The sequence below is a fragment of the Caballeronia sp. LZ024 genome, from assembly GCF_031451455.1.
In the GTDB taxonomy this organism is placed as follows: Bacteria; Pseudomonadota; Gammaproteobacteria; order Burkholderiales; family Burkholderiaceae; genus Caballeronia; species Caballeronia telluris.
In genome coordinates, this window is sequence record NZ_JARUXL010000001.1 from 394,425 (window position 1) to 729,630 (window position 335,206).

General features: G+C 65.0%; 318 protein-coding genes, 3 tRNA genes, 2 other RNA genes, 4 pseudogenes and 2 riboswitches (1 of these 329 running past the window's edge). Of the genes and pseudogenes, 153 read left to right on the forward strand and 174 right to left on the reverse strand.

The annotated features are described in order from the left end of the window. On the forward strand, positions 1-2,227 hold the 3' portion of the coding sequence (locus QCE48_RS01870) for an EAL domain-containing protein (RefSeq protein WP_309786425.1). 875 nt of this gene lie to the left of the window's left edge; the window shows 2,227 of its 3,102 coding nt (coding positions 876-3,102); its start codon lies beyond the left edge, outside the window; it ends in the stop codon at positions 2,225-2,227. A 12-nt stretch (positions 2,228-2,239) separates the two neighbouring features. Here the strand turns inward: QCE48_RS01870 and QCE48_RS01875 are convergent, their stop codons facing one another. Then, complete coding sequence (locus QCE48_RS01875; RefSeq protein ID WP_087629369.1) at positions 2,240-2,635, reverse strand: acyl-CoA thioesterase; 396 nt, start codon at positions 2,633-2,635, stop codon at positions 2,240-2,242. 244 nt (positions 2,636-2,879) lie between these two features. Here QCE48_RS01875 and QCE48_RS01880 point away from each other — a divergent pair, with 244 nt between their 5' ends. Beyond that, entirely contained in the window at positions 2,880-4,814 is a 1,935-nt protein-coding gene (locus tag QCE48_RS01880; RefSeq protein WP_309786424.1) for an ABC transporter ATP-binding protein/permease, read from the forward strand. A 52-nt stretch (positions 4,815-4,866) separates the two neighbouring features. On the opposite strand, the gene QCE48_RS01885 is transcribed toward QCE48_RS01880, so the two are convergent. Beyond that, a complete protein-coding gene (locus tag QCE48_RS01885; RefSeq protein ID WP_309786423.1) occupies positions 4,867-6,264 on the reverse strand; it encodes an MFS transporter in 1,398 nt (465 codons plus the stop codon). A gap of 328 nt (positions 6,265-6,592) precedes the next feature. Here QCE48_RS01885 and QCE48_RS01890 point away from each other — a divergent pair, with 328 nt between their 5' ends. From QCE48_RS01890 to QCE48_RS01915, 6 genes are all read left to right on the forward strand, one after another. Then, positions 6,593-7,564 carry a LysR substrate-binding domain-containing protein gene (locus QCE48_RS01890; RefSeq protein ID WP_309786422.1) on the forward strand — a complete coding sequence of 324 codons (972 nt, stop codon included), beginning with the start codon at positions 6,593-6,595 and terminating at the stop codon, positions 7,562-7,564. Positions 7,565-7,673: 109 nt separating this feature from the next. Beyond that, positions 7,674-8,987, forward strand: a complete 1,314-nt coding sequence (locus QCE48_RS01895) for a Glu/Leu/Phe/Val dehydrogenase (RefSeq protein ID WP_309786421.1) — start codon at positions 7,674-7,676, stop codon at positions 8,985-8,987. Between the two features lie 263 nt (positions 8,988-9,250). Further along, the gene (locus QCE48_RS01900; RefSeq protein ID WP_309786420.1) at positions 9,251-10,144 is read left to right on the forward strand and encodes a glutamate/aspartate ABC transporter substrate-binding protein; all 894 of its coding nucleotides are present in this window, start codon (positions 9,251-9,253) and stop codon (positions 10,142-10,144) included. A gap of 71 nt (positions 10,145-10,215) precedes the next feature. Then, positions 10,216-10,956, forward strand: coding sequence for an amino acid ABC transporter permease (locus QCE48_RS01905; protein ID WP_309786419.1), 741 nt, complete (start codon positions 10,216-10,218; stop codon positions 10,954-10,956). Further along, positions 10,956-11,633, forward strand: coding sequence for a glutamate/aspartate ABC transporter permease GltK (gene gltK / locus QCE48_RS01910; protein WP_309786418.1), 678 nt, complete (start codon positions 10,956-10,958; stop codon positions 11,631-11,633). The genes QCE48_RS01905 and gltK overlap by 1 nt, the downstream gene beginning before the upstream one ends. Next, the gene (locus QCE48_RS01915) at positions 11,630-12,355 is read left to right on the forward strand and encodes an amino acid ABC transporter ATP-binding protein (RefSeq protein ID WP_087629378.1); all 726 of its coding nucleotides are present in this window, start codon (positions 11,630-11,632) and stop codon (positions 12,353-12,355) included. Before gltK ends, QCE48_RS01915 begins: the two co-directional genes overlap by 4 nt. A 65-nt stretch (positions 12,356-12,420) precedes the next feature. Here the strand turns inward: QCE48_RS01915 and QCE48_RS01920 are convergent, their stop codons facing one another. Together QCE48_RS01920 and QCE48_RS01925 are read right to left on the reverse strand one after the other, a co-directional pair. After that, entirely contained in the window at positions 12,421-12,756 is a 336-nt protein-coding gene (locus QCE48_RS01920; protein ID WP_309786417.1) for a YegP family protein, read from the reverse strand. 60 nt (positions 12,757-12,816) lie between these two features. Next, on the reverse strand, positions 12,817-13,710 hold the full coding sequence (locus QCE48_RS01925) for a class II glutamine amidotransferase (RefSeq protein WP_309786416.1): 894 nt from the start codon (positions 13,708-13,710) through the stop codon (positions 12,817-12,819). A gap of 252 nt (positions 13,711-13,962) precedes the next feature. Here QCE48_RS01925 and pyrC point away from each other — a divergent pair, with 252 nt between their 5' ends. From pyrC to rnpB, 3 genes are all read left to right on the forward strand, one after another. Further along, positions 13,963-15,048: a dihydroorotase gene (pyrC, locus tag QCE48_RS01930; RefSeq protein WP_309788299.1), complete on the forward strand. Its 1,086-nt coding sequence runs from the start codon at positions 13,963-13,965 to the stop codon at positions 15,046-15,048. A 21-nt stretch (positions 15,049-15,069) separates the two neighbouring features. Further along, positions 15,070-15,897: a DUF3025 domain-containing protein gene (locus QCE48_RS01935; protein WP_309786415.1), complete on the forward strand. Its 828-nt coding sequence runs from the start codon at positions 15,070-15,072 to the stop codon at positions 15,895-15,897. Positions 15,898-15,949: 52 nt separating this feature from the next. Continuing rightward, positions 15,950-16,363: RNase P RNA component class A (rnpB, locus tag QCE48_RS01940), an RNA gene on the forward strand. A 69-nt stretch (positions 16,364-16,432) separates the two neighbouring features. Here the strand turns inward: rnpB and QCE48_RS01945 are convergent. Next, positions 16,433-16,855, reverse strand: a complete 423-nt coding sequence (locus QCE48_RS01945) for an OsmC family protein (protein ID WP_309786414.1) — start codon at positions 16,853-16,855, stop codon at positions 16,433-16,435. A 611-nt stretch (positions 16,856-17,466) separates the two neighbouring features. Here QCE48_RS01945 and rplM point away from each other — a divergent pair. The 3 genes from rplM (at position 17,467) to erpA (ending at position 18,864) form a co-directional block, all read left to right on the forward strand. Continuing rightward, positions 17,467-17,895 (forward strand): 50S ribosomal protein L13, encoded by a 429-nt coding sequence (gene rplM / locus QCE48_RS01950; RefSeq protein WP_309786413.1) that lies wholly within the window; start codon positions 17,467-17,469, stop codon positions 17,893-17,895. Between the two features lie 11 nt (positions 17,896-17,906). Then, a complete protein-coding gene (gene rpsI / locus QCE48_RS01955; RefSeq protein WP_309786412.1) occupies positions 17,907-18,299 on the forward strand; it encodes a 30S ribosomal protein S9 in 393 nt (130 codons plus the stop codon). Between the two features lie 199 nt (positions 18,300-18,498). After that, the gene (erpA, locus tag QCE48_RS01960; RefSeq protein WP_309786411.1) at positions 18,499-18,864 is read left to right on the forward strand and encodes an iron-sulfur cluster insertion protein ErpA; all 366 of its coding nucleotides are present in this window, start codon (positions 18,499-18,501) and stop codon (positions 18,862-18,864) included. A 79-nt stretch (positions 18,865-18,943) separates the two neighbouring features. Here the strand turns inward: erpA and QCE48_RS01965 are convergent, their stop codons facing one another. After that, positions 18,944-20,074, reverse strand: a complete 1,131-nt coding sequence (locus QCE48_RS01965; RefSeq protein WP_309788298.1) for an anhydro-N-acetylmuramic acid kinase — start codon at positions 20,072-20,074, stop codon at positions 18,944-18,946. A 345-nt stretch (positions 20,075-20,419) separates the two neighbouring features. Here QCE48_RS01965 and tyrS point away from each other — a divergent pair, with 345 nt between their 5' ends. Genes tyrS through QCE48_RS01980 form a run of 3 tightly spaced genes read left to right on the forward strand, consistent with a single transcriptional unit; the run spans position 20,420 to position 22,816 of the window. Then, positions 20,420-21,676: a tyrosine--tRNA ligase gene (tyrS, locus tag QCE48_RS01970; RefSeq protein WP_309786410.1), complete on the forward strand. Its 1,257-nt coding sequence runs from the start codon at positions 20,420-20,422 to the stop codon at positions 21,674-21,676. Between the two features lie 3 nt (positions 21,677-21,679). Further along, entirely contained in the window at positions 21,680-22,123 is a 444-nt protein-coding gene (gene dtd, locus QCE48_RS01975; protein WP_309786409.1) for a D-aminoacyl-tRNA deacylase, read from the forward strand. 33 nt (positions 22,124-22,156) lie between these two features. After that, a complete protein-coding gene (locus tag QCE48_RS01980) occupies positions 22,157-22,816 on the forward strand; it encodes a histidine phosphatase family protein (protein ID WP_309786408.1) in 660 nt (219 codons plus the stop codon). On the opposite strand, the gene ruvB is transcribed toward QCE48_RS01980, so the two are convergent. From ruvB to QCE48_RS02045, 13 genes are all read right to left on the reverse strand, one after another. Continuing rightward, the gene (ruvB, locus tag QCE48_RS01985; RefSeq protein WP_309786407.1) at positions 22,813-23,871 is read right to left on the reverse strand and encodes a Holliday junction branch migration DNA helicase RuvB; all 1,059 of its coding nucleotides are present in this window, start codon (positions 23,869-23,871) and stop codon (positions 22,813-22,815) included. The two genes, QCE48_RS01980 and ruvB, sit on opposite strands and share 4 nt — an antisense overlap. An 88-nt stretch (positions 23,872-23,959) precedes the next feature. Further along, the gene (gene ruvA / locus QCE48_RS01990) at positions 23,960-24,541 is read right to left on the reverse strand and encodes a Holliday junction branch migration protein RuvA (RefSeq protein ID WP_087629390.1); all 582 of its coding nucleotides are present in this window, start codon (positions 24,539-24,541) and stop codon (positions 23,960-23,962) included. A 21-nt stretch (positions 24,542-24,562) separates the two neighbouring features. Further along, positions 24,563-25,105 carry a crossover junction endodeoxyribonuclease RuvC gene (gene ruvC / locus QCE48_RS01995; RefSeq protein ID WP_116561159.1) on the reverse strand — a complete coding sequence of 181 codons (543 nt, stop codon included), beginning with the start codon at positions 25,103-25,105 and terminating at the stop codon, positions 24,563-24,565. Next, a complete protein-coding gene (locus tag QCE48_RS02000; protein WP_309786406.1) occupies positions 25,087-25,248 on the reverse strand; it encodes a hypothetical protein in 162 nt (53 codons plus the stop codon). Before QCE48_RS02000 ends, ruvC begins: the two co-directional genes overlap by 19 nt. A 7-nt stretch (positions 25,249-25,255) precedes the next feature. Continuing rightward, positions 25,256-26,821: a bifunctional phosphoribosylaminoimidazolecarboxamide formyltransferase/IMP cyclohydrolase gene (gene purH, locus QCE48_RS02005; protein ID WP_309786405.1), complete on the reverse strand. Its 1,566-nt coding sequence runs from the start codon at positions 26,819-26,821 to the stop codon at positions 25,256-25,258. Between the two features lie 68 nt (positions 26,822-26,889). Then, on the reverse strand, positions 26,890-27,123 hold the full coding sequence (locus tag QCE48_RS02010; RefSeq protein WP_062632768.1) for a Fis family transcriptional regulator: 234 nt from the start codon (positions 27,121-27,123) through the stop codon (positions 26,890-26,892). Then, positions 27,120-28,208: a tRNA dihydrouridine synthase DusB gene (dusB, locus tag QCE48_RS02015; RefSeq protein WP_309786404.1), complete on the reverse strand. Its 1,089-nt coding sequence runs from the start codon at positions 28,206-28,208 to the stop codon at positions 27,120-27,122. The genes QCE48_RS02010 and dusB overlap by 4 nt, the downstream gene beginning before the upstream one ends. Before the next feature lie 195 nt (positions 28,209-28,403). Continuing rightward, complete coding sequence (locus QCE48_RS02020) at positions 28,404-29,570, reverse strand: UbiH/UbiF/VisC/COQ6 family ubiquinone biosynthesis hydroxylase (RefSeq protein ID WP_309786403.1); 1,167 nt, start codon at positions 29,568-29,570, stop codon at positions 28,404-28,406. Beyond that, positions 29,567-30,943: an aminopeptidase P N-terminal domain-containing protein gene (locus tag QCE48_RS02025; RefSeq protein ID WP_309786402.1), complete on the reverse strand. Its 1,377-nt coding sequence runs from the start codon at positions 30,941-30,943 to the stop codon at positions 29,567-29,569. The genes QCE48_RS02020 and QCE48_RS02025 overlap by 4 nt, the downstream gene beginning before the upstream one ends. 46 nt (positions 30,944-30,989) lie before the next feature. Then, a complete protein-coding gene (locus QCE48_RS02030; RefSeq protein ID WP_309786401.1) occupies positions 30,990-32,306 on the reverse strand; it encodes a class I SAM-dependent RNA methyltransferase in 1,317 nt (438 codons plus the stop codon). Between the two features lie 149 nt (positions 32,307-32,455). Beyond that, positions 32,456-33,898 (reverse strand): NAD(P)(+) transhydrogenase (Re/Si-specific) subunit beta, encoded by a 1,443-nt coding sequence (locus QCE48_RS02035; protein ID WP_309786400.1) that lies wholly within the window; start codon positions 33,896-33,898, stop codon positions 32,456-32,458. After that, positions 33,895-34,218 (reverse strand): NAD(P) transhydrogenase subunit alpha, encoded by a 324-nt coding sequence (locus QCE48_RS02040; RefSeq protein ID WP_309788297.1) that lies wholly within the window; start codon positions 34,216-34,218, stop codon positions 33,895-33,897. Before QCE48_RS02040 ends, QCE48_RS02035 begins: the two co-directional genes overlap by 4 nt. Before the next feature lie 18 nt (positions 34,219-34,236). Continuing rightward, on the reverse strand, positions 34,237-35,385 hold the full coding sequence (locus QCE48_RS02045; RefSeq protein ID WP_309786399.1) for a Re/Si-specific NAD(P)(+) transhydrogenase subunit alpha: 1,149 nt from the start codon (positions 35,383-35,385) through the stop codon (positions 34,237-34,239). 272 nt (positions 35,386-35,657) lie between these two features. Here QCE48_RS02045 and QCE48_RS02050 point away from each other — a divergent pair, with 272 nt between their 5' ends. From QCE48_RS02050 to QCE48_RS02060, 3 genes are all read left to right on the forward strand, one after another. Next, on the forward strand, positions 35,658-36,140 hold the full coding sequence (locus QCE48_RS02050) for an NUDIX hydrolase (protein ID WP_309786398.1): 483 nt from the start codon (positions 35,658-35,660) through the stop codon (positions 36,138-36,140). 45 nt (positions 36,141-36,185) lie between these two features. Then, positions 36,186-37,322, forward strand: a complete 1,137-nt coding sequence (mnmA, locus tag QCE48_RS02055) for a tRNA 2-thiouridine(34) synthase MnmA (protein ID WP_309786397.1) — start codon at positions 36,186-36,188, stop codon at positions 37,320-37,322. Positions 37,323-37,444: 122 nt separating this feature from the next. After that, on the forward strand, positions 37,445-38,014 hold the full coding sequence (locus tag QCE48_RS02060) for a TetR/AcrR family transcriptional regulator (RefSeq protein ID WP_309786396.1): 570 nt from the start codon (positions 37,445-37,447) through the stop codon (positions 38,012-38,014). Positions 38,015-38,287: 273 nt separating this feature from the next. Here the strand turns inward: QCE48_RS02060 and QCE48_RS02065 are convergent, their stop codons facing one another. The 5 genes from QCE48_RS02065 to QCE48_RS02085 form a co-directional block, all read right to left on the reverse strand. Next, complete coding sequence (locus QCE48_RS02065; protein ID WP_309786395.1) at positions 38,288-38,899, reverse strand: glutathione S-transferase N-terminal domain-containing protein; 612 nt, start codon at positions 38,897-38,899, stop codon at positions 38,288-38,290. A gap of 158 nt (positions 38,900-39,057) precedes the next feature. After that, positions 39,058-39,771 (reverse strand): PqiC family protein, encoded by a 714-nt coding sequence (locus tag QCE48_RS02070; protein WP_309786394.1) that lies wholly within the window; start codon positions 39,769-39,771, stop codon positions 39,058-39,060. Next, positions 39,768-41,426 (reverse strand): MlaD family protein, encoded by a 1,659-nt coding sequence (locus QCE48_RS02075; RefSeq protein WP_309786393.1) that lies wholly within the window; start codon positions 41,424-41,426, stop codon positions 39,768-39,770. Before QCE48_RS02075 ends, QCE48_RS02070 begins: the two co-directional genes overlap by 4 nt. Next, positions 41,419-42,054 carry a paraquat-inducible protein A gene (locus QCE48_RS02080; protein WP_309788296.1) on the reverse strand — a complete coding sequence of 212 codons (636 nt, stop codon included), beginning with the start codon at positions 42,052-42,054 and terminating at the stop codon, positions 41,419-41,421. The genes QCE48_RS02075 and QCE48_RS02080 overlap by 8 nt, the downstream gene beginning before the upstream one ends. 58 nt (positions 42,055-42,112) lie before the next feature. Then, positions 42,113-42,814, reverse strand: coding sequence for a paraquat-inducible protein A (locus QCE48_RS02085; protein WP_309786392.1), 702 nt, complete (start codon positions 42,812-42,814; stop codon positions 42,113-42,115). 426 nt (positions 42,815-43,240) lie between these two features. On the opposite strand from QCE48_RS02085, the gene QCE48_RS02090 reads away from it, so the two are divergent. The 3 genes from QCE48_RS02090 (at position 43,241) to QCE48_RS02100 (ending at position 45,129) form a co-directional block, all read left to right on the forward strand. Beyond that, entirely contained in the window at positions 43,241-43,813 is a 573-nt protein-coding gene (locus QCE48_RS02090; protein ID WP_309786390.1) for a cytochrome b, read from the forward strand. A 135-nt stretch (positions 43,814-43,948) separates the two neighbouring features. After that, positions 43,949-44,512, forward strand: a complete 564-nt coding sequence (locus QCE48_RS02095) for a YceI family protein (RefSeq protein WP_309786389.1) — start codon at positions 43,949-43,951, stop codon at positions 44,510-44,512. Positions 44,513-44,538: 26 nt separating this feature from the next. Continuing rightward, on the forward strand, positions 44,539-45,129 hold the full coding sequence (locus QCE48_RS02100; RefSeq protein WP_309786387.1) for a YceI family protein: 591 nt from the start codon (positions 44,539-44,541) through the stop codon (positions 45,127-45,129). 78 nt (positions 45,130-45,207) lie between these two features. On the opposite strand, the gene secF is transcribed toward QCE48_RS02100, so the two are convergent. The 5 genes from secF to queA all read right to left on the reverse strand — a co-directional run bounded on the left by secF (position 45,208) and on the right by queA (position 51,142). Beyond that, positions 45,208-46,158 carry a protein translocase subunit SecF gene (gene secF / locus QCE48_RS02105; protein WP_087633055.1) on the reverse strand — a complete coding sequence of 317 codons (951 nt, stop codon included), beginning with the start codon at positions 46,156-46,158 and terminating at the stop codon, positions 45,208-45,210. A gap of 17 nt (positions 46,159-46,175) precedes the next feature. Further along, positions 46,176-48,248: a protein translocase subunit SecD gene (secD, locus tag QCE48_RS02110; protein WP_309786386.1), complete on the reverse strand. Its 2,073-nt coding sequence runs from the start codon at positions 48,246-48,248 to the stop codon at positions 46,176-46,178. Between the two features lie 133 nt (positions 48,249-48,381). Then, positions 48,382-48,711, reverse strand: coding sequence for a preprotein translocase subunit YajC (gene yajC, locus QCE48_RS02115; protein WP_087633053.1), 330 nt, complete (start codon positions 48,709-48,711; stop codon positions 48,382-48,384). A gap of 168 nt (positions 48,712-48,879) precedes the next feature. Then, a complete protein-coding gene (tgt, locus tag QCE48_RS02120; RefSeq protein WP_309786383.1) occupies positions 48,880-50,040 on the reverse strand; it encodes a tRNA guanosine(34) transglycosylase Tgt in 1,161 nt (386 codons plus the stop codon). A gap of 52 nt (positions 50,041-50,092) precedes the next feature. Beyond that, positions 50,093-51,142, reverse strand: a complete 1,050-nt coding sequence (queA, locus tag QCE48_RS02125; RefSeq protein WP_309786382.1) for a tRNA preQ1(34) S-adenosylmethionine ribosyltransferase-isomerase QueA — start codon at positions 51,140-51,142, stop codon at positions 50,093-50,095. A gap of 133 nt (positions 51,143-51,275) precedes the next feature. Here queA and recG point away from each other — a divergent pair, with 133 nt between their 5' ends. The 6 genes from recG to QCE48_RS02155 all read left to right on the forward strand — a co-directional run bounded on the left by recG (position 51,276) and on the right by QCE48_RS02155 (position 57,043). After that, on the forward strand, positions 51,276-53,483 hold the full coding sequence (gene recG / locus QCE48_RS02130; RefSeq protein ID WP_309794066.1) for an ATP-dependent DNA helicase RecG: 2,208 nt from the start codon (positions 51,276-51,278) through the stop codon (positions 53,481-53,483). 133 nt (positions 53,484-53,616) lie between these two features. Next, complete coding sequence (locus QCE48_RS02135) at positions 53,617-54,576, forward strand: hydrogen peroxide-inducible genes activator (protein ID WP_087633049.1); 960 nt, start codon at positions 53,617-53,619, stop codon at positions 54,574-54,576. 148 nt (positions 54,577-54,724) lie between these two features. Further along, positions 54,725-54,895, forward strand: a complete 171-nt coding sequence (locus tag QCE48_RS02140) for a hypothetical protein (protein ID WP_309786379.1) — start codon at positions 54,725-54,727, stop codon at positions 54,893-54,895. A gap of 191 nt (positions 54,896-55,086) precedes the next feature. Further along, positions 55,087-55,575 carry a Dps family protein gene (locus tag QCE48_RS02145; RefSeq protein WP_309786378.1) on the forward strand — a complete coding sequence of 163 codons (489 nt, stop codon included), beginning with the start codon at positions 55,087-55,089 and terminating at the stop codon, positions 55,573-55,575. 122 nt (positions 55,576-55,697) lie between these two features. Next, complete coding sequence (ubiA, locus tag QCE48_RS02150; RefSeq protein ID WP_309786377.1) at positions 55,698-56,558, forward strand: 4-hydroxybenzoate octaprenyltransferase; 861 nt, start codon at positions 55,698-55,700, stop codon at positions 56,556-56,558. A gap of 149 nt (positions 56,559-56,707) precedes the next feature. Further along, complete coding sequence (locus QCE48_RS02155) at positions 56,708-57,043, forward strand: hypothetical protein (RefSeq protein ID WP_309786376.1); 336 nt, start codon at positions 56,708-56,710, stop codon at positions 57,041-57,043. Positions 57,044-57,149: 106 nt separating this feature from the next. Here the strand turns inward: QCE48_RS02155 and proC are convergent, their stop codons facing one another. The 6 genes from proC to QCE48_RS02185 all read right to left on the reverse strand — a co-directional run bounded on the left by proC (position 57,150) and on the right by QCE48_RS02185 (position 64,182). After that, a complete protein-coding gene (gene proC / locus QCE48_RS02160) occupies positions 57,150-57,962 on the reverse strand; it encodes a pyrroline-5-carboxylate reductase (protein WP_309786374.1) in 813 nt (270 codons plus the stop codon). An 18-nt stretch (positions 57,963-57,980) separates the two neighbouring features. Beyond that, positions 57,981-58,679 carry a YggS family pyridoxal phosphate-dependent enzyme gene (locus QCE48_RS02165; RefSeq protein ID WP_309786373.1) on the reverse strand — a complete coding sequence of 233 codons (699 nt, stop codon included), beginning with the start codon at positions 58,677-58,679 and terminating at the stop codon, positions 57,981-57,983. Positions 58,680-58,740: 61 nt separating this feature from the next. Continuing rightward, on the reverse strand, positions 58,741-59,967 hold the full coding sequence (glcF, locus tag QCE48_RS02170; protein WP_309786372.1) for a glycolate oxidase subunit GlcF: 1,227 nt from the start codon (positions 59,965-59,967) through the stop codon (positions 58,741-58,743). Positions 59,968-59,985: 18 nt separating this feature from the next. Continuing rightward, positions 59,986-61,074: a glycolate oxidase subunit GlcE gene (gene glcE / locus QCE48_RS02175; RefSeq protein WP_309786371.1), complete on the reverse strand. Its 1,089-nt coding sequence runs from the start codon at positions 61,072-61,074 to the stop codon at positions 59,986-59,988. A gap of 96 nt (positions 61,075-61,170) precedes the next feature. Continuing rightward, the gene (locus tag QCE48_RS02180) at positions 61,171-62,664 is read right to left on the reverse strand and encodes an FAD-linked oxidase C-terminal domain-containing protein (protein WP_309786370.1); all 1,494 of its coding nucleotides are present in this window, start codon (positions 62,662-62,664) and stop codon (positions 61,171-61,173) included. Between the two features lie 102 nt (positions 62,665-62,766). Then, positions 62,767-64,182 (reverse strand): FAD-linked oxidase C-terminal domain-containing protein, encoded by a 1,416-nt coding sequence (locus QCE48_RS02185; protein WP_309786369.1) that lies wholly within the window; start codon positions 64,180-64,182, stop codon positions 62,767-62,769. A gap of 211 nt (positions 64,183-64,393) precedes the next feature. Between QCE48_RS02185 and QCE48_RS02190 the strand changes: the two genes are divergently transcribed. Together QCE48_RS02190 and hmpA are read left to right on the forward strand one after the other, a co-directional pair. Further along, positions 64,394-64,945 (forward strand): cob(I)yrinic acid a,c-diamide adenosyltransferase, encoded by a 552-nt coding sequence (locus QCE48_RS02190; RefSeq protein WP_309786368.1) that lies wholly within the window; start codon positions 64,394-64,396, stop codon positions 64,943-64,945. A 70-nt stretch (positions 64,946-65,015) separates the two neighbouring features. Continuing rightward, entirely contained in the window at positions 65,016-66,248 is a 1,233-nt protein-coding gene (gene hmpA, locus QCE48_RS02195) for an NO-inducible flavohemoprotein (RefSeq protein ID WP_404983324.1), read from the forward strand. Between the two features lie 65 nt (positions 66,249-66,313). Here the strand turns inward: hmpA and aroG are convergent, their stop codons facing one another. The 5 genes from aroG to QCE48_RS02220 form a co-directional block, all read right to left on the reverse strand. After that, the gene (aroG, locus tag QCE48_RS02200; protein ID WP_309786366.1) at positions 66,314-67,387 is read right to left on the reverse strand and encodes a 3-deoxy-7-phosphoheptulonate synthase AroG; all 1,074 of its coding nucleotides are present in this window, start codon (positions 67,385-67,387) and stop codon (positions 66,314-66,316) included. 125 nt (positions 67,388-67,512) lie between these two features. Then, the gene (locus QCE48_RS02205) at positions 67,513-67,740 is read right to left on the reverse strand and encodes a hypothetical protein (protein WP_309786365.1); all 228 of its coding nucleotides are present in this window, start codon (positions 67,738-67,740) and stop codon (positions 67,513-67,515) included. A gap of 5 nt (positions 67,741-67,745) precedes the next feature. After that, positions 67,746-69,212 carry a metalloprotease TldD gene (gene tldD, locus QCE48_RS02210; protein ID WP_309786364.1) on the reverse strand — a complete coding sequence of 489 codons (1,467 nt, stop codon included), beginning with the start codon at positions 69,210-69,212 and terminating at the stop codon, positions 67,746-67,748. 133 nt (positions 69,213-69,345) lie between these two features. Then, entirely contained in the window at positions 69,346-70,179 is an 834-nt protein-coding gene (locus tag QCE48_RS02215; RefSeq protein WP_309786363.1) for a carbon-nitrogen hydrolase family protein, read from the reverse strand. Between the two features lie 65 nt (positions 70,180-70,244). Next, a complete protein-coding gene (locus QCE48_RS02220; RefSeq protein WP_309786361.1) occupies positions 70,245-74,447 on the reverse strand; it encodes an AsmA-like C-terminal region-containing protein in 4,203 nt (1,400 codons plus the stop codon). Between the two features lie 92 nt (positions 74,448-74,539). Between QCE48_RS02220 and glnE the strand changes: the two genes are divergently transcribed. Then, positions 74,540-77,473 carry a bifunctional [glutamate--ammonia ligase]-adenylyl-L-tyrosine phosphorylase/[glutamate--ammonia-ligase] adenylyltransferase gene (glnE, locus tag QCE48_RS02225; RefSeq protein ID WP_409014586.1) on the forward strand — a complete coding sequence of 978 codons (2,934 nt, stop codon included), beginning with the start codon at positions 74,540-74,542 and terminating at the stop codon, positions 77,471-77,473. A gap of 22 nt (positions 77,474-77,495) precedes the next feature. Here the strand turns inward: glnE and QCE48_RS02230 are convergent, their stop codons facing one another. Continuing rightward, positions 77,496-78,410: a LysR family transcriptional regulator gene (locus QCE48_RS02230; RefSeq protein ID WP_309786358.1), complete on the reverse strand. Its 915-nt coding sequence runs from the start codon at positions 78,408-78,410 to the stop codon at positions 77,496-77,498. 83 nt (positions 78,411-78,493) lie between these two features. On the opposite strand from QCE48_RS02230, the gene QCE48_RS02235 reads away from it, so the two are divergent. Next, positions 78,494-78,889 carry a carboxymuconolactone decarboxylase family protein gene (locus tag QCE48_RS02235; protein WP_309786357.1) on the forward strand — a complete coding sequence of 132 codons (396 nt, stop codon included), beginning with the start codon at positions 78,494-78,496 and terminating at the stop codon, positions 78,887-78,889. A 97-nt stretch (positions 78,890-78,986) separates the two neighbouring features. On the opposite strand, the gene recN is transcribed toward QCE48_RS02235, so the two are convergent. Beyond that, complete coding sequence (gene recN / locus QCE48_RS02240; RefSeq protein ID WP_309786356.1) at positions 78,987-80,642, reverse strand: DNA repair protein RecN; 1,656 nt, start codon at positions 80,640-80,642, stop codon at positions 78,987-78,989. Positions 80,643-80,663: 21 nt separating this feature from the next. Next, positions 80,664-81,557: an NAD kinase gene (locus tag QCE48_RS02245; protein WP_116561199.1), complete on the reverse strand. Its 894-nt coding sequence runs from the start codon at positions 81,555-81,557 to the stop codon at positions 80,664-80,666. A gap of 186 nt (positions 81,558-81,743) precedes the next feature. Between QCE48_RS02245 and hrcA the strand changes: the two genes are divergently transcribed. The 3 genes from hrcA to QCE48_RS02260 all read left to right on the forward strand — a co-directional run bounded on the left by hrcA (position 81,744) and on the right by QCE48_RS02260 (position 84,386). After that, a complete protein-coding gene (hrcA, locus tag QCE48_RS02250) occupies positions 81,744-82,760 on the forward strand; it encodes a heat-inducible transcriptional repressor HrcA (protein ID WP_062632727.1) in 1,017 nt (338 codons plus the stop codon). A 134-nt stretch (positions 82,761-82,894) separates the two neighbouring features. Then, positions 82,895-83,962 (forward strand): ferrochelatase, encoded by a 1,068-nt coding sequence (hemH, locus tag QCE48_RS02255; protein WP_309786355.1) that lies wholly within the window; start codon positions 82,895-82,897, stop codon positions 83,960-83,962. A gap of 16 nt (positions 83,963-83,978) precedes the next feature. Next, positions 83,979-84,386 carry an RNA-binding S4 domain-containing protein gene (locus QCE48_RS02260; protein ID WP_309786354.1) on the forward strand — a complete coding sequence of 136 codons (408 nt, stop codon included), beginning with the start codon at positions 83,979-83,981 and terminating at the stop codon, positions 84,384-84,386. Here the strand turns inward: QCE48_RS02260 and QCE48_RS02265 are convergent. Continuing rightward, positions 84,358-84,519 carry a hypothetical protein gene (locus QCE48_RS02265; RefSeq protein WP_167306342.1) on the reverse strand — a complete coding sequence of 54 codons (162 nt, stop codon included), beginning with the start codon at positions 84,517-84,519 and terminating at the stop codon, positions 84,358-84,360. The genes QCE48_RS02260 and QCE48_RS02265 overlap by 29 nt on opposite strands. Before the next feature lie 370 nt (positions 84,520-84,889). On the opposite strand from QCE48_RS02265, the gene grpE reads away from it, so the two are divergent. The 5 genes from grpE (at position 84,890) to pabB (ending at position 91,326) form a co-directional block, all read left to right on the forward strand. Then, positions 84,890-85,486, forward strand: coding sequence for a nucleotide exchange factor GrpE (grpE, locus tag QCE48_RS02270; RefSeq protein ID WP_309786353.1), 597 nt, complete (start codon positions 84,890-84,892; stop codon positions 85,484-85,486). 16 nt (positions 85,487-85,502) lie between these two features. After that, positions 85,503-85,898, forward strand: a complete 396-nt coding sequence (locus QCE48_RS02275; RefSeq protein ID WP_309786352.1) for a thioredoxin family protein — start codon at positions 85,503-85,505, stop codon at positions 85,896-85,898. Positions 85,899-86,083: 185 nt separating this feature from the next. Beyond that, on the forward strand, positions 86,084-88,042 hold the full coding sequence (gene dnaK / locus QCE48_RS02280; RefSeq protein ID WP_309786351.1) for a molecular chaperone DnaK: 1,959 nt from the start codon (positions 86,084-86,086) through the stop codon (positions 88,040-88,042). A 278-nt stretch (positions 88,043-88,320) separates the two neighbouring features. Further along, on the forward strand, positions 88,321-89,457 hold the full coding sequence (gene dnaJ / locus QCE48_RS02285) for a molecular chaperone DnaJ (RefSeq protein WP_309786350.1): 1,137 nt from the start codon (positions 88,321-88,323) through the stop codon (positions 89,455-89,457). A gap of 69 nt (positions 89,458-89,526) precedes the next feature. Then, positions 89,527-91,326 carry an aminodeoxychorismate synthase component I gene (gene pabB / locus QCE48_RS02290; RefSeq protein ID WP_404982920.1) on the forward strand — a complete coding sequence of 600 codons (1,800 nt, stop codon included), beginning with the start codon at positions 89,527-89,529 and terminating at the stop codon, positions 91,324-91,326. Between the two features lie 15 nt (positions 91,327-91,341). On the opposite strand, the gene panB is transcribed toward pabB, so the two are convergent. Genes panB through QCE48_RS02330 form a run of 7 tightly spaced genes read right to left on the reverse strand, consistent with a single transcriptional unit; the run spans position 91,342 to position 96,884 of the window. Beyond that, on the reverse strand, positions 91,342-92,157 hold the full coding sequence (gene panB / locus QCE48_RS02295; protein ID WP_309786348.1) for a 3-methyl-2-oxobutanoate hydroxymethyltransferase: 816 nt from the start codon (positions 92,155-92,157) through the stop codon (positions 91,342-91,344). 43 nt (positions 92,158-92,200) lie between these two features. Then, a complete protein-coding gene (locus QCE48_RS02300) occupies positions 92,201-92,884 on the reverse strand; it encodes a deoxynucleoside kinase (RefSeq protein ID WP_309786347.1) in 684 nt (227 codons plus the stop codon). After that, positions 92,881-93,438 carry a 2-amino-4-hydroxy-6-hydroxymethyldihydropteridine diphosphokinase gene (gene folK / locus QCE48_RS02305; RefSeq protein WP_309786346.1) on the reverse strand — a complete coding sequence of 186 codons (558 nt, stop codon included), beginning with the start codon at positions 93,436-93,438 and terminating at the stop codon, positions 92,881-92,883. The genes QCE48_RS02300 and folK overlap by 4 nt, the downstream gene beginning before the upstream one ends. Before the next feature lie 59 nt (positions 93,439-93,497). Beyond that, positions 93,498-95,150: a polynucleotide adenylyltransferase PcnB gene (pcnB, locus tag QCE48_RS02310; protein WP_404982918.1), complete on the reverse strand. Its 1,653-nt coding sequence runs from the start codon at positions 95,148-95,150 to the stop codon at positions 93,498-93,500. Then, on the reverse strand, positions 95,147-95,830 hold the full coding sequence (locus tag QCE48_RS02320) for an HAD family hydrolase (RefSeq protein ID WP_309786343.1): 684 nt from the start codon (positions 95,828-95,830) through the stop codon (positions 95,147-95,149). The genes pcnB and QCE48_RS02320 overlap by 4 nt, the downstream gene beginning before the upstream one ends. A gap of 11 nt (positions 95,831-95,841) precedes the next feature. Next, the gene (gene hda / locus QCE48_RS02325; RefSeq protein WP_309788295.1) at positions 95,842-96,681 is read right to left on the reverse strand and encodes a DnaA regulatory inactivator Hda; all 840 of its coding nucleotides are present in this window, start codon (positions 96,679-96,681) and stop codon (positions 95,842-95,844) included. Beyond that, positions 96,660-96,884: a hypothetical protein gene (locus tag QCE48_RS02330; protein ID WP_309786342.1), complete on the reverse strand. Its 225-nt coding sequence runs from the start codon at positions 96,882-96,884 to the stop codon at positions 96,660-96,662. Before QCE48_RS02330 ends, hda begins: the two co-directional genes overlap by 22 nt. 5 nt (positions 96,885-96,889) lie before the next feature. On the opposite strand from QCE48_RS02330, the gene purM reads away from it, so the two are divergent. Further along, entirely contained in the window at positions 96,890-97,945 is a 1,056-nt protein-coding gene (gene purM, locus QCE48_RS02335) for a phosphoribosylformylglycinamidine cyclo-ligase (RefSeq protein WP_309786340.1), read from the forward strand. A gap of 46 nt (positions 97,946-97,991) precedes the next feature. On the opposite strand, the gene miaA is transcribed toward purM, so the two are convergent. Together miaA and mutL are read right to left on the reverse strand one after the other, a co-directional pair. Beyond that, the gene (miaA, locus tag QCE48_RS02340; RefSeq protein ID WP_309786338.1) at positions 97,992-98,939 is read right to left on the reverse strand and encodes a tRNA (adenosine(37)-N6)-dimethylallyltransferase MiaA; all 948 of its coding nucleotides are present in this window, start codon (positions 98,937-98,939) and stop codon (positions 97,992-97,994) included. Beyond that, complete coding sequence (gene mutL / locus QCE48_RS02345) at positions 98,936-100,858, reverse strand: DNA mismatch repair endonuclease MutL (RefSeq protein ID WP_309788294.1); 1,923 nt, start codon at positions 100,856-100,858, stop codon at positions 98,936-98,938. The genes miaA and mutL overlap by 4 nt, the downstream gene beginning before the upstream one ends. A 203-nt stretch (positions 100,859-101,061) precedes the next feature. On the opposite strand from mutL, the gene QCE48_RS02350 reads away from it, so the two are divergent. Further along, positions 101,062-101,724 carry a VTT domain-containing protein gene (locus tag QCE48_RS02350; protein ID WP_309786336.1) on the forward strand — a complete coding sequence of 221 codons (663 nt, stop codon included), beginning with the start codon at positions 101,062-101,064 and terminating at the stop codon, positions 101,722-101,724. Between the two features lie 86 nt (positions 101,725-101,810). Here the strand turns inward: QCE48_RS02350 and QCE48_RS02355 are convergent, their stop codons facing one another. Beyond that, on the reverse strand, positions 101,811-102,062 hold the full coding sequence (locus QCE48_RS02355; RefSeq protein ID WP_309788293.1) for a GlsB/YeaQ/YmgE family stress response membrane protein: 252 nt from the start codon (positions 102,060-102,062) through the stop codon (positions 101,811-101,813). Positions 102,063-102,411: 349 nt separating this feature from the next. Between QCE48_RS02355 and QCE48_RS02360 the strand changes: the two genes are divergently transcribed. From QCE48_RS02360 to QCE48_RS02375, 4 genes are all read left to right on the forward strand, one after another. Then, positions 102,412-102,597 (forward strand): hypothetical protein, encoded by a 186-nt coding sequence (locus QCE48_RS02360; RefSeq protein WP_309794198.1) that lies wholly within the window; start codon positions 102,412-102,414, stop codon positions 102,595-102,597. Positions 102,598-102,681: 84 nt separating this feature from the next. After that, positions 102,682-103,551 carry a peptidoglycan DD-metalloendopeptidase family protein gene (locus QCE48_RS02365; protein WP_309786334.1) on the forward strand — a complete coding sequence of 290 codons (870 nt, stop codon included), beginning with the start codon at positions 102,682-102,684 and terminating at the stop codon, positions 103,549-103,551. A gap of 166 nt (positions 103,552-103,717) precedes the next feature. Beyond that, entirely contained in the window at positions 103,718-104,191 is a 474-nt protein-coding gene (gene bamE, locus QCE48_RS02370; protein WP_309788292.1) for an outer membrane protein assembly factor BamE, read from the forward strand. Between the two features lie 53 nt (positions 104,192-104,244). After that, a complete protein-coding gene (locus tag QCE48_RS02375; RefSeq protein ID WP_309786332.1) occupies positions 104,245-104,670 on the forward strand; it encodes a hypothetical protein in 426 nt (141 codons plus the stop codon). An 11-nt stretch (positions 104,671-104,681) separates the two neighbouring features. Here QCE48_RS02375 and QCE48_RS02380 read toward each other — a convergent pair whose 3' ends face one another. Then, entirely contained in the window at positions 104,682-104,921 is a 240-nt protein-coding gene (locus tag QCE48_RS02380) for a hypothetical protein (protein ID WP_309786330.1), read from the reverse strand. 62 nt (positions 104,922-104,983) lie between these two features. Beyond that, positions 104,984-105,619 (reverse strand): annotated as a pseudogene (locus QCE48_RS31800) (LysR family transcriptional regulator); the annotation flags it as partial. A gap of 81 nt (positions 105,620-105,700) precedes the next feature. Here QCE48_RS31800 and QCE48_RS02390 point away from each other — a divergent pair. The 8 genes from QCE48_RS02390 to QCE48_RS02425 all read left to right on the forward strand — a co-directional run bounded on the left by QCE48_RS02390 (position 105,701) and on the right by QCE48_RS02425 (position 115,120). Further along, on the forward strand, positions 105,701-106,759 hold the full coding sequence (locus QCE48_RS02390) for an LLM class flavin-dependent oxidoreductase (RefSeq protein ID WP_309786326.1): 1,059 nt from the start codon (positions 105,701-105,703) through the stop codon (positions 106,757-106,759). Positions 106,760-106,831: 72 nt separating this feature from the next. Then, complete coding sequence (locus QCE48_RS02395) at positions 106,832-107,845, forward strand: flavin reductase family protein (RefSeq protein ID WP_309794068.1); 1,014 nt, start codon at positions 106,832-106,834, stop codon at positions 107,843-107,845. A 124-nt stretch (positions 107,846-107,969) separates the two neighbouring features. Then, positions 107,970-109,403, forward strand: coding sequence for an MFS transporter (locus QCE48_RS02400; protein WP_309786324.1), 1,434 nt, complete (start codon positions 107,970-107,972; stop codon positions 109,401-109,403). A 159-nt stretch (positions 109,404-109,562) separates the two neighbouring features. Further along, on the forward strand, positions 109,563-111,185 hold the full coding sequence (locus QCE48_RS02405; RefSeq protein ID WP_309786322.1) for a 3-(methylthio)propionyl-CoA ligase: 1,623 nt from the start codon (positions 109,563-109,565) through the stop codon (positions 111,183-111,185). Between the two features lie 28 nt (positions 111,186-111,213). After that, the gene (locus tag QCE48_RS02410) at positions 111,214-111,627 is read left to right on the forward strand and encodes a GFA family protein (RefSeq protein ID WP_309786321.1); all 414 of its coding nucleotides are present in this window, start codon (positions 111,214-111,216) and stop codon (positions 111,625-111,627) included. Between the two features lie 35 nt (positions 111,628-111,662). After that, positions 111,663-112,343, forward strand: a complete 681-nt coding sequence (gene ribB, locus QCE48_RS02415) for a 3,4-dihydroxy-2-butanone-4-phosphate synthase (protein ID WP_309786319.1) — start codon at positions 111,663-111,665, stop codon at positions 112,341-112,343. Positions 112,344-112,357: 14 nt separating this feature from the next. After that, complete coding sequence (locus QCE48_RS02420) at positions 112,358-113,851, forward strand: coniferyl aldehyde dehydrogenase (protein ID WP_309786318.1); 1,494 nt, start codon at positions 112,358-112,360, stop codon at positions 113,849-113,851. A 126-nt stretch (positions 113,852-113,977) separates the two neighbouring features. Beyond that, positions 113,978-115,120 (forward strand): porin, encoded by a 1,143-nt coding sequence (locus tag QCE48_RS02425; protein ID WP_309786317.1) that lies wholly within the window; start codon positions 113,978-113,980, stop codon positions 115,118-115,120. Positions 115,121-115,148: 28 nt separating this feature from the next. On the opposite strand, the gene QCE48_RS02430 is transcribed toward QCE48_RS02425, so the two are convergent. From QCE48_RS02430 to QCE48_RS02440, 3 genes are read right to left on the reverse strand one after another with little or no spacing between them, the layout of a single operon-like run. Further along, positions 115,149-116,585: an efflux transporter outer membrane subunit gene (locus tag QCE48_RS02430; RefSeq protein WP_309794071.1), complete on the reverse strand. Its 1,437-nt coding sequence runs from the start codon at positions 116,583-116,585 to the stop codon at positions 115,149-115,151. Positions 116,586-116,587: 2 nt separating this feature from the next. Further along, on the reverse strand, positions 116,588-117,721 hold the full coding sequence (locus QCE48_RS02435; protein ID WP_309786313.1) for an HlyD family secretion protein: 1,134 nt from the start codon (positions 117,719-117,721) through the stop codon (positions 116,588-116,590). Beyond that, complete coding sequence (locus QCE48_RS02440; protein ID WP_309786312.1) at positions 117,721-118,275, reverse strand: DUF3302 domain-containing protein; 555 nt, start codon at positions 118,273-118,275, stop codon at positions 117,721-117,723. Before QCE48_RS02440 ends, QCE48_RS02435 begins: the two co-directional genes overlap by 1 nt. Positions 118,276-119,033: 758 nt before the next feature. On the opposite strand from QCE48_RS02440, the gene aspT reads away from it, so the two are divergent. From aspT to QCE48_RS02470, 6 genes are all read left to right on the forward strand, one after another. Then, positions 119,034-120,725, forward strand: a complete 1,692-nt coding sequence (gene aspT, locus QCE48_RS02445; RefSeq protein ID WP_309786311.1) for an aspartate-alanine antiporter — start codon at positions 119,034-119,036, stop codon at positions 120,723-120,725. Between the two features lie 79 nt (positions 120,726-120,804). Then, positions 120,805-122,490, forward strand: a complete 1,686-nt coding sequence (locus QCE48_RS02450; RefSeq protein WP_309786310.1) for a bifunctional aspartate transaminase/aspartate 4-decarboxylase — start codon at positions 120,805-120,807, stop codon at positions 122,488-122,490. Between the two features lie 25 nt (positions 122,491-122,515). Further along, positions 122,516-123,895: a glutamate decarboxylase gene (locus tag QCE48_RS02455; protein ID WP_309786309.1), complete on the forward strand. Its 1,380-nt coding sequence runs from the start codon at positions 122,516-122,518 to the stop codon at positions 123,893-123,895. A gap of 72 nt (positions 123,896-123,967) precedes the next feature. Then, a complete protein-coding gene (gene ppk2, locus QCE48_RS02460) occupies positions 123,968-124,789 on the forward strand; it encodes a polyphosphate kinase 2 (protein WP_309786308.1) in 822 nt (273 codons plus the stop codon). Between the two features lie 62 nt (positions 124,790-124,851). Further along, complete coding sequence (locus QCE48_RS02465) at positions 124,852-126,561, forward strand: SulP family inorganic anion transporter (protein ID WP_404982909.1); 1,710 nt, start codon at positions 124,852-124,854, stop codon at positions 126,559-126,561. 131 nt (positions 126,562-126,692) lie between these two features. Further along, a complete protein-coding gene (locus tag QCE48_RS02470; RefSeq protein WP_309786307.1) occupies positions 126,693-126,947 on the forward strand; it encodes an RNA-binding protein in 255 nt (84 codons plus the stop codon). 6 nt (positions 126,948-126,953) lie between these two features. Here the strand turns inward: QCE48_RS02470 and QCE48_RS02475 are convergent, their stop codons facing one another. The 12 genes from QCE48_RS02475 to ydfG form a co-directional block, all read right to left on the reverse strand. Further along, positions 126,954-128,540 (reverse strand): TrkA C-terminal domain-containing protein, encoded by a 1,587-nt coding sequence (locus QCE48_RS02475; protein WP_309786306.1) that lies wholly within the window; start codon positions 128,538-128,540, stop codon positions 126,954-126,956. A gap of 216 nt (positions 128,541-128,756) precedes the next feature. Then, positions 128,757-129,110 carry a BON domain-containing protein gene (locus QCE48_RS02480; RefSeq protein ID WP_404982908.1) on the reverse strand — a complete coding sequence of 118 codons (354 nt, stop codon included), beginning with the start codon at positions 129,108-129,110 and terminating at the stop codon, positions 128,757-128,759. 420 nt (positions 129,111-129,530) lie between these two features. Continuing rightward, a complete protein-coding gene (gene ppk2 / locus QCE48_RS02485; RefSeq protein ID WP_309786305.1) occupies positions 129,531-130,655 on the reverse strand; it encodes a polyphosphate kinase 2 in 1,125 nt (374 codons plus the stop codon). Between the two features lie 369 nt (positions 130,656-131,024). Beyond that, positions 131,025-131,100 (reverse strand) — tRNA-Lys (locus QCE48_RS02490). Between the two features lie 166 nt (positions 131,101-131,266). Then, positions 131,267-132,016, reverse strand: a complete 750-nt coding sequence (gene ybgF / locus QCE48_RS02495; protein ID WP_309786304.1) for a tol-pal system protein YbgF — start codon at positions 132,014-132,016, stop codon at positions 131,267-131,269. A gap of 27 nt (positions 132,017-132,043) precedes the next feature. Then, on the reverse strand, positions 132,044-132,550 hold the full coding sequence (gene pal / locus QCE48_RS02500) for a peptidoglycan-associated lipoprotein Pal (RefSeq protein WP_116561233.1): 507 nt from the start codon (positions 132,548-132,550) through the stop codon (positions 132,044-132,046). Between the two features lie 50 nt (positions 132,551-132,600). Further along, entirely contained in the window at positions 132,601-133,890 is a 1,290-nt protein-coding gene (gene tolB / locus QCE48_RS02505; RefSeq protein WP_309786303.1) for a Tol-Pal system beta propeller repeat protein TolB, read from the reverse strand. A 108-nt stretch (positions 133,891-133,998) separates the two neighbouring features. Further along, positions 133,999-135,078: a cell envelope integrity protein TolA gene (gene tolA, locus QCE48_RS02510; RefSeq protein WP_309786302.1), complete on the reverse strand. Its 1,080-nt coding sequence runs from the start codon at positions 135,076-135,078 to the stop codon at positions 133,999-134,001. A 4-nt stretch (positions 135,079-135,082) separates the two neighbouring features. Beyond that, complete coding sequence (gene tolR / locus QCE48_RS02515) at positions 135,083-135,529, reverse strand: protein TolR (RefSeq protein ID WP_309786301.1); 447 nt, start codon at positions 135,527-135,529, stop codon at positions 135,083-135,085. A 10-nt stretch (positions 135,530-135,539) separates the two neighbouring features. Beyond that, complete coding sequence (gene tolQ, locus QCE48_RS02520) at positions 135,540-136,217, reverse strand: protein TolQ (protein ID WP_309786300.1); 678 nt, start codon at positions 136,215-136,217, stop codon at positions 135,540-135,542. A gap of 194 nt (positions 136,218-136,411) precedes the next feature. After that, entirely contained in the window at positions 136,412-136,873 is a 462-nt protein-coding gene (gene ybgC / locus QCE48_RS02525; protein WP_309786299.1) for a tol-pal system-associated acyl-CoA thioesterase, read from the reverse strand. A gap of 52 nt (positions 136,874-136,925) precedes the next feature. Beyond that, complete coding sequence (gene ydfG / locus QCE48_RS02530; RefSeq protein ID WP_309786298.1) at positions 136,926-137,672, reverse strand: bifunctional NADP-dependent 3-hydroxy acid dehydrogenase/3-hydroxypropionate dehydrogenase YdfG; 747 nt, start codon at positions 137,670-137,672, stop codon at positions 136,926-136,928. A 218-nt stretch (positions 137,673-137,890) separates the two neighbouring features. Further along, a riboswitch (ZMP/ZTP riboswitch) is annotated at positions 137,891-137,989 on the forward strand. A 154-nt stretch (positions 137,990-138,143) separates the two neighbouring features. On the opposite strand from ydfG, the gene glyA reads away from it, so the two are divergent. The 7 genes from glyA (at position 138,144) to QCE48_RS02565 (ending at position 142,732) form a co-directional block, all read left to right on the forward strand. Further along, positions 138,144-139,391 (forward strand): serine hydroxymethyltransferase, encoded by a 1,248-nt coding sequence (gene glyA, locus QCE48_RS02535; protein ID WP_309786297.1) that lies wholly within the window; start codon positions 138,144-138,146, stop codon positions 139,389-139,391. A gap of 6 nt (positions 139,392-139,397) precedes the next feature. Further along, positions 139,398-139,880, forward strand: coding sequence for a transcriptional regulator NrdR (gene nrdR / locus QCE48_RS02540; RefSeq protein ID WP_062632682.1), 483 nt, complete (start codon positions 139,398-139,400; stop codon positions 139,878-139,880). 162 nt (positions 139,881-140,042) lie between these two features. Beyond that, entirely contained in the window at positions 140,043-140,582 is a 540-nt protein-coding gene (locus QCE48_RS02545) for a GspH/FimT family pseudopilin (RefSeq protein ID WP_404982902.1), read from the forward strand. Continuing rightward, the gene (locus QCE48_RS02550; RefSeq protein WP_309786293.1) at positions 140,579-140,980 is read left to right on the forward strand and encodes a prepilin-type N-terminal cleavage/methylation domain-containing protein; all 402 of its coding nucleotides are present in this window, start codon (positions 140,579-140,581) and stop codon (positions 140,978-140,980) included. Before QCE48_RS02545 ends, QCE48_RS02550 begins: the two co-directional genes overlap by 4 nt. Then, on the forward strand, positions 140,977-141,765 hold the full coding sequence (locus QCE48_RS02555; protein ID WP_309786292.1) for a PilW family protein: 789 nt from the start codon (positions 140,977-140,979) through the stop codon (positions 141,763-141,765). Before QCE48_RS02550 ends, QCE48_RS02555 begins: the two co-directional genes overlap by 4 nt. After that, a complete protein-coding gene (locus QCE48_RS02560; protein ID WP_309786291.1) occupies positions 141,762-142,265 on the forward strand; it encodes a hypothetical protein in 504 nt (167 codons plus the stop codon). The genes QCE48_RS02555 and QCE48_RS02560 overlap by 4 nt, the downstream gene beginning before the upstream one ends. Positions 142,266-142,276: 11 nt before the next feature. Next, entirely contained in the window at positions 142,277-142,732 is a 456-nt protein-coding gene (locus QCE48_RS02565) for a type IV pilin protein (RefSeq protein ID WP_309786290.1), read from the forward strand. Between the two features lie 10 nt (positions 142,733-142,742). Here QCE48_RS02565 and QCE48_RS02570 read toward each other — a convergent pair whose 3' ends face one another. The 4 genes from QCE48_RS02570 to QCE48_RS02585 form a co-directional block, all read right to left on the reverse strand. Next, positions 142,743-143,246, reverse strand: a complete 504-nt coding sequence (locus tag QCE48_RS02570) for a DUF3318 domain-containing protein (protein WP_309786289.1) — start codon at positions 143,244-143,246, stop codon at positions 142,743-142,745. An 81-nt stretch (positions 143,247-143,327) separates the two neighbouring features. Continuing rightward, positions 143,328-143,708 (reverse strand): phage holin family protein, encoded by a 381-nt coding sequence (locus QCE48_RS02575; protein ID WP_309786287.1) that lies wholly within the window; start codon positions 143,706-143,708, stop codon positions 143,328-143,330. 229 nt (positions 143,709-143,937) lie between these two features. Continuing rightward, the gene (locus QCE48_RS02580) at positions 143,938-144,240 is read right to left on the reverse strand and encodes a YqjD family protein (RefSeq protein ID WP_062632675.1); all 303 of its coding nucleotides are present in this window, start codon (positions 144,238-144,240) and stop codon (positions 143,938-143,940) included. 313 nt (positions 144,241-144,553) lie between these two features. Then, on the reverse strand, positions 144,554-145,744 hold the full coding sequence (locus QCE48_RS02585) for an acyl-CoA dehydrogenase (protein ID WP_309786285.1): 1,191 nt from the start codon (positions 145,742-145,744) through the stop codon (positions 144,554-144,556). Between the two features lie 116 nt (positions 145,745-145,860). Between QCE48_RS02585 and QCE48_RS02590 the strand changes: the two genes are divergently transcribed. Further along, positions 145,861-146,649, forward strand: coding sequence for an IclR family transcriptional regulator (locus QCE48_RS02590; protein ID WP_309786284.1), 789 nt, complete (start codon positions 145,861-145,863; stop codon positions 146,647-146,649). 3 nt (positions 146,650-146,652) lie between these two features. Here the strand turns inward: QCE48_RS02590 and kynA are convergent, their stop codons facing one another. The 3 genes from kynA to kynB are packed head-to-tail and all read right to left on the reverse strand — an operon-like array spanning position 146,653 to position 149,446. Next, positions 146,653-147,528, reverse strand: a complete 876-nt coding sequence (gene kynA, locus QCE48_RS02595) for a tryptophan 2,3-dioxygenase (RefSeq protein ID WP_309786282.1) — start codon at positions 147,526-147,528, stop codon at positions 146,653-146,655. 11 nt (positions 147,529-147,539) lie between these two features. Continuing rightward, on the reverse strand, positions 147,540-148,790 hold the full coding sequence (kynU, locus tag QCE48_RS02600) for a kynureninase (RefSeq protein ID WP_309786281.1): 1,251 nt from the start codon (positions 148,788-148,790) through the stop codon (positions 147,540-147,542). A 26-nt stretch (positions 148,791-148,816) separates the two neighbouring features. Beyond that, entirely contained in the window at positions 148,817-149,446 is a 630-nt protein-coding gene (gene kynB / locus QCE48_RS02605; protein WP_309786280.1) for an arylformamidase, read from the reverse strand. A gap of 134 nt (positions 149,447-149,580) precedes the next feature. Here kynB and QCE48_RS02610 point away from each other — a divergent pair, with 134 nt between their 5' ends. After that, positions 149,581-150,072, forward strand: coding sequence for an Lrp/AsnC family transcriptional regulator (locus QCE48_RS02610; RefSeq protein ID WP_309786279.1), 492 nt, complete (start codon positions 149,581-149,583; stop codon positions 150,070-150,072). Positions 150,073-150,078: 6 nt separating this feature from the next. Here the strand turns inward: QCE48_RS02610 and QCE48_RS02615 are convergent, their stop codons facing one another. After that, positions 150,079-150,591, reverse strand: coding sequence for a flavin reductase family protein (locus QCE48_RS02615; RefSeq protein ID WP_309786278.1), 513 nt, complete (start codon positions 150,589-150,591; stop codon positions 150,079-150,081). A 239-nt stretch (positions 150,592-150,830) separates the two neighbouring features. Between QCE48_RS02615 and msrA the strand changes: the two genes are divergently transcribed. Next, positions 150,831-151,400: a peptide-methionine (S)-S-oxide reductase MsrA gene (msrA, locus tag QCE48_RS02620; RefSeq protein WP_309786277.1), complete on the forward strand. Its 570-nt coding sequence runs from the start codon at positions 150,831-150,833 to the stop codon at positions 151,398-151,400. A 34-nt stretch (positions 151,401-151,434) separates the two neighbouring features. Here the strand turns inward: msrA and QCE48_RS02625 are convergent, their stop codons facing one another. The 3 genes from QCE48_RS02625 to pdxH form a co-directional block, all read right to left on the reverse strand. Continuing rightward, positions 151,435-152,502 carry a DUF72 domain-containing protein gene (locus QCE48_RS02625; RefSeq protein ID WP_404983323.1) on the reverse strand — a complete coding sequence of 356 codons (1,068 nt, stop codon included), beginning with the start codon at positions 152,500-152,502 and terminating at the stop codon, positions 151,435-151,437. Further along, positions 152,499-153,713, reverse strand: a complete 1,215-nt coding sequence (locus tag QCE48_RS02630) for a cyclopropane-fatty-acyl-phospholipid synthase family protein (protein ID WP_309786275.1) — start codon at positions 153,711-153,713, stop codon at positions 152,499-152,501. The genes QCE48_RS02625 and QCE48_RS02630 overlap by 4 nt, the downstream gene beginning before the upstream one ends. Before the next feature lie 213 nt (positions 153,714-153,926). Further along, the gene (gene pdxH / locus QCE48_RS02635; protein WP_309786274.1) at positions 153,927-154,568 is read right to left on the reverse strand and encodes a pyridoxamine 5'-phosphate oxidase; all 642 of its coding nucleotides are present in this window, start codon (positions 154,566-154,568) and stop codon (positions 153,927-153,929) included. A 292-nt stretch (positions 154,569-154,860) separates the two neighbouring features. Here pdxH and QCE48_RS02640 point away from each other — a divergent pair, with 292 nt between their 5' ends. Then, complete coding sequence (locus tag QCE48_RS02640) at positions 154,861-155,709, forward strand: tRNA threonylcarbamoyladenosine dehydratase (RefSeq protein WP_309786273.1); 849 nt, start codon at positions 154,861-154,863, stop codon at positions 155,707-155,709. Between the two features lie 96 nt (positions 155,710-155,805). Here the strand turns inward: QCE48_RS02640 and trxA are convergent, their stop codons facing one another. Both trxA and QCE48_RS02650 read right to left on the reverse strand, forming a co-directional pair. After that, positions 155,806-156,654 carry a thioredoxin gene (gene trxA, locus QCE48_RS02645; protein WP_309786272.1) on the reverse strand — a complete coding sequence of 283 codons (849 nt, stop codon included), beginning with the start codon at positions 156,652-156,654 and terminating at the stop codon, positions 155,806-155,808. An 88-nt stretch (positions 156,655-156,742) separates the two neighbouring features. Continuing rightward, positions 156,743-157,642, reverse strand: coding sequence for a pirin family protein (locus tag QCE48_RS02650; RefSeq protein WP_309786271.1), 900 nt, complete (start codon positions 157,640-157,642; stop codon positions 156,743-156,745). Positions 157,643-157,846: 204 nt separating this feature from the next. On the opposite strand from QCE48_RS02650, the gene QCE48_RS02655 reads away from it, so the two are divergent. Continuing rightward, the gene (locus QCE48_RS02655) at positions 157,847-158,116 is read left to right on the forward strand and encodes a hypothetical protein (protein WP_309786270.1); all 270 of its coding nucleotides are present in this window, start codon (positions 157,847-157,849) and stop codon (positions 158,114-158,116) included. A gap of 133 nt (positions 158,117-158,249) precedes the next feature. Further along, positions 158,250-159,134 carry an EamA family transporter gene (locus QCE48_RS02660; protein ID WP_309786269.1) on the forward strand — a complete coding sequence of 295 codons (885 nt, stop codon included), beginning with the start codon at positions 158,250-158,252 and terminating at the stop codon, positions 159,132-159,134. Between the two features lie 30 nt (positions 159,135-159,164). Here QCE48_RS02660 and QCE48_RS02665 read toward each other — a convergent pair whose 3' ends face one another. Continuing rightward, a complete protein-coding gene (locus tag QCE48_RS02665) occupies positions 159,165-160,688 on the reverse strand; it encodes an N-acetylmuramoyl-L-alanine amidase (RefSeq protein WP_309786267.1) in 1,524 nt (507 codons plus the stop codon). Further along, on the reverse strand, positions 160,670-161,227 hold the full coding sequence (gene tsaE, locus QCE48_RS02670) for a tRNA (adenosine(37)-N6)-threonylcarbamoyltransferase complex ATPase subunit type 1 TsaE (protein WP_309786266.1): 558 nt from the start codon (positions 161,225-161,227) through the stop codon (positions 160,670-160,672). The genes QCE48_RS02665 and tsaE overlap by 19 nt, the downstream gene beginning before the upstream one ends. An 18-nt stretch (positions 161,228-161,245) precedes the next feature. On the opposite strand from tsaE, the gene queG reads away from it, so the two are divergent. From queG to plsY, 5 genes are all read left to right on the forward strand, one after another. After that, positions 161,246-162,496 carry a tRNA epoxyqueuosine(34) reductase QueG gene (gene queG, locus QCE48_RS02675; protein ID WP_309786265.1) on the forward strand — a complete coding sequence of 417 codons (1,251 nt, stop codon included), beginning with the start codon at positions 161,246-161,248 and terminating at the stop codon, positions 162,494-162,496. A 7-nt stretch (positions 162,497-162,503) separates the two neighbouring features. Further along, positions 162,504-162,974, forward strand: a complete 471-nt coding sequence (locus tag QCE48_RS02680) for a methylated-DNA--[protein]-cysteine S-methyltransferase (RefSeq protein WP_309786264.1) — start codon at positions 162,504-162,506, stop codon at positions 162,972-162,974. Next, positions 162,971-163,900 carry a site-specific tyrosine recombinase XerD gene (gene xerD / locus QCE48_RS02685; protein ID WP_309786263.1) on the forward strand — a complete coding sequence of 310 codons (930 nt, stop codon included), beginning with the start codon at positions 162,971-162,973 and terminating at the stop codon, positions 163,898-163,900. Before QCE48_RS02680 ends, xerD begins: the two co-directional genes overlap by 4 nt. Before the next feature lie 97 nt (positions 163,901-163,997). Then, positions 163,998-164,489, forward strand: a complete 492-nt coding sequence (gene ybaK, locus QCE48_RS02690; RefSeq protein ID WP_309786261.1) for a Cys-tRNA(Pro) deacylase — start codon at positions 163,998-164,000, stop codon at positions 164,487-164,489. 40 nt (positions 164,490-164,529) lie between these two features. Beyond that, on the forward strand, positions 164,530-165,153 hold the full coding sequence (plsY, locus tag QCE48_RS02695; RefSeq protein ID WP_309786260.1) for a glycerol-3-phosphate 1-O-acyltransferase PlsY: 624 nt from the start codon (positions 164,530-164,532) through the stop codon (positions 165,151-165,153). A 48-nt stretch (positions 165,154-165,201) separates the two neighbouring features. Here plsY and QCE48_RS02700 read toward each other — a convergent pair whose 3' ends face one another. Then, positions 165,202-165,687, reverse strand: coding sequence for a YajQ family cyclic di-GMP-binding protein (locus tag QCE48_RS02700; protein ID WP_309786259.1), 486 nt, complete (start codon positions 165,685-165,687; stop codon positions 165,202-165,204). A gap of 129 nt (positions 165,688-165,816) precedes the next feature. Here QCE48_RS02700 and murB point away from each other — a divergent pair, with 129 nt between their 5' ends. Then, complete coding sequence (murB, locus tag QCE48_RS02705) at positions 165,817-166,833, forward strand: UDP-N-acetylmuramate dehydrogenase (protein WP_309786257.1); 1,017 nt, start codon at positions 165,817-165,819, stop codon at positions 166,831-166,833. Positions 166,834-166,899: 66 nt separating this feature from the next. Here murB and argF read toward each other — a convergent pair whose 3' ends face one another. Continuing rightward, positions 166,900-167,829 (reverse strand): ornithine carbamoyltransferase, encoded by a 930-nt coding sequence (gene argF, locus QCE48_RS02710; RefSeq protein ID WP_309786255.1) that lies wholly within the window; start codon positions 167,827-167,829, stop codon positions 166,900-166,902. Between the two features lie 491 nt (positions 167,830-168,320). Between argF and QCE48_RS02715 the strand changes: the two genes are divergently transcribed. Next, entirely contained in the window at positions 168,321-168,653 is a 333-nt protein-coding gene (locus QCE48_RS02715; RefSeq protein ID WP_116561267.1) for a DUF3579 domain-containing protein, read from the forward strand. A 164-nt stretch (positions 168,654-168,817) separates the two neighbouring features. Here QCE48_RS02715 and rpsT read toward each other — a convergent pair whose 3' ends face one another. Further along, positions 168,818-169,096, reverse strand: a complete 279-nt coding sequence (rpsT, locus tag QCE48_RS02720) for a 30S ribosomal protein S20 (RefSeq protein WP_309786252.1) — start codon at positions 169,094-169,096, stop codon at positions 168,818-168,820. 363 nt (positions 169,097-169,459) lie between these two features. Here rpsT and murJ point away from each other — a divergent pair, with 363 nt between their 5' ends. Together murJ and QCE48_RS02730 are read left to right on the forward strand one after the other, a co-directional pair. After that, positions 169,460-171,010: a murein biosynthesis integral membrane protein MurJ gene (gene murJ, locus QCE48_RS02725; RefSeq protein WP_309786251.1), complete on the forward strand. Its 1,551-nt coding sequence runs from the start codon at positions 169,460-169,462 to the stop codon at positions 171,008-171,010. Then, positions 171,010-171,855, forward strand: a complete 846-nt coding sequence (locus QCE48_RS02730) for a SirB1 family protein (protein WP_116562595.1) — start codon at positions 171,010-171,012, stop codon at positions 171,853-171,855. Before murJ ends, QCE48_RS02730 begins: the two co-directional genes overlap by 1 nt. 51 nt (positions 171,856-171,906) lie before the next feature. Here QCE48_RS02730 and QCE48_RS02735 read toward each other — a convergent pair whose 3' ends face one another. The 5 genes from QCE48_RS02735 to lpxK form a co-directional block, all read right to left on the reverse strand. Next, positions 171,907-172,665 carry a 3-hydroxyacyl-CoA dehydrogenase gene (locus tag QCE48_RS02735; RefSeq protein WP_309786250.1) on the reverse strand — a complete coding sequence of 253 codons (759 nt, stop codon included), beginning with the start codon at positions 172,663-172,665 and terminating at the stop codon, positions 171,907-171,909. Between the two features lie 152 nt (positions 172,666-172,817). After that, positions 172,818-173,480: an adenylate kinase gene (adk, locus tag QCE48_RS02740; RefSeq protein ID WP_309786249.1), complete on the reverse strand. Its 663-nt coding sequence runs from the start codon at positions 173,478-173,480 to the stop codon at positions 172,818-172,820. Positions 173,481-173,779: 299 nt separating this feature from the next. Next, positions 173,780-174,577: a 3-deoxy-manno-octulosonate cytidylyltransferase gene (gene kdsB, locus QCE48_RS02745; protein WP_309786248.1), complete on the reverse strand. Its 798-nt coding sequence runs from the start codon at positions 174,575-174,577 to the stop codon at positions 173,780-173,782. Between the two features lie 12 nt (positions 174,578-174,589). Continuing rightward, the gene (locus tag QCE48_RS02750; RefSeq protein ID WP_087630880.1) at positions 174,590-174,793 is read right to left on the reverse strand and encodes a Trm112 family protein; all 204 of its coding nucleotides are present in this window, start codon (positions 174,791-174,793) and stop codon (positions 174,590-174,592) included. Further along, on the reverse strand, positions 174,774-175,790 hold the full coding sequence (lpxK, locus tag QCE48_RS02755; protein ID WP_309786247.1) for a tetraacyldisaccharide 4'-kinase: 1,017 nt from the start codon (positions 175,788-175,790) through the stop codon (positions 174,774-174,776). The genes QCE48_RS02750 and lpxK overlap by 20 nt, the downstream gene beginning before the upstream one ends. A gap of 498 nt (positions 175,791-176,288) precedes the next feature. Here lpxK and xseA point away from each other — a divergent pair, with 498 nt between their 5' ends. Together xseA and sodB are read left to right on the forward strand one after the other, a co-directional pair. Next, positions 176,289-177,656, forward strand: coding sequence for an exodeoxyribonuclease VII large subunit (xseA, locus tag QCE48_RS02760; RefSeq protein WP_309786246.1), 1,368 nt, complete (start codon positions 176,289-176,291; stop codon positions 177,654-177,656). A gap of 210 nt (positions 177,657-177,866) precedes the next feature. Continuing rightward, a complete protein-coding gene (gene sodB / locus QCE48_RS02765; protein ID WP_309786244.1) occupies positions 177,867-178,448 on the forward strand; it encodes a superoxide dismutase [Fe] in 582 nt (193 codons plus the stop codon). A gap of 103 nt (positions 178,449-178,551) precedes the next feature. On the opposite strand, the gene QCE48_RS02770 is transcribed toward sodB, so the two are convergent. From QCE48_RS02770 to QCE48_RS31805, 4 genes and pseudogenes are all read right to left on the reverse strand, one after another. Then, complete coding sequence (locus QCE48_RS02770) at positions 178,552-179,385, reverse strand: class II glutamine amidotransferase (protein ID WP_309786243.1); 834 nt, start codon at positions 179,383-179,385, stop codon at positions 178,552-178,554. A 49-nt stretch (positions 179,386-179,434) separates the two neighbouring features. Next, positions 179,435-180,523, reverse strand: a complete 1,089-nt coding sequence (locus QCE48_RS02775) for a glycosyl hydrolase (protein WP_309786241.1) — start codon at positions 180,521-180,523, stop codon at positions 179,435-179,437. Further along, positions 180,513-182,078, reverse strand: a complete 1,566-nt coding sequence (locus QCE48_RS02780; RefSeq protein ID WP_309786239.1) for an ATP-binding protein — start codon at positions 182,076-182,078, stop codon at positions 180,513-180,515. Before QCE48_RS02780 ends, QCE48_RS02775 begins: the two co-directional genes overlap by 11 nt. Before the next feature lie 144 nt (positions 182,079-182,222). Next, a pseudogene (locus QCE48_RS31805) lies at positions 182,223-182,576 on the reverse strand (hypothetical protein); the annotation flags it as partial. 173 nt (positions 182,577-182,749) lie between these two features. Here QCE48_RS31805 and QCE48_RS02790 point away from each other — a divergent pair. From QCE48_RS02790 to QCE48_RS02825, 8 genes and pseudogenes are all read left to right on the forward strand, one after another. Continuing rightward, positions 182,750-183,253, forward strand: coding sequence for a hypothetical protein (locus tag QCE48_RS02790; protein WP_309786237.1), 504 nt, complete (start codon positions 182,750-182,752; stop codon positions 183,251-183,253). Between the two features lie 278 nt (positions 183,254-183,531). Continuing rightward, positions 183,532-183,750 (forward strand): annotated as a pseudogene (locus QCE48_RS02795) (hypothetical protein); the annotation flags it as partial. Then, entirely contained in the window at positions 183,731-184,840 is a 1,110-nt protein-coding gene (locus tag QCE48_RS02800) for an AI-2E family transporter (RefSeq protein WP_309786236.1), read from the forward strand. The pseudogene QCE48_RS02795 and the gene QCE48_RS02800, both read left to right, overlap by 20 nt. Positions 184,841-184,870: 30 nt before the next feature. Beyond that, positions 184,871-186,403, forward strand: coding sequence for a TolC family protein (locus QCE48_RS02805; RefSeq protein WP_309788289.1), 1,533 nt, complete (start codon positions 184,871-184,873; stop codon positions 186,401-186,403). Then, positions 186,400-187,524: an HlyD family secretion protein gene (locus QCE48_RS02810; RefSeq protein WP_309786235.1), complete on the forward strand. Its 1,125-nt coding sequence runs from the start codon at positions 186,400-186,402 to the stop codon at positions 187,522-187,524. Before QCE48_RS02805 ends, QCE48_RS02810 begins: the two co-directional genes overlap by 4 nt. Positions 187,525-187,531: 7 nt before the next feature. Next, positions 187,532-188,545: a DUF2955 domain-containing protein gene (locus tag QCE48_RS02815; RefSeq protein ID WP_309786234.1), complete on the forward strand. Its 1,014-nt coding sequence runs from the start codon at positions 187,532-187,534 to the stop codon at positions 188,543-188,545. Between the two features lie 14 nt (positions 188,546-188,559). Then, positions 188,560-188,940 carry a potassium channel family protein gene (locus QCE48_RS02820; protein WP_309786233.1) on the forward strand — a complete coding sequence of 127 codons (381 nt, stop codon included), beginning with the start codon at positions 188,560-188,562 and terminating at the stop codon, positions 188,938-188,940. 152 nt (positions 188,941-189,092) lie between these two features. After that, positions 189,093-189,878 carry a hypothetical protein gene (locus tag QCE48_RS02825; RefSeq protein WP_309786231.1) on the forward strand — a complete coding sequence of 262 codons (786 nt, stop codon included), beginning with the start codon at positions 189,093-189,095 and terminating at the stop codon, positions 189,876-189,878. A gap of 144 nt (positions 189,879-190,022) precedes the next feature. On the opposite strand, the gene QCE48_RS02830 is transcribed toward QCE48_RS02825, so the two are convergent. After that, positions 190,023-190,292, reverse strand: coding sequence for a hypothetical protein (locus QCE48_RS02830; protein WP_309786230.1), 270 nt, complete (start codon positions 190,290-190,292; stop codon positions 190,023-190,025). 277 nt (positions 190,293-190,569) lie between these two features. Here QCE48_RS02830 and QCE48_RS02835 point away from each other — a divergent pair, with 277 nt between their 5' ends. Continuing rightward, positions 190,570-191,259, forward strand: coding sequence for a CBS domain-containing protein (locus tag QCE48_RS02835; RefSeq protein ID WP_309786229.1), 690 nt, complete (start codon positions 190,570-190,572; stop codon positions 191,257-191,259). A 109-nt stretch (positions 191,260-191,368) separates the two neighbouring features. Here the strand turns inward: QCE48_RS02835 and QCE48_RS02840 are convergent, their stop codons facing one another. From QCE48_RS02840 to mdtD, 3 genes are all read right to left on the reverse strand, one after another. Next, entirely contained in the window at positions 191,369-192,880 is a 1,512-nt protein-coding gene (locus tag QCE48_RS02840) for a Dyp-type peroxidase (RefSeq protein ID WP_309786228.1), read from the reverse strand. Between the two features lie 327 nt (positions 192,881-193,207). Further along, a complete protein-coding gene (locus tag QCE48_RS02845; RefSeq protein WP_087630863.1) occupies positions 193,208-194,482 on the reverse strand; it encodes an EAL domain-containing protein in 1,275 nt (424 codons plus the stop codon). 260 nt (positions 194,483-194,742) lie between these two features. Next, on the reverse strand, positions 194,743-196,191 hold the full coding sequence (gene mdtD / locus QCE48_RS02850) for a multidrug transporter subunit MdtD (RefSeq protein ID WP_309786227.1): 1,449 nt from the start codon (positions 196,189-196,191) through the stop codon (positions 194,743-194,745). Positions 196,192-196,304: 113 nt separating this feature from the next. Between mdtD and QCE48_RS02855 the strand changes: the two genes are divergently transcribed. Further along, complete coding sequence (locus QCE48_RS02855) at positions 196,305-197,684, forward strand: CoA transferase (RefSeq protein ID WP_309786226.1); 1,380 nt, start codon at positions 196,305-196,307, stop codon at positions 197,682-197,684. A gap of 9 nt (positions 197,685-197,693) precedes the next feature. On the opposite strand, the gene QCE48_RS02860 is transcribed toward QCE48_RS02855, so the two are convergent. Beyond that, entirely contained in the window at positions 197,694-198,440 is a 747-nt protein-coding gene (locus QCE48_RS02860) for a GntR family transcriptional regulator (protein WP_309786225.1), read from the reverse strand. Between the two features lie 192 nt (positions 198,441-198,632). Between QCE48_RS02860 and QCE48_RS02865 the strand changes: the two genes are divergently transcribed. Continuing rightward, the gene (locus QCE48_RS02865) at positions 198,633-200,075 is read left to right on the forward strand and encodes an MATE family efflux transporter (protein ID WP_309786224.1); all 1,443 of its coding nucleotides are present in this window, start codon (positions 198,633-198,635) and stop codon (positions 200,073-200,075) included. Between the two features lie 4 nt (positions 200,076-200,079). Here the strand turns inward: QCE48_RS02865 and QCE48_RS02870 are convergent, their stop codons facing one another. The 10 genes from QCE48_RS02870 to QCE48_RS02915 all read right to left on the reverse strand — a co-directional run bounded on the left by QCE48_RS02870 (position 200,080) and on the right by QCE48_RS02915 (position 211,413). Beyond that, a complete protein-coding gene (locus QCE48_RS02870; protein ID WP_309786223.1) occupies positions 200,080-200,499 on the reverse strand; it encodes a Rap1a/Tai family immunity protein in 420 nt (139 codons plus the stop codon). A 102-nt stretch (positions 200,500-200,601) separates the two neighbouring features. After that, positions 200,602-202,686 carry an ABC transporter ATP-binding protein gene (locus QCE48_RS02875; protein WP_309786222.1) on the reverse strand — a complete coding sequence of 695 codons (2,085 nt, stop codon included), beginning with the start codon at positions 202,684-202,686 and terminating at the stop codon, positions 200,602-200,604. After that, on the reverse strand, positions 202,683-203,540 hold the full coding sequence (locus QCE48_RS02880; protein WP_309786219.1) for an ABC transporter permease: 858 nt from the start codon (positions 203,538-203,540) through the stop codon (positions 202,683-202,685). Before QCE48_RS02880 ends, QCE48_RS02875 begins: the two co-directional genes overlap by 4 nt. Further along, positions 203,537-204,550 carry an ABC transporter permease gene (locus QCE48_RS02885; protein ID WP_309786218.1) on the reverse strand — a complete coding sequence of 338 codons (1,014 nt, stop codon included), beginning with the start codon at positions 204,548-204,550 and terminating at the stop codon, positions 203,537-203,539. Before QCE48_RS02885 ends, QCE48_RS02880 begins: the two co-directional genes overlap by 4 nt. A 66-nt stretch (positions 204,551-204,616) precedes the next feature. Next, positions 204,617-206,326: an ABC transporter substrate-binding protein gene (locus QCE48_RS02890; RefSeq protein ID WP_309786217.1), complete on the reverse strand. Its 1,710-nt coding sequence runs from the start codon at positions 206,324-206,326 to the stop codon at positions 204,617-204,619. 200 nt (positions 206,327-206,526) lie between these two features. Further along, a complete protein-coding gene (locus tag QCE48_RS02895) occupies positions 206,527-207,006 on the reverse strand; it encodes a cupin domain-containing protein (protein WP_309786215.1) in 480 nt (159 codons plus the stop codon). A 103-nt stretch (positions 207,007-207,109) separates the two neighbouring features. Beyond that, positions 207,110-209,215, reverse strand: a complete 2,106-nt coding sequence (gene fusA, locus QCE48_RS02900) for an elongation factor G (RefSeq protein ID WP_309786213.1) — start codon at positions 209,213-209,215, stop codon at positions 207,110-207,112. Positions 209,216-209,526: 311 nt separating this feature from the next. Then, the gene (locus QCE48_RS02905; protein ID WP_309788288.1) at positions 209,527-209,979 is read right to left on the reverse strand and encodes a DUF192 domain-containing protein; all 453 of its coding nucleotides are present in this window, start codon (positions 209,977-209,979) and stop codon (positions 209,527-209,529) included. A 303-nt stretch (positions 209,980-210,282) separates the two neighbouring features. After that, positions 210,283-210,498 carry a hypothetical protein gene (locus QCE48_RS02910; protein WP_309786212.1) on the reverse strand — a complete coding sequence of 72 codons (216 nt, stop codon included), beginning with the start codon at positions 210,496-210,498 and terminating at the stop codon, positions 210,283-210,285. A 336-nt stretch (positions 210,499-210,834) separates the two neighbouring features. Then, a complete protein-coding gene (locus QCE48_RS02915; protein WP_309786211.1) occupies positions 210,835-211,413 on the reverse strand; it encodes a pseudouridine synthase in 579 nt (192 codons plus the stop codon). Between the two features lie 374 nt (positions 211,414-211,787). On the opposite strand from QCE48_RS02915, the gene icd reads away from it, so the two are divergent. After that, positions 211,788-213,044 carry an NADP-dependent isocitrate dehydrogenase gene (icd, locus tag QCE48_RS02920; protein ID WP_309786210.1) on the forward strand — a complete coding sequence of 419 codons (1,257 nt, stop codon included), beginning with the start codon at positions 211,788-211,790 and terminating at the stop codon, positions 213,042-213,044. A gap of 317 nt (positions 213,045-213,361) precedes the next feature. Here the strand turns inward: icd and QCE48_RS02925 are convergent, their stop codons facing one another. Continuing rightward, a complete protein-coding gene (locus QCE48_RS02925) occupies positions 213,362-213,640 on the reverse strand; it encodes a hypothetical protein (protein WP_309786209.1) in 279 nt (92 codons plus the stop codon). A 203-nt stretch (positions 213,641-213,843) separates the two neighbouring features. After that, complete coding sequence (locus tag QCE48_RS02930) at positions 213,844-214,125, reverse strand: hypothetical protein (protein WP_309786206.1); 282 nt, start codon at positions 214,123-214,125, stop codon at positions 213,844-213,846. A 93-nt stretch (positions 214,126-214,218) separates the two neighbouring features. On the opposite strand from QCE48_RS02930, the gene QCE48_RS02935 reads away from it, so the two are divergent. Continuing rightward, the gene (locus QCE48_RS02935; protein WP_309794074.1) at positions 214,219-214,545 is read left to right on the forward strand and encodes a hypothetical protein; all 327 of its coding nucleotides are present in this window, start codon (positions 214,219-214,221) and stop codon (positions 214,543-214,545) included. A 69-nt stretch (positions 214,546-214,614) separates the two neighbouring features. Here QCE48_RS02935 and cspD read toward each other — a convergent pair whose 3' ends face one another. Beyond that, entirely contained in the window at positions 214,615-214,821 is a 207-nt protein-coding gene (cspD, locus tag QCE48_RS02940; protein WP_008351201.1) for a cold shock domain-containing protein CspD, read from the reverse strand. A 504-nt stretch (positions 214,822-215,325) separates the two neighbouring features. Between cspD and clpS the strand changes: the two genes are divergently transcribed. Then, on the forward strand, positions 215,326-215,640 hold the full coding sequence (gene clpS / locus QCE48_RS02945; RefSeq protein WP_309786205.1) for an ATP-dependent Clp protease adapter ClpS: 315 nt from the start codon (positions 215,326-215,328) through the stop codon (positions 215,638-215,640). After that, positions 215,637-217,937: an ATP-dependent Clp protease ATP-binding subunit ClpA gene (gene clpA, locus QCE48_RS02950; protein WP_309786204.1), complete on the forward strand. Its 2,301-nt coding sequence runs from the start codon at positions 215,637-215,639 to the stop codon at positions 217,935-217,937. Before clpS ends, clpA begins: the two co-directional genes overlap by 4 nt. 91 nt (positions 217,938-218,028) lie before the next feature. Here clpA and dut read toward each other — a convergent pair whose 3' ends face one another. From dut to QCE48_RS02980, 6 genes are all read right to left on the reverse strand, one after another. Then, entirely contained in the window at positions 218,029-218,475 is a 447-nt protein-coding gene (gene dut / locus QCE48_RS02955; protein ID WP_309786203.1) for a dUTP diphosphatase, read from the reverse strand. A gap of 4 nt (positions 218,476-218,479) precedes the next feature. After that, positions 218,480-219,487: an LLM class flavin-dependent oxidoreductase gene (locus tag QCE48_RS02960; protein WP_309786202.1), complete on the reverse strand. Its 1,008-nt coding sequence runs from the start codon at positions 219,485-219,487 to the stop codon at positions 218,480-218,482. A gap of 24 nt (positions 219,488-219,511) precedes the next feature. Beyond that, positions 219,512-220,729, reverse strand: coding sequence for a bifunctional phosphopantothenoylcysteine decarboxylase/phosphopantothenate--cysteine ligase CoaBC (gene coaBC, locus QCE48_RS02965; RefSeq protein ID WP_309786201.1), 1,218 nt, complete (start codon positions 220,727-220,729; stop codon positions 219,512-219,514). Between the two features lie 60 nt (positions 220,730-220,789). Further along, positions 220,790-221,293: a signal peptidase II gene (gene lspA / locus QCE48_RS02970; RefSeq protein WP_309786200.1), complete on the reverse strand. Its 504-nt coding sequence runs from the start codon at positions 221,291-221,293 to the stop codon at positions 220,790-220,792. Next, positions 221,290-224,139, reverse strand: a complete 2,850-nt coding sequence (ileS, locus tag QCE48_RS02975) for an isoleucine--tRNA ligase (RefSeq protein ID WP_309786199.1) — start codon at positions 224,137-224,139, stop codon at positions 221,290-221,292. The genes lspA and ileS overlap by 4 nt, the downstream gene beginning before the upstream one ends. 110 nt (positions 224,140-224,249) lie before the next feature. Beyond that, positions 224,250-225,287, reverse strand: a complete 1,038-nt coding sequence (locus QCE48_RS02980) for a bifunctional riboflavin kinase/FAD synthetase (protein WP_309786198.1) — start codon at positions 225,285-225,287, stop codon at positions 224,250-224,252. Between the two features lie 171 nt (positions 225,288-225,458). Between QCE48_RS02980 and purN the strand changes: the two genes are divergently transcribed. The 6 genes from purN (at position 225,459) to nadC (ending at position 232,464) form a co-directional block, all read left to right on the forward strand. Then, complete coding sequence (gene purN, locus QCE48_RS02985) at positions 225,459-226,109, forward strand: phosphoribosylglycinamide formyltransferase (RefSeq protein WP_309786197.1); 651 nt, start codon at positions 225,459-225,461, stop codon at positions 226,107-226,109. Further along, positions 226,106-227,437: an RsmB/NOP family class I SAM-dependent RNA methyltransferase gene (locus QCE48_RS02990; RefSeq protein WP_309786196.1), complete on the forward strand. Its 1,332-nt coding sequence runs from the start codon at positions 226,106-226,108 to the stop codon at positions 227,435-227,437. Before purN ends, QCE48_RS02990 begins: the two co-directional genes overlap by 4 nt. 17 nt (positions 227,438-227,454) lie before the next feature. Continuing rightward, positions 227,455-228,822: a mechanosensitive ion channel domain-containing protein gene (locus QCE48_RS02995; RefSeq protein WP_309788287.1), complete on the forward strand. Its 1,368-nt coding sequence runs from the start codon at positions 227,455-227,457 to the stop codon at positions 228,820-228,822. A gap of 219 nt (positions 228,823-229,041) precedes the next feature. After that, a complete protein-coding gene (locus QCE48_RS03000) occupies positions 229,042-230,238 on the forward strand; it encodes an acyl-CoA desaturase (RefSeq protein ID WP_309786195.1) in 1,197 nt (398 codons plus the stop codon). Positions 230,239-230,440: 202 nt separating this feature from the next. Continuing rightward, positions 230,441-231,571: a quinolinate synthase NadA gene (gene nadA, locus QCE48_RS03005; protein ID WP_309786194.1), complete on the forward strand. Its 1,131-nt coding sequence runs from the start codon at positions 230,441-230,443 to the stop codon at positions 231,569-231,571. After that, entirely contained in the window at positions 231,571-232,464 is an 894-nt protein-coding gene (gene nadC / locus QCE48_RS03010) for a carboxylating nicotinate-nucleotide diphosphorylase (protein WP_309786193.1), read from the forward strand. Before nadA ends, nadC begins: the two co-directional genes overlap by 1 nt. Before the next feature lie 15 nt (positions 232,465-232,479). Here nadC and nadB read toward each other — a convergent pair whose 3' ends face one another. From nadB to radC, 4 genes are all read right to left on the reverse strand, one after another. Further along, positions 232,480-234,078 carry an L-aspartate oxidase gene (gene nadB / locus QCE48_RS03015; RefSeq protein ID WP_309786192.1) on the reverse strand — a complete coding sequence of 533 codons (1,599 nt, stop codon included), beginning with the start codon at positions 234,076-234,078 and terminating at the stop codon, positions 232,480-232,482. 202 nt (positions 234,079-234,280) lie between these two features. Then, positions 234,281-234,448, reverse strand: a complete 168-nt coding sequence (gene rpmG / locus QCE48_RS03020) for a 50S ribosomal protein L33 (RefSeq protein WP_006478046.1) — start codon at positions 234,446-234,448, stop codon at positions 234,281-234,283. Positions 234,449-234,459: 11 nt separating this feature from the next. Beyond that, entirely contained in the window at positions 234,460-234,693 is a 234-nt protein-coding gene (gene rpmB, locus QCE48_RS03025) for a 50S ribosomal protein L28 (RefSeq protein WP_035926472.1), read from the reverse strand. A 226-nt stretch (positions 234,694-234,919) separates the two neighbouring features. Next, on the reverse strand, positions 234,920-235,666 hold the full coding sequence (gene radC, locus QCE48_RS03030) for a RadC family protein (protein WP_309786190.1): 747 nt from the start codon (positions 235,664-235,666) through the stop codon (positions 234,920-234,922). A gap of 189 nt (positions 235,667-235,855) precedes the next feature. Between radC and QCE48_RS03035 the strand changes: the two genes are divergently transcribed. The 7 genes from QCE48_RS03035 (at position 235,856) to QCE48_RS03065 (ending at position 242,814) form a co-directional block, all read left to right on the forward strand. Next, the gene (locus tag QCE48_RS03035) at positions 235,856-236,311 is read left to right on the forward strand and encodes a peptidylprolyl isomerase (protein WP_309788286.1); all 456 of its coding nucleotides are present in this window, start codon (positions 235,856-235,858) and stop codon (positions 236,309-236,311) included. A 2-nt stretch (positions 236,312-236,313) separates the two neighbouring features. Further along, positions 236,314-237,270 carry a 4-hydroxy-3-methylbut-2-enyl diphosphate reductase gene (gene ispH / locus QCE48_RS03040; RefSeq protein ID WP_309786189.1) on the forward strand — a complete coding sequence of 319 codons (957 nt, stop codon included), beginning with the start codon at positions 236,314-236,316 and terminating at the stop codon, positions 237,268-237,270. 433 nt (positions 237,271-237,703) lie between these two features. Next, the gene (locus QCE48_RS03045) at positions 237,704-238,927 is read left to right on the forward strand and encodes a branched-chain amino acid ABC transporter substrate-binding protein (RefSeq protein WP_309786188.1); all 1,224 of its coding nucleotides are present in this window, start codon (positions 237,704-237,706) and stop codon (positions 238,925-238,927) included. 237 nt (positions 238,928-239,164) lie between these two features. Further along, on the forward strand, positions 239,165-240,115 hold the full coding sequence (locus QCE48_RS03050; protein WP_087630831.1) for a branched-chain amino acid ABC transporter permease: 951 nt from the start codon (positions 239,165-239,167) through the stop codon (positions 240,113-240,115). 15 nt (positions 240,116-240,130) lie between these two features. After that, on the forward strand, positions 240,131-241,300 hold the full coding sequence (locus QCE48_RS03055) for an ABC transporter permease subunit (protein WP_309786186.1): 1,170 nt from the start codon (positions 240,131-240,133) through the stop codon (positions 241,298-241,300). Between the two features lie 15 nt (positions 241,301-241,315). After that, on the forward strand, positions 241,316-242,092 hold the full coding sequence (locus tag QCE48_RS03060; protein WP_309786185.1) for an ABC transporter ATP-binding protein: 777 nt from the start codon (positions 241,316-241,318) through the stop codon (positions 242,090-242,092). A 17-nt stretch (positions 242,093-242,109) separates the two neighbouring features. Beyond that, positions 242,110-242,814, forward strand: a complete 705-nt coding sequence (locus QCE48_RS03065; protein WP_087630828.1) for an ABC transporter ATP-binding protein — start codon at positions 242,110-242,112, stop codon at positions 242,812-242,814. A 58-nt stretch (positions 242,815-242,872) separates the two neighbouring features. Here the strand turns inward: QCE48_RS03065 and QCE48_RS03070 are convergent, their stop codons facing one another. The 3 genes from QCE48_RS03070 to QCE48_RS03080 all read right to left on the reverse strand — a co-directional run bounded on the left by QCE48_RS03070 (position 242,873) and on the right by QCE48_RS03080 (position 245,792). Beyond that, positions 242,873-243,304, reverse strand: coding sequence for a GNAT family acetyltransferase (locus QCE48_RS03070; RefSeq protein ID WP_309786183.1), 432 nt, complete (start codon positions 243,302-243,304; stop codon positions 242,873-242,875). Next, positions 243,301-244,485: an acetylornithine transaminase gene (locus tag QCE48_RS03075; protein WP_309786182.1), complete on the reverse strand. Its 1,185-nt coding sequence runs from the start codon at positions 244,483-244,485 to the stop codon at positions 243,301-243,303. The genes QCE48_RS03070 and QCE48_RS03075 overlap by 4 nt, the downstream gene beginning before the upstream one ends. Positions 244,486-244,760: 275 nt before the next feature. Beyond that, positions 244,761-245,792 carry a CDP-6-deoxy-delta-3,4-glucoseen reductase gene (locus tag QCE48_RS03080; protein ID WP_309786181.1) on the reverse strand — a complete coding sequence of 344 codons (1,032 nt, stop codon included), beginning with the start codon at positions 245,790-245,792 and terminating at the stop codon, positions 244,761-244,763. A gap of 110 nt (positions 245,793-245,902) precedes the next feature. On the opposite strand from QCE48_RS03080, the gene QCE48_RS03085 reads away from it, so the two are divergent. Beyond that, the gene (locus QCE48_RS03085; protein ID WP_309788285.1) at positions 245,903-246,955 is read left to right on the forward strand and encodes an NAD-dependent epimerase/dehydratase family protein; all 1,053 of its coding nucleotides are present in this window, start codon (positions 245,903-245,905) and stop codon (positions 246,953-246,955) included. Here QCE48_RS03085 and QCE48_RS03090 read toward each other — a convergent pair. The 7 genes from QCE48_RS03090 to QCE48_RS03120 all read right to left on the reverse strand — a co-directional run bounded on the left by QCE48_RS03090 (position 246,948) and on the right by QCE48_RS03120 (position 251,798). Then, positions 246,948-247,124 carry a hypothetical protein gene (locus QCE48_RS03090; protein ID WP_309786180.1) on the reverse strand — a complete coding sequence of 59 codons (177 nt, stop codon included), beginning with the start codon at positions 247,122-247,124 and terminating at the stop codon, positions 246,948-246,950. The two genes, QCE48_RS03085 and QCE48_RS03090, sit on opposite strands and share 8 nt — an antisense overlap. Positions 247,125-247,292: 168 nt before the next feature. Then, on the reverse strand, positions 247,293-248,000 hold the full coding sequence (locus tag QCE48_RS03095) for a 16S rRNA pseudouridine(516) synthase (protein ID WP_309786179.1): 708 nt from the start codon (positions 247,998-248,000) through the stop codon (positions 247,293-247,295). Between the two features lie 177 nt (positions 248,001-248,177). Continuing rightward, positions 248,178-249,284 carry a TIGR03118 family protein gene (locus QCE48_RS03100; RefSeq protein WP_309786177.1) on the reverse strand — a complete coding sequence of 369 codons (1,107 nt, stop codon included), beginning with the start codon at positions 249,282-249,284 and terminating at the stop codon, positions 248,178-248,180. Between the two features lie 171 nt (positions 249,285-249,455). Beyond that, positions 249,456-250,682, reverse strand: a complete 1,227-nt coding sequence (locus QCE48_RS03105) for a hypothetical protein (RefSeq protein ID WP_309786175.1) — start codon at positions 250,680-250,682, stop codon at positions 249,456-249,458. A gap of 352 nt (positions 250,683-251,034) precedes the next feature. After that, complete coding sequence (locus QCE48_RS03110; protein WP_309786173.1) at positions 251,035-251,241, reverse strand: hypothetical protein; 207 nt, start codon at positions 251,239-251,241, stop codon at positions 251,035-251,037. Next, on the reverse strand, positions 251,238-251,507 hold the full coding sequence (locus tag QCE48_RS03115) for a hypothetical protein (RefSeq protein ID WP_309786171.1): 270 nt from the start codon (positions 251,505-251,507) through the stop codon (positions 251,238-251,240). Before QCE48_RS03115 ends, QCE48_RS03110 begins: the two co-directional genes overlap by 4 nt. A 12-nt stretch (positions 251,508-251,519) precedes the next feature. Beyond that, complete coding sequence (locus tag QCE48_RS03120) at positions 251,520-251,798, reverse strand: hypothetical protein (protein ID WP_309794077.1); 279 nt, start codon at positions 251,796-251,798, stop codon at positions 251,520-251,522. 68 nt (positions 251,799-251,866) lie between these two features. Between QCE48_RS03120 and QCE48_RS03125 the strand changes: the two genes are divergently transcribed. After that, positions 251,867-252,001, forward strand: a complete 135-nt coding sequence (locus tag QCE48_RS03125) for a hypothetical protein (protein ID WP_309786169.1) — start codon at positions 251,867-251,869, stop codon at positions 251,999-252,001. Between the two features lie 167 nt (positions 252,002-252,168). On the opposite strand, the gene QCE48_RS03130 is transcribed toward QCE48_RS03125, so the two are convergent. The 3 genes from QCE48_RS03130 to QCE48_RS03140 form a co-directional block, all read right to left on the reverse strand. Continuing rightward, positions 252,169-252,253, reverse strand: a tRNA-Leu gene (locus tag QCE48_RS03130). Between the two features lie 110 nt (positions 252,254-252,363). Beyond that, on the reverse strand, positions 252,364-253,524 hold the full coding sequence (locus tag QCE48_RS03135; protein ID WP_309786167.1) for an ABC transporter substrate-binding protein: 1,161 nt from the start codon (positions 253,522-253,524) through the stop codon (positions 252,364-252,366). Positions 253,525-253,576: 52 nt separating this feature from the next. Next, the gene (locus QCE48_RS03140) at positions 253,577-254,518 is read right to left on the reverse strand and encodes a CysB family HTH-type transcriptional regulator (RefSeq protein WP_062635169.1); all 942 of its coding nucleotides are present in this window, start codon (positions 254,516-254,518) and stop codon (positions 253,577-253,579) included. 216 nt (positions 254,519-254,734) lie between these two features. Between QCE48_RS03140 and QCE48_RS03145 the strand changes: the two genes are divergently transcribed. The 6 genes from QCE48_RS03145 to cobA all read left to right on the forward strand — a co-directional run bounded on the left by QCE48_RS03145 (position 254,735) and on the right by cobA (position 260,878). Beyond that, positions 254,735-256,411, forward strand: a complete 1,677-nt coding sequence (locus QCE48_RS03145; RefSeq protein WP_309786164.1) for a nitrite/sulfite reductase — start codon at positions 254,735-254,737, stop codon at positions 256,409-256,411. Positions 256,412-256,439: 28 nt separating this feature from the next. Continuing rightward, positions 256,440-256,982: a DUF934 domain-containing protein gene (locus tag QCE48_RS03150; RefSeq protein ID WP_309786163.1), complete on the forward strand. Its 543-nt coding sequence runs from the start codon at positions 256,440-256,442 to the stop codon at positions 256,980-256,982. Next, on the forward strand, positions 256,982-257,704 hold the full coding sequence (locus QCE48_RS03155; protein WP_309786162.1) for a phosphoadenylyl-sulfate reductase: 723 nt from the start codon (positions 256,982-256,984) through the stop codon (positions 257,702-257,704). Before QCE48_RS03150 ends, QCE48_RS03155 begins: the two co-directional genes overlap by 1 nt. Positions 257,705-257,803: 99 nt before the next feature. Next, positions 257,804-258,766: a sulfate adenylyltransferase subunit CysD gene (gene cysD / locus QCE48_RS03160; protein ID WP_087630815.1), complete on the forward strand. Its 963-nt coding sequence runs from the start codon at positions 257,804-257,806 to the stop codon at positions 258,764-258,766. 25 nt (positions 258,767-258,791) lie between these two features. After that, the gene (locus tag QCE48_RS03165) at positions 258,792-260,105 is read left to right on the forward strand and encodes a sulfate adenylyltransferase subunit 1 (RefSeq protein WP_404982859.1); all 1,314 of its coding nucleotides are present in this window, start codon (positions 258,792-258,794) and stop codon (positions 260,103-260,105) included. 17 nt (positions 260,106-260,122) lie between these two features. Beyond that, positions 260,123-260,878, forward strand: a complete 756-nt coding sequence (gene cobA, locus QCE48_RS03170; RefSeq protein WP_116562666.1) for a uroporphyrinogen-III C-methyltransferase — start codon at positions 260,123-260,125, stop codon at positions 260,876-260,878. 50 nt (positions 260,879-260,928) lie between these two features. Here cobA and QCE48_RS03175 read toward each other — a convergent pair whose 3' ends face one another. From QCE48_RS03175 to lptF, 3 genes are read right to left on the reverse strand one after another with little or no spacing between them, the layout of a single operon-like run. Then, positions 260,929-261,300, reverse strand: coding sequence for a CbiX/SirB N-terminal domain-containing protein (locus QCE48_RS03175; RefSeq protein WP_309786157.1), 372 nt, complete (start codon positions 261,298-261,300; stop codon positions 260,929-260,931). 19 nt (positions 261,301-261,319) lie between these two features. Beyond that, positions 261,320-262,468: an LPS export ABC transporter permease LptG gene (gene lptG, locus QCE48_RS03180; RefSeq protein WP_309786155.1), complete on the reverse strand. Its 1,149-nt coding sequence runs from the start codon at positions 262,466-262,468 to the stop codon at positions 261,320-261,322. A gap of 4 nt (positions 262,469-262,472) precedes the next feature. Then, entirely contained in the window at positions 262,473-263,570 is a 1,098-nt protein-coding gene (gene lptF / locus QCE48_RS03185; protein ID WP_309786153.1) for an LPS export ABC transporter permease LptF, read from the reverse strand. A 192-nt stretch (positions 263,571-263,762) separates the two neighbouring features. Here lptF and QCE48_RS03190 point away from each other — a divergent pair, with 192 nt between their 5' ends. From QCE48_RS03190 to QCE48_RS03200, 3 genes are all read left to right on the forward strand, one after another. Beyond that, positions 263,763-265,283 carry a leucyl aminopeptidase gene (locus QCE48_RS03190; RefSeq protein ID WP_309786151.1) on the forward strand — a complete coding sequence of 507 codons (1,521 nt, stop codon included), beginning with the start codon at positions 263,763-263,765 and terminating at the stop codon, positions 265,281-265,283. Between the two features lie 43 nt (positions 265,284-265,326). Next, positions 265,327-265,743 (forward strand): DNA polymerase III subunit chi, encoded by a 417-nt coding sequence (locus tag QCE48_RS03195; protein WP_309786149.1) that lies wholly within the window; start codon positions 265,327-265,329, stop codon positions 265,741-265,743. A gap of 68 nt (positions 265,744-265,811) precedes the next feature. Beyond that, a complete protein-coding gene (locus tag QCE48_RS03200) occupies positions 265,812-266,159 on the forward strand; it encodes a DUF2486 family protein (RefSeq protein ID WP_404982855.1) in 348 nt (115 codons plus the stop codon). Positions 266,160-266,167: 8 nt separating this feature from the next. Here the strand turns inward: QCE48_RS03200 and QCE48_RS03205 are convergent, their stop codons facing one another. Both QCE48_RS03205 and ilvD read right to left on the reverse strand, forming a co-directional pair. Then, a complete protein-coding gene (locus QCE48_RS03205; protein ID WP_309786146.1) occupies positions 266,168-266,494 on the reverse strand; it encodes a c-type cytochrome in 327 nt (108 codons plus the stop codon). A gap of 155 nt (positions 266,495-266,649) precedes the next feature. Beyond that, a complete protein-coding gene (gene ilvD, locus QCE48_RS03210) occupies positions 266,650-268,323 on the reverse strand; it encodes a dihydroxy-acid dehydratase (protein ID WP_309786144.1) in 1,674 nt (557 codons plus the stop codon). A gap of 106 nt (positions 268,324-268,429) precedes the next feature. Here ilvD and QCE48_RS03215 point away from each other — a divergent pair, with 106 nt between their 5' ends. Together QCE48_RS03215 and lgt are read left to right on the forward strand one after the other, a co-directional pair. Further along, positions 268,430-269,392, forward strand: a complete 963-nt coding sequence (locus QCE48_RS03215; protein WP_309786142.1) for a LysR family transcriptional regulator — start codon at positions 268,430-268,432, stop codon at positions 269,390-269,392. A 72-nt stretch (positions 269,393-269,464) separates the two neighbouring features. Beyond that, complete coding sequence (gene lgt / locus QCE48_RS03220) at positions 269,465-270,370, forward strand: prolipoprotein diacylglyceryl transferase (protein WP_309786140.1); 906 nt, start codon at positions 269,465-269,467, stop codon at positions 270,368-270,370. 39 nt (positions 270,371-270,409) lie between these two features. On the opposite strand, the gene QCE48_RS03225 is transcribed toward lgt, so the two are convergent. From QCE48_RS03225 to QCE48_RS03245, 5 genes are all read right to left on the reverse strand, one after another. Continuing rightward, a complete protein-coding gene (locus QCE48_RS03225) occupies positions 270,410-271,141 on the reverse strand; it encodes an SIMPL domain-containing protein (RefSeq protein ID WP_309786138.1) in 732 nt (243 codons plus the stop codon). Between the two features lie 82 nt (positions 271,142-271,223). Further along, positions 271,224-271,682: an EVE domain-containing protein gene (locus tag QCE48_RS03230; RefSeq protein ID WP_309786137.1), complete on the reverse strand. Its 459-nt coding sequence runs from the start codon at positions 271,680-271,682 to the stop codon at positions 271,224-271,226. 90 nt (positions 271,683-271,772) lie between these two features. Continuing rightward, positions 271,773-271,954, reverse strand: a non-coding RNA gene (gene ssrS, locus QCE48_RS03235) — 6S RNA. A gap of 114 nt (positions 271,955-272,068) precedes the next feature. Then, entirely contained in the window at positions 272,069-272,383 is a 315-nt protein-coding gene (locus tag QCE48_RS03240) for a cell division protein ZapA (protein ID WP_087630801.1), read from the reverse strand. Continuing rightward, positions 272,380-272,769, reverse strand: a complete 390-nt coding sequence (locus tag QCE48_RS03245) for an ATPase (RefSeq protein WP_309786134.1) — start codon at positions 272,767-272,769, stop codon at positions 272,380-272,382. The genes QCE48_RS03240 and QCE48_RS03245 overlap by 4 nt, the downstream gene beginning before the upstream one ends. 219 nt (positions 272,770-272,988) lie before the next feature. Further along, positions 272,989-273,284: riboswitch (cobalamin riboswitch) on the forward strand. Between the two features lie 90 nt (positions 273,285-273,374). Between QCE48_RS03245 and QCE48_RS03250 the strand changes: the two genes are divergently transcribed. The 6 genes from QCE48_RS03250 to cobC are packed head-to-tail and all read left to right on the forward strand — an operon-like array spanning position 273,375 to position 279,472. Continuing rightward, positions 273,375-275,246: a TonB-dependent receptor domain-containing protein gene (locus QCE48_RS03250; RefSeq protein WP_309786133.1), complete on the forward strand. Its 1,872-nt coding sequence runs from the start codon at positions 273,375-273,377 to the stop codon at positions 275,244-275,246. Then, complete coding sequence (locus QCE48_RS03255) at positions 275,246-276,298, forward strand: FecCD family ABC transporter permease (protein WP_404982850.1); 1,053 nt, start codon at positions 275,246-275,248, stop codon at positions 276,296-276,298. The genes QCE48_RS03250 and QCE48_RS03255 overlap by 1 nt, the downstream gene beginning before the upstream one ends. After that, a complete protein-coding gene (locus QCE48_RS03260; protein WP_309786131.1) occupies positions 276,295-277,080 on the forward strand; it encodes an ABC transporter ATP-binding protein in 786 nt (261 codons plus the stop codon). Before QCE48_RS03255 ends, QCE48_RS03260 begins: the two co-directional genes overlap by 4 nt. 22 nt (positions 277,081-277,102) lie before the next feature. Further along, positions 277,103-278,152 (forward strand): nicotinate-nucleotide--dimethylbenzimidazole phosphoribosyltransferase, encoded by a 1,050-nt coding sequence (cobT, locus tag QCE48_RS03265; protein WP_309786130.1) that lies wholly within the window; start codon positions 277,103-277,105, stop codon positions 278,150-278,152. Continuing rightward, positions 278,145-278,918, forward strand: coding sequence for an adenosylcobinamide-GDP ribazoletransferase (locus QCE48_RS03270; protein ID WP_309786129.1), 774 nt, complete (start codon positions 278,145-278,147; stop codon positions 278,916-278,918). The genes cobT and QCE48_RS03270 overlap by 8 nt, the downstream gene beginning before the upstream one ends. Then, on the forward strand, positions 278,903-279,472 hold the full coding sequence (cobC, locus tag QCE48_RS03275) for an alpha-ribazole phosphatase (protein WP_309786128.1): 570 nt from the start codon (positions 278,903-278,905) through the stop codon (positions 279,470-279,472). Before QCE48_RS03270 ends, cobC begins: the two co-directional genes overlap by 16 nt. Here cobC and QCE48_RS03280 read toward each other — a convergent pair whose 3' ends face one another. From QCE48_RS03280 to cobU, 4 genes are read right to left on the reverse strand one after another with little or no spacing between them, the layout of a single operon-like run. Beyond that, positions 279,473-280,366, reverse strand: coding sequence for a cobalamin-binding protein (locus QCE48_RS03280; RefSeq protein ID WP_309786127.1), 894 nt, complete (start codon positions 280,364-280,366; stop codon positions 279,473-279,475). After that, positions 280,366-281,412, reverse strand: coding sequence for a threonine-phosphate decarboxylase CobD (gene cobD / locus QCE48_RS03285; protein ID WP_309786126.1), 1,047 nt, complete (start codon positions 281,410-281,412; stop codon positions 280,366-280,368). The genes QCE48_RS03280 and cobD overlap by 1 nt, the downstream gene beginning before the upstream one ends. Further along, positions 281,405-282,346, reverse strand: a complete 942-nt coding sequence (gene cbiB, locus QCE48_RS03290; protein ID WP_309786125.1) for an adenosylcobinamide-phosphate synthase CbiB — start codon at positions 282,344-282,346, stop codon at positions 281,405-281,407. Before cbiB ends, cobD begins: the two co-directional genes overlap by 8 nt. A gap of 5 nt (positions 282,347-282,351) precedes the next feature. After that, positions 282,352-282,900 carry a bifunctional adenosylcobinamide kinase/adenosylcobinamide-phosphate guanylyltransferase gene (gene cobU / locus QCE48_RS03295; protein WP_309786124.1) on the reverse strand — a complete coding sequence of 183 codons (549 nt, stop codon included), beginning with the start codon at positions 282,898-282,900 and terminating at the stop codon, positions 282,352-282,354. A gap of 81 nt (positions 282,901-282,981) precedes the next feature. Here cobU and QCE48_RS03300 point away from each other — a divergent pair, with 81 nt between their 5' ends. After that, positions 282,982-284,454: a cobyric acid synthase gene (locus QCE48_RS03300; protein WP_309786123.1), complete on the forward strand. Its 1,473-nt coding sequence runs from the start codon at positions 282,982-282,984 to the stop codon at positions 284,452-284,454. Positions 284,455-284,479: 25 nt separating this feature from the next. Here QCE48_RS03300 and QCE48_RS03305 read toward each other — a convergent pair whose 3' ends face one another. Further along, complete coding sequence (locus QCE48_RS03305) at positions 284,480-284,899, reverse strand: PaaI family thioesterase (RefSeq protein ID WP_309786122.1); 420 nt, start codon at positions 284,897-284,899, stop codon at positions 284,480-284,482. Between the two features lie 159 nt (positions 284,900-285,058). Here QCE48_RS03305 and QCE48_RS03310 point away from each other — a divergent pair, with 159 nt between their 5' ends. Then, positions 285,059-285,682 (forward strand): ParA family protein, encoded by a 624-nt coding sequence (locus tag QCE48_RS03310; protein ID WP_309786120.1) that lies wholly within the window; start codon positions 285,059-285,061, stop codon positions 285,680-285,682. A 16-nt stretch (positions 285,683-285,698) separates the two neighbouring features. On the opposite strand, the gene panD is transcribed toward QCE48_RS03310, so the two are convergent. The 4 genes from panD to QCE48_RS03330 all read right to left on the reverse strand — a co-directional run bounded on the left by panD (position 285,699) and on the right by QCE48_RS03330 (position 288,111). Continuing rightward, positions 285,699-286,085 carry an aspartate 1-decarboxylase gene (gene panD, locus QCE48_RS03315; protein ID WP_062635233.1) on the reverse strand — a complete coding sequence of 129 codons (387 nt, stop codon included), beginning with the start codon at positions 286,083-286,085 and terminating at the stop codon, positions 285,699-285,701. A gap of 14 nt (positions 286,086-286,099) precedes the next feature. Then, positions 286,100-286,933: a pantoate--beta-alanine ligase gene (panC, locus tag QCE48_RS03320; protein ID WP_309786119.1), complete on the reverse strand. Its 834-nt coding sequence runs from the start codon at positions 286,931-286,933 to the stop codon at positions 286,100-286,102. 78 nt (positions 286,934-287,011) lie between these two features. Further along, entirely contained in the window at positions 287,012-287,797 is a 786-nt protein-coding gene (locus QCE48_RS03325; RefSeq protein WP_087630947.1) for a ScpA family protein, read from the reverse strand. A 128-nt stretch (positions 287,798-287,925) separates the two neighbouring features. Next, positions 287,926-288,111 (reverse strand): DUF3460 family protein, encoded by a 186-nt coding sequence (locus QCE48_RS03330; RefSeq protein WP_309786117.1) that lies wholly within the window; start codon positions 288,109-288,111, stop codon positions 287,926-287,928. A gap of 597 nt (positions 288,112-288,708) precedes the next feature. Here QCE48_RS03330 and QCE48_RS03335 point away from each other — a divergent pair. Next, positions 288,709-290,424: an autotransporter assembly complex family protein gene (locus QCE48_RS03335; protein ID WP_309788282.1), complete on the forward strand. Its 1,716-nt coding sequence runs from the start codon at positions 288,709-288,711 to the stop codon at positions 290,422-290,424. A 22-nt stretch (positions 290,425-290,446) separates the two neighbouring features. Beyond that, a complete protein-coding gene (locus tag QCE48_RS03340; protein WP_309786116.1) occupies positions 290,447-294,481 on the forward strand; it encodes a translocation/assembly module TamB domain-containing protein in 4,035 nt (1,344 codons plus the stop codon). A gap of 48 nt (positions 294,482-294,529) precedes the next feature. Here QCE48_RS03340 and metG read toward each other — a convergent pair whose 3' ends face one another. Together metG and QCE48_RS03350 are read right to left on the reverse strand one after the other, a co-directional pair. Continuing rightward, positions 294,530-296,686 (reverse strand): methionine--tRNA ligase, encoded by a 2,157-nt coding sequence (metG, locus tag QCE48_RS03345; protein WP_309786115.1) that lies wholly within the window; start codon positions 296,684-296,686, stop codon positions 294,530-294,532. A 359-nt stretch (positions 296,687-297,045) separates the two neighbouring features. Further along, a complete protein-coding gene (locus tag QCE48_RS03350) occupies positions 297,046-297,702 on the reverse strand; it encodes an OmpA family protein (RefSeq protein ID WP_309786114.1) in 657 nt (218 codons plus the stop codon). A gap of 262 nt (positions 297,703-297,964) precedes the next feature. Here QCE48_RS03350 and apbC point away from each other — a divergent pair, with 262 nt between their 5' ends. The 4 genes from apbC to QCE48_RS03370 all read left to right on the forward strand — a co-directional run bounded on the left by apbC (position 297,965) and on the right by QCE48_RS03370 (position 302,840). Then, on the forward strand, positions 297,965-299,053 hold the full coding sequence (apbC, locus tag QCE48_RS03355) for an iron-sulfur cluster carrier protein ApbC (RefSeq protein ID WP_309786113.1): 1,089 nt from the start codon (positions 297,965-297,967) through the stop codon (positions 299,051-299,053). A 110-nt stretch (positions 299,054-299,163) separates the two neighbouring features. Next, positions 299,164-299,697: a superoxide dismutase family protein gene (locus tag QCE48_RS03360; protein WP_309786112.1), complete on the forward strand. Its 534-nt coding sequence runs from the start codon at positions 299,164-299,166 to the stop codon at positions 299,695-299,697. Positions 299,698-299,866: 169 nt separating this feature from the next. After that, positions 299,867-300,436: a dCTP deaminase gene (gene dcd / locus QCE48_RS03365; protein ID WP_087630780.1), complete on the forward strand. Its 570-nt coding sequence runs from the start codon at positions 299,867-299,869 to the stop codon at positions 300,434-300,436. Between the two features lie 115 nt (positions 300,437-300,551). Beyond that, a complete protein-coding gene (locus QCE48_RS03370; protein ID WP_309786111.1) occupies positions 300,552-302,840 on the forward strand; it encodes an arginine/lysine/ornithine decarboxylase in 2,289 nt (762 codons plus the stop codon). Positions 302,841-302,911: 71 nt separating this feature from the next. Here QCE48_RS03370 and gstA read toward each other — a convergent pair whose 3' ends face one another. From gstA to QCE48_RS03400, 6 genes and pseudogenes are all read right to left on the reverse strand, one after another. Beyond that, complete coding sequence (gene gstA, locus QCE48_RS03375; protein ID WP_309786110.1) at positions 302,912-303,517, reverse strand: glutathione transferase GstA; 606 nt, start codon at positions 303,515-303,517, stop codon at positions 302,912-302,914. Between the two features lie 121 nt (positions 303,518-303,638). Then, positions 303,639-304,566: pseudogene (locus tag QCE48_RS03380) on the reverse strand (bestrophin family protein). A 90-nt stretch (positions 304,567-304,656) separates the two neighbouring features. Beyond that, positions 304,657-306,063: an argininosuccinate lyase gene (gene argH / locus QCE48_RS03385; RefSeq protein WP_309786108.1), complete on the reverse strand. Its 1,407-nt coding sequence runs from the start codon at positions 306,061-306,063 to the stop codon at positions 304,657-304,659. A 125-nt stretch (positions 306,064-306,188) separates the two neighbouring features. Next, positions 306,189-306,944: an anti-sigma factor domain-containing protein gene (locus QCE48_RS03390; protein WP_309786107.1), complete on the reverse strand. Its 756-nt coding sequence runs from the start codon at positions 306,942-306,944 to the stop codon at positions 306,189-306,191. Next, positions 306,944-307,528, reverse strand: a complete 585-nt coding sequence (locus QCE48_RS03395) for a sigma-70 family RNA polymerase sigma factor (RefSeq protein WP_309786106.1) — start codon at positions 307,526-307,528, stop codon at positions 306,944-306,946. Before QCE48_RS03395 ends, QCE48_RS03390 begins: the two co-directional genes overlap by 1 nt. 304 nt (positions 307,529-307,832) lie before the next feature. Next, positions 307,833-308,642: a helix-turn-helix transcriptional regulator gene (locus QCE48_RS03400; RefSeq protein ID WP_309786105.1), complete on the reverse strand. Its 810-nt coding sequence runs from the start codon at positions 308,640-308,642 to the stop codon at positions 307,833-307,835. A 132-nt stretch (positions 308,643-308,774) separates the two neighbouring features. Here QCE48_RS03400 and QCE48_RS03405 point away from each other — a divergent pair, with 132 nt between their 5' ends. Then, positions 308,775-309,527 carry a class I SAM-dependent methyltransferase gene (locus QCE48_RS03405; RefSeq protein ID WP_309786104.1) on the forward strand — a complete coding sequence of 251 codons (753 nt, stop codon included), beginning with the start codon at positions 308,775-308,777 and terminating at the stop codon, positions 309,525-309,527. A gap of 42 nt (positions 309,528-309,569) precedes the next feature. Here QCE48_RS03405 and ppc read toward each other — a convergent pair whose 3' ends face one another. Continuing rightward, positions 309,570-312,611 (reverse strand): phosphoenolpyruvate carboxylase, encoded by a 3,042-nt coding sequence (ppc, locus tag QCE48_RS03410; RefSeq protein WP_309786102.1) that lies wholly within the window; start codon positions 312,609-312,611, stop codon positions 309,570-309,572. 250 nt (positions 312,612-312,861) lie between these two features. On the opposite strand from ppc, the gene hemC reads away from it, so the two are divergent. The 3 genes from hemC to QCE48_RS03425 are packed head-to-tail and all read left to right on the forward strand — an operon-like array spanning position 312,862 to position 317,137. Further along, on the forward strand, positions 312,862-313,863 hold the full coding sequence (hemC, locus tag QCE48_RS03415; RefSeq protein ID WP_309786101.1) for a hydroxymethylbilane synthase: 1,002 nt from the start codon (positions 312,862-312,864) through the stop codon (positions 313,861-313,863). Next, positions 313,863-315,944 (forward strand): fused uroporphyrinogen-III synthase HemD/membrane protein HemX, encoded by a 2,082-nt coding sequence (hemDX, locus tag QCE48_RS03420; RefSeq protein WP_309786100.1) that lies wholly within the window; start codon positions 313,863-313,865, stop codon positions 315,942-315,944. Before hemC ends, hemDX begins: the two co-directional genes overlap by 1 nt. Further along, positions 315,944-317,137, forward strand: a complete 1,194-nt coding sequence (locus QCE48_RS03425) for a heme biosynthesis protein HemY (RefSeq protein ID WP_309794079.1) — start codon at positions 315,944-315,946, stop codon at positions 317,135-317,137. Before hemDX ends, QCE48_RS03425 begins: the two co-directional genes overlap by 1 nt. Before the next feature lie 71 nt (positions 317,138-317,208). On the opposite strand, the gene QCE48_RS03430 is transcribed toward QCE48_RS03425, so the two are convergent. From QCE48_RS03430 to trxB, 5 genes are all read right to left on the reverse strand, one after another. Further along, the gene (locus tag QCE48_RS03430) at positions 317,209-317,532 is read right to left on the reverse strand and encodes a rhodanese-like domain-containing protein (RefSeq protein WP_309786099.1); all 324 of its coding nucleotides are present in this window, start codon (positions 317,530-317,532) and stop codon (positions 317,209-317,211) included. Positions 317,533-317,534: 2 nt separating this feature from the next. Further along, complete coding sequence (locus QCE48_RS03435) at positions 317,535-318,188, reverse strand: protein-L-isoaspartate O-methyltransferase (RefSeq protein WP_309786098.1); 654 nt, start codon at positions 318,186-318,188, stop codon at positions 317,535-317,537. Between the two features lie 93 nt (positions 318,189-318,281). Next, entirely contained in the window at positions 318,282-318,902 is a 621-nt protein-coding gene (locus tag QCE48_RS03440) for a trimeric intracellular cation channel family protein (RefSeq protein WP_309786097.1), read from the reverse strand. Further along, a complete protein-coding gene (locus QCE48_RS03445; protein WP_309786096.1) occupies positions 318,892-319,716 on the reverse strand; it encodes a Smr/MutS family protein in 825 nt (274 codons plus the stop codon). Before QCE48_RS03445 ends, QCE48_RS03440 begins: the two co-directional genes overlap by 11 nt. Positions 319,717-319,929: 213 nt before the next feature. Then, on the reverse strand, positions 319,930-320,925 hold the full coding sequence (gene trxB / locus QCE48_RS03450; RefSeq protein ID WP_309786095.1) for a thioredoxin-disulfide reductase: 996 nt from the start codon (positions 320,923-320,925) through the stop codon (positions 319,930-319,932). A gap of 325 nt (positions 320,926-321,250) precedes the next feature. Here trxB and QCE48_RS03455 point away from each other — a divergent pair, with 325 nt between their 5' ends. Both QCE48_RS03455 and lolA read left to right on the forward strand, forming a co-directional pair. Further along, positions 321,251-323,569: a DNA translocase FtsK 4TM domain-containing protein gene (locus tag QCE48_RS03455; RefSeq protein WP_309786094.1), complete on the forward strand. Its 2,319-nt coding sequence runs from the start codon at positions 321,251-321,253 to the stop codon at positions 323,567-323,569. 25 nt (positions 323,570-323,594) lie between these two features. Then, complete coding sequence (gene lolA, locus QCE48_RS03460; protein WP_309786093.1) at positions 323,595-324,257, forward strand: outer membrane lipoprotein chaperone LolA; 663 nt, start codon at positions 323,595-323,597, stop codon at positions 324,255-324,257. Here the strand turns inward: lolA and QCE48_RS03465 are convergent. Continuing rightward, positions 324,247-325,164: a LysR family transcriptional regulator gene (locus QCE48_RS03465; RefSeq protein ID WP_309786092.1), complete on the reverse strand. Its 918-nt coding sequence runs from the start codon at positions 325,162-325,164 to the stop codon at positions 324,247-324,249. The two genes, lolA and QCE48_RS03465, sit on opposite strands and share 11 nt — an antisense overlap. A gap of 127 nt (positions 325,165-325,291) precedes the next feature. Here QCE48_RS03465 and speB point away from each other — a divergent pair, with 127 nt between their 5' ends. Together speB and QCE48_RS03475 are read left to right on the forward strand one after the other, a co-directional pair. Next, positions 325,292-326,308: an agmatinase gene (gene speB, locus QCE48_RS03470; RefSeq protein ID WP_309786091.1), complete on the forward strand. Its 1,017-nt coding sequence runs from the start codon at positions 325,292-325,294 to the stop codon at positions 326,306-326,308. A gap of 60 nt (positions 326,309-326,368) precedes the next feature. Continuing rightward, entirely contained in the window at positions 326,369-327,856 is a 1,488-nt protein-coding gene (locus QCE48_RS03475; RefSeq protein ID WP_309786090.1) for a cytosine permease, read from the forward strand. A gap of 40 nt (positions 327,857-327,896) precedes the next feature. Here the strand turns inward: QCE48_RS03475 and cytX are convergent, their stop codons facing one another. Further along, positions 327,897-329,219, reverse strand: coding sequence for a putative hydroxymethylpyrimidine transporter CytX (cytX, locus tag QCE48_RS03480; RefSeq protein WP_309786089.1), 1,323 nt, complete (start codon positions 329,217-329,219; stop codon positions 327,897-327,899). A 177-nt stretch (positions 329,220-329,396) separates the two neighbouring features. Here cytX and QCE48_RS03485 point away from each other — a divergent pair, with 177 nt between their 5' ends. The 5 genes from QCE48_RS03485 to QCE48_RS03505 form a co-directional block, all read left to right on the forward strand. Then, positions 329,397-330,713: a replication-associated recombination protein A gene (locus tag QCE48_RS03485; RefSeq protein WP_309786088.1), complete on the forward strand. Its 1,317-nt coding sequence runs from the start codon at positions 329,397-329,399 to the stop codon at positions 330,711-330,713. A 69-nt stretch (positions 330,714-330,782) separates the two neighbouring features. Further along, positions 330,783-332,078 carry a serine--tRNA ligase gene (serS, locus tag QCE48_RS03490; protein WP_309786087.1) on the forward strand — a complete coding sequence of 432 codons (1,296 nt, stop codon included), beginning with the start codon at positions 330,783-330,785 and terminating at the stop codon, positions 332,076-332,078. 117 nt (positions 332,079-332,195) lie between these two features. Beyond that, positions 332,196-332,286, forward strand: a tRNA-Ser gene (locus QCE48_RS03495). 390 nt (positions 332,287-332,676) lie between these two features. Then, entirely contained in the window at positions 332,677-332,910 is a 234-nt protein-coding gene (locus QCE48_RS03500) for a hypothetical protein (protein WP_309786086.1), read from the forward strand. 1,075 nt (positions 332,911-333,985) lie between these two features. After that, on the forward strand, positions 333,986-335,206 hold a 1,221-nt coding region (locus tag QCE48_RS03505; RefSeq protein WP_309794081.1), incomplete at its 3' end, for a phage late control D family protein.

A 335,206-nucleotide genomic window follows, 5' to 3' on the forward strand; every position in this document is an offset into this window, starting at 1 on the left:
CGACGAGGCGCCGGGGCAGCGCGCGGCGGGCGTATGGCGGCACCGGCACAAGGACGGTTCGTCGATCAGCGCGGACGTCTCGTATCACGCGCTCGTCTATTCGGGCCGGCCGGGCCTCTTCATGCTCGCGAACGACGTGACCGACCGCATCAACGCCGAGGCCGAGGCGCGGCGTTCGAACGAGATGCTCGAAGCCGTGATCGACAACATTCCGCAGCGCGTGTTCTGGAAGGATCGCGAGTCGCGTTATCTCGGCTGCAACAACGCGTTCGCGCGCGACGCCGGCCTCGCCTACAACGAGCAGGTGATCGGCAAGACCGACGACGAACTGCCGTGGGGCGCCTTCGCCCACGTGCTGCGCGCCGACGACGAAGACGTGATCACGACGAGCGTGCCGAAGATGCACTTCGAACAGGACATCATGGTCGGCGATACGCTGCGCACCGTGGTCGCGAGCAAGCTGCCGCTCACCGACGGCGAAGGACAGATCATCGGCGTGCTCGGTTCCTATCACGACGTGACGGAGAGAAAGCGCTCGGAGCTTGCGCTGCGTCTGCAAAGCCGCGCGCTCGACGCGAGCGTCAACGCCATTCTGATCACCGGCCCGGCGAACGGCGGCAACGTGATCGAGTATGCGAATCCGGCGTTCAAGCGCATCACGGGCTACGATCCGGCCGAAGTGATCGGCCGCGATTGCCGCTTTCTGCATGGCAACGATCCCGAGCAGGAAGGGCTCGATACGATTCGCCGCGGCCTCGACGCCAATCGCGAAGTGAGCGCGGTGCTGCGCAACTACCGCAAGGACGGCGCGCTGTTCTGGAACCAGCTGTTCGTCGCGCCCGTGCCGGACGTGAACGGCCACACGACGCATCACATCGGCGTGATCAACGACGTCACCGACCTGATCCGCTATCAGGAACAACTCGAATATCAGGCGAACTTCGACACGCTCACGCGCCTGCCGAACCGCAACCTGCTGCGCGAGCGCCTCCAGCAGGCGATCGACCACGCGCGCCGGCACGACACGAAGCTGTCGGTCGTGTTCATCGACCTCGACGGATTCAAGAACGTCAACGACAGTCTCGGCCACAGCGTCGGCGACCGGCTGCTCGCGGTGGTCGGGGAACGTCTCGCGCGTTGCGCGCGGGCGGGCGATACAGTGGCGCGTCACGGTGGCGACGAGTTCGTGATCGTGCTGCCCGGCTTCGCCGACGAGACGGCGCTGATCGCGTGGATGGAGCGCGTGCGTGCGGCGATTTCGGAGCCGGTGTGGCTCGACGGCACGGAACTGTATGTCGGCTGCAGCATGGGCGCGAGCCTCTTCCCGCAGGACGGCGACGATGCCGAAACAGTCCTGAAGAAAGCCGACCTGGCGATGTATCGCGCGAAGGACATGGGCCGCAACACCTTCCAGTTCTACCTGCCGGAGATGAACGCGAGCGTCGGTGCGCGGATGAACGTCGAGCGGCGGCTGCGGCGCGCGCTGCGCGATGGCGAGTTCATCCTGCATTACCAGCCGCAGGTCGACATGACGACGGGCGGCATCGTCGGGATCGAGGCGCTCGTGCGCTGGATGGACCCCGAGCACGGGCTCGTGTCGCCGGCGTCGTTCATTCCGGTGGCGGAGGAAAGCGGGCTGATCGGGCCGCTCTCGGAGTGGGTGCTGCGCGAGGCGTGCCGGCAGAACAAGGCGTGGCAGGATGCCGGATTGCCTGCCGCGAGAGTCTCGGTGAATCTCTCGGCGCGGCAGTTCCAGCAACGCGATATCGCGCGGCTCGTGACGTCGGTGCTGGAGGAAACCGGGCTTGAGCCGAAATACCTCGAACTCGAACTCACCGAGAGCACCATCATGCGCAACGCCGAGGAGGCGATCACGATGCTGGCGGAGTTGTCGGCGCTCGGCATCGGCATCGCGATCGACGACTTCGGCACCGGCTATTCGAGCCTCGCCTATCTGAAGCGCTTCCCCGTGCACCGGCTCAAGATCGACCGCTCGTTCGTGGCCGACATCGGCACGTGCGGCGACGACGAAACGATCACCTCGGCAATCATCGCGCTCGCGCATTCGCTGGAATTGCAGGTGATCGCCGAGGGCGTCGAGACGTCCGCGCAGCACGAATTCCTGCGCGCACGCGACTGCGACGAGATGCAGGGCTACTACTTTTCGCGCCCGATGCCGCGCGACGACATTCCCGGGCTGTTGCAGCACGGGATCACACTGAACTGAGCGCGGCGGTCTTCAGTCGATGGCGGGCAACGCGCGCGGACGGCGGTCGCGATCGGTGGCGACGTAGGTGAGCATTGCCTCCGTCACCTTCACGACCTCGCCGTTCAGGCGCATGCGCTGCGCGTACACCTCGACCGATACCGTGACCGACGTGTTGCCCGTCTTCACGACGTCGGCATAGAAACTCAGCAGGTCGCCGACGAACACCGGCTGCTTGAAGATGAACGAGTTCACCGCGATGGTCGCGACGCGCCCGTTCGCGCGACGGCTGGCGGGAATCGATCCGGCGATGTCGACCTGCGCCATGATCCAGCCGCCGAACACGTCGCCGTGGACGTTCGAATCGGAGGGCTGCGGCATCACGCGCAGCGCGACCGGCTTGTCTGGAAGTTGCATTGGGTCGGTCATCGGTGGAGTCCGGTAGGGGCGCTTCGGTCAGCGTGAGCGGTGGATGCCGCCATCTGCGACAATGAACGCATGAAACGATGCCGCGACGGCCGCGCGATGAAATGCGCGATGGCCGCGCGGATCATCGGATTGTACGGGAAAGCATGCGCCCTCGACGTGCTCCCGCCCCGCGATACCGCGATACCGCGCTGCCCGCGCACCGGTCACGACCGGCGCGCCGCGTGCCCATGCCGATCCAGAATTCATGCGCCGCTCATCCAGTTCGTCCAGTTCCTCCTACGCCGAGCCAGCGCCGCTCCAGAAAGGCCCGCGCAACGACTGGCAGACCATCCGCTCGCTGCTGCCGTATCTCGCGACCTACAAGTGGCGGGTCGCGTTCGCGCTCACCTGCCTGATCGGCGCGAAGGTCGCCAATCTGGGCGTGCCGATCGTGATGAAGAAGATCGTCGATGGCCTCGCCTCCGTGCAGCATCTCACCGCGCTCGGCCGCGCGAACGATTCGCCCGGCATTGTGCTGATCGGCGGCATCGGGCTGCTCGTCGTGGCGTATGCGGTCGTGCGGCTTTCCACGTCGCTCTTCACCGAGCTGCGCGAGATCCTCTTCGCGAAGGTGACCGAGAGCGCCGTGCGCACGCTCGCGCTGCGCGTGTTCCGCCATCTGCATGCACTGTCGCTGCGCTTTCACCTCGAACGGCAGACGGGCGGCATGTCGCGCGACATCGAGCGCGGCACGCGCGGCATCCAGCAACTCGTGTCGTATTCGCTCTACAGCATCCTGCCGACGCTCGTCGAAGTCGGCCTCGTGCTCGGCTTCTTCGTGACGAAGTACGAGGCGTACTACGCGATCGTCACGTTCATTGCGCTCGTCGTGTATATCGTGTTCACGGTGAAGGTGACCGAGTGGCGCACGCACTTCCGGCGCACGATGAACGATCTCGATTCGAAGGCGAACTCGCGCGCGATCGATTCGCTGCTGAATTACGAAACGGTGAAGTACTTCGGCAACGAGCAGTGGGAAGCCGAGCGTTACGACGAAAACCTGAAGCGCTACCGGACGGCCGCGATCAAGTCGCAGCGTTCGCTGTCGATGCTCAATTTCGGGCAACAGTCGATCATCGGCACGGGGCTCGTGTTCATTCTCTGGCGCGCGACGCAGGGCGTGATGGCGGGACGCCTCACGCTCGGCGATCTCGTGCTGATCAACACATTCATGCTGCAGCTCTACATTCCGCTGAATTTCCTCGGCGTGGTGTATCGCGAGTTGAAGCAGAGCCTCACCGACATGGACCGCATGTTCACGCTGCTCGCGGCCGGCCGCGAGGTGCCCGACGCGCCCGGTGCCGAGGCGCTTGTTGTCGGTGGCGCGGCGGTGCGCTTCGAGAACGTCAGCTTCGGCTACGAAGCCGCCCGGCCGATCCTGCACGACGTCGATTTCACGATTCCCGCGGGCACGACGACCGCGGTGGTCGGTCACAGCGGCTCGGGCAAGTCCACGCTTGGGCGGCTCCTCTTTCGCTTCTACGATCTCGACCGCGCGCACGGCGGGCGCATTTTGATCGACGGCCAGGACATTCGCGATGTCACGCAGGACTCGCTGCGCGCGGCGATCGGCATCGTGCCGCAGGACACGGTGCTCTTCAACGATTCGATCTACTACAACATCGCTTACGGGCGTCCGTCGGCGACGCGCGACGAAGTGATCGCGGCGGCGCGGGCCGCGCATATCCACGATTTCATCGAAAGCCTTCCGGCCGGTTACGAGACGCCGGTCGGCGAGCGCGGGCTGAAGCTCTCGGGCGGCGAGAAGCAGCGCGTCGCGATTGCGCGCACGCTGCTCAAGAACCCGCCGCTTCTGATCTTCGACGAAGCGACGTCCGCGCTCGATTCAAAATCCGAACGCGCGATCCAGCATGAACTCGATTCGATCGCGCGCGAGCGCACGACGCTCATCATCGCGCACCGGCTGTCGACGGTCGTGCACGCGCAACAGATCATCGTGATGGATCATGGGCGGATCGTCGAGCGCGGGACGCACGCCGATCTCTTGCTCGCCGGCGGTCTCTTCGCGCAGATGTGGGCGCTGCAGCAGCAGCGGGCAGAAGAGCCGCGCGCCGACCGGGATACGGCCGACCAGCAGGGCACAGCACACGACATCGCGCAGGACACCGCGCGGGCATGAAAAAGCGCCGGTGCCTCGCGGCATCGGCGCTTTGTGTTGCGCGAAGCGAGCGTTACTCCGTCGCGTGCGCGGTCGAGATCGTCATGCCGCCCGGCGCGCTGCCGACGGCCATCGCCGGCGCCGCCCAGCGCAGCCATTGCGAGCGCAGCGCGACCAGGAGGCCAAACGCGCAGGTCGCGAGCACGCCGAAGGTCGCGAAGCCCATCTGATAGCTGCCGGTGCTTTCCTTCGCGATCCCCATGATCACCGGCAGATAAAAGCCGCCGATCCCGCCCGCGGCGCCGACGATCCCCGACAGCAGTCCGGTCTTGCCCTTCCAGCGTTGCGGCACGAGCTGGAAGGTCGAACCGTTGCCGAGGCCGAACGCGATGTAGAGGCAGATCAGCAGCACGATTCCGCCGGCGACGGGCGGCATCCAGATCGCGAAGGTGAAGTCGGCGACGGCGATCACGGCGAGCAGCACGAGAAGCGCGCGCACGCCCGTCACGCGATCCGCGACATAGCCGCCGAACGGTCGCACGATCGCGCCGAGAAACGCCAGCAGTGCCATGAAGAGGCCGGCTTCGATCTTCGGCATCTGATAGAGCGTCGTGAGGAGCAGCGTCACGTAGGACGACATGCCGACGAAGCCGCCGAACGTGATGCTGTAGATCAGCATGACGACCCAGGTATCGCGTTCGCCGAGCACCGCGCGATAGCGCTTCGGCAGCACCGCGATGGCGAGCAGCGCGCCGATCACCGGCAACATCAGCACGCCGGTGCGTCCCGTGCCGAACACGCCGCCGTACACGGCCAGCACGAGCACGATCAGCCCGACGAGCGTCACCGCGAAGCCCGTCAGCGCGCGCAGGGTACTGCCGGTCTTTTCTCCCGCATCCGCCGCCCATGCATAGAGCGCCACGGCCGTGATCGCGAGAAGCGGCAAAGCGGCTGCGGTCGAAGCCTTCCAGCCGAACGCTTCGGCGAGATGCGGGAACAGGAAGCCGTCGAGCACCGCGCCGATGTTGCCCGCCGCGGCCAGCCCGAGCACGAGGCCCTGGACCTTCGGCGCGTAGGTGCTGCCCGCCATCGGCAGCGCGACCGCGAAGCTCGCGCCGCCCATGCCGAGGAACACGCCCAGCACGAGCATCAGCGAATAGGACGGCACGCCCGGCAGCAGCGGCAGGACGATCGTCGGAATGGAGGAGAGCACGACGCCCATCAGCGCGACGCGCCGTCCGTTGGTCGACTGGTACAGGTTGCCGAGCGTCACGCGAAGGATGGCGGCAGCCAGCACCGGCACTGCGACGAGAAAGCCCTGCTGCGCGGCCGTCATCGCGATGTCCTTGCTGATGAACGGCGCGAGCGGCCCGTACAGCACCCAGACGGTGAAGCCGGTATCGAAGTACAGGAAGCAGGCGAGGAGCGAGCGCCAGTTGCCGGTTTTCAGCGATGTCGTCAGGTTCTTCATCAAGGGTCCTCGAGTGGGGCGGCGCGATGCGTCTGTGGTCGTTCGTTCTCGCGCGCGGGCGGTCCCCGAAATTGCAAGCATCATGCCAATGTCGTGCATCTTTTCGAGGGATCGCCGGAAGCGAATGTTGGCGTGGGTTCCAGCGCGGCTCCAGTGGCATGGCGTCGCGCATCCGGCCGCACCGTCGACGCTGCGCCGCGGCACCGCCCGGGTGCGCGCTGCGTGAGAATGGTGCGATGACGCATCGCCGGGCGGTGCGGGACCCGGCCGCGCGCCGCTAAAATGCGGGCTTCGCCGCCGGCCGCGCGGATGAGGGAAAGGACCCAGCATGGAACTCAAATGGCTCGAAGACTTCGTCTCGCTCGCGGAGACGCGCAGCTTCAGCCGCTCGGCGGAACTGCGCCATATCACGCAGCCGGCGTTCTCCCGGCGCATCCAGGCGCTCGAAGCGTGGCTCGGCACGGAACTCATCGACCGCTCGGTGTATCCGACGCGCCTCACGCAAGCCGGTCAGGTCTTCTATGAGCAGGCGCTCGCGATGCTCTCGCAGTTCCATGAGGCGCGCACGCTCCTGCGCGGCCAAGGCGGCGCGCCCGCCGCGACGATCGAATTCGCCGTGCCGCACACGCTCTCGCTCACCTATTTCCCCCGCTGGCTGCAACGCATCGAAGCGCGGCTCGGACGCATTCACACGCGACTGCGCGCGCTGAACGTGCACGATGCGGTGCTGTCGCTCGTCGAAGGCGGCTGCGATCTCGTGATGGGCTATCACCATCCGAGCCATCCGGTCGCGCTCGATCCCGCGCGCTACGACATGCTCACGCTCGGCACCGAGCCGATCAGTCCGTTCTCGGCGGTCGGCAAAGGCGGCCGGGCGCGCTACACGCTGCCCGCAAGCGCCGAAGCGCCGGCGCCGTATTTGTCGTACACGCCCAATGCCTATCTCGGCCGCATGACCGAGGTGATCATCGCGACCGCGCCGACCCGCCCGCATCTCGACCGCGTCTATGAAACCGACATGGCCGAAGGCCTCAAGGCGATGGCGCTCGCGGGGCACGGCATCGCGTTCCTGCCGCACAGCGCCGTCGAGGATGCGGTCGAGGAAGGGCGCCTGATCCGGCTCGACCGGGGAACGCGCGGCGTGCCCGCCGGTCAGTTCACGCTGACGATGGAAATCCGCCTTTACCGCGACAAGCTCGCTTCGCAAGGCGACGATCCGCGCCAGGCGCTCACGCGCAGCCTGTGGGACGCAGTAGGCGAGGAAGTGCTGAAGGCATCGCCGGAAAACCAGGCAGGATAAGCTTCTCCGACGTTATGCGCGAAACGCATAATCGGATAAGGAAACGGCATTGGATTTCGAAACAGCGTTTTTCGACAATGTGCGCATTGCCCAAAACGCTGGAGCGTAAATGTCATCTCCGAAGCACGACCTGCCGTCACCCGCCGCCCAACACGCCATTCCGTCGTACCTTCACGCCGACGATCTCGGCCCGTGGGGCAACTATCTGAAGCAGGTCGACCGCGTCGCGCCGTATCTCGGTTCCCTCTCGCGCTGGATCGAAACGCTCAAGCGTCCGAAGCGCATTCTCATCGTCGATTGCCCGATCGAACTCGATAACGGCACCGTCGCCCATTTCGAGGGCTATCGCGTGCAGCACAACATGTCGCGCGGTCCCGGCAAGGGCGGCGTGCGTTACCACCAGGACGTGACGCTCTCGGAAGTGATGGCGCTGTCCGCGTGGATGTCGGTGAAGAATGCGGCCGTGAACGTGCCGTATGGCGGCGCGAAGGGCGGTATCCGCGTCGATCCGCGCACGCTCTCGCGCGGCGAACTCGAACGCCTGACGCGCCGCTACACCAGCGAAATCGGCATCATCATCGGACCGAACACCGACATTCCCGCGCCGGACGTGAACACGAACGAGCAGATCATGGCGTGGATGATGGACACGTACTCGATGAACCAGGGAAGCACGGCCACCGGCGTCGTGACCGGCAAGCCGATCTCGCTCGGCGGCTCGCTCGGCCGCAAGGAAGCGACCGGACGCGGCGTGTTCGTGGTCGGCACGGAAGCGGCGCGGCGCATCGGCTTCGATATCGAAGGCGCGCGCATCGCGGTGCAGGGTTTCGGCAACGTCGGCGGCATCGCGGCGCGGCTCTTCCAGGAAGCCGGCGCGCGCGTGATCGCCGTGCAGGACCACACGGGTACGCTGCATAACTCGCAGGGCATCGACACGGCCGCGCTGCTCGATCACGTCGCGAAGCACGGCGGCGTGGGCGGCTTCACCGGCGCGGACCCGGTTTCCGCCGACGAGTTCTGGACGATCGAAAGCGACATCCTGATTCCGGCCGCGCTCGAAGGGCAGATCACCGAGAAGAACGCGTCGAAGATCAGGACGAAGATCGTCGTGGAAGGCGCGAACGGTCCGACGACCACCGCCGCGGACGACATCCTCCACGACAAGGGCATCCTCGTGATCCCGGACGTGGTGGCGAACGCGGGCGGCGTGACGGTCTCGTACTTCGAGTGGGTGCAGGATTTCTCGAGCTTCTTCTGGACCGAGGACGAAATCAACCAGCGGCTCGAACGCGTGATGCGCGAGGCGTTCGCCGCGGTCTGGCAAGTGTCGAGCGAACACAAGGTGTCTGTGCGCACGGCCGCGTTCATCGTCGCCTGTTCGCGGATCCTGATGGCGCGCGAGATGCGCGGTCTTTATCCGTGATCGACTGCGCAGTTTGCGCGCATTGTTTCGCCTTCGTGCGCCGCATGGACGGGCGCGCAAGGCGTTGTTCGCGCCCTTTAAAAAAGCAGGCGGCATCCCGCGCGGAATGCCGCCTGCTTTTGCATGGAAACTACAGTTAGAATGCGCGTCGCAGGGCGTGTGGCGCGGTGGATTCAAATTTTGAGACGTGTGGTTAACAATCATTCTTTCAGAATAATTACCCTGCTAAACTTGCCCCGTTTTCGCCACAGGAGATCGAACAAATGAAGATTAAAAAAGTTGCGCTCACGCTCGCCGCACTGGGTTTTCTCGCCACGGGCGCTTACGCTCAGGATGCCGGCACGCTGAAGAAGATCAAGGACACCGGGGTGATTTCGCTGGGTCACCGCGAATCGTCGATTCCGTTTTCGTACTACGACGACAAGCAGAACGTCGTCGGTTACTCCCATGAATTCGCGCTGAAGGTGGTCGACGCCGTCAAGAAGAAGCTCGGCATGTCCGACCTGAAGGTGAAGCTCACGCCGATCACGTCGCAGAACCGCATTCCGCTCGTGCAGAACGGCACGGTCGATATCGAGTGCGGCTCGACGACGAACAACGCCGAGCGCCAGCAGCAGGTCTCGTTCTCGAACACGATCTTCGTGATCGGCACGCGCCTCATGACCAAGAAGGATTCGGGCGTGAAGGACTGGGCCGACCTGAAGGGCAAGACCGTCGTGACGACCGCGGGCACCACGTCCGAGCGCCTGCTTCGCAAGATGAACCAGGACAAGAACATGGGCATGAACATCATCAGCGCGAAGGATCACGGCGAGTCGTTCCTGACGCTGTCGACCGGCCGCGCCGTGGCGTTCATGATGGACGACGCGCTGCTCGCAGGCGAGCGCGCGAAGTCGAACACGCCGAACGACTTCGTGATCGTCGGCGCGCCGCAGTCGCATGAAGCCTACGGCTGCATGATCCGCAAGAACGATCCGGAGTTCAAGAAGGTCGTCGATGATGCGATCGCGCAGGTCGAAACCTCGGGCGACGCGGACAAGATCTACAAGAAGTGGTTCGAAAGCCCGATTCCGCCGAAGGGCCTGAACCTCAACTTCCCCGAAAGCGACGACATCAAGGCTCTCTTCAAGAGCCCGAATGACAAGGCAATCGACTAACCTGTCCGGGTATCGGGTGAACGGAACGGAAGGAGCGTCGCGCTTCTTCCGTTTTCTTTTGGAGTGAGTCCATGTCTTATCACTGGAACTGGGGCATCCTGCTGAGTCCGGTATCGACCGGGGAGCCCACGACCTACCTTGGCTGGCTGATTTCCGGCTTCTGGGTGACCGTCACGGTGTCGCTCGCCGCGTGGGTGATCGCGCTCGTGATCGGTTCGCTGTTCGGCATCTTGCGCACGGTCCCGAATCGCTTTCTCGCGGGCATCGGCACGGTCTACGTGGCGATCTTCCGCAATATTCCGCTGATCGTGCAGTTCTTCATCTGGTATCTCGTGATTCCGGAACTGCTGCCGCCTTCCATCGGAAACTGGTTCAAGCAACTGCCGCCGACCGCGCAGTTCTTTTCGTCGTCGATCATCTGTCTCGGGCTCTTTACCGGCGCGCGCGTGTGCGAGCAGGTGCGCTCGGGCATCAACGCGCTGCCGCGCGGCCAGCGCGCCGCCGGCCTCGCGATGGGGCTCACGCAGTGGCAGACGTATCGCTATGTGCTGATGCCCGTGGCGTACCGCATCATCGTGCCGCCGCTCACGTCGGAATTCCTCAACGTGTTCAAGAACTCGGCGGTCGCGTCGACCATCGGTCTGCTCGACTTGTCGGCGCAGGCGCGCCAGCTCGTCGACTACACGGCGCAGACGTATGAGTCGTTCATCGCGGTGACGCTCGCCTACATGCTGATCAACCTGATCGTCATGCTCTTGATGCGCTGGGTCGAAGCAAAGACCCGGTTGCCCGGCTACATCGGAGGCAAGTGATGCATCATTTCAACTGGAGTGGCGTCATCGGCGCCTTGCCGACGCTCTGGACCGGCGCGATCATCACGCTGCAGATCACGGTGCTCGCCATCGTCGTGGGTATCGTCTGGGGCACGGTGCTCGCGCTGATGCGGCTCTCGGGCGTCAAGCCGCTCGAATGGTTCGCGAACATCTACGTCACGCTGTTTCGCTCGATTCCGCTCGTGATGGTGCTGCTGTGGTTCTTCCTGATCGTGCCGCAGTTCCTGCAGAATGTGCTCGGGCTCTCGGCCGACATCGACATCCGGCTCGCCTCCGCGATGGTCGCGTTCTCGCTCTTCGAGGCCGCTTATTATTCGGAGATCATTCGCGCGGGCATTCAGTCGGTCTCGCGCGGACAGGTGAACGCGGCGTTCGCGCTCGGCATGACCTACGCGCAGGCGATGAAGCTCGTCGTTTTGCCGCAGGCGTTCCGCGCGATGGTGCCGCTCTTGCTCACGCAGGCCATCGTGCTCTTTCAGGACACGTCGCTCGTCTACGTGATCAGCCTCGCGGACTTCTTCCGCACGGCGACGAACGTGGGCGACCGTGACGGCACGACCGTCGAGATGGTCCTTTTCGCCGGGGCATGCTATTTCGTGGTCTGCGTGCTGGCATCGGCCCTAGTCAAAAGTCTTCAGAAAAAGGTCGCAAGATGATCTCTTTGAAAAATGTTTCCAAGTGGTACGGCCCGTTCCAGGTGCTGACCGACTGCACGACCGAAGTGAAAAAGGGCGAAGTGGTCGTCGTGTGCGGCCCGTCGGGCTCGGGCAAGTCGACGCTAATCAAGACCGTGAACGGCCTGGAGCCGTTCCAGAAGGGCGAGATCACGATCAACGGCCAGTCCGTCGGCGACAAGAAGACGAATCTGTCGAAGCTGCGCTCGAAGGTCGGCATGGTGTTCCAGCACTTCGAACTGTTCCCGCATCTGTCGATCGTGCAGAACCTGACGCTCGCGCAAATCAAGGTGCTCGGCCGCTCGAACGACGAAGCGATGGCGAAGGGGCTGAAGCTCCTGGATCGCGTCGGATTGCGTGCTCACGCCGAGAAGTATCCGGGCCAGTTGTCGGGCGGTCAGCAGCAGCGCGTGGCGATTGCGCGCGCGCTGTCGATGGATCCGATCGCGATGCTCTTCGACGAACCCACCTCCGCGCTCGATCCGGAGATGATCAACGAAGTGCTCGACGTGATGGTCGAACTGGCGCAGGAAGGCATGACGATGATGTGCGTCACGCACGAAATGGGCTTCGCCAAGAAGGTCGCGCATCGCGTGGTCTTCATGGACAAGGGGCTCATCGTGGAAGACGACAAGAAGGAAGAGTTCTTCGCGAACCCGAAGTCGGATCGCGCGAAGGATTTCCTCGCGAAGATCCTGCACTGAGCTTCGTTTCGCTCGCTGCAATGGAAAAACGGCCTCTTGCAAAAGAGGCCGTTTTCTTGTGAGCGTTACTTCGTATTGTCCTGAACGGTGGCGTCGGGCGCGTTCTTCTTCACCGACTCGATGCCGTTGTCACGCGCCGACGCGCTGCTGTAGCTTTCGCTCACGCCGATCACTTCGTGGTTGCCGGCCTTGAGCGTGAACATCGGTTCGCCTTTGGTGTTGTCCTTGCGTTGATAGCGCTCGTCGAGCGGCGCGTTCTTGCGCACGGATTCGATCCCGTGCTCCGCCGACGCGCGCGTCACGTACAACTCGCTTCGCAGGATCGGTTCGCCGTTGCCGGCGCGCAGGTTGAAATAGAACTGCCCGTTGCTCGCTTTGTCGATCACGAATTTTCCTGACATGGCGCTTCCTTTCGCGGTGGATGAAGCTTGAGTCGGAGGGTTCGACGCAACCAGTCGATGCTATTCGATGCCGAGCGCCGTCTCGACCGCCGCGCTCGTTTCGATCTTCAACGCCGATTCCACGCAGACCTTGCAAAGCGGCTCGGCGGCCTTTTTCGCCACCTCTTCCGGCACGGGAATATTCACGGTTTTCTGCAGCGCGCCTTTCTGAAACATCGCGAGATCGCCGGGGGCGAAGCGGGTCCAGATTTCGTTGTCGGTGAGCGGCGAGGTCGCGATCACCGCGACGCGGTCTTCCGGCGTCGTGTACTTCGCGAAGTCGATCGACATGTCGGCGTCGATCAGATGCGCGGTCGAGAACGGCCAGCTGCGCACCAGATAATAGAGATGCGTGGAGCAATGCGAGAAGAGCGCCTGACCGTTCGACATCAGGAAATTGAACACGCCGTACTGCGTGATCTCGCGCGTGAGCGTGGCGAGCGCGTCGAAGAGTTCGTCGAGCGGCGGCTGCGAACCGGGGAACGCTTCGCGCAAGCCTTGCAGCAACGCGCAAAACGCGAGTTCGCTGTCGGTCGTGCCGACCGGCTGGTAGACGCCTCCTAACTGCGGCGCATGGCCTTTCAGGTCGCCGTTGTGCGCGAAGATCCAGTGGCGGCCCCACAGTTCGCGCAAAAACGGGTGGCAGTTTTCGAGCAGGATGTGCCCTTGCGTCGCCTTGCGGATATGCGCGATCGTGTTCTTCGACTTGATCGGATAGCGCTTGACCATCTCCGCGAGCGGCGAGCTGGCCGACGATTGATGGTCGATGAACAGTCGGCATGCCTTGTCTTCGAAGAAGGCGATGCCCCAGCCGTCGGCGTGGTGATCGGTGACGCCGCCGCGCGCCGCGAAACCCGTGAACGAAAACGTCACGTCGGTCGGCTCCGCGCAGTTCATTCCAAGAAGTTGGCACATGTTGCTGGGGCTGCAGGCTGGGTGTTGGAGCGAATTGTTACAATGCTGTCTCACAAGCATATCACCGAGCCCACGCCCGAAAATATCGATCATCCGGCTGCCCGCGGGCATCGTTGCTGATTTTCCACGGCGATTTTTCCCGATATCGCTTCGATGCCGCTCCCGTGCCGCTTCCATCACGCGCCGCGCCGCTATCGATATCGCTGAAGGCTCGTGTCCCGCAAACCGATCGTCTTCGCCGCCAAAACCGCCATGTCCGCTCAACACGCCGCTTCCGAATCGCAGTCTCCCGCCACGCTCACCATCGCGCGCCCCGACGACTGGCATCTGCACGTGCGCGACGGCGCGATGCTCGCCGCCGTCCTGCCGCACACCGCGCGCCAGTTCGGCCGCGCGATCATCATGCCGAACTTGCGCCCGCCGGTGACGACGACGGAAATGGCCGCCGCGTATCGCGAGCGGATTCTGGCCGCGTTGCCGAAGGACGGCCCCGGCGCGCGCTTCGAACCGTTGATGACGCTCTATCTCACCGACAACACGCCGCCCGACGAAATCCGTCGCGCGCGCGAAAGCGGCTTCGTGCACGGCGTGAAGCTGTATCCGGCGGGCGCGACGACCAACTCGGACGCGGGCGTGACCGACCTGGCGAAGTGCGCGAAGACGCTCGAAGCGATGCAGGAAACCGGCATGCCGCTTCTCGTGCACGGCGAAGTGACCGACCCCGCGATCGACTTGTTCGATCGCGAGAAGGTCTTCATCGACCGCGTGATGACGCCGTTGCGCCGCGATTTTCCGGCGCTGAAGGTGGTGTTCGAGCACATCACGACGAAAGACGCCGCCGAGTACGTGCGCGACGCGAGCGGCCCGGACGGCACCCTCGGCGCGACGATCACCGCGCATCACCTGCTGTACAACCGCAACGCGATTTTTCTCGGCGGGATTCGTCCGCACTATTACTGCCTGCCCGTGTTGAAGCGCGAGACGCATCGCGTGGCGCTCGTCGAAGCGGCGATCTCGGGTAATCCGCGCTTTTTCCTCGGCACCGACAGCGCGCCGCATCCGAAGGGCTTGAAGGAGCACGCGTGCGGCTGCGCGGGTTGCTATACGGCGCTGCATGCGCTGGAGCTCTACACCGAAGCCTTCGATCAGGCCGGCGCGCTCGACAAGCTGGAAGGTTTCGCGAGCTTTTACGGCCCCGATTTCTATCGTCTGCCGCGCAGCACCGAGACGGTGACGCTGCGTCGCGAATCGTGGACGCTGCCGGCCCAGTTCGCCGCCGGCGACACGGAAGTCGTGCCGCTGCGCGGCGGCGAGTCGATCGGCTGGCGGCAGGTTTAAGCGCTTGTGGATCGTTCGGGCATGCAGGAAACCGCCGCAGATCCATACACGGCGTTTGCGCGCGTCGACTGGAGCCAGCCGTGGCTTGCGCCGCTCGCCGAGCGGGGCGCGCGTTGGCAGACAGCGGCGCTTATCGACTACGCCACCTATCTAAGCGCGCTCAACGTCGACGCACGCCGCGCCGCGCTTTCGACTGGCCGCGGCAAGGCGCTGTCGTTCATCGCACAGGACGATCTGCCGCCGGGCGCGTCCTACGAAGGACACATTGCCGCGACCGGTTGCGTCCCGACGCGCCACAATCTGCACGATTTCTTCAACGCGTCGATGTGGTTCCAGTATCCGCGGATCAAGGCGGCGTTGAATGCGCTGCAAGCCGGGGAAATCGACGCGCTCGGCATCGGACCGACGCGCGGCGGGCTGCGCGACGCGCTCACGCTCTTCGACGAAAACGCGGTGCTTTTTGCGTCATGTGACGCGGGTGTGTCGGAAGCGCTGCGCGGGTTCGACTGGCAGTCGCTCTTCGTGAACGGCCGCGACGCGTGGGGCGAACGCTGCGAATCGCGCGTTTTCGGCCACGCGCTGCTGGAAAAGCTGGTCGGGCCGTACAAGGCGTGCACGGGCCACGCGTGGATCGTCGAAGTGCCGCCCGCCTATTTCTCCGCCGACGAAGCGCAACGTCGCGCGCTGCTCGACGAGCGCATCGCGGACAGGCTGCTCGCCACGCCGCCGACAAGCCGCGATTTCGCGCCGCTGCCCGTTCTGGGCGTGCCGGGCTGGTGGCCGGCGAACGAATCGACGGCGTTCTACGACGATGTCTCGGTATTCCGCCCCGGCCGGCGCCACCGGTGAACCGCGCGTTCGCGACGGGTCGGCTTCCACCCCATGTTAAAATTCGTGCAGCAAAGCAGGCCAGGCAGTCGCGGCTTTTCCGGTTTCGGCCGGGAAGGGCGAGGAAAGTCCGGACTCCACAGGGCAGGGTGATGGCTAACGGCCATCCGTGGCGACACGCGGAACAGGGCAACAGAAAGCAAACCGCCGATGGCCCGATGCAAATCGGGATCAGGTAAGGGTGAAACGGTGCGGTAAGAGCGCACCGCGGCTGTCGCGAGACAGACCGGCACGGTAACCTCCACCCGGAGCAATTCCAAGTAGGCAGGCGCGCATCTTCGGGATGCAGGACGGGGCCCCCGTTTCGTCTGCGGGTAGGAAGCTTGAACGCGTCAGCAATGGCGCGTCTAGAGGAATGACTGCCACGCACAGCGCGTCTTCGGATGCGCTGCGTGCACAGAATCCGGCTTATCGGCCTGCTTTGCCTTCGCTCAAAGTCAAAAAGCCGGCGTCAGTGATGACGCCGGCTTTTTGCATCTGGCCTGCTTCGCTGCGATCAGATCGCGACGATATCGAACGAATGAGTCAATTCGGCCGACTTCGCGAGCATGATCGACGCCGAGCAGTATTTGTCGTGCGACAGGTTGATCGCCCGCTCGACGGTCGCCGGATTCAGGTTCTTGCCCGTCACCGTGAAGTGGAAGTGGATCTTCGTGAAGACCTTCGGGTCTTCGCTCGCGCGCTCGGCCTTGAGCGTGACCGAGCATCCGGCGACTTCCTGACGGCTCTTCTTCAGGATCATGACGACGTCGTAGGCCGTGCAGCCGCCCGTGCCGAGCAGCACCATTTCCATCGGACGCGGGGCCAGGTTGCGGCCGCCGCCGTCGGGTGCGCCGTCCATCGTGACGAGGTGGCCGCTGCCGGTTTCGGCTGCGAACGCCATGCCATCCTGTCCCATCCAGCTTACTTTGCATTCCATGCTCAGGCTCCAGCGCAACTCAAGACGTTGTTTTACAAAACTACATTGTAACGGGTCGGTCGTTTCCGGCACGCCGCCGATAAGCGCATATACGGGTTGACGGCGCGGATATCAACCGTGCGGTATGAGCAGCGTGGAGCGGCTCGTCAGACTGAACAGGTCCTCTAATGCGTCGATCTGCTTGGACGAGCAGCGTGGAGCGAATCTAGTTGGTTGTTTTAAAAAGGAAAACAATCGCTGTCACGCATATGTCACGAATTTCGAATTATGAAATCAGCTCTCACCATGCAAAATTTCTTGCTTTACAGTAACCGCCTGCCTATACTCGGCTCATTGGTTGTCGCAGTTCGACATCTCTACCGCGTCTCCTCCACTCCTCCTTTGGTGGATTAAGCCCGAGCCTCAGCTGCCCGGGCTTTTTTTCGCCTTTTCCCTCGCGCACGCAGCGCATTCGAGCAAGCTTTGACTCGATACCAGAAAACCCCTTATAATTCAAAGTTCTCTTCGCACCATGCCCGCGGAGGGAGCTCAGGGAGAGCCTGCACGCGCCTCGATGCGCAACATTCATACAAGCGGGACATCAAGGGCACAGTTATTTTTTTGGATCGATCATGAAGACGTTTTCCGCAAAAGCCCATGAGGTGACGCGTGAATGGTACGTGATTGACGCGACGGATAAGGTTCTCGGCCGTGTCGCCAGCGAAGTGGCACGCCGTCTTCGCGGCAAGCACAAACCCGAGTTCACCCCGCACGTCGACACTGGTGATTTCATCATCATCATCAACGCCGGCAAGCTGAAGGTCACGGGCAACAAGACCACGGACAAGAAGTACTACCGTCACTCGGGTTACCCGGGCGGCATCTACGAAACGACGTTTGGCAAGATGCAAGAACGCTTCCCGGGCCGCGCGCTCGAGAAGGCCGTGAAGGGCATGCTGCCGAAGGGTCCGCTCGGCTACGCGATGATCAAGAAGCTGAAGGTCTACGCCGACGCAACGCATCCGCATACGGCTCAACAGCCTAAAGCGCTCGAGATCTAAGGGGAGCCCACATGATCGGTAACTGGAACTACGGTACGGGCCGCCGCAAGAGCGCCGTCGCACGTGTCTTCATCAAGGCAGGCAAGGGCGACATCGTTGTCAACGGCAAGCCCATCGCTGATTACTTCTCGCGCGAAACGTCGCTGATGATCGTGCGTCAGCCGCTGGAACTCACGAACCACGCTGTCACGTTCGACATCAAGGTCAACGTGTCGGGCGGCGGCGAAACGGGTCAGGCCGGCGCGGTTCGCCACGGCATCACTCGCGCGCTGATGGACTACGACTTGACGCTGAAGTCGCAACTGTCGAACGCTGGCTTCGTCACGCGTGATGCGCGTGAAGTGGAACGTAAGAAGGTCGGTTTCCACAAGGCACGCCGCAGGAAGCAATTCTCGAAGCGTTAAGCCGTATCTGCGCGTTTCGCTTTGCTGGTCGAAAGCGAACCTGCTGCGAAAAGCCGCCGGCGTCATGCGCCTGGCGGCTTTTTTCATTGGAGCGGGCGATTCGGCGACTGTGCATATAGCCCATTGATTACATGGACTTCCAGCACAATATTGAGATCAGCCCTACAATGACGGATAGAAGCTTTTTTGGAGAGTTCGAATGAACGCTGTCACCGACACCCCCACGACCGAAATGCCGTTGCCGTTCGTCTTCACCGACGCCGCCGCCGACAAGGTCAAGCAACTGATCGACGAAGAAGGCAATCCGGAGCTGAAGCTGCGCGTGTTCGTGCAGGGCGGCGGCTGTTCGGGTTTCCAGTATGGTTTCACGTTCGACGAAGCTGTCAACGAAGACGATACCGTGATGGACAAGAGCGGCGTGCAACTCCTGATCGACTCGATGAGCTACCAGTATCTGGTCGGCGCCGAGATCGACTATAAGGACGACCTCAACGGCGCGCAGTTCGTGATCAAGAACCCGAACGCGACGACGACCTGCGGCTGCGGCTCGTCCTTCTCGGTGTGATCGTTCCGCGCTGGACGCGGTAGAGAAAACGGAGCCTCTGGGCTCCGTTTTTTATTGCGCCGATGAAACCGAAGCCGCTTCAATGCGGATAAATCGCGCCCAGCACGCGATCGCCGGAAGCGCCGGTCACGGCCGCGAGATTACCGGGCTCGCGCGCGACGCATCGCATCGCGAGCCACGCGAAAGCGAGGGCTTCGACCTGCTGCGGCGGCACGCCGAGCGCTTCGGTCGTCATCACCGGCACGCCCGGCACGCCGACCTCTTCCAGCGCCTGCTGGATCGCGCTCATCAGCACGGAATTGCGTGCGCCGCCGCCGCAGACGTAGACGGCGCGCGTGTCGGGCGCATGCCGCTGAATCTCGCGAGTGACGCTCACCGCCGTCAGCGCGACGAGTGTCGCCTGCACGTCGGCGGGTGCGACGCCCGCGAACGCCGCCAGCTTCGCATCGAGCCAAGGCGGATTGAACAGATCGCGCCCGGTGCTCTTGGGCGGCAATTGCCCGAAGAACGGTTCGTCGAGCAACGCGTTCAGAAGCGGGCGGTTCACCTCGCCCTGCGCCGCGAAATGACCGCCTTCGTCGTAGGGCTTTTGCAGATGCCGGTGCGCCCATTCGTCAAGCAGCGCGTTTGCCGGTCCGCAATCGAAGCCGCGCACCGAGCCATCCGCCGACAGAATCGTGATATTGCTGATGCCGCCGAGATTGCAGACGACGCGTGTCTCGCCCTTCGCGCCGAACACCGTCGCGTGGAACGCCGGCACGAGCGGCGCGCCCTGGCCGCCCGCGGCGACATCGCGGCGCCGAAAATCGGCGATTACGTCGATGTTTGTCATTTCGGCGAGTAGCGCGGGATTGTTGATCTGCGTGGTGTAGCCCTTCTCCGGCCGATGCCGCACCGTCTGTCCGTGCACGCCGATCGCGCGCACTTTCGTCGCCGAGCAGTTGCTCATGCTCTGCAGTTCGTGGCAACAGACGGCGTAGCGCGTCGCGAGCGCGTTCGCACAGAGCGCCGCGCGTTCGATTTCGTTCTCGCCGGGCGCCTGCAGCGCGAACAGCGCGTCGCGCAGGCCTTGCGAAAAGCTCACGTGCGCTTCGCCCAATACGACCGGAGGCTTGCCGGTCACGAACTGGACGGCCACGCCGTCGACGCCGTCCATGCTCGTGCCGGACATCAGACCGAAATAAACGCCGTCCGCCTTGCCCGCTTCGATTGCCTCGGGTTTTCGTCCCACGCTCGTCTCCTGTCTGGTCCCATGCACATAGTTGCGGCCGATGCCGGTTTCGTCGATCAAGCGCGATTATCCGCGCATCGGGGCGAATCGTTAAGGTGCGTCAGAATTGGCCGAGTACCTCGTTATGCGCGTGCCACGGGCAAAAACGGGGCGAAGCGTGGCGTCATCGCGTAAAATCCTTTGCCTGAACAAGCAGTTGCATTCACTTTACGCAATTGCCTTGCAGCATCATCTGCCAGCGTCGGCCAATCGGCTTTCATGCCGGATCGCCCGGCCGGGCCGCGAGACGGCCTTCGAACCATTTTCATTTCACAAGTCGCGAGCATGACCACTGACTCCACCGCATCCTCCGCGCCCGCGGCGCAAGCTTTCCCCATCACCGACGACGTCCGCGCTGCGCTCGCGATCGCCAAACGCGGTTGCGACGAACTGCTGATCGAAGACGAATTCGCGCAGAAGCTCGCGCGAAGCGCCGCGACGGGCAAGCCGCTGCGCATCAAGCTCGGCCTCGATCCGACCGCGCCGGACATCCACATCGGCCATACGGTCGTGCTGAACAAGATGCGGCAGTTGCAGGATCTCGGGCACACGGTGATCTTCCTGATCGGCGATTTCACTTCGCTGATCGGCGATCCGTCGGGCCGCAACGCGACGCGCCCGCCGCTCACGCGCGAGCAGATCGAAGCGAATGCGAGGACGTATTTCGATCAGGCGTCGCTCGTGCTCGACCGCGAGAAGACCGAGATTCGCTACAACAGCGAATGGTCGATGCCGCTCGGCGCCGACGGCATGATCAAGCTCGCGTCGCGCTACACGGTCGCGCGCATTCTGGAACGCGAGGACTTCACGCGGCGCTTTCAGGGCGGCGTGCCGATTTCGATCCACGAATTCCTGTATCCGCTGATGCAGGGCTACGACTCGGTCGCGTTGAACGCCGACCTCGAACTCGGCGGCACGGACCAGAAGTTCAACCTGCTGGTCGGTCGTGAATTGCAGAAGCAGTACGGTCAGGAACAGCAGTGCATCCTGACGATGCCGCTGCTCGAAGGGCTCGATGGCGTCGAAAAGATGTCGAAGTCGAAGAACAACTACATCGGCATTAGCGAAAAACCCGCCGACATGTTCGGCAAGCTGATGAGCATCTCCGACACGCTGATGTGGCGTTACTTCGAGCTGCTGTCGTTTCGCAGCATCGAAGAAATCGCGCGCTTTAAAAAGGAAGCGGAAGAAGGGCGCAATCCGCGCGATTTCAAGGTGATGCTCGGCCAGGAAATCGTGACGCGCTTCCATTCGGCCGCCGATGCGGAACTCGCGCTCGACGACTTCAACCGTCGCGCGAAGGGCGGCGTGCCGGACGATATTGCGTCGGTGACGCTCGCGGGCGCGCCGGTCGCGATCGGCCAGTTGCTGAAGCAGGCGGGACTCGTGCCGTCGACGAGCGAGGCGTTGCGCAACATCGAGCAGGGCGGCGTGAAGATCGACGGTGCGACGGTTTCCGACAAGGGCCTGAAAGTCGAAGCGGGTGAATTCGTTGTGCAGGTCGGCAAGCGCCGCTTCGCGCGCGTCACGCTGACGGCGTAAGCGGTGATCGCGCTGATCCAGCGGGTTCGGCGCGCGGAAGTGCGCGTCGGCGAGCGCGTGACGGGCGCGATCGACGCGGGCCTGCTCGCGCTCGTGTGCGCCGAACGCGGCGATACCGAAGCGGTCGCCAATAAACTGCTCGCGAAGATGCTCGCGTATCGCGTATTCAGCGACGCGGCGGGCAAGATGAATCTGTCGGTGCAGAACGTCAATGGCGGCGTCCTGCTCGTCTCGCAATTCACGCTCGCTGCCGATACGTCGAGCGGCCTGCGTCCGAGCTTCACGCCCGCGGCGCCGCCCGACGAAGGCAAGCGGCTCTTCGACTACTACGTGTCGAAGGCGCGCGCGAACCATCCGGTCGTCGAGACGGGCGAATTCGGCGCCGACATGCAGGTGTCGCTCGTGAACGACGGGCCGGTCACGTTCTGGCTGCAAGTGCGCCCGTGATCGTCGACCATCGATAACCCAATCCAGGCGCTCATGACCACGCAAATCCTCTTTATCCGGCACGGCGAAACCGACTGGAACAGCATCAAGCGCATTCAGGGCCACATTGACATTCCGCTCAATGCGCACGGTTTGATGCAAGCCGGGCAACTCGCGGCGCGCATCGTGCGCGATGTGAAGGCGGGCGCGCGGCTGGATGCGGTCTATTCGAGCGACCTGCAACGCGCGCAGCAGACCGCGCGCCCTTTCGCCGACGCGCTCGGCTTGCCGCTGCACTTAAGCGAAGGATTGCGCGAGCGCTGGTACGGCGCGTTCCAGGGCCACGACAGCGACGAGATCAGCCAGAAGTTTCCCGACGAATACGCCGAATGGCAGACGCGCGATCCCGGCTTTGCGCCGCCGGGCGGCGAGTCGCAGCGCGCCTTCTATCATCGCGTGCTGCATGCGGTCGAGCCGATCGTGGCGGCGCATCCGGGCGGGCGCGTCGCGTGCGTCGCGCATGGCGGCGTGCTCGATTGTGTCTACCGGTTCGCGATGCGCGTGGCGCTCCAGGAGCCGCGCAAGTGGCCGCTGCTCAATTGCAGCATCAATATCGCGGATTTCGAACCCGGTACGGCGTCGGTCGTGGCGTGGGGTGACATCGCGCATCTATCCACGGATACCAGCGACGACGGCCTCCGGAAGACCGCCTAGCCGTTCGTGTCCCACAGATCGCGGACCGGGCCTGCATCGGGCGCGGCGAGACCGAAGTGGCGATACGTCAGCAACGTGGCGACGCGTCCGCGCGGCGTGCGTTGCAGGAAGCCCTGCTGAATCAGATACGGTTCGAGCACATCTTCGATGGTGTCGCGCTCCTCGCCGATCGCCGCCGCGAGATTGTCGACGCCCACCGGACCGCCGTCGAACTTGTGCAGGATTGCTTCCAGCAGCTTGCGGTCCATCAGGTCGAAGCCGACCGGATCGACGTCGAGCATTTTCAATGCGGCGTCCGCCACCGGCGCGGTGATGTTGCCGTCCGCCTTCACTTCGGCGAAGTCGCGCACCCGGCGCAACAGCCGGTTCGCGATCCGCGGCGTGCCGCGCGAACGCTTCGCGATTTCGAGCGCGCCTTCGGGCACGATCTCCGCCTTCAAAAGCGATGCCGAACGCATGACGATGCGCGCCAGTTCGCTCGCGTTATAAAACTCGAGCCGCGACACGATGCCGAAGCGGTCGCGCAGCGGATTGGTCAGCATGCCCGCGCGCGTCGTGGCGCCGACCAGCGTGAACGGCTGCAAATCGAGCTTGACGCTGCGCGCGGCCGGCCCTTCGCCGATCATGATGTCGATCTGATAATCCTCGAGTGCCGGATACAGAATTTCTTCGACGACCGGCGACAGCCGGTGAATCTCGTCGATGAACAGCACGTCGTTTGCTTCGAGATTGGTCAGGAGCGCCGCGAGGTCGCCGGCGCGTTCCAGCACCGGACCCGACGTCTGCCGCAAGTTCACGCCCATTTCGCGTGCGATGATGTGCGCGAGCGTCGTCTTGCCGAGGCCCGGCGGGCCGAACAGAAGCACGTGGTCGAGCGCTTCGGAACGGCGTTTCGCCGCTTCGATGAAAATTTCGAGCTGGCCGCGCACCTTCTCCTGACCGACGTATTCGTCGAGCTGGCGCGGACGCAGCGCGCGCTCGAACGCTTCCTCGTTCGGCGAGACGGGCGTGGCCGAAATGATGCGTTCGGCGGCGAGTTTGTCGGTTTCGATCATGCTTCGATTGTACAGCGTGCCCGTTGCACGCAAAGCTGGCCGAACGGCCTAGTGTCGCGGCGCGCGCGGCCGTGCGAAGCTGTGCGTTCTAGCTCTTCGACAGCGCCTTCAACGCGAGCTTGATGCCTTCCGACACGCCCGTGCCGGCGGGCACGTTCTTCACCGCCGCGAGCGCTTCCTTCTCGGAGTAACCCAATGCCAGCAATGCGTTCAGAATGTCGCCCGCGTGATCCGACGCCGATACCGCGCCCGCCGCCGCGCCCAGTTCGGCGCCGAGCTTGCCTTTGAGTTCGAGCAAGAGCCGCTCGGCCGTCTTCTTGCCGATGCCCGGCGTGCGCGTGAGGCGCGCGGCGTCTTGCAACGTCACCGCCTGCGCGAGTTCCTGCACGCTCATGCCCGACAGCACGGCGAGCGCCATGCGCGCGCCGATGCCGCTGATCTTGAGCAACTCGCGAAACGTGTTGCGCTCCTCTTGCGTGCCGAAGCCGTAGAGCAGATGCGCGTCCTCGCGCACGATCAGTTGCGTGAGCAGCGCGACCTTTTCGCCGGTATGCGGCAGGTTATAGAACGTGCTCATCGGCACGGCGAGTTCGTAGCCGACGCCGTTGCAGTCGACGATGAGGTGCGGCGGGTTTTTTTCCAGCAGAACGCCGGCGATGCGACCGATCATGGTGAGAGATTCGAAGTGGAGTTATCCGACGAGACGGCCGCGCCGCACGCGCAAGCCTTTCTTCGCGAGCGACGGCGCGATGCCGCCGAGCGTCGCGAGCGCGCCGCCGCCGTGCGCGTGACAGATCGCCATGCCGAGGGCGTCGGCGGCGTCGGTGCTGGGAACGCCCGAGAGGCTCAAAAGGCGCACGACCATCTGTTGCATCTGTTCCTTCGTCGCGCGCCCGTAGCCGACGACCGCCTGCTTCAGTTGCAGCGCCGTGTATTCGGCGACCGGCACGCCGCTCGCGACCAGCCCGCAGATCGCGGCGCCGCGCGCCTGGCCGAGCAGCAGCGTGGATTGCGGATTGACGTTGACGAAGACTTTTTCGATCGCCGACTGGTCGGGATTGTGTTGCCTGACGAGCGTCGAAATGCCTTCGAAGATCGTGTTCAGGCGCGACGGCAGGTCGGCATCGGCGGTCTTGATGATGCCGCTCGTCACGTAGGTCAGCGTGTGGCCGGTTTGATCGATGACGCCAAAGCCGGTGACGCGCAGGCCCGGATCTATGCCGAGGATTCGCATGGGCTCGCTGGTGTTCGGTTGTCACGCACGGCGGTTCTCTTTTTGGAGTCGGACACGAACGTATTGTCGGTGTCGCGCGCGATTGCGGCAACGCCGGCGACCGTCGCGCGGCGGCGCACCAGCAGGCGCCACGCGTCGGTCATGCGTGGCTTAGTGCCGGAAGTGGCGCGTGCCGGTCAGGATCATCGCGACGTTGTGCTCGTCCGCGGCGGCGACCACTTCGTCGTCGCGCATCGAGCCGCCCGGCTGGATCACGCACGTCGCGCCCGCGTTCACCACCACGTCGAGGCCGTCGCGGAACGGGAAGAACGCGTCCGACGCGACCGCCGAGCCCGTCAGCGTGAGACCGGCGTTCTGCGCCTTGATGCTCGCGATGCGCGCCGAATCCACGCGGCTCATCTGACCCGCGCCGACGCCGAGCGTCATGCCGTTGCCGCAGAACACGATCGCATTCGACTTCACGTACTTCGCCACGCGCCAAGCGAACATCAGGTCGTCCATTTCCTTGGGCGTCGGATGGCGCTTCGTCACGACGCGCAATTCATGCGGCTGCACGTTCTTCGAATCGAGCGACTGCACGAGCAGCCCGCCGCCGACGCGCTTCAGGTCGAACGCGTTGTGGCCGTCGCCCGTCGCGATCTGCAAGAGGCGCACGTTCTGCTTTGCCGCGAACACGGCCTTAGCGGCAGCGCTGAACGAAGGCGCGAGCAGCACTTCGACGAACTGCTTCACCACGGCCTGCGCCGCGGCTTCGTCGACTTCGCGATTGAACGCGATGATGCCGCCGAACGCGGAAGTCGGATCGGTCTGGAACGCCTTCGAATACGCTTCGTGCGCGCTCGCGCCGACTGCCACGCCGCACGGATTCGCGTGCTTGATGATGACGCACGCGGGCGCGTCGAAGGTCTTCACGCATTCCCAAGCGGCATCGGAATCGGCGATGTTGTTGTACGACAGTTCCTTGCCCTGCAACTGCTTGTAGTTCGCGAGCGCGCCCGCCGGCGCGGTGAGATCGCGATAGAACGCCGCGCTCTGATGCGGATTTTCGCCGTAGCGCAGGTCCTGCACCTTCTCGAACGCGAGATTAAACGTCGACGGATACGTGTTGCGGTCCGCGTGACGCAGTTCTTCGGTCAGGCTCGTCAGATAGTTCGTGATCGCGCCGTCGTATTGCGCCGTGTGTGCGAACACCTTTGTCGCGAGCTTGAAATTGGTCGCGTAGCCGACCGCGTTGCCGTTCGCGCGCATTTCGTCGAGCACCGTGGCGTAGTCGGCGGGATCGACCACGACCGTCACGTCGCGATGATTCTTCGCCGCCGAGCGCAGCATCGTCGGGCCGCCGATGTCGATGTTCTCGATCGCGTCTTCCAGCGAGCACTCCGCCTTCGATACCGTCTGCACGAACGGATACAGGTTCACGACGAGCAGGTCGATCGTCGGAATGTCGTGCGCCTCCAGCGCGGCCATGTGTTCGGGCAAGTCGCGCCGCGCCAGGATGCCGCCGTGCACCTTCGGATGCAGCGTCTTCACGCGGCCGTCGAGCATTTCCGGGAAGCCGGTGTAGTCGGCGACTTCCGTGACGGGCAGACCCGAGTCGGCGAGCAGTTTCGCCGTGCCGCCGGTCGACAGGATCTTGACGCCGAGATCCGACAGCGATTTCGCAAAATCGACGATGCCGGATTTATCGGAGACGGAGATGAGCGCTTGCTTGATCATGATGAAGGCTGAAACCGAAGTAGGCGAAGTGGAAATGCGGGGCGGACCGTCGCGACGGCCCCGGAGAATCAAATCAGTCCGTGCTGTTGCAGCTTCTTGCGCAGCGTATTGCGGTTGATGCCGAGATACTCGGCCGCGAGCGACTGGTTGCCGCCCGCCTGCTCGAGCACGACTTCGAGCAGCGGTTTTTCGACGCACGAAATCACCATGTCGTAGACGTCGTGCGGATTCGAGCCGTCCAGGTCCTGGAAATAATTGTCCAGGCTCTGGCGGACGCATTGTTCGATGTTGTTTCTGCTCATGCGGCTAGTCGGTCTGTGTTGTTTTGCCCGTCGCACGATGGCTCTTCGGCGCCTGCTTCCGGGTCGGCTGCGTCGTCCACGTAGACGAGCCGGTCGGACAATGCCTTCTGGGCGTCGAAAAATTCATTGACGGCGAGCAGTTGTTCTCGTGTGGTGTCCAGCGTGTTCATGCGATGCCGGAACGTGCTGGCGCCAGAAAGGCCGCGAGTGTACCAGCCGATGTGCTTGCGCGCAGTCCGTACGCCGGTGAATTCCCCGTAGAACGCGTAGTGATCTTCGAGGTGCTCGTTCATCACCTGCTGGATCTCGTCGATGCGCGGCGGCAGGAGGCGCTCGCCCGTCAAAAGGAAATGCTCGATCTCGCGAAAGAGCCACGGACGGCCCTGCGCCGCGCGGCCGATCATGATGGCGTCGGCGCCGGTGGCGGCGAGCACGTCGCGCGCCTTTTCGGGCGTGCCGATGTCGCCGTTCGCGACCACCGGAATCGCAACCGCCGCTTTCACCGCCGCGATGGTCTCGTACTCCGCAGAGCCCTTATACAGATCGGCGCGGGTGCGGCCGTGCACGGTCAGCATCGCGATGCCGGCGTTTTCCGCGATCCGCGCGATGGTCAGCGCGTTCTTGTTCTCGCGATCCCAGCCGGTGCGGATTTTCAGCGTGACGGGTACGGCGTCCGGGCCGATGCCGACCGCCTGCACCACGGCCTCGACGATCCGCGCGACGAGCGGCTCGTTTTGCAGCAGCGCCGAGCCGGCCGCGACGTTGCAGACCTTTTTCGCGGGACAGCCCATGTTGATGTCGATGATCTGTGCGCCGTTCGCTACGTTGTGACGCGCGGCCTCGGCGAGCATCCGCGGATCGGCGCCCGCGATCTGCACGGAGATCGGCTCGACTTCGCCCGCGTGGTTCGCGCGGCGCATCGTCTTTTCGCTTTTCCAAAGTTGCGCGTTCGACGCAACCATCTCCGACACCGCGTAGCCCGCGCCCATGCGCTTGCACAACTGCCGGAACGGGCGGTCGGTGACGCCCGCCATCGGGGCGACGAAGAGATTGTTGCGAAGAACGTGGGAACCGATGCTGGGCATGAACGCGAGCCGCGCCCGCATGACACGGCGGACGCAATAATGCTGTAGGAAAACGCGTATTTTAGCGCGAACGGCTTGCTGAATTTAAGTGCAATCGACTGCAAGTCGTTAAATCTTCTATGAAAGTCGGGACCTTCATTGAGGATAAGTGGCGCTTGCGGGCCCGGATGGCCGAGCCCGCGACGTGCGCGCGACTTAGCGCCGCTGTCCGAACATCATCTGGCGCGCGAGTGCGGTCTTCACCGGCGGCACGAATTCCAGCGCGGTGAGCGCGAGGCCGCGCAGCGCGGCGAGCGGCGGGAAGTCGACCGTGAAGAGGCGCGCGAGCGTGTCGGTTGCGCCGATCGTCAGGCGCCGGTCGAGTGCGCGCGCCTTCGCGAAGTGCGCGAGCGCGAGCGCGGTGGCGCCGTAGGCGGAAAGCGCGTTGCACAGTGCGTGCGCGTCGCGCAGGCCGAGGTTCAGACCCTGTCCCGCGACCGGATGCAGCGTCTGCGCCGCGTTGCCGATCGCGACCGTGCGCCGGTCCACGAGCGCGTGCAGCGCGTTCAGGCCGAGCGGGAAGGCGGCGCGGCCCGCGATGCGTGTGAAGCGCCCCATGCGTTCGCCGAACGCGGCGCCGAGTTCCGCGAGAAAGGCTTCGTCGGGCAACGCCGCGCGGCGCGCGGCCTCGTCCGGCGTGCAGCACCAGACGAGCGAGTAGTCCGCGTGACGCGCGCCGCCGCTTGGCAGCAACGCGATCGGGCCTTCGGGCGTGAAGCGTTCCCACGCGACATTCGGATGCGGCGCGGACACGCTCACCGTGCCGACGATCGCCGTCTGGCCGTAGTCGCGCGCGTGTTCGCGCGTGTCCTGATACAGCCCGCCTTCCGCATTCACCAGCACGCGCGCGCGGATCGTCCGTTCGCCGCTCGCGGATTGGACCGGCAGCGTGACGCCTTCGTGATCCTGGATCGGCCGGAGCGCGGTCGTTTCGGTGAGCCAGTGCACGCCGGTCGCGCGCACGCCGTTCGCGAGCGCGCCGACGAGCGATCCGTAGCGCACGACATAGCCGAGTTCGGGCAGTTCGTGCTCGTCGTGCTCGATGAGCGTGCGCCCGAAGTGGCCGCGCTGCGAGACGTGGATGCGGCGGATCGGCGTGGCGTCGGCGGAAAAGCCGAGCGGTTCGAGCATCGTGCGGCTGCCGTGCGACAGCGCGAGCGAACGCGGATCGCCCGACGCCGCCTCGGGCGTGCGCGCGTCGACGAGCGCGACCGACAGCCGCGAGGTCGCGCTGCGCCGCGCGAGCCAGCCTGCGAGCGCGAGCCCGACCGGCCCCGCGCCGACGATCGCGATGTCGTAATCGTAGTGGGCGATGTCGCTCATGTGCGCCTCATCAGTGCTTCGATTTCATCGGCGGCGACGGGCACGTCGCGTGTCAGCAACTCGCAGCCCGTGGCCGTGACGATGGCGTCGTCCTCGATGCGAATGCCGATGTTCCAGTAACGCTCCGGCACGCCCTCGGCCGCGCGCACGTAGAGGCCCGGCTCGATCGTCAGCGCCATGCCCGGCTCGAGCGTGCGCCACGGCCGCGCGCCCGCTTCGTCGAGCGGGCCGTCGTGATCGCGATAGTTGCCGGCGTCGTGCACGTCCATGCCGATCCAGTGGCCCGTGCGGTGCATGTAGAAAGGCGCGTAGGCGCGCTGCGCGATCACGTCGTCGACGGTGGCGAACTGCGTCTTGTCGACGATGCCCGTGTCGAGCAATCCCTGCGACAGCACGCGCAACGCGGCCTGATGCGGCGCGTCGAAGCTCACGCCCGCGCGCGTCGCGTCGACGGCGGCGGCCTGCGCCGCGAGCACGATGTCGTAAAGCTCGCGCTGCGCGGACGTAAAGCGGCCGCTCGCCGGGAAAGTGCGGGTGATATCGGACGCGTAGCCGTCGAGTTCGCAGGCGGCGTCGATCAGGATCAGGTCGCCTTCCTGAACGACCGTGTTGCCCGCCGGGTAGTGCAGCACGCAGGCGTTCGCCCCCGCCGCGACGATCGATCCGTAAGCCGGCGCCTGCGCGCCATGCCGGCGGAACGTGTAGAGCAGTTCGGCTTCGATTTCGTACTCGCGCATGCCGGGACGGCAGGACTGCATGGCGCGACGGTGCGCTTCGGCGGAAATCGATGCCGCGCGCCGCATGATCGCGACTTCGTGCGCGTCCTTGACGAGGCGCATTTCGTCGAGGAGCGGCAGCAGGTCGTGCGCGGACGACGGCGCGCGCACGCCGATGCGGCTTTGCGCACGCACGGCGGCGAGCCAGCCGCGCACTTTCTCGTCGAGCGACGCAGAGGCGCCGAGCGCATAGTGCAGCGCGGGCGACTCCGCGATCAGGCGCGGCATGTGTTCGTCGAGCGAATCGATGGGGAACGCGGCGTCGAAGCCGAACGCTTCGCGCGCGCCTTCCGGGCCGAAGCGAAAGCCTTCCCACGTCTCGCGCTCGACGTTCTTTTCGCGGCAGAAGAGGATCGACGAAGGCTCGCCGTCCTTGGCGCCTGCGTCGAGGACGAGCGTCGCTTCGGGTTCGGCGAAGCCCGTCAGGTAGTAGAAATAGCTGTCGTGGCGGAACGGATAGTCGGTGTCGCGGTTGCGCATGACTTCCGGCGCGGTCGGCACGATGGCGACGCCGCCGCCCGCTGCCGCGAGCGCTGCAAGAACGCGGGCGCGGCGGGCGCGGTAGACGTCGATGGCGGATTCGGTCTGAGGGTTCATGAAGCGATTGTAGCGCCCGCCTGAATCGTTCGCGGGCGCCGCCGCGTCATTCCTCGCGAGGCGCGTCCGGACTCGCCGGACGATTGCGCACGCTGCCCGCGATCAGGTCGAAGCGGAACAGGCGGCATTCGAGCGCGCCGTTGAAAAGCGGCGTTTTCGTCGATTCGCGCAGGCGCATGAGACCCGGGAGCTTGCGGTCCGAAGTCAGCACGTAGGCGCGCCAGCCCGGAAAGCGCTGCTTCAACGCGTTGCCGAAGGAAATGAAGAACTCCGTGTCGGCGGGATCGGGCTGGGCGCGGGTGAAGGCGTCGTCGTCTTCGTCGTCGCGTTCGCGGCGGCCGCGCCCCGTATCGCGGATCTCGCCGCGCGGGCCGCGTCCGCGCACCTCGATGCGCTCGCCATAAGGCGGATTCGCGACGAGGATGCCGGGCGCGTCCGACGGCGGCGTCATGTTGCGCGCGTCGATCTGCTTGAGCGGAAAGTCGGGCAGACCGGCGCGGTCGAGATTCGCGCGCGCCTTGTCGAGCATGTCGCCGGAGATGTCGCTGCCGAAGATCTGCAAGTCGGCGCGCGAATTGCGCGCGGCGCGTTTTGCGTCGACGGCGGCGACCTTCAGCTTCTGCCACGCGTTGACGTCGTACTGCTTCAGCTTCTCGAAGCCGAAGCGCCGCTCGACGCCCGGCGCGATGTTCAGCGCCACTTGCGCGGCTTCGGCGAGGAAGGTGCCGCTGCCGCACATCGGATCGTAGAGCGGCGTGCCGGGCGTCCAGCCGGTCAGGCGCAGGATGCCGGCGGCGAGATTTTCACGCAACGGAGCCGCGCCCTTGTCGAGACGCCAGCCGCGTTTGAAGAGCGGGTCGCCGGAGGTGTCGAGATAGAGCGTGCATTCGTTGATCGTCAGGAACGCGAAGACGCGCACGTCGGGCTGCGCGGTATCGATGCTCGGACGCGAGCCGCTCAGTTCGCGCAGACGGTCGCAGACGGCGTCCTTCACGCGCAGCGTCGCGAATTCAAGGCTGCGCAGCGGCGATTTGATCGCGGTGATGTCGACGCGCATCGTCTGGTTCGGCGTGAACCATTGTTCCCATTGCTGCTGATACGCGAGTTCGTAGATGTCGTTTTCGCTGCGATACGGGCCGTGCGCGATCTTGAGAAGCACGCGGCTCGCGATGCGCGAATGCAGGTTGGCCGCCATGCCCGCCGCCCAGCCGCCGCGAAAGTGCACGCCGCCGGGGACTTGCGCGCCCGCCTTGAATGGCGCGCCCGAGAGATGGCGCTGACCGATTTCGGCGAGTTCGGCCGCGAGAGGCGCTTCGAGGCCGCGCGGGCAGGGGACAAACCAGTCGAAAAGGGGAGGGGCCATGGTGCGGTGCAGAGGTGGGGTCTATGAAGGCGACATTGTACGCGGGGGCGCGCCGTGCAGCCTCGGTGCGCCGAGCCTGAAACGCCGAGGCCCCGCTTTGCGGGGCCTCGGCGGCGCTGCCTGGTACTTGCGATGCTCGCGGTTCTAGATCAATCCACCGCCTTCATCATATCCTCCACCACCTTCTTCGCATCGCCGAAGACCATCATCGTCTTGTCCATATAGAACAACTCGTTGTCGAGTCCGGCATAACCCGCCGCCATCGACCGCTTGTTCACGATGATCGTGCGTGCCTTGTACGCCTCAAGAATCGGCATGCCCGCGATCACCGATTTCGGATCGGTCTTCGCGGCCGGATTCACCACGTCGTTCGCGCCGAGCACGAGCACAACGTCGGTCTGGCCGAACTGGCTGTTGATGTCCTCCATCTCGTGCACGAGTTCATACGGCACTTCGGCTTCCGCCAGCAGCACGTTCATGTGCCCCGGCATCCGCCCGGCAACCGGGTGAATCGCGTAACGCACGTCGATGCCTTTCTCGACCAGCTTGTCGGTCAGTTCCTTCAGCGCGTGTTGAGCACGCGCCACGGCAAGACCGTAACCCGGCACGATCACCACGCTTTCGGCATTGCCGAGCATGAACGCGGCATCGTCGGCGGAACCGGACTTCACCGGACGCTGCTCCGCTGAACCGCCCACCGTCGCCGCGGCCGCCTCGCCGCCAAAGCCGCCGAGAATCACGTTGAAGAACGAGCGGTTCATCGCACGGCACATGATGTACGAAAGAATCGCACCCGAAGAACCGACGAGCGACCCCGCGATGATCAGCATCGGATTGTTCAGCGAGAAGCCGATGCCCGCCGCCGCCCAGCCCGAGTACGAGTTGAGCATCGACACGACCACCGGCATGTCCGCGCCGCCGATCGGGATGATGATCAGCACGCCGAGCGCGAACGCGATCAGCGTCATGATCACGAACGGCAGCCACGACTGCGTCATCATGAAGATGATGCCGAAGCCGAGCATCGCGATTGCGAGCAGCAGGTTGATCATGTGCTGGCCCGCGTACACGACCGGCGCGCCCTGGAAGAGCCGGAACTTGTACTTGCCCGAGAGCTTGCCGAACGCGATGACCGAACCAGAGAACGTGATCGCGCCGACGAACGTGCCGATGAACAACTCGACGCGGTTGCCGTACGGAATCGGATAGCCGGGCGCGGCGAGACCGAACGCCGAAGGCTCGGCGACCACCGCATACGCGATGCACACCGCCGCGAGACCGATCAGCGAGTGCATGGCCGCGACGAGTTCCGGCATCTTCGTCATCTCGACTTTCGCCGCGATGTACGCGCCCGCCGCGCCGCCGATGATCAGCGCCGCGAACAGGAGGCCGAGGCCATAGCCCAGATTCGAGCCGAGATACGCGGCCTGCTTGACGATCAGCGCGAGCGTCGTGAGGATCGCGATCGCCATGCCGGTCATGCCGAACGTGTTGCCGAGCCGCGCGGTCTTCGGATTGGACAAGCCCTTCAACGCCTGGATGAAGCACACCGAGGCGACCAGATAAAGCAGTGTGACGACGTTGAGGCTCATCGCGCGCCCTCCTTGCTCACGAGCTTCTTGGGCTCCTTCTTCTTGAACATTTCGAGCATGCGCCGCGTGACGAGAAAGCCGCCGAACACGTTCACCGCCGCGAGCAAGACGGCCAGCGTGCCGAAGAACTTGGCCGTGCCGCCGATCGTGAGGCCGGTAGCGAGCATCGCGCCGACGATCACGATTGCCGAGATCGCGTTGGTCACGGCCATGAGCGGCGTGTGCAGTGCGGGCGTGACGTTCCACACGACGTGATAGCCGACGTAGATCGCCAGCACGAAGATGATCAGGTTGATCACCGTATGGTTGATGATGTCCACTTCCATGTCTATGTCCCCTTACGCCGATGCCGGACGCGTGACTTGTCCGTCGCGGCACTGGAGCGTGGCCGCGACGATGTCGTCCGCGAGATCGATGTTGAGCGTGCCTTCCTTCGTGATGATCAGCTTGAGGAAGTCGAGCAGATTGCGCGCGTAGAGCGCGGACGCATCGGCGGCCACCATTGATGCCAGATTGGTATAACCGACGATATGCACGTCATGCTTCATCACGGCTTCATCGACGACCGTCAGCGGGCAGTTGCCGCCTCGTTTGCCCTCGTACTCGGGTCCGCGTCCGGCCGCGAGATCGATGATCACGGAGCCCGGTTTCATGTGCTTGACCGTTTCGACCGACAGCAACGTCGGCGCGGGACGGCCCGGGATCAGCGCGGTGGAAATCACGATATCGGCGAGCTTCGCACGCTCGTGCACCTGCGCGGCCTGTCGCGCGAGCCAGCTTGGCGGCATCGGACGCGCGTAGCCCCCCACGCCTTCCGCCGCTTCGCGCTCTTCATCGGTTTCGAAGGGCACGTCGACGAACTTCGCGCCGAGCGACTCGATCTGCTCCTTCACCGCCGGACGCACATCGGACGCTTCGACCACGGCGCCGAGACGCTTGGCCGTCGCAATCGCCTGCAGGCCCGCGACGCCCGCGCCGAGAATCAGCACGCGCGCCGCCTTGACCGTGCCGGCGGCGGTCATCAGCATCGGCATGAAGCGCTGATACAGATTGGCCGCGACCAGCACCGCCTTGTAGCCCGCGATATTCGCCTGCGACGACAGCACGTCGAGGCTCTGCGCGCGCGTCGTGCGTGGCGCGGCTTCGAGCGCGAACGCGGTGACGCCCGCCGCGGCGAGCCGCGCGGTGTTCTCGGTGTTGAAGGGATCGAGCATGCCGGCGAGCACGCTGCCTGACTTCAGCAGCGGCAATTCGGCTTCGCTCGGTGACTGGACCTTGAGGACGATCTCGGCGGCAAACGCAGTGTTCGCATCGACAATATCCGCTCCCGCTTGCGCGTAAGCATCGTCGATATAGCTCGCCGGCAGGCCCGCGCCGCTCTGCACCGTGACCCGGTGACCTTGCGACACGAGCTTCTTGACCGTCTCGGGCGTGGCGGCGACGCGCGCCTCGTTCGCCCGCGTTTCAGCAGGCACTCCGATGTGCATCTTTGAATCCTCCAGTTTTTTGTACGCACGCGTTCCCTGAGGAGGCGTGGATTTAAGGCTGAGAAAGAATATTCAAATGCTTGGGGCAAACGGCTACCGCAACTGTAACCGAAGAAAGCCCACACAAAAATCCGCTCTGGCACCTGTTTGGCGCATTTATTTGGACATTTCGACCGACTCATTTCTCGTGTGCATCAGTCGGAGCGATGGCGCGCGGGATGCCCGTTCGGCGCTGCGGCGTGAAATGGCACGAAACGGTAAAATGGCGACCCATGAAACCAGAACATTGGGCACCGCATGTGACGGTCGCGGCCATCGTCGAGCGGGACGGGCGCTTTCTCGTGATCGAAGAGCACACGTCGGCGGGCATCAGAATCAACCAACCGGCCGGTCACCTGGAAGCCGGCGAGACGCTCGCTCAGGCCGTGATCCGCGAAACGCTCGAGGAAACCGCGCATCGCTTCGTGCCGGACGCGCTCGTCGGCGCCTACATGACGCATTTCGAGCGGCCGCACGGCGCGGTTACGTATCTGCGCTTCACGTTCTGTGGCCGTTCAGCGGGCGAAGTCGAAGGCCGCGCGCTCGACGAAGGCATCGTCCGCGCGATGTGGCTCACGGCCGACGATTTGCGCGCGGCATCGGCGCGGCACCGGACGCCGCTCGTGATGAAGTGCGTCGACGATTACCTCTCCGGGCGGCGCGTGCCGCTCGACTTCATTCATACGCATTCCGTCGCGCCAGTGGTGCGGGCTTGATCCTTCGATGCCCGCCACGGCGCCAATCAGCAAACTGGTAGCAACATGAGCAAGCAAAAAGTGGTGGTGGGCATGTCGGGCGGCGTGGATTCGTCGGTGACGGCGTGGCTGCTGAAGGAGCAGGGCTACGACGTCGTCGGTCTCTTCATGAAGAACTGGGAAGACGACGACGACGGCGAATACTGCTCGACGCGTCAGGACTGGATCGACGTGGTGTCGGTGGCGGACCTGATCGGCATCGACGTCGAGGCAGTCAACTTCGCCGCCGAGTACAAGGACCGCGTGTTCGCCGAGTTCCTGCGCGAATACTCGGCCGGCCGCACGCCGAACCCGGACGTGCTGTGCAACGCCGAGATCAAGTTCAAGGCGTTCCTCGATCACGCGATGTCGCTCGGCGCGGAAACCATCGCGACCGGTCACTACGCGCGCGTGCGCGAACGCGACGGACGCTTCGAACTGCTGAAGGCGACGGACCACACGAAGGACCAGTCGTACTTCTTGCATCGGTTGAACCAGCAGCAGTTGTCGAAGACACTTTTCCCGCTCGGCGAGATGCCGAAAACGCGCGTGCGCGAGATCGCCGCGCAAATCGGCTTGCCGAACGCGAAGAAAAAGGATTCGACCGGCATCTGTTTTATCGGCGAACGCCCGTTTCGCGAATTCCTGAATCGCTATCTGCCGACCAAGCCCGGCCCGATGAAGACGCCCGACGGCAAGACGATCGGCGAGCACATCGGCCTCGCGTTCTATACGTTCGGACAGCGAAAGGGCATCGGCATTGGCGGCGCGAAGGACGGCAGCGGCGAGCCGTGGTTCGTCGCGGGCAAGGACATGGAGCGCAACGCGCTCTACGTCGTCCAGGGGCACGATCATCCGTGGCTGCTCGCGCAGACGCTAGTCGCGGGCAACACGAGCTGGGTCGCGGGCGCGGCGCCCGAGGACGGCGCGGCTTGCGGCGCGAAGACGCGCTACCGTCAGGCCGATGCGCCCTGCACCTTCGGCGCGGCGGACGACGGCCGCTTCGCGCTCTCTTTCACCGACGCGCAATGGGCCGTGACGCCCGGGCAATCCGCCGTGCTGTATCAGGGCGACGTGTGTCTGGGCGGCGGCATCATCGAGCGGGCGGCGACCGCCGCGCCGGCCGGCGAAAGTGCAGAAGCGGCGCTGCTTGGCGCACGCTGAACGGGGCAAAGCGGGCCACGGGCCGCTTTGCTCTTTCCGCGCGTGACGCTCATTTCAAAACCGGAATCCTTTTTTGATACAAGCGCTTGACCGTCTACCTAGCAGTAGATAATGATGTGAAGATGGACAGAAACCCAGTGCGCGACCAACTGCTCGACCACGCCCGAACGCTCCTGATGACGCGAGGCTATAACGGCTTCAGTTATCGCGATCTGTCGGCGCTCGTCGGCGTCAAGACGTCGAGCATTCACTACTATTTTCCGTCGAAGGAAGACCTGGCCTTCGAGGCGGTCAACGCCTACAGCGCGGATGTGATGTCGTCGATCTACGCGATCGACAGTTCCGCGCCCGCCGACAAAAAGCTCGACCGCTACGCGAAGGTGATCGGCCGGATGCTGGGCGAGGGCGACCAGATTTGCCTGTGCGCGATGCTCGCCGCGGACATCGCGGCGCTTCCTGACAAGGTGCGGCGGGCGATCCAGGCGTTTTACAAGGCGAACGAGAACTGGCTTGCCAAGGTGCTCGCCGAGGGCGAAATGCAGGCAACGCTGCAGGCGAACGGCCAACCCGAAGCTGCGGCGCGCGCGCTCTATGCGGCGTATCAGGGCAGTTTGCTGACGAGCCGTCTTTTTCAGACGAAGACGCGTCTCGAAGACATCGCGCTGGTCGTCAAAACCAGAAATTGTGGATAACTACGATCGCAATAGTCGGATTTGCCTACCTTCAGATAGGTAGATTTTGGCGCACGTTTCCGAGCGGCCGGCTCGTAGCCGTTTTTCCTAGCCTCGATACTGCAAAATCGCGGCCGGGAGAAAGGCGCAGACCTTGCTTTCGGTTTTTTCCGCCAGCCATTCTATCTATGAGTAGATTAATTATGATCGGTAGCGCACGTTGTCTGACGGGGGCGGCGCAAACGCAAAAGCCACCCGGAGGGTGGCTTTTCAACCGGAAAACCGCTCAGATTTTCAGGACGGCAGCGTATCGCTGAACGACTGACGTTGCGAAAGCCGCTGAAAATGCTTGTCGAGGTTCGGATACGCGTCGCGCCAGTTCAGTTCGGGCATCCGGAAATCGAGGTAGCCGAGCGCGCAGCCGCACGCGATGTCCGCCAGCGTGAAGTGATTCGCCGAGCACCAGGTTTTCGAGCCGAGCCCCTTCGACATCGCCTTGAGTCCGTCGTCGATCTTGTGCTGCTGACGGGCGATCCATCCGTCGTTGCGATGGGCTTCCTCGCGCAGCACGCCTTCCAGCCGGATCAGCACGGCGGCGTCGAGCATGCCGTCCGCCAGCGCTTCCCAGCAGCGCACCTCCGTGCGTTCGCGGCGCTCCTGCGGCAGGAGCTTGCCCACGGGCGTGAGCGTATCCACGTATTCGCAGATGACGCGCGAGTCGAACACGGCTTCGCCGTCGTCGAGCACGAGACACGGCACCTTGCCGAGCGGGTTGTAGCTGTGGATCTTCGAATCGGATGCCCAAACGTTTTCGAGCACCAGTTCGCATTCGATTTTCTTTTCCGCCATCACGATCCGCACCTTGCGGACGAACGGGCTGCTTAGCGAACCGATCAGTTTCATCATCTCTTCTTGCGGTTTTGCGCGGGATTGATCGTGGAGAACGATCTTAACCGCCCGACATTGCCGCAAGGTGATTTCGAGATAACAGCGTTGTGGCTGGGCGACAACACATGCGACGAGCCGCCGGCGCGGCTCGTCAGTTCTGCTTCCGGTTCGGCGCTTCAGTTGGCCGGCGCAATTGTCGAGGCGCTCGCCACCGGACACGGCAGCGGTCGCGCCGCTACCGGCTGCCGCAGCTTCGCCTGGGCCTGCGCCGGCGAAGCGCCGTCGGCAACCGCTGCCGCCGGCGCGTGAATCGTGCTGACTTCGCGCACGCCCGCGGCGATCTCGGCGGCGAGCTGGTCGACCGCTTTCCGATGCCCCGCGACGAGCGCGTCGTAGCCCGCGCCGACGGGCTGCTGCGCCACGGTCCGGCACGTGAGCACCGCCGGCGAACCCGCGGCGCGCACGCTCCAGACGGCGTCGATGACCGCCTGCGAGCCCGCCCACGACTCGAAGCGCTGCACGTTCACCTTCACGCGATACACCGGCACGGAGTCGGGACGCGGCGTGTTGTAGACGTCGATCGCGCCGAGCTGCCGCGTGAGATCCGCCGACAGCGCGCGCCGCACTTCGTCGGCGGGCAGCGACGCCCAGCGCTCTTGTTCCAGCACCTGGACCTGCGCGGGGCTCGTCTGCACGACGAGCTGGTTTTTCGCGACCTGCGGCGGCATGTCGACGGGCGGCACTTCGACGTAGAACGAAGCGGGCATCGACGCCGCCGCGGGCGCGGCATCGCCGCCAAGCGTGTAAAAGCGGCTCGACGGCGACGAAGCGCAGCCCGCCAGCAGCGCGACAATGCCCGCCGTCATGGTGAAAAGCGCGCCGGACCTCATGGTTTGTCTCCTGATTTGCCGCGCAGCAACGATTCCGGATGACGTTCCAGATAATCGGAGAGCGCATTTAGGGATTGCAGCGTGCGCGTGAGTTCCTGCAGCGCCTGATGCACGTCGGTTTGCAGCGGCGAATCCTGCTGCAGCGTCGACTGCGCGTCGGCGAAGGTCTTGCGCGCGGCCGACAGCGTGTCGCGCGCTTCCGGGGCGACCTGCGTGTCGAGCTGCTTGAAGAGACTGTTCGCGTTCTTGAGCGAGCTGTTCAGGTTCGCGCCGATCTCGTCGAACGGGATCTTGTCGAGCTTCTTCGCGATATCGGCAACTTGCAGCTGCAATTCGTCGAGCGTGTTCGGCACGGTCGGCAGTTCGAGTGGATCGGCGCTCGCGTTGATCTTCACCTTCGCGGCCTTCGGGAAGAAATCGAGCGCGATGTACAACTGGCTCGTCAGCAGGTTGCCGGTGCGCAACTGTCCGCGCAAGCCATGCTGGACGAGGCGTTGCAGCAGTTCCTGGCTCGCCGTCGAACCGGGCGAGGGCAGCGCGTCGCGGGTGCGGCGGCCGAGCCGGTCCGGATAGAGGTTGATCGTGACCGGCATCATGAAATTGCGCGCCTTCGGATCGTATTCGATACCGATGTTCGTCACCTGTCCGAGCACGATGCCGCGGAAATCGACCGGCGCGCCGACCGACAGCCCGCGCAGCGACTGGTTGAAGTTCATCACCACGCGCAGCGGCGTGCCGTCCGGGTCGCGCATCGCGTCGGCTTCGTCGGAGCCGAGGCGGAAGGTCATGTTGTCCTCGGCCTGCTGGCCCGGCTGCTGGTTCGGCGGCGTCTGGAACGCGATGCCGCCGAGCACGACCGTCGCGAGCGACTGCGTGTTGAGCTTGAAACCGCTCGAATCGAGCCGCAGATCGACGCCGCTCGCGTGCCACCAGCGTGAATTCGCGCCGACGTACTGGTCGTAGGGCGCGTTGACGAACACCTGCATCGTGACGCCGGTGCCGTCCTTGTCTAGCGAAAAGCCGGTCACCTGGCCGACCTGCACGCGCCGGTAGTAGATCGGCGAACCGATGTCGATCGAGCCGAGCGACTCGCCGCGCAGCGTGAACTTGTGGCCCTTCTGGTCGCCGGTGACGGCCGGCGGCGTCTCCAGCCCGACGAATTCCGTGCGGTCCTCGTCGGACTTGCCCGCGTCCACGCCGATATACGCGCCCGACAGCAGCGTCGAAAGACCGCTCACGCCGCTTGCCGCCACGCGCGGACGCACGACCCAGAAGCGCGTGTCCTTCACGGCGAAATCGGAGGCTTCCTTCGTCAACTGCACGTCGACGAGCACGCGCGAATGGTCCTTCGACAGCGTGATCGTCTTGACCGTGCCGACGTCGACGTCCTTGTACTTGAGCTTCGTCTTGCCCGGCTCCAGCCCTTCGGCGCTCACGAAGCTGATCGTGACGGTCGGGCCGCGGCCGGCGACCGTCTTCACCACGAGCAGCACGCCCACGAGCGCGGCGACGAGCGGAATCACCCAGACGAGCGACGGCAGCCAGCGGCTCCTCGGCTCGATGACGGGTTCGGGCAGGTTGGGCGGCAGGCCGCCGCCGTTGCCGCCGTTCGTGGGTTCGTTGTCAGGCTCGTTCGGCCCTTCTCGACTAGTCATATTTCTTTCCTGAGGGTTCGATGTTGTCCCACATGAGGCGCGGATCGAATTGCATGGAAGCGAGCATCGTCAGCACGACGACCGCCGCGAACGCGAGCGCGCCCGGCCCCGCCGTGATGACGGCGAGCGAGCGAAAGCGCACCAGCGCGACCGTCAGCGTGATGACGAAGACGTCGAGCATCGACCAGCGGCCGATGCGCTCGACCGCGCGATAGAGCGTCGTGCGCTGACGCGGGCGCCAGGTCGAGCGCGTCTGCACGGTCCACGCGAGGAACGCGAGCGTGCCGAGCTTCAGCATCGGCACGAGAATGCTCGCGATGAAGATCACCGCCGCGAGCGGATAGTCGCCGTCGTTCCAGAAGAGCGCGACGCCGCTCAGGATCGTGTCGTCCTCGGAGCCGAGGAGCGACGCGGTATGCATCACCGGATACAGGTTCGCCGGGATATAGAGGATCGCCGCCGTGATGAGCAGCGCCCAGGTGCGCGCGATGCTGTCCGGACGGCGCCGGTGCAGCGTGGCGTCGCAGCGCGCGCAACGCTGCTTTTCGACGGTGTACGCACGCGGCTGCACGCGCCCGCACGAATGGCACGCGACGAGCCCCGCCCGCGACGCTGTCGTGTAGTGCAGCTCCGGCGCGGCCGCCTCGCCGCTCGGATCGGTGGAATCGTTCATTGTGGCGTGCTCCTCATCCGTGTTTCGTCGCGGAGCCGGCGGTTTCCCGGTTGCGTCGCATGCGCTTCGCCCTGACGCGCGCGGCGCGGCGTCGCGGCAGGCGCTCGGCGAGATCCCACAGCACGCCCGGATCGAAACTCACGACGACCGCGATCATCAGCGTGAGCGCGCCGAACGCGAAGAGCGCGGCTTCGGGAATCACACGCGCGATGCTCACCATCTTCACGAGCGTGACCAGAATGCCGAGCATGAACACTTCGATCATTCCCCACGGCCGCACGGCCTGGATCGCGCGCAGCACGATGTTGAAGCCGCCCGGCACGTAGCCCGCGCGCAGCGGCACGAGCACGTAGAGGAGCGCGACGAGTTCGGTCAGCGGGAAGAGAATCGTCGAGCAGAACACGAGCACCGCGACCACCTGCATGTTCTCGTCCCACAGCGCGACGATCGCGCCGATCAGCGTCGTCTGCGAGACGAGGCCGTTCGCATCCAGTTCGACGATCGGGAACGCCTGCGCGATGAGAAACGTGATGAGCGCGGCCAGCGTGATCGCACAAACCCGGTCGAGATTCGACGACAGCGCGCGATACAGCAGGCTGCCGCAGCGCGGGCATCGCGCCGTCGTGCGGCGGGGCAGGCTGCGTCTGGAAAGGAGTGCATCGCACTCGTGACATGCGATCAGATCGACTGTGTCCTTCTGTTCTGCTTCTTTCATGGGCGAGATGCCAAGGCTCCTCAGGCGTGCATTCCAAAGCCGATTCAGCGGCGACCGGCGTTTCTAGCAAGCGGCGGGCCAGTGCGCATGGTACCAAATGACACAATCCGCATACGCGTCGTCCCGCCGTTTCGGAATGAATACAAGGATTCATGCGTTTAGTCCATGTGGCCGCCAATGGGCTCGCGGCGCTTTGCAGCGTTGCACCGGTGGAATAGTTCGTTGCAGCAGCAGAACGCGGCTGCGAGAATGAGCGCAGAAAAGCCATCAAAGCCAATGCCGGCGGGCATGCGCGCCAGCGAGGCGGGTGTTTGCGGGCGTCATGCCCGTTCGTTTGCGTTCGGGTACGATGGCGGCCTTGAACACCGGTCGGGGAAGACCGACTGGTTTTTTTCGCAATCCCGCAATCCTTCTGTCAGGTCCTCCATGGAAAGCAGCGTGCAAGGCAACGCCAATCTCTCGCCGACGACCCGCTACAGCGGCACGGCAATCGGTCTTCACTGGCTGATCGCGTTGCTGATCGTGGGCGGGTTCTGGCTCGGCTGGATCATGACGGACATCCCCGGTTTCACGCCGACGAAGCTCAAGTATTTCTCGTGGCACAAATGGATCGGCGTGACGGTGTTCGTGCTCGCCGCCGTGCGCGTGCTGTGGCGGATCAACCATCGCGCGCCCGCGATGCCCGACGGCATGGCGAACTGGCAAAAGGGCGCCGCGCACCTCACGCATGTCCTGCTTTATCTGCTGATGCTCGTGGTCCCCATTTCCGGCTATTTCTACAGTTCGGCTGCGGGCATTCAGGTGGTGTATCTCGGCGTGCTGCCGCTGCCGACGATCATCGGTCCGGACCAGGCGCTCAAAGGCACGCTGCGGCTCGTGCACGTATGGCTCAACTACGCGCTGCTCGCGCTCGTCGCCATGCATGTGCTCGCGGCGCTCAAGCATCATTTCGTCGATCGCGACGGCCTGCTCGGACGCATGCTTCCGTTTATGAAATAGCCGGACACTGTTTCCCGCCCGTTGGCGGCGCATTTCCCGGCTGCGGATTGTTTTGACCGCTTTTTGCATTTCAATACAGGTTGCATCTCTTTATGCGTCGCTCATTGGCGTGAATCAACAAAGAACAAGGCAGACATGAAAGCGAATCTCCAACGTTGGGTCCTGGCAGGCGTCGCCGCCACCTCGCTCGCGGCGGCCGTCGCCGCTCACGCTCAGGTCGATGCGGCGAAGAGCACGGTCGTCGCGACGTCGAAGCAGATGAACGTGCCCGTCGACGGCAAGTTCAAGAAGTTCACCGCGCAGATCAGCTTCGACCCGGCCAAGCCGGCTGCGGGCAGCGCGAACCTCTCCATCGACACCGGCAGCTACGATCTCGGCGACGACGAGTACAACAAGCAGGTCCGCGGCAAGGAATGGTTCGACAGCGCCGCTTTCCCTAACGCGACCTTCGCGTCGACGGCCATCGCGCCGGCCGGCACGAACCAGTACAAGGTCACGGGCAAGCTGACCATCAAGGGCAAGTCGCAGACGGTGACGGTGCCCGTGACCGTGACGCAGCAGGGCGCGACCGAAACCTTCGACGGCTCGCTGCCGATCAAGCGCACGCAGTTCGACATCGGAACCGGGGAATGGAAAGACACTTCGGTGGTGGCGGACGACGTCGTCATCAAATTTCACATCGTCGCCGCGAAGAAGTGAGCGGCACAACCAGCCAGGAGAAGAACTTGAAGAAGCAACTTTTGATCGCAGCGGGTGCTTTGGTCGCGGGCATGTCAGCGATGACGTCAATGAGCGCGATGGCCGCCGACACGTATCAGCTCGACCCGAACCACACCTATCCGAGCTTCGAGTCGGACCACTTCGGCGGCGTGTCGACGTGGCGCGGCAAGTTCAACAAGTCGAGCGGCACGGTGACGCTCGATCGCGCGGCGAAGACCGGCACGGTGAACGTGACGATCGACGTGGCATCGATCAACACGGGCAACGAGAAGCTCAACGAGCACCTTCAGAAGGCCGAATTCTTCGATGTGGCGAAGTTCCCGACGGCCGTCTACAAGGGCACGTCGATCAAGTTCGACGGCGACAAGCCGGTGGAAGTGGAAGGCACGCTGACGATGCACGGCGTCACCAAGCCGATGAATCTGACGATCGAGTCGTTCAAGTGCTTCCAGAACCCGATGCTGAAGAAGGAAGTGTGCGGCACGGAAGCGACGGCGACGTTCGATCGCGGCGACTTCGGCATGGACTACGGCAAGACCTATGGTTTCAGCCTGAAGACCGTGCTGCATATCCAGGCAGAAGGCATCAAGCAGTAAGCTTCATCGCCTGAAACAACAAAAGGCCGGTTCATCGCGAACCGGCCTTTTGCATTTCACCTTGCAAGACGCGGAGGATCAGACTTCCGCGCCCGCGTTGGGATCGTTCGGATCGTACTTGGTCTTCTTTTCCTTCACGAGATCCTCGCGCTTCACGCCGAGCCACATCGCGATCGCCGCCGCCACGAACACCGACGAATAGATACCGAACAGGATACCGACCGTCAGCGCGAGCGCGAAGTAGTGCAGCGTCGGGCCGCCGAAGAAGAACATCGAGAGCACCATCATTTCCGTACAGCCGTGGGTGATGATGGTTCGCGACATCGTGCTCGTGATCGCGTGGTTGATCACTTCGATCACGCTCATCTTGCGCTGCTTGCGGAAGGTTTCGCGAATCCGGTCGAAGATCACGACCGATTCGTTCACCGAGTAGCCGAGCACCGCGAGAATCGCCGCGAGCACCGAGAGCGAGAACTCCCACTGAAAGAACGCGAAGAAGCCGAGGATGATGATGACGTCGTGCAGGTTGGCGATCACGCCCGCCACGGCGTACTTCCACTCGAAGCGGAACGACAGGTACACGATGATGCCGATCACCACGCACGCGAGCGCGAGCAGACCGTTCGTCACCAACTCGCGGCCGACCTGCGGCCCGACGAACTCGACGCGCTGCAACTGCGCCTGCGCGTCCTGGCCCTTGAGCGCGGTCATCACCTGTTCGCTCTGCTGCGCGGACGTGAGCCCTTGCTTCAACGGCAGGCGGATCAGCACGTCGCGCGAGGTGCCGAAGTTCTGCACCTGCGCGTCGGCGTAACCGAGCTTCGCCATCGTGTCGCGCACGGGTTCGAGCGGCACGGCCTGCGGATATTGCACCTCGACGACCGTTCCGCCGGTGAATTCCACCGACAGATGCAGCCCGCGATGCACGAGGAAAAACACGGCCGCGAGAAAAGTGATGAGCGAGATCGCGTTGAAGATCAACGCGCGCTGCATCAGCGGCAGGTCACGACGAATGCGGAAAAATTCCATGATTTATGCTCCGGGACTCAGCGGGACGAACCCGGTTTCTTTTGATCGACGCCTGGACCCGAGCGGCGGCGCGCGACCGGCTTGCCGGTGCGCGCGGGCGCATCGGCCTGGCTGGCCGAACGCGCGGGAACCGGCGCTTTCGCGCGGGCCTTCGCGGGCTGGACGATTTCGTCGACGGGGGAGTCGTCGCCGCGCTGCATCGCCAGATAGTGGGCGGTCGCGGCAGCGGTGTCGCCGCCTTCCGGACGCCACACCTGACCGATCGCGAGCGTCTGCAATTTCTTCTTGCCGCCGTACCAGAGGTTCACGAGACCACGCGAGAAGAATACCGCCGAGAACATCGACGTGAGAATGCCGATGCAATGCACGACCGCGAAGCCGCGCACCGGACCCGAGCCGAACGCGAGCAGCGCGAGACCGGCGATGAGCGTCGTCACGTTCGAGTCGAGAATCGTCGCCCAGGCGTGCGAGAAGCCGTTCTGGATCGCGAGTTGCGGCGGCGCGCCGTTGCGCAGTTCCTCGCGGATCCGCTCGTTGATCAGCACGTTCGCGTCGATCGCCATGCCGAGCGCGAGCGCGATAGCGGCGATGCCCGGCAGCGTCAGCGTGGCTTGCAGCATCGAGAGAATTGCAACGAGCAAGAGCAGGTTCACCGACAAGGACAGCATCGAGATCAGGCCGAACAGCATGTAGTACGCGATCATGAAGACGGCGATCGCGGTGAAACCGTACACGACCGAATCGAAGCCCTTCTTGATGTTGTCGGCGCCGAGGCTCGGGCCGATCGTGCGTTCCTCGATGATGTCCATCGGCGCGGCAAGCGAACCGGCGCGCAACAGCAGCGCGAGATCGGTGGCGGCTTGCGGCGTCGGCTGGCCGGTGATCTGGAAGCGGTCGCCGAGTTCGGACTGGATCGTCGCGACCGTCAGCACTTCGCCCTTGCCCTTTTCGAACAGCACCATCGCCATCGGCTTGCCGATGTTGTCGCGCGACACGCTGCTCACCGCGCGCCCGCCCGCCGCATCGAGGCGAATGCTCACGGAAGGACGCTGATGCTCGTCGAAGCTCGCCGATGCGTCGATGATGCGGTCGCCGGTGAAGATCACCTGCTTGCGCAAAAGGACCGGCGCCGAGTTGCCTTGCGTGAAGAGTTCATCGCCCGGCGGCACCGGGTCGTTCGGATTCGGATGCGTGTTGGTCGGATCGGCGAGACGCGCTTCGAGCGTCGCCGTGCGGCCGATGATGTCCTTCGCCTTCGCCGTGTCCTGCACGCCCGGCAGTTCGACCACGATGCGGTCGGCGCCTTGCTGCTGGATCACCGGCTCCGCGACGCCGAGTTCGTTCACGCGGTTATGCAGCGTGGTGATGTTCTGCTTGAGCGCGCCGTCCTCGACGAGCTTCTGCGCCGCTGGCGTGAACGTGCCGACGACCTGATAGCCGTCGCCGTTCTGACGCGTCGCCCATTGCAGTTCGCTCACGCCGTTCGTGAGCGCCTGGCGCGCGTTGTCGGCGACTGCCTGATCGGAGAAATTGACGACGACCGACTGCGCCACGCGGTTCACACCGCCATCGCGGATGTTCTTGTCGCGCAAGAGCGCGCGCGCGTCGGCGGCGTCGGAGTCGAGCTTCTTGTTCAGCGCGCCGGCCATGTCGACTTGCAAGAGGAAATGCACGCCGCCGCGCAGGTCGAGGCCGAGATACATCGGCAGCGCGTGCAGCGCGGTCAGCCAGCGGGGCGACGCAGCTTGCAGGTTCAGCGCGACGATGTAGACCGGGTCCGCCGGATCGCTGTTCAGCGACTTTTGCAGCAGGTCCTTCACGCGCAACTGCGTGTCGGTGTCTTTCAGGCGCACGCGGATGTTCGCGTTGGTCGACGAATTGTCGAACGTCACTTCGTCGGGCTTCACCTGATTGGCAGCGAGCGCGCTCTCGACTTTATCGAGCGTGGACGAATCGAGCTTGACCGTTGCCTTGCCGCTCGACACCTGCACCGCCGGCGCTTCGCCGAAGAAATTGGGCAGCGTGTACACGAGGCCGATGACGAGCGCCACCAGCATCACGGCATATTTCCAAAGGGGGTAACGATTCATGGGGATGGCCGAACGGCAAAGTTGGCTTGAGAAGAGCGGGGTGCGTCCGGCGTTGAGCGCGACGAGCCGGCAGACGTGGCTGACAGCGGCCCGTGAGGTGGCGAGGCCGCGCCGGACGCGGGAGAAACTGGCCTTACAGCGACTTGATCGTGCCCTTCGGGAGAATCGTCGTGACGGATGCCTTCTGGACCGTGATTTCGGTGCCTTCGGAGATCTCGACGCCCACGTAGGCTTCGCCGACCTTCGTGACCTTGCCGACGATGCCGCCGTTCGTCACCACTTCGTCGCCCTTCGCCATGGCGGCGAGCATGTTGCGATGTTCCTTCTGACGCTTCATTTGCGGGCGGATCATGATGAAGTACAGCACCGCGAACATGAGGATCAGCGGCAGGAACTGCATGACGCTCGATTCGATGCCACCCGTTGATGTGCCCTGTGCAAACGCATTGGAAATAAACGACACGTTGGTCTCTCCGTTATGACGACTGATTCAGAAAATTAGCCCGGTATTCTACACCGGGCAAGGGCGCGAGCGCGCCGGAAGCGCTTTGCGATCAAGCTGTTAATGCATCGCGCGCGGCCGCTTCAGGCCATTCGGCGCCCGCTGATTGTAAAGGTTTTGTAGGCTTGGCTAGTCGATGCCGCGCGCGCGGTTTTCTTGAAACTGCTTCCTGAACGCGTCGAACGTGTGATTTTCAATCGATTCGCGCACTTCGGCCATCAATTGCAGGTAGTAGTGCAGGTTGTGGATGGTGTTCAATTGCGCGCCGAGAATCTCGCCGACGCGATGCAGGTGATGCAGATATCCGCGCGTGAAATTGGCACAGGTGTAGCAGCCGCAGGTTTCGTCAAGCGGTTTCAGCGAGTTCTTATGCGTGGCGTTGCGGATCTTCACGTCGCCGAAACGGGTGAAGAGCCAGCCGTTGCGCGCGTTGCGCGTCGGCATCACGCAGTCGAACATGTCGACGCCCGCCGCCACGCCCGCCACCAGATCTTCCGGCGTGCCGACGCCCATCAGGTAATGCGGCTTGCCGGCGGGCAGCTTCGGGCCGATGTGGTTTAAGACGCGCATCATGTCTTCCTTCGGCTCGCCGACCGAGAGCCCGCCGATCGCGAGGCCGTGAAAACCGATGTCCGCGAGGCCCGCGAGCGATTCGTCGCGCAAATCCTCGAACATGCCGCCCTGCACGATGCCGAAGAGCGCGTTCGGATTGCCGAGGCGGCCGAATTCGTCGATGGAACGCTTCGCCCAGCGCATCGACATGCGCATCGACTCGGCAGCGTCCTGGTGCGAGGTCGGCACGCCGTTGGTCGCGTAGGGCGTGCATTCGTCGAACTGCATCACGATGTCGGAATTCAGAACCTTCTGAATCTGCATCGAGATTTCGGGCGAGAGGAACAGCTTGTCGCCATTGATCGGCGAGGCGAACGTGACGCCGTCCTCGGTGATCTTGCGCAGGTCGCCGAGCGAAAAGACCTGAAAACCGCCGGAATCGGTGAGGATCGGGCGCTTCCAGTTCATGAACTGATGCAGGCCGCCGTGCGCGCCGATCGTTTCCAGCCCGGGACGCAGCCACAGGTGAAACGTGTTGCCGAGGATGATCTGCGCGTGTATTTCTTCGAGTTCGCGCGGCTGGATCGCCTTCACGGTGCCGTAGGTGCCGACCGGCATGAAGATCGGCGTTTCGACGACGCCGTGATTGAGCGTCAGGCGGCCGCGGCGCGCCTGGCCGTCTGTTGCGAGCAGGTCGAACTTGAGCCCGTTTTCGGGCGGATGATGACCGTCGGTCATGGAGAAAGCTCCTGTGCCACCGGAAAACAGTCCGGCGCAAGTGGGTTGAAAGTCAGCGTAGCTGGCGGGTGAGCAGCATCGCGTCGCCGTAGCTGAAGAAGCGGTAGCGTTGCTCGATTGCGTGCCGGTACGCGTCGCGGATCGTCTCCATGCCCGCGAACGCGGACACAAGCATCAGGAGCGTCGACTTCGGCAGATGGAAATTCGTCACCAGCCGGTCGACGACGCGAAACTCATAGCCCGGCGTGATGAAGATGTCGGTTTCCGCGACGGCGGCCGCGAGCGGACGGCTTTCGTTCGCGGCGTCGCGGGCGGCGGCTTCGAGCGCGCGCATTGAGGTCGTGCCGACTGCGATCACGCGGTTTCCCCGCGCTTTGGTCGCCGCGATCTTGTCGACGAGCGATTGCGGCAACTGATACCACTCGCTGTGCATCTTGTGCTCGTCGATCTTCTCGACGCGCACTGGCTGAAACGTGCCCGCGCCGACGTGCAGCGTGAGGGTCGCGCGCTCGACACCGCGTGCGTCGAGCCGCTCGAACAGCGCGGCGTCGAAGTGCAGGCCCGCCGTGGGCGCCGCGACCGCGCCCGGATTGGCCGCATAGACGGTCTGATAACGCGTTTCGTCGATGGCGTCGGGGTCGTGCTCGATGTACGGCGGCAGCGGCAGCCGGCCGTATTGTTCGATCAGCGTGAGGCACTCGGCGGGAAAATGCAGCGTGTAGAACGGCTCGACGCGCTCGCCGACGGTCACATCGAACGCATCCGCGAGCGTCAGCACCGTGCCCGGCGCCGGACTCTTGCTCGCGCGGATCTGCGCGAGCGCGGTGGTCGGCCCGGTCAGGCGCTCGACCAGCACCTCGATGCGCCCGCCACTGGCCTTCTTGCCGAGGAAGCGCGCCTTCAGGACTTTGGTATCGTTGAAAACGAGCAGGTCGCCGGGCTCGATCAGCGTCGGCAATTCGGCGAACTGGCGGTCGGTGAGCGCGGCGGGCGTCGCGCGGTTGTCGACGTCGAGCAGACGGCTCGCGCTGCGCTCGGTGAGCGCCGTTTGCGCGATCAGCTCGGGCGGCAGATTAAAATCGAAATCGGAAAGCGTGAACATGGGATGCGGGTTGGAGCGCGGTGCAAACGCGCGGTTGCAGCCGGCACGAGTCGCGCGTACCGCTTCTAAAAGCGCCACCGCGGCGAACCGAAGCCTGAGAATAAGCCCGATATTGTACTTGCGAAGAGATTAGATGCCCTTGTCCGACCGCCGCCTGGCCTCCGTACCCGACGCTCCCGACGCAGCCGACGATCCCGGCACGCCGGTCGCCAGGCCGCGCGGACGGACAAAAACGGGCGGCGTCGAACCGGCTGAAGCGCTCAAAAAGCCGGCGCCGCCGTCGAAACCCGCCGACAAGCTCGCGAAACTCGGCCTCAAATCCGACATTGATCTCGTGCTGCATCTGCCGATGCGCTACGAGGACGAAACCACGCTCACGCCCATCGGCGAACTGATTCCCGGCGACAACACGCAAACGGAAGGCGTCGTCTTCGAGAACGAGATCGCGTACCGGCCGCGGCGCCAGTTGCTCGTGAAAATTCAGGACGACGCCGGCGATCAGCTCACGCTGCGCTTTCTCAATTTCTACGGCTCGCAGGTCAAGCAGATGGCGGTCGGCGTGCGCCTGCGGGTGCGCGGCGACGTGCGCGGCGGATTTTTCGGACTGGAGATGGTGCATCCGGCGCTGCGTCCCGTCGAGGAAGACGCGCCGCTGCCGCAGGCGCTCACGCCGGTTTATCCGAGCACGGCGGGCGTGTCGCAGGCGTATCTGAGGAAGGCGATTGATAGCGCGCTCAAGCGCGTTTCGCTGCCGGAACTACTGCCGGAGAAGATCGCGCGCGCGTACTTGCAGCCGCTCGGCGTGCCCGAACTGCTCGATGCCGTGAAAACGCTGCATCATCCGCGCGCCGATTCCGACGAAACCGCGCTCGTCGACGGCACGCATCCGGCGTGGACGCGCATCAAGTTCGAGGAACTGCTCGCGCAGCAGCTGTCGCTCAAGCGCGCGCACGAGGAGCGCCGCACGCGCGCCGCGCCGGCGATGCCGCGTCGCTCGCTCGACGAACCCGCGTCGCTATCGGCGCGCTTTTTGAAAGCGCTGCCGTTCGCACTGACCGGCGCGCAGCAGCGCGTGTGCGCGGCGATCGCGGGCGACCGGCCGCTGCCGCATCCGCGGCAGCGTCTTGTGCACGGAGACGTCGGCAGCGGCAAGACCATCGTCGCGGCGCTCGCGGCGGCGCAGGCGATCGACGCCGGTTATCAGGCCGCATTGATGGCGCCGACCGAAATCCTCGCCGAGCAGCACGCGCGCAAGCTGCGCGGCTGGCTCGAACCGCTCGGCGTGACGGTCGCGTGGCTCGCGGGCAGCCTGAAGGCGAAGGACAAGCGCGAGGCGCTTGCTGCGGCGGCCTCGGGCGGCGCGCAACTCGTGATCGGCACGCACGCGATCATCCAGGACGCGGTGGAGTTCGCGCGTCTAGGGCTCGTGATCGTCGACGAACAGCATCGCTTCGGCGTCGCGCAGCGGCTCGCACTGCGCGCGAAGGCGCAGAACGCCGCCGACGGCCGGCGCGATTTCCAGCCGCATCAGCTGATGATGTCCGCGACGCCGATCCCGCGCACGCTCGCGATGACCTATTACGCCGATCTCGACGTCTCCACCATCGACGAACTGCCGCCCGGCCGCACGCCGATCCTGACCAAGCTCGTCTCCGACGCCCGCCGCGACGAAGTGATCGGCCGCGTGCGCGAGGCGGCGCTCACGGGGCGCCAGGTGTACTGGGTGTGTCCGCTGATCGAGGAGAGCGAGACGCTGCAATTGCAGACGGCCGTCGAAACCTACGAGACGCTTTCCGCCGCGTTGCCGGAATTGCGCGTCGGGCTGGTTCACGGGCGGCTCGCGCCGGCCGAGAAAGCCGCCGTCATGGACGCCTTCACGCGCAACGAGGTGCAACTGCTCGTCGCGACGACGGTGATCGAAGTGGGCGTGGACGTGCCGAACGCGTCGCTGATGGTGATCGAGCACGCCGAGCGCTTCGGGCTCGCGCAGTTGCATCAGCTACGCGGGCGGGTCGGGCGGGGGAGCGCCGCGTCCGTGTGCGTGCTGGTGTACGCGGGGCCGCTCTCGCAGACCGCGCGCGCGCGCCTGCAGACGATGCGCGAAACCACGGACGGCTTCGAAATCGCCCGGCGCGACCTCGACATTCGCGGTCCCGGAGAATTTCTGGGCGCGCGCCAGTCCGGCGAGGCGATGTTGCGTTTCGCAAGCCTGGAGAACGACGGCTGGCTAATCGACCCGGCGCGCGCGGCGGCGGACCACATGCTCAAGGAGTTCCCCGAGGCCGTCACGCGCCATCTGACCCGCTGGCTCGGCGCGCGCGAACAGTACCTGAAGGCATAGGCGTTGAACTCGGCGCGCGCGTGTCGGTCCCTATTTCACCCGGCGCCGCGCCCGCACGGCCGATCAGTTGGCGAATCGTCTTCGCGGGTGTATAAGTCAAACCTATCGACTCAACGTCTTTCATTGGTCCCCAATGACGCTCACTGAATTGAAGTACATCGTCGCGGTGGCCCGCGAACGGCACTTCGGCCGCGCCGCCGAGGCATGCTTCGTCAGCCAGCCGACCTTGTCGGTGGCGATCAAGAAGCTCGAAGACGAGCTCAACGTGCAGATTTTCGAACGCGGCACGAGCGAAGTCAGCGTCACGCCGATCGGCGAGCAGATCGTCACTCAGGCACAGCGCGTGCTCGAACAGACGCTCGCCATCAAGGAAATCGCCAAGCAGGGCAAGGACCCGCTCGTGGGTCCGCTGCGTCTCGGCGTGATCTACACGATCGGGCCGTATCTCTTGCCGACGCTCGTCAAGCAAATGATCCGCAACGTCCCGCAGATGCCGCTGATGCTGCAGGAAAACTACACGCTCAAGCTGATCGAGCTGCTGAAACAGGGCGAAATCGACGTCGCGATCATGGCGCTGCCGTTTCCCGAAACCGGCCTGATGGTGCGCGCGCTCTACGACGAGCCGTTCGTCGTCGCGATGCCGTCGGGGCACGCGTGGGAAAACCGCAGCAAGATCGATCCCGACGATCTGAAGCAGGAAACCATGCTGCTGCTCGGCAGCGGTCACTGTTTCCGCGATCACGTCCTCGGCGTGTGTCCCGAGCTGATGCGCTTTTCGCAGAACGCCGACGGCATTCAGAAGACGTTCGAAGGATCGTCGCTCGAGACGATCCGGCATATGGTCGCGAGCGGTGTCGGCATTACCGTGCTGCCACGCATGTCGGTGCATGAAGTGAAACCGCATGCGGGCGGCATCGATGCGGGCCTTCTCAGCTACGTTCCGTTCGACGAGCCGGTGCCGGACCGCCGGGTCGTGCTCGCGTGGCGCAAGAGTTTCACGCGGATGGCCGCCATCGACGCCATCTCCGACGCCATCGCCGCCTGCGATCTGCCCGGCGTCAAGAAACTCGATATGCCTGTCGCCGTCAACTGACCGCACGCCGCGCCTCGTTCGAGGCGCGATTTTTCATGCGCTTCCTGTTTTCATCGCGTGAGTCGGCGTCTATCGAATAGATAAAATTTATCGAATTCGAAATGAGAATAGAATTTGTTAAGATCTTGCATGACCTAAGGAGAATGCAATGACCCAAGCGCTGATGACGATCGAACAGGCCGTGGAGCGGATCGAGGCAAAAAGCCGCAGGGCGTCGCGCGGCGTGCGCGTCGCGCTGGCTTTCGGGATGATCGCGGCAGGGTATGGCGCGATCGTCGTCGAGGCGTTGCGCGCGGGCGGCGCAGGTGCGTTCGCCTGAATCCGGCGGCACGCGATGCGCCGCAAAGGCGCGTCGCAGCAAGGCTTGCGGCCTCGCCGGGCAGCCAGGCGGGCAGCCAGGCGGCCAACGTTTCTAAGATAAACTGTCGAACGCTCGAACGGCTGCGTCTGGAACAACCGGCGAGGCGCGGCGCGTTCGCACCGTTCGTATCACTCTCTCACGGAGTCATCATGGCGAAGAAAGAAACTGCACCGGCTGTGAACATCGGTATCAGCGACAAGGATCGGAAGAAGATCGCCGACGGCCTCTCGCGTCTGCTCGCGGATACCTACACGCTGTATCTGAAGACGCACAATTTCCACTGGAACGTCACGGGGCCGATGTTCAACACGCTGCACCTGATGTTCGAGACGCAATACAACGAACTGGCACTGGCCGTCGATCAGATCGCGGAACGCATCCGCGCGCTCGGCGTGCATGCGCCGGGCAGCTATCGCGAGTTCGCGAAGCTTTCGTCGATTCCGGAAGCCGATGGCGTGCCCGCGGCCGAAGAGATGATCCGCCAGCTGGTGGCAGGACAGGAAGCGGTGGTGCGCACGGCACGCGAGATTTTCCCGACGACCGATGCCGCCAACGACGAGCCGACCGCCGATCTGCTGACGCAGCGCATGCAGACGCATGAGAAGACCGCGTGGATGCTGCGCGCGATGCTCGCTTGATGATTTGACTCGACGTTGCGGTTCACAGGCCCCCGTGCTCGCTGGAGTGCGGGGGTTTTTGCTTTTGGGGCGGCGGTTTCGCGCTGCTCTAAAATACGGCATCGCCCTCATTGTCCGCGCCCATGTTCGCCCGCCTTCCGCTCTACCTGCGCCTCGTGCGCCTCGACAAGCCCATCGGCAGCCTGCTGCTCCTGTGGCCGACGCTCAACGCGCTGTGGATCGCGTCGGACGGCCATCCTTCGCCGATGCTGCTCGTCATCTTCATCGTCGGCACGATCCTGATGCGCTCGGCCGGCTGCGCGATCAACGATTACGCCGACCGCGACTTCGATCGCCATGTGAAGCGCACCGAGAACCGGCCGCTGACGTCGGGAAAGATTCAGGCGTGGGAAGCGGTCGTGCTCGCGGCGGCGCTTTCGATCGTCGCGTTCCTTTTGATTCTGCCGCTCAACACGCTGACGAAGGAACTCTCGGTGTTCGCGCTTTTCGTCGCGGGAACCTATCCGTTCACCAAGCGCTTCTTCGCGATTCCGCAGGCGTATCTCGGCATCGCGTTCGGATTCGGCATTCCGATGGCGTTCGCCGCCGTCCAGGACCAGGTGCCGATGCTCGCGTGGATCATGCTGATCGCCAACGTGTTCTGGTCGGTCGCGTATGACACCGAATACGCGATGGTCGATCGGGACGACGACATCAAGATCGGCATTCGGACGTCCGCGCTGACTTTCGGGCGCTACGACGTGCTGGCCGTGATGGTCTGCTATGCGGTGACGCTGGCGATTTACGTGGGGATCGGGATTGCGCTTAAGTTCGGCTGGATGTACTGGCTCGGCTGGGCGGCGGCGGCGGGATGCGCGGTCTATCACTACGGGCTGATTCGCAACCGCGAACGCATGCCTTGCTTCGCTGCGTTCAAGCACAACAATTGGCTGGGCGGGATGCTGTTTGCGGGGATCGCGTTGCACTATGCGCTGGGAGCGTGATGGCGCGCGCGGGACGGTTGAGGGGTCGGAACGACGCAACAGGCAGGCGACGCACATAGCGCACGCGGCACGGCGTTTGCTGCACTCATGGACAAGCAGGCGTCGATCGTCTGTGTCTATATTCCAGTCCGATCAAGGAGGTACGGATCATGAGCAAGGCAACCAGCACATTCATCGCGGCCCTCGCCGCACTCACGCTGTCGGGCGGTGCTTATGCACAGGCGGCCGGCGGATCGAGCGGCAGCGGTTCGACAGGCAGCACGGCCAGTCCGTCCAATCAGATGAACGCCGCGCCGGGCCAGATGAACGGCGCTACGGGCGGCTACGGCACGCCGGGCATGACGAACTCGGATAGCGGTGCGCGCGCCATGTCGCCGAATTCGGGCCTGCCGAGCAACAACAACAGCGCGACCTCCGGCACCAGCGCTCCCCCGAGCAACAACACGCTCGCGACCCCGAGCGTTAAGTCGCCGGCTGCGCAGTAATCGCGGTTAAAACGCGAGGCGGATTACGCTTCGATCGTCTGGGGCGCATGAGCGGTTGCGACCTGCGCCCCAGAACGGCTTCGTCACGTAAAGCGCCAGGCTCGCCTCAAGCGTTGCCCAACTCGTCGCCCATTTCCTTCGCCCTGGCGTCGGCCGCGAGCGCGCCGCGCACGATCGCATCCTTGACGCCCGACGCATCGAACGAAGCCAGCGCCGCCGCCGTCGTGCCGCCCTTCGACGTCACGCGCTCGCGCAGCACACTTGCCGGCTCGCCCGACTGCGCCGCCAATTGCGCCGCGCCCGTGAATGTCGCGACCGCGAGCGCGCGTCCTTGCTCTTCGTCCATGCCGAGCTGGCGCGCCGCTTCCTGCATCGCTTCGATGAAATAGAACACGTAAGCCGGCCCGCTTCCCGAAATGGCCGTGACCGCATCGATCTTCGCTTCGTCGTCGAACCAGACTGTCGAGCCGACCGCCTCCAGCACCTGCGACGCCAGCGCCTTTGCGGCGTCGTCGACGCCCGGCAGCGCGGCCAGTCCCGTCACGCCCATGCCGATCAGCGCGGGCGTATTCGGCATCGTGCGCACGATGCGCGCATAGCCGCCAAGCCAGCGCGACAAATCGCTCGCACGAATCCCGGCGGCGATGCTGATCACGAGTTGCCGCGACAGATGCGGCGCCAGCGACGAAGCCACCTCTTTCAGCACCTGCGGCTTGACGGCGAGCAGGATCGCGTCGAACCCGGCGAGCGTCCCGTCGACGGCACCGCCCGTCGCGATGCCGAACTGCTGCGCCGTGCGCGCGCGGGCTTCGTCGTTGATGTCGATCGCGTAGAGATCCGCCGGCGCGACGCCGCGCTTGATGAGTCCGCCGATGAGCGCGGCGGCCATGTTGCCGCCGCCGATGAAGGCAATTTTCATGGTGAGTTCAGTGAAACGTCAGTGTGAGTAATCGCGTGCGCCGAAGATCGCCGTGCCGATGCGGACCATCGTCGCGCCTTCGAGCACGGCCGCTTCCAGATCGGCCGACATGCCCATCGACAGCGTGTCGAGCTCGAGCCCGTCGGCGCGCAATGTCTCCATCAGCGCGCGCAGCCGGGCGTGCGGGGCGCGTTGCGCATCGAGCGTCGCGGCGGGCTCGGGAATCGCCATCAGGCCGCGCAGCCGCAGGCCGGGCAGGGCGGCGATCCGGTGCGCGAGCGCGACCGCTTCGGCCGGTTCCACACCGCTCTTCGATTCCTCGCCGCTCACGTTTACCTGCAGGCAGACGTTGAGCGCGCGCGCGCCTTGCGGACGCTGATCGGAGAGCCGCTCGGCGATCTTCAGCCGGTCGACGGAATGCACCCAGTCGAACTGCTCCGCGACGAGCTTCGTCTTGTTCGATTGCAGCGGCCCGATGAAATGCCATTCGATCTCGCCGCGCAATTCAGCGAGCGCCTCGATCTTCGCGAGCGCTTCCTGCACGTAGTTTTCACCGAATGCGCGCTGGCCGGCGTCGAACGCGGCGCGGACATCGTCGGCGGGGAAGGTCTTGGAAACGGCGAGAAGCGCGATCGAAGCCGGATCGCGCGACGCGGCAGCGGCTGCCTGCGCGATGCGCTGCCGGACTTCATCGAGATGTTGAGCAATATCGGACATGGCGAAGTGCGGCTTCAGGCGTTGCAAAGCGTCGATTATACGGAACGCCCGGCGCGCGACCTCACCCGTAAAGCAGATGTTCGAGCAGTTGAATCCAGTGCGTGACGGGCGTCGACGTGCCGCTCTGCAAATGCGCGATGCACCCGACATTCGCCGATACGATCAGTTGCGTCTCCAGCTTGTCGAGCTTGTCGAGCTTCTGGTCGCGAAGCTGGTACGAGAGCTTCGGCTGCAGCACGGAATACGTGCCGGCCGACCCGCAACAGAGATGGCTGTCGACGGGCAGGCGCACTTCGAGGCCGAGCGAGGTCAGCAATTGCTCGACGTGTCCGCGAATCTGCTGGCCGTGTTGCAGCGTGCAGGGCGGATGGAACGCGACCGTATGGACACCGCGGCGGCGCGCGAGCGTCAAGAGTTGTTCCGCGTAAAGCGGCAGGATTTCGGCGAGATCGCGCGTAAGGTCGACGATGCGCCGCGCCTTCTCCGCGTATGCCGGGTCGTTGCGCATCAGGTGCGCGTATTCCTTCACCGTGGCGCCGCAGCCCGACGCGTTCATCACGATCGCCTCGACGCCGTTCTCGATATACGGCCACCACGCGTCGATGTTGTTGCGCACATCGTCGAGCGCGTCGTCGTTGTAGCCGAGATGCAGGCGGATCGCACCGCAGCAGCCGGCATCGGGCGCCGTGACGATCTCGATGTCGAGCGCATCGAAGACGCGCATCGTCGCCGTGTTCACGTTCGGCATCATCGCGGGTTGCACGCAGCCCGACAGCATCAGCATCTTGCGCTCGTGCTTGCGCGTGGGGATCGCGAGCGGCCGCTCGGCCTGCGGAATCTTCGCGCGCAGCTTGCGCGAAAGCAGCGGCCGGAACTGCTGTCCGAGCTTCATCGCGGGCGTGAAGAGCGTGCTGTTCGGCAGGAAGTTCGCGAGCAGCTTGCGTTGCACGCGCTGCCTGAGCGGCCGTTCGACCTTCTCCTCGACCACCTTGCGCCCGATCTCGACGAGCCGTCCGTACTGCACGCCCGACGGGCACGTGCTCTCGCAATTGCGGCAGGTGAGGCAGCGATCCAGATGCAGTTGCGTGCTGCGCGTGACGGGCGCGCCTTCGAACATCTGCTTCATCAGGTAGATGCGTCCGCGCGGGCCGTCGAGTTCGTCGCCGAGCAGTTGATAGGTCGGACAGGTCGCCGTGCAGAAGCCGCAGTGAACGCACTTTCGCAGGATGGCATCGGCTTCGTCGCCATCGGGCGTATCGCGGATGAAATCGGCGAGATTGGTTTGCATCGCTTGGGGTTCGTCGGCTCAGAAGTCGGGATAGAGACGGCCGCGATTGAAGATGCGCGCGGGATCGAAAGCGGCTTTCAGGCCGCGATGTATCTTCATCAGCGGCGCGGGCAGCGGCGTGAAGACGCCCGCGTTGCGATCGTAGGCGCTGCCCGCGCGGAAGATCGTCGCGTGGCCGCCGGCCTGCTTTGCGCTGATGCGCACGGTCTGCGGATCGGTGTCGGTGATCCACCAGCGCTGCGAGCCGCCCCATTCCATCAGTTGCGCGCCCGGCAGATGCAGCGGCTCGGCGATCGACGGCAGCGCGAGACGCCAGAGCGCCGACTTCGGCTCGATCACGGCGAAGAACGGATCGGTCTGCTCGCGCAGGCCGATCCAGAAGCGATCGGCCTCCACCGCATCGACGACTTCGCCGCCGAGCGACGTGCGCGCCGACTTCACCGCCGCCTCCGCGCCCGCGAGCCGCAGCGCGAGCGTGCCGTCGCGCCAGGCGCTGCCGGTGATCGGCAACGGATGACCGCCCCATTCGTTGAGCTTGCGCACGCCGTCGGTCGCGTGCATGTCGAACTTGAGCGTGGCTTCGGCGACCGGCCGCGGCAGCACCTTGATCGACAGTTCGAGGATCAGCCCGAGTGTGCCGAGCGAACCGGCGAGGAGGCGCGAGACGTCGTAGCCCGCGACGTTCTTCACCACTTGACCGCCGAAATGCAGCACCTGCCCGTGCCCGTTCATCACGACCGCGCCGAGCACGAAGTCGCGCGGGGCGCCGGTCCACGCGCGGCGCGGGCCCGCGATGCCCGCCGCGATGCAGCCGCCGATGGTCGCGTCGCGCCCGAAGTGCGGCGGCTCGAACGGCAGCATCTGGTCACATTCGAGCAGCGCTGCTTCGACTGTTTCAAGCGGCGTGCCGGCCTTCACGGTCATGACGAGTTCGGCCGGGTCGTAGGCGATGATGCCGCGATGCGCACGCGTTTCGAGAACCTCACCTTGCAGCGTCTGACCGTACCAGTCCTTCGTGCCGCCGCCGCGGATGCGAAGCGGCGTCCCGGTTCCGGTGGCATGGCGAATCTGTTCCGACCAGCCGGCGACGATGTCGTCGTGTTCCATGGTGTCCTGCTTCTCGTGGCTCGTCGATCGATTGTACCGGCCGGTTCAGCCCCGACGCCTCGGGTGAAACGTGGATAGCAGCGTGGCGGCATCCCGTCAGAAGCGTGGAATCTCCGGATGCGGCAGCAGTCCGCCGCGAATGTGCATCTTGCCGTACTCCGCGCAGCGCGCGCGGGTTGGAATGCCCTTGTCGGGATTGAGCAGACCGGGCGGGTCGAACGCGCGCTTGACCGCGTGGAACGCGTCGCGTTCTTCCGGCGAAAATTGCACGCACATCGAATTGATCTTCTCGATGCCGACGCCATGCTCGCCCGTCACCGTGCCGCCCAGTTCGACGCACGTCTCCAGGATGTCGGAACCGAATGCCTCGGCGCGGTGCCATTCGTCGAGGTCGTTGCCGTTGAAGAGAATGAGCGGGTGCATGTTGCCGTCGCCGGCATGGAACACGTTGATGCACCGTAGAGCGTACTTCTTCTCCATCTCCTCGATGCGCGCGAGCAGCGGCCCGATCGCGCGGCGCGGCACGGTGCCGTCCATGCAGTAGTAGTCCGGCGAGATGCGGCCCGCCGCCGGAAACGCGTTCTTGCGCCCCGACCAGAACTTGAGCCGCTCGGCTTCGGAGCGCGAGATCTGGATGCGCGACGCGCCATGTTCGCGCAGCACCGCCGTCATCCGGACGATCTCTTCCGCGACTTCGTCGTAGGTGCCGTCGGATTCGCAGAGCAGGATCGCGGCGGCGTCGAGGTCGTAGCCCGCGTTCACGAATTCCTCGACGGCGCGCGTCGCGGGCTTGTCCATCATCTCCAGGCCGGCGGGGATGATGCCCGCCGCGATGATCGCCGCGACCGCGTTGCCGCCTTTCACGACATCGTCGAAGCTTGCCATGATGACTTGCGCGGTCTGCGGCTTCGGGATCAGCTTGACGGTGATTTCGGTGACGATCGCGAACATGCCTTCGCTGCCGATCAGCACCGCGAGCAGATCGAGCCCCGGCGCATCCGGCCCGAGCGAGCCGAACTCGACGACATCGCCTTCCATCGTCACCGCGCGCACGCGCAGGACGTTGTGGACGGTGAGGCCGTACTTCAAGCAATGCACGCCGCCCGAATTCTCGGAGACGTTGCCGCCGATCGTGCACGCGATCTGCGACGACGGATCGGGCGCGTAGTAGAGGCCATAGGGCGCGGCGGCTTCCGAGATCGAAATGTTGCGCACGCCCGGCTGGACGGTCGCGGTGCGCGCATACGGATCGACTTCGACGATCTTCCGGAAGCGCGCGAGCGACAGCACGATGCCGTGACGGATCGGCATCGCGCCGCCGGAGAGGCCCGTGCCCGCGCCGCGGGGGACGATCGGCACGTCGAGGCGATGACAGATCTGCACGACGCGCTGGACCTGCGCCTCGGTCTCCGGCAATGCGACCGCGAGCGGCAGCCGGCGATACGCGGCGAGACCGTCGCACTCGTAGGCGGCGGTGTCTTCGTCGCGAAACAGCAGGCAATGCGTGGGAAGCACGGCCATCAGCGCCTGAACGACTTCGCGCTGGCGCTGTTCCAGCACATCCGGCGTGAGCTCGGTGGGTGCGTTCATGTCTCCTCCAGGCGCTTGATTTCGAATCGGGCCGGTGCCAGTGATGCCGCTCGCCGGCCCGTCATGCGCGTTGCGGCGCGTCTGCGGCTGAAGGCCACGCCCCTATGCCGCGAAGGAAAAGATCTTGCCGGGATTCATCAGGTTTTTCGGATCGAGCGACTGCTTGATGGCGCGCATCACGCCGATCGCGTCCTCGCCGTGCTCCTCGACGAGAAAGCCGATCTTGTGCAGCCCGACGCCGTGCTCGCCCGTGCAGGTTCCGCCCATGCGCAGCGCGCGCTGCACGATGCGGTGATTGATCGCCTCGGCTTCCTCGATCTCTTCCGGTTTCGCCGGATCGAGCAGCATCGCGACGTGGAAATTGCCGTCGCCCACGTGCCCGACGATCGGACAGGGCAGCGACGACTTCAACAGATCCTGCTCCGTCTCCACCACGCATTCGGCGAGCCGCGAAATCGGCACGCAGACGTCGGTCGTTACCGCGCGGCAGCCGGGCTTCAGTTGCAGCATCGCGAAGTAGGCGTTGTGGCGCGCGTTCCAGAGACGGCTGCGGTCTTCGGGACGCGTCGCCCATTCGAAGTCCGCGCCCGAATTCTGCGCGACGATGTCCTGCACAATGCCCGCTTGTTCCGCGACGCCCGCCTCCGAGCCGTGGAATTCGAAGAACAGCATCGGCGATTCGCGGAAGGTGAGGTTCGAATGACGGTTGATCGCGCGCACGGCGAGCGAATCGAGGAACTCGACGCGCGCGATGGGCACGCCCATCTGAATGGTTTCGATGACGGCGCGCACCGCATCGCCCATCGACGGAAACGCGCACACGGCCGCCGACACCGCTTCCGGCTGCGGATAAAGGCGCACGGTGATTTCGGTGATCACGCCGAGCGTGCCTTCCGAGCCGACGAAAAGACGCGTGAGGTCGTATCCCGCCGACGATTTGCGCGCCCGCGTGCCGGTCTTGATGACGCGGCCGTCGGCGAGCACGACGGTGAGCGCGAGCACGTTCTCGCGCATCGTGCCGTAGCGCACGGCGTTGGTGCCCGACGCGCGCGTCGCGGCCATGCCGCCGATGCTCGCGTCCGCGCCCGGGTCGATCGGGAAGAAGAGGCCGGTATCGCGCAGCGCTTCGTTCAACTGCTTGCGCGAGATGCCCGGCTGCACGGTGACGGTCAGGTCTTCGGCGTTGATCGAAAGAACCTGGTTCATTTCCGACAGGTCGATCGACACGCCGCCTTGCACCGCGAGCAGATGGCCTTCGAGCGACGAGCCGTTGCCGTAGGGGATGATCGGCACGTCGTATTGCCCGCAGAGCGTCACGATCGACTGCACTTCTTCCGTGCTGCGCGCGTAGACGACGGCATCGGGCAATTGCGGGTCGAACGGGGATTCGTCGCGGCCATGATGTTCAAGCACGGCGTGGGCGCTGGTTGCGCGCTCGCCGAAGCGGGACTTGAGCGCATCGAAGAGCGCGGCGGGGAACGGGCGACGGACGGCCAGTGGCGGTACGGGGTGATTCACGTTGTTGTCTCCGGACGGCGGCCGCGCGTGGCGTGGCGGCCCTGTTATTGGGCGATGCTTTTTATTCGCGTACGGCGCCGGCGCACGTTCGACAAACGCCTGGGCGCCTAAAGGATATTTTCCGACCATTTTACGCCGATACACCCTCGCCCGCCGCCCCTCGCGCGGCACCTATAATGGACCGCGCATTCACGATGATCGGAGAGAAGCGATGGGCCACCGCCTGAGCAAGATAGCGACGCGCGCCGGCGACGACGGCACGACCGGTCTCGGCGACGGCAGCCGCGTGCAGAAGGACGACGCGCGGATCGCGGCGATCGGCGACGTCGACGAGCTGAATTCGCAGCTCGGCGTCTTGCTGTGCGAGCCGCTGCCGGGCAACGTGCGCGCGGCGCTCGTCGATATTCAGCACGATCTCTTCGATCTCGGCGGCGAGCTGTGCATCCCGGGGCATTCGATGATCGAGGAAACGCATCTCGCGCGGCTCGACGAATGGCTCGTCGACTACAACGCGACGCTGCCGCCGCTGAAGGAATTCATCCTGCCGGGCGGCTCGCGCGCGGCGGCGCTCCTGCATGTCGCGCGCACGGTGTGCCGGCGGGCAGAGCGCGCGATCGTGGCGCTCGGGCGCGTCGAGACGGTCAACGACGCGCCGCGGCAGTACGTAAACCGGCTGTCGGACCTGCTGTTCGTCTTCGCGCGCGTGATGAATCGCGTGGATGGCGGCACCGATGTGCTGTGGGAGCACGAGCGGCGCAAGTAGGCAATGAGCCGGCCGGCGGTGTGCAGCTGCGACAAGATCGCGCAATCAGCGCCTGATTAAAAGATGTAGCATCAGCGCATCTTTTAAGGAGATTGCACGCATGACCACGCTGACCGCCGACCAGATCGCCCGCGTCAAGGCCACGGCTCCGGTTCTCGCCGAATACGGCACGACCATCACGAAGCACTTCTACAAGCGGATGTTCGCCAACCATCCCGAGTTGAAGAACGTATTCAACCAGGCGCACCAGCAAAGCGGCAGCCAGCCCGAAGCGCTCGCGCGCGCGGTCTACGCTTACGCGGCCAACATCGACAATCTCGGGGCGCTCGGCGGCGCCGTCGCGCATATCGCGCACAAGCACGCGAGCCTGAACATCCGCGCGGAGCATTACCCGATCGTCGGCGAAAATCTGCTCGCGGCGATTTCCGAAGTGCTCGGCGACGCCGCCGACCAGCCGACGCTCGACGCCTGGGCCGCCGCCTACGGCCAGCTTGCCAACATCCTGATCGGCGCGGAGCAAAAGCTCTATGACGGCGCGCCGTGGAGCGGCTTCCGGCCGTTCGTCGTCGTGCGCAAGGAAATGGAAAGCGACGAAATCACGTCGTTCTATCTGAAGCCGTCCGACGGCGGCAAGGTCTGCGATTTCGCGCCCGGCCAGTACGTGAGCGTGAAGCGCTTCGTGCAGGCGGTCGGTGTCGATCAGCCGCGCCAGTATTCGCTCTCCGACGCCCCGAACGGCGAGTGGCTGCGCATTTCGGTGAAGCGCGAGCAGCCGGCCGAACGGCCCGCCGGACATGTCTCGAACGGTCTGCACGACGATGTCGTCGCCGGCTCGATCGTCGAGGTGAGCGCGCCGATGGGCGAATTCTCGCTGGATCGTTCGAAGACGACGCCTGTCGTGCTGATGAGCGCCGGTGTCGGCATCACGCCGATGGTGTCGATGCTGGCGTCGCTCACTGGCGAGGGCAGCGCGCGGCAGGTGGCGTTCGTGCATGCGTGCCGGCACGGCGGCGTGCACGCGTTCAAACACTGGCTGAAGGAGATCGTCGCGCGGCATCCGAGCGTCTCGCGGACGGTGTTCTACGAGTCGCCGCGTGCGGCCGACCGTCAAGGCGTGGATTTCGATTTCGACGGGCGCATGGCGTGGGCGAAGTTCGTGAGCCTCGCGCTCTTGCCGGACGCCGACTATTACGTCTGCGGCCCGCTCGCGTTCATGCGCGAGCAGGTCGCGGCGCTGCACGCGGCGGGCATTCGCGCCGAGCGCATTCATACCGAGATCTTCGGCTCGGGCATGCTCGACTGACGCGCCTCAAATGACAAAAGGGCTGCGAATGTCGCAGCCCTTTTGCATCGCGAGTGCTGACGCGCTCAGTTCCCTCCGCCGCGCACGACGCGCCGCTCTTTCACGCTTTGCGCCAGACCTTCGAGCACCCTCACGCTTTCCTCCCAGCCGATGCACGCATCGGTGATGCTCTGCCCGTAGGTCAGCTCGCAGCCTTCCTTCAGATCCTGCCGCCCGGCGACGAGGTGCGATTCCACCATCACGCCGACGATCCGCTCGTCGCCCGCCGCCATCTGCCGCCCGATGTCCGCGCACACCGGAATCTGGTTCTCGTGCTTCTTCGAGCTGTTCGCGTGGCTCGCGTCGATCATCAGGCGCGCCGCCAGTCCGGCCTTCCCGATGTCGCTGCAGGCGGCATCGACGCTCGCCGCGTCGTAGTTCGGCGTCTTGCCGCCGCGCAGGATGATGTGGCAGTCCTCGTTGCCGGCCGTCGAGACGATCGCCGAATGGCCGCCCTTCGTCACCGAGAGGAAATGGTGCGGCTGCGACGCGGCCTTGATCGCATCGACGGCGATCTTCACGTTGCCGTCCGTGCCGTTCTTGAAGCCGACCGGGCACGACAGCCCCGACGCTAGCTCGCGATGCACTTGCGATTCCGTCGTGCGCGCGCCGATCGCGCCCCACGAGATCAGGTCGGCGATGTACTGCGGGCTGATCATGTCGAGGTATTCGGTGCCCGCGGGCAGGCCCATCTCGTTGATGTTCAAGAGCAATTCGCGCGCGGCGCGCAGACCGTCGTTGATCTTGAAGCTGTTGTCGAGATGCGGATCGTTGATGAGGCCTTTCCAGCCGACCGTCGTGCGCGGCTTTTCGAAGTACACGCGCATCACGATTTCCAGTTCGCCGGCGAAGCGCTTGCGTTGCTCGACGAGCCGGCCCGCATATTCCAGCGCCGCCTTCGGATCGTGGATCGAGCACGGCCCGATGATGACGATCAGGCGGTCGTCCATGCCGTGCAGGATGCGGTGCATCGACTGCCGGGCGGTGTAGATCAGCTCCGATACGGGCTCGCCGAGAGCGAATTCGCGGATCAGGTGCGCGGGCGGGGTCAGTTCTTTCAATTCGCGGATACGGACGTCGTCGGTGTTATGCGGGGGCATTACGGTTCTCCAGGAACGCTCGTTAGCGTCGATTTCTTGAGTGCTTGTGCCGGGCCGGGGCGAAAAAAAACCGCCAGACTCGGCTGGCGGTTTTTCGGGAATTTCGGGTTCTGCGTACCTACGACTCACCCCTCTCGATCCGCCAGCGGCTTGAGATGCCAAAAGAAATAAAAATAAAACTTGGCGGACATGGCGGTTCGAATGGGTGTCGTGAAAAACAGGTGACTGCCTTTATAACCTCTGGAATGCTCGACTGGCAAGCCATCGAGCGTCAAAACGCGGCGAATCCGCACGCGGTCGTTCAAAATCGCATGAAACGAGCGTGCATCATGCGGTAAAACCGCATGATGCACGCGCGTCAGACCGTGCCGCCCACCGTCATCTTTTCGATGCGCAGCGTCGGCTGGCCGACGCCGACCGGCACGCTCTGGCCTTCCTTGCCGCACACGCCGACGCCCGAATCGAGCGCCATGTCGTTGCCGATCATCGTCACGTACTTGAGCGATTCCGGGCCGCTGCCGATCAGCGTCGCGCCCTTGACCGGGTAGCTGATCTTGCCGTTTTCGATCATGTACGCCTCGGAGGCGGAGAACACGAACTTGCCGTTGGTGATGTCGACCTGGCCGCCGCCGAAGTTCACCGCGTAGAGGCCGTTCTTCACCGACGCGAGAATCTCGCCCGGGTCCTTGTCGCCGTTGAGCATGTAGGTGTTGGTCATGCGCGGCATCGGCAGCGCGGCGTAGGATTCGCGGCGCGCGTTGCCCGTCACCGGCATCTTCATCAGGCGCGCGTTCAGCGAATCCTGGATGTAGCCCTTGAGGATGCCGTCCTCGATCAGCGTCGTGCACTGCGTCGGGTTGCCTTCGTCGTCGATATTGAGCGAGCCGCGGCGATTCGGCAGCGTGCCGTCGTCGACGACCGTCACGCCCTTGGCCGCCACCTGCTCGCCGATGCGTCCCGCGAACGCCGACGATCCCTTGCGGTTGAAGTCGCCTTCGAGCCCGTGGCCGATCGCCTCGTGCAAGAGCACGCCCGGCCAGCCTGGCCCGAGCACGACGGTCATCGCGCCGGCCGGAGCGGGGCGCGCTTCGAGGTTGACGAGCGCGGCATGCACGGCGTCGTCGACGTATTTCGACAAAACCGCATCGGTGAAATAGCCGTAGTCGAAGCGTCCGCCGCCGCCGCCGCTGCCGATCTCGCGGCGTCCGTCCTGCTCGGCGATCACCGTGACGGACACGCGCACCAGCGGGCGCACGTCGGCGGCGAGCGCGCCGTCGCTGCGCGCGACCAGCACGACGTCGTATTCGCCGGCAAGGCCCGCCATCACTTGCGTGATGCGCGGATCGCGGCCGCGCGCCATCTGTTCGACGCGCTCCAGCAACTTCACTTTCGCGGCGGCGTCGAGCGAATGGAGCGGGTCGGCGGGCAAGTAGAGGTCGCGGCCGGAGACGCCCGTCAGCGAACTCGCCGACTTGATCTTGTGCTTGCCGCCGCCTGCCTTCGCGATCGCGCGGGTGGCGTGGGCCGCCTGGCGGATCGCGTCGGGCGACAGGTCGTCGGAGTAGGCGAAGGCCGTGCGGTCACCCGACACGGCGCGCACGCCGACGCCCTGGTCGATGCTGAAGCTGCCCGACTTGACGATGCCTTCTTCGAGACTCCATGCCTCGCTGCGGGTCGCCTGGAAGTAGAGGTCCGCGTAGTCGACCTTGTGCGTGAAGATCTCGGCGAGCGTGCGCGTGATGAGCGCCTCGTCGAGCCCATACGGCGTGAGCAGAACGTCCTTCGCGGTGACGAGATTGCGGATGCCGGGTTCGATGATGTTCATGCGGTGCCTGTGGCTGTATCGGTGACGGGTATGAGTATTCTAGCGTCGGTGTCTGGGGAGCTATCTGCGGGGGAAAAAGCGCGCTTTCAAGCCCGGAGCGTGGGTCTTCTGGTCTGAGGGTTCGTCGACAGCGTCAGCCTAGCACGCGATGGCGCCACGCCGGCAGGCTCTGCCGCACGGCCGCGATGCGGGCCGGATCGATGTCGCCCGCGACGACGCCCGCGCCTTCCTCGCGCACGGCGACCGTTTCGCCCCACGGGTCGATCAGGATGGTGTGGCCGAATGTGCGGCGGCCGTTCTCGTGCTTGCCGCCCTGGGCCGCCGCCAGCACATAGCACTGGTTTTCGACAGCGCGCGCCTTGAGCAGCGTTTCCCAGTGCGCGCGGCCGGTGGTGTAAGTAAACGCCGAGGGAACGACGATCATCGCGCAGTCGCCCATTTTGCGATACAGCTCGGGAAAACGCAGGTCGTAGCACACGGACAGCCCGACGCGGCCGAACGGCGCGTCGAAGGTGCGCACTTCGCCGCCGGGACAGATGGTGCGGGCTTCGTCGAAAGATTCTTCGCCCTTTTCGAAATTGAACAGATGAATCTTGTCGTAACGCGCGGCCTCGTTGCCCGCGGGATCGAAGACGAGCGTCGTGTTCAGCACGCGCGAGGGCTCCGGCGATTCGAGCGGCAGCGTTCCACCGATCACCCAGACGCGATGTTCGCGCGCGGCGTCGGCGAGAAATTGCTGGATCGGGCCGGTGCCGGGCGTTTCGCGGATGGCGAGCTTGTCCGTGTCCTTGAAGCCCATGAAGCAGAAGTATTCGGGCAGGAGCACCATCTGCGCGCCGTCGCGCGCCGCTTCGGCAATCAGCCGGCCCGCTTCGGCGAGATTGCGCTCGCGATCCGGCGTGCTGACCATCTGCAGCGCCGCGACCCGGAACGGCCCGGCGGGGTTTTCGCTTGATCTTTCGCTCATGTCTGCTTGCGGTGTCCGGTTGCGTCGGGGGCTTCTCTCGGGGACAAAACGCGACGCTGTCGGCCTCAGTCGGTGACAGCGGCGGCAGGAGTTTCGATCTTACCCTGATCGCCCTTCACCCGTTGGATGACCGGTTTCGACCACGTTCCGGTGATCGCGTAGTCGCGCGCGAACGCCTTTCCTATCGACTTCGACAGCACCAGGTCCGCCGCGAGCGTGCCGAGGCCGAGCAGCGGATTGATGACCGCCGCCCCGAGCGCGACCGCGCCCGCGCTCACGGTCGGGATCACGCGCGCGTGCAGGTCCTGCGACTGCGTCGGCAGATTGACGAGCCCTTTTAGCTCGACGCGCGCGGGCGATGTCACCATCGTGAAGTCGTCGGTGCGTCCGATGCCGTCCTCGATCTTCGCCGTACCGGTGATCTTCTCGAACGGCAGCCCTTTGCCGACGACATCCTGGAAATTGAGCGTCAAGAGATGCGCGAGGCTCTGCAAGCTGAGGATGCCGAGCAGTTTCGCCGCGCCCGCATTCACCTTGAGGATCTGGCCGTGGCGCAGGTCGACGGCGAGTTCGCCGTCGAGCGACGGCAGGTCGGGCACCGTCGGGCTGCCGTTCCAGGCGGCCTTGCCCGAAATCGAGCCCTTGCCCGCGTTGACCGTGCGTGGCAGGCCGAAGCGATCGAGCAGCGCGCCCGCGTCCTTCACGTCCAGCTTGAAATCGAGCGCGGTGCGGCGCGGGGCATTGTCGTCGGCGTCGTCGTCCGTGGCAGTCAAGGCACGCCAGTTCGCGGTCGCGGTGAGCGTCGCGTCGGGATTGGCGAACTCGAACTTGTCGAGCTGCCACACCGGCATGCCGTTCTCGACGCCATTGCTCGCGTCGACTTCGAGCCGCCCGAGCGTGCGGCCGCGCATGACCACTTCGTTCACGATCAGGTCGATCGTCGGCATGTTGCGCGGCGGTCGGCGGATCACCTGTCCGACGAGGTCGTTCTCCGCCTTCTCGGGAATCACGACTTGCGCAAAGCGCGCCTGCAACGCGCCGGGACTGTCGCGGGTCGCGCCGGGCGTCCAGGAAACATAGCCCGACACCTGATTCGACGCGATATTCGCCTGCCATTTGCGCTCGGACTCGCTCGCGCCGATCACGACATTTTCCCAGTGGCGGTTGAGCAGCTTGAGCGTCGTGAGATGCAGCGCGACGCGCGTCGGGATGAACTGCCTGACGTTCTCGCTCATCGGCGGCCTGGGCGCCGGCGCCCGCGCCGTAGCTGGCGCCGGCGGCGGGCTCAGTTCCGCGAAGAGCCGGCGCCAGGCGTCGGCGTCGAGGTCGTCGAGTTCAATGTTGGCCGCGACGCCCTGCGACGGCAGATCGGCCGGCTTGTTCACGCCGATCGCGCCGCGCACGACGTTGAACTGCGTCTTCCCGACCTGCTGCACGAGGTAGTGCGCCGCAACCGGCCCGAGCGTGAGACTCGCGTCGTGACGGCCGGCTTCGCCCGCGGCGGGCTCGAAGCTCAGGGCGAACGGCATCGGCGTGCCCTGCGGCTTGGCGAACGGCGCGGGGAAGTCGAGTCCGAGCCCGGTCAGGTCGGAACTCGCCTCGATGCGCGGCAGCGCGCTCTTCATGCCGCGCACCTGCATCCGGTAGGGCGCCGTGCCGCTCACGTGCCTGAGCACCTGCGCGACTTGCGGACTGATGCGCATGTTGAGCCCCTGCGCGGCGTCCGTGCCGATGCGCCCGTTCACATCGAGTGCATAGCTGCCGTCCGGCTTGACGCCGCCTGTGCCGCGCACTTCGCCGCCGAGGAAACGCCCGCTCAGGTTGTCGAGCATGACGGTTTTTTCAGCGAAGCGCGCGCGGCCGCGCACGTGCGAGAGCGGCGGCAGGTTTTCATACGCGACTTCGTTGTCGGCGAAGGTGAGCGAGCCTTCGTAGTCGACGTGCGGTTTCGGCAGCCGGATGCGTGGAATGCCGAGCTTGAGCGCGAGCGTCGCGTCGCCGCTCGCGCGGATCTTGCGCGTCGCGTGCTTGGCGATCAGGCCGAGCGAGCTGTCGTCGACGTACTGGAGCATGTCGGCGAGCGGACCGCGCGCGTTGCCGTCGATCAGCAACAGCGACTCGCGATTGCCCGTGTCCTCGATGCGCCCGCTCGTCTTCGTGATCGCGACGCGGCGATAGTGCGCGCGGTCGATGTCGAAACGCAGCTTGTTCTGCGCGAGCTGGAACTTGCCGTCGATGCCCTCGAAGCCCGGCCAGATGTTCGGCAGGCCGTTTCTCATCTTGCGCGGCGGGAAGGGCGTCGGATCGAACTTGCCGCCCGTGAACGGCGCTTCGATGCGGAAAATGCCGTCGTTCGGAAATTTCGCGTAGGGGAAGCGGGTGAGGTCGCCGTGCACTTCGATCGTGCCGCCGCGCGAGATGCCCGCCTGCAACGCGTGCCCGAGATAGATGCGCACGCGTTCGGAGAGGCTCGTCGGCAGATAGCGCACGAGGCTCGTCACCTTCAGGCGCGCGACCTTCGCCTTGAGATCGAGCGAGCCGCGCCCGTGGCCCTGGTTCCAGTAATAGGCGGTGGCTTCGCCCTCGGCGTCGGCGTTCTTCACGTGCAGCGTCTCGACGCGCATCGTGAAAGCACGGCGCGGCTCGCCGGGCGCGGGGGCGTCGGCGATGGTCCAGGACGCGCGGCCGTTAAGCGAATCGAAGGTGAGGCGCGGGTTGTCGAAGGCGCCGGGGATGGTGAGCGCCGCGTTCTTCGTGTCGATCGTGATGGAGCCTTGCGACTGGTCCGCGTCGATCTTGCCCCACAGGTTCTCGACGCCCGGAATCCCCGCGCGCGGGTGATTGTTCACGGTGAGGCCGGGCGGCGGCTCCTGCGCCTGCACGCTGATGCCTTGCAGGTCGGCCTTGACCGTGTAGCTCTTGAGCGGCGTGGCCTCGCCCTTCGCGCGCTGCTCCTCGGCTTCTTCGTCGCTTTTCGGCGCCGCGCGTTCCGTGCGCAGCGTGTAATTCGCGACGAGCCCGCGCGGATTGAACAGCAGGAGCTCGGTCAGCACCTTGCGCGGCAGCGGCAGGGCGCGCGCGAACTCGGCGAGGATGCCGACGTCGACACGGTCGCCCGACACGCCGAAGACCTGCCCGCGATTCGCCGACGCCGCGCGATACGTGCCCGTCAGCGTGCGGAACGCGAGCAGGCGCGTGAGCTGCGTGCCGTCGTCGAGCGGCGGCTGGCCGAACTCCGCGCGCAGGTCGGACAGATGCAGCGTGTATTCGTTGTCGTTCTGCTCGATCGCCCAGCCGAACCGCGCGACGGGCAGGTCGAGGCGCGGCTGCGTGGGCCGCACGCGCAGCGCGATCTGGCCGCCCGACGCGTCGCCGCTCGCCGTCTGCAGCTTGCCGCCTGCGAAGTTGAGCCAGATGCGGTTGTCGAACTGGCCGCTGTACATCTCGAACGGCATCTTCACGTAGCGCGCGAGCGTCGGCAGATCGACGGGGCCGGTCGAAACATACGCGCGGCCCGTCCAGTGCGCGGGCGCGCCGATCGCCGCGAACGGCTGGTGGCGGAAGTCGGCGCGTAAATCGAGCGGGCCGTGCAGCACGTCGCCGTCGGCGGGCGCATCGAGCGCGAGCCGGTGACGGATGCCTTCATTGAGCACGACGAGCTTGAGGCGCTTGAGCGCGATCTCGGGCGCCGTGCGCTCGGCGTCGCGCCAGCGCAGCGTGCCGTCGCGCAGGACGATGTGCTCCTGCTTGAGCAGCCACGTCGTGAACGCGCTTTCGTTCGTGCGCCGTGCCGGAATCGGCACGCCCGCGACGCGGATCGTGCCGTCTGTCGCGCGCGAGACGATCACGTCGGGACCGTCGACGGTGAGGTTCGAGAGCGCTGGCGCGAGCTTGAACACGGAGGCCCACGAGAGGCTCGCGCTCGCGTGAGGCACGGCGAGGCCGGGCGAACCGTCGGAGGCGTCGATGCGCAGGTTGTCGAGTTCGATGACCGGCTGCAGTCCGGACCAGTGCGACGTGAGCCTGCCGATGCGCAGTTGCGCGTGAATCTTCGAGGAGACGAGCTGTTCGATGCGCGGCCGGAACGCGTCGATCTGCGGCAGGACGGCGTAACGCAGCCCGAGATAGAGTCCCGCGATCACGAAATAGATCGCGACGCCGAGCACCAGGATGATCTTCAGGACGCGTGAAAGCGCGCGCTCGGCAGTGCCGCTGGGCTTCGCTTGTCCAACTTCGAGAGGGTCGACGGATTCCTTGCTGTCGGACATGCTGCGGCGTTTCTGCGATATGGTAGTTTTGCGTGTTTGACGATGGAATGTAACACAGGGTGCCGCACTTCCGGCCGTGCGCGCGCCTTCGGGTGCCTGCCGCAAAGCCATGCCCGGACTGCTTCTGGGCGATTTGCGAGCGAGCGCGCCGGGGATGCGCGACGCCGTTTCGGCCCTCCTCGACCCAATCGAGCAACGAACACCCAAGCAACGAGCGAGCCCGACTTCAGATGACTCCCGCAGCACTTCGCAGTTCCGCTTATTCCAGTTATGCGTCGCGTGCGTACGCGGCGCGTCCCGAACTTTTCGCGCAGGTGGCCGAGTGGGCGGGCTCACGCGTCACGCGTGCCTGGATCGAAGCGCGTCTGAACGCGCTGTGCGCGACCTGCGCGGCTGACGGCACGCTCGACGAAGCCGCGCTCAAGACCGCGCTGCGCCGCCTGCGCACCGAAGTCTTCTGCACGGTGATGGAGCGCGATCTCGCGGGTCACGCCGACGTCGCCGAAGTGACCGGCGCGATGACCGACCTCGCAGAACTCACGATCCAGCGCGCGCTCGCGGTGCTCTCGGCGGATCTGGAAGCGCTCTTCGGCGAGCCGCGCGGGCCGGACGGCGAACGGCTGACGCTCGGCGTCGTCGGGATGGGCAAGCTCGGCGGGCGGGAGCTGAACGCGTCGTCGGATATCGATTTGATCTTCGTCTACGAGGAAGACGGCGAGACGGCCGGCGGCCAGCGCGCGCCGCTCACCACACAGGAATTCTTCACACGGCTCGGCCGCCGGCTGATCGGCGCGCTGGCCGAACTCACGCAGGACGGCTACGTGTTTCGCGTCGACATGCGGCTGCGGCCGAACGGCGATTCCGGACCGCTCGTATGCAGCCTGGGCATGCTCGAAGAGTATTTCTACGTGCAGGGCCGCGAGTGGGAGCGCTACGCGTGGATCAAGGGACGGCTCGTGTCGGAAGGCGAGAGCGATGCGGCGAAGCGGCTCGCGAAGCAGCTGGAGGCCATCGTCACGCCGTTTGTCTATCGCCGCTATCTCGACTACGGCGTGATCGCCGCGATCCGCTCGCTGCATGCGCAGATCCGCCAGGAAGCGCAGCGGCGTGCATCGATGCGCCCCGACAAGGCCGACGACATCAAGCTCGGGCGCGGCGGTATCCGCGAGATCGAGTTCAGCGCGCAAGTATTCCAGTTGATCCGCGGCGGCCAAGCAGCGGAGTTCCGCATTCGTCCGACGCTTGCCGTGCTCGCGCGGGCCGCTGCGCACGGCCTGATTTCGACGCAGGTCTGCACGGCGCTGAGCGAAGCGTACTTGTTCCTGCGCACGGTCGAGCACCGGCTGCAGTATCGCAACGACGCCCAGACGCACGCGATGCCCGTCGCGCCCGAAGAACGCGTGCGCCTCGCCGAATCGCTCGGTTTTGCCGACTATGCCGCGCTGATGGCGACGCTCGATGCGCACCGGGAAGTCGTCGAAGAGCAGTTCGACGAAATTTTCGCCGACAAGGTGAGCGGTCAGGGCGGCTGCGGCGTGCCGGACGACTCGGTGGCGTCGTGGGTCTGGAGCAGCGCGCTCGGCGACGAAAGCGCGAGCGAGGAACTGGTCGCGAGTCTCGCGGAACTCGGCTTCACCAGCCCGGCCGGGCTGCTCGAGCGGCTCACGAGCGTCTGGAAGTCGGCGCGTTATGCGGGCTTGCCCGCGAAGAGCCGCGAGCGTTTCGACATCGTCGCGCAGCGCGCGCTCGCCGCGGCGCAGTCGATCGAGCCGCCCGAGCGGCGCGGCGACACCGTCATGCGTCTCTTCGATCTGCTCGAAGCGATCAGCAAACGCGGCGCGTATCTCGCGCTTCTGACCGAATATCCGGCGGCGCTCGACCGCGTGCTGTCGGTGCTCGGCGGCTCGCGCTGGGCGTCGGGCTATCTGATCCGCCATCCGCAACTGCTCGACGAACTGCTCGACGACGAAGCCATCGCGAGCCCGTTCGACTGGCCCGAGTTCAAGCGGTCGCTGCGCGCGAGCCTCGCCGCCGCCGACGGCGCCGAGCAGCAGATGGATCTGCTGCGCCACGCGCATCAGGCCGAAGTGTTCCGCATCCTGCTGATCGATCTGGCGGGCAAGCTCACCGTCGAGCACGTGAGCGACCGGCTCTCCGAACTCGCGGATGCGGTGCTCGACGTGACGGTCGAAACGGTCTGGAAGCAGTTTCCGAAGCGGCATCGCGAGGTGCCGAAGTTCGCGGTCATCGCGTATGGAAAGCTGGGCGGCAAGGAACTGGGCTATGCGTCCGACCTCGACCTGATCTTTCTCTACGACGACCCGGACGACGCCGCCTCCGACGTCTACGCGATGTTCGCGCGCCGCCTGATCACGTGGCTCACGACGGCGACGGGCGCCGGCACGCTCTTCGACGTCGACTTGCGGCTGCGGCCGAACGGCGAATCGGGGTTGCTCGTCACGAGCCTGCAGTCGTTTCGCGCCTATCAGATCCGCGAAGGCGACGCGGCCAACACCGCCTGGGTCTGGGAGCATCAGGCGCTGTCGCGGGCGCGCTATTGCGCGGGCGATGCCGCGATCGGCGAGCAGTTCGAGGCGATCCGCGCGGACGTGCTGGTGATGCCGCGGGAGGCAGAGGCGCTGGCGCGCGAGATCGTCGCGATGCGCGAGCGGGTTCTTGCCGGGCATCCGAACCGGACGGCCTTGTTCGATTTGAAGCACGATCGCGGCGGAATGGTCGATATCGAATTCATCGTGCAGTACTGGGTGCTGCTGCATGCGCGCGAGCATCGCGAGTTCGTGCGCAACGCCGGGAACATTTCGCTGCTGCGGATCGCGGCGCAGTGCGGATTGATGACGGACGAGGAGGCAGAGACGCTTGGCGCGGCATACCGGTCGTATCGCAAGCTGCAGCACAAGCTGAGGCTCGACGGGATGGAGAAGGCGCGGGTCGAGCCGGAGACGGTGGCGGCGGAGAGGGCCGCGGTGGTGTCGTGGTGGGAGCGGGTGTTTGCGGGGCTGGTTTAGATCGCCTGGCGGCGCAGCGTGGTCAGGGGGCGGCGATGGGCCGCGCGTCACGTCGGGCACGTTCCAGAAACGTGCGCAAGACGGGCGAACGGTTCTGCTCCGAATACGCGACGGCGATACCTGAACAAAGTCCGCGCGATTTCTCGTTGAATGCGCGGAAAGTCACGCCCTTGCGCCTCACGTTTTTCAGTGACGCGGCGACCAGCGCGATGCCCTGTCCTTCCGCGATCAGCCCGAGCAGGATGTGGTGATCGGCCGGCTCGGCGATCGTAGTCGGTTCGAAACCGACGCGCTTGAAGAACGCCTGACAGTAATCGTAGAAACCCGGGTTCAGGCGGCGCTCGAACCAGAAGAGCGGCTCGTCGCGCAGATCGTCGAAGTCGAGCCGGCGCTTTTTGGCGAGTCGATGTGCGGCGGGCAACGCAATGACGAGCGGTTCCTCGAAAATCGTCTCCACGTTCAGGCCTTGAGCCTCCGTGTGCAACCCGATGAACGCCGCGTCCATGACGCCTTTTCTCAAGTCCTGCACCAGGCGGATCGAATGCTTTCCTTTGACGACGATCTTCCAGTCGGGAAAGTCCAGCTGCAGCGCGCCCGAGACATCGGGAATCGTACTTCGATCGAATACGGTGGTGTAGCCGATGGAAAACTGTCCGACCTGGGAATGGCGCGCGGCCTGCGCCGCCGCGACCGCCTTTTCCGCCTGTGCAAGCGTTCGCCTCGCTTCGGGCAGGAACGCGAGTCCCGCTTCCGTCAGCGAGACGCCGCGCTTGCTGCGCCGAAAAAGCGCCACGCCGAGGGAATCTTCCAGTTGCTGAATCTGCCGGGTCAGCGGCGGTTGAGACATGTGCAGACGCTGCGCGGCGCGGCCGACGTTCAGTTCTTCGCTGACCGCCAGAAAATAACGGAACTGCCGAAGGTCGATGGACGTATTCATACCTAAAAAGTATCACGAAAATGGTATTGGCCGAGCCAGTCGGGCCGCCGTAAATTGTCCTTCAATTCAACAGGAGGAACGAAATGGACAACGAGCGTTATGTGCGGGGCTGGGCGAAACTCAAGGAAGTCGACGGACATGCCGGCGAGCAGGTCATTGCCAGCCTGAGCGCTATCGCACCGGACTTTGCCCGGTTATTGATCGAGTTTCCGTTCGGCGATATCTACTCGAGACCGGGTCTCGATCTGAAGGCGCGGGAGCTTGCCGTCGTGGCGGCGCTCACCGCGCTCGGCAACGCGGCGCCGCAACTGAATGTTCACATTGCGGGCGCGCTGAACGTTGGCGTGTCGCGTGAGGAAATCGTCGAGGTCATCATGCAGATGGCCGTGTACGCGGGCTTTCCCGCGGCGCTCAACGGTCTTTTCGCCGCGAAGGAAGTGTTCGCGAAGCACGACGCGCTTTCGTGCGAACCGACGTAGCGGGTTCGACCTGGTCGCGCCGGTTTTCGCAGGAGTGTCTGAGCATCGGGGTGGGAGGGGCTGCGAATCCGCCGGATTCATCGCTCGCCCGCTCGCATCAGGCCGCCAGCATCTCCTTCGCGTGCTTTCTCGTCGTCGCGGTAATCTCGATCCCGCCGAGCATCCGCGCGACTTCTTCGACGCGCTTCGCCTTGTCGAGCGCCGTGACCGTGCTGACGGTTCCGCCATTCGAATCGCCCGCCTTCGCGACCTGAAAGTGCTGATCGCCGCGCGCCGCGACCTGCGGCAAATGCGTGACGCACAGCACCTGACGATCGCGCCCGAGCTGATGCAGCAGCCGTCCCACGACCTCCGCGACACCCCCGCCGATTCCGGTATCGACCTCGTCGAAGATCAGCGTCGGCGTGGGGCTGGCGGTGCTCGCGATCACGGCGAGCGCGAGGCTGATGCGCGCCAGTTCGCCGCCGGACGCCACCTTCGCAAGCGGCCGCAGCGCCACGCCCGCATGGCCCGCGACGCGGAATTCGATCTGTTCAAGCCCGTTCGCGCCGCCTTCGGCGAGCGGGACCAGCGCGACGTCGAAGCGGCCGCCCGCCATCGACAATTCCTGCATGCCGACCGTGACCGCCGCGCCGAGTGCCTTCGCCGCCTTGGCGCGCGCCTTCGACAGCACCTTGGCCTCGGCCAGATACGCGTCCTTCGCTTTCGACTCCGTGGCGCGCAACGCATCGAGGTCGGCGGCGGCATCGAGCTGCGCGAGCTGCTGGCGGCGCGCTTCGTGTTCCTCGGGCAGCGCTTCGGGCTGCAGGCGGAACTTGCGCGCGGTCGAGTGCAACTGGTCCATGCGCTTTTCGACCTGCGCGAGCCGGTCGGGGTCGAGTTCGAGCCGCTGCGCATAGTGCGAGAGCGAATACGACGCTTCCTGCAACTGGATCTCCGCCGGTTCCAGCGAAGCGAGCACGTCCGACAGCGCCGGGTCGATGTCGGCGAGACCGCGCAGCTTCGAGATGATCGCGGCGAGTTGCGTGATCATCGCTTCGTCGGATTCGGATAGCGCGTCGAGCGCGCCCTGCACGCCGTCAATAAGACTCGCCGAATGCGACAGCCGATGATGCTCCGCGCTCACGTCCTCCCATTCGCCGGGCTGCGGCGCGAGTTTGTCGAATTCGCTCAGTTGCCACGCGAGCCGTTCGCGCTCCAGTTGCAGCTCGCGGTCGCGGCTCTGCGCTGCATCGACCGCCTGCGCGGCCTCGCGCCACGCGCGATAGGCGCGCGTGACGGAAGCGGTGGTCTCCGTGAGGCCCGCGTGGGTATCGAAGAGTTCGCGTTGCGCGTCCGGGCGCATCAGGAGTTGGTGCGCGTGCTGCCCGTGAATGTCGACGAGCATCTCGCCGACTTCGCGCAACTGCGTGAGCGTCGCCGGCGTACCGTTGATGAATGCACGCGAGCGGCCGTTCGAATCGACGGCCCGGCGCAGCATCACGGTGTCCGACTCGTCCGCCGCGAGCGCGTGCTCCTCGAGCCAGTGCGATACGCCCTCGTGCGTCGAGAACTCGGCGGTGATGTCGGCGCGCGCTTCGCCCGTGCGTACGACGCTCGCGTCGCCGCGCGCGCCGAGCGTGAGCGCGAGCGCGTCGATCAGAATGGATTTGCCGGCGCCGGTTTCACCCGAAAAAACCGTGAAACCGCTGTCGAATTCGAGGTCGAGCGCGGCGACGATCACGAAGTCGCGAATCGAGAGATGACGGAGCATGGATGAAGGCTTGGATGCTGTTTAAGAAGCGTCTTCCTGCGACGGATGCTCGTTCCAGTGCAACTTCTTGCGCAGCGTCGCGAAATAGCTGTAGCCGACCGGATGCAGCACCGGCACCGTATGACGCGAGCGACGCACTTCGATCGTGTCGTTCAGCTCGACGGCGGTGAACGACTGCATGTCGAAGTTCACATTGACGTCGCGCCCGCCGATGATCTGGATATCGACCTTGGAGTCGTCCGGCAGCACGATCGGCCGGTTCGAGAGCGAATGCGGCGCGATCGGCACGAGCAAAAAGCCCTGCAACGAGGGATGCAGGATCGGTCCGGCGGCGGAAAGCGAGTAAGCGGTCGAGCCGGTTGGTGTTGCGACGATCAGGCCGTCGGAGCGCTGGTCGTACATGAAATGGCCGTCCACGGAGACGCGCAGTTCCGCCATGCCCGAAAAGCCGCTGCGGTTGACGACGACGTCGTTGAACGCGAGCGCGTGGTAGATCGGCTTGCCGTCGCGGACGATGCGCGCTTCGAGCAGGGTGCGCTCCTCGCGCTCGAAACTGCCGGCGAGCATCTGCGGGACGAGGTCGCGCATCTGTGCGAGGGAAATGTCCGTGATGAAGCCGAGCCGCCCGTGGTTCACGCCGATGAGCGGCGTCTTGTACGGCGCGAGCTGCCGGCCGAGACCGAGCATCGTGCCGTCGCCGCCGAGCACCACGGCGACATTCGCGCGCGCGCCGATTTCCGCCGTCGAAAGCGCGGGATAGCCGCTCACGCCGACTTCCTTGGCCGTCTGCGCCTCGAACACGACTTCGAAGCCCTGGCTCGCGATCAGCGAGGCGAGCGAAGCCAGCGGCTCTTCGATGCCGGGTGTGTTGGTGCGCCCCACGAGCGCGACGGTCTTGAATTGGCCTATTTCCATGCCGGCATTACACCATAGGTGAAGGTCGAAAAGAACCGTGGGCGAACCCGGCTCTCAGCACGCGCGTGCTTGTCCGTCGTCCGGATTGTTTGTGGCTAGAATGGAGCACATCATGAATTCGGGTGCGTCATGGCGAAGGCGCCGGCGCGCTCGCCGTACGATGACGCGTTGAGCTAAAATTTGCCCATGCTAGACCCACGTGCACAAACCCTCCTCAAGACGTTGATCGAGCGCTACATCGCCGAAGGTCAGCCGGTGGGGTCGCGCACGTTGTCGCGCTACTCCGGCCTCGAACTCAGCCCGGCCACGATCCGCAACGTCATGTCGGACCTGGAGGAGCTCGGACTCGTCGCGAGCCCGCATACCTCGGCGGGGCGCATTCCCACGCCGCGCGGCTATCGCGTCTTCGTCGACACCATGCTCACGGTCGAGGCGCCGGAAGACGAGGCGATGACCACCGCCGTCAAGACGCGCCTGCAGGGCGAGGAGCCGCAGAAGATCGTCGCGGCGGCGGCGAGCGTGCTCTCGAATCTCTCGTCGTTCGCGGGCGTGATTCTCACCCCGCGGCGCAGCCACATGTTCAAGCAGATCGAGTTCATGCGGCTGTCGGACAAGCGCATCCTGCTCATCATCGTGACGCCGGAAGGCGACGTCCAGAACCGCATCATGGCGACCCAGCGCGATTATTCGCCGTCGCAGCTGACCGAGGCGTCGAATTACATCAACGCGCACTTCGCCGGTCTCTCCTTCGACGAGGTACGTCGCCGACTTCGCGAGGAAATCGACCAGTTGCGCGGCGACATGACCACGCTGATGCACGCGGCGGTGGCCGCCAGCACGGATGAAACCGATCCCGGCGACACGCTCCTGATTTCCGGCGAACGCAACTTGCTGGAAGTGGCGGACCTTTCGTCCGATATGGCGCGGCTGCGCAAGCTTTTCGATGTATTCGACCAAAAGACAAGTCTCCTGCAATTGCTCGACGTATCGAGCCACGCGCAAGGCGTGCAGATTTTCATCGGCGGCGAGTCGAATCTCGTGCCGATCGAGGAAATGAGCGTGGTGACGGCGCCATACGAAGTGAACGGCAAGATCGTCGGCACGCTCGGCGTGATCGGGCCGACGCGTATGGCCTACAACCGCGTGATCCCGATCGTCGACATCACCGCGCGGCTGCTTTCCATGTCGCTCAGCCAGCAGTAACGGCGCCGTCTCGCTGAGATCTTGCGCCGCCGCGCACGCAAGCGCCACTAGGCCGTTCGGCCGATGCTGCGTCGCGAGCCGCGCCGCTATAATGGTCTTCACTTCACGACGTCGCTCATCCGGCCGCTTCCTTCATGCGTTTCGATCTCGAGTTGCCTTCGCAGCACGCCGCCTCGCGTCGGGTCGCGGTGCTGCTGATCAATCTCGGCACGCCTGATGCGCCCACGCCGCGCGCCGTGCGCAAGTACCTCGCGCAGTTCCTGTCCGATCCGCGCGTCGTCGAGATTCCGAAAATCGTGTGGCAACTGATTTTGCGGCTCGCGATTTTGCCGTTCCGTTCGCGCGCGTCGGCGAAAAAGTATGCGCAGGTGTGGCTGCCGGAAGGCTCGCCGCTGCGGGTGTACACCGAGCGGCAGGTCGAGCAGTTGCGGCGCCTGTTCGCGGCGAACGACTACCACGTGATCGTCGATTACGCGATGCGCTATGGCACGCCGGGCATTCCCGCGATGCTCAATCAACTGAAGCTGGAAGGCGCCGAGCGCGTGCTGCTCGTGCCGATGTATCCGCAATATTCGTCGTCGACGACCGCAACCGCCTTCGACGACGCCTTCAACGCGCTCAAACGCGTTCGCAATCAGCCCGAAATCCGCACGATCCGCCAATACGCCGACCATCCGGCCTACATCGGCGCGCTCGCCGAGCAAGTGCGCGATTACTGGCGTCATCACGGACATCCGGACTTCGCCGCCGGCGACAAGCTCGTGCTGAGTTTTCACGGCGTGCCGAAGCGCACGATGGATCTCGGCGATCCTTATCACGACCAGTGCCAGCGGACGGGCTCGCTGCTCGCGGCGGCGCTCGGGCTCACGCCCGTTGAATGCCGCGTGACGTTTCAGTCGCGCTTTGGCCGGGCGGAATGGCTGCAGCCGTACACGGCGCCGACGCTCGCCGAACTGGGCGCGGGCGGCGTGAAGCGCGTGGACGTGTTTTGCCCGGGTTTCACGGCCGATTGCCTGGAGACCATCGAGGAAATCGGCATCGAGGTGCGCGACGAATTCCTGCGAGCGGGCGGCAAGGAGTTTCACCGCATTCCTTGTCTGAACGCGTCGCCGGCGTGGATCAAGGCGCTCGGCGAGATCGTCGCGCAACATCTGCAGGGCTGGCCGGTGCAGACGGTTCAGCCGTTGAGCGCGGTCGCCTGACGGAATCCGAACTCTCATGAACTACAAGATTTCGACTGAACCCGGTGCGCGTCTTCGCATCGACAAATGGCTCTGGGCGGCACGCTTCTTCAAGACGCGCTCGCTCGCGAGCGACGCCGTCGAGAAAGGCCGCGTGAGGATAGGCGGGGCGAACGTGAAGCCGTCGAAGGACGTGCGCGTCGGCGACCTCGTGGAGATCGACATCGAACCGATCGTCTGGCAAGTGGAAGTGCTGGGAATTTGCGACGTGCGCGGACCGGCCACGGTCGCGCAGACGCTCTACGCCGAAACGCAGGAAGGCCGCGAGAAGCGGTTGGCGGAAACCGAGCGGCGCAAGACGTATCGCGAGCCGGCGGCCGAGCTTCAGGGCCGGCCGACCAAGCGCGATCGCCGGATCATCGACAAATTTTCAGGTCCGGATTGAAATACTGCTCGACGGTGGCATGAATGCCGCCGTATTCGGTATTGCGCGCCGTTACGGCGCCGGACATGCAGATGGTCGTGGTTCCCGCAACCAGTACCAGGGCGACCACCGCAATAGCAAAGGTCAGTTTCATGGTACCCCCGGTGAGCGGGCGAAACGGGCAAGGGCTTGAGCGGATTGAAATGCTTCCGTAGGATTAGGGTTAACCTGTGCCGACGAGAGCCTGATCGAAGTGTAGGCGACCGGCGCCACGGGCTCAATGTGAATCTGCAGGAAGCCGTCAATTGCTTGTTGCCGCGTGTTTCGGTCGCACCCGAAATGGCGAAAAATCGAGCAACGGCTCTTGAAAATGCCGGCGCGAGCCCTAGATGAGTCGCTGGTGCGGGAACGCATCGGTGTCCGCGTTTCCCTAGTTGTATTTTTGCAACGCGGTTTGGCCGCTTCTTCCGGCGTTCATCCCGCGGTTCGTATCCGAATCAACCCTCAGCAAGACATTCAGCGACATGGAAAACACGCAAGAGAATCCAGCGAGCCAGAACCCCACGCCCGCCGACGACACAGCGCGCCAGTCCGCCGACGCGTCCGGCGTCAACAACGCACAGCCGGCACAGCCCGCGGAAGCGGCGCCGGAAGCCGCTCAGGCGAACGAAACCGAAGCGCAACTCGCCGAAGCACAGGCGAAGGTCGCCGCGCTCCAGGAAGAGTTCCTGCGCGCCAAGGCCGAAACGGAGAACGTTCGCCGCCGGGCTCAGGAAGACGTGTCGAAGGCGCACAAGTTCGCCATCGAAAACTTCGCGGAAAACCTGCTGCCGGTGCTCGATAGTCTCGAAGCCGCGCTCGCGGATTCGTCGACCGATATCGCCAAGGTGCGCGAAGGCGTCGAACTGACGCTGCGCCAGTTGACCGGCGCGCTCGAAAAGGGCCGTGTGATCGCGTTGAACCCGGTCGGCGAGAAATTCGACCCGCATCGCCACCAGGCCATTTCGATGGTTCCGGCGGAGCAGGAAGCGAACACCATCGTGAACGTGCTGCAAAAGGGCTATGTGATCGCCGATCGCGTGCTGCGCCCGGCGCTCGTTACCGTCGCCGCGCCGAAATAGCGCAGCGGCGAACGCCATGGCTAACGTCCCGGTCGACGCCACCGCGTTCTCCGTCTTCAACATGCAGGAACTGAGCGCGGAAAATTTCGACGCCGGGCTCGCGTCGGCGGAGGAAGAACTGGCGGTCGTGTTCTTCTGGGGCGTGGATTGCTTCAATTGCGAGATCGCGAAGAAAGCGATGCTCGCAAAGCCGGACGAAATCCGCGCGCTTGGCCTCAAGTGGTTCCATAGCAATGTCTATGAGCATCGCGAACTGGGGCGCCGCTTCGTGCTGCATGGCGTGCCGACGTGGTTTTTCTTCTGCCGCGGAAAGCGCCTCGGCCGGGCGACTGGCTGGCACGGTCTCGGGCAGTTCGAGGCGGCTGTGGCAGCCGCGCGCGAAAAAATGCGCGCACTCGACGAAAAAGCGTAAGCCGGCGCAGCGAAAAGGTTCAAAAAAGAAAGACCGCATCGAATTCAGGGTCTTGAAAACGGTGCGAGCGCACTTATCTTGCGAATAGGTATGAATTTTAGGGCGTCGGCCCAATGAATCTGCGGTAAAAACCGGCGATTCGAACGACCGGCCCCGCTGCGATCAAAGTTCTGGAGATTACAAAAATGGGCAAAATCATCGGCATCGACCTCGGCACGACCAACTCGTGCGTGGCGATCATGGAAGGCAATCAGGTTCGCGTCATCGAGAACTCGGAAGGTGCGCGCACCACGCCGTCGATCATCGCGTATGTCGACGAGAACGAGATTCTGGTCGGCGCGCCGGCGAAGCGTCAGTCGGTCACCAACCCGCGCAACACGCTGTACGCGGTCAAGCGCCTGATCGGCCGCCGTTTCGAAGAAAAGGAAGTGCAGAAGGACATCGCGTTGATGCCTTACCAGATCGTCAAGGCCGACAACGGCGACGCCTGGGTGGAAGCGCACGGCCAGAAGCTCGCGCCGCCGCAGATCTCGGCAGAAGTGCTGCGCAAGATGAAGAAGACCGCTGAAGACTACCTCGGCGAGCCGGTCACGGAAGCCGTGATCACGGTTCCCGCGTACTTCAACGACAGCCAGCGTCAGGCCACCAAGGACGCCGGCCGCATCGCGGGCCTGGAAGTCAAGCGCATCATCAACGAGCCGACGGCGGCTGCGCTCGCGTTCGGTCTCGACAAGGCCGAAAAGGGCGACCGCAAGATCGCGGTATATGACCTGGGCGGCGGTACGTTCGACGTCTCGATCATCGAAATCGCGGACGTGGACGGCGAAAAGCAGTTCGAAGTGCTCTCGACCAACGGCGACACGTTCCTCGGCGGTGAAGACTTCGACCAGCGCATCATCGATTACATCATCGGCGAGTTCAAGAAGGAGCAGGGCGTCGATCTGTCGAAGGACGTGCTCGCGCTCCAACGCCTGAAGGAAGCGGCGGAAAAGGCGAAGATCGAACTCTCGTCGACCGCGCAGACCGACATCAACCTGCCGTACATCACGGCAGACGCGTCGGGCCCGAAGCACTTGAACCTGAAATTTACGCGTGCGAAGCTCGAAGCGCTCGTCGAGGAACTGATCGAGCGCACGATCGAACCGTGCCGCATCGCGATCAAGGATGCGGGCGTGAAGGTCGGCGACATCGACGACGTGATTCTCGTCGGCGGCATGACGCGCATGCCGAAGGTGCAGGAAAAGGTGAAGGAGTTCTTCGGCAAGGACCCGCGCCGTGACGTGAACCCGGACGAAGCCGTCGCCGTTGGCGCCGCGATTCAGGGCCAGGTTCTGTCGGGCGACCGCAAGGACGTGCTGCTGCTCGACGTGACGCCTTTGTCGCTCGGCATCGAAACGCTCGGCGGCGTGATGACGAAGATGATCAACAAGAACACGACGATCCCGACGAAGCACGCGCAAGTGTATTCGACGGCCGACGACAACCAGGGCGCCGTGACGATCAAGGTGTTCCAGGGCGAGCGCGAGATGGCGGCGGGCAACAAGCTACTGGGCGAGTTCAATCTGGAAGGCATTCCGCCCGCACCGCGCGGCACGCCGCAGATCGAAGTGACCTTCGACATCGACGCGAACGGCATCCTGCACGTCGGCGCGAAGGACAAGGCGACGGGCAAGGAAAACAAGATCACCATCAAGGCGAACTCGGGCTTGTCGGATGCCGAGATCGACAAGATGGTGAAGGACGCCGAAGCCAACGCCGAGGAAGATCACAAGCTTCGTGAACTGGCCGACTCGCGCAATCAGGGCGACGCGCTCGTTCACAGCACGAAGAAGGCGGTTGCCGAATATGGCGAGAAGCTGGATGCGTCCGAGAAGGAAAAGATCGAAGCCGCGTTGAAGGATCTCGAAGACACGCTGAAGAGCGGTTCGAGCGACAAGGCCGCGATCGATGCGAAGATCGAGGCGCTGTCCACCGCATCGCAGAAGCTCGGCGAGAAGATGTACGCCGACATGCAGGCGGCACAGGGCGCGGCAGGTGCTGCGGCGGGCGCGGCGGGCGCGGAAGCGGGTGCATCGTCGGCGGGCGCGAGCCAGCAGCACGACGACGTGGTCGACGCGGATTTCAAGGAAGTGAAGAAGGACTAATCCGATTGACCGCGACGAGCGATTCATCGCCACGGCCGGAGCCGGTTTCGCGCGCATCGCATGATGCACGAAGCCGGCCGTTCGAGACGAAGCAGGTTTGAAGACGCGCCTGGCGAGCCAAATGGCTTTCCGGGCACGTTGTTTTTTTAGAGGGCGCCGCCTTCATCGACGAAATGCGTCGACGAGGAACGCGCGGCGTCGAAGTTACACACGGGTCGCAAGACTCGAGCATCCGAGAGGGAGCCGGCGCGCGTCGCGTGCGGCGGCATCGAACCGATATGGCGAAACGGGATTACTACGAGGTTCTGGGCGTCGCGAAGAACGCGAGCGACGACGAGATCAAGAAGGCGTATCGCAAGCTTGCGATGAAGTACCACCCCGACCGGAATCCGGACAACAAGAATGCGGAGGACCATTTCAAAGAGGCGAAGGAAGCCTATGAAATGCTGTCGGATTCGCAAAAGCGTGCGGCTTACGATCAGTACGGCCATGCGGGCGTCGATCCGAACATGGCGGGCGCGGGTGCGCAAGGTTTCGGCGGCTTCGCCGATGCGTTCGGCGATATCTTCGGCGACATCTTCGGCCAGCAAGCCGGCGGCGCGGGCGCGCGCGGGCGTGCAGGTCCGCAGGTTTATCGCGGCGCCGATCTGCGCTACAGCATGGAGATTACGCTCGAGCAGGCCGCGCACGGCTACGACACGCAGATTCGCGTGCCGAGCTGGGTGAACTGTACGGTCTGCAAGGGCTCGGGCGCGAAGCCCGGCACCAAGCCGGAAACCTGCCCGACCTGTCACGGCAACGGTACCGTGCGTATGTCGCAGGGCTTTTTCAGCATCCAGCAGACGTGTCCGAAGTGCCACGGCACGGGTAGCTATATTCCCGATCCGTGCGCGCACTGCCACGGCGCGGGCAAGGTGAAGGAAACGAAGACGCTGGAAGTGAAAATCCCGGCGGGCATCGACGACGGCATGCGCATCCGCTCCGCCGGCAACGGCGAGCCGGGCATCAACGGCGGCCCGAGCGGCGATTTGTACGTCGAGATTCACATCAAGCAGCACTCGGTGTTCGAGCGCGACGGCGACGACCTCCATTGCCAGATGCCGATCCAGTTCACGACGGCGGCGATCGGCGGCGAAATCGAAGTGCCGACACTCGCGGGCCGCGCGAGCTTCACGGTGCCGGAGGGCACGCAGTCGGGCAAGACGTTCCGTCTGCGTGGCAAGGGCATCAAGGGTTTGCGCTCCAGCATCGCGGGCGATTTGTACGTGCATGTGCAGGTCGAAACGCCGGTCAAGCTCACCGACCAGCAGCGCGATCTGCTCAAGCAGTTCGAGAAGTCTCTGGTCGAGGGCGGCTCGCGGCATAGTCCGCAGAGCAAGAGCTGGTTCGATCGCGTGAAGAGCTTTTTCGATTGATGCTTCATTAATCCGGTCGATGCAATGACGTCCGATTCGTTGGCGTCCGACTCATTGACGCCAAGCTCATTGACGTCAAACCCACGCAGCGCGGTCTTCGCGCTGCTCGACGATTGCGAGTCGACCGCCGACAGACGGTCCACTCGTCTCTACACCGGCTTCGCGCACGATCGTTCCGCGACGGACGGCGCCTTGCTAGACTCCCTGTGCGCGGAGGTCGAAGCCGACGTGCGCAACGGTTTCCATGCGGTTCTCGTCGCGGACTACGAATTCGGCCGCAATCTGCAGTTGTCTGAAAAAGCGCGGCCCGGCGATGCCGCGCTGCGCTTTTTGCTGTTCCGCGATTGTGTGTTTCTCTCGCGCGATGAAGCCGATGCGTGGCTCGCCTCGCGGGACAACGGCGCGGCGGTGCCGTCGGCGGCGGGGGTCGCGGGTATCGAGGCGAGCGTCGCGCGCGACGCGTTCGATCGGGCGATCGCCGCCGTGCACGACGCTTTGCGCGCCGGCGATTCGTATCAGGTCAATTACACGTACCGGCTCGCGTTCGATGTGTTCGGCACGCCGCTCGCGCTCTATCGGCGGCTGCGGGCGAGGCAGCCGGTGCGCTACGGCGCGCTGATCGCTTTGCCGAACGGCGATGCCGTGATCTCGTGTTCGCCCGAACTTTTTGTCGAGCGCCAGGGCGACGTTCTGCGCGCGCGGCCGATGAAAGGCACCGCGCCGCGCGAAACCGATCCCCAACTTCTCCACAACGATCCGAAAAATCGCGCCGAAAACGTGATGATCGTCGACCTGCTGCGCAACGACATGTCGCGCGTGGCGGCCACCGGTTCGGTGCATGTGCCGGCGCTGTTCTCGGTCGAACCGTATGCGTCGGTGTGGCAGATGACGTCGACCATCGAGGCGCGCGTGCGCCCGGGCGTCGCTTTCCCCGACATTTTCCGCGCGCTCTTTCCGTGCGGCTCCATCACCGGCGCGCCGAAGTACCGGACGATGCAACTGATCGACGAAATCGAGAGCACGCCGCGCGGCTTGTACACGGGTGCGATCGGCTGGCTCGATCATGGCGGCGACTTCTGTCTTTCGGTCGCGATTCGCACGCTGGTCACGGGCGACGGACGCGGGACGATGGGCATCGGCGCGGGCATCGTCCTCGACAGCGTCGCCGACGACGAATATGCCGAGTGCCGCTTGAAAGCGTCGTTTCTGACGGGCGCGGATCCGGGCTTCGAACTCTTCGAGACCTTGTACGCGACGCGCGGCGAGGGCGTGCGGTATCTCGAACGCCATCTCGCGCGCCTTGCGCATAGCGCGCGGTATCTGGATTTTTCCCTGGAGCCGCAAAGGCTGCGCGGGCTCATCGACGAGCGATGCAAAACGTTCGACGCGGGCGCGCCGTATCGTCTGCGAATCGCGCTCGACAAGGACGGCACGATCACGCTGACGAGCGCGCCGCTTGCCCCGCTGGCCGCCGATAGCGTCGATGTGCTGCTCGCGTCCGAGCACGGCTTCGCGCCGCAAGCGTCGAGCGATCCGCTGTTGCGCCACAAAACCACGCGTCGCGCGGACTACGATCGCGCCTGGAAGGCGGCGGAAGCGCAGGGCGCCTTCGACATGATCTTTTTCAACGAACGCGATGAAGTGACGGAAGGCGCTCGCTCGACGGTCTTCGTCAAGCTCGAAGGCCGCTGGTACACGCCGCCGATCGACGCCGGCGTCCTGCCGGGCGTGATGCGCGCCGTGCTGGTGGAAGAACTCGACGTGGCCGAACGCACGATCACGCGCAACGATCTGGAACGCGCCGAAGCGCTGATGTTGAGCAATGCGCTGCGCGGCGCGGTCAAGGCGCAACTCAGGGGCGCGAAGTAAGTCCGTCGCCCACGCCTAGAACGTATGTTCCGGGCCGGGAAAACTTCCGTCCCGCACGGACCGCACATAGGTTTCGACGGCCGCGAAGATCGACGGCTGTCCGTTCATGAAATCCTTCACGAAGCGCGGCCGCTTGCCGGGGAAAATCCCGAGCATGTCGTGCAGCACCAGCACCTGTCCCGAACAGTCGATGCCTGCACCGATCCCGATCGTCGGAATCGTGACCTGCTCCGTCACTTCGCGCGCGAGCAGCGTCGGCACCGCTTCGATCACGAGCAGTTGCGCGCCCGCTTCCTGGAGCGCGAGCGCGTCGCGGCGCATCTGGGCCGCGGCCGCGTCGGTCTTGCCCTGCACCTTGAAGCCGCCGAACGCATGCACCGACTGCGGCGTGAGCCCGACATGCCCGCACACCGGAATCGATCGTTCGACGAGAAAGCGCACCGTATCGGCGAGCCATTCGCCGCCTTCGATCTTCACCATCTGCGCGCCCGCGCGCATCAGTTGCACCGCGTTCGCGTAGGCCTCCTCGCGCGAGCCGATGGTGCCGAACGGCATGTCCGCGACGATCAGCGCGCTCTTGTTGCCGCGCGCCACCGACGCCGTGTGATAAGCGATGTCCGCGAGCGTGACGGGAAGCGTCGTGCTGTGACCCTGCAGAACGTTGCCGAGCGAATCGCCGATCAGCATCACATCGACGCCCGCACGGTCGAGCAGCGCGGAAAAGCTCGCGTCGTAGCACGTCAGCATCACGATTCTTTCACCCGCGTCGCGCATCGCCTGAAGCTTGGGGACGGTGATCGCGTTGCGCGCGGTTTCCTGCAAGTACGCCATGATCTTTCCAGAGAAGGGTGAATCGTCTTGAAGCCGCAGGCCGTCAGACCGACATGCCCTTGACGAAGAATTCCTTGCGGCCACGCATCGACTCGATGCGCTCGGCGAAGAGGGCGAGGTCCGCGTGCGAATCGAGCGGATTCAGGTGCTCGGCGTTCACCGTGAGCAGCGGCGTCGCGTCGTAGTGATAGAAGAAGTCGTTGTACGCGTCGCAGAGCGCGCGCAAATACGCGTCGGAAATCTGCAGCTCCGAGGGCACCGCGCGCTTCTGAATGCGCGCGAACAGCACTTCGGGGCTCGCCTGCAGATACACGACGAGGTCCGGCGCGGGCGCGCTTGTATCGATGCGCGAGGCGATGTCGCGATACAGCTGGAACTCGTCGTCGGGCAGCGTGAGGCGCGCGAAGAGTTCGCTCTTCTGCGTGATGAAGTCGGCGATGAGCGGCGCGTGGCCGGACAGCGCGTCGGCGACTTCGCGCGTCTGCTGAAGGCGCTGCAACGCGAAGCTCAGTTGCGTTTGCAGCGCATAGCGCGTCGTGTCGCGATAGAAGCGTTCGAGAAATGGGTTGTCCTGCGGACGCTCGAAGAGGGTGCGCATCGACCAGCGCTCGGCGAGCAGCGTCGCGAGCGTCGTCTTGCCGACGCCGATCGGACCTTCGATCGCGATGTAACGATGCGGCGGGCGCGTCTGCGGCGCGGTGACGGTCAGGGGCGGAGCGGCGCTCATCGGCAGTGGGGCTTGTTGGATGCGGTGGAGGAGGCGGTCTTGTCGACACCTGGCGTGCCGAGCAAGGGACATTGGCACGTCGCGACCTTCTCGATGCGCTGATCGGCGACGGCGGCGAGGAACGCTTCGGCGCGGCCGCGCAACGGGATGATGCATTCGCCGTCGAGTTCGAGGAGCGGCACGAGCACGAACGCGCGCTCGGCGAGACGCGGATGCGGCACGATCAGGTCGGCTTCGTCGATGCTGGAGTCGCCGTAAAGCAGGATGTCGAGGTCGAGCGTGCGCGGCGCATTGCGATACGGCCGCTCGCGCCCGAACTGCTCTTCGACGGTATGGCAGAGCCTGAGCAACTGCCGCGCGGGCAACGACGTTTCGAGCTTCACGACGCAATTGAAATAGTCGTCGCCACCGGCGTCGATGGGCGCGGTGCGATAGAGGCTCGATTTCGCGAGCACGGTGATCGTGCGTTGCTGAGCAAGACACACGACTGCGTCTTTCAGGGTCTGGCGCGCGTCGCCGAGATTCGCGCCGAGACCCAGATAAGCTACCGTCATGGCATAAGTCCTACGACTGTCGTTGCGCGGCCAGCGTGACGGCCGACGCTCCGGTTGCGTCAATCGTCGTGGCTGTCGTTGCGTGCTTGGTTGCCTGCTTCGTTGCGTGCTTCGTTGCGTGCTTCGCGCGCGTCGCCATCGTCACGATGCTCGCCGCCTTCACGTTCCGCGGCGGCGGCGCCACTGTCCGCCGGGTCACCCGTCCTGCGGCTCTTCGCGTTGCTGCTGCGGCGCCGCCGCTTCTTCGGTGCGCGGTCCTTGCCGCCTTGCGAGAGCAGTGCTTCGCGCGCGGCGGCGTCGCCGTCGATGAAATCCGTCCACCACTGGCCGATTTCCAGATCGAGTTCGCCGGATTCGCATCGCAGCAAGAGGAAATCATAACCCGCTCTAAACCTTTGGTGTTCCAGCAGCTTCAGCGCGCTTCGGCCGGAGCGTTTTTCGAGCCGGTGCTGCAAGCCCCAGATCTCGCGCATGTCCGACGAAAAGCGTTTGTGGATCGCGAGTTTTTCCGTCTGCATGTCGAGCACGTCGTCCATCGCGCGATGCAGCGCGGGCACCGGATATTCGCCCGCGTTGGTGAACTGCTGCCAGCGCGTCTGCATGTCGTGCCACAGGAGCGTGGCGAACAAAAAGCCAGGCGACACCGGCTTGCCGGCGCGCACGCGTTCGTCGGTATTGGTGAGCGCGAGCGTCACGAACTTCTCGCCGTGCGGCTGTTCCAGCACAACATCGAGAAGCGGCAGCACGCCGTGATGCAGGCCTTCCGCGCGCAATCGCGTGAGGCACGCGAGCGCGTGGCCGGACAGCAGCAGCTTGAGCATCTCGTCGAAGAGACGCGCGGCCGGCACGTTGTTCATCAGGTCCGCGAGTTCCTTGATCGGGGCCCGCGTCGCGTCCTCGATCTCGAAGCCGAGTTTCGCCGCGAAACGCACGACGCGCAGCATGCGCACCGGGTCTTCGCGATAGCGCGTGGCCGGATCGCCGATCATGCGCAACAGGCGCGCGCGGATGTCGGCCATGCCGTCGTGATAGTCCAGCACGGTTTGCGTCGCCGGATCGTAGTACATCGCGTTGATCGTGAAATCGCGGCGCGTGGCGTCCTCGTGCTGCTCGCCCCAGACGTTGTCGCGCAGCACGCGGCCGCTCGCATCCACCGCGTGCGTGCGCGCGTCCAGCTCGCCGCGCTTCAGACGACGCGGCGGCTCGGCGGGCGGCGCGTCCGCGGGAACGTCGACGAGCGCGCGGAAGGTCGACGTCTCGATGATGTCCTGCCCGAACTGAACGTGGACGATCTGAAACCGCCGCCCGATGATGCGCGCGCGGCGAAAGAGCTTTTGCACCTGATCGGGCGTGGCGTCGGTGGCGACGTCGAAGTCCTTCGGCGCGACGCCGAGCAGCAGATCGCGCACCGCGCCGCCGACGATGAACGCGCGGTGGCCGGCTTCCTGCAAAGCGTCGGTCACGCGAACGGCGTTCTTCGAGATCAGCGACGGATCGATGCCGTGAATGTCCGAGGAGAGGATGACCGGCACGCTGGGATCGCGCTTCGGGGCCGGTGCGTCGGCGGGTTTCTTGCGCGTGCTTTTGCGGGCCGGCGCCCGGGCGGATGAGTCGGCCGGCGAGGTCGCCGACGATGCCGCGTCGGCCAATGCGCCATCGTTGGATGCGGCGCTATCCTGGCCGAACAGCTTGCGGATGAGTTTTTTGATCACTGTGAATTGAAGAGGTCCAGGATGCGCCAGCCGCGGGTTTGTGCGTGGGCGCGGAGCAGGTCGTCGGGGTTGGTCGCGATCGGGTCGGTGACTTGCTCGAGCAGCGGAATGTCGTTGTGCGAGTCGCTGTAGAAGTAGCTGTGCTTGAAGTCCGTGAGTGTCTTGCCCATCGATTCGAGCCACGCCTCGACGCGCACGATCTTGCCTTCGCGGTAGCTCGGCGTGCCCTTCGGACGGCCGGTGAAGGCGCCGTGCGGATGGTCGTCGACGGTTTCGACTTCGCACGCGATCAGCGCCTCGATGCCGAATGCCTCGGCGATCGGCGCGGTGATGAACGCGTTGGTCGCGGTGACGAGGCAGCAGAGGTCACCGTTGTCCTGGTGCTCGCGCACGAGCGTGACGGCGGCCGGGACGATGCGCGGATTGATGACCTCGTGCATGAACTGCACGTGCCAGTCGGCGAGCTGCTCGCGGGAATATTTCGAGAGCGGCGCGAGCATCGCGTGCAGGTAGGCGTCGATGTCGAGCACGCCCGCCTTGTAGTCCGCGTAGAACGCGTCGTTCTCGCGCGCGAACTTTTCCGCATCGACGATGCCGAGCTTCACCATGAAGCGACCCCATTCGTGGTCGCTGTCGGTCGGGATGAGCGTGTGATCGAGATCAAAGAGGGCGAGGTTCATGGGAGCGCATTTTACTTGAAGCGGGTTGAAGCCGTTTCCGGCGGCGCCGAGACGGAATCGAGGCTCAGCGGATCGCCGAGCAGGTCGGTCGTCGCGGGGTCCGGCGCGCTCGCGCCATGCCCGGGCGGCGCGTCTGCCGGCGCGTCCTCGCCGTCGCTCGCGCGCGCGCTCCGCGTCATGTTGCGCAGGAGCGTCAGCGTGACCGCGCGTTTCTGTTCGAGCGAAAAGCGGTCGAGTTCGTCGAGGAGCGCCATCAGGCTCGGCATGTCGCGGCGAAAATGCGTCAGGAGGTAGGCGGGCAGGTCGTCCGCGAGTGCGATGCCGCGCTCGCGCGCCGCGTGCTTCAGCACCGACGCCTTGCCTTCGTCCGTGAGCGCGGCGAGATGGAACACCAGCCCCCAGCCGAGCCTCGTGCGCAGGTCTTCACGCACTTCGAGACCCATCGGCGGCGCGCTGCCGGTGGCGACCAGCGCGCTCGTCGGATGCGCGCGCACTTCGTTGAAGAGGTTGAAGAGCGCGATCTGCTGCGCGCCGGACAGGCCGTCGCAGTCGTCGATGGCGTAAAGCGTCACGCGCGGATCGAAGACGAACGCGGTCAGCGCGCTTTGCGGGCTCAGAAAACGCGCGCGGCCGGTTGCTTCATGGACGAGCGCCTTCAGCAGGTGGCTGCGGCCGCTGCCCGGCTCGCCCCAGATGTAGAAAGTGCGGTCCGCGACCGGGCCGGCCGCGAGCGCGCCTTCCAGCTCGCGCAGGCGCGTCACGAGTTCGTGGTTGCTCGCGGCGAAGAAATTGTCGAAGGTGGCAGGCGGCGGCGTGCCGAGATCGAGCGTCAGTTGGCGTTGCACGGGCAGTCGGTTCCGTCGGGGCGTATCTTGAAATGCAGGGTGCGGGTCGTGCCGCGGTACGGTTCGCGCCGGGCGCCGGACGTTTCGCGCTTCCCCCCGATCCTGAAAACGATTCGGACGTGATCGGGACGAGGCGCGGCGAAACGCGTGAATTCCAGCCGCAGGGCTGTCATCGGGTAAAATCGTATTTTACCGACCTTCTCGCTCATCCCCCATGAATCAGCCGAAAACCGCCCCCGACGCCCAAGGTTTGTCCTATCGCGACGCGGGCGTGGATATCGATGCCGGCGACGCGCTCGTCGACCGGATCAAGCCGTTTGCCAAGAAAACGATGCGCGATGGCGTGCTGGGCGGCATCGGCGGATTCGGCGCGCTGTTCGAAGTGCCGAAGCGCTACAAGGAGCCGGTGCTGGTGTCGGGCACGGACGGCGTCGGCACCAAGCTGCGCCTTGCGTTCCAACTGAACAAGCACGACACGGTCGGGCAGGATCTCGTCGCGATGAGCGTGAACGACATTCTCGTGCAGGGCGCGGAACCGCTCTTCTTCCTCGACTACTTCGCGTGCGGCAAGCTCGACGTCGACACGGCGGCGACCGTCGTCAAGGGCATCGCGCAAGGGTGCGAGTACGCGGGCTGCGCGCTGATCGGCGGCGAAACGGCGGAAATGCCGGGCATGTACCCGGACGGCGAATACGATCTCGCGGGCTTCGCGGTCGGCGCGGTGGAAAAGAGCAAGATCATCGACGGCAGCACGATCAAGCCGGGCGACGTGGTGCTCGGGCTGGCATCGAGCGGCATCCATTCGAACGGCTACTCGCTCGTGCGCAAGGTCATCGAGCGCGCGCAGCCGGACCTCGCCGCCGACTTCGACGGCCGGCCGCTCGCCGACGCGCTGATGGCGCCGACCCGCATCTACGTGAAGCCGCTCCTCTCGCTGATGCAAAGCGTGACGGTGAAGGGCATGGCGCACATCACGGGCGGCGGGCTGGTTGAAAACATTCCGCGCGTGCTGCGCGAAGGGCTGACCGCCGAACTCGATCATCGCGCGTGGCCGCTGCCGCCGCTCTTCTCGTGGCTGCAGAAGCACGGCGGCGTCGCGGATGCGGAAATGCATCGCGTGTTCAACTGCGGGATCGGGATGGCGGTGGTCGTCGCCGCCGAAGACGCGGAAGCGGCGACCGGTTTGCTGTCGGCTGCCGGCGAGCAGGTCTGGACGATCGGCACGGTGCGCGCAAGCCGCGAAGGCGAGGCGCAGACCGTCGTGGTCTGAGTTTCATGCGCCGCCGCATGAAAACCGCTCCCCAGGGAGCGGTTTTTTATTGGCTCACGCGTTCGATTGCCTGAAGGGCCTGCGCGGTGGCATCGTCCGCGCAGCAGTCGATCACGATGCGCTCCGGCATCGCGCGCAGCCACGTCAGCTGGCGCTTGCACAACTGGCGCGTCGCGAAGATGCCCTTGTCGCGCATCGTGTCGTGGTCGGTCGCGCCGTCGAGATAGTCCCACGCCTGCCGGTAGCCGACGCAGCGCATCGAAGGCATCGCGAGATTCAGGTCGCCGCGCGCGCGCAGGCGCTTCACTTCGTCGATGAAACCGTGCGCCAGCATCGCGTGAAAACGGGCGGCGATGCGCGCGTGCAGCACACTGCGGTCCGACGGTTCCAGCGCGATCGGCACGAATTGCCAGCGCGCCGGCTCCTGCTCGCGGCGCGGCGCGGCGAGCAGCGCCGACATCGGCTGCCCGCTCAGCATGAACACTTCGAGCGCGCGCTGGATGCGCTGCGAGTCGTTCGGCGCGAGCCGCGCAGCGGTTGCCGGATCGATCTCGGCGAGCCGCGCATGCAGCGCGGGCCAGCCGTCGCGCCCGGCGTCGGCATCGAGCGCCGCGCGAACCTCCGGGTCCGCCGCGGGCAGGTCGTTCAGGCCCTGCGTCAGCGCCTTGTAGTACAGCATCGTCCCGCCGACCAGGAGCGGCACGTTCCCGCGCGCCTCGATCTCGCCGACGAGACGCAGCGCGTCGGCGCGAAACTCGGCTGCGGAATACGTCTCGGCCGGATCGATGATGTCGATCAGATGATGCGGCGCCGCCGCGCGTTCATCGGCGCTCGGCTTCGCGGTGCCGATGTCCATCTCGCGGTAGACGAGCGCCGAATCGACGCTCACGATTTCCACCGGCCGCCGCGCCGCGAACGCGAGCGCGGCGGCGGTCTTGCCCGACGCCGTCGGGCCGAGCAGACAGGCGATCTGCTTCGTCGGCGAATCGCTCATTGTCCGCGCATGAAGAGGCGGTCGAGGTCGCCGAGCGTCAGCTGGAACCAGGTCGGCCGGCCGTGATTGCACTGGTCGGCGCGTTCGGTGGCTTCCATCTGACGCAGGAGCGCGTTCATTTCGTCGAGCGTGAGGCGCCGGTTCGCGCGCACCGCGTGATGGCAGGCGAGCGTGCCGAGCAGTTCGTGCTGGCGCTCGGTCAACACGCGCGAGCCGCCGTAGGCTTGCAGATCGGCGAGCACGGCGCGCGCGAGCGATTGCAGATCGGCGTCCTTGAGGAGCGCAGGCACGGCGCGGATCGCGATCGACGTCGGCGAGAGCACCGCGAGGTCGAAGCCGAGCGCATCGAGCGTCGCGCGCTCCTCCTCGACGACGCCGATGTCCACCGGCTCCGCCGTGATGGCAACGGGGATCAGAAGCGGCTGCACGGCGATCGTCCGATTCGCGAGCGCGTTCTTGAACTGCTCGTAAAGGATGCGTTCGTGGGCCGCGTGCATGTCGACGATCACGAGCCCCTGCGCGTTCTGCGCGAGCACGTAGATGCCGTGAATCTGGCCGAGGGCGAAGCCGAGCGGCTGGTCGTCGTGATCGGCGTGAGCGAGAGCGGCGGGCGCGCTGTCGGACGCCCATTGGGTCGGCGCGGGCGACGCGTCCTTGCGGCCGAAGAGGGCGTCGTAAAGCGCGAGCGGCTGCGCGACGGGCAGCGTGCCCTGCGTCATCCGCGATTGACGCAGCCAGGTCGTGCCGCTTTCGCTTTTCGCGCTTTCTTGCGCCGCGTTCGCGCCCAGCACGCCCGCGCCCGCGAGCGGCCGCGCGCTGAACGAAGCTGGACCGCTCGGCTGCAATTGCGCGGCGTGCGCGCCCGATGTCGTTTCCGGCGACGCCCCCGCGTGCCGCGCCAGCGCGCGCTGGACGGCGTGAAACACGAACTGGTGGATCGAGCGCGAATCGCGGAAACGCACTTCGATCTTCGACGGATGCACGTTCACGTCGACGGATTCGGGCGGCAGGTCGAGAAACAGCACATACGACGGATAGCGATTGCCATGCAGCACATCTTCGTAGGCGGCGCGCACGGCGTGCGTCAGCAGCTTGTCGCGGACAAAGCGGCCGTTGACGAAGAAATACTGCTGGTCGGCGCGGCCGCGGCTCGCGGTCGGCAGACCGGCGCAGCCGTAGACCGCGAGCGGCCCGGCGCGCTCGTCGAGCGGCAGATGCGCCGTATCGAACACTTCGCCGAGAATCTTCGCGACGCGCGCCTGCGGATCGCTCGCGTTCCAGTGCTCGACGGCCTTACCGTTGTGCATCACTGAAATTGCGACGTCGGGCCGCGCGAGCGCGACGCGCCGGATCACTTCGAGGCAATGGCCGAGTTCCGTCTGCTCGCTTTTCAGGAACTTTCTGCGCGCGGGCGTGTTGAAGTAGAGTTCGCGCACTTCCATCGTCGTGCCGACGGTGCCCGCCGCCGGCGAGAGCGCGCCCGTCTGCGCGTCGATGCGCATCGCGTGCGCGCAGTCGCTCGTGCGGCTCGTGATGAACAGTTCGGCCACCGACGCGATCGACGCCAGCGCCTCGCCGCGAAAGCCGAGCGTCGCGACCGCTTCGAGTTCCGCGAGCGAGCGGATCTTGCTCGTCGCGTGGCGCAGGAGCGCGAGCGGCAGTTGATCGGGCGGCATGCCGCAGCCGTCGTCGGCGATCACGATGCGTTTCACGCCGCCTTCGTCGAGCGTGATGCGCAGGGTCGTGGCGCCGGCGTCGAGCGCGTTCTCCAGCAGTTCCTTGACGACGGACGCGGGGCGTTCGACCACTTCGCCCGCCGCGATCTGGCTGATCAGCTGGTCGGGAAGCGGCTGGATTGCGCGCAGGCGGCGCGCGCCGTCGACGGGCGCGGCGGCGGGGGTATCGGTGAGATCGGGCATGGCGAAATTATAGCGATCGCGTGCGAGGCGCACTCGGCAGTCGGCTTCGACCGCCACGGTATCGGCTCCGTGCCGCCAAATGCAGGCGCGCTAAGTTTCCGGCTTTCGACTTTCGGTATCATGACGCGACCGCTTTTCGAGCGCCTTCGATGCCCGTCACGCACGGCCGCAGCGCGCCGTCTCAATCATTTCAAGGAACGCTTTTGGACACACTGCTGCAATTTCTGGGGCTCATTCTCCACATCGACAAATCGCTCGGCTACTTCATCCAGCACTATGGCGGCTGGGTGTATGCGGTGCTCTTCTTGATCGTGTTCTGTGAAACCGGGCTGGTCGTGTTTCCGTTCCTGCCGGGCGATTCGCTGCTTTTCATCGGCGGCGCGTTTGCCGCGACCGGCTCGATGCATCTGGGCGTGCTGATCGTGCTGCTGCTGGTGGCGGCCATCGGCGGCAACACGGTGAATTACTGGATCGGGCGCGCGGTCGGACCGAAAGTGTTCCATTCGAACATTCCGGTTCTGGAACGTTTTCTCGACCGCGCCGCGCTCCAGAAGACCCATAACTTCTACGAAAAGCACGGCGGCAAGACCATCGTCATCGCGCGTTTCGTGCCGGTGGTGCGCACGTTCGCGCCGTTCGTCGCGGGCGCGTCGGCGATGGATGCCACGCGTTTTCAGGTGTTCAACGTGCTCGGCGCGCTGATCTGGGTGCTGTTGCTGGTGCTGCTCGGCTACTTCTTCGGCAATATTCCGTTCATCCGGCAATACCTGAACGTGATCGTGCTCGTTGGGATCGGCGCTGCGGTCATTCCCATCGCGCTCGGCGCGCTGTGGAAGATGACACGGCGCAAGTCGTCGAAGGTCTGAGCGGCGTTCGCTGGCGTCAGCATCGGCATGAAACGGACGAGGCCGCCTTGCGGGCGGCCTCGTCGTTTCCGCGGATCGCGCGATGTTTAGCCGCGCTTGAAAAGCCGCAGGACGAACAGCAGCACGACCGCGCCGATCACCGCCGTGATGAGCGAGCCGAGCAGGCCGCCGCCGAACGAAATGCCGATCACGCCCGAGAGCCAGCTGCCGATCACCGCACCGACGATGCCGACCAGAATGTCGACCAAAAGGCCGAAGCCGCCGCCCTTGACGAGCAGGCCTGCGAGCCAGCCCGCCACCGCGCCGATGATCAGCGCCCAAACGAGTCCGTGTTGCATGAATTCCATGCGTCAATCTCCGTAAAGTGAAAATGCAGGATGCACCCGCATCGAGCGCGGTGAATGTAGCCGATGCGCGCATGCCGTGGAGGCCCGGAAATGTCAAGCATTGTCAGAACACCGATCGCGCCGACATTCGGCCAGGTAGCCGATAAAATGCCGCCTGCGCCAGCCGGTTATTCGGACATACGCAGATGCGAGCACGCGATTCCCTGTGATAACGTAAAACGTTAGAACGCCAAAGTTTCGGGGCCTTTTCGACGCAGTGACAGCGCCCGATGTGGTGAATTTGGCGTCCGGAATCGTGAATCATCGTTAAATGTTTTATGCTCGCGGGGATGTGTCAGGCGTGAAGTGGAAAGTCGAATCGAAGGTGGCAGGCAGCAGTGAAATGAATGGGTGGCGTCGGGCCCGCATGGCGGTCGTGGCGCTCGGGCTGGCGGCGATGTTGTCCGGATGCAGCATCTTCGGTTGCGGCGGCGCGGCGTCGAACGGTGGCTTTTTCGGCGGCTGCGGCGCCGGCATGCGGTTCTGAGCGGCGCGGTGGTCGTCGGAACGTCGATAAAACAAACAGGCAGGGTTCGGAAGTATGGCGGTGATGCGTTCAGGATTATTCAGGTTGACGGCGTGGGCCGTCGTTTGCGGAGCAGGGCTCGCGTCGTGTTCATCGGCGCTCGTGCCGGCGCCGGTCGTCGAGCGCTCGACGGGCGGCGATGCGTCCACGGCGGTTCAGCCAACCGCCGGCACGTCGGCGGCGTCTGCGCCCGCGTCGCCGCTCGCCTCGGCAGCGCCGGCCGTGGCGCCGGCCGGGCCGGGGTTCTATCGCGTGAAACCGGGCGATACGCTCTTTGGCATCGCGCGCACGTACAAGCAGAAGCCGGCTGATATCGTCAAGTGGAACAACCTGCCGGAGAGCCGGCAGGTCAACATCGACCAGTTGCTGCGCATCGCGCCGCCGGGCGCGGCGCTCGCCGCCACCGACGACTGGAGCAAGTCCGTCGCGGCGCCCGCCACCGCAAAGACGGCGCAACCGCCGGTGCTGGCCGCCACGACACCCGCGCCTTCCGCGACACCTTCGCCCAAGCCGGCGCCTGAGCCATCGGCTGCGGAGCCGGAAGCGAGCGGCAAGGGCATTTCGCTCGCGTGGCCGACCCAGGGCGACGTGGTCACGAAGTTCGGCGCGAGCGGCAGCAAGGGCATCGATATCTCGGGCAAGCTCGGGTCGCCCGTGAAGGCGGCGGCGCCGGGCAAGGTGGTCTATGCGGGAAGCGGCCTGCGCGCCTACGGCCAGATGATCATCGTGAAGCACGGCGGCGACTACCTCACGGCCTACGCGCACAACAGCAAGCTGCTCGTGCACGAAGGCGATACGGTGAAGCAGGGCACGACCATCGCCGACATGGGCACTGGTCCGGACGGCAAGGCCGTGCTTCACTTCGAGCTGCGCAAGTCGGGTCAGGCGGTCGATCCGGTGCCGCTCCTCAAGTGACGGCCCGCGCCGCGCCCTGCGCGCGGCGATGCGAGCCAGAGTGAAATCAGATCGAACCCGATCGAACCAGACGGCAGGGAGGCCGCTCGTGAAAAGAATCGCGCTTGCCGTGCTTTGCGCGGCGTCGCTCCTGAGCGGCTGCGACCAGCAGCAAAGCGATGACGCCATGAACAAGCTCAAGTCGTTTTTCAATTCGGTGAAGCCGGACGCCCTGCTGTTGAAGGACCTGAAGCCGGGCGTGACGACCGAAGCCGAGATCCGCGACCAAATGGGCGAACCCGAAACCGCGCGCGCGTTCACGGACGGCTCGAAGCGGCTCGAGTACCCGCGCGGTCCGGCGGGCACGGCGACCTACATGGTCGATCTCGATGCGAACGGCCGCTTCGTCTCGGTCACGCAGGTGCTGACGGCCGAGAACATCGCGAAAGTGCGGCCGGGCATGACGCAGGACGAAGTCCGGCGTCTGCTCGGCAAGCCGACCACCGTGGCGGAGTATCCGCTCAAGAAGGAGCGCGTCTGGAGCTGGCACTGGGAAGAGGGCGGCGTGACGCGCGACGCGATGTTCAACGCGCACTTCGGCCCCGACGGCATCGTGACGACGACATCGCGCTCGGAAGCAGAGGGCGGCGGCAAGCACTGAAGGCGTGGCGGATCAGCGACCCGGGCGTCGATGGCAGGAACTCTGGCGGGACGATGGACCACAAGACCTATTGCAATCATTTCAGACGGACGGTGCGCGAGCGTCGTGCGCTGATGGAACAGGCGGGACAGTACCGGGAAGCGCGTGCGCAGAAGCCCGCCGCGAAGCCCGGCGTTTCGTGGAACTGCACACGCGGCCACGCCTGGGACGACGCCTTGAGCGTCACACAGAACGTGCGCTGCATGAACTGCGCTTCGCAACGCCGTGAGCTGGAGACGCAGCGCCTGCGTGAATTCGCAGCACTGCGCGGCGGCGCGCTCCTGTCGGAATGCTACGTCGATGCGCATACGCCGCTGCGCTGGCAGTGCGCATTCGGACATGCGTGGGAAGCGCGCGCGGACGCGATCGAACGTGAATGGTGTCTGGATTGCGTGCGCGAGCGTGTCTACGACGGAGTGTCGAGCGTCCAGCGCGGCTAGCCCGCCCTGATTCATTCGCCAGACGGGCCGCTTGCCGGTTTCTGCGCCATGTCCCGTAACTGCTGCATCAGCCAGGCGTGCGCCGGGTCCGCCTCGAACCGCTTGTGCCACGACATGTAGAGCGGCGTCGCGGCGAAGTCGACCGGCGGCTCGTGCACGGACAGGCCGAAGCGCTCGGCGAACGCGCCGGCCATGCGGCTCGGCACATTGCAGATGTAGCCCGTGCGCGCCGCGATGATCGGCATCGCCATAAGTTCTGCACGACCGCCCCGATAGGCCGTTGCAGACCAAGGCTCGAAAGCGTCTGATCGACGATCGATTCCTGCCGCGGCGGCAACTGAATGATCACATGCGGCCGATCCAGATAAAGATCGAGCGGGAAACGGCGGCTCCTGAGCTTTTCCTGTTTCCAGATGAGCGTCGCGATCCTGATCTCCGTGAGCGTTTCGTTGTGCACGCCCATGCCCTTCTGCGGATGGCCGCCGATGATCGTATCGACCTCGCCCGACTCCAGTTGCGCCAGTGCCAGCTCGCCCTCCGGCACGGGATGCATCCGCACGACGATGCCCGGCGCTTCCTTTCCAAGATGCTCGACCAGTTGCGGCACGATCGAAAACTCGACCAGATCGCCCGCCGCGATGTTGAACTGCCGCACGGCGAGCGACGGCACGAACGTTTTTTGACCTTGTAGCGCAAGCCCGATCTTTTCCAGCGCCTCGCGGACCGGGCCGATCAGCGCTTCGCTGCGCGCGGTCGGCACGAGCCCGCCTTTTGCATTCACGAACAGTTCGTCTCCGACCGCATCGCGCAGACGCCGAAGCGCGTGGCTCACGGCAGGCTGCGTCAGCGCGAGGCGGTCGCTCGCCCGCGTGACACTGCGCGTCTCCCACAGCATCACGAATATCGAAAGCAGGTTCAGATCGAAGCTGGCGATATTAATTTTGTGCATGCGTCGAATAATAACACTTCATTTTACTTATAAGACTGCTCCTGTTCATATAGCAAAAAAGCCGCAACCAAGGAGACGAACATGAGTAGCAAGACACCCCTGTCGATGGGCTGGTTCTGCCCGACCCTCGGCGACACGAGCGCATTCGGCGATGCCTCGAAAGCCTTTCCCCAGTCGATGGAACACTTCGAGCGCGTCGCGATGGCCGCCGAAAACGCCGGTTTCGACTACATGCTGGTCCCGGTCTCGGCGCATTGCTGGGACGCGTGGGTCGCGGCTTCGTTCGTCGTGAGCCGCACGAAGAAGCTGAAGGCGCTCGTCGCGATGAAGCCGGGCTTCATCCATCCGGTCGCGCAGGCCAAGATGATCTCGACCTTCGACCAGTTGTCGCAGGGACGCATCTACATGAACCTGATTGCGGGCATCAGCGAGAAGGACGCCGTCGCCGAAGGGCAACTGGCTTCGAAGGAAGCGCGTTACGAGCAGCTCGAAGAAGAAGTCGTGTTGATCAAGCGGCTGCTGTCGGAGGAGAAGGTTCAGTTCAGCGGCAAGTACTACCACGTCGACCAGCCGACCATCATTCCGAAGACGGTGCAAAAGCCGTCTCCGCCATTCTTCCTCGGCGGCGGCTCCGAACAGGCGGCGGAAATCTCCGCGCGTCATTCGGCGGTCCATCTGTTCTGGGGCGACTATCCGGAGCGCATCGGCGAGCAGATCAAGGAAATGCGCGCGCGTGCCGCCAAGTACGGTCGCGAGAATGAACTTCGTTTCGCGATGCGCCTGCAGATCGTGTGCCGCGAGACCGAGGACGAAGCGTGGGAAGCCGCGCACGCACTCGTGTCGGGCGCGCAGGAATGGAAAGAGCAGGTCAAGCACATGTCGATGGATTCGGTTGCCAACCAGCGGCAGCAGGAATTGTCGAAGACGGTCGGCAGCAAGATGACGCCGCATCTGTGGACCGGCATCACCGAAGTGCGGCCCGGCGCGGGCGTCGCGGTGGTCGGCAATCCGCAACAGGTGGCCGCGCAGTTGCGTGAGTTCATCGAAGTGGGCTGCAGCGGCTTTTGCCTCTCGGGCTATCCGCATCACGAAGAGGCCGAGCGCTTCGGGCGGCTCGTCATGCCGCTTCTGATGCGCTGACCCAATCCAACCAAGCATGGCGTCCCGGCTAAAAAAAATCAAAAGGCCGGGGCATGAAGCAGGAGACAAAGCATGACAACGCAAATCGACGCGCGCCAGTTCCGCAAGGCGCTCGGCTCGTTCACGACGGGCGTGACCGTCGTCACGACGCAAGGCGCCGACGGCCTGGACTACGGCCTCACGGCGAACAGTTTCAATTCGGTGTCGATGGACCCGCCGATGGTCCTCTGGAGCCTCGGCAAGAAATCGTCCAGCCTGCCGGTTTTCGCGGCGACCGACCACTTCGCTGTCCATATCCTTGCCGCCGATCAGGAAGCGGTGTCGAACCAGTTCTCGAAGAGCGGCACCGACAAGTTCGCCGGCTGCGCACTCACGCGCGGTCACGGCGGCGTGCCGTTGCTCGACGGCTGCTCCGCGCGCTTCGAGTGCCGTGTGGTGCATCGCTACGAAGGCGGCGACCACGTGATTTTCGTCGGCGAGGTGATGAACTTCGACAGCTTCGATCACGCGCCGCTCGTCTTCCACGGCGGCAACTACGGCCTCCTGATGAAAAAGGGCGAAGCGGCGGCACACGCGGCATCCGGTTTCGGCGACGGCTGGCTCGGGTTTTTGCTCGCGCGCGCTTACTATCAATTGCTCGTGCCGGTACGCAATAATCTGAACGGCAGGGGTCTGCAGGACGTCGACTACAACATTCTCACCGTGCTCAGCACGGGCGCGGGGCGCACGATCGAAGAACTCGACCAGCTCGAGACGATCTCGGGCTTCCGGGTCACGCCAGAGGACGTCGACGCGCTCGTGGCGCGCGGCATCGTCGCGGTGGAAGCGAACGCGCAGGCGGAGAAGCGCGTCGTGCGCTTCACGGAAGCGGGCCGCTCCTACGCCATCGAGTTGCTGACCATCGCGAAGGCGGCGGAGAGCGACGCCGAGCGCGAGCTCGACTATCGCGAGGCGCAGGTGCTCAAGCTCCTGCTCAAGCGCGTGATCGATTCGACGAGCGCAGCGCTTCCCGACCACTGGCGCCGCGATCAGTTCTGGCGCGACGAGCATCTCTGGCGCGATCCGGTGGCGTCGGACGCCGCCTGAGCGGACCGGATATCGAACGAGGCAGGCCCAGTTCACCGTCCCTCGCGCTTGATACGCGAGTGGACAATGACCCGATAGATCGCACAAAAAAAACCAGGCGATCGACTCAACGGGGGAGACAAGTATGAAAGCAGAATCCATTGAAGCGGACCGGTTCGAATCCGGCGCCGCGCGGGACGTTCCCGACATCGGCGCGGGCCGTTCCTGGTACGCGGTCGGTGTCTTGCTGGTCGCGTACATCTTTTCCATCATGGACCGGCAGATCCTCACCTTGCTGGTCGGTCCGATCCAGGCGACGCTGCACGTCAGCGACACGCTGATGGGCGTATTGCACGGCTTCACGTTCGCCGCTTTCTACGCGCTGATGGGCTTGCCGATCGCACGCATCATCGATCGCGGCGACCGGCGGCTCATCATCGCGATCGGCATCGCGCTGTGGAGTCTCGCGACCGCGGCCGGCGGACTGGCCACCGAGTACTGGCATCTTCTGCTCGCGCGCATCGGCGTGGCGGTCGGCGAAGCGGTGCTGCTGCCGGGCGCCGTCTCACTGATCGCGGACCTGTTTCCCGCCAACCGCCGCGGCCGCGCGATGAGCGTATTCGGCGCGAGCGGGCCGTTCGGTTCGGGCGCGGGCCTGATCGCGGGCGGTCTGATTCTCGGCATTTTCACGCTTGCGCCGCCCGTGCTGCCCGGCTTCGGCGCCCTGCACCCGTGGCAGGCGACGATGATGGCGCTCGGTCTGCCCGGCCTCGTCGTCGCGCTGTGCATGCTGTTCGTGACGGAGCCGAGGAATGCGCGCGACCCGTCGGGAAGCGCCGCTCCGGCGGCGCGCGTAGGCGTGAGCGTTGCAGCGGTCAGGCAGTACATCGGGCAGAACCGCCGCACGATGCTGTGCCTCATGCTCGGCGCGGGATTTTTCTATACCTGCGTGTACGGCTGGTCCACTTGGGTGCCGACGTATTTCGTTCGCGAATTCGGCTGGAAATACTCGGAAATCGGCAAGGCGCTCGGTCTGCTGCTCGCGTTCGTCGGTCCGGTCGGCGCGATCTTCGGCGGCTGGCTCGGCGACTTCTGGAAGCGTCGCGGCGTCGCACACGGCTATCTGCGTGTCGCACTCGTGGCGAGTGTGGGTCTCGCGGTCTCGACGCTCGGCATGGCGGCCACGCATGACCCCCGCATCGCGCTCGTGTTCGTCGGGCTGCTGTCGCTGTTCTCGTTCTTCCTGTTCGGCGCCGGGCCGTCCGCGATCCAGGAGGTCACGCCCGCGCCGATGCGCGGCCAGTGCGCGGCGCTGTACACGGGCCTGCTGAACCTGCTCGGCGCGGGCTGCGGCCCCGTCGCGGTCGGCGCGCTGACCGACTACGTTCTGCGCAACCCGGCGGCGATCGGGCACTCGATCGCCATCGTGTGCGTCGTGTTCGGCGCGATTGCGTGCGTGCTGTTCCGGTACGGCTTCCAGTCGTATCGCGAGACGCTCCGCAACGCTGCCAACTGGCGAGCGTCGCCGGTCGTCGACACCGCGGCGGACACCCGGAAACCGGCTGCCGTCGCGCACTGAAGCCCTGACGTTTCGACGTATCGCTTCACTCTCCCTATTACAGGTCGACCGCACCGCGCGTCCCGCGCGCGGATGCGTGCGCGCGATCGCCGGCGTCTGACGCCTGAAGAAGATCGTCGCGCACGTTCACCCGAATCAATTTTCTGAAGGACTAACATCATGCTGGGATCGATGATGAACCGGCCACTTCTGGTCTCGTCGCTGCTCGTGCACGCCGAGCGCCAGTTCGGCAACACCGAGATCGTGTCGCGCGAGACGAGCGGCGCGCTGCATCGCTACACCTTTCGCGATGCCGCGAAACGCGCGCGTCAGCTTGCGGGGGCGCTCGAACGGATGGGCGTCGCCCACGGGACGCGGGTCGCGACGCTCGCCTGGAACAACCACCGGCATCTCGAAGCGTATTTCGGCGTGTCGGGCAGCGCCGCGGTGCTGCATACGTGCAATCCGCGTCTGCATCCGGAGCAGCTCGCCTACATCCTCAATCACGCGGACGACGAGGTGCTGTTTTTCGACATCAGCTTCCTGCCGCTCGTGGAAGCCGTCGCGCCGCGCTGTCCCGCGATTCGCCATTACGTCCTGATGGGCCACGCGTCGGACATGCCGCGGGAGAGCCGCGTGCCGGGTCTTCTCTGCTACGAAGACTTGCTCGCCGCAGCGGCGGACGACTTCGTCTGGCCCGAATTCGACGAAACCACCGCGAGCACGCTCTGCTACACGTCGGGCACGACGGGCAATCCGAAAGGCGTGCTCTACACGCACCGCTCGACGATCCTCCACACCTTCGCCGTCAGTCTGCCGGATTCGCTCGGCCTGTGCGCGGGGGACTGCCTGCTGCCGGTCGTGCCGATGTTTCACGTCAACGCGTGGGGGCTGCCATATGCGGCCGCGATGAACGGCTGCAAGCTCGTGCTGCCCGGGCCGAAGCTCGACGGCGCGAGCCTCTACGAGCTGATCGAAAGCGAGCGCGTGACCTGCAGCGCCGGCGTGCCGACCATCTGGCTCGGTCTCGCGCAGCACATGGAGCAGCGCGGCCTCAAGCCGACGACGATGACGCGCACGGTCGTTGGCGGCTCGGCGATGCCCGAGACGCAGATCCGCATGTGGACACAGCGCTTCGGCGTCGAGGTGCGACATGCGTGGGGCATGACCGAGACGAGCCCGCTCGGCACGCAAGGCGCGCTGCTGCCGAAGTACGCGGCGCTTTCCTCCGACGAGCAGTGCGCGCAGCGCGCGAAGCAGGGGCGGGCGGTGTTCGGCGTCGAGATGCGGATCGTCGATTCGCTCGGGCACGAGCAGCCGCGCGACGGCGTCAGTGCCGGCGAGCTTCAGGTGCGCGGGCCGTGGATCGCGGCGAGCTACTTCAGGGACGACAAGCCCGCGCTGCGCGACGGCTGGTTCCCGACCGGCGACATCGCCACGATCGACGCCGACGGCTACATGCAGATCACGGACCGCGTGAAGGACGTGATCAAGTCGGGCGGCGAATGGATCAGCTCGATCGATCTGGAAAATGCCGCCGCCGGACATCCGGCGGTGCTGATGGCCGCGGTGATCGGCGCGCGGCATCCGAAGTGGGACGAGCGGCCGGTGCTGTTCGTCGTGAAAAAGCCGGGGCACGACGTCGACAAGACGGACATGCTCGACTGGCTTGCGGACAAGGTCGCGAAGTGGTGGCTGCCCGACGAGGTGATCTTCCTCGACGGCCTGCCGCTCGGCGCCACCGGCAAGGTGCAGAAGATGGACTTGCGTCGTGAATACGCGAACGTGCTGTTCGTCGCGTGACGTTGAAATCGGTCAAACAGGAGAAAACATGAATCGGATCAAGGGTGGCTGCCTGTGCGGCAGCGTTCGTTACGAATCTTCGCAGGCGCCGCTGATGAACGCGATCTGCCATTGCGTCCATTGTCAGAAGCAGTCGGGCAGCGCGTTCTCGATGAACGTCCTCGTCCCGGCGGCGGGATTCGAAGTCACGGGCGCGACGCTCGCGACATTCGACGACGTCGGCGCGAGCGGTCTCGCGGTCAAGCGTCACTTTTGCAACGGCTGCGGGTCGCCGCTGTACACGGAGCTGGAAGCGAACCCGGGCGTCGTCGCGGTGAAGGCGGGCATGCTCGACGACAACTCGTGGCTGAAGCCGCAGATGCACATCTGGCGTTCGTCGGCGCAGGAGTGGGTGAGCATCGACGACGGTGCCGTCTGCTTCGAGCGCAATCCCGACGCTTAAGCACGTTCCCATTCCGTTTTGAGCAGAGACAAAGTATGAAGACCGACAAAGTCAGTGCCGAGGGCATCGATCGAATCGACCGCATCGAAGATGCGTTGCAGGCGATTCGGCGCGGCTCGCTCGTCGTGGTCGTCGACGACGAGGATCGCGAGAACGAAGGCGACCTCATCATGGCCGCCGAGTTCGCGACGTCCGCGGCCGTCGCGTTCATGGTCCGCTACACGAGCGGCGTGCTGTGCGTCGCGCTGCCGGGCGAACGGCTCGACGCGCTGCGGCTGCCGCTGATGGTCCCGCGCGGCAACGAAGCGATGCAGACCGCGTTCACGGTGACCGTCGACTACCGGCACGGCACGACGACCGGCATTTCGGCGTCCGATCGCGCGATCACCATCCGTGCTCTCGTCGATCCGCGCGCGAGCGCTGACGACTTCAACCGCCCCGGCCATCTCATTCCGTTGCGCGCGATGCCGGACGGCGTGCTCGAACGGCCGGGACACACGGAAGCGACGATCGACCTGTGCCGGCTCGCGGGCTTGCGCGCGGGCGGCGTGCTCGCGGAGGTTGTCAACGACGACGGCAGCATGGCGCGCCTGCCGCAACTGATCACCTTCGCGCGCCAGCACGGCCTGCCGATCGTCACGATCCGCGACCTGATCGCATATCGCGAGCGCATGCATGACACGGTGGCAGGCGTATGCGACGCCCTGGCTGCCTGAACCCGGTACTTACGATGACACATTTCGATGATCGCCCGACCGGCGAAATGCGCCACACCGACGGCCTGTCGAGTCTTCTCGGCCGTCAGCGCGCGGCGTTCGTGGCGCGCCCGTATCCGACACTCACCGAGCGGCGTGGCGTGCTGCGTCGTTTGCGCGCGGCGATCCGCGAGCACGCGGGACGGCTCGCGGCGGCGGCGCAATGCGACTTCAGCGAGCGCGCGCATGCCGAGACCATGATGGTCGACGTACTGCCTTCGGTGCTTCACATCAATCACCTGCTCGGCGGCCTGCGACGCTGGATGAAGCCGTCGCGGCGCCATACCGAGTGGCTGTTCCTCACCAATCGCGCCGCCGTGATGTATCAGCCGAAAGGCGTCGTCGGCATCGTGGTGCCGTGGAATTTTCCGGTCTATCTCGCGCTGGGTCCGCTCGCGACCGCGCTCGCGGCGGGCAACCGCTGCATGGTGAAGACATCGGAGTTCGCGCCGCATACGTCGCACGCATTGCGCGCGATGCTCGCGGACGTCTTCGAGGAAGACGAAGTCGCGGTCGTCGAAGGCGACGCCGCCGTGGCGCGGGCCTTCTGCGCGCTGCCGTTCGATCACATCGTCTTCACCGGTTCGCCGGAAGTGGGACGCCACGTGATGCGCGCCGCCGCCGACAATCTCACGCCCGTCACGCTGGGACTCGGCGGGAAGTCGCCCGCGGTGGTATCGAAGTCCGCCGACCTCGCGGTGGCGGCGCGCCGCATCGCGCATGGGAAGACGGTCAACGCCGGGCAGATCTGCGTGGCGCCGGACTATGCGCTCGTGCCCGAAGGCGAGGAAGAAGCGTTCGCCCGCCGCGTGATGGAAGCGGCCGCGCGCATGCACCCGGCGGGCAGCGAGGACTACGCGGCCGTGATCCACGAGCGTGCCTACGAGCGCCAGCAAGCCCTGATCGACGATGCGCGCGCGCACGGCGCGAGTGTCTTCGTCTGCCCGATGCCGTCGGGCGGCCGGCGCATGCCGCTTCACGTGGTCCTCGACGTGACGCCCGCGATGCGCATCGCGCGCGAGGAGATCTTCGGTCCAATTCTGCCGGTCTTCACCTATCGCACCTTCGAGGCTGCCATCGCGCAGATCCAGGCGGGCACGCGGCCGCTCGCGCTCTATTACTTCGGCCATGACAAGGCGGAGTCCGACGCGTTGCTCAAGCGCACGCACGCCGGCGGGGTGACGCTCAACGACTGGGGCTGGCACGTGCTGAACCACGACATGCCGTTCGGTGGCATCGGCGGCTCGGGCATGGGCAACTATCACGGCGAAGAAGGATTTCGCGAACTGTCGCATGGGAAGTCGGTGTTCGCCGAGCATCGCTGGTTCCCGATCGAGCTGTTTCATCCGCCCTACGGCAGCTTCGTGCAGCGGCTGGCATTGCGGATGTTTCTCGGCGCCGTGCCGGCCGCGAACGAACCCGCGCCGGCAGAAGGCGGGTCGCGGCCGCGCAGCAGCCAGCCGTCGTGAACTGAAGTCGCGCAGGGCTCGCGGACAAGAACGTATCGAACGGAATTCGGCGACGGCGCCATCGAAGCGCCGCGCCGATTGCAGGAAGTGGCAGTTTCAACACAACTACATCAGGCAGGAGACGAAATGAAGTCGAAGTGGAAGTCGAATTTGAAAGGCATGGGCCTGGCCGCGCTCGCCGCGGCGGGTGGCACGGCGCACGCGCAATCGTCGGTGACGCTCTATGGCGTCGTCGACGCGGGGCTGATGTACCAGAGCACGTCGGCGGCGTCGTTCAATCCGGCGTCGCGCAATCTCGGCAAGCTGTACCGCTTCAAGGATGCGGGCATCTATTCGAGCAACTTTGGCATGACCGGCACCGAGGACATCGGCGGCGGCTATCGCGTGAACTTCAAACTGCAAGGCACGTTCGATTCGGGTACCGGAAAGGCCGGCCTCAGCGACACGCCGGGCGTCTCGGGCGAGTTCAACCAGATCGCGAGCGTAGGTGTCGCGGGCCCGTTCGGGACGTTGAACCTGGGCCGCCAGATCGCACCGATCGCAATCGCGATGGGTGAAACCGACGTGCGTGGCGGACGCTGGTTCGGCAGCATCCTGACTTCGTGGCTCGGCATGAACCAGGCGGCAGGCTGGCAGGGCGCGAGCACCAACGGCCCGCTCGGCGCGCTGTACGACAGCAACGCGATCATCTACGAATCGCCGAGTTTCGGCGGCGTGAAGGGCTTGCTCGAATATGCGCCGGGCGGCGTCGCGGGGAGCTTTCAGGGCAACACGCGCGAATCGGCGGTGCTGAAGTATTCGGGCTACGGTCTGCGGCTTTCGGCGGCGTATTACAGCGGCCACGACACCAACCCCGCGCCGAACGCGGTGCCGACGGGCTTCGCCAACAATCGCATGGTTTATCTCGGCGCGCTCTACACGTTCCACGACTTCTCGGTGTCGGCGTCGTACAGCAACGGCAAGAATCCGGGACGCTCGAATCAGGTCAACATCGACATGTACACGGCGGGTCTCGGCTATCTGTTCACGCCGGCTTTCCGCGTGACGAGCGGCGTCTACTACCTGAAGGATCGCAACAATTCGGCCAACAAGTCGACTGAAGTCGCGGCGGGCGCCGAATACAGCCTCTCGAAGGCGACGATCGTCTATGGCGAAGTCGGTCACGTGAACAACAAAGGCACGATGACGCAGACGATCGCCTACGGCCAGCCGGTCGCGCCGCGCATGGCGACGACGGCCGTGATGTTCGGCCTGCGGCACTTGTTCTGACCGGCCGCGCCGCTTGCGCGCGGCGCGTCTATGGCGGCGCGGCGGCGGAAGCCGGCGCGCCGCCCGAATCGGCGACGTTCGATACCGCGTCGATGCCGCCGCCCAGCGCGAGATACAGATTCGCGAGCTGCATGCGCTGCTCGCTCTGCACGCGCACGAGGCCCGAACGCGACGACGCGTAGGCAAGCTCCTGTTGCGTCACGGCGATCAGATCGCCTGATCCAATCTTGTAGCGCACCGTCTGCAAGTCGAAGAGACTCGCGTTGTCCGCGACGGCGCGCGTAAGCAGCGCTTCGCGCTCATGCAGCGCGGCCTCGGCGGCGAGCGCGTTCTCGACTTCGCCGAACGCCTGAAGCGCGATCTGTCCGTAACTCGCGAGCGCCTGATCCTGTTCGGCCGTGCGGTACTCGGCCTGTGCCTTCAGCGCGCCGCCGCGAAAGAGCGGCAGCAGAATGCCCGCGCCAACGCTCCAGCTCGGGTTGTCGCGATCCTGAAGCAGGAACAGTTCACTCGATACGCTCAGGAGCCCCGCGCTCAGCGTCACGCGCGGCAGCCGCGCGGCGTCGGCCTGACGCGCGAGGTCGAAGGCGGCCGAGATGCGCCGCTGCGCCGCGATCACATCGGGCCGCCGCTCCAGCAGGTCGGCGGGCACGCCGGAAGGCGGCATCGACGGCAACGGTCCGAGCGCGTCGGACACGGCGACTTCCGCCGACGGATAACGCCCGACGAGCAATTCGAGCGCGCGCAGCGACTGCTCGCGGGCGAGCTTCAGCTGGCGGGCGGTATCGCGATAGGTCTGCGTCGCGACCGCCGCGCTCGTCACCTCGATCTGCGAACCGTTGCCCACGCGCAGGCGATGCTGCGCGAGGTCGTGGAGTTCGTCGGCGTGCCCGACCATGTCGATGGCGATCGCGTATTGCAGTTGCGCTTCGATCGCGCCGAACCACGCCTTGACGACGAGCGCCGCGATCGACTGCCGCGCATACTCGGCGTCGGCCTGCGCGGACGCGTACTGGTCCTCCGCCGCGCGGGCGCCATAGCGCACGCGTCCCCAGAGATCGATCTCCCACGACGCGGACAAGAGCCACCCCTTCAGGCCCGAGCCGTCGCCGCCGAGCTTGCCGCCCGGGCGCGCCAGAAAACTCACGGCGGGATAGAGCTCGCCGCCCGCCACCTTGACGAGCGCGGCAGCCTGCGCGACGCGCGCCGCCGCGACCCGCAGATTCGTGTTGTACGCGATCGCCTCGGCGACGAGCGCGCTCAGCGCCGGATCGCCGAAGGCGTCGATCCAGTCGGCGCGCACGGGGCCGGGCACGGCGCCCTCTGCCGTCCACGCGGGCGGAACGCGCGTGTTGCTCATGCTGTCGCGCTGGACGGCCGCGGCATCGGGCGGGTCCTTCAGCGCGCAGCCGCTCGTGAAGCACAGCAGCGAAAGCGCGGCGAGAGCGAAACGACGCGTGCGCATCATCACACCTTCAGCACGAGGTAGTTGATATACGCGCCGACGCGGATGATCACCTTGCGCAGAATCTGGATTTCCTCGAGATGATCGGTGTAAATCGCTGCGTGGCCGCGCGCGCCGGCGGCGAGGAACACGTCGCGCTCTTTTTCGTCGAGCTGAAGCCTCACGGCGAAGCGCGCGGCCGGCGTCGGCTCGTTGCCCGTGATCGGCAGCGTGCCGCTCGGCGTGAGCTGGCCTTGTCCCTGCGCCCACACGACCGACACCACGCGCGCCTTCAGCACCTTGCCGGGAATCGTCTTGAGCGCGATTTCGGCCTCGTCGCCGGGCACGACCATGCGCAGTTCGTTCTGGTCGAAGAGCGCGATCACCTGATAGTCGTCCTCGACGAAACTCATCGCCGGGTTCTGCAGCAACGGCGTCACGATCGACCCGGGCCGCAGTTGCAGATTGATCGCGACGCCGTTGGCAGGCGCGATGACCGTCGTCTGCGAAAGGTCCCATTTGGCCGATTCGAGCTGCGCGCGGATCTGCGCGACTTCGGCCTGATCGTTGTCGACGGTCGCGCCGAGCACCGCGCGCACCTGCGCTTCCTGGGCGCGCGCGGCGGCGAGGTCGGCTTGAAACGACTTCAGGTTCGTCTCGGCCTGTTCGAGCGCGAAGCGGTCACCGGCGCCGCGCTCGACGAGTTGCCGGTTCTCCACGACGCGCCGCTTCGCAAGGTCGATCTGCGCGCGCACGGCGTCGCTTTTCGCGGTCGCGGCCAAGAGGTCCTCGTTGAGCTTGCGCGCCGAGCCCTGCGCGTTGACGAGTTGCGCTTCGAGCGCCTTCACCTGCAGGTTGAACGGCGTCGGATCGATCCTGAAGAGCACGTCGCCCTTCTTGATGGCCGTGTTGCCGGCGATCGGCACGTCGATCACGCGGCCGCGCACCTGCGGCACGATCTGCACGACATAGCGGATCACGCGCACGTCTTCCGAGGCGGGCGCGACGATATTAAGCGTCAGGATGAGCACGGTGAGCCCGATGATCGGCAGCACGATCGTGATCGAACCCGTGACGATATTCCATGGCAGCCATCTGAACTTGCCGAAGATCAGCCACGCGATGAACGCGTAAAAGGCGAGGAGGAGGAGTTCCATCAGGCATCTCCTTTCCGCTCGTCACCGCGCGCGACGTCGTGCGGGCGTGGCGGCGGCGCGCTCGGTTGCAGCGCTTCGAGCTCGTCGCGCACGCGTTGCAGCTCGGGCGGCAGGATGCGACGGGCGGCGATGCTGTCGAGTTCGCCGAGGACGTAGCCGAGTTCGTCGGACGGCAGTTCGCCGCGCCGCGCCAGGTCCCGCGCGTGGAAGAAGTAGTCGTCGTGCTTGTCGGTGCCGTAGGCCATCCGGTAGCCAAGCGGCTTGAAGTAGGTCCAGAGCCACGCGACCGGCCAGAGCAGGCCGCCGAACACGAGCGAGAGGAAGCACAGCATCTGGATCGCGTCCTTCTGCGGATGATGGCGCCTCTCCGCGATCTTCTCGGGCAGCACGTGAATCATCAGCAGGATCGCGACAGCCGCGACCGGCACGACGCAAATGACGAAAATGGCGAGCCAGTCGGCGATCTTGTCGATGGTCTCGCTGGACGCGTGCGCGGCGGCGACGCGCGGAAGAAAGACCAGGGCGCTGGCGAGGCAGACGAGGATCGGTCTCATGGTCGTGAAAACCTCCCGGACAGCTTTTTATGCGTCGCACCGATGTGCGATGCCGGCTGGAATTTCGGTTTTCGGTTCAATCCGAAACGTTACGAACGACGTGTTCGATTCATTGGATTTAATACCAATAACACAAATCAGGTGTGCGTCAAATGGAAAATGACCGTGCCGGAATTTGGTTCAAACGCCGATGGCGCGTGGCTTTCGTATATCGCGGACGATTCCTCAAAAAATCCGCGCCGATTATTAACTTTGATGATGTGCGGCCACCGGGGACTGATGTTTTATGTCCTACGATTTGGAAGTTATGTGTAACAAAGGCTTTATCGCTCGCTCGTTTCAAGTCGTAGCCCGTATTATCGTTGCGTACTAAGAAATGTCGATGCGCGCAGCAACCCAGCGCCACGATTGCGCTTTTTTCCGGCCATGTCATGTCGCCCGTCCGAAGGATTCGTCGGTTTTTTTGTAAGCAAGAACTGAAAAAACTGCCCCCGTAAGTTGAATAGTCCGAGACGTGCGCCTAAGATAAATCGGCTATAGTCGAACAAATTGTGGATCGGAGACTCTCGTCATGCCAAACGACGCAACGTTTCGCTCGATCATTCCATTAGCCGCACCGCGGAAAGCCGGGTAAATGTGCTGGTTTGGACATTTCGTATCGGTGCACAGAGCGTGCACTGGACGCTTTACCTTCACCTATTCCTCCATTTTGCTTACCATGTAATTCGCTGCCTGAAACTCAGCCCAAAGGAGTGCGTATGTCATGGCTTACCGCAACACTACGCAGTTATCCGGAAATCGCCATCTTTCTTTCGTTAGGGATAGGGTATTGGGTAGGAGGCAAGAGTTATCGCGGATTTAGTCTCGGCGCCGTCACCGCGACGCTCCTTGCGGCAATTGCGATCGGGCAACTCGGAATTACGATCTCCCCGAACGTCAAATCCGTTTTCTTTCTGATGTTTCTGTTTGCGGTCGGCTATGGCGTCGGCCCGCAGTTCGTGCGCGGCATCGCGAAGGACGGCGTGCCGCAGGCGCTGTTCTCCGTCGTGCAGTGCGTGCTCTGCCTTGCGGCGCCCTTCGCGGCCGCGAAGCTCGCGGGTTACACCGTCGGTTCGGCCGCCGGACTCTTCGCGGGTTCGCAGACCATCTCGGCCTCGATGGGCCTCGCCACCGACGCCATCAACCGGATCGGCCTACCACCCGGCGAAACCAAGGCGCTGCTCGACGCGATGCCGACCGCCTACGCGGTCACGTACATCTTCGGCACGATCGGCTCGGCGATCATTCTCGCGACGCTCGGCCCCTTGCTGCTGCGCATCGACCTGGTCGCCGCCTGCAAGGAATACGAGGCGACGCTCGGCGGCAAGGAAGAAGTCGGCGGCGCGGGTCAGGCGTGGCACAAGTACGAATTGCGCGCGTACCGGATCGCCGACGGCGCGCCGATCGTCGGCAAGTCGGTCGGGCAGGCGGAAGCCAGCGCGCCGGCCGGCGCACGGCTTTTCATCGAACGCATCCGGCGCGGGGGCACCGTGCAGGACGCGAAGCTCGACGATGTGCTGCAGGCGGGCGACATCGTCGCGGTCGGCGGACGTCGCGAGCAGCTCGTCGATATCGTCGGGCCGCGCGGCGCCGAGGTCGACGATCCGGAACTGCTCGCGGTGCCGGCCGAGGGCGTCGACGTCTATATCACGAGCAAGGCCGTGGACGGCAAGACGCTGACGGAACTCGCCACGCTGCCGGCGGCGCGCGGCGTGTTCCTGCGCAAGATCAAGCGCGGCGCCACCGAAACGCAGATCCCGGTGCTGCCGAGCACCAGGCTGCATCGCGGCGACACCGTGACGCTCGTCGGCCGCACGCAGGACACGACGGCGGCCGCGAAGGCGCTCGGCGTGATCGACCGGCCGTCGAGTGCGGCGGACATCGCGTTCGTCGGCTTCGCGATCACGCTCGGCGCGCTGATCGGCGCGGTGGTCATCAAGGTCGGCGCCGTACCGATCACGCTGTCCACGGCGGGCGGCGCGCTCATCGCCGGCATCGTGTTCGGCTGGCTGCGCGCGATCCATCCGACCTTCGGCCGCATTCCCGAGCCGACCATCTGGTTCATGAATTCCGTGGGCCTGAACGTGTTCATCGCGGTGGTCGGTATCACGGCGGGGCCTGGGTTCGTCGCGGGATTGCAGCAACTGGGCGTGAGCCTGTTCCTGTGGGGCATCGTCTCGACCGCCGTGCCGCTCATCATCGGCATGTTCATCGCGAAATACGTGTTCAAGTTTCATCCGGCGCTCCTGCTCGGCATCTGCGCGGGCTCGCGCACGACCACCGCGGCGCTCGGCATGATCTGCGATGCGGCGAAGAGCCAGGTGCCCGGTCTCGGATATACGGTCACCTACGCGGTCGGCAACACGCTGCTCACGATCTGGGGGATGGTGATCGTGATGATGCTCACGTAGTTCGGTGCATCGACATAGCGCGATTCACCCGTTCATCGAATTCGATTCTTGCAGTTCCACCCTAATCTGGAGGTGTTGGATGGCAAAGTCAGAGAAGTCAGCAAAGTCGGGCAAGGCAGACTCCGCGCCGGGCATCGCGGCCGATTCGAAGATGGCCTCGTTGAGCCCGTTCGAACTGAAGGACGAACTCATCAAGGCGGCGGGCGGCGGCGCGGTGGATCGCCCGGCGAACCTGTCGATGCTCAACGCCGGCCGCGGCAATCCGAATTTCCTTGCGACGATTCCGCGTCACGGCTTCTGGCAGCTCGGCCTCTTCGCGATGCGCGAATCGGAGCGCTCGTTTGCGCACATGCCCGAAGGGCTCGGCGGCTTTCCGAAGCGCGAAGGGCTGGAAGAGCGCTTCGAGATTTTCGCGCGCGACAACAAGGGCGTGCCGGGCATCGACTTTCTGCGCGGCGTGGTGTCGTATGTGCGCGACCAAATGGGCCTCTCGGCCACCGACTTCCTCTACGAGATGTGCGAGGGCATTCTGGCATCGAACTATCCGGTGCCGGACCGGATGCTCAAGCTCTCGGAAGTCATCGTCGCGCAGTATCTGCGGCGCGAGATGATCGGCTCGTATCCGTTCATCGGCGATTTCGACGTGTTCGCCGTCGAAGGCGGCACGGCCGCGATGACGTACATCTTCAACACGATGCGCGAGAACCATCTGATCAAGCCCGGCGACACCATCGCGCTCGGCACGCCGATCTTCACGCCGTACATCGAGATTCCGCGCCTGAACGACTACCGGCTGAACGTCGTCAATCTGGAAGCGGATGTCGAGAACGGCTGGCAGTACTCGAAGAGCGAACTCGACAAGCTGCGCGACCCGAAGGTGAAGGCGTTCTTCCTCGTGAATCCGAGCAATCCGCCTTCGGTGAAGATGGACACGGAGAGCCTCGAATACATCGCCGACATCGTGAAGGAGCGGCCCGATCTCATCCTCTTGACCGACGACGTCTACGGCACTTTCGCCGACGACTTCGTCTCGCTCTTCGCGCTGTGCCCGAAGAACACGATCCTCGTGTATTCGTACTCCAAGTATTTCGGCGCGACCGGCTGGCGGCTCGGCGCGATCGCGACGCATCGCGAAAACGTGCTCGACAAGCAGATCGCGGCGTTGTCGAAGGAGCAGAAAAGCGAACTGCACGAACGCTACGAGTCGATCACGACGGAGCCGGAGAACCTCAAGTTCATCGACCGCCTGGTGGCCGACAGCCGCACGGTCGCGCTGAACCATACCGCCGGACTCTCGACGCCCCAGCAGGTGCAGATGGTCCTGTTCTCGCTCTTCTCGCTGATGGACACGCCCGACGCCTACAAGAACGCGTTGAAGCGCCTGATCCGCAGCCGCAAGCAGGCGCTCTATCGCGAGATCGGCATCACCTTCGACGACAACGACGTCAACAAGGTCGACTACTACACGATCCTCGACCTCGAATTCCTCGGCGAGCGCGCATACGGGCGCGAGTTCGTCGACTGGCTCATCAAGAACACGAAGACGTCGGAACTGCTGTTCCGGCTCGCGAAGGACGCGCGCGTCGTGCTCTTGCCGGGACGCGGCTTCGGTACGCAGCATCCGTCGGGACGCGTGTCGCTCGCGAACCTCAACGAGAGCGACTACATGAAGATCGGCCGCGCGATCCGCACTCTGCTCGGCGAGTACGTGGAGCGCTACAACGCCGAAACCGGCAAGAAGCTCGACAGGAGCAAGGTGCTCTGACTTGCATCTTCCACAGGAGAAGCAAATGACCACATCGATGGACAAAGTCACGCCTTACGACGAATTCAATCTCCCGATACCCGAGGACGAGTTTCCGCAGTCGGGCATCTCGGCGCGCGCGGCCGCCGCGCTCGTCGTCAGCGAGGAATGGACCGACACCAATCCGATGCTGAACATGTCGTCGTTCGTCACGACCTTCGCGGAGCCGGAAGCGGTCGAGGTCGCGAAGCGCAACATGTACAAGAACTACATCGACCACGACATGTACCCGCAAGTCTTCGCGATGGAAACGCGGATGGTGAAGTGGCTGCATCAGCTATGGAACGGACCGAAGGGCGTCGAGCCTTATGGCACCGCGACCATCGGCTCGTCGGAGGCGTGCATGCTCGCGGGCCTCGCGCACAAGTGGAACTGGCGGCAGGCGCGCGAGAAAGCGGGTCGCGACGCGACGCGCCCGAACATGGTCACGGGCGGCAACGTGCAGATCGTCTGGAAGAAGTTCCTGCGCTACTTCGACGTCGAGCCGCGTATCGTGCCGCTCAAGCCGGGCAACTATCGCCTGACCGCCGAGCATCTCGACAAGTTCGTCGACGAGAACACCATCGCGGTGGTCGCGATCGCGGGCCAGACTTTCACCGGCGAGGACGACGACATCCAGGAGATCCACGACTGGCTCGACGCCTACGAGAAGAAGACGGGCATCTCGATTCCCATGCATATCGACGGCGCGTCCGGCGGCTTCGTCAACCCGTTTCTGTATCCCGACTACAAGTGGGACTTCCGGCTGCCGCGCGTGCAGTCGATCAACGCGTCGGGGCACAAGTTCGGCCTGACGCCGCCGGGCCTCGGCTGGGTCGTGTTCCGCGAGCGCAAGGTGTTCAACGAAGACCTGATCTTCTACGTCAACTATCTGGGCGGCGAGATGCCGACCGCGACGCTCAACTTCAGCCGCAACGCGGCGCCCATCGCCGTGCAGTACTACCAGTTCCTGCGGCTCGGCTTCGACGGATACAAGCGCGGCATGACGCACACGCTGAACAACGCCGTGGCGCTGCGCAAGGCGCTCGTGGACAGCGGCTACTTCACGATCATGAACGAGACGCAGCGCATTCCGGTGGTGGCCGTCACGCTCGATCCGAAGGTGAAAAACTTCAACGAGTTCGACGTCTCGAACAAGGTGCGCGAGAAGGGCTGGGTGCTGTCGGCGTATTCGATGCCGCCCGATGCGCAGGAAGTGAGAAGCCTGCGCGTGGTCGTGCGACCGCACATCAACCACAACGTCGCGATGATTCTGGCGCGCGACATCATCGGTGCGTGCAAGTATCTGGAGCAGCACGGCGGCAGCGCGACCGCGCCGACGCTGCACGGCCACGCCGACGAAAAGACCACGGCGGCGAAGTGCTGATACGACGCGTCCGCTCGCGTGGTCGACGCTGACGGCGATGCGGACGCGCTCACGACTCCAAGAGAGACGATCATGGGCAAAGAAAGCAGGCGCGAAACCGAAGCCAGCGACGATCCAGAAGCCCCGATGTCGAACAAGGCCTACGACAAGGAGCTTGCGCGGCTGCACGTCGAACTGGTGAAGCTTCAGGAGTGGGTCGTGCAGACGGGCGCGAAGATCTGCATCGTCTTCGAGGGGCGCGACGGCGCGGGCAAGGGCGGCACGATCAAGGCGATCACCGAACGCGTGAGCCCGCGCGTGTTTCGCGTGATCGCCCTGCCTGCGCCGACCGATCGCGAGAAGAGCCAGATGTACGTGCAGCGCTACCTGCCGCATCTGCCGGCCGCGGGCGAGATCGTGATTTTCGATCGCAGCTGGTACAACCGCGCGGGCGTCGAGCGCGTGATGGGCTTTTGCACGAAGGAACAGTGCGAATCGTTTCTGAAAGGGGTGCCGCTCGTCGAACGGGCGATCGTCGAATCGGGCATCACGCTCATCAAGTACTGGCTCGAAGTGAGCGAAGCAGAGCAGACGCGGCGGCTCCAGGCGCGCATCCACGACGGGCGCAAGGTCTGGAAGCTCTCGCGCATGGATCTGGATTCGTACAGCCGCTGGTACGACTACTCCCGCGCGCGCGACGACATGTTCGCCGCTACCGACACCGATTTCGCGCCGTGGTTCGTCGCGCGTTCCAACAGCAAGAAGCGCGTGCGGCTCAACATCATCACGCATCTGCTGAAAAGCATTCCCTACGAAGCGATGCCGCGGCCCAAGATCACGCTGCCGAAGCGGCAGGCGCCCAAGGGCTATCGCGAGCCGGATTATTCGTACAGGTACGTGCCGGAGACGTTCTGAGCAACGCCGCCTGCCGACGCATCGGCGCTCCACGTGCCTGATCTTTCTGGATGGGCCGAGTCATGGCGCAGCAATCGCCGGATCATGCCGCACGCGCCTCGCCGGGCATCGTGCCCGACTGGATCGCCCATTACCGCATGGCGTGGGCGAAGCCCGATCTGATCGCGGGATTGACCGCGGCCGCCGTTGTGATTCCGAAAGCGCTCGCCTACGCGACGGTCGCGGGCCTGCCCGTGCAGATCGGCCTCTACACCGCTTTCGTGCCGATGGTGATCTACGCGCTCTTCGGAACATCGAGGCCGCTCAGTGTCAGCACCACGACGACACTCGCGATCCTCGTCGCCTCGGCGCTCGGCCGCGCGGTGCCCGACGGCGACGCCGCCCAGCTCGTGAGCGCGACGGTGACGGTGACCGCGCTCGTCGGCGTGATTCTCGTGCTGGCGTCGCTGCTGCGGCTCGGGTTTCTCGCGAACTTCATCTCCGAGCCGGTGCTGGTCGGGTTCAAGGCGGGGATCGCGATCGTTATCGTCGTCGATCAGATTCCGAAGCTGCTCGGCATTCACTTCACCAAGGGCTCGTTCTTTTACAACCTCCTGGCGATCGTGCAGGGCGTCCCGCATGCCTCCATGACGACGATGGCCGTCGGCGCCGCGACGGCTGCCGCGTTGCTCGCGTTCGAGCGTTTCACGCCGCGCCTGCCGGCGCCGCTCGTCGCGGTGGCGGTAGCGATCGCGGGCGTGAGCGTGCTCGGGTTGCAGGCGCACGGCGTCGAAACCGTCGGCCATGTCCCGACCGGACTGCCGACGCTGACGATGCCCGATCTCGCGCTCATCGAGATGCTCTGGCCCGTCGCGCTCGGCACGGCGCTAATGAGTTTCACGGAGACCATCGCGGCGGGGCGCGCGTTCGTGCGCGAGGGCGAGCCGACGCCGCGCGCCAACCGGGAACTGTTCGCGACGGGCCTCGCGAATCTCGCGGGCGCCTTCACCGGCGCGATGCCCGCCGGCGGCGGCACCACGCAGACGGCGGTCAACCGCCGCGCGGGCGCGTTCACGCAGGCGGCGGAACTCGTGACGGCGGCCGTCGCGCTCGGCTCGATGCTGCTGCTCGCGCCGCTGATCGGGCTGATTCCGCAGGCGACGCTGGGTGCCGTCGTCGTCGTGTACTCGGTCGGCCTCTTCGATCCCGCCGAGTTTCGCGCGATCGTGCGGATTCGGCGCACGGAGCTCGTATGGGCGCTCGTCGCGCTGGCGGGCGTCGTGCTGCTCGGCACGTTGCAGGGGATTGTCGTGGCGATCGTCGTGTCGCTCGTGGCGCTGGCGTACCAGGTGTCGAATCCGCCCGTCTACGTCCTGCTGAGGAAGCCGGGCACCAACGTGTTCCGGCCGTCGTCGGCGGCGCACCCGGGCGACGATGCCATTGCCGGCATGCTGGTGCTGCGGCCCGAGGGCCGCATCTTCTTCGCCAACGCGCAGCTCGTCGGGCAGAAGATGCGCGCGTTCATCGAAGAGGCCGAGCCGCGCGTCGTGGTGCTGGATCTCGGCGGCGTGTTCGACATCGAATACACCGCGCTCAAGATGCTCACGCAGGCCGAAGCGCACTTTCGCCAGGCGGGCGTGTCGCTGTGGCTGGTCGGGCTGAATCCGGGCGTGCTGGAGATGGTGCAGCGATCGCCGCTCGGCGCAACGCTCGGCCGGGAACGCATGTTCCACAACCTCGACCAAGCGGTCGATTTCCACCGGCGTGCGGCTTCAGCGGACGGCGTCCGATGAGCGCACACCGATTTGCGGCCCCCGGACGCATTGCCTACTATGAGTTCACGAGGTCCGTGAAAGCGAACGACGGCAGCACGCGCGACGCGCCTTGCATCGTCATAGCCCGGCCGATCAACAGGAGTATTGCGATGGCACGTCTTTTTCTCGGCAACCTCGACCCCGATACATCCGACGACGAAATCCGCGAGTTCCTCGCGAAGTACGGCTTTCCGCCTTTCGACGAGATCGAACGCGCGCCCGGCGAAGGCTCGCGCCCGGCCGCGGTGCTGACCTACCGGAGCATCGATCCCAACGCGCTCGGCCAGTTCCAGAAGCGCATCCACAACATGCACTGGAAGAATCGCCCGCTGACCGCGCAGATCCTGCGCGACGGCTTCGCCTGACGCGCGCTACATCAGCGCGCCGACGATGTCGACGAACAGGATCTTCACGATCGTCATGCCGGGAAAGATCATCGCGTAGCCGATGTCGGGGCGCTCGGTCGGACCGAGCTTGTTCGCGAACGCGAGGATCGCCGGATTGCCGCACGCGCCTGCGACGATGCCCGCCACTTCGTCGAACGGCATGCGATACACGACGAGCCCGAGCACCAGCACCGGCACCGCCAGCGCGAGCAGCACGATCGCGCCGAGACCGAGCATCAGCAAGCCCGTCTCGGTGACGGTCGCGGCGAACTTCGGCCCCGACGCCATCCCGACCTGCGCGAGAAAGAGCGTGAGACCGAGGTTGCGCATCACGAGATTGGCGGAGAGCGGGATCGTCCAGTTCATGCCGCCCGTGCGCCGCAGCCGCCCCAGCACGAGCGCGACGATCAGCACGCCCGAGAGCCCCAGCGCGAGCTTGCCGATACCCGGCAACGGAATCTGCACCGCGCCGAGCAGAAAGCCGAGCGCCATGCCGAGGCCGATCGAGATATAGCTGAACTCCGCCGTGCCCTTGATCGAATCGCCGAAATACTTGCGCAGCGCCGGGAAATCGCTGCGACAGGCGAGCAGGCCGATGCGGTCGCCGAATTCGAGCACGAGTTCGGCGCTCGGCAGGATGTCGGTGTCGCCGCGGCGCACCTGCGCGACGATCGACGCCTTGTCGCCCGGCAGTTGCAGATCGCCGAGCGGCCGGCCCACCACGGTCGCGCGCGACGCGAAAATGCGGATGTAGTCGAGATCGCTGCGATCCCGGATGACGCGCCCCGGCGCCGCCACGCCGAGGACTTCGCGCGCGCGCTCGAGCGTCGCCCGGCTCGGCCCGACGGCGAGCAGGACGTCGTTCTCGCCGATCACGATGGCCGGCGTCGCCGGTTCGTTGTGGTGCGCCGAGCGGCGCGCGATGATCTGCACGTCGGCGGGGAGCAGCGGTGTCACGTCGCCGAGCGTCTTGCCGAAGAGCGCCGGATTGGCGAGCGCGATCTCGACGTATTCGAGGCCCGCGCCCGCCGCCATGTCGATTTTCGGCTTCTTCAACATGAACGCGAGGTAGAGCAGCAGGATCGGCCCGGCGACGCCGAACGGATAGGAGACCGAGTAGCCGACGGCGGCGTCGTCGTTGTTAAGCGTCGCGATGGTCGCCTGCAGCGCCGCCGTGCTCGTGCCCGATCCCGCGAAGAGGCCGAGCGCGTAGCCGAGCCGGAGATTCATCGCGTGCTGGATGACGATGCTCGCGACGCCGGCCACCAGCACGCCGACGAGCGCGATCAGGTTGGCGCGGCGCCCGTTCGCGCTCGTCAGGCCGAGGAAGAACTGCTTGCCGTACTGGACGCCTACCGTATAGAGGAAGAGCGCGAGCCCGAGCGTGCCGATCATCGGTGCCGGCGCCGCCTTGGGTGCGAACCAGCCGACGCCGAGCGCGACGAAGAGCACGGCGCCCACGCCGAGCGAAAAGCCCTTGATGTTGATTTCGCCGACGAGATAGCCGATTGCGATGGTGAGGAACACGGCCATCAACGGCTGCTGTTCGAGTAGCGTTCTGACGAATTCCACGTCGCACCTCGCTTTTTATCGGGCGTTGTCCGCCTTCATGATAAGTGGCTCTATCGACGGTGGGCGGGATGGTTCAGGCGCCGGCGCTGCGTGAGGCTGTTTGTGTCGGACGATGCAACGCGTGACGTCGCGTTTCTCGCGCGCCGACGGAATCGCGGCTTCGACGCTCGTCACGCGTGCGCGACCGGCGCCGAAGCCGCGAGGCTGTTGCTGCGCTTACTGCCCGATCTCGCGGATCGTGATCGCGTTTTTCACCGATGTCACGCCGGGAACGCTTTTGGCGGCCTCCGTCGCTTTTTCGATTTGCGAGTTGTCGGGCACGGTGCCCGCGAGCGTCACTGCGCCATCGCGCACGCGAACATTGATGTTCGACGAAGTCAGACCCTTCGTCTTCGACATCGCCCGCCGCACTTCCTTGGAAAGCGCCTTGTTCGACGCCTTCGACGATTTCGCGGTGGGCGCCGCGGCTGCGTCGCTCGACTGCGCGTGAGCGCTGATGGACGCAACGCCGAACGACGCCATGACGACGAGAACGCCGGCCGCCAACTTGAGTGGTTTCAGTGCATTCACTGCGATTCTCCTTTGACGAAATCTTCAAACGGCCCGGACGACGATACCGCGCGGGCACGCAATCGGCACGGCTGCGTAGTGCGGTGGTGCGATTCCCCTGCAGCGGGCGCTGTCGAGGCCCGCCGAAACGGTTGTGGAATTCCGCGCGCTTCGGTCGCGATGGCCGCGCGGTGGACGGGCGAACCCTGCGGGTGCGCTGCCAAGAAAGATACGCCGATCCAAAAGAAGTTGTAAGACAGTTCTGCGAACTTCTTGTCCGGCAAATGTGGGTTAATGCGGGGAATTTAAACGAACGGACGGTCGTCGCGAGCGCGTCGGAGTGCGCTCAGGCCGGCGATTCGGCACACGGACCGGCGCACCGGGGTGCCGTATTGGATGCGCGTCGCCGGGCGTGCCGGACGCCGCGCAGTTCGCGCAGCCCTACAGCGCCCGGCCGACAATCAGCGAATCGACGGGGCCGATGGTCTTCATATCGCGGTTCGCATACGGCAGCTTGTGAAGCAGATAACGCATGGCGTTCAGGCGCGCGCGCTTCTTGCAATCGGAACGAATGACGGTCCACGGAGAGTCGGCGGTGTCGGTTCGCGCGAACATGTCTTCCTTCGCTTGCGTGTATTCGTCCCATTTTTCGAGCGAAGCGAGGTCGACGGGGCTCAGCTTCCATTGCTTGAGCGGATGGACCTGCCGTTCCTTGAAACGGCGACGCTGTTCTTCACGGCTCACCGAGAACCAGAATTTGACGACATGAATGCCGCTTCTCACGAGATGCCGTTCGAATTCCGGCACCTGCTGCATGAAGTCGGTGTATTCCTCGTCGGAGCAAAAGCGCATCACGCGCTCGACGCCCGCGCGGTTGTACCAGGAGCGGTCGAAGAGCACGATCTCGCCCGCGGTCGGCAGATGCTGCACGTAGCGCTGGAAATACCACTGCGAGCGTTCGGTCGCGGTCGGCTTTTCGAGCGCGACGACTCTCGCGCCGCGCGGATTCAGATGCTCCATGAAGCGCTTGATCGCGCCGCCCTTGCCGGCGGCGTCGCGTCCCTCGAACACCACGACGAGACGTTGGCCTGTCTCGCGAACCCACGCTTGCAGCTTCAGCAGTTCGACCTGCAACTGATACTTCTGCTTTTCGTAATTGCGGCGCGACATCAGATGTCGGTAGGGATATTCGCCCTCGCGCCATCCGGAGGCGAGTTCCTCGTCCGGATGACGCGCGACGTTTGCATGCCAGGCATTGGGTTCGCCCGTCAGCAACTCGGTGCGAAGGAGCGCGGCTTCGTCGGGCGAGAGACCGGCCATCAAGGTCTTGACGGTATCGATGAGGCTCGCGGGTTCCTGCGAGGCATGTTTCGCGAGAATGTCCTGCATGCTGCTCACGACGAGCGCCCCGGCGGCCTCGACCGCATTGCCGACCTCGTCGCGTTGCGCGGCGAGCGGCGAGTTAGTGTGGATGACGTCGCCTTGTTTTACTTTTCTGCGGGTTCGGCCCGTGCGCGTGTATTCGACGGGCGCGGGATGTTCGTGGGCTTGCGTTCGATCTTCCATGTCGTATCCGGCTGGCTTGCGATGCGTCCTCGTTGCGTCGATGCGATTCGGATGGTCATTCGAAGGCGGCGTGCAGCAACTGGGGACAAGGTTGGACATCCATTCTGGTGCCAGTGCGCGCGGAGATTGTTGATGAATGTCATCCGTGAGGAAGGGGGCGAATGACGGAATCCGTTAATCAGGATTGCGTATATTTTAGCGAGGGGCGCATGTAGCCGTATGCATCGGACACGGGGGGCAGGATGACCCCGGGATGCTTTGAGACGTGAGGAAGGAAGGGACGATGCGCTCGGCAAGCAGCGCTTGCGAGGGCCCAAACGCTCAAACGGAAAAGGGTTACAGGCTTTCGCCTGTAACCCTTTTGATCTTTGGTAGGCCGTACGGGATTCGAACCTGTGACCAACGGATTAAAAGTCCGCTGCTCTACCAGCTGAGCTAACGACCCAAAGAGCCGAAATTATAGTCATTCGACACGGAATTTGTCAACATCGACCAGGAACGAATTCATCCGACAAGCACTCGCTCACGCGCCGTCAAAAGAAAAGGCCCGCGGCGAACAAGCAGCGGGCCCTTTCAGCGAGAGGCGCGAATTTCCAATGAAGAAGCTTCGCTTACTTCACCTGCGACATCCTGCTCTGCGCGGTCTGCGCAGTTTCGGTGCCGCTGTACTGCGAGATGATCTGTTCCAGCGTCTTCTTCGCAGCAGCTTTCTGGCCCTGTTCGATCTGGTTGTTCGCGATTGCGAGCAACGCTTCGGGCGCTCGCGGATGCGTCGGATACGTCTTCACCAGGTTCTGCCAGATCGCGGTCGACCCCTTGTAGTCGCGCTCGGCATACAGCGCATTGCCGAGCCAGTACTGCGCGGTCGGCTGATACGGGCTCTGCGGATACTTCGCCACGAACGTCTTGAACGACGCCGCGGCGCTCTTGAAGTCACCGGCACGGAACTGATTCGACGCCGCGTTGAACGCTTCCGTCTCGCCCGGCTGCACGGTGCCCTGCATGCCATCGACCGTCTGCTGCTGCGGCTCGAACTTCTTCAGCCGCGCATCGAGATCGGCGTAGTAGTCCTTCTGCTGCTTCTGCAGGGTGGCGACCTCGTTGGACAAATCCTCATTTTGACCGCGAAGCGTCGCGACCTGCTGGTTCAGCTGGTCGAGACGATTCGATTGATCGAGGATCGTGCGCTGGGCTGCGGACAACTGGCTCGTCAGGCTGTCCGATTTCGTGCGCAGGTCGAGCACGGCCTTGCGCGCTTCGTTGTCGTCGAAGACACCCGCATGCGCGGGCGCGCCCGCGAGCGCCGAACCGGCCACACAAACGGCTGCGACGATGCGCAGCGAGGGGAAGCGATACAACATAGGGCGACTCACCCGTGACTGGTTACGTTACTGTTGATAGACGAGGTCGGCGCGGCGGTTCTCGGCCCACGAAGCTTCGTCATGACCCGTCGACGTCGGCTTTTCCTTGCCGAGGCTCACGGCTTCCATTTGCGTGTCGGCGACGCCCATCAGCGACATCGCGCGACGCACGGCTTCAGCACGCTTCTGACCCAGCGCGAGGTTGTATTCGCTCGTGCCGCGCTCGTCGGTGTTGCCCTGGATCAGCACGCGCCGCTCCGGATGACCCTTCAGGTACGTCGAGTGTTGCTGGACCAGCGACTGGTATTCGTCCTTGACGGCGTAGCTGTCGAAGTCGAAATAGATGCTGCGCTTGGCGAGCGGGCTGTTCGGATCGTTCAGCGGGTCGACGTTGACCGTCGCCACGGCGTTCGGGTTCGGCTGGTTGGTGCCTGCACCCTTGTTCGCGCCTTCATCGAGCTTCACGCCCGAGTGACAGGCGGCGAGTGCTCCGACCATCGCGATTGCAAAGCCGACACGAAGTTTCGACATCATGGTTACTCTCCTTGTGTTATTGCGCAACGTAATCTACGTAAAGCATGAGGTTATTGCATGAACGGACCCCAGGACGGTTCGCGTACGACGCCGCCCTGCACGGACAAGACTTGCCGCGTCCGACCGTCGGTCGAAACGGCTGCCAACACGCCACGCCCGTTCACCTGGGTGGCGTAGAGGATGTACTGACCATTCGCCGCGAAGCTGGGCGATTCGTCATGCGTCGTGTCGGTCAGGCCAGTCGCCGTGCCGGACCCGAGGTCCTGCAGGTACAGCTTGAAGCCGCCGCCAGTACGCGAAATGTACGCGAGTTGCTTGCCGTCCGGACTCACGCGCGGGCTCGTGTTGTAGCTGCCCGTGAACGTGACACGCTGCGCTGCCCCGGCGCTCTCGCCGCCCGCTGGCATCTTGTAGATTTGCGGCTGGCCGCCGCGGTCGCTCGTGAAATAAATCGAGTTGCCATCAGGAGAGTAGGCCGGCTCCGTGTCGATGGAGCTGCCTTGCGTCAGGCGGCGCAAACCGCTGCCGTCGGCGTTGACTTCGAAAATCTGCGTATTGCCGGTGCGCGACAGGGCGACCGCGAGCTTGCGGCCGTCCGGCGACCACGCCGGCGCACTGTTGTTGCCCTTCTGATTCGACACGACGACGCGCTTGCCCGTCGGCAGGTCGTGGATGTAGACGACCGGCTTCTTCTTCTCGAACGAGACATACGCGACCTTCGTGCCGTCGGGCGACCAGGCCGGCGAGATGATCGGCTCGGGGCTGTTGAGTGCGATGCGCGCGTCCTGGCCGTCCGAGTCGGAAATCTGCAACTGGTACTTGCCGCCTGTCTGGATCACATACGAAAGACGCGTCGCGAACACGCCGCGGCCGCCGAGCAGCTTGGCGTAGATGTAGTCGGCGACCTTGTGCGCGCTCATGCGCAGGCCGCTCTCGGGACTGACGAGCGACAGGCCGCCGAGACTTTGCTGCTTGACCGTGTCATACAGGCGGAAGCGCACTTCGTACTGGCCGTTCGAGAGCTTCGTCACGCTGCCGGACACGAAGGCGTCGGCGCCCTTGGCCTTCCAGCTGCCGAGATCGACGGAATCGGTCTCCGATACCGGCGTGCCGCCCGCATCGATGTTGTTGAACTTGCCGCTGCGCGCCAGATCCTGACGCACGATGGCGCTCACCTGTTGCGGCGAATTCGCCTCGTTCGCGAAGTTGGCGGTCGCGATCGGAAACTGGGTCGAACCGACGCCGGTCACGAGCACGTTGAGTTCCGCGTGCGCGGTACTCGCGGCGATCAGGCAGGACGCGATGAGCGTCCTCAGGCCAAGCTTTGTCATCAAACTCATGCTGTATTCGTTCCCAAGAAGCGATTTTCAAACCGAATTTCAAACTATCCGAAACTTCAGAACAGACCGGCGGCAGCACGATTCGTTCCCGTTTTGCAAGCCCTGCAATCAGCCGCCAGCGGGGCGCAGCGTGATGGTAAAGGACGCCGGAGCCTGACCGTTGATGTCGACCGGCATCGGGTCGGAGCGCCGTACCGCCCGCAATGCCGCCTCGTCCCACTGATCGTTGCCGCTCGAGCGCGAGATCGACGACGAAAGCAGCGTGCCCGAGGGCGCGCAACGCACGGTGACCACGGTCTCGAGCCCGGCCGTTTCGCCCGCCCAGACGATGTTCGGACGCACGCGGCGCTGCACCTTCTCCGCATAACCCGGCGAGGTCGCGTTGCCACCCGCGCCGCGGCCCGTCCCACCCTTCGCCAACCCCTCGCCGCTGTCGCTCGATCCGCCGCCCGCTTGCCCTTGCAACTGCGCGAGACGCGCGCGGCGCTCCGAATCGAGCTTGGCTTTCGCGGCGGCGTCGGCCTTGGCCTTTTCCTTGGCCTTCGCATCGGCGTCCGCCTTGGCCTTGGCTTGCGCGTCCGCTTTTTCTTTCGCTTCCTTCTGTTCCTTCAACTGCTCGGTCTTAGCCGCGTCGGCTTCCTTCTGCTGCTGCGCCTTCTGTTGCTGCTGCTTTTGCTGGTCGGCCTTCTGCTGGTCGAGCTGCTTCTGCTTCTCAACCTGCTTCTGCTTTTCCTGCGCGGCCTTCTGCGCCGCGGCCATGGCCGCCTGCTGCTGGGCGAGCTGCTGCTGACGCTTCGCTTCCGCTTCCTGTTGCGCCTCTTCCTGCTGGCGGCGCTGCTCCGCGAGCTGCGCCTCGCGCGCGGCGGCTTCCTGCTGCTTGCGTTTCTTTTCCTGCAACGCGATGTCGGCTTCTTCGTCCTTAGCGGGCGGCGGCGCGGGCTGTACCTTGACGGGCGCGGGCGGCGGCGGGACAGGGCGGGGCGTCGGCGTGGAGAGGTCAGGAATCTCCGTCCAGAGTTCCGCTTCCGAGCCGGCGGGCGTGTTGTTCTGCCAGTTGATGCCGTGATAGAGCAGCCAGCCGAGCAGCAGGTGCATCAGCGCGGCGAGCGCGAACGCTTTCCACGTGCCGCGCTCGCGCGGCGGGCGGATGGGTCGGGCGCGGGTCTGCCGGGTATGCCGATCGATCATTGCGTTATTGCGATTTCACCAGCAAGCCGACGCGCTTCACGCCGCGCGCTTTCATGTCCGACATCACGTTCATCACGACTTCGTACTTCACGGTCTTGTCGGCGGCGATCACGACGGGCTGGTCCGGATGCGATTCCTGCCGGTTCAGCACGAACGAGTTGAGCTCGTCCTTCGTCATGTTCTGCTGCTGCGCCGCGCCGCCGTCTTCCTTGTAGCGCACGTTCATGCTGCCGTCCGCCTTGATGTTGACGACGAGCGGCGGCGTCTGCTCCTGCGGCTGCGCGTTGCCGACCGTCGGCAGGTTGATGATCGACGGCGAGACGAGCGGCGCCGTCACCATGAAGATGACGAGCAGCACGAGCATCACGTCGATATACGGCACGACGTTGATGTCGGACATCGCACGGCGCGAACTGCCGCGCATGCTGGAACGGGTGGTGCCTCCGGCCATCGCGGACTCCTTAATGCGCCTGGCGCTGCAAGATGTTCGAGAACTCTTCGATGAAGGTCTCGAAGCGGATCGCCAGACGGTCGATATCGTGGGCGTAGCGGTTGTAGGCGACCACCGCCGGAATCGCGGCGAACAGGCCGATCGCGGTGGCGACGAGCGCCTCGGCAATGCCCGGCGCGACGTTCGCGAGCGTCGCCTGCTGCACGTTCGCCAGGCCGCGGAACGAATTCATGATCCCCCAGACCGTGCCGAAGAGACCGATATACGGACTGACCGAACCCACCGACGCGAGAAACGCGAGGTTCGCTTCGAGCACGTCCATTTCGCGCTGGAAGGCGGCGCGCATGGCGCGGCGGGAGCCGTCGAGGATCGCGCTCGGATCGGTGATGCGGCGTTCCTTGCCCTTCAGGAACTCGCGCATGCCGGATTCGAAAATGCGCTCGAGCGCGCCGATGGTGTGACGGTTGTTGGCCGCGCTCTGATAGAGCGCCTGCAGGTCGCCGCCGGACCAGAAGTCGCGTTCGAAGCGCTCGGTCTGCGCGCGGGCGCGCCGGATGGCGAACCACTTGCGGAAGATGAAAGTCCACGACAGCAGCGACAGGATCAGCAGCAGGGCCATGACGGCCTGCGCGAGCAGGCTCGCGTGAATGACGAGGGAAACGATCGACAGGTCTTGTGTATTGTTCATAAAGGTTCGCTGTTACGTCCCGAATGGGGCGTCCGGTCAGGAGCGTGTCAGGCTTTCGTGAAAATTTCGAAAGTCCCGGCTCTTGCCGGCTCATGCTCGATGCTGCTTGCCTTGCAACTGAGGCTTGGTGTTCTCAGAGTCACGACGAGTTCATTGGTTTTCCGCCGGCGCTCGATCCGATGCTCATGCGGCCCTCATGCAGCCGTCACGGAAGGTGTCACGGGCCCGCGCTTCAGTCCGGCGAGCACCGCGCCCGGAATGCCGACCGGGCGGATCGACGCGTGATCGACCGACGCCACGCGGATGTCGCCGGATGCGAGCAGGACTTCGCCGCGCCATGCTTCCTGATGAAAATCCACCGAGGCGCGGCCGAGGCGATCGATCCGGCTGACGACCCGTACGATGTCGTCGAGCCGCGCCGGCGCCGAATAATCCACGGCCGTGCGCTTGACGACGAACGCGACGCCAGCGGTATCGAGCAGCTTTTGCTGGTCGATGCCGCACGCGCGCAGCCATTCGGTGCGCGCCCGCTCGAAGAACTTGAGGTAGTTCGCGTAGAAGACGATGCCGCCGGCGTCGGTGTCCTCGTAATACACGCGAATCGGCCACTCGAAAGTCAGCGGATCGTTCGCCGGCTGATTTTCGCTGCTAGACATATTCATCCGCGCATTTTACCGGAAGCTACGCATCTGACGCGAAATCGGGCATTCAACCGCGATGTATTTGCAACGGTGCGAAGGTCTGCGCGATCGGCATGATCTCGATGGCGTTGACGTTGACGTGCGCCGGACGGGTCGCGATCCAGTAGATGGCGTCGGCGATGTCTTCGGGCGTGAGCGCCTGAACGTTCTGGTAGACGTTGGCCGCTTTCGAGTCGTCGCCCTTGAAGCGCACGTTCGAAAATTCGGTGCCGCCGACGAGCCCCGGCTCGATATCGGTGACGCGCAGCGCGGTGCCCGCCAGATCCGCGCGCAGGTTGAGGCTGAACTGGCGCACGAACGCCTTGCTCGCGCCGTAGACGTTTCCGCCCGCATACGGATAGGTGCCCGCGACCGACCCCATATTGAACACATGGCCGCGGTTGCGCTCGACCATGCCCGGCAACACCGCATGCGTGACCGAGACGAGGCCCGCGCAGTTCGTGTCGATTATCTTCTTCCAGTCGTCGAGATTCGCGCGCTGCGCCGGTTCGAGGCCGAGTGCGAGGCCGGCGTTGTTGACGAGCACGTCGATCTGCGAGAACGCTTCCGGCAGCGACGCGATGGCGGCGGCGACGGCGCGGTCGTCGGTGACGTCGAGTTCGAGGGGCAGGAGCGCGTCGCCGAGTTCGTTCGAGAGCGCCTGCAGCCGGTCACGGCGCCGGGCGCAGGCGATCACGCGGTGACCGCCTTTCACGAAAGTGCGGGCGATGGCGGCGCCGAAGCCGGCGGACGCGCCAGTGACGAATACGATCATGAGCGGATTCCGGAGTTGAGGTAAGGAAAGGAGGTTCGCGCGGCGCCTGGGTGCGCCTTGCGACGGCGCAAAGCGTACTTCCATTGGTGCGACGCGGCAAGTCGCGGGCACCGCGTGGCCGAGCGCGCCCGCCGATACGAACGGTCGTTCAATTCCGAGGGTTTCGGGCCTTTGCGCTTGGTTGCCTATTCCAGGACGCCCCATTACACTACAACGCTCAAACTCCGCGTGACTGGCGATAGAATCTTCGGATTCAAGGTGGAACGACCCACCGGGAAGCGCGGAGCATCGTTTTGCCGTTCGCCTGGGCAGCTGAGATCCGCGCGCCGTCGCTGCGCTGCCGGTGGCTGTCCGTCTCGCGTGAACGCAGTATTCCTCCCACGCCTGGACCCATCCCGCGCTCCGCGCCGCAAGCGCCAACGTCCGTGCACGCGCGATCCGGTCAACCTGTTTAGATCTAACGGAAAACGTATGTTTGACAGAGCCCAAAGCACCATCGCCAACGTCGATCCCGAACTGTTCAAGGCCATCGAACTGGAGAACCGCCGCCAGGAAGATCACATCGAACTGATCGCGTCGGAAAACTACACGAGCCCCGCCGTCATGGAAGCGCAGGGCTCGCAGCTCACGAACAAGTACGCAGAAGGCTACCCCGGCAAGCGCTACTACGGCGGCTGCGAGTATGTCGACATCGTCGAGCAGCTCGCCATCGACCGCGTGAAGCAGCTGTTCGGCGCGGAAGCGGCGAACGTGCAGCCGAACTCCGGCTCGCAGGCGAATCAGGGCGTCTTTTTCGCGATGCTCAAGCCCGGCGACACCATCATGGGGATGAGCCTCGCCGAAGGCGGCCACCTCACGCACGGCTCGCCCGTGAACATGTCGGGCAAGTGGTTCAAGGTCGTGAGCTACGGCCTGAACCAAGCCGAAGACATCGACTACGCCCGAACCGAAGAGCTCGCGAAGGAACACAAGCCGAAGCTGATCGTGGCGGGCGCGTCCGCGTTCGCGCTGAAGATCGACTTCGAGCGCATGTCGCAGATCGCGAAGAGCGTCGGCGCGTACTTTATGGTCGACATGGCGCACTACGCGGGGCTCGTCGCCGCGGGCGTCTATCCGAATCCGGTGCCGCACGCGGATTTCGTCACGACCACGACGCACAAGAGCCTGCGCGGCCCGCGCGGCGGCGTGATCCTGATGAAGTCCGAGTTCGAGAAGCAGATCAACTCGGCCATCTTCCCGGGTATCCAGGGCGGCCCGCTCATGCACGTGATCGCCGCGAAGGCCGTCGCGTTCAAGGAAGCGCTGTCGCCGGAATTCAAGGAATACCAGCAGCGCGTAGTCGACAACGCGCGCGTACTCGCCGAAACGCTGGTGAAGCGCGGCCTGCGCATCGTCTCCGGCCGCACGGAAAGCCACGTGATGCTGGTCGACCTGCGCGCGAAGCAGATCACCGGCAAAGCCGCGGAAGCCGCGCTCGGCGCCGCGCACATCACGGTCAACAAGAACGCGATTCCGAACGATCCGGAAAAGCCGTTCGTCACGAGCGGCGTGCGGCTCGGTTCGCCCGCCATGACGACGCGCGGCTTTGGCGTGAAGGAAGCGGAAATCGTCGGCAACCTGATCGCGGACGTGCTGGACAACCCGGAAGATCAGGCTAATCTCGAGCGCGTGCGCGCGAAGGTCGCCGAGCTGACGAAGCAGTTCCCGGTCTACGGCTAAAGTACGATGCGCTGCCCCTTCTGCCGTCACGACGACACGCAAGTGGTGGATTCGCGCGTGTCCGAAGACGGCGCCGCGATCCGGCGCCGGCGGCGCTGCCCGTCCTGCGACAAGCGTTTCACGACGTATGAGCGGGTCGAGCTGGCGCTGCCGTCGGTAGTGAAGAAGGATGGCAGCCGCACCGAATTCGATCGCCGCAAGATCGTCGCGAGCATGCAACTGGCGCTCAGAAAGCGGCCGGTTGCAGCCGATGCTATCGACGCGGCAGTCGCCCGCATCGAATACCAGCTGCTCGGCAGCGGCGAGCGCGAAGTGCGCAGCGAGCGCTTGGGCGAACTCGTGATGAACGAGTTGCGCCAGCTCGACACCATCGCCTACGTGCGATTCGCCTCCGTCTATAAACGCTTCGAAGACGTCTCCGAGTTCGAAGACGTGCTCGATGAATTCCGGCGTGCCGCGCCGAAGAAATCGACATCCCGCAAGCGCTGAGCGTTTCTGCATTTTCCCTTCCCGTGCATTGAGAACCGACGACGAAGAAAAGAGTCTGTCGCGGCGTTCGCGCGTCCGGTAGTCGGCCATTCGGCCGATGGCGGCCGCCGGCATTTCTCTCTAGATTGAGCGCTGTTCTCACTCGATCGATGAGGGATGCGAATGAAACTTCGCTTTTGCGGCTTCACGCTCGTCGAACTGTCCGTGGTGCTCGCCGTGATGGCGATCGTCGCGACGTTCGCGACGCCTTCTTTTCTCGCCTGGCAGCTGCGTGACCAGGTCGACGCGCGCGCCCGGGCGCTTTTTTCCACGCTCTCGCTCGCGCGCTCCGAAGCCGCGAAGCGGGGCGCGCGCGTGACGCTGTGCCGGATCGACGCCGCGCGCCACTGTCTCGCGCCCGGCAAGAATTGCGACTCGGGCGCGGCCGACTGGTCGTGCGGCTGGGCGCTCTTCGTCGAACGCGACGGCGCCGCCGTGCTGTTGCGAGCGCAATCGGCTTCGCCTTCGATTGCCATCGCCGGCGCGACGACCGATCTTTCGTTCACACCACCGGCCGGCCAGGTGATCGGCGGCTTCCGCAGCTTTGACTTCAGCGCGCGCAACAGCAAGCTCGTGACGACCGCGCGTTCCGGCCGCTGCATCCGCCTTGCGACCGGCGGCCGCGCACGCATGACGCAGGGCGCCTGTGGAGCGGCGGCATGATCGTCCTTGACATGCAACAGCGAGGGCAGCGCGGCGACTCGCTGATCGAAGTGATGATCGCGCTGTCGCTCATCGCGATCACGACGCTCGGCCTGATCGCGGCGCAAACGTGGCTCGCGCGCAGCGAACGGATGGTGCTGGCGCGCGAGAGGGCGATGCGGATTGCCGATTCCGTCGCCGAGGGCATCTGGCGCGAGGAAGATCGCGAACCGGTGATGTCGCGATGGCGTCCGCGAGCGGCGTCGACCCTGCCGCAGGGCGACGTCGACGTGTTCGACCGGGCGGACGGCGTGCGCGTCGCGGTCGTGAGCTGGCGAGCGGAAGACTCGGCCGAAGGCTGCGTCGAACCGCAGGCGAAGCCGAAATCGGCGTGCGTCGCAGTGGCGTTCGCACGATGAGCGCGCCTGGTCGTCGTCCCGTCCCTCGCGGCCATACGCTGCTCGAACTCGCGATCGCGATGGCGCTCGGCCTCCTCGTCGTGGTTGCGGCGCTGGTGCTTTATCGCGGACAGCGCGCGTCGCACGATCGCGCCGCCGACATCGTGCGCATGCACGAAGCGGCGACCGCGGCGCTCGATCTCGTCGGCCAGCAAGTGCAGATGGTCGCGTTCGCGCCGCTCGGGAGCGCGGCAGGTGTCGGATTGTTCGGCTGCTCGCAAGGGCGCGCGGTCGGCCCGGACGATGCGCCCGCGTGCGAATCGCTCGCGAGCCATTCGGACGGCGTGATGGTCCGCTACGCGGCCGATGCCGTCGCGACGTGGCCGTCGTCGTCGGGCGCGCCGACCGACTGCCAGGGACAAGCCGCCGCCGCCTATGTCGTCGGGCGCTTCTACGCGAAGGCCAGCACCTCGACCGGTGAGCCGGAGTTGTACTGCGAGGGCGTCGGCCGACAGGCGCAACCGATGGTCGAAGGCATCGAACGGCTGCGCCTCACGTACTGGCTCGACAACGCGGCAACGGCCGTCGATGCCGCAAGCGTTCCGCGCGAACGTTGGCCGGCGGTGGTCGCCGCCGACCTCTGTGTACTGGTGCGCGGCGATCCGCTCGTATCGGCGAAGGGCACGAGCTACGTCGATTGCGACGGCTCGCTCGCCGTTTCCACCGATTCGCGCGCCCGGCAGGCATTCTGGCGGCGCGTGGCGATCCGCAATGCAGTCACGGCCGACAGCGGGAGGTCCTCATGACGCCGCGTTCAAAATCGCGCGGCACGGTCCTGCCGATCGTGCTGCTGCTGTCATCGATGATGCTGGTGACGGCAGGCGCGTGGCTGGAATCCTCGATCGTCGCGACGCGCGCGGCCGCGAGCGTGCGCGATCGGGTGCAGGCGTTTCATGCGGCGGACAGCGCGCTCGCCCGTTGTGGCCGGATGGCCGTCGATTCGCCCGATCCGCCGCAAAACGCTTCCGCGAACGAGCCGGCGGGCTGGCGCGCAAAGGCGTCTTTCGAAGGAGCGGGCGCGTCGGCGATTGCGCCGTTCGTCGCGTGGCCTTATGCGCGGCGCGTTCCGCAGTGCCTGATCGAGCCCTGGTCCCGCTCCGGCGACACCGACACGCGCTCCTATCTGGTGACGGCGCGCGGCTTCGGCGCGTCCGCCGATGCGGAAAGCTGGCTGCAACTCGAAATCGAAGTAGCCGGCAACAGCGTCACGCGCCGCTGGCGACGCGTCGTCGCCAAACCGTTTTGAGGGAATTTCCCATGAACCCGATGAGTACGCGCCGGGCGGGCTTCAGTCTGCTCGAACTGATGATCGCGCTCGGAGTCGTCGCGATCATCGCGACGTTTGCGATTCCCGCATATCGCGAACACGTCGCGAAGGCGCACCGCATGGAGGCGTCGGCGGCGCTGCACCGCGCCGCGCAGTTCATCGAGACGGCTCGCGCGGCGCAACCCGCGCCAAACGCCGACGCGCCTTCGTTGCCCGCCGGTTTCGATCAGGCGCCCGCGAACGGAACGCCTGTGTACCGGCTGCGCGCGACGTCCGAATCGGCGACCAATGGCGGCTACGCGATCGAGGCCGAGCCGGTCGCGCCCGGCGCGATGCAGGACGATGCCTGTGGCGTCTTTGTCGTCGACGCAACCGGCGCGCGATCGAACCGCGCACCGGCGTCGGCCGGGATGGTCGACTCAGCCGCCTGCTGGAGCGGCCGGTGAATGTACACGCTCAGAAGACGGTCGGATCGACGGCGTCGGTCGAGGTTTCAGTGGACGTGGTCTTCATCTGCTGCCAGACGCGAAAGCCTTCCCAGACAAGCAACCCGAGTCCGCCCCACTTGAGCGCGGGCTTCGCACCGCGCGCGAGCTTGCTCAGCACCGGTTTCGTCAAAACCAGCGAGGCGAGCGAACCGATGATCGGGTATTGCCTCAGGAGCGAACTGACACCGCCGCCGGAAAGGAGTCCGCTCAGCAGCGAAGCGATGCCGCCGCCACCGCCTGCCGCGCGGTTGCGGCCAAAGCCGCCTGCGGCGCGGCGCGGAATCAGGAACTTGAGAAAGCTGAAGTGCGTCACCGAGTGGCGCAGGTCGGCGCTCGCCTGCGCGATCTCCATGCGCTCGACGTCCGCGCGCGCGATCAGCAGTTCCTTGCGCAGCGCGCGCATGTGCGGCGTGCTCAGCTGGTGCGCCTGGGCGCGCTTTTGCGCCTTGAAGGCGTCGTCGGATTGGCTCATGTCGGGCGGCTCGTTCGGGGTCGGCGGTTGAGAATGCGGCGCGATATCGGGGCGACGTGTCGTAGCGTTGCGTTGCGTGGCTCAGCGGAACGTGTCGCGGTCCTTGCGGAATTCCGAGAGCGTTTCGTCGAACATGTTCGGCGCGTCGTGCAGGCCGCTTCTCGCCCGCAAGCCGCAGAACAGCGCGACGAGCGCATAAGCGATTGTTACGCCCACGAGCGACTGCCAGCGGTAGGTGTCCCAGAAGAAGATGGCGATCAGCACCGTCAGCGTGATCAATGCCATCATCGTCAGCATCATCGCGGCGAGGCCAAGGAACAGCACGCCGATCAGACGCTCCTTCTCCTCCTGAAGCTCGATGCCGAGCAGTTCCAGACGCGTCTCGAAGATGGCGAACGCGGAACTCACGATACGTCGCAAAGGTCCGGGGGACGATTGCGGAGAGGGCCTTTCAGTCGTCATGGCGTGGGCGCGAGGCGCGTTGAGTAGCGCTGAGTGGAGCCGGCGGACCTCGTCGAGGACCACCGGCGCGAGGGCTTCGAACCGGTTCGAACCCGATTCGAAGCATTGGCAACGGTCTTAGCAATGATCAGGCCACTGCCGGCTATCGCGAAGGATCGCTTCGCTGCCCACACGGTCGCTGCCACCCGTTACCAGACAGTTGCGACGGTTGCCGCTTCAGGATGGAAGGTCAGCGGCGGTTGATCAAGAGACCGATCATCACGCCCAGGCCCGCCGCGATACCGATCGATGCCCACGGATGCTCGTGCACGTAGTCGTCGGTTGCGCGCGCTGCCTTCTTGCCGCGCTCCACGACCACGACCTGCGCGTCCGCTGCTTTCTCCTTCGCCTGCTTCAACCGGGTCAGAGCGGTCTCGCGCAATTCGGATGCACGCTCGCCGGTGGCGCTGGCTGCTTGCTTGAGCAGGTCCTCGGCATCGGAGAGAACGGTTTTGATATCCGACATGAATCGCTCCTTATTGATTTCTGACATTGATGACTCCAATCGGGTGAGGCTACGCGAATCGTAACCAAAGATGCGGTCGCTGACGAGCGCCCTCAGGCGTCTTGAAAAACTCGATACGCACGTTTTGTTCCCGCCGGATGGCCGCCCGGGCAGCGCTGCACGATGCGCATGAAAGGAATGGAGACGATCTGGCCCGTAAAAGTTTCCTGCGGGCGGCCGAAAAATTACAACAAACGTCGCGGGCGGGGCGCCGCGCTGCTAAATCGGTCTTTCAATAAGAAAAAGCCAGCGCATCGCGCTGGCTTTCCGAATTTTCGGCAGGGCAGGAAAGGGCGCAGCGTCAGAAAAACGCCTGAATCCCGGTCTGGGCGCGACCGAGGATCAACGCGTGGATATCGTGCGTGCCTTCGTAGGTGTTCACCACTTCGAGATTCACGAGATGCCGCGCGATGCCGAATTCATCCGAGATGCCGTTGCCGCCGAGCATGTCGCGCGCGAGCCGGGCGATATCGAGCGCCTTGCCGCACGAATTGCGCTTCATGATCGACGTGATTTCGACGGCCGCCGTGCCTTCGTCCTTCATGCGACCGAGGCGCAGCACGCCTTGCAGGCCGAGCGTGATTTCGGTCTGCATGTCCGCGAGTTTCTTTTGAATCAACTGGTTGGCGGCGAGCGGCCGGCCGAACTGCTTGCGATCGAGCACGTATTGACGCGCCGTGTGCCAGCACGCCTCCGCCGCGCCGAGCGCGCCCCACGCGATGCCGTAGCGCGCCGAATTCAGGCAGGTGAACGGACCTTTGAGACCGCGCACGTCGGGCATCAGGTTGTCTTCGGGGACGAAAACCTCGTCCATCACGATTTCGCCGGTGATCGACGCCCGCAAGCCGACCTTGCCGTGAATCGCGGGCGCCGACAGCCCCTTCCAGCCTTTTTCCAGGATGAAGCCGCGGATTTCGTCGCGGCCGTCTTCTTCGAGCTTCGCCCAAACGACGAACACGTCGGCGATCGGCGAGTTCGAAATCCACATCTTCGATCCCGACAGCGAATAGCCGCCGCTCACTTTCTTCGCGCGCGTTGTCATGCTGGCCGGATCGGAGCCGGCGTTCGGCTCGGTCAGGCCGAAGCAGCCGATCCACTCACCGGTCGCGAGCTTCGGCAGATATTTTTCCTTTTGCGCGTCGCTGCCGAAGGCGTTGATCGGCACCATCACGAGCGACGACTGCACCGACATCATCGACCGATAGCCCGAATCCACGCGCTCCACTTCGCGCGCGATCAGGCCGTAGCTCACGTAATTGAGACCGGGGCCGCCGTACTGCTCGGGAATCGTCGGGCCGAGGAGACCCATTTCGCCCATCTCGCGGAAGATCGCCGGATCGGTCTTTTCCTCGCGAAACGCAGCGAGGACGCGCGGCGCGAGCTTGTCCTGCGCGTAGGCGCGCGCGGCGTCGCGGATCATGCGTTCTTCGTCGCTCAACTGCTGATCGAGCAAGAGCGGGTCTTCCCAGTTGAAACGGGCGGCGTCGGCCATGTGCTTTCTCCTGACTTTCCTGAAAAACGCGCCGGCTTCGGTAATGCCTGACGCTTGACTTGAATTCCGCTGTGCGGAACAATGTTTTGCAAAATCAACCTGGAGTCTAGCACCCGATGTCGTCGGATTCCATCCGCAATTTCGCGTCGCCGGAAGCGCTCGACGAGCGCAAGTTCGTCGTCGCGCTCGCTCGCGGGCTGGAATTGCTGCGCGCGTTCCGGCCGGGCGAAGTGCTGCTCGGCAATCGCGATTTCGCCGAGCGCACCGGTCTGCCGAAGGCGACTGTCAACCGGCTCGCCTATACGCTCACGACGCTCGGCTATCTGCGTTTCGACGAAGCGGCCGGTAAATACGCGCTCGACACGGGCGTGCTGTCGCTCGGATTCGCGTTGCTCGCGGGCGCGGACACGCTCGAACTCGCGCGCCCGCACATGCGCGAACTCGCGCGGGAGATCGGCGCGGCGGTGTCGCTCGGATGCCGCGACGGGCTCGACATGATCTATCTGGAGACGATCCGCAGCGAGACCGCGCTGACGCTCGGTCTCGCGCCCGGCTCGCGGCTCTCGATGCTGACGAGTTCGATGGGCCGCGCTTATCTCGCGGTGCAGGAGCCGGCGGCGCGCGCGGCGTTGCTTGCGGAACTATCGGCGGCGGCCGGCGCGGACGGCGCGACGCTCGTGAAGGCGGCGGAAGTGGCGATGGAGGATTTCGCCCGCGACGGCTGTTGCTACTCCTTTCGCGACTGGCACGACGACGTCAACGCGATCGCCGCGCCGTTTCGCGACGTGAGGAATGGCCGCTGGCTCGTCTTGAGCAGCAGCGGGCCGGCGTCGTCGATGGGGGAGGCGATGTTTCGCGAGGTCATCGCGCCGAGGCTCAGGGCGCTGGCGGCGCGGCTCGCGTGATGCTCAGAGCACGGTCCTCACGTGCCACAACTCCGGAAACAGCACGACATCGAGCATCTTGCGCAGGTACGGCGCGCCGTTCGTGCCGCCCGTGCCCTGCTTGAAGCCAATGATCCGCTCGACAGTCGTCACATGGCGAAAGCGCCATTGCCGGAATGCGTCTTCCAGATCGACCAGTTCTTCGGCCATCTCGTACAGCTCCCAATACTTCGAGGGATCGCGATAAACCGCGAGCCACGCCGCTTCGACCGACGCGTCGTGGGTCGTCGGCTGGGTCCAGTCGCGTTCGAGCCGTTCGGGCGCGATCGGGAAACCGCGCCGCGCCAGCAGCCGGATGACTTCGTCGTAGAAGGAGGGTGCTGCAAGCGTCGCCTGAACCTCGGCGAGCACGGCCGGCCGGTGGGCGTGCGGCTTGAGCATCTGAACGTTCTTGTTGCCGAGCAGGAACTCGATCTGCCGGTACTGATGCGACTGGAACCCCGACGACGCGCCCAGATAAGGCCGCATCGCCGTGTATTCGGACGGCGTCATCGTCGAGAGGACGTTCCATGCCTGCACGAGCTGCTCGAAGATCCGCGAGACGCGCGCGAGCATCTTGAACGCGGGCGGCAACTCGTCGCGATGCACGGACGCGAGCGCCGCGCGCAGTTCGTAGAGCGCGAGCTTCATCCACAACTCGCTCGTCTGATGCTGGACGATGAAGAGCATCTCGTTGTGATCGGGCGAAAGCGGATGTTGCGCCGAGAGGATCGCATCGAGCGAGAGGTAATCGCCGTAGCTCATCGAGTCGGAGAAATCGAGCTGGGCGTCGTGCCAGCCTTCCTGCGCGGGCGCGGCGGCGCCGTGGCCCATTGGGCAGCCGGTCGTGGTCTGTGTCATGTCGATCTCTCTCAGGTCACCGCGCCGCGCTCGGCGAATTCGGGCGCGCGCCACGCTTCGGTTTCGAGCACGTCGCGCAGCACTTCCACGGCGTCCCAGACGTCGACAAAGCGCGTGTAAAGCGGCGTGAAGCCAAACCGCAGCACGTGCGGCTCGCGATAATCGCCGATCACGTTGCGTGCGATCAGCGCCTGCATCACCTCATAGCCGTGCGGATGCTCGAAGCTCGCCTGCGAACCGCGCTCGTGATGCGCGCGCGGCGTGACGAGCGTGAGCGGAAACTTCCCGCAGCGCGTCTCGACGAGCCGGATGAACAGATCGGAGAGCGCGAGCGACTTGCGGCGCAGCGTCGCCATGTCGGTTTGCAGGAAGACGTCGAGCCCGCATTCGACGAGCGCCATCGACACCACCGGCTGCGTGCCGCACAGGAAGCGGCCGATGCCGTCGTCGGGACGATAGGTCGGGCTCATCTCGAACGGTTGTCTGTGGCCCCACCAGCCGGAGAGCGGCTGCGAGAACGCGTTCTGGTGGCGCTTCGGCACCCAGACGAACGCGGGCGAACCCGGACCGCCGTTCAGGTACTTGTACGTGCAGCCGACCGCGTAATCCGCGCCGACGCCGTTCAGGTCGACCGGCACCGCGCCCGCCGAGTGCGCGAGATCCCACACGGCGAGCGCGCCCGCGCGGTGGATCAGTTGCGTGACGGCGCTCATGTCGTGCATGTAGCCGGTGCGGTAATTGACGTGGGTGATCATCGCGATGGCGGTGTCGTCGTCGATCGCGGCGGCGAGTTCCGAGGGATCGTCGACGAGGCGCAGTTCATAGCCGCGATCCAGTTGCTCGATGAGGCCCTGCGCGATGTACAGGTCGGTCGGGAAATTCGAGCGCTCCGACACGATCACGCGACGCTTCGGATCGCGCGCGTTCGCCATCTTCAACGCCGCCGACAGCACCTTGAAGAGGTTGCTCGAAATCGTATCGGTGACGACGACTTCGTCCGCGCCCGCGCCGATCAGCGGCGCGAGCTTGTTGCCGAGGCGCTTCGGCAGCGCGAACCAGCCCGCGGTGTTCCAGCTCCGGATGAGTCCTTCGCCCCATTCGCCGGCGATGACGGCGGCGGCGCGCGCGGCGGACGTTTTCGGCGGAACGCCGAGCGAGTTGCCGTCGAGGTAGATCACGTCGCGCTGGAGCGCGAACTGGTCGCGCAGGGCGTGAAGCGGGTCGTCGCGGTCGAGGGCCGCTGCATCGTCACGATGATTCATCGAAAAGTCCGGTTGGGTCATGAAAATCAGGGAAGCGGGCGCAGCACGGCGCGCACGGGGCTGGCGTCGAGCGTTGCGAACTTGAGCGGCAGCGCGATCAGTTCGTAGTCGCCGGGCGCGATCGCGTCGAGCACGAGGCCTTCGAGAATCGCCATGCGATGCGCGCGGATGCGCTTATGGGCGTCCATCGTCTTCGACGCCTGCGGGTCGAGCGAGGGCGTATCGATGCCGATCAGGCGCACGCCGCTTTTCGCCAGCAGATCGACGGTTTCCGGCGCGACCGCGCAAAAGTGCGGGTCCCAGGCGTCGAGCGGCGCGCGCTCGTAGGTGCGCAGCAGCACGCGCGGCGGGGCGTCGCCGAGAAAGCGCGCGATCTGCTCCGGCGTCACGACCGGCGCCGCGCCGATGCAGTGAATGACGCGGCACGGGCCGAGATAGGTGTCGAGCGCGACTTCGCCGATCGGCGCGCCTTCGGCGTCGTAGTGCAGCGGGGCATCGGCGTGCGCGCCGGTGTGGGGCGAAAGCGTCAGACGCCCGACGTTCACGGGCGAGCCTGCCTCCATGCGCCAGACGCGCTCGACGCCGACCGGCGTATCGCCCGGCCAGACGGGCGTTTCCGGGCGGATCGGCGGGGAAATGTCCCAGAGGATAGTCATTGCGCGGCGCCTGGCAGAATTGTGAATATGCGTCAAATCATAGTCGTCAAGCCCTGAAAAGTGCTTGCTAAATAACCACCCAAAACGGCGCGTCTTAGAACATAATTCGATGAAACGGGCCAGGAGACTAAAAAATGACTGGGTTCACGCTCGATGCAACGGATTGCCGTATTTTGGCGGTACTGCAGGAAGACGGACGGATCAGCAACCTGGATTTGGCGGAGCGCATCGCGCTGTCACCGTCGGCGTGTCTGCGCCGGATGCGTCTTCTGGAGGAAGAGGGCGTCATCGCGAGCTACCGCGCGTGTCTGGATCGCGAGCGGCTCGGCATCGAACTGGAAGCGTTCGTCCACGTCTCGATGCGCAACGACCAGGAAAACTGGCACGAGACTTTCGCGGCGGCCGTGCGGGAATGGCCGGAAGTGGTCAGCGCGTTCGTGGTGACGGGCGACACGCACTACGTGCTGCGCGTGCTCGCGCACAACCTCAAGCATTACTCGGATTTCATCCTGAGCAAGCTGTACAAGGCGCCGGGCGTCATCGACATCCGTTCGAACATCGTCCTGCAGACCATGAAGGACGAAGGCGGCGTGCCGGTCGCGCTGATCGAACAGCCGCGCCCGTAGCCGGGATCAGCCGATCGGCTTGATCGTGTGGAACGCCCCCGCCTGGAAGACCAGCGGGGCGATTTCCTTCGCGTTCTCATGCACGCCGCAGCGCTCCACTTCGCCGACGAAAATCACGTGGTCGCCTTCCTGATAGCGGCTGCGGTTGTGGCATTCGAACCAGGCAAGTGCGCCGTCGAGCACGGGCATGCCGGTGTCGCCGGCTGCGTGCGAGACGCCCGCGAAGCGGTCGCCCTTGACGGTGGCGAAGCGCTTGCACAGGTCGATCTGCGATGCCGCCAGCACATTCACCACGTAGTGACTGTTCGACTGGAACACCGGCATCGACGCCGATTTGGTCGCGAGGCTCCACAACACGAGCGGCGGATCGAGCGACACGGAATTGAACGAACTCGCGGTGATGCCGATCAACTGGCCGGAGGGCGCGCGCGTCGTGATGACCGTGACGCCCGTCGCGAACTGGCTTAGGGCGTCGCGAAACGCGGGGTGGTCGAAATTCGGGGATTTGGCGCGTTTCATCGGAGCAACTGTGTCGTGTACGACCGGACCGGCCGCTTGTCGCGCGGGAGACGGAAGGACTTTTTCTGAAGTCATGTAAGGAAAATTCGAATTGTCTGGATTCTAGCGGAATCGCCTTTGCCGCGGCTTTTGAAGTCCGCGTCGCCGGCGTGGCTTTTGAAAAGACAGTAAGCTCGCCGGCTTGAGGACTCAGTTCGCGCACCCATATAAGTCACCGATGCGCACAACCGGAGCGAACCATGACTGAACAAAACCAGCAGAATCAGCCCGCCTCGCGTGAGACGGCCGTCGTCGGCGGCGGTTGCTTCTGGTGCACGGAGGCGGTGTTTCTCGGTGTCGAGGGCGTGTTGTCGGTGGAGTCGGGCTACGCTGGCGGCCAGGTGCGCAATCCGTCCTACGAGCAGGTTTGCGACGGCAACACCGGTCACGCCGAAGTGGTGAAGGTGGAGTTCGACCCGTCGGTGATCGGTTATCGCGAGGTCCTCGAGATCTTCTTCGCGACGCACGATCCGACGCAGCTCAACCGGCAAGGCAACGATGTCGGCACCCAGTACCGGTCGGCCGTGTTCACGGAATCGGAAGAGCAGCGCAGCGTCGCGCTCGACGTGATCGACGCGCTACAGCGCGAGGACGTCTACGACGGCAAGATCGTGACCGAAGTGACGCCGCTCGACGGCAACTACTTCCCCGCCGAGGCCTACCACCAGAACTACTTCGCGCAGCATCCGAACCAGGGCTACTGCTCGTTCGTGATCGCGCCGAAGGTGGCGAAGTTCCGGCAGAAGTTCGCGAGCCGGCTCAAACGCTGATGTTCTCTTCGACGGCGCCGCGCAGCGCCGTTTTTCATGCTTCGCGCCGCTCTTCGCAAGCGAGCGCGATCGCTTCTGCCAGCTTGAAGCAAGTGAGCGGCGCCGAGCCTTCCGCCTTGTTGTTCACCGCTATCACAACAGGCTGGCCCGCGAACACATAGCGCGCGGCCAGTTCCGCCAGGTCGCGCCGGGTGTCCGGGTCTTCGTCGACGAGCTTGTCGAACGGCTCGTACTTCGACTTCGCCTGCTCGTACTTGAAGCCGCTGTGCAGGCTCCAGCGCACGATCAACGGCCCCAGTTCTTTTTCGTCCAGCAGCGCGAGCGCCTTTGCCTGGCGCCACGTTTCGGGCATGCGCGCGTGCACGCCGATGCAGTAGCGCACATTCGCGTCGCGCAGTGCGCGGATGAAGCGCGGCGTCAGCATGACCGCGTCGCGCAGTTCCACCGCGTAGCGGCTTTCGCCTTCGAGCGGCGGGAGCGCGCGCAGAAACGCGGCAAGCCGGTCGATGAACAGCGACGGCTCGACGATCATCGCATCGGGCAGCGGCGAGAACTGGAACACGAGCGCGCCGGCTTTCGCGCCGAGGCCGCCGATGCACGGCCGCACGAATTCGTCGACGGCGATTTGCGCGTTCAGGAACGCCGGGTTGTCGCCCGCGGGCACGCCGCGTTCGCCGCGCAGCACGGCGTCGGTGACGGAGGCGGGCGCTTTCACGATGAAGCGGAAACGGCCGGGCACCTGACTCGCGTAGCGCGCGTATTCCGCGAGCGAGAGCGGCGCGTAGAACGACCGGTCGATCGACAGGCATTTCAAGAGCGGATACGCGCCGTAAGCGTTCAGGCCGTCGCGGGATAACCTGGTGTTCGAGTAATCGTCGCCGTAGACGATGTCGCGCCAGCCGGGAAACGACCACGTCGACGTGCCCAGATGCACGCTGGCCGAAAGGCGCCGCGAAAGCGCGTCGAGTTCGGGCGGGACGGTCGCGGGCAGCACGCCGCGCGGCTTGCGGGGCGCGGGTTCTCGAGGCGCGGGTTCGACTGCGGCTTCAGGCGCGGCCGAGCCACCGAACAAATCGCCTTGCTCGTCGGGCGTCCCGTTCAGAGCGGCTTCTCGTACATGTAGCGGCGCGACCACGGCAGTGTCTTCGCGTTGCGGCCGGCCTTGCGGCACACGATCTGGTAGATCGACACGTCGTCGTTTTCGAACGCGTACGCGCAGCCCGCGAGATAAACGCGCCAGATGCGGAATTTTTCATCGTCGACGAGTTGCTTTGCCTGTTCCGCGTTCGACTCGAAGCGCTCCGCCCACGCGTTCAGCGTGCGCGCGTAATGACGCCGTAAGCTTTCGACGTCGATCGCCTCCAGTCCGCCGCGCTGCAGCGACTCGAGCGCGAGGCCGATGTGCGGCAGCTCGCCGTCGGGGAACACGTAGCGGTCGATGAATTCGCCGCCGCCGTAGGCGGTTTCGCCGCTGTCGGCATCCGTCGACGTGATGCCGTGGTTCATTGCGACGCCGTCGTCGGTCAGGAGATCGCAGACCTTGCGGAAATACACCGGCAGGTTCTTGCGCCCGACGTGCTCGAACATGCCGACGCTCGTGATGCGGTCGAACTGGCCGTCGACGTCGCGATAGTCCTGCAGGCGGATCTCGACCTGGCTTTCGAGGCCGGCTTCCTTCACGCGCTGAGTCGCGAGATCGAACTGGTTTTGCGACAGCGTCACGCCGACGCATTTCGCGCCGAACTTCTGCGCCGCGCGGATGACGAGCGCCCCCCAGCCGCAGCCGATATCGAGCAGACGCTGGCCGGGCTGCAACTGGATCTTGGTGAGAATGTGGTCGATCTTCTTCAACTGCGCGGTATCGATGTCTTCGTCGCCGTTCTCGAAGTACGCGCACGAGTACACCATGTTGCGGTCGAGCCAGAGGCGGTAGAAGTCGTTGGAGACGTCGTAGTGATACTGGATCGCCTTTTTGTCCGACAACTTCGAATGGGTGAAGTAGCGCCGCACGCGCGCCAGCTTGCTCGCGCTGGTGACGGTGCTCTTGGCGAGCGAGTAGCTGATGTTGATGATGTCCGACAGCTTGCCTTCGATGTCGATCTTGCCCTTCACGTAGGCTTCGCCGAGATTGTCGAGGCTAGGTTCGAGCAGGTAGGGCAGCGCGGTGGCGCTCTTCACGTGCAGCGTAACCTGCGGCGCGGCGAAACTGCCGAAGTCATGCTGCTGTCCGTCCCACAACACCAGACGCGCGGGCAGGTTGGCCCGGTCCCGAACGTCCTGCACCCACTGCGTCAGCTTCTTCTCCCAGAACATGCTTGTTTCTCCGCGCTTAGATGAAATTAAGGGAAGGCTCGCATCTTCAGTTCGTCCTGATCTTCTGCTTCTACGCTCCGTGAACGACCAACGGGCCACGCGCACCGCTACTCGCATCGTCACGGTTACGCTGCGGTGCGCATGAAACTGCATGGTCCGCGATGGACCGGGGGCGATGCAACGCGCGCGCGCTTTCGACCGGCGAAAGCCGGGTCAAGGCGCGAGCCTGACGATGCTCCAATCGCCGCCCGTGTCTTCGCGCCGGTACACGATGCGGTCGTGCAGCCGTGAAGGACGGCCTTGCCAGAATTCGATGGTGTCGGGCACGAGCCGGTAGCCGCCCCAGTGCGGGGGGCGCGGCGGGCTGTCGCCGTATTGCGCGATCACTTCGCGCTCGCGGGCTTCGAGCGCCGCACGGCTTTCGAGCACCTGACTCTGCTCCGATGCCCACGCGCCGATGCGCGATCCGAGCGGCCGCGACGCGAAGTACGCGTCGCTTTCTTCGGCGCTCGTCTTGACGACGGAGCCCTCGATGCGCACCTGGCGCTCGAGTTCGATCCAGTAGAAGAGGAGGCTCGCGGCGGAATTGGCGGCCAGCTCGCGGCCCTTGCGGCTCTCGTAATTCGTGAAGAAGACGAACCCGCGCTCGTCGACAGCCTTGATCAGCACGATGCGCGCCGACGGCCGGCCGCGTTCGTCGACGGTGGCAAGCGTCATGGTGTTCGGCTCGGGCAGTTTGGCGTCGAGCGCCTGGGCGAACCATGTCTCGAACTGGCGAACCGGATTCGGATCGACGTCGGCAGCGTCGAGCGATCCGAGGGTATAGCTCTTACGAAGATCGGCGAGAGTCGTCATGTTTTAGGCAAACGCTACAGTCGCATCAGTATAGCCAAGGCCGGACTTTCGTGCCCCGATACATCCCCATGCGACCATTGTCGCGCGCGCAAAGCCCGGCGTAAATCCAGCGTCAATGTACGAATGGCGAGCCGTCCGCCAGGCCGCGAATCGGCGCTAAGGCAGCGCTTGAGGGGGCGCTTTAGGGAGCGCTTTAGGGAGCGCGTTAAGGCAGAATACGCAATCCGATAAAAACCTGCAGATAATGCGTGACGCGCCCCGAGCGCACTGCCGCCCATGCTTCCGACCTCCCATGACCGTGCCATCCGATTCCAAGCTTGATCCCGCCGACGACACCACAGCGCAGGCCGACCGCGCACGGCGTTTCGGCGGCATCGCGCGGCTATATGGCGCACCCGCGCTCGCCGCGCTCGAACGCGCGCACGTCGCGGTGATCGGCATCGGCGGTGTCGGCTCGTGGGCGGCGGAGGCGCTTGCGCGCAGCGCCGTCGGGCGCATCACGCTGATCGACCTGGACAACGTCGCGGAAAGCAACACCAACCGGCAGATCCACGCGCTCGACGGCAACTACGGCAAGGCGAAAGTGACCGCGATGGCCGAGCGCATCCACGCGATCGATCCGGCGTGCGAAGTCCATCAGGTCGAGGATTTCGTGGAGCCGTCGAATTTCGACGCGGTGCTCGGCGGCGGCTTCGACTTCGTGATCGACGCGATCGACAGCGTGCGCACCAAGACCGCGCTGATCGCGTGGTGCGTCGAGCGCCGGCAGCCGCTCATTACCGTGGGCGGCGCGGGCGGCCAGCTCGACCCGACGCGCATCCGTATCGACGATCTCGCGCAGACGATCCAGGACCCGCTGCTCTCCAAGGTGCGCGGCCAGTTGCGCAAGCTGCACGGCTTTCCCCGCGGGCCGAAGTCGAAGTTCAAGGTGAACGCCGTCTATTCGGACGAGCCGCTGATCTACCCGGAGGCGCCCGCCTGCGATATCGGCGAAGCGTCCGAGCACTTCGAAACCGCGCCGGGCTACGTGGGACCGGTCGGTCTGAACTGCGCGGGCTTTGGATCGAGCGTCTGCGTGACGGCAAGTTTCGGGTTTGCGGCCGTCGCCTATGTCTTGCGCGATCTGGCAAAGCGGGTTTGAAAGCCCGGATAAATGAAAATCGGCCGCCTCATGAAAGGCGGCCGATTCTTTTCAAACGCGCGGATTAATAAAACTGAAAGCTTTTATTGACGTCGATTAATTGAGCGCCGCGCTCAATTTGCGCCGCCATTGCGCGACCATTTCCGGCTGATTCGCGGCGAGGTCGAAAACCGACAGCATCGTCTTGCGACCGACGTCGTCCATGAAAGCGCGGTCGCGCAGGACGATTTCGAGCAGATGTTCCAGCGCGCCGCCATAGTCGCGGCCCGCAATCAGCCGGTTCGCGAGCGCGAAGCGCGCGTCGAGATCTTCCGGATTTTTTTGCACCGCTTCGATCAGCGCGTCGGCGGGCGGCAGCGCGGCCGCGGCGTCGGCGGCGTCCAGCTCGGTCTTCAGCGCGTTGTAGCGCGCGTCGATGCCCTGCGTCGTCTTCGGCGAAAGCAGCTTGTCTTCCTCGCGCGCCTCGTCGGTGCGGCGCTCGGCGAGCAGCCACTCGATCAGGTCGAGACGCGCCTCGTCGTAGCCCGGGTCCAGCGCGAGCGCGGCCTTGATCTGGTCGATCGCGCCCGCTTTGTTGCCCGCCGCCCACATTCCGTGCGCGGCGCGGCGCTCGGCGTCGGCGCCGTCCGGGACCAGCTTGTCGAGGAACGCGCGCAACTGGCCTTCCGGCAGCACGCCGACGAACTGATCGACCGCATGGCCGTCCGCGAACGCGATGACGTGCGGAATGCTGCGCACCTGAAAGTGGCCGGCTAGCTCCTGATTCTCGTCGACGTTCACCTTCACGAGCTTCCACTTGCCCGCGCCTTCGGCTTCGAGCCGTTCAAGCATCGGCCCGAGCGTCTTGCACGGGCCGCACCACGGCGCCCAGAAATCGACGAGCACCGGCGCGAGCATCGAGGCCGCGATCACATCGTTTTCGAAAGTTGCCAGCGTCGTATCCATGATGTTCTCCTTTCCTTTGCGCTTCGATTGGCGCTCATGTTGGGGCGCGTTGCGCAGTTATCAACTCGCAGGTCTTCGAATCCGGCGCTCAGGCCTCCGGCGCCTTGTCCTCCCGGCGCGGCGGCGGCAGCGGGATGAACTCGGTTTCGCCGGGGACCTGGCCCATGCGTTGCTCGCTCCACGCGCGCTTCGCGGCTTCGATCTTCTCGCGCGAACTCGACACGAAGTTCCATTCGATGAACCGCTTGCCGTCGAGCGGCGCGCCGCCGAGCAGCATCGCGATGGCGCCGTTCGCGCTCGCGAGCGTCACGCTCGCGCCCGGCGTCAGCACCGCCATCTCGCGTTCGGCAACCGGCGTGCCGTCGATCGAAAGATCGCCTTCCACCAGATAGACGCCGCGCTCCTCGTGCTCGGTGTCGAGCGCGATCTCGCCGTCGGCGGCGAAGTGCGCGGCGACGTAGAGCGTCGGCGAGAAGGTTTTTGTCGGCGCCGTCTCGCCGAACGCGCTGCCCGCGATCACGCGCAACGTCACGCCGTCGCGCTCGATCTGCGGCAGGGTCGGGCCCGGATGATGCTCGAACGACGGCTCGACGTCCTCGCTCGCGACCGGCAGCGCGACCCACGTCTGGATGCCGTGCATCGACTGGCCGGACGCGCGTTCCTCGTCGGGCGTGCGCTCCGAATGGACGATGCCGCGCCCGGCTGTCATCCAGTTAACATCGCCGGGGACGATCTTCTGCACCGAGCCGACGCTGTCGCGATGCATGATCGCGCCGTCGAAAAGATAGGTGACGGTGGCGAGCCCGATGTGCGGATGCGGGCGCACGTCGAGGCCTTTGCCGGGCACGAGCGTTGCGGGTCCGATGTGGTCGAAGAAGATGAACGGGCCGACGGTCCGCACGGCGAGCGCAGGCAGCACGCGCCGCACGGTGAGGCCGCCGACGTCATGTTGATGCGGCTTGAGAGAGACGTGGATGGTCGAAGACATGGGAGCCGCCGCAATGAGTCCTGGAACTGCCGATTCTACTGGCCGAACCGGCGCGGCGCAGCGTTCGTCCGACGAGGGACCGTCATCGCGGTGTTCGTGGCGGAGCGTGCTGCGGGCGGAGCCGTCCTGCAAGCGGGTTTCGGTTATCGACGCAGTAACAGTGAGCAACGAGTGAGTTTCGGCAACCTTGATAGGAGTTTGAAAATGAGCAAGAGCAAGCTTTTGATCGCCATCACCGCGGGACTTTTTGCAGCAACTGGTGCGATCGCGCAGACGTCGTCGGGCAACTCGTCGAATGCGACCGCCGGGCCGACCGCATCGCCGATGCAGGACAACATGTCGTCGGGGACGTCTTCGAAGCACAAGTCGAAGCGCCATCACACCAGCAGCCACGCGCCTTCGACCGGCAAGAAGACCCCGGACCAGACGACGGCCGGCGGTGCCGCCGGCACGGAGAACGGCCAGGGTAAGTAAACGGAATCGCGATGGATGGCCGCGGCCGGGCGGCTCCATCGCGTACGTTCTCCCCACGCATTTTTACAGGCTTGCCGTAAAGTCCTCCGCTAAACTGCCCGTTTGCGCAACGAGGCCAACTACGGAGCCGGGGATGTCGCCCAAGGATTTGCTGCTTGCCTGTATCGTCATTCTCGCGTGGGGCGTGAATTTCGTCGTCATCAAGGTGGGACTGCACGGTGTCCCGCCGATGCTGCTCGGCGCGCTGCGCTTCACGCTCGCCGCCTTTCCGGCGGTGTTCTTCGTCAAGCGGCCCAAGGTGCCGCTGCGCTGGCTGTTCGCTTACGGTTTATCCATATCGCTCGGTCAGTTCGCGTTTCTCTTCTACGCGATGTACGTCGGCATGCCGGCGGGACTCGCATCGCTCGTGCTTCAGGCGCAGGCGTTCTTCACGTTGATCTTCGCCGCGATGTTCCTTCGCGAACGCATTCGGGCGGCGAATCTCGTCGGGCTCGCGATCGCGGCAGGCGGACTCGCGCTGATCGGCGCGCAGGGCGGCCACGCGATGACTTTCGCCGGCTTTGCGTTGACGATCGTCGCGTCCGCGATGTGGGGACTCGGGAATGTCGTCACGAAGCGGATGGGGAAGGTGGACCTGGTGTCGCTCGTCGTGTGGGCGAGCCTGATTCCGCCGCTGCCTTTCCTTGCGCTGTCGCTGATCTTCGAGGGACCTGAACGGATCGAGGCGAGTCTGCAATCGATTTCCGCCCTCTCGGTGTTCGCGATTGCGTATCTTGCGTTCGTCGCCACGCTGATCGGTTATAGCCTGTGGGGCAAGTTGCTTGCTCGGTATCCGGCGAGCCAGGTCGCGCCGTTCTCGCTGCTCGTGCCGATCATCGGGCTCGCTTCCGCGGCCGTTCTGCTGGGAGAGGCCTTGACGCCCGTGCAGATCGCGGGCGCGGCGCTCGTCATGGCGGGCCTCGCCGTGAACGTATTCGGCGGGTGGATCGTGCAGAGGTTTTTTGCCACGACGCCGTGAGCGAGCCGCCCCGCGCACCCGCCTGACAACTCAGGTCATACGACCCTTGGCGAGCGGCGGATTCGCCGCGAAATACCGCTTGATTCCTTTGAGAATCGCGTTCGCCATCTTCTCGCGATAGGCGTCGTCGTTGAGCCGCGCTTCCTCGTCCGGATTGCTGATGAAGGCGGTTTCGACAAGAATCGAAGGAATGTCGGGCGCTTTGAGCACCGCGAACCCCGCCTGTTCCACCGACCCCTTGTGCAGCTTGTTGATGCCGCCGATCTCGTTCAGCACGAAATTGCCATAGCGCATCGAATCGCGAATCTGCGCGGTCGTCGACATATCGAACAGCGCGCGATTCACGCTCACGTCCTGCGAGCGCACGTTGATCCCGCCGACCGAATCCGACTCGTTCTCCTTGTTCGCGAGCCAGCGCGCGGCAGCGCTCGACGCGCCATGATCCGACAGCGCGAATACCGACGAGCCCCGCGCCTCCGGCGACGTGAACGCATCGGCGTGAATCGACACGAACAGGTCCGCCTCGACTCGCCGCGCCTTCTGCACGCGCACATTGAGCGGCACGAAGAAATCGGCGTCGCGCGTCATCATCGCGCGCATGTTCGGCTGGGCGTCGATCTTCGCGCGCAGCTTCTTCGCGATGTCGAGCGCAATGTGCTTCTCGTAGGTTCCGCCGCCGCCAATCGCGCCCGGATCCTCGCCGCCATGACCCGGATCGATCGCGACGGTCAGAAGGCGCGTCGTCGCGGATTTGCCGCTTTTCTTGGGCGCGGAAAAGGCGTAGGTATCGTCGTCGCTGTCGTTCTGCGTTGCGACGGGCGGCGCGAGCGGAACGGCCGGCCTCACCGATGGTTTCGGCGCCGGCATGACCGGGGCGGCCGGGCGCGGCAGGTCGGTGTTGTCCGCGTATTTCTGGAAGAAATCGTCGGGATTGTCGGGCGCGGGCGAGCGCTGCGGCTGCGCGGGCCCGCTCAGCGTGGCGGGCGGCGGCGCGGGATTCGGATTCGACTTGTCGAACGCCTCCTGCTTGTGCTCGGACTGCGCGAGCAGTTCCATCAGCGGATCGGGCGCGACGGCCGGGTACAGGTCGAAGACGAGCCGGTACTTGTAGCTGCCGATCGGCGTCAGCGTGAAAACCTGCGGCTTCACCGAGCCCTTCAGGTCGAACACCATGCGCACGACATGCGGCTGATATTGCCCGATGCGCACGGCCTGGATCTGCGGATCGTTCGGCGTGATCTTGGAGACGAGGTCCTTCAGTTCCTGGTCGAGATCGAGGCCGTTCAGATCGACGACGAGCCGGTCCGGTCCCTGCAGCAGTTGCTGGTTGTTCGCGAGCGGCTGGTCGGATTCGATGGTGACGCGCGTGTAGTCGCGTGCCGGCCACACGCGCACGCCGAGCACGGAACTCGCGTGCGCGAGACGCGGCGCGACGAGCGCAAGCGCGATCGTCGAGACGCCCGCGCGTAGCACCTGACGGCGCTTCCAGTTGTGCGAGGCGGTGGCCGTCGATTCGATCGAATGGAACGGCTTGATCAACATCTTTCGAGACATGTCTTTCCTGTTTCGCTAAACGCCCGCGCAATCAGAACGCGGCCTTCTCCCTCGATATCCAGCGCGAACTCGAGATCGGGCACGCCGAGCAGGCCGCCCGCCTGCTGCGGCCATTCGACAAGACAGACCGCGCCGCGGTCGAAGTATTCGCGAAAGCCGGCATCCGCCCATTCGGCGGGATCGGCGAAGCGGTAGAGATCGAAGTGATAGACATCGAGCGGGCCCGCCTTCGTTTCGAGCGAATAAGGCTCGACGAGCGTGTAGGTCGGGCTGCGCACGCGTCCATGATGGCCGAGCGCGCGCAGCGTCGCGCGCACGAGCGTGGTCTTTCCCGCGCCGAGGTCGCCAGTCAACTGGACCTGCAGGCCGGCGAAACGTTCGTTATCTGAATGAGAAGCTGAAGCGTGACGGACAGCGTCGAGCGCCTGCGCGAAGCGCGAGCCGAAGGCGAGCGTCGCGTCTTCGTCCGGCAGTTCGAAGCGGCGTTCGAATAGCGCGGGGGAAAGAGGATGCGTCGATCGTGCTTGGGCTGCGGGCATTGCTCGTAAAATGTCGTGATGAACCGATTGCCGGAACACTCCACTGAAGTCGCGGCCGCGTCCGGGAACGCCGCCGACGACGTGCGCGCCTTCGATATCCGCGATGAAGCCGCGCTGGCGGAACTCGCGCAACGCATCAAGGCGTGGGGGCGCGAGCTGGGGTTCGGTGCCGTCGGCATCAGCGATGCCGACCTGACGGATGCCGAGAAAGGCCTCGCCTCATGGCTCGAAGCAGGCTATCACGGCGAAATGGATTATATGGCGAAACATGGCATGAAACGCGCAAGGCCGGCCGAGCTTGTGGCCGGCACGCGACGCGTCATCACGGCCCGCATCGCTTATTTGCCGGCTTCGACGCGCGAATCCACCGGCGACGAAAGCATCATGACAGGCGACGGCCGACGCAACGACTGGCGCGCAGTCGAGTGGTCGCGGCTTGCCGATCCGGCGGCCGCCGTCGTGTCGGTCTACGCTCGCGGACGCGATTATCACAAGGTCATGCGCAATCGGCTGCAACAACTGGCGGAGCGCATCGAGGCGGAAATCGGGCGCTTCGGCTATCGCGCGTTCACCGATTCGGCGCCGGTGCTCGAAGTCGAGCTGGCGCAGAAGGCGGGCGTCGGCTGGCGCGGCAAGCACACGCTGCTGCTCCAGCGCGACGCCGGTTCGCTCTTCTTCCTCGGCGAGATCTACGTCGACATTCCGCTGCCAACGGACGCTGAAACGCATCCGTCGAGCGCGCCCGAGCACGAAGGCGCGCACTGCGGCCAGTGCACGCGATGCATCGCGGCGTGCCCGACCGGCGCGATCGTCGCGCCGTATCGCGTGGATGCGCGGCGCTGCATTTCGTACCTGACGATCGAACTGGCGGGCAGCATCCCGGAGGATCTGCGTCCGCTGATCGGCAACCGCGTGTACGGCTGCGATGACTGCCAGCTCGTGTGTCCGTGGAACAAGTTCGCGCAGGCCGCGCCCGTCGCGGATTTCGACGTGCGCCACGGGCTCGACGAGGCGTCGCTCGTCGATCTGTTCCGCTGGAGCGCCGCCGATTTCGATGTCAGGATGCAGGGCAGCGCGATCCGGCGCATCGGGTACGAGCGGTGGTCGCGCAATATCGCGGTGGCGATGGGCAATGCGTTGCGCGCGACGCTGGACCCCGCGCGGCGCGCCGAAATCGTCGACGCGCTGCAGTCGCGCGCGGACGATGCGTCGGCGCTCGTGCGCGAGCATGTCGAGTGGGCATTGCGCGGTGCAGCGCTCGAGGAGTGATGCGATCATGTTCAACGCGATAGTCGATGCGCCTTTCGGGAAGATCGGCATCCGGACCGAAGCTTCGCTCGTGCGCGAAATCGTCTACCTGCCGGCGTCGACGGCCGGTTTCGCGCCGGATACGCCGCTCGCCCGCGAGGCCGCCGCGCAGATTCACCGTTATTTCGAAGAGGCCTCGATGCATTTCGACCTTCCGCTCGCGTCGCGCGGGACCGCGTTCCAGCGGCGCGTGTGGCACGCGATCAGCAGCATCCCGGTGGGCGAAGTCTGGACCTACGGCCAGCTCGCGCAATCGATCGGCAGCGTGCCGCGCGCGGTCGGGCAGGCGTGCGGATCGAACCCGCTGCCGATCGTGGTGCCGTGCCATCGCGTGGTGGGATCGAACGGGCTCGGCGGATTTGCGCATCACGCGGGCCAGAATTTTTTCACCGACATCAAGCGCTGGCTGCTGGCGCACGAAGGCGTCAAGATCGCATGAGCACCGAACTCACTGAAGCCACGCAGACACCGGAATTCACCGCGAGCCACGCATCGATCGATCTCTTTTGCGACGCGCTCTGGCTGGAGCACGGCCTCGCGAAGAACACGCTCGAAGCGTACCGGCGCGACCTCACGCTCTTTGGCGACTGGCTCGCGAAGACGCGCGGCGGCTCGATCGACAGCGCGACCGAAGCCGACCTGAACCGCTATATGGCCGTGCGCCGCGGCGACAAGGCGACATCCGCGAACCGGCGGCTTTCCGTGTTTCGCCGCTACTACGGCTGGGCGCTGCGCGAACACCGCGCCGCCGCCGATCCGACGCTCAAGCTACGCTCCGCGAAGCAGCCGCCGCGCTTTCCGAAGACGCTTAACGAATCGCAGGTCGAAGCGCTGCTGCACGCGCCGGACATCGAGACACCGCTCGGCCTGCGCGATCGCACGATGCTCGAACTGATGTACGCGAGCGGGCTGCGGGTGACCGAACTCGTCACGCTGAAGAGCGTCGAGATCAGCCTGAACGACGGCGTATTGCGAGTGATGGGCAAGGGCTCGAAGGAGCGGCTCGTGCCGTTCGGCGAGACGGCGCAAAGCTGGATCGAACGCTATCTGCGCGAGTCGCGCCCGGCGCTGCTCGGTGCGCGTGCCGCCGATGCGCTCTTCGTCACCGGGCGCGGCGAGGGCATGACGCGCCAGCAGTTCTGGAACATCATCAAGCGCCATGCGCTGACAGGCGGCGTGAACGCGCCGCTTTCGCCGCACACGCTGCGGCACGCGTTCGCCACGCATCTGCTCAATCACGGCGCGGACCTGCGCGTCGTGCAACTGTTGCTCGGTCACTCGGACATCTCCACGACGCAAATCTATACGCACGTCGCGCGCGAGCGGCTGAAGACGCTGCATCAGCAGCATCATCCGCGCGGCTAGGCGACCCTTTCGAACGATCGTGCCACGCGGCCCCAAGCTGGCGCAATAGACCGTTCGGCCGATGGTGGCGGGCAATCGCCGCCGCTACAATGCGCACATGTCCAAAGCGAAACACGTGTCCGAAACGCCGGCGACGCAGTTCCTGCGGCGCAACCAGGTCGAATTCGGCGAGCATCCGTATGAGTATGTCGAGCACGGCGGCACCGAGGAATCGGCGCGGCAGCTCGGCGTCGATGAACATCGCGTCGTCAAGACGCTCGTGATGGAAGACGAGCACGCGAAGCCGCTCATCGTGCTGATGCACGGCGACCGCACCGTCTCGACGAAGAACCTGGCGCGGCAGACGGGCGCAAAGCGCATCGAGCCGTGCAAGCCGGAAGTCGCGAACCGGCACAGCGGGTTTCTGGTCGGCGGCACGTCGCCGTTCGGCACGAAAAAGGCGATGCCGGTGTACGTCGAATCGAGCATCCTCGAACTCGACACGATCTACCTGAACGGCGGGCGGCGCGGCTATCTCGTGAGCATCAGGCCGTCGGTGCTGACCGATCTCTTGCGCGCGAAACCCGTGCAGTGCGCGAGCGTCGATTAAAATGCGCGCCACTTCCGCCTTTGTTGAATGAGCTGAACCCATGAACAATCTGATCGTCGCGATCGCGGCTTACCTGATCGGCTCGATTTCGTTCGCCGTCGTCGTGAGCCACGCGATGGGTCTCGCCGATCCGCGCTCGTATGGCTCCGGCAACCCCGGCGCGACCAACGTGCTGCGCACCGGCAACAAGCTCGCGGCCGTCCTGACGCTTCTCGGCGATGCGTTCAAGGGCTGGCTGCCCGTGTGGCTCGTCGTGCATTTCGGCGCGCGCTTCGGTCTCGACTCGACGGCCATCGCGCTCGCGGCCATCGCCGTGTTCCTCGGCCACCTGTACCCGGTGTTCTTCCGGTTCCAGGGCGGCAAGGGCGTGGCGACGGCGGCCGGCGTGCTGCTCGCCATTCATCCCGCGCTCGGGCTGGCGACCTTGCTGACGTGGCTCATCATCGCGTTCTTCTTCCGCTATTCGTCGCTCGCAGCGCTCGTGGCGGCGGTGTTCGCGCCGTTCTTTCAGGTGTTTCTGTTCGGGCCGAGCCGCATTTCGCTCGCGGTCGCCGCAATGAGCGCGCTTTTGATCTGGCGCCATCGCGGCAATATCAAGAAGCTGCTCAACGGGCAGGAAAGCCGCATCGGCGAGAAGAAGCGGGCTGCGCAGGCGGGGCAATAAGTACGACAAAGCCGCCCGAAGGCGGCTTTCTTTTGCGCGGCTAAAGCCTCAGTCGCGGAAATTGTTGAAGTCGAGTGGGGTGTCCGTCACGTCCTTCTTCAACATCGCGATCGTGCTTTGCAGGTCGTCGCGCTTCGTGCCGGACACACGCACCGCGTCGCCCTGAATGCTCGCCTGCACCTTGATCTTGCTGTCCTTCACAAGCTTGACGATCTTCTTCGCGAGGTCGCCCGTCACGCCCTTCTTGATCTCGACGACCTGTTTCACCTTGTCGCCGCCGATCTTCTCGATTTTCTTGTAGTCGAGAAAACGCACGTCGACGTTACGCTTCGCCATTTTGGACAGCAGCACGTCCTTCACCTGACCGAGCTTGAAGTCGTCGTCGGCGTAGAGCGTCAGTTCGCGCTCCTTCTGCTCGACGCGCGCGTCGGAACCCTTGAAGTCGAAGCGCGTGGAAATTTCCTTGTTCGACTGCTCGATCGCGTTCTTCACCTCGATCATGTTTGCTTCGCTGACGACGTCAAACGATGGCATCTGCATTCCCCTTCGTTGAGGCGAGGCGCGGAAACGCACTCGCGCACTCGCTATAATCACGGACCATCGTCATTCTACCGATGCGTCCCGCTTTGCCCAAGGACGCCTCTTCTCCGCACGCGGTTTTTCATGCTCCCGTCCCTCGTCGACCATTATTCGCTTCGTCCGCACAACACGTTCGGCTTCGACGTGAGCGCGCGTTACGCGATGAAACTCGAAAGCGAAGCGCAAGTCGCGGCGCTCGCGCGCGACGAGCGCATCGCGGGCGTGCCGCGGCTCGTACTCGGCGGCGGCAGCAACGTCGTGCTGACGCGCGATTTCGACGGCGTCGCGCTCCTGGTCGGCATTCCGGGCAAGCGCGTGATCGGCGAAGACGGCGACGCGTACCTCGTCGAGGCCGGCGCGGGCGAGAACTGGCACGACTTCGTCGCGTGGACGCTCGCTCAAGACATGCCGGGGCTCGAAAATCTCGCGCTGATCCCCGGCACGGTCGGCGCGGCGCCGATCCAGAACATCGGCGCGTATGGGCTCGAAATGGGCGAGCGCTTCGAGCGTCTGCGAGCGATCGAACTGGCGACAGGCGTTGCGCACGAATTCGACCGCGACGCGTGCGCATTCGGTTATCGCGACAGCTTTTTCAAGCGCGCCGGACGCGGGCGATTCGTGATCACGTCGGTGGTGTTCCGGCTGCCGAAAGCGTGGACGCCGCGCGCGGATTACGCGGACGTCGCGCGCGCGCTCGAAGGCTCGGGCAAGCGCGATGCGCAGGCGATCTTCGATGCGGTAGTCGCGGTGCGGCGGGCGAAACTGCCCGACTGGACCGTGCTCGGCAATGCGGGCAGTTTCTTCAAGAATCCGGTGGTGAGCGCGGGCGCGTTCGAAGCGCTTCTGGCGCGCGAACCCGGCGTGGTGTCGTACCGCCAGCCGGACGGATCGGCGAAACTCGCGGCCGGCTGGCTGATCGACCGTTGCGGCTGGAAAGGGCGCTCGATCGGCGGCGCGGTGGTGCACGACCGGCAGGCGCTCGTCCTCGTGAACCGCGGCGGCGCGACGGGGGCGCAAGTGCTGGAACTCGCGGACGCGATCAAGCGCGATGTGCTCGCGCGCTTCGATGTCGAACTGGAAGCCGAGCCGGTCTGTCTCTGAAGCGCTGTCGCAGAACGTAAAAACCCGCCGTCGCCAGCGGGTTTTTACGTTGAAGCTCGCGTCGAATCAGTGATTGAGCTTGCCGAGCAGCAGGTACTCCATCAGCGCCTTTTGCACGTGCAGACGGTTTTCCGCCTCGTCCCAGACGACGCTCTGCGGACCGTCGATCACTTCCGCGCTCACTTCCTCGCCGCGATGCGCGGGCAGGCAGTGCATGAAAAGCGCGTCGGGATTGGCACGCGCCATCATTTCGGCATCGACGCACCAGTCCGCGAACGCCTTCTTGCGCGCCTCGTTCTCCGCCTCGAAGCCCATGCTGGTCCAAACGTCCGTCGTGACGAGGTCGGCGCCAGCGCAGGCTTCGTTCGGATCGTCGAATTCCTCGTAGAACGGCGCGCCTTCGGCCGAGACGAGCGCGCGGTCTAGCTGATAGCCCGGCGGCGTCGAGAGGCGCAGCTTGAAACCGAGGATTTGCGCCGCCTCGATCCACGTGTAGAGCATGTTGTTGGCGTCGCCGACCCACGCGACCGTCTTGCCGTGGATCGGCCCGCGATGCTCGTAGTACGTGAAGATGTCGGCGAGCACCTGACAAGGGTGATATTCGTTCGTCAGACCGTTGATCACCGGCACGCGCGAATTCTCGGCGAAACGCTGGATGATCTCCTGCCCGAACGTGCGGATCATGATGATGTCGACCATCCGCGAGACGACCTGCGCCGCGTCCTCGATCGGCTCGCCGCGACCGAGTTGCGTGTCGCGCGTGCTGAGAAACACCGCATGGCCGCCGAGCTGGAAGATGCCGGCTTCGAACGAAAGACGCGTGCGCGTCGAATTCTTTTCGAAGATCATCGCAAGCGTGCGGTCGTGCAACGGATGATAGGTCTCATAGCTCTTGAACTTGCGCTTCAGGATGCGCGCGCGTTCGAGGACGTAGTCGTAATCGTCGAGCGAGAAATCCTTGAACTGCAGATAGTGGCGAATTTTTTTGGAGGTCATGAAACGCATACGGCGGCTTCGACCCGGGCCGGAATGAGCCGGACGGCGCCGCCGTCGTTGGTGGTATCACATTTGAGCATAAAGGATTTCGCCCTGTTTGACGAGTTGACCAAAACGCGCAGAACCGCGCCGCAAGGCGCGAGAGCAGGGCATCTGGCCGTTTGTGTGCACTGCGGAACGAGGTCCGCTGCTGTATAATTGCGCTGGTTTTTTCAACACATCACTGACATTTCGCAGCTTTCAACGCGTGTTCGCGGCGCAGGTCGACTGGCCGAAACGCGCGGTCCAATGCGCATGACGCGCACGCTTTCAAATGCAGCGTCGCGCCGGATGTCCGAAGCGGTCCGGCCGAGACCACGAGCCCGGAACCGACAGAACCACGAAAGGCCGTATCCGATGAAACCGCATCGGCAGCGCCCGCCGACGCGGTTTGTGCATGATGCGTGCGCGTTCGCCGGCGTGCCAGCCGGCCGTCAAACAGGTATTCCTACATGGCCGAAGCAACCCCAACCGAGTACTTCATTCAAGGCGTGACCAAGAGCGGAAAGACCTTTCGCCCGAGCGACTGGTCGGAGCGACTGTGCGGCGTGATGTCGGCGTTCGGGCCGGGGGCGAGGGGACCGAATGCGCGCCTGCAATATTCGTTGTACGTCCGGCCGACAATGCTCGGCAACGTGAAGACGGTGATCCTCGACTCGCGCCTGCGTGACGTCGAACCGATGGCATTCGATTTCGTGATGAACTTTGCGAAGGACAACGACCTGGTGGTCACCGAAGCGTGCGAACTGCCGCCGCATCACGGCACGCAGACGAATCAGCGCTGAACGAATCGAGACGCGCTGTCGACGACAAAAAAGCCCGCGAAAGCGGGCTTTTTCGATGCTGCGACAGCGGAAACAGGAAGCAGCAGCCGGCTGAATCGCGCTGGCGCCAGAAGTGCGCAGTGAATGCGCGCCCGGCGGCGGATACGGCCGGCAGCGAGCCGGAATTACTGGGCTGCGGGAGCTTGCAGACCCTTGATGGCTGCAGCCAGGCGGCTCTTATGGCGAGCGGCCTTGTTCTTGTGAACGATTTTCTTGTCGGCGATGATGTCGATCGTCTTCGACGACGACTTGAAGATTTCAGCAGCCTTAGCCTGGTCGCCGGCGTCGATTGCACGGCGAACTGCCTTGATGGCGGTGCGGAACTTCGAGCGCAGTGCCGAGTTGTGCGAGTTGGCTTTGGCGGCCTGACGGGCGCGCTTGCGAGCTTGTGCGGTATTTGCCATGACGGTTCCTTATCCTGTTCCAGCTGTTTACTTGTGTCAGCGAGTGTTCACCCCTCTCGCTACTGCCCTGGCCGCGGACCAGACGAGAGTGCGAAGGTGGTTTCCAACGCGCTGCTTTGATCGGAACTCCCGGGAACGATTGCCCAAGAGCGCAAAAATCGTGGAAAAAACACGTGAAGCTGCCTTTGCGGAGCTTCGAAACCGACGAGTATAGCAAGCAACCACAAGATGTGACAAGCGCCGATTCGGGCCGCGCGCCGCGCGGGTGCCCGAAGCCCCGCCGGGCGGGGCAACGGTGGCGCTCGCGTCTTTGTGCGCAGCCGATCTGAGACCGGCGCGTGCCGCCCGTATAATAAGCGCCCCATGAATCTATTCCGCGCCCTTTTGACGGTCAGCGGCTTCACGCTGCTGTCGCGCGTGACCGGCCTGGTCCGCGAAACGCTGATCGCCCGAGCCTTCGGCGCCAGCCAGTTCACCGACGCCTTTTACGTCGCCTTCCGAATACCGAACCTGCTGCGGCGTCTGTCCGCGGAAGGCGCGTTCGCGCAGGCGTTCGTGCCGATCCTCGCCGAGTTCAAGAATACCGAAGGGCACGACCCGACCAAGGCGCTCGTCGACGCGATGTCCACCGTGCTCGCCTGGAGCCTCGCCGTGCTCTCGCTCGCGGGCGCGGCGGGCGCGTCGTGGGTGGTGTTCGCGGTGGCGTCGGGGCTCAAGCACGACGGTCAGGCCTACGTGCTCGCCGTCTCGATGACGCGGATCATGTTCCCCTACATCATCTTGATCTCGCTGACGACGCTCGCGTCCGGCGTGCTCAACACCTACAAGCAGTTTTCGCTGCCCGCGTTCGCGCCGGTGCTGCTGAACGTCTCGTTCATCGGCGCGGCCGTGTTCGTCGCGCCGCACCTGAAAATGCCGGTGTTCGCGCTCGCATACGCGGTGATCGTCGGCGGGGTTTTGCAGTTTCTCGTTCAACTGCCGGGGCTCAAGAAAATCGACATGATCCCGCGCGTCGGGCTCAATTTCTTCCGCGCGCTGCGGCATCCCGGCGTGAAGCGCGTGCTCCTCAAGATGGTTCCGGCGACGTTCGCCGTCTCCGTCGGCCAGTTGAGCCTCATCATCAACACGAATATCGCGTCGCAGATCGGGCAGGGCGCCGTCTCGTGGATCAACTACGCCGACCGTCTGATGGAATTCCCGACCGCGCTCCTCGGCGCTGCGCTCGGCACGATCCTGCTGCCGAGTCTCTCGAAAGCGCACGTCGATGCCGATCCCGTCGAATATTCCGCGCTTCTCGACTGGGGCTTGCGCATCACATTCCTGCTGGCCGCGCCGAGCGCCGTCGCGCTGTTTTTCTTCGCCGAGCCGCTCACCGCGACGCTTTTCCACTACGGCAAGTTTGACGCGCATTCCGTCGTGATGGTCGGCCGCGCGCTTTCGGCGTATGGCATCGGGCTGATCGGGCTGATTTTGATCAAGATTCTCGCGCCCGGCTTCTACGCGAAACAGGACATCAAGACGCCGGTGAAGATCGCGATCGGCGTGCTCATCATGACGCAGGTCAGCAATTACATTTTCGTACCGGTTTTTTCGCACGCGGGCCTGACGCTTTCGATCGGTCTCGGCGCGCTCGCCAACGCGCTCCTGCTTTTCTTCGGCTTGCGCCGTCGCGGAATCTATCAGCCGTCGGCGGGCTGGACGCGCTTTTTCGTGCAACTGCTGGGCGCGTGTCTCGTGCTCGCGGGCGTGATGCACTGGGTGTCGGCGAACTTCGACTGGATTGGCATGCGCGCGACGCCGCTCGCACGAATTGTGCTGCTCGGAGCGAGCCTGGTTATCTTCGCCGCGCTATATTTCGGTATGCTCTCCGCGATGGGCTTTAAATACGCGTATTTCCGAAGGCGAACGCTCTGATGACGACAACGCGCATCCTCGACTATTTCAGCTCGCTCGTGGCGGAAGATGAAACGCTGCCGCTCACGGAGTCGGCTTTGTCGCTGGCGCAGGACGCCTATCCCGATCTCGACTTGCAGGGCGTGCTCGCCGAAGTCGACGAACTCGTCCTGCGGGTGCGCCGCCGCATGCCCGACGACGCCGACATCAAGCAGAAAGTCGGCGTGCTGAATCGCTATTTCTTCCGCGAGCTCGGTTTCACGAGCAATCTCAACGACTATTACGATCCGGACAACAGCCATCTGAACGTCGTGCTGAAGCGCCGGCGCGGTATCCCGATTTCGCTTGCGGTGATTTATCTGGAGATGGCCGAGCAGCTCGGCATTCCGGTGCGCGGCGTGTCGTTTCCGGGACACTTCCTGCTGCGCGTCAGCGCGCCCGACGGCGACGTGATGCTCGATCCGACCACGGGCCACTATCTGTCGGAATCGCAGATGGTGGAGATGCTGGAGCCGTATGTGCAGCGCGTCGGCGAATCCTTGGGGAGCGCGCTGCGCGTGTTGTTGCAGCCCGCGACGCGCCGTGAAATCGTCGCGCGGATGCTGCGCAACCTGAAGAGCGTCTACTTGCAGACGGAACGCTGGCAGCGGCTCCTCGCCGTCCAGCAGCGTCTCGTGATTCTGCTGCCCGAGAGCATCGAGGAAGTGCGCGATCGCGGTTTCGCGTACGCGCGGCTTGACTACCTGCGCCCGGCGCTGGAAGACCTGCAGCGCTATCTCGAGGACCGGCCCGAGGCGGAAGACGCGACCGTCGTGGAAACGGAACTGCACGAACTCAGGCAGCGCACCCAGCACGACGGCGACTGAAGTGCGCCTTGCAGCAGAACGAAGACGGCGGCCCGCGAAGGCCGCCGTCTTTCATTTCGGCTGCATGCGAATCGCGCCGTCCAGCCGGATCACTTCGCCGTTGAGCATCGGATTGTCGAAGATCTGCTTGACGAGCATCGCGAATTCCGCCGGCCTGCCGAGCCGCGAGGGAAACGGCACCATTGCGCCGAGCGCGTCCTGGACGTCCTGCGGCATGCCGAGCAGCATCGGCGTCTCGAAGATACCCGGCGCGATCGTCATCACGCGGATCGCATTGCGCGAGAGATCGCGCGCGATCGGCAGCGTCATGCCCGCGACGCCGCTCTTCGATGCCGCATACGCCGCCTGCCCGATTTGTCCGTCGAAAGCCGCGACCGACGCCGTGCTGACGATGACGCCGCGCTCGCCCGCCGCGTTCGGCTCGTTCTTCGACATCGCCGCCGCCGCGAGCCGGATCATGTTGAAGGTGCCGATCAGGTTGACGGCGATCGTCTTCGAGAACAGATCGAGCGGGTGAGGGCCCTCCCGGCCGACGGTCTTCGATGCCGGCGCGACGCCCGCGCAGTTCACGAGGCCGCGCAGGCTGCCGAGTTGCGTGGCGGCCTCGACGGCCTCTTTGCCATCCGCTTCCTGGCTCACGTCGCACTTCACGAACACGCCGCCGAGTTCCTTCGCGAGCGCTTCGCCCGCGGCTTCGTTCATGTCGGCGAGCACGACCTTGCCGCCGTGTTCCGCGACGAGCCGCGCGGTCGCGGCGCCGAGTCCCGATGCGCCGCCGGTGATCAAAAAGACGTTATCCTGGATGTCCATGTCTTGCTCCTTTGCTCGAGTGTCTCTATGCGTGTTTTGAGGCCGGACGATTGTATCCGCTCGTATGCCGCACTTCGTTTCGTCATGCGCAGAAAGACAAAACCCGCTCACAGGGAGCGGGTTTGCCAATGCAAATCAGAAATCGAAGACGCTTATTTCAGCGCATCGAACACGCGCGTGCGGATGTCGTCGACGCTGCCGAGCCCCGAGATCTTCCGGTACTGCGGCGCCTTGAGACCGCTCGCGTCGCCGTGCTGCGCCCATTCGTTGTAGTACTGGATAAGCGGCTTGGTCTGCGCGACATACACGTCGAGCCGCTTCTTCACGGTCTCTTCTTTATCGTCGTCGCGCTGGATCAGCGGTTCGCCGGTGACGTCGTCGACCATGTCGTTCTTCGGCGGGTTGAACTTCACGTGATACGTGCGCCCCGACGCCGCATGCACGCGGCGCCCGCTCATGCGCACGATGATCTCGTCGAACGGGACGTCGATTTCGAGCACGTAGTCGATCGCGACGTTCGCCTGCTTCATGGCTTCCGCTTGCGGCAGCGTGCGCGGGAAACCGTCGAACAGATAGCCGTTCGCGCAGTCCGGCTGTTGCAGCCGTTCCTTCACGAGATTGATGATGAGCGTGTCCGGAACCAGCTCGCCGGCGTCCATGAAACCCTTCGCCTCGACGCCGAGCGGCGAGCCCGCCTTGACCGCGGCGCGCAGCATGTCGCCCGTCGAGATCTGCGGAATGCCGAACTTTTCCTTGATGAAGTTTGCCTGGGTGCCCTTGCCCGCGCCGGGTGCGCCCAACAGGATCAAACGCATGGTGATATCTCCGAATCGTATTGAAACCTGCGTCGCGAGGCTTGACATGCATCCGGTGATGCCGCGCTCATGCGGCGTCAAGCGTGGCGGCGCAGCCGGTCGGAGAGACGGCGCGGCACCAGTCGACAGCGGCGCAATGTTTAAGCGTGGCGCTGACCGGATGGCTCGCGCTAATCGCCTGATTATGCCACGGCTCGTCATAATCGCGACCGTTAAAAACGGCTGTGATGCCCGTTATTCGGGCGAGAGCGGGGGTTTACACGACTTGTGCCAAAGACGCGCCGTGCGCCTTCGCGCGTTCAGTTTCCGCGGTCGAAAAGCGCCTGCACGCGCGCGAGATCGGCGGGCGTATCGACACCCGGCGGCGGCGCGTCGTTCGTGACGAGCACGGCGATGCGCTCGCCATGCCAGAGCGCGCGCAGTTGTTCGAGCGCTTCGGCTTCTTCGATCGGCGCCTGCGCGAGCGTCGGATAGACGCGCAGGAATTTCGCGCGATACGCATAGAGGCCGATGTGGCGCAGCACGTTCGGCGGCACGGCGGGCAGCGCGGCGAGCGCGCCGACGTCGGGCCAGCGCGCCTGCCACGCGTCGCGCGACCAGGGAATCGGCGCGCGCGAGAAGTAGAGCGCGACGCTCTTCGCGTCGAGCACGACCTTCACGACGTTCGGGCTAAAGACGTCGGCGGGATCATGAATTGGATGCGCGGCGGTCGCGATCGCGCACGACGGATGCGCCGCGAGATGCGCGGCGACATCGCGCACGAGTTGCGGGTCGATCAGTGGTTCGTCGCCCTGAACGTTGACGACGATGGTGTCGTCGCTCCAGCCGAAATGCGTCGCGACTTCAGCGAGCCGGTCCGTGCCGGTCGGATGATCGGCGCGCGTTTGCAGCACGTCGATCCCGTGTTCTTTCGCGACCTCCACGACACGCGGCGAGTCCGTCGCGATCAGCACCTGCTGCGCGCCCGAAAGCCGCGCGCGCTCGGCGACGCGCACGACCATCGGCTTGCCGCCGATGTCGGCGAGCGGCTTGTTCGGCAGCCGCGTGGACGCGAGCCGCGCCGGAATCACGGCGACGAAATGGACGGGAGCGTTCATCGTTCGCGGCGCTCAGTTGCCGCTGGGCTTGAGCGGCTCGACGGGCGTGCCTTCGACGGTCTGGCGCGCTTCGTCGGCGAGCATCACGGGGATGCCGTCGCGGATCGGATAGGCGAGCTTGTCCGCGCTGCAGATGAGTTCCTGCGCCGCGCGATCGTAGTTGAGCGGACCCTTGCAGATCGGGCAGACGAGGATTTCAAAGAGGCGTGCGTCCACGGAGTTTCTCCACAACTAGGGCGATGAGGCGGGGCTTCAGCACGGCTTCCACTGGGACGACCCAGATGCGCGCGTCGCGCCAGGCCCCGAATTTTACTGCATCCTTCTCGGTGATCAGGATGGCGTCGGCGTCGATGCCGGCGAACGGATTCTCGCGATAAGAGTAGTGATCCGGGAAGGCGCGCGTCGCGGGCGTGATGCCCGCCGCGCGCAGCGTCGCGAAGAAGCGCTCGGGCGAGCCGATGCCCGCCGCCGCCACGACCTTCTCGCCCGCGAACTGCGCGAGCGGCCGGCGCATGGACGGATCGTCGAGGAGCCACGCGTCGCCGGGCATGAGCTCGAGCGGGAACGTGTTCGGCCACGGCGGCAGCGTGCGCTCGTAGGGACTGTTGACGAGCGTCGCATCGCGGCGTCGCGACATCGGTTCGCGCAGCGGGCCCGCGGGCAGCAGGAAGTTGTTGCCGCCGAGCCGGTCGTCGAACACGACGAGTTCGAACGCGCGCGCGAGCCGGTAATGCTGCAGGCCGTCGTCGCTCACGATCACGTCCACGGAGGCGTTCGCCTTCAGCAGCGCCTGCGCCGCCGCGACGCGGTCCGGGCTCACGTAGACCGGCGCATGCGTGCGGCGCGCGATCAGGAGCGGTTCGTCGCCGACCTTGTCCGGCGAACTCGATGCCGTGACGGCGGTCGGCGCTTCGATCTTCGCGCCGTAGCCGCGCGACACGACGCCCGGCTGGAAGCCGGCGGCGCGCAGCGCCTCGACGAGCGCGATCACGGTCGGCGTCTTGCCGGTCCCGCCGACGGTCACGTTGCCGACGATCACGACCGGCACGCCGACATCGACCCGCTTCATCCAGCCGAGCTCGAAGAGCGCGCGGCGCGTCGCGGCGATGGCGCCGAACACGCAGGCGAACGGCGTGAGCGCCCACGCGACGTAGCCGCGCTTGCGCCATTCGCGCGCGAGGAAGGTTTCGATCGGCGGCTTGAGATCAGACATGGACCGCCCGGCGGCCGTGGACGTCGATGTTGACGTTGAAGCGCGCAGGGGCGCCCGGCGTGAAAGGGTGCGACGGATTCAGCATCGGCATGGATCTCCGGGAGACTTGCTCGACCGCTCGCGAGAGCGACCGGTGCACGAACCCGGCACTCTAGCGCGGGCGGGCCGCGCGCGCCAGTCGCGAAAACTGGCGGTAATGGCCGGCCGGACCGCGCCGCGCGGGAATCCACAGCCTGTGGATAACTCTGTGAAGAACTTGCGCCCGAAATCGCCGAAAACCGCGTCAGGAAAGAGTTGCTCCGGCAATGCGAACGGTTCCATAAATATTATCGTTTAAAATCAAATATTTATCCCCATGCTACGGGCTTCCGGACTGACTTTGCGGCGCACGTCGGTAAGTCCTGCCGTGTGGACACTTGATACACTCCGAGTCCTTTTTTAACGTGCCCTGGCCGAATGGCGTATCGTCCGGCAGGTCTACGAACATTGCGCGCTGCCATGAATTCCGATCCCTTGTCGTCGCCAGGCGGCGATGCCGTCGTCCCCGTTTCCGCGCTGAATCGCGCGATCGGCACCGTGCTCGAACGGTCGTTTCCGCTCGTGTGGGTGTCGGGCGAAGTGTCGAATTTCACCCGCGCCGCGAGCGGCCACTGGTACTTCTCGATCAAGGACGCGCAGGCGCAGATGCGCTGCGTCATGTTCCGCGGCCGCGCGCAGTACGCCGAATTTACGCCGCGCGAGGGCGACAAGATCGAAGTGCGCGCGCTCGTCACGATGTACGAGCCGCGCGGCGAATTGCAGTTGAATGTCGAAGCGGTGAGGCGCACGGGGCAGGGACGGCTCTTCGAAGCGTTCCTGCGCCTGAAGGCGCAACTCGAAAGCGAGGGCCTCTTCGACGCCGCGCGAAAGCGCGCGTTGCCCGCGCATCCGCGCGCGGTCGGCATCGTGACGTCGCTGCAGGCCGCCGCGCTGCGCGACGTCCTCACCACGCTATGCCGCCGCGCGCCGCACGTGCCGGTCGTCGTCTATCCGGCGCCGGTGCAGGGCGCGGGCGTCGGCGCGAAGCTCGCCGCGATGGTCGAGGCGGCGAACGCACGGCGCGAAGTGGATGTGCTGATCGTGTGCCGGGGCGGCGGCTCGATCGAAGACCTGTGGGCGTTCAACGAGGAAGTGCTCGCGCGCGCGATCGCGGCGAGCGCGCTGCCGGTGGTGAGCGGCGTCGGGCACGAGACGGATTTCACGATAGCCGATTTCGCCGCCGACGTCCGCGCGCCGACGCCGACCGCCGCCGCCGAACTCGTCAGTCCGCAGCGCGTGCTGCTGCTGCGCGATCTCGATCACCGGCACGCGGCGCTCGCGCGCGCGTTCGGACGCATGATGGAGCGCCGCGAGCAGCAGCTCGACTGGCTCGCGCGACGGCTCGTGAGCCCGGCCGAGCGGCTCGAGCGTCAGCGCGTGCATCTTCGGCAACTGGCGATGCGGCTCGTCTCCGCGGGTGCGCGTCCGGCGCGCGAAGCGCGCGCACGCTTCGCGATGGCGCAATTGCGCTGGCAGCGTCTGCGCCCGGATCTCGACGCCGAACGCGAGCACCTGATGCGGGTGGCGCAGCGATTGCGCACGGCACAGGGCAGGCGTCACGAGCGGGAGGCGGCGCGCGTGTCGGAACTGTCGGCGCGCTTGCAGGTGCTGAGTCCGCGGCGCACACTGGAACGCGGCTACGCGGCGCTCATCGATACACAGACGGGCCGTGCATTGCGCGCGCCGGGCGCGCTGAAACCGAAGCGCGCGCTGACCGTGCATCTCGCCGAAGGCAGCGCGGATGTTCTCATCGCCGATGTGCAGCCCCGCCTCTCCGACGAGTTCTGAAGGATGCGTTTTCTGCATCTGCGAATGTATTTTTGACGCCTCTCGAACGACGCAGTCGAGCATTATTTACGCCGCGCAGAAGGCGCCGAAAGCGATCCTGCTCGCAAAGGCATGCGGTTTGCGGGGTTATTCCAACTCGCCTACAATCCATTGCTCCACTGCCTCACTCCTCACAGTCCCCACAAATCAACATAGAAGGAAGCTCGCACCATGGAACATACGCTCCCGCCGCTGCCGTTCGACAAGAACGCGCTCGCTCCGCACATGTCGGAAGAAACGCTTGAGTACCACTATGGCAAGCATCACCAGACCTATGTGACGAACCTGAACAAGTTGATTCCGGGCACCGAATTCGAGAACCTTCCCCTCGAAGAGATCGTGAAGAAATCGTCGGGCGGTGTGTTCAACAACTCGGCTCAGGTCTGGAACCACACGTTCTTCTGGAACAGCCTGTCGCCGAACGGCGGCGGCGCTCCGTCGGGCGCGCTCGGCGACGCGATCAACGCCAAGTGGGGCTCCTACGACAAGTTCAAGGAAGAATTCGCGAAGGTCGCCATCGCGACGTTCGGCTCCGGCTGGGCATGGCTCGTGAAGAAGGCGGACGGCACGCTCGACATCGTGTCGACGAGCAACGCCGCCACGCCGCTTACCACCGACTCGAAGGCGCTCCTGACGATCGACGTGTGGGAACACGCGTATTACATCGACTATCGCAATGCGCGTCCGAAGTTCATCGAGGCTTACTGGAACATCGTGAACTGGGACTTCGCCACGAAGAATTTCGGCGCTTGAGTCGTTTGTTCAGCGGATGATCCGCGACAGAATTTGAAAGATGTAGCGTGTTTGAAAGCCCTCCGACGTGAGGGCTTTTTTATGCGACGCACGCGCGCACCGATCATGGCAGCGCAGGCGTGAATGCACGATGTTCGATGCTCGACCCGCGTGCGACGAGCGCTGCGCTTTCGGCTATCTCCTGCCATGCGCCGGGAAGATCGACCAGCGGCTCCGACAAGACCAGAAAGGCGTCGTCGCCCGCCACCTTGATGCGCGGATCGTCGGGATACAGTTCGCGCAAATGCCGAAACGAGGTACTGTGAAAGAGCGAGCGTGACTCTGTCTCGCTCGAATAGCGAACGGCGACGATCTGCTCGCCGTCGGTCGCGCAGACGGTCATGTTGAGCGGATGTTCGATGCCATGTCGTCGCCCCGTTGCCTCGATGACCGCGACCATGCGCTCCAGCGCCTGAACCGGTTCGGCTTGCAGGCCGAACGTGAGCGCAAGGAAGAACATGACTTCGGAATCGGTGGAACCCTCGACCGACGCGAACAGTTCCGGGTCGATCGCGAGCATCAGGTCGCGTCTGACCTTGGGGTACTCGCGTATCAGGCCGTTGTGCATGAAGAGCCAGCGTCCGTAGCGAAACGGATGACAGTTGGTTTCCTGGGCGGGCGTATCGGTGGCGGCGCGAATGTGCGCGACGAAAAGCGGCGAGCGGATGGCGCGCGCTGCTTCGCGCAGATTGCGGTCGCTCCAGGCCGGTTGCACGCAGCGATAGCGAAACGGGGTGTCCGACGCAGGGGCGTACCAGCCGACGCCGAAGCCATCGCCGTTGGTGGTCGTATGACCGAGACGTGAATGCAGACTTTGATCGATCAGGGAATGCTGGGCGCGGAACAGCACCGCTTCGAGTTGTACGGGGTTGCCCTGGTAGGCGAGCCAACGACACATGATGCGTCTCCTGGTGAACGTCGATGCACTTGTTCAAAGTCCTTTCGACTCAAGCCGGATTCGCCGCGACGAAGTCTCTGAACGCAAAGTACGCGGGATTTTTCGACTTGCCGTCCGCCTGGATCAGCCCGTAGTCCGGATCGATCACACAGTACATCATCACCGATTCGATGTTGTACTTGTCCCTGATCGACCGGTATTGTCTGAGCGCCTTCGTCACGTAGTCGGCGGCCGACTGCTGCGTGTCCCCGCTGCCGGCCCAGCCCCACTCCGTCAGCCAGATCGGCACGCCGAAGGAATCCTTCAGCACCTGCAACACGTCCACGCAGGCGTTGAAACGTCCGCCGCACTGGATGTCGCCGGAACTCTTGTACCAGTGATACGTGGTGAAATCCCAGCGCAGCGCCGCCGCGCCCGACACACCCGCGGCGCTGCCATCGGGCGAAACGCCGTTCCACAACATCTGCAACGCGCGATAGGCCATCGGAATGCCGACGTTGACGCCGCACTTGATGGACGGATCGATCGACTTCACGCCGTCGATCATCCCGCGCAGCGCGCCGCGAAACGACGGCCAGAAGGCCGGGTTCCAGTCGGAGGAGAGACTGCCGTCGCCGCCGATCTTGAGCGGCACGTCGAGTTCGTTGCCGCATTCGATGTGCGTCACGAGCCCCTTGAGCGGCCGCGCGCAGTTCACGCCCAGGTCGTGGCCGAGCGTGTACGCCGCCGATTCCGTGCTGCTCCAGTCCCAGCCGGCCGAGTACGGATTGAGCATGGGCAGGATCGAGACGCCGCTGCCCGCGAACGCGCCCTTCAACGCGTCGGCGAGCACCTGCGACATGACGCTGCCCGCGACGTCGCAGCGGTAATTGGTCACGCCCAGATCCTTGAGGATGGCGAGTTGCTCGGCGGCCGACATCGTCTTATAGATGCCGGTGCCAAATCCCATGTGGCCGTTCATGCCGTAGAAAAGACCTTGCGCCGATGCAACCGGCTGGGGCGCCTTGCCGACGTTGTCCGTGGACGGCCCGCCGCCGCCCCCGCCGCACGCCGTGAGTACGCCGCTGCCGGCCGAGGCCAGCATCATCGAGAGAAAGGTTCTGCGCGACGTGACGGTCGCGAGACGACTAGTCGCCATGATCCGCGAGCACCTGTTGCAATTCATGAATCCCGGCCGGTTTGACGAGATGATGAGCGAACCCCGCTTCGTCCGACAGCCGGCGGTCCTCGTCCTGACCGTATCCGGTGTACGCGACAAAGATGGCGTCTTCGGCGCCCGACACGGCGCGAAGCTCGCGAGCCAGTTCGTAGCCGTTCATGCCGGGCAGCCCGATGTCCAGAATGAACACGTCGAATGGTTCATGGCGGGCGCGTCTGATGGCGCTTTGCGCCTCGTGCTCCACCACGACCGCGTTGCCGAGCACCTCCAGCACCATGCCGAGGGAGTCGGCCACATCGACGTTGTCGTCAACGACGAGAACGCGGCGCGACCTGGCTTCCAGGTGGACAGGTTTGCGCTCGTCGTCGATCACGCCGGCAGGTTCGCCTTCCACGCGTGGAAACCGGACGATGAACTCGCTGCCCTGGTCGGTCCCTTTGCTGGTTGCGCTGATCGTTCCCCGGTGCTGCTCGACCAGACTCTTCACCAGTGCGAGCCCGATGCCCAAGCCGTCCTCGGCGCGCACGGCGGTCCGTCCGCCTTGCTGGAACAGATCGAACGCCGTTTGCAGCAGGTCGGGCGTCATGCCGATGCCGTCGTCCTCGACACTCACGATCACTTCGGTCGGCGAAGCTTTCGTCGTCAGGATCAGCCGGCCGCCGTCCGCGGTGTACTTCGCCGCGTTGTTAAGCAGATTGCTCAGAAGCTGCACCAGGCGCTTGTGGTCGCCACAGACGCAGAGGACTTCCGCGGCCAGTTGCAGCGTCAGGCGATGCTTGTGTGCCTCGATCAACGGCCGGACCTGCTCCACCGACTCATACACGATCTGATGAATATCGAGGACGCGCTTGTCGAGCGATATCAGACCTCGCGTCACGCGCGAGACATCGAGCAGGCCGTCGATCAGGCTCTTCATATGACCGATTTGCCGCTGTATGACCTCGCCGACCTGCACGACGCGCGCATCCTCGGGGCGCAGCATCGACAGCATCTGCGCCCCGGCGACGATAGGCGCCAACGGATTGCGCAATTCGTGCGCGAGCATCGCGAGAAAGTCGTCCTTGCGTCGATGCGCCTCGCGCAGCTCGTGCTCGGCCAGAACCTTTTCGTGGATGTCCGTATTCGAGCCGATCCATTTGACGATCGCGGCGTCGCTGTCCCGGACCGCAACCGCGCGAGCGAGTGTCCACCGGTATGCTCCGGAATGGTGACGCACGCGAAACATCGTTTCGTAGGGATCGCCCGTCGTCACACTGCGGCTCCAGGCGGTGTTCACGCTCGCGAGGTCGTCTGGATGAACGAACTCTTCCCACGCTGTGCCGGCAGGTGACGAAGGACGCGCACCGGCGAAATCACGGAAATGCTGATTGTAGTAATCGACGGATCCGTCCGGTCGCGCGGTCCAGACGATTTGCGGCAACGCGTCGGTGATCAGCCGGAATTTTTCTTCGCCGAGCCGCCATGCGTCTGCTTCTTCGGTTGCTTTTTGCAGCGCCAGCGTGGTGGCATTCAGGGCCTCGCCGTGGCGAAACACCTGCGCTTCGCTCTTGCTCAGTTCTTCCTGAAGCAAGCGCGAGCGCTCGCGGAGGGCTTCGTTCGCCTCCAGACTGTGCACATACGCCGTCACGTTCTCGACGCGATGGACGATATAGAGCAAGCGGCCGTCGGCGGCGAGCACCGGAGCGTTTACGGGATTCCAGTATCGAAATTCGAAGCCGCCTTTCGCCCGATTGGGCACGTCATACCGCTGAATAGCCATGACATGGGGCTTTTTCGTGGCGACGACGGCCGCGAGCGAAGCGCGCAGGTTCGTCGTGGCGCTCGCCTCGGGCGCCGCCGGATTGTCGGGGAAAACGTCGAAGACGCCTTTCCCGACGATGTCTTCCCGGACCGTGAGCGTCTCCTGGAGATACGCGTCGCTTGCCGCGGCAATCGTGAAGGCGCAGTCGGGCCGCAAGATCAACAGCGGGCTGGGTATCGCTTCGAACAGAAGCCGGAAATCCTCGGCCGGCAACGGACGCTGACTGTCCATGACGTGAAGTCCAACGAGGGACGAACCTCCTCAGGATAGGAAGCTGGCACTAACGGACAGTGTATAAAGGCTCATCGCGTTAGCAAAGAGCCTTTTTCAAAGACTTTTATGCGATTGAGAAAGCGGCGGACGGGTGCCTGAATCCGTCGCGGCGCCATTGCGGGAGAGAACCCATGTCGATTCGATTCGCAAGCTCGCTGGTCTCGTTCGGGGCGCTCGCGCTCTTCGCCTGCGCGCAGCCGCACGAGCAGGTCGCGCCGGGCGAGGATTCGTCTGCGCTGATCGCGCGCCTCGGACCGCCGCGCGAAACCTACGACCTCCAGAATGGCGGCAAGCGCCTGATGTGGCCGACCCAGCCGATGGGTTCGACGACCACCGCAGCGGACGTCGATGCGTCGGGCAAGGTGGTCAGCGTTCGCCAGGTGCTGCAGGAAACGGAGTTCTATCGCGCCGAAGTCGGAAAATGGACGCGCAACGACGTGCTCGTCAACTTCGGCAAGCCCTTCGAGACGGCCTACTTCAAGCGCACGGACCGGCAGGTGTGGTCGTATCGGTACATGGAGAACAACATCGATCACCTGATCTACAACTTCTCGTTTGACAATCAGGGCGTCCTGCGAGAGACGCAGAAGTCGCCCGACCCGAGGTACGAACGCGACCGGCGCGGGCGGTTCTAGATCACGTTCGCTGTTTCATTCGGATTCGCCGCAACGCGAGCACCGCGAGTGGGTGAAGCATTGCGTCACGTCGGCTCGCATCCCCTCCGTGACCTTGGACCAAAGTCCAATACCTGCCGACGTGCGTCAGGCCTATTCTTGACCCGACGTGTTTTGTTACGAGATTCACCTGACAAGTTCAACGGCCGCTTTGCGGCTGTTGTCCGTTTGGCGTGATTTGCACGATGCGTGAGCGGCAATCTCCGATGCGCGAGGACCGAATCAGTTGCATTTCAATCATGACCGACGGCGCGCTGAACAAATCCCGCACGAGCGACAAGGGCTGGACCGCCGGCGTGGATGGCTCGGTGGCGGTGGCGAAGACGGGCGCCAACGGTGCACTCGACATCGCGACGACGAATTCGCCCATCGTCGGTTACGTGCTGACCAACACCGGCCTGATGGCGAATTTTAGCTTCGAAGGCCGGGAGAAACGTCATGCTGCTCACACCGACTAGCCGGCGGGTGCTGTCCAAGGAACTGCTCGATGTCCTGATTCGCGCGGGGCTCGTGGCGGTTCTCGCCATGTTCTGCTTCAGGATCTTCGCCCCGTTCCTCAACCTTATGGTCTGGGCGTTGATCCTCGCGATCACGCTGTATCCGCTTCAGGCCAGACTCCGGCGCAGGTTCGCCGACAAGGACGGACTGACCGCCACGCTCATCATCCTCATCGCGTTTGTCGTGATTCTCGTGCCGACATATCTGCTCGGCGTCGCGGTAGGCGAATCGATAGAGCATGCAAAAGACATGTTCAAAAGTGGCAGCTTCCACGTGCCGCCGCCGGCCGACTCGGTGGCGAGCTGGCCGCTCGTCGGCCAGAAGGTGCATGACTTCTGGCAGCAGGCATCGACGGACCTCACCGGTCTCGCGCAGAAGTTCGCGCCGCAGCTCAAGGAGGCCGCTCTCGCGCTGCTCGGAACCATTACCGGTCTCGGCGCGGGGCTGCTGCTGTTCTTCGCGGCTTTGATCGTCGCCGGGATTCTCATGGCGTATGGCGCGTTGGGCCACAAGAGCGCAGTGGAGATCGCCGCGCGCATCTTCGGCCCGGAAAACGGCTCGCAGATCGCCGGTCTTTGCACGGCCACCATTCGCGCAGTCGCTCAGGGCGTGGTCGGGATCGCGTTCATCCAGATGCTGCTCATCGGTGTCGCGTTCATCGTCATGGGTATTCCGGGCGCGGGTCTGCTCGCGCTCGCGGTGCTCTTGATCGGCATCATGCAGTTGCCCGCCACGCTCATCACCGTGCCCGTGATCGCCTTCGTGATCGTCACGGAAGGCGCGAATGTCATGACGATCATCTTCTCGGTCTATGTGTTCGTCGCGGGGCTCGCCGATAACGTGCTCAAGCCGATGATGCTCGGCCGCGGGGTCGCCGTCCCCATGCCCGTGGTGCTGATCGGCGCGCTCGGCGGCATGGTGACGGGCGGCGTGATCGGCCTGTTTATCGGACCCGTGATGCTGGCAGTCGGGTATCAACTGTTCTGGCGATGGGTGAGAGACCCGTACCAGCCGCCGCCCGTCGAGATCCAGGAACAGAAGCAGTCTTGAAGCTGCGGGGACGTTTCCGTGTCGCCTTTCATGCGCTCTTACGGGTTGGCGATGCTGCTCGGCGCATGTCTGAGCGGATGCATGCGAGTGGGTCCGGACTTTCAGCCGCCGCATGAGCGATTGCGCGAGCACTGGAGCAGCGAGTCGATCGCGCGGGTCACGCAACAGGCGGCGCAGCCCGACGTGCGGCAGTGGTGGCAAATTTTCAGCGACGCAAACCTCGAGCGCCTGATCGCGCAAGCCGATGCCAACAACGGCGATGTGAAGATCGCCGGCCTGCGTGTCATCGAGGCCCGCGCGCAACTCGGCATCGCGCTCGCGGGACGCTACCCGCAGGTGCAGCAGGCCAACGCCGATGTGCTCTACTCGGCGGGCAGGCGTTCGGATGGATTCAACACCCGCTCGGGCGGTTACTGGCAGTACGGCGCGGGCTTGAGCATCGGCTGGGAACTGGACTTCTGGGGGCGCTTTAGCCGCGCGATCGAATCGGCCGACGCCGCGTTCTTCGCCGCGCAAGCCAACCGCGATGCGGCGCTGGTGCTAATGCACGCGCAGGTCGCCGATACGTATTTCACGCTGCGCACGGCCGAGGCGCGCCTGCGCATTGCGCGCGAGAACGCCCGGTTGCAAAAGCGCAGCTTCGACATCGCCCAAAAACTTTTCAAGAGCGGCGAGACCGACGAACTCGATCTTCAGCAGGCAAAGACGCAGTACCTGGGGACACTGAGCAGCATTCCCGAGTTCGAAAGCCAGATCGTGCTCGCGCATCACGCGCTGGCCGCGCTGATCGGACGGCCGCCCGGCCCGCTGCCGGAACTCGACGTGCAGTCCGGAAAGGAGGGCGTCGTGCCGCTGGTGGACCATGTGGTGTTGCAGGACGTGCCGGCGGATCTGCTGTTGCGTCGCCCCGACGTTCTCGCCGCCGAGTACCAGATGGCCGCGCAATCGGCGCTCATCGGCGTGGCGAAAGCCGATCTCTATCCGTCCGTCTCGCTGCTCGGCTCGCTCGTCTGGAGCGCGAGTTCGCTGACTGGCTCACCAAACACGCTGGCCCTGGTTGCCGGCCCGAGCGTCACATGGAACATTTTCGATCACGGGCGAATCACCAACAACGTGCGCGTGCAGGACGCGCGCCTGCAGCAGTTGACCGTCGCCTACCAGAACACCGTGCGGGCAGCGGCGCGCGAGGCCGACGACGCCGCCACGGCGCTGATCGCCGCCTTGCAGCGAGACACCATCCTGAACGACGCGCAAGGGGCCGCGCGACGCTCGCTCACGCTCGCCAATACGATCTACCGCGAAGGGTACTCGGACTTCCAGCGCGTCCTCGATGCGCAGCGTGCGCTCTTCGCGCAACAGGACAGCTTCGTCGTCAACCGCAGCAACGCGGTGGGCGGCCTGATCGCGCTCTACAAGGCGCTCGGCGGCGGCTGGTATTCGGAACAGCCGCTCGTCGATGCCGCGACGCGCCGGCAGATGCAGCAACGCACCGACTGGGGCGACTTGTTGGACGCGCCGGATGCGTCCGCCACCGGCAGTCCGTCTAAAGAATCGTCCCCATGAGCGACAAGCCCGAGCCCGCCGCCACGCCGCCGAATCCGCCGGCGCCTTCCACCGAGCCGTCGGGCAAAGCGGTGAAGGTGGTGGTGTGCGTGATCGTCGTCAGCCTGATCTGGTATTTGCTCGCCGATCGCTTTACGCCTTACACGCAACAGGCGCGCGTTCAGGCGTATGTCGTGTCGGTCGCGGCGGAAGCGTCGGGGCGCGTGACCCGCGTCTTCGTGCACAACAATCAGGAAGTCAGCGCGGGCGACGTGCTTTTCGAGATCGACGGCGAGCCTTACCGGATCGCCGTCGATCGCGCGCGGGCCGACCTGGAGTCGACGCGCCGGCAGATCGGCGCGGGCACGGCCGGGATCGATGCGGCGCGCGCATCGTTGCGCGCGGCCATCGCGAATGAGATCAAGGCGCGTCAGGACAGCGAGCGCCTCGACAGGCTGTACCGCGACGACGAAGGCACCGTCTCCCTGCGACGCCTCGAAGTGGCGCGCGCGGCGCACGAGCAGGCCCAGAGCCAGGTCGTCGCGGCTCGCGCCGAAGTGGAGCGGGCACGCGAGCAGCAGGGCGGCGGCGAGTCGGAGAACGCGCAGTTGCGCGCCGCCGCCGCCGGGCTGGAAAAGGCCGAACTCGACCTTGCCAACACGCGCATCACGGCGCGCTCGGGTGGCGTCATCACGGATTTGCGCGCGGAGGTCGGCCAGTTCGCTGCGGCCGGCAACCCCGTCATGACGCTGATTGCCATCCGCGATGTGTGGGTCAGCGCGGACATGACCGAAAACAATCTGGCGCATCTGCAGCCCGGCACGGCCGTGTCGATTGCGCTCGACGCACTGCCGGGCGAAGTGTTCCAGGGGCGGATTCGCAGTATCGGATATGGCGTGAGCGTGGGGCAGCCTACGCCGCCCGGCAGCCTGCCGACCGTGCAGAACAGCCGCGACTGGCTGCGCCCCGCGCAACGCTTTCCTGTGATTGTCGAGTTCGATCAGGGTGAGCGGGCGCGTCTGCACAACGTTCGTGTCGGCGGGCAGGCCGAGGTGATGGCGTTTCCCGGTTCGGGCAATCCGCTCAATCCGCTCGGCCGCGTGTTCCTGCGCGTGATGAGCTGGTTTTCGTACCTCTACTGAGACGCCCATGCAACGCGAGCTTCGGCACCCTGATTATCGAACGTTGCGCATGGCCGTCGGGACCGCGCTGTGTCTCTCGATCAGCTTTGCACTCGACCTGCCGATTCCCGTGGTCGCGCCGGTCTTCGCCGTCTTTCTGCTCGCCACGCAGACGCGCCCGCTGTCGATCAAGACGGGCGTGGCCCTCGCGTTGGTCGTCGCGCTGACGACGGGCAGCGGCCTCTTGCTCGTCCCGTTGCTTCGGCACTACGCGTTCGCGGGCGTGATGCTCGTCGGCCTCTTGCTTTTCCTCGCGTTTCGCTATGGTCTGCGCGGCGGGAACAATCTGGTCTCGACGTTCCTCGCGGCCGGACTGACGATGATCTCCGCTGCCGGAACCGCCGACTTCCAGCTGGCCGCGACGGTCGTCGGCGCGCTGGTGCAGGGACTCGTGCTTGCCGTGCTGGTGTCGGGCGTCACTCACATGCTGTTTCCCGAGCCCGCGAGCGCGCGGGGGCCGCCCGCCGCCCGGGCCATGCCGGACGATCAGGCGGTGCGCATCGCGCTGCGCGCCGCGCTCGTGGTCATGCCGGCGTATTTGCTCGCGATGGCCGATCCGGCGAGCTACATGCCGATCATCATGAAGTCCGTCAGTCTCGGCAGACAAAGCTGCACCACGACCGCTCGCAGCGCGGCGCGCGATCTGATCGGTTCCACGCTGCTCGGAGGTCTGCTCGCGATTGCGTTCTGGTTTGCGCTCAGGCTCTTCGTGCATCTATGGATGTTCTTTTTGTGGATGCTGCTGTTCGGCCTGCTGGTGGGGCGCAAGCTCTATGGGATCGACCCGACGCGCTACTCGACGGGCTTCTGGCTGAACAGCCTGATCACGATGATCATCCTGCTCGGCCAGTCGGTGCAGGACAGCGCTGCGGGAAAGGACGTCTACACGGCGTTCGCGGTGCGCATGGGGCTCTTCGTGGCGGTCACGGTCTACGCGAGTCTGATGCTATTGATTTTCGAGCAGCGCAGCCGCGCGCGATGAGGGAGGTGCCGGCAATGGGCAATGCGACGCGCGACACGGTGGTTCACCTGCGGGCACGCGACATCCTGCGGGAATCGGGGAGAACGCTTTGGTATCTGCGAGCGATCCTGGCCGGGCTTCTCGTCCTGTTCGTGCTGCTGACGCTCGCCATGTATTACATGGGAGCGCCGGTCGAGACGGTAAAGCGAACACCTTCGCCGATGGCGGAAACCGTGTACTTCTGCGCGATCACGGCGCTGACCATCGGCTACGGCGACGTGGTCCCGACCTCGACCTTCGGGCGCATCGACGCGGTGTTGCTGGGCGTCGTCGGCATGGTGTTCACGGGATTGATCGTCGCCGCGGCCGTCAGGGGCGTGCAGGAGGCGGCGCGCCGGGCGAGCCACGAGAGTTAGTCTCGCGGCGCCGCCGGAAGAACGAGCCTGGCAGGCTGGCGGTCGCGCCGCAATGCGCCGGCGCGTGCCGAATACGCATCCGCGTGGAGCGAGACAGGAGAAATATCATGACTCGACGCTCGACATGCTTCGCCGCATTAACGACGGCTGCGTTGACCACTGCGCCAGGCGACTGGGCGTTCGCGGCCGACTCCGCCCCGGTCGATGCCGGCACGCAGTGGCAGTTCGCCGTGGGACCGTACCTCTGGTTGCCCAACGTGAGCGGGACGCTGCGCTTCACGCTGCCCGGCGGCGGCGCCGACGCGTCCAGCGGCCCATACAACTATCTGCAGAACCTGAGATTCGCGCTGATGCTGCAGGGGGAAGCGCGCAAGGGCGAGTGGAGCATCTTCGCCGACGGCATCTACCTCAACTTCGGCCGCCACGAGGCGTCCATCAATGCGACGAACGGTGTCCTCGGCACGCGCGAAACGCAGCGGGACGCACAGACGAGTTTCGCGGGCACGCTGATTCAGCTGGGCGCCAGCCGCACGCTCGTCTGGCGGGAATGGGGATACCTCGATGCGGTCGCGGGGATGCGCTATCTCGGCGTGAAGGGCACACTCGACGTCGGCGTCGCTGCGACCGTCGGCTCAGGACCCGGCGCCAGTTCGGACTTCCACGTGGGACAGATGCAGAACCTCTTCAATGGTTTTGCGGGCGTGCGCGGACGAGCAACCATCACGCGGGACGGCGCGTGGTACATCCCGTTCTATCTCGACGTGGGGGCGGGCAGCTCGAAGTTCACATGGCAGGCACTGACGGGGGTGGCCTACGCCACGAGGCGCGTCGACTTCGGCCTGCTCTATCGCTACCTCGCGTTCTACGGTTCGGGCGATCAACTCGTGCAAACGCTGCGCTTTAACGGCCCGAGCGTGAACGTGACTTTCAAGTTCTGATTTTCAAGTTCTGATGGCGCTTCGGCGCGAGACAACGGCCTGCGGTGTTGCACCCGGCGAAACGCACAAGGCTCGGTCACAACTGTCGCGGGGCGGCCGATGCGTTCCGCCGCAGCGCGCACGCCATGCGACCAACGCGCTTCGTCAGTACTTGATGTCCCGCTTTTGCTGACGGCCTTCCTGCTTCGTGTCGCGCTTGTCCTGCCGGCACTGGGAGTTGCTCTTCTGGTTTGCGGCGCGGCAGTCGACCTTGCCGGTGCGCGCTTCGTGCTTGGCAGCCTGGTTTGCGTTCCTGCCTTGCTGGCGTTGTTGCGACTGAGTGGTGGCGAGTGCCGCGTCCGATAGCGCCAGAAGTCCAGCGGCGGCAAGCATGGCGCCCGTCGTGCTCCAGAATCCGAATCTTGATTCGACCATTTTCACGCTCCTCCGTGTCCGGTTGAAGAGGCGGTCCGCGTTCGCTTGCTCGTCGCGAGCCTTCCATTGCCGACGATCCATGATGGCACGAACGCACGCCGCCGGGAGCGAATTCGCACGCGGCGTCTTTGAAACGTCTGGCTTCGTGCAGACTCGTGTTCTACTCTCTCAGTTCCGGCGGACAGAAAAGCGAGCGGCTTGATCGTCGCACGATTCCGATAGCACAATAGGTCGAACGCCGTCGACGAGACGGACCGTCCAACTGAAGGAGACGCACATGCGAGCTGTCGACATCATGACGACGTCGGTCATCACCGCCGATCCGGAAATGACCGTGCGCATCGCGGCGGGAACGATGGTGTTCGCCGGCATCAGCGGCATGCCGGTGATCGATCCGGACGGCAAACTCGTCGGCATGGTCACGGAAGGCGACCTGATGCGCCGGGAGGAAATCGGAACCGGCAAACGTCAGTCGTGGTGGCTGGAATCGCTGGCGTCGACCACCGATCTCGCGAACATGTATGTCAAGGAGAACGCGACCAAGGTCAAGGATGTGATGAGCACCGACATCGTCACCATCGCCGAAGCGTGTCCTATCGCCGAGGTCGCCGAGTTGCTCGACGCGCGGCGCATCAAGCGCGTGCCCGTCGTCCGCGATGGGAAGCTGGTGGGTGTCGTCAGCCGTGCCAACCTGATCCGCGCGCTCGTGACGGTGGTCCCGAAGCAGCCGGCCGTGGCCGAAGGCGACGACGCCGGTCTGCGAGACGCCATTCTCGTTGCGATGACGGGTCATCGCTGGGCGCTTCCGCGGGAGCGCGTGATCGTGAAGGACGCCATCGCGCATCTCTTTGCCATTGCGTGCAGCGACGAAGAACGGCGCGCCATTCGCGTTGCCGCCGAGACCGTGCCGGGCGTGAAGGAGGTCGTGATGCACACCGAGCCTCCGACGGCGCCCGAGGCGAAGTAAGCAGCAGCGCAGACCCGAGACGCCGCCAACTCCGCCATGCGCGTAACAAAAAGCGCTTCGGGCGGTTGCCCGCCCGAAGCGCCGAACCAGCGGCATCGCGAGCCGCGCGCTACACCGCCTGCAGCCCGACGCCACGCAGGAACGTGAGCGACGGCGCGAAGAAGTACTCGCCGCCCTTCATCGTGACGAACGCATCGAAGCCGATTGTCTGCGGCTGCGCGCCCGGCGTGTGACCGTCGAGCCAGGTGTGCTCGTGACTGGGCGCATCGGCGGTCTGGCCGATGATCGGATCGATCCCGGTCGACGGCCGCATCTGCGACGGCACGATGTTCGCCACGAACGCCTTGTTGTTCGCCCACGACTTCTGCGTGAACTCGAACTGATTTTCGATGTTCGCCATGTACGCCATGAAAAGCAGCCCGACGTCCTTTTCCGGCTCGTGCCCGGCATCGGCGAATTCGCTCAGGTCGGCGCTGTGCGGACGCAGCGCGCCGTAGGTGATGCCGCGCCGCGCCATGATCGGCCGGCGCCCCGGTTCCAGATCGATCGCGCCGGTGATGCGCTCGATGTCGCCGCGCGGATTCACCTTGCGGATATGCGCGTGGAACGGACACTTCGCGGCATTCGGATCGCCGGCATAGTCGAAGTTGTTAGGCGGCGCGAGACCGGCTTCGTGATCCGAGAGCACGAGCGGCGTGCCGTCCTCGAAACGCCCGACGACCATCGCGCCCGCGCGGTCGAGCTGCACCTTCTGCGCGTCGGTGAGATCACCTTCTTCGGCGGTGATGCCGAAGAGCTTGCGCCCGAGCGCATCCTCGGCCGCGTTGAAGCCGCGCACGTTCTGCTCCAGCTTGCGGAACACGAAGTAGCTGCCCGCCGACATCGGCCCGCTGCCGTTCGGATCGTTGACCAGAAACTGCGACGGCTTGAAGCGGAAGTCCCAGCCGCCCGTCGAGAGCGCTTCCTCGTCGATGTCTTCCTGCAGGAAAAGCGGCTGGCTGCGGCCGTCGACATACCCGAAATGCTCGACGCCTTCCGCGACGCCCGCCCGGAAATGGCGCGTCTGCTGCAGGCCGCGCTCGACGGCGAGGACGGTCACGCCCGTCAGCGTGAGCCATGCCTTGACGGCGTCGGCGTCGGCCGCGACGGCTTGCGGGTCGGCGTCGGCGATCAGGAACATCGCGTCGGGCTTCGTGTCCGCCCAGCCTTCGTGGTCCCACTTGCAGCGATCCGGATCGCCCAGATCCGCGGCGCGATCGGCCATGCCCGCGCGAAACGCCTCGCCCGGCGGAATCTCGACGTTCGGCCCGAGCGCCTGATAGCCGCTCGCGCTGAGAAAGAGGGTTCGCAGCGTGCCGCCGTCGAGAAAGGGCGGCAGGCGCTTGTTGGCGCGCAGTTGCTCGTAGGCGCTCGTGCAGGCCTGCCCCAGCGCGCGGACGATGCCCGCGGTCTGGTCCGGGTCGAGGCCCTGGAAGCTCATGAACACGTGCGCGCTGTGATGGCGCCCGTGGCCCTTGAGGATGTTCGCTTGCAGATCGTCGAGGAAGGCGCGCGTATCGGCGTCGACGGCGGCTTGCGTCCAGCGCACGGGGGTATCGAGGAGGGTGGTGAGTGAAGGCATGTTTTGCGGCTCCGGATGAAACGGGTTGGGACAAGCCCGGCCACGATCCGACTCAAGCATCGGGCGACTTTGTCTCGGACGCGTCGCTCGCGCGTCGCGTTAAGCGGAACGCGAGCGGATCAAAGGGGGATCAAAGGTCAATCGAGCCCGGCAACCGACGCGCAAGGCGGCCGAAAGCTAAACCCAAGCGTAGTGCGCTTCCGGTTCGCAGCGTTATGACGATCTGACGAATCGCTAGGACGATCTTGCGGGTGAGAGCGGAAGGGAGTGAGAACGTCGTCGGCGGCGCATCGGGCCGCCGACGACGATGGCGCGAAATGCCGCGCTTCAGACGCGCCGGATGGCGGCGTCCCAGTTGATGTCGACGCACAGCACCTGCAGGCCGTGCGGCGTCTGTGCCGCGATCGACGCCGTGACGCACAGGTGCGCCTCGTTGATCGACAGATACGGCGCCGTCAGATGCACGCGGCCGGGCGCGCGCAGCGCCTCGATGAAATACGGACGGCGCTCCCAGCTCGCGCCCTCGGAGTGCAGGAGCGGACTGAAGCGCTTCGCCCGCTGCGACGTGCGCACGACCGGCACCACGTTGTCGCCGATCTGGCGGCCCGCGTGATCCAGCAGGAAGCAGCGCGCGGTGTCGAGTAATTGCAGCAGGTCGCGGGTGGCCGCCGCGAGCGAATCGCCGCCGACGAGCCGCGCGGCCGCGCCTTCGAGCCCGCTGACGTACGGTTCGAGCCGCGCCGCCTGCGCGCGCTCGCGCGCCGCGGCGCGTTCGCGTGACGCGGCCGACAGCGTATCCATCAGATGGGCGGCGGCCTGCGGTTTGACGGCATCGACGTTCGGTCCGGCGAAATAGGCGCCCTGCACGAAGTCGACATTCGATTCCAGCGCGATCAGCGCGTCGCGTTCGGTGGCGAGGCCGCCCATCAGCACCAGTTGCCCAGATTCGTGCAGCAGCGACACGAGCCCCGGCAACACGCGCTCGATGTGCTTGTGCTCGCTCGCCTGCTGGAGGATGCAGCGGTCGAGCGACACGATATCCGGCCGCAGCTGCCACACGCGGTCGATGTTGGAATGCTTGACGCCGAAGCCGTCGAGCGAGATCAGGAAACCCGACTTGCGCAGCGAATCGATGATCTCCGTGAAGCGCGTCGTCTCGCCGCCCGCCTGCTCGGGCACTTCCAGCACGACGCGTTGCGGCGGCAGGCCGAGTTCCTTCAGCGCGGCGAGCAGCGCGTCGCCGTAGCTCATGTCCATCAGCGCGGCGGGGTGCAGGCTCAGGAAGAGCCATTCGTCGTGGCTGTCGAAGGCGAAGAAGTTGCCCAGATGCAGCGATTCCGCGAGCCGTCCGAGTTCCAGCAGGTCGCCGCGCCGGGCGGCCTGGGTGAAGACTTCGTGGGACGGCACATGCCGCTCGGCATCGTCGCGCGCGCGCAACGACGCGTGATAGCCGACCGCGCGCCGGTGCGACACGGAAAACACCGGCTGGAACACGCTGAACACGGTGTATTCGCCGTACAGGACGGTGCGCCGCGAGCCATCGTCGCCGGCGACGGGGCGCGGCGGCTGGAAGCGGGGAGGGTCGAGATCAACCATGCTCATGGTGTTGGGGCTGTCGGGTGCGCTGACGAATTGACGTAACGATCGAGTTTACAGGATAGGCGCCTGTCCGTCCGAGCAAGAACCATGCGCGTTTGGCGTTTATTCGCGTTCGTCGGGCGGATTTGTGTGTTCATTGGGCCGCCCGCGCGATGCGCGCCGGCGCGCTGTCTCGACCGAGGCGCGGCCGTGACGCGAGGCGGTGCCGCGCGCACTGTTCGTGTGCGTCGCGCACGACCGGACGGCGGAATTCGCAGGCATGCCTAGTTCGATTCGGACGGATCGGGTTTGCGCTTTGCCGCGGCGCGGATCTCCGGCGCGAGTTGCGCGAAGATCCACGCGGTCGCCGCCGTGATGACGCCGACACACAGGAAAGTCGCGTGGAAGGCGGGCAGCGAATTGCTCTCGGTGACGCGCGGCAGGATGCCGGTGAACGTTGCGAGGATCGCGCCGGCGACGGTCACGCCGAGGCTCATCGAGAGCATCTGCACGAGCGAGAACAGACTGTTGCCGCTCGACGCGCCGCCCGTGCCGAGGTCCTTCAGCGTGAGCGTGTTCATCGCGGTGAACTGCATCGAATTGACGCCGCCGAAGATCGCCAGTTGCACGAGCCGCAGCCACAGCGGCTGATCGACGCTCACGAGCGAGAAGCTCGCCATCATCAGCCCGACGAGCACCGTGTTCACGACGAGCACGCGCCGGTAGCCGTGACGCTCGATGAGGCGCGTGACGAGCCGCTTGCACAGCATGCCCGCGGCCGCGACGGGCAGCATCATCATGCCCGCCTGAAACGCGCTATAGCCGAGGCTCACCTGCAGCAGCAGCGGAATCAGATACGGCATCGCCCCGCTGCCGATCCGCGCGAACAGGTTGCCGAGCAGGCCGACGCTGAACGTGTGGATTTTGAAGAGATCGAGCGAGAAGATCGGCTGGGCGGCGCGCGTCGCGTGCAGACCGTAGGCAACGAAGCAGCCGAAGCTCAGGATCAGCAGGACGAGCACGATCGCGTGCGCGAGGCCGAGGTCGGCGAGGCCGTCGAGGGAGATCGTCAGCGCGACCATGCCGACGGCGAGCAGCAGATAGCCCGCGAGATCGAAGGGCGGCGTCGCCGGGTTGCGGCTGTCGGGCATGTAGAGATGTGTCGCGATGCAGCCGGCGATGCCCACCGGCACGTTGATCAGAAAGATCCAGTGCCAGGAGGCGATCTGCACGAGCCAGCCGCCGAGCGTCGGGCCGATCAGCGGGCCGATCAGCCCCGGAATCGCGACGAACGCGAGCGCGGACAGATAGCGCTCGGCCGGAAACACCCGCAGCACCGCGAGCCGCCCGACCGGCAAGAGCATCGCGCCGCCCACGCCCTGCACGACGCGGTAGATCACGAGCTGCATGAGGGACTGCGCGTTCGCGCACAGCAGCGAGCCGATCGCGAACACGAGGATCGCGCTGAAGAACACGCGCCGCGTGCCGAGCTTGTCGGCGAGCCAGCCGGAGAACGGAATCATCATCGCCATCGTGAGCGAGTACGCGATCACGACGCCCTGCATGCGCAGCGGCGCTTCGCCGAGGCTTCTCGCCATCGCGGGCAGCGCGGTGTTGACGATCGTCGAGTCGAGCGTCTGCATGAAGAAACCCGTCGCGACGAGCCACAGCATGATCGTGAGCGACCGGTCGGAGGGCGTGGCGGGAGCGGGCGAGGTCGGGGTGTCGGGCATGAGGGCGGGCGCGGCGCGGCCTTTGAAGGGCGAAGGCCCATGATTTTACGGTTGATCCGCGCTTCGTGCCGCCCGTAGACTGGCGGTTCCGGCAACCCGTCAGGGGCATTTCGATGACTCCGCTCGAACAGGTCTGGCACGCGGCGCGGTGCGATCCCGCCGCGCTGTCGCGCGTCACGGTGACGGGCGGCGATCCGCAATTGCCTTCGGTATATCGCGTGGCGCGGCTTGCGACGGCCGTGATCGCCGCCGAGGCGCTCGCCGCCGCCGAGTGCTTTCGCGCGCGCACGGGCCGCGAGCAGCCCGTCGAAGTCGACGCACGGCGCGCGTGCGTCGCGTTTCGCAGCGAGCGCTATCTGCGGGTCGACGACGGCCCCGCGCCCGAACTGCGCGATCCGCTGACGGGCTTCTTCGAGACAGGCGACCGCCGCTGGATCCAGCTTCACGCGAATTTTGCGCACCATCGCGCGGGCATCGTGAGACTGCTGGGTTGCGCCGACGATCCCGCGTCGGTCGCGGCGGCGATCCGAAACCGCGACGGCGCCGCGCTCGATCAGGCGCTGGGCGACGCGGGACTCTGCGCCGCGCTGATCCGCTCGCCCGACGAATGGGCCGCGCTGCCGCAGGCAGAGGCGCTGGCGAAACTGCCGCTCCTCGAAATCGAGCGCATCGGCGACGCGCCCGCCATGCCGATCGGCGATCCGGCGGGCGCCGCGCCGCTCTCGGGCGTGCGCGTGCTGGACCTGTCACGGATCATCGCGGGGCCGGTCGGCGGGCGCACGCTCGCGCAGCACGGCGCCGACGTGCTCTTGATCAACGGTCCGCATCTGCCGAACATCGCGCCGCTCGTGATCGACAACGGGCGCGGCAAGCGCTCGGCGACGCTCGATCTGCGCGAGTCGCACGGCCGCGATTCGCTGCGCGCGCTCCTCGGCCAGGCCGACGTTTTCCTGCAATCGTACCGGCCCGACGCGCTCGCGACGCGCGGCTTCGGCCCCGGCGATGCGGCGCGGATCAGGCCCGGCATCGTCTACGTGACGGTGTCGGCGTATGGGCACGAAGGACCGTGGTCGACCCGGCGCGGCTTCGACAGTCTCGTGCAGTCGGCGAGCGGCATCGCGTGGACCGAGGCGCGCGCGGCCGGCCAGGCGAAGCCGCGCCATCTGCCGTGCCAGGCGCTCGATCACGCGACGGGCTATCTCGCGGCGTTCGGCGCGATGGTCGCGCTGCAACGCCGCGCGAGGGACGGGGGAAGCTGGCTCGTGCGGGTGTCGCTCGCGCAGACCGGCCGCTGGCTGCAAGCGATGGGCACGCTCGACGACGGCCAGCGCACCCATGATCCAACTTTCGACGAGGTGCAGGACGCGCTGCTGACGATGGCCTCGCCTTTCGGCAAGCTCACCTGCACGCAGCCGGCCGAACGCATGCCCGCGACGCCGCCGCGCTGGGCGCGCCCGTCGGTGCCGATCGGCACCGACGAACCGCGCTGGTGAACGCGCGGTCTATTTGCGCAACTCCGCGACGAAATCGTAGTAGTCGTTGCGGCAGTAGGTATCGGTGAGTTCGATCGCGCGCTGGTCCGCCGTATAGCCCACGCGCGTGATGAGCAAAAGCGCGTCATGCGGCGCGATGCCCATCTGCTGCGCGATCTCGTCGCTCGCGTTGACCGCGCGAAAATGCTGCAGCGCGCGCACGATCGACAGGCCGCGCTGGTCGAGGAAGCTGTAGAGCGAATCGCCGACCGCGAGCGGATCGGGAATCAGCGAGGCGGGAAACGTCGAGTTCTCGACGGCCATCACGATGCCGTCAGCGAGACGCAGCCGCCGCAACCGCGCCACCGCCGCCGCGGGCGAGAGGCCGAGCTGGATCACTTCGTCGCGGTTGGCGGGCTCGATCACGCGCGAGAGCCACTTCGAACTCGGCGTGAAGCCGCGCCGGCGCAGCATCTCGCTGAAACTGGACAGGCGCGAAAGCGGGTCTTCGTAGCGCGGCGTGATGAAGCTGCCCGCGCCTTGCGTGCGGCGGATGAGCCCCTGCTCGACGAGCAGCGCGATGGCCTTTCTCGACGTGATCCGCGACACCCCGAGCGCCTCCGACAACACGCGCTCCGATGGCAGCGCTTCGCCGGCGTTCCAGCGATTGTCGTGGATCGCATTGGCGAGCTTGCGCGCGAGCTGCAGATAAAGCGGGGTGTCGCTGTCCGGGTCCGGGCGCAAGTCGCGCCAGCGGTCTTCCGATGTCGAGTTCATAAAGCGGACGCAAGGGAGGCCAAGCGGCGATTCTAAGACAAACGGCTGGCGCGGCGGGCTTTAACCGCAATCGAAGCGCAATGTCGCGGGTCGCAGCGACGCTTTCCACGGCGTCCAGCCCGGCACGACGCATGCTCGTTCGTGCCATGATGCGCACATCGAATTTCGGGGCAGCGCCATGAAGGCAGCACAATGACATCGAAGACAGCGGCGCACGCCGCCCGCTTCGTCACCGGCTCGACGCTGCGTCATGTGATCGTCATGGCCGGCACGGGCGCGATCGGTCTGATGGCCGTCTTCGCCGTCGATCTCGCGAACCTGTTCTACGTTTCGATGCTCGGCGATACGTCCGTTGCGGCGGCGGTCGGCTTCGCGGGCACGATCAATTTCTTTCACGTCGCGATCTCGATCGGCATGACGATCGGCGTGAGCGCGACGGTCGCGCGTCTGCTCGGCGCGGGCCAGAGCGCGAAGGCGCGGCAGGTCGCGACCGCGAGCCTCGCGTGCATGGTGCTCGTGACCGTCGTGCTGAGCGCGGCGACACTGCTGCTGCTCGAACCGATCCTCGACGTCCTCGGCGCCACCGGCGAGACGCGCGAGCTCACGCGCCAGTTCCTCTACATCACCGCGCCGAGCTTGCCGCTGCTCGCGATCGGCATGTGCACGTCCGCGCTGATGCGTTCCACCGGCGATGCGCGCCGCGCGATGACGGTCACGCTGACCGCCGCGATCGTCACGGCGATCCTCGATCCGATCCTGATCTTCGGCCTGCATCTCGGCTTGACCGGCGCGGCCATTTCGAACGTGATCGCGCGCGTCGCGCTCGCGTGGGTCGGGCTGTACGGCGTCGCGCGGGCGAACCGGCTGATCGGCCGCCTTCAGGCGCGGCGCGCCTGGGACGACGTCCGGCCCGTGCTGAAGATCGCACTGCCGGCCGTGCTGACCAATCTCGCGACGCCCGTCGCGAGCGCCTACGTCACGCATGCGATGGCGCGCTTCGGGCCGGCTGCGATCGCGGGGCAGGCGACCATCGACCGCATCACGCCCGTCGCCTTCGCGCTGATTTATGCGCTGACCGGCGCGGTCGGGCCGATCGTCGCGCAGAACCTGGGCGCGGGACGCGCGGACCGCATCCGCGAGACTATTCTCAATAGTCTCGGTTTCGTGCTGGCGACGGTCGCGCTCGCCTGGCTCGTGCTGGCATTCGCGCAGAACGGGCTGATCCGCGCATTCTCGGCGCAAGGCGTGACAGCCGAGATTATCGCAACGTTCTGCTCGTGGCTCGTCGCGAGCTACGCGTTCGTCGGATGCCTTTTCGTCGCCAACGCGACGTTCAACAATCTCGACCGCCCGCTCTTCTCGACGATCTTCAACTGGGGAAGGACGACGCTCGGCACGGTGCCGTTCGTCGCGGCGGGCATCAGGCACGGTCCGATCGGCGTGCTCGTCGGGCAGGCGGTGGGCAGCGCGATCTTCGGACTGATCGCGATGGTGGTGGCGTGGATAGTCGTCAGGCGGCTGCCGATGGGCGACTGCGCGCGCCTCGCGCGCCGGCACGAAGAAGAGCCGGCGGCCGCGTCGGTCAGCGTGCCGGGCGCGGCGGCCGGCAATACGGTCGCGCCCGAGGTTCAGTGAAGCGTCACATGCACGCGTGATGCGAATGCACGGACCCGAGCACCGCGACTTCGGCCGGCGTGCGCTTGAGGTCGTCGTCCTTGACCTGCTTGGCGTCGGCGAGGAAGTCGTCGACGATCGCCGATACCTTCACGTCGTTCAGGCAGAGCGAGACGCGCTGGGTTTCGTTGGCGGGCAGCGACGCGCGCTGACCGAGAAACAGCACGCCGTACTGGTAGCCGCGCACGATGCCGCGCACCGCGCCGACGCACTGGCCTTGCGCCGTGTTGTCGCTTTTCTGCGCGCACTGCTGGGCGAGCGAATAGGCGGTGAAGCTCGGATCGACGGAGGCGGACGCGTTCTGCTGCGCGTTCGCGGACGCGGCGACGCCGAGCGTGGCGCAAGCGGCGCTGATGACGAGAGCAATCGGGATGTGTCGCTTCATTTTTATCCTCATATCGAACGGTGTTCGAATGAGAGGCGTGGCGCCGGCATAGGTTCCGTCAAGTTGCGTTCCGTCAAGTTGTGTTCCGTCAAGCTGCTTCCGTCAAGCTGCCCCGGCCCTGGCGCCTGTTTGCAGCGCGCGCAGTTCCTCGACCGGGATATGACAGCGAATGCGGTGGCCGTCGCCCGCGTCGGCGTCGGGCGGCGCCTGTTCCTCGCAGATCGCGCCGAGCTTGCGCGGACAGCGCGTATGGAAGACGCAGCCCGAAGGCGGATTCGCCGCGCTCGGCAATTCGCCTGAGAGGCGAATGCGCGTTTCCTGAGCGCCATCGCAAAGCGTCGGCACGGACGACAGCAGCGCCTCCGTATAAGGATGCTGCGGCCCGCCGAAGACGTCCGCCGCGCGCCCGATTTCCATGATCCTGCCGAGATACAGCACCGCGATCCGGTCCGACAGATAACGCACGACGTTGAGATCGTGCGAGATGAACACATAGCTCACGCCGCGCTCGCGCTGCAAATCGGCGAGCAGGTTGAGGATCGCGGCCTGCACGGAGACGTCGAGCGCGGAGGTCGGCTCGTCGCAGACGACCACGCGCGGATCGCCCGCGAACGCGCGCGCGATCGCGACGCGCTGCTTCAGTCCCCCCGAAAGCTGCCGCGTGCGCGAACCGAGATAGCGCTCGGGCAGCCGCACCGATTCGGCGAGCGACTGGAGCCGCGCTTCCTTCGCCGCGCCGCGCAGCGACGCGAGCTTCGCGAGCGAACGCGCGATCAGCCGACGCACCGAATGCGCGCGATTCAACGCCGAATCCGGATTCTGGAACACGATCTGCAGCGACTTCACCTGCGCGTCGTTGCGGCGCGTGACGCGTGCGGGGAGGGCTGCGCCATCGAGTTCTAGCGTCGCGCCTTCGTCGGGGGAGATGAGGCCGAGCAGCAGTTTCGCGAGCGTCGTCTTGCCGCTGCCTGATTCGCCGACGAGGCCGAGCGTCTCGCCTTCCGCGAGATCGAGCGAGACGTCGTGCACCGCGCGCACCGCTTCGTTGCCGACCCGAAACGTCTTCGACACGTTGCGCGCGCGCAGCGCGACGCCCGTGCGCTTGGGCGCGGCGGTTCCGCTCACGGCGTCGGGCGTCGCGCGCGGCAGCTCGATCGCGCGTTCGTGATAGTGGCAGCGCGCCATCTGGTCGCCGTTCGCAGATGTCACGCGATAAGGCGGCGGCGCGTCGCGCAGGCATCGTTCGTCGGCGAGCTTGCAGCGGTCCGCGTAGATGCAGCCTTGCGTCACCGTGCCCGGCAGCGGCAGCGAGCCGGGAATCGTGTCGAGCCGGCCGGCGTCCTTGCTGCGTCCGATGGCCGGCAGGCAGCGCAGCAAGCCGACCGTGTACGGATGACGCGGCCGCGCGAACACGTCGCGCGTCACGCCTTCCTCGACGAGCTTGCCCGCGTACAGCACGCCGACGCGGTCGCACATGCGCCCGATCACCGCGAGGTTGTGGCTGATGAAGAGCACCGCCGTGCCGAGTTCCGCGCGCAGTTGCGCGATCAGATCGAGCACTTCGGCCTCGACGGTGGCGTCGAGCCCGGTTGTCGGTTCGTCGAGGATCAGCAGTTCGGGATTGCACGCGAGCGCCATCGCGATCACGACCCGCTGCTGCATGCCGCCCGACAATTGATGCGGATAGCTTTCCATCACGCGCTCGGGCGACGCGATGCGCACGCGCCTGAGCATCTCGACGGTGCGCGCGAGCGCGTCGGCGGCCGTTGCGCCCGACGCCTCGAACGCCTCCGACACCTGCCGCGCGATGGTCAGCGACGGATTGAGCGCGCGGCCCGGGTCCTGGTAGACCATCGACACCGCGTTGGCCCGCATGTGGCGCAGCGCGTCGGCGTTAAGCGACGCGACGTCCTGTCCGCCGATCGAAATCCTGCCCGCCTTCACGCGCCCGTTGCGCGGCAGATAGCGCAGCACCGCGAGCGCGGCCGTCGACTTGCCGCAGCCCGATTCGCCGACGAGGCCATACGCCTCGCCGCGCTTCACGCGCAAGGTTACGTCCTGCAACACGTCGCGCTCGCGTCCCCGCATGCGATAGGCGACCGTCAGGCCGACGATGGTGAGCGCGTCGGCGCGGTCGCGCTTGCCGACATCGAAGGCGGGGAACGCGGCGCTCGGAGGTCCATTCATCGGTCGAGCACGCCTTCGACGGCGTCCGCCACGAGATTCACGCCGACCACGAGCGAGGCGATCGCGGCGGCATCGAAGACGACGGTCCACCACGCGCCGCCCGCCATCAGCGTGTAGCTTTCGGAGAGCGCGAGGCCCCAGTCCGCGGACGGCGGCTGAATGCCGAAGCCGAGAAACGAGAGCGTCGCGACGGCGAAGATCGCGTAGCCGAGCCGCACCGTCGCCTCGACGATGATCGGTTGCAGCACGTTCGGCAGGATCTCGGCGAACATGATGTAGAACGCGTTTTCGCCGCGCAGTTGCGCCGCGAGCACGTAGTCGAGATTGCGCTCGGCGAACACCGCCGAGCGCACCGTGCGCGCGGTGATCGGCGCGAAGGTGAGGCCGATCACGACGATCACCGTCGCGTTGCTCGCGCCGACCGCCGCGAGCGCGAGCAGCGCGACGATCACGAGCGGCAGCGCGAGCAGCGCGTCGATCACGCGGCCGATCACGTTGTCGACCCAGCCGTCGAAATAGCCGACGACAAGACCGATGGCCGTGCCCGCGAGCGTGCCGAGCAGCGTGGCGAGCGGCGCGATCGTGAGGATGTCGCGCGCGCCGACGATCACGCGCGCGAACACGTCGCGGCCGAGCTGATCGGTGCCGAACCAGTGCGCGGCGTCGGGCGGCGTGAGCGAATTGAGCGGATCGGAGGCGTAGGGGTCCTGCGGCACGAGCGCGTGTCCGACGAGCGCGCACGCCACCCAGAACAACAGGATCAGCGCGCCGACCAGGAAGGCCGGCGAGCGCAGAAGCGCCGCCGAGCGTTCGAAGCGCGGCGTCTTGACCGTGGGCGAGGGCAGGGTGCTCATCGCGATTCCTTCACGCGCAGCCGCGGATTGAGCACGACATAGAGCGCATCGGCGATCAGGTTCGCCGCCGTGTAGATCACCCCGACGGTCAGCACGCCGGCTTCGAGCATCGGAAAGTCCTTCGCCTTCGCGGCGTTGTAGATCAGCGAGCCGATGCCCTGATAGTGAAAGAGCGTTTCCACGACGACCAGCCCGCCGATCATGTAGCCGAGCTGCGTCGCGGCGACCGTGACGGTCGGCAGGAGCGCGTTGCGCAGCACATGCCGCCAGATCACCGTGCGGCGCGGCAGGCCCTTGAGGATCGCGGTGCGCGTGTAGTCGGCGTCGAGCGCTTCGACCGTACCCGCGCGCGCCATCCGCGCGATGTAGCCGAAGAACACCAGCACGAGCGGCAGCACCGGCAGGATCAGATGCTTCAACTGCACGAGCACGTTGGCGTCGGGCGGGAAGGTCGCTTCGATCGGCAGCCACTGGAGCCACACGCCGAACACGAGGATCAACACGATCGACGAGACGAATTCCGGCACGACCGTCGCCGAGAGGCCGGTGATGCTGATCGCGCGGTCGATGAAGCGGCCCGCGTGCAGCGCCGCGACCACGCCGCCTGCGATGCCGAGCGGCACCACGACGACGAACGCCAGCGCGCCGAGCTTCGCGGAATTGGCGAGCGCGTCGAGCACGAACGGCGCGACGGCCGAGCGGAACGCGTAGGACTGGCCCATGTCGCCGGCGAGGAAATGGCCGATCCACGCCGTGTATTGCGTGAGAAGCGGCCGGTCGACGCCCAGTTGGTGATTGAGCGCCGCGACGGCGCGCGCGTCGGCGAGCGGGCCGAGGATCGCGCGGCCGACGTCGCCGGGCAGCATCTGGCCGCCGGCGAACACGATCACCGAAAGGAGCCACAGCGTGATCAGCGCCAGCACGAGCCGCGTGCCGACGAAACCCGCGATGCGCCACGCACTGCCGCCGCGCCGCGTGGGCGTGAGCGCTTCTGTCGTCGCCGTGTTCATGGTCGCGGAGCCCTCCAGTTGCGCGCCGCGCGAGAAGCGCGGCCGAGAGACGAATCAGCCACCGGATCAGCCGCCGATGGTCGCGCGATCGAGATAAAGCTGAGAATTCGCATTGAAGCGCACGCCCGCGACGTTCGCCCGCGTCACGACCAGATAGTCGTAGAAATACGGAATCACGACCGGCGTTTCGTCGAGCAAGAGGTTCTGGATCTGCGCGGAAAACTTCTTCTGCGAGGCGACATCGAGCGCCGCGACGAACTGGGCGACCAGTTTGTCGTATTGCGGATTCTTGAAGTGCGCGGCATTCCACGTGCCGCCGCTTTCGAGCGGCGCGTTGAGGAACACGTTCGGCACGCCGCGATGGCCGTAGTCGGTGATGCCAAGCGGCGAATCGAGCCAGTCCGACTTGCCGAACGTGCCCGCGCCGTAATACAGCTCCTGGCTTTCCACCTTCAGCGAGATTTTCACGCCGATCGCCTTGGCCGCGTTCTGGATCACCACGGCGAGATCGGGAATCTCCATGTACTTCTCGGTGGTGAGCGTGATCTCGAAACCGTTCGGCACGCCGGCCTGCGCGAGCAGTTGCTTCGCCTTCGTGACGTCGATCTTGCGCTGCGGCACCGACGTATCGCTCGACGGGAACATCGGCGCGAACGGGCTGTCGTTGCCGAGCGCGGCGCGGCCGCGAAACAGGCCCTTGACCATGATCTCGCGGTCGATCGCGAGCGCGAGCGCCTGACGCACGCGCTTGTCCTTGAACGGTCCCATGTCGTTGCGCATGTGCATCTGCCGATGCGCGCTCGATTTCACGCCGAGCACCTTGAACTCGCGATTGTTCAGCACGGACAGGCCGCCCTGGACGGTGAAGTCGCCCATCACGTCGGCCTGGCGGCCTTGCAGCGCGAGCAGTTGCGCCTGCTGGTCGGCGTAGAACGCGAAGCTCACGCGATCGGGCAGCGCCTTTTCGCCCCAATAGTCCGGATTGCGCACGAACGACGCGCCCACTTTCGGCGTGTACTTCTCGAACTTGAGCGGCCCCGTGCCGATGAACGATTTCTCGTAGCTGCCCGAAAAGTTCGCGGGCAGGATCACCGCGTTGAAGTTGTCGGACGAAACGTAGAACGGGAAGTTGCCATTCGGCGCATCGAGATGGAATTCGACCGTGAGCGCGTCGATGGCCTTCACCGAATCCTTCGACAACACGCCCTTCAGCACCGACAGCGCCGCCGAACCGCTGCCCGGGTCGGCCAGGCGGTTGAACGTCGCGGCGACGTCCTTCGCGGTCATCTTCTGACCGTCATGGAACTTGACGTTGTCGCGCAGCTTGAAGGTCCACACGTCGCCCTTGTCGTTCGACTTCCAGGAGAGCGCGAGCGCCGGGCGCAGCGTGAGCTTCTCGCCGTCGTCGTCGATCAGGAATTCGCCCGTCTGGTTGATGAGCGCGAGGCCGGCGGCGTCCGTCACGGTGAGCGGATCGACCGCGCCCGCGGGCGTCAGATGCGCGACGCGGATCGTGCCGCCGGGCTTGCCCGCACCCTGTGCGCGGGCGCGCGGTGTGCCCAATACGCTCAATCCGCCCAATCCGCCGCCGATGTCGATCGCGCCGCCGAGCGCGAGCGCGAGTCCGAGCATGCTCGCGTGCCGCAGCAGTTCGCGCCGCGTGAGCCGGCCGGCCTTGAATTCGTCGATGGCGTGATTGCCGAGTTCGCCGGCCGAGGTGCGCGAATCGTCGAGGGCGCGGTCGAAGGCTTGATCGTGATCGGTTGATGTCTTCATCAGTGGGCGTTCCGTTCCGTCTGTTGTAATTGTTGCGGGCGGCGTTATAAGACGCGCCGCCAGACGCGCCGCCGGTTCGCCGGGCCTGCCGGGGCCTCGCCAGTGTAGCCGGGCAGAATTCCTCCGACGCGACTCGCCGTACTCGCTTCGCGCCGGCTCAGAAAGCGACAGCTAGCAACTCCCGCGCCGCGAAAGCCGCGTCAGTGATCGTGCGGATGCTTGTGGATCGGATCGACCCAGAAAACCTCTTCCGGCTTCTCCACCGCATCGATGTTCAGGTTCACCACCACGGCCTCGTTGTCGCTGCGAACGAGCACGCATTCGAGCGGCTCGTCGGTGCGCGCGTTGATCTCCTGATGCGGCACGTAAGGCGGCACGAAGATGAAATCGCCGGGGCCCGCCTCGGCGGTGAATTCGAGGTGCTCGCCCCAGCGCATGCGCGCCTCGCCGCGCACGACGTAAATCACGCTCTCCAGCGCGCCGTGATGGTGCGCACCGGTCTTCGCGTTCGGATGGATCGTCACCGTGCCAGCCCAGATCTTCTGTGCCCCGACCCGCGCCGCGTCGATCGCGGCCGCGCGATTCATGCCGGGCGTCTGCGGCGTATTGGTATCGAGCTGACTGGCGCGGATCACCTTCACGCCGTGCTCGCGCCAGTCGATCTTCGGTTCGTCGCTCATCGTCGTCTCCCGTTCTGGTCAGGTAAAGCGCGCGGATAAAAAAAGTCCGTTGCGGCCACTCGTGAAGCACGGGCATACAACGGACTCGTTACAGCAACGCAGCTTACTTCGACTTCGCGTTCACGATGCCCTCGGCGACGTTCGACGGCGTTTCCGCGTAGTGCTTGAATTCCATCGTGTAGGTCGCGCGGCCCTGCGAGAGCGAGCGCAGCGTAGTCGAATAGCCGAACATTTCCGCGAGCGGCACCTCCGCGCGCACGAGCTTGCCGCCGCCGCCGGCGATGTCCTCCATGCCCTGCACGATGCCGCGCCGACTGGACAAGTCGCCCATCACGTTGCCCATGAAATCCTCGGGCGTTTCTACTTCGACCGCCATCATCGGTTCGAGCAGCACGGGCTTCGCACGGCGCATGCCGTCCTTGAACGCCATCGACCCGGCCATGCGGAACGCGTTTTCGTTCGAATCGACGTCGTGATAGGAACCGAACGTGAGCGTCACCTTCACGTCGACGACCGGATAACCCGCGAGCACGCCCGCCTTCAGCGTTTCCTGAATACCCTTGTCGACCGCCGGAATGTACTCGCGCGGCACGACGCCGCCCTTGATCGCATCGACGAATTCGTAGCCGCCGCCCGGCTTCTGCGGTTCCATCTTGATGACGACGTGGCCGTACTGCCCGCGTCCGCCCGACTGCTTGACGAACTTGCCTTCGACATCTTCGATCGGCACGCGGATCGTCTCGCGATACGCGACCTGCGGCTTGCCGACGGTCGCCTCGACGTTGAATTCGCGCTTCATCCGGTCGACGAGAATTTCGAGGTGCAGCTCGCCCATGCCGGAGATGATGGTCTGGCCGGATTCTTCATCCGTCTGCACGCGAAACGACGGATCTTCCTGCGCGAGGCGGTTGAGCGCGATGCCCATCTTTTCCTGATCGGCCTTGGTCTTCGGCTCGACGGCCTGCGAGATGACCGGCTCCGGAAAGATCATCTTTTCGAGGATGATCACGTGATTCGGATCGCAAAGGGTGTCGCCGGTGGTCGCTTCCTTCAGACCGACGGCCGCGGCGATGTCGCCCGCGTAAACCTCCTTGATTTCCTTGCGCTCGTTCGCGTGCATCTGAAGAATCCGCCCGAGCCGTTCCTTCTTTTCCTTCACGGCGTTGTAGACGGTATCGCCCGAGTTCACGACGCCCGAATACACGCGGAAAAAGATCAGCTGCCCGACGAACGGGTCCGTCATGATCTTGAACGCGAGCGCGGAGAACGGCTCGTCGTCGGTCGGATGGCGTTCGGCTTCCTTGTCGTACTCGTCATGACCGAGGATGGCGGGCACGTCGACCGGCGAGGGCAGGTAGTCGATCACGGCGTCGAGCATCGCCTGCACGCCCTTGTTCTTGAACGCGCTGCCGCAGAGCATCGGCACGATTTCGTTGGCGATCGTGCGCTGGCGGATGCCGCTCTTGATCTCTTCCTCGGTCAGTTCCTCGCCGCCCAGATACTTCTCGAGATAGGCTTCGTTCGCTTCGGCGGCGGCCTCGATCATCTTGTCGCGCCATTCCTGCGCGGTCGCGAGCAGGTTCGCCGGAATCTCCTGATACTCGAACAGCACGCCCTGGCTCGCTTCGTCCCAGATGATCGCCTTCATCTTCACGAGGTCGATCACGCCCTGGAAGTGATCCTCCGCGCCGACGGGGATCTGCAGCGGCACCGCGACGCCCTTCAGCCGGTCGCCGATCTGACGCTGCACGCGGAAAAAGTCGGCGCCGACGCGGTCCATCTTGTTGACGAACGCGATGCGCGGCACCTTGTACTTGTTGGCCTGGCGCCAGACGGTTTCCGATTGCGGCTGCACGCCGCCGACCGAGTCGTAGACCATGCAGGCACCGTCGAGCACGCGCATCGAACGCTCGACTTCGATGGTGAAGTCGACGTGCCCGGGGGTGTCGATGATATTGATGCGGTGTTCCGGGTAATTGCCGGCCATGCCTTTCCAGAAGGCCGTCGTGGCAGCGGAGGTGATCGTGATGCCGCGCTCTTGCTCCTGTTCCATCCAGTCCATCGTGGCCGCGCCGTTGTGAACCTCGCCGATCTTGTGGTTCACACCGGTGTAGAAAAGAATGCGTTCGGTGGTGGTGGTCTTGCCGGCATCGATGTGAGCGCTGATGCCAATGTTCCGATAGCGCTCGATGGGAGTCTTGCGGGGCACGTGAACCTCCTGTGGATGGGGCGAGCGGATGGCAAACTTTCCCTGAAGCGGCGAAAGGCAGGCTGGCGCCGCCTTCGCGCGCGACCGGGAAAAGCGCCGGACAGCGTCTCGCTGATCTCTCGCGGTCTATTAGGATAGCGCTTCGACACGCTTCTTGCAGGATTCCTGCCAGGCGCGCCCGGGCGCCGATGCGCGCGGCGCGCGACGCGGCCGGTTGCGGCGCAGCGACGCCGCGGGCGAAAAAAAACCGGCGCGTCGGGTGGACGCGCCGGCTCGGCAGACCGCGTTCGCGTGGGGCGACTGCGGCAGGCCTATCGCGCGGCCGGAAGCCCTTGAATCTTCATGCCCGGCTTGATGCCCTTCGACGTGAACCAGCCCTTGCTCATTTCGAGCGCGTAGACGCCGTTGTTGCGCGGACAGTGATTGTCGGTCGTCTCGGCCTGCATCTCGTCGATGTCGGTGATCGTGCCGTCGCCGCGAATGAACGCGATCGACAGCGGGATCAGCGTGTTCTTCATCCAGAAGCAATGCACGGCGGTTTCGTTGAAGACGAACAGCATGCCTTCGTTGGGCGCGAGTTTCGTGCGATACATGAGTCCCTGCTCGCGATCGGCGTCGTTTGCCGCGACCGCTGCGTCGATCACGAACATGCCGGCCGTGAGCCGCGCGCGCGGAAATTCGCCCGGCTGCTTCGCGCCCGCCGGCAGTTGCTGCGCCTGCACCGTGGAGATCGCCGCGATCGGCAGAAGGAGCGCGACGGCCAGCGCGCGGAGACCCCGGCCGAAACCGGACTGGCGAAGCGAGGCGAGCGGATCGAATGAAGCGAGCGGTTTAAATGAGCGCAGCGAAAGACGCACGACGAAACTCCTTGAAAGCCCAGGTAACAGAAAAGAACGGGAAAAAGCCGAAAAAGCGGAAATGACCCGCGCATGTTACTCGATGCACCTGCAAAAGAAAAAGGCAGAGTACCCGAGGGCATTCTGCCTTTTAACGCCATCGCGACGGCTGTACTGCGGTAGCTGTACGGCTGTTTTTCTGGCTTCGCTTTAAAGCGAGTTACAACAAACTTACTGCGATGCGCCCGTAGCAGCGGCCGGTGCTGCTTCAGCCGACGTAGCTGCCTTCTTGTGCGACTTCTTGTGCGACGTCTTCTTGTGGTGCGTCGACTTGTGGGCGGTCGAAGCTGCTGCCGGTGCAGCCGCCGGAGCCATTGCGTCCGAAGCTTGTGCGAATGCAGCCGTTGCGAACAGGCCAGCGACGAGAGCAGCGATCAGTTTGTTCATCTTGTGAATCCTCAGCTTGAGTAAATTAACCAAACGACCCGGTTATTGGAGTCATGTCGGTAAACGAGCCATCCACCTTTCGGTTGACAGTGATATCGATAAATAAACCGGTATCGCTGCGAGCGCTAAAACCTTACAAAATGCCTGTCTCAAGCAGGTGTTTGATGCGGTCATTCGCTAATGCCGGATAGCTTTGCAAGGCATCTGCGACCACTAACGCAGGGTGGCGACAACCGGTTGACGAAAATCTTTTTTGATATTGCGGATCGATTGAAATCGCTTGGCGCGTCGTGCATTAGCGCTTTTTCGTGACAGGCGTTTCAGGCACGGCGAAGTTCATGCGACGCCTGTCCACGGCGCGCGTGGCGGCAACTCCGTCGACTCGCCCGGTGCGAGCCCGAGCGCGAACACATCAAGCGCGCCGATGCCGACGCGCACGAGCCGCAACGTCGGATAGCCCACCGCCGCCGTCATGCGCCGGACCTGGCGGTTCTTGCCTTCGGTGATCGACAGTTCGATCCATGTCGTCGGGATCGCCGCGCGATGGCGGATCGGCGGCGTGCGCGGCCACAGTCGTGCCTCGGCGTTCGCCGAATCGACGAACGCTGCGTGACACGGGCGCGTGACGTAGTCGCCGAGATCGACGCCCTTCGCAAGGCGCGCGAGCGCCGCTTCGTCAGGCGCGCCTTCCACTTGCGCCCAATAACGCTTGATGAGCTTGTGACGCGGCTCGGCGATGCGCGTCTGCAATGCGCCGTCGTCGGTGAGGAGCAGGAGGCCCTCGCTGTCGGCGTCGAGTCGGCCCGCGGGATAAACGTCCGGCTTTTTCACCCAGTCCCCGAGCGACGCGCGCGTCTCATGCGCGGAAAACTGACAGATCGTGCCGAACGGCTTGTTGAGGGCAATGAGCGACATGGCTGGGATGAAGAGAAATCGGAAGAGGGCGCCGGGCCTTGAATCACGCGCCTTCGGGCTGGCTTCGGGCTCGTCTGCGCGCTGGCGGATGGCGGCATATTAATGCATAATCCGACTCTGTAACGCGTAGGTCTTATATAAGACATATGAGTTGCATTCGGTCTTTGCCTATGCAGTCCCGCGCGCGCTCGACGCTGCTTCGGACGCTGCGTGGCGGCCCGCCCCGGTGGGCTAGAATATTATTCTGGATGCCCGGCCGGCCAAGGGGCGCGCGGCGACGCTCGCCGGAATGCGCAGCTGATGCATCGTCGCAATCTGCTTCAGCCAGTTCGCAAGCCAGGTATCAACCAGCCCAGCCTTCTTTGGAGTCGACCATGCCGTATCAGCACATCAAGGTTCCGACGGGCGGTGAGAAGATCACCGTCAACGCGGATTACTCCCTCAACGTGTCCGACCAGCCGATCATTCCGTACATCGAAGGCGACGGCACGGGCCTCGACATCACGCCGGTGATGATCAAGGTCGTCGATGCGGCGGTCGAGAAGGCCTACGGCGGCAAGAAGAAGATCCACTGGATGGAGATCTACGCGGGCGAAAAGGCGACCAAGGTATACGGCCCGGACGTGTGGCTGCCGGAAGAAACGCTCGACGTGGTGAAGGAATACATCGTCTCGATCAAGGGCCCGCTCACGACGCCCGTCGGCGGCGGCATCCGGTCGCTGAACGTCGCCCTGCGCCAGCAACTGGACCTGTACGTCTGCCTGCGGCCGGTGCAGTACTTCAAGGGCGTGCCGTCGCCGGTGCGCGAGCCCGAGAAGATCAACATGATCATCTTCCGCGAGAATTCCGAAGACATTTACGCCGGCATCGAGTGGCCTGCGCAGTCGGAGGAAGCGAAGAAGGTCATCAAGTTCCTGCGCGAGGAAATGGGCGTGAAGAAGATCCGCTTCCCGGAGACATCGGGCATCGGCATCAAGCCCGTTTCGAAGGAAGGCACGCAGCGGCTCGTGCGCAAGGCGATCCAGTACGCGATCGACAACGACCGCCGCACGGTCACGCTCGTGCACAAGGGCAACATCATGAAGTTCACCGAAGGCGCGTTCCGCGACTACGGCTATGAACTCGCGCAGCAGGAGTTCGGCGCGGAACTCATCGATGGCGGCCCGTGGATGAAGCTCAAGAATCCGAAGACGGGCAATGACATCGTCGTGAAGGACGTGATCGCCGATGCGTTCCTGCAGCAGATCCTGCTGCGTCCGGCGGAATACGACGTGATCGCCACGCTTAACCTGAACGGCGACTATGTTTCCGATGCGCTGGCGGCGCAGGTTGGCGGCATCGGCATTGCGCCGGGCGCGAACCTGTCGGATTCGGTCGCCATGTTCGAAGCGACGCACGGCACCGCGCCGAAGTATGCGGGCAAGGATTATGTAAATCCGGGCTCGGAAATTCTGTCGGCGGAAATGATGCTGCGTCACGTGGGCTGGACGGAAGCGGCGGATGTGATCATCCGCTCGATGGAGAAATCGATCCTTTCCAAGCGCGTGACGTACGACTTCGCGCGACTGATGGAAGGCGCGACGCAGGTCTCGTGCTCCGGGTTCGGGCAGGTGATGATCGAGAATATGTAGTCGCGGATCGGCTTCACGCAATAGAAGGCCCCGGCTGGCATGCAAGTGTCGCCGGGGTTTTTTCATGACTTTCGATAATCAAAGCCGCGCGTTATCGAGAATCGTTAAGCATCAACGCTTGGGAAAATAGCGGATAAAATCTTTTCGCTGGACGCCGGAAATAAAGCCGCGCGCGCATCGGTCATTTTTGCATCGTCGATCTGGCAATCGCGGCGCACGCGCCGAGGCCGGAAATACTGGCGCGTCGTGCCGCAGGAACCGAAGGCCGGAAAGGCGGCATCAAGCCGACTCGCGAAAGTCGGCTTTTTGTTTTTGTTTTAGTCGAATGACTCAGGGGCGACCGCTCCGTCTTCGATCACCAGGTGCGCTGCATTCACGCCCGGCGCGAAGAACCGCCAATCTTCGTCCCCTTCAATACCATCCGGGATAACGACAAGGCGAAACCCTCGCGACAGCGAAAGCACTACGCCGCCCGCTTCGTCCACCAAAACGCTTTCGACAATGCTGGGGCCGCGTTCTACCAGCATTTCCCGGAGACGATCCGCAGTGCTGTGCGCCTTGTCATCTGGCCCGCGGAGATCATCCACGGTTGCCACAACGCAGGCCGCCTTCTCAAGTCTCCACGTGCATTGAATGTGCAGCGCCTACGCACTGACATATTTCACGGCCCCTTTAAAGTTGGTAACAGGATGCTGTGTACCGAACCCAAGAGTGAGCATGTCTGCCGCCCGATTCAAGCCGCTCAACTCCAGGTCTCGAAGCACCGACAAGCGCCGCTCAATTTCGTTTCGAGTATTGATCATCGAATGGACTGCAAGGTTTCTATGATCTCAAGATCAGCGCCTTTCTTTGCCAGCCGCTGATGCCAGTGAAAATTCGTACCGAGAAACGAGCGGACACGCTGCACGAGCGCGGCATCCTTCGCCCATACATCGGCATACGCGCGGTGAGAGTACTTCTTGCCTTCCTCAACAGCCTGCTTCTGCCCGGTAGAAAGAAAGATGCGCTCGCTTCCGTAGGCGTCCTTGCGGTATAGCATCCAGCGTTGAGACGAGTCCGTCTTCAGTTCAGTCCCACCCATCGCCAGCCCCGTTGCTTGCGACGGCGAAAACCTAGCAGATTGCCGCGCGTAGTTGTCTATGGGATACGCCGACTATTCACGCCGAACCGTCGGATGAGCGACACGACACCCGTTCCCGACTCGGCTCCGCGCTTCCCCGCGATGGCGACCGGGAGAAAGAATCTGGCCGCGCTGATCGAGCCGCCGAAGGCAGGGCGTTTGCGCGGGGGGGGGGGCGCCGCGCTAACCGAGATGATCTGTGCGCCTGAAAGTGCGCGCGCCATACTGAATAAAGGTGTAGCGGCCCAATTACGTAGAATGATCGAGACGCGGATCGGCTTCACGGAACAGATGGCCCTGGTTGGCTTGGAGATGTCGCCGGGGTTTTATAACTTCCGGCCGCGCTTTCCACGAATCGCCGACGCCGCCCCCCGCGCATAATCCGCATTCCAAAAACAAAAAACCCGGCGCGAGGCCGGGTCCAGGAGGCAAAAAAGTGCGATCGAACGGTCAGGCCGCGTCCTGAATATTCGAAGCCTGTTTGCCCTTCGGTCCCTGGACGATCTCGAAGCTGACCTTCTGGCCTTCTTTGAGCGTCTTGAAACCGTTCATCTGTATAGCCGAGAAATGTGCGAACAGATCCTCGCCGCCTTCGTCGGGCGTGATGAATCCGTAGCCTTTCGCGTCATTGAACCATTTGACCGTACCAGTTGACATACCTACTTCCCCTCTAACTCTCGTCGCTTCCACGAGCACGCTCGAAAAGCTCAGCGGCCACTATGTGAACCGTGCCCTCCTCACTAGCTCACCTCGGCATTTTTTCGCCTGAATGGCCTTCGGAAAAAAGTGCCAGTTTGATTGTTGAATCTCTTAAATCAAGTGTCAAGAAAATTTTGAGATGGTCGATAAGCCCGTTGTAAAGAGCACATTCGTAGGGTTATTCCTGCTTTGCGTGTGTGCGGCCGCGCAAGCAAGGCATCTTGAAAAGTCGCATAATCGTCTCACTTGAGTGGTAGTCGCGAGATGCGCCCTGCAGTCAGTTTTTTTGAAGCTGTGCGATACTGGATTCACAGAAGGTTCAAGCGGGCTGGCGCGCAGACGGCGCCGGCAGAATTCAGGCAGGATGGGCTCGATGCGGGCATCGCGGTGCCAGTTCTCCGACCGGACGGTTGGCGTTACCGGCGGCATTGCGGGCTTGTCCGAGTTGTTTAGAATGGGTGTATGGCGACTAATCCCAACAAGCAGGACGGCACGGTACTGGAGCGGCAGGAGCAGAAGCTCAAGCAGCCTGCGATGTACAAGGTGGTGCTGCTGAATGACGACTTCACGCCGATGGAATTCGTCGTGATGGTCGTGCAGGAATATTTCAACAAGGATCGTGAGACTGCGACGCAGATCATGCTGAAGGTTCATCGCGAGGGCAGGGGAGTTTGTGGGGTCTACACGCGGGACATCGCGTCGACCAAAGTTGAGCAAGTCGTTAGCCATGCACGGCAAGCGGGGCACCCGCTGCAGTGTGTGATGGAGGAAGCATGATTGCCCAGGAACTGGAAGTCAGTCTGCACATGGCGTTTATGGAAGCACGTCAGGCGCGGCACGAGTTCATTACGGTCGAGCATCTTTTACTGGCCTTGTTGGACAACCCGACCGCGGCTGAAGTCTTGCGCGCATGCGCAGCAAACATAGAAGATTTGCGTCAGAACCTGCGCAATTTCATTCATGACAACACGCCGACCGTGCCCGGCACGGACGACGTCGATACCCAGCCGACGCTTGGTTTCCAGCGCGTGATTCAGCGCGCGATCATGCACGTGCAGTCGACGTCGAATGGCAAGAAGGAAGTGACCGGCGCGAACGTGCTCGTCGCGATCTTCGGCGAGAAGGATTCGCACGCGGTCTACTACCTACAGCAGCAGGGCGTGACGCGGCTCGACGTTGTGAATTTCATTTCGCACGGCATCGCGAAGACGAACAGCGGCGACGCGGCGAAGGCGAGCAGCGAGGCGAACCCGGAAACGGACGACGCCGCCGCGCAAAAGGAAACGCCGCTTGCGCAGTTCACGCAGAACCTGAACCAGCTCGCGAAGGACGGCAAGATCGATCCGCTGATCGGCCGCGAGTTGGAAGTCGAGCGCGTGGTGCAGGTGCTGTGCCGCCGTCGCAAGAACAATCCGCTGCTCGTCGGCGAAGCCGGCGTCGGCAAGACCGCGATCGCCGAAGGTCTCGCCTGGCGCATCACGCGCGGCGAAGTGCCGGACATTCTTGCCGATGCGCAGGTCTATTCGCTCGACATGGGCGCGTTGCTCGCGGGCACGAAGTATCGCGGCGACTTCGAGCAGCGTCTGAAGACGGTGCTGAAGGAACTGAAGGAGCGTCCGCACGCCATTCTGTTCATCGACGAAATCCATACGCTGATCGGCGCGGGCGCGGCATCGGGCGGCACGCTCGACGCTTCGAACCTGCTGAAGCCGGCGTTGTCGTCGGGGCAGCTGAAGTGCATCGGCGCGACCACGTTCACGGAATATCGCGGCATCTTCGAGAAGGACGCGGCGTTGTCGCGGCGCTTCCAGAAGGTCGACGTGACCGAGCCGACCGTCGAGCAGACCGTTGCGATCCTGCGCGGCCTGAAGACGCGTTTCGAAGAGCACCACGGCGTGAAGTATTCGTCGGGCGCGCTCACGGCGGCGGCTGAACTGTCGGCGCGCTTCATCACCGACCGTCATCTGCCCGACAAGGCGATCGACGTGATCGACGAAGCGGGCGCGGCGCAGCGCATTCTGCCGAAGTCGAAGCAGAAGAAGACCATCGGCAAGAACGAGATCGAAGAGATCATCTCGAAGATCGCGCGCGTGCCGCCACAAAGCGTTTCGCAAGACGACCGCAGCAAGCTGCAAACGCTCGATCGCGACCTGAAGAGCGTCGTGTTCGGGCAAGATCCGGCGATCGACGCGCTGTCGGCTTCGATCAAGATGGCGCGGGCCGGTCTCGGCAAGACGGATAAGCCGATCGGCGCGTTCCTCTTCTCGGGCCCGACGGGCGTCGGCAAGACAGAAGTCGCGAAGCAGCTCGCGTTCACGCTCGGCATCGAATTGCTGCGCTTCGACATGTCGGAATACATGGAGCGTCACGCGGTCAGCCGTCTGATCGGCGCGCCGCCGGGCTATGTCGGATTCGATCAGGGCGGTTTGCTGACCGAAGCCGTCACGAAGAAGCCGCATTGCGTGCTGTTGCTCGACGAAATCGAAAAGGCGCATCCGGACATCTACAACGTGCTGTTGCAGGTGATGGACCACGGCACGCTGACGGACAACAACGGCCGCAAGGCGGATTTCCGCAACGTCATCATCATCATGACGACGAATGCGGGCGCCGAAGCGATGAACAAGTCCGTGATCGGCTTCACGAACCGCCGCGAAACCGGCGACGAAATGGCCGACATCAAGCGCATGTTCACGCCGGAGTTCCGTAATCGTCTGGACGCGATCATCAGCTTCCGCTCGCTCGATGAAGAAATCATCATGCGCGTGGTCGACAAGTTCCTGATGCAACTGGAAGATCAGCTGCACGAGAAGAAGGTCGATGCGCTCTTCACCGACGCGTTGCGCAAGCACCTGGCGAAGCACGGTTTCGACCCGCTGATGGGCGCGCGGCCGATGCAGCGTCTGATCCAGGACACGATCCGCCGGGCGCTCGCTGACGAGTTGCTCTTCGGCAAGCTGCTGTCGGGCGGCCGCGTGACCGTCGATGTGGACGAGAACGACAAGGTTCAACTGACGTTCGACGAAAACCCTGTGCCGCGCAATCCGAATCCGGAAGCGGTCGAGGTCGAGTGACAAAGCAACGTGGCGCGCCGTGACGGCGCGTCGCTGAAACAAAAACGGCGCGGAGTTTCATCCGCGCCGTTTTTTTTGCTTCCGGGAAAGTTCAGTGCTTGCCCGTGCTGCCGAAACCGCCCGCGCCGCGCTCGCTTGCGTCGAAATCGTCGACGATATTCAACTTCGCCTGCACGACCGGCACGATCACCATCTGTGCGAGGCGCTCCATCGGATTGAGCGTGAAGGCCGTGTCGCCGCGATTCCACGTCGAGATCATCAACTGACCCTGGTAATCTGAATCGATCAGGCCGACGAGGTTGCCCAGCACGACGCCGTGCTTGTGGCCGAGACCGGAGCGCGGCAGGATCATCGCGGCATAGCCGGGATCGCCGAGATGGATCGCGAGACCGGTCGGCACCAACGCCGTCTGGCCGGGCGCGAGGACGAGCGGCGCGTCGAGGCACGCGCGCAGATCGAGGCCGGCGCTGCCGGTCGTGGCGTAGGCGGGCAGGAAGTCGCGCATGCGCGCATCGAGAATCTTGACGTCGAGTTTCATGGGTTCAGTTCGGGCGGCCGAGCTCGAACGCTTCGGCGAGGAGTTGATAGGAACGGCTGCGCGCGCGGTAGCTTCCCGCGACGGTCAGCACGATGAGTTCGTCTGCGTCGAAACGTTCTTGCAGCGCATGAAGCGCCTCCGTGACGCGTTCCGGCGTGCCGATGATGCTGCGGTTCTTCTCGCGCGCGATCACGTTCAGTTCGCGCTCGCCGTAGTGCTGGGCGGCGCCTTGTTCGATCGACGGAATCGGCATGTTCAGGCCGTAGGCCATTTGCACGCGCCGCAGGTCGACGGCTTTTTCGAGCGCGGCAGCTTCTTCGTCGGTGTCGGCACAGATGACGAACACGGCGGCGGCGAGATACGGCTTCGCTTCGTTACCGGGCGTGAAGCGCTCGCGATACGCCTCGGCCACGCGATGTCCATACTGCGCGTTGATGAAATGCGCGAACGCATAGCGGATGCCGAGCTGCGCCGCGAGCAGACCGCCGAAGTCGCTCGAGCCGAGCATCCACAGTTGCGGACGCGTGTCGATTTGCGGTTGCAGCAGGACGCCGTGCGCGAGGTGATCGTCGGGCAGCGTGCCGTTGAAGAGGCCGATGAGGTCCGCAACCTGCTGCGGGAAAATGTCGCCGCGGTTGTAGTCGCCGGCGGCGACGGCTTGCGCCGTGCGCATGTCGCCGCCGGGCGCGCGTCCGACGCCCAAGTCGATGCGATCCGGAAACAGCGCTTCGAGCATCAGAAATTGCTCGGCGATCTTAAACGGGCTGTAGTACGGCAGCATGATGCCGCCCGAGCCGATGCGGATGCGCTTCGTCAGACTGCCGATCCGGGCGAGCAGGACTTCCGGACAGGGATTCGACACGCCGCGCAGCCCGTGATGTTCGGCGCACCAGTAGCGCGTGTAGCCGAGATCGTCGGCGAGCTGGGCGAGATCGAGCGTGGCCGCGATGGCGTCGGCCGTGCTGTGGCCGTGGATGACCGGCGTCTGGTCGAGAACGGAGAGTTTCGTCATCGTGCGGTGCCGTGCGCGAGGCGTTCAGGAGAGGATCGAGCCGCCGCGCGGCGCGCGCTTCGCAATTTCGCCGATCAGCGTGCGCGCGAGCAGCTTCTTGTCGGCGCGCGGCAGGCGCGTCTTGCCCGACGCCTCGAAGAGCACGACTTCGTTGTCGTCGAGTCCGAAGGTCAGCGGGCCGAGGTTGCCGATCAAGAGCGGCACGTTCTTGCGCACGCGCTTTTCCTCGCCATGCACGTCGAGATCGCCGCTTTCCGCCGCGAAGCCCACGCAGTACGGCGGATTCGGCCGCTTCGCGACGGCCGCGAGGATGTCGGGATTTTCGACAAAGCTGAACGTAGGCAATGTCTCGTCGGCCGACTTCTTGATCTTGTGCTCGGCGACGTGATCGACGCGCCAGTCGGCCACGGCGGCCACCGCGATGAAAATGTCGGCGTCGGCGCTCGCCTGCATGACCGATTCGTACATCTGCTGCGCGGTCTGCACGTCCTCACGATAGACGCCCCACGGCGTTTCGAGCGCGACCGGTCCCGCGACCAGATGGACGTCGGCGCCGGCCTGCGCGGCGGCGCGCGCGAGCGAGAAGCCCATTTTCCCCGACGAGCGGTTCGTGATCCCGCGCACCGGATCGAGCGGCTCGAAAGTCGGGCCGGCGGTGATCAGGACGCGTCGGCCGCGCAGGATCTTCGGCTGGAAGAACGCGCAGATGGCTTCGAACGTGGCCGTGGGTTCCAGCATGCGACCGTCGCCGATTTCGCCGCACGCCTGTGGACCGGAATCCGGCCCGAGCACCTCGACGCCGTCGCCGCGCAGCGTCGCGACGTTGCGTTGCGTCGCGGCGTTCTGCCACATCTGGCGGTTCATCGCGGGCACGACGAGCAGCGGACAATCGCGCGCGACGCACAGCGTCGAGAGCAGGTCGTCGCACAGGCCGTGCGCGAGTTTGGCGATGAAGTCGGTGGAAGCGGGCGCGATGACGATGGCATCGGCCTCACGCGACAGGTCGATATGCGGCATGTTGTTCGGCACGCGCGCGTCCCACTGGGACGTGTAGACCGGGCGGCCGGAAAGCGCCTGCATCGTGACAGGCGTGATGAATTGCGTGGCTGCTTCGGTCATCACGATCTGGACGGTGGCGCCGGCCTTGGTCAAGAGGCGCGTCAGTTCGGCGATCTTGTAGCAGGCGATTCCACCCGTCAGGCCCAAGAGAAGATGCTTGCCTGCCAGTTCTGCTGTGTTCAATTCGTCCTCCCCGGACGCGGACGGTGACATCGTGGACCCTTCTGAAAAACTTGCCGGCGCCTACTTCGTTCCGCGCACGCGCCGCAGTTCATCGAACACGAGCAGCACCGCCCCGACGGTAATCGCACTATCCGCGAGATTGAACGCCGGCCAATGCCACGTGTTCACGTGGAAATCCAGGAAATCGATCACATGCCCATAAGCGAGCCTGTCGATCACATTGCCGATCGCGCCACCCATGATGAGCGCGAGCGCGGTGCAGAACAACCGTTGCGCCGCGTGCTTCTTGAGCAGATAGCAGATCACGATCGTCGCCACGACGCCGAGTCCCGTGAACGCCCAGCGCTGCCATCCGCCCGCCGCCGCGAGAAAGCTGAACGCGGCGCCGCGGTTATAGACGAGCAGCAAGTTGAAGAACGACGTCAGCGCGTGCGGCTCGCCATAGGCGAACACGCGCGCGACCGCGATCTTCGTCAACTGGTCGAAGAGGATCACGATCGCCGCGACGCCGAGCCACGGCGCAAGAGAAGCACTGCTTTGTTTCGTCATCGTTCTTGCCGTCATGCCGCGCTCCGCGATTCGCCCGCGCCGAAGAGGTTCGAGAAGCAGCGTCCGCACAAGCCCGGGTGCTCGGCGTGCGCGCCGACGTCCGCGCAGTAGTGCCAGCAGCGCTCGCATTTCAGATACTTCGATGCCGTCACCTCGACACCTTCCTCCGCTTCGCCCGCTACCTTCACGAGCGATGCCGCCGACGTGATCAGCACGAACTTCAGATCCGCGCCGAGGTCCGCGAGCGCGTCGTAGCGCGCACCGCTCGCCCGCACGACGACTTCCGCCTGCAGCGACGAACCGATCTCGTTCGCCGTGCGCGCTTCTTCCAGCGCCTTCGTCACGTCGCCGCGAGCGGAGCGCACGAGGGTCCACTTGTCGAGCAATTCGCCTGCGTCCGGCACTTGCGGATAAGCGTGGTAGAGCTCGGTGAAGATCGTGTCCTGACCGGGTTTCAACACCTTGTAGGCCTCTTCCGCCGTGAACGACAGATACGGCGCGATCAGCCGCAGCAAACCATGCGCGATGTGGAAGAGCGCGGTCTGCGCGGCACGGCGCTCGCGCGAATCGGGCTTGGTCGTGTAAAGACGATCCTTCAGCACGTCGAGATAGAAGCCGCCCAGATCTTCCGAGCAGAACGTCGCGAGTTTCGACACGACCGGATGGAACTCGTACTTTTCGTAATGCGCGAGCGCGTCGTCCTGCAGATTCTGCGCGAGCGCGATCGCATAGCGGTCGATTTCGAGCCACTCGCCGACCGGCAGCGCGTCCTTCTCGACGTCGAAATCCGACAGGTTCGCGAGCAGGAAGCGCAGCGTATTGCGGATACGCCGGTACGTCTCCGTCACGCGCTTCAGGATTTCCTCGGAGATCGCGAGTTCGCCGGAATAATCGGTCGAGGCGATCCACAGGCGGATGATTTCCGCGCCGAGCCGGTTCGATACCTCATGCGGATCGACCCCGTTGCCGAGCGACTTCGACATCTTGCGGCCTTCGCCGTCGACGGTGAAGCCGTGCGTCAGCAGCGCGTTGTAGGGCGGCCGGCCATCGAGCATCGAGGCGGTCAGCAACGACGAATGGAACCATCCGCGATGCTGGTCCGAGCCTTCGAGATAAAGGTCGGCGGGGAACTGCAGCGCGTCCTTGTGCGAGCCGCGCAGCACGTGCCAGTGCGTCGTGCCGGAATCGAACCAGACGTCGAGCGTGTCGCGGTTCTTCTCGTACAGGTTGGCGTCGTCGCCGATCAGCTCGCGCGGCTCAAGCGTCTGCCACGCCTCGATGCCGCTTATCTCGACGCGCTTCGCCACTTCCTCCAGCAGTTCCAGCGTGCGCGGATGCAGTTCGCCCGTTTCCTTGTGCACGAAGAACGCCATCGGCACGCCCCATTGGCGCTGACGCGAGAGCGTCCAGTCGGGCCGGTTCGCGATCATGCTGTAGAGACGCTGCTTGCCCCACGACGGATAGAACGCCGTCGCCTCGATGCCTTCGAGCGCGGTTTCGCGCAGCGTCTTCGCGCTGTCGTGCGGCTTCACGTCCATGCCGGCGAACCATTGCGACGTCGCGCGATAGATGATCGGCGTCTTGTGGCGCCAGCAGTGCATGTAGCTGTGCGTGTACTTTTCGGACTTGAGCAGCGACTTCGCGCCCGCGAGCGCCTCGACGATCTGCGGATTCGCCTTCCAGATCGAAAGTCCGCCAAAGAGCGGCAGCGATTCGATGTAGCGGCCGTCGCCCATCACCGGATTGATGAAGTCGGAATCCGACATGCCGTGCGCCTTGCACGACACGAAGTCTTCCACGCCATACGCCGGCGACGAGTGCACGATGCCGGTGCCGCTTTCGGTCGTCACGTAGTCGCCGAGATAGACGGGCGCCGTGCGCTTGTAGCCCGGATGGGCTGAAGCGAGCGGATGATGAAAGCGCAGGTTGGCGAGCTGTTCGCCCTTCGCGGTCGCGAGCGTCGTGCCGCTCAGGTCGTAGCTCTTCAGGCACTCCTCGACGCGCTCTTCAGCGAGGATCAGCAAGCCGCGCGGCGTATCGACGAGGCTGTACACGATCTCCGGATGCACGTTGAGCGCCTGGTTCGCCGGGATGGTCCAGGGCGTCGTCGTCCAGATCACGATACCGCCTTCCGCCTTCGGCAGCGACGCGAGCCCGAACGCCTGCGCGGTCTTCTCCGGTTCGGCGAAGGCGAACATCACGTCGATGGTCGGATCGGTCTTGTCCTTGTACTCGACTTCCGCTTCCGCCAGCGCCGAGCCGCAGTCGAAACACCAGTTGACCGGCTTCAGTCCGCGAAACACGTAGCCTTTTTCGAGGATCTTCCCGAGCGCGCGGATCTCGCCGGCCTCGTTCGCGAAGTTCATCGTCTTGTACGGGTTGTCCCAGTCGCCGAGCACGCCGAGACGCCGGAAACCCGCCTTCTGCTTCTCGATCTGCTCGCTCGCGTAGGCGCGCGCCTTTTGCATCACTTCAGCGGCCGGCAGCGACTTGCCGAACTGCTTTTCGATCTGGATCTCGATCGGCATGCCGTGGCAGTCCCAGCCCGGCACGTAGACCGCGTCGAAGCCCGCGAGGTTGCGCGCCTTGACGATCATGTCCTTCAGGATCTTGTTGACCGCGTGGCCGAGGTGGATGTCGCCGTTCGCGTAGGGCGGGCCGTCGTGCAGGATGAACTTGTCGCGGCCACGGCTCGCCGCGCGGATCTTCTCGTAGATCTTGTTCTCCTGCCATTCCTTCACCCATGCCGGTTCGCGCTTGGGCAGGTCGCCGCGCATCGGGAACGGGGTGTCGAGCAGGTTGACCGGGTATTTCGACTGCGGCTTGGCGTCGGACTTCGAAGAGGCTTTCTTGTCGCTCATGGATGACTCAATGTGAATGCTGTGGGGCGGCGCCGGATTGTCGGGTTGGCGCGCCGAGGACGGCTTTTAAGCGAGGCAGCGGGCGGAGCGTGTGGAAAAGCGCCGCGCGCTCACCTAATTCGGTCGGTCGCCGAGGTGGCGAAGCCGCTTGCGCTGCTCGTCGTGCTCGAGCCCGTGGACGCGCTCACGTGGCCGTTGGCGTCGCCGGGCCGGCCGCCGCTCGTCGCGAAATACTCGCGCGCATGGGCGACATCGCGCGCGATGGCGGCGGTCAGCGTGTCGAGGTCGATGAACTTCTCCTCATCGCGCAGTTTCTTCAGGAATTCGACGCGCACGAGCTTGCCGTAGGCGTCGCCGTGCCAGTCGAGCAGATGGACTTCGAGCAGCACGCGGCCCGAATCGTCGACGGTCGGGCGCAGGCCGAGGCTCGCGACCGCCGGCAACGGCTCGGGCGCGAGCCCATGCACGCGCACGACGAAAATGCCCGCCGCCGCCGGCCGCTTGTGGGCGATCGGCAGATTCAGGGTGGGAAAGCCGAGATCGCGGCCGAGCTTCGCGCCATGCACGACGTGCCCGCTGATCACATAGGGACGACCGAGCGCGACGTGCGCGGCCTCGAGATCGCCCGCGACGAGCGAGGCCCGCACCGACGACGACGAAATGCGCGCGCCGTTCGGATGCGCGACGGTCGCCATCTGCTCGACTTCGAAGCCGTGCTGCTCGCCCGCGGCCTTGAGCGACGCGAAATCGCCGGCGCGCTTCGCGCCGTAGCGAAAGTCGTCGCCGATCATGACCCAGCGCGCGTGCAGGCCGTTCACGATGATGTTTTCGACGAACGTATCCGGCGACTGCCCGGCGAACGTGCGGTTGAAATGCTCGACCACCACGCGATCGACGCCGTTCGTGCGCAGCGCCTCAAGCTTGTCGCGCAACATCGCGATGCGCGGCGGCGCGCCGGCCGGATTGAAGAACTCGCGCGGATGCGGCTCGAAGGTCATCACGCAGACCGGCAGGCCGCGCGCGTCGGCGGCGGCCCGCACGCGCGCGAGCAGCGCCTGGTGGCCGCGGTGGACACCGTCGAAATTGCCGATGGTCAGTGCGCAGGGCGCCCGGCTCTCGGCATTGGGTAGGCCGCGAAAGACTCTCACGATGGCGGATGGTCGGTGGTTGGGCTCTTTGGGCTGATCTTCGCCGGCTCGGCCGGACCGGGGCTCGGGCGAATGCAGCAAAGCGTTCGATTATAAACGCTCACACGGACGCCCGGCGCCGGCGCCCTGTTTTGGCACGGTTTTCGCAGCGCCGAATGATAAAATCCGCGGATGAAAAAAATCGTCATTCTGATTTCCGGGCGAGGAACCAACATGGAAGCCGTCGTGCGCGCTGCTGCGCGCGAAGGCTGGCCGGCCGAGGTTCGCGCCGTCGTATCGAACCGGCCGGACGCCGCCGGCCTCGGTTTCGCCGCCGCCAACGGCATCGAGACCGCGGTCGTCGATCATCGTGATTACGCCGATCGCGCCGCCTTCGACCGCGCGCTCGCCGCCGCCATCGACCAGTTTGCGCCCGATCTCGTCGTGCTTGCAGGCTTCATGCGCGTCCTGACCGACGGTTTCGTCGACCATTACGCCGGGCGCATGCTGAACGTCCATCCGTCGCTTTTGCCGTGCTTTCCGGGCTTGCGCACGCACCAGCAGGCGCTCGACGCCGGCGTGCGCGTGCACGGCGCGAGCGTCCATTTCGTCACGCCGACGCTCGATCACGGGCCAATCGTCGCGCAGGCCGCCGTGCCGGTCATGGCCGGCGACGACGCAGCCGCGCTCGCCGCGCGCGTGCTCGCCGTCGAACACACTATTTACCCGCGTGCGGTGCGCTGGTTCGTCGAAGGGCGTCTTGCCATCGACGGCGAGCGCGTCGTGCTCACGCCACCGGAGCCGCAATGGCTCTTTGCCGACATTGCCGGGGAGGGCGTATGAGGCTGCACGGATTTTTGATTGGACAAACTGAAACACTGATCGCGGATGTTTTGCGGTTTTCCGGCCCGGCCGATGCCGCCACGAGCCGCTTCTTTCGCGCGCATCCGAAGCTCGGCCACAACGAGCGCGGCGTGATCGCGGAAGCGGTATTCGCGGTGCTGCGCCGGAAAATGGAGTTTTCGCACCTCGCGGAGAGCGGCAGCGGCAATCAGGCGCGGCGTCTCGCGCTGCTCGGCCTGATGCAGACGGCGGGCCTTTCGGCGATCAAGCCGTTCGTCTCCGCCGACGAGTATCAGTGGCTCACGCAAGTGTCGAAGATCGATCCCGCGAGCCTGCCGGTGCGCGTGCGCACGAATCTGCCGCAGTGGATCTACGACGCGATGGCGAAGCGTTTCGACGCCGAGGAACTCGCGAAGCTCGCCGCCGCGCTGAACTACCCGGCGCCGCTCGATCTGCGCGCGAACCCGATCAAGGCGACCCGCGACGCAGTCATCAAGGCGCTGACCGAAGCCGGCATCGACGCGGGCGAAATGCCGTTCGCGCCGTTCGGCGTGCGCGTCGACGGCAAGCCCGCGCTCACGCGCCTCGCGGCGTTCCAGGAAGGCTGGATCGAAGTGCAGGACGAGGGCAGCCAGTTGCTCTGTTCGCTCGTGGCGCCCAAGCGCGGCGAGATGATCGTCGACTTTTGCGCGGGCGCGGGCGGCAAGACGCTCGCACTCGGCGCGATGATGCGCTCGACCGGCCGTCTCTATGCGTTCGACGTCTCCGACCGGCGTCTCGCGAAGCTCAAGCCGCGTCTCGCGCGAAGCGGTTTGTCGAACGTGAATCCGGTGCTGATCGACAGCGAGCACGACGCGAAGATCAAGCGGCTCGCGGGCAAGATCGACCGCGTGCTCGTCGATGCGCCGTGTTCCGGCCTCGGCACGCTGCGCCGCAATCCCGACCTGAAGTGGCGGCAGTCGCCGGACTCGGTCGCCGAACTCACGCCCAAGCAGCTCTCGATTCTGTCGAGCGCCGCGCGGCTCGTGAAAGTCGGCGGGCGGCTGGTGTACGCGACCTGCAGCATGCTCGAGGCGGAAAACGGAGGCGTCGTGACGCAGTTTCTCGCGACACATCCACAGTTCAAGCTGATTCCGGCGCGCGAGGTGCTCGCGGAACAGCGCATCGACCTCGACACCGGCGACTATCTGTCGCTCTGGCCGCACAAGCACGGCACCGACGGTTTCTTCGCCGCCGTGCTCGAACGCGTGCCCGCGCCGGCCAAGGCGCAAGCGGCGGCCGAAACATCGGAAGCGCCGGAAGCGCCGGAAGACGCGCCTTCGGAGTAAGCGACGTGCCCGCGAGCATGCAGAACGCCTATTTCCCTCACATGCTCGGCGGGATCGTCCGCGATTTCGGCGAGCCCGCGGCGATCTGGCAGGTGATCGTGCTGCTCGGATCGCTCGTCGTGGCGTGGTGGCTCGCGCGCATCCTGCGGCGGCAGCTCGAAGAACGGCGCCAGTCGCGCTTCGAGGCGCTGCGCTTCGGCGCCGAGAGCCTCAACAAGGCGCTCTTTCCGCTGCTCGGCACGGTGCTCGTCTCGATCGCGCAGGTCGTGATGTCGCAGTTCATGCACACGGCGCTTCTGCGGCTCGCGCTCGTGCCGCTCCTCGGCATCACCGTCATCTACACGATGTTCTACGTCGCGCGGCGCGTCTTCAGCCGCGGCGGCGAGGCGAGCGCGCTGCTCTTTCTGTTCGAGAAGGTCGTCACGGCGCTGGTCTGGGTCGCGATGCTGCTTACCGTGATGGGCATCCAGGAAGACGTCGTGCGCTGGATGGCGAGCGTGCGCTTCAACGTGGCAAATGCGCACATGACGTTGCTGTCGCTCGCCTCGGGCGTGCTCTGGGTGTGCGTGACGCTGATCGTCGCGATGTGGGCGGGCGCCGCGCTCGAAGACCGCCTGATGCGCGCGCGCTCGCTCGACGCCAATGTCAAGGTCGTGCTCGCGCGCGTCGGCCGGGCGCTGATGATTCTCGCGGCGATCCTGATCAGCCTGTCGATCGTCGGTATCGACGTCACCGTGCTCGGCGTGTTCGGCGGCGCGCTGGGCGTCGGGCTCGGCTTCGGGCTGCAGAAGATCGCGAGCAATTATGTGTCCGGCTTCATCATCCTGCTCGACCGCTCGCTCAGGCTCGGCGACATGATCAACGTCGCGAACTTCCAGGGCACCGTCACGCAGATCCGCACGCGTTACACGATCGTGCGCGGCCTCGACGGCATCGAAACGCTGATTCCGAACGAAAAGCTCATCACCGACGTCGTGCAGAACCATTCGTCGTTCCTGACGCGCGGCAACGCGAAGGTGGCCGTGCAGGTCAGCTACCGGGGCGACGTCGAATTCGCGATGAAACTGCTCGCCGACGCCACGCAAAGCGTCGAGCGCGTGCTGCAGGAACCGCCGCCCGTCGCGCTCCTCGCGAGCTTCGGCGCGGACGGCATCAACCTGGAGCTGAGCTTCTGGATCGAGGACGCCGCCAAAGGGACGGGCGGCGTGAAATCGCAGGTGAACCGGAATATCTGGCGTCTTTTTTCCGAGCACGGCATTGAAATTCCGTACGCGCAGCGCGAGATCCGAATCGTCCAAAGCGCGAACGCGATCCCGGCCAATTCGGAAATTGTGACTCGATCTGCATCTGTCAGCGACACAAACGGTCGGCAATCGCCGGCCTGATCGCCAGAATCTCGGCGATCTCACGGAAAACGGGCGGTCCGGATGCAGTTCGAATCTTCCTCATTTTGGCGCCAATCAAAAAATTTATCCTTTGGCACAACGACTTGGAACGCTTGCAGTAGAATGCGATCGAACTCCTGCGCATTTCTTTCATGCGCCCAACACACGTCGAAGATGTTTTTCGACCGGCCATTTTTCCGCCTCAACAGGTAAATTGCCTTGCTGAATTCCTCGCTTGATTTTCTCGCCAACGGATTGCTCGACTTTTCCTGGTGGCAGATCCTGCTCTTCACCCTCGTGATGACTCACATCACGATCATCGGCGTCACGGTCTATCTGCATCGCTGCCAGGCGCACCGCGCGCTGGAGTTGCATCCGATCGCGAGCCACTTCTTCCGTTTCTGGCTGTGGATGACCACCGGCATGCTGACCGGCCAGTGGGCCGCGATTCACCGCAAGCACCACGCGAAATGCGAAACCGAAGAAGACCCGCACAGCCCGCAGACGCGCGGCATCTGGAAGGTGCTGCTCGAAGGCGCGGAACTCTATCGCACTGAAGCGAAGAACGAAGAGACGATGCGCAAGTTCAGCCACGGCACGCCGAACGACTGGATCGAGCGCAACATCTACACGCGCTATCCGATTCTCGGCATCAGCATCATGATGGTCATCGACGTCGCGCTGTTCGGCATCGTGGGCCTGAGCGTGTGGGCCGTGCAGATGATCTGGATTCCGTTCTGGGCCGCAGGCGTCGTGAACGGTCTCGCGCACTGGTGGGGTTATCGCAACTTCAATTCCGCCGACGCCAGCACGAACATCTTTCCGCTCGGCATCATCATCGGCGGGGAAGAACTGCACAACAATCACCACACGTACGCGACGTCGGCGAAGCTCTCGAACAAGTGGTACGAGTTCGATATCGGCTGGATGTATATCCGCATCATGTCCGCGTTCAAGCTCGCGAAGGTGAAGAAGGTCGCGCCGACGCCGCGCCTGTCCGCCACCAAGCCCGTGCTCGACAACGACACGCTGCAGGCGGTGCTCGCGAACCGCTACGAAGTGATGGCGCGTTACGGCAAGACGCTGAAGCACGCGTATCGCCAGGAACTCGCGAAGCTGAAGGAAGCCGGCGCCCGCGAGAAGTACCAGTTGATGCACGGCGCGCGCAAGTGGTTCCACAAAGAAGAAGACGGCCTGGACGAGCCGCAGCGCCAGCAACTGCCGGAAATCTTCTCGGACAACCAGAAGCTGCGCACTTTCATCGAACTGCGCAAGGATCTGGCGGCGATGTGGGACCGGTCGAACGCTTCGCGCGAACAACTGCTCGTGCAATTGCAGGACTGGTGCCATCGCGCTGAACAAAGCGGCATCAAGGCGCTGCAGGATTTCGCGATTCGCTTGCGCCGTTACGCCTGATGCATCGCTGTCCCGGGCACACGCTCAGGTACGCGCTCAGGTACGCGTTATCCGTTAAAATTTGATGACGTCACAAGACCCCGCTCTGGCGGGGTCTTTGTTTTTGGGCGGCCGAAATTCGCGAGAAAGAAGGCAGCAACCGTGGCACGGGACTCGAGTAAGGCGTAGCGCTTACTCCGGTCGACAGGAGACAGAGGACAGCATGGAAGCGAGCATCAGGAGCGTCGAATACGATCGGCCGCACGGCTTGACGTGTGGCGTCGGCGAGGCGTGGGCGAAAGTGCCGGACGCGCCGTCGGCTGCGCGCAAGCGCGAACTGAAAGAGCAGATCCGGGCATTGCTCAAACGCGAGAAGGCCGTGCTGGTCGCGCACTATTATGTCGATGCCGAATTGCAGGAACTCGCCGACGAAACCGGCGGCTGTGTCGCGGATTCGCTCGAGATGGCGCGCTTCGGGCGCGACCACGCGGCGGGTACGCTGGTGGTCGCCGGCGTGCGTTTCATGGGCGAGACCGCGAAGATCCTGAGCCCGGAAAAGCGCGTGCTGATGCCGGATCTCGACGCGACCTGTTCCCTCGACCTCGGTTGTCCCGCCGACGAATTCTCCGCGTTCTGCGATGCGCATCCGGACCGGACGGTCGTCGTGTATGCGAACACGAGCGCGGCGGTGAAGGCGCGTGCGGACTGGATGGTCACGTCGTCGATCGGACTCGAGATCGTCGCCGACCTGCACGCGCGCGGCGAGAAGATCCTGTGGGCGCCGGATCGCCATCTCGGCGGCTACATCCAGAAGAAGACGGGCGCCGACATGCTGCTGTGGCAGGGTTCGTGTCTCGTCCACGACGAGTTCAAGGGTATCGAACTCGACCTGCTGCGCGCCCAGTATCCCGACGCAAAAATCCTGGTTCATCCCGAATCGCCGGAAGCGGTCGTGGCGCTCGCCGACGTGGTCGGTTCGACGACGCAACTGATCGACGCCGCCGTCCGTCTGGACGCAAAGCGGTTCATCGTCGCGACGGACCTCGGGATTCTGCACAAGATGCGGCTCGCGGCGCCGGGCAAGACGTTCATCGAAGCGCCCACCGCCGGCAACAGCGCAACCTGCAAGAGTTGCGCGCATTGCCCGTGGATGGCGATGAACGGCCTCGGCAACCTGGCCGAAGTGCTGGAGCGCGGCCACAACGAAATTGTCGTCGATCCGGCGATCGGCGTGCGCGCGCGTCTGCCGATCGACCGGATGCTCGATTTCGCCGCGCGTCACAAGAAGCGCGTGCAGGCGAGCGGCGATCTCGCGAAGGATGGCGCGCTGTTCTCGAACGTGGGGGCGGCGTGATGGCGGCGAAGGATTCGAGCGATTTCGTGTCGTCGCTCTACGCGCAGATCCGGGCGCAGTACGGCGAGGCGTTCGACGCCGCGCTGGCCCGCAATGTCGCCGATGCGCTCGCCGAAGACATCGGCAGCGGCGACCAGACCGGCCGTCTCGTCCCCGCCGATACGCGCCGCACCGCGCGCATCACGGTGCGCGAGGAAGCGGTGCTGTGCGGCGTGCCGTGGTTCAACGAAGTGATGCGGCGCGTCGACCCGTCGATCGACATCGAATGGCAGTATGGCGAGGGCGACCGGATGGCCGCGAACACGCCGGTCGTGCTGCTGCACGGTCCGGCGCGCGCGCTGTTGACCGCCGAGCGCAACGGGCTCAACTTCCTGCAACTGCTCTCGGGCGTGGCGAGCGCGACGCGCCGTTTCGTCGATGCAATCGAGGGCTCGCGTGCACGCATCCTCGATACGCGCAAGACGCTGCCGGGCTTGCGGCTCGCGCAGAAGTACGCGGTGCGCGTCGGCGGCGGCGCGAATCAGCGGCTCGCGCTCTATGACGGCATTCTGATCAAGGAAAACCACATCGCGGCGGCGGGCGGCGTGGGCGCCGCGATGGACGCGGCGCTCGCCCTGAACGCCGGCGTGCCGGTCCAGATCGAAGTGGAAACGCTCGAACAGCTGGAGTCGGCGCTCGCGCATCGCGCGGAATCGATCCTGCTCGACAACTTCAGCTTCGACGCCATGCGCGACGCCGTGCGCATCACCGCCGGGCGGGCCGTGCTCGAAGTGTCCGGCGGCGTCAATTTCGAGACCGTTCGTCAGATTGCCGACACCGGTGTCGACCGGATTTCGATCGGCGCGCTCACGAAAGACGTGCGCGCGACCGATTATTCGATGCGGCTCGTCTGATGCCGACCGCGCCGTTCAGACCTGACGCCGGCGGGCTACCGGCGGCGTCAGCACGGTCGCCAGCGCCTTCGGCAGCGTGTCGGGCCAGTCGCGGCTGAAGTGCAGCCCGCGGCTTTCGCGCCGCGAACACGCGCTTTCCACGATCAACGACGCCACATCGACCAGATTGCGCAGCTCCAGCAGATCGCGGCTCACCTTGAAATTCGCGTAGTACTCGTGGATCTCCTCGCGCAAAAGCGCAATCCTGTGCTGCGCGCGCGCGAGCCGCTTGTCGGTGCGCACGATGCCCACGTAATTCCACATCAGCCGGCGCAGCTCGTCCCAGTTGTGCGCGACGACGACTTCCTCGTCCGGATCGGAGACGCGGCTTTCGTCCCAGTCGGGCAGCGGCGCGTGACAGCCCGCCGAGAAACCCGCGGCTTCGATCGCCTGAGCCGTCGCGCGGCCCACGACGAGGCACTCGAGCAGCGAGTTGCTCGCAAGCCGGTTCGCGCCGTGCAGCCCCGTGCACGACGTCTCGCCGACGGCATACAGGCCCGCGCGATCCGTACGCCCCGCCAGATCGGTCACGACGCCGCCGCACGTGTAATGCGCCGCCGGTACGACGGGAATCGGCTGCTTCGCGATGTCGATGCCGAATTCGCGGCAGCGCGCGAGGATCGTCGGAAAATGTTCTTCGAGGAACGCTCGCGGCTGATGGCTGATGTCGAGATACACACAGTCGATGCCACGCTTCTTGATTTCGAAGTCGATCGCACGCGCGACGATGTCGCGCGGCGCCAGTTCCGCGCGCTCGTCGTGCGCGGGCATGAAGCGCGTGCCGTCGGGCAGACGCAAGATGCCGCCTTCGCCGCGCACGGCTTCCGAAATCAGGAAGGATTTCGCGTATGGGTGGAACAGACAGGTGGGGTGGAACTGGATGAATTCCATGTTCGACACGCGGCAGCCCGCGCGCCACGCCATCGCGATGCCGTCGCCGGTCGCGGTGTCGGGGTTCGTCGTGTACAGGTAGACCTTGCCCGCGCCGCCCGTCGCGAGAACCGTGTGCGGCGCCTCGATCGTCACCGTGCGGCCGCTCGCGAGATCGAGCGCATACAGGCCGTGACAACGATGCCCCGGCAGGCCCAGACGATCGGACGTGATCAGGTCGATCGCGTAGTGATCCTCGAGGACGGTGATGTTCGGATGATTGCGCACGCGCTCGTTGAGCGTCGAGACGACGGCATGACCGGTCGCGTCGGCGGCGTGGATGATGCGCCGGTGACTGTGGCCGCCTTCGCGCGTCAGATGAAAGCCGAGCTCGGCGGAAACATCTTTCGTGAACGGCACGCCTTCCTCGATCAGCCATTCGATGGCCGCGCGCCCGTTCTCGACGATGAAGCGCGTCGCGGCCTCGTCGCACAGGCCGCCGCCAGCGATGAGCGTGTCTTCGACGTGGTTGTCCGTACTGTCGGCGGAGTCGAGCACGGCGGCGATGCCGCCTTGTGCCCAGTCGCTCGCGCCGTCGCTGACGGTGCGCTTGGCGATGATCGCGACGCGCCGTGTCTGCGCGAGATTCAACGCGACGCTGAGTCCCGCCAGGCCGCTGCCTACGATTGCTACGTCGAAATTCATGCTGCCGCTTCTCCGTCGTTATGCCGTGTAGTCGCTCGTGCCCGCATTGCGCGGAGAACAGGAACCAGCAAGGATACCGGGCAAATTCCGGGACGGACAGTCGGCCGAACGCTCAATAGCTGGCTCATTTGCCGAGCCAATGCAAAAAGCCCCGCATTCGCGGGGCTTTTTGCTGTCTTCGTCAAACTCGCTGAAACCAGATTTACTTGATCTTGGTTTCTTTATACTCGACGTGCTTGCGGACGACGGGATCGAACTTCTTGATCGCCATCTTTTCCGGCATGTTGCGCTTGTTCTTCGTCGTGGTATAGAAGTGACCCGTACCTGCGGTCGATTCGAGCTTGATCTTGTCGCGTGCGCCCTTGGCCATTTCAGTGCTCCTTAGACTTCACCGCGTGCGCGCAGGTCTGCGAGCACAGCGTCGATACCGTTCTTGTCGATCAGGCGCAGGCCGGCATTCGACACGCGCAGGCGGACCCAACGGTTTTCGCTTTCAACGAAGAAACGACGGTTCTGCAGGTTCGGCAGGAAACGACGCTTGGTACGGTTGTTCGCGTGGGAAACGTTGTTGCCGCTCATCGGCGCTTTCCCAGTTACTTGGCATACGCGTGCCATGAGAGCACTCCTAATACGCTGAAATTCTGAGTTCGAACGCCTGGTGAAACCCCCGGTGCGCATGCCTTTGACGGCATTACCAAAGAGCAACCCCACTAACATTCCGCGCTCGGAACAGGTTGGTTGAAAGAAGCAAACCGAGATTCTAGCAGCAAAAACTCAGCAATATCAAGCCTTTTTGGTTTCGTTCCAATTGGGATGGCGTCCCGGCCCGCGCATTTTTGCCTCAAATCCAGCCCTGTCGTGCGAAAGAGAATACGTCGTTCGAGGCGACGACCAGATGATCGAGCAGCCTGACTTCGATGAGCGTCAGTGCGTCCTGCAGCGTGCGCGTGAGCCGGCGGTCGTTGGCGCTCGGCGCGACGCCGCCCGACGGGTGATTATGCGCGACGATCAAACCCGCCGCGTTCAGCGTCAGCGCGCGCCGCACGATTTCGCGCGGATACACCGCCACGCGCGTGATCGAGCCGCGCGCCGATTCCTCCGCGAGCAGCAACTGATGGCGCGCGTCGAGATAGAGGCACACGAAGACTTCATACGGACGCGTGCCGATCAGCATCTTCAGATAGTCTTCGACCGCGCCCGGCGAATCCAGCAGCGCGCGCTCCCGGGCGCGTTCCGCGAGCGCGCGCCGGCACAACTCCGACACCGCCAGCAGCTGCGCCGCTCGCGCGGGCCCGATGCCGCGCAGCGCGCAAAGCTGTGTCGCGGAGGCATCGAGGACGCTGCGCAGGGTGCCGAAATGCGCGAGCAGTTCGCGCGCGAGATCGACGGCGGTTCGGCCCGGAATGGCGGAATGAAGGAAGAGCGCGAACAGTTCCGCGTCCGAGAGCGAAGCGGCGCCGGCGTCGAGCAGCCGCTCGCGAGGCCGTTCGCCTTCTGCCCAGTCGCGAATCGGGGACACGCGCGGCGCGGATTTCACCGGTTTCGCGGAATCGTCGGCGCCTCCGACCAGCCTCAGCGCGGCCGTCATGCGGGCCTCCGCACGGTGAGACACAGCCACGCCTCCATATAGTACGGCCCGTCGCGCGCGATGATCCGACGCGGCACGTCGGTCGCCGACCTTGGCTTACAATGGCGGTTTGGCGCGCCGCGGCGCCTGGCATTCGCGGCGCATGTTGCGCGCGCGCCGTCTCTGACTGTTCGGTTACATCCAATACACATGAGCATCATCGATATCTCCGAGGTGAAACCCGGTTCGCACGTCACGCTTCACTACCGGCTGGCACTGGCCGATGGTGCCGACATCGTCAATACCTTCACCGACAAGCCCGCGACGCTCCTGCTCGGCGCAGGCCAGCTCGCTCCGCCGCTCGAAGAAATTCTGCTCGGGCTGAAGGTCGGCCACCATTCGACCTTTCAGCTAACGCCGGAGCAGGCGTTCGGTCCCCGAAATCCCGAGCTGCTCCAGCGCGTGTCGCTCGCGACGCTGCGCGAAAACAGCATGATCAACGAGGATTTTTCGCCGGGCGATCTCGTCGAATTCAATGCGCCGGGTGGCGGCCGCTATGCGGGCGTGCTGAAGGAAGTGGGCGAAACCTCGGCGCTGTTCGATTTCAACCACCCGCTTGCCGGCCAGGCGCTGGCGTTTGAAGTGAAAATCATCGGAATTCTGTAGCCATGAGCCTCGCTGACACCCTGACCGATGTCGAAATCCTCCTCGCGCAGCCGCGCGGGTTCTGCGCGGGCGTCGATCGCGCAATCGAAATCGTCGAGCGCGCGATCAAGCTGTTCGGCGCGCCCATCTACGTGCGTCACGAAATCGTGCACAACGCCTATGTCGTCGAGGATCTGCGCAAGAAGGGCGCAATCTTCATCGAAGACCTCGCGGACGTGCCGTCGGGCAGCACGCTGATCTTCAGCGCGCACGGCGTGTCGAAGGCGGTTCGGGCGGAAGCCGAAACGCGCGGCCTGCGCGTGTTCGACGCCACCTGTCCGCTCGTGACCAAGGTCCACATGGAAGTCGCGAAGATGCGCCAGGAAGGCTTCGACATCGTGATGATCGGCCACAAGGGCCATCCGGAAGTGGAAGGAACAATGGGGCAGTCGGGCGAGGGCATGCATCTGGTCGAAGATATCGACGACGTCATGGCGCTCGCGCTGCCGAATCCCGAGCGCATCGCCTACGTGACGCAGACGACGCTATCCGTCGACGACGCCTCGGCCATCATCGACGCGCTCAAGTCGCGTTATCCGGCGGTGAAGGAGCCGAAGAAACAGGACATCTGCTATGCGACGCAGAATCGCCAGGACGCAGTGAAGTTTCTCGCACCGCAGTGCGACGTGGTGATCGTGGTCGGCAGCCCGAACAGCTCGAATTCAAGCCGTCTGCGCGAAGTGGCCGAAAAGCGCGGCATCCCGGCCTACATGGTCGATTCGCCGACGCAGATCGATCCGAAATGGGTCGAGGGCAAGAAGCGCATCGGCGTAACGGCGGGCGCCTCCGCGCCGGAAGTGCTCGCGCAGGCGGTGATCGCGCGGCTGCGCGAACTCGGCGTGTCCAGCGTGCGGCCGCTCGAGGGCATCGAGGAAACAATTTCCTTCCCCTTGCCGCGCGGACTGACATTGCCGCAGTAATGTGCCGCAAAAATAGAAGCGCCCGTCGGGGCGTTTCTTTTTGGTTCCAAATTATCTTATACAAGATAAAAAAAGGTTAAGCGACGCGACGCGTTCGACGTAAGGACCGGAGCATTCGCACTTTTCTGGTGCGTTCCGCTCAAACCGAGCATGGGTTCGAAATAAGGGCATTCCCTTAGGCCGTGCAGGCTCGCCGAACCTTACAATCCGCCGCCTGCCGAAGACTTACATTTTTGGTGCAACTACTGCACAAACACGGATCGCAACCTGGTTGCGCCTCCGCGCGAAAATCGGTCGAAAAGTGCGGTTGCAATGCAGGAAAACCCCTGTCACAGAACAATATTGCCCGTCCCATAATTAGAGTTACAATGCGCGCGTTCCAGCCCGGAAGGGCTTGAAATATCGGCTTTTAGAGGCGCAGGAGACCTATTTAATGCGAGTCAAGTTTGCTTACGCCGTGACCTTCGCGGCTGCGGTTGCAATGGCAACCGCATGCGGCAAGAAGAGCGATGGCGAGGCGGGCACGGGGGCATCGGCCGCCAGTTCGGCGGCAGCGCCCGCGGCGGCTGCACCGTCGCCGGCGAGCGAGGCGGTGACGGTCGTCAAGATCGGCCACGTTGCGCCCCTCACTGGCTTGCAGGCGCATCTCGGAAAGGATAACGAGAACGGCGCGCGCCTCGCAATGGAGGAAATCAGCGCGCAGGGACTCACGATCGACGGCCATCCGATCAAGCTCGAACTCGACGCCCAGGACGACGCCGCCGACCCGCGCACGGGCACGGAAGCCGCCCAGAAGCTCGTCGACGACCACGTGGTCGCCGTCATCGGACATATGAATTCGGGCGTGTCGATCCCGGCGTCGAAGATCTATCGCGACGCGAACGTGGCGCAGATCTCGCCGTCGACGACCAATCCGGACTACACGAAGCAGGGCTTCAAGACGACGTTTCGCGTCGTCGCCACCGACGCGCTGCAAGGCCCGGTGCTCGCCGACTACGCGATGAAAACGCTGCACGCGAAGAAAGTCGTGATCGTCGACGACACGTCGGCCTACGGCCGCGGTCTCGCCGATGAGTTTGCGAAGACCGCGCAGGCGGGCGGTCTGAAGGTGATGTCGCGCGAGGCGACCAGCGAAAAGGTTCGCGACTACAAGGCGATCCTCACAAAAATCAAACGAGCCCAGCCCGACGTCGTGATGTACGGCGGGATGGATGTGACCGGCGGCCCCTTCATTAAGGAAGCGGCGGCGGCCGGCATCAAGGCAAAGATCCTGGCCGGTGACGGGGTGTGCACCGACAAGATCGCGGAGCTTGCGGGCGACGCCGTACAGAACCTGGTCTGTTCGGAAGCGGGACTCGCGCTTTCGAAAATGGACAAGGGAGCGGATTTCGCCCAGAAGTACGAGGCCCGCTTTCACACGCCGGTGCAGATTTACGCGCCGTTCACGTATGACGCGATGTACGTGATCGTCGACGCAATGAAACGCGCCAATTCCATCGAAGCGCCCAAGGTGCTCGCTGCGATCGCGTCGACCGACTACAACGGTCTGACGGGACACATCGCATTCGACGACAAGGGCGATTTGAAGGCAGGCACGATCACGCTTTACGACTTCAAGGACAAGAAGAGAAACGTCCTCGATGTCGTGAAGCAGTGATGGCGCGGCGTTTGCAGCCTGTTTGCAGCCTCGACGGCGCCGGCTACCCGGTGGCGCCGTTTCCGTATCCGTCCGACAGGTGTTCGCCGCCACATCCGGCAGCGGGCGCGGGTCGAGGCGATTGACCCTTACCGGTTTTTTTACACGTACGCGCGGTGCCGTTCTCGATTTCGCTTCACACCGGTTTATCGGCCGGTGATAAAGCGGTATCCAGTCGCACGGGCTAAGGAGCTTTTAATGGATATTTTCATCCAGCAGATCTTGAACGGTCTGGTGCTAGGCAGCGTCTACGCCATCATCGCACTGGGCTATACGATGGTGTACGGCATTCTCGGCATCATCAACTTCGCTCACGGCGACGTGCTGATGGTCGGCGCGATGGTGGCGCTTTCCGCGATCGGCGTCATGACGAATCACTTTCCCGGTCTGCCCGGGCCGATCATGCTGGTGATCGCACTGGCGGTCGCGGCCGTGGTCTGCGCGCTGGTCGGCTACACGATCGAGCGGGTTGCTTACCGGCCGTTGCGCAAGGCTCCGCGCCTCGCCCCGCTGATCACCGCGATCGGCGTCTCGATCCTTCTCCAGACCCTCGCGATGATGATCTGGGGCCGCAACCCGCTGCCGTTCCCGCAGCTCCTCCCGACCGACCCGATCAACGTGATCACCGCGACGGAAACGCGTCCGGGCGCCGTGATCTCGATGACCGAAATCGTGATCATCGTGGTGGCGTTCCTCGTGATGGGCGGCCTCCTGCTCCTCGTGCACAAGACCAAGCTCGGCCGCGCGATGCGCGCGATCGCCGAGAACCCCGGCGTCGCGTCGCTGATGGGCGTGAACCCGAACTTCGTGATTTCCGCGACCTTCATGATCGGCTCGGCGCTCGCCGCGCTCGCCGGCGTGATGATCGCCTCCGAATACGGCAACGCGCACTTCTACATGGGCTTCATTCCGGGCCTGAAGGCGTTCACCGCGGCGGTGCTCGGCGGGATCGGCAACCTGGGCGGCGCGATGGTCGGCGGCGTGCTGCTCGGCCTCATCGAACAGTTGGGCGCGGGTTACATCGGCAACCTGACGGGCGGCGTCTTCGGCAGTAACTATCAGGACGTGTTCGCGTTTGTCGTGCTGATCATCGTGCTGGTGTTCCGTCCGTCCGGCTTGCTCGGCGAACGTGTGGCTGACCGCGCATAACAGGGAGCGAAAAAAATGACATCGATTCAACCGATTGAGCCGTCGACGACGCTCATCCCCGAGAAAAAAGGCGCGAAAAGCTACGCGATCACCATCCTGGTCGCCGCGCTCGTGATCATGGCGCCAATGGTGATCGGCGCGGCCGGCGGCAACTACTGGGTGCGCGTGCTCGACTTCGCGATGCTCTACGTGATGCTCGCGCTCGGACTCAACGTGGTGGTCGGCTTCGCCGGCCTGCTCGACCTGGGCTACATCGCGTTCTACGCGGTCGGCGCTTATGTGGCCGCCTTGCTGTCCTCGCCGCAGCTCACGAGCCAGTTCGAATGGATCGCGCAACTCGCGCCCGGCGGCCTGCACGTGCCGTTCCTCCTGATCGTGCCCTGCGCGATGGCGCTCGCGGCGACCTTCGGCGTGCTGCTCGGCGCACCGACACTGCGTCTGCGCGGCGACTATCTCGCGATCGTGACGCTGGGCTTCGGGGAAATCGTGCGGATTTTCATGAACAACCTCGATCGTCCGATCAACATCACGAACGGTCCGAAGGGTATTACCGGCATCGATCCGGTGACGGTGGCAGGCTTCAATCTCTCGCAGACGCACACGTTGTTCGGCCTGAAGTTCCCGTCCGTGTACATGTATTACTACCTGTTCGTGCTGTGCGCGCTCTTCGTGATCTGGGTGTGTACGCGTCTGCAACACTCGCGCATCGGCCGCGCGTGGGCCGCGATCCGCGAAGACGAAATCGCCGCGAAAGCGATGGGCATCAACACGCGTAACGTGAAGCTGCTGGCGTTCGCGATGGGCGCGTCCTTCGGCGGATTGTCGGGCGCGATGTTCGGTGCGTTCCAGGGCTTCGTGTCGCCGGAATCGTTCACGTTCTGGGAATCGATCGTCGTGCTGGCGTGCGTGGTGCTCGGCGGCATGGGCCACATTCCGGGCGTGATTCTCGGCGCGGTGCTGCTCGCCGTGTTCCCCGAATTCCTGCGCTCGACGATGGGTCCGCTGCAAAACGCCATCTTCGGCCATCAGATCGTCGATACCGAAGTCATCCGCCAGTTGCTGTACGGCCTGGCGATGGTGCTGATCATGCTGTATCGCTCGGAAGGCCTGTGGCCCGCCGCGAAACACGAAGACAAGATCGCGAAGATCGCAAAGCGCGCTGGCAAGAAGCCGGTGCGCGCCTAAGGCGGGGGAATTCAAATGAGCGATAAACAAACTCGATTGTCCGTGCAGGGCGTGAACAAGCGCTTCGGCGGCTTGCAGGCGCTCTCCGACGTGCGCCTCGAAATCAAGGAAGGCGAGATCTACGGCTTGATCGGGCCGAACGGCGCCGGCAAGACGACCTTCTTCAACGTCATCACGGGCCTCTACACGCCGGATTCGGGCGTCTTCAAGCTGGATGGCGAAGCCTATACGCCGACCGCCGTCTATCAGGTGGCGAAGGCGGGCATCGCGCGCACGTTCCAGAACATTCGCCTGTTCGGCGGCATGACGGCGCTGGAGAACGTGATGGTCGGGCGCCACGTGCGCACGAAGCACGGTCTGATCGGCGCGGTGTTCCAGACGCCGTCCGAACGCCGCGAAGAGCGCGAGATCAAGGAACGCGCGCTGGAATTGCTCGAATACGTGGGCGTGCTGCAATACGCGGATTACACGTCGCGCAATCTGTCGTATGGACACCAGCGGCGTCTGGAAATCGCGCGCGCGCTGGCGACCGATCCGAAGCTGCTCGCGCTCGACGAACCCGCCGCCGGCATGAACGCGACGGAGAAGGTCGAACTCACGCGTCTGCTCGACAAGATCCGCTCGGACGGCAAGACGATTCTCTTGATCGAACACGACGTGAAACTGGTGATGGGATTGTGCAACCGCATGACGGTGCTCGATTACGGCAAGGTGATCGCCGAGGGTCTGCCGCAGGACGTGCAGAAGGACCCGAAGGTGATCGAGGCATATCTGGGTGCGGGGGTCCACTGATGTCCACAACTAACGCGATGTTGAAAATCAAGGGCCTGCAGGTCAATTACGGCGGCATTCAGGCGGTCAAGGGCGTCGATCTGGAAGTGGCGCAGGGCGAACTCGTCACGCTGATCGGCGCGAACGGCGCGGGCAAGACCACGACGATGAAGGCGATCACGGGCCTCAAGCCGTATTCGGCGGGCGACATCGAATACATGGGCCAGTCGATCAGGGGCGTGCCGACGCACGAACTTTTGAAGCGCGGTCTCGCGATGGTGCCGGAAGGACGCGGCATCTTCGCGCGCATGTCGATTCTGGAAAACATGCAGATGGGCGCGTACCTGCGCAACGACACCGCCGAGATCCAGAAGGACACCGAACGCATGTTCGGCTTCTTCCCGCGACTCAAGGAGCGCGCGTCGCAGTACGCAGGGACGCTTTCGGGCGGCGAACAGCAGATGCTGGCGATGGCGCGCGCGATCATCTCGCGCCCGAAGCTGCTGCTGCTGGACGAGCCGTCGATGGGTCTCTCGCCGATCATGGTCGAGAAGATCTTCGAAGTGGTACGGGCGATCTCGGCCGAAGGCATGACGGTGCTGCTCGTCGAGCAGAATGCGCGGCTTGCGTTGCAGGCGGCCAACCGCGGCTACGTGATGGACTCCGGACTCGTGACGATGTCCGGCGACGCCAAGACGATGCTGAACGATCCGAAGGTGCGGGCGGCTTATCTGGGCGAGTAAAACGCGCCACGCCGCTTCAAATAAAAAACCGCATGCGTTCCAAACGCATGCGGTTTTTTTATGCGCTTTGCAGCCGCTTGCCGAAGCTCACGACTTCATCCGCGCGGTAGCCGAGTTTCGCGTAAAACGCCTGCACGCCGGATTTGCTGGTCAGTATCTGCAAGTTGACTTTCGGACATCCGCGTTGCGCCAGTTCGCTTTCCGCGTGCTGCACCAACGCTCGTCCATACCCGTGCCGACGCATGTCTTCCGCGACGGCGAGCGAATACAGCCATCCGCGATGCCCGTCGTAACCCGCCATGATCGTGCCGATCACGCGCGAATCCACCTCGCCGACGAAGAACAAATCCGGCTGCGTCGCGAGCTTGTTCGCAATCGACAAACGCGGATCGCGCTGCGGCCTCGACGCATCCGCGTACTCGGGAAACGCTTCACGCCAGAGCGCGATCACCGGATCGGTGTCGCGCGCGTCGAACACGCGGATCTTCACAGCGAATCCAGCACGGAACGCAGCATGGACATCATCTGGTCGATCTCGTCGTTCGTCACGTTGAGCGCGGGCATGAAGCGCAGCAGGTTCGGACGCGCGGCGTTCAGCAAAAGGCCGTCGGGCTGCATCGCGCGCGCCTTCTCGACGATCTGCGGACCGTTGTCGGCATCGAGCAACAGCGCGCGCAACAGGCCTTCGCCGCGTTCGCCCTTGAAGCCGCGCTCCTCCGACAACTTGAGCAACTGCGACTTCAGATACTCGCCGCGCTCGCGCACGCCTTCGAGAAAACCGGGCGCAGTCAGTTGCGAAATGACCGAATAACCGACGGCCGTCATCAGCGGATTGCCGTTGTAGGTGCCGCCCTGATCGCCGGGTTCGAAGCAGGCAATCTCCGCCTTCGAGAGCAGCGCCGCGAGCGGCACGCCGCCGCCGATGCCCTTGCCGAGCGTCATGATGTCCGGCTGGACGCCCGACAGTTCGTAGGCGAAGAGCGTTCCCGCGCGGCCGCAGCCGCTCTGCACTTCATCGACCATCAGCAGCAGGTTGTGCTTCTGCGTCAGCGCGCGCAGTTGCTGCATGAATTCGCGCGTCGCGGGAATCACGCCGCCTTCGCCCTGGATCGGTTCGAGCATCACGCCGACCGTCTTCTCCGTGATGAGCCGCTCGACCGACGCGATGTCGTTCAGCTCGGCCTTCGGAAAGCCCGGCACTTGCGGCGCGTAGATGGTGTCCCACCCGGCCTTGCCGCTCGCCGACATCGTCGCGAGCGTGCGGCCGTGGAAGCTGTGGTCGAACGTGATGATTTCGTAGGCGCCGTCCCTGAACTTGCGGCCCCACTTGCGCGCGAGCTTGATCGCGCCTTCGTTCGCTTCCGCGCCGCTGTTGGCGAAGAACACCTTGTCGAAGCAGCTGTGCTCGGTGAGCAGGTCCGCGAGCTGGGCCATCGGCGCGTTGTAGAACGCCGGCGACGGGTTGATCAGCGTGCGCGCCTGCTTTTCGAGCGCCTCGATCATGCCGTCGTTGCAATGTCCGAGCGAGTTCACGGCCCAGCCCTGGATGAAGTCCAGATAGCGCTTGCCGGTGTTGTCGTAGATCCACGAGCCCTTGCCGTGCGTGAACACGATTTCAGGGCGGTTCGTGATGAACATCAGCGATTCGACGGGGTACTCATTGAAATTCATGACAGCGGGCTCCACGAGAGCGACAACGAGGGTTGAAAAGGGCGTCGGAAAAAAACAAAAGCCACGGTATCCCGTGGCTTCATTTCGTGCGCATCGATCAAGACATGAGCGCGAATCCGTGACGAGCCAGCGGCATCCCTAGGGAAGCGGCGAGCGGCGACGTCGGAGGCTGGTCTGGATTTCGATCATTCGCGAAGGATACGATACGAGGTTTGTGCGTGTAAACCGTGCAGCGCGGATTTTTTGTCCGCGCCGCGCGCGGCGAACGGTTGCTGTCAGACCGGATGCGCGAGATCGGCGGCGCTCGTGAACGAGTCCGCGTAGAACTCGTCTTCCGGCAGCCGGTGATGATTCGTGAAATCGCGCTGGGCCGATTCCACCATCACGGGCGCACCGCACGCGTACACCTGATACGCGCTCAGGTCCGGCAGATCCTCGATGACCGCGCGATGAACGAAGCCCGTGCGGCCGGTCCAGGCGTCGTCGGCGTCCGGTTCGGAGAGCACCGGAACGAAGCTGAAGTTCGGCACTTCCTTCGCCCATTGCTCGGCGAGATCTATCATGTACAGGTCCTTCTTGCGACGGCCGCCCCAGTAGAGCGTCATCGGGCGGCCGAGGTTCTTGAACGCCGCGTGCTCGATGATCGCTTTGATCGGCGCGAAACCCGTGCCCGAGGCGAGCAGCACGATCGGCTTGTCGGAATCCTCGCGCAGGAAGAACGTGCCGAGCGGGCCTTCGAAGCGCAGGATGTCGCGCTCCTTCATCGCGCCGAACACGTGATCCGTGAACGTGCCGCCCGGCATGTGCCGGATGTGCAGTTCGAGCGGGCCTTCGTGATGCGGCGGGCTCGCCATCGAATAGCTGCGGCGCTTGCCGTCCTTCAGGATGAATTCGATGTACTGGCCCGCAAGATACTGCAGGCGTTCGTTCGCGGGCAATTGCAGCTTCAGTTCGACGACATCGTCGGCGCAGCGCGCGAGCGCGTTGACGCGGCACGGCAGCTTCTTCACCTGCACGTCGCCGACGCCGGCCACTTCGCGCACGTCGATCTCGAGGTCGGTCTGCGCGGTCGCGCAGCAAAAGAGCGCCATGCCGCGGGTCTTCTCGTCGTTGGACAGCGCCGACGACGAATGCGGCGCCTGCTCGACTTCGCCGCTCACCACCGTGCCCTTGCACGACCCGCACGCGCCGTTCTTGCAGCCGTAGGGCAGGCCGATGCCCTGACGCAACGCGGCGATCAGCACCGCTTCATCGGGTTCTACTTGAAACTGTCGGCCGCTTTGCCGCAGCGTTACGTTGAAAGCCATAGATCGTTATGTGTTGGGGTGTGTCGAATACGTGTTTCATCGGCATCGAGCGCGGCCTGACCGCGCTCGCGTGCCGCATGAGCCTCGCATGCCGCGGCTACAATCACGGCATGATTGCCACTCGAAACCTGCGCCGTGCGCGCGTCCTGATCGTCGGCTGCGGCGATGTCGGGATGCGCGCCGTGCCGCTCTTCACGAAGCGGGCGGCAGCGCCTCGCGTGATCGCGCTCACGAGCCATCCTGTACGCGCCGCCGAACTGCGCGCCGCGGGCACGACGCCCATTGTCGGCGATCTCGACGACCGTGCGAGCCTTGCGCGGCTTGCGGGCCTCTCGTCGACCGTGGTGCATCTCGCGCCGCCGCAGAAGGAAGGCGACTGCGACCGCCGCACGCGGGCGCTCATTGCCGCGCTCTGCGCGAAACGACGCAGCGTCGCGCGCACGACGGTCAGCGCCGTGGCGCCGCATCGGGTGTGGCGCGCGTGGTTTCGCGCGAATGCCGAAGACAGATCGGCGCGCGCGCAAAACCCCGCCAGAACAGCGCCCATTGTACCCGACGAGCCTTTTGCGATAGCGCGCCGCCGCCCGCCGATCCGCCTCGTCTATGCGAGCACGACGGGCGTCTATGGCGACTGCGGTGGCGCGCTCATCGACGAAACACGGCCGGTGCACCCCGAAAACGCGCGTGCAAAGCGCCGCGTGTCGGCCGAATCGCAATTGCGGCGCGCCGCCGTGCGAGGCGGCTGGCGCGTGTCCATCGTGCGGATTCCGGGCATCTATGCGGCCAACCGCCTGCCGCTTGCGCGCATCGAAAAGGGCATGCCGGCGCTCATCGCGAGCGACGACGTCTTCACGAATCACATCCACGCCGACGACCTCGCCGCCATCCTCGTGCGCGCGATCCGGCGCGCGAAGCCGCAGCGCGTGATCAACGCGACAGACGACACGGACCTGCGGATGGGAGATTATTTCGATCGCGTCGCGGACGCGAAGGGCATGCCGCGCGTGCCGCGCATCACGCGACAAGCCGCCGAGGCGCAACTGGAGCCGCTGACGCTTTCGTTCATGCGCGAGTCGCGCCGCCTGATCAACGCGCGGCTCAAACGCGAACTCGGCTACGCGTTGCGCTATCCGAGCGTCGACGACTTCCTTCGCGCTAAATGAGCGCAGGGATCGTCTCCAGCAGCACGAAGCAGAGCAAGGCGCCGATCAACGCGCCGATGAGGTTCGGCGCGTACTTGTGTCGCATATGCATGGTGACGAGCAAAGCGCCGATCAGGACCGCGCTCAGCGCGACGAACGCCACGAGCGCGACGGTCATGTGGGAGCCCATGATGCCCTCCTGCCATTTTGATAGTCGTTATTCAGCTACCCGTTAGACAAGTATAAGAGTCCGCCGGCGATAAGGCATGCTGCGATGCAGCGCAGCGCGCTAGGTGGTTTTACGGACTTGCATGATCGTTCGATTTTCCTGCCGCGACGCCGCGCGGCGGCCTTGCGGCTAGTCGCGCCGCAGCGCCGCGAGTTCCGCTTCGTCGAGCCAGCACCAGGCGCCGGCGGCCAGTGTCGTCGGGAGAACGAAGCCGCCGATCCTTTCGCGATGCAATTTTTCCACCCGGTTGCCCGCCGCCGCGACCATGCGTTTCACCTGGTGATATTTGCCTTCGAGCACGCTGAGTTCCAGCAGATGGTCGTCGCGCCGCACGGCGGCGAGTGCCGCGCTCGGCTTCGATTCGCCGTGCAGCAGCACGCCTTCGGCGAGCGCGCCGAGTTGCGCTTCGTCGAGCGGATGGCGCGTGGTCGCGAGATAGACCTTCGGCACCTTGCGCTTGGGCGATGTGAACGCGTGGACGAACGCGCCGTCGTCGGAGAGGAGCAGGAGCCCGGTCGTGTCCTGATCGAGCCGGCCGACGCATTGCACGCCGCGCGTCGCCAACTGGGGCGGCAGCAGATGGAACACGCTCAGGTGATGCTGCGGATCGCGCGAGCACTCGTATCCCGCCGGCTTGTTCAGCGCCAGATAAGCCTTCTCGCGATATCGCCACGCCTGGCCGTCGACTTCGAAATCGAGCGGCGGGGTCAGCGGGAAATCCGCGTCGGGGTCCGTGCAGAGCGCGCCCGCGACCCGCACGCGAGCGTCCGCGACGATGCCCCGGCACTGGCGGCGCGTACCGAAACCCTGGGAAAAGAGAATGCGTTCGAGATCCATCGGAGGTGTCGGAAGTGAGTCGCGCATTTTAACAATGCGCCGGACCCAGGCGGCCGGATGAATCTGGACGAAAAAGAACGCGCCGCCCGGTAAGCAGGCGGCGCGTCAAGGGCATCGTGCACCGGATTCCAACCGCGAATCCGATGCCGTGCCGGGGAAACCGACCGAACGCTCGCGTTACTGCATGTCGAGCCGGCCATAGACGCCGTCGGCTTCGTCATTCGGGCCGGCCGCGAAGAAGAGCGTGTTGGTCGGCTGGGCGTTGAGCCCGTTGCCGAACGCAAGGCCCCAGAGACCGGACTGCGCGAAGGTCGAGCCGTCCGGGTTCGTCACCGTGCCGACGAGCTTTCCGCTCGTCGGGTCGAACGCGTGGATCGTGCCGTCGCCGAAATTGCCGATGAGGAGGTCGTTGGAGAGCGTCCCGAAGTTGCCCGGCGCCTGCGCGATGCCCCACGGTGCGTTGAGCTCCGAGACGTGATCGAGCCTTTGCAGCAGATGTCCGTCCGTATCGAACACGTCGACGAAACCGAGGCCCGCGCCCGCGACGTCGTCGTGCGCGTCCGCGTCCTGTTGCGCGTAGGTCACGTAGAGCTTCTGGCCGATCGCCTGAATGCCGAACGGCGCGAAGTTGCCGGGTATCTGCGAGTCCTGGAACGCGCCCGCGAGCGTGACCTTCTGGAACGCCGTGTCGAACACGTCGATGCGGTTGTTGTGGAAGTCCGTCGCGTAGAGCCGCTGGCCGCTCGACGCCGTCGCGATCGCGAGGCCCTTGTACACGGCGCCCTGCGCGCTGGAATCCGACACGGTGATGGCGTGCGTCAGATCGACGGTCGGCGACCACGCGGTGACGGAGCCGCCTTCGCCGACGAAAATGAACGCCGCCGCGCCCGTTTTGCCCGCCTGCGACACCATGAGATCCGTGGTGCTGCCGTTGAACACGATGCCGGTCGGGCCGGCGGGGCCGGATGCGGTCGCGGGAATTGCGACGACGAGCGATTGCACGACGCCATTGCCGTCGTAGAGCGTGGCCGTCTGGGTGGCGTTGTTCGCGACCCACACGAAGCCCTTCGGGTTGAACGCGACGCCCCACGCGTTTTTGAGATTGGGGTCCGTGTGTGACGCGGCGACCGCGCCGTCGGAGACGAGGATCGTCGATTTGAAGCGCGTCGCCATCGGGTTGTTGTCGTCCGAACCGCCGCACGAGGCGAGGCCCGACAGGGCCGCCACCGCGGCCACCGATGCGATGAGGATCGCCGCACGCGCGCGCAGCGCTGCTGGTTTCATGATGACGACTCCCTGGCGCGAGGCGCGCCCGTAGTGTGTGTCGTCATCTTTAAACGGACGCCGGGCGGGGCTTATTCCGGTGCGGCGGGAGATTTGCTCGCTGCGGTGCGGCGCGATCCGGATGGCGGGCAGGCGCGAGCGGCGAAGCGGTGCGTCAATCGCGTGCTCGATTCAGTGCGCGTCGCCGCGGCCCTTCGCGACGGTCGGGACGCCCCAGCCGAACCAGGTGAACGAGCGATCGGGCTGCGGCGCGGCATCGGGCTTGCGTTTTGGCGGATTCGGATGGGCTTCCGGCGCCGGAACAGGCGACGCAGCAACGATGGCGGGCCGCGCCGGCGCGGGTTTGGTCCGCGTCGATACGCGCCGCGCGAGCGCGAGCGCCTGCGGATTGCGTGCGTCGAGCGCGAGCGCCTGATTTGCGTGGCGCGCGACACACGCCGACGACTTCGTCGGGCACGCCTTCGCGCGCTGCAACGCGGCATCGCGCTGACTTTCGAGCCGCGTGAGGCGCGTCGCGACGCGTTGCACGTCCGGGCTGCTTTGCTCGCTGCCCGGCATCTCGTCGATGTAGCGGCGCGCGGCGGCGAGATCGCGATTGGCGATCGCCTTGCGAGCCGCCGACGCGCTGCGGGCGGGCTGGGCGTCGCGCGGCGCGGTCTCGGCGATAACGGGGGCAGGCGGCGCCGTGCGCGGCGCGGCGGGCGGCGCGATCGCCAGCGGCGGGCTGGCGAGCGCGGTCTCCGGCGACGCGGGAGCGGCCGTAGCGGCGGGCGGCACATTCGCGACCTGACTCGACGGTGCGTGCGCCGACGATGCGCCGGAAGGGCCGGGCGAGTTGGAGAGCGCGGTCGTAGTCGTGGTCGCCGGTTTGGCGGAACTGGCCGCTGCAACGTGTTCCGGCGCAGCGGGCAGGGTCGCGGCGACTGCGCCCCTGGACAGGGGCGGCGGCGCGCGCCGGGCGGCGGCGATAGCCGGGCTTCGCGGGTCCGGCGCGATCGATCCGCCCGAGCTTTGCGCTTCCGTGACGCGCGGCGTCTGGATGGTGGTGTCGATGTTGGCGAGGATGAACGCACCGGCCGCAAAGCCGATCACGACGACGCCGCCTGTCGCGAGCACGCCGCCGACGAACGAGCGCTTCTTCGGCGCTTCGATTGCCGGCGCGGCATCGCCCTCTTCGCGGATGCTCGGATAGGTCACGAGCGCATTGCGACGCACTTTCGTGACGAGCCAGCCCGCGCGCGGCATCTCTTCGGCGAGGCGCAGGGCGTCGGCGCTGAAGATCGCGCCTTCGCGATCGGCGCCGCACTGCGGGCAGGTATCGTCTTCGGCTCTCGACGCAGCGCCGCAGCGCGCGCAGATCACCGAATCGAGCTGCAGTGAATACTTAGAGCGACTCATGCCGCACCCGTTGAGTTTTCGCCTGGACGACAATGGCCGGGCGTAACGTACTTGGCCGCAGAATAACTCGGGAAGGCGAACAATCGACGTGTTCGCTGGCAAATTTCTCAATAATGGCGAGATTTTTGATCATTCACGCCCGTGTCGAAGTTTCGCCGCACCGCATAAATCGCGGCGAGAGTTCGTGCGGCGAAACGAGTATGTCAGCGAAAATCGAGCGCGGCTACGCGGCCGCGCACACTTGTCCGACAATTGGCGGATTCAGGCGGATATGGACGGGTTTTTGCGCAATTGAGGCGGGGCGCGTTGGAACATGCGAGGGAGAGGGCCGGTGCCGCACCACCGGCGCTCATCAATCTCGACCGTGGCGCTCGTCGTCGTTATCGCCGGTTAGCAACTCGGACAAGTCCGCGGGCTGCATGCGTTGCATCGCCTTTTCAATCTTCTTGTCGTATCGGCGGTCACTTGGATCGCCTTGTTTCTGCGTCTTGCGTCCGTACCGTTGTACGAAGCATTGCAACTCGCCGGCCAGACGATTTTGTTTGCGACGGTCGGTCACGATAAGGACCAAGGATCGACTTTCTCACCTGTAATCACAAAATCACGATAGGCCGCGAGGACTGTAGCGCGTTGCTCGACTGTCCAGCCGCATTGGATATGCAGTGACCGCGCCCCAACGCGTTTTATCGTTTCGCGCTTCGTCGTGACTTCCCGGATCGGTCCGAACTGTAACGTAGGCATGTTTGCCACGTGTCCCACGCCGCTGAGATCCAGCCCGACGAGGACCGAAAGGCGCTGGTTGATCTGTTCCGGTGTATCAATCATCTCAGTCACACTTCAAGCCGAGGTCTGCATGACCTCAAGCGCAGCGCCTTTCGTTGCCGGCCGCTGATGCCAGTGAAAATTCGTATCGAGGAACGAGCGGATTCGCTGCACGAGCGCGGCATCTTTTGCCCACACATCGGCGGACGCGCGTTGGAAGTACTTCTTGCCTTCCTCAACAGCGTGCTTCTGCTCGGTAGAAAGAAAGATGCGCCCGCTTCCATAGGCGTCCTTACTGGAAAGCACCCAGCGTGGAAACGAATCCGGCTTCAGTTCAGTCCCACCCATCGCCAACCCCGTCGCTTGTGACGACGTAAACCTAGCAGATTGCCGCACGTAGTGGTTTATGGAATACGCCGACTATGCAAGCCGATCTGCTCGATGAGGAACACGGCAACCATTCCCGGCCGCGCTCCGCACTTCCTCGCGATGAGACCGAGATCAAGAAGCAGGCCGCGCTGATCGAGCTGACGAAGGCATGGCGTACGCCGCCGTGAGCGGAATAGGTATTTATGGAGGCATAATCGGCGAGCACCCCGCGAAGTCCCGAAAATGCCCCGTCGTCGATGGTAGAACTTGCGCACCGGCCGGAAACAAAAAACCCCGAGAGCCTTACGCGCTGTCGGGGTTTCCTGTGAAACTTGGGTGTTGCTTGGAAATTTGTTGGTGCCCAGGGCCGGAATCGAACCGGCACGCCTTGCGGCGGGGGATTTTGAGTCCCCTGCGTCTACCAATTTCACCACCTGGGCACTTGCATTTTCATTTGCCGGGCCGACGCACCACGAAGAGGCACGCCGATCGGCAAGTCAGCGATTATGTCGGAAAACTTCGGCCGCGGCAAGGGCGCCACGGCCCATGCTCACTGGCTCAGATAGGTAAACGAGCCGTTTTTGATGACGCCCATCACGCTCGCGCGCTGATCCAGCCCCACGTGATCGGTCGCGCTCGTATTCACGACGCCGTTCGGCACCACGAGTTCATGCGCGTGCTCCAGTTCCGAGCGCAGTGCCACACGAAACGCCTTCGTCCCCGGCTGGCCGGCCTTCAGCGCCCGCGCGACGGCGTCCTGAAGGCGCGGATACACGCCCGCCGCATCGCCCGCGAACTGTGTGACCGTGCCCGGACCGTACTTTGCCTCATAGGCGTTGACGAACGCGAGCGCCGCCTTCTTCGACGGATGGTCGGCCGGCAGCGTGCGCGCGACGACCACCGGCTGCGTCGGAAACAGCGTGCCTTCGACGTCCTTCCCGCCGAGCTTGATGAACTCCGGCGTCGCGATGCCGTGCGTCTGGTAGATCGCGCCCTTGAACCCGCGCTCGACGAGCGTGCGCTCTGGCAGCACGGTCGGCGTCCCGGCGCCCGCGATTAGCACCGCGTCGGGTTTCGCGGCCATCAGCTTGAGAATCTGGCCGGTGACGCTCGCATCCGTGCGGTTAAAGCGCTCGCTCGCGACGACTTTGATATGCCGCAAGTCCGCGAACTTCGAGAACTCGTTGAACCAGCTGTCGCCGTAGCTATCCGCGAAACCGATGAACCCGACTGTCTTCACGCCGTGGTTCGCCATGTAGCGCGTCATCACGTCGGCCATCGCGCGATCGGTCTGCGCCATCTTGAACGCCCACACCTTCTTGCCTTCCTGCGGCTCGACGACCGACGCCGAGCCGATCAGCGTGATCATCGGCGTTTCGTACTCGGCAACCGGATCGAGCGCCGCAAGCGCCGCCGGCGTGATGTTCGGGCCGACGATCACGTCGACCTTGTCCTCGGTGATCAGCTTCCTGATGTTGCGCACGGCGGCGCCGGGGTCGGAGCCGTCGTCGAGGATCAGGTATTGCGCGTCCTGCCCGGCGATGGTTTTCGGCCACATCAGCATCGCGTTCTTGCTCGTGATGCCGATCGCCGCGGCGGGCCCGGTGCTCGACAGGTCGATGCCGACCTTCAGTTGCGCCTGTGCAGCGGCGCTCAACGCCGACAATGCGCTCGCGAGCGCGATGCGGCGAAGGGACTTCGACAACTTCATTGGCTGGTCTCCGTGGCGGATGGTGGGTTGGTTGATGGATGAATCGAACCGCTTACAGCTCGTAGCTTTCGTGTTCCCCGGAAAGCGCCTGTTCGATGAGCTTGCGGTTCATCGAAGGCGAGAGCAGTTCGACGAGCGTGTAGACATAACTGCGCAGATACGCCCCCTGCTTGAGCGCGAGGCGCGTCACATTGGTGCCGAACAGATGGCCGACAGGCATCGCGCGCAGATGCTTGTCGCGTTCCGGATTGAACGCGATGTCGGCCATGATGCCGACGCCGAGCCCCAGTTCGACGTAGGTCTTGATGACATCGGCATCGATCGCTTCGAGGACGATATCCGGGGCCAGATTGCGCAGCGCGAACGCCTGATTGATCTTCGAGCGGCCTGCGAACGCGGCGTCGTAGGTGATGAGCGGATACTGGACGAGGTCGTCGAGCGTGAGCAGCTTGCGTTCGAGCAGCGGATGGTCCGGCAGCATTACGGCGAGGTGCTGCCACTGGAAGCACGGCAGCGAGACCAGTTCCTTATAGTTGGCGATCGCCTCGGTCGCGATGGCGATATCGGCCTGATCGTGGATCACCATCTCCGCGACCTGCGTCGGACTGCCCTGGAGAATCGACAGATGCACCTTCGGGAAGCGCTTCTTGAACTCCGCGATCGCGGCGGGCAGCGAGTAGCGCGCCTGCGTGTGCGTGGCCGCAATCACGAGCCGGCCCTGATCCTGCGCCGCGTAATCTTTACCGACTCGTTTGAGCGTCTCCACTTCCTGTAGTATTTTTTCCACCGACGCCAGAATGATCCTGCCCGGCTCCGTCAGCGAGCGCACGCGCTTGCCGTGGCGCGTGAAGATTTCGACGCCCAGCTCGTCTTCCAGCTCGATGATGGCCTTCGACACGCCCGGCTGTGACGTGAACAGCGCCTTCGCCGCCTCCGTGAGGTTGAAGTTCTGCCGGACGGCCTCGCGCACGAACCGGAACTGATGCAGGTTCATTTATAACCCATCCGCATATCAAAGTAATTTTTCAGTCGTTTGCTATATAAAGAAAGTTTATTACGATTTGTCCAATTTTTCCAATATCCATATCTGTATTTGTCATTAGCTAATGAGCGTTCCGTCTGAACGACGCTCGGCGCAACGACTCAATGGGTATCGATGTGCGGCGTTGTGCACGACGCTCGCGTGTGACAAAAAACTTGGGGTCCCCGAATGTACCAATACGATCAGATCGACCAGACCATCGTCGACGAACGTGTCGCCCAATACAGCGACCAGGTCCGCCGCCGGCTGTCGGGCGAGTTGAGCGAAGAGGAATTTCGTCCGCTGCGCCTGCAAAACGGTCTCTACATGCAGCGTCACGCGTACATGCATCGCATCGCGATTCCTTACGGCAACCTGCGCTCCGACCAGATGCGCGTGCTGGCGACGATCGCGCGCGAGCACGACCGCGGCTACGGCCACTTTTCGACGCGCACCAACATCCAGTTCAACTGGGTCGAGCTCGAAGAAACGCCGGAAATCCTGCGCAAGCTGGCTTCCGTGCAGATGCATGCCATTCAGACCTCGGGCAACTGCATCCGCAACATTACCGCCGACCAGTTCGCGGGCGTCGCGCCGGACGAAATCGTCGATCCGCGTCCGTGGGCTGAAATCCTGCGCCAGTGGTCCACGTTCCACCCCGAATTCGCGTGGCTGCCGCGCAAGTTCAAGATCGCGGTGAACGGCTCGGTCGAGGATCGCGCGGCCGTGCAGGTTCACGACCTCGGCGTGTATCTGAAGAAGAACGCGGCGGGCGAAGTCGTCGCGAGCATTCTCGCGGGCGGCGGGCTGGGACGCACGCCGATCGTCGGCGCGGTGATCAAGGAAGACTTGCCGTGGCAGCATCTGCTGACGTACTGCGAAGCCGTGCTGCGCGTGTACAACCGGTACGGGCGTCGCGACAACATGTACAAGGCGCGCATCAAGATTCTCGTGAAGGCGCTGTCGCCGGAGAAATTCGCGAAGCAGGTCGAGGAAGAGTGGCAGCACCTGAAGGACGGCCCGTCGACGATCACGCAGGAAGAGCTCGACCGCGTGTCGACGTTCTTCGCGCCGCCCGTCTACGAGAAGCTGCCGGACACCGACGCCTCGTATGAAAAGCATCTGATCGACAGCAAGCCGTTCGCGCGCTGGGTCGAGCGCAACGTGCGTCCGCACAAGGTGGCGGGTTACGCATCGGTCACGCTCTCGCTCAAGCCGACGGGCATCGCGCCCGGCGACGCCACGGACAAGCAGATGGACGACGTCGCCGACCTGGCCGACGAATTTTCCCTCGGCGAGATCCGCGTGTCGCACGAGCAGAACCTGATTCTCGCGAACGTGAAGAAGCGCGATCTGTACGCCGTGTGGGAACGCGCGAAGGCGACGGGTTTCGCAACCGCGAACATCGGCTTGCTGACGGACATCATCGCGTGCCCGGGCGGCGACTTCTGCTCGCTCGCGAACGCGAAGTCGATCCCGATCGCGTTGGCGATCCAGGAGCGCTTCAACAATCTCGACTACGTGTACGACCTCGGCGACCTGACGCTCAACATCTCGGGCTGCATCAACGCGTGCGGACATCACCACATCGGCAACATCGGCGTGCTGGGTGTCGATAAGGACGGCTCGGAGTGGTATCAGGTGACGCTCGGCGGCGAGCAAAGCTCGGGCGCGACCGGCGCGCATCTCGGCAAGGTAATCGGCCCGTCGTTTTCGGCGGAAGAGATGCCCGATGTGGTGTCGCAGGTGATCGACACGTTCGTCGACAACCGCATGGAAGGCGAGCGCTTCATCGAGACGTTCAACCGCATCGGCATCGCGCCGTTCAAGGATCGCGTGTACGCGTCGCGCCAGGCGCACGCGTAATACACGGCCCTCATCGAGGAAATTGCAGATGGCTTTGATTATCAAGAACCGCGCCGTGGTGAACGACGACTGGACCGTGGTGCGTGCAGCCGAGGATGGCGCACTGCCCGCAATCGATGCGCTTGCCGCCGGCCGCGTGCTCGTGCCGTTTTCGCTCTGGAAAGCGCACAAGGACGCGCTCGTTGCATCGCGCTCGAAGGACGAACTCGGCGTGTGGCTCGCGCCCGATGACGAACCCGCCGATCTCGTCGCCGATTTCGACAGGATCGCGCTCGTCGCCGTCGACTTCCCGGTGTTCCGCGATGGCCGCGGCTTTTCCATCGGCCGCCTGCTGCGCGAGCGCTATCGGTGGACGGGCGAACTGCGCGCGATCGGCGACGTGCTGCGCGACCAGTTGCTGTTCCACTCGCGCTGCGGCTTTAACGCCTTCGCCGTGCGCGAAGACAAGGACATCAACGACGCGCTGAACGCGTTCAACGAATTCAGCGAGCAGTATCAGGGCGCAACCGACAATCTCGAGCCGCTCTTTCGTCGACGTGCCGCCGTGCTGGCCGCCTCCGGAGCCGCGTGATGACACCCGAACTGCAAGCCAAGGTTGAACGGCTCGACGCGCTGCTCGATTCGATCGCGCACCGCCACGAGAACGTCAAGCTAGCCAGCAGCCTCGCCGCCGAAGACATGCTGCTCACGCATGCCATTCTTTCGCGCGGCGTGAAAATCGGCATCTTCTCGCTGAACACGGGGCGTCTGCATCAGGAAACGCTCGGCATGCTCGATCGCGTGCAGGAACGCTACGGCTACGACATCGAGCAGTTTCATCCGCAGCCGGAAGCGGTCGAGGCTTATGTGCGCGATCACGGTCTGAACGCGTTCTACGAGAGCGTCGATCTGCGCAAGTCGTGCTGCGGCATTCGCAAGGTCGAGCCGCTCAATCGCGCTTTGCAGGACGTGAGCGCGTGGGTGACGGGGCAGCGTCGCGAACAGTCGGTGACGCGAGTCGAGTTGCACGAGGAAGAGCACGACGCGCCGCGCAACATCGCGAAGTTCAATCCGCTCGCGGACTGGACCGAAGCCGAAGTGTGGGACTACCTGAAAGCCTTCGACGTGCCCGTGAACCCGCTGCATGCGCGCGGCTATCCGAGCATCGGCTGCGAGCCGTGTACGCGCGCGATCCGTCCGGGCGAGGACAGCCGCGCCGGGCGCTGGTGGTGGGAATCGCGCGACACGAAGGAATGCGGCCTGCACATCACGAACATCAGGGTCGTCGAAGAAGCGCCAAGCTCCGCGATCTAAGGCGCGTGTTCCAGACGCGCCTCGCATCACACCTCTGTCATTGAAACGCAGCGCTTTCGTCACAAGCTGAAGGCGATGCAAAGAAAAGGATCGACGAACATGAGCACCACGCTCGACTCAACCGTCACCGCCCCGATCGCCAACACGGCGACCCGGATGGACCACCTCGACTGGCTCGAAGCCGAGTCGATTCACATCCTGCGCGAACTCGTCGCCGAGTGCAGCAAGCCGGCGCTCCTGTTCTCGGGCGGCAAGGATTCGGTCGTCGTGCTGCATCTTGCGTTGAAGGCGTTCGGCCTCGGCGGCGGCCGCAAGACTCAGCTGCCGTTCCCGCTCGTGCATATCGACACGGGCCATAACTTCGACGAAGTGATCGACTTCCGCGATCGCCGTGCCGCTGAAATCGGCGCGGAACTGGTGGTCGGCCATGTCGAGGATTCGATCAAGAAGGGCACCGTGCGTCTGCGTCGCGAAACCGATTCGCGCAACGCCGCGCAAGCGGTCACGCTGCTGGAAACCATCGAGCAATACGGCTATACGGCGATGATCGGCGGCGCGCGCCGCGACGAAGAGAAGGCGCGCGCGAAAGAGCGCATCTTCTCGTTCCGCGACGAGTTCGGCCAGTGGGACCCGAAGGCGCAACGCCCGGAACTGTGGAGCATCTACAACGCGCGCCTGCATGCGGGCGAACATCTGCGCGTGTTCCCGATCTCGAACTGGACCGAACTCGACGTGTGGCAGTACATCGCGCGCGAGAAGCTCGAACTGCCGTCGATCTATTACGCGCACGATCGCGAGATCATCCGCCGCAACGGCCTGCTCGTGCCGCTCACGCCGCTCACGCCGTTGCGCGAAGGCGAAACCGCCGAAGTCGCGCAGGTGCGCTTTCGTACTGTCGGCGACATCAGTTGCACGTGCCCGGTCGCGAGCGATGCGGATGACGTCGAGAAGATCATCGCGGAAACGGCCGTGACGGAAATCACGGAGCGCGGCGCGACGCGGATGGACGACCAGGCGTCCGAAGCCGCGATGGAACAGCGCAAGAAGCAAGGTTATTTCTGAGCATCACGCCAAAGGAAAACGGATCATGAGCATTTATCAAGCTGAAGACCTCGGCGTGTTGCGATTCATCACGGCAGGCAGCGTCGACGACGGTAAGAGCACGCTGATCGGCCGCCTGCTTTATGACAGCAAGGCGGTGTTGTCCGACCAACTCTCCGCGATCTCGCGTGCGAAGAACAAGCGCACCGTCGGCGACGAAATCGACCTGTCGCTCCTGACCGACGGCCTCGAAGCCGAGCGCGAGCAGGGCATCACGATCGACGTCGCCTACCGCTACTTCGCGACCGCGAAGCGCAAGTTCATCATCGCCGATACGCCGGGCCACGAGCAGTACACGCGCAACATGGTGACGGGCGCATCGACGGCGCATGCCGCGATCATTCTCGTCGATGCGACGCGCGTCACGTTCGTCGAAGGCGCTGCGCAACTGTTGCCGCAGACCAAGCGCCACAGCGCGATCGTGAAGCTGCTTGGGCTTCAACACGTGGTCGTCGCGATCAACAAGATGGATCTCGTCGAATACAGCGAGACGCGTTTCAATGAAATCCGCGATGCGTATGTCGAGCTCGCGCGCCAGCTTGGCATTTCGAATGTGCGCTTCGTGCCGGTGTCGGCGCTGAAGGGCGACAACATCGTGACCGCCAGCGAGCGCATGCCGTGGTACGCGGGCGAGCCGCTGCTCGATCTGCTCGAAGCGCTGCCGGTCACGCAGCCGACCGATCAGGCGCTGCGCTTCCCGGTGCAATGGGTGGCGCGCCAGGACGGCAGCCAGGCCGACGACTTCCGCGGCTACATGGGCCGCGTCGAAGCGGGCGAAGTGCGCGTGGGCGATACGATCACCGTGCTGCCCGCGAGCCGCGAGGCGACCGTCGCCGAGATCATCGCGCCGGTGCCGGGCGGCGTCGCGCAAGTGGACCGCGCATTTGCCGGCCAGACGGTGACGATCCGTTTGACGGAAGACGTCGACGTGTCGCGCGGCGATACGTTCGTGCCGAGCGCATCGAAGGTCGAGCCGGCGAAGAAGATCGAAGCGGACCTCTGCTGGTTCGACGAAGAGCCGCTCTCGCCGCAACGCAAGTACCTGCTGAAGCAGACGACGAACACGGTCTTCGCGCGCATCGGCGCCATCAAGGAGGTGCTCGACGTGCATACGCTCTCGCACGCGGTGGATCGCCGCGATCTCGCGATGAACGACATCGGCCGCGTCGCGCTGACGCTGCAGAAACCGCTCGTCGCCGACGCTTACGACACGCATCAGGGCACCGGCGCGTTCGTGCTGATCGACGAAGCGACGCATCATACGGTCGCGGCCGGCATGATCCGTTCGTTCTCGGCTTGACGGACGAAGGGTGAGCGATGGGCAAGGTCTATCTGATCGGAGCAGGGCCGGGCGCGGCGGACCTCATCACGGTTCGCGGCGCGCGCATCCTGAGCGGGGCGAACGTCGTGCTGCACGACGCGCTCATCGAACCCGCGATGCTCGACTACGCGCCGAACGCACGCCGGATCGCGGTCGGCAAGCGTTGCGGCCAGCGCTCGACGGCCCAGCAGTTCATCAACAAGCAGATCGTCGATGCGGCGCGCGAGCATGACGTCGTCGTGCGCCTGAAGGGCGGCGATCCGATGCTCTTCGGCCGCGCGGATGAAGAGATGCGGGCGCTTGAAGCGGCGGGTATCGAATACGAAGTGGTGCCGGGCATCACGGCGGCGCTCGCGAGCGCGGCGACGCTCAAGCGTTCGCTCACGCTGCGCGGCGTGTCGCGCAGCGTCGCGCTCGCCACGCACAGCCGCGCGCCGGACAGCGACGAGATTCGCCAGCAGGCAAGCGCCGATTCGCTCGTGTTCTACATGGGCCGCGACAGCGCGCCGGATATCGCGCAGCAACTGATCGACGCGGGCCGCGCGGGATCGACGCCGGTGGCGATCGTCGAGGCATGCAGCACGCCGCGCGAACGCACGCTGACGCTCACGCTCGAACGCATGGCGCGCGGCGAAGCGCAGGACTGGCTCGATGCGTCGCAACCGAGTCTTTTGATGATCGGCGAGGCGTTTGCCGAGCGCGCATCGGCCAAGGCGAAGATCAAGCTGAAGGCGTTGCAGTTCGCAGCTTGAAACGCGCGAGCTTCAATGAGAAACGCACCGTCTCGACGGTGCGTTTTTTTTCAGGCATTCAACTGCCGCATACAGTACGCCGCGATCGCATCGAGCACGGCGTCGTCTTCGCCGACTGCCGTCGCGCAATGAATCGTGAGGTCCGGGTGCGCCGCGCGGCATGCGTCGATGATTTGCGGCAGATCGCGTCGAACGTGGCCGCCTTGTCCGAAGAACACCGGCACCACGGTCACCGCGTCGCAACCGTTCGCGGCTTGTTCTGCGACGGCGCCCGGCAGGTCGGGTGTCATCAGTTCGAGGAAGGCGAGGGAGATTGGTTCGCTGCGCGCCGCGCGCAGCCGGGCGGCGAGGCGCTCGAACGGTTCCGCCCAGCGCGCATCGCGCGCGCCGTGGCCGAACAGGATGATGCCGTGCTTACTCATGCTTCCTCCGGCGCGTGGATTAGTGCCGGTCGACCCACTTGAGGCCGACCAGCCCGATCACGAGATAGGCAAGCGCCGGCACGGCCGCGGTGACCGGCGCGGGCCACGTGTTCAAATTGCCGATGTGCGAAAAGAGCGTGTTGAACAACTGGAAGCTCATGCCGATCATGATGCCGCCGAACACCTTCACGCCCACGACGCCCGCGCGCGTGTGCAGGTACGCGAACGGCAGCGAGAGCACCAGCATCACGAATACCGCGAACGGATACAGGATCTTGCGCCAGAACGCGATCTGATAGCGCTGCGTGTCCTGATGATTCTCCGTCAAGTGCTGGATGTAGCGGAACAGGTTGAACATCGACATGCGGTCCGGCGACACCAGCAGCACCGACAGGATCTGCGGCGTGAGTTCGGAGCGCAGCGAGTATTCGGGCAGCGTCGTCTGCTTCGCTTGATACACAGGGTTTAGCGCATCGCCCGGATTCACCGCCTGCGGCGCCGCGTCGATCAGTTGCGTGTCGGTCACGCCCGTCAGCTTCCAGTGCCCCGGCGGCTGATACACGCCCGTCTTCGCGATGCGCACGTTCTGCAAGCGGAACTTCGAGTCGAACTCGTAGATGCGCACGTTGGCGATCGTCGTGTCCGGATTCAGTTGCCCGACGTTCACGAAGCGCGTGACCTGCTCGCCGTTGTCGCGGGCGGTGAGCGTGTCCTTCACCCAGACGCCCGACTGGAAGTTCGTCGACACGGACGAACCGAGCGCCTCCAGTCGCACGCGCTCGCTCAATTGATCCGCGTAAGGCCCGACTACTTCGCCGATGATGTACGTCACGAACACGAGCGGAACGCCGATCTTCAGGAGCGATCGCAGCGCCTGTCCCGTCGAGAGGCCGGACACGCGGAAGATCGTGAACTCGGAGGCCGCGGCCATCTGCGCGAACACGTAGATCGCGCTGATGAGCGCCGCGACCGGAATGATCTCGTAGAAGCGCGACGGCGTCTGCAGGCCGACGCGCAGCACGGCGAGCCCGAACTTGTAGTTGCCGTGCCCGACCGTGTTGAGTTCGTTGATCAGGTCGAAGAAAAAGAACAGGCCCGAGAACGCGAACAGGATGAAGATGAACGCGAAGTAGATCTGGCGCGCGAAATACCGTTCGTAGATGCGCATGGCGTCAGGCCTCCTTCGAACGGCGCAAGAACGCCAGCCTGAAGAGCGGCCGGTTGCGAATGCGCAGCCAGAAGATGAAGCCGACGAGCAGCGCCACGAGAACATGCAGGCCGACAATACCGACGCCAAACGACATCTTGCCCTGCTCGATCCACGACTGCACCACGTTCAGCAGGTTCGAGTACGTCAGGTAGATGAGCACCGCCATCACGAGATTGATCGTGCGGCTTCGGCGCGGGTTTTGGTACGAGAGCGGAATGGCGAGCAGCATCAGATTGATCGCGATGAGCGGCAGGCCCGCGCGCCATGCGAATTCGGCGAGATTGTTGTTGGTCGGATTGGCGAGCAGGTCGGGCGTGGAGATGCCGGTGGTGGTCGGCGTGTTGACGACCTGGCGGCTCTGTATCTTCACACCATAACGCTCGAACTCCATGATGCGAAAGTTCGGCTGCCCGGGTTCGCCGTCGTAGCGGCGGCCGTTTTCGAGCACGATGAAGCGGTCGCCGTCCTCGTGCGTCTCGGTGTGGCCCGTCTTCGAGACGATCACGTTGACCTTGCCGCCCTCGGTGCTCGTGACGAACACGTTCTCGACATGCCCCTGGTCCGGCGACATCTTCTCGATGAAGAACACGCGATGGCTTCCGGGCGACTCGCGGAACTGGCCGGGCGCGAGCAGCGACACTTCATCGCGCTGCTGAAAGCGCTGCTTGATGAGTTTGCTCTGCTGGTTCGACCACGGCCAGCCGACGAACGCGAAGAACACGATCAGGATGATGATCGGCGTGGAGAAGACGGCGACCGGCTTGATGAGCTGTGTCTGGCTCACGCCCGAGGCGAGCCACACGACCATTTCCGAATCGCGATACCAGCGCGTGAGCACGAAGAGGATCGAGACGAACAGCGTGACGATCAGCATGACCGCGAGATAGCCGATCACGGTGAGACCGATCAGCACGACGACATCGCGCGGATCGATTTCTCCCGACGCGGCGAAGCCGACGATGCGGATCATCATCGTCGTCAGCATGATCGTGAGCAGCACCATGAATACGGCACCGGCCGTATACGCGAGTTCGCGCTGGAGGGAGCGTTCGAAGATCATTGATTGGTAACAGATAACCGCATAGATAACCGCGCGATGGCCGGCGGCGATGCTTTTGCAAGCGCATGCTTTGACAGACGCCCGGGCAATGTGAACGTTCCCGGAGACTCCCGCCTGTGACCGCTGCGGAAAAAATAGCGGATAATTGCGGCTTTCATCCTTCAGCCCAGATTTTATCCGAGGATAAGCGCGATGGACTTTAGCATAAAAGCCTGTGATTGGAGCAAAGGCGCGGCAAATGGTTTCCTCAACGGGAAGGCCGACGTCATGGTGGTCGGCGTGTTCGAAGCGCAGACGCTGACGGGCGCCGCACTCGAGCTCGACCTGGCGACCAAGGGGCTCATCACGCGTGTCGTGAAGGCCGGCGACATGAATGGCAAGGCGGGCACGACGCTCTTTTTGCACGAGATCACGGGCATCGGCGCATCGCGCATCCTGCTCGTCGGACTCGGCAAGCAGGATGCCTTCAGTCAGAAGGCTTATGCCGAAGCCGCACGCGCGGCATGGCGCGCGATTCTCGGCACGAAGATCGCGCAGGTCACATTTACGCTCGCGCAACTGCCCGTGCTGGAGCGCACCGGCGACTGGGCCGTGCGCGCCGCGATCCTCGCGCTGCGCGAGCTGACCTACAAGTTCACGCAGATGAAGAGCAAGCCGGAGAACGGTGCGCGCGCGCTCAAGAAGATCGTGTTCAGCATCGACCCGGCCGAAGAAAAGGCGGCGAAGCTCGCCGCGAAGCATGGCGCTGCGCTCGCGAACGGCATGGACCTCACGCGCGATCTCGGCAATCTGCCGCCCAATGTCTGCACACCGACCTATCTCGGCCAGACCGCGAAGAAGCTCGGCCGCGACTGGAAGCTGAAGGTCGAAGTGCTCGGCCAGAAGCAGATCGAGGCGCTCGGCATGGGCTCGTTCCTCGCGGTCGCGAAGGGCTCGGTCGAGCCGCCGGCGTTCATCGTCATGCAATATCAGGGCGCAGGCGCGGGCAAGAACGCGGGCGCGCCCGTCGTGCTGGTCGGCAAGGGCATCACGTTCGACTCGGGCGGCATCTCGATCAAGCCCGGCGAAGCCATGGACGAGATGAAGTACGACATGTGCGGCGCGGCCTCGGTGTTCGGCACGCTGCGCGCGGTCGCGGAGATGGGGCTCAAGCTGAACGTCGTCGGCATCGTGCCGACCTGCGAGAACATGCCCGCCGGCAACGCGCTCAAGCCGGGCGACATCATCACCGCGATGAACGGCACGACCATCGAAGTGCTCAACACCGACGCCGAAGGCCGCCTCATCCTGTGCGACGCGTTGACCTACGCGGAGCGCTTCAAGCCGGCGGCGGTCGTCGATATCGCGACGCTCACGGGCGCGTGCATCATCGCGCTCGGCCATCACAACTCGGGCCTGTTCTCGAAGGACGACGCGCTCGCGGGCGAACTGCTCGACGCGTCGCGCGAAGCGGTCGACCCGGCGTGGCGCCTGCCGCTCGATGACGAATATCAGGACCAGCTGAAGTCGAATTTCGCCGATCTCGCGAATATCGGCGGCCGTCCAGCGGGCAGCGTGACGGCGGCGTGCTTCCTGTCGCGCTTCGCGCAGAACTATCCGTGGGCGCACCTCGACATCGCGGGCACCGCATGGAAGAGCGGCGCCGCGAAGGGCGCGACGGGCCGTCCGGTGCCGCTCCTTGCACAGTTTCTGATCGACCGCGCGGGCCAATGACGGCCGGCTTTTCACGCGCAGTGTGGTTGAGCGGGGCGCACGCATGACGCGCATCGACTTTCATACGAACGTCGGCGATTCGGTAGCTTACGCGTGCCGTCTCGTGCGCAAGGCGTATCTGAGCGGCGAGCCGATCATCGTGCTCGCCGATCCCGCGCGGCTCGCCGCCTTCGACGAGCAACTCTGGACCTTCTCGCCGCTCGACTTCGTGCCGCATTGCATGGCCGGCAGCCCGCTCGCGGAGGAAACGCCGGTCGTGCTCGCGGCCAACCTCGATGACGCGCCGCACCATCGCATCCTCATCAATCTGGGGCAGAGCGTGCCGGCGCAGTTCGCGCGGTTCGAGCGGCTGATCGAAGTCATCGGCGACGACGAAGACGAACTCGCGGCCGGCCGCCAGCGCTTTCGCTTCTACCGCGATCGCGGCTACGCGCTCAACATGCACAAGCAAGGCGGTTGACCGAACATAAGTCGCGGGACGGGTCGCGATAAGATCGGCCGCACACCTTTAGAGAGAGGGAGCAGAACGTGTCCAAAACGCCAGAAGAGTTCGATACCTCGATTCCCGTTCTCACCGAAGTCGTGATGCCGGGCAAGGCGCAATACGCGCGCACGCCGGGACCCGGCACGCCCGCGCACGCCACGGATTACGACGCGGAATTCATCGCCGAGCGCCTGCACGGGCGCTTCACAAACTTCCTGACGGGCGATGGCCGCGAGTTGATCGAGTCGCGTTGCCGTGACGCGCTGCGCGAGCATTCGACCTGGCTCGTGCATCAGATCACGCGCGAGGTCGCGCTCGCGCTGGAAGCGGAGATGACGGACTGGGTGCGCGAGGCGGTGGACGAAGAACTGCAGCGGCGCCGGGGCGCCTGAGCGGCGCGCTATCGGAGCGACAGAATCCAGTCGGCGAGGGCGCTTGCCTGAGCGGCGGTCACTTGCGTATTCGCGGGCATCGGCACCGGGCCCCAGACGCCCGCGCCGCCTTCCACGATCTTGCGTGCGAGCGCCGCGTGCGCGCCTTCCACGCCGGCGTACTTCTCTGCGACCTTGTCGAACGCGGGGCCCATCGACATGCGCGTCACCGAGTGGCAGCTCATGCAGTTGCGGCTTTGCGCGAGCGACAGCATCGAATTTTCGCCTTGCGCTCGCGCCGCGCCGAACGCGCAGAGCATCGCGAGCGCTGCGGCGTATCGTCCGATCGAAATCATGGTGGTCTCCGTCGATGCTTCGCCCGACCTCTTTTCGCGGCATTATAAAAGACGCGGCCCAATACGCCGCCCAATACGCGGCCCAATGAGAAGGGGCGCACGATTCGCATCGTGCGCCCCTTCGTTCGTCGGCGTTCAGATCTCAGCGACGGACGTCAGCCCGTCACGGCGCCCTTGTTCGCGGGCAGCGCGAGCGCTGCGTACTTCGAAAGCACGCCGCGCGTGTAACGCGGCGCCGGCTGCTTCCACGCGGCGCGACGGCGCTCGATTTCCGCGGCATCGACGTTCAGTTCCAGTAAGAGCTTGTGGGCGTCGATGGTGACCGAATCGCCTTCCTGCACTAGTCCGATCGTACCGCCTGCAAAGGCTTCCGGCGCGACGTGGCCGACTACCATGCCCCACGTGCCACCGGAAAAGCGCCCGTCGGTGATGAGGCCGACCGATTCGCCCAGTCCCTTGCCGATGATCGCCGATGTCGGCGCGAGCATCTCCGGCATGCCGGGGCCGCCTTTCGGCCCGAGATAGCGCATCACGACGATGTCGCCGGCCTTGATCTTGTCGCCGAGAATGGCTTCCATCGCGCTTTGCTCGTCTTCGAAGACGCGCGCCGGGCCCGTGATCACCGGATTCTTCAGCCCGGTGATCTTGGCGACGGCGCCGTCCGGCGCGAGATTGCCCTTCAGGATCGCAAGGTGGCCTTCGTCGTAGAGCGCCTGGTCGATCGGATAGATCACCTTCTGGTCGGCGCGCGGCTTGCCCGGCACGTCCTTTAGTTCTTCCGCGATCGTGCGGCCCGTGATCGTGATGCAGTCGCCGTGCAGGAGACCTGCATCAAGGAGGATGCGCAGCACTTGCGGAATGCCGCCTGCCTTGTGCAGGTCGGTGGCGACGAACTGGCCCGACGGTTTCAGGTCGCAGATCACCGGCACTTTCTTCCTCATGCGCTCGAAGTCGTCGATGGTCCACTCCACCTCGGCCGCGTGCGCGATCGCCAGATAGTGCAGCACGGCGTTGGTCGAGCCGCCCGTCGCCATGATGAGCGCGACCGCGTTCTCGATCGACTTCTTCGTGATGATGTCGCGCGGCTTCAGGTCCTTCTTGACCGCTTCGACCAGCACGCGCGCCGATTCGGCGGCGGAGTCGACCTTTTCCTGATCCGGGTTCGCCATCGTCGACGAATACATCAGCGACATGCCGAGCGCCTCGAACGACGAGCTCATCGTGTTGGCGGTGTACATGCCGCCGCACGAACCGGTGGACGGGCACGCGTTTTTCTCGACGCCCTTGAAGTCTTCTTCCGACATGCGCCCGGCCGTGAATTCGCCGACCGCCTCGAACGACGACACGATGGTCAGGTCCTTACCCTTCCAGTTGCCCGGACGGATCGTGCCGCCATACACGTAGATGCCCGGCACGTTCATGCGCGCGAGGCCGATCATGCCGCCCGGCATGTTCTTGTCGCAGCCGCCGATCACGACGACGCCGTCCATCCACTGGCCCTGCACGCAGGTCTCGATACAGTCGGCGATCACTTCGCGCGACACGAGCGAATACTTCATGCCTTCGGTGCCCATCGACATGCCGTCGGAGATGGTGGGCGTGCCGAAGATCTGCGGGTTCGCGTCCGATTTCCGGATCGATTCGACGGCGGCGTCGGCGAGACGCTGCAGGCCGGCGTTGCACGGCGTGATGGTCGAGTGGCCGTTGGCGATGCCGATCATCGGCTTGTCGAAGTCGTCTTCCTTGTAGCCAAGGGCGTAGTACATCGAGCGATTGGGCGAGCGCGCCACGCCCTGGGTGATGTTTTTCGAGCGGCGATTGAAGGCCATTTGGGGGCTCCTTGAGGATTTTTTCGTCTAGTGCCGGAAGAATGCAGCGTCGGCAAGTGTCTGTCCAATATATTATTCAGGGCTTATTAGGTCGCACGAGATATTAATGGACCCGCGCAATCCCCCCGTCGAATTGCGGCTGCTGCGCTACTTCGTGACCGTCGCGGAAGAAATGCATTTCGGCCGCGCGGCGGCGCGCCTCGCGATGACGCAGCCGCCGCTGTCGCAGGCGATCCGCGCGCTTGAGGAGGCGCTCGGCGTCGCGCTCTTCGCGCGCACGAAGCGATCCGTCGAGCTTACGCCGGTCGGCCACGACCTGCTGCCGGAAGTCCGGCGCCTGCTTTCGGCGGCCGAGGCGCTCAGGCCGCTCGCGCAATCGCTCGCGCGCGGCGAAGCGGGCGTGCTGTCGCTCGCGTTCGTCTCGACGGCGGACTACGGCCTGCTGCCGTCGCTCTTGCGCGATTTCGGCGCGCGTTTTTCGCGCGTTCGGCTGCAGCTCACCGAGGCCACCAGCGACGTGCAGATCGAGGAACTGATCGCGGGCCGCATCGATGCGGGCCTCGTGATTCCGCCGCTGCCGCCGCGTCACGTGGCGGCGCTCTCGTACTTGCCGATCGCGCGCGAGCCGCTCGTCGTCGCGCTGCCGGCGGAACTCGCCGAGCAACTCGGGCAGGGCGCGCACGAATGGGCGGACACGCCCGTGAGCCTGCAGGAACTGGCGTCCACGCCGCTCGTCGTCTTTCCGAGACGGCTCGCGCCCGGTTTCTATGACATCATTATGGGTTGCTACGGCACGTGTGGACTCACGCCGCGCATCGGACAGGAGGCGATCCAGATGCAGACCATCGTGAGCCTCGTGTCCGCCGGCATGGGCGTCGCGCTCGTGCCGCAGTCGCTGCGTAATCTGCGGCGCACGGGCGTGGTGTATCGTCCGCTTGCTGAATCCGGCGCGGGCAACGGCGCGCTCGTCGAGACCGGTCTCGTGTGGCGCGCGGCGGAGGTCAGTCCTGTGCTCGCCGGTTTCATCGACATCGTGCGCGCCCACGGCGCGGCGGTGCCTGCTTCATAGTTCGCGCTCATGGCTCACGCTTTATCGCTCGCTTGAGAGTTCGCGCATCTCGAACCGCTACTACAACTTACGATGCTCATACACCCCAATTTCGATCCCGTCGCGATTCATCTCGGCCCGCTCGCCGTGCGCTGGTACGGCCTCATGTATCTGGTTGCGTTCGTGACGGCGGTGGTCGTCGGCCGGCTGCGGCTGCGGCTGCCGCATGTCGCGGCGCAAGGCTGGACCGTGCGCGACATCGACGACATGCTGTTCTACGGCGTGCTCGGCACGATCCTCGGCGGCCGGCTCGGCTACGTGATCTTCTACAAGGCGAGCTGGTATGCGGCGCATCCGCTCGATATCTTCAAGGTGTGGGAAGGCGGCATGTCGTTTCACGGCGGCTTTCTCGGCGTGACGCTCGCGATGGTCCTCTTCGCGTACCAGCGCAAGCGCACGTGGCTGCAGGTCACCGATTTCGTCGCGCCGATGGTGCCGCTCGGGCTCGCGGCGGGGCGTCTCGGCAACTTCATCAACGGCGAACTGTGGGGCCGCGTGACCGATCCGAACGCGCCGTGGGCGATGCTCTTCCCGGGCGCATCGAACGACGATGCGATCTGGCTCGCCAAGCACCCGCAAGCGGACCTGCGCTGGCATCTGACGGAGATCTTCGAGCGCTATCACATGTTGCCGCGCCATCCGTCGCAGTTGTACGAGATCGCGCTGGAAGGACTCGTGCTCTTCATCGTGATCTGGACGTTCTCGCGCAAACCGCGGCCCGTGGGCGCGGGCTCCGCGCTCTTTCTGATCGGCTATGGACTGGCGCGCTTCACGGTGGAGTTCGCGCGCGAGCCCGACGATTATCTCGGCCTTCTCGCGCTCGGCTTCTCGATGGGCCAGTGGCTTTCGCTGCCGATGATCGTCGTGGGGATCGCGATGATGATCTGGGCCTACCGGCGCGACGGGCGATTGCCGTCGAAGCCCGCGAACGCGGCCTGACGCATGAACGACGCCTCGCCATCGCGAGGCGCCGTTCCGTTAGCGCGCCATCTGCACCGACCCCGACACGTTGACCGTCACGGTCGAGGTGCCCGCCTCGAAGGCCATGGGCGCGGCCATCTTCGCATCGGCGCTCATCGCGCGCGCCTGCATCATCATCACGGGACGCGGCGACGAGCCGTCGTGATTCACGCTGACTTCGCGGATCGAATAGCCGCTGTAGCCGAACGCCTGCGCCGAGGCCTGCGCCTGCTGGCGAAACGAGTCGATCGCCTGCGTCGAGAGCTTTTGCGCGGCCGCGCGCTGGGCCTGCGGCGACAGCGAGAACGCGACATTGCCGACCTGCATCGACGAACTCATCTTGCCCGCGAGCTTCGATGCCGCCGCGAAATCATGCGATTCCAGTACGACTTCGGTGCGGCCGCGCCAGGCGGAAATGCGGCCGTCGCGATCGGTCGACGGGAACACGGTGAACGAGCCGCTACGCGCCGTCACGCCCTCGACGCCCTTTGCGGTGCGCAACGCAGCGTCGGCGCGCTGGTTGAGCGTGGTCGTGAGCGACGATGCGTCCTGCGCTTCCTGTTCGTAGAAGAGCGTGATGTTGACGGTGTCCTGCGGCACTTCGGTGCTCGCCTGCGCCGACAGCGACAGCACGCCCGAAGGCTGTGGCTGCGTGAGCACGGTTTGCGCGGCGACCGTCGCCGACATCGTGAGCGCCGCGCTCGAAATGGCGGCGGCCGCGAGCGCGAACGCGGTTTTGTTTTTGATCATCGTGGAACTCCGGGAGTGTGGAATCGCTTGATTTGCGACGTCACTTAGGCGGCTCGCGAGCGCGCGAAGTTCCTGCGCGCGTTTAGACGAGATGCTCGGTGATGAAGCGCCATTGCGCTTCGGTCACGGGCGTGATGGAGAGACGATTGCCTCTCGCGAGCACTTGCATGTCGGCGAGTTCCTTGTGTTCGCGCAGCGTCGCGAGCGCGACGAGCGGCGTCTTCTTCACGAAGCGCACATCGACGAGAAGCCACCGCGGCGTTTCCTGCGTCGACTTCGGATCGTAGTAGGAACTCTTCGGATCGAACTGCGTGGGATCGGGATACGCCGTCGAGACGACCTCCGCGAGACCCGCGATGCCGGGCTGCGGGCAGCTCGAATGATAGAAGAGCACGCGGTCGCCGACCTGCATCGCGTCGCGCATGAAGTTGCGCGCCTGATAGTTGCGCACGCCGGTCCACGGCAGGGTTTTCTTCGGCGCGTGCGCGAGATGATCGATGCTCGCTTCGTCCGGTTCGGACTTCATCAGCCAGTAACGCATGATCGATGTGAATGTGAGAGCGTGTTGAGCAGCCTGCCAACCGGGCAGCCAAAGAAAAACGGCATCGGAAAAACCGATGCCGTTTCAGATAAGGTCCCCGCCTCAGCCGCTAGGCCGGCATCCTGAACCGGGGTTCAAGATTGGTCGCAGTAAGCAGCACTTCGGGTACATCAGACAGAGTGACGCGCGCGCCCGTGCTACAAATTTCCGCAACCGTGCACAATGGCATTGGTTCAAGGAATATATGACCTTGGCGAACCAGGCAGGGAGTACTAACTCTACACCAATCGCCAGTCGGATGCAGCAACGACTTTAAGCTTTCGCGATTTAAGAACGCTTGTCACGCTGGCGGCCATGTGATGAGCATGCTCGTCGCGAGACCGTGCTCACTGCGCTTCATATTGCGCGATGACGGCGCCCAGTTGCTCGTTCATCCGGTGCACCGTGTGGCGGATTTCTTCGGCGGGGAAGGCCTCGCCATGACGCACGCTGTTCTGCAGCTTAAGCAATTCCGACGCCAGCGAGAGCGCCGCCATCACCGCGATGCGGTCCGTGCCGCGCACGCTGCTTGCATTGCGCACCTTGTTCATCTCTGCATCGACGCGGGCCACGGCTTCGCGCAGTGCGTCTTCGGTTTCGGCCGAGCACGCGAGACGGTATTGCTGGCCGAGAATGGAGACTTCGATCTGTTTGGTGCTCATGCTTTTTCTCCGTGGCTGTGTTCACCGTTCATCTCGCCGGCGTGCGCGTGTTCGGGCGCATCAGACGAAGAATCGGCCGACGCATCGGGGCCAAGGAGATCCATTTGATTGTCGGGCTCGGGCGCGGCTTTCGCGCGCGGCAGTTTTTCGAGGATGGCGTTCAGGCGCACCTGCGCGTCGTCGATCTTCGCCGAGAGTCCGTCGCGTTCCGCCTGCAGCGTGTCGCGCTCTTCGCGCACCTGCGCGAGTTCGACCTGCACGGCGGCGAAGTCGGCACGCACCTGGTCGAGTTGTTCTTCGAGTGCGCGGTGGGCCTGATGATGGCGCTCGCTGATCTTGATCAGCCGGCCGATGTTCTGTGAAAGTGATTCGAGTTCGTTGAGCATGTGCTGCGTCCTCTAAAGACCTCGCATTTTAGCGCGGTTCAACCGAGCTTCCGATAAATGTCTCGTTTCGAGACGTAACAGCACGCCTTCATGCGCAAAAACGCATTTCTTCAGCGCAATACGTGTGTGGATAGAGCGGGTCGTTGCGTCGCGTCAATCGCAGCGCGCGCCGACCTCTTGCATCCGCGCCGCTTTCTTGACGCTCGCGGGCGTGGCTCCTAAACTTGCCGCACTTTTGGTGCTCGCGTTCGCCTTCGAAGCGGACGCAGTCAAACGGGAAACAGGGAGCGAAGTCCGGCAAGGACGAGCCAACCTGTGCTGCCCCCGCAACGGTAAGCGACCGCAACGCAAGTTGCAAGTCGTCCCCGATACGTTTTGCCCGTGTTTTTGCCCGCATTTTTCGTCACTTGAAACAGGCGGCCGAGGCAAACGTTAAATGCCACTGCGCCAACGCGCGGGAAGGCGGGACGATGCTGTCGCCAGCCCGGATACCGGCCAGGAGTCGGGTGCGTCGCGCTTTGCCTTGTTCCGCGCGCCGTGCCGATACGCGCATGAAGCCCGCGGGGAGCGGGCCGCGCTCGTCATCGACAGGAAACGCTTCACACATGTCTTCAATCTTCGCCCGCGCGGCGCGTCCGGTGCTGCTCGTCGCCTGTGGCATGCCGTTCGCTTCGTCCGCGCAATCCATCGATCCGGCCGACGGCCATGCAGGGACGACGACGCTCGCGCCCGTCGTCGTGACCGCGACGCGCGCAAGCGAGCCGCTCGCCGACACGATCGCGCAGACCTCGCTCTTCGACGCGCAGGACATCGCCGATACCAACGCCTCCGATGCGCTCGGTCTGCTGGCCCTCGCCCCCGGCGTGCAGATCACGCGCAACGGCGGGCCGGGCGCGACCTCGGGCCTTTACGTGCGCGGCGCCGCGTCGTCGCAGTCGCTCGTCTTGATCGACGGCGTGCGCGTCGAGTCGGCGGGACTCGGCGCCGCACAGCTCTCGCAACTGATGCTCGACGAAATCGACCACATCGAAGTGGTGAACGGCAACGTGTCCGCGCTGTACGGATCGGGCGCGATCGGCGGCGTCGTGCAGGTCTTCACGAAAGAGGGCGGCGCTCATCCGCCGCGCGTGAACGTCGAAGCGGAGTACGGCAGCTATCACACGCAGCGCCAGCAATTCGGCGTGAACGGCGCGCTCGACCGCGATGGCCGCACGACCTTCGACTTCACCGTCTCACGCGAAAAGACCGACAGCTTCTCGTCGATCGATCCGGCGCTCGCACCGGGCGCGAACCCGAACGCGAACGGCTATCTGAACGAAAGCGTCGCCGCGACGCTGCGCCATGCGTTCACGGATAAGTGGGACGGCGGCGTACGATTCTTGCAGTCGAACGGCATCAACAGTTTTGACGACGCCTACGGCCGCCCGTCCGATCTCAACGAATCGCACGACCGCGTGCGCTCGGCGTCCGTTTTTGCGAACGGCCGGCTGACCGACCGCTGGACGACGCACTTCACGATCGCGCAGGGTCAGGACCGCGCGAACATCGAACAGAACGGCGTCTATACGAACCGCTTCAACTCGGAGAACCGGCAGTACCTGTGGCAGAACGACGTGCGGCTCGCGGCCGGTCACAAGCTGCTCTTCGGCTACGAGCACACGGACCAGACGCTCGATTCCGATCAGCTCGACGCGCCCGACCGTCATGTGAACTCGGTGTTCGCGGGTTATGTGGGGCGCATCGGCGCGAGCCAGTTCCAGGCGAACCTGCGGCGCGACCAGTACTCCGATTTCGGCGGCGCGAACAGCTACTATCTCGGCTATGGCTACAACTTCGACGCGCACTGGAAGGCGAGCGCAAGCTACGCCGCATCGTTTCGCGCCCCGAGCTTCGACGATCTGTACTATCCGTTCTCTGGCAATCCGTCGATCCAGCCCGAGCGCAGTCATTCGGTGGAAGCGGCGTTGCAGTACGCGTCGTCGGCGCTTGGCGTGCTGCGTCTCACCGCGTTCCAGACGCGCTATTCGAACCTGATCGATTATGTCGCCGATGGCAGCGGCTTCTATATCGCGCAGAACGTGGGGCGCGCGAAGGTGCAGGGCATCGAGGGATCGTGGGCGGGGCAGGTCGGCGCCACCGACGTGCGCGCGAGCTTCACGCTGCAAAATCCCGTCGACGAGACGAATCACGAGGAACTCACGCGCCGCGCGCGCCGTTTCGCGGCGTTCACGGCGCATCGCTTGATCGGCCACTGGCGCGTGGGCGGCGAATGGATCGTGAGCGGCGCGCGCAGCGACTACGAGTCGACGCTCGCGGGCTACGGCCTCGTGAACCTGTCGGCGCGTTATGACATCACGAAGTCGTGGTACGTGGACGCGCGCATCGACAACCTGTTCGACAAGGACTATGAACTCGCTTACTCGTACAACACGCCGCGTCGCGGCGCGTATCTCACGATCGGCTGGCGGCAGCTCTGATGCGAACGGTGCGCGCTGACGTGAGCACCGGGAGCCCGCCCGCGCGCGGCATGAACGCGGGCCGCGCCGCCGCGATCTGGAGCGCGCTCGCGGTGGCGGCGCTCGTCGTGTTCGTGGCGTCGCTCGCGCTCGGCAGCTTTGCGCTGCCGCCGCTGCGGGTGATCGACGCGTTGTTGCATGCGCGCGCATCGTCGTCCGATGTGATCGACGAGATCGTGCTGAGCCTGCGCCTGCCGCGCGCGCTCGCCGGCTTTGCCTCGGGTGCGCTGCTGGCGATGGCCGGCGCGCTGCTGCAAGTGCTTCTGCGTAATCCGCTTGCGGAGCCCTACGTGCTCGGCGTGTCCGGCGGCGCGGCAACCTTCGCGCTCGGCGCGATGCTGGTGTCGATGCCGTGGTGGAGCGTCGACGTGGCCGCGTTCGCAGGCGCCTTGCTGTCGATCCTGCTCGTGCTCGGCCTGGCGCGCCGCGAGTTGTGGCGCGGCGAGCCGCAGGACGCCTCGCCGCGTCTGCTGCTGACGGGCGCGGTGATCGCCGCGGGCTGGGGCGCGCTCATCACGCTGATGCTCGCGCTCGCGCCGGAGAGCCGCCTGCGCGGCATGGTCTTCTGGCTGACCGGCGACCTGAACGGCGTCGCGACACCGTGGACCGCGCTCGTCGCGCTGGCCGTCGCGTTCGTCGTCGTCGTGCCCGTCGCGCCGCAGCTCAACGTGCTGCTGCGCGGCGATGCCGCCGCGCAGGCGCTCGGCGTGCCCGTCGTGCGCCTGCGCCTCTTCATCTATCTCGTGGCGTCGCTCGCGGCGGCAGCGGCCGTGACGACGGCGGGCACGATCGGCTTCGTCGGGCTCGTCGTGCCGCACGTGCTGCGGCTTGCGTTCGGCAACGACCAGCGCATGCTGATGCCCGCCGCCGCGCTCGGCGGCGGCGTCGCGGTGATGGGCGCGGACCTGATCGCGCGCACGGCCATCGCGCCGGCGCAGTTGCCCGTCGGCGTGATCACGGCGCTGATCGGCGTGCCCGTCTTTCTCTGGATGCTGCTGCGGAGGCCGCGATGAACGCGAGCCTTCGCGTCACCGGCCTCATGTTGCAGGCCGCGAGCCGCACGCTCGTCGAATCGCTCACGCAGACCTTCGCGCCCGGCGAAATCTGGTGCATCGCGGGGCCGAACGGCGCGGGCAAGACGACGCTCATCGGCGCGCTGGCCGGTCTGTCGAAGGCGCTGGCAGGTTCGGTATCGCTCGATGGCGTCGATCTCGACGACTGGCGCGCCGCCGACCTCGCGCGGCGTCGTGCGCTGATGCCGCAAAGCAGCCACGATGCGTTCGATGCGACCGTGCTCGACATCGTGATGCTCAACCGCTTTCCGCATCTGACCGGCGGGGGCTGGGAAAGCGAAGCGGACCGCCACGCCGCGCACGCGGCGCTCGACCGGCTCGGGCTCGCTGCGTTCGCCGCGCGCGACGTGTTGTCGCTGTCGGGCGGCGAGCGGCAGCGCGTCGCGCTGGCCGCGACGCTGTGTCAGGACGCGCCGCTCTTGTTGCTCGATGAACCGCTTTCGCATCTGGACCTGCATCACCAGATCGACTGCCTGCACGCGCTCGACGCATGGATGCGCGAGCGCGGCGATACGCGCACGGTGATCTTCTCGTGTCACGATCTCAACCTCGCGCGCCGTTACGCGACGCATGCGCTCCTGCTCGACGGCGCGGGCCGCGCGCACGCCGGCCCCGCTCGCGAGGTACTGAGCGCGGAGCGCGCGAGCGCCGCGTTCGGCTATCCGCTCACGCTGATCCGCCAGGACGGTCACGAAGCGCTCGTGCCCCGCTTCCCGGACTGAACCGCTTTCAAAGGACGAACCGATGTCGCTCATCCAGGACCTTCCGCAACCGCTCGACCGCGCTTTGCAGGCCGAACTGCAACACATCATCGATACGAAGACGAAACCGCCGGGCAGTCTCGGCCGCCTCGAATCGCTCGCGCTCCAAATCGGCCTGATCCAGCAGACGACGAAGCCGCGCATCGAACGTCCCGCGATGATCGTGTTCGCGGGCGATCACGGTATCGCCGCTGAAGGCGTGAGTTCGTATCCGCAGGCAGTGACCGTGCAGATGGTCGCGAATTTTCTTGCCGGCGGCGCCGCGATCAATGCGATTTCGCGTTCGGTCGGCATGACGCTCGAAGTGGTCGATGCGGGCGTCGCGACGGCGCTGCCCGGAAGCGCCGGCCTCGTCGACATCGCGATCCGGCGCGGCGGCACGCGCAACTTCGCGCACGAACCGGCGATGACGCGCGACGAAGCCTTGCAGGCAATCGAGGCGGGCGCATCGCGCGTGCGTCATCACGCGTCGCTCGGGACCACGGTGATCGGCTTCGGCGAGATGGGCATCGCGAATACATCGGCGGCGGCGTGCCTGATGAGCCGTCTGTGCGGCTTGCCGATCGACGTCTGCGTCGGGCGCGGCACGGGTTTGTCGAACGAGGGCGTCAGCCACAAGCGCGACGTGCTCGCGGCGGCGCTCGAACGTCACGCGAGAAGCGCCGATCCCGTCGATACGCTCGCGACCTTCGGCGGCTTCGAGATCGCGATGATCGCGGGCGCCTTTCTCGCCGCGGCGAAAGCGCGCATGACGATTCTGGTCGACGGCTTCATCGCCAGCTCCGCGCTGCTCGTCGCGCATGCGATCTCGCGCGACGTGCTCGACTACTGCGTGTTCGCGCATGCATCGAACGAAGCGGGGCACGCGCGCATGCTTCAGCACTTCGATGCCGCGCCGCTCCTGCAACTCGACCTGCGTCTCGGCGAAGGCACGGGCGCGGCGCTCGCGTTGCCGCTCCTTCGCGCGGCCGTCGCGTTCGTCGACGAGATGGCGAGCTTCGAATCCGCCGGCGTCTCGGACCGCGATGCCTGATCCCACGCCGCGTCTGCTCGACGAGCTGCGCTATTTCCTCACCGCGCTCGGCTACTTCACGCGCGTGCCGGTGCCGCGCTGGGTCGGCTTCGAGCGGCAGTATCTGAACGCGGCGGCGCGCTATTTTCCGCTCGTCGGGCTGATGGTCGGCGGCGTTGCCGCGCTGGTCTATCTCGCGGCGTTGCGCGTGTTGCCGGCGAGCGTCGCCGTGCTGCTCTCGATGGCCGCGACGCTCGTTCTGACCGGCGCCTTCCACGAAGACGGTCTGGCCGACTGCGTCGATGCGTTCGGCGGCGGCTACACGCGCGACGATGTGCTGCGCATCATGCATGACTCGCGCATCGGCGCGTTCGGCGCGATTGCGCTCGTCGTTTCGCTCGCGTTGAAGTGGCAGACGCTCGCCGCGTTGCCGCCGACGCGCGCCGTATGGTTGATGCTCGCCGCGCACGCCGCGAGCCGCACGTTCGCGATCAGCTATCTGTTGACGCTCGATTACGTGCGCGCCGAAGGCAAAGCGAAGCCGGTGGCGCAACGCATGAGCGCGACGGCGTTTGCGCTCGCGGCGGTCTGCGGGCTGCCGTGGCTTTTCTGGCCCGACTGGCGGCTCGGCTGTCTGACGCTCGCCGTCCTCGCCGCGCTGCGCTTTCTCATCGGCCGGTACTTCGTGCGGCGCTTAGGCGGCTATACGGGCGATTGTCTCGGCTTCGCGCAGCAACTTTTCGAACTGGCGATCTACCTGATCGGACTCGGATGGATCTCGTCCTGATACGTCATCCCGCCGTCCGCGTCGATGCGGGCGTGTGCTACGGTCAAAGCGATGTGCCGCTCGCGGACGATGTCGCGGCGTCGGCGCGCGTGCTCGACGAACGGATGCGCGCGCTGAAGGTGCCTGCGTGCGCAGGCGTCTGGCATACGAGTCCGCTGCAACGCTGCGCGTTGCTGGCCGACGCGCTCGGCGCATCGCACGCCGATGCGCGTCTCATGGAAATGGACTTCGGCGCGTGGGAAGGGTGCGCGTGGGACGACATCGATCGCACGTCGCTCGATGCATGGGCCGACGATCTCGACCACGCGCGCACGCATGGCGGCGAGAGTCTCGCGCAGTTCAGCGCGCGCGTCGGCCGATGGTTCGACGAGACGTGCCGCGAAGGCGATGCGCCCGTTCATGTCGTCACGCATGCGGGCGTGATTCGCGTGCTGACGGCGCGGTTGATCGAAGCGAGAACGGCGAGCGTGCTGCAATGGGCGATCGATCATGGCGGCATCGTGTGGCTCAGGCGCACGCGCGGCGAGTGGTTTCTCGTGCGCTGGAACGCGTGATTACTTCGGACGCCGTCCGCGCGCCGCGTCGAGGTCTTCGCAGAGTTGCGCCGCACCGAGCGCGAGTCGCGGTGTCGGGCGGCTGATCAGGTCGCCGTCGATGCCGAAGAGGTTGTTGCGCGCAACCGCCATCAACGACGGCCACTTCTTCCAGCGCTCGAACGCCGGCAACGACCGGCCGGAATTCGTCGCGCCGACGGTCGCCGTGACGATCGCCTCGGGGTCGGCCGCGAGCACGGCTTCGGTCGAGATCGTCGGCACGTTCGGCTTCAGGTTCGCGAACACGTTGCGTCCGCCGCACAGTTCGATCACTTCGCTGAAGACGCTCGCGCCGTTGAGCGTCATCAGCGGATCGTCCCAGACCTGATAGAACACGCCGACCGCCGCACGGCTCGCATACCGCGCGCGCAATCGCGCGATGTCGCGGCGAAAGGCATTCGATGCGCTCGCCGCGGTCTCCTTCGTGCCGAGCAGGACGCCGAGCCGGTCGATGGTCGCGGGGATGTCGGCGAGATGCTGCGGCTCGCTAAAGTAGAGCGGCACGTGCAGGTCGCGCAGGCGCTCGGTCTGGCGCGCCACATTGCCATGCCGCCACACGACGATCAGGTCCGGCTTCATCGCGACGATGAGTTCGAGATCGAGCGCCTTGTTGTCGCCGACGCGCGGGATCGACTGCGCGGCGCTCGGGTAATCGCTGTAAGTCACCGCGCCGACGACCCGCGCGCCGCCGCCCGCCGCGAAGAGCAGTTCCGTGACGTGCGGCGCGAGACTCACGACGCGCTGCGCGGGCGCGTCGAGCGTGACGGCGGCGCCGGTGTCGTCGGTGACGGTGAGCGCGGCCTGGGCTTGAACGCAGAACGCCAACGCGGCGAACATCGCGAAGCATCGCGCCATCACGCGCGACGCTCCGACAAGGCCCGCGAAAGCCGCGCCCAATCGCCCTCGGAGCCGGGCAGGCCGATGCGCAGGCTCGGCGTCATTCCGGCGGGCTCGAAAAGGCGCGTCCAGATGCCGCGCGTGGCGAGCGTGTGTTGCAGCGACGCGGCATCGGCGGCCTGAAACCAGACGAAGAGCGGCGTCGACTTCACGTCGTCGAAACCGTGCTGCGCGATCAGCGCCGCGAGACGCGCGCTATCGATGGCGAGCCGCTCGCGCGTCGCGCGTTGCCATGCGCGGTCCGCGAACGCGGCCTCGACCGCGTGACGCGCCGGGCCGCTCACCGTCCACGCGCCGAGCGTCCCGGCGAGCGCGGCGCGCAACGGCGCGGCGGCGAGAACGAAGCCCGCGCGAATGCCCGCGAGACCGAAGAACTTGCCGACCGAGCGCAACACGACGAGACCTTCGCGATCCGTCTCGTTGGCGAGCGACGCGTGCGGACCGGCGGGATCGAAGGCATCGGCGAATGCTTCGTCGACGATCAGCGTGCCGCCGCGCTTCGCGAGCTGCGCATGCCAGTGCAGCAGCGTGTCGCGCGGGATGCGTTCGGCGGTCGGATTGTTCGGGTTCGCGACGATCGCGTGCTCGACGTGCGAGGGCAATTCGTGCGCCGACACGTCGAGCGGCACGACGCGATGTCCCGCGCGCTCGAAGGCGGGCGCGTACTCGCCGTAGGTCAGTGGTGCCACCGCCGCCGTGCCACGCGCAAGGAGCGGCGGCAGGGCGCGGATCGCCGCCTGGCTTCCCGCCACGGGCAGCGCCGCCTTCGCGCCGTAGTAAAGCGCGGCGGCTTCGGCGAGACCGTCGTCGTCTTCGGGCAGGCGCCGCCACGCGTCGGGCGGCACCGGCGGCACCGGGAAGCCGAGCGGATTGATGCCGGTCGAGAGGTCGAGCCAGTCTTCGAGCGGAATCGAATAGCGGCGCGCGGCTTCGCGCAGGTTGCCGCCGTGGCGGATCGGCTCATGAATCGGCTCATGAATCGGCTCATGAATCGGCTCAGACATGCGCGCCCACGCTGATGAACGCGCCCACGAGCAAAAGCGCGAGCCACAGCACCGTCGAGCGCTCGACGAGCTTTAACGCCGCGACCACGTGCACGGGCATCGCGGCCATTCCCGCGCCGAGCACGGGACGCGATTCCAGCGTCCCGTTATAGACCGCCGGTCCGCCGATCAGCACGTTCAGGCTGCCCGCGCCCGACGCCATCACCGGGCCCGCATTGGGGCTGTCCCACGACGGCGCCTGCGTGCGCCAGCAGTGCCAGGCTGTGCGCGTGTCGCCGAGGAGCGCGTAGCTCGCGGCGGTGAGGCGCGCGGGCACGAAGTTGAGGACGTCGTCGAAGCGGGCGGCCGCCCAGCCGAAACGCAGATAGCGCGGCGTGCGGTAGCCCCACATCGCATCGAGCGTATTGGCGAGACGAAACGCGAGCGCGCCCGGACCGCCCGCGACGGCGAACCAGAAGAGCGCGCCGAAGATCGCGTCGTTGCCGTTTTCCAGCGCGGATTCGACTGCCGCCCGCGACAGCGCGCCTTCGTCGGCGTTCGCGGTCTCGCGCGACACGATGCGCGCGGTGAGCGTGCGCGCTTCGTCGAGGTCGCCTCGGCCGAGCGCGCGCGCGATCGGCGCGATGTGGTCGCGCAGGCTTCGCGCGCCGAGCGCGAACCACAGCAGCACGACGTGGACGATGCATGCCAGCGCAAACGGCAGCACGCTCACCAGCAGCCACGCAATCGCGACGGGCGGCACCACGGCCGCGAACCACGCGAGAATGCCCGCCGGCCGGGCGCGAAAACCGCTGTTCATGCGCGCTTCGAGGCGCACCGCGAGCGTGCCGAAGCCGACGAGCGGATGGCGTGTGCGCGGCTCGCCGATCAGCCGGTCGACGACGACGCCCGCAATCGCGAGCATCGTCATGGCGTAGAAGGAGAGGATGAGCATCGCGCCTAGCCCTTGAGCACGAGCGGCAGGCCCGCGGCCATCAGGAGCGCGCGGGTGCTCGCGGCGGCGACGCGCTGGTTCAGGCGGCCGAGTTCGTCGACGTAAAGACGCGTCACGGAGCCGAGCGGCACGACGCCCATGCCGATTTCATTGCTCACAACGATGATCTTGCCCGGCGCATCGGCGAGCGCGGTGTCGAAGGCGTTCAGGGCGTGTTCGGGGACGGCGGCCGCTTCGTTGCCTTCGGCGGGGCACAGCAGATTGGCGAGCCACAGCGTCAGGCAGTCGATCAGGACGCAATGGCCGACGCGCGCCGCCGAAGCGAGCGCGCCCGCGAGATCGAGCGGCGCCTCGACGAGCGACCAGTGCGCGGGCCGCCGCTCGCGATGCAGCGCGACGCGCGCTTCGAACTCCGCGTCGCCGACATGCGCGGTCGCGACGTAGGTCACGGGCAGACCGCTTTCGATGGCGAGCCGCTCGGCATGCGCGCTCTTGCCCGAGCGCGCGCCGCCGAGCACGAAGGTGAGATCGCGCGATGGAGCTGAGGAGGTCATCGCGACATTGTAACGGCGGGCTAAGATATCGGGCCCGGCTTGTCGAGCCTGACCCACGAGCGCTTTGAAAGAGAACCGACCATGCACTTCGCCCCGCGCGGCACGCTGATGATCCAGGGCACCACCTCCGATGCCGGCAAGAGCACGCTCGTCGCGGGCCTGTGCCGGCTCGCGCGGCGCGGCGGCGTGCGGGTCGCGCCGTTCAAGCCGCAGAACATGGCGCTCAACAGCGCGGTCACCGTCGACGGCGGCGAGATCGGCCGCGCGCAGGCGTTGCAGGCGCTCGCGGCCGGCGTCGACGCGCAGATCGACTTCAATCCCGTGCTCCTCAAGCCGACGAGCGATCGCGGCGCGCAGGTCATCATCCACGGCCACGCGCACGCGAACCTCGACGCGCGGGCGTATCACGAGTACAAGAGCGTCGCGTTCGAGGCCGTGCTCGCGTCCTACGGGCGTCTTGCGGCGGGCTTCGAGGCGGTGATCGTCGAAGGCGCGGGCAGTCCCGCCGAAGTGAACCTGCGCGATCGCGACATCGCGAACATGGGTTTCGCGGAGCGCGTCGATTGTCCGGTCGTGCTGGTCGCGGACATCGATCGCGGCGGCGTGTTCGCGCATCTGCTCGGCACGCTCGCGTGTCTCTCCGACAGCGAGCGCGCGCGGATTCGCGGTTTCGTCATCAACCGGTTTCGCGGCGACATCGGCCTGTTGCAGCCCGGGCTCGACTGGCTCGAAGCGCGGACGGGCAAGCCGGTGCTGGGCGTCGTGCCGTATCTGCACGGCCTCACGCTCGACGCCGAGGACATGCTGCCACGCGAATCCCGCACGCGCGGCGCCCGCGATGCGCTGAAGGTGATCGTGCCCGCGCTGCCGCGCATCAGCAATCACACGGATTTCGACGCGCTGCGCGCCCATCCGCAGGTCGATTTCGAATACGTGCGGGCCGGCATGGCGCCGCCGCCGGCGGATCTGATCGTGCTGCCGGGCTCGAAGAGCGTGCAGCGCGACCTCGCGTGGCTGCGCGAGCACGGCTGGGATCGCGCGATCGGGCGGCATCTGCGCTATGGCGGCAAGGTGCTCGGCATTTGCGGCGGCATGCAGATGCTCGGGCGCGAGATCGACGATCCGGACGGCATCGAAGGTCCGGCGGGGCGGGTAAAAGGGCTCGGCCTGCTCGATCTGTCGACGACGCTCACGCCGCACAAGTTGCTTGAGAACGTCGGCGGGCGGCTCGCTTTCGGGAACGATACGGCCACGGTGCGCGGCTACGAGATCCACATGGGGCGCACGAGCGGCGCGGCGCTCGCACGGCCGGCAGTGCGGCTCGCCGACGGACGGCCGGACGGCGCCGTATCGGAAGACGGCCAGATCGCGGCCACCTATCTGCACGGCATCTTCGACACGCCCGAGGCGTGCGCGGCGCTGCTCGCGTGGGCGGGCGTCGAAGGGGCGGAGGCGCTCGACTATCCGGCGCTGCGCGAAGCGTCGCTCGACCGGCTCGCCGATGCGCTTGCCGCGTCGCTCGATCTGGACAAGGTCGCGGCGGCGTTCGGCTGACGCGGCGCGAGCGAATCAGATCGGATCAATACAGAATCATCTGCGTGCAGCGAAAAAGCGCGACGGTCTTGCCGTCGGCGTTCGTCACCGTCGCGTCCCAGACGTGCGTGCTGCGGCCGAGGTGCACGGCCGTTGCCTTCGCGATGATCCTGCCTTCGCGCGCGGTCCCCACGTGGTTGCTTTTCAGCTCAACGGTCGTGAAATTCTTCGCGCCTTCGGGCAGATGCGCGATGCACGCGTAGCCGCAGCAGGTATCCGCGAGGCCGATCACGCTCGCGGCATGCAGAAAGCCGTTCGGGGCGAGCAGTTCGGGGCGGATCGGCAGTTCGCCGACGAGCGCGCCGCTTTCGAGCGACACGAGTTCGACGCCCAACAGCTCCGGCAGGCAGCCGCGCTGGCGGTTGCGCAGGAAATCGAGCGTGACATCGGGACGAAGTAGGGTCATGGGAAGCGAGTTGGCTGTTCGGGAGAGGTTCCGGTCGCGCCGGTTTTACCGATAATATCAACGGCTCGCGCATTGCAGGTTCCAAAACAATGAACCGGCGGGCGGAATCGCCGCAGTTCCGGGCGATGCCGGCCGTGGTCAGAACACTCGGGAAACTTCATGACGGTGATCGTGGTGGCGAATCCGAAGGGCGGCGTCGGCAAGAGCACGCTCGCGACCAATCTGGCGGGGTATTTCGCGGCGAACGGCGAGTGGGTCGCGCTCGCGGACCTCGACAAGCAGCGCTCCGCTCACGCGTGGCTCGCCTTGCGGCCGGACACGCTGACGAAAATCGAAGAATGGCAACTGGACGTCGATGCGCCCGCGAAGCCGCCGAAAGGTCTGGAGAAAGCGGTCGTCGATACGCCCGCGGGGGTTCACGGCAATCGGCTCGCGCTGGCGCTCGAACTGGCGGACAAGGTGATCGTGCCGCTCCAGCCATCCATGTTCGACATTCTCGCGACGCAGGATTTCCTGCAGAAATTGTCGAAGGAAAAGGCGGTGCGAAAGGGCACGATCGAAATCGGCGTCGTGGGCATGCGCGTGGATGCGCGCACGCGCTCGGCCGAGCAGTTGCACCGGTTCGTCGAAGGGCTCGATCTGCCGGTGCTGGGATTTTTGCGCGATACGCAGAATTACGTGCAACTCGCGGCGCACGGGCTCACGGTGTGGGACGTCGCGAAAAGCCGCGTCGAGAAGGATCTGGAGCAGTGGCAGCCGATCGTCGAGTGGGCGGGGCGCTGAGCGCGCGCCCGCGCGTTCAGGTCCAGTTCTGGGTGGGAACGTGGTCGCGGCTGCCCTTGATGCGGTTGTTCTCGTCGACGAAGACGAGATCCGGCTTCCAGCCCGCCTTCAGTTCCGCCTCGTCGACTTGCGCGAACGCGGCGATGATCACCAGATCGCCCAGCTGCGCGCGGCGCGCGGCCGAGCCGTTCAGCGAAATCATGCCGCTGCCGCGCTCGCCCTTGATCGCGTAGGTCGTCAGGCGTTCGCCGTTGTTCACGTTCCAGATGTCGATCTGCTCGTTTTCGACCAGATTGGCCGCTTCGAGCAGGTTTTCGTCGATGGCGCACGAGCCTTCGTAATGCAACTCGCAATGCGTGACGGTCGCGCGGTGAATCTTCGATTTCAGCAGGGTTCGCAGCATGTCGTGGGTTTTGCTCAGATTTCCAGGTTGTCGATGAGACGCGTCGTGCCGAGCTTCGCCGCGGCGAGCACGACGAGCGGCGCGTCGGCGTCGGCGGCGCCCGGCGGCAGCAGGTTCGAGCGCTTGCGCACGGCGATGTAGTCCGGCTTCCAGCCGCGCACGGCAAGCGAATTCATCGCGTCCTTTTCGACCGACGCGAAATCGCGATTGCCGGCGAGCACCGCATCGCGCACCTGGTTGAGCGCGGCGGCGAGCGCGGGCGCTTCGGCGCGCTCGTCGGTCGAGAGAAACCGGTTGCGCGAACTGAGCGCGAGGCCGTCGGTGTCGCGCACGGTTTCGGCGGCGATCACTTCGGTCGGCAACGCGAACTGGTCGCACATCTGGCGCACGATCATCAACTGCTGGTAATCCTTCTTGCCGAACACGGCGACGCGCGGCTGCACGCACGACATCAGCTTCATCACGACCGTGCACACGCCTTGGAAGAAGCCCGGGCGGAACTCGCCTTCGAGGATGTCGCCGAGATCGTGCGGCGGATGCACCCGATATTCCTGCGGCTGCGGATACAGTTCCTTTTCCGTCGGCGCGAAGAGCACGTAGACGTTTTCCTTTTGCAGCTTCTCAATGTCGGCTTCGAGCGTGCGCGGATATTTCTCGAAATCCTCGTTCGGGCCGAATTGCAGGCGGTTCACGAAAATGCTCGCGACGACCGGATCGCCATGCTGGCGCGCGAGCCGCATCAGCGAGAGATGGCCTTCGTGCAGATTGCCCATCGTCGGGACGAAGGCGGTTCGGTTCTGGCCGCGCAACTGGTCGCGCAGTTCATGGATCGAGCTGATGACTTTCATCGAGCGGGTCTCCTGGGTTGCCCGCGAAGGCTCGTCCGGGGCACAAGGTTTATTGGAGGCGCAAAGGCGCGAGGGCGCTCAGGCGGGCGAATACGCCAGTCTTACGTAGATGGGGGCATACGGTTCGGCCTGGGTGATCTCGATCAGCGACTCGCGCGACAGTTCGAGCATCGCGATGAAATTCACCACGACGACGGGCACGCCGCGCGAGGTGTCGAAGAGCTCGGAGAACTCCATGAAGCGCGTGTCTTGCAGACGCCGCAAAATCACGCTCATGTGTTCGCGCACCGAAAGCTCTTCGCGCGAGATCTTGTGATGCTGCACGAGCTTCGCGCGCTTGATGACGTCCGCCCAGGCGGCGCGCAGGTCGGCGACTTCGACGTCGGGGAAACGCTGCGTCTGCGCCTGCTCGATATACACCTCGGCACGCAGGAAGTCGCGCCCGAGCTGCGGCAACTGGTCGAGCCGCATCGCGGCGAGTTTCATCTGCTCGTATTCGAGCAGGCGCCGCACGAGTTCGGCGCGCGGGTCCTCGGCTTCCTCGCCGGTGTCCGCCTTCTTCACCGGCAGCAGCATGCGCGACTTGATCTCGATCAGCATCGCCGCCATCAGCAGGTATTCCGCGGCAAGTTCCAGATTCGACTCGCGAATCTGCTCGACGTAGCCGAGATACTGCGCGGTGACGTCCGCCATCGGAATGTCGAGGACGTTGAAGTTCTGCTTGCGGATCAGGTACAGCAACAGGTCGAGCGGACCTTCGAACGCTTCCAGAAAGACTTCGAGCGCGTCCGGCGGAATGTAGAGATCCGTCGGCAGCTTCCAGAGCGGTTCGCCGTACAGATGCGCGAACGCGACGCCGTCGATGGTGTCGGGCGTCGAGTCGGTGGCGGGCGTGGCGAGCGCTTGTGCGCGCTCATCGCGCGCATGTCCGTGGCGCGCGTCCGGGTGAGGCGGTTCCGTTGCCGGCTGCGCCTCGCGGGCGGAACTCACGTTCAGAAGTTCTGGTAGTAGACGTAGGGCGTCTGTTGCACGCGCGAGGTTTGCTGTTTCGTGCGCTCGTCGAGGTCGATGGGCTGCTTGTCCCACAGGAGCGCGCGGCCGCGGCGCTGTTCTTCTTCCAGCGACGGCTTCTGCGCTTTCAGCTGATTGATGAACTGGGTGATGTCCGACTGGTACATGGTTCGACTTCCGTTAAGGTCCGCGTGGGGCCGGGACGTTGCGTCCGGGTGGCGGCGGCCCTGCTGTAGCCTGTTATAGCGGCAGGACCGGCGCGATGTATCGTCGCAATTTTACCGCAAGCGACCCGCTGCGGTTCGATATCGGCGGGACGAAAGCCATGATTCGCCGACGCTCTGTCGGAACACGCGAAAAAGCAGGCCGCACGCAATGCTGCACGCGCGGAACAAGTGCCCGGGGGAATCGTCCAACGGCGCACGGTCCGCGTTTCGGCTGAGCTTTCCGGCGCCTTGCGGCCGGCTTTTCGGCCCGCCGTGGCTTCCGGCCGAGTCGTTTTTAGGACGGCAGGTCTTACCGATGTGGTGAAATAGCGCCTGCGCCATTGGCTTGCAGCCTGCCGCCCGTCGATGTCCGGCCGCCCGAGCAGCCGGCCGCCGGAGCAATCCGACGAATCGATTCCGCGATTCATTTTTTCTCGATAACCATCCCAAGGCCGGAGGTCACGTTTGGCGGGGCGCCTGTTTGGCCTGTTCGATCCATTGCGCCACACGCGCGCCACAGCCGGCTGGCGGCGAGCCGCCGCGGCGCGTGTGCGCGGCATGGTCTTGCCGCTGGTTCTCCTGGCCGCCGCGCATCCGGCTTACGCAAAATACGACGTCGATATCGAAGCGCCGCGCAGCGTGCGTTCCTTGCTGAAAGATCATCTCGATTTGTCGCGCTTTGCGAAACGCGACGACATCAGCGAGGACCAGTTCGAATTCCTCGTCACGGCGGCGCCGCAGTCGGTGCGCGATCTCGTCGCGACCGAGGGGTATTTCACGCCGGTCGTGCGCACCGACGTCAAGACGGTCGACGACAAGAAATCGGTCACGGTGAGCGTCGATCCCGGACCGCAGACGAAGGTCTCGTCCGTCAACCTGACGTTCAAGGGCGCCGTGACGACTGAGGACCGCGCGCAGGAAAACGCCGCGCGCTTCGCCTTTTCGGTGAAGGAGGGCGATCCGTTCTCGGAGAGCGCGTGGGACGATGCCAAGAACGCCGCGCTCAAGGCGCTCCAGGCGCGCCGTTATCTGGGCGCGAAAATCGCGCGCTCGCAGGCGCGGGTGAATCCGCGCACGCATATCGTCGATTTGTCGGTGGTGTTCGACAGCGGCCCGACTTTCACTTTCGGCGATCTCGACGTGAGCGGCGTGCGCCGTTATCCCGAACAGATCATCCACAACGTCGACCCGATCCATCCCGGCGACATCTACGACATCGCGCGCGTGAACGAACTCCAGCGCCAGTTGCAGAACACGCCGTACTACGCGAGCGTCGCGATCGACGCCGACAACGACGTCAACAAGCCCGAGCGCACGCCGATTCACCTGAAGGTCAGCGAGTATCCGTATAACAGCGTGCGCTACGGCGTCGGCTACGCGACCGATACCGGCCCGCACATCCAGGGCTCGTACAGCTATCTCGACACGTTCGGCGCGGCTTATCCGTTCACGGTCTCCGGGCGGCTCGACGAGACGCAGCAATACGGCCAGGTGACGCTCGCGATGCCGCCGGGCACGCGCGGCTGGGTGAACAGCGTGCTCGCGTCGTACACGAACACGAACGTGTCGGATACGCGCATCTACAGCGCGCGCGTGGGCGTGCAGCGGTCGCGCTCGACGCAAAACATCGACACGACCTATTCGCTGATCTTCTACGACGACCGCCTGACGCAGAACGCGCCGAATCCGTCGAATGCGCGCGCGCTCGTGCCGGCGTGGCAGTGGATCCGCCGCAACGTCGACGATCCGCTGTTTCCGAGGAGCGGCAACCTGATCCGCGCGGAGGCGGGTTTCGCAATCAAGGGCGTGGCGACCGAGCAGACCTTCGGGCGGCTCTACACGAACCTGCTGCAGTATGTGCCGATCACGAAGCGCGATCTCTTCGTGTTTCGCGCGGAGTTCGGCGGCGTGTTCACGAGCGGTCCGACCAACAGCATTCCGGCGTCGCTCCTGTTTCGCGCGGGCGGCTCGAACTCGGTGCGCGGCTACAGCTATCAGAGCATCGGTAACAATGTCGACGGCTCGATCCTGCCGACCAAGTATCTCGTTACGGGCAGCACCGAGTTCCAGCACTGGTTCACGCACGACTGGGGCGGCGCGGCGTTCTTCGACATCGGCACCGCCACCGACACCTGGAGCGAGCGCGTCTTCCAGCCGGGCGCGGGCCTCGGCGTGCGCTGGCGCAGTCCGGTCGGGCCGGTGAACGTCGACCTGGCGTACGGTTTCAAGAACAAGAGCGTCAAGCCGTATCTGACGCTCGGCATCGCCTTTTAGATTTTTTTCGAATCCACGACGCATGAGCGAACCGACCACCCAAGCGAACGCAGACGAACCCGGCAGCAGCGGGGACGCCGGCGCGCCCGACACGCCGCCGCCGCGCCGCCGCGGCGGCGGGCGGCGGCTCGCGAAGTGGCTCGGCGGGATCGTGCTCGTTTTCGTGCTGTGTCTCGCGCTCGGCATCGGGCTGATCTTCTACGCGCTCACGAGCGAGCGCGGCACGCATTACGTCTGGCAGGCGGCGACCTCGCTGCTAAGAGGAAAGCTCTCGGGCACGCTCGACGGCGGCGCGATCGCCACCGGCGTGCATCTGCGCAACGTCCACTGGAAAGGCCCCGACGGCACCGACATCGCCGTGGACAGCGTCTCGGGCCGCTGGGCGCTGACCCGCGAGCCGTGGCGCTTCACGATCGACTATCTGCATATCGGGACGATCGACGCGCGCATTGCGCCGTCGCCGAAAGAGACCACGAAGACCGAGTTGCCGAAGGACCTGCGCCTGCCGATCCAGCTCGCGATCCGCGATGTGAGCGTGGCGAAGCTGCGTCTGCATCAGGGCGCGACGACGACCGAATTCTCGCGCCTGCTGTTCCACGGACGCAGCGACGGCCGTCATCACGAAGCGAGCGTCGAGCGGCTCGATACGCCGTTCGGCGGCGTCACGGCGGCGCTGAAGCTGGACGGCGGCGCGCGGCCGTTTCCGCTGTCGGGCGACGCCGGCTACTCGGGCAAGGTGAACGGCGAGGCCGTGCAGGTCGGCGCGCATCTGGGCGGCTCGCTTGCGACGCTTCTCGCCGACGTGCAGGCGAGCGGCATGAAGCTGAACGGCAACGCGCACGTCGAAGCGACGCCGTTCGATGACGTGCCGCTGAAGAACGCCGTCATCACCGTCGATCACGTGAATCCGCAGGCGTTCAGCCCGGGCGCGCCGTTCGCCGATCTCGCCGTGCGCGCCGAACTGAAGCCCGCGCAACCCGACAAGCGCGGATCGCTCGTGGTGACGGGGCCGGTGTCGATCGTGAACGCGAAGCCGGGTTCCATCGACGACAAACTGTTGCCGCTCATCGACGCCCACGCGAACGTGCGGCTCGACGCGTCGGCGCAGACCATCTCCGATTTGTCCGTGCGGCTCGTGAAGGACGCGACGGTCACGGGCGGCGGCAAGCTCACCGGCAATCGCGGCCAGTTCGACCTGAAGGTCGCGAAACTCGATCTGAACGCGATCTCCTCCGCCATCCGGCCGACGCAGTTCGCCGGGCCGATCGGCGTCACGCTCGCGGGCGACACGCAGACCATCACGCTCGACCTGAACGATCCGAAGGCCGCGATCCGCGCAGAGGGCAAGGTGAAGCTCGACGCGAAAGAGACCGCGTTCGACGGCGTGAAGCTGACCGTGGGCAAGGGGCGCGTCGAACTGAAAGGCGCGCTGAAGAAGGACGCCAGTTCGAGCTACGACCTGAAGGCGACGCTCGTCGAGTTCAATCCGCTCTTGCTCGTGCAGCAAAAGCCCGCCGCGCCGGCCAAGGGAAAGGGCAAGGGCCGGGCAGCGCCGCCCGCGCGCACGATCGAGGCGCGCGTGAACGGCACGCTCGCCGCGACGGGCGTGCTCGCCCCGGTGCTCACCACGAAAGCGCAGTTCAAGCTCGGCGAGAGCGTCTACGACAACCTGCCGCTGACGGGCGCGGGCACCGTGCAGGTCGCGGGCACGCGGATTTTGCCGAGCACGGCGAAACTGTCGGTGGCGGGCAACGACGTCGATCTGAACGGCAGCTTCGGCGCGCCCGGCGACCGGCTGCGCTTTCGCATCGATGCGCCCGCGCTGGAGCGGCTCGGGTTCGGCCTGGCCGGGCTGGTCAAGGCCGACGGCGACCTGACCGGCTCGTTCGCGCATCCGGACGTCGCGGCGAACTACGAAGCCGACGGCGTCGTGTTCGGCCCGAACCGGCTCGGTCACGCGGAAGGACGCGCGGAACTGCGCGACGGCGCGAACGGCGCGCTCGTCTTCACGACGAAAGCGCGCGATTTCACCACCGAAGGCGTCGAACTCGCGACGCTCGACGCCAGCCTCACGGGCACGCGCGCCAACCACAAACTCGACGCCAGCGCGACCGGCAAGGTGCGCGGCGAGGCGGTCAACCTGACGCTCGCGGCGAACGGCAAGCTCGTCGATGCCCGCGACGGCCCACACTGGGACGGCAGCATCACGCGGCTCACGAACAAGGGCACGCCCGCGGTGAATCTCGAATCGCCGCTTTCGGTGAGCTACGCGCCCCGTCGCATCGTGCTCGGCTCGACGCGGCTCTCGGCTGAGGGCGCCGTGCTCGATTTGAAGTCGTTCGCGTTCGAAGGCGGGCGCATGCAGTCGGCGGGGACGCTCACGAACGTGTCGGTCGCGCGCATTCTCGAAATCCGCCAGGAACTGACGGGCGCCGAGCCGCCCGTGAAAAGCGACCTCGTGTTCGACGGCGACTGGAACTTCTCGCTCGGCACCACCGCGACCGGCTACCTGCAGGTCAAGCGCCGCAGCGGCGACGTGTCGATCGACGCGGCGCGCGGCGTGGCGGCGCTCGGCATCACCGATATCGCCGCGCGCGTCGATTTCACCGAAGGCAATCGTCTGAACGCGACGTTTCGCGCGCAGGCGAGTCGCATCGGCACGATCGACGCGAACGTGCACACGCCGCTCGTCGTGCGCGACGGTATCTTGACGGTCGCCGACGAATCGCCGCTCACGGGCGGCATCGACGCGAACATTCCGCAGTTGCGCACGACGGGCGGTCTGCTCGGACCGACGTACCTGCTCGGCGGACGGATGGCGCTCAAGCTGACGATCGCGGGGATCGTCGCGAAACCGAACCTCTCGGGCATGCTGACCGGCGACGAACTTTCGGCGACGCTCGTCGGGCAGGGCATCCAGTTGAAGGACGGCGTGATCCGCATCGCGCTCTCGGAGAATCTCGTCGATCTTCAGAAGGTCGAGTTCCACGGCGCGAGCGGGACGCTGCGCGCGACCGGCCGGGTGCGCCTCGACCAGAACGAGCCGGATCTGACCGCGAGCGTGGTCGCGGACAAGCTCGAACTGTTCGCCTCGCCCGACCGGCAACTGTCGCTCTCGGGCAGCGCGAGTATCGCGAACGGCGGTGTGCTGGGCGGCATGATGATCGACGGCAAATTCAAGGTCGATCACGCGCTCTTCGACTTGCCGGAGAAGTCGGCGCCATCGCTTGGCGACGACGTCGTGGTCGTGCGGCCCGACGGCACCGTGAAGGGCGAGGACCGCAACAACCAGCAGGTCGTCGCCACCACCGACAAGCCGGTGAGGTTCGCGCCGCGGGCCAACGTCGACGTCGACCTGGGCAGCAACTTCCGCTTTCGCGGCGCGGGCGCGGACCTGGGCCTCGCCGGCACGATCACGGCGATGAGCGCGCCGAACATGCCGCTGCGCGCGATCGGCAACGTGCGCGTGACGCCCGGTTCCACGTACACGGCGTTCGGGCGCAAGCTCAACATCGAGAACGGCTTCTTCACGTTCAACGGGCCGGTCGCCAATCCGGGCATCAACATCCTCGCGATGCGGCGCAATCAGGAAATCGAGGCCGGCGTGCAGGTGACGGGCACGGTGCAGTCGCCCAATGCGAAACTGATCTCCGAGCCGAACGTGCCCGATAACGAAAAGCTCTCGTGGCTGCTGTTCGGTCATGGCACGGATCAGGGCAACAACCTCGGCCAGCAGAGCGCGATGACCAACGCGCTCGCGCTGCTCGGCAGCGCGAGCGGCAAGCGGATCGCGCAGACGTTCGGGCTCGACGAGTTTTCGATCGGGACGAGCGAGGTCGGGCTGACCGATCCGCAAGTGGTGATGATTTCGAAGGCGATCAACGAGCGGCTCGTCATCGGGTACGAGCAGGGCTTGCAGTCGGCGAGCAACGCGGTCAAGGCGACGATCAACCTGTCGCGATTCTGGTCGGTGGCGGCTTACGGCGGGACGTTCCAGGGCGTCGATCTGCTTTATACGCGGCGCTTCGATTCGTGGTCGAGAAGGGGCGGCCCGTAAAAAAGGGCACGCCGCTGGCGTGCCCTTTTGGTCTCGCGTTCGTGACGCTTACTTCACCCGCATCCCCGGTTTCGCGCCGCTGTGCGGTTCGAGGATATACAGCCCCGGCTCGGTTTTCTCGTCCGTCGCGGATGCCGCGAGGACCATGCCTTCCGACAGCCCGAACTTCATCTTGCGCGGCGCCAGGTTCACCACCATCACCGTCAGCTTGCCGATGAGATCCTGCGGCTGATACGCCGACTTGATGCCGGAAAACACGTTGCGCGTCTTGTCCTCGCCGACGTCGAGCGTCAGTTGCAGCAATTTGTCGGAACCCTCGACCGCCTTGCAGTCGATGATCTTCGCGATCCGCAGATCGACCTTGGCAAAATCGTCGATGGAAATCGTGCCTTCGGCTTCCGGTTCCTTCGCCTTCACCGCTTTAGTCGCTTTGGCCGCCTTGGTCGAGGAAGCGGTTGCAGCCGAAGCCGCCGCGCCTTCCTGCCCCGGTTGCAGCGACTCGCGATTCGCCGCGAGCAACGCCTCGATCTGCTTCGGATCGACGCGCGTCGTCAGGTGCTTGTACGCGTTGATCGGCTGCTCCGAACTCAGCGGTTTCGCCGCATCGGCCCAGACGAGCGGCTTGATGCCGAGGAACGCCTCGACCGCTTCGATGAGCTTCGGCAGCACCGGCTTCAGCGCCAGCGACAGCAGGCGGAACGCTTCCAGGCTCACACTGCACGTCTCGTGCAACGCGACGGCATTCGCCGGGTCCTTCGCCTGATCCCACGGTTTGGCGGCATCGACGTAGTGGTTCACGGCGTCGGCGAGTTCCATCGTCGTGCGCAGCGCGCGGCCGTATTCGCGCGATTCGTACAATCCCGCGACTGTCGGAATCGCCGCGCGCAACTGCGCGACGAGCGGATGATGCATCGCGCTGTCCTGCACGCGGCCGTCGAAACGCTTGATGAGGAAACCCGCCGCCCGGCTCGCGATATTCACGTACTTGCCGACGAGATCGCTGTTCACGCGCGCCTGGAAGTCTTCGAGGTTCAGGTCGATGTCTTCCATCGTGTTGTTCAGCTTCGCCGCGAAGTAGTAGCGCAGCCATTCCGGATTGATGCCGGTGTCGATCACGCTCTCTGCGGTGATGAACGTGCCGCGCGACTTCGACATCTTCGCGCCGTCGACGGTCAGGAAGCCGTGCGCGAACACGTTCGTCGGTGTGCGATGGCCGGAGAACTGCAGCATCGCGGGCCAGAAGAGCGTGTGGAAATACAGGATGTCCTTGCCGATGAAGTGATACTGCTCGGCCTTGGAACCCGGCGCGACCCAGGCGTTGAAGTCGATGCCGCGCTCGTCGGCGAGCTTCTTGAAGCTCGCGTAATAGCCGACCGGCGCATCGACCCAGACGTAGAAGTACTTGCCCGGCGCGCCCGGAATCTCGAAGCCGAAGTAGGGCGAATCGCGCGAAATGTCCCAGTCGGCGAGCTTGGCTTCGCCTTTGTCACCGAGCCATTCGCGCATCTTGTTGGTCGCTTCCGGCTGCGCGAGGCCGCTCACCCAGCCGCGCAGGAAGTCTTCGCAGCGTGGGTCGGAGAGACGGAAGAAGTAGTGCGTCGAGGTTTTGCGGATCGGCGTCGCGCCCGAGACGACCGAGTACGGATTGATCAGTTCGGTCGGCTGGTAGGTCGAGCCGCAGACTTCGCAGTTGTCGCCGTATTGATCCTTCGCGCCGCATTTCGGGCACTCGCCCTTGATGAAGCGGTCCGGCAGGAACATCTCCTTGACGGGGTCGTAGGCCTGCTCGATGTCGCGCGCCTCGATCAGCCCGGCTTCCTTGAGCGCGCCGTAGATCTTTTCGCAGAGCACGCGGTTTTCTTCGGCGTCGGTCGAATAGTAGTTGTCGAACGAGATGCCGAAGCTGTCGAAATCGCGCTTGTGTTCCTTCCAGACGCGCTCGATCAGCGCCTTCGGCGTGATGCCTTCCTTCTCGGCGCGCAGCATGATCGGCGTGCCGTGGGTGTCGTCGGCGCCGACGTAATAGACCTCGTCACCATGCATTCGCAGCGCCCGAACCCAGATGTCCGTCTGAATGTATTCGACCATGTGGCCGATGTGAATCTGGCCGTTCGCATAAGGAAGCGCGGACGTGACGAGAACCTGGCGGCGGCCGGCTTGAGCCGGAGCCGCGGCGGATGCGGTGGCGGAGATCGGTGCTGACATAAAGACGCGGGCCTGCGGGTTGAGTTGCGTGATTGCGTGAAAAACGGAATCACGATTCTAGCAGGGGTGGCAATGGCGGCGCGGCGGAGGCGCTCAGGTTCGGTGCTCGTGTGAGAACCCGCGGCGGCTGTCACCAGAGAAAACGGGACCGTCAAAACCACGCAAAAAAAAACCGGGGCTTGATGATCGGCCCCGGAGCAACAACGACAAGAGGAGAATGGCGGGTGGCGGCATCGCCAGCCACCCGCCGTAATGAGAGACACGCGGCGCGCGGCCAAGTTTCAAATTTTTTTCAATTCGCTCGGCCGGCGCCCGTTCGCGCTGCCGGCGCGTCCCATTTCTCCTTTCAGATCAGGCGCTTACTGCACCTGGCCCGGCTGCGCGGTCGCGCGCAGGTAGATTTCCACGCGACGATTCTGCGCCCGGCCGGCTTCGGTCGCGTTGTCCGCGATCGGCTGGTTCTGGCCCATGCCCTGCGCCGACAGACGTTGCGCCGCGACGCCGTGCCCCGCCAGATACTGCGTGACGCTCTGGGCGCGATTCTGCGACAGCGTCTGGTTGTAAGCCGGCTGGCCGGTGTTGTCCGTATGTCCAACGACCGACGCGATCAGCTCGGGATGCTGCGTGAGCGTCTGCGAAACCGAGTTGAGCACCGGATCGAACGACGGCTTGATCGCGTAGCTGTTCGTGTCGAAGGAAATCGAATTCGGGATGTTCACCTTGAGCGAGCCGTCCTGCTGCTCGGTGACTTGCGTGCCGGTACCCTTCGCATCGCCCGAAATCTTGCCCTTGATCGCCTGCCAGTTGTAGCCCGTGATGCCCCCGACCGCCGCACCCACGCCCGCGCCGATCGCCGCACCCTTGCCGCCGCCGAAGATCGCGCCCAGACCTGCGCCCGTGGCCGCGCCGACGCCCGTGCCGACCGCCGTGTTGGTGCCTTGCTGCGAGGCGCAACCCGCGACGAGCGCGCCTGCCACGGCGAAAACGGACAAACGGGTCAACAATTTTGCATTCATTTTCAGTGTTCTCCAGTAATCAACTAACGATCCGGACGACCGCGGACACGCGGTCCGAGGGGTCTTCCGGCGGTCCCGCGCCGCAGACACTACAATAAGCTTCTGGCTTCCGCGCAGGACCCGGCGCTGTTCCAGGCCAATTGCCGCGTCGGATAGTGCAGTGCGGCCGTGCCCTGCGCAACCGCACTTAACAATTCCTTTCAATTTCTCGCGTTGTCATGCAGCCGCCTGGCGCCAGCAACCACCGTTCCATGGAGTTTCGATGAGTATTGACCGCGCCCAGATCGACACCGCACTCGCCACCTTGATCGATCCGAACACCAATCGCAAGTTCGCGGACGCCAAGGCCTTTCGCAACATCGCGGTCGACGGTTCGACAGTCTCGTTGAGCGTCGTGCTGGGCTACCCGGCGAAGTCGCAATTCGAGGCGGTCCGCGCGCTCGTCGGCGATGCGCTGCGGCAGGTCGCGGGCGTGGGCGAGGTGCAGGTGGACGTATCGTCGCAGGTGGTCGCGCATGCGGTCCAGCGCGGCGTGAAGCTGTTGCCGAACGTCAAGAACATCATCGCGGTGGCATCGGGCAAGGGCGGCGTCGGCAAGAGCACGACGGCGGCGAACCTCGCACTCGCGCTCGCGGCCGAGGGCGCGTCGGTCGGCATGCTCGACGCTGATATTTACGGCCCGTCGCTGCCGATGATGCTCGGCATCACCGGCCGCCCCGAGTCGCCCGACAACCAGTCGATGAACCCGCTCGTCGGCCACGGCATCCAGGCGAACTCGATCGGCTTTCTGATCGAACAGGACAATCCGATGATCTGGCGCGGCCCGATGGTCACGTCCGCGCTCGAACAATTGCTGCGCCAGACCAACTGGAAGGATCTCGATTACCTCGTCGTCGACATGCCGCCGGGCACGGGCGACATCCAGCTCACGCTCTCGCAGAAAGTGCCGGTGACGGGCGCCGTGATCGTCACGACGCCGCAGGACATCGCGCTCCTCGACGCGAAGAAGGGCCTCAAGATGTTCGAGAAGGTCGGCATTCCGATTCTCGGCATCGTCGAGAACATGAGCACGCACGTCTGCTCGAACTGCGGCCACGAGGAGCACATCTTCGGCGCGGGCGGCGGCGAGCGCATGGCGAAGGAATACGGCGTGGACATACTCGGCCAGTTGCCGCTCGACATCGCGATTCGCGAACGCACCGACGCGGGCGCGCCGACCGTCGTGTCCGACCCGCAAAGCCGCGCCGCCGAAACATACCGCGCGATCGCGCGCAAGGTGGCGATCGGCATCGCCGAGCGTCAGCGCGACATGACGTCGAAGTTTCCCAGCATCGTCGTGCAGAACACCTGATCGACCCCTCTCGCGCGAGCCTCGCGCCGTGCGGCTCGCGGTATCATGTTGCCTTCGATTGGTGCGGCAGCGCGCATGCATGGGGCGTGCGCGGCCGCCAAGAGGATCGCATGAGACAGAGATTCGACGGGTGGTCGCGCGCCGCCTTGATCGCGATGGCCGCGAGCACGCTCCTGCTCTCGGGCTGCGGCATCATTTTTCAGAACCACGAGAAGCGCGCCGACGCGACGCTTCTGCCCACGCCCGGCAGCGCCACGCGCGGCACCGTCACGCTGATCGAACGCGCGGACGGCGTCCAGATCTCCTATAACCTCGCCGGCATGCCGCCCAACAGCGAGCACGCGTTGCAGGTGCACGAGCGCGGCGACTGCATCGTCACGAGCCAGTCCGACGCCGGTCCGGTCTTCGCGCTGGCCGCCGACCGCAAGCGGTCAAGTTCGCGCGCCGAAGGCGATCTCGCCAACATCCGCTCCGACGCGAACGGCACGGCGACGGGCTTCATCGTGGCGACCGACGTGTCGCTCGACGGCGTGCGCTCGGTGGTATCGCGCGCGCTCATCCTGCATCGCGATGCTTCCGATCCGTACGTGATCGGTCCGCACAGCGCCGGCCCGGCGCTCGCGTGCGGCGTCGTCAGACAATAACGGCCGCTTGCCGGCGCGCGGCGAACCGTCACGTCATTCAAGTAAAATACGCGCTTTCGTTTGTCCGGCAGCGCCTTTTGGCTTCCCGAAGCGCCGTCCGGCCATGCCCCGTTTCACGCAAGGCGCCGGATTTCCGTGTCCGCGCCGCTCACCGCTGGTAGCGTCCCTTATGAGCATCAAGTCTGACAAGTGGATTCGGCGCATGGCCGAAGAGCACAAGATGATCGAGCCGTTCGTGCGCGATCAGGTGCGCGTGGCCGAAGACGGCCGCAAGATCGTCTCCTACGGCACGTCGAGCTACGGCTACGACATTCGCGTCGCCGACGAATTCAAGATCTTCACGAACATCAATTCGACCATCGTCGATCCGAAGAACTTCGACGAGAAATCGTTCGTCGACTTCAAGGGCGACGTCTGCATCATTCCGCCGAATTCGTTCGCGCTCGCCCGCACCGTCGAGTATTTCCGCATCCCGCGCTCGTGCCTGACCGTGTGTCTCGGCAAATCGACCTACGCGCGCTGCGGGATCATCGTCAACGTGACGCCGTTCGAACCCGAGTGGGAGGGCTATGTGACGCTCGAATTCTCGAATACGACACCTCTGCCCGCCAAGATCTACGCGAACGAGGGCGTGGCGCAGGTGCTCTTCTTCGAGAGCGACGAGGTCTGCGAGACGTCGTATGCGGATCGCGGCGGCAAGTACCAGGGGCAGCACGGCGTGACGCTGCCGAAAACCTGAGCGGGACCGCACGAAGCGCAGTGAAGCAAGTCGAATTGGTATCGGTTGACGAAAGACCGCTGGAATCGGGCATCGAGCGCCCGGCCAGCGGTCGTTCCATTTGGAGATTCGCCCCATGAAGTTCCGTTTTCCCGTCGTCATCATCGACGAAGACTTTCGCTCCGAGAACATCTCGGGTTCCGGAATCCGCGCGCTCGCCGAGGCGATCGAGCGCGAAGGCGCCGAAGTGCTCGGCCTGACGAGCTACGGCGACCTGACGTCGTTCGCGCAGCAGTCGAGCCGCGCGTCGTGCTTCATCCTGTCGATCGACGACGACGAATTGCTGCCGTATGCGGAAAACGTCGTGGTCGCGGAAGGCGACACGCCGGAACTCGCGGCCGCGATCGTCGCGTTGCGCGCGTTCGTCACGGCCGTGCGCCGCCGCAACGCCGACATCCCGATTTTCCTCTACGGCGAAACGCGCACCTCGCGCCATCTGCCGAACGACATCCTGCGCGAGCTGCACGGCTTCATCCACATGTTCGAGGACACGCCGGAGTTCGTCGCGCGCCATATCATCCGCGAGGCGAAGGTCTATCTCGATTCGCTCGCGCCGCCGTTCTTCAAGGAACTCGTGCAGTACGCCGAGGAAGGTTCGTATTCGTGGCACTGTCCGGGGCACTCGGGCGGCGTTGCGTTCCTGAAGAATCCGCTCGGCCAGATGTTCCACCAGTTCTTCGGCGAGAACATGCTGCGCGCGGACGTCTGCAACGCCGTCGACGAACTCGGCCAGCTGCTCGATCACACCGGGCCGGTCGCCGCGTCCGAGCGCAACGCGGCGCGCATCTTCAGCGCGGACCATCTGTTCTTCGTGACCAACGGCACGTCGACGTCGAACAAGATCGTCTGGCATGCGACGGTCGCGCCCGGCGACATCGTGCTGGTCGATCGCAACTGTCACAAGTCGATCCTGCACGCGATCACGATGACGGGCGCGATCCCCGTATTCCTCACGCCGACGCGCAATCACTTCGGCCTCATCGGTCCGATTCCGCGCGACGAATTCAAGCCTGAGAACATTCGCAAGAAGATTGAGGCGAATCCGTTCGCACGCGAGGCGCTTGCGAAGAATCCGAAGGTGAAGCCGCGCATTCTGACAATCACGCAAAGCACCTACGACGGCGTGATCTACAACGTCGAGATGATCAAGGACCTGCTCGGCGATCTGCTCGACACGCTGCATTTCGACGAAGCGTGGCTGCCGCACGCCGAGTTCCATTCGTTCTATCAGGACATGCACGCGATCGGCGCGGGCCGGCCGCGCACCGGCGCGCTCGTCTTCGCGACGCACTCGACGCACAAGCTGCTCGCGGGCATTTCGCAGGCGTCGCAGATTCTCGTGCAGGACAGCGAGAACAGCACGTTCGACCGCCATCGCTTCAACGAGGCGTACCTGATGCATACGTCGACGAGCCCGCAGTACGCGATCATCGCGTCGTGCGACGTGGCCGCCGCGATGATGGAGCCGCCGGGCGGCACGGCGCTCGTCGAGGAATCGATCGCGGAGGCGCTCGACTTCCGTCGCGCGATGCGCAAGGTCGACGCCGAATACGGGGACGACTGGTTCTTCAAGGTCTGGGGCCCGGAGGCGCTGGCGGAAGAAGGCATCGGCGACCGCGAGGACTGGATTCTGAAGCCGAACGACCGCTGGCACGGCTTCGGGCCGCTCGCGGAAGGCTTCAACATGCTCGATCCGATCAAGGCGACGATCATCACGCCGGGGCTCGACGTGGATGGCGAGTTCGGCGAGACCGGCATTCCGGCCGCGATCGTGACGAAGTATCTGGCCGAGCACGGCATCATCGTGGAGAAGACGGGGCTGTATTCGTTCTTCATCATGTTCACGATCGGCATCACGAAAGGCCGCTGGAACTCGATGGTCACCGAACTCCAGCAGTTCAAGGACGACTACGACAACAACCAGCCGCTCTGGCGCGTGCTGCCGGAATTCATCGCGCAGCATCCGTCTTACGAGCGCATCGGGCTGCGCGATCTGTGCGAGCAGATTCACAGCGTCTATCGCGCGAACAACATCGCGCGCCTGACGACCGAGATGTATCTCTCCAGCATGGAGCCGGCGATGAAACCGTCCGAAGCGTTCGCGAAACTCGCGCACCGCGAGATCGACCGGGTGCCGATCGACGAACTCGAAGGCCGCGTGACGAGCATCCTGCTCACGCCGTATCCGCCGGGCATTCCGCTCCTGATTCCGGGCGAGCGCTTCAACCGGACGATCGTCGATTACTTGCGCTTCGCGCGCGAGTTCAACGAGCGCTTCCCGGGCTTCCATACGGATATCCACGGTCTCGTGGGCGAGATGATCAACGGGCGCATCGAGTATTTCGTGGACTGCGTGCGGCATTGATGTCCGCTTGACGTGCTGAAATGAAAAAACGGCCCGCGGGCCGTTTTTTCGTTACGCGAGCCGCTGATCGCTCAGATCAACCCTTCCGCCTTCATCGCCGCCTGCACGCTCGCGCGCGCGCCCACGCGCGTCTGGTAGGCGACCAGCGCCGGCCACTTGCCGAGATCGAGGTCGATGTATTTTGCCCAGCCGAGCACGGTGAACAGATACGCGTCGGCGATGCTGAACGCGTCGCCGAGCAGATAAGGCGTAACTTCGAGCTGCTGCGCCACGTAGGCGAGACGGCGTTCGAGATTCGCCATCGCCGCGGCTTTCCATTCGCTGTTCGCGGCCGGGTTGAAGAACGGCGAGAAGTTCTTGTGCAACTCCGTGCCGATGAAATTCAACCAGCCTTGCAGGCGGTAACGTTCGATGGAGCCGTTCACCGGTGCAAGCCGCGTGATGAGCGTTTGATCTGCGATGTATTGCAGGATGGCGGCGCCTTCGGTCAGCACTTCGCCGCTGTTGAGTTGCAGCGCGGGGATGTAGCCTTTCGCGTTGATCTGCAGGAAATCGGCGCCGCTCGCGGTGAGCTTTTTCTGAAGGTCGACGGCTTCGATGTCGAAGGGCAGGCCCGACTCCCGCAGAGCAATATGCGACGCGAGCGAACAGGCGCCGGCTTTGTAGAACAGTTTCAAGTCGTATCTCCAGAGTGGAACCGGAGAATTATGGTCGATGCGAGACACGCGGCGCACCGGCGGCCGTGCAGTAAACTGTGTCACCGGAAGAGACGAAAGGCTTTTCCCTTATCGCAACCGGTCAATCGAGAAGATAGTCGCTCGCGCGCGAAGGCGGCTTGGGCGCGCGTTCGAACGCGGGATCGGCGGCCATGTCGTGCAGGCCGATCTCCAGCGCCTCGCACATCGAATTCAGCGCGAGATCATTCTCTTCCAGCCCGAACGGGTCCTCGATCTGCGCGGCGATGGCTTCGAGCGCCATGAACGCATAGGCGAGCAGGAGCGCGAAGAGCGGCGTGAGCAGACCCGCGCCATCGACGAGACCGAACGGCAACAGCGCGCAAAAGAGATAGACCGTCCGGTGGATCATCACCGAATAGGAGAAGGGCAGCGGCGTGGTCGCGAGGCGCTCGCATCCGCCAATCACTTCCGACAGCGCATTCAGGTTGTGCTCGAACGCGAGCAACGCATAGCCGTCGATGGCGCCTTCGCGCGCGCGCCGCGACCCATTCGCCGTGCCAGAGCAGGATCGTCGCGGGGCGAAACTGCGCGGCCATCACGCGCGCATGAAGATCGGGCGGCAGGCGCGGCGCGAGGTCGTCGCGGGCATCGGTGCCGCGCAGTTGATGACGCAGCGCGTGAGCGAAGCCGCCGAGCGCGGCGATGAATTCGCGCGTGTGCGCGGCATGGCGCGGGCTCGGCAGCGTCAGCGCCTGACGCGTCAGCGAGCGCGCGCTGATCGCGAGCGTGCCCCAGAGCCTGCGGCCTTCCCACCAGCGCTCGTAGCTGGCGCTGTTGCGAAAGCCGAGGAATACCGCGAGCGCGATGCCGACGAGCGCGAACGGCGGCGTGCCGAGACCGACGGGATAATTGCGCATGTGATCGTGCAGGAAGATCGCGACGATCGACAGCACGAGAACCAGCAGGAGCCGCGGCAACAACTGCGGAAGGACGGAGTCGCGCCAGACGAAGAGCAGACGGAACCAGTGGAGCTTGGGGCGGATGATCATTAGTCTCAGCCGGCGCAAAAACGTAGCAAGGTCGGCTACGAACGTAGCGCTTTTGGCTACGTTCCAGGCGCCGTTCGCGTGCGTCGTTGCTTAATCCAACGCCGCCCGCGCCGCCTTCACCGCCGCGCGAACCTGCTCCGGTGCCGTTCCGCCCGGATGATTGCGGCTCGCGACCGACCCTTCCAGCGTCAGGTATTCGAACACATCGTCGCCGAGCAGATGCGCGACCTTCGGCAATTCCGCGCGCATCTCGTCGAGCGACAAGTCCGCGAGATCGCACCCGCGATCAACGCAGATCCGCACCGCATGCGCGACGGCCTCGTGCGCGTCGCGAAACGGCAGGCCGCGCTTCACCAGATAATCCGCGAGATCGGTCGCCGTCGAAAAACCCTGGAGCGCCGCCGCGCGCATCGCGTCCGGCTTCACGGTGATGCCCGCCGCCATTTCCGCGAAGATGCGCAGCGTGTCGGCGACCGTATCGACCGTGTCGAAGAGCGGTTCCTTGTCTTCCTGATTGTCCTTGTTGTACGCTAGCGGCTGGCCCTTCATCAGCGTGAGCAGCGCCATCAGGTGCCCGTTCACGCGTCCGGTCTTGCCGCGCGCGAGTTCGGGCACGTCCGGATTCTTCTTCTGCGGCATGATCGACGAGCCCGTGCAAAAGCGGTCCGCCAGGTCGATGAAACCGACGCGCGGGCTCATCCACAGCACGAGTTCTTCCGAGAAGCGCGAGACGTGCGTCATCACGAGCGCAGCCGCCGCCGTGAATTCGATCGCGAAATCGCGATCCGACACCGCGTCGAGCGAATTCGCGCAGATACCGTCGAAGCCGAGCGTTTTCGCCACCGCGTGACGGTCGATCGGATAGCTCGTTCCCGCGAGCGCCGCCGCGCCGAGCGGCAGCCGGTTCACGCGCGCGCGGCAGTCGCGCATGCGTTCGCTGTCGCGGCCGAACATTTCGACGTAAGCGAGCAGGTGGTGCCCGAACGTGACCGGCTGCGCGACCTGCAAGTGCGTGAAGCCGGGCATGATCGTGCCGGCGTGCTGGTCGGCGAGATCGACCAGCGCGAGACGCAAATCCTTCAACAATCCGCCGATGCGGTCGATTTCGCCGCGCAGCCACAGGCGGATGTCGGTCGCGACCTGGTCGTTGCGCGAGCGGCCCGTGTGCAGGCGCTTGCCGGCATCGCCGATCAGCGCCGTGAGGCGCGCCTCGATGTTCAGATGCACGTCTTCGAGATCGAGCTTCCACTCGAACTCGCCGCGCTCGATTTCGCCCTTGATCTGCGCCATGCCTTGCTGAATCGCTGCCAGATCGTCCGCGCCGATGATCTTCTGCGCGGCGAGCATCGACGCATGCGCGAGCGATCCTTCGATGTCGACGAGCGCGAGCCGTTTGTCGAAGAACACCGACGACGTATAGCGTTTGACGAGTTCCGACATCGGCTCGGAGAAGCGAGCCGACCAGGCTTCGCCTTTTTTGTGCAGTTGGGACGTCATGGTGATGTGAATTCGGGGAAAGAGCGGCAGCAGGCGGCGCGAAGCCGGGGAATCCGCGATTTTAACATCGGCGCTTTCCCATTACGCGGCGTGCGCCGGCCCGGCGCACGCCGCGAAGCATGGCGTCAGGCGGCCGGAACCACCTTGCCGGTGTAGATGACGGGTCCGGTCGGCGCATTCGGGTTCGGCGATCCGCCCGGCGGCTCGACCGACACCGCGAGCGCCGGGAACGTGTTCACCGACGCCGCCTTGAAGCGCGCCGTTCCGCCCGGCGGCAGCACGCCGAGCGACACCGGATGACCTTCCTTCGGCAGGCCCCAGAGCTGCATCGACTTCCCGGCGGGATCGGTGACGCCGCTCATCCGGCGCACGGTCATCTCGGAGCTGCGGTCGTCCCAGGTGACGAGCATCGTCGTGCGCGATTCCTTGTCCGCGAGCGCGACGACGTAGCCGACGTGCGGCTCCTCGGCGACCTGCGGCGCGGGCACGGGCGCCGGAACCGGCGTCAGTTGCCGCAGCGCGACGACGAGCGCGATCGCCGCCACGGCGGTCGCCGCGATCGACCAGCCGCGCCAGAACGACAGGCTCTCGAACCAGCGCGGCGGCGCGCGTTGCGGCAGCGCGGCGGCCGCCGGGCGGCGCGCGCCGCCGAGATTGAGCCGCCGCTCGATCGCGTCCCACACGGCGGCCGAAGGTTTTTCGTGCGGCGCGAGTTCGCCGAGCGCCTGAACCCGCGCCCGCCAGGTTTCGATGGCGACGCGGATCGCCGGATCTTGTTGGGAAATGGCTTCGAAGCGCCGCCGCGACGGGCCGCGCATCACGCCAAGCGCATATTCGGCGGCGAGCCGGTCGACGAGGTCGGGATGTCTGTTCAGATCCATCACAGACCTCCCAGGCAAGCTTTGAGCTTGTCGAGACCGCGCCGGATCCACGATTTCACGGTGCCGAGCGGGACCTGCATCGCATTCGCCACTTCGCTGTGGCTCTGGTCACGCAGATAGGCGAGCGCGACCGCCTGGCGCTGGCTCGCTTCGAGTTGCTCCATGCAGATCCTGAGCCGCCGGGCTTCCTGGCTCAGGAGCGTTTCTTCCGACGGATCGGCCTCGTTGCCGGGCAGGATGTCGTCCAACGCTTCGCTCCACTGCGTTTCCGCGGCCGCGCCACTCGCCTTCTGCCGACGCAGGAAGTCGAGCGCGCGGTTTCGCACGATTGCCGCCATCCAGGTCATCGGCGCGGAGAGTCCCGCGCGGTAGTCGCCCGCATAGCGCCAGATGTTGACGAACGCGTCCTGCAGGACCTCTTCGGCCCACTCGCGCTTCACCAATATACGAAGCGCGAGCCCAAACAGTTTCGACGACGTGAGGTCGTAGAGCGCACGCAGTGCAGCGGCGTCTTCGGTCGCAACGCGGTCGAGCAGTTCGACGAGCGTGTCGGGCGTCGGATCGCGGGGAAGGGCTGTCGGCATCGTGACGCTCGTGGGTCCGTTCGGGAAAGCGGCCCGGCCATCTTACAGAACGAACCCCCGCGCCCAGAACCGATTTTTTCGCGCTGTGTGTGCATCCGATCGGTTCTGCGCCGCGTAAGGCTTTTGACATAGCGGGGAAAAAGAGCGGGAGACCGTCGGGGAAACAAGAAACGAGAGCGTCCTGCGACGAGAGCGCGGGCATGGCTCATTGCGTGTCCCCGTTCTCGCCGGCGCATCCGGGGAGAACGGTTCGCCCGGCCGGCCTCGGCCGGGCATTTTTTTGGCGCCGCTTTTGCCCAGCGCGTTACGCGCCGCCGACCAGAATCACGAGCTTCAGATCCTCGCGATGCGCGGGCTTGAACGTAATCTGGTCGAAGATCAGCCGTCCGCGTACCGGATGATCGAACGCGCGCTCGCCGCCTTCGCGCTCGCCCACGTCCTGCGACGCCCAGAAGCGCGCGAACGCGTCGCTCGCGGCGGTGAGGCCGTCGATCAGCGCGCGCGTCGGCGCGTCGTTCAGATGGCGGATCGAATCCGCGCGAAACTCCGCGACGAGCCGCCGCGCGCGCGTTTCCCAGTCGACCACCAGTTCCAGCGCCTGCGGCGTCGTGAACATATACGTCAGCAGATTGCGGTCGTGCGTCCCGTCGAGCCAGCCGACGAACAGGTCCGACGCCTGCGGATTCCAGCGCAGCGCATTCCACTGGCGATCGAGCACATAAGCGGGCGCGCCGATCAGCGACACCGTTTGCAAGAGCGCGGCGGGCGCGTCCTGCGCGGCCGGATCGGGCTCGGCGGGATCGCGCTCGCCGGCGAGTTCGAACAGATACGCGCGCTCGGCGCGCGAGAGCTGCAGCGCGACGGCAATGCGCGCGAGCGCGTCGGCGGAGGCGGAAACCGGGCGTCCCTGCTCGATCCACGTGTACCAGGTGGGACTCACGCCGCAAAGTTGCGCGACTTCCTCGCGGCGCAGGCCCGGCGTGCGGCGGCGCGGGCCGGGCGGCAGGCCGACCGCGAGCGGCGAGAGCCGTTCGCGATGCGCGCGGATGAAATCGCCGAGCGCCCGCGCGGGCGTGACGTCGGTGTCGTGCTTTTGCGTGGACAGGGTGGTCATGAAACGTTGGTGAATCCGGGCGGGTAGTTTAGATACCGGAATAATCGCTTGACTTGTACCGGTACAGAGCGGGCTCTATTGTAGCGGCACGGACTCCACCGACAACCCGAACTCAACCCCACGGAGCAATCGATGAAACACCATGACCAGGTCGCCGACGCCTTCGGCAGCACCGCCGCCGCCTATTTGACGAGCGCCGTCCACGCGACGGGCGCCGACCTCAAGGAACTGGCGCGCCAGGTCTCTGCGACGCCGCAGGCCGAGGTCCTCGATCTCGGCTGCGGCGCGGGACACGTGAGCTTCGCGGTGGCGCCGCACGTGAAATCGGTGGTGGCCTACGACATCGCCGAGCCGATGCTCGCGACCGTCGCCGGCGCCGCGGCCGAGCGCGGGCTTAACAACGTCCGCACGCAGCAGGGGCCGGCGGAAAAGCTGCCGTTCGCGGATGCGTCGTTTTGCTGGGTGCTCTCGCGGATGAGCGCGCATCACTGGCACGACGTGCCGGCGGCGCTTCGCGAAGTGCGGCGGGTGCTGAAACCGGGCGGCCGCGTGGTGTTCGTCGATATCGCGGGCGCCGATCATCCGCTTCTCGACACGCACATTCAGGCGATCGAATTGCTGCGCGACGCGTCGCATATCCGCGACTATCGTGCCGACGAATGGACTGCGCTCTTCGAAGCGGCAGGTTTCGCCGCGAAGGTGACGAGCCGCTGGCGCCTGCCGCTCGAATTCGCTGCGTGGGTCACGCGCATGCGCACGCCCGCGGAACGCGTCGTGGCGATCAAATCGATGTGGAATAACGCGCCGGACGAGGTGCGCAAGTACTTCGCCGTGCAGGCAGACGGCTCGTTCGAACTCGACGCGATGATGATCGAAGCGAGTTGAAAAAAGCGGCGGCCGCGCGAACCACGCGGCCGCCGCCGTCCGTCAGCCGGTATTGCGCAGGCCCGCCGCGATACCGTTGATGGTCAGATGAATGCCGCGCCGCAGACGCTCGTTCTGATCACCCGAGCGGTGGCGCTTGAGCAGTTCCACTTGCAGGTGATTGAGCGGATCGAGATACGGGAAGCGGTTCTTGATCGAACGCGCGAGCAGCGGGTTGTCGGCGAGACGCTCGCCCTTGCCCGTGATTTCCGCGAGCGCGTCCGACGTGCGCGCCCATTCCGCGACGATCCGCTCGAACACCTGCTTGCGCAGCTTCTTGTCCGCGACGAGTTGCGCGTAGCGCGACGCCACCGCGAGATCCGTCTTCGCCAGCACCATGTCCATGTTCGACAACAGGTTCGCAAAGAACGGCCAGCTCTTGTGCATCTTCTTGAGCGTGGCGAGGCGTTTCGCGCGCTCGGCGTCGCTGCCCGCGCTGTCGAGATACTGCGCGACCGCGCCGCCGAACCCGTACCAGCCGGTCAGAAGCAGCCGGCATTGTCCCCACGAGAAGCCCCACGGAATCGCCCGCAGATCTTCGATCTTGCGCTGTTTCGGGTCCTGGAGCTTGCGCGAAGCGGGCCGGCTGCCGATGTTCAGTTCCGCGATTTCCGCGATCGGCGTCGACGAAAAGAAGTAGTCGGTGAAGCCGGGCGTCTCGTAGACGAGCGCGCGATACGACGCCATCGCGGCATCCGACAGCGTCTGCATCGTCGTTTCGAAGAGCGGCAGTTGCGCGGGCGAGTTCTCGTGCGGCAGGAGCGTGGCTTCGAGTGTGGCCGCGACGACCGTCTCCAGATTGCGCCGCCCGATCTCCGGATTGCCGAACTTGCTCGCGATCACCTCGCCCTGTTCGGTGAGGCGGATCTGCCCGTCGACGGTGCCGGGCGGCTGCGACAGGATCGCCTGATAGGTCGGGCCGCCGCCGCGTCCGACCGTGCCGCCGCGCCCGTGGAAGAGGCGTAAGGTCGTGCCGCGCTCCTTGAACAGCGCGACGAGTGCCAGTTCCGCGCGATACAGCTCCCAGTTCGACGTGAGAAAGCCGCCGTCCTTGTTGCTGTCCGAGTAGCCGAGCATCACTTCCTGCTCGCCGCCCTGATTCTCGACGAGCGCATCGACGCCCGGCAGCGCGAACAGTTCGCCCATGATGACGGGTGCGTTGCGCAAGTCGGCGATGGTTTCGAAGAGCGGAATCACCATGAGGCCGCCGCGCGCGGGGTCGTCGTCGCTGCCAAGGCGCCCTTGCAGCACGCCCGTTTCCTTTTGCAGCAGCATCACTTCGAGCAAATCGCTGACGGTTTCCGTGTGCGAGATGATGTAGTTGCGCACGGCGCGCTCGCCGAATTTCTCGCGGGTCACGCGCGCCATTTCCAGCACGCCGAGTTCGCTCTTCGCAAGTTCGGAATAGGGCGCATATGGCAGACGCAGCGGCCGCGGCTGCGCCAGCTCCTTCAGCAGCAGCGTGCGCTTGTCTTCTTCGGAAAGCGCGGCGTAATCCGCCTCGACGCCCGCGCGCGCGAACAGCTCCGCGATCACCGCTTCGTGGATGTCCGAACTCTGCCGCAAGTCGATGCTCGCGAGATGGAAGCCGAACACTTCGGCGGCGCGGGCGAGGGGCGCGAGACATTGCGTCGCGAGCGATGCGCCGTGATGCTCCCCGAGCGAATCGATCAGCACGTGCAGATCGCGTGCGAACTCGGCGGCGTCGGCGTAGGGCGTCGCGCGCACGGGCGCGGCGCCGCGGCCCGCGCTGCGCACCGACACGACGCCTTCGCCGAGCCGCACGCGCGCGCTCGCCGCGAGCCGCGTGTAGATGCCGATCAGCGCGCGCCGGTACGGTTCGTCCGTGCGATGCGGCGACTGGTCGGGCGAGGCGTCGGCGAGCGCTTTCAGCGCGTCGCTCGAACCGGCGAGCAGGTTCGACACCGACAGTTCCGCGCCGAGCTTGTGCACCTGCTCCAGATAATGTTCGAAGATCACCGTCGCCTGCCGCGTGATGGCGGTTTCAAGCGTCGGCCCGGTGACGTTCGGATTGCCGTCGCGGTCGCCGCCGATCCAGCTTCCCATCTGGAAAAACGGCGGCAGGCGCGCGGGCAGGCCGTGTTCGGCGAGCGCGGCTTCGATGTCGGCGTAGAGCGCGGGGATTTCCGCGAGGAAGGTCGCGCGGTAGTACGAGAGCGCGTTCTCGATTTCGTCGCCGACGGTCAGGCGCGAGTCGCGCAGCATGCGCGTCTGCCAGAGCGACGTCACGCGCGCGCGCAGGAGCGACTCGTTGTGCGCGCGCTCGCGCTCGGTCAGTTCCAGGTCGCGCTCGGCGAGCAGGCGCGCGATGTCGTGCTGCGCGTCGAGAATGCTTTTGCGCTGCACTTCGGTCGGATGCGCGGTCAGGACGGGGACGATCAGGGCGTCGTCGAAGAATTTTTGCAGCAGCGCCTTCGTTTCCGAATTCTTCGATTTCGCCTGCATCTGCTCGATGGCGTAGGCGATCGTGCCGGGCTGCGGCGCCGAGCCGGCGAGCGCGTGGATGCGGCGGCGGCGGTTGTGATGCCGGTCCTCGGCGATGTTCGCGAGATGCGAGAAGTAGCTGAATGCGCGCACGACGCTCACGGTCTGCGCGGGCGTGAGCTGCTTCAGGCGCTTTTCGAGCGTTTGGGACGCGTCGCGGTCGTCCTCGCGGCGGAATTTCACGGCCGTCTGACGAATCGCCTCGACGACGTCGTACACCGCGTCGCCTTCCTGCTCGCGCAGCACTTCGCCGAGCAGGCGGCCGAGAAAGCGGATGTCTTCGAAGAGCGGGCGGTCCTTGTCGTCGCGGGCGCGGCCCGACGCGCGCTTCGCGGCGGGCTCCGCGCGCTCGACGGATGCGCCGTTCGGCCTGGGCGCCGCTTTCGAGGACGGCTTGCTCTTCACGGCAACGGCCGCTTTCGACGACTTGCCCGCGGTGGCGGCGCGCGTAACGACGGTGGATGACGGCGACGGCACGGCGGGCGCGTCGGGCAAAGCAGCATTGCGGCGCGCGCGGCGCGCCGATCCGGAAGACGTCACGATGGGTTCCTCTTGGAAGCCAGGACCCATGTACAGAGGGCGACGAAGTCACTGCTACCTTCGTCGGTCGTGCGTGAAAAGGGATTGGCTACGGCCTTGCTTGGCCGGGACTCTCTGGTCCCTCGTCTCCTCCCACGACGCCCGCGCACGTGCCTGGCACAAGGCTCGGGCGGGTTGTCCGTCTGTAAATGGACCCTGGCGTGCGTGCTACCATTGTTTGTTATCCATCCCGTCATTTCACCGAGCATCAATGAATTCCGAGACGCATTCCACGACACCACCCAAAAGCCTTGTGATCGCTTCGAGGGAGAGCCGGCTCGCGATGTGGCAAGCGGAGCACGTGCGGTGTGCGCTGCACAAATTATATCCATCTTGCGACGTAAAAATTTTAGGAATGACGACGCGTGGCGACCAGATTCTCGATCGCACGCTGTCGAAGGTCGGCGGCAAGGGCCTGTTCGTCAAGGAGCTGGAAGCCGCGCTCGCGGACGGCCGCGCCGATCTCGCGGTGCATTCGCTCAAGGACGTGCCGATGGAACTGCCCGAAGGCTTCGCGCTTTCGACGATCTTGGAACGCGAGGACCCGCGCGATGCGTTCGTCTCGTCGCACTACGGCTCGCTTGGCGAATTGCCTCAAGGCAGCATCGTCGGGACCTCCAGCCTGCGCCGTGAAGCGATGCTGCGCATGCGCTTTCCCCATCTCGACGTGCGGCCGCTGCGCGGCAATCTCGACACGCGGCTCGCCAAGCTCGATCGCGGCGACTACGCGGCGATCATTCTGGCGGCGGCCGGTCTCAAGCGGCTCGGGCTGGAGTCGCGCATCCGCGTGCTGCTGAACCCCGACGAAAGTCTGCCCGCGGCCGGGCAGGGCGCGCTCGGCATCGAGATTCGCGCCGATCGCGCCGAACTCGCCGCGTGGCTCGCGCCGCTGCATCATCCGGAGACGGCGGCCGCCGTGGAAGCGGAGCGCATGGTGTCGCGCGCGCTCGGCGGCAGCTGCGAGGTGCCGCTCGCCGCCTACGCGACCTGGCGCGACGGCGCGCTCCATCTGCGCGGCTGCGTCGCGACGCCCGACGGCACGCGCGTGCTCACCGCCGAGGACACGGCGAGCGCGCCGGACGTCGCCGGCGCGCTGGAACTCGGCCGCCGCGTTTCCGCCGATCTCGAAGCCCAAGGGGCAATGGACATCGTGCGCGCGCTTTCCACGGCAAGCGGCGCCCGCGTGCCGCCCGCCGCGACGCCTGCCGCCTGATGACGAGCGCACGACGCGTCACCATCGTCGTCACCCGGCCGATCGGCCAGTCCGCCACACTCCTCGCGCTGTTGGCCGACGCGGGCTTCGACACGCTCGAGTTTCCGCTGATCGACATCGCGCCCGTCGCCGACGAGGCGCCGCTGCGCGCGGCCCTCGACGAACTCTACGGGCCGCAGAAATACGCGCTGGTCGTGTTCGTGTCGCCGAATGCAGTCGATCACGCGTTCGGCAAGCTCGCCGCCCCGTGGCCGGCGGACGTGCCGGTGGCGGTCGTCGGGCCGGGCAGCGTCGCGGCGCTCGCGCGTCAGGGCGTCGCGGCGCCGGCGCATCGCGTGATCAGCCCGTCGGCGGAAGCGGCGGATCCGCGTTTCGATTCCGAAGCGCTGTATGCCGCCATCGAAACGCAGTTCGGCGCGAACGGCCTGGAAGGCAAGCGCGTCCTGATCGTGCGCGGCGACGGCGGGCGCGAATGGCTTGCCGAACGCATGACAGAAGCGGGCGCGACGGTCGAGAAAGTCGCAGCATACCGGCGCATCGTGCCCGAACCGTCGATGCAGAAGTGGGAGCGCATTCACGCGCTGCTCGCCGACGAGCCGCACGCGTGGCTGCTGACGAGTTCCGAAGGCGTGCGCAATCTCGACGAACTCGCGCGCGAGCACCTGAGCCCCGACGAAACCGCGCGACTGAAGCGCGCGCCGCTCGTGAGCCCGCATCCGCGCATCGCCGAAGCCGCGCGGCAGGCGGGTTTTGATAGGATTACGGTGTCCGGCGCCGGCGACGAGCGCATCGCCGAGTCGCTCAGGACGGTATTCGCCAGCGAGGCCGGACGCGACGCCGAAGCACCGGCCAGCGCAACGCCGCGCGCGACACAAGGGCAGACGAAGACCTCCAATGCGGAATCCACGCCGACGGATTCCAAACCGGCCAGAGCGCCGGCCCACCAACCGGCTCAATCACGCATGACTGATTCGAACGATTCCAAGAAAGCTTCACCTCAGCCGACCTTGACGCAGCCCCTGCCGCCGAACACGCCGTTCACGCCCTACGAGGCGCAGCCGAAGAAAAGCAGCGCGGGAACGGCGCTGCTGTGGCTCGTCATCGTGATTCTCGCGGTGGCGGCGGGCGGCGGCGGCTTCCTGCTGAACCGCAAGTTCGATCGCACCGACCAGCAGATCGCCCAGCGCCTGCAGGCCAACGACGCTCAAACCGCCGACCTGCGCGCGAAAGCCGACCAGGCCGCGAGTTCCACGGGCGCGCTCAACACGCAGATCATCCAGTTGCAGGGCAAGTTGAACGACGCCGAAGCACACAGCCAGGCGCTGCAGCAGCAATACCAGGATCTCGCGAGCAACCGCGACGACTGGACCATCGCCGAAGTCGAGCAGATCCTGTCGAGCGCGAGCCAGCAGTTGCAACTGACGGGCAACGTCCAGCTCGCGCTCTTCGCGCTGCAAAGCGCCGACACGCGTCTCGCCGCCGCGACCGGACCGCAGATCGTCGCGATCAGGAAGGCCATCGCGCAGGACATCGACAAGCTCAACGCCACGCCCAGCACCGATCTCACCGGCCTTGCCATCAAGCTCGACACCGCGATCAGCCAGGTCGACAACCTGCCGCTCGCGGGCGAAGCGCCGATCGAGCGCGCGAGCGCGAAGGCGGCCGCGCCCGGCGACAGCGCGTCGATTGCGGCGGCGACCGGCCAGCCGCGCTGGAAGGTGCTCTGGCAGCAGTTCGTGAGCGGCATCGGACAGCAGTTGTCGAGCCTCGTGTCGGTGCGCCGCATCGACAACGCCGACGCGATGCTGACCTCGCCCGACCAGGGCTATTTCGTGCGTGAGAACGTGAAGCTGCGGCTGTTGTCGGCGCGTCTGTCGCTGCTCTCGCGCAGCGAACCGACGCTCAAGTCCGACCTGCGCGCCGCCGATGCCGCGCTCGGCCGCTACTTCGATCCGTCGTCGAAGAAGGTCGCGTCCGTGCGCGATCTCGTGAAACAGGTCGATCAGGCGTCGCTCGCGGTCGCCGTGCCGAACCTGAACGAAAGCCTGGCCGCGGTCCACCAGTTCAAGCGAGGCGGATGATGACGATTCGTGGACTCATCTGGCTGGCGCTTTTGTTCGCGGTCGCGGTCGTCGTCGCGACAGTCGGCGGGTTCAACGGCGGGCAGGTGCTCATCGTGTTGCCGCCGTATCGCGTCGATATTTCGCTCAATCTCTTCGCGGTCGCGCTCGTCGTGCTGTTCATCGTGCTCTACGGGCTGATCCGCGCGGCGCGCACCGTCTGGAAGATGCCGCGGCGCGTCGCGGCCTATCGCGCGCGCAGCAAGCTCGCGAAGGCGAACGCGTCGCTGCGCGATGCGATCGGCCATCTGTACGCGGGCCGCTTCTCGAAGGCGGAGAAGGCGGCGCGCGACGCCCTCAGCGTCGACGACAACAAGGGCGCCGCCGGTCTCGGGGGCGCGAACGCGGCGCACCGGATGCACGAGTACGCGCGCCGCGACGCGTGGCTCGGCCAGATTACCGGCGCGGAATGGCAGGACGCGCGCCTGATGGCGACCGCCGACATGCGCGCCGACGGCCGCGACGCGGACGGCGCGCTCGTCGCGTTGACCGAAATGCAGGCGCAGGGCGGCCGGCGTCTGCACGCGCAGCAGATCGCGCTGCGCGCGCAGCAGCAGTTGAAGAACTGGGGCGAGGTGCTGAAGCTCGTCAAGATGCTGGAGAAGCGCGAGGCGCTGCATCCGGCGGTCGCCGTGCGTCTGCGGCAGGTCGCGGCGGAAAACCTGCTGCGCGACCGGCGGCACAATCCGGATGCGCTCCTGGAACTGTGGCAGTCGCTTTCGCCCGCGGAACGCCAGTCGCCGCGTCTCGCCGATCTCGCCGCCGAACTGCTGATCGCGCTCGACAGGCGGCAGGAAGCGCGCAAGATCGTCGAGGAAGCGCTCGCGCACAACTGGGACGCGCGGCTCTTGCGTCGCTATCCCGACTGCGTGTCGGGCGGCGACGCGCTGCCGCTCATCCAGCGCGCGGAAGCCTGGCAGAAGGAGCGCACCGAAGACGCCGACCTGCTCTTCACGCTCGGCCGGCTGTGTCTGCATCAGCAGTTGTGGGGCAAGGCGCAGGCGTTTCTCGAATCGGCGCTCAAGCTCGCCGACAACGAGCCGCTCAAGATTCGCACGCATCGCGCGCTGGCGCGCCTGCATGAGCAGCTCGGCGATACCGAGAAGGCGAGCCTGCATTACCGCGAAAGTGCGCTGGCGATGAACGTGGTGTAATCGTCAGGACGAAAAAAAGCCGCATGCGCTTCTGGCGCATGCGGCTTTTTTGCTTCTGGAGCCGGGAAAACCTAGTACGTCGGCACGCCCGGATCGACCTGACGCGACCACGCATCGATGCCGCCATACAGGTTGAACACCTGCGTGAATCCGCGCGATTCCAGGAACATCCCGACTTGCGCGCTGCGTGCGCCGTGATGGCAGATGCAGACGATCTGCGCTTCGTCGTCGAGTTCTTCGCTGCGTGCGGGGATGTCGCGCATCGGAATGGCGACGATGTTCGCCAGCTTCGCCGTTTCGAGTTCCCACGGCTCGCGCACGTCGAGCAAAACGGGCGCGGGGCGCGACGAATCGGCGAGCCAGGCGGCGAGGTCGGTGACGGAGAGATTCTGCATGATCAGAACTTGAAGCGCGGCGGCTGCACGGCGTTCGTGAGCGGCGCGACGAGCGTTTCGAAGATGTCGGAGACGCGGAACTGCTTCTCGTCGACACGCGTGATGATCTGCGCTTTCATGACGGGCGCGTCGCCGACGAAGGCCGCAATCCGCCCGCCGACCTTCAGTTGCTCCAGCAATTCCTGCGGCATGACGGGCAGGCCGCCCGACACGCAGATGACATCGAAGGGCGCGCCGCCTGCCCAGCCGAGCGCGCCGTCGCCGGTGACGACATGCGCGTTCGACACCGCGTTGGCCGCCAGATTCTGTTCCGCGAACGCGGCGAGTTCCGGCGAGATTTCGACGGTGGTCACGCTGCGGCCGCGCGCGGCGAGGAGCGCCGCCATGTAGCCCGAGCCCGCGCCGATTTCGAGCACCGTTTCGTGCTTCGTGATGGCCAGTTCCTGCAGCACGCGCGCCTCGACCTTCGGCGACAGCATGCGCTCGCCGCCCGGCAGCGGAATTTCGAGGTCCGCGAACGCGAGATTGCGATACGCGGTGGGCACGAAGTTCTCACGCTTGACGATCGACAACAGGTTCAGGACGTCCTGGTCCAGCACTTCCCAGGGACGAATCTGTTGCTCGATCATGTTGAAACGCGCTTGCTCGATGTTCATGTTCAGTCTGCGGGAATCGGTAGGGGAACCGGCCGATTGTAGCAAATCGCGGCCCCGAAAGCCTTCGCGGACCGCTTCGTGGGCCGCATCGCGCTAGTGCGGCAGCCGGATATCGAGCTTGAAGGTGACGAGCCGCGCGACGAGGATGAACGCCGTCGACACGAGGACCGCGTAGATCGTGTCGAATTCGATGCGTTCCAGCCCGAGGTACAGCCAGCAGCCCGCGAACGCGCATACCGCGTAGGGCCGCGAGTCGCGCAGAATCAGCGGAATCTCGTTGCAGAGCACGTCGCGCATCACGCCGCCGAACACGCCCGTGATCACGCCCATCATGACCGCGGTGAAGGCAGGCATTTGCGCGTCGAGCGCGGCCGATGTGCCGGAAATGCTGAAGAGACCGAGGCCGATCGCGTCGGCGACGAGCAGCATGCGTTCGTCGAACAGGCGCGTCGTCATGCGCAGCAGGATCGGCGCGAAGATCGCCATCACGAAGATGACGAGCACGTAGTCCTGATGCTCGACCCAGTAGAACGGCCGGCGCGACAGCAGCACGTCGCGCACCGTGCCGCCGCCGAACGCGGTCGCGAGCGCGACGAGAAACGCGCCGACGGCGTCCAGCCGGCGCTTTCTCGCTTCGATCAGCCCGGAGAGCGCATAAGAGAGGAGCGCGAGCGCCTCCATCAGCGAGATGGCGAGCGTGAGCCTAGGATGCACTGCGCGGGTCCTTGCGGCTGACTGTTTCGTGCGGGTCCAGCGGATGTCCGCGATGACGCGGCGCGCCGCCGGGTTGCAACAGCACGAGCACGGCGCCCGCGCCGCCGTCGTGCGGCCGCGCCTGACAGAACGCGATCACTTCCTGCTTCTGCACGAGCCACGCGCGGACCTTGCCCTTCAAGACGGGCTCGCGGCCGATGGAACCGAGCCCCTTGCCGTGGATCACGCGCAGACAGCGCAACCCGCGCTTGACCGATTCGCGGATGAATTCCGCCAGCGCCTCGCGCGCCTCGTCGCGGCGCATGCCGTGCAAATCGAGTTGCGCCTGCACGATCCACGCGCCGCGCCTCAACTTCCTCACGACTTCCTGGCTCACGCCGGTGCGGCAGTACGACAGCGTCTCGTCGATGTCGAGGAGGCTTTCCGGATCGTATTCGTCGGAGAGCGCTTCCTGCAGGACCGCTTCTTCGTCTCGGCGCGTCTGCAACGGCACGGGCGGCGGCGGAATGCGCGTCACCGTCTGGCGCGGCGGCGTCTTCAGCGGCTCGACTTCGCCGATCGAGCGACGGAACACGTCGGCGTCCGCGATCGCTTCGCGTTGCGCGCGCGCCGCCGCCACGCGCTCGAGTTCGCGCTTCGCGGCGTCGGCTTTGAGCGCGCTCTTCAGGTTCGCGAGACCGGCGAGGCCGTCGCGCTTGAGCGATTCGGCTGCGTCCGCGAGCGTCGCGGGCGGCTCGCCGGCGCTCGCAGCCGGGCGCGCCGCGGGCGTGCGCCGCGGCTTCGGTTCGTTCGGATGGGGCAGATTCTTGGGCATCGCACTGGAAGGCGTTGGTGAAGCGGTGCTTGCGGATGCGTCCGCGCGAGGCGTCCCACGCGAAAGGCCATAAAAAAAGGCCGCGGAGACATCCGCGGCCTTTTCGTGCGCTCTGGGCGCAGGCGCCGGTGTGTCGACCGTCACTCGCGCTCGTTCGCAACGTGCTGACGGCGCGGTGACACTATTTTACCGGCCGCCCGCGACGCGCGCCTTTCAGCGGTCTTTCTCGTGGCTCATCGAATGCGGTGTCGGCGTTTCGTCGATGCTTTCGAGATAGCGCTGCGCGTCGAGCGCGGCCATGCAGCCCGTGCCAGCGCTCGTGATCGCCTGGCGATAGATGTGGTCCTGCACGTCGCCGGCGGCGAACACGCCGGGAATGCTCGTCGACGTGGCGTCGCCGCTCGCGCCGCCCTTCGTGATGATGTAGCCGTTCTTCATCTCGAGCTGGTTCGCGAAGAGATCGGTGTTCGGCTTGTGGCCGATCGCGACGAAGATGCCTTGCAGCGGGATGTCGGTGGTTTCGCCCGTCTGCGTGTGCTTGACGCGCAGCGAGGTGACGCCGGACTGGTCGCCCTGTACTTCGTCGAGCACGTGATTCCACTTGATCTCGACGATGCCTTCCTTTTCCTTCGCGAGCAGCCGGTCGATCAGGATCGGCTCGGCGCGGAACTTGTCGCGGCGATGCACGACCGTGACCTTCTTCGCGATGCCCGCGAGATAGAGCGCTTCTTCGACGGCCGTATTGCCGCCGCCGATCACGGCCACTTCGCCGTTCTTGTAGAAGAAGCCGTCGCAGGTCGCGCAGGCGGACACGCCCTTGCCCATGAACAGCTCTTCCGACGGCACGCCGAGATACTGCGCCGACGCGCCCGTCGCGATGATCAGCGAATCGCAGGTGTACTCGCCCGAATCGCCGATGAGGCGCAGCGGCCGCTCGTTGAGCTTCGCCGTATGGATGTGGTCGAACACGATTTCCGTGTTGAAGCGCTCGGCGTGCTCCAGCAGGCGCTGCATCAGTTCGGGACCCTGGACGCCCATCGGGTCGCCGGGCCAGTTTTCGACGTCGGTGGTCGTCATCAGCTGGCCGCCCTGCGCGAGACCGGTGATGAGCAGCGGCGACAGGTTGGCCCGCGCCGCGTAGACGGCGGCGGAATAGCCAGCGGGGCCGGAACCGAGAATCAGCACTTTGGCGTGTTTGGGCGAGGACATGAGAGCAATTCCGTTGTTGATGGTTTCGATCGAAGGGATGCAACTTCGGCGCCGCGCGGCGGGTGGTTCGCGCGCGGGCGCGGGCGCAAAACCGGTCGATGAACCCTAGTTGGGCGCAAAGACGCCATTATAAAGGTCCGCAAGAAGGCTCACCGAGTGAACCTTTCAATGGCGGCGATAGCGCCGGCAGGGCTTTCAGGCGTGTTACAGGATGAAACGCGCGGCCCTTTTTGACCGCTCGCCGCAATGCAGCGTTTACAATGGGCGACCGACACATTCGGCCCGCTCCTATCGATGCGAGGCCGTGAAAAAGCCTCACGGATCAATGGCAAAAGCTACCTATTCTGCGAGCGCGCAGGCGTTGCCGCATCGCATGTCGCGCCTCTTCACCGAAATTCGCTGGATTCTCCAGGTCGCGCTCGGGCTGTTCCTGCTGATGGCGCTCGTGAGTTACAGCCGGCGCGATCCGAGCTGGACGCATGCCGCGAGCGTCGATCACATCGGCAACTGGGCGGGCCGCGTCGGCGCGTGGATGTCCGACATCCTGCTGCTGCTCTTCGGGCTCTCGTCCTACTGGCTGATCGTGCTGCTCGCGCGGCGCATCGTCGCGAACTACCGGCGCATCACGCAGCCCGAGGCGCCCGTCGACACCGACGCGCATAAAGACCGCACCTGGCTCGCGGAAGCCTTCGCGTTCGTGCTCGTGCTGCTTGCGAGCGACGGCATCGAGGCGCTGCGGATGTGGTCGCTGAAAGTGCAGTTGCCGCGCGCGCCCGGCGGCGTGGTAGGCGAGGCAATCGCGAAGAACATGATGCACGCGTTCGGTTTCACCGGCGCGACGCTCTTTCTGCTGATCGCGCTCGCGATCGGTTTGTCGCTGTATTTCCGCTTCTCGTGGCTCTCGGTGTGCGAGAAGACCGGCGACGGCATCCTGTCCGCGATCACCGGCGCGCGCCTGCGCCGCGAAGCGGGCCGCGACCGCAAGCTCGGCGAGGAAGCGGCCTCGACGCGCGAAGGCAAGGTCGTGAAAAGCCGCGTGAAGATCGAGGACCACGAGCCGGTGATGATCGTCCCGCCGGTCGCGACGCCGGCGAAGTCCGAGCGCGTCGAGCGCGAGAAGCAGGTGCCGCTCTTCAAGGACCTGCCGGGCGACTCCACCTTGCCGCCGATCGCGCTGCTCGACGCCGCGCCCGAAGTAAAGGAAACCATCTCCGCCGATACCCTCGAATTCACCTCGCGCCTGATCGAGAAGAAGCTGAAGGACTTCGGCGTCGAGGTGAGCGTGGTCGCGGCGTATCCGGGGCCGGTCGTCACGCGCTATGAGATCGAACCCGCGACGGGCGTGAAGGGCAGCCAGATCGTCGGGCTCGCGAAGGATCTGGCGCGCTCGCTGTCGCTCGTGTCGATTCGCGTCGTCGAGACGATTCCGGGCAAGAACTGCATGGCGCTCGAATTGCCGAACCAGCGCCGCCAGACCGTGAAGCTCTCGGAAATCCTCGGCTCCGAGGTTTATGCCGATGCCGCCTCGCCGCTCACGATGGGGCTCGGCAAGGACATCGGCGGCAAGCCGGTCTGCGCCGATCTCGCGAAGATGCCGCACTTGCTGGTCGCGGGCACGACGGGTTCGGGCAAGTCGGTCGGCATCAACGCGATGATCCTGTCGCTGCTCTACAAGGCGAGCGCGGACCAGGTCCGCATGATCCTGATCGATCCGAAGATGCTCGAAATGAGCGTCTACGAAGGCATTCCGCACTTGCTCTGCCCGGTCGTCACCGACATGCGGCAGGCCGGCCACGCGCTCAACTGGGCGGTCGCCGAAATGGAGCGCCGCTACAAGCTGATGAGCAAGATGGGCGTGCGCAATCTCGCGGGCTTCAACAACAAGATCGACGAAGCCGCCAAGCGCGACGAAAAGATCCCGAATCCGTTCAGCCTCACGCCCGACGAACCGGAACCGCTCACGCGCCTGCCGAACATCGTCGTCGTGATCGACGAACTCGCCGACCTGATGATGGTCGTCGGCAAGAAGGTGGAAGAGCTGATCGCGCGGATCGCGCAGAAGGCGCGCGCGGCCGGCATCCACCTGATTCTCGCGACGCAGCGGCCGTCGGTGGACGTCATCACCGGTCTCATCAAGGCGAACGTGCCGACGCGCATGGCGTTCCAGGTGTCGTCGAAGATCGATTCGCGCACGATTCTCGACCAGCAGGGCGCCGAGTCGCTGCTCGGCATGGGCGACATGCTTTATCTGCCGCCGGGTTCCGGGCTGCCCGTGCGCGTGCACGGCGCGTTCGTGTCCGACGAGGAAGTGCACCGCGTGGTAGACAAGCTGAAGGAGCAGGGCGAGCCGAATTACATCGAAGGCATTCTGGAAGGCGGTCTCGCGGGCGAAGGCGACGAAGGCGCGGCGGGCGGCGCGGGAACCGGCGGCGCCGATGGCGAGTCCGACCCGCTATACGATCAGGCCGTCGAGGTCGTGATCAAGAACCGGCGCGCGTCGATCTCGCTCGTGCAGCGGCATCTGCGGATCGGCTATAACCGCGCGGCGCGGCTACTCGAACAGATGGAAAACTCCGGGCTGGTTTCAGCGATGTCGTCGAACGGCAATCGTGAAATCCTCACGCCGGCCCGCGACGCGGAGTAAGCGCTTCACCTTGGAGAACGAATTCATGCAGCAGAAGTGGTTCAAGCAGACCGTCGGAGCGATGCTCGCGGGCGCGTCGATGTTCATCGCGTCGCAGGCTTTCGCGGGCGGCACCGAGCAGTTGAAGGCGTTTGTGTCGCAGGTCCACGCGGCGCGCGGCACCTTCGTGCAGCAGGAAGTGAAGGCGCCGAGCAAGGCGGCGAGCCAGTCGAATGCGCCGAAGACGGGCGGCACGTCGAGCGGCACGTTCTTGTTCGCGCGTCCGGGCAAGTTCATCTGGTCGTATGAAAAACCGTATTCGCAAGTGCTTCAGGCCGACGGCGACAAGCTCTACGTCTACGACAAAGACCTGAATCAGGTGACGGTGCGTCCGCTCGGCGGCTCGCTCGGCGCGAGTCCGGCGGCGATTCTCTTCGGCAGCAACGATCTGGAAAAGAACTTCACGCTGCGCGACGCGGGCGTGAAGGGCGGCATCGACTGGCTGGAACTGACGCCGAAGGCGAAGGACACGCAGTTCGAGACGGTCGGCATCGGCTTTAAGGACGGCAATCTCGAAGCGATGGAACTGCACGACGTCTTCGGCAACGTGACGCTGCTCACGTTCTCGAACATGCAGAAGAACCCGCCGCTCAAATCCGATCAGTTCAAGTTCGCGGTGCCGAAGGGCGCGGACGTCATCAACGGCTGACCGGCTCGTCGCCGGTCGCGTGGGCGGCGTTCATGTCCTCGATGAACGCTTCCACGATGTCGTTTCTCAGTTGCCGCGCGCGCGTGACCATCTGGAACGCCACGCGGTAACGCATGAGCGCCGGGTTCAGCGGCGCGAGCGCTCCCTCCCTCACATGCGGCGCCGCGAAGTGCTCGGGCAGATAGCCGAGATGATGGCCCGACAGCACGAGCATCGCGACGGCCTCCATGTTGTCGGCGACCGCGGTGATGTTTCTCGGCGACATGGCATCGGCTTCCGGCAGCGGATAGCTGCGCCACGCCCATTCGAAATCGGCGGCGCGCTCCGGATCGACTTCGCCCGCTTCCTGAAAAAGCGGATGCCGCCGCGCGCAGTACGCGTACTGATCCTCGGCGAAGATCTGCGTGTATTCCAGCGACGGCACGCGATGCCAGAAATAGCCGATCGCCACCTGAATCCTGCCCGCGAGCAGTAATTCCTCCAGCTCGCCCGGCGAGCGCACCAGCACCGAAAACCGCACCGATTCGTCGCGTTCGCGAAACCGCGCGATCGCCTCGCTGATGCGCGCGCTCGCCGCGACCGGCGTGTGGCCGATCAACCCGAGCGCGAGCGTTCCCACGAGCTTCTTGCCGACGTTGCGCGCGGTCATATCGAACGTGTCGATGGCGGCGAGCAGCGTCCGGCACGCCTCGACGAACTGCCCGCCGCGTGAAGTCAGCGAGAAACCGCTGCGTCCGCGTTCGCACAGGCGATAGCCGAGTCGCGTTTCGAGCGTCGCGAGTTGCGTGCTGATGGTCGACTGGCCGACGTTGAGCGTCGCCTGCGCGGACGAAATCCCGCCCGCATCGACGATCGCGAGAAACACGCGGATAAGCCGCAAGTCGAGGTCGGAGAGGTGCGTGAACATGGCGGCGCCCGATACATCGATAAAAATCGATGTGAAGTTAATTTCGTCGCCATTTTAACTTCTCGCGAGAGCGCCTATTAATGGAGGGTGAACCGATAAAACCTTCCACGGGAAACCATCGAACGCCATGAATACATTTTCACATTTCGCACCGGCCGAGCACTTCGACTCGCATTTCACCGCGCCGGACCATCGCGACGAGCGGCCGCAGCCGCTGTCCGGCAACCAGATGCCGCGCTGCGGCGGCATCACGACGATGATGCGCCTGCCGCACGTGCATACGGCGGCGGGGCTGGATGCGTGTTTCGTCGGCGTGCCGTTCGATCTCGGCACGTCGAACCGGACCGGCGCGCGTTTCGGCCCGCGTCAGGTGCGCAGCGAATCGGTGCTGCTGCGCCCGTACAACATGGCGACGCGCGCCGCGCCGTTCGATTCGCTGCGTGTCGCCGACATCGGCGATGTCGCGATCAATCCGTACAACCTGCTCGATTCGATCGACCGCATCGAGCGCGCCTACGACGAAATCCTTGCGCACGACTGCAAGCCGCTGACGCTCGGCGGCGACCACACGATCGCGCTGCCGGTCCTGCGCGCGATCGCGAAGAAGCACGGCAAGGTCGGATTGATCCACATCGATGCCCACGCGGACGTCAACGACACCATGTTCGGCGAGAAGATCGCCCACGGCACGCCGTTTCGCCGCGCGGTGGAAGAGGGCTTGCTGGACTGCGGGCGCGTCGTGCAGATCGGCCTGCGCGGCACGGGCTACGAAGCCGGCGACTTCGACTGGTGCCGCGAGCAGGGCTTTCGCGTCGTGCAGACGGAGGAATGCTGGAACAAGTCGCTCGCGCCGTTGATGGAAGAAGTGCGCGCGCAAATGGGCGACGGGCCGGTGTACATCACGTTCGACATCGACGGCATCGATCCGGCTTTCGCGCCGGGAACGGGCACGCCGGAAATCGCCGGGCTGACCGTGCCGCAGGCGCTCGAAATCATTCGCGGGGCGCATGGGCTGAACATCGTCGGCGCGGATCTGGTGGAAGTCGCGCCGCCTTACGATCCGTTCGGCACCACGGCGCTGCTCGGCGCGAACCTCGCGTTCGAATTGCTGTGCGTGCTGCCGGGCGTCGAGCGGCGCGCCTGAAGATTCAATGCGCGCGGTAACCGGCGCCCAAACAGAAAAAACCAAGCGAGACAACCGCAGATGCGTAACGAAGAAGTCATCGGCCTGCCCCACGCGGGGCCGGCCCTCGAAGTCGAAAGTCATTCGATCGATTACATCCCGGAGAGCGAGCGCCACGCGCGGCTCTCCGGCCAGGGACCGTTCTGGTTCCTCGGCAATTTTCACTTTTTCACGATTTCGATCGGCTTCGTCGGGCCGGGCATGGGACTGTCGGCGGGATGGACGACGCTCGCCGGCGCGCTCGGCATCATGTTCGGCACGATCTTCATGGCATTTCACGGCTCGCAGGGGCCGGAAATGGGATTGCCGCAGATGATCCAGTCGCGCGCGCAGTTCGGCTATCGCGGCGTGATCCTCGCGCTGCTCGCGACGCTTTTCGTGTTCGTCGGATTCAACGTCGTCAATGTTTCGCTGATTACGGACGGCCTCAAGCACGTCTTCGGGCTCGACGCGACGCTCGTCGCCGTGGTGGCGATCGCGGCCGGCGCGCTTTTGTCGATCTACGGGCACGACCTGATGCATCGCGCGTTCAAGTGGGCGCTGATCGCGACGCTGCCGCTCTACGCGCTCGTCTCCGTCGCGCTGCTGTTCGGCGCCGGCCACGCGCCCGCGGCGCCAGCGGCAAACGCGCCGCATCTCGGCTTTAGCTGGATCGCGTTCGCGACGCAGTTTGCGATCGGCGCGAGCTACAACATCTCTTACGCGCCCTACGTCTCCGACTACTCGCGCTATCTGCCGAAGAACACGAGCCGCACCAGGCTGATCGCCGCGATATTCATCGGCGCGGCGCTGTCGGGCACCTGGATGATCGGGCTCGGCGCGTGGCTCGCGCAGGAATTGAAGGCGTCGGATGCGCTCGTCGCGCTGAATCAGGTCGGTTCGTCGGTCGTGCCGGGGCTCGGCAGCGTGATCGTGTTCGTCTCGGTGGCGGGCTTTTTGCCGATCATCGCGCTCAACACCTACAGCGCGATGCTGACGCTCTTGACCGGCGTCGATTCGATTCGCCGCATCAAGCCGTCGCGCGGCGCGCGCGTGGCCTCGGTGATCGCGATCAGCGCCGTCGTGCTCGCCTGCGTGCTCGCGATCAAGGGCAACGGCATCGCGCTCCTGAACACGTTCCTCGTGCTGATGCTGTACTTCCTCGTGCCGTGGACGGCGGTCAATCTCGTCGATTACTTCTTCGTGCGCCGCGGCCGCTATGCGATCGCGCACTTCTTCACGCCGAAGGGCATCTACGGCGCGTGGCAGATGCGCGGCATCGTGGCTTACGTGGTGGGCTTCGTCACGATGATCCCGTTCTTCTTCATCTACGACGCCGCGGCCGAGAAGGCCGTGTTCGAAGGCTATTTCGCGCGGCTGCTCGGCGGCGTGGATCTCGCATGGCTCGTGGGGCTCGTCGTGTCGGGCGGCGTGTACTGGATTCTGAGCCGCTCGCTCGATCTGGAAGCCGAAGAGCGCGTGATTCGCGATCTGCACGACAGCGTCCTGATGCGCCGCGACGAGCACTGACAGGAAAACGGGCGCCAGCGGCGCCCGTTTTTTTGCGACGTCAGGCGAGCGCCGCGCGCCGGCCCGACACCAGCAGCAGATAGCACACCGCGCCGAGCGCGAGCGCGGGCAGCGTCGCGCCGAGATTCGGCAGCCACTGGCTGATCGCGTGATACGCCGCGATGCCGATCGCCCACGCGATGAACGCGCTCACGTGCCAGCCGCCCGAAAAGCCGTAGCGGCCGTTGACGTCGGCGAGAACGGGGACGTCGATGCGCCGCCGCCTCACGATGAAGTGATCCGCCAGCACGACACCGAAGAGCGGCGCGAACACCGAGCCGATCAGAAGCAGAAAGTTCTGATACTTGCCCATTTCGACGACGAGCGCGACGAGCGTACACAGCGCGCCGAACGCGGCGGAGAGCATCGGCACGCTGGCGCGCGCCCAGAACGTGCCCGTCGAGACGGCGGCGGAATGGATGTCGGCGAACGCGTTGTCGGTTTCGTCGATCAGGATCAGGAGCAGCGCGAGGCCGCCGCCCGCCTGTGCGAACGCGACCGTCAGGAGCGCATCGCCGCCGCCCGCGGCCAGCCCGTAGATCGCGCCGAGCGCATAGAACCAGATATTCGCGATGCCGTAGCCGAAGAGCGTGCCGCGGAAAGTGCCGCCCGCGCTCTTGCCGAAACGCGTGTAATCGGCGATCAGCGGCAGCCAGGAGAGCGGCATCGCGACGACCAGATCGATGCCCGCGCCGAACGCCATCTCGCCCGTGCCTGGACGGTCCATCAGCGCGGCGAGGTCGAGTTTCGCGAGCACGTTCCAGGTGAGCCAGCCCGCGCCGCCGAGCAAAAGCCAGATGCCCCAGGTGCGCAGAAAGCGCCGCACGAAGGACAGCGGGCCGGTGATGGCGAGCAGCGTCGCCAGCACGCCGAAGACGAGCGTCCAGACGAGCGGCATCGAGAGGCCGAAGGATTGTTTGGCGAGCGCATCGGCGGAATCGCGCATCACGATGATTTCGAACGAGCCCCAGCCGACGAGCTGCACCGCGTTCAGCACCGCCGGCACCGACGCGCCGCGCACGCCGAGCGTTGGCCTGAGCGACGACATCGCCGCGAGCCCGGTGTCCGTGCCGACCACGCCCGCGAGCGCGAGCAGGACGACGCCGATCGCGGTGCCGATCGCGATCGCCGCGAGCGCGTGCGGCAGCGACAGTCCCGGCACGAGCAGCGCGCCCGCCTGCGCGACCAGAAGGCCGATGCCGAGCGAGAACCAGAGCGCGAAGGCGTCGGAGGTCGCGAACGCGCGGCGTTCGGACGGCACGGGCGTGAGGGGCGCGTAGGCGTCGTTGGATGGTGTGCTCTCTGATGTGCTGTCGTGCGCCATTGGAGTCGTGTTCCTGTCGGTTCTGTCCGTGAAGTCTCGATGCGGGCGAAGGCCTTTCGCCGTCGCTGTCATAATGACCCGATTCGCTGGAGCGCATGGCCGAACCGCTGGCCGCGCCCTCGTCTCGAAAAGCGAGAGATTATCGCCGCCTTTGCCCAACCTGCGTCACATAAGCACATGTTCGAAGAAAATCGTGGCACCGTTCCGCTCGCCGAGCGCCTGCGTCCCCGCACCATCGACGACGTCATCGGCCAGAAGCATCTGCTCGGGCCGAGCAAGCCGCTGCGCGTCGCGTTCGAATCGGGCGAAGCGCATTCGATGATCCTCTGGGGCCCGCCGGGCGTCGGCAAGACGACGCTCGCGCGCCTCATGGCCGACGCCTTCGACGCGCAGTTCATCTCGCTGTCCGCGGTGCTCTCGGGCGTGAAGGATATCCGCGAAGCCGTCGAGACCGCGCAGATCCATCGCGCGAACGGGCACCAGACGCTCGTGTTCGTCGACGAGGTGCATCGCTTCAACAAAAGCCAGCAGGATGCTTTCCTGCCGCACGTCGAGTCGGGGCTGTTCGTGTTCGTTGGCGCGACGACCGAGAATCCGTCGTTCGAGGTGAACAGCGCGTTGCTGTCGCGGGCGGCGGTGTACGTGCTGAAGAGCCTCGACGCCGACGAACTGAAGGAACTGCTCGAACGCGCGCAGGCGGAACTCGGCGGCCTCACTTTCACCGACGAAGCCCGCGACGCGATCATCGGTTCCGCCGACGGCGACGGCCGCAAGCTCCTGAACAATCTGGAAATCGTCGCGCGCGCGGCGGCCCAGCAAAAAACGACGGAAATCGACGGCACGCTGCTTGGCAGCGCGCTCGCCGAAAACCTGCGCCGCTTCGACAAGGGCGGCGACGCCTTCTACGACCAGATCAGCGCGCTGCACAAATCGGTGCGCGGCAGCAATCCTGACGCCGCGCTCTACTGGTTCTGCCGCATGCTCGACGGCGGCGCGGACCCGCGCTATCTCGCGCGGCGCATCGTGCGCATGGCGTGGGAAGACATCGGTCTCGCCGATCCGCGCGCCGGGCGCATCGCGCTCGATGCCGCCGAAACCTACGAGCGGCTCGGCACGCCCGAGGGCGAACTGGCGCTCGGCCAGGCGATCATCTATCTCGCTGTCGCGCCGAAATCGAATGCGGGCTACAAGGCTTATAACGAGGCGCGGCGGTTCGTCGGGAAGGATCAGTCGCGCGGCGTGCCGGTGCATTTGCGCAACGCGCCGACCAAGCTGATGAAGGAACTCGGCTACGGCCACGAGTATCGCTACGCGCACGACGAGCCCGACGCATACGCGGCGGGCGAAACGTATCTGCCGGACGGCATGCGCGATCCGCACTGGTACGAGCCGACGCCGCGCGGTCTCGAAGGCAAGATCGGCGAGAAGATGGCGCGGCTCGCCGAACTGGACGCGGCGTGGCGGCGCGAGCACAAGGACGACAAGAAACGTTGACGAAACGCGGGGCGCCGCGTGTCGTGCGCTAAAATCGCGAATTCCGATTACTCAAAAGCAGCCCCCGCCATGCTCGACATCCAACTCCTGCGCAAAGACCTGGACGGCGTCGCGAAACGTCTCGCCGCTCGCGGCTACACCCTCGACGTCGCCGCGTTCTCGTCGCTCGAAGCCGAGCGCCGCGACATCCAGACGCGCACCGAAGAACTCCAGGCTCGCCGCAACAGCCTGTCGAAGCAGATCGGCGCGATGAAAGGGCGCGGCGAGGACACCTCCGCGGTGATGACGGAAGTCGGCGGCATCGGCGACACGATGAAGGCGTCGGCGGCGCAGCTCGAAGAGATTCAGAAGCGGCTGCACGACCTGATGCTCGGCGTGCCGAACCTGCCGCACGACAGCGTGCCCGTCGGCGACGACGAAACGCAGAACGTCGAAGTGCGCCGCTGGGGCGCGCCGCGCGCGTTCGATTTCGACGTGAAGGATCACGTCGACGTCGGCGCGCCGCTCGGGCTCGATTTCGAGACCGGCGCGAAGCTCTCGGGCGCGCGCTTCACGCTCTTGCGCGGGCAGATTGCGCGGCTGCATCGCGCGCTCGCGCAGTTCATGATCGACACGCACACCGATCAGCACGGTTACACCGAGACGTACACGCCGTACATCGTGAATCCGGAGATTCTGTACGGCACGGGCCAGCTTCCCAAATTCGCCGACGACATGTTCCGCGTCGAAAAGGGCGGCGCCGAGAACACGGTGACGCAGTACCTGATCTCGACCTCCGAAATCTCGCTGACGAACACGGTGCGCGACAGCATTCTCGAAGCGAACGCGCTGCCGGTGAAGCTGACCGCTCATTCGCCGTGTTTCCGCTCGGAGGCGGGCTCGTATGGCCGCGACACGCGCGGCCTGATCCGCCAGCACCAGTTCGACAAGGTCGAAATGGTGCAGATCGTGGCGCCGGAAAAGTCCTACGAAACGCTCGACGAGATGGTCGGCCACGCCGAGGCGATCCTGCAGAAGCTGGAACTGCCGTATCGCGTGATTACGCTGTGCACGGGCGACATGGGCTTCTCGGCGTCGAAGACATTCGACCTCGAAGTGTGGCTGCCGGCGCAGAACACGTATCGCGAAATCTCAAGCTGTTCGAACACCGAAGCGTTTCAGGCGCGGCGCATGCAGGCGCGGTTTCGTCACGCGCAGGGCAAGCCGGAGTTCGTGCATACGCTCAACGGCTCGGGGCTCGCGGTCGGGCGCACGCTCGTCGCGGTGCTGGAGAACTTCCAGAACGCCGATGGATCGGTGACGGTGCCGGCGGCGTTGCGTCCCTACATGGGCGGTATCGAGCGGCTGGAGCCGTCGAAGGCCTGAATCTTCCGGGAAGATGCAAAAAGGGGCTTGGAAAGCGAAATCGAGTCCGCTATAATGTTGCTCTTCGTTGAGCAACGACCCGCTCGATGAAGCGCCGGATCGAAAGATCCGGTAGACGGAAAGGTGGCAGAGTGGTCGAATGCGCTGGACTCGAAATCCAGTGTACAGTTTTGCTGTACCGTGGGTTCGAATCCCACCCTTTCCGCCAAGGATATTCAGAAAACCCCGTAAGTTCAACGACTTACGGGGTTTTTGTTTTTCAGCCCATCAATCAGCCTATCGCCGGGCAAAGTTCCACGGCTACCCCGGCGATTACTCTTGCCGTCTGAGGGCCGTCGCGCGTTCGCCACACTCCGCTAGAATCCGGCTATGTCCGTGCCGGTTTCTTCTGTTGCCGGTGTTCCAACCCTGTCAATGTGCCCGCCCGTTTGGAACCGGGAGGCGGACTTTAACGCCAAACAGAAGAGGCCACATATGCGCCATATCCCCGCTTGTCCCGAGCAAACAAAAGTCCCTGTCCCGCCCGAAACGATCAACCCATTACGCGCCACCGTACCTGTATTCATCGTTGCATGCGAAAGCGCAATGGCGGTGCGGCATGGCTGAATTTCTGCACGCTGACCGGCAACGGGATGACGCCCTGTTCGACGCCGCTGTTATCCGTGTCGATCAACTGCCCGCGCTGGCGGGGCTATTGAGCCTTGAAGAGGTAGCGGAACAGTTTGCCGGCTTGACGGTGGCGGGAAAGATAGCGATCTTCGGCCCATTCGAAGATGCGCTGACCGATGTTCGCGCGACGCTTACACAACACAGCACGCAGCCGATAAGTTGATCGGCACGACGTAGGGCGATTAACAAGGATCTCCCCAGCGATCGATCGCCGCGTTGGCGATCCTCATGCCTCGCCTGAGCGGTTTTCTTGCTCGCAATTTGACGTGACTTGCTGCGACCGGGCCGTTGCGGCGGCTGCCTTCGTGCTGGCGGTGTGGATTGCCGTCTTGCGTTGTGACTCTAAATCTCCCGTCCGAAATAAGACTGCGTGCACCGCCCGGTTTCACTGCATCAATGTGTCGGCACATTTTTTGTAGGGCTGGCCGTTTTTCCGATTTATCTGATACCCAAAACGTCTGTGATCCTCTGGAATTGCTGGGGAATATAGGCATCCACCTTGGACGCGCAAGTTCTCCCGACGCAAGTAACTGACGACTACATTTCAATTGAATAGGAAAACGAATATGACGAGCATTAACCCCGGCCCGAAGCCCAAACGAGAAGACGGCAAAGACGATGAGAGGCATCATGTGAATCCTCCAACCAAACCCAAGCATCCAACTTTGCCGATTCACGATCCCAAGAAGAAGTGAACGCAGGAACGCGAGCTGGGTTTTATCAGTCACGTGCGCTTCGCTGTGTCTCCCCGGTCGGGGAGACACAGCATAGAAGTCCCCTCATCACTTTGGAGTATTCGATGTTCTCCATCTTTACCAACTTGCTTCATTTTAAATCGGGAATTAGCAAATACGAGAAGCGGAAACCACTTACGGTCACGATGCCTCGATACGCGATTGACCTTGGCGTATGAGACAGTTAACGGTTGAAGAATCGGACAATCCGCGCCCGACGGAATGAGTTAGAAGGCCCGCATTGGTATTTTTATCAAAGAATCAAACGCGCCGCCACGCTCGGGCCCCGTTGCTATGTGCATGCGGCGCGCCTGACGCCGCTGGCGGGTAACCGGGGCATGGCCGCAGAAATATGCATCGGGAGAAAGCTGGCGCGAAATTCTGTCAAGACTTGTTAATTGTCACTTATCTCATATTAAATTCGTTCACCTTAATGGATTTAAATGTTCAGTTAACAGGTTTGGCAGCTAACGCTGCGTCGCTGGTCTTTTCAGGGAGCAGGGAGTGGCAGAATTTGATCCATTACGGCGGGGCGTCGCGGGACGCCAGGCGTATTTTCTCGACGTGCCCGGCACGGACAGCGCGGCGGCACTCTCGGTCGTGTCGTTCACCGCAACCGAAAAGATGGGCGAACCCAACGTCGTCCATATCGAACTGACTCATCCGCAGCAGCTACCGCGCGCCGATTATCTGAACCGTGACGCCGTTTTCAGCATCGAGGTCGACGACGGGACCGTGCGGCGCTTTTCCGGCTTCATTGCACGCTTTTCGACAGTGCAGACCACGAAGGATTTCGTCAAATTCGAAATCGAGTTGAGGTCGCATCTGGCACGGCTGAAGGCCGTCACGCGCAACAGGATTTTCCAGCACGGCTCGACGCCGGACATTCTGAAGGCGATCCTGCAAGCTCATGGCATACCGGACCATCAATTCCGGTTCCGGCTGCGCGGGCAATATCCCCAGCACGCGTTTCGCATGCAACACGGGATGACGGACTTCGACTATGCGCACATGCTCCAGGAAAAATCCGGCGTGTATTCGTATGTGGTCGAGAACGAACACGGCGATGAGGTGGTTTATGGCGACGACATCGACCACTACATCTACGACCCGCAACTGGTGGTGCCGTACCGCGAAGCGGCGGGACTCGACGCGAACGGCGTCGAGGCAGTCACGTCACTGAAGACGCACACGAAGACGGTGCCGCAGTCGTTCACGGTCGCGGATTACAACCCGGATGCTGCCTGGGAACGCTTCAGAGACGAGGCGAACATCGCCCCGCAAGACCCGACCACTTACGGCCGGCCGTATGTCTATGGCACCCATCACCTCGATCAGGCGGGCGCGAAGTGGGAGGCGCAGCTTCGGCACGAAGCGGCGATCGCCCGGCAAGTCGTCTACGAGGGCGAAAGCACCGTACTCGCGTTGCAGTGCGCGCGCGTGTTCGAAACGGACGTGGTGTTGCCCGATGCGCCCAAGGGTATGGTCGTCGTCGAGATCACGCATCGCGGGGCGCGCGACAAGGCTTATTTCAACACCTTCAAGGCGATTCCCGCGGACCGGCGTTTCCGTCTGGAACTGGAGCCGGAGAACTGGGCCAGGGTGAGCGGCACGCTCAGCGCTCGGATTTGCAGCCCGGACAGCTACGCCTACTCGTACATCGACAAGGACGGGCGTTATATCGTCCGCTTCGACTCGGATTTCGAGACGTGGCCCAACGGCGGC

Coding starts and splice junctions, on each gene's coding strand:
- QCE48_RS01875 (WP_087629369.1), bottom strand. CDS start 2,635: ATGACCGACCCAATGCAACTTCCAGACAAGCCGGTCGCGCTGCGCGTG.
- QCE48_RS01880 (WP_309786424.1), top strand. CDS start 2,880: ATGCGCCGCTCATCCAGTTCGTCCAGTTCCTCCTACGCCGAGCCAGCG.
- QCE48_RS01885 (WP_309786423.1), bottom strand. CDS start 6,264: ATGAAGAACCTGACGACATCGCTGAAAACCGGCAACTGGCGCTCGCTC.
- QCE48_RS01890 (WP_309786422.1), top strand. CDS start 6,593: ATGGAACTCAAATGGCTCGAAGACTTCGTCTCGCTCGCGGAGACGCGC.
- QCE48_RS01895 (WP_309786421.1), top strand. CDS start 7,674: ATGTCATCTCCGAAGCACGACCTGCCGTCACCCGCCGCCCAACACGCC.
- QCE48_RS01900 (WP_309786420.1), top strand. CDS start 9,251: ATGAAGATTAAAAAAGTTGCGCTCACGCTCGCCGCACTGGGTTTTCTC.
- QCE48_RS01905 (WP_309786419.1), top strand. CDS start 10,216: ATGTCTTATCACTGGAACTGGGGCATCCTGCTGAGTCCGGTATCGACC.
- gltK (WP_309786418.1), top strand. CDS start 10,956: ATGCATCATTTCAACTGGAGTGGCGTCATCGGCGCCTTGCCGACGCTC.
- QCE48_RS01915 (WP_087629378.1), top strand. CDS start 11,630: ATGATCTCTTTGAAAAATGTTTCCAAGTGGTACGGCCCGTTCCAGGTG.
- QCE48_RS01920 (WP_309786417.1), bottom strand. CDS start 12,756: ATGTCAGGAAAATTCGTGATCGACAAAGCGAGCAACGGGCAGTTCTAT.
- QCE48_RS01925 (WP_309786416.1), bottom strand. CDS start 13,710: ATGTGCCAACTTCTTGGAATGAACTGCGCGGAGCCGACCGACGTGACG.
- pyrC (WP_309788299.1), top strand. CDS start 13,963: ATGTCCGCTCAACACGCCGCTTCCGAATCGCAGTCTCCCGCCACGCTC.
- QCE48_RS01935 (WP_309786415.1), top strand. CDS start 15,070: ATGCAGGAAACCGCCGCAGATCCATACACGGCGTTTGCGCGCGTCGAC.
- QCE48_RS01945 (WP_309786414.1), bottom strand. CDS start 16,855: ATGGAATGCAAAGTAAGCTGGATGGGACAGGATGGCATGGCGTTCGCA.
- rplM (WP_309786413.1), top strand. CDS start 17,467: ATGAAGACGTTTTCCGCAAAAGCCCATGAGGTGACGCGTGAATGGTAC.
- rpsI (WP_309786412.1), top strand. CDS start 17,907: ATGATCGGTAACTGGAACTACGGTACGGGCCGCCGCAAGAGCGCCGTC.
- erpA (WP_309786411.1), top strand. CDS start 18,499: ATGAACGCTGTCACCGACACCCCCACGACCGAAATGCCGTTGCCGTTC.
- tyrS (WP_309786410.1), top strand. CDS start 20,420: ATGACCACTGACTCCACCGCATCCTCCGCGCCCGCGGCGCAAGCTTTC.
- QCE48_RS01980 (WP_309786408.1), top strand. CDS start 22,157: ATGACCACGCAAATCCTCTTTATCCGGCACGGCGAAACCGACTGGAAC.
- ruvB (WP_309786407.1), bottom strand. CDS start 23,871: ATGATCGAAACCGACAAACTCGCCGCCGAACGCATCATTTCGGCCACG.
- ruvA (WP_087629390.1), bottom strand. CDS start 24,541: ATGATCGGTCGCATCGCCGGCGTTCTGCTGGAAAAAAACCCGCCGCAC.
- ruvC (WP_116561159.1), bottom strand. CDS start 25,105: ATGCGAATCCTCGGCATAGATCCGGGCCTGCGCGTCACCGGCTTTGGC.
- QCE48_RS02000 (WP_309786406.1), bottom strand. CDS start 25,248: ATGACCGACGCGTGGCGCCTGCTGGTGCGCCGCCGCGCGACGGTCGCC.
- purH (WP_309786405.1), bottom strand. CDS start 26,821: ATGATCAAGCAAGCGCTCATCTCCGTCTCCGATAAATCCGGCATCGTC.
- QCE48_RS02010 (WP_062632768.1), bottom strand. CDS start 27,123: ATGAGCAGAAACAACATCGAACAATGCGTCCGCCAGAGCCTGGACAAT.
- dusB (WP_309786404.1), bottom strand. CDS start 28,208: ATGCCCAGCATCGGTTCCCACGTTCTTCGCAACAATCTCTTCGTCGCC.
- QCE48_RS02020 (WP_309786403.1), bottom strand. CDS start 29,570: ATGAGCGACATCGCCCACTACGATTACGACATCGCGATCGTCGGCGCG.
- QCE48_RS02025 (WP_309786402.1), bottom strand. CDS start 30,943: ATGAACCCTCAGACCGAATCCGCCATCGACGTCTACCGCGCCCGCCGC.
- QCE48_RS02030 (WP_309786401.1), bottom strand. CDS start 32,306: ATGGCCCCTCCCCTTTTCGACTGGTTTGTCCCCTGCCCGCGCGGCCTC.
- QCE48_RS02035 (WP_309786400.1), bottom strand. CDS start 33,898: ATGAGCCTCAACGTCGTCACACTGCTTTATCTGGTCGCCTCGGTGTGC.
- QCE48_RS02045 (WP_309786399.1), bottom strand. CDS start 35,385: ATGCACATCGGAGTGCCTGCTGAAACGCGGGCGAACGAGGCGCGCGTC.
- QCE48_RS02050 (WP_309786398.1), top strand. CDS start 35,658: ATGAAACCAGAACATTGGGCACCGCATGTGACGGTCGCGGCCATCGTC.
- mnmA (WP_309786397.1), top strand. CDS start 36,186: ATGAGCAAGCAAAAAGTGGTGGTGGGCATGTCGGGCGGCGTGGATTCG.
- QCE48_RS02060 (WP_309786396.1), top strand. CDS start 37,445: ATGGACAGAAACCCAGTGCGCGACCAACTGCTCGACCACGCCCGAACG.
- QCE48_RS02065 (WP_309786395.1), bottom strand. CDS start 38,899: ATGATGAAACTGATCGGTTCGCTAAGCAGCCCGTTCGTCCGCAAGGTG.
- QCE48_RS02070 (WP_309786394.1), bottom strand. CDS start 39,771: ATGAGGTCCGGCGCGCTTTTCACCATGACGGCGGGCATTGTCGCGCTG.
- QCE48_RS02075 (WP_309786393.1), bottom strand. CDS start 41,426: ATGACTAGTCGAGAAGGGCCGAACGAGCCTGACAACGAACCCACGAAC.
- QCE48_RS02085 (WP_309786392.1), bottom strand. CDS start 42,814: ATGAAAGAAGCAGAACAGAAGGACACAGTCGATCTGATCGCATGTCAC.
- QCE48_RS02090 (WP_309786390.1), top strand. CDS start 43,241: ATGGAAAGCAGCGTGCAAGGCAACGCCAATCTCTCGCCGACGACCCGC.
- QCE48_RS02095 (WP_309786389.1), top strand. CDS start 43,949: ATGAAAGCGAATCTCCAACGTTGGGTCCTGGCAGGCGTCGCCGCCACC.
- secF (WP_087633055.1), bottom strand. CDS start 46,158: ATGGAATTTTTCCGCATTCGTCGTGACCTGCCGCTGATGCAGCGCGCG.
- secD (WP_309786386.1), bottom strand. CDS start 48,248: ATGAATCGTTACCCCCTTTGGAAATATGCCGTGATGCTGGTGGCGCTC.
- tgt (WP_309786383.1), bottom strand. CDS start 50,040: ATGACCGACGGTCATCATCCGCCCGAAAACGGGCTCAAGTTCGACCTG.
- queA (WP_309786382.1), bottom strand. CDS start 51,142: ATGTTCACGCTTTCCGATTTCGATTTTAATCTGCCGCCCGAGCTGATC.
- recG (WP_309794066.1), top strand. CDS start 51,276: ATGCCCTTGTCCGACCGCCGCCTGGCCTCCGTACCCGACGCTCCCGAC.
- QCE48_RS02135 (WP_087633049.1), top strand. CDS start 53,617: ATGACGCTCACTGAATTGAAGTACATCGTCGCGGTGGCCCGCGAACGG.
- QCE48_RS02140 (WP_309786379.1), top strand. CDS start 54,725: ATGACCCAAGCGCTGATGACGATCGAACAGGCCGTGGAGCGGATCGAG.
- QCE48_RS02145 (WP_309786378.1), top strand. CDS start 55,087: ATGGCGAAGAAAGAAACTGCACCGGCTGTGAACATCGGTATCAGCGAC.
- ubiA (WP_309786377.1), top strand. CDS start 55,698: ATGTTCGCCCGCCTTCCGCTCTACCTGCGCCTCGTGCGCCTCGACAAG.
- QCE48_RS02155 (WP_309786376.1), top strand. CDS start 56,708: ATGAGCAAGGCAACCAGCACATTCATCGCGGCCCTCGCCGCACTCACG.
- proC (WP_309786374.1), bottom strand. CDS start 57,962: ATGAAAATTGCCTTCATCGGCGGCGGCAACATGGCCGCCGCGCTCATC.
- QCE48_RS02165 (WP_309786373.1), bottom strand. CDS start 58,679: ATGTCCGATATTGCTCAACATCTCGATGAAGTCCGGCAGCGCATCGCG.
- glcF (WP_309786372.1), bottom strand. CDS start 59,967: ATGCAAACCAATCTCGCCGATTTCATCCGCGATACGCCCGATGGCGAC.
- glcE (WP_309786371.1), bottom strand. CDS start 61,074: ATGGAACACGACGACATCGTCGCCGGCTGGTCGGAACAGATTCGCCAT.
- QCE48_RS02180 (WP_309786370.1), bottom strand. CDS start 62,664: ATGAACGCACCCACCGAGCTCACGCCGGATGTGCTGGAACAGCGCCAG.
- QCE48_RS02190 (WP_309786368.1), top strand. CDS start 64,394: ATGGGCCACCGCCTGAGCAAGATAGCGACGCGCGCCGGCGACGACGGC.
- aroG (WP_309786366.1), bottom strand. CDS start 67,387: ATGCCCCCGCATAACACCGACGACGTCCGTATCCGCGAATTGAAAGAA.
- tldD (WP_309786364.1), bottom strand. CDS start 69,212: ATGAACATCATCGAACCCGGCATCCGCAATCTCGTCACCGCGAAGGAC.
- QCE48_RS02215 (WP_309786363.1), bottom strand. CDS start 70,179: ATGAGCGAAAGATCAAGCGAAAACCCCGCCGGGCCGTTCCGGGTCGCG.
- QCE48_RS02220 (WP_309786361.1), bottom strand. CDS start 74,447: ATGTCCGACAGCAAGGAATCCGTCGACCCTCTCGAAGTTGGACAAGCG.
- QCE48_RS02230 (WP_309786358.1), bottom strand. CDS start 78,410: ATGAATACGTCCATCGACCTTCGGCAGTTCCGTTATTTTCTGGCGGTC.
- QCE48_RS02235 (WP_309786357.1), top strand. CDS start 78,494: ATGGACAACGAGCGTTATGTGCGGGGCTGGGCGAAACTCAAGGAAGTC.
- recN (WP_309786356.1), bottom strand. CDS start 80,642: ATGCTCCGTCATCTCTCGATTCGCGACTTCGTGATCGTCGCCGCGCTC.
- QCE48_RS02245 (WP_116561199.1), bottom strand. CDS start 81,557: ATGGAAATAGGCCAATTCAAGACCGTCGCGCTCGTGGGGCGCACCAAC.
- hrcA (WP_062632727.1), top strand. CDS start 81,744: ATGCTAGACCCACGTGCACAAACCCTCCTCAAGACGTTGATCGAGCGC.
- hemH (WP_309786355.1), top strand. CDS start 82,895: ATGCGTTTCGATCTCGAGTTGCCTTCGCAGCACGCCGCCTCGCGTCGG.
- QCE48_RS02260 (WP_309786354.1), top strand. CDS start 83,979: ATGAACTACAAGATTTCGACTGAACCCGGTGCGCGTCTTCGCATCGAC.
- QCE48_RS02265 (WP_167306342.1), bottom strand. CDS start 84,519: ATGAAACTGACCTTTGCTATTGCGGTGGTCGCCCTGGTACTGGTTGCG.
- grpE (WP_309786353.1), top strand. CDS start 84,890: ATGGAAAACACGCAAGAGAATCCAGCGAGCCAGAACCCCACGCCCGCC.
- QCE48_RS02275 (WP_309786352.1), top strand. CDS start 85,503: ATGGCTAACGTCCCGGTCGACGCCACCGCGTTCTCCGTCTTCAACATG.
- dnaK (WP_309786351.1), top strand. CDS start 86,084: ATGGGCAAAATCATCGGCATCGACCTCGGCACGACCAACTCGTGCGTG.
- dnaJ (WP_309786350.1), top strand. CDS start 88,321: ATGGCGAAACGGGATTACTACGAGGTTCTGGGCGTCGCGAAGAACGCG.
- panB (WP_309786348.1), bottom strand. CDS start 92,157: ATGGCGTACTTGCAGGAAACCGCGCGCAACGCGATCACCGTCCCCAAG.
- QCE48_RS02300 (WP_309786347.1), bottom strand. CDS start 92,884: ATGAGCGCCGCTCCGCCCCTGACCGTCACCGCGCCGCAGACGCGCCCG.
- folK (WP_309786346.1), bottom strand. CDS start 93,438: ATGACGGTAGCTTATCTGGGTCTCGGCGCGAATCTCGGCGACGCGCGC.
- QCE48_RS02320 (WP_309786343.1), bottom strand. CDS start 95,830: ATGAACCTCGCCCTCTTTGATCTCGATCACACGCTCATCCCGACCGAC.
- QCE48_RS02330 (WP_309786342.1), bottom strand. CDS start 96,884: ATGAGCGAGAAGGTCGGTAAAATACGATTTTACCCGATGACAGCCCTG.
- purM (WP_309786340.1), top strand. CDS start 96,890: ATGAATCAGCCGAAAACCGCCCCCGACGCCCAAGGTTTGTCCTATCGC.
- miaA (WP_309786338.1), bottom strand. CDS start 98,939: ATGAGCGATTCGCCGACGAAGCAGATCGCCTGTCTGCTCGGCCCGACG.
- mutL (WP_309788294.1), bottom strand. CDS start 100,858: ATGCCCGATCTCACCGATACCCCCGCCGCCGCGCCCGTCGACGGCGCG.
- QCE48_RS02355 (WP_309788293.1), bottom strand. CDS start 102,062: ATGCAACACGGACTCGTTTGGGCGCTGATCATCGGCGCGGTGGCGGGC.
- bamE (WP_309788292.1), top strand. CDS start 103,718: ATGAACAAGCTCAAGTCGTTTTTCAATTCGGTGAAGCCGGACGCCCTG.
- QCE48_RS02375 (WP_309786332.1), top strand. CDS start 104,245: ATGGACCACAAGACCTATTGCAATCATTTCAGACGGACGGTGCGCGAG.
- QCE48_RS02380 (WP_309786330.1), bottom strand. CDS start 104,921: ATGGCGATGCCGATCATCGCGGCGCGCACGGGCTACATCTGCAATGTG.
- QCE48_RS02390 (WP_309786326.1), top strand. CDS start 105,701: ATGAGTAGCAAGACACCCCTGTCGATGGGCTGGTTCTGCCCGACCCTC.
- QCE48_RS02395 (WP_309794068.1), top strand. CDS start 106,832: ATGACAACGCAAATCGACGCGCGCCAGTTCCGCAAGGCGCTCGGCTCG.
- QCE48_RS02400 (WP_309786324.1), top strand. CDS start 107,970: ATGAAAGCAGAATCCATTGAAGCGGACCGGTTCGAATCCGGCGCCGCG.
- QCE48_RS02405 (WP_309786322.1), top strand. CDS start 109,563: ATGCTGGGATCGATGATGAACCGGCCACTTCTGGTCTCGTCGCTGCTC.
- QCE48_RS02410 (WP_309786321.1), top strand. CDS start 111,214: ATGAATCGGATCAAGGGTGGCTGCCTGTGCGGCAGCGTTCGTTACGAA.
- ribB (WP_309786319.1), top strand. CDS start 111,663: ATGAAGACCGACAAAGTCAGTGCCGAGGGCATCGATCGAATCGACCGC.
- QCE48_RS02420 (WP_309786318.1), top strand. CDS start 112,358: ATGACACATTTCGATGATCGCCCGACCGGCGAAATGCGCCACACCGAC.
- QCE48_RS02425 (WP_309786317.1), top strand. CDS start 113,978: ATGAAGTCGAAGTGGAAGTCGAATTTGAAAGGCATGGGCCTGGCCGCG.
- QCE48_RS02430 (WP_309794071.1), bottom strand. CDS start 116,585: ATGCGCACGCGTCGTTTCGCTCTCGCCGCGCTTTCGCTGCTGTGCTTC.
- QCE48_RS02435 (WP_309786313.1), bottom strand. CDS start 117,721: ATGGAACTCCTCCTCCTCGCCTTTTACGCGTTCATCGCGTGGCTGATC.
- QCE48_RS02440 (WP_309786312.1), bottom strand. CDS start 118,275: ATGAGACCGATCCTCGTCTGCCTCGCCAGCGCCCTGGTCTTTCTTCCG.
- aspT (WP_309786311.1), top strand. CDS start 119,034: ATGTCATGGCTTACCGCAACACTACGCAGTTATCCGGAAATCGCCATC.
- QCE48_RS02450 (WP_309786310.1), top strand. CDS start 120,805: ATGGCAAAGTCAGAGAAGTCAGCAAAGTCGGGCAAGGCAGACTCCGCG.
- QCE48_RS02455 (WP_309786309.1), top strand. CDS start 122,516: ATGACCACATCGATGGACAAAGTCACGCCTTACGACGAATTCAATCTC.
- ppk2 (WP_309786308.1), top strand. CDS start 123,968: ATGGGCAAAGAAAGCAGGCGCGAAACCGAAGCCAGCGACGATCCAGAA.
- QCE48_RS02465 (WP_404982909.1), top strand. CDS start 124,852: ATGGCGCAGCAATCGCCGGATCATGCCGCACGCGCCTCGCCGGGCATC.
- QCE48_RS02470 (WP_309786307.1), top strand. CDS start 126,693: ATGGCACGTCTTTTTCTCGGCAACCTCGACCCCGATACATCCGACGAC.
- ppk2 (WP_309786305.1), bottom strand. CDS start 130,655: ATGGAAGATCGAACGCAAGCCCACGAACATCCCGCGCCCGTCGAATAC.
- ybgF (WP_309786304.1), bottom strand. CDS start 132,016: ATGTTGTATCGCTTCCCCTCGCTGCGCATCGTCGCAGCCGTTTGTGTG.
- pal (WP_116561233.1), bottom strand. CDS start 132,550: ATGATGTCGAAACTTCGTGTCGGCTTTGCAATCGCGATGGTCGGAGCA.
- tolB (WP_309786303.1), bottom strand. CDS start 133,890: ATGAGTTTGATGACAAAGCTTGGCCTGAGGACGCTCATCGCGTCCTGC.
- tolA (WP_309786302.1), bottom strand. CDS start 135,078: ATGATCGATCGGCATACCCGGCAGACCCGCGCCCGACCCATCCGCCCG.
- tolR (WP_309786301.1), bottom strand. CDS start 135,529: ATGGCCGGAGGCACCACCCGTTCCAGCATGCGCGGCAGTTCGCGCCGT.
- tolQ (WP_309786300.1), bottom strand. CDS start 136,217: ATGAACAATACACAAGACCTGTCGATCGTTTCCCTCGTCATTCACGCG.
- ybgC (WP_309786299.1), bottom strand. CDS start 136,873: ATGTCTAGCAGCGAAAATCAGCCGGCGAACGATCCGCTGACTTTCGAG.
- ydfG (WP_309786298.1), bottom strand. CDS start 137,672: ATGATCGTATTCGTCACTGGCGCGTCCGCCGGCTTCGGCGCCGCCATC.
- glyA (WP_309786297.1), top strand. CDS start 138,144: ATGTTTGACAGAGCCCAAAGCACCATCGCCAACGTCGATCCCGAACTG.
- nrdR (WP_062632682.1), top strand. CDS start 139,398: ATGCGCTGCCCCTTCTGCCGTCACGACGACACGCAAGTGGTGGATTCG.
- QCE48_RS02545 (WP_404982902.1), top strand. CDS start 140,043: ATGAAACTTCGCTTTTGCGGCTTCACGCTCGTCGAACTGTCCGTGGTG.
- QCE48_RS02550 (WP_309786293.1), top strand. CDS start 140,579: ATGATCGTCCTTGACATGCAACAGCGAGGGCAGCGCGGCGACTCGCTG.
- QCE48_RS02555 (WP_309786292.1), top strand. CDS start 140,977: ATGAGCGCGCCTGGTCGTCGTCCCGTCCCTCGCGGCCATACGCTGCTC.
- QCE48_RS02560 (WP_309786291.1), top strand. CDS start 141,762: ATGACGCCGCGTTCAAAATCGCGCGGCACGGTCCTGCCGATCGTGCTG.
- QCE48_RS02565 (WP_309786290.1), top strand. CDS start 142,277: ATGAACCCGATGAGTACGCGCCGGGCGGGCTTCAGTCTGCTCGAACTG.
- QCE48_RS02570 (WP_309786289.1), bottom strand. CDS start 143,246: ATGAGCCAATCCGACGACGCCTTCAAGGCGCAAAAGCGCGCCCAGGCG.
- QCE48_RS02575 (WP_309786287.1), bottom strand. CDS start 143,708: ATGACGACTGAAAGGCCCTCTCCGCAATCGTCCCCCGGACCTTTGCGA.
- QCE48_RS02580 (WP_062632675.1), bottom strand. CDS start 144,240: ATGTCAGAAATCAATAAGGAGCGATTCATGTCGGATATCAAAACCGTT.
- QCE48_RS02585 (WP_309786285.1), bottom strand. CDS start 145,744: ATGGCCGACGCCGCCCGTTTCAACTGGGAAGACCCGCTCTTGCTCGAT.
- QCE48_RS02590 (WP_309786284.1), top strand. CDS start 145,861: ATGTCGTCGGATTCCATCCGCAATTTCGCGTCGCCGGAAGCGCTCGAC.
- kynA (WP_309786282.1), bottom strand. CDS start 147,528: ATGACACAGACCACGACCGGCTGCCCAATGGGCCACGGCGCCGCCGCG.
- kynU (WP_309786281.1), bottom strand. CDS start 148,790: ATGAATCATCGTGACGATGCAGCGGCCCTCGACCGCGACGACCCGCTT.
- kynB (WP_309786280.1), bottom strand. CDS start 149,446: ATGACTATCCTCTGGGACATTTCCCCGCCGATCCGCCCGGAAACGCCC.
- QCE48_RS02610 (WP_309786279.1), top strand. CDS start 149,581: ATGACTGGGTTCACGCTCGATGCAACGGATTGCCGTATTTTGGCGGTA.
- QCE48_RS02615 (WP_309786278.1), bottom strand. CDS start 150,591: ATGAAACGCGCCAAATCCCCGAATTTCGACCACCCCGCGTTTCGCGAC.
- msrA (WP_309786277.1), top strand. CDS start 150,831: ATGACTGAACAAAACCAGCAGAATCAGCCCGCCTCGCGTGAGACGGCC.
- QCE48_RS02630 (WP_309786275.1), bottom strand. CDS start 153,713: ATGTTCTGGGAGAAGAAGCTGACGCAGTGGGTGCAGGACGTTCGGGAC.
- pdxH (WP_309786274.1), bottom strand. CDS start 154,568: ATGACGACTCTCGCCGATCTTCGTAAGAGCTATACCCTCGGATCGCTC.
- QCE48_RS02640 (WP_309786273.1), top strand. CDS start 154,861: ATGACCGTGCCATCCGATTCCAAGCTTGATCCCGCCGACGACACCACA.
- trxA (WP_309786272.1), bottom strand. CDS start 156,654: ATGGATACGACGCTGGCAACTTTCGAAAACGATGTGATCGCGGCCTCG.
- QCE48_RS02650 (WP_309786271.1), bottom strand. CDS start 157,642: ATGTCTTCGACCATCCACGTCTCTCTCAAGCCGCATCAACATGACGTC.
- QCE48_RS02655 (WP_309786270.1), top strand. CDS start 157,847: ATGAGCAAGAGCAAGCTTTTGATCGCCATCACCGCGGGACTTTTTGCA.
- QCE48_RS02660 (WP_309786269.1), top strand. CDS start 158,250: ATGTCGCCCAAGGATTTGCTGCTTGCCTGTATCGTCATTCTCGCGTGG.
- QCE48_RS02665 (WP_309786267.1), bottom strand. CDS start 160,688: ATGTCTCGAAAGATGTTGATCAAGCCGTTCCATTCGATCGAATCGACG.
- tsaE (WP_309786266.1), bottom strand. CDS start 161,227: ATGCCCGCAGCCCAAGCACGATCGACGCATCCTCTTTCCCCCGCGCTA.
- queG (WP_309786265.1), top strand. CDS start 161,246: ATGAACCGATTGCCGGAACACTCCACTGAAGTCGCGGCCGCGTCCGGG.
- QCE48_RS02680 (WP_309786264.1), top strand. CDS start 162,504: ATGTTCAACGCGATAGTCGATGCGCCTTTCGGGAAGATCGGCATCCGG.
- xerD (WP_309786263.1), top strand. CDS start 162,971: ATGAGCACCGAACTCACTGAAGCCACGCAGACACCGGAATTCACCGCG.
- ybaK (WP_309786261.1), top strand. CDS start 163,998: ATGTCCAAAGCGAAACACGTGTCCGAAACGCCGGCGACGCAGTTCCTG.
- plsY (WP_309786260.1), top strand. CDS start 164,530: ATGAACAATCTGATCGTCGCGATCGCGGCTTACCTGATCGGCTCGATT.
- QCE48_RS02700 (WP_309786259.1), bottom strand. CDS start 165,687: ATGCCATCGTTTGACGTCGTCAGCGAAGCAAACATGATCGAGGTGAAG.
- murB (WP_309786257.1), top strand. CDS start 165,817: ATGCTCCCGTCCCTCGTCGACCATTATTCGCTTCGTCCGCACAACACG.
- argF (WP_309786255.1), bottom strand. CDS start 167,829: ATGACCTCCAAAAAAATTCGCCACTATCTGCAGTTCAAGGATTTCTCG.
- QCE48_RS02715 (WP_116561267.1), top strand. CDS start 168,321: ATGGCCGAAGCAACCCCAACCGAGTACTTCATTCAAGGCGTGACCAAG.
- rpsT (WP_309786252.1), bottom strand. CDS start 169,096: ATGGCAAATACCGCACAAGCTCGCAAGCGCGCCCGTCAGGCCGCCAAA.
- murJ (WP_309786251.1), top strand. CDS start 169,460: ATGAATCTATTCCGCGCCCTTTTGACGGTCAGCGGCTTCACGCTGCTG.
- QCE48_RS02730 (WP_116562595.1), top strand. CDS start 171,010: ATGACGACAACGCGCATCCTCGACTATTTCAGCTCGCTCGTGGCGGAA.
- QCE48_RS02735 (WP_309786250.1), bottom strand. CDS start 172,665: ATGGACATCCAGGATAACGTCTTTTTGATCACCGGCGGCGCATCGGGA.
- adk (WP_309786249.1), bottom strand. CDS start 173,480: ATGCGTTTGATCCTGTTGGGCGCACCCGGCGCGGGCAAGGGCACCCAG.
- kdsB (WP_309786248.1), bottom strand. CDS start 174,577: ATGAACGCTCCCGTCCATTTCGTCGCCGTGATTCCGGCGCGGCTCGCG.
- lpxK (WP_309786247.1), bottom strand. CDS start 175,790: ATGTCTGATCTCAAGCCGCCGATCGAAACCTTCCTCGCGCGCGAATGG.
- xseA (WP_309786246.1), top strand. CDS start 176,289: ATGAATTCCGATCCCTTGTCGTCGCCAGGCGGCGATGCCGTCGTCCCC.
- sodB (WP_309786244.1), top strand. CDS start 177,867: ATGGAACATACGCTCCCGCCGCTGCCGTTCGACAAGAACGCGCTCGCT.
- QCE48_RS02770 (WP_309786243.1), bottom strand. CDS start 179,385: ATGTGTCGTTGGCTCGCCTACCAGGGCAACCCCGTACAACTCGAAGCG.
- QCE48_RS02775 (WP_309786241.1), bottom strand. CDS start 180,523: ATGGCGACTAGTCGTCTCGCGACCGTCACGTCGCGCAGAACCTTTCTC.
- QCE48_RS02790 (WP_309786237.1), top strand. CDS start 182,750: ATGTCGATTCGATTCGCAAGCTCGCTGGTCTCGTTCGGGGCGCTCGCG.
- QCE48_RS02800 (WP_309786236.1), top strand. CDS start 183,731: ATGCTGCTCACACCGACTAGCCGGCGGGTGCTGTCCAAGGAACTGCTC.
- QCE48_RS02805 (WP_309788289.1), top strand. CDS start 184,871: ATGCGCTCTTACGGGTTGGCGATGCTGCTCGGCGCATGTCTGAGCGGA.
- QCE48_RS02810 (WP_309786235.1), top strand. CDS start 186,400: ATGAGCGACAAGCCCGAGCCCGCCGCCACGCCGCCGAATCCGCCGGCG.
- QCE48_RS02815 (WP_309786234.1), top strand. CDS start 187,532: ATGCAACGCGAGCTTCGGCACCCTGATTATCGAACGTTGCGCATGGCC.
- QCE48_RS02820 (WP_309786233.1), top strand. CDS start 188,560: ATGGGCAATGCGACGCGCGACACGGTGGTTCACCTGCGGGCACGCGAC.
- QCE48_RS02830 (WP_309786230.1), bottom strand. CDS start 190,292: ATGGTCGAATCAAGATTCGGATTCTGGAGCACGACGGGCGCCATGCTT.
- QCE48_RS02835 (WP_309786229.1), top strand. CDS start 190,570: ATGCGAGCTGTCGACATCATGACGACGTCGGTCATCACCGCCGATCCG.
- QCE48_RS02840 (WP_309786228.1), bottom strand. CDS start 192,880: ATGCCTTCACTCACCACCCTCCTCGATACCCCCGTGCGCTGGACGCAA.
- QCE48_RS02845 (WP_087630863.1), bottom strand. CDS start 194,482: ATGAGCATGGTTGATCTCGACCCTCCCCGCTTCCAGCCGCCGCGCCCC.
- mdtD (WP_309786227.1), bottom strand. CDS start 196,191: ATGCCCGACACCCCGACCTCGCCCGCTCCCGCCACGCCCTCCGACCGG.
- QCE48_RS02855 (WP_309786226.1), top strand. CDS start 196,305: ATGACTCCGCTCGAACAGGTCTGGCACGCGGCGCGGTGCGATCCCGCC.
- QCE48_RS02860 (WP_309786225.1), bottom strand. CDS start 198,440: ATGAACTCGACATCGGAAGACCGCTGGCGCGACTTGCGCCCGGACCCG.
- QCE48_RS02865 (WP_309786224.1), top strand. CDS start 198,633: ATGACATCGAAGACAGCGGCGCACGCCGCCCGCTTCGTCACCGGCTCG.
- QCE48_RS02870 (WP_309786223.1), bottom strand. CDS start 200,499: ATGAAGCGACACATCCCGATTGCTCTCGTCATCAGCGCCGCTTGCGCC.
- QCE48_RS02875 (WP_309786222.1), bottom strand. CDS start 202,686: ATGAATGGACCTCCGAGCGCCGCGTTCCCCGCCTTCGATGTCGGCAAG.
- QCE48_RS02880 (WP_309786219.1), bottom strand. CDS start 203,540: ATGAGCACCCTGCCCTCGCCCACGGTCAAGACGCCGCGCTTCGAACGC.
- QCE48_RS02885 (WP_309786218.1), bottom strand. CDS start 204,550: ATGAACACGGCGACGACAGAAGCGCTCACGCCCACGCGGCGCGGCGGC.
- QCE48_RS02890 (WP_309786217.1), bottom strand. CDS start 206,326: ATGAAGACATCAACCGATCACGATCAAGCCTTCGACCGCGCCCTCGAC.
- QCE48_RS02895 (WP_309786215.1), bottom strand. CDS start 207,006: ATGAGCGACGAACCGAAGATCGACTGGCGCGAGCACGGCGTGAAGGTG.
- QCE48_RS02910 (WP_309786212.1), bottom strand. CDS start 210,498: ATGAACAAACTGATCGCTGCTCTCGTCGCTGGCCTGTTCGCAACGGCT.
- QCE48_RS02915 (WP_309786211.1), bottom strand. CDS start 211,413: ATGTCGCTCATTGCCCTCAACAAGCCGTTCGGCACGATCTGTCAGTTT.
- icd (WP_309786210.1), top strand. CDS start 211,788: ATGCCGTATCAGCACATCAAGGTTCCGACGGGCGGTGAGAAGATCACC.
- QCE48_RS02930 (WP_309786206.1), bottom strand. CDS start 214,125: ATGGGTGGGACTGAACTGAAGACGGACTCGTCTCAACGCTGGATGCTA.
- QCE48_RS02935 (WP_309794074.1), top strand. CDS start 214,219: ATGAGCGACACGACACCCGTTCCCGACTCGGCTCCGCGCTTCCCCGCG.
- cspD (WP_008351201.1), bottom strand. CDS start 214,821: ATGTCAACTGGTACGGTCAAATGGTTCAATGACGCGAAAGGCTACGGA.
- clpS (WP_309786205.1), top strand. CDS start 215,326: ATGGCGACTAATCCCAACAAGCAGGACGGCACGGTACTGGAGCGGCAG.
- clpA (WP_309786204.1), top strand. CDS start 215,637: ATGATTGCCCAGGAACTGGAAGTCAGTCTGCACATGGCGTTTATGGAA.
- dut (WP_309786203.1), bottom strand. CDS start 218,475: ATGAAACTCGACGTCAAGATTCTCGATGCGCGCATGCGCGACTTCCTG.
- QCE48_RS02960 (WP_309786202.1), bottom strand. CDS start 219,487: ATGACGAAACTCTCCGTTCTCGACCAGACGCCGGTCATCCACGGCCAC.
- lspA (WP_309786200.1), bottom strand. CDS start 221,293: ATGACGGCAAGAACGATGACGAAACAAAGCAGTGCTTCTCTTGCGCCG.
- ileS (WP_309786199.1), bottom strand. CDS start 224,139: ATGAGCGACAAGAAAGCCTCTTCGAAGTCCGACGCCAAGCCGCAGTCG.
- purN (WP_309786197.1), top strand. CDS start 225,459: ATGAAAAAAATCGTCATTCTGATTTCCGGGCGAGGAACCAACATGGAA.
- QCE48_RS02990 (WP_309786196.1), top strand. CDS start 226,106: ATGAGGCTGCACGGATTTTTGATTGGACAAACTGAAACACTGATCGCG.
- QCE48_RS02995 (WP_309788287.1), top strand. CDS start 227,455: ATGCAGAACGCCTATTTCCCTCACATGCTCGGCGGGATCGTCCGCGAT.
- nadA (WP_309786194.1), top strand. CDS start 230,441: ATGGAAGCGAGCATCAGGAGCGTCGAATACGATCGGCCGCACGGCTTG.
- nadC (WP_309786193.1), top strand. CDS start 231,571: ATGGCGGCGAAGGATTCGAGCGATTTCGTGTCGTCGCTCTACGCGCAG.
- nadB (WP_309786192.1), bottom strand. CDS start 234,078: ATGAATTTCGACGTAGCAATCGTAGGCAGCGGCCTGGCGGGACTCAGC.
- rpmG (WP_006478046.1), bottom strand. CDS start 234,448: ATGGCCAAGGGCGCACGCGACAAGATCAAGCTCGAATCGACCGCAGGT.
- rpmB (WP_035926472.1), bottom strand. CDS start 234,693: ATGGCACGCGTATGCCAAGTAACTGGGAAAGCGCCGATGAGCGGCAAC.
- radC (WP_309786190.1), bottom strand. CDS start 235,666: ATGACGGCCGCGCTGAGGCTGGTCGGAGGCGCCGACGATTCCGCGAAA.
- QCE48_RS03035 (WP_309788286.1), top strand. CDS start 235,856: ATGAGCATCATCGATATCTCCGAGGTGAAACCCGGTTCGCACGTCACG.
- ispH (WP_309786189.1), top strand. CDS start 236,314: ATGAGCCTCGCTGACACCCTGACCGATGTCGAAATCCTCCTCGCGCAG.
- QCE48_RS03045 (WP_309786188.1), top strand. CDS start 237,704: ATGCGAGTCAAGTTTGCTTACGCCGTGACCTTCGCGGCTGCGGTTGCA.
- QCE48_RS03050 (WP_087630831.1), top strand. CDS start 239,165: ATGGATATTTTCATCCAGCAGATCTTGAACGGTCTGGTGCTAGGCAGC.
- QCE48_RS03055 (WP_309786186.1), top strand. CDS start 240,131: ATGACATCGATTCAACCGATTGAGCCGTCGACGACGCTCATCCCCGAG.
- QCE48_RS03060 (WP_309786185.1), top strand. CDS start 241,316: ATGAGCGATAAACAAACTCGATTGTCCGTGCAGGGCGTGAACAAGCGC.
- QCE48_RS03065 (WP_087630828.1), top strand. CDS start 242,110: ATGTTGAAAATCAAGGGCCTGCAGGTCAATTACGGCGGCATTCAGGCG.
- QCE48_RS03075 (WP_309786182.1), bottom strand. CDS start 244,485: ATGAATTTCAATGAGTACCCCGTCGAATCGCTGATGTTCATCACGAAC.
- QCE48_RS03080 (WP_309786181.1), bottom strand. CDS start 245,792: ATGGCTTTCAACGTAACGCTGCGGCAAAGCGGCCGACAGTTTCAAGTA.
- QCE48_RS03085 (WP_309788285.1), top strand. CDS start 245,903: ATGATTGCCACTCGAAACCTGCGCCGTGCGCGCGTCCTGATCGTCGGC.
- QCE48_RS03090 (WP_309786180.1), bottom strand. CDS start 247,124: ATGGGCTCCCACATGACCGTCGCGCTCGTGGCGTTCGTCGCGCTGAGC.
- QCE48_RS03095 (WP_309786179.1), bottom strand. CDS start 248,000: ATGGATCTCGAACGCATTCTCTTTTCCCAGGGTTTCGGTACGCGCCGC.
- QCE48_RS03100 (WP_309786177.1), bottom strand. CDS start 249,284: ATGAAACCAGCAGCGCTGCGCGCGCGTGCGGCGATCCTCATCGCATCG.
- QCE48_RS03105 (WP_309786175.1), bottom strand. CDS start 250,682: ATGAGTCGCTCTAAGTATTCACTGCAGCTCGATTCGGTGATCTGCGCG.
- QCE48_RS03115 (WP_309786171.1), bottom strand. CDS start 251,507: ATGATTGATACACCGGAACAGATCAACCAGCGCCTTTCGGTCCTCGTC.
- QCE48_RS03125 (WP_309786169.1), top strand. CDS start 251,867: ATGCAAGCCGATCTGCTCGATGAGGAACACGGCAACCATTCCCGGCCG.
- QCE48_RS03135 (WP_309786167.1), bottom strand. CDS start 253,524: ATGAAGTTGTCGAAGTCCCTTCGCCGCATCGCGCTCGCGAGCGCATTG.
- QCE48_RS03140 (WP_062635169.1), bottom strand. CDS start 254,518: ATGAACCTGCATCAGTTCCGGTTCGTGCGCGAGGCCGTCCGGCAGAAC.
- QCE48_RS03145 (WP_309786164.1), top strand. CDS start 254,735: ATGTACCAATACGATCAGATCGACCAGACCATCGTCGACGAACGTGTC.
- QCE48_RS03150 (WP_309786163.1), top strand. CDS start 256,440: ATGGCTTTGATTATCAAGAACCGCGCCGTGGTGAACGACGACTGGACC.
- QCE48_RS03155 (WP_309786162.1), top strand. CDS start 256,982: ATGACACCCGAACTGCAAGCCAAGGTTGAACGGCTCGACGCGCTGCTC.
- cysD (WP_087630815.1), top strand. CDS start 257,804: ATGAGCACCACGCTCGACTCAACCGTCACCGCCCCGATCGCCAACACG.
- QCE48_RS03165 (WP_404982859.1), top strand. CDS start 258,792: ATGAGCATTTATCAAGCTGAAGACCTCGGCGTGTTGCGATTCATCACG.
- cobA (WP_116562666.1), top strand. CDS start 260,123: ATGGGCAAGGTCTATCTGATCGGAGCAGGGCCGGGCGCGGCGGACCTC.
- QCE48_RS03175 (WP_309786157.1), bottom strand. CDS start 261,300: ATGAGTAAGCACGGCATCATCCTGTTCGGCCACGGCGCGCGCGATGCG.
- lptG (WP_309786155.1), bottom strand. CDS start 262,468: ATGCGCATCTACGAACGGTATTTCGCGCGCCAGATCTACTTCGCGTTC.
- lptF (WP_309786153.1), bottom strand. CDS start 263,570: ATGATCTTCGAACGCTCCCTCCAGCGCGAACTCGCGTATACGGCCGGT.
- QCE48_RS03190 (WP_309786151.1), top strand. CDS start 263,763: ATGGACTTTAGCATAAAAGCCTGTGATTGGAGCAAAGGCGCGGCAAAT.
- QCE48_RS03195 (WP_309786149.1), top strand. CDS start 265,327: ATGACGCGCATCGACTTTCATACGAACGTCGGCGATTCGGTAGCTTAC.
- QCE48_RS03205 (WP_309786146.1), bottom strand. CDS start 266,494: ATGATTTCGATCGGACGATACGCCGCAGCGCTCGCGATGCTCTGCGCG.
- ilvD (WP_309786144.1), bottom strand. CDS start 268,323: ATGGCCTTCAATCGCCGCTCGAAAAACATCACCCAGGGCGTGGCGCGC.
- QCE48_RS03215 (WP_309786142.1), top strand. CDS start 268,430: ATGGACCCGCGCAATCCCCCCGTCGAATTGCGGCTGCTGCGCTACTTC.
- lgt (WP_309786140.1), top strand. CDS start 269,465: ATGCTCATACACCCCAATTTCGATCCCGTCGCGATTCATCTCGGCCCG.
- QCE48_RS03225 (WP_309786138.1), bottom strand. CDS start 271,141: ATGATCAAAAACAAAACCGCGTTCGCGCTCGCGGCCGCCGCCATTTCG.
- QCE48_RS03230 (WP_309786137.1), bottom strand. CDS start 271,682: ATGCGTTACTGGCTGATGAAGTCCGAACCGGACGAAGCGAGCATCGAT.
- QCE48_RS03240 (WP_087630801.1), bottom strand. CDS start 272,383: ATGAGCACCAAACAGATCGAAGTCTCCATTCTCGGCCAGCAATACCGT.
- QCE48_RS03245 (WP_309786134.1), bottom strand. CDS start 272,769: ATGCTCAACGAACTCGAATCACTTTCACAGAACATCGGCCGGCTGATC.
- QCE48_RS03250 (WP_309786133.1), top strand. CDS start 273,375: ATGTCTTCAATCTTCGCCCGCGCGGCGCGTCCGGTGCTGCTCGTCGCC.
- QCE48_RS03255 (WP_404982850.1), top strand. CDS start 275,246: ATGCGAACGGTGCGCGCTGACGTGAGCACCGGGAGCCCGCCCGCGCGC.
- QCE48_RS03260 (WP_309786131.1), top strand. CDS start 276,295: ATGAACGCGAGCCTTCGCGTCACCGGCCTCATGTTGCAGGCCGCGAGC.
- cobT (WP_309786130.1), top strand. CDS start 277,103: ATGTCGCTCATCCAGGACCTTCCGCAACCGCTCGACCGCGCTTTGCAG.
- QCE48_RS03270 (WP_309786129.1), top strand. CDS start 278,145: ATGCCTGATCCCACGCCGCGTCTGCTCGACGAGCTGCGCTATTTCCTC.
- cobC (WP_309786128.1), top strand. CDS start 278,903: ATGGATCTCGTCCTGATACGTCATCCCGCCGTCCGCGTCGATGCGGGC.
- QCE48_RS03280 (WP_309786127.1), bottom strand. CDS start 280,366: ATGGCGCGATGCTTCGCGATGTTCGCCGCGTTGGCGTTCTGCGTTCAA.
- cobD (WP_309786126.1), bottom strand. CDS start 281,412: ATGTCTGAGCCGATTCATGAGCCGATTCATGAGCCGATTCATGAGCCG.
- cbiB (WP_309786125.1), bottom strand. CDS start 282,346: ATGCTCATCCTCTCCTTCTACGCCATGACGATGCTCGCGATTGCGGGC.
- cobU (WP_309786124.1), bottom strand. CDS start 282,900: ATGACCTCCTCAGCTCCATCGCGCGATCTCACCTTCGTGCTCGGCGGC.
- QCE48_RS03300 (WP_309786123.1), top strand. CDS start 282,982: ATGCACTTCGCCCCGCGCGGCACGCTGATGATCCAGGGCACCACCTCC.
- QCE48_RS03305 (WP_309786122.1), bottom strand. CDS start 284,899: ATGACCCTACTTCGTCCCGATGTCACGCTCGATTTCCTGCGCAACCGC.
- QCE48_RS03310 (WP_309786120.1), top strand. CDS start 285,059: ATGACGGTGATCGTGGTGGCGAATCCGAAGGGCGGCGTCGGCAAGAGC.
- panD (WP_062635233.1), bottom strand. CDS start 286,085: ATGCTGCGAACCCTGCTGAAATCGAAGATTCACCGCGCGACCGTCACG.
- panC (WP_309786119.1), bottom strand. CDS start 286,933: ATGAAAGTCATCAGCTCGATCCATGAACTGCGCGACCAGTTGCGCGGC.
- QCE48_RS03330 (WP_309786117.1), bottom strand. CDS start 288,111: ATGTACCAGTCGGACATCACCCAGTTCATCAATCAGCTGAAAGCGCAG.
- QCE48_RS03335 (WP_309788282.1), top strand. CDS start 288,709: ATGGTCTTGCCGCTGGTTCTCCTGGCCGCCGCGCATCCGGCTTACGCA.
- QCE48_RS03340 (WP_309786116.1), top strand. CDS start 290,447: ATGAGCGAACCGACCACCCAAGCGAACGCAGACGAACCCGGCAGCAGC.
- metG (WP_309786115.1), bottom strand. CDS start 296,686: ATGTCAGCACCGATCTCCGCCACCGCATCCGCCGCGGCTCCGGCTCAA.
- QCE48_RS03350 (WP_309786114.1), bottom strand. CDS start 297,702: ATGAATGCAAAATTGTTGACCCGTTTGTCCGTTTTCGCCGTGGCAGGC.
- apbC (WP_309786113.1), top strand. CDS start 297,965: ATGAGTATTGACCGCGCCCAGATCGACACCGCACTCGCCACCTTGATC.
- QCE48_RS03360 (WP_309786112.1), top strand. CDS start 299,164: ATGAGACAGAGATTCGACGGGTGGTCGCGCGCCGCCTTGATCGCGATG.
- dcd (WP_087630780.1), top strand. CDS start 299,867: ATGAGCATCAAGTCTGACAAGTGGATTCGGCGCATGGCCGAAGAGCAC.
- QCE48_RS03370 (WP_309786111.1), top strand. CDS start 300,552: ATGAAGTTCCGTTTTCCCGTCGTCATCATCGACGAAGACTTTCGCTCC.
- argH (WP_309786108.1), bottom strand. CDS start 306,063: ATGACGTCCCAACTGCACAAAAAAGGCGAAGCCTGGTCGGCTCGCTTC.
- QCE48_RS03390 (WP_309786107.1), bottom strand. CDS start 306,944: ATGGATCTGAACAGACATCCCGACCTCGTCGACCGGCTCGCCGCCGAA.
- QCE48_RS03395 (WP_309786106.1), bottom strand. CDS start 307,528: ATGCCGACAGCCCTTCCCCGCGATCCGACGCCCGACACGCTCGTCGAA.
- QCE48_RS03400 (WP_309786105.1), bottom strand. CDS start 308,642: ATGACCACCCTGTCCACGCAAAAGCACGACACCGACGTCACGCCCGCG.
- QCE48_RS03405 (WP_309786104.1), top strand. CDS start 308,775: ATGAAACACCATGACCAGGTCGCCGACGCCTTCGGCAGCACCGCCGCC.
- hemC (WP_309786101.1), top strand. CDS start 312,862: ATGAATTCCGAGACGCATTCCACGACACCACCCAAAAGCCTTGTGATC.
- hemDX (WP_309786100.1), top strand. CDS start 313,863: ATGACGAGCGCACGACGCGTCACCATCGTCGTCACCCGGCCGATCGGC.
- QCE48_RS03425 (WP_309794079.1), top strand. CDS start 315,944: ATGACGATTCGTGGACTCATCTGGCTGGCGCTTTTGTTCGCGGTCGCG.
- QCE48_RS03430 (WP_309786099.1), bottom strand. CDS start 317,532: ATGCAGAATCTCTCCGTCACCGACCTCGCCGCCTGGCTCGCCGATTCG.
- QCE48_RS03435 (WP_309786098.1), bottom strand. CDS start 318,188: ATGAACATCGAGCAAGCGCGTTTCAACATGATCGAGCAACAGATTCGT.
- QCE48_RS03445 (WP_309786096.1), bottom strand. CDS start 319,716: ATGCCCAAGAATCTGCCCCATCCGAACGAACCGAAGCCGCGGCGCACG.
- trxB (WP_309786095.1), bottom strand. CDS start 320,925: ATGTCCTCGCCCAAACACGCCAAAGTGCTGATTCTCGGTTCCGGCCCC.
- QCE48_RS03455 (WP_309786094.1), top strand. CDS start 321,251: ATGGCAAAAGCTACCTATTCTGCGAGCGCGCAGGCGTTGCCGCATCGC.
- lolA (WP_309786093.1), top strand. CDS start 323,595: ATGCAGCAGAAGTGGTTCAAGCAGACCGTCGGAGCGATGCTCGCGGGC.
- QCE48_RS03465 (WP_309786092.1), bottom strand. CDS start 325,164: ATGTTCACGCACCTCTCCGACCTCGACTTGCGGCTTATCCGCGTGTTT.
- speB (WP_309786091.1), top strand. CDS start 325,292: ATGAATACATTTTCACATTTCGCACCGGCCGAGCACTTCGACTCGCAT.
- QCE48_RS03475 (WP_309786090.1), top strand. CDS start 326,369: ATGCGTAACGAAGAAGTCATCGGCCTGCCCCACGCGGGGCCGGCCCTC.
- cytX (WP_309786089.1), bottom strand. CDS start 329,219: ATGGCGCACGACAGCACATCAGAGAGCACACCATCCAACGACGCCTAC.
- QCE48_RS03485 (WP_309786088.1), top strand. CDS start 329,397: ATGTTCGAAGAAAATCGTGGCACCGTTCCGCTCGCCGAGCGCCTGCGT.
- serS (WP_309786087.1), top strand. CDS start 330,783: ATGCTCGACATCCAACTCCTGCGCAAAGACCTGGACGGCGTCGCGAAA.
- QCE48_RS03500 (WP_309786086.1), top strand. CDS start 332,677: ATGGCTGAATTTCTGCACGCTGACCGGCAACGGGATGACGCCCTGTTC.